Annotated in this window: 360 protein-coding genes, 15 pseudogenes and 2 riboswitches (1 of these 377 only partly in view); of the genes and pseudogenes, 156 read left to right on the top strand and 219 right to left on the bottom strand. The window is 60.3% G+C overall.

Annotation, left to right across the window (positions count from 1 at the left end; genetic code table 11):
* Positions 1-7,048, top strand: partial view of an NEL-type E3 ubiquitin ligase domain-containing protein gene (locus HBO24_RS01875; RefSeq protein ID WP_170059204.1) — the 3' portion only. The gene continues 65 nt to the left of window position 1, outside the view; the window shows 7,048 of its 7,113 coding nt (coding positions 66-7,113); its start codon lies beyond the left edge, outside the window; its stop codon occupies positions 7,046-7,048.
* A 50-nt stretch (positions 7,049-7,098) separates the two neighbouring features.
* Here the strand turns inward: HBO24_RS01875 and metH are convergent, their stop codons facing one another.
* Entirely contained in the window at positions 7,099-10,809 is a 3,711-nt protein-coding gene (metH, locus tag HBO24_RS01870) for a methionine synthase (protein WP_057959409.1), read from the bottom strand.
* Between the two features lie 165 nt (positions 10,810-10,974).
* On the opposite strand from metH, the gene HBO24_RS01865 reads away from it, so the two are divergent.
* Both HBO24_RS01865 and nfuA read left to right on the top strand, forming a co-directional pair.
* Positions 10,975-13,266, top strand: a complete 2,292-nt coding sequence (locus HBO24_RS01865) for a fatty acid cis/trans isomerase (RefSeq protein WP_057436768.1) — start codon at positions 10,975-10,977, stop codon at positions 13,264-13,266.
* Between the two features lie 86 nt (positions 13,267-13,352).
* A complete protein-coding gene (nfuA, locus tag HBO24_RS01860) occupies positions 13,353-13,937 on the top strand; it encodes a Fe-S biogenesis protein NfuA (RefSeq protein WP_057436766.1) in 585 nt (194 codons plus the stop codon).
* Positions 13,938-14,924: 987 nt separating this feature from the next.
* On the opposite strand, the gene cobM is transcribed toward nfuA, so the two are convergent.
* The 4 genes from cobM to HBO24_RS01840 all read right to left on the bottom strand — a co-directional run bounded on the left by cobM (position 14,925) and on the right by HBO24_RS01840 (position 17,063).
* Complete coding sequence (gene cobM / locus HBO24_RS01855; RefSeq protein ID WP_128593043.1) at positions 14,925-15,671, bottom strand: precorrin-4 C(11)-methyltransferase; 747 nt, start codon at positions 15,669-15,671, stop codon at positions 14,925-14,927.
* Positions 15,672-15,751: 80 nt separating this feature from the next.
* A complete protein-coding gene (locus tag HBO24_RS01850) occupies positions 15,752-16,165 on the bottom strand; it encodes a cobalamin biosynthesis protein (RefSeq protein ID WP_057959412.1) in 414 nt (137 codons plus the stop codon).
* The gene (locus HBO24_RS01845; RefSeq protein WP_170059203.1) at positions 16,162-16,863 is read right to left on the bottom strand and encodes a CbtA family protein; all 702 of its coding nucleotides are present in this window, start codon (positions 16,861-16,863) and stop codon (positions 16,162-16,164) included. The genes HBO24_RS01850 and HBO24_RS01845 overlap by 4 nt, the downstream gene beginning before the upstream one ends.
* Before the next feature lie 11 nt (positions 16,864-16,874).
* The gene (locus tag HBO24_RS01840) at positions 16,875-17,063 is read right to left on the bottom strand and encodes a CbtB domain-containing protein (RefSeq protein ID WP_057436758.1); all 189 of its coding nucleotides are present in this window, start codon (positions 17,061-17,063) and stop codon (positions 16,875-16,877) included.
* A gap of 95 nt (positions 17,064-17,158) precedes the next feature.
* A riboswitch (cobalamin riboswitch) is annotated at positions 17,159-17,366 on the bottom strand.
* Between the two features lie 88 nt (positions 17,367-17,454).
* A riboswitch (cobalamin riboswitch) is annotated at positions 17,455-17,655 on the top strand.
* 92 nt (positions 17,656-17,747) lie between these two features.
* On the opposite strand from HBO24_RS01840, the gene cobW reads away from it, so the two are divergent.
* The 4 genes from cobW to HBO24_RS01820 are packed head-to-tail and all read left to right on the top strand — an operon-like array spanning position 17,748 to position 24,227.
* Positions 17,748-18,809 (top strand): cobalamin biosynthesis protein CobW, encoded by a 1,062-nt coding sequence (gene cobW / locus HBO24_RS01835; RefSeq protein ID WP_057436756.1) that lies wholly within the window; start codon positions 17,748-17,750, stop codon positions 18,807-18,809.
* A gap of 2 nt (positions 18,810-18,811) precedes the next feature.
* The gene (cobN, locus tag HBO24_RS01830; protein ID WP_170059202.1) at positions 18,812-22,573 is read left to right on the top strand and encodes a cobaltochelatase subunit CobN; all 3,762 of its coding nucleotides are present in this window, start codon (positions 18,812-18,814) and stop codon (positions 22,571-22,573) included.
* Positions 22,573-23,571 carry an AAA family ATPase gene (locus tag HBO24_RS01825; RefSeq protein WP_115128301.1) on the top strand — a complete coding sequence of 333 codons (999 nt, stop codon included), beginning with the start codon at positions 22,573-22,575 and terminating at the stop codon, positions 23,569-23,571. The genes cobN and HBO24_RS01825 overlap by 1 nt, the downstream gene beginning before the upstream one ends.
* Positions 23,572-23,624: 53 nt before the next feature.
* Positions 23,625-24,227, top strand: a complete 603-nt coding sequence (locus HBO24_RS01820; protein ID WP_057959416.1) for a VWA domain-containing protein — start codon at positions 23,625-23,627, stop codon at positions 24,225-24,227.
* Positions 24,228-24,352: 125 nt separating this feature from the next.
* Here the strand turns inward: HBO24_RS01820 and HBO24_RS01815 are convergent, their stop codons facing one another.
* Positions 24,353-25,300, bottom strand: coding sequence for a DUF1853 family protein (locus HBO24_RS01815; protein WP_120733220.1), 948 nt, complete (start codon positions 25,298-25,300; stop codon positions 24,353-24,355).
* Positions 25,301-25,454: 154 nt separating this feature from the next.
* On the opposite strand from HBO24_RS01815, the gene HBO24_RS01810 reads away from it, so the two are divergent.
* From HBO24_RS01810 to HBO24_RS01775, 8 genes are all read left to right on the top strand, one after another.
* Entirely contained in the window at positions 25,455-26,345 is an 891-nt protein-coding gene (locus tag HBO24_RS01810; protein ID WP_010210870.1) for an NAD(+) kinase, read from the top strand.
* On the top strand, positions 26,342-27,319 hold the full coding sequence (locus tag HBO24_RS01805) for a metallophosphoesterase (protein WP_164844814.1): 978 nt from the start codon (positions 26,342-26,344) through the stop codon (positions 27,317-27,319). Before HBO24_RS01810 ends, HBO24_RS01805 begins: the two co-directional genes overlap by 4 nt.
* On the top strand, positions 27,312-28,181 hold the full coding sequence (locus HBO24_RS01800; RefSeq protein WP_170059201.1) for a rhomboid family intramembrane serine protease: 870 nt from the start codon (positions 27,312-27,314) through the stop codon (positions 28,179-28,181). Before HBO24_RS01805 ends, HBO24_RS01800 begins: the two co-directional genes overlap by 8 nt.
* A 30-nt stretch (positions 28,182-28,211) precedes the next feature.
* Positions 28,212-28,472 (top strand): DUF1315 family protein, encoded by a 261-nt coding sequence (locus HBO24_RS01795; RefSeq protein WP_057436741.1) that lies wholly within the window; start codon positions 28,212-28,214, stop codon positions 28,470-28,472.
* Entirely contained in the window at positions 28,469-29,299 is an 831-nt protein-coding gene (locus tag HBO24_RS01790; RefSeq protein ID WP_057436738.1) for a DUF2797 domain-containing protein, read from the top strand. Before HBO24_RS01795 ends, HBO24_RS01790 begins: the two co-directional genes overlap by 4 nt.
* 13 nt (positions 29,300-29,312) lie before the next feature.
* A complete protein-coding gene (gene pepN / locus HBO24_RS01785) occupies positions 29,313-31,970 on the top strand; it encodes an aminopeptidase N (protein WP_170059200.1) in 2,658 nt (885 codons plus the stop codon).
* Positions 31,967-33,073: a cell division protein ZapE gene (gene zapE, locus HBO24_RS01780; RefSeq protein WP_170059199.1), complete on the top strand. Its 1,107-nt coding sequence runs from the start codon at positions 31,967-31,969 to the stop codon at positions 33,071-33,073. Before pepN ends, zapE begins: the two co-directional genes overlap by 4 nt.
* Positions 33,074-33,223: 150 nt before the next feature.
* A complete protein-coding gene (locus HBO24_RS01775; RefSeq protein WP_057436733.1) occupies positions 33,224-33,715 on the top strand; it encodes a GNAT family N-acetyltransferase in 492 nt (163 codons plus the stop codon).
* Between the two features lie 123 nt (positions 33,716-33,838).
* Here the strand turns inward: HBO24_RS01775 and HBO24_RS01770 are convergent, their stop codons facing one another.
* The 3 genes from HBO24_RS01770 to HBO24_RS01760 all read right to left on the bottom strand — a co-directional run bounded on the left by HBO24_RS01770 (position 33,839) and on the right by HBO24_RS01760 (position 36,214).
* Positions 33,839-34,060, bottom strand: coding sequence for a hypothetical protein (locus HBO24_RS01770; RefSeq protein ID WP_057436731.1), 222 nt, complete (start codon positions 34,058-34,060; stop codon positions 33,839-33,841).
* 150 nt (positions 34,061-34,210) lie between these two features.
* On the bottom strand, positions 34,211-35,944 hold the full coding sequence (locus tag HBO24_RS01765; RefSeq protein WP_057959423.1) for a phosphoethanolamine transferase CptA: 1,734 nt from the start codon (positions 35,942-35,944) through the stop codon (positions 34,211-34,213).
* Between the two features lie 105 nt (positions 35,945-36,049).
* A complete protein-coding gene (locus tag HBO24_RS01760) occupies positions 36,050-36,214 on the bottom strand; it encodes a DUF6026 family protein (RefSeq protein WP_157717204.1) in 165 nt (54 codons plus the stop codon).
* A 263-nt stretch (positions 36,215-36,477) separates the two neighbouring features.
* On the opposite strand from HBO24_RS01760, the gene gnd reads away from it, so the two are divergent.
* Genes gnd through HBO24_RS01745 form a run of 3 tightly spaced genes read left to right on the top strand, consistent with a single transcriptional unit; the run spans position 36,478 to position 39,799 of the window.
* On the top strand, positions 36,478-37,458 hold the full coding sequence (gene gnd / locus HBO24_RS01755; protein ID WP_057959424.1) for a phosphogluconate dehydrogenase (NAD(+)-dependent, decarboxylating): 981 nt from the start codon (positions 36,478-36,480) through the stop codon (positions 37,456-37,458).
* Positions 37,455-38,978, top strand: coding sequence for a glucose-6-phosphate dehydrogenase (gene zwf / locus HBO24_RS01750; protein WP_115128294.1), 1,524 nt, complete (start codon positions 37,455-37,457; stop codon positions 38,976-38,978). Before gnd ends, zwf begins: the two co-directional genes overlap by 4 nt.
* Complete coding sequence (locus HBO24_RS01745; protein ID WP_170059198.1) at positions 38,975-39,799, top strand: HAD family hydrolase; 825 nt, start codon at positions 38,975-38,977, stop codon at positions 39,797-39,799. The genes zwf and HBO24_RS01745 overlap by 4 nt, the downstream gene beginning before the upstream one ends.
* Here the strand turns inward: HBO24_RS01745 and nhaB are convergent.
* Together nhaB and HBO24_RS01735 are read right to left on the bottom strand one after the other, a co-directional pair.
* Complete coding sequence (gene nhaB / locus HBO24_RS01740; protein WP_057436722.1) at positions 39,787-41,289, bottom strand: sodium/proton antiporter NhaB; 1,503 nt, start codon at positions 41,287-41,289, stop codon at positions 39,787-39,789. The genes HBO24_RS01745 and nhaB overlap by 13 nt on opposite strands.
* Before the next feature lie 214 nt (positions 41,290-41,503).
* Positions 41,504-41,770, bottom strand: a complete 267-nt coding sequence (locus HBO24_RS01735; RefSeq protein WP_032861167.1) for a hypothetical protein — start codon at positions 41,768-41,770, stop codon at positions 41,504-41,506.
* A 340-nt stretch (positions 41,771-42,110) separates the two neighbouring features.
* On the opposite strand from HBO24_RS01735, the gene HBO24_RS01730 reads away from it, so the two are divergent.
* A complete protein-coding gene (locus HBO24_RS01730; RefSeq protein WP_170059197.1) occupies positions 42,111-43,436 on the top strand; it encodes a sigma-54 dependent transcriptional regulator in 1,326 nt (441 codons plus the stop codon).
* Between the two features lie 83 nt (positions 43,437-43,519).
* Here HBO24_RS01730 and HBO24_RS01725 read toward each other — a convergent pair whose 3' ends face one another.
* The 7 genes from HBO24_RS01725 to HBO24_RS01695 form a co-directional block, all read right to left on the bottom strand.
* Entirely contained in the window at positions 43,520-44,806 is a 1,287-nt protein-coding gene (locus HBO24_RS01725) for a hypothetical protein (RefSeq protein ID WP_169960351.1), read from the bottom strand.
* Positions 44,807-44,855: 49 nt separating this feature from the next.
* Positions 44,856-45,602: a hypothetical protein gene (locus HBO24_RS01720; protein WP_057436717.1), complete on the bottom strand. Its 747-nt coding sequence runs from the start codon at positions 45,600-45,602 to the stop codon at positions 44,856-44,858.
* A 37-nt stretch (positions 45,603-45,639) separates the two neighbouring features.
* On the bottom strand, positions 45,640-46,320 hold the full coding sequence (locus tag HBO24_RS01715) for a C39 family peptidase (protein ID WP_057436715.1): 681 nt from the start codon (positions 46,318-46,320) through the stop codon (positions 45,640-45,642).
* 65 nt (positions 46,321-46,385) lie between these two features.
* Complete coding sequence (locus HBO24_RS01710) at positions 46,386-47,141, bottom strand: hypothetical protein (RefSeq protein ID WP_057436713.1); 756 nt, start codon at positions 47,139-47,141, stop codon at positions 46,386-46,388.
* A 68-nt stretch (positions 47,142-47,209) separates the two neighbouring features.
* Positions 47,210-47,764, bottom strand: a complete 555-nt coding sequence (locus tag HBO24_RS01705) for a hypothetical protein (RefSeq protein ID WP_057436711.1) — start codon at positions 47,762-47,764, stop codon at positions 47,210-47,212.
* On the bottom strand, positions 47,761-48,222 hold the full coding sequence (locus HBO24_RS01700; protein WP_057959431.1) for a hypothetical protein: 462 nt from the start codon (positions 48,220-48,222) through the stop codon (positions 47,761-47,763). Before HBO24_RS01700 ends, HBO24_RS01705 begins: the two co-directional genes overlap by 4 nt.
* A gap of 344 nt (positions 48,223-48,566) precedes the next feature.
* Entirely contained in the window at positions 48,567-49,565 is a 999-nt protein-coding gene (locus HBO24_RS01695; protein ID WP_170059196.1) for a FecR family protein, read from the bottom strand.
* Positions 49,566-49,716: 151 nt separating this feature from the next.
* On the opposite strand from HBO24_RS01695, the gene HBO24_RS01690 reads away from it, so the two are divergent.
* Together HBO24_RS01690 and HBO24_RS01685 are read left to right on the top strand one after the other, a co-directional pair.
* Positions 49,717-49,986: a PepSY domain-containing protein gene (locus tag HBO24_RS01690; RefSeq protein WP_057436705.1), complete on the top strand. Its 270-nt coding sequence runs from the start codon at positions 49,717-49,719 to the stop codon at positions 49,984-49,986.
* 339 nt (positions 49,987-50,325) lie between these two features.
* Entirely contained in the window at positions 50,326-51,357 is a 1,032-nt protein-coding gene (locus HBO24_RS01685; protein WP_115128290.1) for an Ldh family oxidoreductase, read from the top strand.
* Between the two features lie 39 nt (positions 51,358-51,396).
* Here HBO24_RS01685 and HBO24_RS01680 read toward each other — a convergent pair whose 3' ends face one another.
* On the bottom strand, positions 51,397-51,717 hold the full coding sequence (locus HBO24_RS01680; RefSeq protein ID WP_057436701.1) for a DUF883 family protein: 321 nt from the start codon (positions 51,715-51,717) through the stop codon (positions 51,397-51,399).
* A gap of 164 nt (positions 51,718-51,881) precedes the next feature.
* On the opposite strand from HBO24_RS01680, the gene HBO24_RS01675 reads away from it, so the two are divergent.
* A complete protein-coding gene (locus tag HBO24_RS01675) occupies positions 51,882-52,133 on the top strand; it encodes a hypothetical protein (RefSeq protein ID WP_038441493.1) in 252 nt (83 codons plus the stop codon).
* Between the two features lie 18 nt (positions 52,134-52,151).
* Here HBO24_RS01675 and HBO24_RS01670 read toward each other — a convergent pair whose 3' ends face one another.
* Genes HBO24_RS01670 through HBO24_RS01660 form a run of 3 tightly spaced genes read right to left on the bottom strand, consistent with a single transcriptional unit; the run spans position 52,152 to position 54,609 of the window.
* Positions 52,152-52,700, bottom strand: a complete 549-nt coding sequence (locus HBO24_RS01670; protein ID WP_115128289.1) for a GNAT family N-acetyltransferase — start codon at positions 52,698-52,700, stop codon at positions 52,152-52,154.
* A 5-nt stretch (positions 52,701-52,705) separates the two neighbouring features.
* Positions 52,706-53,173 carry an LEA type 2 family protein gene (locus HBO24_RS01665; RefSeq protein WP_115128288.1) on the bottom strand — a complete coding sequence of 156 codons (468 nt, stop codon included), beginning with the start codon at positions 53,171-53,173 and terminating at the stop codon, positions 52,706-52,708.
* Between the two features lie 8 nt (positions 53,174-53,181).
* Positions 53,182-54,609, bottom strand: a complete 1,428-nt coding sequence (locus HBO24_RS01660) for a nucleobase:cation symporter-2 family protein (protein WP_057444103.1) — start codon at positions 54,607-54,609, stop codon at positions 53,182-53,184.
* A 235-nt stretch (positions 54,610-54,844) separates the two neighbouring features.
* Here HBO24_RS01660 and HBO24_RS01655 point away from each other — a divergent pair, with 235 nt between their 5' ends.
* Positions 54,845-56,470, top strand: a complete 1,626-nt coding sequence (locus HBO24_RS01655; RefSeq protein ID WP_170059195.1) for a methyl-accepting chemotaxis protein — start codon at positions 54,845-54,847, stop codon at positions 56,468-56,470.
* 457 nt (positions 56,471-56,927) lie between these two features.
* Here the strand turns inward: HBO24_RS01655 and HBO24_RS01650 are convergent, their stop codons facing one another.
* From HBO24_RS01650 to HBO24_RS01630, 5 genes are all read right to left on the bottom strand, one after another.
* Positions 56,928-57,905, bottom strand: coding sequence for a D-glycerate dehydrogenase (locus HBO24_RS01650; protein ID WP_170059194.1), 978 nt, complete (start codon positions 57,903-57,905; stop codon positions 56,928-56,930).
* On the bottom strand, positions 57,905-59,203 hold the full coding sequence (locus tag HBO24_RS01645) for an MFS transporter (RefSeq protein WP_057959438.1): 1,299 nt from the start codon (positions 59,201-59,203) through the stop codon (positions 57,905-57,907). Before HBO24_RS01645 ends, HBO24_RS01650 begins: the two co-directional genes overlap by 1 nt.
* Before the next feature lie 57 nt (positions 59,204-59,260).
* Positions 59,261-60,205: a sugar kinase gene (locus tag HBO24_RS01640; protein ID WP_057436679.1), complete on the bottom strand. Its 945-nt coding sequence runs from the start codon at positions 60,203-60,205 to the stop codon at positions 59,261-59,263.
* Positions 60,198-60,980 carry a TIM barrel protein gene (locus HBO24_RS01635; protein WP_115128283.1) on the bottom strand — a complete coding sequence of 261 codons (783 nt, stop codon included), beginning with the start codon at positions 60,978-60,980 and terminating at the stop codon, positions 60,198-60,200. The genes HBO24_RS01640 and HBO24_RS01635 overlap by 8 nt, the downstream gene beginning before the upstream one ends.
* A gap of 65 nt (positions 60,981-61,045) precedes the next feature.
* Positions 61,046-62,065 (bottom strand): LacI family DNA-binding transcriptional regulator, encoded by a 1,020-nt coding sequence (locus HBO24_RS01630; protein ID WP_170059193.1) that lies wholly within the window; start codon positions 62,063-62,065, stop codon positions 61,046-61,048.
* Positions 62,066-62,322: 257 nt separating this feature from the next.
* On the opposite strand from HBO24_RS01630, the gene HBO24_RS01625 reads away from it, so the two are divergent.
* The 3 genes from HBO24_RS01625 (at position 62,323) to HBO24_RS01615 (ending at position 68,340) form a co-directional block, all read left to right on the top strand.
* Positions 62,323-63,570, top strand: coding sequence for a hypothetical protein (locus tag HBO24_RS01625; protein WP_057959441.1), 1,248 nt, complete (start codon positions 62,323-62,325; stop codon positions 63,568-63,570).
* A gap of 225 nt (positions 63,571-63,795) precedes the next feature.
* A complete protein-coding gene (locus HBO24_RS01620) occupies positions 63,796-65,787 on the top strand; it encodes a hypothetical protein (protein WP_169960348.1) in 1,992 nt (663 codons plus the stop codon).
* A 288-nt stretch (positions 65,788-66,075) separates the two neighbouring features.
* On the top strand, positions 66,076-68,340 hold the full coding sequence (locus HBO24_RS01615; RefSeq protein ID WP_170059192.1) for an autotransporter outer membrane beta-barrel domain-containing protein: 2,265 nt from the start codon (positions 66,076-66,078) through the stop codon (positions 68,338-68,340).
* Positions 68,341-68,405: 65 nt separating this feature from the next.
* Here HBO24_RS01615 and HBO24_RS01610 read toward each other — a convergent pair whose 3' ends face one another.
* The 4 genes from HBO24_RS01610 to HBO24_RS01595 all read right to left on the bottom strand — a co-directional run bounded on the left by HBO24_RS01610 (position 68,406) and on the right by HBO24_RS01595 (position 74,118).
* Positions 68,406-68,867: a hypothetical protein gene (locus HBO24_RS01610; protein ID WP_115128278.1), complete on the bottom strand. Its 462-nt coding sequence runs from the start codon at positions 68,865-68,867 to the stop codon at positions 68,406-68,408.
* A 260-nt stretch (positions 68,868-69,127) separates the two neighbouring features.
* Positions 69,128-69,769 (bottom strand): DUF1345 domain-containing protein, encoded by a 642-nt coding sequence (locus HBO24_RS01605; RefSeq protein ID WP_115129403.1) that lies wholly within the window; start codon positions 69,767-69,769, stop codon positions 69,128-69,130.
* Positions 69,770-69,849: 80 nt separating this feature from the next.
* Positions 69,850-72,942 (bottom strand): efflux RND transporter permease subunit, encoded by a 3,093-nt coding sequence (locus tag HBO24_RS01600; RefSeq protein WP_170059191.1) that lies wholly within the window; start codon positions 72,940-72,942, stop codon positions 69,850-69,852.
* An 18-nt stretch (positions 72,943-72,960) separates the two neighbouring features.
* Positions 72,961-74,118, bottom strand: coding sequence for an efflux RND transporter periplasmic adaptor subunit (locus HBO24_RS01595; RefSeq protein WP_170059190.1), 1,158 nt, complete (start codon positions 74,116-74,118; stop codon positions 72,961-72,963).
* Positions 74,119-74,316: 198 nt separating this feature from the next.
* Between HBO24_RS01595 and HBO24_RS01590 the strand changes: the two genes are divergently transcribed.
* From HBO24_RS01590 to nudC, 4 genes are all read left to right on the top strand, one after another.
* A complete protein-coding gene (locus tag HBO24_RS01590; RefSeq protein ID WP_057436665.1) occupies positions 74,317-75,018 on the top strand; it encodes a response regulator transcription factor in 702 nt (233 codons plus the stop codon).
* A 4-nt stretch (positions 75,019-75,022) separates the two neighbouring features.
* On the top strand, positions 75,023-76,318 hold the full coding sequence (locus tag HBO24_RS01585) for an ATP-binding protein (protein WP_170059189.1): 1,296 nt from the start codon (positions 75,023-75,025) through the stop codon (positions 76,316-76,318).
* 138 nt (positions 76,319-76,456) lie between these two features.
* Positions 76,457-77,269, top strand: a complete 813-nt coding sequence (locus HBO24_RS01580) for a crotonase/enoyl-CoA hydratase family protein (protein WP_170059188.1) — start codon at positions 76,457-76,459, stop codon at positions 77,267-77,269.
* A gap of 6 nt (positions 77,270-77,275) precedes the next feature.
* Entirely contained in the window at positions 77,276-78,109 is an 834-nt protein-coding gene (gene nudC, locus HBO24_RS01575; protein WP_170059187.1) for an NAD(+) diphosphatase, read from the top strand.
* Here the strand turns inward: nudC and HBO24_RS01570 are convergent.
* Entirely contained in the window at positions 78,077-78,856 is a 780-nt protein-coding gene (locus tag HBO24_RS01570) for a TSUP family transporter (RefSeq protein WP_057436653.1), read from the bottom strand. The two genes, nudC and HBO24_RS01570, sit on opposite strands and share 33 nt — an antisense overlap.
* A gap of 267 nt (positions 78,857-79,123) precedes the next feature.
* Between HBO24_RS01570 and sfnG the strand changes: the two genes are divergently transcribed.
* Positions 79,124-80,230 (top strand): dimethylsulfone monooxygenase SfnG, encoded by a 1,107-nt coding sequence (sfnG, locus tag HBO24_RS01565; RefSeq protein WP_057436652.1) that lies wholly within the window; start codon positions 79,124-79,126, stop codon positions 80,228-80,230.
* On the opposite strand, the gene HBO24_RS01560 is transcribed toward sfnG, so the two are convergent.
* Positions 80,219-81,310: a GNAT family N-acetyltransferase/peptidase C39 family protein gene (locus HBO24_RS01560; protein WP_115128274.1), complete on the bottom strand. Its 1,092-nt coding sequence runs from the start codon at positions 81,308-81,310 to the stop codon at positions 80,219-80,221. The two genes, sfnG and HBO24_RS01560, sit on opposite strands and share 12 nt — an antisense overlap.
* A gap of 92 nt (positions 81,311-81,402) precedes the next feature.
* Here HBO24_RS01560 and HBO24_RS01555 point away from each other — a divergent pair, with 92 nt between their 5' ends.
* Together HBO24_RS01555 and HBO24_RS01550 are read left to right on the top strand one after the other, a co-directional pair.
* On the top strand, positions 81,403-82,989 hold the full coding sequence (locus tag HBO24_RS01555) for a RimK family protein (protein WP_115128273.1): 1,587 nt from the start codon (positions 81,403-81,405) through the stop codon (positions 82,987-82,989).
* On the top strand, positions 82,983-83,924 hold the full coding sequence (locus HBO24_RS01550; protein WP_057959452.1) for a magnesium transporter CorA family protein: 942 nt from the start codon (positions 82,983-82,985) through the stop codon (positions 83,922-83,924). Before HBO24_RS01555 ends, HBO24_RS01550 begins: the two co-directional genes overlap by 7 nt.
* 33 nt (positions 83,925-83,957) lie before the next feature.
* Here HBO24_RS01550 and map read toward each other — a convergent pair whose 3' ends face one another.
* Both map and HBO24_RS01540 read right to left on the bottom strand, forming a co-directional pair.
* Positions 83,958-84,713, bottom strand: a complete 756-nt coding sequence (gene map, locus HBO24_RS01545; protein ID WP_057436952.1) for a type I methionyl aminopeptidase — start codon at positions 84,711-84,713, stop codon at positions 83,958-83,960.
* On the bottom strand, positions 84,713-84,913 hold the full coding sequence (locus HBO24_RS01540; protein WP_057436650.1) for a ParD-like family protein: 201 nt from the start codon (positions 84,911-84,913) through the stop codon (positions 84,713-84,715). The genes map and HBO24_RS01540 overlap by 1 nt, the downstream gene beginning before the upstream one ends.
* 251 nt (positions 84,914-85,164) lie before the next feature.
* Here HBO24_RS01540 and ilvA point away from each other — a divergent pair, with 251 nt between their 5' ends.
* Positions 85,165-86,187 carry a threonine ammonia-lyase, biosynthetic gene (gene ilvA, locus HBO24_RS01535; protein WP_128593050.1) on the top strand — a complete coding sequence of 341 codons (1,023 nt, stop codon included), beginning with the start codon at positions 85,165-85,167 and terminating at the stop codon, positions 86,185-86,187.
* 361 nt (positions 86,188-86,548) lie between these two features.
* On the opposite strand, the gene eco is transcribed toward ilvA, so the two are convergent.
* Positions 86,549-87,031: a serine protease inhibitor ecotin gene (gene eco / locus HBO24_RS01530; protein WP_115128271.1), complete on the bottom strand. Its 483-nt coding sequence runs from the start codon at positions 87,029-87,031 to the stop codon at positions 86,549-86,551.
* Between the two features lie 267 nt (positions 87,032-87,298).
* Here eco and HBO24_RS01525 point away from each other — a divergent pair, with 267 nt between their 5' ends.
* Positions 87,299-87,556, top strand: coding sequence for a DUF1652 domain-containing protein (locus HBO24_RS01525; RefSeq protein ID WP_057436646.1), 258 nt, complete (start codon positions 87,299-87,301; stop codon positions 87,554-87,556).
* Here HBO24_RS01525 and HBO24_RS01520 read toward each other — a convergent pair whose 3' ends face one another.
* The gene (locus HBO24_RS01520) at positions 87,557-87,937 is read right to left on the bottom strand and encodes a hypothetical protein (RefSeq protein WP_115128270.1); all 381 of its coding nucleotides are present in this window, start codon (positions 87,935-87,937) and stop codon (positions 87,557-87,559) included.
* Positions 87,938-88,071: 134 nt separating this feature from the next.
* On the opposite strand from HBO24_RS01520, the gene aqpZ reads away from it, so the two are divergent.
* The gene (gene aqpZ, locus HBO24_RS01515; protein WP_057436645.1) at positions 88,072-88,758 is read left to right on the top strand and encodes an aquaporin Z; all 687 of its coding nucleotides are present in this window, start codon (positions 88,072-88,074) and stop codon (positions 88,756-88,758) included.
* A gap of 6 nt (positions 88,759-88,764) precedes the next feature.
* On the opposite strand, the gene HBO24_RS01510 is transcribed toward aqpZ, so the two are convergent.
* From HBO24_RS01510 to HBO24_RS01460, 10 genes are all read right to left on the bottom strand, one after another.
* Complete coding sequence (locus HBO24_RS01510) at positions 88,765-89,706, bottom strand: carbohydrate kinase (protein ID WP_057436644.1); 942 nt, start codon at positions 89,704-89,706, stop codon at positions 88,765-88,767.
* Between the two features lie 12 nt (positions 89,707-89,718).
* Entirely contained in the window at positions 89,719-91,200 is a 1,482-nt protein-coding gene (xylB, locus tag HBO24_RS01505) for a xylulokinase (RefSeq protein ID WP_057436643.1), read from the bottom strand.
* A gap of 51 nt (positions 91,201-91,251) precedes the next feature.
* Positions 91,252-92,724, bottom strand: a complete 1,473-nt coding sequence (locus HBO24_RS01500) for a mannitol dehydrogenase family protein (RefSeq protein WP_170059186.1) — start codon at positions 92,722-92,724, stop codon at positions 91,252-91,254.
* A 17-nt stretch (positions 92,725-92,741) separates the two neighbouring features.
* The gene (gene ugpC / locus HBO24_RS01495; RefSeq protein WP_170059185.1) at positions 92,742-93,845 is read right to left on the bottom strand and encodes a sn-glycerol-3-phosphate ABC transporter ATP-binding protein UgpC; all 1,104 of its coding nucleotides are present in this window, start codon (positions 93,843-93,845) and stop codon (positions 92,742-92,744) included.
* 27 nt (positions 93,846-93,872) lie between these two features.
* Positions 93,873-94,703, bottom strand: coding sequence for a carbohydrate ABC transporter permease (locus HBO24_RS01490; protein WP_057436636.1), 831 nt, complete (start codon positions 94,701-94,703; stop codon positions 93,873-93,875).
* Between the two features lie 10 nt (positions 94,704-94,713).
* Complete coding sequence (locus HBO24_RS01485) at positions 94,714-95,601, bottom strand: sugar ABC transporter permease (protein ID WP_057436634.1); 888 nt, start codon at positions 95,599-95,601, stop codon at positions 94,714-94,716.
* Between the two features lie 100 nt (positions 95,602-95,701).
* Complete coding sequence (locus tag HBO24_RS01480; RefSeq protein WP_170059184.1) at positions 95,702-97,012, bottom strand: sugar ABC transporter substrate-binding protein; 1,311 nt, start codon at positions 97,010-97,012, stop codon at positions 95,702-95,704.
* Between the two features lie 631 nt (positions 97,013-97,643).
* Positions 97,644-101,399 carry a hypothetical protein gene (locus HBO24_RS01470; protein ID WP_170059183.1) on the bottom strand — a complete coding sequence of 1,252 codons (3,756 nt, stop codon included), beginning with the start codon at positions 101,397-101,399 and terminating at the stop codon, positions 97,644-97,646.
* Positions 101,400-101,520: 121 nt separating this feature from the next.
* Positions 101,521-102,426, bottom strand: a complete 906-nt coding sequence (locus HBO24_RS01465; RefSeq protein WP_170059182.1) for an AraC family transcriptional regulator — start codon at positions 102,424-102,426, stop codon at positions 101,521-101,523.
* A 72-nt stretch (positions 102,427-102,498) separates the two neighbouring features.
* Positions 102,499-103,791 carry a glycosyltransferase gene (locus HBO24_RS01460; RefSeq protein ID WP_115128265.1) on the bottom strand — a complete coding sequence of 431 codons (1,293 nt, stop codon included), beginning with the start codon at positions 103,789-103,791 and terminating at the stop codon, positions 102,499-102,501.
* Between the two features lie 167 nt (positions 103,792-103,958).
* On the opposite strand from HBO24_RS01460, the gene tpx reads away from it, so the two are divergent.
* From tpx to HBO24_RS01425, 7 genes are all read left to right on the top strand, one after another.
* A complete protein-coding gene (tpx, locus tag HBO24_RS01455; RefSeq protein WP_057436626.1) occupies positions 103,959-104,459 on the top strand; it encodes a thiol peroxidase in 501 nt (166 codons plus the stop codon).
* A 233-nt stretch (positions 104,460-104,692) separates the two neighbouring features.
* A complete protein-coding gene (locus HBO24_RS01450) occupies positions 104,693-105,997 on the top strand; it encodes an MdtA/MuxA family multidrug efflux RND transporter periplasmic adaptor subunit (protein ID WP_170059181.1) in 1,305 nt (434 codons plus the stop codon).
* Entirely contained in the window at positions 105,994-109,092 is a 3,099-nt protein-coding gene (locus HBO24_RS01445; protein ID WP_057436624.1) for an MdtB/MuxB family multidrug efflux RND transporter permease subunit, read from the top strand. Before HBO24_RS01450 ends, HBO24_RS01445 begins: the two co-directional genes overlap by 4 nt.
* Positions 109,089-112,196 carry an efflux RND transporter permease subunit gene (locus HBO24_RS01440; protein ID WP_057959463.1) on the top strand — a complete coding sequence of 1,036 codons (3,108 nt, stop codon included), beginning with the start codon at positions 109,089-109,091 and terminating at the stop codon, positions 112,194-112,196. The genes HBO24_RS01445 and HBO24_RS01440 overlap by 4 nt, the downstream gene beginning before the upstream one ends.
* Entirely contained in the window at positions 112,193-113,644 is a 1,452-nt protein-coding gene (locus HBO24_RS01435; RefSeq protein ID WP_169960340.1) for an efflux transporter outer membrane subunit, read from the top strand. The genes HBO24_RS01440 and HBO24_RS01435 overlap by 4 nt, the downstream gene beginning before the upstream one ends.
* Positions 113,645-113,883: 239 nt before the next feature.
* On the top strand, positions 113,884-115,965 hold the full coding sequence (locus tag HBO24_RS01430; protein ID WP_170059180.1) for an EAL domain-containing protein: 2,082 nt from the start codon (positions 113,884-113,886) through the stop codon (positions 115,963-115,965).
* 87 nt (positions 115,966-116,052) lie between these two features.
* Positions 116,053-116,799 carry an SDR family oxidoreductase gene (locus HBO24_RS01425; protein WP_169960338.1) on the top strand — a complete coding sequence of 249 codons (747 nt, stop codon included), beginning with the start codon at positions 116,053-116,055 and terminating at the stop codon, positions 116,797-116,799.
* Between the two features lie 18 nt (positions 116,800-116,817).
* Here the strand turns inward: HBO24_RS01425 and HBO24_RS01420 are convergent, their stop codons facing one another.
* From HBO24_RS01420 to HBO24_RS01405, 4 genes are all read right to left on the bottom strand, one after another.
* Positions 116,818-117,177 (bottom strand): hypothetical protein, encoded by a 360-nt coding sequence (locus HBO24_RS01420; protein WP_232544754.1) that lies wholly within the window; start codon positions 117,175-117,177, stop codon positions 116,818-116,820.
* Positions 117,178-117,376: 199 nt separating this feature from the next.
* Positions 117,377-118,786, bottom strand: coding sequence for a GntR family transcriptional regulator MpaR (gene mapR, locus HBO24_RS01415; protein ID WP_057436622.1), 1,410 nt, complete (start codon positions 118,784-118,786; stop codon positions 117,377-117,379).
* A 73-nt stretch (positions 118,787-118,859) separates the two neighbouring features.
* A complete protein-coding gene (gene ccoG / locus HBO24_RS01410; RefSeq protein ID WP_170059179.1) occupies positions 118,860-120,275 on the bottom strand; it encodes a cytochrome c oxidase accessory protein CcoG in 1,416 nt (471 codons plus the stop codon).
* A gap of 195 nt (positions 120,276-120,470) precedes the next feature.
* Positions 120,471-120,710 carry a DUF3203 family protein gene (locus tag HBO24_RS01405; protein ID WP_057436618.1) on the bottom strand — a complete coding sequence of 80 codons (240 nt, stop codon included), beginning with the start codon at positions 120,708-120,710 and terminating at the stop codon, positions 120,471-120,473.
* A 119-nt stretch (positions 120,711-120,829) separates the two neighbouring features.
* Here HBO24_RS01405 and HBO24_RS01400 point away from each other — a divergent pair, with 119 nt between their 5' ends.
* Positions 120,830-121,324, top strand: coding sequence for an MgtC/SapB family protein (locus HBO24_RS01400; RefSeq protein ID WP_057444089.1), 495 nt, complete (start codon positions 120,830-120,832; stop codon positions 121,322-121,324).
* 10 nt (positions 121,325-121,334) lie between these two features.
* On the opposite strand, the gene HBO24_RS01395 is transcribed toward HBO24_RS01400, so the two are convergent.
* The 3 genes from HBO24_RS01395 to HBO24_RS01385 all read right to left on the bottom strand — a co-directional run bounded on the left by HBO24_RS01395 (position 121,335) and on the right by HBO24_RS01385 (position 123,253).
* Positions 121,335-121,493: a hypothetical protein gene (locus tag HBO24_RS01395; protein WP_162947732.1), complete on the bottom strand. Its 159-nt coding sequence runs from the start codon at positions 121,491-121,493 to the stop codon at positions 121,335-121,337.
* A gap of 321 nt (positions 121,494-121,814) precedes the next feature.
* On the bottom strand, positions 121,815-122,951 hold the full coding sequence (locus tag HBO24_RS01390; RefSeq protein WP_170059178.1) for a M10 family metallopeptidase C-terminal domain-containing protein: 1,137 nt from the start codon (positions 122,949-122,951) through the stop codon (positions 121,815-121,817).
* Positions 122,952-123,094: 143 nt separating this feature from the next.
* A complete protein-coding gene (locus HBO24_RS01385) occupies positions 123,095-123,253 on the bottom strand; it encodes a hypothetical protein (RefSeq protein WP_170059177.1) in 159 nt (52 codons plus the stop codon).
* A gap of 200 nt (positions 123,254-123,453) precedes the next feature.
* Between HBO24_RS01385 and HBO24_RS01380 the strand changes: the two genes are divergently transcribed.
* The 4 genes from HBO24_RS01380 (at position 123,454) to HBO24_RS01365 (ending at position 135,616) form a co-directional block, all read left to right on the top strand.
* Positions 123,454-125,427: an alpha-1,4-glucan--maltose-1-phosphate maltosyltransferase gene (locus tag HBO24_RS01380; protein WP_170059176.1), complete on the top strand. Its 1,974-nt coding sequence runs from the start codon at positions 123,454-123,456 to the stop codon at positions 125,425-125,427.
* A 153-nt stretch (positions 125,428-125,580) separates the two neighbouring features.
* A complete protein-coding gene (gene treS, locus HBO24_RS01375; protein WP_170059175.1) occupies positions 125,581-128,895 on the top strand; it encodes a maltose alpha-D-glucosyltransferase in 3,315 nt (1,104 codons plus the stop codon).
* Between the two features lie 146 nt (positions 128,896-129,041).
* Positions 129,042-131,270 (top strand): 1,4-alpha-glucan branching protein GlgB, encoded by a 2,229-nt coding sequence (gene glgB, locus HBO24_RS01370; protein WP_170059174.1) that lies wholly within the window; start codon positions 129,042-129,044, stop codon positions 131,268-131,270.
* 608 nt (positions 131,271-131,878) lie between these two features.
* A complete protein-coding gene (locus HBO24_RS01365; protein ID WP_170059173.1) occupies positions 131,879-135,616 on the top strand; it encodes a hypothetical protein in 3,738 nt (1,245 codons plus the stop codon).
* 9 nt (positions 135,617-135,625) lie between these two features.
* Here the strand turns inward: HBO24_RS01365 and HBO24_RS01360 are convergent, their stop codons facing one another.
* The 16 genes from HBO24_RS01360 to HBO24_RS01285 form a co-directional block, all read right to left on the bottom strand.
* Positions 135,626-138,202 carry an autotransporter outer membrane beta-barrel domain-containing protein gene (locus tag HBO24_RS01360; protein WP_170059172.1) on the bottom strand — a complete coding sequence of 859 codons (2,577 nt, stop codon included), beginning with the start codon at positions 138,200-138,202 and terminating at the stop codon, positions 135,626-135,628.
* Positions 138,203-138,449: 247 nt separating this feature from the next.
* Positions 138,450-139,211 carry a PIG-L family deacetylase gene (locus tag HBO24_RS01355; protein ID WP_170059309.1) on the bottom strand — a complete coding sequence of 254 codons (762 nt, stop codon included), beginning with the start codon at positions 139,209-139,211 and terminating at the stop codon, positions 138,450-138,452.
* 183 nt (positions 139,212-139,394) lie between these two features.
* Entirely contained in the window at positions 139,395-140,054 is a 660-nt protein-coding gene (locus HBO24_RS01350) for a glycosyltransferase family A protein (RefSeq protein ID WP_057436603.1), read from the bottom strand.
* Positions 140,051-140,650, bottom strand: coding sequence for an SAM-dependent methyltransferase (locus HBO24_RS01345; RefSeq protein WP_169960332.1), 600 nt, complete (start codon positions 140,648-140,650; stop codon positions 140,051-140,053). Before HBO24_RS01345 ends, HBO24_RS01350 begins: the two co-directional genes overlap by 4 nt.
* The gene (locus tag HBO24_RS01340) at positions 140,647-141,405 is read right to left on the bottom strand and encodes a PIG-L family deacetylase (protein ID WP_170059171.1); all 759 of its coding nucleotides are present in this window, start codon (positions 141,403-141,405) and stop codon (positions 140,647-140,649) included. Before HBO24_RS01340 ends, HBO24_RS01345 begins: the two co-directional genes overlap by 4 nt.
* Positions 141,402-142,403 (bottom strand): acyl-CoA dehydrogenase family protein, encoded by a 1,002-nt coding sequence (locus HBO24_RS01335; RefSeq protein WP_170059170.1) that lies wholly within the window; start codon positions 142,401-142,403, stop codon positions 141,402-141,404. Before HBO24_RS01335 ends, HBO24_RS01340 begins: the two co-directional genes overlap by 4 nt.
* Position 142,404: 1 nt before the next feature.
* A complete protein-coding gene (gene glgX, locus HBO24_RS01330; protein WP_170059169.1) occupies positions 142,405-144,546 on the bottom strand; it encodes a glycogen debranching protein GlgX in 2,142 nt (713 codons plus the stop codon).
* Between the two features lie 112 nt (positions 144,547-144,658).
* The gene (locus tag HBO24_RS01325; RefSeq protein WP_057444084.1) at positions 144,659-144,889 is read right to left on the bottom strand and encodes a DUF2934 domain-containing protein; all 231 of its coding nucleotides are present in this window, start codon (positions 144,887-144,889) and stop codon (positions 144,659-144,661) included.
* Between the two features lie 23 nt (positions 144,890-144,912).
* Positions 144,913-147,666, bottom strand: coding sequence for a malto-oligosyltrehalose synthase (locus HBO24_RS01320; RefSeq protein WP_170059168.1), 2,754 nt, complete (start codon positions 147,664-147,666; stop codon positions 144,913-144,915).
* Positions 147,663-149,747 carry a 4-alpha-glucanotransferase gene (malQ, locus tag HBO24_RS01315; protein WP_170059167.1) on the bottom strand — a complete coding sequence of 695 codons (2,085 nt, stop codon included), beginning with the start codon at positions 149,745-149,747 and terminating at the stop codon, positions 147,663-147,665. Before malQ ends, HBO24_RS01320 begins: the two co-directional genes overlap by 4 nt.
* Positions 149,744-151,501 (bottom strand): malto-oligosyltrehalose trehalohydrolase, encoded by a 1,758-nt coding sequence (gene treZ, locus HBO24_RS01310; protein WP_057436593.1) that lies wholly within the window; start codon positions 151,499-151,501, stop codon positions 149,744-149,746. Before treZ ends, malQ begins: the two co-directional genes overlap by 4 nt.
* Before the next feature lie 14 nt (positions 151,502-151,515).
* Positions 151,516-153,075: a glycogen synthase GlgA gene (gene glgA / locus HBO24_RS01305; protein WP_057436591.1), complete on the bottom strand. Its 1,560-nt coding sequence runs from the start codon at positions 153,073-153,075 to the stop codon at positions 151,516-151,518.
* A gap of 558 nt (positions 153,076-153,633) precedes the next feature.
* On the bottom strand, positions 153,634-154,587 hold the full coding sequence (locus tag HBO24_RS01300) for a D-2-hydroxyacid dehydrogenase family protein (protein ID WP_170059166.1): 954 nt from the start codon (positions 154,585-154,587) through the stop codon (positions 153,634-153,636).
* 34 nt (positions 154,588-154,621) lie between these two features.
* The gene (locus HBO24_RS01295) at positions 154,622-155,050 is read right to left on the bottom strand and encodes a YqaA family protein (protein ID WP_057436587.1); all 429 of its coding nucleotides are present in this window, start codon (positions 155,048-155,050) and stop codon (positions 154,622-154,624) included.
* Positions 155,051-155,053: 3 nt separating this feature from the next.
* Positions 155,054-155,500: a DUF411 domain-containing protein gene (locus HBO24_RS01290; protein WP_057959482.1), complete on the bottom strand. Its 447-nt coding sequence runs from the start codon at positions 155,498-155,500 to the stop codon at positions 155,054-155,056.
* A 166-nt stretch (positions 155,501-155,666) separates the two neighbouring features.
* On the bottom strand, positions 155,667-156,116 hold the full coding sequence (locus tag HBO24_RS01285) for an SRPBCC family protein (protein ID WP_057436584.1): 450 nt from the start codon (positions 156,114-156,116) through the stop codon (positions 155,667-155,669).
* A 263-nt stretch (positions 156,117-156,379) separates the two neighbouring features.
* On the opposite strand from HBO24_RS01285, the gene HBO24_RS01280 reads away from it, so the two are divergent.
* Positions 156,380-156,805, top strand: a complete 426-nt coding sequence (locus HBO24_RS01280) for a hypothetical protein (protein ID WP_170059165.1) — start codon at positions 156,380-156,382, stop codon at positions 156,803-156,805.
* Positions 156,806-156,856: 51 nt separating this feature from the next.
* Here HBO24_RS01280 and HBO24_RS01275 read toward each other — a convergent pair whose 3' ends face one another.
* The 12 genes from HBO24_RS01275 to arnC form a co-directional block, all read right to left on the bottom strand.
* Positions 156,857-158,008 carry an acyl-CoA dehydrogenase family protein gene (locus HBO24_RS01275; RefSeq protein ID WP_057436580.1) on the bottom strand — a complete coding sequence of 384 codons (1,152 nt, stop codon included), beginning with the start codon at positions 158,006-158,008 and terminating at the stop codon, positions 156,857-156,859.
* A gap of 3 nt (positions 158,009-158,011) precedes the next feature.
* Complete coding sequence (locus HBO24_RS01270; RefSeq protein WP_170059164.1) at positions 158,012-159,118, bottom strand: enoyl-CoA hydratase/isomerase family protein; 1,107 nt, start codon at positions 159,116-159,118, stop codon at positions 158,012-158,014.
* 158 nt (positions 159,119-159,276) lie between these two features.
* Positions 159,277-159,981 carry an HPP family protein gene (locus tag HBO24_RS01265; protein ID WP_115128242.1) on the bottom strand — a complete coding sequence of 235 codons (705 nt, stop codon included), beginning with the start codon at positions 159,979-159,981 and terminating at the stop codon, positions 159,277-159,279.
* Between the two features lie 188 nt (positions 159,982-160,169).
* On the bottom strand, positions 160,170-160,388 hold the full coding sequence (locus HBO24_RS01260) for a type VI secretion system contractile sheath small subunit (RefSeq protein WP_233092047.1): 219 nt from the start codon (positions 160,386-160,388) through the stop codon (positions 160,170-160,172).
* Positions 160,389-160,578: 190 nt separating this feature from the next.
* Complete coding sequence (locus HBO24_RS01255; RefSeq protein WP_170059163.1) at positions 160,579-162,186, bottom strand: glycosyltransferase family 39 protein; 1,608 nt, start codon at positions 162,184-162,186, stop codon at positions 160,579-160,581.
* Positions 162,187-162,189: 3 nt separating this feature from the next.
* On the bottom strand, positions 162,190-163,563 hold the full coding sequence (locus tag HBO24_RS01250; protein WP_057436571.1) for a UDP-glucose/GDP-mannose dehydrogenase family protein: 1,374 nt from the start codon (positions 163,561-163,563) through the stop codon (positions 162,190-162,192).
* On the bottom strand, positions 163,560-163,964 hold the full coding sequence (arnF, locus tag HBO24_RS01245) for a 4-amino-4-deoxy-L-arabinose-phosphoundecaprenol flippase subunit ArnF (protein ID WP_170059162.1): 405 nt from the start codon (positions 163,962-163,964) through the stop codon (positions 163,560-163,562). Before arnF ends, HBO24_RS01250 begins: the two co-directional genes overlap by 4 nt.
* Positions 163,961-164,308 (bottom strand): 4-amino-4-deoxy-L-arabinose-phosphoundecaprenol flippase subunit ArnE, encoded by a 348-nt coding sequence (gene arnE / locus HBO24_RS01240; protein ID WP_057959490.1) that lies wholly within the window; start codon positions 164,306-164,308, stop codon positions 163,961-163,963. Before arnE ends, arnF begins: the two co-directional genes overlap by 4 nt.
* Positions 164,305-165,960 (bottom strand): lipid IV(A) 4-amino-4-deoxy-L-arabinosyltransferase, encoded by a 1,656-nt coding sequence (arnT, locus tag HBO24_RS01235; RefSeq protein ID WP_170059161.1) that lies wholly within the window; start codon positions 165,958-165,960, stop codon positions 164,305-164,307. The genes arnE and arnT overlap by 4 nt, the downstream gene beginning before the upstream one ends.
* Positions 165,957-166,844: a 4-deoxy-4-formamido-L-arabinose-phosphoundecaprenol deformylase gene (gene arnD, locus HBO24_RS01230; protein ID WP_170059307.1), complete on the bottom strand. Its 888-nt coding sequence runs from the start codon at positions 166,842-166,844 to the stop codon at positions 165,957-165,959. The genes arnT and arnD overlap by 4 nt, the downstream gene beginning before the upstream one ends.
* A complete protein-coding gene (gene arnA, locus HBO24_RS01225) occupies positions 166,841-168,844 on the bottom strand; it encodes a bifunctional UDP-4-amino-4-deoxy-L-arabinose formyltransferase/UDP-glucuronic acid oxidase ArnA (protein WP_170059160.1) in 2,004 nt (667 codons plus the stop codon). The genes arnD and arnA overlap by 4 nt, the downstream gene beginning before the upstream one ends.
* Positions 168,841-169,875: an undecaprenyl-phosphate 4-deoxy-4-formamido-L-arabinose transferase gene (gene arnC, locus HBO24_RS01220; protein ID WP_170059159.1), complete on the bottom strand. Its 1,035-nt coding sequence runs from the start codon at positions 169,873-169,875 to the stop codon at positions 168,841-168,843. The genes arnA and arnC overlap by 4 nt, the downstream gene beginning before the upstream one ends.
* A 453-nt stretch (positions 169,876-170,328) precedes the next feature.
* Between arnC and HBO24_RS01215 the strand changes: the two genes are divergently transcribed.
* Together HBO24_RS01215 and HBO24_RS01210 are read left to right on the top strand one after the other, a co-directional pair.
* Entirely contained in the window at positions 170,329-171,114 is a 786-nt protein-coding gene (locus tag HBO24_RS01215) for a hypothetical protein (protein ID WP_170059158.1), read from the top strand.
* Positions 171,115-171,222: 108 nt separating this feature from the next.
* A complete protein-coding gene (locus tag HBO24_RS01210) occupies positions 171,223-172,137 on the top strand; it encodes a tyrosine-type recombinase/integrase (protein WP_057436550.1) in 915 nt (304 codons plus the stop codon).
* On the opposite strand, the gene HBO24_RS01205 is transcribed toward HBO24_RS01210, so the two are convergent.
* The 9 genes from HBO24_RS01205 to HBO24_RS01165 all read right to left on the bottom strand — a co-directional run bounded on the left by HBO24_RS01205 (position 172,138) and on the right by HBO24_RS01165 (position 186,153).
* A complete protein-coding gene (locus HBO24_RS01205; protein WP_262152747.1) occupies positions 172,138-174,603 on the bottom strand; it encodes a fimbria/pilus outer membrane usher protein in 2,466 nt (821 codons plus the stop codon).
* A gap of 196 nt (positions 174,604-174,799) precedes the next feature.
* The gene (locus HBO24_RS01200) at positions 174,800-175,546 is read right to left on the bottom strand and encodes a molecular chaperone (RefSeq protein ID WP_115128233.1); all 747 of its coding nucleotides are present in this window, start codon (positions 175,544-175,546) and stop codon (positions 174,800-174,802) included.
* A 73-nt stretch (positions 175,547-175,619) separates the two neighbouring features.
* On the bottom strand, positions 175,620-176,222 hold the full coding sequence (locus tag HBO24_RS01195; RefSeq protein ID WP_057436544.1) for a fimbrial protein: 603 nt from the start codon (positions 176,220-176,222) through the stop codon (positions 175,620-175,622).
* Between the two features lie 148 nt (positions 176,223-176,370).
* Positions 176,371-177,018 carry a response regulator gene (locus tag HBO24_RS01190; protein WP_057436542.1) on the bottom strand — a complete coding sequence of 216 codons (648 nt, stop codon included), beginning with the start codon at positions 177,016-177,018 and terminating at the stop codon, positions 176,371-176,373.
* Positions 177,019-177,091: 73 nt separating this feature from the next.
* Positions 177,092-180,280 (bottom strand): hybrid sensor histidine kinase/response regulator, encoded by a 3,189-nt coding sequence (locus HBO24_RS01185; protein WP_170059156.1) that lies wholly within the window; start codon positions 180,278-180,280, stop codon positions 177,092-177,094.
* Between the two features lie 82 nt (positions 180,281-180,362).
* Entirely contained in the window at positions 180,363-181,556 is a 1,194-nt protein-coding gene (locus tag HBO24_RS01180) for an EAL domain-containing protein (RefSeq protein ID WP_170059155.1), read from the bottom strand.
* On the bottom strand, positions 181,543-184,353 hold the full coding sequence (locus tag HBO24_RS01175) for an ATP-binding protein (protein ID WP_170059154.1): 2,811 nt from the start codon (positions 184,351-184,353) through the stop codon (positions 181,543-181,545). Before HBO24_RS01175 ends, HBO24_RS01180 begins: the two co-directional genes overlap by 14 nt.
* Positions 184,354-184,417: 64 nt before the next feature.
* Positions 184,418-185,404, bottom strand: a complete 987-nt coding sequence (locus tag HBO24_RS01170; protein WP_170059153.1) for a hypothetical protein — start codon at positions 185,402-185,404, stop codon at positions 184,418-184,420.
* A 23-nt stretch (positions 185,405-185,427) separates the two neighbouring features.
* Complete coding sequence (locus HBO24_RS01165; RefSeq protein WP_057436537.1) at positions 185,428-186,153, bottom strand: molecular chaperone; 726 nt, start codon at positions 186,151-186,153, stop codon at positions 185,428-185,430.
* A gap of 113 nt (positions 186,154-186,266) precedes the next feature.
* Between HBO24_RS01165 and HBO24_RS01160 the strand changes: the two are divergent.
* A pseudogene (locus HBO24_RS01160) lies at positions 186,267-186,440 on the top strand (plasmid replication region); the annotation flags it as partial.
* Positions 186,441-186,564: 124 nt separating this feature from the next.
* Here the strand turns inward: HBO24_RS01160 and HBO24_RS01155 are convergent.
* Positions 186,565-187,752 carry a type II secretion system F family protein gene (locus HBO24_RS01155; protein WP_057436535.1) on the bottom strand — a complete coding sequence of 396 codons (1,188 nt, stop codon included), beginning with the start codon at positions 187,750-187,752 and terminating at the stop codon, positions 186,565-186,567.
* Positions 187,753-187,766: 14 nt separating this feature from the next.
* Positions 187,767-188,201 (bottom strand): type II secretion system major pseudopilin GspG, encoded by a 435-nt coding sequence (gene gspG / locus HBO24_RS01150; protein ID WP_057436533.1) that lies wholly within the window; start codon positions 188,199-188,201, stop codon positions 187,767-187,769.
* Between the two features lie 196 nt (positions 188,202-188,397).
* Here gspG and HBO24_RS01145 point away from each other — a divergent pair, with 196 nt between their 5' ends.
* The 10 genes and pseudogenes from HBO24_RS01145 to HBO24_RS01100 form a co-directional block, all read left to right on the top strand.
* Complete coding sequence (locus HBO24_RS01145; RefSeq protein ID WP_170059152.1) at positions 188,398-189,006, top strand: lytic transglycosylase domain-containing protein; 609 nt, start codon at positions 188,398-188,400, stop codon at positions 189,004-189,006.
* Between the two features lie 204 nt (positions 189,007-189,210).
* Positions 189,211-195,000 carry a manganese-oxidizing multicopper oxidase MnxG gene (mnxG, locus tag HBO24_RS01140; RefSeq protein WP_170059151.1) on the top strand — a complete coding sequence of 1,930 codons (5,790 nt, stop codon included), beginning with the start codon at positions 189,211-189,213 and terminating at the stop codon, positions 194,998-195,000.
* 32 nt (positions 195,001-195,032) lie between these two features.
* The gene (locus HBO24_RS01135; protein WP_170059150.1) at positions 195,033-196,985 is read left to right on the top strand and encodes a cytochrome D1 domain-containing protein; all 1,953 of its coding nucleotides are present in this window, start codon (positions 195,033-195,035) and stop codon (positions 196,983-196,985) included.
* 13 nt (positions 196,986-196,998) lie between these two features.
* A complete protein-coding gene (locus tag HBO24_RS01130; protein WP_057436529.1) occupies positions 196,999-197,652 on the top strand; it encodes an SCO family protein in 654 nt (217 codons plus the stop codon).
* Positions 197,649-198,266, top strand: coding sequence for an SCO family protein (locus HBO24_RS01125; protein WP_057436527.1), 618 nt, complete (start codon positions 197,649-197,651; stop codon positions 198,264-198,266). Before HBO24_RS01130 ends, HBO24_RS01125 begins: the two co-directional genes overlap by 4 nt.
* A gap of 9 nt (positions 198,267-198,275) precedes the next feature.
* Positions 198,276-199,817 (top strand): ABC transporter substrate-binding protein, encoded by a 1,542-nt coding sequence (locus HBO24_RS01120; protein ID WP_170059149.1) that lies wholly within the window; start codon positions 198,276-198,278, stop codon positions 199,815-199,817.
* Between the two features lie 15 nt (positions 199,818-199,832).
* Entirely contained in the window at positions 199,833-200,783 is a 951-nt protein-coding gene (locus tag HBO24_RS01115) for a peptidylprolyl isomerase (RefSeq protein WP_170059148.1), read from the top strand.
* Between the two features lie 221 nt (positions 200,784-201,004).
* Positions 201,005-201,535, top strand: a complete 531-nt coding sequence (locus HBO24_RS01110) for a response regulator (RefSeq protein ID WP_057436522.1) — start codon at positions 201,005-201,007, stop codon at positions 201,533-201,535.
* Between the two features lie 84 nt (positions 201,536-201,619).
* Positions 201,620-203,326: a GspE/PulE family protein gene (locus tag HBO24_RS01105; protein ID WP_170059147.1), complete on the top strand. Its 1,707-nt coding sequence runs from the start codon at positions 201,620-201,622 to the stop codon at positions 203,324-203,326.
* Positions 203,307-203,993 (top strand): annotated as a pseudogene (locus HBO24_RS01100) (diguanylate cyclase); the annotation flags it as partial. The gene HBO24_RS01105 and the pseudogene HBO24_RS01100, both read left to right, overlap by 20 nt.
* A gap of 848 nt (positions 203,994-204,841) precedes the next feature.
* On the opposite strand, the gene HBO24_RS01095 reads toward HBO24_RS01100, so the two are convergent.
* A complete protein-coding gene (locus HBO24_RS01095; RefSeq protein WP_143110307.1) occupies positions 204,842-205,033 on the bottom strand; it encodes a hypothetical protein in 192 nt (63 codons plus the stop codon).
* Positions 205,034-205,075: 42 nt separating this feature from the next.
* Between HBO24_RS01095 and HBO24_RS01090 the strand changes: the two genes are divergently transcribed.
* Positions 205,076-205,645, top strand: a complete 570-nt coding sequence (locus HBO24_RS01090) for a hypothetical protein (RefSeq protein ID WP_232544741.1) — start codon at positions 205,076-205,078, stop codon at positions 205,643-205,645.
* Between the two features lie 45 nt (positions 205,646-205,690).
* On the opposite strand, the pseudogene HBO24_RS01085 reads toward HBO24_RS01090, so the two are convergent.
* Positions 205,691-207,442: pseudogene (locus tag HBO24_RS01085) on the bottom strand (Tn3-like element TnAs1 family transposase); the annotation flags it as partial.
* 3 nt (positions 207,443-207,445) lie between these two features.
* Here HBO24_RS01085 and HBO24_RS01080 point away from each other — a divergent pair.
* Both HBO24_RS01080 and HBO24_RS01075 read left to right on the top strand, forming a co-directional pair.
* A complete protein-coding gene (locus tag HBO24_RS01080) occupies positions 207,446-207,838 on the top strand; it encodes an isochorismatase family cysteine hydrolase (protein WP_001351729.1) in 393 nt (130 codons plus the stop codon).
* Between the two features lie 137 nt (positions 207,839-207,975).
* Positions 207,976-208,860: an EamA family transporter gene (locus HBO24_RS01075; RefSeq protein WP_000058717.1), complete on the top strand. Its 885-nt coding sequence runs from the start codon at positions 207,976-207,978 to the stop codon at positions 208,858-208,860.
* A 31-nt stretch (positions 208,861-208,891) separates the two neighbouring features.
* Here the strand turns inward: HBO24_RS01075 and tet(A) are convergent, their stop codons facing one another.
* On the bottom strand, positions 208,892-210,091 hold the full coding sequence (tet(A), locus tag HBO24_RS01070; protein ID WP_000804064.1) for a tetracycline efflux MFS transporter Tet(A): 1,200 nt from the start codon (positions 210,089-210,091) through the stop codon (positions 208,892-208,894).
* Between the two features lie 105 nt (positions 210,092-210,196).
* Here tet(A) and tetR(A) point away from each other — a divergent pair, with 105 nt between their 5' ends.
* Positions 210,197-210,847, top strand: a complete 651-nt coding sequence (gene tetR(A) / locus HBO24_RS01065; RefSeq protein WP_000164043.1) for a tetracycline resistance transcriptional repressor TetR(A) — start codon at positions 210,197-210,199, stop codon at positions 210,845-210,847.
* A gap of 31 nt (positions 210,848-210,878) precedes the next feature.
* On the opposite strand, the gene HBO24_RS01060 is transcribed toward tetR(A), so the two are convergent.
* From HBO24_RS01060 to intI1, 5 genes and pseudogenes are all read right to left on the bottom strand, one after another.
* Positions 210,879-211,121 carry a transposase gene (locus HBO24_RS01060; RefSeq protein WP_000844627.1) on the bottom strand — a complete coding sequence of 81 codons (243 nt, stop codon included), beginning with the start codon at positions 211,119-211,121 and terminating at the stop codon, positions 210,879-210,881.
* Between the two features lie 57 nt (positions 211,122-211,178).
* The gene (locus HBO24_RS01055) at positions 211,179-214,145 is read right to left on the bottom strand and encodes a Tn3-like element TnAs1 family transposase (RefSeq protein WP_001138014.1); all 2,967 of its coding nucleotides are present in this window, start codon (positions 214,143-214,145) and stop codon (positions 211,179-211,181) included.
* Between the two features lie 3 nt (positions 214,146-214,148).
* On the bottom strand, positions 214,149-214,709 hold the full coding sequence (locus HBO24_RS01050) for a recombinase family protein (RefSeq protein WP_001161490.1): 561 nt from the start codon (positions 214,707-214,709) through the stop codon (positions 214,149-214,151).
* 175 nt (positions 214,710-214,884) lie between these two features.
* Positions 214,885-215,235 (bottom strand): annotated as a pseudogene (locus HBO24_RS01040) (DUF3330 domain-containing protein); the annotation flags it as partial.
* Positions 215,236-215,437: 202 nt separating this feature from the next.
* On the bottom strand, positions 215,438-216,451 hold the full coding sequence (gene intI1 / locus HBO24_RS01035) for a class 1 integron integrase IntI1 (RefSeq protein ID WP_000845048.1): 1,014 nt from the start codon (positions 216,449-216,451) through the stop codon (positions 215,438-215,440).
* Positions 216,452-216,599: 148 nt separating this feature from the next.
* Here intI1 and aadA1 point away from each other — a divergent pair.
* The 4 genes and pseudogenes from aadA1 (at position 216,600) to HBO24_RS01015 (ending at position 219,363) form a co-directional block, all read left to right on the top strand.
* Positions 216,600-217,438 (top strand): annotated as a pseudogene (aadA1, locus tag HBO24_RS01030) (ANT(3'')-Ia family aminoglycoside nucleotidyltransferase AadA1).
* A 116-nt stretch (positions 217,439-217,554) separates the two neighbouring features.
* Positions 217,555-217,902: a quaternary ammonium compound efflux SMR transporter QacE delta 1 gene (locus HBO24_RS01025; RefSeq protein ID WP_000679427.1), complete on the top strand. Its 348-nt coding sequence runs from the start codon at positions 217,555-217,557 to the stop codon at positions 217,900-217,902.
* On the top strand, positions 217,896-218,735 hold the full coding sequence (sul1, locus tag HBO24_RS01020) for a sulfonamide-resistant dihydropteroate synthase Sul1 (RefSeq protein ID WP_000259031.1): 840 nt from the start codon (positions 217,896-217,898) through the stop codon (positions 218,733-218,735). The genes HBO24_RS01025 and sul1 overlap by 7 nt, the downstream gene beginning before the upstream one ends.
* A 127-nt stretch (positions 218,736-218,862) precedes the next feature.
* Complete coding sequence (locus HBO24_RS01015) at positions 218,863-219,363, top strand: GNAT family N-acetyltransferase (protein WP_000376623.1); 501 nt, start codon at positions 218,863-218,865, stop codon at positions 219,361-219,363.
* A 175-nt stretch (positions 219,364-219,538) separates the two neighbouring features.
* On the opposite strand, the gene istB is transcribed toward HBO24_RS01015, so the two are convergent.
* Both istB and istA read right to left on the bottom strand, forming a co-directional pair.
* Complete coding sequence (gene istB, locus HBO24_RS01010; protein WP_000983249.1) at positions 219,539-220,324, bottom strand: IS21-like element IS1326 family helper ATPase IstB; 786 nt, start codon at positions 220,322-220,324, stop codon at positions 219,539-219,541.
* Complete coding sequence (gene istA, locus HBO24_RS01005) at positions 220,311-221,834, bottom strand: IS21-like element IS1326 family transposase (RefSeq protein WP_001324342.1); 1,524 nt, start codon at positions 221,832-221,834, stop codon at positions 220,311-220,313. The genes istB and istA overlap by 14 nt, the downstream gene beginning before the upstream one ends.
* Before the next feature lie 122 nt (positions 221,835-221,956).
* Here istA and HBO24_RS01000 point away from each other — a divergent pair, with 122 nt between their 5' ends.
* Positions 221,957-223,501, top strand: a complete 1,545-nt coding sequence (locus HBO24_RS01000) for an IS3 family transposase (protein ID WP_000287615.1) — start codon at positions 221,957-221,959, stop codon at positions 223,499-223,501.
* Between the two features lie 27 nt (positions 223,502-223,528).
* Here HBO24_RS01000 and HBO24_RS00995 read toward each other — a convergent pair.
* From HBO24_RS00995 to HBO24_RS00960, 8 genes and pseudogenes are all read right to left on the bottom strand, one after another.
* Positions 223,529-224,551: pseudogene (locus tag HBO24_RS00995) on the bottom strand (transposase); the annotation flags it as partial.
* Positions 224,552-224,685: 134 nt separating this feature from the next.
* Positions 224,686-225,333 (bottom strand): annotated as a pseudogene (locus HBO24_RS00990) (EAL domain-containing protein); the annotation flags it as partial.
* Entirely contained in the window at positions 225,330-225,566 is a 237-nt protein-coding gene (merE, locus tag HBO24_RS00985; protein WP_000993386.1) for a broad-spectrum mercury transporter MerE, read from the bottom strand. The gene merE and the pseudogene HBO24_RS00990, both read right to left, overlap by 4 nt.
* Positions 225,563-225,925 (bottom strand): mercury resistance co-regulator MerD, encoded by a 363-nt coding sequence (gene merD / locus HBO24_RS00980; protein ID WP_001277456.1) that lies wholly within the window; start codon positions 225,923-225,925, stop codon positions 225,563-225,565. The genes merE and merD overlap by 4 nt, the downstream gene beginning before the upstream one ends.
* 17 nt (positions 225,926-225,942) lie before the next feature.
* Positions 225,943-227,637 carry a mercury(II) reductase gene (merA, locus tag HBO24_RS00975; RefSeq protein ID WP_000105636.1) on the bottom strand — a complete coding sequence of 565 codons (1,695 nt, stop codon included), beginning with the start codon at positions 227,635-227,637 and terminating at the stop codon, positions 225,943-225,945.
* A gap of 51 nt (positions 227,638-227,688) precedes the next feature.
* Positions 227,689-228,111 carry an organomercurial transporter MerC gene (merC, locus tag HBO24_RS00970; protein ID WP_001340589.1) on the bottom strand — a complete coding sequence of 141 codons (423 nt, stop codon included), beginning with the start codon at positions 228,109-228,111 and terminating at the stop codon, positions 227,689-227,691.
* Between the two features lie 35 nt (positions 228,112-228,146).
* Positions 228,147-228,422 (bottom strand): mercury resistance system periplasmic binding protein MerP, encoded by a 276-nt coding sequence (gene merP / locus HBO24_RS00965; RefSeq protein WP_000732292.1) that lies wholly within the window; start codon positions 228,420-228,422, stop codon positions 228,147-228,149.
* Positions 228,423-228,435: 13 nt separating this feature from the next.
* Positions 228,436-228,786, bottom strand: a complete 351-nt coding sequence (locus HBO24_RS00960; RefSeq protein ID WP_001294663.1) for a mercuric transport protein MerT — start codon at positions 228,784-228,786, stop codon at positions 228,436-228,438.
* A 71-nt stretch (positions 228,787-228,857) separates the two neighbouring features.
* Here HBO24_RS00960 and merR point away from each other — a divergent pair, with 71 nt between their 5' ends.
* From merR to HBO24_RS00925, 7 genes and pseudogenes are all read left to right on the top strand, one after another.
* On the top strand, positions 228,858-229,292 hold the full coding sequence (merR, locus tag HBO24_RS00955; protein WP_000429836.1) for an Hg(II)-responsive transcriptional regulator: 435 nt from the start codon (positions 228,858-228,860) through the stop codon (positions 229,290-229,292).
* Positions 229,293-229,324: 32 nt separating this feature from the next.
* Positions 229,325-230,122 (top strand): annotated as a pseudogene (locus tag HBO24_RS00950) (methyl-accepting chemotaxis protein); the annotation flags it as partial.
* A gap of 524 nt (positions 230,123-230,646) precedes the next feature.
* Positions 230,647-231,536: pseudogene (locus HBO24_RS00945) on the top strand (DEAD/DEAH box helicase); the annotation flags it as partial.
* Between the two features lie 361 nt (positions 231,537-231,897).
* Positions 231,898-233,481: an AAA family ATPase gene (locus HBO24_RS00940; protein ID WP_170059145.1), complete on the top strand. Its 1,584-nt coding sequence runs from the start codon at positions 231,898-231,900 to the stop codon at positions 233,479-233,481.
* Positions 233,478-234,347, top strand: a complete 870-nt coding sequence (locus tag HBO24_RS00935) for an HNH endonuclease (protein ID WP_170059144.1) — start codon at positions 233,478-233,480, stop codon at positions 234,345-234,347. The genes HBO24_RS00940 and HBO24_RS00935 overlap by 4 nt, the downstream gene beginning before the upstream one ends.
* Before the next feature lie 549 nt (positions 234,348-234,896).
* Positions 234,897-236,660 (top strand): hypothetical protein, encoded by a 1,764-nt coding sequence (locus tag HBO24_RS00930; protein WP_170059143.1) that lies wholly within the window; start codon positions 234,897-234,899, stop codon positions 236,658-236,660.
* Complete coding sequence (locus HBO24_RS00925) at positions 236,657-238,483, top strand: chemotaxis protein (protein WP_262153285.1); 1,827 nt, start codon at positions 236,657-236,659, stop codon at positions 238,481-238,483. The genes HBO24_RS00930 and HBO24_RS00925 overlap by 4 nt, the downstream gene beginning before the upstream one ends.
* A 76-nt stretch (positions 238,484-238,559) precedes the next feature.
* Here HBO24_RS00925 and HBO24_RS00920 read toward each other — a convergent pair whose 3' ends face one another.
* Together HBO24_RS00920 and HBO24_RS00915 are read right to left on the bottom strand one after the other, a co-directional pair.
* Positions 238,560-239,609: a hypothetical protein gene (locus tag HBO24_RS00920; protein ID WP_170059142.1), complete on the bottom strand. Its 1,050-nt coding sequence runs from the start codon at positions 239,607-239,609 to the stop codon at positions 238,560-238,562.
* 169 nt (positions 239,610-239,778) lie between these two features.
* Entirely contained in the window at positions 239,779-240,345 is a 567-nt protein-coding gene (locus tag HBO24_RS00915; protein WP_170059141.1) for a DUF3833 domain-containing protein, read from the bottom strand.
* 358 nt (positions 240,346-240,703) lie between these two features.
* Between HBO24_RS00915 and folE the strand changes: the two genes are divergently transcribed.
* From folE to HBO24_RS00900, 3 genes are all read left to right on the top strand, one after another.
* Positions 240,704-241,264, top strand: coding sequence for a GTP cyclohydrolase I FolE (gene folE / locus HBO24_RS00910; protein ID WP_169989715.1), 561 nt, complete (start codon positions 240,704-240,706; stop codon positions 241,262-241,264).
* Between the two features lie 202 nt (positions 241,265-241,466).
* Complete coding sequence (locus HBO24_RS00905) at positions 241,467-243,005, top strand: cryptochrome/photolyase family protein (protein WP_170059140.1); 1,539 nt, start codon at positions 241,467-241,469, stop codon at positions 243,003-243,005.
* Complete coding sequence (locus HBO24_RS00900) at positions 243,002-243,142, top strand: DUF2256 domain-containing protein (RefSeq protein ID WP_120733116.1); 141 nt, start codon at positions 243,002-243,004, stop codon at positions 243,140-243,142. Before HBO24_RS00905 ends, HBO24_RS00900 begins: the two co-directional genes overlap by 4 nt.
* Before the next feature lie 147 nt (positions 243,143-243,289).
* Here the strand turns inward: HBO24_RS00900 and HBO24_RS00895 are convergent, their stop codons facing one another.
* The 5 genes from HBO24_RS00895 to HBO24_RS00875 form a co-directional block, all read right to left on the bottom strand.
* Positions 243,290-244,069: an EAL domain-containing protein gene (locus HBO24_RS00895; RefSeq protein ID WP_169989717.1), complete on the bottom strand. Its 780-nt coding sequence runs from the start codon at positions 244,067-244,069 to the stop codon at positions 243,290-243,292.
* Positions 244,070-244,404: 335 nt separating this feature from the next.
* Complete coding sequence (locus tag HBO24_RS00890) at positions 244,405-245,301, bottom strand: hypothetical protein (RefSeq protein ID WP_170059139.1); 897 nt, start codon at positions 245,299-245,301, stop codon at positions 244,405-244,407.
* Positions 245,302-245,352: 51 nt separating this feature from the next.
* Complete coding sequence (locus HBO24_RS29440) at positions 245,353-251,415, bottom strand: YadA-like family protein (RefSeq protein WP_275942181.1); 6,063 nt, start codon at positions 251,413-251,415, stop codon at positions 245,353-245,355.
* A 1,319-nt stretch (positions 251,416-252,734) separates the two neighbouring features.
* Complete coding sequence (locus HBO24_RS00880; RefSeq protein WP_170059137.1) at positions 252,735-253,934, bottom strand: EAL domain-containing response regulator; 1,200 nt, start codon at positions 253,932-253,934, stop codon at positions 252,735-252,737.
* A 111-nt stretch (positions 253,935-254,045) separates the two neighbouring features.
* Positions 254,046-255,434 carry an ATP-binding protein gene (locus tag HBO24_RS00875; protein ID WP_262381498.1) on the bottom strand — a complete coding sequence of 463 codons (1,389 nt, stop codon included), beginning with the start codon at positions 255,432-255,434 and terminating at the stop codon, positions 254,046-254,048.
* Positions 255,435-255,592: 158 nt separating this feature from the next.
* Here HBO24_RS00875 and HBO24_RS00870 point away from each other — a divergent pair, with 158 nt between their 5' ends.
* The 3 genes from HBO24_RS00870 (at position 255,593) to HBO24_RS00860 (ending at position 260,557) form a co-directional block, all read left to right on the top strand.
* Entirely contained in the window at positions 255,593-257,191 is a 1,599-nt protein-coding gene (locus HBO24_RS00870; protein ID WP_170059135.1) for a recombinase family protein, read from the top strand.
* 425 nt (positions 257,192-257,616) lie between these two features.
* Positions 257,617-259,092, top strand: a complete 1,476-nt coding sequence (locus tag HBO24_RS00865; RefSeq protein ID WP_170059134.1) for a hypothetical protein — start codon at positions 257,617-257,619, stop codon at positions 259,090-259,092.
* A 73-nt stretch (positions 259,093-259,165) separates the two neighbouring features.
* Positions 259,166-260,557 (top strand): hypothetical protein, encoded by a 1,392-nt coding sequence (locus HBO24_RS00860; RefSeq protein WP_170059133.1) that lies wholly within the window; start codon positions 259,166-259,168, stop codon positions 260,555-260,557.
* 165 nt (positions 260,558-260,722) lie between these two features.
* Here the strand turns inward: HBO24_RS00860 and HBO24_RS00855 are convergent, their stop codons facing one another.
* The 4 genes from HBO24_RS00855 to HBO24_RS00840 all read right to left on the bottom strand — a co-directional run bounded on the left by HBO24_RS00855 (position 260,723) and on the right by HBO24_RS00840 (position 265,851).
* Positions 260,723-262,966, bottom strand: a complete 2,244-nt coding sequence (locus tag HBO24_RS00855; protein ID WP_170059132.1) for a transporter substrate-binding domain-containing protein — start codon at positions 262,964-262,966, stop codon at positions 260,723-260,725.
* Complete coding sequence (locus tag HBO24_RS00850) at positions 262,967-263,593, bottom strand: response regulator transcription factor (RefSeq protein WP_170059131.1); 627 nt, start codon at positions 263,591-263,593, stop codon at positions 262,967-262,969.
* Positions 263,594-263,746: 153 nt separating this feature from the next.
* A complete protein-coding gene (locus HBO24_RS00845) occupies positions 263,747-264,937 on the bottom strand; it encodes an EAL domain-containing response regulator (RefSeq protein WP_170059306.1) in 1,191 nt (396 codons plus the stop codon).
* A 353-nt stretch (positions 264,938-265,290) separates the two neighbouring features.
* Complete coding sequence (locus HBO24_RS00840) at positions 265,291-265,851, bottom strand: chalcone isomerase family protein (RefSeq protein WP_081044247.1); 561 nt, start codon at positions 265,849-265,851, stop codon at positions 265,291-265,293.
* Positions 265,852-266,019: 168 nt separating this feature from the next.
* On the opposite strand from HBO24_RS00840, the gene HBO24_RS00835 reads away from it, so the two are divergent.
* From HBO24_RS00835 to HBO24_RS00825, 3 genes are read left to right on the top strand one after another with little or no spacing between them, the layout of a single operon-like run.
* Complete coding sequence (locus tag HBO24_RS00835; RefSeq protein WP_170059130.1) at positions 266,020-266,484, top strand: DUF393 domain-containing protein; 465 nt, start codon at positions 266,020-266,022, stop codon at positions 266,482-266,484.
* Positions 266,485-266,494: 10 nt separating this feature from the next.
* On the top strand, positions 266,495-267,205 hold the full coding sequence (locus HBO24_RS00830) for an SDR family NAD(P)-dependent oxidoreductase (RefSeq protein ID WP_170059129.1): 711 nt from the start codon (positions 266,495-266,497) through the stop codon (positions 267,203-267,205).
* 14 nt (positions 267,206-267,219) lie between these two features.
* Positions 267,220-267,525: a DUF6482 family protein gene (locus HBO24_RS00825; protein WP_057438475.1), complete on the top strand. Its 306-nt coding sequence runs from the start codon at positions 267,220-267,222 to the stop codon at positions 267,523-267,525.
* Here the strand turns inward: HBO24_RS00825 and HBO24_RS00820 are convergent.
* On the bottom strand, positions 267,520-268,137 hold the full coding sequence (locus HBO24_RS00820; RefSeq protein WP_115128215.1) for a dTMP kinase: 618 nt from the start codon (positions 268,135-268,137) through the stop codon (positions 267,520-267,522). The genes HBO24_RS00825 and HBO24_RS00820 overlap by 6 nt on opposite strands.
* Positions 268,134-268,463: a lysozyme inhibitor LprI family protein gene (locus HBO24_RS00815; RefSeq protein ID WP_057438473.1), complete on the bottom strand. Its 330-nt coding sequence runs from the start codon at positions 268,461-268,463 to the stop codon at positions 268,134-268,136. The genes HBO24_RS00820 and HBO24_RS00815 overlap by 4 nt, the downstream gene beginning before the upstream one ends.
* Before the next feature lie 112 nt (positions 268,464-268,575).
* On the opposite strand from HBO24_RS00815, the gene HBO24_RS00810 reads away from it, so the two are divergent.
* A complete protein-coding gene (locus HBO24_RS00810) occupies positions 268,576-269,229 on the top strand; it encodes a TetR/AcrR family transcriptional regulator (RefSeq protein WP_198792122.1) in 654 nt (217 codons plus the stop codon).
* A 10-nt stretch (positions 269,230-269,239) separates the two neighbouring features.
* Here the strand turns inward: HBO24_RS00810 and HBO24_RS00805 are convergent, their stop codons facing one another.
* From HBO24_RS00805 to HBO24_RS00795, 3 genes are read right to left on the bottom strand one after another with little or no spacing between them, the layout of a single operon-like run.
* Positions 269,240-269,707 (bottom strand): Atu1372/SO_1960 family protein, encoded by a 468-nt coding sequence (locus HBO24_RS00805; protein ID WP_057438472.1) that lies wholly within the window; start codon positions 269,705-269,707, stop codon positions 269,240-269,242.
* Between the two features lie 24 nt (positions 269,708-269,731).
* Entirely contained in the window at positions 269,732-270,634 is a 903-nt protein-coding gene (locus HBO24_RS00800; RefSeq protein ID WP_115128213.1) for a glycine betaine ABC transporter substrate-binding protein, read from the bottom strand.
* Complete coding sequence (locus HBO24_RS00795; RefSeq protein ID WP_170059128.1) at positions 270,634-271,104, bottom strand: VOC family protein; 471 nt, start codon at positions 271,102-271,104, stop codon at positions 270,634-270,636. Before HBO24_RS00795 ends, HBO24_RS00800 begins: the two co-directional genes overlap by 1 nt.
* A 142-nt stretch (positions 271,105-271,246) precedes the next feature.
* Between HBO24_RS00795 and HBO24_RS00790 the strand changes: the two genes are divergently transcribed.
* Together HBO24_RS00790 and HBO24_RS00785 are read left to right on the top strand one after the other, a co-directional pair.
* The gene (locus HBO24_RS00790) at positions 271,247-271,627 is read left to right on the top strand and encodes a RidA family protein (RefSeq protein WP_057438469.1); all 381 of its coding nucleotides are present in this window, start codon (positions 271,247-271,249) and stop codon (positions 271,625-271,627) included.
* Positions 271,628-271,721: 94 nt separating this feature from the next.
* On the top strand, positions 271,722-273,725 hold the full coding sequence (locus HBO24_RS00785) for a U32 family peptidase (protein ID WP_170059127.1): 2,004 nt from the start codon (positions 271,722-271,724) through the stop codon (positions 273,723-273,725).
* 34 nt (positions 273,726-273,759) lie between these two features.
* On the opposite strand, the gene HBO24_RS00780 is transcribed toward HBO24_RS00785, so the two are convergent.
* Positions 273,760-274,674, bottom strand: a complete 915-nt coding sequence (locus HBO24_RS00780) for a DMT family transporter (RefSeq protein WP_170059126.1) — start codon at positions 274,672-274,674, stop codon at positions 273,760-273,762.
* A gap of 131 nt (positions 274,675-274,805) precedes the next feature.
* Between HBO24_RS00780 and HBO24_RS00775 the strand changes: the two genes are divergently transcribed.
* The gene (locus tag HBO24_RS00775) at positions 274,806-275,249 is read left to right on the top strand and encodes an Lrp/AsnC family transcriptional regulator (RefSeq protein WP_057438466.1); all 444 of its coding nucleotides are present in this window, start codon (positions 274,806-274,808) and stop codon (positions 275,247-275,249) included.
* Positions 275,250-275,320: 71 nt separating this feature from the next.
* On the opposite strand, the gene HBO24_RS29435 is transcribed toward HBO24_RS00775, so the two are convergent.
* The 3 genes from HBO24_RS29435 to HBO24_RS00765 all read right to left on the bottom strand — a co-directional run bounded on the left by HBO24_RS29435 (position 275,321) and on the right by HBO24_RS00765 (position 276,315).
* Entirely contained in the window at positions 275,321-275,452 is a 132-nt protein-coding gene (locus tag HBO24_RS29435) for a hypothetical protein (RefSeq protein WP_258558623.1), read from the bottom strand.
* Positions 275,453-275,456: 4 nt separating this feature from the next.
* A complete protein-coding gene (locus tag HBO24_RS00770; RefSeq protein WP_170059125.1) occupies positions 275,457-275,684 on the bottom strand; it encodes a hypothetical protein in 228 nt (75 codons plus the stop codon).
* An 85-nt stretch (positions 275,685-275,769) separates the two neighbouring features.
* Positions 275,770-276,315, bottom strand: a complete 546-nt coding sequence (locus tag HBO24_RS00765) for a hypothetical protein (protein ID WP_057438464.1) — start codon at positions 276,313-276,315, stop codon at positions 275,770-275,772.
* 375 nt (positions 276,316-276,690) lie between these two features.
* On the opposite strand from HBO24_RS00765, the gene HBO24_RS00760 reads away from it, so the two are divergent.
* The 3 genes from HBO24_RS00760 to HBO24_RS00750 all read left to right on the top strand — a co-directional run bounded on the left by HBO24_RS00760 (position 276,691) and on the right by HBO24_RS00750 (position 280,071).
* The gene (locus HBO24_RS00760) at positions 276,691-278,100 is read left to right on the top strand and encodes a circularly permuted type 2 ATP-grasp protein (RefSeq protein WP_057959664.1); all 1,410 of its coding nucleotides are present in this window, start codon (positions 276,691-276,693) and stop codon (positions 278,098-278,100) included.
* Positions 278,101-278,102: 2 nt separating this feature from the next.
* Positions 278,103-279,053, top strand: a complete 951-nt coding sequence (locus HBO24_RS00755) for an alpha-E domain-containing protein (protein WP_029299950.1) — start codon at positions 278,103-278,105, stop codon at positions 279,051-279,053.
* A gap of 586 nt (positions 279,054-279,639) precedes the next feature.
* Entirely contained in the window at positions 279,640-280,071 is a 432-nt protein-coding gene (locus HBO24_RS00750) for a nuclear transport factor 2 family protein (RefSeq protein WP_057444786.1), read from the top strand.
* A gap of 3 nt (positions 280,072-280,074) precedes the next feature.
* On the opposite strand, the gene HBO24_RS00745 is transcribed toward HBO24_RS00750, so the two are convergent.
* From HBO24_RS00745 to HBO24_RS00735, 3 genes are all read right to left on the bottom strand, one after another.
* Entirely contained in the window at positions 280,075-281,010 is a 936-nt protein-coding gene (locus HBO24_RS00745) for an alpha/beta hydrolase (protein ID WP_170059124.1), read from the bottom strand.
* 79 nt (positions 281,011-281,089) lie between these two features.
* Complete coding sequence (locus tag HBO24_RS00740) at positions 281,090-283,342, bottom strand: ATP-dependent DNA helicase (protein ID WP_170059123.1); 2,253 nt, start codon at positions 283,340-283,342, stop codon at positions 281,090-281,092.
* Positions 283,339-284,988 (bottom strand): VRR-NUC domain-containing protein, encoded by a 1,650-nt coding sequence (locus HBO24_RS00735; RefSeq protein ID WP_170059122.1) that lies wholly within the window; start codon positions 284,986-284,988, stop codon positions 283,339-283,341. Before HBO24_RS00735 ends, HBO24_RS00740 begins: the two co-directional genes overlap by 4 nt.
* 188 nt (positions 284,989-285,176) lie before the next feature.
* Here HBO24_RS00735 and HBO24_RS00730 point away from each other — a divergent pair, with 188 nt between their 5' ends.
* Positions 285,177-285,401 carry a YgdI/YgdR family lipoprotein gene (locus HBO24_RS00730; protein WP_057438460.1) on the top strand — a complete coding sequence of 75 codons (225 nt, stop codon included), beginning with the start codon at positions 285,177-285,179 and terminating at the stop codon, positions 285,399-285,401.
* A gap of 44 nt (positions 285,402-285,445) precedes the next feature.
* Here the strand turns inward: HBO24_RS00730 and HBO24_RS00725 are convergent, their stop codons facing one another.
* The 10 genes from HBO24_RS00725 to HBO24_RS00680 form a co-directional block, all read right to left on the bottom strand.
* Positions 285,446-287,293, bottom strand: a complete 1,848-nt coding sequence (locus HBO24_RS00725; protein ID WP_170059121.1) for a polyurethanase — start codon at positions 287,291-287,293, stop codon at positions 285,446-285,448.
* Positions 287,294-287,394: 101 nt separating this feature from the next.
* Positions 287,395-290,526: an autotransporter serine protease gene (locus HBO24_RS00720; protein ID WP_169990197.1), complete on the bottom strand. Its 3,132-nt coding sequence runs from the start codon at positions 290,524-290,526 to the stop codon at positions 287,395-287,397.
* A gap of 31 nt (positions 290,527-290,557) precedes the next feature.
* Positions 290,558-293,482 carry an autotransporter serine protease gene (locus tag HBO24_RS00715; protein WP_057438457.1) on the bottom strand — a complete coding sequence of 975 codons (2,925 nt, stop codon included), beginning with the start codon at positions 293,480-293,482 and terminating at the stop codon, positions 290,558-290,560.
* A 66-nt stretch (positions 293,483-293,548) separates the two neighbouring features.
* On the bottom strand, positions 293,549-294,886 hold the full coding sequence (locus tag HBO24_RS00710) for a TolC family outer membrane protein (protein ID WP_057959670.1): 1,338 nt from the start codon (positions 294,884-294,886) through the stop codon (positions 293,549-293,551).
* Positions 294,887-294,888: 2 nt separating this feature from the next.
* On the bottom strand, positions 294,889-296,211 hold the full coding sequence (locus HBO24_RS00705; RefSeq protein WP_115128203.1) for an HlyD family type I secretion periplasmic adaptor subunit: 1,323 nt from the start codon (positions 296,209-296,211) through the stop codon (positions 294,889-294,891).
* Positions 296,208-297,959 carry a type I secretion system permease/ATPase gene (locus tag HBO24_RS00700; RefSeq protein ID WP_057959672.1) on the bottom strand — a complete coding sequence of 584 codons (1,752 nt, stop codon included), beginning with the start codon at positions 297,957-297,959 and terminating at the stop codon, positions 296,208-296,210. Before HBO24_RS00700 ends, HBO24_RS00705 begins: the two co-directional genes overlap by 4 nt.
* Positions 297,960-298,136: 177 nt before the next feature.
* The gene (locus tag HBO24_RS00695) at positions 298,137-298,511 is read right to left on the bottom strand and encodes an AprI/Inh family metalloprotease inhibitor (RefSeq protein WP_169960299.1); all 375 of its coding nucleotides are present in this window, start codon (positions 298,509-298,511) and stop codon (positions 298,137-298,139) included.
* Positions 298,512-298,577: 66 nt separating this feature from the next.
* The gene (locus HBO24_RS00690) at positions 298,578-300,026 is read right to left on the bottom strand and encodes a serralysin family metalloprotease (protein ID WP_170059120.1); all 1,449 of its coding nucleotides are present in this window, start codon (positions 300,024-300,026) and stop codon (positions 298,578-298,580) included.
* A 426-nt stretch (positions 300,027-300,452) separates the two neighbouring features.
* The gene (locus HBO24_RS00685; protein ID WP_057438453.1) at positions 300,453-301,550 is read right to left on the bottom strand and encodes a P1 family peptidase; all 1,098 of its coding nucleotides are present in this window, start codon (positions 301,548-301,550) and stop codon (positions 300,453-300,455) included.
* Positions 301,551-301,559: 9 nt separating this feature from the next.
* Positions 301,560-302,924, bottom strand: coding sequence for an APC family permease (locus HBO24_RS00680; RefSeq protein ID WP_057444785.1), 1,365 nt, complete (start codon positions 302,922-302,924; stop codon positions 301,560-301,562).
* Positions 302,925-303,136: 212 nt separating this feature from the next.
* Here HBO24_RS00680 and HBO24_RS00675 point away from each other — a divergent pair, with 212 nt between their 5' ends.
* Entirely contained in the window at positions 303,137-303,931 is a 795-nt protein-coding gene (locus tag HBO24_RS00675; RefSeq protein WP_057959676.1) for a helix-turn-helix transcriptional regulator, read from the top strand.
* A 214-nt stretch (positions 303,932-304,145) separates the two neighbouring features.
* On the opposite strand, the gene HBO24_RS00670 is transcribed toward HBO24_RS00675, so the two are convergent.
* Genes HBO24_RS00670 through HBO24_RS00655 form a run of 4 tightly spaced genes read right to left on the bottom strand, consistent with a single transcriptional unit; the run spans position 304,146 to position 307,934 of the window.
* Positions 304,146-305,225, bottom strand: coding sequence for a polyamine ABC transporter substrate-binding protein (locus tag HBO24_RS00670; protein WP_057959677.1), 1,080 nt, complete (start codon positions 305,223-305,225; stop codon positions 304,146-304,148).
* 60 nt (positions 305,226-305,285) lie between these two features.
* Positions 305,286-305,627, bottom strand: a complete 342-nt coding sequence (locus HBO24_RS00665) for a cupin domain-containing protein (RefSeq protein WP_057438450.1) — start codon at positions 305,625-305,627, stop codon at positions 305,286-305,288.
* A gap of 27 nt (positions 305,628-305,654) precedes the next feature.
* Entirely contained in the window at positions 305,655-307,061 is a 1,407-nt protein-coding gene (locus HBO24_RS00660) for an FAD-binding oxidoreductase (RefSeq protein ID WP_057959678.1), read from the bottom strand.
* A 48-nt stretch (positions 307,062-307,109) separates the two neighbouring features.
* Positions 307,110-307,934 (bottom strand): helix-turn-helix domain-containing protein, encoded by an 825-nt coding sequence (locus HBO24_RS00655; RefSeq protein ID WP_057438449.1) that lies wholly within the window; start codon positions 307,932-307,934, stop codon positions 307,110-307,112.
* A 257-nt stretch (positions 307,935-308,191) separates the two neighbouring features.
* Here HBO24_RS00655 and HBO24_RS00650 point away from each other — a divergent pair, with 257 nt between their 5' ends.
* Complete coding sequence (locus HBO24_RS00650; protein ID WP_057438448.1) at positions 308,192-308,464, top strand: DUF1652 domain-containing protein; 273 nt, start codon at positions 308,192-308,194, stop codon at positions 308,462-308,464.
* Positions 308,465-308,511: 47 nt separating this feature from the next.
* Here the strand turns inward: HBO24_RS00650 and HBO24_RS00645 are convergent, their stop codons facing one another.
* A complete protein-coding gene (locus HBO24_RS00645; RefSeq protein ID WP_115128199.1) occupies positions 308,512-310,977 on the bottom strand; it encodes a UvrD-helicase domain-containing protein in 2,466 nt (821 codons plus the stop codon).
* A 227-nt stretch (positions 310,978-311,204) separates the two neighbouring features.
* On the opposite strand from HBO24_RS00645, the gene HBO24_RS00640 reads away from it, so the two are divergent.
* Complete coding sequence (locus HBO24_RS00640; RefSeq protein WP_057438447.1) at positions 311,205-311,900, top strand: pirin family protein; 696 nt, start codon at positions 311,205-311,207, stop codon at positions 311,898-311,900.
* A 130-nt stretch (positions 311,901-312,030) separates the two neighbouring features.
* Here HBO24_RS00640 and pgm read toward each other — a convergent pair whose 3' ends face one another.
* The 4 genes from pgm to HBO24_RS00620 form a co-directional block, all read right to left on the bottom strand.
* The gene (gene pgm, locus HBO24_RS00635; RefSeq protein WP_057444783.1) at positions 312,031-313,677 is read right to left on the bottom strand and encodes a phosphoglucomutase (alpha-D-glucose-1,6-bisphosphate-dependent); all 1,647 of its coding nucleotides are present in this window, start codon (positions 313,675-313,677) and stop codon (positions 312,031-312,033) included.
* 114 nt (positions 313,678-313,791) lie between these two features.
* Complete coding sequence (locus tag HBO24_RS00630; protein ID WP_057438446.1) at positions 313,792-315,198, bottom strand: PLP-dependent aminotransferase family protein; 1,407 nt, start codon at positions 315,196-315,198, stop codon at positions 313,792-313,794.
* Between the two features lie 37 nt (positions 315,199-315,235).
* Positions 315,236-316,645 (bottom strand): hypothetical protein, encoded by a 1,410-nt coding sequence (locus HBO24_RS00625; RefSeq protein WP_170059119.1) that lies wholly within the window; start codon positions 316,643-316,645, stop codon positions 315,236-315,238.
* Between the two features lie 701 nt (positions 316,646-317,346).
* Entirely contained in the window at positions 317,347-318,369 is a 1,023-nt protein-coding gene (locus HBO24_RS00620) for a zinc-dependent alcohol dehydrogenase family protein (RefSeq protein WP_057438444.1), read from the bottom strand.
* A gap of 247 nt (positions 318,370-318,616) precedes the next feature.
* Between HBO24_RS00620 and HBO24_RS00615 the strand changes: the two genes are divergently transcribed.
* Positions 318,617-319,531: a LysR family transcriptional regulator gene (locus HBO24_RS00615; RefSeq protein ID WP_057959684.1), complete on the top strand. Its 915-nt coding sequence runs from the start codon at positions 318,617-318,619 to the stop codon at positions 319,529-319,531.
* Positions 319,532-319,882: 351 nt separating this feature from the next.
* On the opposite strand, the gene HBO24_RS00610 is transcribed toward HBO24_RS00615, so the two are convergent.
* The 8 genes from HBO24_RS00610 to HBO24_RS00575 all read right to left on the bottom strand — a co-directional run bounded on the left by HBO24_RS00610 (position 319,883) and on the right by HBO24_RS00575 (position 330,135).
* A complete protein-coding gene (locus HBO24_RS00610) occupies positions 319,883-322,126 on the bottom strand; it encodes a TonB-dependent receptor (RefSeq protein WP_198848748.1) in 2,244 nt (747 codons plus the stop codon).
* A 150-nt stretch (positions 322,127-322,276) separates the two neighbouring features.
* Positions 322,277-323,260: a siderophore ABC transporter substrate-binding protein gene (locus HBO24_RS00605; protein ID WP_115128194.1), complete on the bottom strand. Its 984-nt coding sequence runs from the start codon at positions 323,258-323,260 to the stop codon at positions 322,277-322,279.
* Positions 323,257-324,039 carry an ATP-binding cassette domain-containing protein gene (locus tag HBO24_RS00600; RefSeq protein WP_170059118.1) on the bottom strand — a complete coding sequence of 261 codons (783 nt, stop codon included), beginning with the start codon at positions 324,037-324,039 and terminating at the stop codon, positions 323,257-323,259. The genes HBO24_RS00605 and HBO24_RS00600 overlap by 4 nt, the downstream gene beginning before the upstream one ends.
* Complete coding sequence (locus HBO24_RS00595; RefSeq protein WP_115128192.1) at positions 324,036-324,986, bottom strand: iron chelate uptake ABC transporter family permease subunit; 951 nt, start codon at positions 324,984-324,986, stop codon at positions 324,036-324,038. The genes HBO24_RS00600 and HBO24_RS00595 overlap by 4 nt, the downstream gene beginning before the upstream one ends.
* Positions 324,983-325,927 carry an iron chelate uptake ABC transporter family permease subunit gene (locus HBO24_RS00590; protein ID WP_170059117.1) on the bottom strand — a complete coding sequence of 315 codons (945 nt, stop codon included), beginning with the start codon at positions 325,925-325,927 and terminating at the stop codon, positions 324,983-324,985. Before HBO24_RS00590 ends, HBO24_RS00595 begins: the two co-directional genes overlap by 4 nt.
* Positions 325,924-327,693, bottom strand: a complete 1,770-nt coding sequence (locus HBO24_RS00585; RefSeq protein ID WP_170059116.1) for an ABC transporter ATP-binding protein — start codon at positions 327,691-327,693, stop codon at positions 325,924-325,926. The genes HBO24_RS00590 and HBO24_RS00585 overlap by 4 nt, the downstream gene beginning before the upstream one ends.
* Positions 327,687-329,480, bottom strand: a complete 1,794-nt coding sequence (locus HBO24_RS00580) for an ABC transporter ATP-binding protein (protein WP_115128190.1) — start codon at positions 329,478-329,480, stop codon at positions 327,687-327,689. Before HBO24_RS00580 ends, HBO24_RS00585 begins: the two co-directional genes overlap by 7 nt.
* 127 nt (positions 329,481-329,607) lie before the next feature.
* Complete coding sequence (locus tag HBO24_RS00575; protein ID WP_170059115.1) at positions 329,608-330,135, bottom strand: sigma-70 family RNA polymerase sigma factor; 528 nt, start codon at positions 330,133-330,135, stop codon at positions 329,608-329,610.
* Between the two features lie 228 nt (positions 330,136-330,363).
* Here HBO24_RS00575 and HBO24_RS00570 point away from each other — a divergent pair, with 228 nt between their 5' ends.
* Complete coding sequence (locus tag HBO24_RS00570; protein WP_115128188.1) at positions 330,364-332,520, top strand: condensation domain-containing protein; 2,157 nt, start codon at positions 330,364-330,366, stop codon at positions 332,518-332,520.
* Positions 332,521-332,563: 43 nt separating this feature from the next.
* Here the strand turns inward: HBO24_RS00570 and basC are convergent, their stop codons facing one another.
* Positions 332,564-333,880, bottom strand: a complete 1,317-nt coding sequence (gene basC, locus HBO24_RS00565) for a putative histamine N-monooxygenase (RefSeq protein WP_273505140.1) — start codon at positions 333,878-333,880, stop codon at positions 332,564-332,566.
* An 84-nt stretch (positions 333,881-333,964) separates the two neighbouring features.
* Positions 333,965-338,293, bottom strand: a complete 4,329-nt coding sequence (locus HBO24_RS00560) for an amino acid adenylation domain-containing protein (protein ID WP_233092041.1) — start codon at positions 338,291-338,293, stop codon at positions 333,965-333,967.
* 132 nt (positions 338,294-338,425) lie between these two features.
* On the opposite strand from HBO24_RS00560, the gene HBO24_RS00555 reads away from it, so the two are divergent.
* From HBO24_RS00555 to HBO24_RS00540, 4 genes are read left to right on the top strand one after another with little or no spacing between them, the layout of a single operon-like run.
* Complete coding sequence (locus HBO24_RS00555) at positions 338,426-339,601, top strand: isochorismate synthase MenF (protein WP_115129396.1); 1,176 nt, start codon at positions 338,426-338,428, stop codon at positions 339,599-339,601.
* A gap of 26 nt (positions 339,602-339,627) precedes the next feature.
* Entirely contained in the window at positions 339,628-341,463 is a 1,836-nt protein-coding gene (locus HBO24_RS00550) for a (2,3-dihydroxybenzoyl)adenylate synthase (protein ID WP_115128185.1), read from the top strand.
* Positions 341,464-341,502: 39 nt separating this feature from the next.
* Complete coding sequence (locus HBO24_RS00545) at positions 341,503-342,672, top strand: histidine decarboxylase (RefSeq protein ID WP_170059112.1); 1,170 nt, start codon at positions 341,503-341,505, stop codon at positions 342,670-342,672.
* A gap of 34 nt (positions 342,673-342,706) precedes the next feature.
* Entirely contained in the window at positions 342,707-343,030 is a 324-nt protein-coding gene (locus tag HBO24_RS00540; protein WP_115128183.1) for an isochorismate lyase, read from the top strand.
* Between the two features lie 113 nt (positions 343,031-343,143).
* Here HBO24_RS00540 and HBO24_RS00535 read toward each other — a convergent pair whose 3' ends face one another.
* Positions 343,144-343,923, bottom strand: a complete 780-nt coding sequence (locus tag HBO24_RS00535; protein WP_170059111.1) for a helix-turn-helix transcriptional regulator — start codon at positions 343,921-343,923, stop codon at positions 343,144-343,146.
* Positions 343,924-344,021: 98 nt separating this feature from the next.
* Here HBO24_RS00535 and HBO24_RS00530 point away from each other — a divergent pair, with 98 nt between their 5' ends.
* Positions 344,022-344,273, top strand: coding sequence for a hypothetical protein (locus HBO24_RS00530; RefSeq protein ID WP_057438437.1), 252 nt, complete (start codon positions 344,022-344,024; stop codon positions 344,271-344,273).
* A 141-nt stretch (positions 344,274-344,414) separates the two neighbouring features.
* Complete coding sequence (locus HBO24_RS00525; protein WP_170059110.1) at positions 344,415-345,905, top strand: MFS transporter; 1,491 nt, start codon at positions 344,415-344,417, stop codon at positions 345,903-345,905.
* 29 nt (positions 345,906-345,934) lie between these two features.
* On the opposite strand, the gene HBO24_RS00520 is transcribed toward HBO24_RS00525, so the two are convergent.
* The gene (locus tag HBO24_RS00520) at positions 345,935-346,549 is read right to left on the bottom strand and encodes an XRE family transcriptional regulator (RefSeq protein WP_170059109.1); all 615 of its coding nucleotides are present in this window, start codon (positions 346,547-346,549) and stop codon (positions 345,935-345,937) included.
* A gap of 181 nt (positions 346,550-346,730) precedes the next feature.
* Here HBO24_RS00520 and HBO24_RS00515 point away from each other — a divergent pair, with 181 nt between their 5' ends.
* From HBO24_RS00515 to HBO24_RS00505, 3 genes are all read left to right on the top strand, one after another.
* A complete protein-coding gene (locus HBO24_RS00515) occupies positions 346,731-347,867 on the top strand; it encodes an FAD-dependent oxidoreductase (RefSeq protein WP_170059304.1) in 1,137 nt (378 codons plus the stop codon).
* A 26-nt stretch (positions 347,868-347,893) separates the two neighbouring features.
* Positions 347,894-348,274, top strand: coding sequence for a RidA family protein (locus HBO24_RS00510; RefSeq protein ID WP_170059108.1), 381 nt, complete (start codon positions 347,894-347,896; stop codon positions 348,272-348,274).
* Positions 348,275-348,371: 97 nt separating this feature from the next.
* Positions 348,372-349,439 carry a hypothetical protein gene (locus HBO24_RS00505; protein ID WP_170059107.1) on the top strand — a complete coding sequence of 356 codons (1,068 nt, stop codon included), beginning with the start codon at positions 348,372-348,374 and terminating at the stop codon, positions 349,437-349,439.
* A gap of 66 nt (positions 349,440-349,505) precedes the next feature.
* Here HBO24_RS00505 and HBO24_RS00500 read toward each other — a convergent pair whose 3' ends face one another.
* The 8 genes from HBO24_RS00500 to HBO24_RS00465 form a co-directional block, all read right to left on the bottom strand.
* Positions 349,506-350,753 carry an OprD family porin gene (locus HBO24_RS00500; protein WP_170059106.1) on the bottom strand — a complete coding sequence of 416 codons (1,248 nt, stop codon included), beginning with the start codon at positions 350,751-350,753 and terminating at the stop codon, positions 349,506-349,508.
* A 39-nt stretch (positions 350,754-350,792) separates the two neighbouring features.
* Positions 350,793-352,127, bottom strand: a complete 1,335-nt coding sequence (locus tag HBO24_RS00495; RefSeq protein ID WP_170059105.1) for an MFS transporter — start codon at positions 352,125-352,127, stop codon at positions 350,793-350,795.
* A 53-nt stretch (positions 352,128-352,180) separates the two neighbouring features.
* Positions 352,181-352,942 (bottom strand): 1,6-dihydroxycyclohexa-2,4-diene-1-carboxylate dehydrogenase, encoded by a 762-nt coding sequence (locus tag HBO24_RS00490; protein ID WP_170059104.1) that lies wholly within the window; start codon positions 352,940-352,942, stop codon positions 352,181-352,183.
* A gap of 10 nt (positions 352,943-352,952) precedes the next feature.
* Positions 352,953-353,975, bottom strand: a complete 1,023-nt coding sequence (gene benC / locus HBO24_RS00485) for a benzoate 1,2-dioxygenase electron transfer component BenC (protein WP_170059103.1) — start codon at positions 353,973-353,975, stop codon at positions 352,953-352,955.
* 10 nt (positions 353,976-353,985) lie between these two features.
* A complete protein-coding gene (benB, locus tag HBO24_RS00480; RefSeq protein ID WP_128593680.1) occupies positions 353,986-354,474 on the bottom strand; it encodes a benzoate 1,2-dioxygenase small subunit in 489 nt (162 codons plus the stop codon).
* A complete protein-coding gene (locus tag HBO24_RS00475; protein WP_170045588.1) occupies positions 354,471-355,847 on the bottom strand; it encodes a Rieske 2Fe-2S domain-containing protein in 1,377 nt (458 codons plus the stop codon). The genes benB and HBO24_RS00475 overlap by 4 nt, the downstream gene beginning before the upstream one ends.
* A 107-nt stretch (positions 355,848-355,954) precedes the next feature.
* The gene (locus HBO24_RS00470; protein ID WP_170045589.1) at positions 355,955-356,902 is read right to left on the bottom strand and encodes an AraC family transcriptional regulator; all 948 of its coding nucleotides are present in this window, start codon (positions 356,900-356,902) and stop codon (positions 355,955-355,957) included.
* A 295-nt stretch (positions 356,903-357,197) separates the two neighbouring features.
* Positions 357,198-358,652, bottom strand: a complete 1,455-nt coding sequence (locus HBO24_RS00465; protein ID WP_169960286.1) for a TrkH family potassium uptake protein — start codon at positions 358,650-358,652, stop codon at positions 357,198-357,200.
* A 424-nt stretch (positions 358,653-359,076) separates the two neighbouring features.
* On the opposite strand from HBO24_RS00465, the gene HBO24_RS00460 reads away from it, so the two are divergent.
* Positions 359,077-360,843 carry a penicillin-binding protein 2 gene (locus tag HBO24_RS00460; protein ID WP_120733018.1) on the top strand — a complete coding sequence of 589 codons (1,767 nt, stop codon included), beginning with the start codon at positions 359,077-359,079 and terminating at the stop codon, positions 360,841-360,843.
* 125 nt (positions 360,844-360,968) lie between these two features.
* Here HBO24_RS00460 and HBO24_RS00455 read toward each other — a convergent pair whose 3' ends face one another.
* Positions 360,969-362,624, bottom strand: a complete 1,656-nt coding sequence (locus HBO24_RS00455; RefSeq protein ID WP_170059102.1) for a methyl-accepting chemotaxis protein — start codon at positions 362,622-362,624, stop codon at positions 360,969-360,971.
* A gap of 324 nt (positions 362,625-362,948) precedes the next feature.
* On the bottom strand, positions 362,949-363,833 hold the full coding sequence (locus HBO24_RS00450) for a LysR family transcriptional regulator (protein ID WP_170059101.1): 885 nt from the start codon (positions 363,831-363,833) through the stop codon (positions 362,949-362,951).
* A 113-nt stretch (positions 363,834-363,946) separates the two neighbouring features.
* On the opposite strand from HBO24_RS00450, the gene argC reads away from it, so the two are divergent.
* On the top strand, positions 363,947-364,903 hold the full coding sequence (argC, locus tag HBO24_RS00445) for an N-acetyl-gamma-glutamyl-phosphate reductase (RefSeq protein ID WP_170059100.1): 957 nt from the start codon (positions 363,947-363,949) through the stop codon (positions 364,901-364,903).
* Between the two features lie 325 nt (positions 364,904-365,228).
* On the opposite strand, the gene HBO24_RS29430 is transcribed toward argC, so the two are convergent.
* Positions 365,229-365,654 carry a hypothetical protein gene (locus HBO24_RS29430; protein WP_057959715.1) on the bottom strand — a complete coding sequence of 142 codons (426 nt, stop codon included), beginning with the start codon at positions 365,652-365,654 and terminating at the stop codon, positions 365,229-365,231.
* Between the two features lie 157 nt (positions 365,655-365,811).
* On the bottom strand, positions 365,812-366,702 hold the full coding sequence (locus HBO24_RS00435; RefSeq protein WP_057438424.1) for a LysR family transcriptional regulator: 891 nt from the start codon (positions 366,700-366,702) through the stop codon (positions 365,812-365,814).
* Positions 366,703-366,867: 165 nt separating this feature from the next.
* Between HBO24_RS00435 and HBO24_RS00430 the strand changes: the two genes are divergently transcribed.
* From HBO24_RS00430 to HBO24_RS00415, 4 genes are all read left to right on the top strand, one after another.
* Positions 366,868-367,950, top strand: a complete 1,083-nt coding sequence (locus tag HBO24_RS00430) for a 4-oxalomesaconate tautomerase (RefSeq protein ID WP_120733013.1) — start codon at positions 366,868-366,870, stop codon at positions 367,948-367,950.
* Positions 367,951-367,993: 43 nt separating this feature from the next.
* On the top strand, positions 367,994-369,301 hold the full coding sequence (locus tag HBO24_RS00425; RefSeq protein WP_057438422.1) for a dicarboxylate/amino acid:cation symporter: 1,308 nt from the start codon (positions 367,994-367,996) through the stop codon (positions 369,299-369,301).
* Positions 369,302-369,427: 126 nt separating this feature from the next.
* Positions 369,428-370,732, top strand: coding sequence for a citrate:proton symporter (locus HBO24_RS00420; protein ID WP_057959717.1), 1,305 nt, complete (start codon positions 369,428-369,430; stop codon positions 370,730-370,732).
* Positions 370,733-370,818: 86 nt separating this feature from the next.
* A complete protein-coding gene (locus HBO24_RS00415) occupies positions 370,819-372,072 on the top strand; it encodes an OprD family porin (RefSeq protein WP_170059098.1) in 1,254 nt (417 codons plus the stop codon).
* A gap of 87 nt (positions 372,073-372,159) precedes the next feature.
* On the opposite strand, the gene HBO24_RS00410 is transcribed toward HBO24_RS00415, so the two are convergent.
* A complete protein-coding gene (locus HBO24_RS00410; protein ID WP_170059097.1) occupies positions 372,160-373,404 on the bottom strand; it encodes a M20/M25/M40 family metallo-hydrolase in 1,245 nt (414 codons plus the stop codon).
* Positions 373,405-373,724: 320 nt separating this feature from the next.
* Here HBO24_RS00410 and HBO24_RS00405 point away from each other — a divergent pair.
* Positions 373,725-373,844, top strand: a pseudogene (locus tag HBO24_RS00405) (hypothetical protein); the annotation flags it as partial.
* A 9-nt stretch (positions 373,845-373,853) separates the two neighbouring features.
* On the opposite strand, the gene HBO24_RS00400 reads toward HBO24_RS00405, so the two are convergent.
* Positions 373,854-375,068 carry an aldose 1-epimerase family protein gene (locus HBO24_RS00400; RefSeq protein WP_170059096.1) on the bottom strand — a complete coding sequence of 405 codons (1,215 nt, stop codon included), beginning with the start codon at positions 375,066-375,068 and terminating at the stop codon, positions 373,854-373,856.
* A 99-nt stretch (positions 375,069-375,167) separates the two neighbouring features.
* On the opposite strand from HBO24_RS00400, the pseudogene HBO24_RS29810 reads away from it, so the two are divergent.
* Positions 375,168-375,295: pseudogene (locus tag HBO24_RS29810) on the top strand (integrase); the annotation flags it as partial.
* A gap of 48 nt (positions 375,296-375,343) precedes the next feature.
* Here the strand turns inward: HBO24_RS29810 and HBO24_RS00395 are convergent.
* Genes HBO24_RS00395 through HBO24_RS00385 form a run of 3 tightly spaced genes read right to left on the bottom strand, consistent with a single transcriptional unit; the run spans position 375,344 to position 377,688 of the window.
* Positions 375,344-375,823 carry a YbaK/prolyl-tRNA synthetase associated domain-containing protein gene (locus HBO24_RS00395; protein ID WP_016964635.1) on the bottom strand — a complete coding sequence of 160 codons (480 nt, stop codon included), beginning with the start codon at positions 375,821-375,823 and terminating at the stop codon, positions 375,344-375,346.
* 16 nt (positions 375,824-375,839) lie between these two features.
* Positions 375,840-376,598, bottom strand: coding sequence for a TSUP family transporter (locus HBO24_RS00390; RefSeq protein WP_032859412.1), 759 nt, complete (start codon positions 376,596-376,598; stop codon positions 375,840-375,842).
* A 4-nt stretch (positions 376,599-376,602) separates the two neighbouring features.
* Complete coding sequence (locus HBO24_RS00385) at positions 376,603-377,688, bottom strand: TauD/TfdA family dioxygenase (protein WP_057438416.1); 1,086 nt, start codon at positions 377,686-377,688, stop codon at positions 376,603-376,605.
* A gap of 109 nt (positions 377,689-377,797) precedes the next feature.
* On the opposite strand from HBO24_RS00385, the gene HBO24_RS00380 reads away from it, so the two are divergent.
* Positions 377,798-378,730 (top strand): LysR family transcriptional regulator, encoded by a 933-nt coding sequence (locus HBO24_RS00380; RefSeq protein WP_057438415.1) that lies wholly within the window; start codon positions 377,798-377,800, stop codon positions 378,728-378,730.
* A gap of 751 nt (positions 378,731-379,481) precedes the next feature.
* On the opposite strand, the gene HBO24_RS00375 is transcribed toward HBO24_RS00380, so the two are convergent.
* Positions 379,482-379,895 (bottom strand): hypothetical protein, encoded by a 414-nt coding sequence (locus tag HBO24_RS00375; RefSeq protein ID WP_170059095.1) that lies wholly within the window; start codon positions 379,893-379,895, stop codon positions 379,482-379,484.
* A gap of 319 nt (positions 379,896-380,214) precedes the next feature.
* Positions 380,215-381,108, bottom strand: a complete 894-nt coding sequence (locus tag HBO24_RS00370) for a LysR substrate-binding domain-containing protein (protein ID WP_057438414.1) — start codon at positions 381,106-381,108, stop codon at positions 380,215-380,217.
* A 94-nt stretch (positions 381,109-381,202) separates the two neighbouring features.
* Here HBO24_RS00370 and HBO24_RS00365 point away from each other — a divergent pair, with 94 nt between their 5' ends.
* Positions 381,203-382,369 (top strand): MFS transporter, encoded by a 1,167-nt coding sequence (locus HBO24_RS00365; protein WP_170059094.1) that lies wholly within the window; start codon positions 381,203-381,205, stop codon positions 382,367-382,369.
* Positions 382,370-382,627: 258 nt separating this feature from the next.
* Here HBO24_RS00365 and HBO24_RS00360 read toward each other — a convergent pair whose 3' ends face one another.
* From HBO24_RS00360 to HBO24_RS00350, 3 genes and pseudogenes are all read right to left on the bottom strand, one after another.
* Complete coding sequence (locus tag HBO24_RS00360) at positions 382,628-383,056, bottom strand: hypothetical protein (RefSeq protein WP_170059093.1); 429 nt, start codon at positions 383,054-383,056, stop codon at positions 382,628-382,630.
* Between the two features lie 323 nt (positions 383,057-383,379).
* Positions 383,380-383,868: pseudogene (locus tag HBO24_RS00355) on the bottom strand (ATP-binding protein); the annotation flags it as partial.
* 259 nt (positions 383,869-384,127) lie between these two features.
* Positions 384,128-384,982 carry an EamA family transporter gene (locus HBO24_RS00350; protein WP_128593695.1) on the bottom strand — a complete coding sequence of 285 codons (855 nt, stop codon included), beginning with the start codon at positions 384,980-384,982 and terminating at the stop codon, positions 384,128-384,130.
* Between the two features lie 425 nt (positions 384,983-385,407).
* On the opposite strand from HBO24_RS00350, the pseudogene HBO24_RS00345 reads away from it, so the two are divergent.
* Positions 385,408-385,620, top strand: a pseudogene (locus tag HBO24_RS00345) (helix-turn-helix domain-containing protein); the annotation flags it as partial.
* Here HBO24_RS00345 and HBO24_RS00340 read toward each other — a convergent pair.
* The 4 genes from HBO24_RS00340 to HBO24_RS00325 all read right to left on the bottom strand — a co-directional run bounded on the left by HBO24_RS00340 (position 385,617) and on the right by HBO24_RS00325 (position 389,351).
* Positions 385,617-386,198, bottom strand: coding sequence for an HD domain-containing protein (locus HBO24_RS00340; RefSeq protein WP_057438408.1), 582 nt, complete (start codon positions 386,196-386,198; stop codon positions 385,617-385,619). The pseudogene HBO24_RS00345 and the gene HBO24_RS00340 sit on opposite strands and share 4 nt — an antisense overlap.
* Positions 386,199-386,305: 107 nt before the next feature.
* Positions 386,306-386,863: a helix-turn-helix transcriptional regulator gene (locus HBO24_RS00335; protein WP_143110355.1), complete on the bottom strand. Its 558-nt coding sequence runs from the start codon at positions 386,861-386,863 to the stop codon at positions 386,306-386,308.
* A gap of 157 nt (positions 386,864-387,020) precedes the next feature.
* Complete coding sequence (locus tag HBO24_RS00330; RefSeq protein WP_169961031.1) at positions 387,021-388,634, bottom strand: methyl-accepting chemotaxis protein; 1,614 nt, start codon at positions 388,632-388,634, stop codon at positions 387,021-387,023.
* Positions 388,635-388,811: 177 nt separating this feature from the next.
* A complete protein-coding gene (locus HBO24_RS00325) occupies positions 388,812-389,351 on the bottom strand; it encodes an adenylate kinase (RefSeq protein WP_057438406.1) in 540 nt (179 codons plus the stop codon).
* A gap of 274 nt (positions 389,352-389,625) precedes the next feature.
* Here HBO24_RS00325 and HBO24_RS00320 point away from each other — a divergent pair, with 274 nt between their 5' ends.
* The 6 genes from HBO24_RS00320 to HBO24_RS00295 all read left to right on the top strand — a co-directional run bounded on the left by HBO24_RS00320 (position 389,626) and on the right by HBO24_RS00295 (position 396,216).
* Complete coding sequence (locus HBO24_RS00320) at positions 389,626-390,456, top strand: alpha/beta hydrolase (RefSeq protein ID WP_057438405.1); 831 nt, start codon at positions 389,626-389,628, stop codon at positions 390,454-390,456.
* Between the two features lie 156 nt (positions 390,457-390,612).
* Positions 390,613-391,128: a sigma-70 family RNA polymerase sigma factor gene (locus HBO24_RS00315; protein ID WP_262153163.1), complete on the top strand. Its 516-nt coding sequence runs from the start codon at positions 390,613-390,615 to the stop codon at positions 391,126-391,128.
* Entirely contained in the window at positions 391,125-392,087 is a 963-nt protein-coding gene (locus HBO24_RS00310; RefSeq protein ID WP_115128169.1) for a FecR domain-containing protein, read from the top strand. The genes HBO24_RS00315 and HBO24_RS00310 overlap by 4 nt, the downstream gene beginning before the upstream one ends.
* A 97-nt stretch (positions 392,088-392,184) precedes the next feature.
* Positions 392,185-394,650 (top strand): TonB-dependent siderophore receptor, encoded by a 2,466-nt coding sequence (locus HBO24_RS00305; RefSeq protein ID WP_169961028.1) that lies wholly within the window; start codon positions 392,185-392,187, stop codon positions 394,648-394,650.
* Between the two features lie 387 nt (positions 394,651-395,037).
* Positions 395,038-395,433, top strand: a complete 396-nt coding sequence (locus HBO24_RS00300; protein ID WP_120732970.1) for a hypothetical protein — start codon at positions 395,038-395,040, stop codon at positions 395,431-395,433.
* 156 nt (positions 395,434-395,589) lie between these two features.
* On the top strand, positions 395,590-396,216 hold the full coding sequence (locus HBO24_RS00295; protein WP_057438400.1) for a LysE family translocator: 627 nt from the start codon (positions 395,590-395,592) through the stop codon (positions 396,214-396,216).
* 31 nt (positions 396,217-396,247) lie between these two features.
* Here HBO24_RS00295 and HBO24_RS00290 read toward each other — a convergent pair whose 3' ends face one another.
* Positions 396,248-397,252, bottom strand: a complete 1,005-nt coding sequence (locus HBO24_RS00290) for a hypothetical protein (RefSeq protein WP_232545027.1) — start codon at positions 397,250-397,252, stop codon at positions 396,248-396,250.
* A 100-nt stretch (positions 397,253-397,352) separates the two neighbouring features.
* On the opposite strand from HBO24_RS00290, the gene HBO24_RS00285 reads away from it, so the two are divergent.
* Together HBO24_RS00285 and HBO24_RS00280 are read left to right on the top strand one after the other, a co-directional pair.
* The gene (locus tag HBO24_RS00285; protein ID WP_170059091.1) at positions 397,353-398,426 is read left to right on the top strand and encodes a WYL domain-containing protein; all 1,074 of its coding nucleotides are present in this window, start codon (positions 397,353-397,355) and stop codon (positions 398,424-398,426) included.
* An 82-nt stretch (positions 398,427-398,508) separates the two neighbouring features.
* On the top strand, positions 398,509-399,471 hold the full coding sequence (locus tag HBO24_RS00280; protein ID WP_057438398.1) for an arsenic resistance protein: 963 nt from the start codon (positions 398,509-398,511) through the stop codon (positions 399,469-399,471).
* Here HBO24_RS00280 and yddG read toward each other — a convergent pair.
* Entirely contained in the window at positions 399,468-400,358 is an 891-nt protein-coding gene (yddG, locus tag HBO24_RS00275; protein ID WP_057438397.1) for an aromatic amino acid DMT transporter YddG, read from the bottom strand. The genes HBO24_RS00280 and yddG overlap by 4 nt on opposite strands.
* 731 nt (positions 400,359-401,089) lie before the next feature.
* On the opposite strand from yddG, the gene mexE reads away from it, so the two are divergent.
* The 3 genes from mexE to HBO24_RS00260 are packed head-to-tail and all read left to right on the top strand — an operon-like array spanning position 401,090 to position 406,941.
* Positions 401,090-402,334, top strand: coding sequence for a multidrug efflux RND transporter periplasmic adaptor subunit MexE (gene mexE, locus HBO24_RS00270; RefSeq protein WP_057440123.1), 1,245 nt, complete (start codon positions 401,090-401,092; stop codon positions 402,332-402,334).
* 15 nt (positions 402,335-402,349) lie between these two features.
* A complete protein-coding gene (locus tag HBO24_RS00265) occupies positions 402,350-405,529 on the top strand; it encodes an efflux RND transporter permease subunit (RefSeq protein ID WP_057440116.1) in 3,180 nt (1,059 codons plus the stop codon).
* The gene (locus HBO24_RS00260; RefSeq protein WP_057959735.1) at positions 405,526-406,941 is read left to right on the top strand and encodes a TolC family protein; all 1,416 of its coding nucleotides are present in this window, start codon (positions 405,526-405,528) and stop codon (positions 406,939-406,941) included. Before HBO24_RS00265 ends, HBO24_RS00260 begins: the two co-directional genes overlap by 4 nt.
* Before the next feature lie 151 nt (positions 406,942-407,092).
* On the opposite strand, the gene HBO24_RS00255 is transcribed toward HBO24_RS00260, so the two are convergent.
* Positions 407,093-408,109 carry an AraC family transcriptional regulator gene (locus tag HBO24_RS00255; protein ID WP_169961025.1) on the bottom strand — a complete coding sequence of 339 codons (1,017 nt, stop codon included), beginning with the start codon at positions 408,107-408,109 and terminating at the stop codon, positions 407,093-407,095.
* Between the two features lie 189 nt (positions 408,110-408,298).
* Between HBO24_RS00255 and efeU the strand changes: the two genes are divergently transcribed.
* The 5 genes from efeU to HBO24_RS00230 all read left to right on the top strand — a co-directional run bounded on the left by efeU (position 408,299) and on the right by HBO24_RS00230 (position 414,012).
* Positions 408,299-409,132, top strand: a complete 834-nt coding sequence (gene efeU, locus HBO24_RS00250; protein ID WP_169961024.1) for an iron uptake transporter permease EfeU — start codon at positions 408,299-408,301, stop codon at positions 409,130-409,132.
* Positions 409,133-409,210: 78 nt separating this feature from the next.
* Positions 409,211-410,338, top strand: coding sequence for an iron uptake system protein EfeO (gene efeO, locus HBO24_RS00245; protein ID WP_233092052.1), 1,128 nt, complete (start codon positions 409,211-409,213; stop codon positions 410,336-410,338).
* A gap of 14 nt (positions 410,339-410,352) precedes the next feature.
* Positions 410,353-411,642 (top strand): iron uptake transporter deferrochelatase/peroxidase subunit, encoded by a 1,290-nt coding sequence (gene efeB / locus HBO24_RS00240; protein ID WP_057959776.1) that lies wholly within the window; start codon positions 410,353-410,355, stop codon positions 411,640-411,642.
* A gap of 24 nt (positions 411,643-411,666) precedes the next feature.
* Positions 411,667-412,479, top strand: coding sequence for an iron uptake system protein EfeO (gene efeO / locus HBO24_RS00235; RefSeq protein WP_169961022.1), 813 nt, complete (start codon positions 411,667-411,669; stop codon positions 412,477-412,479).
* A gap of 336 nt (positions 412,480-412,815) precedes the next feature.
* Positions 412,816-414,012, top strand: coding sequence for an MFS transporter (locus HBO24_RS00230; RefSeq protein ID WP_057444795.1), 1,197 nt, complete (start codon positions 412,816-412,818; stop codon positions 414,010-414,012).
* Here the strand turns inward: HBO24_RS00230 and pssA are convergent.
* On the bottom strand, positions 414,009-415,352 hold the full coding sequence (pssA, locus tag HBO24_RS00225; protein WP_170059090.1) for a CDP-diacylglycerol--serine O-phosphatidyltransferase: 1,344 nt from the start codon (positions 415,350-415,352) through the stop codon (positions 414,009-414,011). The two genes, HBO24_RS00230 and pssA, sit on opposite strands and share 4 nt — an antisense overlap.
* Positions 415,353-415,476: 124 nt before the next feature.
* Here pssA and HBO24_RS00220 point away from each other — a divergent pair, with 124 nt between their 5' ends.
* Positions 415,477-416,040: a TetR/AcrR family transcriptional regulator gene (locus tag HBO24_RS00220; RefSeq protein WP_057440110.1), complete on the top strand. Its 564-nt coding sequence runs from the start codon at positions 415,477-415,479 to the stop codon at positions 416,038-416,040.
* A 44-nt stretch (positions 416,041-416,084) separates the two neighbouring features.
* Positions 416,085-416,564, top strand: a complete 480-nt coding sequence (locus HBO24_RS00215; RefSeq protein ID WP_057440109.1) for a nuclear transport factor 2 family protein — start codon at positions 416,085-416,087, stop codon at positions 416,562-416,564.
* A gap of 52 nt (positions 416,565-416,616) precedes the next feature.
* Here the strand turns inward: HBO24_RS00215 and HBO24_RS00210 are convergent, their stop codons facing one another.
* Together HBO24_RS00210 and HBO24_RS00205 are read right to left on the bottom strand one after the other, a co-directional pair.
* On the bottom strand, positions 416,617-417,774 hold the full coding sequence (locus HBO24_RS00210; protein WP_170059089.1) for a PQQ-dependent sugar dehydrogenase: 1,158 nt from the start codon (positions 417,772-417,774) through the stop codon (positions 416,617-416,619).
* 18 nt (positions 417,775-417,792) lie between these two features.
* Positions 417,793-418,110: a hypothetical protein gene (locus HBO24_RS00205; protein WP_120732947.1), complete on the bottom strand. Its 318-nt coding sequence runs from the start codon at positions 418,108-418,110 to the stop codon at positions 417,793-417,795.
* Between the two features lie 197 nt (positions 418,111-418,307).
* Between HBO24_RS00205 and HBO24_RS00200 the strand changes: the two are divergent.
* A pseudogene (locus HBO24_RS00200) lies at positions 418,308-418,484 on the top strand (Ku protein); the annotation flags it as partial.
* A gap of 1 nt (position 418,485) precedes the next feature.
* A pseudogene (gene ligD, locus HBO24_RS00195) lies at positions 418,486-418,824 on the top strand (ATP-dependent DNA ligase); the annotation flags it as partial.
* 31 nt (positions 418,825-418,855) lie between these two features.
* Here ligD and lpxO read toward each other — a convergent pair.
* Positions 418,856-419,755 (bottom strand): lipid A hydroxylase LpxO, encoded by a 900-nt coding sequence (lpxO, locus tag HBO24_RS00190; RefSeq protein WP_057440106.1) that lies wholly within the window; start codon positions 419,753-419,755, stop codon positions 418,856-418,858.
* A 284-nt stretch (positions 419,756-420,039) separates the two neighbouring features.
* Positions 420,040-421,383: a Wzz/FepE/Etk N-terminal domain-containing protein gene (locus HBO24_RS00185; RefSeq protein WP_170059088.1), complete on the bottom strand. Its 1,344-nt coding sequence runs from the start codon at positions 421,381-421,383 to the stop codon at positions 420,040-420,042.
* Positions 421,384-421,789: 406 nt separating this feature from the next.
* On the opposite strand from HBO24_RS00185, the gene HBO24_RS00180 reads away from it, so the two are divergent.
* Positions 421,790-422,200, top strand: coding sequence for a TIGR03067 domain-containing protein (locus HBO24_RS00180; protein WP_115128154.1), 411 nt, complete (start codon positions 421,790-421,792; stop codon positions 422,198-422,200).
* 126 nt (positions 422,201-422,326) lie between these two features.
* Here HBO24_RS00180 and HBO24_RS00175 read toward each other — a convergent pair whose 3' ends face one another.
* Positions 422,327-423,139, bottom strand: coding sequence for a class I SAM-dependent methyltransferase (locus tag HBO24_RS00175; RefSeq protein ID WP_170045611.1), 813 nt, complete (start codon positions 423,137-423,139; stop codon positions 422,327-422,329).
* A 470-nt stretch (positions 423,140-423,609) separates the two neighbouring features.
* Here HBO24_RS00175 and HBO24_RS00170 point away from each other — a divergent pair, with 470 nt between their 5' ends.
* Together HBO24_RS00170 and HBO24_RS00165 are read left to right on the top strand one after the other, a co-directional pair.
* Entirely contained in the window at positions 423,610-425,196 is a 1,587-nt protein-coding gene (locus tag HBO24_RS00170; RefSeq protein ID WP_071610063.1) for an ABC-F family ATPase, read from the top strand.
* 178 nt (positions 425,197-425,374) lie between these two features.
* Positions 425,375-426,547, top strand: a complete 1,173-nt coding sequence (locus HBO24_RS00165; protein ID WP_170059087.1) for an MFS transporter — start codon at positions 425,375-425,377, stop codon at positions 426,545-426,547.
* Here the strand turns inward: HBO24_RS00165 and HBO24_RS00160 are convergent.
* Complete coding sequence (locus HBO24_RS00160; RefSeq protein WP_170059086.1) at positions 426,541-427,578, bottom strand: dienelactone hydrolase; 1,038 nt, start codon at positions 427,576-427,578, stop codon at positions 426,541-426,543. The two genes, HBO24_RS00165 and HBO24_RS00160, sit on opposite strands and share 7 nt — an antisense overlap.
* A gap of 184 nt (positions 427,579-427,762) precedes the next feature.
* Complete coding sequence (locus HBO24_RS00155; RefSeq protein ID WP_169961015.1) at positions 427,763-428,374, bottom strand: FMN-dependent NADH-azoreductase; 612 nt, start codon at positions 428,372-428,374, stop codon at positions 427,763-427,765.
* 125 nt (positions 428,375-428,499) lie between these two features.
* Here HBO24_RS00155 and HBO24_RS00150 point away from each other — a divergent pair, with 125 nt between their 5' ends.
* Both HBO24_RS00150 and HBO24_RS00145 read left to right on the top strand, forming a co-directional pair.
* Positions 428,500-429,408, top strand: coding sequence for a LysR substrate-binding domain-containing protein (locus HBO24_RS00150; protein ID WP_057440099.1), 909 nt, complete (start codon positions 428,500-428,502; stop codon positions 429,406-429,408).
* A gap of 11 nt (positions 429,409-429,419) precedes the next feature.
* Positions 429,420-429,770, top strand: a complete 351-nt coding sequence (locus HBO24_RS00145; protein WP_057440098.1) for an MmcQ/YjbR family DNA-binding protein — start codon at positions 429,420-429,422, stop codon at positions 429,768-429,770.
* Between the two features lie 88 nt (positions 429,771-429,858).
* On the opposite strand, the gene HBO24_RS00140 is transcribed toward HBO24_RS00145, so the two are convergent.
* Together HBO24_RS00140 and HBO24_RS00135 are read right to left on the bottom strand one after the other, a co-directional pair.
* Positions 429,859-430,242 carry a DUF1294 domain-containing protein gene (locus tag HBO24_RS00140; RefSeq protein ID WP_057440097.1) on the bottom strand — a complete coding sequence of 128 codons (384 nt, stop codon included), beginning with the start codon at positions 430,240-430,242 and terminating at the stop codon, positions 429,859-429,861.
* Positions 430,242-431,072: an undecaprenyl-diphosphate phosphatase gene (locus HBO24_RS00135; protein ID WP_170059085.1), complete on the bottom strand. Its 831-nt coding sequence runs from the start codon at positions 431,070-431,072 to the stop codon at positions 430,242-430,244. Before HBO24_RS00135 ends, HBO24_RS00140 begins: the two co-directional genes overlap by 1 nt.
* Before the next feature lie 249 nt (positions 431,073-431,321).
* On the opposite strand from HBO24_RS00135, the gene HBO24_RS00130 reads away from it, so the two are divergent.
* From HBO24_RS00130 to HBO24_RS00120, 3 genes are all read left to right on the top strand, one after another.
* A complete protein-coding gene (locus tag HBO24_RS00130; protein ID WP_170059084.1) occupies positions 431,322-432,956 on the top strand; it encodes a methyl-accepting chemotaxis protein in 1,635 nt (544 codons plus the stop codon).
* 147 nt (positions 432,957-433,103) lie between these two features.
* Entirely contained in the window at positions 433,104-433,667 is a 564-nt protein-coding gene (gene pnuC, locus HBO24_RS00125) for a nicotinamide riboside transporter PnuC (RefSeq protein ID WP_170059083.1), read from the top strand.
* Positions 433,664-434,188, top strand: coding sequence for an AAA family ATPase (locus HBO24_RS00120; protein ID WP_115128148.1), 525 nt, complete (start codon positions 433,664-433,666; stop codon positions 434,186-434,188). Before pnuC ends, HBO24_RS00120 begins: the two co-directional genes overlap by 4 nt.
* Positions 434,189-434,193: 5 nt before the next feature.
* Here the strand turns inward: HBO24_RS00120 and HBO24_RS00115 are convergent, their stop codons facing one another.
* Entirely contained in the window at positions 434,194-436,482 is a 2,289-nt protein-coding gene (locus HBO24_RS00115) for an acylase (RefSeq protein ID WP_170059082.1), read from the bottom strand.
* Positions 436,483-436,735: 253 nt separating this feature from the next.
* Here HBO24_RS00115 and HBO24_RS00110 point away from each other — a divergent pair, with 253 nt between their 5' ends.
* Positions 436,736-437,116 carry a fe2+ zn2+ uptake regulation protein gene (locus tag HBO24_RS00110; protein WP_169990082.1) on the top strand — a complete coding sequence of 127 codons (381 nt, stop codon included), beginning with the start codon at positions 436,736-436,738 and terminating at the stop codon, positions 437,114-437,116.
* A 1-nt stretch (position 437,117) separates the two neighbouring features.
* On the opposite strand, the gene HBO24_RS00105 is transcribed toward HBO24_RS00110, so the two are convergent.
* The 6 genes from HBO24_RS00105 to HBO24_RS00080 form a co-directional block, all read right to left on the bottom strand.
* Positions 437,118-437,312 (bottom strand): hypothetical protein, encoded by a 195-nt coding sequence (locus HBO24_RS00105; RefSeq protein ID WP_057440092.1) that lies wholly within the window; start codon positions 437,310-437,312, stop codon positions 437,118-437,120.
* Between the two features lie 258 nt (positions 437,313-437,570).
* Positions 437,571-438,344 carry an enoyl-CoA hydratase gene (locus HBO24_RS00100; RefSeq protein WP_115128145.1) on the bottom strand — a complete coding sequence of 258 codons (774 nt, stop codon included), beginning with the start codon at positions 438,342-438,344 and terminating at the stop codon, positions 437,571-437,573.
* Positions 438,345-438,358: 14 nt separating this feature from the next.
* On the bottom strand, positions 438,359-439,486 hold the full coding sequence (locus HBO24_RS00095; protein ID WP_115128144.1) for an acyl-CoA dehydrogenase: 1,128 nt from the start codon (positions 439,484-439,486) through the stop codon (positions 438,359-438,361).
* Positions 439,487-439,495: 9 nt separating this feature from the next.
* Entirely contained in the window at positions 439,496-440,689 is a 1,194-nt protein-coding gene (locus HBO24_RS00090; RefSeq protein WP_057440089.1) for an acetyl-CoA C-acyltransferase, read from the bottom strand.
* Between the two features lie 12 nt (positions 440,690-440,701).
* Complete coding sequence (locus HBO24_RS00085) at positions 440,702-441,469, bottom strand: SDR family NAD(P)-dependent oxidoreductase (protein ID WP_057959755.1); 768 nt, start codon at positions 441,467-441,469, stop codon at positions 440,702-440,704.
* 21 nt (positions 441,470-441,490) lie between these two features.
* Positions 441,491-443,143, bottom strand: coding sequence for an AMP-binding protein (locus HBO24_RS00080; protein WP_057440087.1), 1,653 nt, complete (start codon positions 443,141-443,143; stop codon positions 441,491-441,493).
* Positions 443,144-443,397: 254 nt separating this feature from the next.
* Here HBO24_RS00080 and HBO24_RS00075 point away from each other — a divergent pair, with 254 nt between their 5' ends.
* The 4 genes from HBO24_RS00075 (at position 443,398) to HBO24_RS00060 (ending at position 448,737) form a co-directional block, all read left to right on the top strand.
* Positions 443,398-444,291, top strand: a complete 894-nt coding sequence (locus tag HBO24_RS00075; RefSeq protein WP_115128142.1) for a bestrophin family protein — start codon at positions 443,398-443,400, stop codon at positions 444,289-444,291.
* A gap of 75 nt (positions 444,292-444,366) precedes the next feature.
* Positions 444,367-445,425, top strand: coding sequence for a HEAT repeat domain-containing protein (locus HBO24_RS00070; RefSeq protein WP_057440085.1), 1,059 nt, complete (start codon positions 444,367-444,369; stop codon positions 445,423-445,425).
* Between the two features lie 142 nt (positions 445,426-445,567).
* Complete coding sequence (locus tag HBO24_RS00065) at positions 445,568-447,070, top strand: ATPase domain-containing protein (protein ID WP_057440121.1); 1,503 nt, start codon at positions 445,568-445,570, stop codon at positions 447,068-447,070.
* The gene (locus HBO24_RS00060) at positions 447,067-448,737 is read left to right on the top strand and encodes a response regulator (RefSeq protein ID WP_170059081.1); all 1,671 of its coding nucleotides are present in this window, start codon (positions 447,067-447,069) and stop codon (positions 448,735-448,737) included. Before HBO24_RS00065 ends, HBO24_RS00060 begins: the two co-directional genes overlap by 4 nt.
* Before the next feature lie 130 nt (positions 448,738-448,867).
* Here HBO24_RS00060 and HBO24_RS00055 read toward each other — a convergent pair whose 3' ends face one another.
* The 5 genes from HBO24_RS00055 to HBO24_RS00035 form a co-directional block, all read right to left on the bottom strand.
* Positions 448,868-449,245 (bottom strand): response regulator, encoded by a 378-nt coding sequence (locus HBO24_RS00055; RefSeq protein WP_057440084.1) that lies wholly within the window; start codon positions 449,243-449,245, stop codon positions 448,868-448,870.
* A gap of 78 nt (positions 449,246-449,323) precedes the next feature.
* Positions 449,324-450,517: a hybrid sensor histidine kinase/response regulator gene (locus tag HBO24_RS00050; protein WP_057440083.1), complete on the bottom strand. Its 1,194-nt coding sequence runs from the start codon at positions 450,515-450,517 to the stop codon at positions 449,324-449,326.
* Complete coding sequence (locus tag HBO24_RS00045; protein ID WP_057440082.1) at positions 450,511-451,116, bottom strand: chemotaxis protein CheB; 606 nt, start codon at positions 451,114-451,116, stop codon at positions 450,511-450,513. The genes HBO24_RS00050 and HBO24_RS00045 overlap by 7 nt, the downstream gene beginning before the upstream one ends.
* Positions 451,113-451,928 carry a protein-glutamate O-methyltransferase CheR gene (locus HBO24_RS00040; RefSeq protein WP_057440081.1) on the bottom strand — a complete coding sequence of 272 codons (816 nt, stop codon included), beginning with the start codon at positions 451,926-451,928 and terminating at the stop codon, positions 451,113-451,115. Before HBO24_RS00040 ends, HBO24_RS00045 begins: the two co-directional genes overlap by 4 nt.
* A 15-nt stretch (positions 451,929-451,943) precedes the next feature.
* Positions 451,944-455,444 (bottom strand): response regulator, encoded by a 3,501-nt coding sequence (locus HBO24_RS00035; RefSeq protein WP_057440080.1) that lies wholly within the window; start codon positions 455,442-455,444, stop codon positions 451,944-451,946.
* A gap of 223 nt (positions 455,445-455,667) precedes the next feature.
* Here HBO24_RS00035 and HBO24_RS00030 point away from each other — a divergent pair, with 223 nt between their 5' ends.
* The gene (locus HBO24_RS00030; RefSeq protein ID WP_057440079.1) at positions 455,668-456,030 is read left to right on the top strand and encodes a response regulator; all 363 of its coding nucleotides are present in this window, start codon (positions 455,668-455,670) and stop codon (positions 456,028-456,030) included.
* Positions 456,031-456,153: 123 nt separating this feature from the next.
* Here the strand turns inward: HBO24_RS00030 and HBO24_RS00025 are convergent, their stop codons facing one another.
* The 3 genes from HBO24_RS00025 to HBO24_RS00015 all read right to left on the bottom strand — a co-directional run bounded on the left by HBO24_RS00025 (position 456,154) and on the right by HBO24_RS00015 (position 459,128).
* The gene (locus HBO24_RS00025) at positions 456,154-456,825 is read right to left on the bottom strand and encodes a DUF3313 domain-containing protein (RefSeq protein WP_057440078.1); all 672 of its coding nucleotides are present in this window, start codon (positions 456,823-456,825) and stop codon (positions 456,154-456,156) included.
* Between the two features lie 141 nt (positions 456,826-456,966).
* Positions 456,967-457,461 carry a DUF934 domain-containing protein gene (locus HBO24_RS00020; RefSeq protein WP_057440077.1) on the bottom strand — a complete coding sequence of 165 codons (495 nt, stop codon included), beginning with the start codon at positions 457,459-457,461 and terminating at the stop codon, positions 456,967-456,969.
* Positions 457,458-459,128: a nitrite/sulfite reductase gene (locus HBO24_RS00015; RefSeq protein WP_170059080.1), complete on the bottom strand. Its 1,671-nt coding sequence runs from the start codon at positions 459,126-459,128 to the stop codon at positions 457,458-457,460. The genes HBO24_RS00020 and HBO24_RS00015 overlap by 4 nt, the downstream gene beginning before the upstream one ends.
* 239 nt (positions 459,129-459,367) lie before the next feature.
* On the opposite strand from HBO24_RS00015, the gene ccoN reads away from it, so the two are divergent.
* Positions 459,368-460,795, top strand: coding sequence for a cytochrome-c oxidase, cbb3-type subunit I (gene ccoN, locus HBO24_RS00010; RefSeq protein ID WP_170045618.1), 1,428 nt, complete (start codon positions 459,368-459,370; stop codon positions 460,793-460,795).
* A complete protein-coding gene (locus HBO24_RS00005) occupies positions 460,795-461,016 on the top strand; it encodes a cbb3-type cytochrome c oxidase subunit 3 (protein WP_115128136.1) in 222 nt (73 codons plus the stop codon). Before ccoN ends, HBO24_RS00005 begins: the two co-directional genes overlap by 1 nt.
* The last annotated feature ends 357 nt before the right edge of the window (positions 461,017-461,373 follow it).

Below are 461,373 nucleotides of genomic sequence, written 5' to 3'. Positions count from 1 at the left end.
GTTGATCGGTGCCACCCCGCAATGGTTGATCGAGAGCACTGCCCCACGACGGGCGGCGCTCAAACACGCCGATACGTCACTGCCGCCGGCCTATTGGCGCGCCACCCCCGAGCAACGCCAGCAGTTGCATGCCTGTTTTACCGCAAGCTTTTCCACGCAGACGGCGGTGGACAAGACCCTGTCTGCCTTGCAGGGGATCGACGCGTTTGCCAGGCCGCTGCTGGTCAATGCGCTTAAACAGCAATATGACGTCACACTGGCCCCCCACGTCGACACCTGGTTGAGCCTCAGAAAATCCCTGCTGGTCAGTGACTTCAAGATAGCGGCGCGGACCTACGACTTTTTGAAACTGGAGCTGCTGCAGGCTGCGCTGCATAACTTCGAGGAATCCGAATGCGAGGAGGGGGCCTTTCACCCCTCGTCCGGTTTCCGCTGGCACGTGTCGTCTTCCGGTTCCTCACCTGACGAGCCGTTGCTGCCCGTGCGCTTGGGCAGGCTCAAGGTCCATGAGTTTGTGCAGCTGTGCCGCAGCCTGGATCTGGGCGGAAAGTACCAGGCCTATATCAGCGATTTCTTTGCCTCGGTCGAAACCACCCTGCGCCAGCAATTCATTGCCAGTCAAAAGGCGGCAATGAGGGCTGCGGCCGAGCTGGCACGCTTATGCCAGGACATTACCGAGGACGACTACACCATGATCCTGTCGGTGATCAACGGCGAGCGCGCGCCGCAGATGGATGGGCAACCGGTATGGATCTGCGACCTTGGCCTGATGAAATTACGCATGACGGGGTGTGTGTTGTTTCTGGCCTTTGACGATGAGCATCTGGATTCGCCGATCCTCTATGTGCCCCAGGACCCGTATCACCCCCTCAAGCGCTATAAAGATCACGCACAGTTGCTGCGGACTTTGCAGCGCCGCTTCACCACGCCTGGCGCGGCCACCACCCGGGTCGAGGGGCCAACCGCGTATCAGGCCTTTTTCAGTCAGTTCGTCGAGGCCGCCGACCACCCTTATTACTTCAGGCAATTCACCCAGGATGCGCCCGATGCCACCTTGCGCGAGAAAATCGGCTCGAATTTCCCCGGCATCGGGCAACTGTATGAGCTGGTCAGTAAGCTGACGCCTTTGAGGCTGAAGAATTTCCCGCCGCTGCCTTTGGCTCCCCAGGTGCCGAACCCGGATCCGTTTTTGGCGCCCAAGGCCATGGCGTTCAAAGGCCAGGCGTTCGGCAGCCATAAAGTCGATCTGTGGACCTACCTGTATGAGCAACATCGGCACAAGTGCATCGCCGATGCGGCCAGCCGCGCCGTGCCCACCGCGCAGGTCGATGCCCGTGTGCGTAAACAGAAACTGGCCATGGTGCTCAATATCGAGATGTTTGCCCTGGGGGCTGTGGCAGGCTTCGTGCCCGTGTTGGGGGAGCTCATGCTGGCCGTGATGGTCGAGCAATTGTTGACGGGGGCGATTGAGGCAACCCAGGAGTGGAGTGCGGGCGACCGCCAGGCGGCCCGTGCGCACTTGATCGACCTGGCGCAGAACCTCGCCTTGATCGGCTTGATGGCGGCGGGTGGTTCGGCGCTGCGCCAACTCAGGCCCGAGCCGGTGATCGAAGGCCTGGTGCCGGTAACGCTGCCGGACGGCCGGAAGCGCTTATGGCGGCCCGACCTGGCGCCCTACAAGAAGCACCTCACCCTTGCGTCAGACCGCCAGCCCAACGCCTTGGGGCAGTATGAGGTCGATGGGCAGCTTCACATCCACATGGATAACGCGTTCTACGAGAAAACCTTCGATCCGCAGATCAACAAATGGCGCATCAAACACCCGCACGACCCCATGGCCTATCAGCCGATCCTTGAGCACAACCGGGCGGGGGCCTGGCGCCATAGTCATGAGCAGCCCTTGGCGTGGGACCGCCCGACGCTGCTGCGGCGCCTGGGGCATATCACCGACGGCTTCTCTGATGAGACTTTGGGGCTGATCGGCGATGTGAGTGGTGTCGATGACGACCTGCTGCGCCAAGTGCATATGGATGGCCTGCCGGTGCCGGCAGGACTGGCTGACACCCTGGAGCGATTCCGGGTCGATCAGGAGGTCGACGACCTGATCGGGCGGCTACGCCGTGGAGCCGGCCTGGACAGCCGCCACGAATACGCCTTGCCCCTCACGGTGGAGTTGGACGGCTGGCCGCCAGGGCGGGTATTGGAAGTGTTTGAGGAGGTAGCCTTCGTGGCGCGCGCGCAGGGCCAGACGGGGCTGGGTGAGGAGGAGGCCCGGCGTCTGCTGGGCACGCCGCAGCGCGGCGAGCAGCCTGGCGCGCCGCTGATCGATGAGTGGGAAGGCGGACGTTGGGAACCGGCGGGGCGCTCCATTCGCTATGGCAGCCATGCCTTGGCAGCTGATGAGTTGCCGACCCTGAAAATCAGCCGGGCCGATTTACAGCACGGCAAGCTCGCTCAGGTGCTGTTGAATGGCCTGAGCGAACAGGAAATCACCGGCCTGCTGGGCAGTGCGTCCAGTTGGAGGGGGCGGCCCAGGGAGCAGGTGTTCAACGAGCGCCTGGCCGATCATGCCCTGCACCGCCAGTCAGCGCTGTTCGACGCTCGGTTATCTGCCAAGGGTGACCCGGTGGTTGACCGGGGGCCGCTGCAACGCCGGTTTCCCTCGCTAACTGCGCGGGCCCGGGAGGAACTCCTGAATAGCGCCAGCCCCCAGGAACTGCGGCGCTTGCAAGACAGCGCGCGGCTGAGCGAGCGTCTGGATCACCAGGCCCGCAGCAGCCTGCACCAGGGGCGCTTGAGCCGAGCGATCAGTGGCCTGCACCGCGACCGACTCGCCAACGCCGACAGCGACCGGCTCGCCTTGCATACCCTGGAGCGCCTGCCCGGATGGCCTTCAGGCTTGCGCCTGGAGATGCGTGTAGACAGCATTCAAGGACCCTTGGTCGATAGCATTGGCGAGGCGCACGCCGCCACGCGTCGCTACCTGATCAAACGCGGCAATCGTTTCCAGGCCCAGGATCAAGCCGGCAAGCCGCTCAATAGCGCACCGGCCCAGGGCCGTAATCTATTCCCGTCGATCGTCGAAGCCTTGCCCGAAGCGGCGCGTCAAGCGCTGGCACTGACCCCTCATGGGGCGGACTTGCAGCCGGTGTTGGCAGCCTACGCCAGGCGCCACCGCGACGTTATGGCCGATGACATCTTAAAGTTGCGCAGGCCCAGGTCCCGGCCGGCGCTGCGCCTGCCCGGCGGGCGCCTGGGATATGAGTTATCGGGGCGCGGCGGGCCTTTTGCAGCGGATGACTCTCTGATCGCCCAGGTTCGCACGGCGTATCCAAATATCAGCGACACCCAGGCGCAAGAGCTGATCTGGGCGCGCCGACGTGACGGTGAAAGCAACCCGCAAATCTGGCGGTTGTTCGCCAATCGCCAGCGAGAGTTGTTGGGGTTGCGCAACACCCTTGAGCAATGGGCGGGGGCAGATGCGCAGCGCTTGCGTTCGGTAGAGGACGTCATCGAATGCTGGCGCCAGGGCTATGACCGAGACCGCAGCGCCCATGCCACCCTGAATCTGCGCGGGGAGCACGCGCTACCGCAGATGGAGGCCGACTTTTCCCATGTGCGATCCCTGCACCTGTCAGGGGCCAGATTGCTCGCCCAACAAGCCAGCGATTTATTTCGGCCATTCCCCAATGTGCAGTATCTGGAACTCTACGTGCGTCCCAACAATCTTGGCCAGGTGGCTGAACGGCTGGCGAGCGTGCCCGGCATCACCCGGCTGTCGCTCACCGGGCCATTGCTGACCTATTCGCCTGAAGTGCTGCTGGCGCTCAATCGCATGACTGCGCTTGAACGATTGTCCCTGGCCGGCAAACTGGAAACCCTGGATATCCAAGGGCTGACGGCGCTGCGCCGCTTAACCGTGTCCGGAACCCTGGAAACCTGGCCCCAAGGGCTCCTGGCACTTGAGCGCCTGGAGTTTCTCGACCTTGCCCAGACCCAGTTGCGTTCGGTGCCGGCCGAGATGCTGGTCGGGCATCAACGGTTGTGGCGCGGGTTGCAGATGAATTGGGCGGCGTATGAGCCTGAAGACTTCATGCGGGTTTTTGAGTACCTGCATGACAATCCGGCCCATCTGGTCGATGAGCAGCGACTGGTGCAGGCCTACTGCGAAGGAGCTTTGGCTCGCTTGCGACGCGCGGACCCGACATTCGCCGAAAGGGTGTTGCTCAGCTTCAGAACGCAGGGGCTGAGGGCCCGCCAACGTCTGGAGAGTGTCAACGCGGTGCAGGCGCAATACCGTAGATTGGTCGATGAGCTGGAGCAATGGTCGGATCGCGATTCAAGTACTGGCCGGGTCGAGTTGGATCGTCAGCTAGCCTCTGAAAAACTCCTGGATTGCTGGCGCGAAGGCCTGGAGCAACGCCTGGTAGCAGAGGCTGAGCCACTTCCTGCCGGGGCGGCGGTGTTGGACCTGTCAGGCGCCAACCTGATTGATTTACCGCGGGTGCCGGCCAACGGGTTTGCCCATGTGCGCAGCTTGATCCTGGAGGATATCGGCGTTTCCCTTGAAGGCATCAATGCCTGGCTCGACCAGTTTCCCCAGGTCGAAACATTGAGCCTGGCCCGCAACAACCTGACCGAGCCGCCTGCGGTACTGCTTACCCATTCGTCCCTGCGCCACCTCGACCTGTCTCACAATTGGCTGGTGATCAACCCGGCGATCCAAGCGCGTTTGAGCAGGTTGACCGGCCTTTTATCATTGCGCCTGCAGTACAACCCGATCAGCCGCCTGGATGTCAGCGGCTTCCACGACTTGCGTACGTTGGACCTGAGTCACAGCGCAATCAGCGAATGGCCCCAGGGTGTGCTTGAGTTGTCGTCGTTGCAACGCCTGGATCTGAGCCACAGCGCCGTAACGGCAATCCCCGAAGCGGCGCTGAGCGGGCATGATAGTTTGCTTTCCAACACCCATCTGCGCGGTTGTCGCCTCAGCGTGACGGCGCGTACCGATGCGCGGACGTTTGCGCGACGCTACGCGATTGAACACCCATCCGCTGCCCTGGAAAACCCGTTGGGCATACCCCGTGAGTTGCTTGCCCAAGGCCTGACCGGGGGGGAGCCTGAGTATTTTTCCGAGAATGTCTTGCGCCGCCCCGACTTGCTCGTGGCACTCCCCACGGCACTTGCCTCGGCTGCACTGGCTCCCGCAGCCCGCATGCAACGCCTGGTCCCGGCGCTGGACGAGTTGCAGGCGGCGGCACGGCTAGCCGAGCTGCAAGCCAGCGGCCTCGACTCCGGGCAGATCCAGGCACGCCTCGATGAGTGGGAAGGGCAGTACAGCCAGTGGGTGCAACTGCTCAATGAATGGATAGATGTCCATGGCTACCTTGATGGCGGTTGGGTCAGTGTATTGGATCGTCGTCGCGCAGCGGACCGTGTGCTGGAAAGCTGGCGTCACACCCTACGTGCCACGCCCGGCCTGCCTGAAGTGAATAGCGCCAGCCTGCTGGATTTGTCCGGCCTGCTGTTGGGCGACCTGCCGAAGTTGCCCAAGTATTTCGCTCACGTCACCGAACTGAACCTGAGTCGCGTCAGGCTCACGGCCCAGGGTTCCAACGAGTTCCTGCGGGCCTTCAGCCACGTGCGTACGTTGACCCTCAGTGACAACGGCCTGCGAGCCTTGCCCGATGCCCTCGCAGAGTTTCACGGGTTGAGACGCTTGGACCTCAGCAGAAATGAACTACAAAACGCCTCCCAGCTTCAGGGGCACCTGGCGCGCCTGCAGGCGCTGGAATGGCTGAACCTGGGCGAGAACGTCTTGAGCGAATTGGACCTCGCTGGCGTGTCCAGGCTCGAAACGTTGTACCTGCATACCAACCTGTTGGACGAGTGGCCCATGACAGTGCTTGAGCTTGGGCGCCTGCGTACCCTGGACCTGCACGACAACTGGATCGAGACCCTGCCAGATACAGCCTTTGAGCCGCAACACCGCGCCTTGATGGCGGGGACTGACCTCTCGGGAAACCGCCTTGAGCAGGAAAGCTGTGAGCGTTTGCAGGGGTATCTGGCGCAGACCGGCAATGGCTTGGGGTTTTCCGCCGAGCAGCTTGAGGAAATGATCCAGGGATACCGGGAGCGCGATGAGCGGGGGGCTTTTGACTCGCCTGACTACTCGCTGGATCATCCGGATATCGAAACGCCGCAGATCCAGAAGGCGCGCTGGTTTGCTGATGTCTTGCCCGATTCGCCAAGGCACCGGATCTGGGACGACCTCAACGCACAGCCGGGGAGCCACGATTTCTTCTTCACCCTGTCGCAACTGCGCAATACCGAGGACTTCCTTGAGGCGCCAGGCGACCTGACCCAGCGCGTATGGGCGGTGTTGGAGGCCATTGGCGGCAACCCGGCCATGCGGCGGGACGTGTTCGCCCGGGCGACGGCGTTGATGCCCGAGGTGACCTGTGGGGATGGCAGAATCCTGATGTTCAACGCGTTTGAAACCCGCGTGCAGGAGTTCGCTGCGTTGAGATTGGCCGAGGCTGGTCAGGATGGCGCCGCCCTGTTGAAGTTCGCCCGTGGCATGCTTCGCCTGGAGGCGGTTGAAGGCATCGCCGAGGACATCATCGAGACCCATGAGGATATTGACCCGGCGGAAATTCGTTTAGCCCTGCGCATTGGCCTTGCCGAGCGCCTGGACCTGCCCCGGCAGCCCTCCGGCATGCTGTATAGCGAGTTATCGGAAGTGACCCAGGCCGACCTCGACCGGGCATACACCACTGTCCTGGAGGGCGAGAGCACGCCGGGCTTTGAAGAAAAGCTGGTGGGCCTTGAATATTGGCGCAATTACCTGAAGAAAAAGTACGCCACGGATTTTGCGGCCCTGGCGCGCGAGCTGGAACACCAGACCGATCGCCTGGATGAGCGCTACCCCGAGAGCGGTGCCGAGTACTTGCGTGAATACGCGGCATTGGGTGCCTGGATCAAGGAGCAGCGCAGGGCGCTGGCGATCCGCCTGACCCGGCAGGAACGGGCCGAGCTGAATCTGTAAGGCTGCCAGCGGTGTGCCAGGCACCCGAACAGAGTGCCTGGCAATCGCCCTTAGTTGTCGTAACCCAGGTTCGGCGCCAGCCAGCGTTCGGTCACGGCCAGATCCTGGTCTTTGCGCGCGGTGTAGCTGGTCACCTGGTCCTTGTCGATCTTGCCTACAGCAAAGTACTGCGCCTGTGGATGGGCGAAGTACCAGCCGCTGACCGCTGCGGCCGGGAACATCGCGTAGTGCTCGGTGAGGAACACGCCGCTGCGGCCCGCATGCATCTCGTGGGCCTCGGGGTCGAGCAGTTGGAACAACTGGGCCTTCTCGGTGTGATCCGGGCACGCCGGGTAGCCGGGGGCAGGGCGGATACCGCTGTACTGCTCCTTGATCAGCGCCTCGTTGTCCAGCTCTTCATCCTTGGCATAGCCCCAGTAGTCTTTACGCACTTGCTGGTGCAGCCATTCGGCGCAGGCTTCGGCCAGGCGGTCGGCCAGGGCCTTGACCATGATCGAGTTGTAGTCGTCGCCCGCATCCTGGTAAGCCTTGGCCACTTCCTCGGCGCCGATGCCGGCGGTGGTGATAAAACCACCGATGTAGTCGGTTACGCCGCTGTCCTTGGGCGCAACAAAGTCGGCCAGGGAGAAGTTCGGCTTACCGTCGGTCTTGATGATCTGCTGGCGCAGGTGATGCAGTTTGGCAATCGGCTGGCCGTCGTCGCCGTAGACTTCCAGGTCATCCTCCTGCACCTGGTTGGTCGGCCAGAAACCGAACACGGCGCGGGCGCTGATGAGTTTTTCGTCGATCAGCTTGTTGAGCATTTCCTGGGCGTCGGCGTACAGCGCGGTGGCCGCTTCACCCACCACCTCATCGGTGAGGATGCGCGGAAACTTGCCGGCCAGGTCCCAGGAGATAAAGAACGGCGTCCAGTCGATGTACTCGGCCAGCACCTTGAGGTCGATATTGTCCAGCACCTTGGCCCCGGTAAACGTCGGTTTGACCGGGGTGTAGGTGCTCCAGTCGAACTGCGGCTTCTTGGCGATGGCCGCCGCGTAGCTCAGGCGCTCGGTGCGGGCGCTGCGGTTAGAGGTGCGCTCGCGCACGTCGATGTATTCCAGGCGGGTCTTCTCGACAAACCCGGCCTTCAGCTCCTTGGACAGCAACTGGGTGGCCACGCCCACCGCGCGTGAGGCGTCGGTCACGTAGATCACCGCATCGTTGCTGTACTTGGGCTCGATCTTCACCGCCGTGTGCGCCTTGGAGGTGGTGGCGCCACCGATCATCAGCGGCAGGTGGAAGTCCTGGCGCTGCATCTCGCGGGCCACGTGCACCATTTCATCCAGGGACGGTGTGATCAGCCCGGACAGGCCGATGATGTCGCACTTCTGCTCCTTGGCCACCTGCAGGATCTTCTCGGCCGGGACCATTACGCCCAGGTCGACAATGTCGTAGCCGTTGCAACCGAGCACCACGCCGACAATGTTCTTGCCGATGTCGTGTACGTCACCCTTGACCGTAGCCATGAGGATCTTGCCCTTGGCTTCCGGCTTGTCGCCTTTTTCCAGCTCGATGAAGGGGATCAAGTGGGCCACGGCCTGCTTCATTACCCGTGCCGATTTCACCACCTGGGGCAGGAACATTTTACCGGCACCAAACAGGTCGCCGACGATGTTCATGCCGGACATCAACGGGCCTTCGATCACCTCGATCGGGCGCGCGAACGACTGCCGGGATTCCTCGGTGTCTTCAACGATATGGGTGGTGATGCCCTTGACCAGCGCATGCTCCAGGCGCTTGTTGACTTCCCAGCCACGCCATTCCTCGGTCTCGGCTTCCTTGACGCTGCCGTCGCCCTTGTACTTGTCGGCGATGGCGAGGAGGGCGTCGGTGCCTTCCGGGGTGCGGTTGAGGACCACGTCTTCCACGGCGTCGCGCAGCTCGGCGGGGATCTGGTCGTAGATCTCCAGTTGGCCGGCGTTGACGATACCCATGGTCAGGCCGTTGCGGATCGCATACAGCAGGAACACTGAGTGGATCGCCTCGCGCACCGGGTTATTGCCGCGGAACGAGAACGACACGTTGGACACGCCACCGGAGGTCAGCGCATACGGCAGTTCATCGCGGATATAGGCACAGGCGTTGATAAAGTCGACGGCATAGTTGTTGTGCTCTTCGATACCGGTGGCCACGGCGAAGATGTTCGGGTCGAAGATGATGTCTTGCGGCGGGAAGCCCACTTCATTGACCAGAATGTCGTAGGAGCGCTTGCAGATCTCTTTCTTGCGCGCCTCGGTGTCGGCCTGGCCGGCTTCATCGAACGCCATCACCACCACCGCCGCGCCGTAGCGCTTGCACAGTTTGGCGTGATGAATGAACTGCTCGACGCCTTCTTTCATGCTGATGGAGTTGACGATGCCCTTGCCCTGGATGCATTTGAGGCCGGCTTCGATCACTTCCCACTTGGAGGAGTCGATCATGATCGGTACACGGGAAATGTCCGGCTCGCCGGCAATCAGATTGAGGAAGGTCACCATGGCCTTCTTCGAATCGAGCATGCCCTCGTCCATGTTGATGTCGATCACCTGGGCGCCGGCTTCCACCTGCTGCAGGGCGACTTCCAGGGCTTCGGTGTAGTTGTCCTCGCGGATCAGCCGGGCGAATTTGGCGGAACCGGTGATGTTCGTACGTTCGCCGACGTTGACGAACAACGACTGGCGATCAATGGTGAAAGGCTCCAGGCCCGACAGGCGGCAGGCCTTGGGAATGTCCGGGATTTGGCGCGGCGCGTAGCCGGCCACGGCCTTGGCGATGGCCTCGATATGGCCCGGCGTGGTGCCGCAGCAGCCGCCGACGATATTGAGGAAGCCGCTCTGGGCGAATTCTTCGATGACCTTGGCGGTTTGCGCTGGCAGCTCGTCGTACTCGCCGAACTCGTTGGGCAGGCCGGCGTTGGGGTGGGCGGACACGTAGGTGTCGGCCTTGTTCGACAGTTCTTCCAGGTACGGCCGCAACTCGCTGGCGCCCAGGGCGCAGTTCAAGCCCACGGAAATCGGCTTGGCGTGGCTGATGGAGTTCCAGAACGCCTCGGTGGTCTGGCCCGACAGCGTGCGGCCGGAGGCGTCGGTGATGGTCCCGGAAATCATGATCGGCAGTTCCACACCCAGTTCTTCGTACACGCCTTGCACGGCAAAGATCGCGGCCTTGGCGTTGAGGGTGTCGAAGATGGTTTCGATGAGGATCATGTCCGCACCGCCTTCGATCAGGCCTTTGGTGGCCTCGGTGTAGTTCTCCACCAGTTCATCGAAGGTGACGTTGCGGTAGCCGGGGTTGTTCACGTCGGGCGACAGCGAGCATGTGCGGCTGGTCGGGCCCAGCACGCCCGCGACAAAGCGCGGTTTGTCCGGGGTTTCCAGGGTCTTGGCGTCGGCGACCCGGCGGGCTAGGCGTGCGCCTTCCAGGTTCAGCTCGTAGGCCAGCGCCTCCATGCCGTAGTCGGCCTGGGACACTTGGGTGGCGTTGAAGGTGTTGGTCTCGAGGATGTCGGCACCGGCATCCAGGTACGCCTTCTCGATCCCGCCGATCACGTCCGGGCGGCTCAGGATCAACAGGTCGTTGTTACCCTTGACGTCGCTGGGCCAGTCGGCGAAGCGTTTGCCACGGTAGTCCTCTTCCTCCAGCTTGTAGCTCTGGATCATCGTGCCCATGCCGCCATCGAGGATCAGGATGCGTTCCTTGAGGGCTTGGTGGAGGGCTTGCAGGCGAGTGCTACGATCGGACATGGGACTACTCTAATCAGGCATTACGGAGGGCGTGGATCATAGCAAACCTGTGCGCTTTTAGAGCATGCCTGGGTTTTGCATGAATATCGCTCATGTTGAGGGCGCCTCGACATCGGTAGAATCGCGGCAATTTTTCAGCGCTCGCATCGACTCGGGACCGGATACATGTCACTTCGCCTCATCACCGGCGCCGCCTTGGCGCTGGTCGCCTGCCTCGCGCAGGCCAACGGACCCGCCCCGGCGCTTTCCTATACCCGCGATATTCAACCGATCTTCACCGAGAAATGCGTGGCCTGCCATGCCTGCTACGACTCCGCCTGTCAGCTCAACCTGGGCAGTGGCGAAGGTGCGGCACGCGGCGCGAGCAAGCTGCCGGTGTATGACGGCGAGCGTAGCCAGGCGTCACAGCCGACCCGGCTGTTTTATGATGCCTTTGGCAAGGCCGCCTGGCAGCGCCACGGTTTTGCCTCGGTGCTAGATGCCCAGGGCACCCAGGCGGCGCTGATGGCGCGCATGCTGGAACTGGGTCATAAAACCCCATTGGCGCCCAATGCCAAGCTGCCCGAAGAGATTGTGCTGGGCCTGAACCGCGAGAATATGTGCCCATTGCCGGGGGAGTTCGACGCCTACGCCGGCGCGCACCCCAAGGAAGGCATGCCGTTGGCCGTCACCGGCCTGACCGATCAGCAATACCAGACCTTGCAGCGTTGGCTGGCGTCCGGTGCGCCTATTGATGAGCAGGGTCTGGCGCCGAGTGCCCAGGAAGCCTTGCAGGTACAGCAATGGGAAAACCTGCTGAACCAGCCCGGCGCCCGGGAAAGCCTGGTGGCGCGCTGGTTGTTCGAGCACCTGTTCCTCGCTCATATCTATTTCGAGGGCGGTGAACCGGGGCATTTTTTCCAGTGGGTCCGCTCGCGTACGCCCAGCGGCCAGCCCATCGACCTGATCAACACCCGTCGCCCGAATGACGACCCTGGCACCCGCGTGTACTACCGCCTGTGGCCGGTGCAAGGGGTGATCGTGCACAAGACCCACATTACCTACCCCTTCAGCGCGGCGAAGATGGAGCGGGTCAAGTCGCTGTTTTACAGTGGCGACTGGCAAGCCACGGCGCTGCCGGGCTACGGCCCTGGTCGTCGGGCCAACCCGTTTGAAACGTTCGAGGCGATCCCGGTCAAGGCGCGCTACCAGTTCATGCTGGATAACGCCGAATACTTCGTGCGCACGTTTATTCGTGGGCCGGTGTGCCGTGGGCAGATTGCCACGGACGTAATCCGCGACAACTTCTGGACCCTGTTCCAGGACCCGGACCACGACCTGTACATCACCGATGCCCGCTATCGCGGCCAAGCCACGCCGCTGCTGGCGATGCCGGGGCAGAACGATGACGTGGGCAGTGTGTTGAGCCTGTGGCTGGCCTACCGTGACAAACGCAATGAATACGAGGCCCTGCGCCGCGACAACTACGCTGATTTGCCGGCGCCGGGCTGGTCGAGCCTGTGGCAGGGCAATGACAACGCGTTGCTGAGCATCTTCCGCCACTTCGACAGCGCTTCGGTGAACAAGGGACTGATTGGCGAAGTCCCGCAGACGATGTGGCTGTTCGACTACCCGCTGCTGGAGCGCACCTATTATCAGTTGGCGGTGAATTTCGACGTGTTCGGCAATGTCTCGCACCAGGCCCAGACCCGTTTGTATTTCGACCTGATCCGCAATGGCGCCGAGCAGAACTTCCTGCGCCTGATGCCGGCGGATTCGCGCGATGGCTTGCTCGACGACTGGTACCAGAACAGCGGCAAGGTCAAGCTGTGGCTGGACTATGAAGCCATCGACAATGACAAGCCCAGCGGCCTGAAGCTGGACCCGCAGGATCCGAAACGCGACTTTGCCAACCAGTTGCTGGCCCGTTATGCCGACTTGAACGCCAGCCCGGACCCGATCAACCGTTGCATCAGTGCCTACTGCTCACGTCTGGGTATCGACCCGCAACTGCGCGACGTCGAACAAACCCTCAGCCGCCTGACCTCAAGGCCGGCGGCCGGGCTCAAGGTGATCGAGCAGTTGCCGGAAGCCACCTTGCTGCGCATCCAGACTCCGAGCGGCAAACGCGAGGTCTACAGCCTGCTGCGCAACCGCGCCCACAGCAACGTGGCCTTTATGCTCGGCGAGGCTTATCGCTATCAACCGGGCCTGGATACCCTGACGATCTATCCGGGCGTGCTCAGCAGCTACCCCAACTTCATCTTCAATGTGCCGGCCGAGGATGTGCCCGAGTTTGTCGAGGACATGGAGCTGGCCAGGGACGCCAAGCGCTTTGAACGGATTGTCGAACGCTGGGGCATTCGCCGCAGCCACCCGCAGTTCTGGGAGTACTTCCACGATTTATCGCAATACATCCGCGAAACCACTCCGGTGGAAGAGGGTGTGCTGGATATGAATCGCTACGAGAACCTGTAGGTGTGGATTTGCCTGACAAAAATACTAGGACTTTGTACCGTCGCGGCGATTGGCGTAAACTGCCGGCAAGCCTGTGAGGAGTTCCCATGACTGCCATAACCATTACCGACGCCGCCCACGATTACCTGGCTGATCTGCTGTCCAAGCAGAACACCCCGGGTATCGGCATCCGCGTCTTTATCACCCAGCCTGGCACCCAGTACGCCGAGACGTGCATTGCCTACTGCAAACCGGGCGAAGAAAAGCCTGAAGACACCGCCCTGGGGCTCAAGAGCTTCACCGCGTATATCGACGCCTTCAGCGAAGCCTTCCTTGACGATGCCGTGGTCGACTACGCCACTGACCGCATGGGTGGCCAACTGACCATCAAGGCGCCCAACGCCAAGGTGCCGAACGTCAATGCCGATAGCCCGATCAACGAGCGTATCAACTACTACCTGCAGACCGAGATCAATCCGGGCCTGGCCAGCCATGGCGGCCAGGTCAGCCTGATCGACGTGGTGGATGACGGTATCGCCGTGCTCAAGTTCGGTGGCGGCTGCCAGGGCTGTGGGCAGGCTGACGTGACCTTGCGTGAAGGTATCGAGCGTACGTTGCTGGAGCGGATTCCCGAGCTCAAGGGCGTACGTGACGTGACTGACCATACGCAGAAAGAAAACGCCTACTATTAAGGTGTTCGCTGCAAACAAAAAACGGCGTCCGTGAGCGCCGTTTTTTTATGCTTTAAAATTAGTGATTTATGCGATCTATTTAATAAATAAGATGAACTGTTGGGGCTGGCTTGCATGCGATAGTCGTAGGTATCTACGCATCTCTTTTATCTAGTGCTTGTTGGGTGTGTGTACATATCCGTTGCTGCGGTTACGGCGGCTATTGGTTCCGCTCTTACAGCGGGTCACTTTTGGAAAAGAGCCCCAAAAGTAACCAAAAGGGCTCTTGCCCCACCACTCGGCACCTCGCCTAGGCTCGGTGTGCCCGTCATCCGACATTGATTTGGGGGGCCGCCGCGATGGGCCATCCATGGCCCAGCGCGGCTAACCCGGCGTCCTGCCGGGTTACCCCCCAAATCAATATCGGATGACGGCCAGCGTGGTTTAACGGGGCGCCTCAGATCAAAATCACAAGCAAAGCGAGGCGGCCTGACAGCCGACCTGATCGTCGAAGCGTGCGCGGACTCCTGTGGGAGCAGGCAAGCCAGCTCCCACAGGGGAATGCAGCTTCGCGCCCCGGCTTTGGCATTGCTGTTGCTGTTGCTCTGCTTTTGATCTGGTTTTTGATCTTAGGCGCCCCGTTAAACCACGCTGGCCGCAGGCAGGTATTGCGCAGTGGGCACCCCGGCATGGATGCCGGGGTAGCCGCGACACGGCCATGGATGGCCGATCGCGGCGGGCCCACGGAGCAATGCCTGACTGCGGGCATGCCGAGCCTAGGCGAGGCACCGAGTGGTGGGGCAGGAGCCCTTTTGGTTACTTTTGGGGCTCTTTTCCAAAAGTGACCCGCCGTAAGGGCGGAACCCTAAGTGGCCGTGACCGCAGCAACGGATATGTATACAAACCCAGAAAAGAGTGGTGTAGATACTCATGCCGCGATGGCGGTATATCAGGTTAGGAATACTTGCCTGACACACCTCTATCGCAGGCAATCCAGCCCCCACACTGTCAGGGTCGGTAGAGGTGGGCGTGCCCTGCGCGATACAGCGAGGATTCGCTGAAGCTGTCACTGGCCAGCACCCGCCCCACCACAATCAGCGCGGTGCGCCTGAACCCCTTGGCTGCCACTTTGCTGACAATATCCGCCAAGGTGCCAATCGCCCAATCCTGATCCGGCCAGGTCGCCCGGTGTACCACGGCAATCGGGCAATCTGCACCGTAATGCGGCAGCAGCTCGGCGACGATTTTCTCCAGGTGATTGACCCCCAGATGCACGGCCATGGTAGTGCCGTGGCTGGCCAGGCTGTCGAAGGACTCCCCCGCAGGCATCGTGGTTTTATCGGCATAGCGGGTCAGGATCACGCTTTGGGCGATATCCGGTAAGGTCAGCTCCGCCTCCAGCAACGCGGCACAGGCGGCCACGGCGGTGACGCCGGGAATGATCTGGAAGGGAATCCCCAGTGCGCGCAAATGGCGGATTTGCTCGCCAATCGCGCCATACAGGCTCGGATCGCCAGAATGCACCCGCGCCACGTCCTGGCCCTGTTCATGGGCATGCTTGATCAACTCAATGATCTGCTCCAGGTGCAGTTCGGCGCTGTTGACCAGGGTTTCGGCCTGATGGCCTTCAAGCACGGCGGCCGGCACCAGGGAGCCGGCGTAGATAATTACCGGGCAACTGCGGATCAGCCGCTGGCCTTTGACGGTGATCAGTTCCGGGTCGCCGGGGCCTGCGCCGATGAAGTAGACGGTCATGGAGGATTCCTGTGAAAAAGCCGGCGAGGCGGGCTGCAGATGAAGACCGCTCATGATCAAGGAAGCGGATTATCAGGAATTCAGCCCGCGCACGCCAATGCAAAGGTGGCTTGCGGGCTTTTCTGGCGGTTGATCAACAGGCGGGCAGGGCGCTGGGCCAAGTGCTCGGCCAGGGCCAGGGCGGCGCTTTCGGCGATGCCGTGGCAGCCGGTATGGGCAAACGCGACAGCAGAGCGGTGGCTCAATTGCGCTTCGTGGATCGCCAGCTGTTCGGCACTGAAAAACTGCAGTGGCAACCTCAAGTGTTCGGCCAGGGCCAGTAACCCTGGCTCATCCTGTTTACGGTCGATACTCGCCAGTGCGCTGATGTGCCGAGGGTCGATTCCCGCGCCAGCCAAGGCTTCATTGAACAGCGCCAATAGCGCCGCGACGCTGCAACCACGCTGACAACCCAGGCCGACCACCAGGGTCGGCGCGGTGGTGGCTGCTGTCATGCCGAGTGCTGGTCGTCGCGATTGCGTCGGAACAACCAGGCGCTGATCAGGCCCAGGGCCAGCCAGAACGCAACGTTGGTCAGCTGCGACGCGATCTTGAACTGCGCTTCCAGGGCCTGCGGGGCGAGCATCGAGTGCACTTCGGGCTGTGGCGCGCCAATCACATGGGGCACCGCCAGGATCGCCACGCCGAGGATCTTCAGCAGCCAGTTGCGACCAAACACAATCAACGCGATACCGGCGGCGGTGGAGGCTGCCGTGCCGATCCACCAGATCTGCCGTTGCGCCAGGTCCGCCGCAGCGGTGCCGGGCAGTTCCGGTGGCAGGCCGAGGGTCGGTGCCAGCACAAAGGTGGCGTAACCGGCCAGGCCCCAGAGCAGGCCCTGGGCGGTGCGGGTCGGGGCACGCAGGGTGTACAGGCCGGCGAGCATCAGCGCAAAACCTACGGCGACCACCAGGTTAGCGCCGGTGGTGGACAGCACGCGCTGCCAGCCGTCTTCCGGTTCCCAGGCCTCGGCGTCGTGGCTGTGGGCCGCAGCACCAGGCGCATGCTCATGCACTTCGGTCGTGGCCGGGGCGTTTTCGTAGGTTTCCGCCTGCAGAATCAGCGGAGCCACCCAGAAACTTTGCAGCAGGGTCAGCAGCAGGGCGGCCAACAGGCCGGTGAAACCTGCGGTTTGCGCAATTCGCTTGATCATGGTTGCAGGTCTCAATGGCACGGGAAGGCGGCGCTGTGGCGCGTATCGTGGGCGGCGTTGTGCACGGCCTCGATATGGGAGAACCCGGCGAAATACACCAGGCACGCACCGAGGATCGACGCGCCGATAGCGGCGGTCAGGCGTTGGCTCAAGGTGGCGGAGCGGCTGGCGGTGTGTGAGGTGCTACTGATGATCGACATGGCACGTCCCTTTCGAGTGGCAGGGTGACACGAGCGCATGAAAACCCCGCGAGCCGGGCACGCAGGGTTCTGAACAGCGCCCGCCCACCGCGGGTTTGTTATTTGATTTTTCGGGCCGGTCTCCGGGCTTGCGAGGGGGCTCTTCTGAGTCCTGAAAGCATCGCCTTCCCATGCCAAAAGCACAGTGGCTGTGACGCTTCGCTCGCTTACCGTTGCGGGGGCAGCACCGGATTGGTCATGCATGCATGATTGACCGGTTTCCCGTTTCACCCTGTAAAGGGCACCCGAAACAAGATGTGTAGGAGAGCATGGGCGCGGGACGGTCGTCAATCTGTAGCTGGGCACTGCGGCTCTTCGCATGGTTTTGAATTGACCGTCCCTCAAGCACTGCGTAGCCTTGCACCTTCGAGGTTCTTCGGCTGCGGTCGAAGCTAAGAAGGGAACGCGGTCCAAGCCGCGGCTGCCCCCGCAACTGTAAAGGGTTTATCTGACTGCCACGCCACTGCCAATACGGCGGGAAGGCGCAGCCAGCGCCAGCCGCAAGGCCGGCAAGCCCCAAGCCAGGAGACCTGCCTCGCAACCGATTTTCCATTTCAACCGGGCGGGGTGATCCGGTGACGAATCCAGCACCTGCGCGCCGCCGCAGGGCCAGTCGTCCCGTATGCCCGCCCCAAAGGGCATCCGATGAAAACACTGGCCAAACTCCCCGTCACTATCGTCACCGGCTTTCTCGGCTCGGGCAAAACCACCTTGCTGCGCCACATGCTGGACAACGCCCAGGGTCGGCGCATTGCTGTGATCGTCAACGAATTCGGCGAACTGGGTATCGACGGCGAGATCCTCAAGCAGTGCTCCATCGGTTGCACCGAAGAAGAAGCCAGCGGCCGCGTGTATGAACTGGCCAACGGCTGCCTGTGCTGCACCGTGCAGGAAGAGTTCTTCCCGGTGATGCGCGAGCTGGTGGCCCGTCGTGGCGACCTCGACCATATCCTCATCGAAACCTCTGGCCTGGCGCTGCCCAAGCCCCTGGTCCAGGCCTTCCAGTGGCCGGAAATCCGCAGCGCCTGCACGGTTGACGCGGTGATCACCGTGGTCGACAGCCCGGCCGTGGCCGCTGGCACCTTCGCCGCGTTCCCGGACCAGGTCGACGCCCAGCGCAAACTGGACCCGAACCTGGACCACGAATCGCCACTGCACGAGTTGTTCGCCGACCAACTGGCCAGCGCCGACCTGGTGATCCTCAACAAAACCGACCTGATCAGCCCTGAAGACCTGGCCCGTGTACGCCTGGAAGTCGCCGAAGAACTGCCGCCAGCAGTGAAAATCGTCGAAGCCAGCAGCGGCCGCCTGCCTCTGGATGTGCTGATTGGCCTGGGTGCCGGCTCCGAGGAGCATATCGACGGGCGCCATAGCCATCACGATCATCACCACGAAGGTGAAGACGACCACGATCACGATGCGTTTGACTCCATCTCCATCGACCTGCCACAGGCTGATGAAGCGCTGCTGCTTGATGCCCTGACGCAATTGGTGGTGCAGCACGGCATCCTGCGGGTCAAAGGCTTCGCCGCGATCCCCAACAAGCCGATGCGCCTGTTGATCCAAGGTGTGGGCACGCGCTTCGACAAGCATTTCGACCGGGCCTGGGGCGCCGACGAAGCGCGCATCACACGGTTGGTGCTGATCGGTCAGGACCTGGATGCAGCGGGCCTTGAAGCGCAATTGCGCGCCGCGCTCAGCGTTTAACCATGCACCTGCTCAGGACCCAGCCCGGTGGCTTCGTCTCCGATGACAACATCGCCGACCTGGGACAAACCCCCGCCGAGTTGGTGATCCTGTGCAGCGGCGATTCCAGCCTGGCGTTGCTGGCCGAAGCCGCCCAGCAACTGCCCGACGACTACCCGAGCCTGCGCCTGGCCAACCCGATGCAGGTGCAGAACCACGCCTCGGTGGACCTGTATGTGGATGAGGTGCTGCGCCACGCCAAGGTCATCCTGATTTCCCTGCACGGCGGCATCGGCTATTGGCGCTACGGCATCCAACGCCTGGTGGAGCTGGCCGAGCAGGGCGTGCAGTTGATCCTGGTGCCGGGGGATGATCGCCCCGATCCCGAACTCAGCGGCCTGAGCACCGTGGGTGTGGTGGAGCGTGACCGCCTGTGGCACTTTCTGCGCCAGGGCGGGCTGGGGAATGCGCTGGATTTCTATCGCTGCCTGGCCAGTAGCTTCCTGGGCCGCGATTACCCGTGGGCCGAGCCGCAAACTCTGCCGCGCACCGCGATCTATCACCCGCGCGCCGCCAATGCCCGCCTCAATGACTGGCAGGCGGACTGGAACACCGATTGGCCGGTGGCAGCGGTGCTGTTCTACCGCTCGCACTTGCAGGCGGCCAATACCGGTTTTATTGATGTGTTTTGCCAACGCTTGCAGGCAGCGGGCCTTAACCCGCTGCCGATGGCGGTGGCCAGCCTGAAAGAGCCCGGCTGCCTGACAGTGGTTGAGGATCTGCTGGATGAGGTCGGGGCGGCGGTGATTCTGAACACCACCGGCTTTGCCCAATCCAGCCCCGAAGCGCCCCATCTGCGGCCGTTTCGCCGCAATATCCCGGTGATCCAGGCGATCTGCGCCCAGGACAACCAGCCCGGCTGGGAAGCCAGCGAGCAGGGCCTCGGCCCGCGTGACCTGGCGATGCACATTGCTTTGCCGGAGCTGGACGGGCGCATCATCAGCCGCCCGATCAGCTTCAAGGACCTGGCCTGGCGCAGCGAACGCAGCCAATCGGACGTGGTGTGCTACCGCGCGGCCCCCGAGCGCATGGACTTTGTCGCCGAACTGGCGCGGCGCTGGGTCGAGCTGGCACGGGTGCCGCATGCCAACAAGCGCATTGCGCTGATCCTCGCCAACTACCCGACCCGTGATGGGCGCATCGGTAATGGCGTGGGCCTGGACACCCCGGCCGCGGCCTTGAATATCCTGCGGGCCCTGCAGGCCGAGGGTTATCCGCTGCCGGATGCATTGCCGGCCAGCGGCACTGCGCTGATCCATGACCTGCTCGGCGGCGTCACCAACGACCTGGACAGCCTCGACCTGCGCCCCTGCCATCAAAGCCTGGGCCTGGACGAATACCAGGCGATGTTCAATCGCTTGCCCGAGGCCAACCGCCAGGCCGTGCTGGAACGCTGGGGCACGCCTCATAACGATCCGATGTGCCGCGACGGGCACATGATGATCGCCGGCCTGCGCCTGGGCCTGACCTTTGTCGGCATCCAGCCGGCGCGGGGCTACCAGGTGGATGCCAGCGCGGTGTACCACGACCCGGACCTGGTGCCGCCCCACGCTTACCTGGCGTTCTATTTCTGGCTGCGCCACACCTACGGCGCCCATGGCGTGATCCACGTCGGCAAGCACGGCAACCTGGAATGGCTGCCGGGTAAAGGCGTCGGGCTGTCCGAGAACTGCTGGCCAGATGCATTGCTGGGACCGCTGCCGAACATCTATCCGTTTATCGTCAATGATCCGGGCGAGGGTGCCCAGGCCAAGCGCCGGACCCAGGCGGTGATCATCGACCATTTGATGCCGCCGCTGACCCGTGCCGAAACCTATGGCCCATTGCGCAATCTGGAACTGTTGGCGGATGAGTATTACGAGGCGCAGTTGCTCGACCCGCGCCGCGCCCTGGAGCTGCAAAAGGACATCCTCAAGCTGGTGCGCGAAACCCGCATCGATCAAGAGCTGGAACTGGATAACGAGGCTGACGCTGCCGTCTGGCTGCCGCGCCTGGACACCTACCTGTGCGATCTGAAGGAGTCGCAGATCCGCGACGGCCTGCATATCTTTGGCGAGTCGCCCGAAGGTCGCCTGCGTATCGACACCTTGCTGGCCCTGCTGCGCATTCCGCGTGGCGATGGGCGGGGTCCGCAATCAAGCCTGCTGCGGGTATTGGCCAAGGCCTTTGAGCTGGGCTTTGACCCGCTGGACTGCGCGCTGGCCGAACCCTGGACCGGGCGCCGCCCCGAGGTGCTGCAGAAGATCGACGGGCAGTTGTGGCGTACCGCTGGCGATACTCGCGAGCGCCTGGAGTTGTATGCGGCGCGGTTGATCGAACAGGCGCTGGAAGGCCCGCTCGAACAGCTTGAGGAGCCGGGCTGGGAGGAGGTGAAATCGGTGATCGAAAGCCTGCGCATCGTCGTCGCACCGCGCCTGGATGCCTGTGGCCCGGCGGAAATGCATGGCTTGCTGGAGGCGTTGAGCGGTCGTTTCGTGCCGGCGGGCCCCAGTGGTGCGCCGAGTCGTGGGCGCCTGGATGTGCTGCCGACCGGGCGCAATTTCTTCACCGTTGACGTGCGTAACCTGCCTACCACGACTGCCTGGCGTATCGGTTTCCAATCCGCAAACCTGATGCTTGAGCGGCACCTGCAGGACCATGGTGACCATCTGCGTCAGTTGGGGCTTTCCGTGTGGGGCACCGCGACCATGCGCACCGGCGGTGACGATATCGCCCAGGCCATGGCACTGATGGGCGTGCGACCGGTGTGGGCCACGGGCAGCCAGCGTGTCGATGATTTTGAGATATTGCCCATCAGCTTGCTCGACCGCCCGCGAGTTGACGTCACGCTGCGGGTGTCGGGGTTCTTCCGCGATGCGTTCGCCAACCTGATCCGCCTGTTCGATGCTGCGGTGCAGGCGGTCGCGGCGCTGGATGAGCCGGACGACCTGAACCCCCTGGCGGCCAAGGTGCGCAGCGAGCGCGAGGCGCTGCGCAAGTCGGGCCTGGATGAAGAGGCTGCGGCCAAGCAGGCCGGCTGGCGCATTTTCGGCGCCAAGCCTGGGGCCTATGGCGCGGGTGTGCAGGGCGCGATTGACGGTCGCCTGTGGCAAAGCCGCGAAGACCTGGCCGAGGTCTACCTGAATTGGGGGGGCTACGCCTATGGCGGTGCGGATGAAGGCACCGCCGCCCGTGAACAGTTCGCCCAGCGCCTGAGCCAGGTGCAGGCCGTGCTGCAGAACCAGGATAACCACGAGCACGACTTGCTCGACTCCAATGACTATTACCAATTCCAGGGCGGTATGCTCGCCGCCGTGGAAACCCTCAGTGGCGCCAAGGCCGCCAGCTACCATGGCGATCATAGCCAGCCGGACTTGCCGAAAATCCGCACGCTGAAGGAAGAGCTGAACCGGGTGATCCGTTCCCGCGCCGCCAACCCCAAGTGGATCGAAGGGGTCAAGCGCCACGGCTATAAAGGCGCGTTCGAGATGGCGGCGACGGTGGACAATCTGTTCGCCTTCGACGCGACCACGGCGCTGATCGACGACCACCAATATGCATTGCTGGCCGATGCCTACCTGCTCGACCCCGACACCCGGGCGTTTGTGCAACAGCACAACCCTGCGGCCTTGCGCGACATGACCGAGCGCATGCTGGAAGCCCAGCAGCGCGGTATGTGGCAGGAACCGGGGGCGTACCGCGAGGCATTGGAAAACCTGTTGCTGGACATAGAAGAAGACAGTTGATGACTGACATCCCCCATTTCCCACTGTCGGCAGTGGTCGGTGCCGACGACCTGAAGCTTGCCCTGTGCCTGACCGCCATCGACCCGAAGATCGGTGGCGTGCTGATCGAAGGCCCGCGCGGCATGGCCAAGTCCACCCTGGCTCGCGGCCTGGCGGACCTGTTGGCCAGCGGGCAATTCGTCACCTTGCCGCTGGGCGCCACCGAAGAGCGTTTGGTCGGCACTCTGGACCTGGATGCGGCGCTGAGCGAAGGCCGTGCGCAGTTTTCCCCTGGGGTGCTGGCCAAGGCCGATGGCGGGGTACTGTATGTGGATGAGGTCAACCTACTGCCTGACCATCTGGTGGACCTGCTATTGGATGTAGCCGCCAGTGGCACCAACCTGATCGAGCGCGACGGTATATCCCACCGGCACTCGGCGCGTTTTGTGCTGATCGGCACGATGAACCCGGAAGAGGGTGAATTGCGTCCGCAGTTGCTGGATCGGTTCGGTTTCAACGTGGCATTGAGCGGGCAGACTTTGCCGACCGAGCGCGGGCAGATCATCCGTCGGCGCCTGGATTTCGATAGCGACCCTGGGGCGTTCTGTGCGCAGTGGGCTGACCAGCAAGCGGCGCTGCGTGCGCGTTGCACCCAGGCCCGTGCACGCCTGGAAAGCATCGCCCTGGATGACCAGGCCCTGGCGCAGATTACCGAGCGCTGCTTTGCCGCTGGTGTGGATGGCCTGCGCGCCGATCTGGTGTGGTTGCGCGGGGCGCGGGCCCATGCGGCGTGGCGTGGGGCTGCGGCCATCGCTGAAGAGGATATAGAGGCCGTTGCCGAATTTGCCCTGCGCCATCGTCGCCAGGAGCATTCATCTGCCGCCCACCCGCCGGAAAATGCGCCGGCGCCCAAACCCACTGACCCCAGCAGCGGCCAGGGACAGTGGGGTGAAATGCCTCCGTCTACACAAGTAACGGGTGCCCGCCGTGAAATACCCACCTGGCCAAAAAAGCCCTAGGCATTCGCCCCCGACCTGACGCGGGGGCGGATGCCCGGCCCAAGGCGGGTCGACTGGATCAAGGCAGGCAAGGGCGGGCGCGCAACGGCGCCGAGGGGATGGTCAATTGGCCGGGCACCTTGTTGGGCGGGCGACCACAATCGCGTAAAGACCTGGTGTACTGCAACCGCAGCCGTGCCTCCCATGAGCTGTGGCTGGTGATTGTCGATGCCTCGGCGTCCACTCGGCGGCATCAGGCGCTTAGCGATGCCAAGGGCTTGCTCGCGCAGGTGTTCGACGACGCCTATCGGCAGCGGGCGCGACTGGCGTTGTTGACCGCCAGCGGGCAAGTGCCGAGCTGGCAGGTACAAGGCTTGAAAGCGGCCAAGGGCCTGGGGCGTTGGCTGGATGGCCTGGGCGCCGGCGGAGGGACGCCGCTCCTGGCGGCGTTGACCGAGGCCGGGCATTGGCTGGCGGCGCGGCGCAAGCGCTATCCGGCTGAACAGCAGCGGTTGCTGGTGATTACCGATGGCCGGCTCAAGGATATTGGTCAATTGCCGGCGTTGGATTGCCTGGGGCTGTTGGTGGATATCGAACGTGGGCCGATCCGGCTGGGGCGGGCGCGGGAGCTGGCCGCCGGGTTGCAGGTGGATTATCGGCATATTGATAGCCTGTAGCGCTGCCGCTACCGCTATCGCGAGCAAGCCCGCTCCCACATGTGGCCGCGTACATCCTTTGGAATGCGCTTGAATGTGGGAGCTGGCTTGCCTGCGACAAGGCCTTCAAACCCACCGCAAAACGATCAGCTAGCCCCCGGCACATTCGGCCAAAGATCCGCCACCAGAAACAGCCGCTCCGCTTCCTCCCAATCCCCGCCGTTCTGCATCATGCGCACCAACAACTGCGCCGGCGCCATCGGGTCCAGGTCGACCAGCCAGCGCTGCATCTGCTCTTCACTCCAGATTTCTTCCGCCGGGTAATGCGCCGGCGCCAGCCAGGCATGGCGCGGCAGGGGCTGCCAGCGGCCCGGCGGGCTGGCCTGGATAAAGTCCTGCCAATCGCGCTGATGCAACCAGCGCCCGCGCAAATGCTGGGGGTGGGCGCCGAGGGGCGGGGCGGCCTCGCCGGGCCAGGGGTACAACAGGTAGCCGCCGAGCCACAGATGGGCGGTGAACTCCTGGATATCCAGCGTCGCCAGCACCTCCCGGCTTTGCGCCCTGGCCGAGATGGGCAGTTGGTGGTCTGCCAGATGCGCCAGCTTACGATCCAGGCGGTCGTGACAACCCGGACCCAGCCATTGCGCGGTGTCCTGGCCGTTGCCGTCCTGGGGGCCGAGGTAAAGCTTGATCGCCAACTCCAGATGATGCACGCCGTCACGGTCGCGCAGCAGCATGTCCAGCTCACCCAGGGTGTGCCCGGCCTGGCGGATCGGCAGGTTGGCCGCCAGCAACTCCACGCCAGGGGCGTGCTGCACGGCAAATTGCCACAGGCGTTCGTAATACAGGCCCAGGCGCCGGGTGCGTGCCAGGCTCAGCCAATGCAGCAGGGCGCTGCTGTCCTGGTCCAGGCGCCTGAGCCATTGCTCCAGGGCCGCAGGCTGCTGCACCCAGTCACTGCCGGCCAGGGGGTGACGTTGTGGCCAGGGCGTCTGCGCGAGCATCGGCGGGGCGAGGATCACCCACGCCAGGTCCCGCACTGCGGGATGACGCAATTGACGGGGCAGAGGCTGCAGGTCGGGAAACGGATTCATGGTCCGAGCATAGCTGTTTCCTACTCGCCGCGTGACCCCGGGGAGTGTTGAGAACCGTTGTCGTCTGGGGCCTGGGGCGACAAAGGATTTTGTCTAATGCGGCCTTTCGCCCATAATCGTTCTTTTTGCCAGACCCAAACCCTGCAGGAGCCCCATGGAGCAATTTCGCAATATCGGCATCATCGGTCGCCTGGGCAGTACCCAGGTTCTGGACACGGTCCGCCGGCTGAAAAAGTTTCTGCTTGAGCGCCACCTGCATGTGATCCTCGAAGACACCATCGCCGAGATTCTGCCGGGCCACGGCCTGCAGACCTCGTCGCGCAAAATGCTCGGTGAAGTCTGCGACATGGTGATTGTGGTCGGCGGCGACGGCAGCCTGCTGGGCGCCGCCCGGGCCCTGGCGCGGCATAACGTGCCGGTGCTGGGGATCAACCGGGGCAGCCTGGGGTTCCTCACCGATATCCGCCCCGACGACCTGGAAGTTGAAGTGGCCAAGGTGCTGGACGGCCACTACCTGGTGGAAAACCGCTTCCTGCTGCAAGCCGAAGTGCGCCGCCATGGCGAAGCCATCGGCCAGGGCGATGCCCTCAACGATGTGGTGCTGCACCCCGGCAAGTCGACGCGGATGATCGAGTTCGAGCTGTATATCGACGGCCAGTTCGTCTGCAGCCAGAAGGCCGACGGCCTGATTGTCGCCACGCCCACCGGGTCCACGGCCTATGCGCTGTCGGCCGGCGGGCCGATCATGCATCCCAAGCTGGATGCCATTGTGATCGTGCCGATGTACCCCCATATGTTGTCTAGCCGACCGATTGTGGTCGATGGCAACAGTGAGTTGAAAATCGTGGTCTCCAAAGACATGCAGATCTACCCGCAAGTTTCCTGTGACGGGCAGAACCACTTCACCTGCGCCCCCGGTGACACCATCACCGTGAGCAAAAAGGCGCAGAAGCTGCGGTTGATCCACCCACTGGATCACAACTACTACGAAGTGTGCCGCACCAAGCTGGGCTGGGGCAGCCGCTTGGGGGGTGGAGGCGACTGATGCTCGATCCCGCGCGTAGCTACGACCTGATTGGTGACGTGCACGGTTGCGCTCATACCCTTGAGCACCTGCTCGACCAGATGGGTTACCACAAGCAGGGCGGCGTCTGGCGCCACCCATCACGCATGGCGGTGTTCCTCGGCGATATCATCGACCGTGGCCCGCGTATCCGTGAGGCGCTGCATATCGTCCACGACATGGTCGAAGCCGGCCAGGCGCTGTGCATCATGGGCAACCACGAGTTCAACGCCCTGGGCTGGAGCACCCTGGCGCCGCCCGGCAGTGGCAAGCAGTACGTGCGCGAACATTCGCCACGCCACGCGCGTCTGATCCACGAGACCCTGACCCAGTTCGAACACCACCCCGGCGACTGGCATGACTTCCTTGGCTGGTTCTACGACATGCCGTTGTTTGTCGATGCCGGGCGTTTCCGCGTGGTGCACGCCTGCTGGGATTCGGGATTGATCGAGCCGCTGCGCCGACAATTCCCCGACGGCTGCATCGACGAGCATTTCCTGCAGGCGGCGGCGGTGCCGGGCAGTTTTGCCTGCAACGCCTTCGATCGCCTGCTGCGCGGCACCGATATGCGCCTGCCGGACGGCCTGACGCTGACCGGCGGCGATGGTCTGACCCGTTCGTTCTTTCGCACCAAGTTCTGGGAAGACGACCCGAAGACCTACGGCGATATCGTGTTCCAACCCGATGCCTTGCCCGATCCGGTGGCCCGTACGCCGTTGTCTTCGACCGAGAAAAACTCCCTGTTGCGCTATGGCGTCGATGAACCCTTGCTGTTTGTCGGCCATTACTGGCGCAGCGGCAAACCGGCGCCGATCCGCTCGAACCTGGCCTGCCTGGACTACAGCGCAGTGCTCTACGGCAAGCTGGTGGCGTATCGCCTGGATCAGGAAACCTGCCTGGACCCCAACAAGTTCGTGTGGGTCGATGTCGAGCGCCCTGAGGTGATTCATGAGTAACGTGGCCGTTTTACGCTTGCCGCTGACGGTTGACCTGGCTGGCTTCGTCAAACTGTTGCAGCGCATGCAGGTGCCCCATCGCGTCAGTGAAGAGGCCGGCGAGCAGGTGCTGTGGGTGCCGGACGCGATCAGCGAAGACGTGCGCAGCCTGTATCAGCGTTTCCCGGCCGGCGATCCGGATCAGCAGCTGGATATTCCCCAGGAACCGGTAGCCAAGCGTCCCGGCTTCCTCCAGCAACTGCGCCACAGCCCGCTGACCGCGGGTGTGTTGCTGCTGAGCCTGGTCGTCGCAGCGGTCACGATGCTCGGCGACAACTTGCAAGCCATGAGCTGGCTGACGTTCCTGAATTTCCACGTGGCCGGTGAGTACCTGTATTTCACGCCCCTGGCCGACAGCCTGGCGGCAGGGCAGTGGTGGCGGTTGATCACGCCGATGCTGATCCACTTCGGCATCCTGCACCTGGCCATGAACGGCATGTGGTACTGGGAGCTGGGGCGGCGCATCGAGGCCCGTCAGGGCAGTATCAACCTGCTGGGCCTGACGATGCTGTTCAGCCTGGCCTCCAACTATGCGCAATACACCTTTGGCGGGCCGGGCCTGTTCGGTGGTCTGTCCGGCGTGTTGTACGGCTTGCTCGGCCATTGCTGGATCTACCAGTTGCTTGCGCCCAACCCGGCGTATCGCCTGCCGCGCGGCGTGCTGGTGATGATGCTGGTGTGGCTGGTGGTGTGCCTGTCGGGCCTGGTCTCGATGATCGGCTTCGGCGAAATCGCCAATGCGGCCCATGTCGGCGGCCTGGTGGCGGGTTGCATCACCGGTTTGCTCGGCGGGTTGTACAGCCGCCATAAACGTAACGCTTGAATCTCTGCCCATTATTGAAGGAAGAGTCTTATGTCCTCTTTTGCTGAAATGATCGAAAACATCACCCCGGATATCTACCAGAGCCTCAAGCTCGCCGTGGAAATCGGTAAATGGGCCGACGGCCGCAAGCTCACTGCCGAACAGCGCGAGCTGTCGTTGCAGGCCATGATCGCCTGGGAGCTGCAAAACCTGCCGGAAGACCAGCGCACCGGCTATATGGGCCCGCAGGAATGCCAATCGAAGTCGACCCCGGTGGAAAACATCCTGTTCAAGTCGGATGCCATCCATTGATTGAGATTGGCCGTGGTGCAGTCAGCAAGATGTCGGCGCAACTGGGTTCGCCGACCGTTCAATACGCTTTTCGCCTGGGCGACACCGAGGTGCCGGTCAACCCGTTGATTGGCACTCATATACGCCTGGAATACCTCGGTGCGATCCACTGCACCCATTGCGGACGCAAGACCAAGACCAGCTTCAGCCAGGGCTATTGCTACCCGTGCATGACCAAGCTGGCCCAGTGCGACCTGTGCATCATGAGCCCCGAGCGCTGCCATTTCGATGCCGGCACTTGCCGCGATCCGGCCTGGGGCGAGAAATTCTGCATGACCGACCATGTGGTGTACCTGGCGAACTCGTCGGGGATCAAGGTCGGCATCACCCGCGCCACCCAGTTGCCCACGCGCTGGCTGGACCAGGGCGCGAGCCAGGCATTGCCGATCATGCGCGTGGCCACGCGCCAGCAATCGGGCTTTGTCGAAGATGTGCTGCGCAGCCAGGTCGCCGACAAGACCAACTGGCGCGCCTTGCTCAAGGGCGACGCGGCAGCGGTAGACCTTGCGCAGGTACGCGACGAGCTGTTTGTCTCCTGCGCCGATGGCCTGCTGCAATTGCAGGAACGCTTTGGCCTGCAGGCCATCCAACCGGTAACCGATATCGAGCCCCTCGAAATCCGCTACCCGGTGGAGCAATATCCAGCCAAGATCGTCAGTTTCAACCTGGACAAGAACCCGATTGCCGAAGGCACGCTGCTGGGGATCAAGGGCCAATACCTGATCTTCGATACCGGCGTTATCAATATTCGTAAATACACGGCTTACCAGCTCGCCGTGCATCAGTAGAAGGATTTCACGCATGCGCACCGAACAACCGAAGATGATTTACCTGAAGGATTATCAGGCGCCCGAGTACCTGATCGACGAGACTCACCTGACCTTCGAGTTGTTCGAGGACCATAGCCTGGTCCACGCGCAGCTGGTGATGCGCCGCAATCCCGAGCGCGGCACCGGCCTGCCGCCGCTGGTGCTCGATGGCCAGCAGTTGGAACTGCTGAGCGTGGCCCTGGGTGACCAGGAACTGAGCGCCACCGACTACCAATTGAGCGAGAGCCACCTGACGTTGCAGCCGACCAGTGACAGCTTCACGGTCGACACCAGCGTGCGCATCCACCCGCAAACCAACACCGCCCTGGAAGGCTTGTACAAGTCCGGTGGCATGTTCTGTACCCAATGCGAGGCCGAGGGCTTCCGCAAGATCACCTACTACCTTGACCGCCCGGACGTGATGAGCACGTTCACCACCACGGTGATCGCCGAGCAGCACAGCTATCCGGTGCTGCTGTCCAACGGCAACCCGATTGCCAGCGGCCCCGGTGAAGACGGTCGGCACTGGGCGACCTGGGAAGACCCGTTCAAGAAGCCGGCCTACCTGTTCGCCCTGGTGGCTGGCGACCTGTGGTGCGTCGAAGACACCTTCACCACCATGAGCCAGCGCACCGTCGCGTTGCGCATCTATGTCGAGCCGGAAAACATCGACAAGTGCCAGCACGCCATGAACAGCCTGAAGAAGTCCATGCGTTGGGATGAAGAGGTCTATGGTCGCGAATACGACCTGGATATTTTCATGATCGTCGCCGTCAACGACTTCAACATGGGCGCCATGGAAAACAAGGGCCTGAACATTTTCAACTCCAGCGCCGTGCTGGCCCGTGCCGAAACCGCGACCGACGCCGCGCATCAGCGCGTCGAGGCCATCGTCGCCCACGAGTACTTCCATAACTGGTCGGGCAACCGCGTGACCTGCCGCGACTGGTTCCAGCTGTCGCTCAAGGAAGGCTTCACGGTGTTCCGCGATTCGCACTTCTCTGCGGATATGAACTCGGCCACCGTCAAGCGTATCCAGGATGTGGCCTACCTGCGCACCCACCAATTCGCCGAAGATGCAGGGCCGATGGCCCACGCTGTGCGCCCGGACAGCTTTATCGAAATCTCCAACTTCTACACCCTGACCGTGTACGAAAAGGGTTCGGAAGTGGTCGGGATGATCCACACCTTGCTCGGCGCCGAGGGCTTTCGCAAAGGCAGTGACCTGTACTTTGAACGCCACGATGGCCAGGCCGTGACCTGTGATGACTTTATCAAGGCCATGGAAGACGCCAACGGTGCCGACCTGACCCAGTTCAAACGCTGGTACAGCCAGGCCGGCACGCCACGCCTGGTAGTGAGCGAGTCCTACGACGCTACCGCCAAGACCTACAGCCTGACCTTGCGCCAGAGCTGCCCGCAAACCCCGGACAACGTAGAAAAACTGCCATTCGTGATTCCGGTGGCCCTGGGCCTGCTGGACGCCAATGGGGCCGACCTGCCGTTGCGTCTGGCCGGTGAAGCGGCGGCGCAGGGCACTTCGCGAGTGTTGTCGGTGACTGAGGCCGAGCAGACGTTCACCTTCGTCGATATCGCTGAGCAACCCTTGCCGTCGCTGCTGCGTGGCTTCTCGGCGCCGGTGAAGCTGAGCTTCCCCTACAGCCGTGACCAGTTGATGTTCCTGATGCAGCACGACAGCGATGGCTTCAATCGCTGGGAAGCGGGTCAGCAACTGGCGGTGCAGGTGTTGCAGGACCTGATCGGCCAACACCAGCAGGGCCAGGCCTTGGTGCTGGATCAACGGCTGGTCAATGCGCTGCGCAGCGTGTTGAGCGACGAAAGCCTGGACCAGGCCATGGTCGCGGAAATGTTGTCGTTGCCGGGTGAAGCCTACCTGACCGAAATCAGCGAAGTGGCTGACGTCGATGCGATCCACGCTGCCCGCGAGTTTGCGCGCAAGCAGTTGGCCGATAACCTGTTCGAAGGCCTGTGGCTGCGCTACCAGGCCAACCGCGACCTGTCGCGCAACACGCCTTACGTGGCCTCGGCCGAGCACTTCGCGCGCCGCGCCCTGCAGAACATCGCGCTGTCGTACCTGATGCTCAGCGGCAAGCCCGAAGTACTGGCGGCGACCCTGGAGCAGTTCGACGCGTGTGACAACATGACCGAACGCCTGACGGCATTGGCGGTGCTGGTCAACTCGCCGTTCGATGCCGAGAAGGCCAACGCCCTGCAAGTGTTTGCCGAGAACTTCAAGGACAACCCCCTGGTCATGGACCAATGGTTCAGCGTCCAGGCCGGGAGCGTGTTGCCGGGCGGGCTTGCACGGGTCAAGGCCCTGATGCAGCACCCGGCGTTCAATATCAAGAACCCGAACAAGGTACGCGCGCTGGTCGGCGCCTTTGCCGGGCAGAACCTGATCAACTTCCATGCAGCCGATGGCTCGGGCTATCGCTTCCTGGCGGACCTGGTGATCGAGCTGAATGCCTTCAACCCGCAGATCGCCTCGCGGCAGTTGGCGCCACTGACCCGCTGGCGCAAATACGACAGCGCCCGTCAGGCGCTGATGAAGGCTGAGCTGGAGCGCATCCGTGGTTCGGGCGAGCTGTCCAGCGATGTGTTCGAGGTGGTCAGCAAAAGCCTCGCATGACGGCCGACTCACCACTGGCCGCCTACCAGCGGGCCCTGGCCGATGGTTTTGTGGCAGACGACGCGCAACGCCGGGCGGTCGAGGCGTTGCAGGCCTGCCATGGGGCATTGCACCAGGGCGCCGACGCACCGGTCACCGGCGTTTATCTGTGGGGGCCGGTGGGGCGGGGCAAGACCTGGCTGATGGATCAGTTCCATCAGAGCCTGCGGGTGCCCGCGCGGCGCCAGCACTTCCATCACTTCATGGGCTGGGTCCATCAACGTCTGTTCCAGTTGACCGGCACCCCGGACCCTTTGCAGGCCCTGGCCCGCGAGTTGGCCGGGGACGTGCGGGTGCTGTGTTTCGACGAGCTGTTCGTCAATGACATTGGTGACGCGATCATCCTCGGGCGCCTGTTCCAGGTGATGTTCGACGAAGGGGTGGTAATGGTCTGCACCTCCAACCAGCCACCCGGGCAGTTGTACGCCGACGGTTTCAACCGCGAACGCTTCATGCCGGCTATCGAGGCGATTGAGGCCCATATGCAGGTGGTGGCGGTAGACGGCAGTGAGGATCACCGCTTGCATCCGGGCACCGCCGAGCAGCGCTACTGGGTCGATCAACCACGAGCATTGGCCGCGGTTTTCCAGCGTTTGAGCGCTGGACAAGCCTGCAGTGAGGCGCCGGTTATGGTCGGTTCGCGGCGCATTGTTACGGTGCAGTCCAGCGAAACGGTGCTGTGGTGCCGCTACGCTGATCTGTGCGAACAACCGCTGGCGGCCATGGATTTCATGCAGCTGTGTGATCGCTATAGCGCCATATTGCTCGGCGAAGTGCCCGGGCTGAGCGCCTCGACACGTCCTGGGCGGATTGCCCGTGGTACCGAGGATGGTGCCCAGCGCGTGGAGGCGGGCGACCGCGAGCTGCCTGCGTTGTCGGTGCACGATGACAGTGTGCGCCGGTTTATCGCCCTGGTGGATGAGTGCTACGACCGCAAGGTCCCGCTGTACATCGAAGCCAGGGTGCCCTTGGCCGAGTTGTACACCGAGGGTTACCTGGAGTTTGCGTTCCGCCGCACCCTCAGTCGTTTGCAAGAAATGCAGTTGCAACGCTTTGGTCAGTAGTGGCCATTGGCCCACTGACACAATCATTTGCCTGACGGCTTTTTCCCGCGCCAAGTTGTAGTTAATCTCCTTCATCTAACCCCTACACCCCGCTTACAATCGAGCTTTTGCGGGGAGCTCATCCCTGCCGGGCAGTTATCGAGGAAGGAAATGGAAGCCGCAGAAATATTGGTGCTGCAAGCCAGCTACAGCAACTCCGTGCACGCCGAGGCCATTGGCCTGTTGCTCAACCACTATGCACAAGACCCCATGGGCGGTGGCCATGCCCTGTCCGCCGACCTGCTGCAACAATTGCCGGCGGAATTGGCCAAGCGTCCCCATGCCTTCAGCGTGCTGGCCTTTGTTGGCGGCGAGCCGGCCGGGCTTGTTAACTGTTTTGAAGGGTTTTCGACCTTTGCCTGCCGGCCGCTGGTCAACGTGCATGATGTGGTGGTCAAGGAACCGTTCCGAGGCCTGGGCCTGAGCCAGAAAATGCTGCAAAAGGTCGAGGAAATCGCCCGCCAGCGCGGTTGCTGCAAGATCACCCTGGAAGTGCTGGAAGGTAATCCAGTAGCGCAGGCGTCGTACCGCAAGTTTGGCTTCGATGACTCGATCTTCGACCCTGCCCATGGCCGCATGCTGTTCTGGAGCAAGGCCCTCTAAATCCTCAGGTCGTTCCCGCGCTCCCCTTGGGAAGGTTCGACCAGGCAAAAAAAAGCGCCCCGTACAGGGCGCCAAATTGACCTTCACCACCAGAGCATAATGGTGCCGGGTATTACTCGTGCATCAGCCTTTGGGCTGCTCAGCATCCCGCGTGTGTTGGGTGGATCCGGATTCAGCACCCTTGGCGTCGGCAGCAGCCGTCTGTTCGGTGTCGCTGTGGATTTGTTTCTGGGTGAAGCTGAAATTATCGAAGTGCTCCTTCACGCGCTCAGCGCCGCCTTCGGCGAAGGCGGCAGCGGAGGTCAGGCCCAGCAGGCCAGCAAGCATCAAGGTTGAAAGTTTCATCGCAGGTATTCCCATTAAAAGTGATCGTGTCTGCACCGTCCCTGGTCAGATTTATGGGAATAGTCTGTAGGAAGCTAATTAAGTGGGGGTTAACGTCAAGCACATCCAGAGTTAACCGCAGGGGTTAACTCTGGACAGGGCGCGGGTCGTTTACTTCTGGACCACACTCCGGGGTGCGGTACTGGCTTTGGGCTTGATCAGGCTGAAGTCGATCAAGGCCTTCTGCGAACGCTGGTAGGGATCGCCGATCAGCAATGGCCGTGGCTTGAAGCTGTCGCTGACCAGGCTGCGGCTGCGGTCCAGTTCGTCGAAACTCAAGCCGGCCAGGTCGGCCCAGGTATGAATCAACTGCGAGCTGCTGTAGGGCCGTTGTATATCGCCCTGCATGTTCCAGTCGTGGGTGGCGCGCCACTTCGGCGAGGCCCAGGTCATGAAGGGGATGGTGTACATCGGGGCTGTCGGCTTGCCCTCGTTGCGGCCCAGGGTGTCATGGCCCGCCGAGTCGAACACATCCTCGCCGTGGTCGGAGAGGTACAGCAGGAACCCATTGGGGTCGGTCTTGGCGTAGTCCTTGATCAGGCTCGACACCACGAAGTCGTTGTAGCGCACTGCGTTGTCATAGCTGTTGTAGGTCGGCAGCTGGTCGTCACTGACCGCGTCCGGGACACCCTGGCGGTCGGTAAAGGTGTCGAAGCTTGGCGGGTAGCGGTACTGATAGCTCATATGGGTACCCAGCAGGTGCACCACGATCAGCTTGCGCTCGGCCTTGTCGGCCAGGGCCTTGGAGAACGGCTCCAGCACGTCGCCATCGTACTGGCGGGCGTTCTGGTTACGGTTGTTGTTGAGGTACACCTGCTCGTCGGCCTGTTCGGAGAACGTGGTGAGCATGGTGTTGCGCTTGGTCATGGTCTGCTGGTTGGTGATCCAGAAGGTCTTGTAGCCGGCCTGTTTCATCATGCTGACGATGGAAGGGGTCTTCAGATACAGATCCGGGTTGTCTTCATCGGCAAAGGTCAGTACCTGTTGCAGCGCCTCGATGGTGTAGGGGCGCGGGGTGATGACGTTGTCGAACACATCCAATTGGTCACGCAGCTTGTCCAGCTCCGGCGTGGTCTTGCGCGGGTAGCCGTAGAGGCTCATGCGCTGCCGGTTGGTGGACTCGCCGATCACCAGCACCAGGGTCGACGGTTGGCCGGCCATGCTGTCCTTGAAGTTGCTCAGGGGCGGGATCTTGCTGACGTTGTCGAGCATGCCCTGCATGTTGTTCAACTGCTGGGTGTAGCGGCGATAGGCAACAATCATCTGCCACGGCACGGCAGGTTCGACTCGGGTTTCGAAGCCGTCGATGGCCCGTTCCAGGGTGTCGTTGGTGGCAATCTGCTTGACCAGCGGATAGCCGACAATCGCCAGCACAATGGCCGTCGCCGCGACCATTGCCCGGCCCCGGGGCAGGTAGACCGGGCGCACACGGGTCCAGAGGAAGACGGCCAGGGCGGTGTGGGCAATAAAGGCCAGCACGATCCACCAGGCAAAGTATTGCGTTGCATACTCGCCGGCTTCAGAGATGTTCGACTCGAACATGATGAAGATGACGCTCTGGGAAAATTCCTGCTGGTAAATAAAGAAGTAGCCCAGGCTGGCCATGGAACAGGCCCACAGCACCACACCGATCAGCGCGGCGAGTAGCCGGGCGCGACGCGGGAACAGCAGCATGGGTGCCAACCACAGCGCACTCATGAAGAACGCCTGGCGGAAACCACTGAAGCCGGAGGTGCCGGTCAGTTGGATCAGCAGTTGGGTAATACCGGAGAAATACCAGAAAAACAGGAACATCCAGCCCAGGCCGGCCCAATCAAACCCTTTTGCAGACTTCGTGCTCGCCATGCAGCGCTCCAACCCGATAATTGCCGCCGCCCATGCGCGAGGCGGCGTTCTGGCGGAGGATTATCGGGAAGGGCGGGTGAAAAGTTTGTGAGTTGGACCTGGGGTTCAGCAGGTAATGGCTTGGTTTGCCAACTGAGCCTGCAACTGCGCCCGCAGACGGATCACTTCCTGCTGCAACTGCTCGCGTTCGTCCTTCAGCTGGCGCAGTTCGTCGCGGCGGACGGTGACGTAGAGGGTCTGTGGCGGGCGTGTCATCTGTGCTGTGCGCATTGCTTACCTCGCAAATAGCCGGTGTATCGCGGTGCCAGAGCGCTTGAGTCGAGGCCCTCGGCAGGAGTCAGGGGCGATTCTGATTTCTTTTTGGGCTCAAGGGAACTTTTTTATTTTTCAGGGTCGCTGTGACTTTTCAGCCAGTGATGGTGAAACGATGGCCTCTTTTTGTGATGAAACTAGTGCGATTGGCGCCGGACTAATTCTTCATTGCGCTATAAACTGTGTCACACATTTTTATTTGTAGTTGGGAGCATCAATACATGCAACTGGGGATTATCGGACTAGGCCGCATGGGCGGGAATATTGCGCGCCGCTTGATGCTCAATGGGCATACCACCGTGGTCTACGACCGCAATGAAGCATTCGTCAAAGGCTTGAGTGAAGAGGGCGCGACCGGCGTCGCCGACCTGCCTGCCCTGGTCGCTGGCCTGCAAAAGCCGCGGGCTGTCTGGGTCATGTTACCGGCGGGCGAGCCCACCGAAACCACGATCAACGACCTGAGCGAACTGATGGAACCCGGCGATGTGATCATCGACGGCGGCAACACCTTCTATAAAGATGACGTACGTCGCGGCAAGGCCCTGGCGGAAAAAGGCCTGCACTACATCGACGTCGGCACTTCCGGTGGCGTGTGGGGCCTGGAGCGCGGTTACTGCATGATGATTGGCGGCGACGCCGAGACCGTCAAGCACCTGGACCCGATCTTCGCCACCCTCGCGCCGGGCCTGGGCGATATCCCGCGCACCAAGGACCGTACCGCTACCGACGACCGCGCCGAACGTGGCTATATCCACGCCGGCCCTGCTGGTTCCGGGCACTTCGTGAAGATGATCCACAACGGCATCGAGTACGGCATGATGCAGGCGTTTGCCGAAGGCTTTGACATCCTCAAGACCAAGAACTCGGAAAACCTGCCGCCAGAGCAGCGTTTTGACCTGAACGTGGCCGATATCGCCGAAGTCTGGCGTCGCGGCAGCGTTGTGTCCTCCTGGCTGCTCGACCTCACAGCCGATGCCCTGGCGACCGACCCCAAGCTCGACGGTTACTCCGGTTCCGTGGCCGACAGCGGCGAAGGGCGCTGGACCATCGAAGCGGCCATGGAGCAATCGGTACCGGTACCGGTGCTGTCCAACTCGTTGTTTGCCCGGTTCCGCTCGCGCCAGCAAAGCACTTACGGTGACAAGCTGCTGTCGGCCATGCGCTTCGGCTTTGGCGGCCATGTGGAGACTTCCAAAAAATGACGGCCACCGGCAAGAAACCCAAGGCCGAACCCGCTCCACCCACTACCTTGTTCCTGTTCGGCGCCCATGGCGACCTGGTCAAGCGCCTGCTGATGCCGGCGCTGTACAACCTCAGTCGTGATGGCTTGCTGGGTGAGGGGCTGCGGATTGTCGGGGTGGATCACAACGCTATCAGCGATGCAGACTTCGCCAAGAAACTCGAAGACTTCATCCGCACCGAAGCGGCGAGCAAGGTCAAGGGGAATGCCGAACATGCACTGGACCCACAGTTGTGGGCCCAGTTGGCCAAGGGCATCAGCTACGTGCAGGGCGATTTTCTCGATGACGGCACCTATGCCGACATCGCCAGCAAAATCGCCGACAGCGGCACGGGCAACGCGGTGTTCTACCTGGCCACCGCGCCGCGCTTCTTCAGTGAAGTGGTGCAGCGCCTGGGCCGGGCCAACCTGCTGGAGGAAAGCCCCGGGGCTTTCCGCCGCGTGGTCATCGAAAAGCCGTTCGGCTCCGACCTGGCCACCGCCGAGGCGCTCAACGCCTGTCTGCTCAAGGTAATGACTGAGAAGCAGATCTATCGCATCGACCATTACCTGGGCAAGGAAACGGTGCAGAACATTCTGATCAGCCGTTTCTCCAACGTGCTGTTCGAGGCGTTCTGGAACAACCACTACATTGACCACGTGCAGATCACCGCTGCCGAAACGGTCGGTGTGGAAACCCGGGGCAGTTTCTTCGAAAACACCGGCACCCTGCGCGATATGGTGCCCAACCACCTGTTCCAGTTGCTGGCGATGATTGCCATGGAACCGCCGGCAGCCTTTGGCGCCGATGCGGTGCGTGGCGAGAAGGCCAAGGTGATCGGGGCCGTGCGCCCCTGGTCGCTGGAGGATGCACGGGCCAACTCGGTGCGCGGCCAGTACACCGCCGGCGAGATCGGCGGCAAGGCGCTGCCGGGCTATCGGCAGGAGGCCAATGTGGCCCCGGACAGCAGCACCGAAACCTTCGTTGCGCTCAAGGTGATGATTGATAACTGGCGTTGGGTCGGCGTGCCGTTCTACCTGCGCACCGGCAAGCGCATGAGCGTGCGCGACACCGAAATCGTTATCTGCTTCAAACCAGCGCCCTATGCCCAGTTTCGCGATACCGAAGTCGACGAGGTCAAGCCGACGTACCTGAAAATCCAGATCCAGCCCAATGAAGGCATGTGGTTCGACCTGCTGGCGAAAAAGCCCGGGCCGACCCTGGACATGGCCAACATCCAGCTGGGCTTTGCCTACAAGGACTTCTTCGAGATGCAGCCTTCCACCGGCTACGAGACGCTGATTTATGATTGCCTGACCGGCGATCAGACCCTGTTCCAGCGTGCCGATAACATCGAAAACGGCTGGCGTGCGGTACAACCGTTTCTCGATGCCTGGCAGAAGGACGATGGCATCCAGGCTTACAAGGCCGGGGAAGATGGCCCAGCGGCAGCGGATGCGTTGCTGGCCCGTGATGGCCGCGCCTGGCATAGCCTCGGATGAGTGAGGAGACGATTCACCCCATCCGTTTTTTGTTGAGTGATATGGACGGCACCTTGTTGCTGCCCGATCACAGCCTTAGCCAGCGCACCATCGCTGCCGTGCGGGCGCTGCGCGAAGCCGGGGTGTTTTTCAGCCTGGCCACCGGGCGGCCGCCGAGGGCGATGTTGCAGCAGATCGAAGCCCTGGGCGTCGATGTGCCCACGGCGGGGTTCAACGGCGGCACCCTGGTGAACCCGGACGGCAGCATTCTGGTGGCCCACCACTTGCCGGCAGAGGCAGCGTTGATCACCCTGGCACTGTTGTGCGACCAGCCGGAGGTGGAAATCTGGGTGTTTGCCGATGGTGAGTGGCTGCTGCGTGACCCCTCGGGCCCGATGGTGCCTCGGGAGCAGCATGGCCTCGGTTATGCGCCGGTCGTGGTGGAGAGTTTCGAGCCGTTCCTGGGGCGCATCGACAAGATCGTCGCCGCCAGCGCCAATGCACAGTTGCTGGTCGAGCTGGAAGCGCGCTTGCAGCCCAAGGTTGCAGGCTTGGCCCAGGTTTCGCGTTCGCAGCCGGTCTATCTCGATATCACCGCAATGAAGGCCAACAAGGGCGATGCCCTGAAAACCCTGGCTGCGCACCTTGGGGTAGCGCTGGAGCAGACGGCAGCCATCGGCGATGGCGGCAATGATCCGGCGATGTTTGAAGTGGCCGGGTTGTCGATTGCCATGGGGCAGGCAGAAGAGATGGTCAAACGTCAGGCCAACCTGGTCACCGGCAGCAATGTCGAGGACGGTGCTGCCGAAGCCATTGAACGGTTGATCCTTCACAGCCAGTAACTGACCCCGTACCAGCCCAGCACGCCCATCACCACCGTGTACGGCAGCGCCATCCACACCATGCGCCCGTAGGACAGGCGAATCAGCGGCGCAATCGCCGACGTCAACAAGAACAGGAACGCTGCCTGGCCATTGGGCGTTGCCACGCTGGGCAGGTTGGTCCCGGTATTGATCGCGATGGCCAGGGTCTCGAAATGCTCGCGGCTCATATGCCCGGACACAAACGCCTGCTTGACCTCGGTGATATAGATTGTTGCTACAAACACGTTGTCGCTGATGGCTGACAGCAGGCCGTTGGCAATAAACAGCATGCCCGGCTGCTGGTCGGCGGGCAGGGCCAGCACCCACTGGATCAGTGGGTTGAACAACTGTTGATCATGTATCACCGCGACCACGGCGAAAAACACCACCAGCAGGGCAGTAAAGGGCAGGGCGTCCTTGAAGGCGTTGCCGATGCGATGTTCTTCGGTAATCCCGGTGAAGGCGGTGATCAGTACAATTACCAGCAGGCCGATCAAGCCAACCTCGGCGATATGCAAGGCCAGCCCGGCGATCAGAATTAGTGCAGCCAGGCCTTGGACAATCAGCGCCGCGCGCTGGCGCGGGGTGCGTTCGGCGTTGTCCTCATGGGCGTAGTTGGCCAGCACCTGACGCACGTTGTCCGGCAGCAGGGTGCCATAGCCAAACCAGCGCAGCTTTTCCAGCAGCACGCAGGTCACCAGGCCCGCCGCCAGCACTGGCAACGAGACCGGGGCGATCTGTTGGAAGAACTGGCTGAAGTTCCAGCCCATTTCGTGGCCGATCAACAGATTCTGCGGTTCGCCCACCAGAGTACACACGCCACCCAGAGCAGTGCCGACGGCGCCGTGCATCAACAGGCTGCGCAGGAAGGCGCGGAACTGCTCCAGGTCGGCGTGGTGCAAGGTGGGCAGGTGATGATCGTCGCTGTACTCGCTGTCCTGGCGTGGATCATTGCCTGAAGCCACCCGGTGATACACCGAATAGAAGCCCACGGCGGCACTGATAATCACCGCAGTGACGGTCAAGGCATCGAGAAAGGCTGACAGGAAGGCCGACAAGAAGCAGAACATCAGCCCCAGCAGCGCTTTGGACCGCACGCCCAGCAGCAGGCGCGAAAACAGGTACAGCAGCAAGTCCTTCATAAAGTAGATGCCGGCCACCATAAACATCAGCAGCAGGATCACCGGGAAGTTATGCAGCAGCTCGTCGTACAGCGCCTGGGGCGTGGTCATGCGCAATAGCAGCGCCTCGACCATCAACAGCCCACCGGGCATCAACGGGTAGCAGTGCAGCGCCATGGCCAGGGTGAAAATGAACTCTGCCACCAGCAACCAGCCGGCCGCGACCGGACCGAAAGCCCAAAGCACCAGGGGGTTGAGGATCAGGAACGCGAGGATGCTGGCCTTGTACCAACGGGGCGAGTGCCCAAGGAAATTATGGGCGAAGGCCTGGGCCATTGATCCGGACATGGGGTGCTCCTGGGGGCGAGAAGTGCGCAAGGTGCCCGAGGCTCACTGGAAGATCAAGTGATCATGGCATGGCGGCTATATAAAAAGGGCGAGACGAAAGTTTCAGGCACGCAAACCCGTGGCGAGGATCAAACTCACTCGCCACGGGTTTAATAGTCTTAACAAGTTGCAGCCGATATAAGGGGCGACGTTATGTCGCAGTAGCTGCGTTAACTTACTTGGGCATTGCCCAGGACTGTAGCTGATAGCCTTCGCCATTGAGTTCGGCGCGGGCTTGCAGCAGCAGGGTTTCCAATTGTTTTGGATCGGAATAAGTGCTGCAAGGAATCTGTTTGCGCCCGATGCGGTTTTCGGTGCGGTCGATCACGGTCAGGCTCAGCTCGCCAGTACCGTCTTGTGGGGCCCAGGCCACGCAGTGAAAGGGTTGGAAAGCACGGTCTGCGATCAAAAGAGCTTCGTTGATACGGAGCGGGGCGTTCATGGGGTCTTCTCTCTAAGTGCCCAATCAAAAGATGTGCCGTCGGTTGGGCTTACCGTTCGGCTAGTACCTGTACTGATGCACGATGACGGGGTACGGGTCACATGCTAAAACAAGAAAATTCAACTTTTCGTGATTAACGTCATGTAAGCGGCGCTTTTGAGAGGCGTAGAAAGATTCAAATCGCCGCACTAAAGCGGGTTGATAGCCAAATGCCGTATCCCGAGAGCTTTTATCGCGAAACGATACAAGCGTAGTGTCAAGTTCTTGCTAGGGTTATGAGCAGCTCACCCAAACTGTTGTTTCTAAATAACTTTAATGTTTTTGACGCCAAGGAATAGTCATGGTTGTTACACCAGCCCTGCGTCGCTTGCTTGTGGTCGATCCCTGTGACGACTGCCACCAGTTATTGCCTGGTTTGCGGGCGGCTGGATGGGCAGTGGACAGCTGTGCCCTGGATGCCTTGGGCGATCGCACCTGTGACGTCGGATTATTGCGACTCCAGGCCAAACACCTGGAGCGACCCGAGGCGGTCAAGGAGCTGATCAGTCGCAGCGGTACCGAATGGATCGCCGTGCTCAGCCCCGAGATGCTGCGCCTGCAGAACGTCGGCGACTTTGTCTGTGAATGGTTTTTTGACTTCCATACCTTGCCGTTCGATGTGGCGCGCGTCCAGGTCACCCTGGGCCGGGCCTTTGGCATGGCGCGCTTGCGGGGTAAAGGCTGCGCCTATGTGACCGAGCCCGAACATGAACTGTTGGGTGACAGCCGGCCAATCCGCGAACTGCGCAAACTGCTGGCGAAACTGGCCCCTACCGAGTCGCCGATTCTGATCCGTGGCGACAGCGGCACCGGCAAGGAACTGGTGGCCAAGACCTTGCACCGGCAATCCCAGCGGCACGCCAAGCCATTCGTGGCGATCAATTGCGGGGCTATTCCGGAACACCTGATCCAGTCCGAACTGTTTGGCCATGAAAAAGGCGCATTCACCGGCGCCCACCAACGCAAGATCGGGCGCATCGAAGCGGCCAATGGCGGCACCCTGTTCCTCGACGAAATCGGTGACCTGCCGATGGAGTTGCAAGCCAACCTGTTGCGCTTTCTCCAGGAAAAACATATCGAGCGTGTCGGTGGCAGCCAGCCGATCCCGGTGGATGTCAGGGTGTTGGCCGCGACACACGTCGATCTGGAGGCAGCCATCGAGAAGGGCACCTTCCGCGAAGACTTGTACTACCGGCTCAATGTCCTGCAAGTGGTCACCGCGCCGCTGCGTGAGCGCCATGGCGATGTGGGGATGCTGGCCAATCATTTTTCCCGGTTCTACAGCCAGGAAACCGGGCGCCGGCCGCGCAGTTTCAGCGAGGACGCCCTGCTCGCCATGGGCAAGCATGGATGGCCGGGCAATGTGCGTGAGCTGGCCAACCGGGTGCGGCGCGGCCTGGTTCTGGCCGAAGGGCGGCAAATCGAAGCGGCCGACCTGGGATTGCAAAGCCAAAAGGCAATCGCGCTGCCCATGGCTACACTGGAAGACTACAAGCACCGCGCCGAACGTCAGGCGCTGTGCGATGTGCTGAACCGCCATAGCGACAACCTGAGTGTTGCCGCCCGGGTGCTGGGGGTTTCCCGGCCTACCTTCTACCGGTTACTGCACAAGCACCAGATCCGCTAGGGCGGGTAAAAAAAGCCCCGTCGCGACCCTTATCGCGGCGGGGCTTTTCCTTATCTCAAACTCACCACTCCCTGTAGGCGCGTTTAGAAGTAGTACGGGAATTTCAGGCTGAAGGTGAAATCCGGTGCGTCATCTGTCATGCCGATGGCCAGGTTGGGCACGATGGTCAGGTTTTCGCTGGCGGCAATGGTCATGCCGACGTTGAAGTAGCCCGCGTTGGCGTCACTGGACACAACCGACTGCCAATCGCCACCGTCGGGTTTGAGCTTACTCTTGCGCTGGATCAGGTCAGACACCGAGAACGACATACTCATACGCTCGTTCAAGGCAAACGCCACGCCGACACCGAACTGGAAGCTGTCGCCCAGGCGTACCTTGCCGCCGACTTTTTCGTTGACCGTGGAGCTGATGTCGTCAAACGAATCTTCGAAGTTGTGGGTGTAGGAGAGCGAGCCGAACAGCACGGCTGGATCGAAGGTCTTGACCAGGGAAATCCCCGGGGTCACCGACCAAACGCCATTGCCGGTTGGCAGGTTCTCCGGCACATAGAGGTTGGTGTTGGAAGGCGAGCGTACTAGCTTGATACCGAACGGTTCCTTGCCGGTCGGCGCCTTGACCCGTACCGAGAGTACGGCGTCCGGCAGGGTGGGGGATTCATCGAGGAACTTGTAGGCAACCCCGAAGTTGACGTCGCCGATGGTCGGGTCGCGACTGACCGACTCCTCTGAAGTCGCCGTCCCCGCGCCACCATTGGCGCCCCCGGACTGATAGGTCGACTCGCGGTACACCACGGGGACGTTGACGTCGAACTGCCAACGGTTATCGACGTTGTAGCGGCCCGTCATGTCCAGGGTCCAGTTATCCGCCTTGATGCGATCCAGGTTGATATTGCCGAGGAAGATCGAGTCCAGTGCCAGGAAGCCATTGAGGGTCAATTGCCGGGCATCGTAGCGAGCGTAGGTAATGCCCGTCTCAAAGCTGAACTTGCCATTGCCAAAGAACCCGCTGGCCTCGTTATAGAGGTTGCTGACACTCTGTGCCGGCGCCGAATCATCCTTGAGTGCCTGCCCATAGGAGCTGCCGGTTGCACCGCCGGTGCCACTGGCGGCCACCGTACTGCCGCTTTGCTTGAAATCTGCAGGTGACTTGGCCAGGCGCTTGGGCGCGGGCACTGCGGGCTGGTCTTCGACCTGGCGCACCCGTTGTTCCAGGACCGCCAGGGCTTTTTGCTGTACTTCGTAGCGTTGCTTGAGTTCCAGCAGTTCCTGTTTGAGGGTTTCTATATCGGCGTCTGGCGCTGCGTACAACAAACTCGCCGGCAAGAGCGTACTTAAACAAACAACGGCGCGTAGCGATAACGTTCGATGCATGAAGTAAGCCGTCCTTTTCTAATGCGTAAGTGTCGAGGGTCAGCGTAGTTCAATAACCGAGAGTGCGTAGACCCTTGAGTTGGTCCAGGTTGCAGTTCAGTGCCACGTTGTTTAGTCCGTTGCTACCGAGCACGACATTCAGTTGGGTCATGTTATTAACGAAGTTGCTATTGCCTTGCAGAATCGTGCCTTGCAGCACATTGCCGCCGCCGATCTGCTGCACGGCGCTGCCCTGATTATGGTTGGCTTGGATCGCCATCTGCAGGCCGCCGTTATTGGCAGAAACACTCACCTTGCCAGCGGCGCTATTACCAGAGATCGAACCGCCAGCGACCAGGACCTGGCCCGACTGCACCAGATTGGCGGGCGCCAGCCCGTTCTCACTGACATTGATCCCGACGTTGTTATAGGCCGTATTGCCATCGCCCGCGGCGCGTACGGTTTGTGTCACGCCGGCGCCGGTACCCAGCCCGGAGCCGCCGATGACCGTACCGGTACCCGTGGGGCGGTCGCTGCCTTTGCCGGTCTCGCCGGTAGTCTGCACATAGAACTGCGGCGTGATGGTGGAGGAGTCGATCTGCATGTTGGCCTTGACGGTGCTGGTATCGCCTGCGGCGTTGGTCCAGGTGGTGCTCATCACAATACCGAAGCTGACAATCCGCCCCGGCATGACGAAGCGGCCGCGCAGTTGGGCCAGTTCAGCATCATTTATTTCAATCGGCTTGAACGCCGAGGCTGCATAAGCGGGCATTGAGGCTGCCAGGCACAGGACCGTCAGCCAACGGTAAGTGTTCATCATCTGCTCCTGGAGCTTCCTGCTCCTTATGGCGCTTCTAGAAGAAGTCGCTCTGGATGAAACCGAAGTCCATCAGCTCGGCGTCGCCCACGGGCCGGAACTCGTTCATTTTGCCCTTGGCGGTCAACGGTATCGGCGGATCGAGCAGGGCGTTGGCCTTGTCGTAGCCTTCACCCAGCACCGCAAACACGATGCCGTTCCATCCGGCGAGGAAGTCGTCCCGCGAGTAGCGTTTGTTGCCCAGTACCGGGTCGCCGATATAGATCCAGTCTTTCTCTGCGCGCTGCATCACCACAAAGTGCTTGTAGCCACGGATATCCAGGAGCACCACCACCGGAATCTTCACCGTTGTCAGGGTGTCCGCCCCGATCTTGTAGCCCCTGGCCCGCATGCCAATGCTTTCGAGGTAGCGCTTCATGTCCAGCATGGAAAAGCCCTGGGTGCGTACCAGGTCCTGGTCGGCGTTGACCAGCATGCCCTTGATGACGTGTTCTTCATCAACATCCAGCCAGTAGCCCTGGCGCAGGATGGTGGCGAGTGCTGCGGCACCGCAGCTGAAATCGGTTTTCTGTTCCACCAGGTTGGCGAACCGTCGCTCGCGGATGCTCTCGACCTTCTTGAAAATCACCGCACCGCCGGGCATGGCGGAAATCGCCATTTGCCCAGCCCAGGAAGGGCCGGTGAGGGTTAACAGCAGGCACAGGGTCGCGAGGCGCATGATCGAATGACCGGGTGGGCACGGGAATAAAAAAGGGCCTTGTTGCCAAGGCCCTTTGCGTCAGGTCAGAAGCGTACGCCGCTGCCAGCTGCGCACTGGGTGCAACCGCTGCCCAGGGACAGGGAGTTGGATTGCTGGTTGCCAGAACCCGCGGACACGTTGATTCCGATGTTGCCGGAAGCATTGTTGCCCGAGTGGTTGATGGAGGCATCGTTGTTGACGTAGGTCTTGCCCCAGTTGCCGTAGCCTTTGCCAGCCGAAGCAGTGTTGAGGAAGGTGTTGTTCAACGATTCCTGGCTGGTGACGGCCGCAGCGCCAATGTTTTTGCCATCGGAGGTTACGATTGCCAGGTTGTTTTTCTGCTGGTTGCCTTGGCCTGCGGTGACGTTGACACCCACGTTACCCGAGCTGTTGTTCGCCGAGTTGTTCAGCGAAGCATCGTTTTGCGTGCCTTTGTTGGTGAACTTGTTGTCTTTGGATGTTTGCTCGACGTCTACGATCGCGAAAACCGCCAGGGCGTCCTTGGCAGCACTGCTGGTGATGGCAGCGCTGTTGTCTTGTTGGTTACCACTGCCTGCGGCAACGTTGGCGCCCAGGTTACCGTCGCTGCTGTTCAGCGAGCGGTTGGCCGAGGCGTCGTTGTTGGTTTTGGTGTCGTCGAACTTGTTGTCTTTGCTCAGTTGAGTGTCGGTTACGACGGCTGCCACGGTGCCGCTAGGGGCAGGGGTTGGCTTCCACTTATCTTCACTAGCTTGTGCAGCAACAGCCATGAGCGCAGCCAGAGCAAAAACCAGTGGTTTGAGAGCCATTGTAGGTTTCATGGTGTATCTCCTTGCTTCTAATTAGTTGGTTAAGTGTTGGTACGGCCTAACAAACACCTATCAAGCAGTTACTTGATAGTGATACCGAGGGTGTTAGCCATGCGGTTCCCCACCCCTGCACTCTGATTCACCTGTACCACTCCACGGCTGCCGGTGAAGGCCTGGTCGCTGGTAACGACCTGGCGGCTGCCAGTGGTAGAGGAGGATCGGGAGTCTGGTAGCAGCGTCATGTTCTGTTGCGACAGGACGCTGTCATCAATGCTTTGCGGGCCTGGGTTGATGCTGATCCGCACCGCATTGATTGTCTGGTTGTTGGCCCCGGCCGACTGGTTGACGCCCAGTACACCGTTGCCATTGCTGAAAGATGAACCCTGGATCGCCGCGCTGGCATTCAGGGACGGGTCGACCTGGCCATCGAGCCGCTGCACCAGTACGTCAGTGGATTGGCCACCGACCGTAATCGCACGGCTATTGATCTGCTGTTGCTGGTTGCCAGCGGCCTGGTTGATTGAAGCAACGCCGCTGTACTGCTGGCCGGAGCTGTCGATAAGCGCGTTGTTATTGCTGTCTGCCATCGCGGCGCAGCTACCCAGCACGGCGAGCATCAGCCACGAGCGCTTCATTGCTGGCCTCCCATCAGGCTGCCGATGTTGTTCAGCGGGGCCATGCCACGCTCAATCGTCCCGCTGATCTGTCCGCCGAGGCTGCTGCCACCGCTATGGCCCGCAGCCGCGCCGGCACCCAGCCCGGAGGCGCTGCTGCCATGGGTGGTGCTCAAGCCAGGGAGGGTGCCATTGGGCAGGATGGATCGAGTGATGCTGGAACCACTGCTGACCCCTGCGAAGTCGTTGTCGCTGAGTTCGCCGTTAGTCGTCGAGCGTAGAATCTGCGCGCCAGGATTGGCATTGGCCGTAGTGGGATAAGGATCCGGTCCGAAGGAAGAACGCCCGGCCATATGGCCTTGGACGTTGCGCCCGGTAACGATGACGCCGTTTTCGGCGAGGGCGGGTACGCTCACACTGGCGCTGAGTACACAGCTGATCAGCAGGAGGCTCAGTGAGCCTTGATTGAGAGTTGCCACGGCATCATTCCTTGTTCTGTGACGCTGACCCTAAACAGCGCTGTAAGGAATAGAGCAGGAGCTGTGCCGCTTTTTATATTGACTTGTTTTTCAATGGCTTGGGGCTTCTGGCGGGGCGGGCGTAGGGCGAGGTGTATCAGGCCTGAGACGGGACGTGGGGGAATGACCGGCACCTGGCATAGGCAGACTGGGGGGAAGAGGGTGTTTCAGCAATGCAACACTATTGATGACGAACCGATGAATCCACAGCCAGAGGGGCGTTGCGCGGTGATGGGTGTTTCAAAAGTGGACAGTGCGGCGCGCACAGTTGCCCGGCAATGCACGCCGTGCTGCCTTGGCGAAGGTCAGGTCTTGGGGACTTTGCGCGGTATCGAGTTGAGGACGGTGTTGCCATCCTGGTTCTGGGTCAGGTAGACCGGCAGTACCTTGGGCAGGGACGACACCAGGTGGGTGACTTCATGGATATCGTAGATACCGCCAATACGGATATTGCCGGTACCGGTATCGGCCAGCATCACCGGTTTGCTCAGGTAACGGTTGATCAGGGGCAGGGCATCCACCAGTGCCAGGTTGTCGAGGATCAACTTGCCGGTGCGCCAGGCCAGCGCCGGATCATGGGGGTTGAATGCCTGTAGCTGTGGTTGCGCATCGCCCCCGTGGTAACTGGCCTGCATTCCGGGAGTGAGGCTCACGCCGCTGTGGCTGGCATCGCTGCTGATCTTCACCGAACCCTCCAGCAACATGACCCGCACCTGGTCGTCGTATTTCCAGACGTTGAACTGGGTGCCTGTCACTCGGATCTGCCCGGTACCGGCGCGCACCACAAACGGGTGTTCGCGGTCATGGCTGATCTTAAAGAACGCTTCACCTTTTTTCAGGGTGGCCCGGCGCTCATCTTTATAGTTGCTGTAGACCAGCTCGGTGCCCAGGTTCAGTTCCACTTCGCTGCCATCGGCCAGGGTCACCTGGCGCAAGCCGTCTTCGGCGAGGTAATGCTCATAGGAACTGGGCAGCCAACCCGCCTCCCAGCCCGTGAAAGCGGCCAGGGGCAGGGCCATCAACGAGATGGCGGCAGCCACTGCATAGGTGCGCCAGCGGCTGGGTGGCGGGACCAGCACCGGGGGCGGGGAGGGCACGTTGCTGCGTGGCAAATGGTCGGCCACATCCCAGATTTCCAGCATGGCCGCATATTCGAAAGCATGCAGGGGATGCGCGTCGTGCCACTCTTCGAACGCCTGGCGTTCGGCCGCCGTGCAATCAAAAGCATGCAGGCGCATACACCAATGCGCGGCAGCATCGGTGACGGCGTCATATTCGGCTTCTGAAAGGGGCTGCTGGGTCATTGGTGCTTCCTGATTTCCTACATTCTAACCTTCCGGGCAGGGTGCCGAGAACAGCCATCATGGCGAATGAGCATCAATGTGGAACTAATTCGTCCTGCAAACACCCTAAAAATCTGGATCTGTAAGTCATTCTCTATAACGGAGTAAGAAAATGCTGAAGAAAACCCTCACTGCCATGCTTGCCACTGCCACTTTGCTCGGTGCAGGCGCCGCCCTGGCCGACAAGCCGGGAGCCGGCTGGATTACCATCGAGAAAGCCATTGAAACCGCCAAGACCAAGGCCGGTTACATTGAGGTCTACCAGGCCGAAGCGGACGACAACGGTTACTGGGAAGTAAAAGGTCGCAAGGCGGACGGTGTTGTCTATGAGGTCCGCATCGACGGTGCTTCGGGCAATGTGTTGCGTGACCAGAAAGACTGACCCCCACCGGATCAGTTCATCGAATCCCTTCGATTGAAGGCGTCGGGTCCCACTGACGTCCCGGGCGACTGATCATGAGCGCCGCCGAGTCAACATTCGCTTGCCAGGCGGCGAACTCAGCACATAGACGGAACCGTCGAGCACCCGCTTGACGGTTTCCCATCGTGCCTTTACGGCCTTTTTCCCATTGTGTGCTAACGCTCTCCGGCACTGCCCGGCGTTTGTTAAATAGCGCTGAAGCCGCGTCGGTGGTTGACAGCCCACTTGTCGCGCGTTGTTAATCAACGAGCGAAATCCAGCAGGCTGTTGCCCCCTCCAATAACAACTCCGGAGCTTCAGATGTCAGCCACACCCACCACTGCCGTGACTACTTCAATTGGCTTCACTGAGCTTGTGACGCTGCTCAAGGATATTTTCAGCCGGCATGGCGCCTCGCCTGAGGTTGCCCGCGTATTGGCCGACAACTGCGCCCGCGCCGAGCGGGATGGGGCGCACAGCCACGGGGTGTTTCGCATACCGGGCTATGTCTCGACCCTGGACAGCGGCTGGGTCAACGGCCAGGCGGTGCCAGTGGTCGAGGATGTGGCCTCGGGTTTCGTGCGTGTGGACGCCGCCAATGGTTTTGCCCAGCCGGCCCTGGCCGCCGCGCGCCCGTTATTGGTGGCCAAGGCCCGCAGCGCCGGTATCGCGGTACTGGCGATCCGTAACTCCCATCACTTTGCCGCGTTATGGCCGGATGTCGAACCGTTTGCCGAAGAAGGTCTGGTGGCCCTCAGCGTGGTCAATAGCATGACTTGCGTGGTGCCACATGGCGCCGATCGCCCGCTGTTCGGCACCAACCCCATCGCGTTCGCCGCACCACGTGCCGATGGGCCGCCGATTGTGTTTGACCTGGCCACCAGCGCCATCGCCCATGGCGATGTGCAGATTGCCGCCCGTCAGGGTGAGCGTGTGCCGCCGGGCACCGGGGTCGACAGCCTGGGGCAGCCGACCCAGGACCCCAAGGCGATCCTTGAAGGCGGCGCGCTGTTGCCGTTTGGCGGGCACAAGGGGTCGGCGTTGTCGATGATGGTGGAGTTGCTGGCGGCGGCCCTGACCGGGGGGAATTTCTCGTTTGAATTCGACTGGTCGAACCACCCGGGCGCCAAGACTCCCTGGACCGGCCAGCTACTGATTGTGATCGACCCCAGTAAAACTGCGGGGCAGGACTTTGCCCAGCGCAGCCAGGAACTGGTGCGACAGATGCATGCGGCAGGGTTGCGGCGCTTGCCCGGCGACCGGCGTCATCGCACACGGGCCAAGGCAGAACGGGAGGGGATTATGCTCGGTGGGGGCGAACTGGCCCGGTTGCGCGAATTAGCGCGGGGCTGAAGGGCGGTGCGGGCTGACCCGCACCGACCCAGGCATCCATCAGTTGCGACGGCCCAGCAGCAAGCCAACCACCAGGCCGAAGCCGGCGGAAATGGCTACGGTCTGCCAAGGGTGGCCACCGATATAGGTTTCGGTGGCATCCACCACCGGCTTGCTGCGCTCACGCACGTTGGACACCGAATCCAGGGCTTGCTTGAGTTTGATCGCGACCTGCTCGCGCAGGGTTTCACCTTCTTCTCCCACCAGCGACGCGCTGCTCTTGAGCAGTTTGTCGGACTCTTCGATCAGGGCCTGGAGTTCGCTGAACGCCTGGTCCTTGATTTGCTCTTCGACAGCTTGGGCGGCGGTTTTACGGGCCATTGAGTAGCTCCTTGCGGGTAAGTGGGCAGTGAACAATGGAGTCTTGCAGCAGGCTAAAAGTTGCAGTTTTTTTTCGCCCGGCATCGGGCCGATGAAAAATCCGAATTCGGACCTTTCGACCTACAGTGTAAGATGTCACCTATTTGTGCAGCAGGTAAATCCACATGAGCTTCAATCTGGCCAACAAGCCCCTCGCCGAGCGCGCCGCGCTTGAAGATGAAAAGTCCCGTCTGTATGACCTGTGGCAAAGCAACCTGGGCAAGGCCAAGGGCGAGGGCGCACGGTTGTTTGGCGAGCGCGCCAAGCGCAAGGGTAAATGGGCCGAATGGGTGCGTTCCGAGCTGGACGGCATGTCACCGCCGGAATTTGCCAACATGGTGCGCAGTGAAGTCAATCGCCTGATGGCCGCCAAGTAAGCACGGGCTGATCGGTGCCTACAGGGGTTGTTTCAACCATTCTTCGCGGGTGATTTCCCAGATGTCCTTGGGGAACGCCCCCTCCACGAACTGCCCTTCTTCCGTGCGGATCAAGCGCATCCCGGTTTTTTCGGAAAGCCTGCGTGAGCCCAGGTTCGGCGCTGCCTTGGGCACCCGCAGCACGGGGCGCCCAAGCACCGTGAACCAATACGCGGTCACTGCCGCGCTGGCTTCGCTCATCAATCCCTGGCCCTGCCATTGCGGCGCGAGCCAGAAGCCCCGGTTGTTGTCCAGCTCATCCATCAGGCTCACATTGCCGATCAACTGCCCGGGGGCCTCGCGCAGGCGGATCGACCAATGCCACTCGCGGCCCTGGGCCATGGCAGGCAAGACCACCTGTTCCAGGTAACTGCGCGCACCATCGGCCGGGTAGGGCCAGGGCACCAGGGCATTGAGGTAGCGCACCACTTCCCAGTGGGGGAACTGCTGCTGTATGCCCTCGGCGTCGTCCAGGGTCAGCGGTTGCAGGATCAGGCGTTCGGTGTACAGGGTGGGCAAGGTGTCCATGCTATTTACCAGGTCACGGTGTTGGGCAGGTCCAGGGTGCCACGATCGACAAAGCGCATCGTGCCAAACAACCCGCCCGCCAGCTTGCCGCGCAATACATAGGGCAGGTTGTTCAAACCCTGGGTCTGGCTCAGGCCCAGGGTCTGACGCAACACCGAAAACGCTGAAACGCTGACCGGGACGGTCAGAACGGTCTCGGAAAAGCGCGGGATGGATCCCTGTTGATCACTCACCCCAGCCGCCAGCGGCCGGCCATTGACCTCCAGGTCCAGCGCCACGCCGTTGTAGTCGATCGCGGTTTCGTTGGGGTTCTGCACCCGCAACTTGACCGCGAAGCGCACTTCCAGATCCTGGCTTTGCAGCGGCTCGATTCCCACCACATTGATATGCAGCGGGTCGCGGTTGGGGAACAAAGCGCAGGCGCTCAGGCTGAGCAATATCAGAGACAGGGTCAGGCCGATCAATCTGCGCATAAGGGTTCCTATTTCGTGGGTTCCGGATCCTGCATGACCTTGAGGGTAGAGGCTTCCGGGTCAAATTCATCTTCTTCCAGCTCTATGAACTCTTCAGGCAGGAAAATGTTCAGCAGGATCGCACAGAAGGCACCGACGGTAATCGGCGACTCGAAGATGTTGTGCAAGGCCTTGGGCAGCTCGCGCAGCACTTCCGGTACTGCCGCCACGCCCAGGCCCATCCCCAGGGAAATCGCCACGATCAGCACATTGCGCCGATGCAGGCCGGCTTCGGCAAGGATTTTGATCCCGGCCACCGCCACCGTGCCGAACATGATCAGGGTCGCGCCACCCAGCACCGGCTTAGGCATCAATTGCAGCACCGCGCCAATCATCGGAAACAGACCCAGCAATACCAGCAGCCCGGCAATGAAATACGCCACATAGCGGCTGGCCACGCCGGTCAACTGGATCACCCCGTTGTTCTGGGCGAAGGTCACCATCGGCAGGCTATTGAAAGTGGCGGCCATTACCGAGTTCAGGCCATCGGCCAGCAGGCCGGACTTGATGCGCTTGATATACAGCGGGCCCTTGACCGGTTGCTGGGAAATCATCGAGTTGGCGGTCAGGTCGCCGGCTGCTTCCAGGGGGGAAATCAGGAAGATCACCGCCACCGGAATAAACGCCACCCAGTCGAACGAGAACCCGTACTTGAACGGCACCGGCACGCTGACCAGCGGTACCTGGGGCAATGCCGCCAGATCGACACGCCCCAGCCACCAGGCCACCACAAAACCCAGGGTCAGGCCGATGACAATCGAGCCCAAACGCAGGAACGGGTTATTGAAGCGGTTAAGCACCACGATAGTCAGCAACACCAGGGCCGCCAGCCCCATATTGCCGGCTGCGCCCAGGTCTGCCGCGCCATAGCCGCCGGCCATGTCGGTCACGGCGACCTTGATCAGCGACAGCCCCATCAAGGTGATGATGGTGCCGGTGACCACCGGCGTGATCAGCTTGCGCAACTTGCCGATGAACTGGCTGAGCACCACTTCGATAAATGCGGCAAAAAAGCAGATGCCAAAGATCGTCGAGAGAATTTCATCGGTACCGCCGCCCCGGGCCTTGACCATGAAGCCGGCACTGAGGATCACGCTGATAAACGAGAAGCTCGTGCCTTGCAGGCACAGCAAGCCCGAACCCACGGGGCCGAAGCGCCGCGCCTGGACAAACGTGCCCAGGCCGGAGACGAACAGCGCCATGCTGACCAGGTAGGGCACTTCGCTTTCCAGGCCCAGCACACCACCGACGATCAGGGTCGGGGTAATGATCCCGACGAAGCTGGCGAGCACGTGCTGCAGGGCGGCAAATACCGCAGCGGTGAAGTGCGGGCGGTCTTCCAGACCGTAGATCAGGTCCGATTTATAACGGGGGCGGGGGGCTTGAGCGTCAGACAAGATACGTGCTCGGGTCAGAAAATGGACGCGCAGGATGCCAGAAAGCGTCCACTGTCAAAAGTGTGAAAAAATATTTCTCCAAGCCCCGCAAAAAAACCTCAAGTCTGCCGATACCTCCTATAGGCCCACACAACCTTTATAACAGTGGCGCCGAACCGTTATCTCCGCGCGTTGACGCTGAGTGACCGTGTCGCGGCAAGGACGCTCGCAGCCATCCCTTCTTGAGAGCTTTCCTATGTCCCTCCGTAATTTGAATATCGCACCTCGGGCGTTTCTCGGTTTTGCGTTTATTGCGTTGCTTGTGATTGTTCTGGGGGTGTTTGCCGTCAACCGTATGACGCTGATTCGCCAGGCCGCGCTGGATATGGGGGCTAACCAACTGCCGAGTGTCGGTTACCTGGCCAATATGACCGAGAACGTGTTGCGCCTGCGCATTCTGTCGTTTCGGGTCCTGGTCAATCGCGAACCGGTCGCCTTGCAGGAGGCCCAGGTGCGCATCGGCGTGCTGGTCGACAAGGCGCGCCAGGCCCAGGCGGGTTATGCCGCGCTGCCGGCCGGCGCTGAAGAAGCAGCGCTGTACAAGACTTTTGCCGCTACGTTGGACAACTACCTCAAGGCCCAGGCTGAAATGCTGACGCTGTCCCAGCAGAACAAAGTCGAGGAGATGCGGGCCCTGATCAACAGCCGGATCAAAGACGGTACGGATCAGATGGGCGAGCAACTCAATAAGCTGATTGCGATCAACGCCGCCAATGCCAAACAGGCCGGGGAAGACGCCGGGCGCAGCTACAGCGATGCCATCAGCGGAATTGTCGCGGTGTCGGTGGTGGCGGCGCTGATGACCGTATTGCTTGCCTGGTTGTTGACCCGCAGCATCGTCACACCGCTGCGCAAGGCGGTGGCCGCCGCCGAAACCATCTCCAGCGGCGACCTGAGCAAGGTCATTTCGGACGACGGCCAGGATGAGCCGGCGCGCCTGATCGGTGCCCTGGCTACCATGCAGCACAACCTGCGCCAGACCATCCAGCATATTGCCGGTTCAGCCACTCAACTGGCGTCGGCGGCCGAAGAGCTGAGCGCGGTGACCGAGGAAGCCTCCAAGGGCTTGCAGCAGCAAAACAATGAAATCGACCAGGCCGCCACTGCCGTCAATGAAATGACCGCCGCCGTGGAAGAAGTCGCGCGCAATGCGGTGTCCACCTCCGAAGCGTCGACCCAGTCGAACCAGGCCGCGCGGGAAGGGCGCGATCGTGTGGTGGAAACCGTGGGCGCGATCCAGACCATGACCCAGGACGTGCAGGATACTTCGGTGCTGATCGAAGGCCTGGCGACCCAGGGCCGGGATATCGGCAAGGTGCTGGACGTGATCCGCGCGATTGCCGAGCAGACCAACTTACTGGCCCTCAATGCCGCCATCGAAGCCGCACGTGCTGGTGAGGCCGGGCGCGGGTTTGCCGTGGTGGCCGACGAAGTGCGTGCCCTGGCCCATCGTACCCAGCAGTCGACCCAGGAGATCGAGAAAATGGTGGCCGGGATCCAGAACGGCACGGGGGAAGCGGTGCAGTCCATGCAGCAGAGCAACCAGCGCACCCAAAGCACCCTGGAAATGGCCCGCGCCGCCGGCGTGGCACTGGAGCAGATCACCCAGTCCATCAGCCTGATCAACGAGCGCAACCTGGTGATTGCCAGCGCGTCCGAAGAGCAGGCCCAAGTGTCCCGCGAAGTGGACCGCAACCTGGTGAATATCCGCGACCTGGCGACGCAGTCGGCGGCCGGGGCCAACCAGACCAGCGCCGCCAGTCATGAACTGTCGCGCCTGGCGGTGGATTTGAATGCGATGGTGGCGCGGTTTGTGATCTAAGCAGGGAGGACTTGGGTGGCTGGCATACCGCTATCGCAGGCAAGCCAGCTCCCACATTTGATTGATGGTGTGGCCCAGACTTCTGCCCCGCCGAACATCCCTGTGGGAGTGGGCTTGCCCGCGATAGCGGTGGTCCGGTCACTGTTTTCGGTGGCCGACACACGGGCGTTGGGTCGGGCTGTCAGGCTCCCACATTTGATTGATGGTGTGGCCCAGACTTCTGCCCCGCCGAACATCTCTGTGGGAGCGGGCTTGCCCGCGATAGCGGTGGTCCGGTCACTGTTTTCGGTGGCCGACACACGGGCGTTGGGTCGGGCTGTCAGGCTCCCATATTTGATTGATGGTGTGGCCCAGACTTCTGCCCCGACGAACATCCCTGTGGGAGCGGGCTTGCCCGCGATAGCGGTGGTCCAGCCACTGTTTCCGGTGGCCGACACACGGGCGTTGGGTCGGGCTGTCAGGCTTTCCATACGCTGGAATTGACCAGGTTTTTCGGCCGCTCGCCCGCCAACGCCGCCAGCAGATTATCCACCGCACACCGCGCCATCGCTTCACGGGTCTCGTGGGTGGCCGAGCCGATATGCGGTGTCGCCACCACGTTGTTCAAACGCAGCAACGGCGAGTCGTGGTTCAACGGCTCACGCTCAAACACATCCAGCCCCGCCGCGCGGATCGTGCGCTGTTGCAGGGCTTCGATCAGTGCCGCCTCATCCACTACCTTGCCCCGGGAGATATTGATGAAAATCGTCTCCGGGCCCATCTGGGCGAATTCCTTGGCGCCAATCAACCCCTGAGTCTGTGCAGTCAACGGCAACGTCAGGCAAACAAAGTCAGCGTGTTGCAGCAACTCCGGCAAGCTGCAGTACCGCGCGCCGAAACGCTGCTCCACCAAAGGTTTGGGCGAATGGCTGTGGTAAATCACCGGCATGCCAAAGCCAAAGTGCCCACGCTGGGCCAGGGCTTCACCAATGCGCCCCATGCCAATGATGCCCAGGGTCTTGCCGTGCACATCGCTGCCAAAGTGCAGGGGGCCGATGTTCTGGTTCCAGTTGCCGGCGCGCACCATATTGGCCAGTTCCACCACGCGTCGGGCGGTGGCGAGGATCAGTGCAAAGCCGGTATCGGCCGTGGTTTCGGTGAGTACATCCGGGGTGTTGCTGAGCAAAATGCCGCGTTGGGTCAGGTAGTCGATGTCGTAGTTATCGACGCCCACCGAAACACTGGCCACGGCTTCCAGGCGCGGCGCCAGGTCCAGCAGTTGCGCATCCAGGCGCAAGCTGGCCCCCAGCAGGCCGTGGGCACTGGGCAGTGCCTCACGCAGTTGCGCCAGGCCCGCGGGGTCGAGGGATTCGATCAAGGTCACCTGGGCCGCTTCATGCAAACGGGCCATCAACGGTGCGGACAGTTTCTTGTACAGCACGACATGCTTTTTCATCAGGTTCTTACCTTCAAATCCAGGGAGTGCAACGGTGCTGCCGGGGACGGCTCCCGGGCACCGGTCTTGAGGAAAATCGTCAGCACCACCGACAGCAGCAACGCGCCGCTCATCAGCAGGTACGACGCACCGGGCGAGCCGGTGCTGCTATTGAGATAGCCCACCAGGTAGGAGCCGCCAAACGAACCGAGGGCGCCCATGCTGTTGATCAAGGCCATGGCGCCGCCGGCGACGTTGGCCGGGAGAATTTCCGGGACGATGGCAAAAAACGGCCCGTAGGGCGCATACATGCAGGCGCCGGCAATCACCAGCAGGGTGTAGGACCACCAGAAATGCTCGGCCCCCAACAAGTAGGAACCATAAAACGCCACGGAGGCGATCAGCAGCGGTGGCCATACAAAGCGCTTACGCTTTTGCAGCTTGTCCGAGCCCCAGGACACCACCAGCATGCCGATCACCGCCGCCAGGTAGGGCAGCGCCGACAACCAGCCGGCTTCGACCATGTCCATTTTCAGGCCGGCCTTGAGGATCGACGGCAGCCACAGCACAAAGCCGTAGACGCCGATGCTCCAGCAAAAGAATTGCAGCGCGAGGATGATCACCTTGGGCGAACGGAAGGCTTCGGCATAGTTCTTCACAGCCTTGAGCCCGACCTGTTCGGCGGCCAGGGCGGTTTCCAGGTCGTGTTTCTCGCCAGCGCTCAGCCACTTGGCATCGGCTGGGCGCTCATCGGCCAGGCGCCACCAGATAAAGGCCCAGAACACCGCCGGCAGGCCTTCGATGATAAACATCCAGCGCCAGCTGTAATGCTGTACCAGGTAGCCGGATACCACCGACATCCACAGCATGGTCACCGGGTTGCCGAGGATCAGGAAGGTGTTGGCCCGCGAGCGTTCGGCACGGGTAAACCAGTGGCACAGGTACACCAGCATCGCCGGCATCACGGCGGCCTCGACCACCCCGAGCATAAAGCGGATGGCGATCAACATATAGGCGTTGGACACCACGCCGGTGAGGGTCGCCAGCCCGCCCCAGAGGATCAGGCTGACGAAAATCAGTTTCTTCACGCTACGCCGCTGGGCATAGATCGCCCCCGGTACCTGGAAGAAAAAGTAGCCGAGGAAGAACAGCGCGCCGAGCAGCGAAGACATGCCCGGGGTGATCATCAGGTCTTCGGCCATCCCGGAGGCGGCGGCGAAGCCGTAGTTGGCACGGTCCAGGTACGCCAGGCTGTAGGTGATAAACACGATGGGCATGATGTACCACCAACGGCGGGTGGCGAGTTTCAGGTTGTTCATGGGGTTGCTCCTGAGCTTGTTGTAGTTGTGGCAACAGGTAACGGTTGTCGGTCCGGATCAGCCGGCTTTTTGCCAGGCGGGCAGGTCGGCGCGCAGGGGCAGGCCTTCCATATCGCCGCGACTCTGTACTGCGCGGCTGCCGATCCAGTTGGCGCGCTGTACCGCCTGGGCCAGGCTGAGGTTTTCCAGGAGGGCGCTGATCAGGCCCACGGCAAAGCCGTCACCGGCTCCCACCGTATCCACCACCTTGGCCACCGGCACGGCGGCGACAAAGCCCTGGTCCAGTTGGCTGCGGTAGTAGGCACCGTGGGGGCCGAGCTTGATGGCTACGGCTTCCACGCCCAGGTCGAGGTAGAAGGCGGCAATATCCCCGGGATCTTCGAAACCGGTCAGCAGCCGACCTTCACTCAGGCCCGGCAATACCCAATGCGCCAGGCCGGCCAGGGCGTTGACTTCGCGGATCATTTTTTGCTCGCTGGGCCATAGCGAAGGGCGCAGGTTCGGGTCAAAGGACACACTGCGGCCGGCCGCGCGCATCTGACTCATCAACTCGCGCGACAGTTCGGCGGTGGCGTCCGACAGCGCCGGCGGAATCCCGGTGGCGTGCAGATGGCGCGCCGTTAGCAATTCTGGAGTGATTGCGGCGCTGGACAAGTGACTGGCCGCCGAGCCACGCCGGAAATACTCGACCTGGGGATCGTCGCCGCTCTCTTCCCGGGACTTGAGCTGAAAGCCGGTGGGGTGCGCGGGATCCACCGCCACATGCCGGCAATCCAGGCCTTCACGCTCCAGGGCCGCGACCACAAACCGCCCCAATGAGTCATGACCGACCCGGCTCAGCCAGGCGACGTTGAAGCCCAGGCGTGACAACCCGATCGCCACGTTACTGTCGGCCCCGGCGATGCGCTTTTCGAAGTGGCCGACCTGGGCCAGGTCGCCGGTTTGCTCGGCGACAAACATCGCCATGGTTTCGCCGAACGAGAGGATATCGATCTCAGACATGGGCATTCTCCACACGCGGTTGGCCAAGGTGGGCGAGGGCGGCGACCTGCTCGGCGGTGACCGCCACCAAGTCGTCGCCTTGCAGCGGGAATTCCACCGCGCGGCTGATACCTTGGGGCATCAACTGCAGCAATTGTTCCCATAGATGCAGGTCGGCGCTGCCGGGCGGCAGGGCTACCAACTTGCCGTCGGCGCGGCGGGCCACGGCCTTGCAATGCAGGTAATCCACATGCCGGCCCAGCAAGCGTGCGGCGGTACGTGCGGACTGGTCTTGCCAGTGCCAGTTGCCGATATCGAAGGTCATTTTCACCGGCACCGCCAGGCGCTCGGCTTCATCGAAGAAGCGTTGCATCGGCTCGATGCGCCCGCCGTGCAGGGTCTGGTCGTTCTCCACCAGCAAGCGCACCGGGTGGCGGTTGAGCAGGGCGCTGAGGCTGTGCAGGTCGTTGGTGTCGGTGAAGTAACCCAGCGAAACCTTCAACCAGCGCGCACCGAACGCCTGGGCCCGGTCGAGGGTGGCGGCCAGCTCCGAATTGGCTTGGGCACGCCCGGCGACCCACAGCTCCAGGGGCGACGAAAACACACACTCCAGATCTTGCGCGGCGGCGGCCTGGGCCAGTTCGCCGGGTTGTTCGCTGGTCAGCAGTTCTTCACGCCATTCAATACGCCTGGCCCCGGCAGCGGCCAGCAGCTCGACGAAACTCAACTGGCCGCGCTGGCGAACCAGGTCGGCGCCGTAGCTGGAAAGGCTGATGGAAACGGGATATCTATGCATTTTTATTGATCTCTGAAACCGGTTTCATTTGTAGATAAAAAAAATGCCCGTGCAGGCGGTTATGCCTACACGGGTTGGGTTGAGCCTCGCACGATCAGTTGCGGGGAAAAATCCAGGGAACGGGTCGCCGAGGTATCGCCGCGCAACCGCTTGAGCAAGCACTCAAAAGCGCTGGCGCCAATGGCTTCGGTCGGCTGGGCCAGGGCGGTGATGCCGCTGCCTACCAGTGGGTACCACTCCAGGTCATCCAGGGCGATCAAGCCAACGTCCTCGAACAATCGGCAACCCAACTCGCGCAGGGCTTTGCTACAGGCCAGCGCGGCAATGCCGTTGGCACAGAACAAGGCTTTAGGCCCGGCTTTGCCTGCGCCCAGAAACGTCTGCAAACGCTGGGGCAGGTCGAGGTCTATCTCCAGTACAGCGCCGTGCATTTTTTTGCGACGGCTGATCTGGGCCTGGAAACTGTCCATGCGCTCAATCCGCGAGCTGGTGCCATCGGCGGCCTCGCTGATCAGCAAAATATCCCGATAGCCCTGTTGCTCCAGGTGATCCAGGGCCATGCCCACGGCCAGTGGGTTATCCAGGCCCACCAGGTCGCTGTGCAGCGCCTCGACCTTACGGTCCACCAGCACCAGGGGCATTTCCCGTTGCAGCTCCAGTAACTGGTCGCGGTGATGGCCCAGGGTATTCACGATCAGGCCTTCGATGTTATATGCGCGCAACGCCGCCAGGTGCTGGCGCTCCTGCTCGTCATCGCGGTCGGTGTTGCACACCACCAGGCTATAGCCGTGCTGTCGGCAGGCGGTTTCCACGCCATGCATCACGGCAATCGAATAGGGGTTGCGGATATCCGCTACCAGCATGCCGATCAGGCGCGTGCGTCCACGTTTCAGGCCACGGGCCATCTGGTTGGGGCGGTAGCCCAGGTCATCAATAGCCTGTTCGATACGTTGGGCGATGGCGTCGGACAGCAGGGCGCGGTCGTCGCCGATAAAGCGCGACACGCTGGCCTTGGATACGCCGGCGCGCTGGGCTACATCAAGCATGGTCACGCGGCTGCGCTGGGCGGCGGAGAATGAAGTCACGGCGGGGCCTTTCTTATTAGTGTGAGGTGGCAGTGCGCTGGGCATTGAAACCGGTTTCAGAAAACACCAGTCAGCCACTCTCGTCAAGAAAATATTTGTTGGGATCGGTATGAAGTCAGGCCGCTCAAACCGACGAGCGGGGAGCGCACCTGTTAGTTCTGACAGTATCCGCAGCACCACAGGAGGTGTTCAATTGCCCCAACAGAGCCGCAAGCGCCGTGATCAGGTGATGCATAGGCGTGTAGAGGGAGGTTTGGATGAGCACCCACAATGCTGGCCAATCGAGCGCGAATGGCCCCCAAGGCCCAGGAGGCAGCCTGGCGATTGACGCGCCCATCGTCGTCGACGCGCTGCCTGATGGGTTGGTGCCGGTGCAATTTTACTTCTCTGATCTACAGCTTTTGATTCCCACTCCCTGGGCGTTTCTACCGGGTCCGGGCAGAGACCAATATGTGGTGTTCGAGTGGAGCGTCCGCGGTGCCCGCCCGGTCGACACGCCACCGGTGTTGCTGCCTAACCCGATGACGGCCGCCGACTTTCCCTACCCGATGCAGATACCCCAGGCATTTTTGCTGAACAGTGCAATTATTGATCTGACGTTTCGCATCCATAACGGCACGCCGAACAGCCCCAGCGTCGATAGCTCTGAGGTTGTGACGATCAGGATCGACCGCGATGCGCCCGGTGGCGGTGCGTTGCTGCCACCGGCCATTTTCCCTATTGATCCGATTACCGAGGCCTACCTGGTCGCCAACCCCCTGGTGCCCATGGAAATCCCGCAGGGATATTTGGGGCGTGAGGTCGGTGATCAGGTGCCGATGTATTTTTCAGACATGAATATCTTGCCAACCGGCGCGCCGACCCTGGTTTCTGCACCGTTGGCCAGCGCCACCGGCCGCATATTCGTGGACGTGCCCAGCGAGGTGTTTCGTCGTTTTCCGGGGGCGCTCTGGATCTTCTGCTTCTATCGCCTGCAAGACCGTGCCGGCAACATCAATCCGATGTTTTCACTGGTGGCGCAAGTCAGGCTGCAAACCGACCTTCCGCCCTCCAACTACCCTCGGCCCCGTTTCCCGCAATCGGAGTTGCATCCTAACGGCTACTTGACCTGCAGCACCCAGCCTCCGATCTGGTTCGGTGTCGAGGTGTTCATAGCCCCTCACGCGGACATCCGTTCTGGTGATCTGATTACGCTGCGGTTCCAGGGGTACGGGCTGTACCCGGATGTCAATCCAGACCCCAATATCGTGGAAACCCTCACGCATTACTGGGATGAGGTCAGCGATGCGTCCGGCTATGCCTTCTGGATACTCGATGTCGAGCGCTTGATTCGGCCCCTGAAAAAAAACGCCGGAGGAGAAGCTCATTACACGGTGTCCAGGGGAGGCGTGATCATTGGCCGGTCTGCTTCTAGGTATGTGCCGTTCGATCGGGTAGTGAATACCTCGCCCCCCCCGCCAAACCCCATCTACTGCTGGATTGACGGCAATGGCCCAGAACCCTGATTGCGAGTGCTTTGCGTCATGAGTGTTGGAACACCGCGTACGTTTCACTGAACTTCTGACGGGTAAATCCAAAGTTGGTTTGTTTGGCCGCATGTCATACGGCTGGGAAGAGTGTTGCTGCGATTTCAGTCACCTGGCAGTCACTCAAGCAGCGGGGCGATGGCCGTCCGGCCACTTCATGAGTGTTTGTGCGATGCCTACATTAAGTACTAAGGAGAGACTGATATGAGCAGCACCCCTGACGTCACCATTACATCCGAACCTTTGGTTATTGATGCGCCCACGATTGCCGAGGCACTGGATAATGCAACGGGTCTTATTCCAGCGTCCGTTGCTCGTGCGGGTATCACCGTGGAGTGTCGAACCGGGCGGATCTCGGTACCGACCGACTGGCTGGGTATTCAAATTCGCACAACCACCGATCCGGTGCCCACTTGGCGGCCCTTTCTGGAACCATTCCAGATCAACTTGGACCCCGTGCCCGCAATCATCGATAGATACATTCCGGCGCCGTCTCCCGAGTTTGAGTTCCCGCATGGCTTTTATGAGATCAAAGTCGTGCAATACCGCAATTCCAATGGCGCACCAGGTGCTGCGCGGGACGAGTCCAACCCTGCCGCGTTTCGCGTCGATCTGATTGCGCCCTACGCTGTAGCGTCGTCACGTGAACAACCCACCGTTCCGATGCTGGCTAATGCGCCAGCGGGGACCATTATCGACAATGCGTTCCTGATAAATCATGGCGGCGTGGAGATTGTTATCCCCCGCAACACCTTCAGTCCCCAGCCTGGGCGATTCGAAGCGGGGGACATAGCTAACGTTTACTTCAGCCCGGTAATGGACCCACGACCAGAGTATCTGGTGAGCGGCCCAGGTGTGCCTCTGCTACCACCACCCGACAACAGCACCTTCTTCCTGCCCGCCAGCCAGATCATCTTGAGTGGGCTTTATTATTTTTTCTACACCATGGTTGACCGGGCAGGGAATATCAGTCGCCCATCGTTCAATGAGTTTCGCACGGTCTCGTTACTGACCGACCCCGTACTATTGGAGCCATTCCTACCGCTTGCACCGTCCCCACGTGACGGTAGCACTGATGATTTGCTCAGCATTGCGGACTTTGTGCTGGGCATTAATCTCCATATCGAACAGTATCTTAATTTCGCTACAGGACTGGACAAGTTCGAGACGCAATGGGAAAGCCAGCCCTTTGGCCCGCAAACCACTGAACTCACGGGCTTCCCGGTAGTTTTCAGTAATATGAATGATGCGATCAAGGCCGCCTATACCGCGACGCTAGGTCCTCAGGCGGTAAGCGTGCGTTACCGGACTGATCGCAACGGTGTGTTCTTCCTCTCACCCGCTAAAAACGTCCGGCTCGACTTGTCGGTAGAGGGGCCTGTACTGCCGGGCACACTGGAACCAGGCGATATGAACCCTGGGCTGAACCCGGCACAAGTGTTTGGCGAGGACTCACAGGAGTTGAATACCCTGCGCATTGGCGATGCGGACCGACCTGTGACTATTGTGATTCGACTCTGGACCATTGCGGCACTGCCTCACCCAGGCAATCAGTTTTACTTGTATTGGGGCGCCTCCAAAGAGCGTGTCGGGCCTTTCCCTTTAAGCACTACGGTTCCTGGCGAGGACGCGAGGTTTATCATTCCCTGGGCGGTGGTTGCCCGCCACGGGAACAATCTGCAGCCTGTCAGCTATTCTGTCATTGGCCCCGGCACTATCAATGAGAACCCGTCGCCCCTTACCACGGTCAATGTGATCGATGCCGTGACGGTGGAACTGGCGCCGGCAAGGTATGAGAATCTCATAGCTGGCGAATGGACCTGTCAGTCGCTGGTACAACGGATGCCTGGCTCGCCGCCGGTCCTGGCTGCCATGCTTTTCATTCCGGGCGATGTCAGGCTGGTAGTGGGCAATACTGTGGAGGTTACGGTCACTATCACCAACCAGTACCCCCAGCTCCCACCGGGCCCCTTTGTAGAGCCTATTACAACTGCGCCCTTGACCGCTGCCGATGTGGCCAACGGTTTTTATGTCGATATCATTTACCGTCCATTCCTGGCTCAAGCGCCGTTCGGCCCTTGCGAGGTCACCTACACCACGAACGTGGCGGGTGGAGGCATCGGTCGCGGGCGGTTGGCCGAAGTATTCACGATATTCTCCAACCCTGACTCTTTCTGTGATGGCATATCTGCTTAACCTACGAATCAACGCCTCCAAGTCTACAAACTGCTGAAAGCACAAAAGGGAAGCATGGCTTCCCTTTTGTGCATCTGGTAGCAATGGACTACGGCTTGTGGACGGATCAGTTTGCCAGTTGTGCAGTTTTCCATACCACTGCGGTGCCTATACCTAAGCTTTGCTCGGATTAGTCCTACAGTCATCAGTACGTTCACTACGTAACCTCTGCGCCTTACAGGTGAGGCTTCATTCCGCGGGAACGAGCCAAGCCGTTTTTACAGGCGCTACCCAGAGAGTGAACCCCCGATGTCATTACCTACCAGATTCGAGCTCAAGCCCTTGAGCAAGATGATGCATGTTCCAGCCATTAGCGTGCTTCTGCTTGCAGCGATGCACACCAGCGTCCAAGCGGATCAACTGATCGGTGAGTCAAGGACCATTGGCCCCCATGAGATGAAAAATGATTGGCAGTTGGATCATAAGTCCGAGCTGACCGTCAACGGTGCTCGCGCCGGAAATATCCTGGCCAACGACTCGACGCTGAATGTCAATACCGGCAGCCGGATCGAAGATATCCGTGCGACGCAGGGCTCCACCGTCAACGTTGACGGCGCCACTGTTGAATCCAACCACTCGATATGGGGGGCGGTGCGCCTGGATGACAGTGCGGCCATCATTCGCAACAGTGCCATCATCAGCCACACAACTTTCGGTTTGCAGGCGTACCAGAGTTTCAATTCCGACAAGGGCGGCATTGCCCAGGTGTTCAACAGCATCATCCGGGGGGAAAAGAGCGGGGCAATAGCCACGGGCAATGCTGAGTTGCACTTCAATCAGAACACTGTGGTCGAAGGCACCGGCGCCGATAGTGATGGCGTGTGGCTCGACGGTGCAACGGCGACTGCCAGCCAAAGCAGCATCATCGGCGGCAAGAATGGCGTGTTGTTTACCAACGAAGCTGGCAGCAGCGATGCCGGCAAACTGGTGCTGGATAACTCCAGCGTCGAAGGGCGCAACGGCTCGGCCATTGTCGTGGAAGGTCACCCTGGCGAGGAGATGGAAGTTGAAATCGACGTGCGCAACGGCTCAACCCTGACCGGTGGCAATGGCGTGCTGCTGGAAGTCAACGGCGGTGCCCAGGCGAGCATGAATGTCGATAGCAGCCGGTTGAAAGGCGACGTCATTGTCGAAGATGGCAGCACGGCACATTTGAACCTGGAAAACAGCTCCGGGCTCAAAGGCCAGCTGCAGAATGTCACCAGCTTGAACGTAGGCAATGGGTCGTACTGGGAGTTGACCGCCGACAGCCAGGTGGGTGCCTTGAACCTGGTGGACGGTACGGTGATATTCGGCCACACCGATGCGTTTTATCAGTTGGACCTGGACAGTCTCGACGGCAACGGCACCTTCGTCATGGGTACCGATTTTGCCAACGGCATCACGGACTTCCTGAACATCAGCGGCGAAGCCAACGGCAGTCACAGCCTGTTGCTCGCAGCCAGCGGTACAGAGCCGGTCAACCCCGAAGCGATTCGTATCGTGCATACCGGCGGGGGTGACGCGCAGTTCTCACTGGCGGGCGATGTCGTCGACGTGGGTGCCTATTCCTATGGTCTGAAAAAGGATGGCACCGATTGGTTCCTCGACCCGAACAACCGCGTGATCAGCCCGGCTACTCGCTCGGTCATGGCGTTGTTCAATACCGCCCCCACGGTCTGGTACGGCGAGGCGACTTCCCTGCGTACGCGCATGGGCGAGCTGCGTTTCGAGCCTGGTCAGGCGGGTGTGTGGATGCGTGGTTATGGCAACAAGTACAAGGTGGCCGAGAGCACTGGGGTTGGCTACAACCAGAACCAGCAGGGCTTTACCCTGGGTGCTGACACGCCGTTGGCCGACAGCCAGTGGCTGGTGGGTGTGATGGCCGGCCATAGTACTTCGGGCTTGAACCTCAAGCGCGGTACGTCGGGCACAGTGAAGAGCTACTACGTGGGTGCTTACGCAACCTGGCTGGATGACGAGAGCGGTCTGTATTTCGACGCCGTGGCCAAGCTCAACCGTTTCCATAACGAGTCCAAGGTCGGCTTGAGTGACGGCACCAAGTCCAAGGGCAAGTACGCCAACACCGGCGGTGGCCTGTCGGCAGAGTTCGGTCGCAACATCAAGCTGGACGACGGTTACTTCGTCGAGCCGTATGCCCAGCTGTCCACAGTGGTGATCCAGGGCGCCAACTACAACATGAAAAATGGCCTGCACGCCGATGGCGAGCGCACCCGCTCGATCATGGCCAAGGCCGGTGCGACGGTGGGGCGTGACATCCAGCTCGACAGTGGCAGCGTACTCCAGCCTTACCTGCGGGCGGCGATGGTGCATGAGTTTGCCAACAACAATAAGGTCGCGGTGAACAACCATGAGTTCAACAATGACCTATCGGGTTCACGCGCCGAGTTCGGTGCGGGCGTCGCAGTTAAGTTGTCGCAAAACCTGCAACTGCACGCCGACCTAGAGCACAGCAGCGGTGGCCGGGTCGAGCAGCCATGGGGCGCCAACGTAGGTGTGCGCTACAGTTGGTAAAGACTTGACGCTTATTAACGCCCGTATCGAAAGATACGGGCGTTTTTTTGCTCTTGCATAATCGATCAACTGGTTACGTCGAAACCGACTTCCAGTGTGTGTGGGTTCCCGTTGACATCTTCATCGGTGGTGCCATTCAGCGTGCCGCTGATTTTGATGATGCCGGCTTCCAGGTTGTTAATGATCAACGTTCCTGAGGAGCAGCGCACGACGTAATGAATCGTAGGCGACTTGACGGCATACCAGACATTGACCTTATTGGACTGCCACTTATCCAGCTCTAATACCTGCCCATTGCGAATGGTGTCGGGCAGTTCAATCGTGATTTTTTCCACGGTGACTGCATTATCAGCATGTCGTGCTAGAAGGCGGTAGATGGCCGCGTCATGGTCATGCACCAGGGTCAAAGTCTGAAAGTGGACCGATATCGTATCGATAAATGCGTCGAATGTACCGGTGGCGCTGAGGGCCTTGGGGTACAGTGCTTTTTGTTGCGCAGGGGACAACTGTTGCGCTTGTACGCTCATGATCGCTTCTCCATCGCTGATGATTGTGCGAATAACAGAGGTTTCGAGGGCTCTGTTCGAGTCATGAAATAGCAGTGCGCGTGTGCTGTAAACTGTCAGAACTAACAGTATACGAAGGCAGCGACTCATGAGTGATGCGTGGCCTGACTCGGCACCTGGCCTGAAAGCATTAGACGCCTTTGCACGGGATTTTCTACTGTGAGGAATGACAGTCTAATAACCTGCCATTAATACGCTTTAGTTCTAAGCCCGATGCAACTTCAAGCAAAAAGCCCCGCCGCAATATTGATCGAGAACCCCAATATCGCCGTATTGAACAGAAACCCGATCAGCGACTGCCCCAGTACCACTTTGCGCATGGCGCGGGTAGCCACTCCCACATCCGAGGTCTGCACGGCGACGCCGATGGTGAAGGAGAAATACAGAAAATCCCAGTAGTTGGGGGTCAGCAGCCCCTCGGCAAAGCGCAACGCCGGCTCCTTGCCCTCCCAGGTGTAATACAGACGAGCATAGTGCACGCTGAAAATCACCCCGATCAGCAGCCACGAACCAATCACCGTCACCCCGGTAAAACCGTAATGCAGCAGGCGTTCGGCAGTGCCCAGGTCCTTGCTGCCGGCCAGGCCAACGGCAATCGTCGCCAGGCTGGCAATCGCCGCAATGCACACCATAAATAACACCAGGCCGGCGTTTTCATCCTCGACCTCGGCGATGCGCTTGACGTCCTCGGCCTTGGCACGGATGGTCAGGCGCAGCATCAGCACCAGGTAGGTCCAGACCCCGACGTTCCAGCCGATCAGGATTTTGCTGAGGATTGAATCGAAGGGCGCCAGGATGCCGATTGCCAGGCCCAGGACGGCGGCAGCGGACAGGCGAGGGTGGGTTCGGGCGAGGAAGGGCATAGTGCTCACAAATGCAGGATGTTTGAGCACCATAGCCTATTCCTGCAGGAGCCGGCTTGCCGGCTCCTGCAGGGGGCTGATCAATCTTTGCGTTTGCGCACCAGTTTCATGACGACCACAAAGAACACCGGCACAAACACCACCGCCAGTGTCGCCGTGATCATGCCGCCAATCACCCCGGTCCCAATCGCCTGCTGGCTCGCCGAACTGGCGCCGGTGGCAATCGCCAACGGCACCACGCCCAGAATGAACGCCAGCGAAGTCATGATGATCGGTCGCAGACGCAAGCGTGCGGCCTTCAATGTCGCGTCAATCAGGTCTTCGCCCTGGTCATACAGGTCCTTGGCGAACTCGATGATCAGGATCGCGTTTTTCGCCGACAGCCCGATGATCGTGATCAAGCCGACCTTGAAGAACACGTCGTTGGGCATGCCGCGCAGCGACACCGCCATGACCGCGCCCAACACGCCCAACGGCACCACCAGCAGTACCGAAGTGGGGATCGACCAGCTCTCATACAGCGCCGCCAGGCACAGGAACACCACCAGCAGCGACAGCATCAACAGCAGCGGCGCCTGGGAGCCTGACAAGCGCTCCTGCAAGGACAACCCGGTCCATTCCTGGCCCAGGCCGGCTGGCAATTGGCTGACCAGACGCTGGATTTCTTCCATCGCCTCGCCGGTGCTATGACCGGGTGAGGCTTCACCCGAAATAGCGATGGCCGGGTAACCGTTGTAACGGGTCAACTGCGCCGGGCCCTGGACCCAGCGCGCTTCGACAAATGCCGACAGCGGCACCATCTTCCCGGCGTTGTTGCGCACATGGATCTTCATCAGGTCTTCGATCTGGCTGCGCTGGTCGCCTTCGGCCTGTACCACCACGCGCTGCATGCGGCCCTGGTTGGGGAAGTCGTTGATGTAGGCCGAGCCAACGGCCGAGGACAGGATATTGCCCACATCGGCAAACGACACGCCCAGGGCATTGGCCCGCTTGCGGTCCACCTCCAACTGCACTTGCGGCGCCTCGGCCAGGGCACTTTCGCGCACATTGGCCAGGATCGGGCTTTTTTCCGCCGCCGCCAGCAGTTCGGTACGGGCTGCCATCAACGCGGCATGGCCGACGCCGCCCCGGTCCTGCAAGCGGAACTCAAAGCCGCTGGAGGTACCCAGGCCATCCACCGGTGGTGGCAGCACGGCATAGGCCATCGCATCCTTGAGTTCGGTAAAGGCCATGTTGGCGCGATCGGCAATCGAGGCCGCCGAATCGTCGCTGCTGCGTTCGGACCAATCCTTGAGCGTGGTAAACGCCAGCGCCGCGTTCTGCCCGGAACCGGAGAAGCTGAACCCCATGATCATCGTCGTATCACCGACGCCCGGCTCGGTGGCGTTATGGGCCTCGATCTGCTCGGCCACCAGCACCGTACGGTTCTTGCTCGCGCCCGGCGGCAACTGGATATCGGTGATGGTGTAGCCCTGGTCTTCCACCGGCAGGAACGAGGCGGGCAGGCGGCTGAACAGGAAGCCCATGCCCACCAGCAGGACCAGGTAGATCAGCAGGTAGCGGCCGCTGCGCTTGAGGGCATAGGCAACCCAGCCTTCGTAGCGGTCGGTCAGTTGTTCAAAGCGCCGGTTGAACCAGCCGAAGAACCCACCCTTGGTATGGTGCTCGCCCTTGGCAATCGGCTTGAGCAACGTGGCGCACAGGGCCGGGGTCAAGGACAGGGCGAGAAACGCCGAGAACAGGATCGAGGTGGCCATCGACAGCGAGAACTGCTGGTAGATCACTCCCACCGAACCCGACATAAAGGCCATCGGCAGGAACACCGCCACCAGCACCAGGGTAATGCCGATGATCGCCCCGGTAATCTGGCCCATGGCCTTGCGTGTGGCTTCCTTGGGCGACAGGCCCTCAGTCACCATGATCCGCTCGACGTTCTCCACCACCACAATCGCATCGTCCACCAGGATGCCGATGGCCAGCACCATGCCGAACATGGTCAGCACGTTGATCGAGAAACCCAGCAACAGCATGGTGGCGAAGGTGCCCATCAGTGCAATCGGCACCACCAGCGTCGGGATCAGGGTGTAGCGGATGTTTTGCAGGAACAGGAACATCACCGCAAACACCAGCGCCATCGCCTCCAGCAGGGTGTAGATCACCTTGGTGATCGAGACCTTGACGAACGGCGAGGTGTCGTAAGGGATCTTGTACTCGACATTGGCCGGGAAGTAGCGCGACAGCTCATCCATCTTTGCCCGCACCAGGGTCGCGGTGCTCAAGGCATTGGCGCCGGGCGACAGTTGCACGCTGACGGCGGTGGAGGGCTTGCCGTTCAGGCGCGTGGAGAACTGGTATTCCTGGCTGCCGATCTCGACCCGCGCCACATCACCAATACGCACGGTGGAACCGTCCGGGTTGGCCTTGAGCACAATGTCGGCAAACTCGGCCGGCGTGGAGAGCTGGCCCTTGACCAGAATCGACGCGGTGATTTCCTGGGTATTGGTGCCCGGCAGATCACCGATGCTACCGGCCGAGACCTGGGCGTTCTGCGCGGTAATCGCCGCATTGACATCGGCCGGGGTCAGGTTGAAACCGATGAGCTTCTGCGGGTCGATCCAGATCCGCATCGCCCGCTCGGCGCCGTACAGCTGGGCCTTGCCCACGCCGTCGAGGCGCTTGAGCTCGTTCATCACGTTGCGCGCCAGGTAATCGCTGAGCGCCACGTCGTCGAGCTTGCCGTCGCTGGAGGTCAAAGTCACCAGCAGCAGGAAGCCGGCGGACACCTTCTCCACCTGCAAGCCCTGCTGGGTCACGGCCTGCGGCAGGCGCGGCTCCACGGCCTTGAGGCGGTTCTGCACATCGACCTGGGCCATTTCCGGGTCGGTGCCCGGCTGGAAGGTCGCGGTGATGGTGGCCGAGCCGAGGCTGCTCTGGGATTCGAAATACAGCAGGTGGTCGGCGCCGTTGAGCTCCTGCTCGATCAGGCTGACCACGCTTTCATCCAGGGTTTGCGCCGAAGCGCCCGGGTACACCGCGTAGATTTCCACTTTCGGCGGCGCGACGTTGGGGTACTGCGCCACCGGCAACTGCGGGATGGCGAGGGCGCCGGCCAGCAGGATAAACAGGGCGACCACCCAGGCGAAGATCGGGCGGTCAATAAAGAACTGCGGCATTGTCTCTGATCCCTTTGATTACTGGCCGGCTGCCTGGGCGACAGGCGCGACGCTGGCATCCACTTCGACTTTTTCGCCGGGGCGTGCGTGTTGCAGGCCTTCGACGATGATGCGGTCCCCGGTCTTCAGGCCGCTGTTGACCACCCAGCGATCATTGATCGCCGCGCCCAACTCCACCGGCTGCTGGCTGACGTTCTGCTCGGCGTCCACGAGCAACACCATGGGGATGCCGGCGCTGTCACGGGTGATTGCGCGCTGCGGCACGCTCAGGCCTTGCTGGTCGACCGCTTGCTCCAGCCGTACGCGGATAAAGCTACCGGGCAACAGGTCGAGGTCCGGGTTGGGGAATTCGCTGCGCAGGATGATCTGCCCGGTACCGGGGTCTACGGAAATCTCCGCGAACAGCAACTTGCCCGGCAGCGGGTAGAGGCTGCCGTCATCCTGGATCAGCGTGGCCTTGGCCTGGTCCTGGCCCACTTGCTTCAAATGCCCGCCGCGGAAAGCGCGGCGCAGGTCATTGAGTTCGCGGGTGGATTGCGTCAGGTCGGCGTGGATCGGGTCCAGTTGCTGGATCAGCGCCATGGGCGTGGCTTCGTTCTGCCCCACCAGGGCGCCTTCGGTCACCAGCGCGCGGCCGATACGCCCGGAGATCGGCGCGGTCACGGTGGCATAACCAAGGTTGAGCTTGGCGCGTTGCACCGCTGCCTGGTTGGCCGCGACATCCGCGGCGGTTTGCCGGGCGGCGGCGCGGGCGTTGTCGTAGTCCTGGGCGCTGATGGCATTGCCTTCGACCAACTGGCTGTAGCGCTGCTCTTGCAGGCGCGCCTGGAAGGCATTGGCCTCGGCCTTGCGCAGGCTGGCCTGGGCGCTGTCGAGGTCGGCCTTGAACGGCGCCGGGTCAATACGGAACAGCACGTCGCCCTGTTTGACGTCATGGCCTTCCTTGAACACCCGTTGAAGCACCACGCCCGCAACCCGGGCGCGCACTTCGGCGATGCGCGGTGCGACGATCCGCCCACTCAGCTCGCTGCTGATGGACAGGGGCTTGGCTTCGAGTGTTTCGATCCGCACCTTGGCCAGGGGCATTTCGGGGGTGTCGCCTGCGGAGTTGCCACACGCACCCAGGGCCAGGGTCAGTGCCAGCAGGCAAAACGGCGCAAACAGATTCTTTGACATGCTCTTATCCCAATATTGACTGGCGCATCCTACGGGCGCCCCCGACTCGGTGCTGTGAAGCTGTGTAGGTGGTCTGTGAAGAAATGTAAGGTACGGCGCACGCCGAGGCGCGTGCGTATATCCTTCACGGCTGTGGATCCTAACAAGCTCTTCTGATCAATGACGATCTAATGTGAAACTGTATTATTTGGAAACACCATGCCCAACATCCTCCTGGTCGAAGACGACGCCGCGCTGTCCGAGCTGATTGCCAGTTACCTTGAGCGCAATGGCTATCACGTCAATGTGCTCAGCCGTGGCGATCATGTGCGCGAACGGGCGAGGCTCAACCCACCAGACCTGGTGATCCTCGACCTGATGCTGCCCGGCCTCGATGGCCTGCAAGTCTGCCGCCTGCTGCGCGCCGATTCGGCCGGCCTGCCGATCCTGATGCTCACCGCCCGCGATGACAGCCATGACCAGGTGCTGGGCCTGGAAATGGGCGCCGACGACTACGTGACCAAACCCTGCGAGCCACGGGTGCTGCTGGCCCGGGTGCGCACCCTGTTGCGCCGCAGCAGCCTCAGCGAGCCACAGGCGGCCAACGACCAGATCCTGATGGGCAACCTGTGCATTGACCTGTCGGAACGCGCCGTGACTTGGCGCGAGCAGACGGTGGAGCTGTCCAGCGGCGAATACAACCTGTTGGTGGTGCTGGCCCGGCATGCCGGCGAAGTACTCAGTCGCGACCAGATCCTGCAGCGCCTGCGGGGCATCGAGTTCAACGGCACCGACCGCTCGGTGGATGTGGCCATCTCCAAGCTGCGCCGCAAGTTCGACGACCATGCCGGCGAGGCGCGCAAGATCAAGACGGTATGGGGCAAAGGCTACCTGTTTAGCCGCTCCGAGTGGGAATGCTGACACCATGTTCCGCGCCCTGATCCGTCTCTACCTGCTGACCATCGTGACCTACAGCGCAGCGATCTACTTGATCCCCATGGGCATCATCGAGGTCTTCCACGACCGCTACATGAACTACAACATCGAACAGTCCCGTGGCTTGCAGAGCCTGATCGTGCGCCAGTACCACAGCCGGCCGGTGGAGCGCTGGTCCGATGTCACCGACCAATTGGCACGGGATTTTGCGCCGCTGAAGGTGCAACTGATGCATCGCCAGGACGCCCGCTACACACCCGACGAGGAGCGACTGCTGGAGCAGGGCAAGCCGGTGATCCGCCTGGGGGAGTGGGGCTTGATGGAGGAGATCAGCTCGCCGCTCAATGGGCAGTTGGCGGTTAAATTGACCATCCCCCCCGACCCGCTGGACATGAACCTGCTGTACTGGACCATGAACGTGCTGATCGGCGCGGCGTTGCTGGGCGGCCTGTTGATCTGGCTGCGCCCGCATTGGCGCGACCTGGAGCGCCTCAAGGTCACCGCTGCGCAGTTGGGCCGGGGCCGCCTGGAGGAGCGTACGCATATTCCCCCCAGCTCCAACATCGGCAGCCTGGCGGCGGTATTCGACACCATGGCCAACGACATCGAGCACCTGCTCAACCAGCAGAGGGACTTGCTCAACGCGGTGTCCCACGAACTGCGCACACCGCTGACCCGCCTGGATTTCGGCCTGGCCCTGGCGTTGTCCGAAGACCAGCCGGTCGCCAGCCGCGAACGCCTGCAAGGCCTGGTGGCGCATATCCGCGAGTTGGATGAGCTGGTGCTGGAGCTGCTGTCCTACAGCCGCCAGCAAAACCCGGCGCATCTGCCCGAGCGGGTGGAAGTGGTGCTCGATGAGTTTATCGACAGCATCCTGGGCAGCATCGACGACGAGCTGGAGAACCCGGAGATCGTGATTGATGTGGTACTGGAGTGCGCCGTGGAGCGTTTTACCCTCGACCCACGCCTCACCGCCCGCGCCCTGCAAAACCTGCTGCGCAATGCCATGCGCTATTGCGAGCGACGGATCCAGATCGGCGTCAAGGTCTGCGCCAAGGGCTGTGAAATCTGGGTGGATGACGATGGCATCGGCATCCCCGAAGAGCAGCGCGCCCGGATCTTCGAGCCGTTCTACCGCCTGGACCGCAGCCGCGACCGCGCCACCGGCGGCTTCGGCCTGGGCCTGGCGATCAGCCGCCGGGCGGTGGAAGCACAAGGCGGCACACTCACGGCCCAGGCCTCGCCACTGGGCGGCGCACGCCTGCGGCTATGGTTGCCCACCTGAAAACACCGGCAACTGTCTGTCTAGAGCGGGTTTGTGTTTTTATGCAGTCCTGCTTTTGGCACATGCACAGCCTTACCGGCCCTGATACACCCTTGCTATAGTTCGGCCCTTATCAGCCGCCAGTCAAGGATCACTGCCATGTCCGAATACCAAGCCTTTGTCGTCGAACTGCACGGCAACGTCGCCCATGTGCAGATTAATCGCCCGGAAAAGATCAACGCCATGAACGCGGCGTTCTGGAGCGAAATCGTCGAGATTTTCCAATGGATCGACGACACCGACGCTGTACGCGCCGTGGTGTTGAGCGGCGCCGGCAAGCATTTTTCCTCGGGCATCGACCTGATGATGCTGGCCTCGGTGGCCAACGAATTTGGCAAGGACGTGGGACGCAATGCGCGCCTGCTGCGGCGCAAGATCCTGCAACTGCAGGCCTCGTTCAATGCCGTGGATAATTGCCGCAAGCCGGTACTGGCGGCGATCCAGGGCTATTGCATCGGCGGCGCCATCGACCTGATCAGCGCCTGCGACATGCGTTACGCCGCTGATGACGCGCAATTCTCGATCAAGGAAATCGATATTGGTATGGCCGCCGACGTCGGCACCCTGCAACGCCTGCCTCGCATCATCGGTGACGGCATGCTGCGCGAACTGGCCTACACCGGGCGCACCTTCGGCGCCGAAGAAGCGCGCAGCATCGGCCTGGTCAACCGCACCTTTGCCGACCACGCCTGCCTACTGGCCGGGGTGATGGACCTTGCCGCGCAAATCGCCGCCAAATCGCCGATTGCCGTGACCGGCACCAAGGCCATGATCAGCTATATGCGTGACCACAGCATCAACGACGGCCTGGAATACGTTGCCACCTGGAACGCTGCTATGTTGCAATCCAACGACCTGCGCGTGGCCATTGCGGCCCATATGAGCAAGCAGAAACCCGAATTCGTGGATTGACTGAATATGACCCCAGGCTGGATCACCACAACGCTGCTGGACAACGACGCCCCCGGCGGCTGGGCTGTGGCCCGTAGTCGCGAAGGTTTTTTACTCGATGACAACGGGCCGCTGTTTCCCCGGGAATGGCTCAAGCGCCAGGACCTGTCGGTGATGGCCGAACATGGCATCGGCCATCTGGACGGCGAGCCGGTGTACCTGCTGGAGCTGAACAGCCCTGGCGATGTGCCGGGTTGCCGCTGGCAGGGCCTGCGGGCGTTTATGCTGCAGGGCGATCACCGTCTGTACAAAGTCCTGGGTTATGCCGCGCAAATCGGTACCTGGGCCCGCGAGCACCGCTTTTGCGGCAGTTGCGGCCAGGCGATGGTGCAGGTGCCCCGCGAGCGCGCAATGTTCTGCCAGGCCTGCGACCTGCGCAGTTACCCGCGCATCTCACCGAGCATGATTGTGCTGATCACCCGTGGCGATGAGATTCTGCTGGCGCGTTCGCCGCGTTTCGTCACTGGGGTCTACAGCACCCTGGCCGGGTTTGCCGAGCCTGGGGAATCTGCCGAAGACTGCCTGATCCGCGAAGTGTACGAGGAAGTGCAGGTGCAGGTGCAGAACATCCAGTACGTGGGCAGCCAGTGCTGGCCGTTCCCGCACTCCATGATGCTGGGCTTTCACGCCGAGTATGCCGGTGGCGAAATCGTGCCCCAGGCCGACGAGATTGAAGATGCGCAGTGGTTCAATATCCACCAGTTGCCACCGTTGCCGGCCTCGCGCTCGATTGCCCGCTACCTTATCGACCTGTATGTGGCGCGCCGTCTAGGCCACGCTGAACCAGTGCTGCCAGGCTAGGCGCACGGTCAGGCCGAGGACCACGGTGATAAACACCGGGCGAATGAATTTGGCGCCGCCGCTGATGGCACTGCGTGCGCCAAAGAACGCGCCCACCATCACCGACAGGCCCATGCTCAGGCCGACAATCCAGTCCACCGAACCGTTGAAGATAAACACCGACAGCGCCGCCGCGTTGCTGACGAAGTTCATGCTGCGCGCCACGCCGCTGGCCTTGACCAGGTCCACGGGGTACATCAGCAGGGTGCTGACGGTCCAGAATGCGCCGGTGCCGGGACCGGCCACGCCATCGTAGAAGCCCAGGGCCAAACCCTGGGTCGACTGCCACTTCTTCTTGATCGGCGCATCGGCGTCCAGCGGCGCCTTGGGCGTACCGCCAAACAACAGGTAGATACCGCAGGCGAAGACGATCACCGGCAGCATCTTGTTCAGCCATTCGGCGGGCAGGTAATGGGCGACGATGGCCCCCAGCAGCGCGCCGACCAGGGTGCCCACGATCGCGTGGACCCACTGACGCGGATGGAACAGCTTGCGCCGGTAGAAGGTAAAACTGGCGGTGGCCGAACCGAAGGTCGAACTCAGTTTATTGGTGCCCAGTACCAAATGGGGCGGCATACCGGCGGTGAGCAGGGCCGGGGTGGTGAGCAAACCACCGCCGCCCGCAATGGCGTCGATAAAACCGGCAATAAAGGCAACCACGGCCAGAATGGCCAGGGTGGTGAGGTCAACGCTGAGTTCAAAAGGCATGGAGGCGACTTATTTTCGGCGAGGCGCAGAAGGGGCTGCGCTAAAGTCCGATAGCTTACCTATAACCGAATGTTACGGCGACTGTTGCACACGCTCCATCCCTCGCCACGGTGTTGCGCTACCAACAGTGATCCAACAAATAGCCCGCCCGGGCAACATGGCCGATAGGTCGGTCGGCACGCAAACGCCCCAGCCCAGGGGCTTTGCCAACCCTGGCACGTTTGCTGCTCTACCCCTGTACATTCCCTGTGTGCGAGGTGCCGAACGATGACTCAGCAAGCCGTGAAATTTGCCTATTGGGTGCCCAATGTCAGTGGTGGCCTGGTGGTCAGCAAGGTTGAACAACGTACCGACTGGGGCATCGACTACAACCGCAAGCTGGCCCAGTTGGCCGAGGCGGCGGGGTTTGAGTATGCCCTGACGCAAATCCGTTTCACCGCCGGCTATGGCGCCGAATACCAACATGAATCCGTGGCCTTCAGCCATGCGTTGCTGGCGGCCACGACCCAACTCAAGGTGATCGCCGCGATCCTGCCGGGGCCCTGGCAGCCGGCGCTGGCGGCCAAGCAGTTGGCGACCATTGATCAACTGACCCAAGGCCGGGTGGCGGTGAACATCGTCAGCGGCTGGTTCAAGGGCGAGTTCCAGGCCATTGGCGAGCACTGGCTGGAGCATGACGAGCGCTATCGGCGCTCCGAAGAGTTTATCCGCGCGTTAAAAGGCATCTGGACCCAGGACGATTTCACCTTCAAGGGGGATTTTTATCGGTTCAACCATTACAGCCTCAAGCCCAAGCCCCTGACTCAGCCGCACCCGGAAATTTTCCAGGGTGGCAGCTCCCGGGCTGCGCGGGATATGGCGGCGCGGGTGTCGGACTGGTATTTCACCAACGGCAACACGCCCGAGGGGATCAAGGCCCAGGTCGATGATATCCGCGCCAAGGCTGCGGCCAATCACCATTCGGTAAAAGTCGGGGTCAACGCGTTTGTGATCGCCCGCGACACCGAGCAAGAGGCCCAGGCGGTGTTGGCTGAGATCATCGACAAGGCCGACCCGCAGGCCGTCAACGCCTTTGGTGATGCCGCCAGGCAGGCGGGCAAGGCCTCGCCCGAAGGTGAGGGCAACTGGGCCAAGTCCAGCTTCGCCGACCTGGTGCAGTACAACGACGGCTTCAAGACCAACCTGATCGGCACCCCTCGGCAGATTGCCGAGCGCATCGTCGCGCTCAAGGCGGTGGGGGTGGACCTGGTGCTGGCGGGCTTCCTGCACTTCCAGGAGGAGGTGGAATATTTCGGCCAGCGCGTATTGCCCCTGGTGCGCGAACTCGAAGCCAAGGCCGCGGCGACCGGCAGCGCCAGGGCGTTACCGGTATAGCACCACCGCCGCCCGCAGCTGACGGCTGCCAAAACGGCACATCCGCTCGAACTCCCCGTGGCTGACCGGCAAATGCTGGCAGTCCATGGGGCGGCGATGCTGGCTATGGTCCACGTCGGGATCATGCAGGTAGACAAACTCTTGATCACAGTCAGTCACGATCACCCAGTGCGGTGACTTGGAACGCGTCAGCCGGTAGCTGCTGATCAGCACCAGTGGCTGGCCGCCATCACCGAGGACCTGCGCCAGATCCAACGCACCGCCGAATACCTGCTGCACATCACTGTTGGCCAAATCCTCCTCGAAACCCTCATGCACCAGGCGCATCACCTCTTTTTTATGCGGGTCGCGCACCCCATCGAGAAACAGCGGCCCGCGCACGTTGACCTGCATGCGCACCTTAAACCCCCGGCGCCAGGCAGCCAGGGCCAGGCCTTGGGGGCTGCAGCCGCCGTGGCCGGCGGTCATGAACACGGTGGTTGCTTCGCGCCAGATCTGCAGCTCTTCGCGGCGCAGAGACTCACGCCCAGGTAACAGGGCGCCCATGGCCATCAACAGGCAGGCTGCGCCGCAGGTGAAGTCGGTGGTCTGCTGGTAGTAGGGCACACTCAAGGCCCGCGCGTCAGTGTGCTGGAGGATGCGTTTTTCCAGGCGCAGGGCGTCGGTATGGTCGGCGTAATAGTCGTTGATCAGGGCAAAGCGCCGGTAGCCACTGTGTTCATACAGGGCAATAGCGCCAGGGTTGTCGGTGCGCACCTCAAGGCGCAGGTACGCACAGTCGTGCGCCACGGCGCAGGCCTCGATGCGCGCCAGCAATTGCTTGCCCAGGCCCATGCCCCGGGCCGGCGCGGCAATGGCCAGGGAGTACAGGCGCGCCAGCGAGGTGCCGCGATGGAACAGCACCAGGGCATAACCCAGCAATTGCCCGGTATTTTCGGCCACCAGCAGCTGCGCATGGGCGCGGCTGATCATCCACTGGAAACTGCGGGCAGACAGCCGGTCTGTGGTGAAACAGTGCTGTTCCAGGGCCACCAGTGCTGGCAGGTCATCCAGGGTTGCAACGCGAAAGAAAAGAGTCATATAACCGCCGTAAAAGTTGCGTAACTAAACGAGACTTCCGTGAAAGATCGTGCTTAATAGAAAAGGTCAAGTTCTCTAGCGGATCAATCAATATGTCAGCGGTACAAAGTCATTGGCGAGAAGTATCCGAGCAAACCGTCGCGGCGACAATAACTTCCGGCGGATATTTTTCTACACCGCCCAAGAGTGCAAGCCAAGTTGTGATTATTGTAGAACGCAAGGAAGACTGGGCCTCGTACTTCCCCAGTGAAGATATTGTCACTGCCCAGGAATACCTCGAACACCCCCGGGAGAACGAGGCCGGCAAACGGGTCCAGGTCATCAACCTGTGCCGCAGCTACAAGTACCTGGGGCATGGCTATTACTGCTCGCTGCTGGCCGAGGCGCGGGGGCACAAGGTGATTCCGTCGGTGCGCACCATCAGCGAATTGACGAAAAAATCCTTGTATGGCCTGGCCCTGGATGACCTGGATAAAACCCTCGACAAAGCATTGAGTCATCACCTCTACAGTAATACCGAAGGTTTTACCCTGACCCTTTATTTTGGTCGAACCAATATTGAGCCGTTGCAGGATTTGGCCCGGCAGTTGTTTGAAGCGTTTCCTTGTCCGATCTTGTTAGTTGAGTTTCGCAAGAATAACGGCTGGCATATCGAAGGCATCAAGTCCGGGGTGCTGCATAAGTTGCGCGATGATCAGGAAGATCAATTCGCCCACGCCCTGGACAACTTCAGCCGCAGGATCTGGCGTCAACCGCGCTCCCGGCGCCTGGCCCGTTATGACCTGGCAATCCTGCATGATCCCCAGGAGCAGCTGCCGCCGTCCAATGCCAAGGCCCTGGAAAATTTCGTGCGGGTGGGCAGGGGCTTGGGGATTGATGTCGAGCTGATTGAGCGCAAGGACTACGCGCGACTGGCCGAATACGACGCCTTGTTGATCCGCGAAACCACCAGTGTCGACAACCACACCTATCGCTTCGCCAAAAAGGCCGAGAGTGAAGGGCTGGTGGTGATGGACGACCCGGCGTCGATCCTGCGTTGTACCAATAAGGTCTACCTCACGGATCTGCTCAACAGCCATCAATTGGGCATGCCCGCTACCGAAATTCTGTACAAGGAACGACCGGAAGATTTCGAACGGGTTGGCGAGCGCCTGGGCTTCCCCCTGGTGCTGAAAATCCCCGACGGTTGTTTCTCCCGAGGGGTGATCAAAGTGGAAAGCCAGGAGGCGCTGCTGGCCGCCACGGCAGAGTTGTTCGAACACTCGGTGTTGCTGCTGGCCCAGGAGTTTTTCTATACCGAGTACGACTGGCGCATCGGCGTACTCAACCGCAAGCCGATCTTTGCCTGCCAATACTTTATGTCCAAGGGCCATTGGCAGATCTACAACCACAAGGCCATCGGCCAGGATATCAACGGCGAGTGCCGGACCCTGGCGGTGCACGAAGCGCCCAAGGCCGTGGTGGAACTGGCGGTCAAGACCGCTAACCTGATCGGTGATGGGTTGTACGGCGTGGACCTGAAGCAGTCCGGCGACAAGGTGGTGGTGATCGAGGTCAACGACAACCCGAACATGGACGCCGGGATCGAAGACGCCTACTTGCAGGACGACTTGTACTCCCTGGTGCTGGAGGAGTTCGTGCGCCGCCTGGAGCTCAAACGCCAGGGCCAGGTCTGGTGATCTGCTTTGAGCTCAATGAGGGCGCGCTGCGCCGCACCGAGCGCGAAAGTGCCGAGGTCCTGCTGTTCAGCAACCCCGACAGTGATGAGCGTGAATTGCTGCGCGAGCGCTACAAGGTCGATGAGCACGCGCTGGCGTCGGCACTGGATCCGGACGAGGTGTCGCGTATCGAGTTCCATCCAGACAACCTGTTTCTGATCTGGAAGCGCCCGCAAAACTACTCCGGGGGCAGCAACCTGGTGTTTGAAGTGTCGTCCTGTGGCTTGCTGTTTTCACCGGACCGCCTGCTGGTGATCGCCACCGACGACAGCCAACTGTCCGGCCTGGGCGCGCGCCGGCCGCTGCATACACCGTTGGATGTACTGCTGGACCTGCTGCTGAACAACATTCACCACTATCTGGGCCACCTCAAGGTGATCAAGCTGGTCGCCCGGGAATTGCAGCAGCAGTTCAACGCCTCCATGAGTAACCGCCACCTGATGCAAATGTTCAGCCTCAGCGAGAGCCTGATCTATTACATCAACGCGCTGCACAGCAACGGCGCGGTCTTGACGCGTTTGCGCAACCATGGCGAGAAGGAGCATTTCAGCCCGCAGACCCTGGGCTTGATCGACGACCTGATCATCGAGAACAACCAGTGCTACAAGCAGGCGGAGATTTATTCCAATGTGTTCTCCGGGCTGATCGACGCCCGGGGCAACCTGATGAACAACAGCATGAACAACCTGCTGCGCAAGCTGACACTGATCAACGTGGTGTTCCTGCCGCTGAACCTGATCGCCAGCATTGGCGGCATGTCCGAGTTCAGCATGATGACGGCCGGCACGCCGTGGTGGGTGGCGTACCCGCTGTTTTTGCTGGCGATGGCGTTGGGCGCCGCAGGGATGGTGCTGGGGCTCAGGCGGATTGCCAGGGGCGGCGACAAAGCAGGGTGACTGGGCCCCACTTTGCTGCCGGTGTGGGATGCTTCAGGCACCCGCCTGCAGCGTCAGCACTTCAAAGCCATCCGCGGTGACCGCCACCGTATGTTCCCACTGGGCCGACAGGCTGTTGTCGCGGGTCACCACGGTCCAGCCGTCCTTGAGGCTGCGCACTTTGGCGCTACCCTGGTTGAGCATCGGTTCGATGGTGAACACCATACCTTCGCGCAGGGTGAGGCCGGTGCCCGGGCGGCCGAAGTGCAGGATTTGTGGCTCTTCATGCATTTCCCGGCCAATCCCGTGGCCGCAATACTCGCGCACCACGCTGTAGCCATTGGCCTGGGCATGGCTTTGAATCGCATGGCCGATATCCCCCAGGCGCGCGCCGGGTTTGACCTGGCGAATACCGGCCCACATCGCCTCGAACGTCTGCTCCACCAGGCGCCGCGCCTTGGGCGCGACAGCGCCGACCATGTACATCTTGCTGGAGTCGGCGATAAACCCGCCTTTTTCCAGGGTGATGTCGATATTGACGATATCGCCGTCCTTCAACACATCCTTGGCATTTGGCATGCCGTGGCACACCACTTCATTGATGGAGGTGTTGATGCAGAAGGGGTAGTCATACTGCCCGAGGCTGGCGGGGCGGGCCTGCAGGTCCTGGCGGATAAACGCCTCGACGGCCGCATCCAGTTCCAGGGTGGTCTGGCCGGCCGCGACCCGGCTGTCGAGCATCGTGAACACCTGGCCCAGCAGGCGCCCGGCTTCGCGCATCACGGCGATCTGTGCAGGGGTCTTGATCATCAGCTGCGCCCCCGGATCAGGTCGGGTTTGTCGAGCAACAGCTTGTTGATCAGATCGTTGTAGGCCAGGTGTGGATTGAGTTCGGCCAACAGGCCGATCTTGATCCAGAACTCCGCCTGGGCGTTGATGGAACGGTCCATGGCGGCGCTGGCCAGACGCAGTTGTTCATGCAGTTGATCGGTGATCTTGACGATGCCCATGAGCTTCACTGTGTAGGATTGATATACAAAGCGTATATGTTTCGTATATCGCCCGTAAAGCCCTGCAGTTGACTTGCCACAGAGCGCCGGTTAGTTTTGCGCCATGACCGTTCAAACCTATCGTTCCCAGCCAAGCATTATTACCGCCATTCCTCATTTGGCGGGATAGCGTTCGGCTGTACCCAAACCCGCCCTAGAGGCGGGTTTTGTTTTTCCGTCTCCAGGGCCCCGTAAAACGCCAGGAGACACCCATGAGTAGCCCCTTGCTGCTTGAGCAATACGTGAAGAAGATCCTCGCCGCGCCGGTCTACGACCTGGCGGTACGCACCCCCTTGCAGGCGGCACCGGCACTCTCGGCGCTGCTCGGCAATCAGATCCTGCTCAAGCGTGAAGATCTGCAGCCGACGTTCTCCTTCAAGATCCGTGGCGCCTACAACAAACTGGTGCAACTGAGCGATGAGCAAAAAGCCCGCGGCGTGATCACGGCCTCGGCGGGCAACCATGCCCAGGGTGTGGCGCTGGCGGCGCGTGAGTTGGGAATCAAGGCGACGATAGTCATGCCCAGCACCACGCCTGAATTGAAAGTGCTGGGCGTGCGCTCACGAGGCGCTGAGGCAGTGTTGCAGGGCGCGAGCTTCCCGTTTGCCCTGGCCCATGCATTGCAGTTGGCCGAACAGTCGGGGGGCACCTTTGTATCGCCCTTCGACGATCCCGACGTGATCGCCGGGCAGGGTACCGTCGCCATGGAAATCCTGCGCCAGCAGCAAGGTGCGCTGGACGCGATCTTCGTCCCGGTCGGCGGGGGTGGGTTGATCGCCGGCATCGCGGCCTACATCAAGTATTTGCGCCCGCAAGTGCGGGTGATTGGCGTGGAACCTGAAGGCTCCAGCTGCCTGCTGGCGGCCCTGGATGCCGGTGAGCGGGTGATACTGCCCAGCGTGGACAGCTTTGCCGATGGCACCGCAGTGGCGCAGATCGGTGCCCACGGTTTTGAAATCTGCCGTCATTATGTTGATGAGGTCATCACCGTCAGCAATGATGAACTGTGCAGTGCGATCAAGCTGATCTACGACGACACCCGCTCCATCACCGAACCCTCCGGCGCCCTGGCGGTGGCCGGTATCCGCCGCTACGTGACACGTACCGGGGCCCAGGGGCAGACACTGGTGGCGATCAACTCCGGGGCTAATATCAACTTCGACAGTTTGCGCCACGTGGCCGAGCGGGTGGCGGCGCGAGAGCACCGATTGAATGTGGAAGTTGCCGAGCTTTAGCAAAGTCGCCCCTGTGGGAGCTGGCTTGCCCGCGATGGCGGTGGTTCAGTTACTATTTTCGAGGCTGACAGATCGCCATCGCAGGCTAGCCAGCTCCCACATTGGATTTGTGGTGTGGCCATACTTTCCTGCTCGCAGAGCCCCCAGTGGGATGGTTCAGTCATTATTTTCGGGGGCTGACAGGTCGCCATCGCAGGCAAGCCAGCTCCCACATTGGATTTGTGGTGGGGCCATACTTGCCTGCTCGCAGAGCCCTCCCTGTGGGAGCGGGCTTGCCCGCGATGGCGGTGGTTCAGTCACAGCAACTGGTGGCTGACGCAGCGCTGTAGCAGGCAAGCCCACACACATTCAGGCTGTGGCGTTACTGCGCGCTTGCCTTCTCGACGGTAGGCGATGCCGACCAGATGCGGTAACGCACTTCGACATCTTTTGGAACATATAAAACGATGGGCAATTTGCTGTTGTAACGCAGCACAAAACCGTCACCGACCACCGGCACAAAAACCTCGTGGGTCTTGCCTTCGGGGCAGGCCATCAGGGTGCTCATGGGGCCGCTGACCTTCTCCAGGCGGTAGAACGGGTAGCCCCAGCCTTCGAGGTTTTTCTCTTCCAGCACACCACCGAGCCGTTGCTGGTTGCAGTCCACCGGCAAGGTTTTACCGGCGAGGATTTCAACCTTGAAGTCCTGTTCCTGGGGCTTTGCCGGCAAGTGGATGACCTGGCGAACCTGACCAGCATCGGCCTTGGGGTAGGGCGCGATATCTTCCAGCTTGGCGGCATTGGCCTGGGCGGCCAGCACGCTCATGGCCAAAACGGAAAACAGAGTGAAGGGCGAAGAAGTCATGGGACGTCCTTATCTTGGGGTCAATAAAACAGTCGCGGCCACGATGCACGCCAACGTCCGGCAATGCAAACCAGCAGCAACGCATATAAGGGTAGCGGGTGCTTATGAGGAAAGGATCCTACGCCGACAGGCACAACGAGTAGGCTTTGCAGTTGAACGCGCCTGCCAGGGTTGGCAAGGCGTGCAGTCAACCGTCCTGACGCGGCGGTCAGACTATTGAGAGCTATAAAAATTCATTGGCGGTCTCAAAAAAGGAGAGGTTTAGCCATGTTTTCGGAATTGGAGTTACGCGGCCTTATTGAAGGAAGCTTCCTGCCCAGACGTTGTGAATGCATCAAGGCCCAGGATGCGTCGTTGACCATCAAAATCTACGACGACGATGGTACCGACCTGACTGTCACCGGCATCCAGGCCAATAAACTCGACAGCAGTCGTGCCATCTGCAATCTGATCACCGAGTTGCGTGAGGATCTCAAACATGCCCATGCACCCGCCCCGCGCAGGGCGGGCGCCAGGCTCTACTGATCAGCCCACGGTTGGTTTGCGGGCCTGGATAAACCCCAGGCCCAGCACTAACTCCGTGCCCACGGCCAGCAGAATTCCCGGGCCGGCATGGCCATTGAGCCATTCGCCAATCCCTAGCGCGGCCAATCCCAGACAACCGACAATAAACCCCGATACCAGCGCGCTGCGCGTGGGTGACGGGGCGGTATGGCGCAGGCGATAAAACATGATGCCGATTGCCAGGAACAGCATGGCATTGCGTCGCGCCACCAGGCCGCTGGCATCGGTGTATTCCACCCCCCAGAGCCTCAGTAGCAGGTCGGGCCGCACTCCCCAGGCAATCGCAAGGGCCAGGCACAGCACGGCGGTGAAGGTGGAGAGTGCGTGGAAACTGATGCGCATGGCGAGTCCTTTCGGCCGTTTCAGAAGGGCCCAAGCCTACGCTGTGAGGTAAGCCTCAGACAAATCCGATACGGCAGCTTCCCTTCTCACTGCTAGTGTTTCGCCACATTTTTCGCCAGTGGCTGAGGTAGTGCGTGCAGCAAAAAATCGCAGCAGAATTTCTCGGCACCTTTTGGTTAACCTTTGGCGGCTGTGGCAGCGCCATCCTGTCGGCCGCGTTTCCGGGCCTGGGTATTGGGTTTAGCGGGGTCGCCCTGGCGTTTGGCCTGAGCGTGTTGAGCATGTCCTATGCAGTGGGCAGCATCAGTGGCGCGCATTTCAACCCGGCGGTGACTGTCGGCCTGTGGGTCGGTGGGCGGTTGCCGGGGCTGGATGTGCTGCCCTATATCATTGCCCAGGTCGCCGGGGCGACGGTGGCGGCGGCGATTCTTGCACTGGTCGCCAGTGGCCGGCCGGGCTTTGAAATCGGCGAGTTTGCCGCCAATGGCTATGGCGCGCTAAGCCCGGGGCAGTACAGCCTGCTGGCCGCCGTGGTGGTGGAAAGTGTGGGCACCTTCTTCCTGGTGTTTATCGTGATGCGGGTGACTGCCCCCAGTGTGGCGCCGGGGTTTGCGCCGATTGCCATCGGCCTGACGCTGACCCTGATTCACCTGGTGTCGATTCCTGTGACCAATACCTCGGTCAACCCGGCCCGCAGCACCGGGCCGGCATTGTTTGCCGGGCCTGATTACCTGATGCAGCTCTGGCTGTTCTGGCTCGCGCCCCTGGCTGGCGGTGTGATCGGCGCGTGGGTGGCCCGGGCAATACGGGAGCGCCCCTAATCGCGATTACCCGTGCAATTGATGGCGGTAGGGCAGGTCTGGCCCGGTCTTGCCGCAGGTCAGCGCCGCGGCGCTGATGGCAAACCTGAGCATTGTGTCGATCTGTTCCCTGGTCAGGCTGCGCACACCCTCCACGCAATCCAACTGCTGTTCGGTGAGCCAGGCAATCAGGGCGGCCTGGAAGGTATCGCCGGCGCCCACCGTATCAGCCATCACCACCTTGAGCGCCGGCGCCGACCAGTTGCCATGCTGGCGACTGAACACACTCGCGCCATCGCCGCCACGGGTCAGGAAAACCAGCTGGCAACGGTGCTGCAACCAGTCTTGCAGCACGCTTTCGGGGGCCTGGCCTGGGTAGAGCAGGTGCAGGTCTTCATCGCTGACCTTGATCAGGTCGGCATGCTGTACCCACTCGGCCACGCGCTGGCGCCATAGTTCGATATCCGGCTGCGGGTTCAGGCGCACATTCGGATCGAGGCTGATCAAGCGCTTGCCGCTTTCCCGGCGGACCAGGGCCAGCAGGCTGTCGGCGACCGGCTGCACCACCAGGGAAAACGAACCGAAATGCAGGCCGCGTACCCGAGCATCGAGGGCAGGCAGATGCTCAAGCTGCAACTGCCGATCGGCACAGCCTTCACCCCGGAAGCTGTATTGCGGCGAGCCATTGGCCCCCAGGGCGACCATCGCCAGGGTGGTCGGTGCGGCAAACTCCACCAGGTACTCGTCGCTGACCCCTTCATCCCTGAGCACCTGGCGCAGGCGTTGGCCCAGGTAGTCGCTGGACAACCCGGCGAACAGCCCGGCCTCGATCCCCAGGCGGCGCAAACCTACGGCCACATTGAACGGCGAGCCGCCGGCAATCGCCTTGAAATCGACTTTGGAAGCCTGCCCGCCGGCGTCCTCCTGGCTGAAAAAATCAAACAGCGCTTCGCCACACACCAGATACATAGTTACTCGCTCTTAAAGGGTTGCCACATGCTGTTGATAGCGTTCATAGGCCTGCTGGTAAGCCTTGACGCTGGCGGCCACAGGCTGAGTGCGGCTGGCCGGGTCGAGACTGACGCAGCGTGCACACAGTGCCTGCAGGCTTTCGCCGGACTGGCACCACGCGGCCTGGATCGCCGCGCCCAGGGCTGCCGCTTCGCTTTGTTCGGTACAGATCACTTCGGTGTCCATGATATCGGCGACCATCTGCCGCCACACCGGGCTTTTCGAGCCGCCACCGATCAGGCGGATACTGTGGCTTTGCAGGCCGGTCTGGCGCAACAGGTCCAGGCCCTGGCGCAAGCCGAAGGTGGTGCCTTCGACCACCGCGCGGCACAGGTTGGCACGGGTCAGGTTGGTCATGGTCAGGCCGTGCAGGCTGCCGGTTGCGTGGGGCAGGGCGGGCACGCGCTCGCCATTGAGAAACGGCAGCATGCTCACGCCCTCGGCGCCAATCGGCGCCTGGGCCACCAGGGCGTTGAATGCCACCAGGTCCAGCTCGAACAGTTCGCGGATGACCCCGGTGGCATTGGTCAGGTTCATGGTGCAGATCAGCGGCAGCCAGCCGCCGCTGGAGGAACAGAATGTCGCCACTGCAGCCTGGGCGCTGACATTCGGTTGGTCGGCAAACGCGTACACGGTGCCCGACGAACCGAGGCTCATGGTAATCACCCCAGGAGCAATATTGCCGGTGCCAATCGCCCCCATCATATTGTCCCCGCCGCCACTGGACACAATGGCACCGGGATTGATCCCCAGGCGCTCGGCGATCGCCGGCAGCACAGTGCCCAGTGCCTGATTGGCTTCGATCAGGGTTGGCAACGCCGCTTCCAGGCGCCCACTGGGGTCGATATGCCGCAGCAACGGCAAATCCCATTGCCGGGTGCGCACATTGAAATAACCGGTACCCGAGGCGTCGCCATACTCGGCGCAGGCACGGCCGGTGAGCCAATAGTTGAGGTAGTCGTGGGGCAACAGGAGATGGGCGATCCGCGCAAACACCTCCGGGTGTTGCTCCAGGGTCCATAACAGCTTGGACACGGTGTAGCCCGGTGCGATCGCTACGCCAAGCCGCTCCAGGGCGCCGCTTTCACCGCCCAGGTGTTGCAGCAGCCGGGCGTTTTCCGCGCTGGTTTCGGTGTCGCACCACAGCTTGGCCGGGCGCAACACCTGGCCCTGATCGTCGAGCAGCACCAGGCCATGTTGCTGGCCGGAAACGCCAATGCCGAGAATGTCCTGGCCGTCCACGCCGGCTTGCTGCAAGGCGCGGTGGGTGGACTCGGTCAAGGCGTCCAGCCATTCCTGGGGGTGTTGCTCGCGACGGCCGTTGGCGCCGCTGATCAGGCTGTGTGCAGCCGCGCCCAGGCCCAGCACCTTGCCGCTGGCGGCATCGAGGACGATGGCTTTGGTGCCTTGGGTGCCGCAGTCGATGCCCAGAAACAGAGATTGGCGAGTCATGGTGGTTACTCAGCAGGCAGTAGGGTGAAAACCCGATCAATGTGGGTTTCTTCAGTGGGTAAGTCGTTTCAGGGTCTCTGTGACACCGTTATCGCGCAAACTGGCAAAACACCGCTCAAACGCTGCCACAAATTCCGCCGAGTTGGGAATCGCCGTGCCAAAAATCTCTTCTACACCCAGCAACCGCTGACTGATCAATGCGTCATCCGCCACCAGCGCCCGGCAGAAATCGGCGCGGGGATCGGGGATTCGGTAGCGCACGCCGTTCTCATCCACGCCCTGCAGGTACAAGGCCCAGGCCGCCACCACCAGTGCCGCCCGCTCGGTGTCGCGGCCCTCGGCAATCAGGCGGTTGATGGTCGGTACGGTGAATTTGGGAAACTTCGACGAACCATCGGAACACACCCGCTCCAACTGATCGGCAATCGCCTGGTTGGAAAAACGCTGCACCAGGGTCTGCTTGTACTCGGTCAGTTCAATGCCCGGTACTGGCGCCAGGTGAGGGGTCACGTCCAGGTCCATGTAGGCACGCATATAGGCGACAAACAGCGGGTCGTTCATGGTCTCGTGGACAAACCGATAGCCCTTGAGAAACCCCAGGTAGGTCAGGGCCAGGTGGCTACCGTTGAGCAGGCCGATCTTCATTTCTTCATAGGGCGTGACGTCATCGGTGAACTGCACGCCCACCTGTTCCCAGGCCGGGCGGCCGTTGACGAACTTGTCTTCCAGCACCCATTGCACAAAGGGTTCGCACACCACCGGCCAGGCATCGTCGACGCCGTGTTCATCATGCAATTGCAGGCGGTGCGCGGTGCTGGTCATCGGTGTGATGCGGTCGACCATGGCGTTGGGAAAACTCACATTGGCCTGGATCCAGTCATGCAGGTCGGCGTCGCGCAACGCGGCGAAGGCCAGCAGCGCCTTGCGGGTCACGGCGCCGTTGTGCGGCAGGTTATCGCAGGACATCACCGTGAACGCCGGGATGCCTGCAGCACGGCGCTGGGTCAGGGCTGCGCAGATAAAGCCGAACACTGTGGTGGGGGTGTCGGGGTGGGCCAGGTCGTGCTGGATCTGCGGCAGATGGGCCATAAACTCGCCGTTGCTGTCGTCGATGCAGTAGCCGCCCTCGGTGATGGTCAGCGAGACGATGCGAATCTGTGGGCTGGCCAGTTTGTCGATCAGCGCCTGGGCCCCGTCTTGCGCCAGCAGCATGTCGCTGATGGCACCGATTACACGCACTTCGGTGTCGTCGGTATCGCCCAGTTCGTACAGGGTGAACAGATAGTCCTGGCCGGCCAGGTCATCCCGCGCCTTGCGGTCTTCGGCGCGCAAGCCAACGCCGCAGATGCTCCAGTCGAGGCTGACCCCGGTGTTCATCAGGGCGTCGGTGTAGTACGCCTGGTGCGCGCGATGGAAACCGCCGACGCCGATATGGGCGATGCCCTGGCGCGTATCGGCGAGGGTGTAGGCGGGCAGGCGCACTTCGGGCGCCAGTTGCGTGAGGTTTTGCTTATTGAGTTTCATCAACGGTTCTCGCGAAATCAGGCGGCGGCGCGCAGTGGGCGAGCCACGGCAACACCGTCGGTGTCGAACAGATGGCAGTGCGCCGGGTTCAGGTGCAGTTGCAGGGTCTCGCCATACTGGCTGGCCATATCGCCACGGATCCGCAGGGTCAGCGGCTCGCCATTGGCGGTGAGCACATGGCAGAAGGTGTCACTGCCCAGGCGTTCGCCAACGTCGGCGGTGACGGTCAGGGTGGTATCGCCCGGTGCCGCCAGCTCCAGGTGTTCGGGGCGAATGCCCAGGGTCACTGCGCTGCCGACGCTCAAACTGGCGCTGCTCAATGGCAGGCTGATCAGGGTCCCGGCCTCCAGCTGCACGTCGCAGCCCTGGCCGTCGACACGGGTCACCTGGCCCTTGAGAAAGCCCATTTTCGGCGTCCCCAGAAAGCCCGCGACAAACAGGTTGGCCGGCTGGTGATACAGCTCCAGCGGCGAGCCGACCTGTTCGATGCGCCCGCTATTGAGCACCACCACCTTGTCCGCCAGGGTCATGGCTTCGACCTGGTCGTGGGTCACGTAAATCATGGTGGCCTGCAGTTCTTTATGCAGGCGCGCCAGTTCCAGGCGCATTTGCACGCGCAAGGCGGCGTCGAGGTTGGACAGCGGCTCGTCGAACAGGAAGATCTTCGGGTTGCGCACAATCGCCCGGCCGATGGCCACGCGCTGGCGCTGGCCGCCGGACAGCTGCTTGGGCTTGCGCTCCAGCAGCGGCCCCAGCTCGAGGATGCGTGCCGCTTCACTGACTTTGCTATCGACGATCTGCTTGTCCACGCTGGCCAGGTCCAGGGCAAACGACATGTTCTTGCGCACGCTCATATGCGGGTACAGCGCGTAGGTCTGGAACACCATGGCCAGGTCGCGCTTGGCCGGGGTCACTTCGGTGATATCGCGGCCATCGAGCTCGATGGTGCCTTCAGTCACTTCCTCAAGGCCGGCAATCAGGCGCAGCAGGGTTGACTTGCCACAGCCCGACGGCCCGACGAACACCACGAACTCCTTGTCGTTCACTTGCAGGTCGATGCCCTTGATGATGGAGAAACCTTCGAAGCCTTTTTGCAGATTCTTGATTTTCAGGTTGGCCATGATGGGCCTCCTTTTTATAAGGGGTCGTTATTTCACTGCGCCAAAGGACAGGCCGCGCACCAGTTGCTTCTGGCTGATCCAGCCGAAGATAAGGATCGGCGCGCAGGCCAGGGTCGAGACGGCGGACAATTTGGCCCAGAACAAACCTTCGGGGCTGGAGTAGGAGGCGATCAATGCGGTCAATGGCGCGGCATTCGAGGAGGTCAGGTTCAGCGACCAGAACGCCTCGTTCCAGCACAGGATCAGCGACAGCAACACGGTGGAGGCCAGGCCGCCCTTGGCGATGGGCAGCAGCACCCGCACCATTTCCTGCCACAGGGTGGCACCGTCCAGGCGGGCGGCTTCGAGGATGTCCTTGGGGATGTCCTTGAAGTAGGTGTAAACCATCCACACCACAATCGGCAGGTTGATCAGGGTGTAGATGATGATCAGCGCGATGCGCGTATCCAGAAGGCCCATGCTCTTGGCCAGCAGGTAGATGGGCATCAGCACGCCCACCGGGGGCAGCATCTTGGTCGACAGCATCCACAGCAGCGTGCCCTTGGTGCGCTGGGTTTCGTAGAACGCCATGGAGTAGGCCGCCGGCACCGCAATCAGCAGGCACAAGGCGGTGGCGCTGAAGGAAATCACCACCGAGTTCCAGGCAAAGCTTGCGTAGTTGCTGCGCTCGTTGATGTGCAGGTAGTTCTCAAGGGTGGGCGTGAATATAAATTGCGGCGGCGTGGCAAAGGCGTCGATTTCGGTCTTGAAACTGGTGAGCACCATCCAGAAGATCGGGAAGAAAATCACGATCGCGATGGCCCAGGCCAGGGTGCCGAGCAACAGGCTTTGCAGGCGGCGGGATTGTTGAAGTGTCATGGCGCGGCCCTCAAGGCTTGTCAGTCAGGTTTTTGCCGAGCATCCGCACCAGGATGATCGCCGCGATATTGGCAATGACCACGGCAATCAAGCCGCCGGCCGAGGCCATGCCCACATCGAACTGCACCAGCGCCTGGTTGTAGATCAGGTAGGCGAGGTTGGTCGAGGCGTAGCCAGGGCCGCCGTTGGTGGTGGTGAAGATTTCGGCAAACACCGAGAGCAGGAAGATGGTTTCGATCATCACCACCACGGCGATGGGCCGGGCCAGGTGCGGCAGGGTCAGGTGCCAGAAGATCGCAATCGGGCCGGCACCGTCCAGGCGTGCCGCTTCTTTCTGTTCCTGGTCCAGGGACTGCATGGCAGTCATCAGAATCAGGATGGCGAAGGGCAGCCATTGCCAGGACACGATGATGATGATCGAGAGCAGCGGGTAGTGCGCCAGCCAGTCCACCGGCTGCGCGCCAAACAGCTTCCACAGCGCCGCCAGCACGCCGGACACCGGGTGGAAAATCAGGTTCTTCCAGATCAGCGCACCGACGGTGGGCATGATGAAGAACGGCGAGATCAGCAGCACCCGCACCAGCCCGCGGCCGAAAAACTCACTGGCCTCCAGTAAGGCACTGATCAACACCCCCAGCACCACGCTGATCAGCAGCACGCTGCCCACCAGCAACAAGGTATTGGTGGCGCCGGGCAGAAAGCCCGAGTCGGTGATGAAGTAAGTGAAGTTCTCCAGGCCCACGAATTGGTTTTCGCCGGGGTAGAGCAGGTTGTAGCGGATCAGCGAAAAGTACAGGGTCATGCCCAGCGGCACGATCATCCACAGCAGCAACAGGGCCACCGAGGGGCTGACCAGGAACCAGCCGGGGTTGCGCAGGCGGCTTTTAGACGTATTCATGACAATCAGAACCCATTGGAGGCAAACAGAATCGGCCTTGGAATGCGGTCAATGTAGGCGCTGGCTTGCCAGCTCCCACATTGAGGGTGGTGAGCCTGGGCTATTTGGGGTAGCCGGCGCGCTTCATTTCCCGCTCGGTGGTGGTTTGCGCCGCCGCCAGGGCCTGGTCCACGCTCTGCTGGCCGGTCAGGGCGCCGGAGAAGAACTTGCCCACCTGGGTACCAATGGCCTGGAACTCGGGAATGGTCACCAACTGGATACCTATGTAGGGCACGGGCTTGACGGTCGGTTTGGTCGGGTCCGCGACTTTCAACGACTCCAGCGTCACCTTGGCAAAGGGGGCGGCCTGCATGTATTGCTCGCTGTAGGTCGAGGCGCGGGTGCCTGGCGGCACATTGGCGATGCCATCGGTCTTGGCCACCAGCGCGCCGTACTCCTTGGACGTCGCCCAGGCACTGAAGACCTTGGCGGCGTCCTTGGCCTTGGAGCTGGCCGGGATCGCCAGGGACCAGGAATACAGCCACGAGGTGCCTTTGTCGGTGACCTGCTGCGGGGCAAAGGTGAAGCCCACGTGGTCGGCGACTTTGCTCTGGGTCTTGTCGGTGACAAACGAGCCGGCGACGCTGGCATCCACCCAGATCGCGCATTTGCCGCTGTTGAACAGCGCCAGGTTTTCATTGAAGCCGTTACTCGAGGCGCCGGGTGGGCCGGACTTCTTCATGTTGTCGACATAGAAGTTCAGCGCGTCCTTCCACTCAGGACCATTGAATTCGGGTTGCCACTTCTCATCGAACCAACGCGCGCCATAGCCATTGGCCAGGGTGGTGATCAGGGCCATGTTCTCACCCCAGCCGGCCTTGCCGCGCAGGCACAGGCCGTACTGCTCCTTGCTCTTGTCGGTGAGCTTTTGCGCAAACTCGCCAATCTGCACCCAGGTCGGATGCGCTGGCATGTTCAGCCCGGCAGCCTTGAACAGGTCAGTGCGGTAGTAGGTGATGGAGCTTTCGGCATAGAACGGCAGGGCGTACAGCGAGCCCTTGACCGAAAGGCCGTCGCGCACCGAAGGGAACACGTCGTCCAGGTCGTAGGAGGCCGGCAGATCCTTCATCGGCTCCAGCCAGCCCTTGGCGCCCCAGAGTGCGGCTTCGTACATGCCGATGGTCAGCACATCGAACTGCCCGCCCTGGGTCGCAATGTCAGTCGTCAGGCGTTGGCGCAGCACATTCTCTTCGAGCACCACCCAGTTCAACGTGATGTCCGGATGCTCGGCCTCGAAGGTTTTCGAGAGCTTTTGCATGCGGATCATGTCGCTGTTGTTGACGGTGGCAATGGTCAGGGTTTGCGCGCCAAGGCTGACGGCGCTGAGGGTCATGCAGGTACAGGCAAGCAGAGCTTTTGCTGAGAAATTCATCGCGCACTCCATTTCTGCGCCCAGGGGCTGCAGAAGGACAGTTTTTGTTGTTGTGTCTTCCCAGGCGGCAGGAAGAGTGTGCGTCGATTACAGCCTTCTGCAGGCGCGGTGACAAATCCTTGGGAGCACTTGAAGTGATACTTTTTTGCACTGGGCTGCAAAGCGTTCAATATCTAGCAGGGGAGCGGCGACCTGTTATTTCTGACAGTAGACGGGAAAGAACAGGAGAGGGTTAATAGTTTGGTAAACCTAACCAGGAGATGTTTATGAACTGCTCTCGCGTCAATCCCCAAGGCCACACCCTCTATAAAATCGCATTGGGCTTACTTATGGCGGTTTTTATCGGGGGCTGTAAAACACCACCTCCGGAACCACGCGAACCTCCTTGTACTCAGGCGGGGTATTTTAAAAGTACTGACAGAGTCGGGGGGTTCTACCGATGTGTGTATGACAAAGAGATCCAGCGTTGGATTCAGTATCCTTTTACATGTCCCGTCGGGCTGGAGTTTGACGAGCGTGTGACCGCATGTGTGAGGCCCTGATATTTTCGGAAAGCACTGTCTGTTGGGTGAGCCAACGCATAAAAACCAGGGGATAAGTGCTTTGCACCTATCCCCTGGTTTGCGGTAGCTCAACCCGGAAAGTGTCGCTGTTGGATCCAGACGTCATCTATATCGTAGACCCCGCCAGTTGTCGGATTCATAACCGCGATTGAGGCTTGAAAATTACCGCCTTTCCAATAACCCATGTACTCATCGACATAGTTCCATGTATTAAGGTTTGTTACGGTAATGTTGCGCGTCAAATTAGCCAGGTGAATATACATGCTGGTTGGCCCGCCAATGCTTGCAAACTTGTTGACCCTGTATTTGAACCTGACTCGATAATACCCATAGTCGACCGGGGTATATATTTTGTAGATTCTGACACCATCCCCTGTCATGGGTCCGTGCCGCAGGTAATAGTTGCCGTCCGCCTCGCGCTGGATGCTTTTCTGTTCGGGGTACTGGCTGATCCAGCCATTCATGAACCCACCGGTAAAGGGCGTTTTGTCTGAGATCAGCAGGCTCAATATGGAATACGTAACCACGGGAAACTCAAGTGCTTGCCACTCATCAGTACTGTGATTGAGGGCCACTTTGAACTGCATTGTCAGTCGAGTGCCGTTCCCCAGGTCTCTCAGGTAGGTATTGAGTACCGTCAGCAATTGATACCCTTGATTCAACCACCCATCACTCACCCGTGCACCCTGGGTACCATCCAGCAGGGTCAAGTTGTGTGCCGTGCCGTCGGGTTTGTTACCGATCAGGCGCAGCCATACGGGCTGGTTCCTGGCAATGAACGGCCAAGTCCCCAACCTTGCTGTTGCATCACCGATCAACTCGTCCACATTGAGTACGCCGTTAGCTGCTTCATCAATACGGATCACGGTTTTGTTCAGTTCGGCCGCAGGAATAGCCTTCAGCGTAACGGTCAACACTGCAGACGAACGGAGTTCGCCATTGCGCCAGACCGTATATTTCAAGGTGAAGGTGGTGTCATGGTTGCCAATATTGGCTGCAATCAGCGCCGCCGGCAGGTCGAAGGTGACCGTTCCATCCGTTTCTCCGTCTTTTGGTCCGATCAGCCCTGAGCCTGCTCCCGGCGCGCCGACCACCTCCAGGGTGAGTCTGTCGGAGGTATACATCGGGCTATACGTCGCGTTTACCTTGGCCCCGTACTGTGCGACGAGTGGCAACAGGGTCACCGAGCTGCCAGAGCCGGTAGCCCCCACCAATTCGGGTAGCGGAAACTGCGCCGGGACGGCCTGGACGGTATACCTGCGTTCCGGGAACCACAGGGCATTGGACTTGTTGTTGGTTTGGTCGAACGTCGCGCCAAAACGCATGAGAAATTGCGAGCCATCCTTGAGCTGGCGCAGTTCAAGTACCGGTGCCGGTGACTGAATACCATTCTGTTCGCCGGTATAGGTCACCAGATCGCCGTCGAACAGCACAGCGTAGAACGGTGTGTCATTGGCATACGTGCCACTGAGTTCAAACCACATCCGTTGATAGCGACTGATAAAGCTCCAGCGTTCGACCATGGCGCGTTCAGTACCGATCAACCGGCTGATGTCCAGCACGCTGGTGGTATGGCCTTCGAGGTAGGGCAGGGGCAGCACAGGCGCCAGCAGGTACAGGCTCAGCACCGGCGAAGGTTTTTGATGAACACCTAACAAGACGAAGTACTGCACCTCGATGTAGCGCCCGTAGCCATTGAGGTTGGCCCCAATCACCTCTGGGGGCACCTCAAAGTGCACGGTCTTGGAGGTATTGCCATCCTTCGTTTCACAATGGGTCCCAATCTCCGGGATACCGGTCCAACACGCGAGCACCCGATGGCTGGACAGCATCTGCGGGTAGGTGACGGCAATGGTCGCCCCGTGCAGCGCGGCCTCGGGCACCAGTTGGTCGGGATAGCGCTGGGCTTGCAACACTTCCGGCCGCAACAGGTCCAGGGCTTCACCGACGGTGACGGTCAACACTTCCGAGTAGCGCGTGGCACCGCCACTGGCAGGCACCAGCGAATAGCTGAAGCGAATTTCGCCATTCCTGCTGGCAACGATCAGCGCCTCATCCAGGTTGAACAACACGGGTTTGCCCGCCGTTGCGGAGTTGAGGGAAATCTCGTCACTGGCCGAACCGCTGCTGGTAGCCCCCAGCAAGGTCCACTTGAACACATCGCCTGGGATCGTTCGTGTGTACGGCAGGGTCGCCTGGACCAGGCCGCCTTTTATGCGCGCCGGGTCCAGATTGTTGAACTCGTCCACATATTGCATCTGCGGCGCTGGGAGATCGGCATAGCGCAGGCCAAAGGTCACTTCCAGCACCTCGGACTTGCGTATGGCCTGGATGGCGGGGTTCATGACCTGTGTCGTGCCGTTATCGACGAGGTAGAACACCCGGACGGGGCCAAGCCCGACGAAACGTTCGAATTTTTCCTGGAGGACAATCCGATACCGCTCTGGCGGCGGCTCGGCGCCTGCCAATAAGGTCTCTTCATAAAACACCAGGCCGCCTCCTGACCGCACCGCCTCCATACGCAGTGTCACGTTGTAGTTGCGGTCGTAAGGGGTGTAGCGCGGAAAGATGACTTTGATATAGGGATGTTCAGGGTCAATGTTGCCGCCTTCGTTCTGCTCGATGGTCATCGCCGGCATCGTGCTTTTCGTACCATGAACCGTAATGTTCCGGCGCTGGGAGCGGGCGAGGAACACGCCACCGGCTGTTGTCAGGGTGTATTCGAACTGCATGTGCCCATTGAGCACTGCTTCGAGGTCTTTCAGGTCTATCGGGACGGTGGACGACAGCTCGATTCGCGCTGGAAACGGCGCCAGGGTCCTCTCAAAGGACGCGCCCGCAGCATCGGCCCCGCTCAACGTCACGACAATCAAGGCCCCGGCCGGTGTCAGCGTGCCATCAGGCAGCCTTCTGGGCACCACCATTTCCAAGAAGAAGCCTGAACTATGGATATCGAGATTGACGTCAATGACGGAGTACCCGCCTACCACGAAGTGCGCTGCCGGGAGCAGTTTACGATCCAGATTGCTCACCACCGTGACGGCCTGCGACCACTGCTGCAGCTCACCGGAATAGTTGAACACCTTGTCATACAGCCGGAAGCGAATAATGACCTCGCCACTGCCGCCCAAATAGATGGTTGACTCAGGGATCACCACGGTAATGGGCTTGATGCCGGCGACATGCTCGTCATCAATCCGCAGCTTCGTCGGATGGCCGTTCCAATGCACTTCGGCAGTGTCACCTACCGTGATATTGGGGTAGGGGTCGATTGTCAGTTCCACGTTCTCCTTGGCGCGTTCGGGGTCAAGATCATTGCCCACCAGGTCGGGCGGCAGGTGTATCACCAGCTCGGTGTGATAGGACAATGCAGGATCTTTACTGACCCCGCCCGGGCGAGTGGTCTTGACATACCAGGTCTCACGAGGGGAAGTACTGGGGATGTCAGTACCTCTGCGAGTGACCTCGACAAAACAGGGATAGATAAAGTTTTCCGGAATAAGCTCCGGAAAGATGACCAACTGCAAAAGATGTTTGTCCAGATCCTCATCCCTAACCTGATCCGAGGCGATGGCAAAGTGATCGCTGCCCATATAGAACTTGTAGGAGTCACCTACCTCGAGTTTGGTCCAGCGCTGTAAATGCAAGGTCATCCAAGGCCGGGTTGAGCTGATGCCGAGCCCACGCGCAGCTCCCGGCAGCGGGATCACCTGATCGCTGACAAAGGGTGGGGCCAACTCGTCTGCATCAGTCGGTTGCCCAGGTTCGGGGTTATGCGGCAGGCGAGGCAAAGCGGGCGGAGTAGGTGGCGCGGGCTTCTTCATCGAGGGTGCTCCTTGTGCAGGAAAACTGGACAAAGACATCACACACCCAAGGTGGTCGTGCAGGTAACTGTCAAAATTGACAGTGGCGACGGGCGGTTGTGAATGAAGCGTTCTCAGCCGCTCAGGCCAGGTTCTGCTCGGTCAGGCGCTGTACCGCCAGGCGTCGGTAATGCGACGGCGTCATGCCTTTGAGCTGCTGGAAGCGCCGGTTGAAATTGGAGATGTTGTTGAAGCCCGACTCGAAGCACACATCGGTCACGGCCTTATCGCCATCGGCCAGCAGTTCGCAGGACTTGCTGATCCGCAGGCGATTGACGAACTCGATGAAGGTGCGGCCGGTGGCTTGCTTGAACACCCGGGAAAAGTAGGTGGGTTTCATCCCCAGGTAATGTGCGACTTCTTCCAGGGACAATTCCCGCGCGTAATGGGCAAAAATGTAGTCCACCGCACGGTTGGTCCTGTCGATGCTGTGCTCATCGGCCAACTGCGCGGTGGCCCCTCCCGACAGCACTTGGTAGTCCTCGCAGGCACAGAGCGCCTCCAGCAGCACAAAAAAATGCCCCAGCCGCGCCATCCCATGGGTGTCTTCGATGCGCTGCATCAAGGTCAATGCATGGGCGATGGTCTTTTGGCAGCGGAACTCAATGCCGTACTGTGCCCGCTCCAACAGCGGCGAGAGGCTCTTGAGTTCAGTGAAGACCTGGCTGCCGCCTTCCAGCAACTCATCGGTGAAATTCACCAACATGTCGCGCTTGGGCACCACTTCGTCTTCCTCCACCTGGCTGATCCAGTTGTGAGGCAAGTTGGGGCCGGTAAGGAACAGGCTTTGCGGGTGGAAGTTGCCGATATAGTCGCCGATAAACACCTTGCCGGAGCTGGCGACAATCAGGTGCAACTCGTACTCCTTGTGGAAGTGCCAGCGCACCAGCGGGCAGGGGAAGCCGTGCTGGCGATAGATGATGGACAGGCCGTTGTGATCGTCCATCAACTCGTAGGAAGGGTCGGTGATGCGCGTTGCTCGGCTCATGCTGGCGTCGCTTTTATTGTGGTTGCGCAGCCGATAATGCCCCGTTGCGCGCCACCTCGCCAGCGTCGGTGTTTAAAGAGCGCGGTTTTTTGCCTCGATCCACTGCGCCATGTACTGGGTACTTTTATGCAGGTGGTGGCGCAACATGCTGCCGGTAAAGTTGTTGCGCCGGTGCTGCGCCAATTCGCCCAGGCAATGTTGCAGGCGTTCAACCAGTGCGGGCCCGTGGACCTGCGGGGCAAAGCGACGGGCCAGCAGCGCACGGCCATTGGCCTGGGCCTCGGTCCAGGCTTGCCGATCTTCGTATAGCGCCACTGCGGCGGCGGCCAGGGCCGTGGCGCTCTGGGCGACCGTCCCGGGCCAGGGCTGCCCGTCGGTCATGCCTTCGGCGCCGATAGGGGTGGTAATGCTCGGGGTGCCGCAGAGCATGCCATCGGCCAGCTTGCCCTTGATCCCGGCACCGAAGCGCAACGGGGCCAGGCAGATGCGCGCAGCCGACATCACTTGCAGGGCGTCCTCGGCCCAGTTCATCACATGAAAACCCTGGGCCGGATTGTGCAGCGCGGTGGCCTTGGGGGGGGTGTAGGCACCATAGATGTGCAACTGGGCGCCGGGGAGCTGCTGGCGAATCAACGGCCAGAGGCTGTTTTTCATCCAGAGCACCGCATCCCAGTTGGGGGCGTGGCGGAAGTTACCGATGCTCAGGAAATGCGCGCGGTCTTCATAGGGGATAAACCCCTCGCTGGGGGCGTCGATCATCAACGGGCACCAGTGGAGCAGGGCGGCGGGCACCTTGAACTGTTCGGTGAGCAGTTGGATCTCCACATCGGAAATCATCAGGCTGATATCGCAGCGGTAGATCGCCGCGATCTCGCGCTTGGCCAGGTCGGTATCGGCCATCCTCTGGAACTCTTCGTCCAGGGCCGGGGCGAACACGGGGCTGAAGTCATCCGCGTGTGGCTGCTGCTTCAGGTAGTCTTTCAGGCGCTGCTGGCGGGCATCGCGCAGACTTTGCAAGTCCGAGGTTTCCAGGACGCGCAGGGCATCCGGGCAATGCTTCTCTACCCGCCAGCCGAACTGCTCCTCCATCATAAAGCGATCGAACAACACGATATCCGGGGCCAGTTCACGGATAAAGTCGTCGAAACTGCAGTTGTTGAGCTCGATGGCGCATTCGCGGATACCCAGTGCCGCCAGGTCAGCCTTGTGCTCACCGATAGCGGCCGGGCTGCTGAAGGTGATGGCCCAGCCTTGCGCCAGAAAACTTTCCAGGATTTGCATCATATGCCCGCCGGCGGCCGAGGAGCGGGGCTCCGGCCAGACGTAACCGATAACCAGGACGTGGGTGGCAGGCTGACTTTTCAACGGTGAATTCCTTCAAGGGCAGGCAAACGCGGCGCAATTAAACCACAGCAGCCCGGCGCGGGCGCAGTCATGACATTTTGTGTTCGGCCATAGGTGTCATTCGCACTTTGTGGTTAACTTCCGCCTCTCGAATTCGTTTCATCTAACCCAGCATAAGGATTCCGTTCATGGCTCAAGTCACCCTCAAAGGCAACCCGGTCCAGGTTGAAGGCCAGTTGCCGCAAATCGGTAGCCAGGCCCTCGACTTTTCCCTGACCGCAGGCGATCTGTCGGACGTCACCCTGGCGACTTTCGCGGGCAAGCGCAAAGTACTGAACATCTTTCCAAGCGTTGACACCCCGACCTGCGCCACGTCGGTACGCAAGTTCAATGCCCAGGCCAACGAGCTGAACAACACCGTTGTACTGTGCATCTCCACCGACCTGCCATTTGCCCAGGCGCGTTTCTGCGGCGCCGAAGGCCTGGAAAACGTGAAGAGCCTGTCGGACTTCCGCAGCGCCGATTTTGCCGTTGACTACGGTGTATCCATTGCCGACGGCGCCCTCAAGGGCCTGACCGCCCGCGCCGTGGTGGTACTGGACGAAAACGACAAGGTGCTGCACAGCGAGCTGGTTGGCGAAATCGCCGAAGAGCCAAACTACGAAGCGGCCCTGGCTGTACTGAAGTAATTGCGGCTGCGCGTTACTGTCGCTTTGCAGTAACACGTATGATGCATGCTTGCGGCCTGGCCTAGTCCAGGCCGTTTTTATTTGTGCTTCAGCGGTTTAGGCCAAATAGCTGATGTTGCCCCACGAAAAGTAAATGTTTGTAAGCCTGAAGGTAAATAGCCGGTAAAGGCGCTTTTCTAAACGCGCCCCAGTGCTTATCTTTCAGCCTCCCACAGTAGAAGCCCTCGCCTCCAATGGTTGATCAATCCATGCAATCGTCCCCCCGTAGTTCCCGCCGCTGGCTGTTTGGCTTGCTCGTCCTGTTGGTTGTTGCCTTCCTGTGCTGGAAATTCTGGCCGACCGGCGCCGCCCAGAAGGAGGCCCCGGCAGCCAGGACCAGCAAGACCGGGATGATGCGTCCCGGCTTCGGCGGCTCGGGTGCTGCGGTGCCGGTACGCGTCGCACCCGCGGTCGCAGGGGATTTCCCGGTGTACTACAAGGCACTGGGCACGGTGACGGCCTTGAACACCATCAATGTGCGCAGCCGGGTCGGGGGAGAGCTGGTCAAGATCGCCTTTGAAGAGGGGCAGATGGTCAAGGCCGGCGACCTGCTGGCGGAAATCGACCCGCGCAGTTATCAGAATGCCTTGCTCCAGGCCCAGGGCACGCTGATGCAAAACCAGGCGCAGTTGAAAAACGCCCAGGTTGACCTTGAGCGTTATCGTGGCCTCTACGAACAGGACAGCATCGCCAAGCAGACCCTGGACACCGCTGCCGCGCTGGTCCTGCAATATCAGGGCACGGTCAAGACCAACCAGGGGGCGGTGGATGACGCCAAGCTCAACCTTGAGTTCACCAAGATCCGTGCGCCGATTTCCGGGCGCGTTGGCTTGCGCCAGTTGGACGTCGGTAACCTGGTGGCGGCTAATGACACCACCGCCCTGGCGATCATCACCCAGACCCAGCCAATCAGCGTGGCGTTCACCTTGCCGGAAAACACCCTGCAAACCGTACTGGCCCGCTATCGCGGTGGCAACAAGCTGCCGGTGCAGGCCTGGGACCGTGGCGACCTGCAACTGCAAGCCACCGGCGTGCTGCAAAGCCTGGACAACCAGATCGACGTCACCACCGGCACCCTGAAATTCAAGGCGCGCTTCGATAACCACGACCAGGTGCTGTTCCCCAACCAGTTCGTCAACGTGCGGCTGCTGGCCGACACCCTGAAAAACGTGGTGCTGGTACCTTCGGCCGCGATTCAGTTCGGCACCAATGGCACCTTTGTCTACGCCCTGGACGGTGACAAGAAGGTCAAGATTCGCACCCTGGTGATTGGTGAGACCGATGGCCAGAACACCGTGGTCAAGGAAGGCCTGGCCGCCGGCGATCGCGTAGTGCTGGAAGGCACCGATCGCCTGAAAGATGGCACCGATGTGGAAGTGGTCAACGACAGCAACCAAGTGCCCACCGGCCCGACCGAACACTTGCAGGGCAAACCCGCGGCACAAGGCGAAGGCCGCCCGGCGGCTGACGCCGGCAAGGCGCAAAAGGCCGGCGCATGAACCTGTCACGGCTGTTTATCCTCAGGCCCGTCGCCACCACCCTGAGCATGCTGGCCATTGTCCTGGCTGGCCTGATCGCCTATCGCTTGATGCCGGTGTCGGCCTTGCCCCAGGTGGATTACCCGACCATCCGCGTCATGACCCTGTACCCCGGCGCCAGCCCGGACGTGATGACCAGCGCGGTCACCGCGCCCCTGGAACGCCAGTTCGGGCAAATGCCGGGCCTGACGCAGATGGCCTCCACCAGTTCCGGCGGGGCCTCGGTCCTGACCCTGCGCTTCAACCTCGATGTCAATATGGACGTGGCCGAGCAACAAGTGCAGGCGGCGATCAACGCGGCCAGCAACCTGTTGCCCTCGGACCTGCCGGCGCCGCCGGTGTACAACAAGGTCAACCCGGCCGATACCCCGGTACTGACCCTGGCCGTCACCTCCAAGACCATGCTGTTGCCCAAGCTCAATGACCTGGTCGATACGCGCATGGCGCAAAAGATCGCGCAGATCAGCGGCGTGGGCATGGTCAGCATCGCCGGCGGCCAGCGCCAGGCCGTGCGGATCAAGGTCAACCCCGAGGCCCTGGCGGCCAATGGCTTGAACCTGGCCGACGTACGCAGCCTGATCGCCGCCTCCAACGTCAACCAGCCCAAGGGCAACTTCGACGGCCCGACACGGGTGTCGATGCTCGATGCCAACGACCAGTTGGTATCGCCCGAGCAGTACGCCGAACTGATCCTGGCCTACAGCAACGGTGCACCGCTGCGCCTCAAAGACGTCGCGCAAATCGTCGATGGCGCAGAAAACGAACGCCTAGCCGCCTGGGCCAATGAAAACCAGGCCGTATTGCTCAATATCCAGCGCCAGCCGGGCGCCAACGTGATCGAGGTGGTGGACCGGATCAAGGCGCTGCTGCCGAGCATCACCGACAACCTGCCGGCCGGCCTCGACGTGACGGTACTCACCGACCGCACCCAGACCATCCGCGCCTCGGTCACCGATGTGCAGCATGAACTGCTGATCGCCATTGCTTTGGTGGTAATGGTGACGTTCCTGTTCCTGCGCCGTTTCAGCGCCACCATCATCCCGTCGATTGCCGTGCCGTTGTCGCTGATCGGCACCTTTGGCGTGATGTACCTGGCTGGCTTCTCCATCAATAACCTGACGCTGATGGCCCTGACCATCGCCACCGGGTTTGTGGTGGACGATGCCATCGTGATGCTGGAGAACATTTCCCGCTATATCGAGGAAGGCGAGACGCCGATGGCGGCCGCGCTCAAGGGCGCCAAGCAGATCGGCTTCACCCTGATTTCCCTGACCCTGTCGCTGATCGCGGTGTTGATCCCGCTATTGTTCATGGCCGATGTGGTCGGGCGGCTGTTCCGCGAATTTGCCATCACCCTGGCGGTGGCGATCCTGATTTCCCTGGTGGTGTCCCTGACCCTGACGCCGATGATGTGCGCGCGCCTGCTCAAACGTGAACCCAAGGAAGCAGAACAAGGGCGTTTCTACAAGGCCAGCGGCGCGTGGATCGACTGGCTGGTTGCCGCCTACGGGCGCAAGCTGCAATGGGTGCTCAAGCATCAGCCGCTGACCCTGTTGGTGGCCATCGCCACCCTGGGCCTGACGGTGGTGTTGTACCTGGTGGTGCCCAAGGGCTTCTTCCCGGTGCAGGACACCGGGGTGATCCAGGGCATTTCCGAGGCACCCCAGTCGATATCCTTTGCGGCCATGAGCCAGCGCCAGCAGGAGCTGGCGAAGATCATTCTCGAAGATCCCGCAGTGGAAAGCCTGTCGTCCTACATTGGTGTCGATGGCGATAACGCTACCCTCAATAGCGGCCGCCTGCTGATCAACCTCAAACCCCATAAAGAGCGGGATTTGAGCGCCGTCGAGGTGATTGCGCGCCTGCAACCGACACTGGACAAACTGGTGGGGATCCGCCTGTTTATGCAGCCGGTGCAGGACCTGACCATCGAGGACCGTGTCAGCCGCACCCAGTACCAATTCAGCATGTCCTCCCCGGATGCCGACCTGCTGGCCCTGTGGAGCGGCAAGCTGGTACAGGCCCTGAGCCAGTACCCGGAACTCACCGATGTGGCCAGCGACCTGCAGGACAAAGGCTTGCAGGTGTACATGGTGATCGACCGCGATGCGGCCTCGCGCCTGGGCGTGTCGGTGGCCAATATCACCGATGCCCTGTACGACGCCTTCGGCCAGCGGCAGATTTCCACGATCTACACCCAGGCCAGCCAGTACCGCGTGGTGCTGCAGGCCCAGTCCGGCGAAAGCCTGGGGCCGGACGCGCTGAACCAGATCCATGTGAAAACCACCGATGGCGGCCAGGTGCGTCTGTCCAGCCTGGCCCGCATCGAGCAGCGCCAGGCGCAGTTGGCGATTACCCATATCGGCCAGTTCCCCGCAGTAATGATGTCATTCAACCTGGCCCCCGGCGTGGCCCTGGGCAAGGGTGTGGAGCTGATCAACCAGGTGCAGAAGGATATTGGCATGCCGGTCGGCGTGCAGACCCAGTTCCAGGGCGCCGCCCAGGCGTTCGAAGCCTCGCTGTCGAGTACGTTGCTGTTGATCCTGGCGGCAGTGGTGACCATGTATATCGTGCTGGGCGTGCTGTACGAGAGCTATATCCACCCGATCACCATCCTCTCGACCTTGCCATCGGCAGCGGTGGGGGCCTTGCTGGCGTTGCTGCTCACGGGCAATGACCTGGGGATGATCGCGATCATCGGCATCATCCTGCTGATCGGCATCGTGAAGAAGAACGCGATCATGATGATCGACTTCGCCCTCGACGCCGAACGCAACCAGGGCCTGGACCCGCAGACCGCGATCTACCAGGCGGCGTTGCTGCGTTTCAGGCCGATCCTGATGACCACCCTGGCGGCGCTGTTCGGTGCGGTGCCCTTGATGCTGGCCACTGGCTCCGGCGCAGAGTTGCGCCAACCCCTGGGCCTGGTGATGGTCGGTGGCTTGCTGTTGAGTCAGATCCTCACGCTGTTTACCACGCCGGTGATCTATCTGTACTTCGACCGCCTTGGCCGTCGCTGGCGCAAGTCCGAAGCGCTGGAGCCGGTTGAGCCATGAACCTGTCCGGACCTTTTATCCGCCGGCCGGTAGCCACCATGCTGCTGAGCCTGGCGATCATGTTGCTGGGTGGTGTCAGTTTCAGCCTGCTGCCAGTGTCGCCGTTGCCGCAGATCGACTTCCCGGTGATTGTGGTCTCTGCCAGCCTGCCTGGCGCGAGCCCGGAAGTGATGGCGTCTACCGTGGCCACGCCGCTGGAACGGTCCTTTGGCGCGATTGCCGGGGTCACCACCCTCAGCAGTTCGTCCAGCCAGGGCTCGACCCGGGTGATTCTGGCGTTTGACTCCGACCGTGATATCAACGGCGCGGCGCGGGAAGTGCAGGCGGCAATCAACGCCTCGCGCAACCTGTTGCCCAGCGGCATGCGCAGCATGCCCACCTACAGGAAGATCAACCCGTCCCAGGCGCCGATCATGGTGCTGTCGCTGACCTCGGACGTATTGCCCAAGGGCCAGCTCTACGACCTGGCGTCCACCATCCTCTCGCAAAGCCTGTCCCAGGTACCGGGCGTGGGCGAGGTGCAGATCGGCGGCAGCTCCCTGCCGGCGGTGCGCATCGAGCTGGAGCCCAAGGCCCTCGACCAGTACGGCGTGTCCCTGGATGAGGTGCGCGACACCATTGCCAATGCCAACGTGCGCCGGCCCAAGGGCTCGGTGGAAGATGGCGAGCGCAACTGGCAGATCCAGGCCAATGACCAGCTGGAAAAGGCCAAGGATTATGAGCCGCTGCTGATCCGCTACCAGGACGGTGCCGCGTTGCGCCTGAGCGATGTGGCGAAGATCAGCGATGGCGTCGAAGACCGCTACAACAGCGGTTTTTTCAACAATGATGCGGCGGTGTTGCTGGTGATCAACCGCCAGTCCGGCGCCAACATCATCGAGACCGTCAAGCAGATCAAGGCCCAGTTGCCGGCGTTGCAGGCGGTTTTGCCGTCCAGCGTCAAGCTCAACCTGGCCATGGATCGTTCGCCGGTGATCACCGCCACCCTGCATGAGGCAGAAATGACCCTGCTGATTGCCGTGGCCCTGGTGATCCTGGTGGTGTACCTGTTCCTCGGCAACTTCCGCGCCTCACTGATCCCGACCCTGGCGGTACCGGTGTCGCTGGTGGGCACCTTTGCGATCATGTACCTCTATGGGTTTTCCCTGAACAACCTGTCGCTGATGGCCCTGATCCTCGCCACCGGCCTGGTGGTGGACGATGCCATCGTGGTGCTGGAGAACATTTCCCGGCATATCGACAACGGTATCGCGCCAATGAAGGCAGCGTACCTGGGGGCCAAGGAGGTCGGTTTTACCCTGCTGTCGATGAACGTGTCGCTGGTGGCGGTGTTCCTGTCGATCCTGTTTATGGGCGGGATTGTCACCAGCCTGTTCCGTGAATTTTCCATCACCCTGGCGGCGGCGATCATTGTGTCGCTGGTGGTTTCGCTGACCCTGACCCCGATGCTCTGCGCGCGCTGGCTCAAGCCCCATGTCAAAGGGCAGGAGACCGGTTTGCAGCGCTGGAGCCAGAAGGTCAACGACCATATGGTCGCGGGTTACGCCCGTAGCCTGGACTGGGTGCTGCGGCACAAGCGCCTGACCCTGCTCAGCCTGTTCGTGACCATCGGGGTGAATATCGCGCTGTATGTGGTGGTGCCCAAAACCTTTATGCCGCAACAGGACACCGGGCAATTGATCGGTTTTGTGCGCGGCGATGACGGCCTGTCATTCAGCGTCATGCAGCCGAAGATGGAGATCTTCCGCAAAGCCGTGTTGCAAGACCCTGCGGTGGAAAGCGTGGCGGGTTTTATCGGTGGCAGCAACGGCACCAACAACGCGGTGATGCTGGTGCGCCTCAAGCCGATCAAGGAACGCCAGCTGTCGGCCCAGGCGGTGATCGAGCGCTTGCGCAAGAACGTGCCCCTGGTACCCGGTGGCCGCTTGATGCTGATGGCCGACCAGGACCTGCAATTTGGTGGTGGCCGCGACCAGACGTCTTCGCAATATTCCTACATCCTGCAAAGTGGCGACCTGGCGGCCTTGCGCCTGTGGTACCCGAAAGTGGTCGCCGCGCTGCGCGAGCTGCCGGAACTGACCGCCATCGACGCCCGCGAAGGGCGGGGTGCGCAACAAGTGACGCTGATTGTCGATCGCGATCAAGCCAAGCGCCTGGGCGTGGACATGAACATGGTTACCTCGGTGCTGAACAACGCCTACAGCCAGCGGCAGATTTCCACCATTTATGACAGCCTCAACCAGTACCGGGTGGTGATGGAGGTCAATCCGAAATACGCCCAGGACCCGATCACCCTCAATCAGGTGCAGGTGATTACCGCTGACGGCGCGCGAATTCCGCTGTCGACCATTGCCCACTACGAAAACAGCCTGGCCGACGACCGCGTCAGCCACGAAGGGCAGTTTGCCTCCGAAGACATTGCCTTCGACATGGCTCCCGGGGTCACGGTGGAGCAGGGCACGGCCGCCATCGAGCGGGCGATTGCCAAGGTCGGCTTGCCGGAAGACGTGATCGCCAAGATGGCCGGCACCGCCGATGCCTTCGCCGCCACCCAGAAAAGCCAGCCGTTCATGATCCTCGGTGCATTGGTCGCGGTGTACCTGGTGCTGGGGATTCTCTATGAAAGCTACATTCACCCGCTGACCATCCTCTCGACCCTGCCCTCGGCCGGGGTCGGCGCGCTGTTGTCGATCTACGTGCTGGGCGGCGAGTTCAGCCTGATCTCGCTGTTGGGCCTGTTCCTGCTGATTGGCGTGGTGAAGAAAAACGCGATCCTGATGATCGACCTGGCCCTGCAGCTGGAGCGCAAGGAAGGCATGCAGCCCCTGGAATCCATACGCAGTGCTTGTTTGCTGCGCTTGCGGCCGATCCTGATGACCACCCTGGCGGCGATCCTCGGGGCCTTGCCGTTGCTGCTGAGCACCGCCGAAGGCGCGGAAATGCGCCAGCCCCTGGGCCTGACCATTATCGGCGGGCTGGTCTTCAGCCAGATCCTGACCCTTTACACCACCCCGGTGGTTTACCTCTATCTCGACCGCCTGCGCCACCGTTTCAACGGCTGGCGCGGAGTGCGTACCGACGCTGCCCTGGACACTCCGCTATGACCGAATCAATTGTTTTCCGGGCCCCTGCACTGACGATGATGTTTTGCGCCGTGTTCCTCAGCGCCTGCGCCATCGGCCCCGATTACCAGCGCCCGCAAGTTGCCGAGCCGGCGCAGTACAAAGAAGCCCAGGGCTGGCGCCAGGCCGCCCCCAGCGATGCCCTGGCCCGTGGCGCCTGGTGGGAGCTGTATGGCGACCAGCAACTCAACAGCCTGGTGGACAAGCTCAACAACGCCAACCAGACCGTGGCCCAGGCCGAAGCCCGCTACCGCCAGGCCCAGGCCACGGCACGCAGCTCCCGTGGCGCGTTCTTTCCGACCGTCGACCTGAGCGCCGGGAAAACCCGCGCCAGCCAGGGCACGGGTAGCAGTAATGCGAGCTTGAGCAGCTCCAGCAGTGGTATCCGCGACACCCTCAACACTCAGTTGGGGGTGAGCTGGGAAGCCGATATCTGGGGCAAATTACGCCGAGGCCTGGAAGCCAGCGACGCCAGCGCCCAAGCCAGCGCCGCCGACCTGGCGGCCATGCGCCTGAGCCAGCAGTCGGAACTGGTGCAGAACTACCTGCAATTGCGGGTCATGGACGAACAGACGCGCTTGCTGCAAACCACCGTCGAGACCTATCAGCGCTCGCTGCAAATGACCCAGAACCAGTACCGCGCCGGTGTCTCAGGCAAGGACGCCGTCGCCCAGGCCCAGACCCAGCTCAAGAGTACCCAGGCCAGCCTGATCGACCTGATCTGGCAACGGGCGCAACTGGAAAACGCCATCGCGGTGTTGATCGGCGAACCTCCCGCCATGTTCAACCTGGCGGTGAGCAAGGACATACCGGCACTGCCGCAGATTCCTGCCAACCTGCCATCGCAACTGCTGGAACGCCGCCCGGATATTGCTTCGGCGGAGCGCGCAGTGATTGCCGCCAACGCCAATATCGGCGTGGCGAAAACCGCCTACTACCCCGACCTGACCCTGAGTCTGGCCGGTGGTTACTCCAGCAGCACCTATGCCGACTGGATAAGCCTGCCCAACCGCTTCTGGTCGGTGGGGCCGAAACTGGCGATGACCCTGTTCGACGGCGGGCAGCGCTCGGCAGAAGTTGACCGCGCCGAAGCGTCCTACGACGAAACCGTGGCCAAGTACCGCCAGACTGTACTCGACGGCTTCCGCGAGGTGGAAAACTACATGGTCCAGCTCAAGGTTCTGGAAGACGAGGCGGGCGTGAGCAACGAGGCCCTGGAGTCCGCACGGGAATCCCTGCGCCTGACCCAGAACCAGTACAAGGCCGGCCTGATTGCCTACCTGGATGTGGTCAACGTCCAGGCGACGGCGTTGAGCAACGAACGTACCGTGCTGACCTTGCTGCAAACCCGGCTGGTGGCCAGCGTGCAACTGATTGCGGCGTTGGGCGGTGGTTGGGATGGCCAGTTGGAGCCAAACAAAAAACCCTGACCCTGTCGGCGATGGTCGTCAACGATAACGGATGAACAGCTGATAAACCCTCAGGGGGTATTACTGACGCCATCGCGGGCAAGCCCTCTCCCAAAGGGCGTATTTTGCCCCCCCAGGCCGTACATTTTCAGTAATGGCCTTGTGACAATATTCCACCTGTACGAGAATTACTCTCGCTACAATCCCCCGACTTTTCCCCGGCACGGACGCCGTTCGCATTGTCATCCATGAGACGTCACATGCTTACCGGCAGTTATTCCCCCGCGTTGGTCCTGATCTCCCTGTTTGTGGCCATCCTGGCGTCTTATACCGCCCTGGACCTGACCGGTCGGATTGCCACCGCCAAGGGCCGGGCTGTGTACCTGTGGATGGCCGGCGGCGCCCTGGCCATGGGGATTGGCGTGTGGTCGATGCACTTTATCGGGATGTTGGCGTTTAGCCTGCCCATTGCCCTGGGCTACGACATGGGCATAACGGCGCTGTCGCTGTTGATCGCCGTCCTGTCCAGTGGCTTCGCCCTGTGGCTGGTCAACCAACCGCGTCTGCCGGCCTGGCAACTGGGGTTTGGCGCCTTGATCATGGGGGCGGGGATCAGCACCATGCACTACACCGGCATGGCCGCCATGCGCATGATGCCGGGCATCGACTACGACCCCACCTTGTTCACCGCCTCATTGCTGATTGCCGTGGGGGCCTCGGCCGCCGCCTTATGGATTGCCTTCAAACTGCGGCGCAACACCCCCTATGTACGCCTGGCACGGAGCGCTGCGGCGGTGGTGATGGGCGTGGCCATCGTCGGCATGCATTACACCGGCATGGCGGCGGCGCGTTTTGCCGATGGCAGTTTTTGCGGGGCGTCGGTGGATGGCCTGAGCGGCACCGGCCTGGACAATCTAGTGTTGGTGACCACCCTGGCAATCCTGGCCTTCGCGCTATTGACCTCCTTGCTCGATGCGCGCCTGGAAGCACGCACCGCTGTGTTGGCCGACTCCTTGAGCCTGGCCAACCAGGAACTCACCCACCTGGCCCTGCACGACACGCTGACCGGCCTGCCAAACCGTACGCTGCTGGCCGATCGCATTCAGCAGGCTACCCAGTTGGTCGCGGAGCAAGGTGGGTGTTTTGCTCTGATGTTTATCGACCTCGACGGTTTTAAACCGGTCAATGACGCCTTCGGCCATCATCTGGGTGACCAATTGCTGCGTGAGGTGGGCCTGCGCCTGCGCGAAGACCTGCGCAGCCAGGACACCCTGGCGCGGATCGGCGGCGATGAGTTCGTGTTGCTGGTGCAGTTGAGCCAGCCCGACGATGCGCTGCGTCTTGCCGAACGCCAGGTGGGATTGATCAACCAATCGTTCCGCGTAGCCGAGCATGACTTGAGCATCTCCGCCAGTGTCGGCATTGCCCTGTTCCCCGGTAACGGCGCAACGCCCCAGGAACTGTTGATGAATGCCGATGCGGCGATGTATCACGCCAAGAGCATGGGCAAGAACGGCTACAGCTTTTTTGATGTGTCAATGAACACCAATGCGCGCAAGCAACTGCAACTGTTGCAGGATTTGCGCAAGGCGGTTGAGCAACAGCAGTTGCGCCTGTACTACCAGCCCAAGTTCGACGCCCTCAGCGGTCGCGCCATCGGTGCCGAAGCCCTGTTGCGCTGGGAGCACCCACAACACGGTCTGTTGCTGCCGGACAAGTTTATCGAGTTGGCGGAAAAAACCGGGGTGATCATCGCCATCGGCGATTGGGTGCTCAACGAAGCATGCCGGCAAATGCAGGTGTGGTATGCCCAGGGTTATCGGGACTGGCGTATTGCGGTGAACCTGTCGGCCCTGCAGTTCTGCCATGCCGGGCTGGTCACCAGTGTGGCCAACGCCCTGCAGCGCCACCAGTTGCCGGCCAATAGCCTGACCCTGGAAATCACCGAAACCACGGCCATGAGCGATGCCGATGCGAGCATGCGGGTGTTGCAGGAACTCTCGAAAATGGGCGTGGATTTGTCCATTGACGACTTTGGCACCGGCTACTCGAGCCTGATGTACCTCAAGCGCCTGCCGGCCAATGAGCTGAAAATCGACCGTGGCTTTGTGCGCGACCTGGAGCACGACAGCGACGATGCCGCCATCGTCTCGGCAATTGTCGCCCTGGGCCAGGCCCTGGGCCTGCGCATCGTTGCCGAGGGGGTCGAGACCAACATGCAGCAGGATTTCCTCACGCGCCTGGGCTGTAACTCGCTGCAAGGCTACCTGCTGGGCCACCCACTGCCGGCGGATACCTTTATGAGCGCCATCGTGGCCAGGGAGCGCTTGACCCCACCGTGAGATCAATTGACCCCGGTCCATGCAAAACCTGGCAGGCGCAGGTATTCTTGGATCCAACAGCTCAGGTTGAATGGGGAGTCACTACGCATGGACAAAGTCGTCATCATCACCGGTGGCAGTCGTGGGATCGGCGCCGCCACAGCCTTGCTGGCGGCCCGACAGGGCTATCGCATCTGCATCAATTTCCAGTCCGATGAAGCCGCCGCGCTGCGGGTACTGGAGCAAGTGCGCGCACTCGGTGCCCAGGCCATTGCAGTGCGCGCCGATGTCAGCATCGAAGACGAAGTGATCAGCCTGTTCAACCGCGTCGACGCCGAACTGGGGCGCGTCACCGCGCTGGTCAACAATGCCGGGACCGTCGGGCATAAATCACGGGTCGATGAGATGTCCGAATTCCGTATCCTGAAAGTCCTCAAGACCAACGTGCTGGGGCCGATCCTGTGTGCCAAGCATGCGCTGCTGCGTATGTCGCCCAAACATGGCGGGCAGGGTGGCAGCATCGTCAACGTCTCGTCGGTGGCCTCGCGCATTGGCGCGCCCGGTGAGTATGTGGACTATGCGGCGTCCAAGGGCGCGCTGGACAGCTTCACCGTTGGCCTGTCCAAGGAAGTGGCGGGCGAGGGGATTCGTGTCAATGCCGTGCGTCCCGGCTACATCTACACCGAGTTCCATGCCCTGAGCGGCGACCCGGATCGGGTCAGCAAGCTTGAGTCTGGCATTCCCATGGCCCGCGGCGGGCGCCCGGACGAAGTGGCGGAAGCGATTGTCTGGCTGTTGTCGGACAAGGCGTCCTACGCCACCGGGACGTTTATTGACCTTGGGGGCGGCCGCTAGCAGGCCTGCCGTAACGCGTCAAAAGGTAGGCAGCACCGAGTAGCCTTTGCGGGCGAACTGGTCCAGGCGGTCAGCCTCGGAGTTGTGCAGGATGACCACACCCCTTTCGGAAAACCCGTCTATCTTGCCGTTGCGCTCCTCACTACCGTCGAGCTTGCACTCGTCCAGGTTATCAATGAAGCGCAACACCTTATCCAGATCGTAGGCGGCGTTGGCGCGAGCGTCCGGGTCCGGATTGGCTTGTGTCCAGTCGCCCAGATGCCGCTTGAGATCCCGGTCCAATTGCCAGCGATCGTTACCGTCGACGTAGTCCTTCAACACTGCACTCTGTTCGATAATCCTTTCCGCCGAACGGTGATCCCCTGCAGGGCGCCCCATGGGGCCAGTCAGTCGGCGAACTGCGCGCTGTTCTGCGACCCGCATGTAGTTGGGCGGGATGGGCAATGGAAAATGAAAAAATGGTGGTAGGACATTGTTCATGGCACCTCTCTTTTTTTGAGTGAAAAGAGGCGAATGTTAAACCGCGCAATCACGCGGTCCAACGGCACCGTTGAGCTGATCTATTTCAAGGCGTTTTTCAAAACGAACGCACAATCCGCCCCAGCGTCTCCATGGCCTTTTCCGCTGTTTCATCCCAGGGGCTGCCGTAATTCAGACGGATACAGTTACGAAAACGCTGGGTCGGCGAAAAGATCGGCCCCGGTGCAATGCTGATGCCCTGGGCCAGGGCCATCTGGAACAGTTTCAGCGAGTCGGTCTGCTCCGGTAGCTCCAGCCACAGGAAATACCCGCCGGCGGGCTGGCTGACCCGGGTTTGCGCCGGAAAGTAACGGGCGATGGCCGCGAGCATGGCACTTTGCTGTTCTTCCAGGGCATAACGCAGTTTGCGCAGGTGGCGGTCGTAGCCGCCGTGTTGCAGATAGTCGGCAATGGCCGCCTGGGCCGGCATCGAGGCGCAGAGCGAGGTCATCAGCTTCAGACGTTCAATCTTTTGCGCGTAGCGGCCTGCCGCAACCCAGCCCACGCGATAGCCCGGGGCCAGGCTCTTGGCGAAGGAGCCGCAGTGCATCACCAGGCCTTCAGTGTCGAAGGCCTTGGCCGGCTTGGGCGCCTGTTGGCCGTAGTACAGTTCGGCGTACACATCGTCTTCAATCAGCGGCACCTGGTGCCCGCGCAACAACTCGACCAGCTCCTGCTTCTTGGCCTCGGGCATGGTCGCACCCATGGGGTTCTGGAAACTGGTCATACACCAGCAGGCCTTGATCGGGTAGCGCTCCAGGGTCTGGGCCAGCACCTTCAGGTCAATGCCATCACGCGGATGCACCGGAATTTCCACGGCCTTGAGCTTCAAGCGCTCCAACACTTGCAGGCAGGCATAAAACGCCGGGGCTTCGATGGCCACCAGATCGCCAGGCTCAGTCACCGCTTGCAGGCACAGGTTCAGCGCTTCCAGGGCACCGTTGGTGATCAGCAGCTCTTCCATGGGCAGCATCAAGCCACCGACCATGTAGCGCAGGGCGATTTGCCGACGCAGTTGCGGGTTGCCCGGCGACATGTCCGTGACCACCATGCGCGGGTCCATTTCGCGGCTGGCGCTGGCCATGGAGCGGGCCAGGCGTTGCAGGGGGAACAGCGTCGGGCTGGGGAAGGCCGAGCCGAAGGGCACGGTCTGCGGATCCTTGATCGAATCCAGTACCGAGAACACCAGCTCACTGACGTCCACCTCGGTGGATTCGTGAACATGGGCGCTGACTGCCGGCTCCGAAAACGGGCTGGGCGCGTGGGTGTTGACGAAATACCCGGAGCGCGGCCGCGCCCGGATCAGGCCGCGGCGCTCCAGCAGGTAATAGGCCTGGAACACCGTGGAGGGGCTGACGCCATAGGTCTGGCTGGCATAGCGCACCGACGGCACCCGCTGGCCCGGCCCGAGGACGCCGGAGCGGATCAGTTCAGCGATGTCGTCGGCAAATTTCTCGTAGCGTTTCATCGTGATCCTAATGTTCTACAGCGGTCAAAATGTGGGAGAGGGCTAGCCTGCTCCCACAGGGGAATTGCGTGGGTCAGCGGTTCAGCGGCGCGACAAAACGGCTGTCGGCGACACTATAAACACTTGGCTCGTCGATATCCGTTACCTTGAAACGGATGGTTTGCGAGCTGCTGGTCGGCTTGTCACGGGTCAGCGCCACAGACACCGGCACATCCGTGATCTCTCCGGGCTCCAGGCTGATCTCGGTCTTGCCCTGTAGCTGGAAGCCCTCGCCATCCACCAGTTGCACGCGGTAATCCTGGCGCTGCTGGGTCTTGTTGATGATCTTCAAACTGTAGATGTTCTCGATCAACCCCTGGCTGTTCTCCCGGAACATGCCACGGTCCTTGGTGACGTCCAGCGAGACCATGGGCCGTTGCACCAGTGCCATCACTAGGGCGGCGATCATCACCAGCAGCACGGCACTGTAGCCGATCAGGCGTGGCCGCAGCAGGTGGGTCTTGCCACCCTGCAACTGATGTTCGGAGGTGTAACTGATCAAGCCCCGGGCATAACCCATTTTATCCATGATCGAATCGCAGGCGTCGATGCAGGCGGCGCAGCCGATGCACTCCATCTGCAGGCCATCGCGGATGTCGATGCCGGTGGGGCAGACCTGCACGCACAAGTGGCAGTCGATGCAGTCGCCCAGGCCCACATCGGCCGGGTTCACATCGCGTTTGCGCGGGCCACGGCTTTCGCCACGGGCGGCATCGTAGGAAATGGTCAGGGTGTCCTTGTCGAACATCACGCTCTGGAACCGTGCATACGGGCACATATGCATGCACACCGCTTCCCGCAGCCAGCCGGCGTTGATGTAGGTGGCGCCGGTAAAGAACAGCACCCAGAACAGGCTGACACCGCCCATCTGCCAGGTCAGCAGCTCCTCGGCCAGGGGCCGGATCGGGGTGAAATAGCCGACAAAGGTCAAGCCGGTCAGCACACTGATTGCCAGCCACAGGGTGTGTTTGGCGGCGCGGCGCGCCAGTTTATTCACGCTCCAGGGCGCGGCCTGCAGCTTGATCCGCTGGTTTCGCTCGCCTTCGGTGACTTTCTCGCACCACATGAACAGCCAGGTAAACGAGCTTTGCGGGCAGGTGTAGCCACACCAGACACGGCCGGCAAATACCGTAATGGCAAACAGCCCAAAGGCACAGATAATCAGCAACGCCGACAACAGGATGAAATCCTGGGGCCAGAAGGTTGCGCCAAAAATATGGAACTTGCTTTCAGCCAGGTCCCACAACACCGCCTGGCGTGAGTCCCAGTTCAGCCACACGGTGCCCAAAAACGCCAGGAACAGAAAGCCTGCACCGCTTATGCGCAAGGTCCGGAACAGGCCGGTGAAACTGCGGGTGTGAATCAGGTTGTCGCTGGATTTGGCCTTCATCTTCTTTGGATGTGCAGGCTCGAAATTTTCTACTAATCGGACGGGGATTCTATCGCTCATGGTCTTTCGCTCATCAGCCTCCATCAGGCGGATGAACTATGGGCCGCGATCTGTTTGCATAACAGACTCAGGTAAAACCATAAAAAGCGGATCAGATGAGTTTTTAGCGCGCCGCTGCGACAATGTGCAGCACCCCGCAAGCCGCGGGGCCGGTGCCTGGATCAACAGCACGCAAGGCATGCTGATCCAGGTCAATCAAATCACCGAATCACCGGTGCTGGCCTTGAGGTGCTTGCGCCCGTCAATGGCACCTGCGACGGTCAAGGCGTCGGCCTCGGCTTCGGTGATGTAGATCCGTTGGCCGTCGATCTCGACCGCCGACATGGATTTGTCGCTGTCGGTAATCACCGTCACCTCCAAAACGCTGCAGCGTTGTTCTTCACCGTTGTCGTCGGTCTTGAAATAGCAGGTCTGGTTTTCGATACGTACGGGCATGGTCTTCTCCTGGTTGTTCGGTGCTGTTCATTAGGTGACGCTCACCGGCCAATGGTTCGGCGCAACTGACTGGCGGTCGTTGCTGTCCATCTTCTATCTCCCATGAAAAGGACAGGACCATGGACGCCTGGTGGCAAGAAGTCTGGCAAACCCTGCAAAGCGAATTCGCCGATATCGGCGATGCGCGGCAACTGACGCAAATCACCCTACGCCTGCTGATCGCCGCGATTCTGGGTGGCATCCTGGGCTTTGAGCGCGAACAGAAAGGCAAGGCCGCCGGTGTGCGCACCCATATGCTGGTGGCGATGGGCGCAGCCTTGTTTGTGCTGGTGCCACAGATGTCCGGCTCCCAGGCAGACGCCATGAGCCGGGTGGTGCAGGGGGTGATCGCCGGTATCGGTTTCCTCGGCGCGGGGACGATTCTCAAGGGCAAGGAGGAGGACACTGGCCAGCACGTCAAGGGCTTGACCACCGCAGCCGGCCTGTGGATGACCGCCGCCATCGGGGTGGCGGCGGGGTTGGGCAAGGAGTCCACTGCGGTACTGAGCACCGTGCTGGCGCTACTGGTGTTCAGCGTGATGCCAAGGATTGTGAAACTACTAGACAAGCCTTAGCTTCGGGCTCCTACACGATAACTGGCGGCATAGTCGTAGGCGGTTCTTCCTTTGCCGGTGGCACGCTTTCCGGCGGTTCCTGTTCGGGAATCGGCGCAGGCTCGGTCGGCGGCAAGGTCGGTGTATCAATATTCGGGTCGGGTGTTTCAGCAGGAATCGGGATGTTCATCGCGGTGGCCTCGTTTGTGTTTTGCTCAATCGGTGGACAACCGCCACGGCCGATTGATTCCCGCCCGGTGGCGGCACACCCCTCTGAACGTTCCGCCGGCCATCGGGCTCGGACCTTATGTGGCCGGTTCAGGAAGAGCCCGCCTGCAGCACTGACAATCAAGCACTAGAGCGTCCTACCCGGATTAGCTCATGGTCTTTCGCTCATCAGCCCCCGCAAGCCGTGGGGCCGGTGCCTGGATCAACAGCACGCAGGGCGTGCTGATCCAGGTCAGTCAAATCACCGAATCACCTGTGCGGCCCTTTAATCACCGCCGCCTGCTCAGGTCACCAGATCGCTGTAGGTCACTTCACCAAACACCTTGACCACGAACGGTGGCTTCCCGGGATCGCCTGCGATCATCACCACGCTTGTGTGGGTACCCGGGAGGTAGTGAATCTGCATTTCACCGATGGCGCCTGAGAAGTTCTCTACCAGGTTAAGGGGTTTATTACCCAGTTGGGCACGAACTCCCGAGACATCGAGCTTGTCACGGCCGTGGGCAAAGTTCATGACTTCGCTCGGCGCTGCCAGGATCGATTCGCCAATATTGCCGAAGGTGAAGGTTTGGCTGCTGCCTTGGGCAGGTGGATTGTCCCTGGGCTGGGGTGTCTGGGTTGTCTGTATCGGCGGGTTATTCTCCGGTGTTGGCTTTGCCTGGGACGGTGTCTCATCCGTTGGCGTGTCCTGGGGGAGTGCGTTCAATGATTGGCCGAGGCCGGAAAGGGCCTTGGCGGTGCCTGCGCTATCGCGCTTGCGCTGCTTGATATTCACTTCCTCCAGACGCAACTCTTGCTCGACTTCCTGGCTGGCCCTGAAATCCGCCTCGGGGTCGCCGGTGTTCATACGTGATCTGATTTCATTCTTACTCAACCCAGGGACCTCCACGGCTGCCGCAGTATCTTGCAGGTGCTCGAGGTTTGTTTGGCTCAAGAGTGTCTTGAATTCGTTGAGTTGCCTGATTGTTCCGGCGGCATTGGGGCCATTCTGCATCGTGCGGATATTGGCCGGGCTCAACAACGTGCGCAGTTCGCTGAGACGGCTCCTGGTCTCCATGGAAAACGGCTCGCGCAACATTTGTATGACACTGTCGCGGTTCAATAACTTGCCAACTTTGTCGGCTATTACAGAGCCTGCGTCAGGCGTTTGTGGGCGAGGCTTGGCCTGTGCAGTGGCTGCCTCGGACTGCCGGGGGGGATAGCCACGCTCGGCAGGCTTTGCGTCAGGCTGGCGCGTGGTTTTGAACTGTGAGGTAGGCGTTGGCTGCTGACGCGGTCTGTCAGGCGCTTTTGTTCGTGGGAGGGCACTTGGGCCGGCCTTGAGCAAGCGCAGAATCTCTTGAGAATGATTAAGTGGCACTTTTTCAGGAAGCGACGTGATAGGTCGGTACGGCTGATGATTAGCGGGTTGAATTGACATGATGAGCCCTCGCATGGGTTTGACGTGATGCATGCGCAAGTCAGCCTATCTTCGGGCGAGGGCGATCGACTTCAGTGCTTTCGGGCTGGTTGGTAGGACGTATCTCTAATGCTTGCCCGATCGCGGGCAAGCAGCGACGCTTTTCAGGCGACGACCGGTGACGCGGTTTGCGGTGGGTCCTCCATCGGTGGTGGCTGGTTTTCAGGTGGCTCCTGCTCGGGAATCGGCACTGGCTCAGTGGGCGGCAGTGGTGGCTTGTCTATATTGGGCTCTGGGGTTCGTGCGGGGATCGGGATACTCATCGGTATGGCCTCCTTTGTGCTTTGTTGTATCGGGGACAATCGGCACGACCGATTGATTCCCGCCCGGCGGGCGGCACATCCATCTGAACTTTCCGCGAGCCACCGGGCTCGGACCTTATGTGGCCGGCTCAGGAAGAGCCCGCCTGCAGCACTGACAATCAAGCACAAGAGCGTCCATGGGGCGTAAGGGGAGATGCTCGATGACGGCTGAAATACCCGGATTACCACTGTCCCAGGCACTGTTGCTGCCCAGGATCGCCATTGAAGACACGATGCCGGTGATTGATGCCGGCGCATTCGCGGTCAAGGCCGTGCAAGGGCAATCCATCCACGTTACCAGCAAGGTGTTCGCCGACGGCCATGACCAGTTGGCCGTGTTGATTCGCTGGCGGTCGCTGAGTGAAGACAACTGGCATCGCGAGGTCATGGCAGACAAGGGCAACAACACCTGGGAAGGCACTTTCGACGTCACCCTGCAGGGCCCGCACCAATATTGCATCGAGGCGTGGATCGACCATTTCGCCAGTTTCTGCTACGAACTGGGCAAGAAACACACCGCCGGGGTTCCCGTCAGCCTGGAGCTGCAGGAAGGTCGCCAGCAGGTCTTGCAAGCCGCTGGACGCAGTGAAGGTGAGCTGCAGGAGCACTTGCAGCAATTGCATCAACAATTGTCCGGGCTGCTGGAAACCGAGCAGGTCGCGTTGTTTCTGCACGAACACAGTGCACAGCTGATGGCCGAGGCCGATTTGCGCCCCTACCTGAGTATCAGCCCGGTGTATCCACTGGATGTGGAACGGCCCCAGGCGTTGTTTGCCAGTTGGTACGAGCTGTTTCCGCGCTCGATCACCGACGATGCGGCGCGTCATGGCACTTTCAATGACGTGCATGGGCGCCTGGCGATGATCCACGACATGGGCTTTGACGTGCTGTACTTCCCGCCGATCCACCCCATCGGCCGCAGTCACCGCAAGGGCAAGAACAACTCACTGACCGCCGGCCCCGAGGATCCCGGCAGCCCGTATGCCATCGGCAGCGAGGAGGGCGGCCATGACGCCATCCATTCGCAACTGGGCACCCGCGAGGATTTCCGCCGCCTGGTAGCGGCCGCCGCCGAGCACGGCCTGGAGATCGCCCTGGACTTTGCCATCCAGTGTTCCCAGGACCACCCCTGGCTCAAGCAGCATCCCGGCTGGTTCAACTGGCGCCCGGACGGCACGATCAAATATGCGGAAAACCCGCCGAAGAAATACCAGGACATCGTCAACGTCGACTTCTATGCCGCCGATGCGATCCCCAGCCTGTGGCTGGAGTTGCGTGATGTCGTGCTGGGCTGGGTCGAGGAGGGGGTCAAGACCTTCCGCGTCGACAACCCTCACACCAAGCCGCTGCCATTTTGGCAATGGTTGATCAGCGACGTACGGGCCCAGCACCCCGAAGTGATCTTCCTCGCCGAGGCCTTCACCACCCCGGCGATGATGGCGCGGCTGGGCAAGGTCGGTTATTCCCAGAGCTACACCTATTTCACCTGGCGCAACACCAAGGCCGAATTGAGTGAGTACTTCACCCAGTTGAACCAGTCGCCCTGGCGTGAATGCTACCGGCCGAACTTTTTCGTCAACACGCCGGACATCAACCCGGGCTTTCTGCATGAGTCCGGGCGCCCCGGCTTTTTGATCCGTGCCGCGCTGGCCACCATGGGCTCGGGCCTATGGGGCATGTACTCGGGTTTTGAGCTGTGTGAAAGCGCGCCGGTGCCGGGCAAGGAAGAGTACCTGGACTCGGAAAAGTACGAGATCCGCCCCCGGGACTTCAGCGCCCCCGGCAACATCATTGCCGAGATTGCCCAACTCAACCGCATCCGCCGGCAAAACCCGGCGCTGCAGACACACCTGGGCCTGACGCTCTACAACGCGTTCAACGACCACATCTTGTACTTCGGCAAGCGCAGCGAGGATGGCAGCAACTTCATCCTGGTCGCCGTCAACCTCGACCCGTTCAACGCCCAGGAGGCGCATTTCGAGCTGCCGCTGTGGGAGATGGGCCTGCCGGACGACGCCCAGGTGCAGGGCGAAGACCTGATGAACGGCCATCGCTGGACCTGGTACGGCAAGACCCAATGGATGCGCATCGAGCCCCATATGCCATTTGGCATCTGGCGCGTAACCCAGCCTTGAGTCGGATGCAGATCAGCTGTGGGAGCGGGCTTGCCCGCAATAGCAGTGTGCCAGTCAAGTATCCATCAACTGATCCAGCGCTATGGCGGGCAAGCCCGCATACATTGATCAAGCCCAGTCTATAAGTTTTCTTGAATTTTCCAGGAGTTTCCAATGGCGAAGAAACCCAAGGCTGCCACCTTTATCAAAGACCCGCTCTGGTACAAGGACGCGGTGATTTACCAGGTTCACGTCAAATCCTATTTCGACTCCAATAACGACGGCATCGGGGATTTCCCCGGGCTGATCGCCAAACTCGACTACATCGCCGACCTGGGCGTGAACACCATCTGGCTGCTGCCGTTCTACCCATCGCCACGCCGTGACGACGGCTATGACATTGCCGAATACCGTGGTGTGCACAGCGACTACGGGACCATGACCGACGCCAAGCGTTTTATCGCCGAGGCGCACAAGCGCGGGCTGCGGGTGATTACGGAGCTGGTGATCAACCACACCTCGGACCAGCATCCGTGGTTCCAGCGCGCGCGCAAGGCCAAGCCTGGCTCCAGTGCCCGGGACTTCTACGTGTGGTCCGATGACGACCAGAAATACGACGGTACCCGCATCATTTTCCTCGACACCGAAAAGTCCAACTGGACCTGGGACCCGGTCGCCGGCCAGTACTTCTGGCACCGCTTCTATTCCCACCAGCCGGACCTCAACTTCGACAACCCGCAAGTCATGAAGGCCGTGCTGTCGGTGATGCGCTACTGGCTGGACATGGGCATCGACGGCCTGCGCCTGGACGCGATTCCTTACCTGATCGAGCGCGACGGCACCAACAACGAGAACCTTCCCGAAACCCACGATGTGCTCAAGCAGATCCGTGCCGAGATCGACGCCAACTACCCCGACCGCATGCTGCTGGCCGAAGCCAACCAATGGCCGGAAGATACCCAGCTGTACTTTGGTGACCAGAAGGGCGACGACGGCGACGAATGCCATATGGCCTTCCACTTCCCGCTGATGCCGCGCATGTACATGGCCCTGGCCCAGGAAGATCGCTTCCCGATCACCGATATTCTGCGCCAGACCCCGGAAATTCCCGCGAACTGCCAATGGGCGATTTTCCTGCGCAACCATGATGAGCTGACCCTGGAAATGGTCACCGACAAGGAGCGCGATTACCTGTGGAATTACTACGCCGCCGATCGCCGCGCGCGCATCAACCTGGGGATTCGCCGACGCCTGGCGCCCTTGATGGAGCGCGACCGCCGCCGCATCGAGCTGCTCAACAGCCTGTTGCTGTCCATGCCTGGCACACCGACCCTGTATTACGGTGATGAAATTGGCATGGGCGACAATATCTACCTGGGCGACCGCGACGGCGTGCGCACGCCGATGCAATGGTCCATCGACCGTAACGGTGGTTTTTCCCGCGCCGACCCGGCCAGCCTGGTGCTGCCGCCGATCATGGACCCGCTCTACGGCTACCAGTCGGTCAACGTCGAAACCCAGGCCCAGGACCCCCATTCCCTCCTGAACTGGACGCGGCGCATGCTGGCGATCCGCAAGCAGTCCAAGGCGTTCGGGCGCGGCACCCTGAAAATGCTCTCGCCGAGCAACCGCCGGATCCTCGCTTACACCCGCGAGTACACCGGGGTCGACGGCAAACAGGAAATCATCCTGTGTGTGGCCAACGTGTCGCGTACGGCCCAGGCGGCGGAGTTGGACCTGTCGGCCTTTGCCGGCATGGTTCCGGTGGAAATGGTCGGCGGCAATGCCTTCCCGCCCATCGGTCAGCTGAATTTCCTGCTGACCCTGGCACCCTACGGCTTCTATTGGTTTGTGTTGGCCGCGGAAAACCAGATGCCCAGCTGGCATGTGGAGCCCGCCCAGAGCCTGCCGGACTTCACCACCCTGGTCCTGAAAAAACGCCTCGAAGAATTGCTCGAAGCGCCGTGCCGCACCACTCTGGAGCAGACTTCACTGCCCAGCTGGCTGGCCAATCGGCGTTGGTTCGCCAATAAGGACTCAACCATTGACCGCGTGCATATCGCTTATGGCGTGCGCTTTGGCGGTGCCCAACATCCGGTGCTGCTCAGTGAGATTGAAGTGACCAGCAGCGGGCAGACCAGCCGTTATCAGTTGCCCTTTGGCCTGCTGGGCGAAGATCAATTCAGCAGCGCCTTGCCGCAGCAACTGGCCCTGGCACGGGTACGCCGGGTGCGCCAGGTGGGCCTGATCACCGATGCGTTCAGCCTCGACAGCTTCATCCGCGCGGTGATCGAGGGCCTGCGCGCCGAGACCGTGCTTACCAGCAGCGATGGGGAGATCCGTTTCGAGCCGACCCCACAATTGCCCGACTTGCCCCTGGGCGACCAGTTGCAAGTGCGTTACCTGGCGGCCGAGCAGTCCAACAGTTCAGTGGTGGTCGGCGAAAGCCTGGTGCTGAAGTTGATCCGCAAGGTCAGCACCGGGATTCATCCGGAACTGGAAATGGGCGCCTACCTGACCGCCGCCGGCTACGCGCATATCTCGCCGTTGCTGGGTTCGGTGATCCGCCGCGATGCCGAAGGCCAGGACAACCTGTTGATGATTGCCCAGGGCTATCTCAGCAATCAGGGCGATGCCTGGGGCTGGACCCAGAACAACCTGGAGCGGGCGATACGCGATGAATTGGCCGAAGCGATTTCCGAACAGGAACAGCACTACAACGCCCTCGGCGAACTGGCGGATTTCGCCGGGCTGCTCGGGCAACGGCTGGGGGAAATGCACAACGTGCTGGCGGCGCCAACCTCCAACCCGGACTTCCAGCCCGAAGTCACTACCGTCAAGGACAGCCAGGGCTGGGCCAAGCAGGTGGGCGCGCAGATCGAGCGTGCATTGCAACTGCTCAAACAGCATCAAAACCAATTGAACCCCGCCGACCAGGGGTTGGTCACTCAACTGCTGGCACAGAAAAAGGCGATTGCCAGCCATGTGCAGGCCTTGGCCAAAGCCACGGTGGGCGGCTTGCGCATTCGGGTCCACGGGGATTTGCACTTGGGCCAGGTCCTGGTGGTCAAGGGCGATGCCTATCTGATCGACTTCGAGGGCGAGCCCGCGCGGCCGTTGCACGAGCGTCGGGGCAAGCACAGCCCGTACAAGGACGTCAGCGGCGTACTGCGTTCGTTCGACTACGCCGCCGCCATGGCCCTGAATGTGCAAGGGCAAGGGCTGGATCACTCGGCCGATACCGATGCCTCGCGCCAACGCGTGGTAGATCGCTACCTGACTGAAGCGCGCCAGGCATTTATCCAGGCGTATCAACAGGCTACGTCTACACTGGCGCATGACTGGCAGGATGCCAAAGGAGCAGAAGCGGCTCTCGCATTGTTCAGCCTGGAGAAGGCGGCGTATGAAGTGGCCTACGAGGCAGAGAACCGCCCGACCTGGCTGGCAGTGCCATTGCGCGGATTGCACGGGTTGCTGGACGGGCGTTAAAGGCGTACGTCAAAACAAAGCAGATCGAATGTAGGAGTTGTCGAGCTGTCGCCAGGCTACGATGGCGGCGTTAGCTGACACTGCGCCAGCGCTGGCAAGCCAGCTCCCACATTTGATCCTTAGTGTCACAAGCGGTGGGAGAAATCATGAGCTTTACACATAAAGAACCGCTGCAATCGAAATTCGCGGTCATGCCGGCACCCAAGGATATTGAAGCCCTGGTGCGCGCCGAACATCCGGATCCGTTTGCGCTCCTCGGCCCCCACGACGACGAGCAGGGCGGCCAGGTAATCCGCGCATTCCTGCCTGAGGCCTTGAGTGTCGAGGTGCTGGCCCGTGACAGCGGCGACGGGCTTGGCAGCCTGGATGCCACCCCGGTTCCCGGCTTGTTTATCGGGCATTTCTCTACACGCCAAAGCTACCTGCTGAAGATCCAGTGGGCCGGCGGCGAGCAAATCACCGAAGACCCCTACAGCTTCGGCCAGTTGCTCGGGGAAATGGACCTGTACCTGTTTGCCGAAGGCAATCACCGCGAGTTGAGCAATTGCCTGGGCGCCCAAGTGACGAGCGTCGATGGTATCCAGGGCGTGCGCTTTGCCGTGTGGGCGCCGAATGCCCGGCGGGTCTCGGTGGTGGGCGACTTCAATATCTGGGACGGGCGCCGCCACCCGATGCGCCTGCGGCATCCCGCCGGGGTCTGGGAGATCTTTATCCCGCGCCTGCAACCGGGCGCGGCCTACAAATACGAAATTCTCGGCGCCACCGGGATCCTGCCGCTCAAGGCCGATCCCATGGCCCTGGCCACCCAGTTACCGCCCGACACGGCGTCGAAGGTCGCCGCGCCATTGCAAGTGGCGTGGTCGGACCAAGCCTGGATGCAGGCCCGGGGCGAACGCCAGGCGCCGAGTGCGCCCCTGTCAATCTACGAACTGCACGTCGGTTCCTGGCAATGCGAGCTGGACGAGTTGGGCGAAGTGTCGCGCCAATACGGCTGGCGCGAGCTGGGGGAGCGGCTGATTCCCTATGTGCAGCAACTGGGTTTTACCCATATCGAACTGATGCCGATCATGGAGCACCCGTTCGGTGGTTCCTGGGGTTACCAGCCGTTGTCGCAATTTGCACCCAGCGCACGCTTCGGTTCGCCCGACGAGTTTGGCGCGTTCGTCAACGCCTGCCATCAGGCGGACATCGGCATCATTCTCGACTGGGTGCCGGCGCATTTTCCTACCGATACCCACGGCCTGGCCCAGTTCGACGGCACCGCGCTGTACGAATACGGCAACCCGCTGGAAGGCTTTCATCAGGACTGGGACACGCTGATCTACAACCTGGGGCGTACCGAGGTCCATGGTTTTATGCTGGCGTCGGCATTGCACTGGCTCAAGCACTTCCATATTGATGGCCTGCGGGTGGATGCGGTGGCGTCGATGCTGTATCGCGACTACTCACGCAAGGCCGGGGAGTGGGTGCCTAACCGCCACGGCGGGCGCGAAAACCTCGAAGCCATTGAGTTCCTGCGCCACCTCAACGATGTAGTGGCCCTGGAAGCTCCCGGCGCCCTGGTAATCGCCGAGGAATCCACCGCCTGGCCTGGCGTCAGCCAGCCGACCCAGCAGGGCGGCCTGGGGTTCAACTACAAGTGGAACATGGGCTGGATGCACGATTCGCTGCATTACATCCAGCAGGACCCGGTGTACCGCGCCCATCATCACAATGAGCTGAGTTTCGGTCTGGTGTATGCCTGGTCCGAGCGTTTTGTGCTGCCGATCTCCCATGATGAGGTGGTGCATGGCAAACACTCGCTGATCGACAAGATGCCCGGCGACAGGTGGCAAAAATTCGCCAACCTGCGGGCCTACCTGAGCTTTATGTGGATGCATCCGGGCAAGAAGCTGCTGTTTATGGGCTGCGAGTTTGGTCAATGGCGTGAGTGGAACCACGACCAGCAACTGGATTGGTACCTGCTGCAGTACCCGGAACACCGGGGTGTGCAGAAACTGGTGGGCGACCTCAATCGCCTGTACCGCGAAGAACCGGCCCTGCACGAGCAAGACGACGCACCGCAAGGCTTCCAGTGGTTGATTGGCGACGATGCAATCAACAGCGTCTATGCCTGGCTGCGCTGGAGCAAGGACGGCAAGCCGGTGCTGGTGGTGGCCAACTTCACCCCGGTGCCCCGCGAGGCGTACAAGGTGGGGGTGCCATTTGCCGGCAGTTGGAAGGAGGTGATCAATAGCGATGCCGACACCTATTCCGGCTCCAACTACGGCAACGGCGGTGAAGTGTTCACCCTCGACGAGCCGCACCATGGGCAGCCGGTGTCGCTGGCGTTGAATCTGCCGCCACTGGGGGTCCTGATTCTGCGCCAGGAGTAAAGGCGCGCCGCATGGCCATCGTGGCTTGACCACGATGGCCTGACCAACGCTGTTACCAAACTGTCTGGAACATTTTCTTACGTGTGCGCCACACAAGGATGTCAGCGATCAGGCGCAGTTTCCCAGTCCCCCTTCGTTTCGTCGCTGTGCCTGTGTATCACTGCCAGAGACGAACCATCATGACGCCTGTCCACCTCAACCCACGATTTGCGCCTGCTGCTCCCACCTTGTCACGCTCCGACACGCCACCACCCAGCGAAGGCAGTGCCGGCCTGACGCTGGTGCAACCGCCTGCGCAAGCGACTCCCTCACACCAGGCGCAAGTGCGGGGAAAGCTCGGTGATCTGGACGAAATACTACGGGTGCTGCACGCGCTGCAAACCCCGAATGCCGTCGTCAATAAAAGCTTGTTTCTCAACAAAGACTCGCCGCTGATACCCGCCAATGGCTCGACCCAACCGGGGACCAATCGGCTGGATAACATGCTCGCGTTTTACGGGATAGTACCCTCCAACCCCAAGACACCCGAGCAGGTGCAAGCGGCGATTGACGCTGCGCAAGATGCGCGTAGCGAAATCAGCCTGGGCCTGGATGATCCGTCCAGTGATATGGATGGCTTGCTGGACAAGCGCAATGAGCCCGCTATCCAGGCCTGGGTTGCCGAGCAAGAGGCCAAGTACAAAAAACCGTTGCTCAGCCAGCTGACCGAAGACCTCCCGCCCCAGGCTCTGAAAAAAGCCCAGGGCACGCCGGCCGCCGTGCTGGAGCTGATACTCAAATCGCCCAAGGCCAATGAACGGGTTCAGCAGTTGTTAAAAACCCTGGGCGGGGCCGAGTTCCCCCTCGATGGCGTCATAACGCCCGAAGTCAAGGTCAAGCTGTTGCTCAAGGCCCTGGCCTTGAGTCTGGACCCGCTGCAGACGCGCCAACCCGGGCAGGTTGCCGGCTTTAATCTGGCCTCGAGTGACCAGTGGGGCCAAAGCTACCCGTCGATAAAGTCCGCGTTCAGGAAACACCTGGTCGATTCACGGCAGCTTTCCGGGGATCAGGCCCATCTGGCGGCCTATATTCTGCAACCCCTGTTCCCGCCCGACTTTGCCGTGCGTGATACGCCAGCGGATCTACCTTACCGAGGGTCGGCGGTGTGGGTGAACTTCCAGCAAGGCGTCAGTCTGGCTGAAACGATCGCGCCGGGCTCGTCGCGGCGCATGGGCTTTCAACAACTGGTCGATCTGCCTGGCAAGCTCAGCGAGCAAGCTACAACGGACGGTGAGTGGGCGCTCATAACCTCGACCCGTACCCCGGCGGTTCTGGCATGGGCGGTGACGCAAGGGGTGCTCCCACAGAAGGAAAGCTATTCGCAGGAAGATATAAATAAGGCAGCCACTGCACTGGACGCCCATATCGATAGCGTGGTCGCGGCGACCCAACAGATGGCGGCCGACGTGCCGATGCGCAAAGACTATTTCGAACGGATGCAGAAGGGCACTTCCCGGACCGAGGTGCTGAGCCTGATCAGTCCTGTTTTTGCTCTGTACAGGCACATGAGTGGTGAGAAAATCACCCCCTCGGACGTCAACTATCAATACCCTGTTTATGATGAAGGCCAGTTCCAGGGGGCGTTTGACAAATACCTGGCCGATACCAAGGTCGCCTACGGAACGCTTGTCCGCAGCCAGTTGACCCAGTTGCCGCTAAAGGACCGCGAGGCGATCGAACGGGGTGACGTAACGCTGTATGCCCTGCGGACAAAACCCGGCGGCCCCAATGAAACCGCCGAGGAGAAAAAGGCCGCTGTCACACGCCCGGCGTTTATTCTCAAAGCCAAATACAAGGGCGAGACAAACTACTACGAAGTGAATCCGGTCAAGGGTATCGCCCGGCGGCGCGACGACTTGAAGCCGATCCTGGAGTCCTACAACCCCACCGATAAACGCTATGGCAAGGATTTCATTTCAATTGACCATTCCGCTGAGGGTGAGCCTTCTGAAGAATTGGTAGTCCGCCACACCCGCTCCGACAGCAGGGCCGAGTTCAAGCAACAGTGGGCGGATTACAAGGCCGGCAAAGGCCCCAAACCCAAGAGCTTTTCCATCGTGGTCCCGCAACAGCTCGCGCACTTTTCAGCGGCGAGCAATCCGTCGACAGGTGCGGTGCCGCACACCCTGGCGTCCGAACGCTCAGTGGAGATCGCCAAGGCCATTACCACGGATCTGTTTTATGTCGATGAAACCACGCTCAAGCAGTGGGCGGAGTCGGACCCGGCCCGGGAAAGCGCGGCCCATAAAAACGACGACGCCTTTTGGGATCGGGTCAAAGGCGTCGGTCAGATGGTTGTTCCGTTCTGGAGTGGCATCGAAAACCTGGTCAAAGGCAATACCAAGGAGGGCATCAAGGATCTGGTGGTCGATGGCCTGCTGACCTTCGCCGGGCCGGCGGGCAAGTTCGCCGCGGGCTCGGTGCGCCTCCTGTCCACGGCCGGCAAGATTGGCGTAAGGGCACTGCTGCCAAAATTTCTGCCCCTGGTGAAGAAGTTCGCGGTTTCCGTGGCGCACAATCTCAACCCGCTTGACCCGGTGATGCCCGCGATCAATGGCCTGGGGGGCAGGCTCATGAAGTCTGGGCGCACGGGCCTGAGCAATCTCCAGGCCGGTATTGCCAAGGTCAAGCAATCCGGCTTCCTTAAACTGCCCGGCAGAGGCCGCTACGACATTACCCCGAAGATCCCCCTGACCCCCAGGCCCGTCGCGCAGGGCCTGACCTTGCGGGTCCCCGAAGGCCTCTCCGGTGACCAGGTCCGAGTCCTGCATCGGCACACGTACAGCGACCTGGTTATCGGTGATGATGTCTATCGCTACAACCCGAAAAAGCCCGACAGCCTGATCAAACTGGGCGGCCCGGAGGATACCGAGCCGCTTGAAGGGTTGGTGATGACCTGTGGCGGCGGGGGCCGGCGATCCAAGCGGGACCTGAATGACCTGTGCTACACCAAACAGATCGAGCCAGGAGGCACGCCGGTCTTTCAGGACGCACAAGCACTCGAGCATCGCCGACTGATCCCGCGGGCCGGCCCAGGAAAAGGGCCGCGCACGGTCATCCATGAGCACCGTCGTTACCGCGTCAATGAGGCGGGCAACCAGGAACTGCTACCGATGGCGAGTGTAGGACCTGTGACCTATAAACCTCGCACGACCGGCAGCGTGGTCAACGAAGCGGATTTTGGCTATGACGATTTTGGTGTGCCCCGGGCGATCAACCAGGAAACGGTGGTGGTCAAGATGGATGCGATCAGCGACCTGAGTAATGACCAGCGCGTCATCAGGGGGGTCAAAGTCAACCATAGTGGCCACCAGTACGTGGTGGTCGAGGCTGATACCGGCGTGCACTATTACGCTGAGCTGACAGGCAACGGGCAGCTGGATTTTCACCGGATGACCCGCAGTGATGCGCTGGATGTCGAATTCATCAAATTCTACGACCAATACAAGGATATCTACGGTTTAGCGGCGCAGGGCCTCCCGGACAATCAGTTGGTGGTACTGCCCAGCCTGGAGACGCTGATCAAGAAAATCGTCGCCGACGAGCCTATGTCACCTGCCGAAATCAACCATCTTGCCAGCGTACTGCAAGGCCTGTCCCCCGAGAAACAACGCGAAGTCCTGATGGCAGTGTACGCATCGGGAAACAACCCCGGACATGTGGTAGTGGCGGCCAAACCGATCCGACTGGCGCCGATCAACAAGCCAGCTGGCTTCGCCCAGTTGCCGGCGGAACAACAGAACCGTGTGTATGCAGAAGGTGCGAGAAAAGCGGTAGACGAGCAGTTCCAGGCCACGGGCATTCGCTCAGCCAATCAACAGGTGCCTGGGCTTGCCGGCGAGGCCACGCGCAACGCGACGGCCACAGAAGTGGTGGGTTGGCTGTACACCCGCACGGGGGCGCCCAATTATTCCGAAATGGTCCTGAAGACCGGCGCCGGCAATTGTGACCAGATGGCCAAGGTCGCCGTTGATACGATCAATGCCAGTGGCGGCGATGCCCGTATCGCGCAAGTCAAAGGACATACCTTCGCGGTCGTCGGCGGCCCCCCGGGCCAGCCCCGCAGTAAAGGGTTTGTGGGGCCGGAGTGGGATCAGGCATGGGTCGTCGACCCCTGGGCCGGTATCACCTGCCGGGCGGCAGACTACCCGGCCCAGTTCAAGGCGCGGATGCAGGAGTGGAGCCAGTCTGGCAGGCGCATCCTGATCAGCGATGGAGGAACGCCGCCGCGCTCGGTGTGGAGCGACCCCATGGACCCACGCTGGATAAGCGCCACCGTCGATGGTGAAGCCCAGGTGTTCCAATAATCCGTTGCGCTAGAACTCCATCCTGAGGCCCAGGGTGCCCTTGCGCCCATCCAGTGCGTTGCTGTCGAGGTTGCGCGCATAACCCACCTCGCCATACACGCTGACACTGCTGGAAACCTGCAGCGTTGCGCCGGCACTCAGGTCCAGGGTGGTGGATTTCTGCTCGGTATCAATGTCCGTGGCGTCATTGAATCGCACACGATGGGTCCCGGATGCCCCGTGCCAGAGGTTGGTGCGGATATAGGGCTGGACCGGCATCGCGGCCAGGGTATAGCTGCCGCGCAATCGGGCCCCGAGCCGGGTGGTGATGGCGGTGTCCGCGGAAAACCCGACCTTGGACACCCCATCATTCTGGCTATCAAACCTGGTTTTATTGGCGATCAGTTGCACCTGCGGCTCCAACACCCAGTGTTGCCCGACCTGCAGCGGTATGCCGGCTTCCACCGAGCCCAGCACATCGTGACCTTTGGTCTTGAGCTTGAGCCCCCGATCGGATTCGCTGCTGCCATTGAGGCGGGTGCCCATCAGCACCACATCGACGTACCAGCCATACGGGTCGAGCAACGTCCAATACAGGCCCAGGCTGTCGCCGCGTAATGTGGTGTTGCCAGCATCCAGGTGCTGCCATCCGCGGTTGAACCCATCGACATTACCCCTCAGTCGGCTATGCCCGACGAAGAAGCCCAGCCGCTGGGTCTGGCCATTGCCAGTGGTCCAGGCATGGACATCGCTGCCCACCTGGAAGCCGCTGACCGAACCGTCCAACCGAGGGGCGACGGTACCGGCGTAGGCCTGGCGGCTACTGCTGCCGTAAACCCGGCCCCAGCCTGCCGGGAATGAGCCGGTGGCGGTCTGGCGACTCTGATCGCCCATGCGTTCGTGGTAGGTCCCGAGCATGGCCCGGACGGTCTGCTGCGCCGCCGGAAACAGCGTCGAATACACCGGTACCTCGGGGCGGTAGATCGGGATCGGCGGTTCACCGGGCACCGGCGTTGGCAAGTCAACCGGCGTTCCTTCGCCAGGCACCGGCAACGGCACCGGGGGCTGCTCCGGCTCGGGCAGGGGAGGCGCGACAATGGCTGAGCGCAGGTACCACTGTTGTTCGGAGCCGGCACTGACACCGCCCTTGAACAGGAAGTACTCAAAGGCTCCGGCGGACACCGAACCGCCTGCCAGGCTGAAGGCCCGGTCGCTGCCCGTCGCACCGTTGCGCGCTTCGACCACCTGGATGCCGTCGCTCAAGGTCTCGGCGCCGGCCCCGCCCAGATTGCTGACGTTGAGGGTCGTGGTGCCCAGTAGCGAGCCCTGGTTCACCACCAGTTTGTCACTGGCGGCACCATCGCCGGCCAACACACTTTGCAGCGCCATCTGCCCGTTGTTGCCGGTGTAGGTGCCATTTACCGTCAGGCTGTCGGTGGCGCCGGTACTGCCGGTTGTCATGTCGATCAGGCCGCTGTTGTTGAGGCTTGCCAACTGGCCGGCCGTGAATGGGCTGATGGCCCCCTGGCTGACCAGCAGCACACTGCTGCCGTCGATATTCAAGCTGCCGGTACCGCTGCCGCTATCCCCCAGTTTGAAATCCTGCGCCAAGGTAAAGCGCGAGCCGTTGTCCAGGTTGACCGTTTCCCAGTTGACGTAGCGTTCTGCGGTGGCTGCCTGGGTGTTATCGAAGACCAGGGTGTCGGTGCCCACGCCGCCATCGACCAGAGGCGTGGAAGAGAGCAGGGCCTGTGTCAGGTTTTGCAGCAATGCCCTGTCGTTATCCGCGCCCATATTGACCGCTGAATTGACCGTGCCTGCCCCGGTCCAGTAGAACTGATCGTTGCCGAAGCTCATCAGCACCTGCCCATTGACCACGCCGCCGGTCAGGGTGAACAGGTCGTCGCCACCGCTGACACTGACGTTGCCGCCGATATACCCCCCGGAAACAGCGATGGTGTCCAAGCCAAAGCCAGTCACCAGGTTGCCGTTGATCCGCCCGCCGAGCAGGGTGTAGAAGTTGTTGTCGAGCTTCATATCCACCCGGCCGATGGTGCCGGCGGATTGGGTGGCCACGTCGCCATCCTCGAATGCCCCGACGATCTCGCCACCGCTCATATAGAACGTATCGCGGCCATCGCCCTGGGCCACGCTGGCCACGCGCCCGCCGCTTTGCGCATAGTTGTCGATGCCGTTGCCCTGGTTGATCGCGCCCACGGTGCCGCCGCTGATCTGCACCGTGTCGGCACCATCGCCCTGGGTCACTGCACCCACCACCGCATTGAGGTCCGCGCGGAAAATATTCGCGCCATTGCCCATGTTCAAGGCGCCCATGCTGCCTGACTGGGCTTGCACCTGATCATGGCCGTCGCCAAACGTGACAGTGCCGGTGATCGCGCCATTACCAACACTGGGAAGACTGAGGGCATTATTGCCATTGAGGTCGGTAAAACCGGGTGCTGTGCCACTGTCGCAGAGGGTGGTGTCGTCACCCGCAGTGATCACCGGGGTACAGGCCGCATAGGTGGCTGGCGGGAAAGTCCCCATCAGGGCCGCGCTGGTTAGCCAGGCGCCCAGGTACCGCCGCACATATCGCCGTGTGCTCATGATCTATCCTCGCTCGATGGAAGATGTCGTCCCGCCGCCCCCAAGGGCAGGCACGGTCCGGACCATGACAACGCAAAAAAGCACGATAACGATAAGGGACAACCGGTTTCCTGTTTCGTAAAACATCGCCAATGCAAGGGGTTGGCATGGCTATCTCGACTGCACTTGAACCTGTGCAGTGCTTGTTCCACGTTAGCAACCGCCGGGAGGGGCCGCCACTGTCAGAGTTAACAGGTATAGACCTGTGTCACAGGAACACGATCTCATAGGGCTCACGCATACGCTCCAGCAACACCGGTGGCAGCATGGGCGCCAGGCCGATCAGCGGGTCGCCGAGCAACTGACTGGCGTAGGCGTGGGCGGCATGGCGTTTGCGCGCCACGCTCCAGGTGTCGAGGCGCACCTTGCGCGCGCACTGCCAGGGCATGCGCCCGGCTTCGCGGGCGGGCCAGTGCCAGGCCCAGATCGGCAACTCCAGCAGGCGCGCGCCCGTCAGCGCACAGGCGATGGCGGTGGCACGGCCAACCGCATCGTGGTCGTCATTGCCATCATTGCGCCAGGTGGTAAACACCACATCGCCGGGTTGCAGGTAGCGCGCAATAAACTGGCTCAAGGGCTGTTCGTGGGAGGCCAAAGCGTTGTCGCAAAAGCCACCACGGATCCATTTCAGGCTGTGCAAGGGCAAGCCCAGGCGGCGCAGGGCCTCGACACTTTCCTGGGGTCGGAACACGCTCAGGCGTTGCGCCGACCATTGATTGGAGCCTGGATGGCTGGCACTGCCGTCGGTGATCGAGATCAACTTCAGAGGGTAATCCAGGGCACTGAACAGTTGCAGCAAACCGCCGCAGGCCAGCACTTCGTCCCCAGGATGCGGAGCAACTACCACCACGCGTGAGCCAGGGGGCACCAGTAGAGAAGGGCTGATGGTCGGGATTTGCGCCAGCTGCGGCGCACTGTTCCAGATTTGCGCCGGCACGCGGCGCCCGTCGTGCAGGGGGGCGGGTTTGATCAATGTCACGTCCTTGTCCGTTTGATGAAGGTCGTATCCCGTTGACGGGTCGACTCTCCTTTTTGTCGCGCAGGCGCCAGGCCTGTACGGCACGCTGGCGTTCCGAATCCTGGATTGCCATATCTGAGTATTGTTCATTGGCGGGGATTCGTCGCGCTCCGGCCGGGTAAAATCGTATTTATTTCAGGAAGGCTGCATCAGCCCCTTCAAATAGTCGCCAAATCCGCCTTGCGCACGGCACTCCAGGCGCGCACTGGTGATGACCTGGGGCGCGTGGCTCCAGGCAATGGTTGCGCCGCAACGCTCCAACTGGCGTACCAGTTGCACATCTTCATGACAGGGCAGGGGCTCGAACCCGCCAGCCCGCACATAGGCGCCAGCGCTGACCCCCAGATTGGCCCCATGGATGTGCCGATGCCCGTCACAGGCCTGGTAGGACTGGTGATAGCGGATCTGCGCCGCCTGGTCGAAACCATCGCTCCAGGCGTCCACCGTGACGGTGCCGCACACCGCATCCACGCCCAGCGCCAGTTGCGCCACCAGCCAATCGGTGGCAACACGACTGTCGGCATCGGTACAGGAGATCCAGCGGGCACCATTGTTGAGCAGATGCCGAGCGCCCATGCCCCGCACCTGGCCGACATTGCGCGCCTCGACGCTCAGGCTGTGTACGCCGAACGTCTCGGCAATGGCCGCACTGCGGTCGGTACAACTGTCGAGCACCACCAGTATCTGCACTTCTTCACCGAGCAACCCGGGATGGCTGGCGGCGATCAACGCGGCCTTCAGACATTCAGGCAGCAGCGCCTCTTCGTTATGCACCGGGATCAGAATGCCGATCATCGCAAGCCCTCGAGATGGGCGACCGAGGCGCTTTCGCGAGACCACAGGTCGAGTAGGAAATCACTGTCAGCCACCTGCGCCAGGCGCGACATACCCAGGCGTTGGTGCAACACCTGGTGGACCTGTTCCGCAGTTTGCGGGCAACCGTCGATAGCCGGGCGCCAGTGACAGGCCAGGACCTGGCCATCGTCGGTCAGCGCGGCCAGGATCTGCTCGACGAGCAGGCACAGGTCGTCATGGTCGAGGTAATAGCACCACTCGCTCAGCACGATCAGTTCGAACCTGCCGCCCGGCCATTGAGCAGGCAAGCGACGTTGCTCGACCTGGGCATGGGCGAACCCTTGCAGGCGCGCTTGCGCCAGGCTCACTGCGGCAGCGGCGGTGTCACAGCACAGCAGACGCGCGCAACGTGGCGCCAGTTCGGCGCTCAGCTCGCCATTGGCGCAGCCGGGTTCGAAAATCGAGGCATAGCGGGGCTTGGTCAGCAGCCCCAGGGTCAAGGCGCGCTTGCGTTGCTCGTACCAGCGCTGGCGGAAGGCCCAGGGATCGTCGCTATCCACAAACAATTGGTCGAAGTAAGCCGTGGCCACACTCATACAAACACCACTTCAAAAGGTTGTAACAGCCGCTCCAGCACGTGGGGCGGCAAGACGGGCGGCAAGTCGATCTGGGGGTCGCCTTCCAGCTGGCTGGTGAAGGCGTGCAGGGCATGACGCTTGCGCGCGACGGCGGCGGGGGCCAGGGCAATCTTGCGTGCGCGCTGCCACGGCACCCGTGGGTCTTCGGGGGTTGCCCAATGCCACGTCCACACCGGCAGTTCAATCAAGCGCGCACCGACCGCCAAGGCCGCCTGGGCACTGGCGCGCCCCACCGCTTCGTGGTCGCAATGCCCGTCTTCGCGCCAGGTGGTGAACACTACATCGTCCGGTTGCAGGTGCCGCTGGATAAATTCAGTCAGCGCCGATTCCCGGGCCTGCACCTGACTGTCGCTAAAACCGCCGCGCAGCCAGGTCAGGCGTTGCTGATGCCAACCCAGGCGCTGCAAGGCCTCGGCCGACTCCTGCGGGCGCACCTCGCGCAAACGCTGCTGCGGCCAACGGGGCGAGCCGGGGTGGCTGGCACAGCCATCCGTCACCGAGATCAGCAGCAGTTCGCGGCCCAGCGCGGCCAAGCCTTGCAACAGGCCGCCGCAGCCGAGCACTTCATCATCCGGATGGGGCGCGATTATCACGGCGCGGCAACCTTCAGGCACCAGTTGCGCCACATTGACCTCGGGCAGGCCGGCGACCCGGGCTGAACCTTGCCAGGCCCGCAGCAGGGTGCCTTGGCCGACAATGGGGTTGGCTTTCATAATTGCCACGTCCCTCCGGACTGGATCGCCACCTTCTTGCCAAGGGCCGCCAGGTCACGCTCGGCATGGCTTTGGCGCAAGTACACCGGCAAGTCGGCCATCAACCGGGCGAAGTGTTCATCCTTGCAGTAAGGCCCGGCGCCCAAAGCCCGGCCTGTGTGATGGATGACCTGGTTGGCGGCCGCCTCAATCACCGCCCGCGCGCGGCGTGCCAGCAGTTGGGCATTGGCCTGGGGCTGATCGTCGATTTGCCGGGCAGCCGTGCGCAGCACCGTAGCGGCCGCGTACAAGGCCATGTCCACCGCGCCCAGATGCGCCAGCGCATGGGGCTCTTCGCGTTGATCGCAGTGTTCACGCAGGGCCTCGGCCAAGCGCTGCGCCGCGCCGTACCAACAGGCGGCGATACCAACCCCGCCGTGCCAGAAGCCGGGGCGTTGCAGGTAATCCCCTGGGGCGCCTACGGCCAGCGCCACGGCGTTCTCGAACGTCACATCGACACTCGCGCAAGCGCCCATGCCCACGGCGTTCCAGCCTTCGGCGGTCACTGTTACCCCCGGCTGGTCCATTGGCACCGCGACCAACTGCTGGCGCTCCTGCGCATCCCAGGCGGTCAATAACCCGTGGCTGACCACCCCGGCCCCGGAACACCAGGCCTTGCGGCCATGCAGCAGGTACTGGGAGCCCTCACGCCTGACCTGCACCCGTGCCGTCGGCGGTTCGGCGGCCCACATGCCCCAGGTGCTGCCCGCCGGCGGCGCCGCGCTGTTGAGGTCGGCCATGATTGCCAGCGCGTCGGTGTGCCCTTCGAACAGCTTGCACAGGCTCAGGTTGTGCCCGGCCACCTGAGCCAGCAGGCTGAAGCGCAGCAGGGTCTGCCCGCCACCCGGCAATGGCAATTGATCCAGGCCAGCCGCCACCATGGCGCTCAGGGTCTGACCAAGGCCCTCGGTATCGGCCAGACCCTGGCGATTGCGTTGCAGAAACCCGTGTAAATCCATTTCACACCTCTTCCTCGTGTTGCAGCTCGAACAGCAGCAGCGAGCGCCCGGTCACGGCATATTCATGGTCAAAATCGAAACGTTCCTGGCCGCGCACGGCCGGCTGGTTGGTATCGACCATGCAGGTCCAGAAACCGCCATCCGGCACCTGGGGCAAGCGGAAGTTCACCAGGTCATGGTGCGCATTGACCACCAACAGCAGCGTAGCATCGGCCCCCGGCCGGCGGATCCCGGTTTCCTGGGCGCGCCCATCCATCAACATGCCCAGGCAACGGCCCTGGCTGTCTTCCCATTGCTCGATGGTCATTTCATTGCCATCGGGGGCCAGCCAGGTCACGTCCTTGACCCCGATGTCCTCGTTATAGTCGCCCACCAGGAAGCGCCCGCGACGCAGGATGGGGTAGGCCAGGCGCAACTTGATCAGGCGTTTGACGAACTTGAGCAGGGACTTGCCATCCTCATCCAGCTCCCAGTTGACCCAGCCGATTTCGCTGTCCTGGCAGTAGGCGTTGTTATTGCCGTGCTGGGTGCGGGCGAACTCATCCCCGGCCACCAGCATCGGCGTGCCCTGGGCCAGCAGCAGGGTGGCGAAGAAGTTGCGCATCTGGCGCAGGCGCAGCGCGTTGATCTCCGGGTCTTCGGTCGGTCCTTCGACGCCGTGGTTCCACGACAGGTTGTTATTGCTGCCGTCCTGGTTGTTCTCGTCGTTGGCTTCGTTGTGCTTGTCGTTGTAGGACACCAGGTCATGCAGGGTGAAGCCGTCGTGGGCGGTGATGAAGTTCACCGAGCTGTAGGGGCGGCGTCCGCGCTGGTTGAACATCTCGCCGGAGGCGGTCATGCGCCCGGCAAAGTCCGCCAACTGGCCGTCATCGCCTTTCCAGAACGCGCGCACGGTGTCGCGGAAACGGTCATTCCACTCCACCCAGCCCGGCGGGAAGTTGCCCACCTGATAACCGCCGGGGCCCACATCCCAAGGCTCGGCGATCATTTTTACCTGGCGCAGCACCGGGTCCTGGCGGCAGGCCACAAGGAAGCTGTGACGCTCGTCGAAACCGTCGTGATAACGCCCGAGGATGGTCGCCAGGTCAAAGCGGAAGCCATCCACATGCATCTCGGTGGCCCAGTAACGCAGGGAGTCGGTGACCATTTGCAGTACGCAAGGGTGGCTCAGGTCCAGGGTGTTGCCGGTGCCCGAGTCATTGATATAGAAGCGCTTGTCGTCAGGCATCAGGCGGTAGTAGGAGGCGTTGTCGATGCCGCGCATCGACAGGGTCGGGCCTTGCTCGTTGCCTTCGGCGGTGTGGTTGTAGACCACATCGAGGATCACCTCCAGCTTGGCCTCGTGCAGGTGCGCGACCATTTCCTTGAACTCGGCGATCTTGCCGCTGGCCAGGTAGCGCGGGTCGGGGGCAAAGAAGGCGATGCTGTTGTAACCCCAGTAGTTGGTCATGCCTTTTTGCAGCAAATGCTGGTCATTGACGAAGGCATGCACCGGCAGCAACTCCACCGAGGACACCCCCAGTTGGCGGATGTGCTTGAGCACATCGTCCACCATCAACCCGGCGCAGGTACCGCGCACCGCTTCAGGGACCGAAGGGTGGCGCATGCTGATGCCGCGCAGATGGGTTTCGTAGATGATCGTGCGGTCCCACGGGGTGCCCACCGGCTGGTCGTTGCCCCAGGTATGGGCCGGGTCGATGACTTTGCATTTGGGCACGAAGGGTGCGCTGTCGCGTTCATCGAAACTCAGGTCGGCGTCCGGGTGACCGATGGTGTAGCCAAACAACGCTTCGGACCATTTGAGCTCGCCCACCAATTGCTTGGCATAGGGGTCGATCAGCAATTTATGGTGGTTGAAGCGATGGCCGTTGGCGGGATCGTAGGCCCCGTATACCCGGTAGCCATAGATCAGCCCGGGGTGGGCATCGGGCAAGTAGCCGTGGAAGGTCTCGTCGGTGTATTCCGGCAGCTCGATACGTTCCAGCTCGACTTCGCCGGTATCGTCGAACAGGCACAACTCAACCTTGGTGGCGTTGGCCGAGAACAGCGCGAAATTGACCCCCAGACCATCCCAGGTCGCGCCGAGGGGGAAGGGCAAGCCTTCACGAATGCGCGATGGCTCGGTAGCGGGTGTCTTGCTCATGGTGTTGCTCCTGCAGGGTTTTTCAGGCCGAACGGGGCCGTGCTGACATCAGGTCAGATCAATCGTTGAGTGTGCTGCAGGAGCCGGTGGCCGGCTCCTGCGGGAAGGTGGATCAGCCGGCAGGCTTACGCGCCGCCCGTGGCTTTTTGGCGACCGCCGGTTTTTCCGCAGCCGGCTTTGCCTTGGCCTTGGTGCCGGTCTTGGGTTTACTCGGGGTCAGGGCCTCGGCTTCGGCCAGCTTGCGGGCCATTTCCCAATGACGGGCTTCCTGGCCCTCAGGTTTACCTTCGGACTCCCATATCTGATACGCGAATTCACGAACGCGTTTGTCTTCGGTGCTCATCGCAATGCTCCTCACAGAAAATTTCAGCTTTCTTGATCGTCAGAATGGATAAAGACATTTACCGGGAGTACCCCCAGGGCAGCGCTGATCAGTAGCTCCTTGTTGGGTGTGACTGCGCCTGTTTGCAAAAGTCCCTTCCAATTTTGCTGCGTGGCGTCGAACGGTAATGTGATCCGGGTATCGCCCCAAACCTGCGCATCCACCCGGGGCTGGGCGCTGTTTTCAAGCAGAGCGTGGGTCCAGCGTGGCAACACAACCAGCAGCCACTGGCCTTGATATTCGCGGCTGAAGGCGACAATCCGTTGGGCATGCCGGCCCAGCACTTGCAGCGGTACATAGCGCCCCCTGGCAAACAACAACGGGTAGGCCTTGCGCAGGTTCAACACCTGGGCAATCAGCGCCTGCTTCAAGTGCCCGTCACGCCAGCGCTCAAGCAAGGCGCCGGGTGCTGCCGCCAATGCCTGTTGCCGGGCATTGAAATCCACCGGCCGCCGGTTGTCCGGATCCACCAGGCTCAAGTCCCAGAATTCGTCGCCCTGGTACAGGTCCGGCACGCCTGGCACGGTGTTGCGCAGCAAGGCTTGCGCCAGCCCGTTCAACGCGCCGGCGGGGGCGATGGCCTCGGCCGCCGCGTGGATCGCGGTGCGCAAGGTCAGACCGGCGGGCTCGAGCAGCAAGCGCCTGAGGAAGGCTTCGACACCTTGCTCATACACATCGTTGGGGGCGCTCCAGTTGCTGTGCAGCTTGGCTTCGCGCAGGGCTTTTTGCTGCCACTGCCAGAGGCGCTGCTGATAGTCGTCGGTGTTCTCAATGCCCAGGTCCAGTGGCCAACTGCCCAGCAGCACCTGATACAGGATCAGCTCATCGCCGGCCGAGGGGATGGCCGGATCATCGCGCAAGGGCGCCGCCAGCCTGCGCCACTGTTGCACCTGCTCGGCATACCAGGGCGCGCACTCGCTGAGCACCGCCAGGCGCGCACGGCTGTCTTCACCGCGTTTGTGGTCATGGGTGGCGGTGGCCAGCAGGTTATCGGGGAAGGCCTGCAGGCGCTGCTGGTTGGCGGCATGGAACTCGGCCAGGGGCGCGCTGAACTGTTCGGTACTGAACCCCACGTCATTGCGCGAGAGCAGCACTGCCGAGCGATAGAAAGCGGTGTCTTCCACGGCCTTGGCGGCTGCCGGCGAGGTCAGTTGCTGGAAGCGCACGCAGGCATGCTTGAGGATCTTGCGCGGCTGCCCCACCGGGCGTTCGCGCCAGAGTTGGCCGCCGAGCCACTGTTGCAGGTAGTCGAGCACTGGCCAGTCGGCTTCGCTCAAAGTCCCACGGGCACCGGCCAGGGCCTGCTGGAACAGCGCCTCGTCAGCGGCGCTGCGGCCACAGGCGCTGATGTAGGTGCGGTACACCGGGAAGTGCACGATCAGCTCCTGCAAGGCGCGGCGGATCGCGCCCAGGGTCAGGTCACGGCTCATCACATCTGCGCGGGCCACTTGCAGTAGGGCCTGGGCCACGCTTTCAAAATCCCCGGCCAGGGAGCCGTTGAGGATTTGTTGCCGGGCCAGCCAGGCTTCCTCGATAAACGCCAACGGCCGCTCGCTGGCCTCGCTCCACAGCTGGGCCAACGCCTCGAACCCCTGGGGGTCGTGCTGTACCAGCGACACCTGGTTCATGAACTCATAGCCGGTGGTGCCATCTACCCGCCAGTCTTCGCGCAGGGTTTCGCCGGTGCCGAGGATTTTCTCGACAAAGATCGGCAAGTGCCGGCTCGGCGACAATCCATCCACCCGGCGCCGCAACTTGCGGCAGTAGCCACGGGGATCGGCCAGGCCGTCGATATGGTCGATGCGCAGGCCATCCACCAGGCCCTCGCTGATCAGCTGGAAAATCTTGCGGTGGGTGGCCTCGAACACCGTGGCCCGCTCCACCCGCAGGCCGCCCAACTCGTTGACGTCGAAAAAGCGCCGCCAGTTGATGTCATCCGCCGCCGTGCGCCAACTGGCGAGGCGGTAGGCTTGCTGCTCCAGCAGTTGGTGCAACCGGGAAAATCCCTCGGGCTGGCGCGCATCAAACAGCGCCAGGATGTGCTCGATGGCTGTCAGGTTCAGGGGCTCGCGCGCCTGTACGGCCAGTTCCTGTTTCAGGCTGGCGGCCAGGGGCCAGGCATCGGCCTGATAGGCCAGGGCGTTGAAGCGGTCGGCCAGCTCTTTGAGGGGCGGATGCAGGCGCAGGATATCGCCGTAGTCCCTGGGGCAGATCGGGAAGCGGTGCTCGTAGTGCTCGACAAAGAAGCTGCCCTGGACCGGGTCAAACCGCAGGGGCAGGTTGCCGCTTTGCAAGGCCTCACCGTAATCGCTGCCGAGGAAGGGCATCAGCAGTTGGCCCTTGAGCAGCGGGTCGGGGGAGTGCCACTGGATATCGAAGAATTCGCAGTAAGGGCTCAGGCGCCCCCATTCCAGCAGATCCAGCCACCAGGGGTTGTCGCTGCCACCGACGGCCATGTGGTTGGACACGATATCCAGAATCAGCCCCATCTCATGGGCGCGCAGGGCCGCCACCAGGCGACGCAAGGCGGGTTCGCCGCCCAGTTCCGGGTTGACGGTGGTCGGGTCGACCACGTCGTAGCCATGCATTGAACCGGCGCGGGCCTTGAGCAGGGGCGACGCATACAGGTGGCTGATGCCCAGGCGGGCAAAATACGGCACCAGCGGCACCGCATCGTCGAGGGTAAAGCCTTTGTGAAATTGCAGGCGCTGGGTGGCTCGTAGCAAGACGCTGTTCATCGGTCACGCTCTAGGGCTTGATTACGGGCGACCGCCAGTAACTCCAGGCGGCGCGCAGCGTTTTCATCGTCGAGCAGGTGCGCGGCGTCCCCCGGCAGGCGCCGTCGCCAGTTGGGATGGGTGTCGGTGGTGCCGGGCAGGTTGGCTTGCTCTTCGACGCCCAGGGCATCTTCCAGGGGCAGCAACACCAGCGGCGCACGGGTGTGGCCGAGGTAGCGCACGCTGGCATCGAGCATGTGGTCGGTTTCGTTGCGCAGTTCATCGAGGAAGTTCTGCGGGTCTTGAACCAGGGCCTGGCGCAGTGCTTCACGCTCGCGCTGGCGGTGCTCGCTCCATTGCTCCACCGTCGGCGCGTCGATCAACCCCAGTTGCACATTCCAGTCGATATCGCGGCTGTGCCACCAGCCATTGAGCGTCGGCAGGTCATGGGTACTGGTGGTGGCCAGGGCGTTATCCGGCCAGTCGAGGATCGGCGTGAAGCGCCCGCCGTGGTCCTGTTCGAACAGCAATACGCGCATGCCCAGCATGGCCCGGGCGCTGAGCTTTTCCCGCAGGCCCTCGGGCACCGTGCCCAGGTCTTCGCCGAGCACAATCGCTTGGTGTCGGCTGGATTCCAGGGCCAGCAGGCGCAGCAGGTCGTCCACCGGGTAATACAGATAAGCGCCTTGTTTGGGCGAAGCGTCCCTGGGGATCACCCACAGCCGTTGCAGGCCCATCACATGGTCGATACGCAAGCCGCCAGCATGGGCGAAGTTGGCCCGCAGCATTTCGATAAAGGCGCGAAAACCGTTGCGTTTCAGGCCTTCGGGGGAGAACGCGGAGATGCCCCAGCCCTGGCCGGCACGGTTGAGGATATCCGGTGGCGCACCCACCGTCAGGTCAGCCAGCAGTTCATCCTGACGGCTCCAGGCCTGGCTGCCGGCGCCATCGGCACCCACGGCCAGGTCGGCAATCAGGCCGATGCCCATGCCACTGCCGCGGGCGGCTTGTTGCGCACGTTCAAGGCAGCGGGCGATCAGCCATTGGTTAAAAGCGTGGAAGCCAATGGCTTCGCCTTGCTCGGCGGCAAATTGTGCCAGCGCGGCGCTGCCTGGGTCGCGCCACTCCTCGGGCCACTGGCGCCAGTCGAGGCTTTCGCCGTTGGCGGCGCGCTCGGCCTGGATGGCTTCGAAGCGGCAGTGGTTCTCCAGGGCCTCACCGCCGGCCTGGCGAAAGCTCAGGAAGTCCGCCTGCTGCGGGTGCTCGCCCTGGCGGAAGTCCTCATACAGGGCACGCAGCAGGCGTTGCTTGGCCTTGGCGGCGGCAGGCCAGTCGATCAGGCTTTGTTGTTCCAGTTCGTGCAGCTGATCGGCCAACCCGGTGGACTCGATAGCGCTGCGCACTGCGCGCTCGCCGAGGATGCACCCCGGCGAGGCGTACAAGCTATTGAGGAACAGCCGGCTGGACGGCGAGTAGGGGCTGTAGCGCGTGGTATCGGCGCTGAACATTGCGTGCAGCGGGCTGATAGCCAGGGCATCGACGCCCCGTTCAGCGGCGGCGCGGGCCAGTTGTTCCAGGGCCTGGGTATCGCCAAAACCGCCGTCGCCGCTACGGCGCAAGGCATACAACTGGGCGCTCAGGCCCCACGCACGGGCAGGCTGGCTGTCCACCGCCTCGGCCACGCTGAAACAGCGCAGGGGCGCGACAGCCAGGGTGAAGGACTGGCCGCCGATCTGCACCCGCTGGTAGCCCACGGGCAGGGTCCCGGGCAGGTTGGCCTCGGCGTCCAGCTCGAGGCTCTGGGTACTGCCATCCTCCAGGTAAACCTGGCACGGCGTGCCGGGAGCAAAGTATGCGGCCAGGTCGAGGCTGCTGCCGACGTCCACGGTCAGCAGTAGCGCCAGATGCCGGTCTTGTTGCACACGCTCCAGGTCTTGCAGGCTGGCAGCGATGGCTTCATCGGTGTCGGCGGGGTGGCCAAGGCCATTGAGCACGGCGCGCAAGGCGTCGGCGCTGACATGTTGCGGGCGGCCATTGGCGTCGATCCAATCCACCGCCAGGCCCGCGCGGCTGGCGAGTATTTCCAATTGCGCTTCGCTCAAGGGTGCTCTCCAACAGGTGATGAGGTGTCGCCCGGCGTCAGGCTGACGCGGGCGCAGAAGGGCGTGAGTGACCCAGGGTCGCTGCTGGTGCTGAACAGCTCAGTGATGCCGGCCGGATGGTGCAGGGTGGCCGGGCTCAGGTTGAGGTCGATCTGCAGGATGCTGCCATTGCCCATCCGCCAGCGGGCCGATACCGCGCCCTGGCCCAGGACCTGCGCGCCGAGGGCCATGCTGCCGGGCAGGTGGGGCACGATATGTTGCCGGCGCAGGCCCAGCAGCTGGCGATACAGCGCCGCAGGCGCCTGGCTAAACTGCGGGATGCAGCGCTCGAAGGTCTGCAGCGCGTTGGGGTCGGGAATCTGCGCGCGGCGCTCGGGGTCGCTGAAGGCGGCGAAGTCAGCAAACTCATTGCGTCGGCCTTCGCGCACGGCCTCGGCCAGTTCGCCGTGATGGTCGGTAAAGAACAGGAAGGGCTGCTCGGCGGCGATCTCATCGCCCATGAACAGCAGCGGGATCATCGGCGACATCAGCAACAAGGTGGTCGCCGCCTGCAACGCCTGGGGCGAACACAGTTGATGCAAGCGCTCGCCAAGGGCGCGGTTGCCGATCTGGTCGTGGTTCTGCAAAAACAGCACAAAGGCACTGGGCGGCAAGTGCTCGCTGGATTCGCCACGCCGGGTACCGTGGCGTGTGGTCTCACCCTGATAGATAAAGCCTTCGCCCAGGCAGCGCGCCAGTTTGGCGGTGGGTTCGTCGGCAAAGTCGGCGTAATAGGCGTCGGTCTCGCCGGTCAACAGCACGTGCAGGGCGTTATGCCCGTCGTCGTTCCATTGCGCATCGAAACCCTGCTGCAGCAGGCTGGCCTGGTTGAATTCGTTTTCCAGCACCAGCCACACATGGCGGTCCGGGTCCACCTGCTCACGCACCCGTTGGGCCAGCTCCTTGAGGAACGACGGGTCGTCGATGGCATGCACCGCATCCAGGCGCAGGCCGTCGAAGCGGTATTCGAGGAGCCACATCAGGGCGTTGTCGATAAAGAAGTCGCGCACTTCGCGGCGGCGAAAGTCGATCCCGGCGCCCCAGGGGGTGTGGGTGTCTTCGCGGAAAAAGCCTTTGGCGTACTGCCCCAGGTAGTTACCGTCGGGGCCGAAGTGGTTGTAGACCACATCCAGAATCACCGCCAGGCCATGCTCATGGGCCCTGTCGATCAGCTGTTTCAACTGATCCGGCGTGCCCAAGGACGCTTGCGGCGCGTAGGGCAGCACCCCGTCGTAGCCCCAGTTACGCTCACCGGGGCACTGTGCCAGCGGCATCAGCTCAATGGCGGTGATGCCCAACTCGGCCAAGCGTGGCAGGTGTTGCTCTACAGCGGTGTAGCCTCCCAGGACCCCCACATGCAGCTCGTAGATCACCGCTTCATGCCAGGGTCGGCCCTGCCAGGCGCTGTGGCGCCAGGGGTAGGCCAAGGGATCGACCACCACGCTGTCGCCATGTACATCCGCGTGCTGGAGGCGCGATGCCGGGTCCGGCACATCGCGCTCGCCATCAATATTAAAGTGGTAGCGGGTACCGGCCCCACAGCGCACGTCAGCCACAAACCAGCCCGCTGCCTGTGGCAGCATGGGCACCGACTGCCCCCCTTGCAGCTCGACGCTGACATAAAACGCATCAGGCGCCCACAGGGCGAAGCGGGTGTGTTGCGCATCCTGCATGATCGCGCCGTGGGGCCATGTTTCCAGAGTCCGTGACGGCATCTATCCTAACCTCTTTATACTTTTCCTGATTTTCCCAGCGCTTTCGCTACCAGTTGTTCGTAAAGTTCGGCATAGGGTTCCACCGCCTGGCACCAGTTGAATGGCGCGGACATGGCCCGGCAGCGCATGGCGTTGAGCAGGCCGGGGAAGGCAAACACCTTGAAGGCACGGGCGAGGGCGGCTTCGTAGCTTTCGACGGTAGATTCGTCGAACAAAAAGCCGGTCACGCCATCTTCGATGGTGTCAGCCAGGCCGCCGGTATTGCGCGCCACCGGCAGCGAACCGAAGCGCTGGGCGTACATCTGGCTCAGGCCGCAGGGCTCGTAGCGCGAGGGCATCAATAAAAAGTCGCTGCCGGCAAACATGCGGCGGGCGTCGGTTTCGTTAAAGCCGATCCGCACGCCGATGCGGCCGGGGAAGCGCAGGGCCAGGGCGCGCATGGCTTGTTCTTCTTCCGGCTCGCCACGGCCGATAATGGCAATTTGCCCGCCGTTTTCGACGATAAAGCCGGCGACGGCTTCGGTCAGGTCCAGACCTTTTTGGTAGACCAGGCGTGACACCACGGCAAACAGCGGGCCGCTGGACGCGTCCAGGCCGAACAGCTTGCGTACGTGGCTGGCGTTGACCGCCTTGCCTTGCCAGTCGCCGATATTGAATGGGTGGTCCAGGTGTGGGTCGGTGGACGACTCCCAGCTTTCATCAATGCCGTTGGGGATGCCACTGAGCAGGCCTTGCTGGGTCTTGCTGGCAAGGAAGCCATCCAGGCCGCAGCCGAACTCGGGGGTGGTGATCTCCCGGGCGTAGGTGGCGCTGACCGTGGTGATATGGCTGGAATAGGCCATGCCGGCCTTGAGGAACGACATCTTGCCGTAGAACTCCATGCCTTCCTGTTGCAAGGCATGTTCGGGAATCCCCAGCTCCGGGCACGAGGCCAGGCTGACCACGCCCTGATAGGCCAGGTTATGGATGGTAAACAGCGTGGGGGTGCGCGAACCCCGCCAGTGCATGTAGGCCGGCGCCAGGCCGGCTGGCCAGTCGTGGGCATGCACCAGATCCGGGCACCAGTGGATTTGCGCGAGGTTGGCGGCGATATCGGCGGCGGCCAGGCCCAGGCGGGCGAAGCGGATATGGTTGTCGGGCCAGTCGCGGCCGTTGTTGGCGCCATAGGGCGTGCCTTCACGCTCGTACAGTTCGGGGCAGATCAGCACATAGATGACCAGGCCGTCCTTGAGGTCCATGCGCCCGATCTTGCACGGTGGCAGCGCGGCATGCCCGCCCAGTTCGCCGATGATATGGATCGGGTTGTCGCTGTCCAACACCTGGCGGTAGCCCGGAATCAGCACCCGTACATCGTGCAGGTGGGCCATGGCTCGGGGCAGGGCAGCGGACACATCCCCCAGGCCGCCGGTTTTCACCAGATCAGCCAGCTCCGAGGTCACAAACAGTACTTTCTTACGATTGGGATTTTGCGACGACACCGACCGCACTGGGCCGGGAAGGTCAACCAAGGTGGTTGGTCCATCGACCGGCTGACTAAAACGCTGTCCCTGAGTTCCCGAAGCGGCACTTATCATTGTTCTCTCCCATGTGTTGGTCAACTGAGCGCCTGAGGCCCCAGCGAAAATCAACCGCGTCCTGCGGTCACGCGCACTAGCACTGCACAGACTGGCAAGGCTTATGCCAATTGCACCGAACTGATAAATAGATTGGATGGGCGGACGTCCGGCTGGCGCCGGTGGCGTGCGTCCTACCTTAAACCTGACCTACGGCAGAGTTGGAAAGTTTCGATTTATTGCGGGGGCTTTTGTTCTGATCGTGACCCATCGGTCATCAGTCTAGGACACAGCCCAGAGCCTGCAAGGGCTGTGGGAAAAATTTGTAGGACAATATCTTTTTTGCGGCGGTGTGGTGGGTGGGGATCGTATCGATGGCTGGGTGCGTAGAGGCACGAGAGGGGGACTGCTGCGCAGTCCAACGCGGGCAAGCCCGCTCGCCACAGGGGATGGGTGCCTCTTGGCGGGGCGCCGAGGCAGTGCTGCTCGATAGTGGTGCGCGGTCGTGCTTAAAGTGATTTATTAAGAGTTAATATAGTTATATATCAATGAGTTATAGGTGATATCTAATGTTTTGTATCAGTTCAGGCCGCGCCGTATCTCCCCCGCAGCCCACGCCTGGATGTCTTCAATCATCTGCCCATAGAACTGCCGGTAGTTCTGCTCGCTGACGTAGCCCACATGGGGTGTGGCCAATACATTGGGCAGATGGCGGAATTCATGGTCCGCCGGCAATGGCTCCTGCCCGAACACATCCAGCGCTGCGCCGGCCAATCGGCCATGGCGCAGTGCATCGACCAACGCCGCTTCATCAACGATCGGCCCGCGTGCGGTGTTGACCAGACGTGCACTGGGCTTCATCCAGCCCAGGGCCTGGGCATCCACCAGTCCACGGCTGCGCTCGCTGAGCACCAGGTGAATCGACAGCACATCGGCCTGCTCGAACAATTGGCGCTTGCTGACCCAGGTGACCCCCACGGCGGCGGCGCGTTCCGGGGTAAGGTTTTCGCTCCAGGCAATCACGCGCATGCCAAACACCTGGCCAAACTGCGCCACGCGCTGGCCAATACTGCCCAGGCCGAGGATGCCCAGGGTCTTGCCATGCAGATCGCCGCCCAGCCCTTGTTGCCACTGGCCGGCGCGCAGGGCGTTGGCTTCAGCCAGCAGATTGCGCGTGGATGCCATGATCAACGCCCAGGTCAGCTCCGGCGCCGCGTGCTTGTAGCTGTCGGTGCCGCACACCTGGATGCCCAGGGCCTTGGCCGCGGCCAGGTCGATGGCCGCATTGCGCATACCACCGGTGACCAGCAGTTTAAGCGCCGGCAACCCATGCAACAGCGCCTGATCGAAAAGCGTGCGCTCGCGCATCACGCAAATCACCTCAAACCCCTGCAAGCGAGCGATCAGGGTGGCGGTATCGGCCGGATAGTCGTGCAGGAAATGCACCTGGCCGACCGCCTCCAGCACGGACCAATCCACCACGTCCCGCGCGACGTCTTGCCAATCATCTATGACTGCGAACTGTACGGACATACACACCTGCCTTGCGTTAACTGGGGATTGACCGTTACACCCAATGCACAGCCATTGCCACCACCGCGTAACGGGCCGCCTTGGCCAGGCTGACGATCAATATAAAACGCCAGAGCGGCTCCCGCATCACGCCGGCCACCAGGGTCAGTGGGTCGCCGATGATCGGCAGCCAACTGAGCAGCAGTGACCAATGGCCCCAACGACGATAATGGCCGCGGGACTTTTCCAACTGTGCAGCGCTCACAGGAAACCAGCGACGGTCCTTGAACAGCTCGACCGAACGGCCCAGCAACCAATTGACCAACGAGCCCAATACGTTGCCCAGGGTCGCGATGCCGAGCAGTAGCCACAGCGAGTAGCTGCCATTGAGCAGCAGCGCCACCAGCACCGCTTCCGATTGCAGCGGTAACAGCGTAGCCGCCCCGAAAGCGCTGAGAAACAGCCCGGCATAGCCTGCAAACATAGATCAGTGGGCCGGGTATTCGGCTACCACCACATCTTTGCCGGCGCGGGTCAGGCCAATGACTTGATAGGCATCGCTCATGCCCTGGGTTTCCATCCCTGGCGAGCCCATGGGCATGCCTGGTGCGGCGATGCCCAACAGATCGTCGCGCTTGCGCAGGGCCAACACTTGATCAGCCGGCACATGGCCTTCGACGAACTTGCCGTCGATCACCGCGGTATGGCAGGACGCCAGGCGCGGAGCCACGCCCAGGCGCTGCTTGACCGAGCTCATGTCGGCTTCCACATGATCGTTGACCTTGAACCCGTTGGCTTCGAGGTGGCTGATCCATTTTTTGCAGCAGCCGCAGTTGGCATCGCGATGCACGTCAATTGGGATCAGTTCGGCGGCCTGGGCCAGGCTGGTCATGAACAGGGCGGACAGTAAAGTCAGGCGCAGGGTGGTTTTCATAGACAGGTCCCATCGGTTACGGAGTGCGCAAAGAGCGCGCATTGTCCGCGCTTTTGCGAAGCAGGTGAGGTGGTTATGTTTCGAAATTATACGCGCACGCGACAGTCTCGGAGCTTAGCGTCCGCTGCTGTCAGCAAACTGAGAGAAAGATGACAAGTTTGTCAGCTCAGAACGATTCCAGGCGTTGCTTGAGTTGGTCCATGGCCTGGTTCGACAGCGCCACCATGCGCGCTTGCAAGGTATCGAGCTGCAGCTCGGTCTCATAGCTGAGCACCCGGGTAAACAGGGTGCCGCTGCCGCGCGTCTGGAGAAAGTAGTGAATGCTGCCATCCACGGCGAGGGAGGTGAACACGGTCTTGAACTCCCGGGGCGGCACGGCGATCTGCACCCGGTAGCTCATGGGCACTCGTACCCCCAGCAGGTCGATCATTTCGGTGAAGCGCTGGCCAACGGGCAGTGAGCCGCTGGTACCGGTGTCTGCGCTCAACGAGGTTGGGTGCCATTCGTGCCAGCGGTCGGGCTGGGTCACATAGTCGTAGACGGTTTCGATGGGGGCTTGGATGTAGCGCTCCTGGCTGATCCGCTCGGCGCGGATCCGGTGATCGACGACACTCATGACACACCTCCTGTGTGGTGAGAACGGGCACTAGGAGCTAGACAGATTAGTCGGACTTACGGGCATTGCACTGGGTGATCAATCTTATAAGCAGGCTAACCACTGGGCATCACCCGCAGAGGGACCGTCATGCACTCATTACACGGGGTAAAAAGAAATAAAAGCCAACGTTTTAGACTGTCAGATTTGACAGTTTTTTATATTCACGACTCGTTATCTAATGAGCACGCAACTTATTAATCAGTCATTTGGATGGCGAGAAAATGTCTAACGATACGCGCACAAGAATTGTGAAAGGCAATGCCCGCTCAACCGGCACCATGCAAGCGACAGTCACCATAGACAATACGCCCGGCACAGACTTTGTTGCGGACTTTGTTTGGTATGGCCGCCTCCAGGATTCAGTTCACCTATACGGTGACCAGGGGACTGCACCCAACCCCACGGCCATCGAAGCGGCTTTGCAGGCTGGCACTCCCTCCGGAAAGTATCAGCTTGGAGACGCGGAGCTGCGCGTCCTGGACTTTTACACGCTGGATTCATCCACGCCATGGATCACAAGAGAGGGCCACGTTGATGTTACGTTTTCTCCAGACGGAAAACGTGCTGAAGGAACGATGTTTATCAAGGCCATACGTGAAAGAAAAACACTGACGGCGTCTGTGAAGTTCGACATGAAAAACCTATGACAGTCTCTTGTTTGCCGATTGCTCCCCTACAAAGGGAGCAATCGTTAGTGATCAGAGCTGATAGTGCTTCAGTTCCCGTGCAATCACCATGCGCTGGATCTCACTGGTACCCTCATAAATCTGCGTAATCCGCGCATCCCGGTAGTAGCGTTCCACAGGGTAGTCTTCCAGGTAGCCATAGCCGCCATGGATCTGCATCGCCGAAGAGCAGACTTTCTCGGCCATTTCCGAAGCAAACAGCTTGGCCTGGGAGGCTTCGGACAGGCACGGCTTGCCCGCACTGCGCAACCGTGCGGCATGCAGGATCAGCAAGCGTGCGGCATTGAGGCGGGTCTGCATGTCGGCCAGCAGGTTGGCCACGCTCTGGTGCTCAATAATGGCCTTGTCGAACTGCACCCGGTCACGGGCGTAGGCCAATGCCGCTTCAAAGGCCGCGCGGGCAATGCCCAGGGCCTGGGCGGCGATACCGATGCGCCCACCCTCCAGGTTGGACAGGGCAATGGCCAGACCCTTGCCGCGTTCGCCCAGCAGGTTGGCTTCCGGCACGCTGCACTGGCTGAGGGTCACGGCGCAGGTGTCCGAGGCGCGGATGCCCATCTTGTGTTCGGTACGGTCCACGGTAAAACCTGGGGTGTCGGTGGGCACCAGGAACGCCGAAATGCCCTTTTTGCCCAACTCCGGGTCGGTCACTGCAAACACAATCGCTAATTTGGCCCGTTTGCCATTGCTGACAAACTGCTTGGCGCCGTTGATCACCCACTGGCCATCACGCAATTCGGCGCGGGTGCGCAGGTTGTGGGCTTCGGAGCCGGCCTGGGGCTCGGTCAGGCAAAAGCAGCCGATGGCCTGGCCGCTGGCCAGTTCAGCCAGCCAGGTTTCTTTCTGTGCCTGTGTGCCGTAGTTGAGGATCGGCCCGCAACCCACTGAATTATGGATACTCATCAGCGCGCCTACCGCGCCGTCACCCGCAGAAATCTCCTCGACGGCCAGGGCGTAGGCCACGTAATCCACATAGGTGCCCCCCCATTCTTCCGGCACTACCATGCCCAGCAGGCCCAGTTCTCCCATCTTGGCGACCAGGCCGTCGTCGATCCAGCCGGCCTTTTCCCAGGCCTGGGCATGGGGCGCGATTTCGCCACGGGCAAAGTCGCGCGCCATGTCGCGAATCATGACTTGTTCTTCTGTAAATTCAATATCTTGCATGAGTTAGTTCCCGTTCTTCGCGAAGTCTTGGAAGAAGCTGTCGACGTGGTGCTGGTCCAATGCCGAGAGCGTTGGCGGGTTCCAGCGCGGGGCTTTGTCCTTGTCGATCAACAACGCGCGCACGCCTTCGATCAGGTCGCCCCGGGCGAACCACTGGCGGTCCAGGTGCAGCTCCAGGGCGAAGCAGTCTTCCAGTGCCAGGTGGCGACCGCGTCGCAGCATCTGCAGGGTGACGGCCATGGCCAAGGGGGAGCGGGTCTGCATCAACTGCGCGGTGCTCAGCGCCCATTCATGGCTATCGGCGACGGTCACTTGTTGCAGTTGTTCGACAATGCTCGGCACATCCGGCTGGGCAAAGAAGTGGTCGATGGCCGGGCGCAGGGCGGCCAGTGGCGCATCCGGCAATTGTTGCACCGCAAGCTTGGCCAGCAAGCCTTGCAGGTCCTTGAGTGGCGAATCGTGCCATTGCAGGTGGTCGAGTTTCTGATCCAGTTCCGCCAGCCTGGCGCTGTCCAGGTACCAGTCGGCGAGCCCACAGTACAGCGCGTCGGCAGCGCGGATCTGCACCCCGGTCACCCCCAGGTAAATCCCCAGTTCGCCAGGAATGCGCGGCAGGAAGTAGCTGCCGCCCACATCCGGGAAGTAACCGATGGCCACTTCCGGCATGGCCAGGCGGCTGCGTTCGGTGACAACCCGCAGGTCGGCCCCCTGGACCAGGCCCATGCCGCCGCCCAGGACAAAGCCGTCCATCAGGGCGAGGACCGGCTTGCGGTAATGATGAATGGCCAGGTCGAGGGCGTATTCTTCGACGAAGAAGTCTTCATGCAGGGTGTCGCCACCCTTGAAGCTGTCGTATAGCGAGCGGATATCGCCACCGGCGCACAAGGCTTTCTCGCCGGCGCCGCGCAACACCACGGCATGCACCTGGGCATCCTCGGCCCAGGCGCGCAAATGCGCCGAAAGGCTGCGGACCATGTCCAGGGTGATGGCATTGAGGCCGGCGGGGCGGTTGAGGGTCAGGTGGCCGATATGGTTGCGTACTTCGGCCAGGACGCTGTCCTGGGAGGACTGGGTGCTGCATGTCGCCTGGGACTGAGCCTGAGCAGTCATCTGTAACTCCCTGCTTTTATTGTTCTTTATCAAAATGTTCGCGGGCGAACCATCTCCGGATCGTACCAGTGCAAATTTGCCCAGTACAAGCCGGAATCCTGCAGGTCATCTTTGCATTTATGCAGGGGGTATTCGATAAAAAACCAGGGTGGGTGCGCCTACACCCGGCTGGCCAGCACTTGGCCAATGCTGCGGCGGCGCGCATGGTCTTCGGCGATGTGGATCAGCTCTTCCAGTTCGCTGGGGGTGACGTCGAAAAACTGCTCCATTTGCGCCAACGCCTGCTCCAGGTCCACGGCGGTGATTTTGGCGTCCACCTCCCGAGCGTGCGGTTGCACCATCACCGGCACCTCGGCGGGGCCCTTGGGGTAACGGGTGCGGGTCAGGTTGTTATAGGCCAGGGCCGAGAGCAGCAGGGTGCCAGCCCCCAGCATGACCGGCCCGACTTCCTGCCAGCCCAGGGCGATGCTGGCCGGGTCGGCAAGGACCAGGGTCATGGCCAGGCCACCCGAGGGCGGGTGCAGGCAACGCAGCCAGCACATCAGCATCAACGCCATGCCCGCCGCAAGGCAGGCACTGCCCAGGGTCCGGCCCAAGACCCGGGCTACCAGCAAGGCCACCACACTGGCGCATAGATAGCTGCCAATAATCGACCATGGCTGGGCGAGGGCCCCCGATGACACCGCAAACAACAGCACGGCAGAAGCCCCCAGCGGACCCAGCAGGTGCATGGCCACTTCCAGGCCATACACCTGGGCGCAGAGCCATACGGTAAACAGGGTGCCCAGGGCCATGCCGATGGCGGCGCGGCTCCATTCGGCGGGACGGGTATTGATAGCAGCGGGTAACCAACGAGCGAGCATTGCGGGGCAGTCCAATCTTCAAAGGCGAGCAGGAAATAATGCCGGATCAGGCAAAAAGAAGGGCTTTGCGGTTTCCCGCAAAGCCCAACGAAAGTTCCAACATTTGGGGGAGGAACCGGCGCAGTGTGCCGATCAATCAAACCCCTCGCCAATGCATATTAATGCAGGTTAAGTGCAGTATTTTTGCATCAACACCGCTCATACCCCAGGCTGACCTTGCCCAGCACCCGCTCGTGGTTCTCGGCATTGATCAACGACTTCTGCACACTTTCCCGCAACCGTGGGTCACTGGCCAGCGGCCCCTTGAGCGCGACCAGGGCGTCGCGCAGCTCCATCAGCCGATCAAGGGTGGGCATGGGGATATAGCCGACATGTACCTGCTCAATAGGCAATTGCTCTTTAGTCATGGCGGCGATCCTCTGAGGCGTCTTTTGAACGTTTGGCGGTAACTATGCAGCACAGATGTAAAACCAGTTTAGCGCCGGGGTTATGGGGCTGATAGGGGCGCTGGTACCGGCGTTTACGGATACAAACGTAGGAGCTTTCTTGATAGTGCGTGTGGCGCTTATGACCACCCCACAGGGCTTTAAATGCCTGCTATGGCCCAGCCCGCTCCAGACGCAGCAGCACATAGGTGTTTTTATCGAATGACCCCGTCAGTACCGGCGTCAACCCGCGCCAGCGTGGTTCATCGAGGCGCTGGAAATCAGCCTGGTCCATCACCAGCCACGCCGGCGTCGGCAACGAGGCCAGGTCGGCAGGTGCCTGGGTAAACAGCGGCACGCGGTCACACTCCACATTGACCATGAACTTAATGGCCTTGGCGTCTTTACCCAAGCCATGCAATACCAGCGGCGCCGGGTCCTGCTGGATCAGCGCATGGGCCTCGCGGGCAAAGGTGCGGGTGTCGTAGAGGCGGCGCTCCACGGGTTCGACCACCAGGATGTACAGGCCCCAAACCGCCAGCACCGCGCAAAACGCCGGCCCCACCGGGCGCCAGCGCCACTTGAGGAGCATCCCCACGCTCAGGAGCTGCAAGCCGATCAACAGGCCCAACACGCCCTGGAAATGCTCCAGCTGCGCAGCAAAGCGCTGGCGCGCCACCAGCAGCGCGCCGATCAACAGCCCCGGGGTCAGCGCCCACAGCCCCAGCATCAAGCCCCGCAGCCCCTTGAACAGCCGCCCGTCCACCCTGTGGAACGGGTACGCGGCGATAATCGCCACCATCGGCATCATCGGTAACACATAGCGGGCTTTTTTCGCCTCGGGGATCGACAGGCCAAGCAGCACGATCAAACCCGCAGCCGTGCACCCCAGCAACAACTGCCATGCGCTATCAGCGGTGCGCCGGGGATTGAACAGCACCGCCAGTAGCACCAGCAGGGCCAACGGGTAGGCCGGGGCGTAGTTGCCCAGGGAGCTGCTGAAGTAATACCAGACGCTGCTGGAGCCTTCGCGGCCGTCCATGCGCCCGAGGAACTGCATGCGGATCACGTCCTGCATAAAGCTTTCGCCACCACTGACCTTGGCCAGCAACAGCAGCAAGCCGACACACGCCAGCAGCAGCGCCAAGGCCAGCACGCCGAAGCTGAACAACCGGCGCCACTGACGGTTGAGCAGGTAATAGCTGCACAACACCCCGGTGGGGATGACCAGGCCGATGGGCCCGCGAATCGCAAAGCCGAGCAATAACAGGAGCAATAGCCAGGGCAGGCGCCGAGGACTGGCGAAGTGATCGTGGGCGTAGCCCAGGTAAAACAGCGCCAGGGTCACCGCCGCCAGCATCTGATCCAGGGAAACCGCGCGGGTTTCGCTGATAAATGTGCTGCTGAGCAACAACAACGCGATGCTCAGCAGCGCCCAGCGCTGGGAGTAGGGCGCGGTCAGGCGGTAGACCAGGGCGACGATGACCGCTGAGGCAACGGCGGTCGGCAGCCAGGCACTGAAGCTGGTGACCCGCCCCAGGGGCAGCGACAACAGCCAGGTCAGCAGGGTTGAGGTCGACAGGTAATCGGCATACGGCTGGCCATAGGTGGTGGGGAAAAACCCCGGCCCGTGGCGCAACATCTCCTGGGCGAACAGCACAAAGCGTGAGTCAAAACCGATAATTGCCTGGTCCCAGTTGCCGGCGACAAACAGCAGCAGCGCCAGGAGCCCGACGCCCCAGGATTGGCGGTGCAGGGCCGGGCTGGCTAGCTTGTCCACGCCTCAGGCCTCCAGCAGCCGGGGTACCCACTGTTGCTGGGGGATCGGCAAGTCGCAGGACTGCCCACGCCCTATCGGGAAGTAGTGGAAGCCCTTGCGCGCCAGGCGCTCGGCGTCATACAGGTTGCGCCCGTCAAAGATCACCGGCGCCTTGAGGCGTGCGTGCAGCAGGTCGAAATCCGGGGCTTTGAACTGCTGCCACTCAGTGCAGATGATCAAGGCATCGGCGCCGCCCAGGGTCGATTCCGGGGTGCCCATCAGCATCAGGCGCGGGTCATCACCGTACAGCTTCTGGGTTTCCTGCATGGCCTCGGGGTCGAAGGCCCGCACGTTGGCCCCGGCGGCCCACAGCGATTCCATCAGCACCCGGCTAGGGGCATCGCGCATGTCGTCGGTGTTGGGCTTGAACGCCAGGCCCCACAAGGCGAAGGTCTTGCCGCGCAGTTCGCCTTTGTAGAACGCCCGGATCCGCTCGAACAGTTTGCTTTTCTGCCGCTGGTTGATGGCTTCCACCGCTTCGAGCAGGTCACTGGAGCAGTTGGCTTGGCGAGCGCTGTGGATCAGCGCGCGCATGTCCTTGGGGAAGCACGAGCCGCCGTAGCCGCAGCCCGGGTAGATAAAGTGGTAGCCGATCCGCGAGTCGGCGCCGATGCCCAGGCGCACCGATTCGATATCGGCCCCCAGGTGCTCGGCCAGCTCGGCGATCTGGTTGATAAAGCTGATCTTGGTCGCCAGCATGCAGTTGGCGGCGTACTTGGTCAGCTCGGCGCTGCGCACATCCATAAAGATAATGCGGTCGTGGTTGCGGTTGAACGGCGCGTACAGGTCGCGCATCACCTCGCGCACTTCTTCGCGCTCGCAACCGATGATGATCCGGTCGGGGCGTCGGCAGTCGGCCACCGCAGAGCCTTCCTTGAGGAATTCCGGGTTGGAGACAATATCGAACACCAGGCTGCGCCCGGCCAGGGCCTTGTCGATATGGGCGCGCAGGGTGTCGCCGGTGCCCACCGGGACCGTGGATTTTTCCACCAGGATTACCGGCTCGACGCGATGGCGGGCCACCGCATCGCCCACCGACAGCACATACTTCAAGTCCGCCGAGCCGTCTTCGTCAGAAGGCGTGCCAACCGCAATAAACAACACTTCGCCATGCTCGACCGCGAGTTTTTCCTGGCTGGTAAAGGTCAACCGGCCGTTTTCCAGGTTTTCCCGGACCAGGCTGGCAAGCCCCGGCTCGAAAATGCTCACATGGCCCTGTTGCAGCAGGCGCACCTTGTTTTCGTCAACGTCCATGCAGATCACATCGTGACCGACCTCGGCCAATACGGTGGCCTGTACCAGGCCAACGTAACCACTACCAAATACGCTGATTTTCATGGGGTATTCCTGGGGCTTGTGTTGCCGATACGACGGGAGTTGATGGTCAGCACACCCAGGATGACCAGAGCCACCCCCAAGGTCCGTGACAGGGAAAAGGGTTCGTTGAAGCCCGGCAAGCTGGCCGCCAGCAGGTACACCAGGACGTAGCTGATACTCAGCAACGAATAGGCGCGACCCAGGGGCAGGTGCTGCAGCGCGCCGAGCCAGCACAGCATCGACAGGGCGTAGGCCACGATGGCCAGGGCGACCACGCCCAAGGCCACGGGATCAACCATGGGCACGGCGAGCCACTCCGCCGGCCATGGCAGGCGCGTCATGCTCCAGCGCATGCCCAACTGGGCCGCGCTGACCAGTGCCACGCTGGATAACGCCAGGGTGAAACCGCGCAACCGGCTCATACCTGGCCTCCCAGCAGCAGCACGCCGGCCATCACCAGGGCCACGCCCACCCAGTGGCGGCGATCCACCGGCTCATGGAACACAAAGCGCGCCACCAGGGTGATCAATACAAAATTCAGGCTGAGCATCGGGTAGGCAATCCCCACTTCCAGGCGTTGTAGCACCAGCAGCCACACCAGCAGGCCCAGGCCCAGGCACAGCAGGGCCGACCAGAGCCAGGGCGAGCGCAGTTTCAACGCCCAGCCCGCAGGCTGGCCGCGCCAGCCTTCCACGGCATACTTTTGCGCGATCTGGCCCATGCAGGTCAGCAGGCACGCGGCCAGGAGCAGCAGCAGGGTGATCAAGGCGCCACCTGCGGGAACAGCAGAATCACCATATTGCCTTGCTCGTAGCGCTTGCCGTCTGCGGGCAGCAATGCCAGTTCGCGTTGCTCAGATGCGCCCTTCACGCGCATTACCACGCCCACCGAACCCTGTTTGCGCGCGTCGCCCAGCCACTGCTGGACGCTTGCGAGGTCGACCCGGCGGGAGCTGCTGTCGGCATAGGCCAGGCCGTATTTGACTTCACCGATGGTGTTGTACAGCGCCACGTCCGGGCGCTTGAGCCGCCACGCCAGGGCCGAGGCTGCGCCCAGGTCGTTGCTCAGCAGGCGCTGGGTAGCCGCCAGTTCAACGGCGTGGTCGATAATGAACTGGTCCGGTGTCTTGTTATTGACCACCGAGTGCGGCAACGCCGCCGGCACCAGGGCCACCAGTAACCAACTGCCCAGTGCCGGCGCCGCCCACAAACGCAACGGGCGTACCGCCTGCAGCAGGTTGGCGATGATCCAGCCCAGCAGCACGCTGAACACCAGCACCAGGCTCAGCAGTTCCTGCTGCGGGGCATAAATCGGCTTCTTCAACTGGAAGTACACGATTGCCAGCAGGCCCAGCACCCCGATAATCAGGTTGAGCCAGCCATTGACTTGCAGCACCCGGCCACGGGCCTGGGCCAGCTTGTCGGTCAGGGTATGGCCCATCAGCAATGCCAAAGGCAGCAGGCACGGCAGGATATAGGCCGGCAGCTTGCCCTTGCTCAGGCTGAAAAACGCCAGGGGCATCAGCAGCCACAACAACAGGAAACCGATCTTGTGCGTGCGTTTTTCCTGCCACGCCTGTTTCAGGGTGGAGGGCAGCAGGGCCAGCCACGGCAAGCTGAACGCGGCCAGCAACGGCAGGTAGTACCACCAGGCCTCTTCGTGCTGGGCATCTTCACCGGCAAAACGCTGGATGTGTTCGTGCCAGAAGAAGAAGTTCCAGTAGTCGGGCTCCTGGGCATGCACCATCAGCGCCCAGGGCAGGCTGACCGCAATCGCCACCGCCACGGCAACCAGGCCATAGGCCAACAGCTCACGCAAACGCTTTTGCCAGACCATATAGGGCAGGGCGATCAATACCGGCAGCAGCCACGCCAGAAAACCCTTGGTCATGAAGCCCATGGCGCAGGCAAACCCCAGCAAGGCCCAGGCCGCCAGGCGGGCGCGTCGGGTCTGGCTGTCGATACATAGCCACAAGGCCACGCCGCTGAGGTTGACCCAGAAACTGAACTGCGGGTCGAGGTTGGCGTAGCCACCGGACATCGCCACGCTGATAAAACTCATGTACAGCACGCTGCTGACCAGGCTCTTGCGCGGATCGTTCCACAGGCGCCGAGCCATGAAGTACACCAGCAATATGCTCAAGCCCGTGGCCAGCGCAGAGGCTACGCGCACGCCGAACAGGTTCTGCCCGAACAGCGCCTGGCCAAGGGCGATCATCCAGTAGCCGGCCGCCGGTTTTTCGAAATAGCGGATGCCCATAAAGTGCGGCGACGCCCATTTGCCGGTCAGCAGCATTTCCTGGCTGATCTGCGCATAGCGGGTTTCGTCCGGGATCCACAGGCCATGGGTGACCATCGGCAACAGATAGCACAGGCCGAAGACCAACAGGAGCAGGGGCAGGGCCCAACGTCGGATCATGCCTGTTGCACTCCCAGCCAGCCTTCGCGGCCGCCGAGTACGCCGCGTGTCAGATGCGCCAGGGGCAGGCTGGCCGGATCGGCCGGCAGCAGGTTGCCCAAGGGTTGGAACTGGATGCCGCGCTGTCCTGCCTGGGCGAGCAACTGGCGAAATTCATTGGCCATCAGAATCCCTTCTACTTCTGCGTGGATCGTATAGACGTTGAGTGTCGATTCGGTGAACCGATCAAGAATGAAGCGATTGAAGTCCTTGGCCGCGACCTGTGGCCCGACCACCTCGTCGAAGGTCGGCAAGTCCACCGGGACCTGTGGCGTGCCAGCGCTGCCATCGGCGAGGACCGGGCGGAACAGGCTGGTGCCACGACAATCGCTGTTGTAGCGCAAGCCAAAGCCTTGCTTGGCCTGCACCACACGCTCATCGGCCCGCCAGCCGGCGGCGGCAGAACACTGCACCGGGGCGCCGAGGATATCGCCCAGGGTGTCGAGCCCACGGCGTACCTGCTCCACCAACTGCGCATCGCTCCAGCGCCCGGCATTGGCTTGCCAGCCATGATGATCCCAGGCGTGCAGGCCCACTTCGTGCCCGGCGGCCTTGGCCTGGCGCATCAGGTGCCCGAGGTCGCGGCCAATCGGCTTGCCCGGCCAGGCAGTGCCGGCCAGCAGAATGTCCCAGCCATACAGCCCGGCAGCGTTGGAGCGCAGCATCTTCCACAGGAACTGCGGGCGAATCAGGCGCCACAAGTGGCGGCCCATGTTGTCCGGGCCGACACTGAAGAAGAACGTCGCCTTGATGCCGGCCTCATCCAGCAACTCCAGCAACCGTGGCACGCCATCACGGGTGCCGCGGTAGGTGTCGACGTCGATGCGCAGACCTGCCTTCATTATTTGCCTGCTTCGCTGGACTGGGCGATTTCCAGCATTGCTTCACGCAGGAAGAAGTCCAGGGTGTTGCCGATGGTTTCGCTCATCGCCACGCTCGGCTCCCAGTTCAACAGGCGCTTGGCGTTGGCAATGCTCGGCTTGCGGTGCGCCACATCCTGATAACCGGCGCCGTAGAACGCCTTGCTTTCCACTTCGCGAAAGCCCGCGAATGGCGGGAAGTTACCGCGCAACGGGTGGGCCTCGAACTGACGCAGCAGTTCTTCGCCCAACTGGCGGATGCTGGCTTCGTTGTCCGGGTTGCCGATATTGATGATCTGGCCGTTGCACGCGTCGTTATCGTTGTCGATGATCCGCGCCAGGGCCTCGATGCCGTCGGCAATGTCGGTGAAGCAGCGCTTCTGCTCGCCGCCGTCAAACAGGCGGATCGGCGTGCCTTCCACCAGGTTGAGGATCAACTGGGTAATGGCCCGGGAGCTGCCGATGCGTGCCGAGTCCAGGCGATCCAGGCGCGGGCCCATCCAGTTGAATGGGCGGAACAGGGTAAAATTCAGACCCTTGGCGCCATAGGCCCAGATCACCCGGTCCAGCAACTGCTTGGAGACCGAGTAGATCCAGCGCTGTTTGTTGATCGGGCCGACCACCAGGTTGGAGGTGTCTTCGTCGAAGTTCTGGTCCTGGCACATGCCATAGACTTCAGAGGTCGACGGGAAAATCACGCGTTTGTTGTACTTGACGCAGTAGCGCACCAGCTTGAGGTTTTCTTCGAAGTCCAGCTCGAACACGCGCAGCGGGTTGCGGGTGTATTCGATTGGCGTGGCGATGGCCACCAGCGGCAGGACCACGTCGCATTTCTTGATGTGGTACTCGATCCACTCGGAGTGAATGCTGATATCGCCTTCCACATAATGGAAGTTGGGGTGGCTGCGCAGGCGCTCGATGGCGTCGGAGCCGATATCCAGGCCGTAGACTTCGTAGCGATCGTCGCGCAACAGGCGCTCGGACAGGTGGTTGCCGATAAAGCCGTTGACCCCCAGGATCAGCACGCGGGTACGCCGTGGTTTACCGCCCGATTCGGCGCCGCGCAGGATCGAGCCATCCACCAGGCCCAGCTCATCGGCCAGGGCCGGGCCGGTCAGGTACAGGCCATGGTCATTGCGCTGGCCGAAGTTGATGACCAGAGAGTCTTCACCGCAGGCAATGCGCAGCGGGTTGACGCTGATCACGCGGCCGGGCGCCTGGCCTTCGTTGCCCTTGAGTACTTCGGCTTGCCACACGATCAGCTTGTGTTCGCCCACGGCACAGAAGGCGCCAGGGTACGGCTGGGTCACGGCCCGCACCAGGTTGAACAGCTCTTCTGCAGGTTTGCTCCAGACGAGCTTGCCGTCCGCCGGGGTACGGCGGCCAAAGCAGGTGGCCTGGCTTTCGTCCTGGGCGGTTTCGCTCAACGTGCCCTTGGCCAGTTGCGGCAGCGCGTCACGCAGCAACTGGGTGGCCGCCTCGCGCAGCTTGGCGTGGAGTGTCAGGCCGGTGTCGCTGCGTTCGATCATGACTTTTTGCTGGGCGAGAATCGCGCCAGCATCCGCACGCTTGACCATGCGGTGCAGGGTCACGCCGGTTTCGGTTTCGCCGTTGACCAGCACCCAGTTGGCCGGCGCACGGCCACGGTACTTGGGCAGCAGCGAACCATGCAGGTTGAACGCGCCCTGGCGCGCGGTGGCCAACAGCGCTTCGCCCAGCAGGTTGCGGTAGTAGAACGAGAAGATGAAGTCCGGGTTCAGCTTGGCCACACGCTCGACCCACAGCGGGTGGTTGGCGTCTTCCGGCGCCTGCACCGGGATGCCGTGGCGGGCGCACAGCTGGGCGACCGAGCCGTAGAAGGTGTTTTCCTTGGGGTCATCGGCATGGGTGAACACGGCAGCAATCTGGTAGCCCGTAGCGAGCAGGGCTTCGATGCCTGCACAGCCAATGTCGTGGTAAGCAAAAACAACAGCTTTAGAACTCATGACGAAACCTGACTGGAAGAGGAAGTGGACGATTGGGAAGAGGGCAGGCCATCGACGATGACCGCTGGCGCTGGGGCTGTCGGCTCGTTGCGCAGCACCTTTTCAATAAAAAAGCGGGGGCGGGCACGCACATCGCTGTACATCCGCCCGAGGTATTCGCCCAACAGGCCCATGCCGATGAACTGCCCGCCAGTAAACACAAACAGCACGGCGAACAGCACGAACAGGCCATCGCCGGCCCAATCGGCACCAAAGGCCAGGCGCAGCACGATCAAGGCAAACGCAAACAGCATGCCCAGGGCCGCCAGGCTGAAGCCGACGATGGACAACAGGCGTAGAGGGGTGGTGGTCATGCAGGTCAACAAGTCGAACATCAGGCTGATCAGGCGCATGGCGCTGTATTTGGATTCGCCGTGTTCGCGCTCGGCGTGGTGCACCAGAATCTCCGTGGTATGGCGCGCAAAGCCGTTGGCCAGGATCGGGATAAAGGTGCTGCGCTCACGGCAGGCGAGCATGGCATCGACGATGGTGCGCCGGTAAGCGCGCAGCATGCAGCCATAGTCGGTCATGGCCACGCCGGTGGAGCGCTGCACGGCCAGGTTGATCAGGCGTGAAGGCCAGCGGCGAAAGGCCGAGTCCTGGCGGTTGTTGCGCACGGTGGCGACCACGTCGTAGCCCAGGGCGGCTTGCTCGACCAGGCGTGGAATCTCTTCGGGCGGGTTTTGCAGGTCGGCATCAAGGGTAATCACCACCTCGCCCCGGCATTGTTCGAAACCGGCCATGATTGCCGCGTGCTGGCCGTAGTTACGGTTGAGGATCACGGCCACCACATGGCTGCCGGCCTCGCTTGCCGCGTCTTCGAGCAGTTGGGCGGAACTGTCGCGGCTGCCGTCGTCTACCAGGATGATTTCATACTCATAGGCCAACTGCTCGCACGCCGCACAGGTACGGCGCAGCAGTTCGGGCAGGCTCTGTTCTTCGTTGTAGACCGGGATAACGATCGACACGCAATGAATAGGGTAGGGTTTCAAAGATTCATGACCTCGGATTAGAGCAACTTTGAGCGTAGAGATGACAACAAACATGGGATTAAAGTGCAGGCGACTCAATAAAAAATGGCCGATAGCATACCCATCCTGAGTAAAGCCCATTACGGCCAAAGATAAAGCATTATCAAGGGGTTAGTCAGCAAAGCAGGGCATTCCCTCAAGTATTGCGGCCAAGATTAAGCGCAAATTTGTCCAGCGAATATGAAAGGCAGATGAAAAACTCGTTTATTTGGTGGGCAGACAGCTAGTGTTCAGCTAGACAATAAGGAACGCAGACAAACGATAACTGTTTGCGCTGTAGTCATTATCTGTAAGTGCTTTAGTGCGTATTCACGCTGAATCACCCGGTTTGTTAATCCGTGGCGCCTGAAGAATCTTCTCTGCAACCCTCTGCAAGTCCCGGTAAAGTAAGCGATCTCTTGCCTGGGTAGTCGGATGAACAGCGTGCAGATACGGCCAGTCTTGATGATGTTGTGGATGACGCTAGGCGCGGCCCATGCTGCCCGGGCGGACGAGGGACTGAGCCTGACGCCGGTCGTTCAGGTTCCTGCCGGGGTCGAAGTCAGGGGCCGGCAGGTCGCCGCGTATAGCTGGGATGACCGGCAGGGCCACAACCTGTTGGTGTTGGCCGAGCAGGAAGCCGGCGAGCGCGATGACGACGGCACACAATCGGCGGCGATCTATGCTGCGCAGTACCTGCTGGAGGGTGACCGGCCCAAGCGTCTGTGGATGCTGCATGACGATGTGCAGCGTTGCGAATTCGACGCCGGCCTGCATTTCGATAGCGCCGCGACTCACGTCACCGACCTGCTGGGGGATGGCCCCAGCCAAGTGACCGTGGGCTATTCGCGCACCTGCACCAGTGATGTCAGCCCCCGTGAATTCAAGCTGATCATGCATATCGGCAAATCACACAAATACGGACTGCGCGGGGTTGACCGCTATGGCGCCAGTTGGTGGGACGAGGAAGCCGGCGCCCTGTGCGGCATGCCGCTGCCCACCGATTGCAGTGTTGCCGGGCAGCAGGCGTTGCTCAGTCAATACCAGGAGCAGGGCACCGACCTGCCATTGCCAGGCTGCTACAACGACGAGCAGGACTTCGCCAAGGCGCCCGCCAAGTTGTTGGCTTTCATGCGTCAGCAGTGGTTTGCGCTGATGCAAAAACAGAACACCGACTGGAGCCAGGAGCAAAGCCCGGCACCCGCCGAGGATGAGCCCTAGTTTGGTATGCAGCGCCGACCTGGGTTAGACTCGGCGCTCGCCAAACCACTAAATACTGAGATTAAACATAGGCTTAGTCTCTATATTTAATCTCAAGGCTGATCTATTTTGACCGAGATTTCCCGCAACCCCCTGACCCTGTATCTCGCGCGCCTGGCGCCTTCCAGCCAACTGACCATGCGCTACGTGCTGCAAGATGCCGCCGACCGCCTGGGTTTCGAAGAGATCAACCTCGAAGATATCGACTGGCATCTGTTGCAACCGGAACACGTAATGGCCCTGGTCGCCGTGTTGCGCGAAGACGGGTATGCACCCAACACCTCATCGCTGTACGTCAACGCCGTGCGCGGGGTAATGAACGAAGCCTGGCGCATCAGCCTGATCAGCCAGGAACACCTGCTGAAGATGCGTTCGGTCAAAGCCACCGCCGGCACGCGCTTGAGCCAGGGGCGTAACCTGCGTCGCACCTTGATTCGCGAACTGATGGATGTCTGCGCCGCCGACCCACGGCCGCAGGGCCTGCGGGACGCGGCGGTGATCGGGATCCTCTACGGTTCGGGGATGCGCAAGTCAGAGTCGGTCAACCTCGACCTGGCCCAGGTGAACTTTGCCGAACGCAGCCTGCGGGTGACGGGCAAGGGCAACAAGGAACTGCTCAAGTACGCACCGGCCTGGGCATTTGCCAAATTGCAGGCATGGCTGGAGTTTCGCCGCGAGCAGTTAAAGGAAGGGGAGCAGGACGATAGCTTCCTGTTCAACCGCATCCGCCGCGGCAGCCATATCACCCGCGAACGCATCACCAAACATGCGATTTACTACATTGCCCGCCAGCGTGGTGAACAGGTCGGTGTGAAGATCATGCCCCATGATTTCCGCCGCTCGTTTATTACCCGGGTGATTGAAGAACATGACTTGTCCATTGCGCAGAAACTGGCGCACCACACCAATATCCAGACCACCGCCAGCTACGACGTGCGCGATGACAACGAGCGGCGGCGGGCGATTGATCGGTTTGATCTTTGATCAACGGTCACCATCGGGTTCGCTGCTACACACCAACGCCTGGCGCTCGTAGTTCAGCGCCTTGTCTTGCGCGGGCAGTGCATACGATGCAGTGCATTGCCGGCCCCCCCACTTGATCGTCAGGCTGCCCTGGTCCTCTTCAACCAGTACCAAGGCGTTACCGCTGGGGTCGGCGATGGCCAACTGCTTGCCGCTGGCGTCTTCCAGTGAGGCGCCAAACGTCAGGCGCTGGTGCTGTGCATCAAACAGCTCAAACAGCACGCGACGCCCGGTTTTGCCGCTGTAGCGGGCCAATACCACCGCCCCACGGCGCGGCACCACTTGCTGTGTGGCCTGGGTGATTTCTACATCACCGCCCAGGTCACGGGTGTCGAGGCTGATCCAGTTCACTCGATAAGGTTGCGCCGAGGGGATGACGGCATAGCCGTTGCGCCCGGTTTCGACGCCGCTGTAGCTGCTGATTTTTGCCCCACTGATGCCCGGTACCTGTACCAGGGCGAAGGTCTCGCTGACGGTCTGCCCCAAGTTGATGCCACCCGCATGCGCCACTACCGAGCCGGAAACGTTGAGGTTTTGTGAGTCATAACCACGCCCCTGGCTGTACCCCAGGCTGATATCGGCCATGGAGGTGCGGCTGTTGATGTTGGCCGATCCCGATTGGCCGCCGGTGCTGCTATGGCCGGCCTGGACTGAATAGAACACATCGCTGGTATCTGCCACATAACCGTTGATACCGGCCTGGGTGCTGGTGTCGCCTTGCTGCGTACTGGTGGTGACAAAAGCGCGGGGTGCCCGAGGCTGGCTGCCCAAGGGAAACGAAACAGACAGGTTGAACTGGGTGTCGGAGTCGGGTGCGCCCCAACTGGCGATCTGCTTGGTGCGTGTCACGCCCAGGTTGTAGCTCAGGTCCCCCCAGTTGTTGTTATAGCCGGCCGAAAAGCTCTGGGAGCCGCCACGGTTCCAATAGCGCTGATCGCTGGCGTTCACATACAGGCTACCGAACTCACGGTTGCGCCCGAGACTTTGGTTGATCGTCAGGTCGGTACGGGTTTTCGAGTTACCGGTACGTTTGACTGCCTCTTCGCTGGTGTCCTCGACGTGGTCGGTCAGGGTGCGGTAACCCTCGGTCGAATACCGATACGCCGCCAGCGTAAAGTTGGTGTCAGTGCCAGCAAAGGTCTTGGCATACAACGCACGCACACTGTTGCCCTGGGTGGTTTGCCCCTGGGCGGCGCTCGACGAGTGCGTGACGTCCATGGACACGGCACCCAGCGATGTGTTGCGGCCAACCCCCAGGGAGAACGCCTTGTAGTCTTCACTGACTTGCAGGCCGACAATCCCGCTGAGGTTGCTGGTGAGGCCGTAGGCGAGGGTGCTGCTGACAAATTGCGGGCTCGCCAAACCGTCAGCATTGCTGCTGAATTTACCGGCCGAAACGCTGTATTTGACCTGCCCTTCACGCACCATGATCGGCAGGCTGGAGAACGCCTGCGTGGTCACACGCCGACGGCCATCGGCCTCGATGATGGTGATTTCCAGGTCGCCGTTCGAACCGCTGGGGTAGATATCGTTGATCTCGAAAGGCCCGGGTGCGACGTTGGCGGTGTACAGGATGTAGTCGTTCTGGCGGATTTCCACCGTGGCGTTGGTCTGCGCCACGCCACGAATCACTGGCGCATAACCACGCTCGCTGTCGGCGCGCATGCCTTCGTCGGACGCCAGCTTCAGGCCCCGGTAGCGCACGCTGTCGAACAGGTCGGTATCGGAAAAAATCTCGCCGGCACTGAACTGCCCCTTAAGCGCGGTCACGTCATGCTGCACGTAGCTGCGGTTGCTGGTGAAGGTGCTCGGCCGGCCGGTGCCGCTACTCAGGTTCGACTCATTGCGCAGCCGCCAGGCGCCCAGGTTAATGCCGTTGCGCAGCCCCAGGTTGTTGTTGATGCGCGTTTCATAGTCGCCGGCAGTGCGGCTGCTGTTGAGTTGATAGTTGATAAACGCCGCCGGCACACCATCCTCCCACAGCTGGGGATCGACATAGCCACGCATGCCACGTTGCATCGCGACCTGCGGAATGCTCGCCGCCAGGCGCAGGCGACTGGCGTCATAGCGCAAGGTCGCCTGGTCGATCAGTGTCGGCAGGTCGTAGCAGTCCTGGGGCTGGTCGGGGTCGAGCTTGCCCTGGGCCTGCAACAGGCTCATGTCGATGCCCAGTTGCTTGAGCAGGTCCAGGGTCAGGCACGGATCGACCCGGCCGGTCTGTGGGTTGCGCTTGAAGTCGATGTCGCGCCGGCCCACCAGGACCTCGTTGCTGTACAGGTCGACCCGGTAGTTGCCGGGCAGCACGCTGTTGGCCGAGAGCAATTGCTGCAGGTCTACCGACGATTGCGCACCCTGCAAGAAGGTGGTGTTGAAGACGTTCACGGCGGGCTCATCGGCAATCGCCAAAGACGGAGAACCGGCAAGCATGGCCAGTGATAGCGTGCTCAACTTGAGTGATGTGCAAGTTGTCGACACGCGTGAAGTGCGCTCGCTTGATATGTAATGATTGGGCCTGCTGCCTAAAAGAAAAAACATGCAAAGAACCTATATCATTCCTGTTTATCGAACAGGCGAGGCACGCGAGTACGCACTCGAATCGAACCTGAGGGTTTAAGGGAGCTACTTATGGCTTGGCGCGAGTACCCGTAGCCTTGGCCGCCAAGTGCGGTACAAGTTGGGCACTGTATTTATCTTGTGCGCCATAGTCGTTAATACTGGAAAAAGACAGTTGTACTGAATCCTGGCGACTCAGTTGTTTAATGCTGAACTGTTTCTCGGCACCTGGCGCAATCATTGTCGAGTCGGCAGCCAGTTCCGTTTGTTGCCCGGCCTGTAGTTTTATATCGGCCATGGACACGTGATACAGCGTCGGGTTTTTTACCGTCAGTACTGACCCGGCATCGCGCTTGACCAGTTGCCACTCCAATTGCGCGGGTGCCGACAGGGCATCGCCAGGCAACCCGGATGGGCGGAAGAAAATCTTGATGCGCTGGCGTACGGCCAGTTGCAACGTGTTGTCGGAGGCGGCGGCTTGCGGGATCTCCTGCACATTGAGCCAGACCACGGACTCACGATCCGTTGGCATCCCGGCACCCTGGTAGAGAACTCGCAGTAACTGCTGCTCCTTGGCAAATATGCGTGCCAGTGGCGGGGTTACGGCGAACGGCGCGGCACTGTCTTGTGCATCGCTGGTATCGACCCAAGACTGAATCAAAACGTCCTGATTACCGTTGCGCACGGTGATATTGGCCTCCTTGTGATCGCCATCGAAGACGATACGGGTGGCACTCAGTGAAATGCTGGCGGCAGCCTGGGTCGCCATAAGCAGGGTTAGCAGCCCCAGGCCTGTGGCAATGGAACGAGGTAACATGATGTCTACCGTTTAGTGGTCGGATAAGTGGCGAGGTCCGAAGACCTCGCACGTGACAGGCGCTGCGTGTCGTTTATTCGTATTGCAGGATGAACGGCAGGGTAGCGTCACCGCGACCCGCGGTGGAGGCGCCGGCTGCACCGGTGGTGACGTAGGCTGCGGCAAAGCTCAAGGTTGCATCGCCGCCGTCGCTGCCTTGGCCGTGCATGGCGCTTTCGATACGGGCGGTGGCCGGGGAGCTGAGGTCGATCAGCGCGCCAGTGCTGTCGAGCAGTGCGATACCGACGTTGCTTGCGCTGCCGTTACCAGGGGTCAGGGCGAGGACTTTTTTACCGGTAACCAGGCCTGAACCGCCACTTTTGGCGTCAAAGATCATTGCCACTTTAGTGCCCAGGTTGCAGTTCACGCTGAGGTTGAAGTCCTTGGCGGTCACACGGCCCGACGCTGGGTTTTCAGCGGTGCCCATGTCTTTGATGGAGACGGTGCCCATGTCGACGGAGATCACGCGATCGGCGTTGGCACCATCAACCGAGCAAGCGTCGTTGTTGATCAAACCGGTGAAGGTGATTTTGCCGCCGCCGCCCGGGGTACCCGTACCCGGGGTAGTTTCGGCAAACGCACTGCTGCTGGCGGCGATAACTGACACAGCGATAAGGGCCAGGGAAAACTTCTTCATGATGATGTCCGTTAGTGTTGGTTGTGGTGATGGGTTGAAACTGCCAACGAACAATAGTTAATCTGGGCTTTATAGAGAATAAGACGATTCTTATAAAGCACTTAAAGTGAGGGGTGATCGGTTTTATAGCGGACTGAATAAAAGAAGCTTAGTTAAAAATATTGTATTCCAGGCAGTAGGCCAACAAGTCCTGATCGCTGCTTACTTCAAGTTTTCGCATGGCGGAAATCTTCTGCGCGCTGATGGTTTTTGAACTTCTATTTTGGCTGCGCGCGATATCACTGACACTTTTTCCTGAAATAAATAAGCGCAATATTTCAAATTCTTTGGGCGACAGCGTAGAGAAGCGTTCATCAATAGCGGTCAACGACTCGATAACCGAGGTCTTGGCCGGCTCCAGGCTCCGGTAATGCGCCTGCTGGGCAATGGACTTGAGGGCGACCTGGATTTCCGTATGCAACTGGCTTTTCTGGATCACGCCCACCACGCCCAATTCCTGCAGGCGGGTAAGAATCAGGTGATTGGAGATCATGGTCAGAATCAGGATCTGCACGTCGGGGAAATGCCGCTTCAGGTACTCCACCAGCTTCAAGCCATCGCCGTAGGGCGAATCACCGGGCATGTTGTAATCGGTGATCACAATGTCGATGGGCTGCTGCTCAAGCAATTTGATGAGGCCCGCCGAACAGATCGCTTCGCCGATGACTTGAAAACGCTCGTCTCTCTCGACGAGTTCACGTACCCCCAGAAGCACGATGGGGTGATCGTCTGCAATTACCACAGTGAATGTCTTCATAGGGGGGAGCCGTAATCCTGGTTCAGTAAGTGAGGTGATCCCATGCGCGTGTACACAAGGGCGTGCGGTGCGCTCATAGCTGCGCCCCGAGCAAGGCCGACAGCCTGCCGATAACCTGCTTTATCCGCAGTTCCAGCCCGGCATTGAGCCGACCGACTGCCAACTGGCTTTCCAGCTCGATGCACGCCTGGGCCAGGTCGAGTGCCTGCACGGCACCCAATGCGCCGGCAACCGAGTGCAGGGTTTCAGCCAGGCACCGGCAATCACGCTGCTCAAGTGCGGCACTGATGCGCTGCAAGTCTTGCTGCACGCTGCTGATAAACAACGGGCGCATTTTGTCCGACAGCTGGACCGTGTCAATCACCAGCAGCTCGGCGCGCAATGTCGGTTTGCACAGTTTGATCAATTGCGCACGCAGGGTTTGCAGGCTCAAGGGTTTTACCAACCAGGCATTCATCCCGACCGCCAGACAACGAATGCCTTCCTCGCGCATGGCATTGGCGGTGACACCGATGATAGGCAATTGGGGGTCATGCTCCCTGAGGGTGCGGGCCAGTTCATAGCCGTTCATCAACGGCATATTGATGTCCGTCAGCACCAGGTCAAAGGCCTGGGGTTGCCACAGGTGCATCGCTTGCTCGCCATTGTCTGCCAGCGTCACCGTGCAGCCGAGGGCCTCGAGTTGCTCCTTGATGATTTCCTGGTTCACCGGATTGTCTTCGGCGACCAGAATGCGCAGCTCCAACTGCCCCGCGCTCTGTTGCTCGACACGCAGCGCTGACGCCTGTTTACCTTGCTGTGCCAGCGCAACCACTGACGCAATGGCGCGCACATCATGCATATCCACTTCCCAGCCCTGCGCGGTGCACAGAGGCGGGCTATGCGCGCCCGGCACACACAGCACCCGCGGTCCAGCCCAAGGCTGCAGGGGACCGGCAGGCAGCATATCCACCAGCACCGCCTGCGCACTCTGTTGCTCCAGGGGCAGCGCCGCCAACGTGGCCTGGATACCCAAGCGGTTGAGCCAGTCGCACAGGGACTCCGCCAACTCGCGCACGGGTGCCTGCACATACACAGGAGAAGTACTCGGTTCAATGGGCGTGAGGCCCGGCAGCTCGCTGGTGCCGAGCGGCAAGCGCATCTTCAGGGTAAAACTGCTGCCCAGGCCGGGTTCGCTGACGACCTTGATCTGGCCGTCCATCATCTCGGCCAGCCAGCGACAAATCGGCAGCCCCAACCCTGCGCCGCCTTGGCCGGCGGTGTCCGGGGCCTGGTAGAACAAATCGAACAGCTTGGCTTGCTGCGCCTGGCTGATGCCCACGCCAGAATCGGTCACCTGCCATTCGAGGTCGACGCGATCGTCGCCGCGGCGCACGGCCCTGGCCCGAATCACCACGCGCCCGATGTCGGTGAACTTGACGGCATTGCTCACCAGATTGTTGAGGATCTGGCGGATACGCATGGGGTCGCCGACTACGCAGTCCGGCAGTTGCGCGTCAATGCAGCCATACAGTTGCAGGCCCTTGCGCTGAGCGAAGGCGGTGTAGGTGTGCAGCGTGTCTTCCAACATGTCCAGGGGGCAGAACTCGATGGATTCGATTGCCATCTGCCCGGATTCTATTTTCGACACATCCAGCACGTCGCTGATCAGTTGGAACAACGTCGCAGATGAGCGCTGGATCGTGTGCAGGTAGGTTTTCTGGCGTGGGTCCAGGGGCGTCAGCCCGAGCAATTCCAGGGTGCCCAGCACGCCATACAAGGGCGTGCGAATTTCATGGCTCATGGTCGCCAGGAACAGCGTCTTGGCTTCGTTGGCCGCGTCGGCGGCCCGCCTGGCATCTTCCAGGGCCAAGGCATCCTCGACATGGCGGGTGACGTCGCTGAACGCATACAGGCGCACATCCTGGCCCTGGTAACGGGTCGAGACAAAGCCAACCTGCAAATGCCGGCCCTCGATCTCCAGGTAGGTTTCGCCGCTCTCGGCACTTTCTTGGATGCGGCCGAGGGCAGCCACCAGCCTGGCCGTGCCCGGCCATTGCTGAGCACGCTGGTTCTCGATCAACACCTGACCATCTGCGCGGCCCACCACACACAGCCCAGTGGGCGCGGTGTCGATGATCACCCGGCTAAAGGCCACGCTCTCTGCGATGCGTTCATGGGCCTGGCGCGCCGGGCGAATGACTTGCTTGCGATACCAGCGGGTGCCGGCCCAGGAGATCGCCAGCACCGCACAGATAAACAGCGCCAGGCTGGTCAGCGGCCAAAAGGCATAGCGAAAAAAATGCTTGTAGCTGATCCCATAGATCGCGGTCCACTGCTGCTCGGTGTCGTGGGTAATTTTGAACTCCAGGCCGTTGGCCCGAAAGTTGAGTCCCTCACTCAGCGAAGAGGCCAGGACAGACGGCCCCGCCAGCGTCTGGCCGCTGGGTGAGAGCAGGGTGAAGCGGTCGTAGACGGACGACTCGATCGTGCGCTCCACATCGTTGACTTGGGCCATATCCAGCAGGGTGGCAACCAGCACCTGTTTATTGCCTTCATGCCTGCGCATCACCTGGGGGTTCAGGGTAATGCCGATGTAGGCCAGCAGACGCGGAGGCGCAAGGTCTTCGCCGGAGGTGACGTAGGCTTCCCAGTAAAGCTGATCGTCCGCCAGAGGCTGAGGCAGTTGCCCCAGCCTTTGTTGCACGGCGTCGGCCCGCTCGGCGGAGGGGCCGTTGTAGGCGGTCTTCCCGCCGCGCTGGTAGCCGACCGCCGGCACCGTTATGTAGTAGTTGACGAGCCGATTGAAGACAAACGCATGGGGTGAAGGGTAGGGCGACGATGACCAGAATGCGCTGTAGTAACTGGCCAGGTGGGTCCCCAGGGCAAATATCTTCTGCTGCTCGCCAGCGCTGACCCGTTGCTCATCGAATCGGCTGCTGAAGGGCACCGAAAAGGCGAACTCGCGGCCTTCAAAACGCGTGTTGTACGCATCCAGCCTTTGCCCCTTGAGGCGGGCCTGGGTGTTTTTGTCACTGATCAGATCGCGCTGGATAGCGGGCTGCGCCAGGGTTCTCAAGAACGTTTCCTGTTCCTGGATATTTTCCATCAGCCGGGCAAAATGAAAACGCACGGCGGCGTACTGCTCGTCGATCACTCGCTGCAGTGCCCAGTAACTGGTGCCCGCCAACAGCAATGCGAGACCGAGCACCACCATCAGCCCTTTATTCAGGCGCAGTGAGCTGCGGGTGAATGCTTCAAGGATGGCGTCGTTGTGCTTCATTAAGGGTTTTCGCAGGCGGATGAGAAATCGGCACTGAATGGAGCTTACTCCTGATAGAGGTTAGACAAATTCGGGCCGCAGGCTAATGAGATGTCGCGGGGCCATCATTGTTCAACAGTTGCTGAAATTGTTCCGAGGAGACTGCCTGAGAGATCAGGAAACCCTGAACTTGAGTGCAATCAATTTTGCGCAGCAGGGCCAGCTGCTGGGGCGTTTCGACGCCTTCGGCAACCACGGTCAGCCCCAGTTTACGGCCCAGTGCGATGATACTGGCCAGGGCCGACGTCATGCCTTCGTTATCGTGGCAGCCTTGTACCAGCGCCTGGTCGATCTTGAGCTCGGTAAAAGGGGTCGAGACCAGGTTCAGGTATGAGCTGTAGCCTTTGCCGAAATCGTCCTGGGACAAGCCAAACCCCTTGATACGCAGGCGGCAAGCTCCGGCATAGAAGTTACTGATGTCCTGGGGCACCGAGCACTCCATCAGTTCGAAGCAGATCATCCCCGGAATACCCTGGTTATCCAGGACAAAATCCAGCAGGCGGTCTGCCAAGTCATGGCTATTGAGCAGGTGGGTCGGCAGGTTGATCGACACTGGAACATCGTATCCACGCTGACGCCATCGCTCCTGCGCATGAATGGCCTGCTTGAGCACCAGCCACAACAAACGCTCCTCCAGTTCGAAGGTCTTGATTGCCGGCAAAAACGCCGCGGGCAACATTAGCCCTTGCTCGGGGTGCATCCAGCGCACCAGTGCTTCAGCGGCGACGATACGGCCGTTGGCCAAGGATTTCTTGGGTTGGAACCACGCCTGGATTTGTCCGTTACCCATGGCCTGGAGCAGCGTATGCCGACCAATTTCCGCTGCGGCGGGGAGCGACAGGTCAGGGCTGCGATCATTGTGATTGAGTTGGCCGACCAGGCTGCGCAGCGCGTCGGCGGCGACGGGTTTTGAGATCAGACCGATGACTTTCACATCAAGGTTTTTCGCCACCAGGCTGGCCGCCATCAACATGCGCCGCGACGCGGCACTCATAATGGCCAGGGCGGGCTTGCAGCGCAGGGTTGCCAGGCTCTGGATAAACTGCACGCCATCCATGCCCGGCATCAGCAGATCAGTCAGCACCAGGTCGAAATCCCGCTGGCGCAAACGCTCCAGTGCCTCGTTCCCATCCTGGGCGGCTTCAAGCATGAAGTCTCCCAATTCATTGAGCAGGTTCTGCAGGTACAAGTGCTGCAGAGGATGGTCCTCGACGATCAAAATACTATAGCGCTTCATGGGGGATCCGTGCGTAAGGCTCCAGGTAATTAAAGAGGGCCCGCAACGCAAAGGGTTTGACCAGGCAATAGTTCATACCTGCGGCCAGGCACAAGTCGGCCTCGCCGCGCATGGCGTTGGCGGTAGCCCCGATGATGGGCAGCGAGCAACCTTGGCTGCGTAACTCCCTGGCTAATTCATAGCCGTTGACTCTGGGCATATTCACATCCGTCAGTACCACATCGAAGTGTGAGGCCTTGCACAGCAGCAGCGCTTCATGACCATCGCAGGCCAGCTCCACGGTGCAGCCAAGTTCCTCAAGCTGATCGCGCAAAATCAATTGATTGATAACGTTGTCCTCGGCCACCAGCACATGCAGGTTGAGCTTGCGCAGTTCACGCTTGTGCGCCTGCTCGTCGACCCTGGCCACCCACAACCCTTGCGCCTGGCTGACAGCCTGGTGAATCGCGCTCAACTGATTGAGGTTGGCATGCCACGCGCCGGTCTCGCTCTGCTGGCCATTGCTGCTGTTGCTGCTCACCAGGATTACCGGCCCCGGCCAGGCGGGCACCAGTGGCTGTTCGAAACTGCCTGGATGCAGTTCCAACAGTAACTGGCCCTCGGGGTGGGTCGGCTGGCCGATCTGTGCGCGGGCGCCCCAACGGCGCAACCAGCCGCCGATGGATTGAGCGAGTTCGGGGATCGGCGAAACCACATAGATCGTCTCTGCCAACAGGCTACTCATGGGCGTACAGGGCGCCTCTTCCAGAGGCAGGGTCAGGCTGAAACTGCTGCCCAGGCCCAGTTCGCTGACCATACGGATATGCCCGTTCATCAATTGCGTCAGGCGCTGGCAAATCGGCAAGCCGAGCCCGGTCCCGGCCACCACGTTGGTGTTGCCTTCGGTTTGGTAGAAAGGTTCGAAAATCATCGCCTGGTCTTCCTGGGCAATCCCTTTGCCGGTGTCGGACACTTGCCACAGAACGCTGGAGCGCTCGTCGTCGCGGTCCAGCAACTTGACCCTTAGCACCACGCGCCCGTAGTCGGTGAACTTCACGGCGTTGTTCAGCAGGTTATTGAGGATCTGGCGAATGCGCGTGACATCCCCGATCAACCGCTCGGGCAACTTGGGGTCAAAGCAGGCGTAGAGCTGCAAGCCCTTGCCCATGGCAGCGGCGGCATAGCCCTGGATGATTTCATTGACCAGGTCCAGCGGCGAGAACTCACTCAGTTCCAGAGCCAGTTGCCCGGCCTCGATCTTCGACACGTCGAGTACGTCGCAGATCAGTTGCAACAAGGTGGCCGAAGAGCCTTCTATTGCATGCAGATAGTCTTTTTGCTGGTTGTCGAGCTGGGTGCGGGCCAACAGCTCCAGGGTGCCCAGTACGCCATACAGCGGCGTGCGTATTTCATGGCTCATGGTCGCCAGAAACAGGGTTTTCGCGGCATTCGCTGCGTCGGCCGACTGCCGGGCCTCTTCCAGGGCGGCTTCAACTTGCTTGCGCGCACTGATATCACTGAAGGCGCAAAACAGCACGTCCTCGCCTCTATAGCGGGTAGGCGCGCTGCTGAGGTAAAGGTGGCGGCCGTCGAGGGTCTCGAAGTAGTCGCAATGCCCGGACGGAGCGCTATCGAACGCCTGGCGGATCCAGCCGGTGCACAGCGTTTCGCGCTCCAGGCCGTTACCCAGCCAATGCTGGGCCAGGGTGTTTTCCAGCACAACCTGGCCGTCGGTGCGACGCAGCACGCACAAGGCGACCGGCGCGGTCTGGATCACATCGCGACTGAAGGCCTCGCTTTCAATCAATGCCTGAATCCCGTTGATCGAGGGGATGATGAAGCGCTGGTTGACCCGGCGCATCACCAGCCAGATCAGCGTCACACTGAACAGGCAAAACACCAGCGAACCGAGCAGTTCGCGCCACAATCCGCGGACCACATCCCGCAGGTTGATCGAGTACATCAGTTGCCAGTCCGACGACTTGAGTTGCTTGCGAATGACCAGATGATCCGGCACCAGGCCACTGCCGACAAAACCGAAAAAGTTCGCACCCTGGGGCTCGAGCAATGACTGGTTCAGCTGGGGTTCGTGGCTATTGGTAAAGACCAGCATGCCCTTGGAATTGAGCATCATGAACTCGCCCGCACTCTGGTCATTGAGGGTCATGGACACTTCGTGGCTTTCCATTTCCAGGCCCAGCCAGCCGGAATTGGGGTCACGCTCATCCAGCAGAATGAATAGATACAAATGTGAATGCCCTTCGCTCTGGTCACTCAGCCAGAGTTCGCCTGGATCCACTGGGTTGCGTTTCTTCAGCGTCCTGAGGCGATTGAGCATGCATTGGGAGAACGGTAATACCTGCGCCGTTGAATCGTAGAGTCGGGTTAATTGCGGGTTGGGGCCGGCGGTCACGTAAAGCAGGTTGACCTGTTTGACCTTCAGGTAGTTGCGCATGCGTGAGGTCAGCCAGATGCTCCACTGGTTGCCCGGTGTACTGCCCAACTGCAGGCGCTGCTCTTCGCTGGAAGCCGGATACGCTTGCGCTTTGGCCTGCATGGATTTGCGCACCGCCGACAGGCTCAGGCTTTCGAGCAAGGCTTCGCGGGTGGTGAAAAACGTATGGGCTTCGGCAATCGCGCTGCTCATGTAGCCGCGCCGCTGAGAGATGTCATTGTTGAACGTGGACAGCAGAAACGTGTAGACACCGCTAAAGATGCCAATCAATAACACGATGGCGAAAAGACGAAGCAGCCTTCTGGCTGCTTCGGGTCGGGACAGGACGGGATTGATCTGGAGCAGATAACTTTTAAATCGCATCGGCGGATTTTAATGAGCCATCCGCCGCCTGGGCATAAGACGATCCTTAAAAGCGCCCATGGGCTTACTTGTAGAACATATCGACAACCACCGCGGCATCGAACGCACCAGGCTGAGGCAGGGCGCGCCACTTCAAATTAGCCCTGAAGTCTTGGCGGAAGGTCTGGTTGGCACCATTCATTTTGGCCAAGGGGAACCATTCATTGAATGGCAGGTTTTGATGGGTGTAGTCCCAGGATAACGCGATGCCCACGGAGCTGTTATTAGCGGGCACCAACAAACCATTGATCACGCTCCCGCCGCCCGGTGTCGTGGCGAAGCGAGCGCTCACCGTGTACGGAGTGTCACAGGCTTTGCGCAGGCTCAGATTGAAGGTAGCGGTGCTCGCCACTTCACCGACCTTTGCCAGGCGCGAGGGTTTGGGAAAGTTGACGACACTGGGGGTAATCGTCAGGTCTGGCGTGCAGGGCACAAAGCGGATGTCGTTCACGCCGGTGACAATGTAGTTGAGGTTGCTGTTGGGCCGGCTGTTGAGCCCCGTAATCCCGTCCAGTTGAAAGACCCGGTATTGCGACAGGGTGCTGGCCTGGCCGTTTTGCGGCGTGCTACCAAACTTCTCGATAAACACGCTGAAGTTGAGGGTGAACCGGGCCTTGTCCCAACCGACGCAATTTGACAGGTTGCAACCGCGGTCTGAGTAGAACCCAGTACCGTACTTGCCACTGCTTTGGGTGATGGGCACTGAGTTATAGCGGATCCCGGCGCGAATGCCCTTGCCGATACTGACGCTTGCCGGGTTCAGGTAAAAAAACACTTCTTCGCGGCCGTGCTCAAAGTCATCCTTGCAAATCACGTTGACCGAGCGCGGGCCCGACTCCCAGATAATCGTGCCATCCGGCGCATCGGCCGCCACCGCCAATGCGGTACCCAGCGGTGCGGTGTCGGCGACCGAGCCGCTACCGTCCACCCGGCAGGCCAGCGCATAGCTGGTAGCGGGGAGGGCAGCGCAGGCAAGCAGGGTGGCCACGAGTAGGTATTTAAGAGGTGACATAGGTCGGTATTCCCCGCGCTCCATCACTTGAGAACCGCGCGATGGCGGGCCTGCAAGCCGATATCGGTGATTTCGGTAAAGTTGATTTGGCTCCCGACGCTGATGGGGGCCTGGGTGCTGAAGACTTTGCGTTCACCGGGCTTGAGCAATAGGTAGTCATCCAGCATTTGAACCTGGCCGCCTTTGTCGACTTGCACATCCACCAGGGACAGATGAAACGCACTGGGATTGGTGACGGTCAGGGTTTGCCCATCGGTCCGGCTCCATACCAGTTGCGGCACGGCCTCTGACGAACTGCCTGCCAGCCCGGCCGGGCGATAGAACAGCTTGAGGCGCTGGCGCACGGCAAATTGCACGCTGTCGGCGGCTTCCGGCTTCAGCGGGATTTCCATGACGTTAAGCAAGAACATCGACTCCACATCGCTGGGCAAGCCTGCGCCGGCGTACAGAATGCGCAGCAGGTGATGCTGTTGAGCATCCAGGCGAACCAGCGGCTGAACCACGGCAAAGGGCACCGGCGAAGTTGCATCATCGTCCTCGCGGGTGACCCAGCTTTGCACCGCCAGTTCGCTGGAGGACTGATTGACGATATTGATGCTGGCTTCTTTATATTGGCCAAAGTAGATCAGGCGCGTGCCTTCAATCTTGACCGTCGCCTGCGCACAGGGCGCCAGGGCCAGCAACGCTGCAATCAGCGCACTGATCCAGAGCAGGGAGCGGCAGAATGGCAAGTGGTTGAGAGGTGACATGAGGGCCCGTAGCTTTCCTGGGTGTGTTGGAGTGGCTTCGGGGTCCATGGTAGGAGGTGGGCGTCAGGGATTCTCTCAGGCGATTCTTAAAAGGGAAAATTGCAGGCTCAGGGTTGGGGCGAGGTGGCCCGGCGCGAGTCGGTGGACTGCTGGATATTTGGTGGCCACGTTTGGCCGAACGCTTGAGCGGCGAGAGCCGTTTACCAACATTGCCGGCGGAAGTTTCGCAGGCTTTCGTCGCGCTATGGCAACAAACCATCCTTCTGGCCCAAGGTGTGGCTGAACAAACTGAATCGACCCGAGTTTCGTAGGCACTTCTAGTGGTCCGCTCTTGGCCGATTTCTGCCGGTAACGACCGACTGAAAACGGCCAAGAGCGGTCATTCCTTTTGTCTACGAAGCCAGGGGCGATTCAATGAATGCTTGAGGCTAGTTCGAAAATCGGGATGTACATCAGGATTACGATGACCCCGATCAGCAGGCCGATGAAGGTCATCAGCAGCGGTTCGAACAGTCGCACAAACCACTCGATCCAGCGGCTGATTTCTTCGTCGTAGAAGTCGGCGCTGCGCTCCATCATTTGCCCGAGGTTGCCGGACTGTTCGCCAGCGCGCAGCAGCCGCAGGGAGACGGGCGTCACCAGATGATTGAGCTCCAGCGCGACCGACAACGATTGTCCCTCGCGCACCCGTTCACAGGCTTGGTCCAGGCGTGTACGCGACGCGACGGTGAGCAGGCCCCGAACCATCCCCATGGCCGTGACGAGGGGGATGCCACCTTGCAGCAAAATCCCCAGGGAGCGATAGAAACGCGCCAGTTCATACATAAAGATCCGTTGATGCACCGCCGGGAGTTTTTCGATTACCCGATCCACGCCCCGGCGAAAGGCAGGTTGGCGCTGCAAGGCGGCGAGGGCGGTGATGGTCGCCGCCAATACGCCGAAAAACTCAAGCTGATGAGCGTGCAGAAACATGCCGCTGCTCATCAGGATCTGTGATAGCCATGGCAGGTTCGACCCGAGGCCTTCGAACACCAGGCTGAAGCGCGGCACCACGTATCCCATCAAGAACAGCACCACGCCACTGCCGACAATCAGTAACAGCATTGGGTAGATCGAGGCGCTGACGATCTTTTGTCGCACTTCATCCATGCGCTGGCGATAGCTGACGTAGCGCCCCAAGGCCTCGCCCACGCCGCCGGTCTTTTCACTCGATTGCACCAGCGCCACGTAGAGCGGTGCAAACACCTCCGACAATTGGCCCAACGCTTGGGAGAACGACTTGCCCTCATAGAGCAGGCGCACCAGTTCGTTCAGGGTTTTGCGGGCCTGGGGGGCGGTTTCTTTTTCCGCCAGGCTTTCCAGCGCATCGATCAACGGCAATCCGGCGTTGAGCAAGGTCGTCAGTTCCTGGCTGAACAACACCAGGTTGAATGTCTCGCGCTGTCGCAGGCGCAAGGCTCTCCAGGGCCGTTCTGCCTGCAGGCTGATCACGCGCAGGCCCTGGTCTTCGACGATGCGTCGGGCTTCGCTGTGGCCGGGGGCCTCGACGGTCATCGAAACCACGCTGGCCTTGCCGAATGCTTTGAGATGAAAGCGCATTAGGATCGCTCCGCTCATTGCCAGTTGGTGACTTCAGCGTTTTCGCCGTCGCCACCGGGTTGCCCGTCCTTGCCCATCGACAGCAGGTCGTATTCGCTGTTTTCCCCGGGATAGCGGTAGGCGTAGTTGCGGCCCCAGGGATCCTGGGGCAACTTCTTCTGCAAATAAGGGCCGGTCCAGCGGGTTTCGTCGCTTGGTGCGGTGACCAGCGCCTGCAATCCCTGCTCGGTAGACGGGTAGTGGCCGACCTCCAGTCGATACAGATCCAGCGCCTTGCCCAGACCTTCGATTTGCGCCTTGGCGACCTTCACTTCCGAGCGGCCCAACTGGGCGAAATACTTCGGCGCGACGATGCCGGCCAACAACCCCAGCACCACCAACACCACCAACAGTTCGAGCAAGGTGAACCCGCTTTGAGTGCGCGGGGCGGAACACGGACGCTGATTCATGATGACCTCATCCAGTCGACAGCAGGGTCGCTATGAGGGTCTATGCAATTGCCGCGCCCATGATCGAAGAGCCCGCTGCATCCCTTGTAATACGGCCCTTTGCGCCGACGGCACAGTGCTTGCGTATGGCCACTTGACTACCGGCCATTGGGGCATAAGCCCCGTTTTTCGGGGCCAGCCAGGGGAGGTACGAAACATGAAAGCACTCACCGCAGGACTGCTCGGCACGCTGCTGCTGACCGGCGTCGCCCAGGCCGATGTCTTCGTTTCCATGGATGCCAAGGGCAGTTACGTTCTGTCAAATGTACACCGCCCCGGACGGCACTATGAACGGGTGATTCACGAGCCCGAATCCGCCCAGATGAGCATGGATCAGCAACCCCAGATGATTGCCCGCCAGCCTTATGCCGAGCTGGTTTCGGCGGCCGCCACGGCCAATCAGTTGCCGGAAGCGCTGCTGCACGCGTTGATTCAAACCGAGTCCCACTACAACGCCGAGGCTACGTCGGCTAAGGGGGCCGGTGGCCTGATGCAACTGATGCCCGACACCGCCCGGGAGCTGGGGGTGACTGACGTCTACGACCCCAGGGCCAATATCCAGGGCGGCGCCCGCTATCTGAAGCGCCTGATGACCTTGTTCGATAACGATATCAGCCTCGCCGTAGCGGCCTATAACGCCGGCCCGCAAGCGGTGCTCAGCCGTGGTGGAGTGATCCCGCCGTTCGCCGAAACCCAACGTTACGTGCCCAGCGTTTTGCGCCAATACCGACGTTTGCAAGGCCTGGCTATCGATGCGCCGCTGTGAACCACCGTGCGGGGCAGGCTGCCCCAAATGTGGGGAAACCCAGGGCGAACGAAATGGGGGGGATGGGTGGGGGATTTTCCCCGGCTTATCAAATAGAACGACCCAAACTACTGATATATAAACAAATTATTTATGGCATGCGTATTGCTCCAGAGGATTTATCGAGAATTGTTCTTGTGAATACCTACAGCGAGGCCAGTAATCATGACCGGCATACTTCACTTCCCGTCCTTGTTTCAGTTGTCGCTGTTGGTGGCATCGATGCTTGGCATTGAGTTGGCCGAAGCGGCCGTACGTTGTGAACGCAACCTTGTGGCCAACGTCGTGGCACTCGATCAGCCGCTGATGTTCAACCGCCTCGGTGCGCAGAACGCCAACGGCATGATGTTCGCCCTGCGTCGCGATGTGGTCGACGATCATGAGCGGTCATTGGCCCAGGGAGGTTCGGCGGTGCCTGGCAACGTATCGCTGCGCCCAGACAAGCGTCCGCGGCCCCTGGTGCTGCGCGTTGCCGCAGGTGAATGCCTGACGGTGAACCTGCAAAACCTGCTGGCCTACTCGGCCAATCCCGCCAGCCACGAAAGCGGCGGAGTGGGTGAGATTGAGGGCTCAGCAGAGATCGGTAACGCCGCCAACTTCAAGGTCGATGAGCAAGTCTCCGACCGTTATGTCGGCTTCCAGATTAACGGTATGCAGGCGGTCAACAGTATCGACGACATTTCGTCTTACAGCGGACGCAATGCCAACACCCTGATCGCGCCCGGCGCCACGCGCTCCTACACGTTGTACGCCGAGCGCGAAGGTGCATTTGCCGTCAGCAGCCGCGGAGCGACCTTCGGCGGTGAGGGCGACGCAGGCAACGTGGCTAACGGTTTGTTCGGCGAAGTAGTGGTGGTGCCAAAAGGCGGGCGCAGTTACCGCAATACCGTGACTGAAGAAGAGATGCGTCTGGCCAGCAGCGGTCGAACCCCGGCCGGTCAACCGATTGTCGACTATCAAACCCGCTACCCGCAGCGCGAACCGTGGATACGCGAAGGCAAAGCCGGCACGCCGATCATCAGCATGGTCGACGGCAATGAAATCATTTCCAGCGAGAGCGATGCGATTGTGATGGGCAGCAATGCTGACGGCAGCTTCCCGCCGTCGACCTATCCGCTGGAGGCCATCGGCAAACGCAACCCCGCCATACCGAACAGGCTGGAACCGTTCCGCGATTTCGCCTCGCAGTTCCAGGATGAAACCGCTGCCACTCAAGCGTTTCCGGCGTACTGGGCCGACCCGGTGATGGCCCACGTGCTGGAGCCGACCCGCGACTCATTCATGATCAACTATGGCTCCGGCGGCATGGGCGCCGAGGTGGTCGCCAACCGCTTGGGCGTGGGTCCAATGCACGATTGCCTGTCCTGCGCCTATGAAGAGTTCTTCCTCAGCTCCCATGTCGTCGGCGATGTGGCGATGCTAGTGGATGTACCGGCCAACGTAGGCCTGGAAAATATTCGCCCCGGTGAAACGCCGCGCGCCGATCAGGTCGGAGTCAAGGCGACCATGGCGTTGTATCCGTCCGAGCCGTCCAACGTCAATCACAGCTACATCGGCGACTTCGTTAAATTCCGCAATACCCATAACGGCCATGAGCAGCACATTTTCCACCTGCACGGGCACCAGTGGCTGTTCAACCCCAACGACGATAACTCCGACTACGTGGACGCCCAAGGCATTGGCCCGGGCGCTGGTTACACCTACGAAATCGCTAACGGTGGTTCGGGCAACCGCAACCGCGTAGCAGGCGATGCCATTTATCACTGCCACTTCTACCCGCATTTTGCCCAGGGTATGTGGAGCATGTGGCGGATCCACGATGTGTTCGAGGAAGGCACCCAACTTGAGGTTTCCCAGCAGGGCGCCGATGGCTTCCACCGCGAGCCGTATGCCTTGCGCAGTGGTAAACCGGCTTCCGGCGCACGGGCTCTGCCGGATGGCGAGATCATCGCCGGGACGCCGATTCCAGCGGTCGTGCCATTACCAGGCAAAGCCATGGCACCGATGCCAGGCAAGGTCGCAGTGGTGCCTAAAATCGGCGCAACCCTTGTGGCCGGGGATGATGAGCAGCATCACAGCGGCACCCAAGCCATCGGCTCCCTGGCGCTAGTGGATCGCAGCGAAGCCAACCGAAATACCGACGGCAGCCTGAAAAACCCGGGTTACCCGTTCTGGATCGGCGGCATGGAAAGTTCAGTCGGCCAGCGTCCGACAACGCCACCGCTGGACATGCTTGACGCCGCTACAGCCCAAGCCCTGAAAGGCAGCGGCAAAGCGCTGTGGGCCAATCTCGACCCGGCTCAGTCCGGTGGCTGGGATGGCGGTTTGGGACGCCATACCCTGGACGGTTTCTCTTCTGGTGGTACGGCGCACACCATCACCACGTCGCTGGATTTCTCCAAGGAAGTAACCCAGGCCAAACCGATTTACATGCCGGAGGAGGGCACCGAAGTCGAACAGGCCGCGATGGCGTTCCACGCAAAAAAAGACCACCCAAGCTTCGCTGTGCTACCCGGTAATCAAGTGGTAGCACGTAACTTCCGTACCAACGGGGCACTGCCGATCGCGGGGGCGCCGTACTACGAACCGTGCATGGACGATCGGCAAAAACGCCTGACCGCCAGCGCCGGCAACGGTGAGTTCAACAGCGGCGAGCGGGTCGACGGCCTATCCGTCACGGGGTCCTCGACCTTTACCGCAGAACGTCCGCGCATCTATAAAGCCGCCAATATCCAGTTCGACGCGGTGTACAACAAGGTCGGCTATCACTTCCCTCAAGCGCGCATCCTTGCCCTGTGGGAGGACGCCTGGCCGGTGATCACCAAACAACGCCCGCCAGAGCCTCTGGTTATGCGCATGAATACATTTGACTGCGTGCAATACCAGCAAACCAACCTGATTCCGGCCACCTATGAAATGGACGACTATCAGGTGCGCACGCCCACTGACGTAATCGGCCAGCACATTCACCTGCCGAAATGGGACCTGACAGCTGCCGATGGTTCGGCCAACGGTTGGAACTACGAAGACGGCGTGCTTTCCCCCGGTGCCGTGCAAGAACGCGTCCACGCGATTCGCGAGTTCAACCAGTGCGAAGGCACTGACCCGCGTGATGGCACGCCGGCTTGCCCAAAAGCCAAGGCGCACCCGTTCTTCGGTCAATATGGTCGTGCCGACTGGATGGGCGCCCGCACGGCGATGCAGCGCTGGTTTGTGGACCCGGTCGTGAATACCAAAGGCGTCGACCGTGGGCTGGGGACCATTTTCACCCACGATCACTTAGGCCCATCGACTCACCAGCAAATTGGTTTGTACGCCACGGTGCTGGCGGAACCGGCTGGTTCGACCTGGTTCCACGCCGAAACCGGCGAGCCGTTGTATAGCGGCGCTCGGCAGGACGGCGGGCCGACGTCGTGGCAAGCGGTGGTGTCCACCGGTGATCTGGACGGTGACGGCAAGAACGACAGCTTCCGTGAGTTCTTCCTTGAGTACAGCGACTTCCAGCATGCCTATGAAGCCGGTGTGTATGTCGGTGCTGGCCCGAATGGAGTTCCTGACCCACAAGCCTTCCCGGCCACAGCAGACAGCTTCCGCTACGCGATCAACCCTCCAATGCGCAAGGAAGCCGCGGCCCCGCTTGAACAAGTGGTCGAAGTGCGTGGCGGAATGACGCCCGGCTGTCCAAGCAGGCCGTGCCCGCAAGCCATCTCGGTGGATGACCCTGGCATGTTCGTGGTCAATTACCGCAACGAACCGCTTGCCCTGCGTGTGTACGACCCCAACAAGGTAGGCCCGGATGGTAAGCGTGGCATGCAGGCTGATGGTCTGGGTGGCGATCTGGCGTATGCCATGCAAAGCCGCACCGATCGTGCAATTGCGGCGATGAACATGGCGCCGAACCTGGTTACAGCCGCGAGAGGTCCTACCGGCGGCACAACGCTGTTCCCGCCACACATCAATCGGGGCGGGTCTGAACCGGGTGACCCGTTCACCCCGATGCTGCGTACCTACACGGGTGACAACGTGCGGCTGCGGGTGCATGCCGGTGGCCACGAGGAAGAGCACAATGTGACCCTGCACGGCGTGAAGTGGCTGCAAAGCGGTTCCGGCTTCGGCAACAGCTCCAACTCCGGCTGGCGCTCGTCGCAGATGATCGGGATCTCAGAGCAGATGGGCTTTCTTGCGCCGGTCTCGATGCTCTCCAGTTCGGCTGCATCTACAGGTGACTACCTGTACTCGATGGACGCGTCACTGGAAGGCTACTGGAGCGGAATCTGGGGGGTGATGCGCAACTACACCGCCCAGCGCAACGACCTGTTTGCGCTGCCGAACAACCCGAAACCGGCTGGCATGCGCAACACTGTGGCGTTCGACGGCACCTGCCCACGAATCGGCGCCAACCCCAATGGCATCGGCACCCGGCCGACCCCACAGCGTAACTACGAAGTGGTCGCGGCACTGGCCAACGACATTCTCGGCAACCCGCTGAACCTGTCCATGGCCGATCCGGCAGGGCTGGGGCAACACGTCGGCGGGCCTTTGAGCCCGGCAGGCGGCACCCTGGTGTACAACTCACGGGCTGTGAGTATTGCGCAAGTCACGGTGAACGACCCCGAGGACGGGACGACCTTCACCATCGGCGGGCAGAGCGGGCCGCTGCATGACCCGACAGCGATCCTCTATGTGCGCAAGGCTGACCTCGATCCGATCACCGGCAAGCTCAAGCCCGGAGTGCCTGTGGAACCGCTGGTACTGCGGGCAGCAGCTGGCGACTGTATCAACATCACCCTGGAGAACCGGTTGCCCCTGGTGATGCCGGACCTGACCCAGACAGCCTCGGTAATGGGCATGGTCAAGCGTGACCGCAACGGTGGCGAAGGCTCGACCACCTTCAGCAATAACCTGATGCGGCCGTCCAGCCATGTCGGCCTGCATGCCCAGCTGCTGACGTACGACATCACCAAATCCGATGGGACCAACGTTGGCACCAACCCGATCCAGACGGTGCCACCGCGTGCCGGCAGTACCGGGGCTTACCCTACCCGGTCCTATCAGTACTACGCCGGACACCTGGAGCGCGAAGGCAAACCGGTCTCGCAACTGGGCCGCAGCGTCGACAACATCAACGCCACGGCGGTGGAGTTCGGCGGGTTGAATTTTACGCCGGCGGATGTCATCAAGCAGCCGCAAAAAGGCCTGGGCGGGGCGATGAGCATCCTGCCGATCGGCGCGACCTGGGTTGACGACAAACGCAAAGTGTCGGCAACCGTTACCGCAGCGGGGCAAACCACCTACCGCGACTTTGCGATGGTCTGGCAGAAGGCGCTGAACATGCGCTGGGCCAATGGTCGCCCAGTAGAAGGGATTGCATCGGAGGCCGGAGTACCGACCGACCCGCAGGACAACTCGAGCATGGCCATCAACTATAAAACCGAACCGATGTGGTACCGCTTCGGCCTGGCACCGGATGCGCCATTCGGCCACGCCGATGGCCATGGTTACGGCGACGTGCCAAACGCACACATGGCCTACAGCAATGCGTTGGTTGGCGGCGACCCACAGACACCAGTGTTGTATGTAAAACCGGGGCAACCGTTCCGCACCCACATCCTGATGCCCACCGGTGGCAGCCGTGGTTCGACCTTCCAGCTCGATGGCCACGTCTGGTCTGTCAACCCGTTCCAGTCGGAGAAAAGCGATCCGGGTGGCTACCCAATGAGTTCGCCGGGAGTGGGCTCGGTGCGGTTCGGCTACAACCCGATGTCGATGTACATCGGCGCCCACGAAAGCATTTTGCCAGCGGCACATTTCAGCTTCATGCACCCAAGCGCCGGGGGCAGCAATACGGTACCGGGTGATTACCTGTTCCGTGACTACGCCGCCTACGGCAACACCGCAGGGCTCTGGGGGTTGCTGCGGGTGACCAACGAACCTGAACCGGCTCCGGCACCTTGAGCCACGGCAGACACTGTAAGGGGGAAAGCATCATGAACAGGAGCGCCAATGTGGTCGGGTGTGTGCTGGTTGTCGGCATGGCACTGGTCTGGCTGGGCGTCTGGCGCACGGCGCCGTCCACGCTGCCCGCTGAGGTTGCGCTGGCGAATGCCCACAGCGGCCAGACGTTGGCGCGTGACGGTGTGTGGGTGGACTTCAAGGTTCAGCCGCTGGCCGAGGACGGTGTGCTGCGCGAAGGCAGTTTCGCCGACGTGCAGTTTCGGGTCCGCGACAGCCACTCGGGCCAGCCGCTCTCAGGGGTGAATCCCGGCGCCTGGCTGGACCCGGAAACTGTCGCTGCCGACCAGGCCCAGGGCCGTGAGAAGAGCTGCAAGTCCCGGGTCGGGGTGTTCCTCAAGTCGAGTATCGGGGCGCGGCCCATGCTCGATATGAACAGCTATTTCCTGCTGGTGATGAACCGCGACGCCAGCGTTTCGGTGGTCGACCCTTCGGTGTCTGTCGGCGGGATCACCAGCACCATGGCACGGGTCGATCTCAAGCAACCCGCTGTGGATTGGGTCTCCACACGGGACAACAAACGAGTGTTCCTCTCGATGCCGACTGCTGGGGAAGTGGCGGTGCTCGACAGTGAACAATTCAAACTGATTGATTCGGTCACCGCCGGCAGCCAGCCGACGCGGGTAGCGCTGCAACCGGATGAGCGCTTGCTGTGGATCGGCAACAATGCAAACACATCGCAGGCGTCCGGCGTCACGGTGATAGATAGCCATAGCCTCAAAACCCTCAAGCACCTCGCAACAGGCAACGGCCACCACGAAATCGCTTTCAGCAAGGACAGTCGTTACGCCTTCGTCACCAACCGTGACGACGGCACCCTGAGCATCATCGACATCACCACCCTGACCATCAGCCGGCAACTCAAGACCGGCACGCACCCTTTGTCAGTGGCTTATTCGGCGCTGTCCGAGGCGGTGTATGTCGCCGACGGCAATGATGGCACTTTGACCGTGATCGATGCCGCCAGCCTGGCGGTACGGCGGGTGATCAAGATGAGCCGGGGGCTGGGCCCGATGGGTTTCAGTGCGGATGGGCGTTTCGGCATGGTGCTTAACACCCTGGAGAACCGCGCCGAGGTGATCGACGCCGCGACCGATTCACTGATCCATGCCATTGATGTCTCCGCCGAGCCCTTCCAAGTGCTGTTCAGCAAGGCTTATGCCTACGTGCGCGGCCTGGCCTCCGCCAAGGTGACGATGATCAACCTGGCGTCTCTCGGCGAAGGTCGCACGCCGATCAGCCAGGGTTTCGAAGCCGGGCCCCAGGCGCCTCGGCTAGCCGGTGATTTGCCGTTGGCCTCCAGCATGGCGGTGTCGCGGGACGACAACGCGGTGTTTGTGGTCAACCCGACGGACAACACCACCTACTTCTACGCCGAAGGCATGAACGCGCCTATGTCCGGTTACCCCAATCGCGGGCAAATGGCCCGAGCGGCGATGGTCATCGACCGCAGCCTGCGCGAAGTGGAGCCGGGGTTGTACAGCACACGGATCAAACTGCCAGCTGCCGGGCGTTTCGACGTGGCCTTCCTGCTCAATCAACCGAACATTATCCATTGCTTCACCACCCAGGTGGAGCCGGACAAAAACCTCAATCTGGCGTCCGACGCACCCAAGGTGGAATTCATGCTCGACCACTCCACGGTGGTGCTCGGCAGTCCTTATGTCGTGCGCTTTCGCATCGTCCAGGGCACTCCAAAAGCGCCACGCAGTGGGGTGGAGGACGTGCACGTACGTTACTTCCGCGCACCGACTTCAAGAGCGCAAGAGGTGGCGGCACTCGACGTCGGTGACGGCATTTACGAAGTGCCGGTGACCCTCGCCCAGAGCGGCGCGTGGTACCTGCATGTGCGCGCCGCATCACTGGGCGCGAGTTTCGATGACAAAACGTTTGCCAGCGTTCGGGTATTGCCCGGCGAGGCTTTTTGAAGAGGAAATCCACATGAAACAATTTGCATACCGTACCCTGCTGACGATTGGCCTGTTGACCACTGGCGTCGGCCAGGCCCTCGCGCACTCGGCGGATGAGCATGCAGGGCACAGCGCGCCACCGGCCAATACTCAGGAAAGTGCCGAGGTGAAATTCGCCGATGTGGAGCTGCTGGACCAGAACGGTAAACCGGTGCGACTGGAAAAGGACCTGGTGACCAACAAAATCGTGGTCATGAGTTTCATCTACACCCATTGCACTACGGTGTGCCCGGTGGTGTCGTCGATCATGGGCAAGGTGCAAAAACAACTCGGCGCCCGGGTCGGCAACGAGGTGCAACTGGTGTCAATCAGCATTGACCCCCAGCGTGATGACCCCCAACGCCTGAATGACTACGCCCGCGGTTTCCGGGAGGGGCCGGGCTGGAGCTGGCTCACCGGTTCCACACAATCGGTGAGCGAAACCCTCAAAGGCCTGGGCACCTTCAGCGGCGACTTCAAAAAGCATGCGCCGCTGATCATGGTCGGTGACGGAAACAGTCGTCACTGGACCCGTTACTACGGTTTCACCGATCCGACAGTACTGACCCGCGAAGTGGAACAGCTCAGCAGACAACGCAGTATCCACGTCAAACACTCTGCGATCGCGATGGAGAGTCAGCCATGAAACGGTTCGACTGGATCCTCCTGATGCTCAGCTTGTGCCTGTCGAGTTCGATGACGTTGGCCCACGAGGGGCATTCGTCCACTCCCCAGGCTCCTGCCGTACAAACTGCCGGCGGTACTTACGATGGGCAAACCTGGTTCACCGACACGCCGTTGCAGGACCAGAACGGCAATACCCTGCGGTTCTACAGCGACGTGCTGCAAAATCGGGTGGTGCTGCTGAATGTGATATTTACCAGTTGCAACGATGCGTGCCCACTGATCACCCGCAAGCTCAAGGAGGTTCGTGAGGTGTTGGGCGACAAGGCCGATGGCATTACCTTTATTTCCCTGACCAGTGATCCGCTTCGGGACACTCCGGCCGTACTCAAGGCCTATACCTTGAAGCAAGGGGTCGATGGCCCCCACTGGTATTTTCTCACCGGCGACAAGGCACAAATGGACTTGGTGTTGGGCCGTATCGGTCAGATCGTACCGACCCCCGAGCAACACTCCACACAACTGATCGTCGGTGACGTGGCCAACAAACGCTGGAGCAAGATTCGCCCCGATGCCCCGGCCGCTGCCATTGCCCAGCGCTTGCAATTGCTGACAATGCCCGTGGTCGGTCGGTGAGTCCGGGTCATGAAAATTGCCTTCCTGGTCTTCCTCGCCAGCATCAGCCTGAGCGCCAGCGCGCTGCCACTGACGCCCAGCGAAAGTGCCGGCAAACGGTTGTACCGTGAAGGTTTATCGGTCAGCGGTGAGCCTGTCATGGCGCGGGTTGGTGCGGCGGACATAGTCCTTCCCGCCAGCAGCCTGCCGTGCGCCAACTGCCATGGTGCCGATGGCCAGGGCCGCGTGGAGGGTGGAGTACGCCCGCCAGACCTGAGCTGGTCGCGGCTCAGCAACGTTTACGGTCAGCGGCAGATCAATGGCCGCAATTACCCGGCTTACACTGACGGCGGCCTGGCTCGTGCGGTCCAGGAAGGACGCGACCCCGGCAACAATCGGCTGGACCCGGCCATGCCTCGATTCGTGCTGTCGATGAATGATCAACGCAATCTCGGCGCCTACCTCAAGCGTCTCGCCGATGACCGTGATCCGGGCCTGGGCAGCGATAGTCTGCACCTGGGCACGTTGTTGCCGAGTCACGGACCATTGAGCGAGGAGGGTGCGACGGTGGCGGCGATACTCCAGGGCAGCGTGGCACATATCAACGAGGCGGGAGGGATTCATGGCCGGTTTTTGCGCCTGACAATCCTCGATCCAGGCCCGGATCGCATCAGTGCTGTGCAGGCTCTTGACCGATTGATTGAACAGGAACAGGTGTTCGCCTTGATCGCGCCACTGGCACCGGCACTGGATGCGGAATTAGCCGTGCGTCTGGAGCGCGCCGGGGTTCCATTGATCGGGACACTGTCGCGGCTGGGCGCCACCCCAAGCAGTCGGCAGATATTTGAACCGTTGCCAGGTTTGCGCGAGCAATTGATCGCCTTGGCCGACTATGCCACTGACAGTTTACAGGTGCTTCAGGGGCCGACGCTGATCGTCTACACCGGTGACCCCGATCAGCAATCGGCGGCACAAAACCTCGGTCAATATTTACAGGATCACGCTTGGCAAGACGTTCGGTTACACGCCTACAACTCGGCTCAGGACGCATTGCCACCGGATTCACGCTCGGTGTTTTACCTGGGCAGTAGTGACGGTTTGATCGGTATGGCCGAGCGCTTGCAGGGGACGGGGCAGGGACCGTACTTGTTCGCTGCGTCGAATCAGGTGACGGGGGATTTTTGGCGGCTACCCCGCGAGTTTTCCCGGCGAGTGTTCCTCGCGTATCCGTTCATACCCAGCGACTGTACGCAGGCAGGGCGCGTGGCGCTTATCAGACTGCGCGAACATCAAGGCTTGGGCGGAGAACATGCGGTGCTGCAGGTCGGCGCGTTTAGCTCGATGCTGCTGTTCAGTGAAAGCATGAAGCAGGCTGGGCGCGACGCCAGCCGCGAGAAGCTGATCAGCGCCCTCGAAGGGCTGCACGACTTCGACACCGGGCTGACCCCGCCAATCAGCTTTGGCCCTGGCCGGCGTCTGGGCCTGAGCGGCGCGCATATCGTCACGGTGGACTTGCCAGACCAGCGCTTTTACCTGGTGGCCCCCTACAAATCCATTACCGCCACACCCTGATTGGAGACCTCGACCATGACGCTCAAAACTCCACTCCTGCTGCTGATGCTTTGGGTGCCCGTGGCCTTCAGCAATAACGAACCGGCTGCCGCACGGGTCAACGGCGAGGAGATCTCCGAATTCCGTCTGGAGCGTTATTTCGTCGAATACCTGCAAGACCAGGGTCGGGCTGTGGGCAGCATTCGCAATCCCAAGGCCTATAAGGAACTGCGTCAGGCTGCCCTGGACGCTTTGATCAATAAGGAATTGCTGTGGCAGGAGGCGCTCAAACGCGGGGTGCTGATCAGCGACGCCACGGTGCAACGCCAGGTCGAACAGACCCGCCAGGCCATGGGGGGTAGCGAAGTGTTTGCCCGCCGGCTGCTCGATGGCGGTTTCGATGAGGCGAGTTTCACCGAGTACACCCGCCGCGAACTGGCCGCGCAACAAGTCTTCGCCGACCTGACGCAAATGGCTGAGCCGGACGAACAACAGGTCAGGGCGTTGTTCCAATTGCACCGCGCTGAAATGGGCGTGCCGGAGCAAATCGAGGCACGGCACATCCTGATCAAAGTCCCTCAAAACGCCGATGCCGCCACAGTTGAAGTTGCGCGACTACGCTTAGAGGGTATGCGCGTACAAATCGCCCAAGGCGCAGACTTCGCCAGCGTCGCCCGTACCGGCTCCGAGGATGATTCGGCCAGCGCAGGTGGAGCTTTGGGCTACTTTGCGCGCGGACGCATGATGCCTGAATTCGAAGCGGCGGCGTTTGCTTTGAAACCTGGGCAAGTCAGCCAGCCGGTACGCACACCGGTCGGTTGGCATTTGATCTACTTACAGAACCATCAGGCGGCGGTCGATGTCATAGAACAGCAGGGGCTTGAAGCCGTTCGGGCATATCTTACCCGGCAGCAAAAGGCTCAGGCTCGTCGAGATGTCCTGGTGCAATTACGATCTCGTAATCGCATCGAGCAGAATGATGAATAAGCCTTCCCCCCAATAGTGGGGAAAAGCTTCAAAGCTAATCCAATCGCTTCCCCGTCTTTGGGGGGAGGTGGGTTAGGACAAAATATCATTGCTTTATAATTCAACGATATGAAGCGATAAAAACACCGCTGATCGGCCTGGCATGAAGTGTGCGTTAGTCCTCATAAGGCACGCACTCTGCCAGGTTCGGTACTCGGACTTGCGCGCTCAGGGAGTGGACCTTGTTAAACAAAGTACTGGTTGTCGAAGACGAACAGCTTCTTGCTGAAAACCTCAAGGTCTACCTTCAGGCGCAAGCGCTGGAAGTCCGGATAGCTCACGACGGTGCCAGGGCAATCGGCGAAGCCGAACGTTTTGCACCCGATGTGATGGTGTTCGATTACCGCTTGCCGGATATGGAAGGCTTTGAGGTGCTCGATGCCGTCCGCCAGAACAGGAAGTGTCATTTTGTGCTGATTACCGGGCACCCAACCGCTGAAGTCTGTGAGCGGGCCCGGCAACTGGGCGTCAGCCATATCCTGTTCAAACCGTTTCCATTGGCGGAATTGGCCCGTGCAGTCTGTGACCTTCTAGGGATGGTGCGCGAAGCCAAAGTTGGCGCGAGCACCTCCGAAGGCTACGTCGAACGACGCCAGAACAGGATCGAGAGTTTCCCGCTGCAGTTGTACGACGGTAGTTGGGTGCTGGCGGATCGCCGACGAACATCGGCCTCCACAGCACAGGACGACGGACAATTGCTCACCGGGGAGTAGTGGCGCGACACGACGTTCCGGCTCCCACCGTGATGGCTTGCCGCGCCGACAGGGCGTTAAGCCCCGGGCGTTGGAGAGCAAGTCATGGAACGTTTATCCCTTGCCGCCGTACCGGCACCGTTGGACTGTGTACCCTCACGTTTTTCCAGTGAACAGTTGGTCCAGGCACGATTGCTGGCCGCGAGTTCCGGTGAACGAGTGCTGGACGCCCTAGGGGTGTTGTGCGAGCTGGCACCCATGCCCTTTGTTCAATGCCTCGGCGCAACCCTGCATTATCCGGTGCTGGACACCGATACCCTGTTTGATTCTCCCCCCGTGTTCGATCGGGTCACCCTGGCCCAATGCCTCAAGCGCGAGTTCATCCTGCTGCGCCATGACGACGCGGTTATCGGCGTGTTCGCCGACCCCTTCGACGCTGCGCGCCTGGCCTGGATCGACGATTGCCTGCATGGCGCGCCGCTGTACCTGGTACACGTCGATGACCTCAAAGTCTATCTGGCCCGTCATGAGGAAAGCTTCCACGCGGTGGAATCGCTCAACCCCCAGGCCGCTGCGAATGTGCAGGTCGACAACCTGCAAAGCCTGTCCCTGACCAGCATCAGCGAAGACGCCAGTGTCGTCGTCAAGCTGGTCAACTCCACTCTCTACGATGCGTTGAAGATGCATGCCAGCGACATCCATTTGGGCACGACTGGCAGTGGCCTGGTCATCAAATACCGCATTGATGGGGTACTGAATAACATCAGCAAGATCCAGGGTAGCGAGTTCGCCGAACAGGTAATTTCTCGGGTCAAGGTCATCGCCGAACTGGACATTGGCGAAAAGCGCGTGCCTCAGGACGGACGCTTCAAAATCGGTATCAGCGGCCGGCAGATCGACTTTCGGGTGTCGATCATGCCGAGCATTTTCGGTGAAGACGCGGTGCTGCGGGTGCTGGACAAACAGGACTTGGCTGACAAAGTCAGCGGCGTCCAATTGCAGGCCCTGGGCTTTGAGGATGAAACCTTGCGCCAATTGCGTCGCCTGGCTGCCGAACCCTACGGCATGGTGCTGGTGACCGGCCCGACCGGCAGCGGCAAAACCACCACGCTCTACGCGATGATCACCGAGATCAATCACGGCGTGGACAAGATCATCACCATCGAAGACCCGGTGGAATACCAACTGCCAGGCGTGCTGCAAATTCCGGTCAACGAGAAAAAAGGCCTGACCTTCGCCCGTGGGTTGCGCTCGATCCTGCGCCACGACCCGGACAAGATCATGGTCGGTGAAATACGCGACCCCGACACCGCTCAGATCGCCGTGCAATCGGCGCTTACAGGACACTTGGTGTTCACCACGATTCACGCTAACAACGTGTTTGACGTGATTGGCCGCTTCACCCAGATGGAAATTGACCCGTACAGCCTGGTCTCGGCACTCAACGCAGTGCTGGCACAGCGTTTGATACGGCTGGTCTGTGCCAGTTGCAGTGCGCCAAGCCATCCGACTGACGAAGAACTACAAGCCTCCGGGCTCGACCCGCAGAACGTGGGTCACTACCACTTCGTCCACGGCAAGGGTTGCGGCCATTGCCGTGGTACCGGTTACCGCGGGCGTACGGCGATTGCCGAACTGCTGCACCTGGACGATGAACTGCGGCAAATGATCGTCGAGCGCCAACCCATTTCGAAAATCAAGGCCCTGGCCTGTGGCCGTGGCTTGCGCTTGTTGCGCGAGTCGGCGCTGGTGCTGGTGCAAACGGGGCGGACCACGCTCGAGGAGATCAATCGTGTCACTTTTGTCTCGTGATCGTTATGTCGCCGTACTCGGCGCCGGTGGTGTCGGGCTCGGCCAGCGCCATGGCAGTGAAACTCGCTGGCTGGGCAGCGTCGGTTTTATCGACGAGGGTTTCCACTCCTGGACGGTTGCACTGGAAACCCTCGATTGCTTGCTCGGTGAGCATGCCCGTGCCGGTTCAGAATTGCGCGTGGTGATCTCTGGGCACTTCAGTCGGTTTTGCCTGGTGCCATGGAGCGACCAGATCAGCAGCCCCGACGAATTGCAGGGCTTCGCTCAACTGTGCTTCGAAGACCTTTATGGCGTACCCGCCCAACCCTGGAGTCTGGTGCTGTCGGCGGAGCCCGCCGGTTACGACCGGATTGCTGCCGCCTTACCGCAAGACTTGCTGGACCGTCTGCGCACGCTGGTCAGTGGTCGCAGGTTGCGCTTGCGGTCGGTGCAACCGTACCTGATGGCGGCGTTCAACCACTTCGATCAAACGTTCGACGTCGGGGACTTTCTGTTCGTTCTCGCCGAACCGGTACGCAGTATTGAAGCATCTAGTGTCGATGCTGGTGGTGAGGAAATCAAAGTCACGGTCAGTATTGGATGTGCCTCGATGAGTGAATCGCGATCTACTCTCAAGCAGTTGTTGACCTCCGCAGATAGCGCGCTCTATCACGCAAAATCCATGGGTAGAAACTGCATAGTTGATATTGATGAGTTCGATTGTAAATAATGCGCAGTGTTATATTCGAGAAAGGTTCACTTTTTTACTGCGCCGGCAGCGCTCCGAGCAGTAAAATCTCGGCAGCCAAGCCCAAGGTAATCACTTACATTTCACGCAGCACCGTATCTGAATCCGCGCCATCTGAGCGTTACAGGTGCCAGGCCTTAAGCTTGCAGGTAAAACTGATCTCCAAACTCGAGACCACCGTTTCAACGATTTACTTCCCGAAATTTCAAAGTTTACTTCCGAGCGCTGATTTTTCACGTAAGATTTCTATTGCTGCTCCACCGGCAATGGTTACGTGCTTTGCTGTGTTGTGGAGTGGAGTCAATGAAGAGGTTGCCTCTTCGGGCCATAGAGGCGGGTGCTGCAAGGTCGATCATTGTGGGCCCATAATCTGCTTTCTAAAGGCGCCTAAGTTCGCCACCCAGTTACCGACAATAGAAGCGATCGAATAAATACTGGCTGAGGAGGGTAGATCTACCCTTAATCCAGAACATGCTAGCCCTAGAGCTGAAGCTTTTTCAGGAATCTGTGGAGGGGATGGATCTGGATGGTCTCTATTTTTAGCCAGCAGATTAGCTCAGTCTGTAGATGGTAATCGCTGTTCAGTTCGTTACTTTAGCTACTATTCAGCCCAGGATACGTAGCAAATCGATTTTACAATTTAAGGTCCGCATTACTAAAGCGATTCAATACAACTCAACTAAATGACTATTTAGTTGAGTTGTATCTTATAGCTATTAAAGGGCAGGGTAGGTCATCCTTGCTCGTTATCTTCCAAATTGGAACGCTATCTCTCACCATAATTGATGCTACGTACGAACTGGAGTCAGAATTATCGTGCCGTTAGGTTTTACTTCCAGGTCGAGTTTGTCGCCGTTGGCCAAATTAATGCTCGACAGAAGATCGTCACTCAGTGGAATGATCAAATCGCCAGTTCCATCGGCGGCATCCTGGCCTTTGATTCTCCAGCTTTTACTTTTAGGCTTTGGTTTTGGGTTCACATTTTCCTCCAGGTGATCACTTAACGAAATTTGAATTCTTACATGGATCAAAAGGAGCTACGTTCGATTAGTTACTTCTCAGGTTGGATGCTTGAAAGCGCCCATAATTATCTCAAAGCTTCTGAGCTTCTAGACGCCCAAAACCTCCCACATGTTTCCATGGTTAACGCAGCGATCGGCATGGAAATACTGCTGAAAAGCTTCATTTCTGTACCAGACCAGCATCAAGATACGTCCGGTGAAACCTACACGATTGACGTTGATGCACTCAAAGCGGCTCACAAGCATCTTCAGTCAACCGGCAAGACGCCAGCCGATCAGCGTCGTGACGGTCACGATCTGTTGACCTTGTTTCATGCCGTGCCTGCAGACATTCGTAAAGCGTTGGCCTTGGACAGCCAAGAAGATTCGTTCGAGCGGTACCGAGATGTTTTCACCAAAAGCCGGTATCAGTACGAGTCGAGCAGCTGGAAGTCTTCCGATCCGGTGCTGATGAGGTTGCTGCGGTGGACGCTGGCCAACGTGGTTGGTTATCACAAGGAGCGCGGATCGGAGGACGCATTCATTGTGAGTTACATCGCCAGTCTACAAGCTGGACTAGGTGATGCGTAAGAGGCCGTGCCAGGGGAGCCCGCAGAATTCGGAAAAAATCGTACGCTAAGGTTTTCCGGGCATCCGTAAGGGCCGAAACTTCCCGTCTTCCAGTCTGCGGCTCTGCCGCCAGACGTAATCGCCGGTTAGGTTGATGTGCTCCCAGCCCAGCGGCGACAGGAATTGCAGCAGCTCGCCGTCCACCGGCTTGCCGGCCTCGACCAACCCCTGGGTGGCGCGTTCCAGGTACACCGTGTTCCACAGCACGATAGCCGCCGTCACCAGGTTGAGGCCGCTGGCCCGGTAGCGCTGCTGCTCGAAGCTCCGATCCCTGATTTCCCCAAGGCGGTTGAAGAACACCGCCCTGGCCAGCGAGTTGCGCGCCTCACCTTTGTTCAGGCCGGCATGCACGCGGCGGCGCAGTTCAACACTTTGCAGCCAGTCCAGGATGAACAGCGTGCGCTCGATCCGGCCCAGCTCGCGCAGGGCCACGGCCAGTCCGTTCTGGCGCGGGTAGCTGCCGAGCTTGCGCAGCATCAGCGAGGCGGTGACGGTGCCCTGCTTGATCGAGCTGGCCAGGCGCAGGATGTCGTCCCAGTGGGCACGCACGTGCTTGATGTTCAGGGTGCCGCCGATCAGCGGGCGCAACGTCGGGTAGGCTTGCACGCCCTGCGGCACGTACAGCTTGGTTTCGCCGAGGTCGCGGATGCGCGGCGCGAAGCGGAAGCCTAGCAGGTGCATCAGGGCAAAGACGTGATCGGTGAAGCCGGCCGTGTCGGTGTAGTGCTCCTCGATCCGCAGGTCGGACTCGTGGTACAGCAGGCCGTCGAGCACATAGGTGGAATCGCGGACGCCGACATTCACCACGCGGGTGCTGAACGGCGCGTACTGGTCGGAGATATGGGTATAGAACAGCCGTCCCGGCTCGCTACCGTACTTCGGGTTGACGTGCCCGGTGCTCTCGCCCCGGCCACCCGCGCGGAAGCGCTGGCCATCGGAGGATGAGGTCGTGCCGTCGCCCCAGTGGGCGGCAAAGGCGTGGCGATACTGGTGGTTGACCAGCTCGGCCAAGGCCGCCGAATAGGTTTCGTCGCGGATGTGCCAGGCTTGCAGCCAGGACAGCTTGGCGTAGGTCAGGCCGGGGCTCGACTCGGCCATCTTGGTCAGCCCGAGGTTGATCGCATCACCGAGGATTGCGGACAGCAGCAACGTCCTGTCTTTGGCCTCGGCCCCGTCCTTCAAGTGGGTGAAGTGGCGGCTGAAGCCCGTCCAGTCGTCCACGTCCATCAGCAGTTCGGTGATCTTGATGCGCGGCAGTAACTGGCTGGTTTGGTCGATCAGCGCCTGCGCCCGATCCGGCACCGCCGCATCCAGCGGGGTGATTTTCAGCCCTGACTCGGTGAGGATGGCATCGGGCAGCTCGTTGTCCTTGGCCAGGCGGGTGACGGTGGCCAACTGCTCGTCCAGCAGCTGCAAACGCTCTTCCAGGTACTGGTCGCTGTTCGGGTTGATCGCCAGGGGCAGGGCCTGCTCGCGCTTGAGTGCGGCGAACTTCTCGGCCGGCAGCAGGTAGTCGTCGAAGTCGCGGAACTGCCGCGAGCCCTTGACCCAGATGTCGCCGGAGCGCAGGGCGTTCTTCAGCTCGGACAGGGCGCAGATTTCGTAGAATTTCCGGTCGAGGCCTTCCGGGGTGATCACCAGCGGCTTCCAGCGCGGCTTGATGAAGGCCGTGGGTGCATCGGCCGGCACCTTGCGCAGGTTGTCGGCGTTCATCTCACGCAGGGTCTGCACGGCTGCCAGCACGCCTTGCGCGGCCGGCCCGTGCTGTTCCCCAACTTTTCGCTCGGCGAAGAGTATGAACATGCGCCGCCGGCGACGAATCGCCAAATCTCACCGTATCTCCCGAGCGGACGATTTCGCACCGGTCTGCCCGTCGAAGGGCTTGCGATCGAACGGGGCGACCTTTTCTATGCATGTCCGCGAGCCAGCGTCTTTTATGGCACGGCGCTCGACGCCGACCTTCGGACGCGCGGCGTAAGCACGCTTGTCATGGCCGGGATAAGCACCACCGGCGTTGTTCTTTCAAGCGTCGCCTGGGCTAGTGATGCGGACTACGACGTGCGTTTGGTCCAGGACTGCTGCTACGACCCGGATCGGGATGCCCACGAAGCTCTGTTGCGTTCCGGGTTCGGCGGACGTGTACAGGTCGTGTAATTTTCGGGCCTCGCATGATCGCGGCCATAGCCGCAGGTGGATTGGTGCGAGGCAGGGCCAGTCCAAGTCAGGGTGCGGTCATCGCGGCGCCTGCAACTCTCAAAAACCCATCGCCGTAGCGGAGGTCTTGTAATCGCATGTCATTACGCACGCCCGATTTATTGTTCACAGCGATAGCACCTGCCATTTGGGGCAGCACCTACATTGTCACCACCCAATACCTGCCGAACTTCTCACCGATGACGGTCGCGATGCTGCGGGCGTTGCCGGCGGGTTTATTGCTCGTGATGATCGTCCGACAGATTCCAACGGGAATCTGGTGGATGCGCATCTTCATCCTCGGCGCACTTAATATTTCGCTATTCTGGAGCTTGTTGTTTATTTCGGTCTACCGCCTGCCGGGCGGGGTCGCGGCGACGGTAGGCGCTGTGCAGCCGCTGATGGTCGTGTTCATCTCTGCCGCTCTGCTAGGTAGCCCGATACGATTGATGGCGGTCCTGGGGGCTATTTGCGGAACTGCGGGCGTGGCGCTGTTGGTGTTGACACCAAACGCAGCGCTAGATCCTGTCGGCGTCGCAGCGGGCCTGGCGGGGGCGGTTTCCATGGCGTTCGGAACCGTGCTGACCCGCAAGTGGCAACCTCCCGTGCCTCTGCTCACCTTTACCGCCTGGCAACTGGCGGCCGGAGGACTTCTGCTCGTTCCAGTAGCTTTAGTGTTTGATCCGCCAATCCCGATGCCTACAGGAACCAATGTTCTCGGCCTGGCGTGGCTCGGCCTGATCGGAGCGGGTTTAACCTACTTCCTTTGGTTCCGGGGGATCTCGCGACTCGAACCTACAGTTGTTTCCTTACTGGGCTTTCTCAGCCCGGGGACCGCCGTGTTGCTAGGATGGTTGTTCTTGGATCAGACGCTGAGTGCGCTTCAAATCATCGGCGTCCTGCTCGTGATCGGGAGTATCTGGCTGGGCCAACGTTCCAACCGCACTCCTAGGGCGCGTATAGCTTGCCGGAAGTCGCCTTGACCCGCATGGCATAGGCCTATCGTTTCCACGATCAGCGATCGGCTCGTTGCCCTGCGCCGCTCCAAAGCCCGCGACGCAGCGCCGGCAGGCAGAGCAAGTAGAGGGCAGCGCCTGCAATCCATGCCCACCCGTTCCACGTTGTTATAGAAGCCGCATAGATCGCCGTGAAGAGGAGGGGTCCGACGATCGAGGTCAGGCTGGTGAGCGCCGCCAGTGAGCCTTGCAGCTGCCCCTGACGTTCCTCATCCACCTGCCTGGACAACATTGCTTGCAGCGCCGGCATTCCGATGCCACCCGAAGCAAGCAGGACCATGATCGGGAACGCCATCCATCCCCGTGTCGCGAAGGCAAGCAGGATGTAGCCTGTGCCGTCGGCAATCATTCCGAGCATGAGTGCCCGCCTTTCGCCGAGCCGGGCGGCTACAGGGCCGGTGATCATTGCCTGGGCGAGTGAATGCAGAATGCCAAATGCGGCAAGCGAAATGCCGATCGTGGTCGCGTCCCAGTGAAAGCGATCCTCGCCGAAAATGACCCAAAGCGCGGCCGGCACCTGTCCGACAAGTTGCATGATGAAGAAGACCGCCATCAGGGCGGCGACGACGGTCATGCCCCGGGCCCACCGGAACGAAGCGAGCGGGTTGAGAGCCTCCCGGCGTAACGGCCGGCGTTCGCCTTTGTGCGACTCCGGCAAAAGGAAACAGCCCGTCAGGAAATTGAGGCCGTTCAAGGCTGCCGCGGCGAAGAACGGAGCGTGGGGGGAGAAACCGCCCATCAGCCCACCGAGCACAGGTCCCGCGACCATCCCGAACCCGAAACAGGCGCTCATGAAGCCGAAGTGCCGCGCGCGCTCATCGCCATCAGTGATATCGGCAATATAAGCGCCGGCTACCGCCCCAGTCGCCCCGGTGATGCCGGCCACGATCCGCCCGATATAGAGAACCCAAAGGAAAGGCGCCGTCGCCATGATGGCGTAGTCGACAGCAGCGCCGGCCAGCGAGACGAGCAAGACCGGCCGCCGCCCGAAACGATCCGACAGCGCGCCCAGCACAGGTGCGCAGGCAAATTGCATCAACGCATACAGCGCCAGCAGAATGCCATAGTGGGCGGTGACGTCGTTCGAGTGAACCAGATCGCGCAGGAGGCCCGGCAGCACCGGCATAATCAGGCCGATGCCGACAGCGTCGAGCGCGACAGTGCTCAGAATTACGATCAGGGGTCTGTTGGGTTTCACGTCTGGCCTCCGGACCAGCCTCCGCTGGTCCGATTGAACGCGCGGATTCTTTATCACTGATAAGTTGGTGGACATATTATGTTTATCAGTGATAAAGTGTCAAGCATGACAAAGTTGCAGCCGAATACAGTGATCCGTGCCGCCCTGGACCTGTTGAACGAGGTCGGCGTAGACGGTCTGACGACACGCAAACTGGCGGAACGGTTGGGGGTTCAGCAGCCGGCGCTTTACTGGCACTTCAGGAACAAGCGGGCGCTGCTCGACGCACTGGCCGAAGCCATGCTGGCGGAGAATCATACGCATTCGGTGCCGAGAGCCGACGACGACTGGCGCTCATTTCTGATCGGGAATGCCCGCAGCTTCAGGCAGGCGCTGCTCGCCTACCGCGATGGCGCGCGCATCCATGCCGGCACGCGACCGGGCGCACCGCAGATGGAAACGGCCGACGCGCAGCTTCGCTTCCTCTGCGAGGCGGGTTTTTCGGCCGGGGACGCCGTCAATGCGCTGATGACAATCAGCTACTTCACTGTTGGGGCCGTGCTTGAGGAGCAGGCCGGCGACAGCGATGCCGGCGAGCGCGGCGGCACCGTTGAACAGGCTCCGCTCTCGCCGCTGTTGCGGGCCGCGATAGACGCCTTCGACGAAGCCGGTCCGGACGCAGCGTTCGAGCAGGGACTCGCGGTGATTGTCGATGGATTGGCGAAAAGGAGGCTCGTTGTCAGGAACGTTGAAGGACCGAGAAAGGGTGACGATTGATCAGGACCGCTGCCGGAGCGCAACCCACTCACTACAGCAGAGCCATGTAGACAACATCCCCTCCCCCTTTCCACCGCGTCAGACGCCCGTAGCAGCCCGCTACGGGCTTTTTCATGCCCTGCCCTAGCGTCCAAGCCTCACGGCCGCGCTCGGCCTCTCTGGCGGCCTTCTGGCGCTCCTGCTGCGGCGTCCGCTCGTGGGCCGTGGCGCGGGTCCGCGCGCCGGCCTCGTGCGCCTGGCGCTCGCGGGCGAGGTCCAGGGCGGCCGTCTTCACGTTCTGCCTTGCGCAGATGAGATAGGGGAGCCCGCAGAATTCGGAAAAAATCGTACGCTAAGGTTTTCCGGGCATCCGTAAGGGCCGAAACTTCCCGTCTTCCAGTCTGCGGCTCTGCCGCCAGACGTAATCGCCGGTTAGGTTGATGTGCTCCCAGCCCAGCGGCGACAGGAATTGCAGCAGCTCGCCGTCCACCGGCTTGCCGGCCTCGACCAACCCCTGGGTGGCGCGTTCCAGGTACACCGTGTTCCACAGCACGATAGCCGCCGTCACCAGGTTGAGGCCGCTGGCCCGGTAGCGCTGCTGCTCGAAGCTCCGATCCCTGATTTCCCCAAGGCGGTTGAAGAACACCGCCCTGGCCAGCGAGTTGCGCGCCTCACCTTTGTTCAGGCCGGCATGCACGCGGCGGCGCAGTTCAACACTTTGCAGCCAGTCCAGGATGAACAGCGTGCGCTCGATCCGGCCCAGCTCGCGCAGGGCCACGGCCAGTCCGTTCTGGCGCGGGTAGCTGCCGAGCTTGCGCAGCATCAGCGAGGCGGTGACGGTGCCCTGCTTGATCGAGCTGGCCAGGCGCAGGATGTCGTCCCAGTGGGCACGCACGTGCTTGATGTTCAGGGTGCCGCCGATCAGCGGGCGCAACGTCGGGTAGGCTTGCACGCCCTGCGGCACGTACAGCTTGGTTTCGCCGAGGTCGCGGATGCGCGGCGCGAAGCGGAAGCCTAGCAGGTGCATCAGGGCAAAGACGTGATCGGTGAAGCCGGCCGTGTCGGTGTAGTGCTCCTCGATCCGCAGGTCGGACTCGTGGTACAGCAGGCCGTCGAGCACATAGGTGGAATCGCGGACGCCGACATTCACCACGCGGGTGCTGAACGGCGCGTACTGGTCGGAGATATGGGTATAGAACAGCCGTCCCGGCTCGCTACCGTACTTCGGGTTGACGTGCCCGGTGCTCTCGCCCCGGCCACCCGCGCGGAAGCGCTGGCCATCGGAGGATGAGGTCGTGCCGTCGCCCCAGTGGGCGGCAAAGGCGTGGCGATACTGGTGGTTGACCAGCTCGGCCAAGGCCGCCGAATAGGTTTCGTCGCGGATGTGCCAGGCTTGCAGCCAGGACAGCTTGGCGTAGGTCAGGCCGGGGCTCGACTCGGCCATCTTGGTCAGCCCGAGGTTGATCGCATCACCGAGGATTGCGGACAGCAGCAACGTCCTGTCTTTGGCCTCGGCCCCGTCCTTCAAGTGGGTGAAGTGGCGGCTGAAGCCCGTCCAGTCGTCCACGTCCATCAGCAGTTCGGTGATCTTGATGCGCGGCAGTAACTGGCTGGTTTGGTCGATCAGCGCCTGCGCCCGATCCGGCACCGCCGCATCCAGCGGGGTGATTTTCAGCCCTGACTCGGTGAGGATGGCATCGGGCAGCTCGTTGTCCTTGGCCAGGCGGGTGACGGTGGCCAACTGCTCGTCCAGCAGCTGCAAACGCTCTTCCAGGTACTGGTCGCTGTTCGGGTTGATCGCCAGGGGCAGGGCCTGCTCGCGCTTGAGTGCGGCGAACTTCTCGGCCGGCAGCAGGTAGTCGTCGAAGTCGCGGAACTGCCGCGAGCCCTTGACCCAGATGTCGCCGGAGCGCAGGGCGTTCTTCAGCTCGGACAGGGCGCAGATTTCGTAGAATTTCCGGTCGAGGCCTTCCGGGGTGATCACCAGCGGCTTCCAGCGCGGCTTGATGAAGGCCGTGGGTGCATCGGCCGGCACCTTGCGCAGGTTGTCGGCGTTCATCTCACGCAGGGTCTGCACGGCTGCCAGCACGCCTTGCGCGGCCGGCGCGGCGCGCAGTTCCAGCACCTCCAGCAAGGCCGGCGTGTAACGGCGCAGGGTGGCGAAGTTCTCGCCGACCAGGTGCAGGTGGTCGAAGCCTTCCGGCCGGGCCAGCAGCTCGGCCTCGCTGACGCTCTCGGTGAACTCGTCCCAGGGAATCACCGCCTCGATGGCGGCATAGGGGTCGCTGCCGCTTTCCTTCGCTTCCAGCAGCGCCTGGCCGATCCTGGAGTACAGGCGCACCTTGTCGTTGATCGCCTTGCCCTGCTTCTGGAACTGCTGCTGATGCTTGTGCTTCGCGCCGCTGAACAGCTTGACCAGGATGCGGTCATGCAGATCGACCAGCTCATCGATCACGGTCGCGGTGCTCTCCAGCACCACGGCGGCCAGGGTCGCGTAGCGGCGCTGCGGCTCGAACTTACCGAGGTCTTTGGGCGTCATCTGCCCACCCTCGCGGGCCAGCTTGAGCAGGCGGTTCTGGTGGATGTGCCGGCCCAGGCCTTCGGGCAAGTCCACCAACTGAAATGTCTTCAGCCGCTCGATGTGTTCCAGCATGTGCCGAGAGTTGGGTTTCAGCGGTGCCTGGCGCAGCCAGGTCAACCAGGTGATGCTGCTGCCGGCCTTGAGCTTCAACAGCTCGTCCAGCTTGGCCCGATGCGAGTCCGTGAGTGGTTCGACCAGGGCGCGGTAGACCCGCCGATTGGCTCGCGCAATGGCTTCCGAGCAGGCCCGGTCAATCACGCTCAGCGCCGGCAGGATGCGTCGTTTCTGCCGTAGGCTCTCCAGGGCCTGACCGGCCAGCAGCAAGCCTTTGTCGGTCTGCTGGGCCAGCTCGGTTAGCTCGCGCACCAGGGCGCGGAAGTCGGACAGGCCGAACGGGGCCAGTTGCAGGTAGGTGCGCAGTTCCTGGGCATGCTCGCGACGGGTCACGTCGCGCTCGCCGTACTTTGCCCAGCTCGCCGGCTCGGCCTGGACTTGCTTCGCCACCCACAGGATGACCGGCTCGGGCAGCTCGCTGTCGGTTCCCAGCGCGTAACCGGGGTAGCGCAGCAGGCAGAGCTGCACGGCGAAGCCGAGGCGGTTGGCGTCGCCGCGTCGCTGGCGGATCAGCGACAGGTCGGAGTCGTTGAAGGTGTAGTAGCGGATCAGGTCATCCTGGCTTTCCGGCAGCGCAAGCAGGGTGTCCCGCTCCGTGGCCGAGAGGATCAAGCGACGCGGCATGTGTCAGTCGTCCGTGCGGAGGTACTGGTAGAGGGTTTCCCGGCTGATGTTGAACTCGCGGGCAAGCTGCGCCTTGGGCTCGCCGGCCGTCGCTCGCTGCCGCAGGGTAGCAGCCTGCTCATCGGACAGGGCTTTCTTGCGGCCCCGGTACGCGCCACGCTGCTTGGCCAAGGCGATGCCCTCACGCTGCCGCTCGCGGATCAGGGCGCGCTCGAACTCAGCGAAGGCCCCCATCACCGACAGCATCAGGTTGGCCATCGGCGAGTCCTCGCCAGTGAACACCAGGCCCTCCTTCAGGAACTCGATGCGCACGCCGCGCTGAGTCAGCTTCTGTACCAAGCGACGCAGGTCATCGAGGTTGCGGGCCAGCCGATCCATGCTGTGCACCACCACTGTATCGCCTTCGCGGACGAAGCTCAGCAGCGCTTCGAGCTGGGGGCGCTGGGTGTCCTTGCCCGATGCCTTGTCGGTGAACACCTTGCTCACCTGGGTTTGTTCCAGCTGGCGTTCCGGGTTCTGGTCAAAGCTGCTGACCCGGACGTAGCCGATGCGGTGCCCCTGCACGATGTCTCCTTGGTTGAAGGCGGCTTAAGTGCACTTTCTGTTCCGTTGTGCCTCAAAGCCCATTTCTGTCAGGCTGAAATCTATAACCTTCGCGGGCATGTGTCAAAAAATGGGAAAGCAGACTCTATTCTGACGAAGCGGCGCGGCCCTGCCTGACATCAAGTTAGGGTATGCCTCAACCTGACGGCGGCGAATCACAAGCGTCCGGTTTGACGCTGGTTTCGGTCGCAGTGCTGGCCCGCGCCTGGAAGCGCTGATAGCACTCCAGCCCGCAGAAATGCTCCACGTACTCGGCCCCTTCCGGCGTGAAGGCGGCATCGAGCGGGATTTCCTTGCAGCACACGCAGCAACTGGTGCTCGGTTCATTGGCGTTCATGGTGGTGTTCCTCCATTGGTTGACGAAGCCGACGAAGGCCGCCGCCGGCATCGGCCTGGCGAACAGGAAACCCTGCACCGTGTCGCAACCCGCCTGCCGCAACCACGCAAGGCAGTCGGGTGTTTCCACACCCTCGGCTACCACCTCCATTGTCGTTTTCAGAAGACGGCTGCACTGAACGTCAGAAGCCGACTGCACTATAGCAGCGGAGGGGTTGGATCCATCAGGCAACGACGGGCTGCTGCCGGCCATCAGCGGACGCAGGGAGGACTTTCCGCAACCGGCCGTTCGATGCGGCACCGATGGCCTTCGCGCAGGGGTAGTGAATCCGCCAGGATTGACTTGCGCTGCCCTACCTCTCACTAGTGAGGGGCGGCAGCGCATCAAGCGGTGAGCGCACTCCGGCACCGCCAACTTTCAGCACATGCGTGTAAATCATCGTCGTAGAGACGTCGGAATGGCCGAGCAGATCCTGCACGGTTCGAATGTCGTAACCGCTGCGGAGCAAGGCCGTCGCGAACGAGTGGCGGAGGGTGTGCGGTGTGGCGGGCTTCGTGATGCCTGCTTGTTCTACGGCACGTTTGAAGGCGCGCTGAAAGGTCTGGTCATACATGTGATGGCGACGCACGACACCGCTCCGTGGATCGGTCGAATGCGTGTGCTGCGCAAAAACCCAGAACCACGGCCAGGAATGCCCGGCGCGCGGATACTTCCGCTCAAGGGCGTCGGGAAGCGCAACGCCGCTGCGGCCCTCGGCCTGGTCCTTCAGCCACCATGCCCGTGCACGCGACAGCTGCTCGCGCAGGCTGGGTGCCAAGCTCTCGGGTAACATCAAGGCCCGATCCTTGGAGCCCTTGCCCTCCCGCACGATGATCGTGCCGTGATCGAAATCCAGATCCTTGACCCGCAGTTGCAAACCCTCACTGATCCGCATGCCCGTTCCATACAGAAGCTGGGCGAACAAACGATGCTCGCCTTCCAGAAAACCGAGGATGCGAACCACTTCATCCGGGGTCAGCACCACCGGCAAGCGCCGCGACGGCCGAGGTCTTCCGATCTCCTGAAGCCAGGGCAGATCCGTGCACAGCACCTTGCCGTAGAAGAACAGCAAGGCCGCCAATGCCTGACGATGCGTGGAGACCGAAACCTTGCGCTCGTTCGCCAGCCAGGACAGAAATGCCTCGACTTCGCTGCTGCCCAAGGTTGCCGGGTGACGCACACCGTGGAAACGGATGAAGGCACGAACCCAGTGGACATAAGCCTGTTCGGTTCGTAAGCTGTAATGCAAGTAGCGTATGCGCTCACGCAACTGGTCCAGAACCTTGACCGAACGCAGCGGTGGTAACGGCGCAGTGGCGGTTTTCATGGCTTGTTATGACTGTTTTTTTGGGGTACAGTCTATGCCTCGGGCATCCAAGCAGCAAGCGCGTTACGCCGTGGGTCGATGTTTGATGTTATGGAGCAGCAACGATGTTACGCAGCAGGGCAGTCGCCCTAAAACAAAGTTAAACATCATGAGGGAAGCGGTGATCGCCGAAGTATCGACTCAACTATCAGAGGTAGTTGGCGTCATCGAGCGCCATCTCGAACCGACGTTGCTGGCCGTACATTTGTACGGCTCCGCAGTGGATGGCGGCCTGAAGCCACACAGTGATATTGATTTGCTGGTTACGGTGACCGTAAGGCTTGATGAAACAACGCGGCGAGCTTTGATCAACGACCTTTTGGAAACTTCGGCTTCCCCTGGAGAGAGCGAGATTCTCCGCGCTGTAGAAGTCACCATTGTTGTGCACGACGACATCATTCCGTGGCGTTATCCAGCTAAGCGCGAACTGCAATTTGGAGAATGGCAGCGCAATGACATTCTTGCAGGTATCTTCGAGCCAGCCACGATCGACATTGATCTGGCTATCTTGCTGACAAAAGCAAGAGAACATAGCGTTGCCTTGGTAGGTCCAGCGGCGGAGGAACTCTTTGATCCGGTTCCTGAACAGGATCTATTTGAGGCGCTAAATGAAACCTTAACGCTATGGAACTCGCCGCCCGACTGGGCTGGCGATGAGCGAAATGTAGTGCTTACGTTGTCCCGCATTTGGTACAGCGCAGTAACCGGCAAAATCGCGCCGAAGGATGTCGCTGCCGACTGGGCAATGGAGCGCCTGCCGGCCCAGTATCAGCCCGTCATACTTGAAGCTAGACAGGCTTATCTTGGACAAGAAGAAGATCGCTTGGCCTCGCGCGCAGATCAGTTGGAAGAATTTGTCCACTACGTGAAAGGCGAGATCACCAAGGTAGTCGGCAAATAATGTCTAACAATTCGTTCAAGCCGACGCCGCTTCGCGGCGCGGCTTAACTCAAGCGTTAGATGCACTAAGCACATAATTGCTCACAGCCAAACTATCAGGTCAAGTCTGCTTTTATTATTTTTAAGCGTGCATAATAAGCCCTACACAAATTGGGAGATATATCATGAAAGGCTGGCTTTTTCTTGTTATCGCAATAGTTGGCGAAGTAATCGCAACATCCGCATTAAAATCTAGCGAGGGCTTTACTAAGCTTGCCCCTTCCGCCGTTGTCATAATCGGTTATGGCATCGCATTTTATTTTCTTTCTCTGGTTCTGAAATCCATCCCTGTCGGTGTTGCTTATGCAGTCTGGTCGGGACTCGGCGTCGTCATAATTACAGCCATTGCCTGGTTGCTTCATGGGCAAAAGCTTGATGCGTGGGGCTTTGTAGGTATGGGGCTCATAATTGCTGCCTTTTTGCTCGCCCGATCCCCATCGTGGAAGTCGCTGCGGAGGCCGACGCCATGGTGACGGTGTTCGGCATTCTGAATCTCACCGAGGACTCCTTCTTCGATGAGAGCCGGCGGCTAGACCCCGCCGGCGCTGTCACCGCGGCGATCGAAATGCTGCGAGTCGGATCAGACGTCGTGGATGTCGGACCGGCCGCCAGCCATCCGGACGCGAGGCCTGTATCGCCGGCCGATGAGATCAGACGTATTGCGCCGCTCTTAGACGCCCTGTCCGATCAGATGCACCGTGTTTCAATCGACAGCTTCCAACCGGAAACCCAGCGCTATGCGCTCAAGCGCGGCGTGGGCTACCTGAACGATATCCAAGGATTTCCTGACCCTGCGCTCTATCCCGATATTGCTGAGGCGGACTGCAGGCTGGTGGTTATGCACTCAGCGCAGCGGGATGGCATCGCCACCCGCACCGGTCACCTTCGACCCGAAGACGCGCTCGACGAGATTGTGCGGTTCTTCGAGGCGCGGGTTTCCGCCTTGCGACGGAGCGGGGTCGCTGCCGACCGGCTCATCCTCGATCCGGGGATGGGATTTTTCTTGAGCCCCGCACCGGAAACATCGCTGCACGTGCTGTCGAACCTTCAAAAGCTGAAGTCGGCGTTGGGGCTTCCGCTATTGGTCTCGGTGTCGCGGAAATCCTTCTTGGGCGCCACCGTTGGCCTTCCTGTAAAGGATCTGGGTCCAGCGAGCCTTGCGGCGGAACTTCACGCGATCGGCAATGGCGCTGACTACGTCCGCACCCACGCGCCTGGAGATCTGCGAAGCGCAATCACCTTCTCGGAAACCCTCGCGAAATTTCGCAGTCGCGACGCCAGAGACCGAGGGTTAGATCATGCCTAGCATTCACCTTCCGGCCGCCCGCTAGCGGACCCTGGTCAGGTTCCGCGAAGGTGGGCGCAGACATGCTGGGCTCGTCAGGATCAAACTGCACTATGAGGCGGCGGTTCATACCGCGCCAGGGGAGCGAATGGACAGCGAGGAGCCTCCGAACGTTCGGGTCGCCTGCTCGGGTGATATCGACGAGGTTGTGCGGCTGATGCACGACGCTGCGGCGTGGATGTCCGCCAAGGGAACGCCCGCCTGGGACGTCGCGCGGATCGACCGGACATTCGCGGAGACCTTCGTCCTGAGATCCGAGCTCCTAGTCGCGAGTTGCAGCGACGGCATCGTCGGCTGTTGCACCTTGTCGGCCGAGGATCCCGAGTTCTGGCCCGACGCCCTCAAGGGGGAGGCCGCATATCTGCACAAGCTCGCGGTGCGACGGACACATGCGGGCCGGGGTGTCAGCTCCGCGCTGATCGAGGCTTGCCGCCATGCCGCGCGAACGCAGGGGTGCGCCAAGCTGCGGCTCGACTGCCACCCGAACCTGCGTGGCCTATACGAGCGGCTCGGATTCACCCACGTCGACACTTTCAATCCCGGCTGGGATCCAACCTTCATCGCAGAACGCCTAGAACTCGAAATCTAACGTCCGTTCGGGCATCGAGGTCCATGTCGGGGTGGGACGGGCCCGTGGCTTCAAGATCACTTGCAGTCCGACCGCGATGTCTTGGTTGCGCGAGAGGTTGTCGATATCTGTTGATTTGCACCCAAATTTGACCCGGGATTTGCATTGAATTTTGACCCACCCCTTGTTGTCAGAATTATGTCTCGATTTTCAGTTTGCGGGTCTGTTTTTCCTCCTGCTTATTCTGAGTTGAACTGTGTTTGAAGCGGTAACTTTCATTGCCGGTTTCCAGGATGTGGCAGTGGTGGGTTAGTCGGTCCAACAACGCTGTTGTCATCTTTTCATCGCCAAACACTCGGCTCCATTCCGAGAAGCTCAAGTTGGTGGTCAGTATCACGCTGGTTTTTTCGTACAGCTTTGAGAGCAGGTGAAACAGCAGTGCCCCACCGGTTTGGCTAAAAGGCAAATATCCCAGCTCATCCAGAATCACCAAATCGGCATACAACAGACGGTTTGCGATTTGTCCCTGACGCCCAGATGATTTCTCTTGCTCCAGTGCATTGACCAAATCCACGGTGGAGAAGAAACGCACCCGTCGGTTCAAGTGCATCACTGCTTGTGTACCAATGGCTGTGGCCAGGTGAGTCTTGCCTGTGCCTGGCCCACCAATCAGCACCACGTTCTGGGCTTGTTCCATGAAGTCGCACCGGTGCAATTGTTTGACCGTGGCCTCATTAACCAGGCTTTGACTGAAGTCAAAGCCCACCAAGTCCCGATACACGGGGAACTTGGCCACCCGCAATTGATAGTTCACCGAACGTACTTCACGCTCTGCCACTTCAGCTTTAATCAAGCTGTCCAGCATGGGCAAGGCTTGATTAAATGCTGGTGAATTCTGATTGCCCAACTCCTCAATGGCGTGTGCCATGCCAAAGAGTTTCAAGGATTTGAGGATTCTCACATGGCCTTCATGCTGCATCATGGGCTCTCCTTAAACTGTCATAGCGGTTCACGTTGGCCTGTGGTTCCAATGTCAGCCTTAACCCCTTGGGAATTGGAATCGGTTTGGGTGGAGGTTCTTCGGTCAAACGTCCCAACAGATTAAGCACATGCTCCTTCGATGGCTTGCCACACTCCAATGCCAATTCCACAGCACTGAGTACCGCACCTTCATCGTGGTGCAATACAAGGGCCAGAATTTCCACCATGTCACGGTCACCGCCGGGGCGTTGCAGCAAGATGGATTGAAGCTTCTTGAACGCGGGTGGCAATTCAGCAAATGGCGCACCATTGCGCAACGCCCCAGGTTTCTTCTGAAGCACAGACAAGTAATGGTGCCAGTCGTATTGTGTGTGGCCACGCCGAGCGTGGCCACTGCCAAACAATCTTGGATGCTCGGCAATGTGTTGGCCTTCGGCAGCCATCACCAGCTTGTCTGCATAAATCCGAAGGCTGATGGCCCTGTTGGCGTAACTGGCAGGAACGCTGTAGCGATTGCCCTCGTGGTGAACAAGGCAGGTTGAAGTGACTCGCTTGGTTTGCTCCACGAATGCATCAAAGGCATTGGGTAGCGCCATCAACTCGCCTTGTTCATCGGCAAAGGCCTCTTGCACGGTTTGGTCCAATTCGGGGTGGCGCAGCTCAGACCACAGCGCTTTGCAGCGATGCTCAAGCCACACATTCAAATCAGCAAGGCTTTGAAAGTCTGGTGCCCCTTGCCACAGGCGTTGGCGGGAATCCTGCACGTTCTTCTCAATCTGGCCTTTCTCCCAACCCGATGCTGGATTACAGAACTGCGCATCAAACAGGTAGTGGCTGACCATGGCAGTGAACCGCTGATTGACCCTGCGCTCTTTGCCACGCCCCACCGAATCCACAGCGGTCTTCATGTTGTCGTAGATGCCGCGCTTGGGAATGCCACCGAAGATTTGAAAGGCATGCCAGTGGGCATCAAACAGCATTTCATGTTTTTGCTGGTAGTAAGCCCGAAGCACAAAGGCCCGGCTGTGGGCCAACTTAAACTGGGCAATCTGAAGTTTGACCTGTTTGCCCGCTATGCGGGCAAAGTCCTCACTCCAATCGAATTGGAAGGCTTCGCCACAAGCAAAGCGCAAGGGGATGAAACAACCCTTGCCCGAGGTTTGCGCCTTGAACTGTTCGGAATCTTTCCACTGTCGGGCAAAGGCACACACTCGGTCATAAGACCCGGTAAAGCCCAAAGCGACCAAATCCCGGTACATGCTGCGCAGGTTTCTGCGCAGCTTCTTTGTCTTTTTGTGCTCGGTGGAGAGCCACTGCCTTAACTTGGGCTCAAAAGGACTTAACTTGCCAACGCTGTCTCGCGCTGGGTACTGCGGTTCAACCACCTTGCTTTGCAAATACTTGCGAACGGTGTTCCTGGACAGGCCGCTTCGTCGGGCTATTTCCCGAATCGACGCACCATCGCGAAAATGCCAGCGTCGAATTGCGCTCAATATCGCCACGTTTATCACTCCTTGATTTCTCCCGCCATATCCAGACGGGAAACAGTGTCATACGTGGGTCAAATTTCGACGCAAATCTTTACCCTAAGTTGGGGTGCGGACAAAATCTTGGACTACTTTAGGAGTAGTTCATGTATTCGTATGAAGATCGCCTTCGAGCCGTGAGGTTGTACCTGAAGCTTGGGCGCCGGATGAGCGCCACACTACGGCAGCTGGGATACCCCACCAAGAACTCGCTGAAGGCCTGGTTGGCAGAATTCGAACGGAATCAGGATCTTCGCCGAGGCTATCAACGGATAAAACGGCAGTACACCGATGAGCAAAAGCAACGGGCAGTAGATCACTATATCGAACAAGGCTACTGCCTGAGTCACACAATCCGAAGCCTGGGCTACCCAAGCCGCGAGGCCTTGCGTGCCTGGATCCGTGATTTACGCCCTGAATTCGCTAGGACGGTCGTCGGCAGCAGCGCTCCCACAGTCGCCCGCTCTCGCCTCGAGAAGCAGCAAGCCGTCATTGCACTGAACCTGCGCGTAGGTTCGGCAAAGGATGTGGCCGACACTGTCGGTGTATCGCGACCAACGTTGTATAACTGGCAGCATCGATTACTTGGCAAAGTGCCCCTAAAACCCATGACAAAGAAGAAAGGTGACACCTCGCTCGAGCAGCGGCATGAGGCACTACTCAGGGAACTGGCCGAACTGGAGAGCCAGAACCAGCGGCTTCGCATGGAGAATGCAATTCTGGAGAAGGCGAGTGAATTGATAAAAAAAGACATGGGCATCAACCCCCTCGAACTGACAAGCCGAGAAAAAACGAAGGTGGTTGATGCCCTCAGAGTCACGTTTCCATTAGCCAATCTGTTGTGCGGCCTGAAGCTGGCGCGCAGCACATACTTCTATCAACGCCTGCGGCAGACGCGGCCCGACAAGTACACGCAGGTGCGTGAGGTCATTCGGACTATCTTCGAGGACAACTACCGCTGCTATGGCTATCGACGCATTGATAGTGCCTTGCGCCTTGGTGGCATGCGTGTGTCCGAGAAGGTCGTGCGTCGCTTGATGGCGCAAGAGCGTCTGGTCGTGAGAACACCGCGCCGCCGGCGCTTCTCGGCGTATGCTGGCGACCCGACACCAGCGGTCCCGAATCTGCTGAATCGCGACTTTCACGCGTCGGCGCCGAATACGAAATGGTTGACCGATCTGACGGAAATACACATTCCGGCAGGGAAGGTCTACGTCTCGCCGATCGTCGATTGCTTCGATGGGCTGGTGGTGGCCTGGAATATCGGCACCAGCCCGGATGCGAACCTGGTCAATACCATGCTGGATCACGCGGTACGGACACTGCGACCCGGTGAGCATCCGGTTATCCATTCGGACAGGGGCTCGCATTATCGCTGGCCTGCGTGGATCCGCCGCACTGAAAATGCCCAATTAACGCGGTCGATGTCCAAAAAGGGCTGCTCGCCAGACAATGCTGCATGCGAGGGCTTTTTCGGACGATTGAAGACCGAACTAATCTACCCGAGGAATTGGCAGCACGTGACGCTGAAAGACCTCATGACGCGAATCGATGCCTATATCCACTGGTACAACGAGCGCCGCATCAAAGTGTCGCTTGGCGGGCGTAGTCCCATCGAGTATCGTCATGCGGTCGGATTGATGTCCGTATAAACCGTCCAAGAAATCGTCCGCACCCCCCAGCGTCAGGGCGGCCTTGTTTTCGGAATCGTAGTCGCCGCGCTGGTCAGGGTTGGAGAAGGTCGTTCCCGGCAGTTCGTCGTGAATCATCTGCATCGCCGTGCCGATGATCCGTTCCACGATGCCGCCATAGTGCGGCTGTCCCAGCGGGCGATAGTCCAGCCGGATGCCATGCTGCTCGCAACCCCGGCGCAGGGCCTCGCTCTTGAACTCGGCCGCGTTGTCTAGGTAGAGCAGCAAGGGCTTGCCGCTCATCTGCCAATCCATTTCCACGTTCAGTCCTTCCAGCCAAGGGCGCTTGTCGCAGGCGACATGCACGAGGCACAGGCCAACCGAAACGGCAGACGGCGCTTCCAGCGTGACGACCATGCCGAGCACGCAGCGGGTGAACACGTCGATGGCGAGGGTCAGGTACGGGCGGCCAATAGGTTGCCGGTCGCGGTCATCGACCACGATCAGGTCGATGACCGTATGGTCTATCTGCACCTGCTCCAGCGGCGCGGTCACGGCAGGAGGCTCGCCGCCCACACCTTGTAGGTCACGAGCGGCATCCTGGCCTTCCCGCCGGCGGATGACCTTGCGCGGGTCAAGGCTAGCGATCCGTAAGGCCACGGTATTGCGCGCCGGCACTCGCAGTTTTTGAGCCTTGCACACCTGAGTGACTTCGCGGTGAAAGGCCGCTAGGCTGCGCTTCTGCTTGGTCAGGAACCGCTTTTGCAGTAGCTCGTGGATGACGCGCTCGACCGGTTCCGGCAAGCGCCCCTTACCTTTACCTCCACCGGACTGGCCGGGCACCAGATCCGTCACGAGGCCGCTGCCTTGCCGGGCACGCCGGATCAGAACGTATACCTGGCGCCGAGACAAGCCCAGCGCCTGAGCCGCCATATCGGCCGCTTCGTGCCCGACCGTCTCCGACTGCGCCAACGGACTGATGATCTCCGCACGACGGCGCGCACGCTCCCAAGCCTCATCAGGCAGAGTGGCCACGCCTTGTTCTGGAATCCGTGGGGTGTCCGTCGCCATGCTCACCTCGCTTTGGTGCACACGAGTATTGAGCATAGTCGAGATTGGTGCAGATCACTTCTGATATTGAACTGTCAGGAGCTGGCTGCACAACAGCCATTACGCCCAATCAACTGGTGCAGTCGTCTTCTGAAAATGACATCCATGCCCAGCCCGTGCGCGAGCTGGATCACCGCCCGCACGATAGTTTGGTCACGGGCATCATCCGGGAGCCTGGCGACAAAGGATTGGTCGATTTTCAATGTGGTGATGGGGCAGCATTTCAGATGTTGCAGGCAGGAATAGCCGGTGCCGAAGTCGTCGGCGGCGAAGCGCACGCCGATGGCGCGCAAGGCGTCGAAACTGGCGAACAGGGCTGGATTGCCGAATGCGACCGATTCGGTCAGTTCGATCTCCAGAAGCTCGGCGGGCAGGGCCATATCGGCCAGCACCCGCTTTACCTCGTCGTCGAACGTTGGCCCAACCTGGCTGGCGGACACATTGATGGCAAGACGGAACGGTTGCCATGCCGGTCCTTGCCACTTGTGCATCTGGCGACAGGCCTCGCCCAGCACCCACGCGCCTATTTCCGGCATCAGGCCGAACGACTCGGCCAGCGGCAGGAACTGGCCGGGCGGCAACAGGCCAAGCCTCGGATGCCGCCAGCGCATCAACGCTTCCGCGCCAGCGATCCGGTGATCGCGCAGATCGACCAGCGGCTGGTAATGCAGGTCAAGCTGTCCGCGCGCCGCCGCCTGCGCCAACTCGGCCGCCGTCCATCCGGCGGGCTGCGAACTCGTCATGATCCGCCCCGGAAGGCGCGCAGCAGCCGCGTTACGGCCAGAACGAACAAGCCGGTCAGCGCGAGCGCGGCAACACCCCAATGCTCGCCAAGGAAGGCACCGGCGGTCGTCCCGGCCAGCACGGCGGCGAGAATCGGCAGATGGCAGGGGCAGGTCAACACGGCCAGCGCACCCCACAGGTAGCCGGAAACGGGTTGGCGCGTCTCGGGCGGCAGTTTGTCAGGGGCGTTCACGGCAATGCCTCCTCGTGCGCCCGCTCGGCTGGCATGGAGGCCAGTTGCGCGTCCAGATGGGCCAACGCCGCGCGCCGCCGCTCGACCAACTGGCGCAGCACGGCAAGCTGCGCTGCGGCTTGTGCGCCGTCCGCTGCGTCGAGCGCACGGCACAGCCGCGCCAGGGCATCCAGGCCGATACCCGCCTCGAAGGCCGCGCGCACGAAGCACAGCCGTTGCAAGGCCGCATCGTCGAACACGCCGTAGCCGCCCGTGGTGCAGGCCACCGGCCGTAACAAGCCGCGCACCAGGTAGTCGCGCACGATATGTACGCTCACCCCAGCGTTATGGGCCAGTTGCGATACCGTGTAGGCGCTCATCGCACACCTCCTTGTCCTCACCCGGCGCAGCAGGAAAGCTGCTTCACATCCTTGTTGAAGGTCTGCGCCGCGAGCTTCAACCCTTCGACCATCGTCAGGTAGGGGAACAACTGGTCGGCCAGTTCCTGCACCGTCATCCGGTTGCGAATCGCCAGTGCGGCCGTCTGGATCAGTTCGCCCGCTTCCGGGGCCACTGCCTGCACGCCGATCAGTCGTCCGCTGCCTTCTTCAACCACCAGTTTGATGAAGCCGCGCGTGTCGAAGTTGGCGAGCGCGCGCGGCACGTTGTCCAGCGTTAGCGTGCGACTATCAGTTTTGATGCCGTCATGGTGCGCTTCCGCCTCGCTGTAGCCTACGGTCGCCACTTGCGGGTCGGTGAACACCACGGCCGGCATCGCGGTCAGGTTCAGGGCCGCGTCACCGCCGGTCATGTTGATCGCGGCGCGAGTGCCGGCCGCTGCCGCCACATAGACGAACTGCGGCTGGTCGGTGCAGTCGCCTGCGGCGTAGATGTGTTCCACGCTTGTACGCATGCCGGGGTCGATGACGATAGCGCCTTGCGGGGTGAGCGTGACGCCCGTCGCATCCAGTGCCAGCTTGCGTGTGTTGGGCGCGCGGCCGGTGGCGACCAGCAGCTTGTCGGCGCGCAGTTCGCCGTGCGCCGTGGTGAGCACGAATTCGCCGTCCCCTTCACCATTGATATACGCGACCTGGCTGGCCTGGGTGTGTTCCCTCACCTCGATGCCCTCCATGCGGAATGCGGCCGTGACGGCTTCGCCTATAGCTGGGTCTTCGCGGAAGAACAGCGTGCTGCGAGCCAGGATCGTCACCTTCGCTCCGAGTCGGGCGAACGCCTGCGCCAGCTCCAGCGCCACCACTGATGAGCCAATCACGGCCAGGCGCTTAGGAATCGTCTCGCTGACCAGCGCTTCAGTGGAAGTCCAGTACGGAGTGTCTTTCAGGCCGGGAATCGGCGGCACGGCCGGGCTCGCGCCGGTGGCGATCAGGCAGCGGTCGAATGCCACCACGCGCTCGCCGCCGTCGTTGAGTTGCACGATCAGGTTGCGATTGTCCTTAAAGCGGGCGGAGCCGTGCAGCACAGTGATCGCCGGATTGCCCTCCAAGATGCCTTCGTACTTGGCGTGGCGCAGTTCATCGACGCGGGCCTGCTGCTGGGCCAGCAGCGCCGTGCGCTGGATGGTCGGCGTGGTAGCGGCGATGCCGCCATCGAACGGGCTTTCCCGGCGCAGATGGGCGATATGGGCGGCGCGGATCATGATCTTGGACGGCACACAACCGACATTGACGCAGGTGCCGCCGATGGTGCCGCGCTCGATCAGCGTGACACGTGCGCCTTGCTCGACGGCCTTCAGCGCCGCTGCCATCGCGGCCCCGCCGCTGCCGATGACGGCGATATGCAATGCGCCGCTGCTACCCGTCTTGTCGTTTCTGCCCAGCAGATCGCGCATCTTGTCGAGCAATCCGCCCGGCGTCGAAACTGAGGGGGCATCGGCCAGCGTGGCCCGATAACCGAGTCCAGCTACAGCGGCCGTCAGCGCGTCGGGTGACGTGCCGACCTCAATGGCGAGCTTGGCGCTGCCCTTGGCGTAGGAGACATCCGCTGATTGCACGCCGGGCACTTTCTCCAGGGCGTCCTTGACATGCACTGCGCACGAGTCGCAAGTCATGCCGGTGATTTTGAGAGTGCTCATACCATCGTTCCTTATTCGTGTGGGCCGCCGTGTCGCACGGTCAGCCGTCTTTCACAAGCGCTTGGCGGGGAGTTCGCAGCCGTCCGGTCCGCAACGGCGATGCGCCGGCGACACGAAGTCCCAGATCGACACCCCAATCATCAAGGCCAGGCCGACGTACATCAGGTTCGCCGTCCACCAGTTGCCGAGCAGCCAGACCGTGGCCGCAAACACGATGGCCGGGCCGATCATGCCGAGCAGACTGCGCAGCCATTGCCGATGACTGAACCAACCCAGCGCGTTCGCCAGGAAGGCCAGCGCGGCAAACAGCGGCAGCAGGCGGCTGATGAACAGTCCCTCGTACTGGCTCAAGAAGCCCAGCCCGATGGCCGCGCCGAAGCTGGCGAGGGCTGGAAAGCAGGCGGCGCAGCCCATCGCGGAAACGACGCTGCCGAGCGCGCCGGTTTTATCGGCAATGCGTGTCATCAGTCCCATGAAGCGGCTCTCGCTGTTGTCGTTGGCTTGCTGGCTCACTGCTTGACGCTGGACGGATAGCCGGCGTCTGCGGTGGCCTTGGTCAGCTTCTGTACGCTGGCCTTGGTGTCGTCAAAAGTGACGACGGCCTCGCGCTTCTCGAAGCCCACATCGACCTTGCTCACGCCTTCGACCTTGGAGAGCGCTTTCTTGACTGTGATCGGGCAGGCGGCGCAAGTCATGCCGGGAACCGCTAGCGTGACGGTCTGGGTAGCGGCCCACACCGGGGCAACAGCGGCGGCGAGGGCAAGGGAGGCAAACAGTTTCTTCATGATGAACTCCTGGTTAATAGAAAAATGGAACGACATAGGGAAATCCAAGCGCGACCAGGACCAGCACGGCCACGATCCAGAAAATCAGCTTGTAGGTGGCGCGCACCTGCGGAATCGCGCAGACCTCACCTGGCTTGCATGCCTGCACGGGCCGGTAAATCCGCTTCCAGGCGAAGAACAGCGCCACTAGCGCCGCGCCGATGAACAACGGTCGATAGGGTTCCAGCACCGTCAGGTTGCCGATCCAAGCACCGGAGAAGCCCAGGGCGACCAGTACTAGCGGCCCCAGGCAGCAGGTCGATGCAAGAATGGCGGCCAGCCCGCCGGCGAAGAGCGCACCGCGCCCGTTTTGTGGTTCAGACATACGTTGGCCCTTTTGAATTTGGATTGGATAGCGTAACCTTACTTCCGTACTCATGTACGGAGTCAAGCGATATGGAAAATAATTTGGAAAACCTGACCATTGGCGTTTTTGCCAAGGCGGCCGGGGTCAACGTGGAGACAATCCGCTTCTATCAGCGCAAGGGCCTGTTGCGGGAACCGGACAAGCCTTACGGCAGCATCCGCCGCTATGGGGAGGCGGACGTGGTTCGGGTGAAATTCGTGAAATCGGCACAGCGGCTGGGGTTCAGTCTGGACGAGATTGCCGAGCTGTTGCGGCTCGACGATGGCACCCACTGCGAGGAGGCCAGCAGCCTGGCCGAACACAAGCTCAAGGACGTGCGCGAGAAGATGGCCGACTTGGCGCGCATGGAAACCGTGCTGTCTGAACTCGTGTGCGCCTGCCATGCACGAAAGGGGAATGTTTCCTGCCCGTTGATCGCGTCACTACAGGGCGAAGCAGGCCTGGCAAGGTCAGCTATGCCTTAGCGTGCTTTATTTTCCGTTTTCTGAGGTGCCCCCTACTAAAGGATATTGAGTCAAGCAATGTACTTACAGTTGAGCAGCAGGCAGAGACAGATCAAATAGCAACGGCAGTAAACCAAATGGTGGCAAGCATTCAAGAGGTTGCGAGCAATGCACAGCATGCTGCAGATGCGGCCGGAAGAGCAGACACTGAGACGGCATCTGGCCAGCGTCTGGTAGCCCACACAAGCCAGTCAATCACTGCCCTTGAAGGTGAAATTAGGCAAGCCACTCAGGTTATTCATGAGCTTGAAGGTCAAAGTAACGAGATATCAAAAGTTCTTGACGTTATACGAGGGATCGCCGAGCAAACGAATTTGTTGGCACTCAACGCAGCAATTGAGGCCGCGCGTGCTGGTGAGCAGGGGCGTGGTTTTGCTGTTGTCGCCGATGAGGTTCGCAGTCTTGCTGCTCGCACACAGCAATCGACAACGGATATTCAAAGCATGATCAGCGCTCTACAAGAGCGAGCGCAATCCGCTGTTACAGTCATGGAGCAAAGTAGTCGGCAAGCGCACACGAGTGTAGCTCACGCAGAGGAAGCAGCTACAGCTCTTGATGGAATTGGCCAACGCGTTAACGAAATTACCGACATGAACGCGCAAATAGCGACTGCGGTCGAGCAGCAGGGAGCAGTAAGTGAAGACATAAACCGCAGTATTATCAATATACGCGATGCTGCTGATACCAATGTACAGACCGGGCAGAATAATTTGCAAAGTGCGAAATCTGTCGCTCAGTTAACTAGCGCTCTGAGCGAACTGGCAAAACAGTTTTGGGAAAAACGAGGATAACGCTTTTCAGTATCTCGACAGGGATAACTTACTTTACCATCGGTTATCCCTTTTAGCCGCACAAATTTTAGCCATGGCTTTTCAGGAAGTCAGGGCTATCAGAATGGCCTTAGAAAGCCTAGTCAAAGAGCTGTCACGAGAACACCGTTAGCTTAGCGTACGATTTTTTCCGAATTCTGCGGTTCCCCCTGCCAGGCTCACAGAGCCCTCCAGCCCGCGTATGGCAGTTCGCATAATGTATATTATGTTAAATCAGGTGCTATGTCAGATATGTTCATGAGCAGCTTAAGCCACTGATTCGACAAAGCCGATTCTGGCATCCACTCTCTCAACGGGCTATTGCGCCAATCGCGTTTTGAGTGGAAAGTCCCCCTCCAGCATCCTCAAGCCCTTGCATTCCGGGCGCCTCAGCACACCCAACTCTCTGATCTGGCCGGTTCTTTCAACGAAATGAGTGGAAAAATTCCTCCACCACGAAATCCTAACCTGCTGATTTATATAACTTTTCAATAAATCGCTCTAAATGGAATAGCTCCCTTGCCCAAGGAGGAATTAGTGGAATCAGTTTTGACGATACGAAACCTCACCAATCCTGGAGCCCGCGTAGGACAAGGGTATGGGTGAGAAGGAATTGATCCTCCAGGACAGCTCAGGACTTCTGCTACCAGGCGAACTCGGGGAGCGGTTGATCAACCACTATGAGTTTTACACCGCCTTCACAAGCGATGAAGAGTTTCGTTTGCTCCGGGATGGCAAGCCACTTGGCTCGCTGCCGGTCAGCAAACCCCTGACCAAGGGACAGCGCATCATCTTCGGCGGAAGGCGTTGGCAGGTTCAGGATGTCGACCTTGAAGCAAAGGTGATAGTGGTCACACCGGCTCGGGGCGGCGAGCCTCCCCAGTTTGATGGGCTTGGTGCCCAGGTGGATGATCGTGTCAGGCTTGAAATGCGAAACGTGTTGATGGAAACCACATCCTGTCCCTTCCTGGACAAACACGCTAAAGCGCTCCTAGAGGAGGCTCGGAGTAACTTCCGCGCTCTCGGGTTGGGTGACGCGGCGATAATTGGCTCTGCCAGCGTAAGCCATGTGGCAACCTGGCGAGGGGATTACACCAACGATGCGCTGGCCTTGTTGCTCAGGCATGTGGGCATTCAGTGTGAAAACACCGGGCTATTCCTGGAAGTTGCATTCGGCGCGGAGGACACATTGCGAGCATTGCGCGTGGTCGATCAAATGGACATCTCGAACGTAGAGCCGATCTTGGAAAATGTCGAAAACATGATCCGAGAGAAATGGGATTGGGCCCTTCCCCGCCCGCTCCTCATGAAGTCGTTCGCCTCAAGCCATCTTGATCTCCAAGCCGCGGTCACCACAGCTCGACTCCTTACACTGGAGTCGCAGAGAGAGGAATAGCGATAGCACTCATTCCGTTGCCCATTTTTCGAGACCGACATCGACATTGGAAAGCTTCTGCTTCAACTCAGCTTCCCTCTACTTCCTCGCGGCGACCTCGGGCAGGGCATAACTAGTCTCTGTCGTTGGCCTGCTTGGACAAGTTGGCATCAAACGCAATTTTAGGCTTCGTGCTGCCCCCGGTTGCCCGTTCAACCTCGATGGTAAACTTACGCGCCGCCCTTTCAGGCGGAGTTTTTGCTTCCTCCAGTCCACTGACTCCCATCAGGTTCCTCAGACGATATCGATCCGTTAATATGGAGCCAAATGGCCATCACCAAAAACACGCCGCGAGTGCCCTCAGAGCAAGGACGTCATGAGCATGAAATTCATCAAGGTTCAACACCGAGGTAAGCTCCAGCAGGATGCAAGAAACTCTGGGGTTTTGTATGTAGATAACTGGGACGACTACGGCTACAAAACCAAATTTGCCCTTATCATCGTGGATGGGTCTGGGGTCGAACATAGAGTTGGTGACCTGAAGATCGCTTACCAGGGGCAATCTGAAGGCTGGACTGAAGATGGGATGCCTGATGAATTCACGTTGCTAGAACCCAAGTTCTTCAGCCTGGGGCAGGACGTCGAATACTATCGGAAACTGCTTGAGCTGTTTTCGCTTGAGGAGGCTCACGCAATCCTCCACGCGTTAGGGGATGTTGCTTTCTCCAAGGAGCGTCGGGAGGCTTCCTCTTCAGAGTTAGCGTTTAGCACCTCCCTGCTTCGGGCAGTAAACCCAACAACGATTGACCACCAATTCAAGCGGATCCTCACCGGGGACGCCCCATTGACCCCTTACGACTTCTTTTACGAAAAGGCAAGATCAGACGGTATCGCACCGCTGACTCTCGAGTTCAGTGTCGATCCAGATGTCAAACCCTCCAGTAATGTTCACATCTTGATTGGCCGAAACGGGGTAGGTAAAACAACCCTGTTGAATGGCATGGTTGACTCCTTGGTCACGCCAAGTGAAGAGGTGTACGCCAAAGGCTGCTTTTTCAACAAGAACATGTGGAACTTCAGGCGACCGCTGACCAATGATGACTTTGCAGGTGTGGTGTCGGTTTCATTCAGCGCGTTCGATCCATTTGATCCCCCGCCGAACCAGGATGACCCCAGCCAGGGGATGAGATATCGATATGTAGGCCTGAAGCACAGGGTGCTAGCCGCCGACGGAGTGAATGTTTGGGGGCTGAAAACCAAGCCCCACCTCTGCACTGATTTGGCCGATAGTCTCAAAGTCTGCCTCAGCCTAAGCGCAAAAAGAGCAAGGTGGATCAAAGCTATTCACAAGCTCGAATCTGATTTCAATTTCGAGGAAATGAACCTCATCCAGCTGATTGAGGTTTTTGACGCCGATGGATCAGAAACCAAGGCCGAGTTCGTCCGACGCAGCACTACCATGCTCGAAGGGATGAGCTCTGGCCACGCTATTGTTCTGCTGACCATTACCCAGCTCGTCGAAACCGTAGACGAGAAAACGCTGGTGTTGATTGATGAACCAGAAAGCCACCTGCACCCTCCTCTGCTGTCTGCTTTCACCCGGGCATTGTCCGATTTGCTCACGGCGCGAAACGCGGTAGCGATCATCGCCACTCACTCACCTGTAGTTCTGCAGGAAGTACCCAAGTCTTGTGTATCCATCATCAACAGGAGTGGCGAGACAGCGACTGTCGACCGCCCGGATGCCGAGACGTTTGCAGAGAATGTTGGCGTCCTGACTCGACACGTCTTTGGTCTGGAGGTGAGCAAATCGGGCTTCCATGAGCTCCTAGCCGCCGACGTCCGAACAGGTGCTCCCTATGAGCAAATTAGGGGGGATTACGCAGGTCAGATTGGCACCGAAGGCCAGGCACTCTTGAGATCCATGACCATCGCACGTGATAAGCAGTGGGAGTCTGACCTATGAGAGCCATCAGCGTCCCCGCTCAGGATCCGCAGCTGGTCTACGACCTCTGTGTAAACAGCATTGCTGACGAGGGTCTGAAAGCTCGCTTGCAAGCCATTACAGCAGAGGTGGTTGCCGCTGCAATAGACTACCAGCAGAAAGGCCTTATCAATCAACTCTTCACGATCCCCGCTATCGACTGCGATAACGACGACATCGTGGTTGGCCAAGTAACCAAGAAGGAGCTGAAAGCTACCTACTCCTCTCACATGGTAGGTGACTCGAAACCCGCTAGGAGGGTGTACACCGACATACTCGGTAAGGCTCCGCGCAAAAAGTGCCCATTCTGTGGGTTCGGCCAGGCAAGCACTCTCGACCACTACCTGCCGAAAGCCAGATTCCCGATTTTGTCCGTCTTGCCGTGGAACCTCGTACCCGCCTGCAAGGACTGCAATACTGGCAAAAATGCAGCCACTGCGATTGCGCAAGACCAACAAACCCTCCATCCGTATTTGGAGCATCCGCGGATAGTTAGTGACCAGTGGCTACACGCGCGGGTGCTTACTGGAACCCCGCCCGTTCTCGAGTTTTTCGTGAGCCCCCCAGAGGATTGGGATCAGGTCGATAAGACCAGGGTGCTAGCGCATTTCAGGGACTACAAACTAGCTTCAAGGTTCTCAATCGAGGCCAGTAACGAACTCGCGAATCTTAAGGACACGCTCGACCTGGTCTGGTCGGACTCCGCCCTAGCCGGAGTACAAGACCACCTTCGGGTAATTGCGGCCGGAAAAAAGACTGTCCATGTGAATGCTTGGGACACTGCCATGTACCAAGCGCTTCTCAAAAGTGAATGGTACTGCGATGAGGGCTTCCGGGCATTCGAGTAAGTATTCCGTTTGACCTACTCAAACGATAAGGTCTACCAAGGACTGCATGTCCTTCACTCAGATGTCCCATTGTTGCGGGGTGCCACCGAATTGAAGGTTGCGATCAATTAAGGCACTGCGCATGCCGCTGGCTTTTGCCCAAAGGAAATTTAAGGCATGGTTGGCAACGAATAGGACTTCGCCCTTCTACACGCCCATGATTTCAGCCGCTTATACGTAGGTGGCTGCATGGGGTTTGAGCGAGCTGGCTTCGGCTATACAAATACTGGTAAGCCTGAAGTTAGAGGGTATGGCAGGCGTTGGTTCGCATGGGGACTACCTGGCTCGGATCGCGAGCTGCGAACTCTGAAAGGAGTACAAATGTACTCCTCGATGTGCTGAGAGTGAGTTCAAGAGCATTCGAATGCCCAGCTCGATACACCTGCGACGTCACTAGACATGCCTCTTGGGGGAATGATGGCCACTCGCCAATAAGTGCTAGAGATCGTAACATCGGGGCACCTAAGGGCGGGCTGAAGCCTGAAGCAGGTTTTCTAGGGAGGAGCTGCGATGACCACCTTCACACGGGAAGAGATAAAGATTGCAGCGGCGGAAGGCCGGATACTCGATCTGATTTTTAGGGACAGTTGGCGGCATGATCAAAGTACGTTGTCAAAAGTATTGGTCAGCGCCCACCTTTCGAGGGAGATAGATCTGCGTACTGTTCTCCCCCTTCCTGATCCATTCCCTCTTCCAAACCATGATTTTTATCAAGGCATGGAAGTTCTCTTGCCTGCGTTGAGCGCCATCGCGATTAGCTGTGTTGACCTACTTGAGCTACTAGCTGGTGCAATCCTTCACGATGATCCGATGATCAGTCCCGCGGTATTCCCCGCATTAATGAACTGGTGCAAAGCCTCCTCCGATCGACCTACCGAACTCTTGCAGCTAATTGAGGCCGGAGCACCGCTATCTGACCGGTTCCATTGTCTGCAGGTGTGCCTGTCCGCAGGTCTAACGTTCGATTTAGCGTTCTTTACCGCGAAGGGCGTTGAGTTTCTGCTAAAGGGTGACTCCCAGCAGCGCGCACAAGCTGCAAGGGCTCTAAGCAGCTTGCCCATTGAATCGCTGCCCACAGACGCTGAGTTCACCAACACGATCTCCGGGGCCGTCGACGATGAGATTGACCCCCCTGTACGGGATGCGCTGCTTTTCCTGGCTCTAGCCTGGCTCAAGAATGCACCTGGTGATATGCAGCAACCGCTACTCAACCTCGTCGAGCGGGCAGCCTCCCCAATGCGTCTGGAGTCGAAAAAAGCCGCTGCTCAGTCCTTATTGGCAGGCAGCGAGACGTATAGCGACCAGGTACGTTGTCGACTCCTTGCCGTTGTCGCATCTGGCCGAGCAGAGGATGAGATCGTACATTTGCTGGACTTGATCTTGTATAAGTTCGTCAAGGCGGGAGACGTCACATTGGCCCGTGACGCTGTTGAAAAGCAGATGGCTGCTGACCCAACTTTAACCCTGGATCGCTTTGATTCCTTGGTACATGAGCTAGAGAGCGAATGCAACGACACTGGCCTGAGTGAATGGGTAGTAGCTTGGCTCCATTCAGGCTCGCCGCGCTTGTGCCTGTCGCTCAGGGGAGCATTGCTGCGTGGGCGAGAGGGACGATCTTTCACATTTGATTTCGCGCAGACGCCCGAGATCTTGGCCAGCGAATATCCGTTCATTGCGCGCAAGGCGATCGGTACCTTTTTCACAACCCCGCTATACGCGGCCTCCCTGATAGTTTGTCTGATGCGAAATGCGGCCGGCACCACTTTGACTGAATTGGAGCACCTCCTCTATGACCCAGTCCTAATCAACTACTCCGCCCTGGGTTCAGATTATCTAGGAGCCATTGCCGCAGATCCTGCGGATCCTGCATCACAGCCAGTACAATGCGTTCTAGGGGGGCTGCGGAGCTATCTCGACGGTCTTGGCGAGGCATTCATTCGGGAGCTCTCGCCGTCAGAGCGTCAACGACAGTTGGAGCTGTACCGGCGCAATGAAAAAATGCAAACCGAGATGGTAGAAGCGCGTAAAGCGTCCCCGCTAAGCAGTCTGTTCAATGAAAAAATCCTGCTGCATGGCATCGGCATGGCTAGCTGGATTCCGGAGTATCCCCGAGCCAAGGGTGAGGTAAATGATCAAGCACCACCCATGCGACGCATGGAGCAAACCCTAGCCACTATTCAACACACCTTTCAGCTACCTCGCCAGTCGGTGCTAGATCCCACCACACTGGAATTTACTGTCCTTGCTTATCTGCTTGAGACGCGCTCGTCATGAAGCTTGTTTTCCGAGAGTACCTCGCCTCTTTGCGTGAGCGAGACGAGTTGGATGTCGTTCTGCCCGACCTGCTAAGCGAGCTGGGTTACAACGTAATCTCACGACCATCCACCGGTTCTCGTCAGTATGGTGTAGACGTCGCGGCTGTTAGCCCTCTAGTGGATGGGGAGCGGAAGCTCTTTCTGTTTTCGATCAAACAGGGCGATCTGACGCGGGCCGAATGGACAGCAGAGCCTCAAGGCATGCGCTGCTCCATTTACGAAATCCTAGACGCTTACATTCCCAATCGTATCTCTCCGCAGTTCAGGGGATTGAAGATCGTCATCTGCCTTTGTTTTGGCGGGAACGTCCACGAAGCCGTGAGAGATACCTTGAAGGGTGTCATAGATCGTGAGAGCAAATGTCACATCTCTTTCCAGGAATGGAACGGTGATTACATGGCGGGGTTACTCGCCGACGGGGTACTTCAGCATCAGTATGTGAGCAAAGCCCTGCAGTCGCGATTCCAGAAATCCATCGCAATGCTCGATGAGCCGGACGTCTCCATCCAGCATTTCACAGCACTGGTGGAAGGTCTTGTGGAAGCGGAAAACCACCTGCCTGTGCAACGCCTGGCCACACTGCGACAGTTGTACATTTGCCTATCCGTACTGTTTGTCTGGGCACGGGATCAGCAGAATCTTGAAGCCCCATTCCGCGCAAGCGAGGTGGTCATCCTGCGAGCGTGGCAGTTGATCAGGGGCGACATCGAAGCCGCGTCCAAAGGGCATAGGCGAATCGGGTTAACCTTTGAGGAGCTGGTGGAGCTGCACAACAAGATTTGGGATGATCTGATTAAAGAAAAGATCCTCCCACTGACGGCCCATCGGGATACCCTAGCCTCGTCAGTCAACTCCCACAGCCCAGTCGACGTCAACCTGAAGCTCTTTGAGTTGCTGGGGCGCATCGCGGTCAGGGGTTTATGGATTCTATGGCCGCATCAGGACGCGACCAAACTGCGTGTTCTTGAACGCAACGAGACGCCGGCTAAAGCCTCAGCACTCGCAGATCACATCGCGCAGCTGATTAAGAACAATCGAGCGCTGCTCTCCCCGATTGCGGATGAGCAGGTCATCGAAATCAGCTGCGCCCTGATGTTCCTGTCGATGTTGCGTGAGTCTCGGGACTTTGCACGGCACTATGCCTGCGAACTGCTGAACCACTACCACTTCAATTTCATGAAACACCATCACTACCCTTCCATCCATGCCAGCTATCAGGAGCTGATCAGACACCCCGCGACGAGTACAGCCGAGTATCGAAATCAACACACCAGGGGGAGCGTGCTCATACCTACCGTCATGCTCTGGGCGACACTGAATGGAGAATCGTCATCCAGCTTAGAGTTCTCTGAGTTCGTGATAAACCAGATGCGCCACTGCAATCAGCAGCTTTGGATACCCGGGCCAGACAGCGAGAGTAAGCTTTACCTAAGTGAAACACCGCATGGCTTGGCGCTTTGTGACATCCCCATCACTGCCGATGGGAACGCGGCCCGTGAAATGCTGAGCATGGAAGGTCTGGAGGGCAACCACTTCGCATGCCTTTCTGCCATCCATCTCGCACACTGGCCGATATTGGTTATGGCGTGCAGGCACAGTCGACTGCCGCTTCCGCCACAGCTGTGGCAATCTTTGGTAGCGCATCCTGCACCTATCACTGAGCAGCATGCAGTTGTGCCTAACCTAACGCTCAACAAGGTGACTGTTGACGCGTATAGATCAAAGGCATTGCCAACCTGGCTCTTGATGGCGATGACGCCACTCGCTGGAGATTGCTCGTGAGCAAATTGCCTGATGAGTGCGCCCCCCCCGCCCGACACGCAACCTTACGCAATCTTACTTACCTACGTGAAAACGCTCACTCTGAGCTGGGTTTTGGTAACTGAGGTGTGGTGGCCACTAGCCAAATTGCGTCAGCACCATCCATCCCAGGGTCGATCTGAATGTCGCCAGGTTCAATCGTCCGGGCTTCTTTCAGCTCATTGAGAATGATACGCAACTGTCGTAAGTCGCAAAGTACTCTATTGAACTCAAGCGCTAGGCCATGGCGCTTGTCGTCCTCAAAATGGGTTTGATCAACCGTGAAATTGAACCCAAAGCTAGCTTCGCCAATGTGGTAACCCAGATAATCTTTTCCTCCCGTGTATTCAAGGTAGTGGTTCAAGATCATCCGCATGAACTCGTCATAGGACGCGAAGCGCGAGTCATGTTGCAAAAATTGCTTCAAGTAAGAAATGCCGTTTTTACCCTGCACGAGGTATTTGCCATACAGAGAGTCTTGCAGCATAAAACCATTTCTAGGGTCATACTGATAAGCGAGCATTTGCTCCAGAGTCTTTCGAAGCTTGCTTTCCAATGCGTCAAGTCGCCGTGGAAGACCCGTGTCGCGCGAGACGCTGTTACGGTCAATCCAGAAGGTCGAGAGCAGATAGATGAACTCGATATTCACCTGGGCTCGCAGCATGCCTATGAGCTGAGTGCACGCAGGAACGTCAGGTTTTCTGTGGTCGACCTTGTCCAGCATTGGGCTTAGGCGCAATTCGAAAATTTCGGCAGCGTCACCGGCTACCTCATTCAGGCTATCAAGGATTCGCCTGTGATTCAGGAAGCGCTCTAGCTTTGACACTACCAACCGGTATGTCTCGCTTAAATCATCGGCCACCCGCACGTCTCTAGAATTCGCGATGGCTTGCATGACAGGGCGAAGATCTGCTTGGTAAACATAGACTTGGTTCACCTGGATGACAGATGCTGGCAAAAGAGAGCTGGGGTGTGGTTGCTCCTTGATGTGCTTAACAAAACGTCCACCGCGGTCTCTGATCTGACGAATGTCGGCCTCTGAGAAGCGTCCGTCAGCAATGCCGGCATCCAGTGCCTCGTCCGTAATTCCGATGTACTTTTTTTCCATGACACGATCCTGTCGGCAAGGGAGCTACAGACGGTACTGTATGACTCAGCCAAATCAGGGCATCTTATCCTACGAGAGGACTCCAAGCCGAGTCGTACAGGCTATTACCGAAAAGAAGCCACAACTTCGGGGCGTTGCGGCTTTTTCGTAAGATATGGTTCAGAAGAGACTAGCAAGAGAAAGGATTCTGTCTGCCCGCAGTCAAATCGCGATTGGCGCACTTACGGAAGAACAAAGTGATCTGGCCTACTTCCACTCCGAATTTGGTCATGAACGAGCGATTGATCATGGTGTTCTTGTCCATAAGGTACATCCAGTCGTCTAATTCAACCTGATACTCCTTACCATCCACAGGAAGGCTCAGTACGTATTTCCAGCGCAGGGTATTGCCTGCCATCTCACCACGCGCCTCCCCCACCACGTCGGCAGCGGTTCCGCGCCATTGGTTATGACCAACTGGCGTTAGCGTCCACACCCGTTTTTGTTTAGTGCCATCGCTGTAAGTAAATGACTCATCGAGTATTAACTTATTGCCTTCGGACTGGCCATTGATCTCCACGTGGAAGCGCTTGACCACCTCACCTGATCGCTTTTGAAACATGCCCCAAGCTTCGACCCGCCCCTCGAAAAAATCGCGTAGCTCAAGGGTGGGCATCTCCTGGCGGTAAGTATGCACATCTACCCGGCTGCAACTCGCGAGACCAATGCTTAGCAGAACTATCAATACCTTTAACATGTGCAACTCCTCAACGGTCTCAGGGGTTTAGAACCGCCCAGCAATTGGGATTGCAGCTGCGGGCACGCAAAAAGCTATACAAAACAATTAATTTGTACAGCTGAATCCTCAGGTCGGCGTTACAGCCACACAAACGGACTCCGACGGTCTGTCCAAGGGGGGCACGCGCATCGCGCAGAAATGGTGCCTGCGACAGCCACCCATACGCATCACGCCTAGGAATGGCGCACATTGTCAGGTGGTTTTTTTAGGCCTACCCTATACAGAACCTATACAGCGCATTAGATAATGTACAATAAAAACTGACCACTGGCGCTGCAATTTGACGGTGAGAGCAGCATGGCTTCGAGGAATCTTAATGAACACATCAATAGCCGAGCATTACCGTGAAATTCTCGTCGGCGTCGGCGAGAACCCTGAGCGTGAAGGACTGCTGGATACTCCCCAGCGTGCAGCCAAAGCGATGCAGTACCTGTGCAATGGCTACACGATCAGTCTAGAGGATTTGATCAACGGCGCATTGTTCGAATCGCAAAACGATGAAATGGTCATCGTGCGCGACATCGAACTGTATTCGTTGTGTGAGCATCACCTGCTCCCCTTCATCGGCAAGGCTCATGTCGCCTACATCCCCACTGGGCGGGTGCTGGGCCTGTCAAAAGTCGCCCGGGTCGTCGATATGTTCGCCCGCCGCTTACAGATCCAGGAAAACCTTACAAAGCAAATTGCCGACGCTATTGCACACATCACTGATGCGGCCGGCGTGGCCGTGGTCATTGAGGCAAAGCACATGTGCATGATGATGCGGGGCGTGGAGAAACAAAACTCGGTGATGACCACCTCAGTGATGCTGGGCGCCTTTCGTGAGTCGTCCGCTACGCGGCTGGAGTTCCTGCAACTGATTGGGCAACGCAGTTAACGCTCGGAGCTCGCGCAGGCTTGCAGGAGAGACTCAATGAACAGTTCCTTTGAAATGAACGCCTTGGTGATAGGCGCCAGCGGTGCGCTTGGCGCAGCGTTTGGAATGGCTGAAAGCAGATCCATGACGATATCGAGTCGTTACGCATTCCTTTCTCGCTGGCGGCACCCTGGTGAGTCACGTTGCGCCGGGGGCCTGGCAAATGAGTAAGATTCGCCGACTGTGCCTGGTGCTGGGCGACCAACTGTCTTGGGACTTGGCTTCATTGCAGGGGCTGGATCCCCAGCGCGATGCGGTGTTGCTGGTCGAGGTGATGGAGGAAGCAAGCCATGTGCCCCATCACCCACAAAAAATCGCGCTGATCTTCAGTGCGATGCGCCATTTTGCCGAGGCGTTGAAGCAGCGCGGTATCCGCGTGCACTACGTCAGCCTGGATGATCCGCACAACAGTGGATCGGTGCCCGGCGAGTTACGGCGCTGGCACTCACTGCTTCAGCCACAGCAACTGCACCTGACTGAGTGCGGTGACTGGCGCCTGGAGCAGTCGCTCAAGGACTGTCGCTTAACGATACAGTGGCATAGCGATAGCCGTTTTCTCTGCACCCGCGGCGAATTTTCGTCTTGGGCCGAGGGCAAAAAGCAGCTGCGCATGGAATTCTTCTACCGCGAGATGCGGCGCAAAAGTGGCTTGTTGCTTAATGGCGACCGCAGCCCGGTCGGTGGCGCCTGGAACTTTGATGCCGAAAACCGCAAGGCGTTGCCCAAAGGGGCGAGAGCGCCCTCACCCATGCGCTTTTCGGCCGATGCCATCACCCAGGAAGTGCTGGCGCTGGTGGCAAAAAACTTCTCCGGCCACTATGGCACCCTCGACACCTTCGACTACCCGGTAACCCACGCCGATGCCCAAGCCTTGTGGGATTACTTTCTCGATTGGGGCCTGGCTGCGTTCGGCGACTACCAGGATGCGATGGCCAGTGACGAACCCTTCCTGTTTCATGCGCGGATCAGCGCCGCGCTAAATATCGGCCTGCTGGATCTGCGCCAGTTGTGCAGCGACGTCGAAGCCGCGTACTGGGCGCAGCGGATTCCGCTGAACGCTGCCGAAGGCTTCATTCGTCAACTGATCGGTTGGCGGGAATACGTCCGAGGCATCTACTGGTTGAAGATGCCTGAATATGCCGACGGAAATGAATTCAGCAACACAAGGTTGCTTCCAGAGTTCTACTGGACAGGCGAAACGAAGATGAACTGCATGCGCCAGGCCATTAACCAAAGCCTTAAGCATGCCTACGCTCATCACATCCAACGGCTAATGGTTACCGGCAATTTCGCTTTGCTCGCAGGTATCGCGCCGAGTCAAATATGTGAGTGGTACCTGGCAATCTACATGGACGCGTTCGACTGGGTGGAGTTGCCCAACACACTTGGTATGGTCATGCATGCAGACGGCGGCTACATGGGATCTAAGCCTTACTGTGCGAGCGGCCAATACATCAAGCGCATGTCCGATTATTGTCGTGGCTGCGCGTACAAGGTGAGCGAAAGCACCACAGATGACGCCTGCCCTTTCAATGCGCTTTATTGGCACTTCCTGATACGTCACAGCGACCGCCTGCGCAGCAATCACCGTATGGGCATGCAGTATAAAAACCTCGACCGAATGCCTGAATCAAAGCAGCAAGCGCTCTGGCAACGTGGTCAATTGTTGCTCGCAAACTTAGATAACGGTGAATCATTTTGAAAAAGAGTGAACTCCCGGTCAAAACCTGCATGACTTGCGGCCTTCCCTTCCTATGGAGGAAGAAATGGGCGCGCTGCTGGGAGGAAGTTCGTTACTGTTCTGAGCGCTGCCGGCGTAGTAAACCTGCCCAGTGCTGAGCCAAAAAATGGCCATCACAGGCCCTTTTGTACTCAAGCCAAAATCACTTGCTTAGCCAGGAGGTCGATGTGATGTTAGGCGTTTTAGAAGGTCACACCAAAAATCACAACCTGAGCCTACAACGATGTGCGCTATGAAATTTTCAGTTAGGAATAAATTGGAAGCGGTAGTAGAAATGTATCAGGTCGTGCGAAGAGGTACCCTTGCATAAGATCTATGCCTAAGCGGAGTAATGCATCACTCTCATCACGGGTTTCAATACCTTCGGCCACAACCACTATATTTAAACGGTTTGCGACTAAAACAATACCTTCGACTATTGCAGTTTTAACCGGGTCTTTGTCAATGTTTCTTGTGAGAGCCATGTCAATTTTTAGCACATGAGGTTGGAACATCGCCAATAAATTCAACCCCGAGTAACCCGAGCCGAAATCGTCGATAGATGTAGTGAAACCTTGACGCTTGTACTCTTCGAAAATCCCCTTTAGATGCATAGGGTCATCAACACGTTCACCTTCGGTCACTTCGAACATTAGTCTCTCTGGAGGGAACCCAAACAGTCTGGCAGCCTCCAGAGTGGCTCGAATGCAGGTTTCGGGTCGATACACAGCATTTGGCAAAAAATTGATACTGAGCTTGCAGTCTGGAATGCCCAGCAAACCTAGTTCCGTCGCTCTCTCGATAGCCTTGACTCGGCATGCTTGGTCAAAGCGGTATCGGTTGTCATCATTAACCTGATCCAAGATGCTCGCCGCCGACTCACCGTTCACCCCGCGTACAAGGGCTTCATAGGCGAAGGTTGTGCGCGTTCTTACGTTAACGATTGGCTGGAATGCCATTATGAAATCGAACCCCAACCCTTCTAGATTTCGGCACTCTGCGCAGCCGACTGATACGAACGTAGAGAACGCAATATTACGGGGCATGGCTGATCCTCCAGATTTTTAGCAACCCTAACCTATAATTTTCGAGCTTTCAGTATGTATCGGCACTGATCTGGCTTCGTTGAAGGCGCATGTTCATCGCGTGCAACGCGCCAGCCTGATAATGCCAGTTTTCGCCACGCCAATATCTTGTTTTGCGCATTTCCAAGCAGAGCCAGCATCACTGGCAACCGCGCGAGGAATGCCGGCGTCAGGACGGGGCCGCTGACCTTAACACCGCATGCAATGCAGACGCTGTACCCTACTGTCGACGGCTTCAGCCATCATCCACCTCCATGCAATATACGTTTCGATAGTTAATGCGTGTCTACGCGTGCTCACTGGATTGAGGTGGACAGTGGCGACGCGGGAGATGTCAGCAAGGGTTCGACGGCTGCGGGAAAGTACTCCACCTGCAGCGGGTATTCCTGCCCCATCAACCGCCCCTTGCCATACCAGACGATACCGCCCTGACTGAGGATCAGACCATTGCGGCCAAACTCGAAAACGCTGCCGACAGAACTACTGAACATGAAGCGGCTTTCATCCATTTGCAGCAGCGTGTACTGCGTGTTCGCAGGCGGCAGTTGTTCCTTGATGCGTTGCAGGTAAGTCTGGGCTAGGCGAGCAAACAGCTGCCCAGCCTGTTCACGGTATTGTGGAATCGTTAGGCCCGGCCTGTGCTGCAACTCGACGGCGATCAAGGCGAAGATATCGGCGTTGGCCCGCGCTATGGCCAACTTGATCGACAGCGCCGACGTCAGCAATGGGTTATCAATCTGCAACGACGACTTTTCTGGCTGACCGTTGGCGGCCGGTGCAATGACGGGGAGCATGAACTCGCCCACGTTGACGGTCGACAGCACGCTCGTCGCCAAATATGCCGCACAGGCAGTGGCTTGACCCGGCTGATCACCATTGATCAACAACGAAAACGGGCTGCCCTCTCGAGGCAAAGTTTGCGCGTCAATCCCCTGCTGTTTGAGGAAGGCGTTGACCTCTTCCTGTTTCACTTCGCCTCGGGCCAATGCACAGAGCTGCTTCATAATCGGGGCTTTGTTCGCCTCGTTGAACCTGGGCGACATTTGCAAAATCGCGTCTTGGATTACAGCCAATGCCGGAACACGCAGCCAGGTATGCGGGGTATCCGTAGGTCGGTCTGCCAGGAATTTCTCGTAACCGGCCCAGGCCGCCAACATGATTAGGATGGCGACGGAAATGGTTTTTATATTCATGTTTTTTGCCTGAAAAAGTTGGATTAGGGCTGCGCAATATTTGCCAGCAGATCACCACTGATAACCGACACCCACCGCCATCCCGATATTGCGCTGGGTGTCGGTACTGCCCTGTAACTTGGTCACCCAGCGACCGTTGGCTGACATGTGCGATACGCCGAAGGCCAGCGACGATTGACCGCGATAGGTGGCCGCTGCAACCGTCGTCATGCTGGAACCCGGCGAATAAGACTGCGGCAGGCTGGACATGGCCATCGCGCCGGCGATACCTGCACTGAGAACTTCGTCCTGATACTTGAGGTCTTTTTTCAACTCCGTGTAGCGCTGATCGGTGTAGGCATTGGCATTCGTGGTGATGCCCTCCACGCTTCGGTTCAACTGGTCGACGTTCACTGCATCCGTACCGCTTGTACCCGCCGCGAGGTTGGTGAGCTGCCGCTCATTGCCAGCACTGCCGACCGAGACACTGTTGTCGCGGTCAGCCACCGAATTGGTCCCCAGTGCCGTGGCATTCTTGGCCGAAGCCTTGGCCCCGTTACCCAGCGCAACCGAGTTTTCCCCGGTCGCCTGAGCCCGCGTACCGACCGCCGCGCTGTTGTTACCCGACGCCTGCGCCCCTGCCCCACCCGCGATCGCATCGGCACCCGTGGCTTTGGGCTTAGATGCGGCACTGCTGTTGTTCACCTGGAACATGCCGTCGGTACCGTTTTTGAGGTTGCTGACATCTCCTTCGACGGCGGTGATGCGCCCGGCCTGCTGACCCGCTTCGGCGTTCAGATTGGCAATCGAATCGTCGGTGTATTGCTTGGCTTCGGCCACTGCACCGTCGAGCTGGCGCACATTGACCGCATCATTGGCGTTCTTGCCGTCGGCAACGTTGCTGATCGTTCGGGTTGCGCCGGTGGTCGAATTGCCCACCGAAACCGTGCCCGAGGTCACGTTGTTCTCACCCGAATACTTGCCGCTGTAGGTTTCGGCACCCCGACCGGCATCGCTGGAGTCACTGCCGATCGCCACGCTGCCACTGGCAGACGCCGTGGCGCCGCTGCCCAACGCCACCGAGCCACTGCCCGAAGCCTGTGCCTGAGGCCCCAGCGCCATGGCATCGGTGCCAGTGGCGGCGGAGTCAGCCCTGGTCGAGTTGACGTGCAGATACTTGATGCCACCGCCCGAGCCGATCAGTGTTTCAAGCCCCCCTACCCGACCGTCGAGGTTAGTAATGTCCGAGGTGTTCTGATCCACCTGTGTGCCGAGCACTTTGAGTTGCGCCACGTTGACCGCGTCGGTGTCCTGCGTGCCGGCTGCCAGCCCGGTCAGCTTGCGACTGCCCAGCGCCGTACCAATGCCGATCTCGCCGACTGACGTCTGCGATGCAGCTAATCGATAGGCGCTGTAGCCGGTCTCGGCACCGACGGTGGTCAGCGAGCTTGAGCCGAGCGCCACGCTCATGGCGTGGCTGGCATTAGCACCAGCACCCAGTGCAACCGATTGTTCGGCTGCGGCCTGCGCGGCGCTGCCCAGGGCGATGCCGGACGCCAACAACACTTGGGCATTGCGACCAATGGCAATACCACCGGCGGCGGCCTGACTGACAGACGCCTGATTGCCCAGACCAATGCCGTTATCACCGTTGACCACGGTGCCCGGGCCAACCGCGATCGACTCGCTACCGCTGGCGAGCGAGTCCGTCGGGTTGGTCGAGTTGGCGTGGAAATACAGCGTGCCGGTAGAACTCAACGAGCCCATCGCCCCGGTCAATTGACGCAGGGTCACGGCGTCGTGAGCGTCGGTGGCATCCGCCACGTTAGTGATCTGGCGGTAGCTGCCGGCCTTGCCCACCGACACCGACCCCAGCAAAGTGGCATCCGAAGTGTCGTAGATAATCGTCCCGCTCCCAGCAGCGATAGAACCGGTGGTGGGTGCCAGGGCACGGTCAGCGACCGAACCTTCGCCCAGTGCGATACCGCCCGCTACCTGAGCCTGGCTCAGACGTCCCAGCGCGAGGGCGCCAGCAGCCGTCGCAGTGGCCCCCGAGCCGGCCGCGAATGAATTGGCACCTGCGGCAATGGACTGTGGCCCGATCGCGATGCTGTCCAGACCGTTGGCTTGGGAGTCGGCCAGTGTCGAGTTGCTGTGGAAATACTTGATGCCGGTGCCGTTATTGACGAGGTTATCGACGGTCTGATTGGTCGCGAACAGCTGCGAGCCATTCACTGCGTCGGTGCTGGTCGCGTTCAAGGTGCCGGCCGCAACGTTAGTCAACTTCACCGCGATACCTGCGGGGTTGAAGGTCACCTGGGTTTTGGCCGCAGCATCGTCGTATTTCACTGCCACCGACGCAGTATTGGTCACACTGGTGTTGAGGTCGGTGAGTGCTGCGCCAACGTTGTTGCTGAGCAAAGGCCCGGTGTTGGCACCGGTTGCGCTGATACTATTGGTGGAATAGCTGGGAGCTGTCCATGTCCCGGCAACCGTATCAAGCGCTGCGCCGCTGCCCAGAGCGGTCGCCGTGTCCTGGCCTACCTGGTTCAGTTGGCTGACGTTGACAGCGTCTGTCGCCGAGCTGCCTGCCGCCAGGCCGGTAATGCGACGGCCATTAGCGCCGTTGGCGATGTTCACTTCGCCCCCCGCCGTCGCTGCGCCGCCGACACCATAAGCCGCATTGGCTAATGTCGTGCCCGTGGCGGACGAGTTGGCGCCCAGCGCCACTCCATTGGCAAGGGTTGCGCTGGCGAGCGGGCCAATGGCTACGCTGTCCTGGCCGGTTGCGCTGCTATCGGCCAGTGTCGAGTTGCTATGGAAATACTTGATGCCGGTGCCGTTGTTGACGAGGTTGTCGACCGTCTGATTGGTTGCGAACAGCTGCGAGCCATTCACTGCGTCAGTGCTGGTGGCGTTCAAGTTTCCGGCCGCGACATTGGTCAATCTCACCGCAGTGCCGGCGGGGTTGAAGGTCACCTGGTTTTTGGTCGTCGCATCGTCGTATTTCACGGCTACTGCGGCTGCGTTGGTCAGGCTTGTATTGAGATTCGTCAGTGCCGTGCCAACGTTGTTGCTGACCAGAGGCCCGGTGTTGCTGCCAGTCGCGCTGATGCTGTTGGTGGAATAGCTCGGCGCGGTCCATACGCCTGTCGTCGCATCAAGCGCTGCGCCGCCGCCCAAAGCGGTCGCGGTGTCCTGCCCTGCTCTGTTCAGTTGGTCGACGTTGACAGCATCTGTGGCCGAGCTACCTGCTGCCAGACCGGTAATGCGGCGGCCATTGCCGCCATTGGCGATGTTGACTTCGCCACCCGTTGCCGCGCCCCCCACACCATAAGCTGCGTTAGCCAGTGTTGCGCCGGTGGCGGATGAACCCGAGCCCAACGCAACGCTGTTGGCGAAACCGGCCGTTGCACCATTGCCCAGGGCAACGCTGTTGACACCGGTGGACACAGCAGCAGGCCCCATCGCCACGCTGTCCTGACCCGTGGCGCTGCTGTCGGCGAGGGTCGAGTTGCTGTGGAAATACTTGATACCGGTGCCGTTATTGACGAGGTTGTCGACCGTCTGGTTAGTCGCGAACAGCTGCGAGCCATTCACTGCGTCGGTGCTGGTGGCGTTCAAGGCGCCGGCCGCAACGTTGGTCAACTTTACTGCGGTGCCTGCGGGGTTGAAGGTCACCTGGTTTTTGGTCGTCGCATCGTCGTATTTCACGGCTACTGCGGCTACGTTGGTCAGGCTTGTATTGAGATTCGTCAGTGCCGCGCCCACGTTGTTGCTGACCAGAGGCCCGGTATTGGCACCGTTTGCGCTAATGCTGTTGGTGGAATAGCTCGGCGTGGTCCATACGCCCGTAGTCGCATCAAGCGTAGCGCCGCCGCCCAAGGCTGCCGCCGTATCCTGGCCGGTTTTATTCAGCTGACTGACATTGACTGCGTCGGTGGCCAAGGCACCCGCGGCAAGGCCGGTGATGCGCCGACCGTTGGCGCCGTTGGCCACGTTGACTTCCCCGCCAGCAGTGGCAGTGCCGCCGATGCCATAGGCAGCGGTGCCCAGGGTCGTGCCAGTCGCGGAAGCGCCGCTGCCCAGGGCCACAGAGTTAGCCGTTCCTGCCGCAGCGCCATTGCCCAGGGCTAACGCATTGGTAGCGGTTGCGCTGGCGGCAGGTCCCACTGCAACGCTGTCGGTGCCGGTGGCGGTGCTGTCTGCCAAAGTGGAGTTGGCGTGGAAATATTTGATGCCCGCGCCGGCAACAATGTTATTCACCGTAGCGCCCAAACTGTTCACGGCGGTATTGGTGGAGAATAACTGGCTGCCGTTCACAGCATCGGTGCTGGTGGCAGTGACCTGGCCTGCGGCGACGTTGCTCAGTTGGCGTTCGTTACCCAGGCTACCCAGGCTCAAAACACCAACAGGCGCTGCACCCGCGTAGGTGTAAGTGGTGCCATTGATTACCCCGCTGGCCGTGGCGGTCGCGGCAGCAGTTGTCGCGCCGCTGCCCAAGGCGACTGAGTTAGCCGTCCCAGCCGTCGCGCCATTGCCCAGAGCTACAGCGTTAGTGGCAGTAGAGCTGGCGGTGGGTCCCACTGCGACGCTATCGACACCGGTGGCGGTGCTGTCGGCCAAGGTCGAATTGGCGTGGAAGTATTTGATACCCGCGCCGTTGTTGATGTTGTTAACGGTGGTGTTGGTGGCAAACAGCTGCGCCCCGTTTACCGCATCACTGCTGGTGGCGTTCAACGCACCCGGTGCCACGTTGGTCAGCGTCGTCGCCGCACCACTTGGGTTGAGGGTAATTTGAGTTTTTGTAGCCGCATCGTCGTATTTCACAGCAACTGCTGCGGTGTTGGTCAAGCCGGTATTGAGGTTGCCCAGGGCTGCACCGACGTTGTTACTGGTCAGTGCGCCAGTGTTGGTACCGCTGGTATTGATGCTGTTAGTGGCATAGTTGGGTGCGGTCCAGGTACCGGTCGTAGGGTCGAGCGCTGCGCCGCCGCCCAAGGCGGTGGCAGTGTCCTGCCCTGCCTTGTTCAACTGACTGACGTTGACCGCGTCGGTGGCCGAAGCACCCGCGGCAAGGCCGGTGATGCGCCGACCGTTAGCGCCGTTGGCCACGTTGACTTCCCCGCCAGTGGTGGCAGTGCCGCCGACACCATAGGCAGCGGTGCCCAGCGTCGCGCCAGTGGCGGAAGACCCGCTGCCCAGGGCTACAGAGTTATCCGATCCTGCTGTCGCGCCATTGCCCAGGGCTACAGCGTTAGTGGCAGTGGAGCTGGCGGTGGGTCCCACTGCGACGCTATCGACACCGGTGGCGGTGCTGTCAGCCAAAGTCGAATTGGCGTGGAAGTATTTGATACCCGCGCCGTTGTTGATGTTATTGACCGTGGTGTTGGTGGCAAACAGCTGCGACCCGTTCACCGCATCCGTACTGGTGGCATTCAACGTCGCCGGTGCCACGTTAGTGATCGTCACCGGAGCACCTGCTCCGGTGCCACCCGTCGCACCCAAAGTGATCTTGGTACCGCCGGCGGCATCGTATTTGACGGCGATATTGGCCGTGTTATCAACGTTGGTGTTGAGCGCTGTCAGGGCAGCGGCAACCGTGGTCTGCGCTGTAGGCCCAGCCACAGCCCCGGTAGCGCTGACACTATTGATCGGCTGGCTAAAGCCGGTGATATTCCCCGTCGCCGGACTGTAGGTCGCGCCACCGCCCAGCGTGCTGGCTGTTGTGGTGCCCAGGTTGTTGACGCCGGTGACGACCGAATTCAGCTGAGAGCCGTTAATAGCATCGGTGCTGGTGGCTGAAATCACGCCTGCCGCAACGTTCTGGATCTGGCGCTCAGTACCTGCCGCACCCACCGACACCACACCATTGGTCGAAGCCGCTGCTTGCACGCCCGCTGCAGTAGCACCAAATTGCGCAGTAGTGCCGGTATGCGGAGCAGCTGTCGTTGACTTCGAACCTAACGCCACATCGTTGGTATTGTTAGCCACTGCGGTATCGCCCAGCGCCACGGCGCCTGCTGCAGCCGCATTGCTAGTATTTCCCAGTGCGACCGAACCTTGGCCAGTGGCCGTATTGGTGTTACCCAGCGCGACAGCCCCTTGGCCGTTCGCAGTGTTGTCGGCCCCCATAGCGACAGCCCCCGTGCCCGTGGCGACGTTCGGATCCCCGATAGCCACTGCACCGTTCCCTGTCGCAGTGTTTCCGGCACCGATCGATACGGCTTTGCCACCCTGGGCGAGCGCGCTGTCACCGATTGCCACGGCCGAGGCCGAGCTGGTGGTTGCCCCCTTACCTATAGCCACGCTGTTGGTGGCGCTGTTGGTTACGGATGCTAGAAGCCCGATTGCAACACCGGAAGTAGCAGTCGCCGACACCGTCGATTGGCCACCCAGAGCGATAGAATCGGCGGCCCCGGCCTGGGCCCCACGGGTGGTGTTACTACCAATGGCAACGGCACCCGCGCCGGACGCTGTAGTGGACTGTACTGCTGTAAGCGAAGTAGTGCCGGTCCCAGCGGAACCACCGATGGCCACGCTATTAGTCTGATTCGAAACGCTACCGTAGCCCAAAGCGACACTTGCAGTACCCGACGCATTGGCTTCCAACCCTATCGCAGTGGCCCATTTGACGGCTTTGGCAGAATATCCGACTACTGTTCCACCGAGCCCGGTCACGGTAGAGAAGCTGCCAAAAATAGTAGCTCCATCGAAGCTTCCAGCGGATGAACTGCAACCGGCAACGTTTATATAAGCACCACTGCCGGCAGTCGGTTCTGCAATCGCCCCCGAGACGGCAGTCCGACCCACAGTACCACTAGCGGTACCGGCACAGCTGCCAGCAGAAGAGTTAGCAAAATACAGCCATGCGTACCCTGGCTCAGACCATCCAACAGTCAGACCCAAAGCCACCGCGAGCACACTCAGCGCTCGCGATTTCCCCTTAAGTGCAAGAAGTGGGTTAACCCCCTGCTTACGCTGCCCCGCCGACCCACTCTTTGTCTTCTTGCTGGCAAGTTCCGAAGCCACTACCCAGCAGCGTAAAGAAGTATTCCATACAACCGAAAAGACTTTATTCATAACTGAACTGGCATCAGGCCAGCCTCCGATATCCGAGTCATCCATTGCGTGATGACTTCCGCCTTCAATTCGATTGCGGATACAGAGCCTCGTCGACAGACATCGAATCCCCTCTACAAACGACGAGAATCGAACTTCGCTGACGTAGCGAGCAGGCAACACAATGGAATTAAGTAAGCGTATTTTCTCGACTGCCTGCGCGGATTAAGTCAGGAAATTTCCTGCTATTTGTAGGAAATTTCCCAGCAAACAAACATGAATAACGCCCTTCCAAACGCAAAAAAAAACGCCAAAGAACAGGTAATAAAGGTTCTTTGGCGTTATGCGTTTTCTGAATAAGTTCAAGCAGTGCGCATTGAGTGACGCGCTCACTAACTTGCTGTTATCCCTCGCTGAAGTTCCAGCCAATTCAATAAACTGGCCGCCGACATCGGCCGTGCACACAAGTAGCCCTGCCCTTGCTTACACCCCAGTTCCAGCAGCACTTTGCGTTGTTCTTCGGTTTCGATCCCTTCGACCACCACCGACATGCCCAGCGCCTCACCCAGGGCCAGCGTGCTACTGATCACAGCGCGACGACGCGGTTCATGTTCAAGCCCGCGCACGAACTCGCCGTCGAGTTTGATTTCGTTGAACGGCAACTGGCACAGCCGCTGCAACGAAGAAAACCCCGCACCGAAATCATCGATCGACAGGCTGCAGCCCATCATTCGCAGACGCACCAGGCTTTCCAGGCTGATCGCCGGCTCTTCGAGCAATCCCGTTTCGGTCAACTCAAAGGTCAACCCCGACCCCGGTAGATCATGTGCCATCAAGGCGTTCTGAATCTGGCCCGTGAGTTCCGGTTTGACCAGTTGCTCCGCGTGCAGATTGAGCGCGACATTCAGGGCAAAGCCCTGATTGATTGCTTGGCGCTGGAGCCTCAAGCAGTGTTCCAGCTGCTGGAACAGCAACTCATCGAGCAATCCGCACCGTTCGATAACCGGCATGAACACCGACGGTGGCAAGACCCCTTTGAACGGATGGTGCCAACGCGCCAAGGCTTCGATACTGCACACCTCACCTGTCTGCAGATTGAACTTAGGCTGAAAGTAGGTGTGCAGTTGATGGCCGGCGAGCGCTCGACGCACCTCTTCCTCGGTGGCAGGCACGACAGGCAGCACACCCGATTCGTTAATAGGCTCGTTCAAGTGTTTGGCCCGTAAAAGCTGTAACGCCTCAGGTTGCAAAGGCTTACTGATATCGTCCAGCAGCGCCATGCCGAGCAGCGAAATCAGTTGCCCCTGCATACTGCGCGTATCGGCCGACAGCGTACGGCTGATGATAATCGGCCCTGTCAGCCCGGATCGGCCCATGGTCTGCAGAAGATCCTGTGCGCCCGCACTTTCCATAGGCAAATCGCACAGCGTGATATCCACTGAACCGTTCTGCTCGAGGAACGCGAGAGCTGGCGCGCTCTGGGTGGCCACAAAGACTTCCTGGCACCCGGCCTGGCGCAGGCGGTTAGCCAACTTTGAGCCACTGCAAGGCGTGTCGACAAGAACCAGAATGCGAAGAGGGAGCATGTGCATGGAAGCCGCTCACTTTGAAAGGAATGAGCCTATTGTCCGTGCCGAGCCAGCAGGTATCGTTAGGAAACGTCCCTGCAGATGTAGGAATTTTCCCAGTGGCGAGACCAGCTTCTAATCGACGTCGACACTGCCCCCCTTCTCGATCGCTTCCGGATCAGCTATGTGCTGCTCCAACGTATGCCCCAATCGCTCCATCGCTTGTTGCAACGCATCCACGGTTTCTGTCAGCGCAGCATTGTCAGCCCTCCTGCAGACCTCCTCCAACCGCTCGCAACACTGAATCAGAATGCCTGCCTTGATAATCCGCGCCCCGCCCTTGACCCGGTGGGCGAGCGCGGAAAGGCCTAACAAGTCGTGTTCGCCAAACAGCTTGATGAGCCGCAGCATGTCCTCTTCGTTGCTGCTGGCCAGATTCCTCAGCAGCCTCCTGACTGCGGTTTGATCGCCGTGGTTCAGTTGCTGCAGGCTGCTCAGGTCGATGTCGCCCTCGACAACAGGGCCCACGGCGCCCTTCATCGGTGAATCCGCCTTAGGCTGTACGCAGGCGAACCGGGCACTCAGATCACTCAGGCTGATCGGCTTAAACAGGCAGTCATCCATCCCTTCTGCCAGGCAGCGGTCTTTTTCCTGTGGCTGTGCATTGGCGGTAAGACCGAGGATCAGACAAGGTTGCGCCGCCGATGAGCGTTCTTCGTCACGGATGGCCCGCGTCAATTCATAACCGTTCATGACTGGCATGCTGCAGTCAGTGATCACCACATCGAAATGGCCATTTCGCCAGGCTCGCAGGCCATGGGCGCCGTCCTCGGCGTCGCTGACGCTGTGACCAAGGTAGGATAATTGCTGCGAGAGCAGCAATCGGTTGGCCGGGTAATCGTCGATCACCAGGATGTTCAGTACGCTCATCTGGTCCGGGATTTTAGCGACCGAGCGCTCGGTAGCAGGCACGGGTTGCAGGATCATAAGGTCGAGGCAGATATCAATCTGCGTGCCCTTGCCGGGCAGACTGGTCAGGTGCAAATGCCCGTCCATCATTTCACACAAGGTACGGCTGATGAGCAGCCCCAACCCCGAGCCACCCCGCGCCGACTGATGATTATTGCGGGCCTGGCCGAACGGGTTGAACAACAGCGCTTGATCCTCGGCGCAAATACCGATACCGGTATCATTCACCTGAATATGAATCGCCAGGCGCTCACCACACGCGCTCAGTATCGCCTGAACGCTCAAGCGCACCTCGCCCTCGTCAGTGAACTTGATCGCGTTGCTCAACAAGTTGGACAGTATCTGTTTGAAACGCAGCGGGTCGATTAATACATCGCGACAGGCCTTGAGGTCGAAATCCAACAATAGTCGAACACCCTTTTGCCGTGCCACGCCGTCGAACATGCGCACCACCGACTCGACCAGCTCACGCAGGCTGGCCCGCTCCGGCGTCAGGGACAGGCGGCCGGATTCAATCCGAGCAATGTCGAGAATATCGCCGATCAGGTCCAGCAACCCCTGGGCTGCGCCTGAGGCCACTTCGATGGCGAAGCGATCCATGACGCCTTGATCGGCCTTCTTCATCGCCAGTTCGAGCATGCCGATCACGGCAATGACAAGCGCTTTTTGTATAAAATGCTACAATCCTTTATTTTCGGGGCTTGTAGAGCATTATGACTATCAAAAAATCACTGCCTCGTGCCTTCTCTGACGTGTTCAGAGACGACGAAACGATCAACGTATACAGCTACATACGCTTTTCGTCGAAAGCCCAAGCTCTGGGCTTTGGCGAGGTTCGACAGCTTGAACAGCTCAATAGCTTTTTCGAGCAGTATCCCCAGGCTCGACAGATTGAGCGCTATCAAGATTTAGGCGTTTCGGCATTCAAGGGCAAAAATTTAAAATCTGGACAATTAGCGAAGTTCGTCGAGCGCATCAAATCAAAAGAAATTCTTCCCAATGCTCTGCTACTTGTTGAAAGTTTTGACCGAATTAGTCGTGTGGGTGGTTATGACGCTCTTGAACTGATTATCTCAATCATTCAAGCAGATTGTGCAATCTATACACTTTTCGATAATCGACTTTACTCTAAAAGAAAAAAAGACAGTAGTGTCGATATTAGCCTCATTCAAAATATTCTGGAACGAGCAAATGACGAAAGTCGTGCAAAGTCTGAACGAATTTCTGACGCAAAAGCGAGAAACTTAATCAAGGGTGAAAAAGGCGGAATTATCACAAAACGATGCCCGTTTTGGATTTCATTCATTGATAATAAATTCGTCTTGAACGAACACGCAAAAGCAGTTAAACGAATGACTGAACTGTGTTTCGATTTTGGTTTCCAAGCAATTGCGCAAGAACTGAACAAAGAAAATCACGCTCGAAAATACACAGAGAGCACAGTAGGTAAAACTCTACACAAGCATTCTATTTATGGCTCATTTTTATCAATGAAAAATGACGAGCAAGGCAACAGAACAGTCTTTAACAAAGAGATTAAAAACTACTATCCTGCAATTATCAGCGAAGCAGAATTTCATCGTATAAGCGCAAAACTCAAAGAGAGACAAGAGCCTCGGCTCGCAGGTCGAAAAGCTTCTGATTTTAAAAATATATTGAGGGGTTTGGTTTTCTGTAAATGCGGTTCGACATTCAGGTTTCACGCACAGAAAAACTTTTATGTCGATTTAGTTTGTAATGCTTCATCAGTTCATAAGTGCAAGTTCGCTCAAAAAAATAAAAGCGTTAGATACAGATATGCATTAGTTGAACAGATATTTTTGGCGTATCAATCACTCATTCCGTTTCATCAAATAATTTCAAAAAACGACGATGTTAAGGCGCTTGAAAAAGAGCATCAAGAAATTTCTGGCTTGATAGTTCTCAAAGAAAAAGCATTAGCAAATAATTTCGCTATTCTTGAAAGCTCATCTGACAGCGCACGCAAATACATCACTCAAAGAATTGACGAAGTGAGTGAGGAATTAGACAAGCTCAAAGCTGATGAGAACAAACTAAATCAGAGAATTATTTCGATGCATCTGTCATCGAAATCAGACTTGAATGTCATTGAAATTTACAATCTATTGATGACAGAAAAAGGTCGAATTAAGATCAACAATTTTCTTCATTCACAAAAAATTAAACTAATAATCACGCCAGTGAAAAAGAAATTTTTCACTCTCGACATTTATCACGATGACAAACACATAGACACAATTGATGTTACTGCGAGCGATTACACAGCACGAAACTACACACATCTAAAATAGCTTTCTCAAAGTATTCAGCACAACAAAAAGCCAGATTAAAAATCTGGCTTTTTCTTCTGCTTTGCTTTTAAAGCAGATATCCAAATACTTTTGCTAACGGTCATTTTTAGCAATTCCAAATGCTATTATTAAATTAGAGAGCTTTAAGTAACTCGCTATACACTACACCACACTTTTGCTTCGCAAAAGACGCACTTCGTGCTTGCGGTTTCGTGTTAGCTCGCAACTTGTCGTTGAGACAGAAGCGAAAAGCAAAAGCAAGAGCAAAAAGCCCTATACGAAACTGATTTAAAATTCTCACTCTCGTTCTAATTTTCAATCAATTTCTAACACTGATTTAGAAAAAAAATATCGCTATATCGCTCATTATTTTTTTCAAAATCCAACAGAAGGAAAACACAAAAACTAAAACCATCGGTGACAAAATGACAAAAACATTAACAATGATTTACAGACATTTGAATTACAAAAATGTGAAAGACTCAAACGGTAAGGCCATAGGCAAAGCACAACTATTGAAGTCCTTGGCGCACTCACTTCGCATCAATCCAAACCCAAATAACAAAATATCTGAAACGAAAAAACTCGAGTGGGACGAATCAAAGTCTGATCACAATTGGGTCTATGCACCTCAGCTAACTGGCGCAGATTTCGTTAGGCTCAATACATTGACTGATGAGCAGAAGAAAGAAATCCAAGGAAGTTTTATCAACAAAATGAATGATGAGCAGAAGGCGAAAGATGACAAATCTGATGCTATTTCTTCGCTCAGCAAATACAAAGCAAAAATAAATAAGTGGCATAATTCCATCTCTGGAAATGACGACCCATTGAAAAATTATCTTGCCAAGATATTGGACCAAAAAGATATTTTTTCAATTAAAAACGAGATCGACCAACTATCGACTTTCGAGTTTGCTCGCAAAAATCAGAAGACAGAAACCGTCAGAAAATTTTTAGAACTTCACAATGAAGTGATTGAAAGCAAGGCTGACATTTCACGAAGTAAGGTTTTTGTTCAAGAAGCTTTTTTCAAAATCCCCGTTGGTAATAAATTTCAAATGAGTGGCAAAGATATGATTCATAATATCCGCTCATTCTACAAAAACAATTTTCCAGATTATCCAATTCAATTGATTGTCTTTCATGGCGATGAAGTAGGCAATCATCCTCATATATTTGTCGATGCACAGAACAAAAAAACTAAAAAGTATGATTTGCTCGCTGCTCAAAATAGATTTGTAAATGACCACATTGAACAAATTAAAATTGATTATCCAGAAGCAGAGAAGCTTGATTTTTCAATTCGCTCTTATAAAACAAAGAAGCTTCAAGCTCAATATTTTCAAACCTTGTTTTATCAACATACGAACAAAATTCTTGCACCTCAAAATGTTCAAGTTAAGAAATTAGAGAAGACTGATGAACATAATGCACGCATGGCACTTATTGAAGAGGATGCAAAAAAGCCGAAGATTGAACGTCAGTTCAGCTTTTACAATGCTCAAATAAACGACCTCCAAGAGCAAAGCGAGCGTTTAGAGCAGAGTAATTTAATCTTATCAAATGCTAATAATAAATTGGCGGATAGCATTACAGAAAAGAATAAAACCATTGGTCGTCTCGACAGCGAAATAAAATCAAAAAATGAATTTCTGGATAAATTCAAAGAAAGGATGCTTGATTTTAGAGACACTGTTTTTACATACATAAAAACATTTTTCGACTCCCATGAAGAAACACAAAAAATAGCCAGAAATGAGGTCGTTAAAAAATATCATGGATTTGAAACAGATTATGAGAAGTATTTTGCTGACGATATAATAAACAAAACAGCCGAAAACTTGAGTAACTCTAATGCGAGCAAACTTCATGGCATAAGATTATCTAAGCCCAAATAGTAAAAAAGTCTCTTTCGAGACTTGATTTTACCATTTTTTTGTTATAATGATTCTACGACAAACTATATAACAAATGACTTTACACTTCAATTATAGCATTTATTCTAAAAATGCAAATCAATTATCAAAAAATTTCGAAAATATTTTTGAGCCTCTATTTTATCACGATAATACTGATAAAAAGAAACGTGCATATATTCATTTCTTTTCAAAAAACAAAATCTTCGCTTACTTTGATAAAAAAACTAACCAAGTAAAAGAAGCATCTACTTCTAATAGCTCGCTTTCAAAACTCACAGAAACATTGTCATCATTGAAGAATGTTGTTGATGTGTATGCAACGGTAAACCAATTTACATTCACAAGAAAGCTTGAAAACTTGCTTTATACGACCATGTTTTACAGCGATTTAGACATTTACCACACTGAATTTAAAGACATATCAAAAGAAGACTTCATTGGAAAAGTCCTAAATTATTGCTTTGAGAATAAAATACCAGAGCCAAACATAATGATATACAGCGGAAACGGTTTTTATCTGAAATGGCTTTTTTCTGAAAAATGCAATAAATATGAATTCACTCTTGATAAATATAAAATCGCACAAAAATCAATAAATCAGCTTTTTAGCTTTTTGGGTGCTGACTCAAAGGCGCTTGATGCTTCAAGAGTTTTGCGCCTTCCGGGTTCTATAAACAGTAAGACTGGCAGAAAATGCGAAGTTATTTATTTTAATGATGAAAGAAAATCAGCATACGACTTGTTTGAGTCTTTCAGTCAGTTCTACACACCAGAACCAGCGAAGCCAACAAAATCGAGATCTAAAAAAGTCGTCGATGATGAAACTGAAAAGCAAGAAAAGCCAGCAAAACAAAAGCTTTTGCTTGTCAAAAGAGACTCATCAAAAGCTCCCAAAAAGACTTTGAGCGGGCCGATTTTAGCAAAAGCCAGATATGACGATTTAAAAAAATTGATAGAACTCAGAAATGGTAATGTCGAAAATTCTCGTATGTCATTCTTGTTCTGGCTTTTAAATTTCAAAGCGCTGTGTGGCTCTACTAATTTTGTAGACTTTGAAAGTGATGCATATGAAATCGCAGAAAAATTAAATTTCAAAAAACACGAGTGGTCTTTTGAAGAACTTTCAACACTTGAAAATAAAGTTAAAAAACACAATGATGGATACAAGAAAATCGTAAAACAAAACGATGAATATTTCAAGCTTTCAAATCTATACACGCCGAAAAATCAAACTTTAATTGATATTTTTCAAATCACTGATGAAGAGCAGAAGAAGCTAAAAACAATTATCAGCGCATCTGAAAAGAATTCAAGAAGAGCTAAAAAAAGATTAGATGCGGGAATGAAACCACAAAATGAAAGCGAAGCAAAAAAACAGCCTTGGAAAGAATTAGGCATTGGAAAGACAAAATATTACGAACTAAAAAAGAGGGGTGAACTTTAAAAGCGCCCTAAAAAGGTGCGAACTGTTTTGGTCTACTACTAATATGAATAGGTTTTTTTCTTCTTTCTGCTTCAAAAATCAAAAGCCAAGCCATTTTTTTGATTATCTAAGAATGAAATATCTAATTATCTCTAATCTTTGACGCTGTAAGCGTGAGTTCTTTTTTCAACACCAAACAGCAGTTTCTTCATTTATACAATTCCCGCCAGTCATTGCATTCATCGGCGTGCGGATTTCATGGCTCATGGTCGCCAGAAAGGTCGTTTTTGCCCGATTGGCGTCGTCTGCACTTTGCTTGGCGCTCTGCAGTTGATCCATCAGGCGTTGACGGTCGCTGATGTCGATCCAGCCGGCAATAATGCCCATCACCACACCTTCACTGGTGTGATACGGCAGCATCCAGTGATACACCGTGTGCACCACTCCATCGCTGTGGACATAGGTGCGATCTTTAATCCATCGCGTGCCGCTCTCCATGACCTGGAGGTATTCGGCCTGGAATGTCTCAGCATCGGCGCGGCCAACGACCGTGCTCTCGGTCAGTCGCTTACCGATCACGGCTTCGCGGGGCAGGCCCAGCGCGTCAAGGTAAGCCAAGTTGCAACTGATCAGTCGCCCTTCACAGTCGCGCACGTAAATCGGATGGGGCGTGCCATCGATCAAGGCACGCATGAATTCCATCTGGTCATTGAGCGCCAGTTCGGCCTTTTCCCGGGTGGACTCCCGTTTGCGCAGACGGACAATCCAGACCAGCGCCAGCAGCAAAAACAGCGCGAAGATGACAAATCCCTGGATGACCGCCGAGCGGTAATGCAGCCAACTGTCGTTATCGATCACCACGTCGTGGCGCCAACGTCTCGTTAGCTCATCCAGTTCCTCCGGAGGAATGCTTTGCAGAACTTTGTCCAGAATCGAGTACAGCTCCAGCGCCCCGCGATCGGTGGCGAACCCGGTCGGTGCCGACACAGGACCGACAAGACAGGCCACACGCAGACGATCGCGGTATTCACGCAGAATCATGTAACGCCCGTTGATCAGCGAGTTGAGGGCGCCGTCCGCATCACCCTTGTCCACCAACGCCAACGCCTGCGCCGACGTCGGTGTCTCGATCAACTGGATGCCCGGGAATGTCTCACGAATGTAATCCTGCAGCGGATTGCCGCTACGCATGGCCAGTCGTTTGCCCACCATGCCTTCCAGCGATTGCGGTGTGTCCGGGCCGTCCTGCGTGATTAGCACAAACGGGCTCGTCAGATAAGGCCGAGTGAACCGCAGCTGCCCTTCACGGGCGCTACTGGGGGTGAAGGCGACGATCAGATCCGCTTCACCGGACCGGATCTTATCGACCAGCTTCTGCATGGAGTTGCTGCGCACGACATCAAATTTCAGACCGGTGCGCTGGCTGACCTTGGCCAGCACTTCGGCGCCGATCCCCCGGAACTCCCCCTGTCCATCAAAAAAGGAGACAGGCGGAAGACCGTCGTTGACGGCCACAGTCAGGCGAGGATGGTTCTGCAACCAGCGCTGCTCGGTGTCTGTGAACTGGAGCGGGTCGAGGCTGGCAACATTCAGGTCCCCCGCTCCCCACCGATGCAGAATCGTCACACGCTCGCTGATAGGGATCACCTCCAGCGCAGCATTGATGATGTGCAAGAGCCGACTGTTGCGCTGATTCAGGGCGAATGAGAACTGCGTGGACACACCCGACAACGTCGTCAGGTAGACATCATTGAGGAAGTACTTGCCGACCAGATAGTGGGTACTGACGGCATCGCCCAGATAAGCATCCGCCTTGTTGAAGGCTACTGCGCCGATAGCGCTTTGGGCCGATGGGTGAGGCTGCAGCGCAGCCTTGGGATAGTTCGCGGTGATCGCATCCGCTGGCAGAGCGTGATCAACGATAGCAAGGCGGTTGCCTGCGAGGTCGGGCGGCAACACCTTGCTGGTGCCACTGCGCGTCACCAGCACTAACGGGGCCTGCACATAGGCACTGGTGAGCGCCAGATCCGGATCTGTCCCATCGAAGCTATTGACAGTGCCCAGCAGGTCCACCTCGCCGTTCCTGAGTGCCTGCATCGCCTCGGCGCTGGAATCATAACGAAGCACTACGATCTTTATGTGCAACATGCCGGCAAGCAGCGCAGCATAATCGGCCGTGATGCCCTCGTAATCCTGGCCACCGGTGATCATGCCGAAGGGCGCGTTCTCCGGCAGCGATACCCCCAGACGCAGTGAGTCCTTGTCGCGCAACCAGCGCCAGTCCTCTTCATCCAGAACGACCGAAGAACGTTCGCCATTCGAGCGACCGAAGAGGTTAAGGATTTGCACCTCAGCCTGTACCGGCGAAACACTCCCCAACTGGCAGAGCAGACAGACGGCCAGTCCAAAGCAACGCAGGAGAGTTTTCATCTAGATCAGGTTATTGCGCTTGGCAAAATCAGCCAGATACACCACCGACCTCACATTGAGCTTTTCAATTAAGCGGGTTTTATACGTGCTGACCGTCTTGTTACTCAACAACATGGCATCACCGATTTCTTTGTTGCTCATACCTTTGGCCAGTTGCTGCAAGATGATCAGTTCTCGATCGGACAGGCCTCTGATCATCTCCAGCTCGGTGGAGTCGATATCACTGCGCCGTACAGAGTTTCCTGCAAGGTTGGGAAAAAAGGTATATCCGGCCATCAGCGCCTTGATCGCTTTGCTCAGCTCGCTCAATTCATCGGTTTTCGAGATATAACCGGCAGCGCCAGCCTTTATGCAGCGCATGGCATAGAACGCCGCAGACTGAGAGGTCAACACCAGGATCTTGCTTGACAGTTTCAGCGCACCGATCCGGTTGATGACTTCCAGACCGTCGAGGCTGGGCATGGCGATGTCCAGCAAAATCAGTTCCGGCTCGTACTTGCGAGCCATTTGCACGGCATCGGCGCCGTTGTCCGCCTCAGCAACGACTTCGAATTGCTCACGTTCAAGCAGTGCCCTCACTGTCGCCCGAATGAAGGGGTGATCGTCTACAACCAGCGCTTTATGCATTTGGAACCTCACAGCTATACCCACAGGAACTACCAGTGATAAGCGGTCCATGCATCACAAAAGTATGGAACAAAACACTGGCCTATGCTGCCCGATCAGACTCATTAATCAGGCAGTTATATCGGTCTATTTCAGGACTGGAGAGTGACGTGCTCACGTGGGCGAGTCAGGTGCCTGCAACCACCCCAGGAACCTCTCGGCGTCCATCGGGCGCCCAAGGTGGAAACCCTGGCCGAATGAACACCCCATCGCTACCAATCCGTCGCGGATAAGCTGGCTGCCGACGCCTTCGATCACCAGGCTCATATTCAGCGCCCGGGCCAGCGCCACGGTACTCGTGACCATCGCATGGGTACGCGGATCCTCGATGGCGCGAACAAGCTGGCCGTCGAGCTTGAGCTGGTTGAACGGCAGTTGGCAGAGCAAACTCAGCGATGAAAAGCCCATACCGAAATCATCGATCGACAGGCCGCACCCCATCATCCGCAGGCGCGATAGGTTTTCCCGGGTGGTGCGAGGCAAATTCAGCAAGCCGTTTTCAGCCACCTCGAACAACAACGTCCCAACCGGGAAGTCGTGACGTTTCAACAGATGGTCAATGTGCTCAATCAGGTCATTGTGGGCCAATTGCGAAGCGTGAAGATTGAATGCCAACTCCAAGCTGTGACCGGATCCACGTAAAGTATTGAGCAGGCTCACCCCTTGTTCGAGCATTTGCTTGAGCATTTCGTCGATCAGGTCATAGGCCAACACAGCGGCCAGAAAGTGTCTGGGCAACAACAGGCCTCTGATCGGGTGTCGCCAACGCACCAACGCCTCAGCCCCGGCCACCGCAGAAGTATTTAAATCGAATTTGGGTTGGAACCAAGCCTTGAACTCTCCCTGAGCCAGGCCCCGCCGCACGTCCTCCTCACTCGGGAGCCTGGAGAGGGATGCCGACTCGACGTCCGATGCCATCTGCTGGCGGGAGTAGCGACCAAGGATTTCATGCAACGTATACAACTGCGTGCGCTTGCCCACGACACCGAGCATCTGCAACCCCGAGAGACACGTCAACTGTTCGACTGCACGACGCAGTTCCGGCTTTAGTTCGCTACACAGTGCAACTGCGCGCGCCATTCCGCCTTCCCCAATCCGGGTCAAAACGTCCATCCAGTCGACAGCGCTGCTGCTCAGGTCACAAATCACGATATCGACGCCACCTTCCCGGCTTATCTGCGCCATCGCCCATTCGCTGTCGCCCGCCTGCAGGATGTCGTTGACGCCCAAATGCTGGAGCGCCTTCACCAACATTTCGCGCTGAAACGATTGATCATCTAAAACCAGAACACTGGGTATGCACATCTCGCCCACTACTCGCTAATGACTTTAAGTCAAAATTCTGGCGACTCTACATTACCGGGAGCGAAGGATTTATCTCGGCAAGCTGTAGGAAATTTCCCAGCGAAAGTCGGAGCGAGATTACAAGGTGTCTAGAGAACTCTAGGAAATTCAGCTAAGACGGGCGGGAGAAATGAAGTCTCTGAACATTAATAGATGAACAGCCGCAGTCATTTCAGAAGCATTAAGTCAGCAGTAGTAGACCCGCGAGCAGCTAATGAACATCTGACATCGCCCACTTGTTAATAGGTCTGTTCTGTTCATGAACTGCCTAACCACCGATTCGACAAACCCGGCTTATTCAATTGTGCAATGCCTCAACGTCCCCTGGGTTTGGATCCACCCAGCAACTGGGCTCGCAGTTCCGGGTTGCGTGTTCGGGGGTCAAGCCAGATCGCAAAAAAGGCTTTGGCGAAAGCTTCATCCCTCACCACGCGCCTTAGGTTGTCGCCGAAGTAAAACCGTACGCCCTCTCCAGGAACATAAACGCCCGTGATGCGGTCGCCTGCGCGCACATTGACGAACGCGTGCTGCATTTCCCGCTCCCAGCGGCCCATCAGCTCTGAGTTCAGGCCGTAGGGGGACAAGCGACGGATTTCCTTGATGCTGGCCTCGACTAGATCATCGCGGCTAATAGCGCGGCTGTAGGTGAGTTCAAGCGCAAAAGGTGCATCTGCAACCAGCGGCTCACCGGCGATCAGGCGTGGGCTCCAGAACTGCGCGCTGTAGACCGAGAAACCGAATACTCGCATATCCCCGCTGCCCAACAGATGGGCGTTGGGGACCGCCTCACGCCAATCGGCAAATATGTCCGCGCTCTGGAGCATAAGAGCAATACAGATAAGGTGGCGGACCAAGCTATCGTTGCGCGTAGCCATGCAAATACCTCGATAAGACTCTTGGATACCTATGCGCTCGCCACGCGTCAATTGCGGGCGCGTAGCCGGATGGCATTGGCCCGTGGTTAACACGCATAAGCATCGCGCACATTGTCAGGTGGTTACTTTAGGCCTATCTTAGATAAAACCTATACAAGGTATAGTTAAATGTACAACAAAAATCCTTGGCCACTGACGCTGTACTTTGACGGTAACTGTCCATTGTGCGCGCGGGAAATCAAGATCCTGCGCCGACACGCCACAGATGGCCGACTGCTATTTATTGACTTAAACAGCGCTGAGTTTGACGCCAAGGCCCTTGGCTTTACGTTCGAGCGCATGCAGTCCGTACTTCATGCCCGTTTCGCCGACGGCCGCTGGGTTGACGGCTTGGACGCCACGCTATGGAGCTGGCGTGCCGCCGGCCTGGGATTCTGGGCCAGCCCCCTGACCTGGCGTGCACTTCGACCGCTGCTGGCGTTCGGTTATCAGCTGTTCTGCCGCTTGCGCCCCCATTTGGCGTGGTTGCCTCACCCGGATGGGCGACGTCGATGTGTCGATAACCGTTGCGCAGTGCCGGAATCACAACACGCACCCGACGCGTCGGACACCTTGAAAACGAGGCAGCCTTAGAGCGCTACTCATGAACAGCCCCTTCGAAATGAACTCACTTGGCGACGGCTATCGCGCCTTAGTGATAGGCGCCAGTGGAGCCCTTGGCACGGCGTTTTGTCAGTTGCTCAAAGAAGATCCACGCTGCTCGGTTGTTCGCGAACTGACGCGTCATAGTCTTCCGGGGTTGGACCTGGAAGAGCCCGAGAGTATCGCCAAAGCCGCCGCCGAATTAGCTGAAGAAGCCCCGTACCAGTTAATCCTGCATGCTGCGGGCCTGCTCCATCGCAAAGAAATCAAGCCGGAAAAGAGTTACTCCGCCATTGAGGCGGATGCGTTTCAGGCAGTGTTCCAGGTCAACACCCTGGGACCAGCGCTTGTTTTGCGTCACTTTCTGCCACTGCTCGACCCTCGTGGCGCGATGGCGGTGCTTTCGGCCAAGGTTGGCAGCATCGGCGATAACCGTTTGGGCGGCTGGTATGCGTATCGCGCCTCCAAGGCCGCGTTGAACATGTTGATTAAAACCGCGGCGATCGAACTGGCGCGAACCCGCCCGCAAACCCGCTTGCTGAGCCTGCATCCAGGCACCGTTATTTCAGGCCTTTCACAGCCCTTTCGTGGTGCCTCGGCAGCCAGGCCGGCACACATTGCTGCCCGCGAGTTGTTATCGCTGATTGACCGTCTGACTGTTGCCGACAGCGGCAATTTTTTTGCCTATAACGGTGAGCGCCTACCCTGGTAGGCAAGGAGTAAACCTTGAATTTGCAAGCACTGATCGAACAGGCCGCGAAGGGCGAAATACGCGAGCTGGAGTTGCTGTCACTCGAAGGTGGTTTTTATCTGGCGCGAATCCGCCTGGATCACGGCCAATTCACCCTGCTTGATGATGCGGCCAAGCCGATGCGCCTGCGGTCGACCACCCACCTGCGCGACTTGCTGCAGACCGTGCCGGCATTTCCTTGCGTGCTGGTGCAGCAATGCGCGCACGACGAAATGTGCGGCCGGGATTCAGGGCCTGTCGAGGAGCTGCGTATCCCGTTTTCGCTCACCACGCCATTATGAGCAGGCAAGCACGCGATAAATCTCAGAAACCACCTGCAATGTTGCCTCTTCAAGCGTTCCCTCGTTGCGGCATAAAACCCAGCCTTGATCTGCAACCGCTCGCTCGAACGCCTGGGTACAGGCAACATGTTCTTCCAACGTATGCATCACAGTACTGCTCAGCCCGCGCCGTCGTGCTGCGGCCCTCGCCCATGAAATTTCAGGGGCGGTGACAATCCCGACGTGCAGGTCTGGCACTTGCACGTTGCGATCAATGTTCAACTGGAGAATGTCTGCAAACGGGACTATGCGCCGAAACGCGGCATCAGACGGGTACCAGCGATCAATCAACACAATGCTGCCCGGAGGTTGTTTAGTCAGCACCTGTCGGGAAATCCATGCACGGCTATCCGCGAGGCGTTCACACACCTGCAACTCCAGATCCCGGCAGGGATTTCTCACCAGCTTGTTAACGAGGGTCATTGTTTCCCGTCTAAAGGGATCGCTTTTTTTCTCGCAAAGTCGGATTACCGTTTTGGCGTCTGCCCTCAGTACTTTTGTAACGGCTTCCAACAGTGTGGTTTTGCCGGTGCCCTTGGGCCCATCCAGAGAAACAAACAGCGGAGGATTCATTGTTGCAGTTCAACCAACCGCTGGTTGTAACTGTCACGAATGCAGGCCTGTTTGTCGTCAGCTTTCCAGCAGTCGTTGCGCCCCTTGATCCAGCCACGTTGCTCGGCCTTGAGCATCTTGGCCTGGCTGCCGGCCTTTTTCAGCGCCGTGTTGTAGGTGCTCGCCATCTGGCGATCCAGGGCGGAAAGCGCTTCGCTGCCGCAAATCAGCGTCTCCACGGAACTGGCCATGTTTGCGCTGCACTTGAACGAAGGTCCGGTCTGGGCGTGTGCGCTGATGGCGAAAATGGCCACTGGCAACAGCGCCGCGCGGATGAATGAATGCATAGGAGTCTTCCTGTAAAGGTGTCGATGGCCACATCGATGCGGGCCCACGTTGACCGCTGCAACGCGTATGATTCTGTCACGCTTTCTAGATGTGGCACTGCATAGGTCAACAATGGCAAAAATCAGCGTTAGCAACAAGGCGACCACGCCAGGCCGAAAAAATCTCACGGCCGCCGATCGTCAGCAGCAGATGGTCGAACGGGCGATCACCCTCTTCGCCCAGAAAGGCTTTGCGCTGACTACCCGCGAGCTGGCCGAGGGGCTGCAGGTCACCCAGCCCCTGCTCTACCGCTACTTTCCCAGTAAGCAATTACTCATCGAACAGGTGTACCAGCAGGTGTTCATGAACCGCTGGGACCCTGAGCTGGAGCAGCAGCTCAAGGACCGCACGCGTCCTTTAAGGGAACGGCTGATTGATTACTTTATCGGTTATACCCGCACCATCCTGAGCAATGAATGGGTGCGGATATTCCTGTACGCCGGCCTGCAGGACCCGGAGTTAAACCAGCGCTATCTCAAACAATTACACGAGACGGTGTTCCTGACGATCATCGAAGAGCTGCGTCATCAGAAGCAACTGACCGCCCCGCTGGATAAACACGCGCTGAGTCTTGAGATCGAAGTGCTGTGGGGCTTCCACAGCAGCTTCTTTTACCTGGGGGTGCGCAAGTGGGTGTATCAGATGCCCGTCCCTGAGAATCTGACCGAACTGATTACCCTGCGGGTCAATGCCTTCCTCGATGGCGCCCTGCATAACGAGGCGTAGTGAAGGCCGTTTACGGGGCGTCGATTTCCGCAAAGAGATACACCAGGCAAAAGCCATCCATGGGTATGACCGGGTTGGTCCAGATCATGCGCGAATGCCGGGCCTGTTCGGCGAAGACTTCGACCAGCACGTCAGACGCGCCATCCAGGGCTTTGGGGTGCTCATGGAAATCCTCCGCCACATTCAGTACGCCTTCCAGCCGATAGACCTGGCGGATACGGCTCAAATCCCCCACCGCATCCTTGAGCTGGGCAATTGCATTCAATGCCGCCAGGCGACAGGCCGCATACCCTTGCTCCAGGTTCAGGTCGCGGCCCAGGCGCCCACGGTACAGCAGCCGGCCATCAATCCAGGGGAATTGCCCGGAGGTCATCAAGGTATTGCCGACAATGCTCCAGGGCACGTAGTTACCCAGGGCCGGGGCGGGAACAGGCAAGGTGATGCCGGCGGCCTGCAGACGCGATTCAGGGGTGGTCATGATCGGTTCCTGTTTTGATTGTGTTCAGGCCAATGGCGCCAGCCAGGAGGCAAGAGTCTGCGGGTTGTTCAGTAGCCAGCCCTCAGCCGCCTGGTCCGCACTTTTACCCTGGCGATTGAGGGCGTAATCCAACTCGGCAACAATCGCATTGCTCAGACGGATGTTATCGAGCACCTGCAATTGCGCCTCGCTGAACCGCCCCAGGCGATCAACCCGCGCCAACAGCACCGCACGGTCGACACTGCCCAGCAGCCCCTTGGGATCCTTGAGATCACGGATACGATGGCGGAAATGCAGGAACTGCGGATGCCAAAGTGGCACCACGCCCCATCTGCCCTCCTCGACCAGCGCCTCGAACGCCGCCACGCATTGTTCCTGGGTGCCGGTGCGAAACTGGTAGCCCGCCGCCGCAAGGCCGTAGTCCTCCATCATCCGCAGCGAAAACCGGGTAATCCCGGCGCCCGGGCCAATCCCCTGGATCAGCGTGTGCATACGGGCGATAACCTCGGGTTTGCGCAGGTCATCCACGGAGTCCACCTGCGACACCGGCACATAGTCGGGCACACCCCACAACGCATACGGGGTGTAATGCAGGCCCAATTCGCGGGTGGCGACCACCTCTTCCACCCGGGCTTTGTACATCCCATGGCTGGACGGGATCCATGCGGAGGCAATCATGTCGATGCTGCCAGCACGCAACTGCTCGAAATTGGCCTCGTGCAGCGCATACGAACGCTCCACCCCAAAGCCCATGCGCTGCAATACCGAAGCAACCACCGCGGCTGTCGCACGATGAAAGGACAGATCAGTCACACCGAGTCGTACCATGGTTGGGCTCCTCTCAGGGTTATTGCCACGGGCCAGCAGCGGCGCCAATAACGCTGCGCTGCCCAGGGCTTGAATCACACGTCGACGTTTGAAGTCCATCAGCGACCTTCCGCAGACGGGCCAATGGCAAGGCTCGCCATGGCCTCGCCGACAATCCGGGTTCCCGGCACATAGTCAAAGATCATTTCGATGGTGATGCCGTTGGGGTCTTCAAGAAACAGTTGGTGCTCGCCAATCTGCGGAATCACCCGTTCGCGAAAGGCGATGCCCAGGGATTGCAGGCGGTTCTGCACGGTTTTCAGCCCTTCACAACGCAGCGAGACATGGTCAAGGGCGCCCGAACCGTAGCCGCCTGGCTTCTCGCCCAGATAGGCCTGCAGATCCTTGTCACCGCCCACGATACTGGCGATGTGCAAGAGCGGACGGCCGCCGGCGTACATCCAGCAGCCAGGGAAACGAAAATCCGGGCGCGGCCCAGGTGACAGGCCAACCACTTGTTCAAAAAACTCGGCGGTCTTGCCCCATTGTTCGGTGCGAATGGTGAAATGGTCGAGCGCTAGGACTCCCATGTTCTCTCCTGACAGTGCGGATTAGAGACGGTACGGCTGCATATTTTATCATTCGATAATTTATTTCAAGGGGTAATTTATCGACCGATAACTAGTGCGTAGCGTTTACTATCCACGCTGTTCCATTCACCTAGGGCTCCCCATGAGCAACCACGACCTCAGCTTCACCCCCGACCTCGACCCGGATTCGATTTCCTCCGACGTCATCGGCTTCAACGGCATCCTGGTCTCCACACAAATCCCGGTACGCGCCGATGGCAGCCTGGAATTGGGCGATGTCACTGCGCAAAGCGAATGCACCCTGCAAGCCCTCAAAGTCGCCCTCGAACGCGCCGGCAGCAGCATGGACCGGGTCATGCACTTGACCATCTACCTCACTGACATGGCCGACCGCGCCGCATTCAACGAGGTGTACAAGCGCTTCTTCGCCAAACCCTGGCCGGTACGCGCGGCGGTTGGCGTGGCGTCGTTGGCGGTCGAAGGCATGCGGGTTGAAGTCACGGCGATGGCCGCCAAGGGCTGAGCCCGGCGCGTCATTGGGCATCCAGCGGGTGCCCGCCAGGCGATTCACGGCTACAATGCGCGCCTCAACCGTGACAAGCCTGACTAAAAAAACTATGTCCTTGCCCAAGCATCATCTGGAATTGCTCAGCCCTGCCCGCGATGTCGCCATCGCGCGCGAGGCCATCCTGCACGGCGCCGACGCCGTGTACATCGGCGGCCCAAGCTTCGGTGCGCGCCACAACGCCTGCAACGACGTGAGCGAGATCGCCCAACTGGTGGAATTCGCCCGTCGTTACCACGCCCGGGTGTTCACCACCATCAACACCATCCTGCACGACGACGAACTGGAGCCGGCCCGCAAGCTGATCCACCAGTTGTACGATGCCGGCGTTGATGCGCTGATCGTCCAGGACCTGGGGGTGATGGAGCTGGATATCCCGCCGATCGAGCTGCATGCCAGCACCCAGACCGACATCCGCACCTTGAACCGGGCCAAGTTCCTCGACCAGGCCGGGTTCTCCCAACTGGTGCTGGCCCGCGAGCTGAACCTCCAGGAAATCCGCGCGATTGCCGATGAAACCGATGCCGCCATCGAGTTCTTCATCCATGGCGCGTTGTGCGTAGCGTTCTCCGGGCAATGCAATATTTCCCACGCGCAAAACGGCCGCAGCGCCAACCGTGGCGACTGCTCCCAGGCCTGCCGCCTGCCCTACACCCTCAAGGATGACCAGGGCCGCGTCGTGGCCTTTGAAAAGCACCTGCTGTCGATGAAAGACAACAACCAGAGCGCCAACCTGCGCGCTTTGGTAGACGCCGGCGTGCGCTCGTTCAAGATCGAGGGCCGCTACAAAGACATGGGTTATGTGAAGAACATCACCGCCTATTACCGCCAGCGCCTGGACGAGATCCTCGAAGACCGCCCGGACCTGGCTCGTGCTTCCAGCGGGCGTACCGCGCATTTCTTCCTGCCAGACCCGGAAAAAACCTTCCACCGTGGCAGCACCGACTACTTCGTCAGTGACCGCAAGATTGATATCGGCGCCTTCGACACCCCAACCTTTACCGGCCTGCCGGTAGGCGTCGTGGAAAAAGCCGGCAAGCGCGACTTGCAGGTGATCACCCATGAGCCGCTGTCCAACGGCGATGGCCTCAACGTGCTGATCAAGCGTGAAGTCGTGGGTTTTCGCGCCAATATCGCCGAGCCTAAAGGTGAGTTCGAAGAAGACGGCGAAAAGCGCTACCGCTACCGTGTCGAGCCCAACGAAATGCCGGCGGGCCTGCACCAACTACGACCGAATCACCCGCTCAACCGCAACCTCGACCATAACTGGCAGCAAGCGTTGCTCAAGACCTCCGCCGAGCGGCGGGTTGGCGTGTCGTGGCAGGCCACCCTGCGCGAAGACCAATTGCAACTGACCGCCACCAGTGAAGAAGGCGTGAGTGTCAGCACCACCCTGCCCGGCCCATTCGGCGTGGCCAACAAGCCGGAACAGGCGCTGGACACCTTGCGCGACCTGCTTGGCCAACTGGGCACCACCCAGTATCACGCCACCGCAATCGAGCTGGACGCCCCCCAGGCGTTTTTCATTCCCAATTCGCAACTCAAGGCACTGCGCCGCGACTTAATCGAAGCGCTGACGGTTGCGCGTGTCGAGGCCCACCCCCGTGGTGGTCGCAAGGCCGAAACCACACCGCCGCCGGTGTACCCGGAGTCGCACCTGTCGTTCCTGGCCAACGTCTACAACCAGAAGGCCCGCGACTTCTACCATCGCCATGGCGTGAAGTTGATCGATGCGGCCTACGAGGCCCACGAAGAAACCGGTGAAGTGCCGGTGATGATCACCAAGCACTGCCTGCGTTTCTCCTTCAACCTGTGCCCCAAGCAGGCCAAGGGCGTGACCGGCGTACGCACCAAGGTCGCACCGATGCAGTTGATTCACGGCGATGAAGTACTGACCCTGAAATTCGACTGCAAACCGTGCGAAATGCATGTGGTGGGCAAGATCAAGGGGCATATCCTCGATCTGCCGCTGCCGGGCAGTGGTGTACAACAGCAAGTCGTAGGGCATATCAGCCCGGCGGACTTGCTCAAGACCATTCCCCGCGCACCGCACTGAGTCCCCCTCTGTAGGAGCTGGCTTTGGCTGGCTCCTACAAGGGGCGCTTAGCATGAGAGGGCGAAACATCCGACCTCCAGCGCCACCACCATCCCCGCTGCAACCCCGCCGCCGCCAGCAGAATCGCCGCAACACCCAGCCATTGCGTCCAACCCAGACGATGCCCATAGGCCATCCAATCAACCAGGATCGCCGCAATCGGGTAGATGAACGACAACGCCCCAGTCAATGCCGTCGGCAGTTTTTGGATCGCGCCATACAGCAGCACATACATCAGGCCGGTGTGCACCATACCCAGTGTCAACAGCGCCGCCCAGGCATCAACCGGCGCTGAAAGGCTGTGCCATGAAACCAGTGGCACCAACAGCACCGCACCGGTACTCACTTGAATCAGCGCCAGCAGATGGGGCGGCACAGCCTTCAGGCGCTTGATAATCAGTGCAGCGATGGCATACAAAAGAGCCGCGCCCAGCGCCTGAGCCACGCCCCACAGGTATTGATCACCGCTGCCCTGCTGCTCGCCATGGGCGGTGACGATAGCCAACATGCCCATGAATGACACGCTCAGCCACGCCAGCTTCTGTACGGTGATTTTCTCGCCAAGCAACAGCGCCGCGAGGATCACCAGCATAAATGGCTGAACGTTATAGACCGCCGTGCTGATGGCAATCGACGCTTTTGAATAGGACGCAAACAGCAACAGCCAGTTACCCACGATGGCCACGCCGCTCAACATGGCCCAGCCGAGTGTCGAATAACTCAACCAGGCACTGCGCAGATACCCCAGGTGCCAGCACACCAGCAACAGGGTCAAGGCGCCAATGACGCAACGCCAGAACACCACCTCAATGACCGGCACCCCAGACACCAGCACAAACCAGCCGATCGTGCCGGAGATCAGCATGGCGCCAACCATTTCCCATGAGCCGCGACGTATGGATTTGTCCATGATTAAGCTCCTCGAATGAGGCTAAATTATGGCAATCTGCGTCGATCAGGCTCCAGCGCCTGAGAAAGGCCAATGGCGGTGTTTGCCTATTCTTATTAGGCAAAAATTCAGGTTTACCTAAGGAGCCCAGGATGATTGACGTTATCGACCAGCAACTGCTCGCTGCCTTGATGGACGACTCGCGTTGCTCGCTCAAGACCTTGGCCGGCATAACCGGCCTGTCCTCGCCCAGTGTCGGCGAACGCTTGCGCCGCCTGGAGGAGCGCGGGGTGCTGAAGGGCTATACCGTGGAGGTCGACCCCAAACATTTTGGCTACTTGCTGCAAGCCATCGTGCGCATCCGCCCCCTGCCCGGCCAATTGCAGGAGGTTGAACGGCAGATCCAGGCGATCCCGGAATTCACCGAGTGTGACAAGGTGACCGGCGACGACTGCTTTATCGCGCGGCTGCACGTGCGCACCATGGATCAGTTGGACACCTTGCTTGACCGCCTCAACGGCTATGCCGAAACCAACACCGCCATCGTCAAGAAAACCCCGGTCAAGCGCCGGCTGCCGCCGTTGGCAGGTGGGTGATGCCAGGGTTGATGCACGCTCCTCTCGCTTTGGATCACATAACAAGCTGGCTAGCTGATGCGGCGCTGACGCTAGGCACCAGCACTGCTCTCGTCCGCCACCTCATCCTCCTCAATCAGCGGCACTTGCGCATCATCCATCAACGATCCGGGGTCTTCATTGCCCGGATCATTGATCGGTTCCTCTTCGGCTGGAATGTGCATGGCCTTAGCCGCCCGGGGTATCAATATCAGCGTCGGTCTGCGGCTTGGGCTCGCGCTCTGGCTTGAAGTCCGGGCTGTACTCATTGTCCCTGGCCACCTTGTCGGTGGCGGGTTGTGGGTCCTTGGGGGCGGCGGCTGCGGTGCCGGGAGCGGGCACTTGGTGAGTCTCGTCATCGATGGCCGGATCGTTCCTGCCGCTGACGTGTGGGTCTGGGCTGTGACGGGTGCTCATGGGAACCTCTTTATCCGATGGTGTAAGGTTAAGGTGCCGCACTGGTGGATGAAGTTCATTCCGGATGACCTGTACTGATCAATGGTCACGCCCCCGGATTGTCCACCTGGATATAGAACGCAAACGCCGCCAGCAGTATCCAGAACACCATGAACAGCCACGGCGTGCGCACCGAAAACAGCAAGGACTTGCGATAACCCTTATGCGACGACTCGGTCTCGCAGAACAGCGGTGACTCATCGTAGGCCATGCCCATCACCGGCTCGCTGCGCAACAACTCGCTTTGCTTGAAGTGCCAGTGATCAATGATGTCGTAGGCTGCGCGGATGCCCGGCCAGGCATTGAGCGAGCTGAACACCCCGAGCATCGACAACAGCAGCGGAACCACCAGGGTAAACAGCTTGCCCCACTCCGGGTTGAGGTTGCCCATGCACGACACAAAGGCAATCACCAAAAACGACTGCGCCGTCAGGTAGGCATCGGTGCGGTTGGCGAGGATGGTGGTTTCGTACTGGATTTCCCGGCGATAGAAGTCCAGCCGGTCCTTGGGCGATCCGAAAATCTTGGCGTTGTGTTCGGTGTGGTCAGTCAGCGCCGATTCCGGGCTGTGCGGGGAGATGATTCTGGGCACAATCGTTGATCCTCAAAGTGCTTAATCTCCTTAGAAGAACCGCCCATGGCCGAAGTTCAGGTCAATCGCCCGCACCGTTATAGGGCGCAGACTGCGCATATCACGCACTGCACTTGCGCAGTCTGCTCCAGTAACGGGCTGATACACCGTGTAATCCCAATAAACGCGGTTCCGGCACAGCCATTGCTTTACTCCTGTAACCCCCTGCCTGCCCAGGTGAACACAGGAGCAACTGTTACCCCCCGACTCAGAGCCGACTCCAAAAGAAAGTAAGGACCCGGTCCGTTGGCGCCAAAAGCCACGGGCTCATAACAATGCGTTTTCTAAAGCGGCAGTGCCTGCAGCCTTTCACCCGGCACTGACAAGGTAATTGGAATGGCTCGATCTTTCTTTGATGAGATGAATGACGCAAACGGCGTATGCCGTGCGCACTACCAGGATTTTTCCCGCTGGCTGGCCAACACCCCGCCGGAACTGCTGGCCCAGCGCCGCCGTGAGGCCGACCTGCTGTTCCACCGCGCCGGCATCACCTTCACCCTGTACGGTGACGAGCAGGACACCGAGCGCCTGATCCCCTTCGATATCATCCCGCGCAGCATCCCCGCCAGTGAATGGAGCGTGATCGAACGCGGCTGTATCCAGCGGGTCAATGCGTTGAACATGTTCCTCGCCGATATCTACCACGACCAGCGCATTATCAAGGCCGGGATCATTCCCGCCGACCAGGTGCTGGGCAATGAAGGCTATCAGAAGGCCATGGTCGGCCTGGACCTGCACCGCAATATCTACTCCCATATCTCCGGTGTCGACCTGGTGCGCGATGGCGATGGCACCTACTACGTCCTCGAAGACAACCTGCGCACCCCCAGCGGCGTGAGCTACATGCTCGAAGACCGCAAGATGATGATGCGCCTGTTCCCGGAAGTGTTTGCCAAGCAGCGCATCGCGCCGGTGGATCACTACCCCAACCTGCTGCTCAAGACCCTGAAAAGCGCCAGCCGCCTGGACAACCCCAATGTCGTAGTACTGACCCCGGGGCGCTTTAACAGCGCGTTCTTCGAACATGCGTTCCTGGCCCGGGAAATGGGGGTGGAGCTGGTCGAAGGTGCCGACCTGTTCGTGCACGACCTCAAGGTGTTCATGCGCACCACCGACGGCCCGAAAGCCGTGGATGTGATCTACCGGCGCATCGACGATGCCTTCCTCGACCCCCAGGCGTTCAACCCCGAATCCATGCTCGGCGTGCCAGGCCTGGTGGCCGCCTACTGCGCCGGCAATGTGGTGCTGGCCAATGCCATCGGCACCGGGGTGGCCGACGACAAATCCATCTACCCCTATGTGCCGGAGATGATTCGCTTCTATCTGGATGAAGAACCGGTGTTGCAAAACGTGCCGACGTTCCAGTGCCGCAAGCCTGAAGAACTGTCCCATGTACTGGCGCACCTGCCCGAGCTGGTGGTCAAGGAAACCCAGGGCTCCGGCGGCTACGGCATGCTGGTGGGCCCAGCCGCCTCGGCGGCCGAGATCGAGGACTTCCGCCAACGCATCAAGGCCCGGCCCCATGCCTATATCGCCCAGCCAACCTTGAGCCTGTCGACCTGCCCGACCTTTGTCGAAAACGGCATCGCGCCACGGCATATCGACCTGCGTCCGTTTGTGCTGTCGGGCAAGGAAACCCGCCTGGTGCCAGGCGGCCTGACCCGGGTGGCATTGCGTGAAGGCTCATTGATCGTCAACTCGTCGCAAGGCGGCGGAACCAAGGACACCTGGGTGGTGGAGGGCTGAGTATGCTGAGTAGAACCGCCGCAGATCTGTATTGGATGTCGCGCTACCTGGAACGCGCGGAAAACCTGGCGCGCATGCTGGAGGTCAGCTACTCGCTGTCGCTGATGCCCCAGGCCGGGCGCAGTGATGGCCTGGACGAACTGGCGATGTCGCTGCTCAGCAGTGGCACCCTCGACAGCTACCTGGAGCGCCATCAACAACTGGACGCCGAGCGCATGCTGCACTTCTTCGCCCTCGACGAAGAAAACCCGGCCAGTATCTACAACTGCCTGCGCGCCGCCCGGGGCAATGCCCATGCGGTACGTGGGCGGATCACCGCCGACATGTGGGAAAACCTCAACGCCACCTGGCTGGAAATGCGCAGCATCGCCGCCGGCGGCCTGGCGCGCCATGGCATCAGCCACTTCTGTGACTGGGTCAAGCAGCGCTCGCACCTGTTCCGAGGGGCCACGTCCGGCACCATCATGCGCAACGATGCCTATCGGTTTATCCGCCTGGGGACCTTTGTCGAGCGCGCCGACAACACCCTGCGCCTGCTGGATGCACGCTACGAGATGTTTGGCGAAGAGTCCGAAGAAGTCAGCGACCTGTCCGCCCGCGGCTACTACCAGTGGAGCGCTCTGCTGCGTGCCTTGTCGTCGTTCGAGGCCTACACCGAGCTGTACCCCAATGCGCTGAATGCGCGTTCGGTGTCGGAACTGCTGCTGTTGCGCAGCGACGTACCGCGCTCGTTGCATGCATGTATCGAGGAGTTGAGCCATATCCTCGCCGACCTGCCGGGCAGTTACGGCCGTACGGCCCAGCGCTTGGCGGCCGAGTTTGAGGCGCGGCTGCGTTACACCGGTATTGATGAGATTCTCGAAGAAGGCTTGCACAGCCGGCTGACCGAATTTATCGACACCGTGCGCGAACTGGCGCGGGCGATCCACAGTTCCTACCTGGAGGTGGTTTGACCCCCCCCATATCCCGCTGTAGAGGTGGGCCCGTTATAGCCATAGGTATCTATTTTTTTAGTGTTTCTTGGGTTTGTGTACATATCCGTTGCTGCGGTTACGGCGGCTATTGGTTCCGCTCTTACAGCGGGTCACTTTTGGAAAAGAGCCCGGAGTGCCGGCCCAGCCAAAAGTAACCAAAAGGGCTCTTGCCCCACCACTCGGTGCCTCGCCTAGGCTCGGCATGCCCGCAGTCAGGCATTGCTCCGTGGGCCCGCCGCGATCGGCCATCCATGGCCGTGTCGCGGCTACCCCGGCATCCATGCCGGGGTGCCCACTGCGCAATGCCTGCCTGCGGCCATCGTGGTTTAACGGGGCGCCTAAGATCAAGATCAAAAGCAGAGCAACAGCAACAGCAACAGCAAAGCCAGGGTGCGAAGCTGCATTCCCCTGTGGGAGCTGGCTTGCCTGCGATGCGGCGACCCGACAAGCCCGCTCCCACAGGTGTGGTGTTTGCTCCAGACATATAACTGTCAGTTTGGATCATTGATCCCACCTCGCGGCTGCTCTTATGGTTGTTCGACACTCATAAGAACAGGTACAGACCATGTCCGACGCTCTGCAATTAGCCACCCCGGCCGCCCATACCCTGAAACGCTGGCACACCATGCTGGCCACTGCCGATCTCAAAGCCCTGCCCGAACTGCTGGCGCCGGAGGCGGTGTTTCGCTCGCCCATGGCGCATACGCCCTACCCCGGCGCGCCCGTGGTGTCGATGATCCTCAACACCGTGTTTACCGTGTTTGAAGACTTCCAGTACCACCGCGAACTGGCCAGCGCCGACGGGCACAGTGTGGTGCTGGAGTTCAGCGCGCGGGTGGGCGACAAGCAGCTCAAGGGTATCGACCTGATCCGCTTCAACGAACAGGGGCAGATCATCGAGTTTGAGGTGATGGTCCGCCCCCTGAGCGGGCTACAGGCTCTCGGTGAAGAAATGGGCCGGCGCCTGGCGCCGTTCCTGGCCAAGGCCAAGGGTTGATACTCAACGCCCGAGGAATTCCAGCAACCGGGCGTTGACCTGCGCCCCTTGCTCCACCTGAATCCAGTGCCCGCAGTTGGCCAGTACCTGCTGTTCCAACTGCGGTACCACCTCGGGCATGCGCTTGAGCGTATGCGCCTCGAATACCCCCACCGGATCGCGGTCGCCGATCAGGAACAGCGTCGGTTGTAACACTTGCCGCCCGGCCAGAAACTCGGTGCGCTGCCAGTTGCGCTCGAAGTTGCGGTACCAGTTCAACGGCCCGCGAAAACCCTGGGCGAAGGTTTGCACATAGATCTCCAGGTCGTGCTGGCTGCACCAGGCCGGCAAGGCGCCCGGCAGCGCGACACCCTCGAGCAAGGTCGCCGTGGCCGGCTTTTGCTGCAGGAATACATCCTGGTCCTGCATAAACAGGCGCAAGGTGCGTTCGATGTCCGCTTCCAGCTCCTGTTCGGCCACGCCGGGCTCCTGGAAGTACAGGATGTAGTTGAACCGCTCGGCGTACAGCTCGCGCATGATCTCGATCACCGGCCTGCGGGAGCGACCGGCAAAGGGCACCGACATTGTGACCAGGGCGCAGATGCGCTGCGGTTCCAGCAAGGCCAGGTGCCAGGCCACCACGGCGCCCCAGTCATGGCCGACCATCGCCACCCGACGATGCCCGAACAGGTCCATGGCGCCCTGGATATCTGCGCACAGGGTCAGCAGGTCGTAGTCAGCAATGTCTGCAGGGGCACTGCTTGGCCCGTAGCCGCGCATTTGTGGGACGAACACCCGATAGCCGGCTGCCGCCAGCGCCGGTATCTGCAGTCGCCAGGAGTGCCAACACTCGGGAAAGCCATGGAGCAACCACACCGGCGGGCCGTTTTCGGGGCCGGCGATATGCAGGCTCAATTGAATACCGTTGACCTGGATCGTCTGTTGCTCGATAGCACTCATCACGCGGCTCCATCAGGGGACTGCTGCAGACTGCCCCAGCAGCACGGCCTGCGCCAGCATCATTGATCGGGCAAATACCTCAGGTCACCGACCACCAGCGCGGCAGCAGTGGCCGCACCTCGGGCTCGGCAAAACGGTCATCAATCAGCATCACCACCCCCTGGTCCTGCCGGGTGCGAATCACCCGGCCGGCCGCCTGCACCACCTTCTGGATCCCGGGATACAGGTAGGTGTAGTCATACCCCGAACCGAAGATCGCGCCCATGCGCAGCTTCATCTGCTCGTTGACAGGATTGAGCTGCGCCAGGCCCAGGGTGGCGATAAAGGCCCCGATCAGACGCGCCCCCGGCAGGTCGATACCCTCGCCGAACGCCCCGCCCAGCACGGCAAACCCCACGCCCTGGCTATGCTGGGTGAACTGCTCAAGGAAGGCCTGGCGCTCGGCCTCGGCCATGCCCCGTGATTGATGCCAGGTCGGGATCGCCGGATGCCGCTCGGCCAGTAATTGCGCCACTTGCTGTTGGTAATCGAAGCTGCTGAAAAACGCCAGGTAGTTGCCCGGCGTACGCGCAAATTGCTCGGCGATCAACGCCACGATGGGCTCCAGAGACGCCTGGCGATGCACAAACCGCGTGGAGATGCGATCGATGATGCGCACCTGCAACTGCGCGGCCTCGAACGGTGATTCGACGTCAATCCACGCGGTATCCGCCGGCAACCCCAGCAGGTCGGCGTAGTAATTCCGGGGGCTCAGGGTCGCGGAAAACAGCACGCTGCTGCGGGCTGCGGTCAAACGTGGGCGGATAAATTCGGCCGGCACCACGTTGCGCAGGCTCAAGCGCGAGAAGCGGCGCTTGGCCAGCGGGTCGCGCTGGCTGATATCAAAAATAAACTGCTCGTTGAACAGCTCCGCCACCTTGGCGAACTGCAAGGCCTCGAAGTAAAAGCTTTGCAGTTCGCCCGTGAGCGCCTGCGGGTGGTCGTTGAAATACTCGCCCATGGCGCTGGTGCACAGGGCCAGGGCCTGCAACAGCTTGTCCGGTTTGCTGGCATAGGCCTGGTACACCGTGACCTGTTCCTTGTGCAGCGCATTCCATTCACGGTTGAGCCGCTGCAATGGCTTGTGCAAAGGCTCGGGGGCGCTATCGCGCACGCTCTTCAGGGCAAATTGATCAAGGTCGGCGCTGTACATCGCCCGGCCCCGCTCCACCAGGTTATGGGCCTCGTCCACCAGCACCGCGACCCGCCATTGGTTGAGTTGGGCGAGGCCAAACAGCATCGCGCCAAAATCGAAGTAATAGTTGTAGTCGGCGACCACCATGTCGCACCAGCGCGCCATCTCCTGGCTCAGGTAATACGGGCACACCTCATGGGCCAGTGCCACCTCGCGCAGCGTGGGTTGATCCAGCAGGCGCACCTTGGCTGCGGCCTCGCGCGCGGCGGGCAGGCGATCATAAAAGCCTTTGGCCAGTGGGCAGGAATCACCGTGACAGGCTTTGTCCAGGTGTTCGCAGGCCTTGTCCCGCGCCACCAGCTCCAGCACCCGCAATGGCAGGTCGGCGCTGGCGTGCATCACTTGCACCGCGTCCAGCGCCAGTTTGCGGCCGGGGGTCTTGGCCGTGAGAAAGAACAGCTTGTCCAACTGTTGTGGCGCCAGGGCCTTGAGCATCGGAAACACCGTGCCAATGGTTTTGCCGATCCCCGTGGGTGCCTGCGCCATCAGGCAGCGCCCGGTACTGACGGCCTTGTACACCGACTCGGCGAGGGTGCGCTGGCCCAGGCGAAAGTCCGCGTGGGGAAAAGCCAGGGCCCTGGTTGCGGTGTCACGGGCCTGGCGCTGCTGCGCCTGCTGCTCGGCCCAACCGAGAAACAGCGCGCACTGCTGATTGAAGAACTTCTCCAGTTCATCCGCAGGGCACAGCTGGTTGATCACGGTTTCGCGCTCGCTGACGATATCGAAATACACCAGCGCCAGCCCGATCTCAGGCAACCCCAGCTTGCTGCACATCAGCCAGCCATAGACCTTGGCCTGGGCCCAGTGCAGTTGCCGGTGGTTGGCCGGCTGGGCATCCAGGTCGCCACGGTAGGTCTTGACCTCTTCCAGCACGTTGCGATCCGGATCATAACCATCGGCGCGGCCGCGCACGCTCAGCTGTTGGTAGCCCCCTTCCAGGGCCACCTCACTCTGGTAATGCGCGCTTCGGCGGGACGCCACCGTGCGGTGGCCGAGCATGCCTTCCTGGGCACTGGGCGAAGGGGTAAACCGCAGGTCGAGGTCACCGACCTTGGCCGTGAACTCGCACAATGCCCGCACGGCGACCGTATAACTCAAGCGCCCTGCTCCGCCCAGCGGACATAACAGACGGTGACCGGCATCTGGTGCTCGCCACAGAACTCCAGCCAGCGCAATTGGTTGTCCTGCAGGCGGTCGCCCGGGCCTTTGACTTCGATCATGCGATAGGTTTTTTGCGCCGGCCAGAACTGGATCAGGTCCGGCATCCCGGCGCGGTTGGCGCGGATATCCAGCAACAGGCGGTCAAACCAGTGCCGCAGGTGCTCGGCGGGCAGGCAATCGAGGGCCTGCTCGAGCAACTCTTCGCTCAATACATTCCAGAACACAAAGGGTGACTGGATCCCCCATTTTTCGGCGTAGCGCTGGCGGATCGTGGTTTTGTAGCGCTGGTCGTGCAGTTGGTCCAGGCAGGCGGCAAACAGTTCGGCGCGGCGCTGCTGGAAGTCCTCACTGTGCAAGTCCACCGGCCCGCGCTGGAACGGGTGAAAGAACGAGCCGGGCAACGGCGCGAAGATCGCTGGCCAGCACAACAGGCCGAACAGCGAGTTGATCAGGGTGTTTTCGACGTAGTGCACCGGCCCCGCGTCATCTCCCAAGTGCGCCTGAACGCAGAACTCCACGGCGGCCAGCGGTTGCGGGAATGGCAGTTCCAGGTCCAGGCGCTGGATCACCGGGGGTTTGGCCTTGGGCAGCGCCGGTTCGCCCAGCTTGCGCCGCAACCGTGGCAGCACCCGCAACAGGTGCTGCTGCTCGGCCGCACTGTGGGGTGCTGCCTGGGCCTCCAGGGCCAGGTCCATGGCCTGGGCGAACGCCTCTTGACGCTCCAGCACCCGGATCAGCCGTGCACGCGCGCCGGGGTAGGCACAATCGCGGTAGATCGCCTCGGCCAGGGCCAGTTCGGCGACCCGTTCGCAATGCTGGCCGACCTGGAACAGCAGCTTGGCCCGGCGCTTTTCCAGCCAGGGGTTATCAGTGGTCAGCGTGGCGATCTGCGCCAGCACCTCCGCCAACGGTTCACCGGCCTCGAAGGCCTGCTGGCATTGGTGCAGGAACAGCAGGCCAGACACATCGTCGCGATGGCGCAAGCCACGGGATTCGGCACAGAACTCAACCTTTTCGTAGGTGTAGATCCCCAGGTCCGCCAGTACAAACTCCGACCAGTCCTGGTACAGGTTGCCGAAAAACATCAGCCGCAGGCGGTCACACAGGTCCATCACCGTAAGGCTGTACAGCCGGTCGTCCAACTGCGGACACCACTGCGCAAACGTCCGCGGCTCGGTAAATTGGCTGGATAAACCGGGCAGCCAATCGGACTTCTTGCCCCTGGGCTGCTCGATCCACGGCTTGAACGCTTGCAGCACCTCGCCTTTTTGCAGTTGCCCCCACACCTCATCAAGCGCCAGCAGGCCCTGCTCATTCACCCAACCGTGAGCCAACAGTGGCTGCACGGCCACGTCGATCGGGCCGATCTCGAGGTAATTGAGCTTGCTCGCCCGAAAATGCAGGCCCTTGCGCATCACCATGCGCACCAGCAACGCCTGGGCCGGTTGCGGCAGCTGGGCGAACTGCGTAATGAAGCGCTGCTCTTCATCGTCCAGCACATCGGCATAGCGCTGCTCCAGCCAGTCGAGCACTTGCTGGAAATTATGCAGGTAGTAAAACGGGTCTTCGAGGGGATTGGACATGACGGGCACTTGGGCAAACACTGGTTATGCATACAGATTGCCGCTGCCAGGCCTGCGTTGCAATCGCTAATAGATCAGTGGCGCACGCAACTTTTTGCATAAAAGTGATCAGATGGGGGTGGATCCGCGTAACATTTGTTGCCCGCAGCCGTTGAGCACGGGGTTTTCGAAGGATGAGACTAAGGGTTATGAACATGAAGAACTGGGGCCTGCCGCTGGCTGCACTGACGTTTCTGGCATTGGCCGGTTGCTCGACGCCGACCGTCGTGACCTTGCAAAACGGTACGCAGTACCTGACCACAGACACGCCGAATGCCAAGACTCCCGATGGTTTCTACGAATTCACCGATATCGCCGGCAAACGCGTACGGGTCAAGGCGGCGGATGTCGCGACCGTGCGCAAGGAAGACTGACCGAATCACCGTAGGAGCCGGCAAGCCGGCGCCTACGGTTTGTTTCAGGTAATCACGAACGCCTCCGCCGACAGGCTGCCCAGCCCTACCCCCACCAGCGTCACCGAGTTATCGCCGAAGGTCAGCAGCGTATCGCTGCCCACTGCCTTGGCATGGTCGAGGTAGTTGTACTGCCCGTCCACCCCCGCCACGCCCATAAATACCAATTTGTCCGTCGACTGGTAACCCAGGATCCGGTCCTGGCCGAAGTCGCCGTCGAACAGGAAGGTATTGCGCCCGCCACCCGCTTCCAGCAGGTCATTGCCGGCCCCGCCCACCAGAACATCGTTGCCTTTACCGCCGATCAGGTGGTCATTGCCGTCCAGGCCAAACAACCACTGCCCGCTATCGCCGGCCTTGAGAACATTGGCGCCGGCATCGCCCTTGAGCGACGCCGCGTAGGCGGTCAGGTCCTTGCCCGCCAGCAACCCCTTGTCGGTCACGCTGTGGGTCACCTCCTTGCTGAACAGCAACAGATAGCTTTCCTTGCTCACTATCGCGCCCATATCGCGGGTCATGCTGATACCGCCTTGGCCGTCGCGGATGTACAGGGTGCCTGCGCCATCGTTGGCCACTTCGACGTTTTTCAGCGACTGCTGCAAGTCCAGGGTGTTGAACCCCTTGCCGCCCAGCAGGATGTTGTAGCCGCCGCCATCACGGAAGGTATCGTTGCCAGCGCGACCTTCCAGGTAGTCGTTGCCCCGGCCACCCTGGATCAGGTCATTGCCGTCGCTGCCGATAATGAACGTACTGCCCTGGTGGGCTTCGGCATTGCGGTTGAGGTCCTGCACCCAGGTGTTGGCGCGCGCCGGGTCCGACAGATTGGCGACGATGATCGTCGAATCACGGCTGGTCAGGTCATAGAACTTGGATTCGAGGATGCGGCTCATGCCATCGCCATAACCCGTGGGTAAATGGGAAATCCACGTCGGCAGGTTGAGGATGGAAAACGGCAGGATGTTCCAGAGCGTCGAGGCGTAGTGGTCGTTGAAGCTGACGATGTTATCGGCGCTGGAGGCATGCGGTTGGTCATGCACCCCGAGGGACGACAGGTTGAACGACGAACCGTCGAGGGCGCGATAGACCGGGTCGTTTTCATAACCGATGTTCAACACCTTGTCGCCGCTGCTCTGGGTCGGCGAGGCATAGGCCACGTAGTTGGCGTCCTTATAGAAACCCGCCCAGGTGGTGTTGCTCAAGTCGGCCATGCTGTTGACCGCCAGGCCACCGAGGCTATGGCCGCTGACCAGTACATCCTGGCCACTGAGCCCCTGCGCGCGGGCATACGCGGCGACTTTGCCGAGCAAGTCGCCAAACGCCTGGCCCGCGTAGTTTTTCGCATAGTCCGCAGGGCCGAAGGCTGCCAGCAAGTCGCTGATCACATCGCCGATGGAATCAACAATCAGGTTCTCCCTGGGCCCCGAGGTGCCACGGAAGGCGATGCCGATTTCCAGCAGTTTGCCGGCGTCATCGTATTTGCCCAGGACTTCCACCTGGGCACTGGTATAGCCGGTTTTCTCACCAAAGAAGGTGCCCCGGGCATCGACCTTGCCGCCGTAGTCGAGGGTGCTGGCACTGATGGGGGTCCAACCGGCCTTTTGCACCGCGTCGAGGGCGGCCTTTTCCGAGTCGGGGTTCCATGGGATACCGGGGATCACGCCCTGGGAGTCGGCGCTGCCCAGCAACGCCTGCACCAGGGTCACCGGCAAGCCAAGCCCCAGGCCATGCTGCTGGTAGCCCACGGCAAAGCCGTTATCCAGGTTGTGGTAGGAGTACAACGTGATCGCCATGGCATCGGCGAACAGTGCTTTGGAGTCCTCAGTAGTAAGGTTTTTGTAGTCGTAGACACCCATGGTATTGCCTCTCTTTTGTTGGAATTGTCGAGAAAGCCAAAACGGTTGGAATGCTGTAACTGTGGGAGCAAACCTGCTCCCACAGTTTGGAGCTGCGGTGTTTAGAAGGCCCAGTCCAGGCTCAAGCCCACACCGTGGATTTTCTCCTTGCTGGCCAGCAGGCCGTTGTAGTCAAAGTTCAGCCGCGCATCCTTGGTCAGCGCCAGGCTGGCCCGCGCACCGACCAACGCCGCATCGCGCACCATCGGCGAGCTTTCCACGGCAAACGCAGTGCTACCCGAAGCAAACGCCAGGTGGCGCTCGGAATCAGTGGCGCTGAGGTTGTGCTGCCAGCCCAGGGTGCCGGAAACGTCGAGGGCCTGATGGTCGGTGACGTTGAAGGTCTTCAAGGCCCGTACGCCCAGGGTGCTGAGCACCAGGTCGCGGGTGTCATCGCCGCCCTTGAGCGCCGCTGCATCGCCTTTCTCGCTGAAGCCATCGCTGTCCAGATGCACATAGGCCAGGTTGGCGAATGGCTCCAGCGCCAGCGGTTGCAGGTTCAGGCGGTAAGCCGCTTCGGTAAAGACCTGGGTGCTGCGGGCATCGACCTTGGCTTTCTGCTTGCCGGCGACTTCGCCGTATTGCAGCTCACGCGTCACATCAGCACGGTGCCAGCTGTAGGTTGCCCCGCCGCTCAGGCGCCAGGCGCCGATGTCGTGACCGGCATAGGCGCCAAAGTGGTAACTGTCCACCGATGCCCGCGAATGGGTGCCATCGCCCATGTTCAGCGAGGTATCGCTGTAGCCGGCGACCAGGCCCAGGCGCGTGTCGTCATCCAGCGCACCGTCCACACCCGCCAGCAGGCCGCCGATGGAGGTGGTGTAGCCCGCCGTATCGCTGGCGCTGTCGGTTTTACCCCAGGCGCCGAGGGCCTTGATCCAGACGTTGCCACGCGAGTCGAGGGTTTGCGCTGAAGTGCCCATTTCCCCCTGCTGCAGGCGCTCGCCTACGGCTTCACGCAGGTAGCGGTTGTCGTTGACCAGCGCGGTTTCCAGGGCGGGGTAGATTTCCCCCGACAACTGTTGGAACGCCCCTTGCGCCGAGGCCGCACTCGGCGCCAGCAGCAGGCTTTCATACACCCCGTTACCTGCACCCAGTTGCTCGGCAGCCGCCGCCACCGCACGTTGGTTATCGGTCGCTGCGACGCTGGCAAAGCTATTGGCCGTGCGCGCAACATCCAGTTGCACGCCGTTGGCGCCATAGTTCAGGTTGCCGCCGACAAACAGGTAATTGGGCAGTACCGAGGCAAAACTACCGGTAATCCCCCCGGCCGCCTGCAGAATATTGTACTGGCGACCAATCAGGCTTTGCGCTTCGGGCTGGCTAAGCAAGGTCGGGCTGTTCTCCAGGGCCAGGGTCACAGTGCCGCCGTTGAGGGTCGCCTTGCCACCGGCGACGATGCGGTCGCTGCTGGTCGTGGACAGCTCTACCGCATAGGTGGAGCCCGCATCGAAATTGACATCCCCAGCCACATTCAAGGTGCCGATGGAGTTGCCCGGCGCGACCGTACCGCCGCTTTTCGCGTTTAGCGCGCCGATGCTACCGGCCCCGCCCAAGACCCCGCTGTTGCTGACAGTGACCTGTGATGTAAGCGAGCCATTGACCGCCAGCAAGCCTTGATTGACCAGGGTCGGCCCGCTGTAGGTGTTGCTGCCGGTCAGCACCAGTGTGCCGATGCCCTGCTTGGTCAGGCCGCCGTGACCGGAAATGTTGTTGCTCCACACGTCCCGCCCGCAGTGCACATCGGTGCACAGGCGCTCGGTGGGCTTGCCGGCATCGACCACCGCCCCAACCCCGGGCAAGTCCGCGACAAACTGGCCGCTGCCATAGCCACCGTCGATGCGAAACTCGGCCGGAATATCCTCGGCGGTGATAAACATCCCCGGGCCGTTGACCGCCTTGCCCAGGTTGATCATGCCCCAACCGTACAGGGAGTCGATGCCCGGTGCACCAAGGTCGGTGGCGGTAGTCTTGAGCAGCGTGGAAATCTGCTCGCCGCTCATATACGGGAAACGCTCCATCAACACCGCGGCCGCGCCCGCCACATGGGGCGCGGCCATGGAGGTACCGCTTTTATTGTTCCAGCCCAGGTTCATGTTATCGACGGTGGTGCCGACCATCACCGAGCTGTAGATCGCCGTGCCCGGTGCCGATACGCAGATGCTCGCGGCATACCCGCAACGCGAGGAGAAGGTGCTGATCACATAGGGGTTAGGGCTGTTGACGTCCGGGTTGCGCTGCAACGCCGCCACCGACAGCCAATTGGGCGCGATCTCGGGGACGAAATACGCCAGGCCGGAAATCGCATCGGGGTTGTTCAGGTTGTAGTCGTTGCCGGCGGCAAAGATTGTCAGCACGCCGCTACGCGCCGCATTGATCGCGCCCGAATAAGCGCCCCCTGCAGCGGTGCCCAGCAAGGGTTTGATCTGGTCGAACTGCGCCTGCGCCTCGCTGAGGCCGAAATGGGGGGACGCCGGGTCCTTGCCGCCCTGGGCAAACTGATCGCCAATGCCGATGCCCCAGCTGTTGTTGATGATGCGCGCACCATTGGCCACCAGGCTGTCCCAGCCGGCCTGGTACACCGCGCCGTCGTTGCCCAGGATGATCCCGTCTTCGGGGCCGGGGTCACCGTTCTCGGCGCTGAGGATCTGTGCGTTGTAGGCCACGCCGTGCATCGGCCCACCGTTACGGTCGCCGGCGGCAATGCCACCGACATGGGTGCCGTGGTCGCCCAGCTTGCCATTGGAGCCCTGGGACGGTGTGCCGTCATAGCGGAACGGGTCACCGGCCTTTACCGGGATGTACGGGTCGGTGTACTGGCGGATCCCTTCAGTGACCAGGGTCTGCACCTTGCCCGGGCTGGAGAACTCAGGGTGCAAGGCGTACACCGGCTGGTCGAAAATCCCCAGCTTCACGCCCTTGCCGCTGTAACCGGCGGCATACGCCACATCGGCATTCACCGCCCCCAGGCCCCAGTCGGCCTTGAACTCATTGCTGCGCCAACTGGCGACATCCCCCAGCTTGCCGGTTTCGACGTAGGGTGCGGCCTGGGCGGTACCCAGGCTGGCCAGGCAACACAGCAACGCGCCGTATGGCACGCGACTCAGGGCCTTGAGCGGGTAGCCCGGGCCTGTTGGGATGGCGGAGTGAAACCCTCGTTGTTTTACGTTCACGGTGACCTTCCTTAGTTTCATTGCGTTTGTTGTTCTTTTTGTTGGCGCCGCTTCAGAACTGCCAGTCGAGGCTCAGGCCCACGCCCTGGTTGTTCTCCTTCGCACCCAATTGGCCGCTGTAATCGAGGTTGACCCGCGTGGTCTCGCTCAATGCCAGGCTGGCCTTCAAGCCCACCAGCGCGGCGTTGCGCTGCAACGGCGTGCTTTGCACGGCAAACGATGGGCCTCCGGCAACAAAGGCCAGGTGCTCCTCGGATTCAACCGGTGTCAGGCTGTGCTGCCAGCCGAGCGAGCCGGAGAGTTCCAGTTGCTGGCGGTCATTCAGCGGCACTGTTTTAAGGGCGCGCAGGCCCAGGGTGCTCAGGGTCGCGTCGCGGCGATCACTGCCGCGCTGCAGGGCGGCGGCATCGCCTTTTTCATGGAAGCTTTCGCTGTCCAGGTGCACATAGGCCAGGTTGGCAAACGGTTCCAGGGCCAGCGCTTGCAGGTTCAAGCGGTAGGCCGCCTCGGTGAACACCTGCAGGCTGCGTGCATCCAGCTTGGCCTTTTGCTTGGCGCTGACGTCGCTGTATTGCAGGTCGCGCTGCACATCGCCGCGATGCCAGCTGTAGGCGCCGCCCACACTCACGCGCCAGTTGCCCAGCTCACGCCCGGCATAGGTGCCCAGGTGGTAGCTGTCGACATCGGCCGACGAGTGCGTGCCATCGCCCATGTTCAGCGAGCTGTCGCTGTAGCCCGCCATCACGCCGACGCGGGTCTGTTCGTCCCACTGGCCATCGACCCCCAGCAGCATTCCGCCGATAGAGCGGGTGTACCCCGCGTATTCGCTGCTGCTGTCGGCCTTGCCCCAGGCGCCGAGGGCCTTGATCCAGAGGTTGCTTTCGCCGGTCGCCGGCACATGGCGCAGGCGCTCACCGACGGCCTCGCGCACATGGCGGCTGTCGTTGATCAGCATCGCGCCCACCGCAGGGTAGATTTCGCCAGACAACTGCTGGAAGGCCTGGCGCGCGACCACTGCGGAGTCGGCACTCAGCACGCTTTCATACACCGGGTTGCCGGCCCCCAACTGCTCGGCAGCGGAAGCCACGGCAAGCTGGTTGCGGGTCGCCGCGACGCTGGCAAAGCTTGCGTCATTGCGCGCGATAGCCAGTTGCACGCCGTTAGTGCCGTAATCGAGGTTGCCGCCCAGAAACAGATAGTTGGGCAATACCGCAGCAAAACTGCCGGTCACTCCGCCCGCCGCCTGCAAGATGTTGTACTGGCGGCCGATCAGGCTTTGCGCCTGGGGCTGGCTGAGCAGGGTCGGGCTGTTTTCCAGGGCCAGGGTCACAGTGCCGCCGTTGAGGGTGGCCTTGCCGCCCGCGACGATACGATCGCTGCTGGCGTCCGACAGCTCCACCGCATAGGTGGAACCGGCGTCGAAGCGCACATCCCCGGTCACGTTCAAGGTGCCGATGGAATTGCCCGGCGCAATCACACTGCCGCTGTTGGCCTGCAATGCGCCGATGCGCCCGGAACCGCCCAGGGTCCCGCCAGGGTTGACCGTGACCGCCGAGGTCAACGAACCATCGACCTTCAAAACACCGCCATTGACCGTGGTCGGGCCGCGATAGGTGCTGTCGCCACTGAGCAGCAGGCTACCGGCGCCGGACTTGATCAGGCTGCCTTGGTAAATGCGCTGGGCCGCCGCCGCATCCCGGGCCATGCCTACCGCGTAGTCGGTCTGCTCCTGCTGGCTGGCGCCGGCGCCAGGACCATTTTCCCAGCCCTTGTCCTGCACGGTCTGTTGCCATGCCAGGTGTTCGGCGCTGTCTTCCGCCTGGCGCTGCAGCAGCGCCTTGTCGGAAATGCCATTGCTCCACACATCGCCCTGCCCGGCCGCCAGATTGACGTCCATGGTGCCCAGTAACTGCCCCGGTCCATGCATCGCCCGGCCAAGGTCCGGCACGCCCCAGCCGACCTTGGCGTTCGGCGCGTCGGTCACCGAACCGTCCAGTTGCGTGGCCGTCGTCAGCAACACCTGCAAGGCCTGCTCGTTGTTCAAGTACGGGTAGCGCTCCATCACCAGCGCCAAGGCGCCTGTGGCATGGGGCGCCGACATCGAGGTGCCGGACTTGACCGCATAACCGCCGCCCGGGATGGTGCTGTCGATCTTCGCGCCGGGGGTGGAGATGCACCAGTACTTGGCGATGCCGCACTGGTTGTACTTCTGGTTATTGGCCTGGTCCAGGCCCGACACCGCCAGCCAGTGGCCTTCCAGCGCCGGCTCAAAGTACGGTAAGGCCGAGCGCACGCTGGCGTTGGCATACCCGCTGTTGCCGGCGCTGAACACGTTGATCACCCCGGCGCGGGCCACATCGGCGGCGGCGTCCAGCCAGGTGCCCTGGTTGAAGTGTTGCGCGTAGGCGGCGTGTAGATCACCCAGGGTCTGGTAGCTGACATCCTTGGGCTGGCTGCCCCAGCTGTTATTGATCACGCGTACCCCGGAATCGACCATGGCGCTGTACACCGCCTTGAAGTACTTGGGGTCGGGCGTCGGGCCAAACAGGAAGCTGTCGTTGGCGTTGGTATTGCCCACATAGATCTGCGCGTTGTAGGCCACGCCATGCATACCGTTGCCGTCCCGCGCAGCCGCCATGGTGCCGGTGACGTGGGTGCCATGGGAGTCGTTGTTGGGATTCAGCGCGCCGGTGGTGGAAAACGGGCTGCCATCCACGTAAGTGCCGCTGGCGGTCACCGGGTGAAAACGCTGCGGGGAGGCTTCCGGGTGGCTGGCATCAAAACCCGAGTCCAGCGCGCCGATCTTCACCCCGGCACCGCTGATCCCGGCGGCATAGGCTTGATCAGCCTGCATGCGGCCCAGGCCCCAGTCCCTTTGGTATTCCGCCGAGCGCCAACTGGCGGGGTCGCCCAGCTTGCCGGCCTCTACATAGGGCGCGGCCTGGGCAGTGCCCAGGCTGGCCAGCCCACACAGCATGACGCAGTGATAGCCTCGTTGTTTCGCGTTCACGGTGACCGTCCTCACTTTTATTGTGTTTTTTATTCAGCGCGGGCCTGGGCCAAAGGCTTCGTCGACCTTGGCCAGGTCGGTGTCGCGCAGGTTGCCCGCGTAGTAATGCAATTTGGTCCAGGCCATCAGGTAGTCGTAACGGGCCTGGGCCAGGTCGCGACGGGTGCTGTACAGCTGCTGCTCGGCGTTGAGGGCATCGAGGTTGACGCGCTCGCCGCCAAGGATGCTTTGCTTGGTCGACACCACCAGCGCTTCAGCCGAGGCCAGGGCCTTTTGATAGGCGCGCAGCTTGCTGACCCCCGACAGGCAGGCACTGAACTGGCGCCGCAGCTCGATCAGGGTCTCGCGGGTCTTGCCCTCCAGCTCGTACTCGGCCTGCTCCATGGAGCGACTGGCCTGGCGGGTGGACGCCGAGACTCCCCCCCCGGCATACAACGGCACGCTGACTTCAATGCCGATGGTGTTGGTGTCGTAGCGCTGGTTGTAGGTGTTGCCACTGTCGGACTCCTGCTGGCGCGAACTGGCATACGCGGTGATGCGTGGCAGATGCCCGGCGCGGTTGCGTTCCACCTCATAGCGCGCCACTTCCACGGCCTGGCGCTGGGAGGCCAGGGTCGGGTTGTTGGTCAATGCCAGTTCGTGCCAGCTGTCGTAGTTGGCCGGGGCCAGGGTCAAGGCGGCGAAGTCCTGGTTCAGTGGCGCGAGGTCGGCAATGTCGACGCTCTGTACGCCAAGCAAAGCCCCCAGTTCGCGCAGTGACGCGTCCTGCTCGTCGAGCGCCTGGATCTCTTCGGCCGTCGCCAGTTCATAACGGGACTCGGCCTCCAGAATGTCGGTGCGGGTGCCCTCGCCTTGCTGGAACAGGTGCTGGTTCTGCTGGAACTGTTGCTCGTAGGCCTTCTTTTTGGCCCGGGCGATGTCGATCTGGTCCTGGGCGAACAGGGCCTGGGTGTAATAGGTCAGCACCCGCACCAACAGCGCCTGGCTCTTGTCGCGAAAGCTCTCATCGGCAAACAGCGCCTGGGCCACGCCCTTGCGGTAATTGGCATAGGCTTCGTAGTCGAACAGCGGCTGTTGCAGGGTGAAGGTCGAACCGAAACTGTTGTAGTTGCGGTCGTCGTGATAGTGGCCGCCACGGCCATCGGGCAGGTTGGCCTGGGAGTTGTTGCGGCCCTTGTTGTAGTTGTACGACAGCCGGGGCAACAGGCCGGCGCGGCCGATGGTGCGGTTTTCCAGGCCGGCGTCACGCTCCTTGATTGCGCCAAGGAAGGCTGGATCGTTACGCAGGGCCTGTTCATACACATCGAACGGGCCCATGGCTGCCTGGGCGCCGGTGCAGGCGAGAAACAAGGCGATGAACACAGGCTTCATGCTCATTCCTCGGTCAACGCTGAGCCGGCACGGTCGAGCAGCGGCTTGAACAGGTAGTTGAGCAGCGAGCGCTCGCCGGTGCGCACGAACATCTCGGCGGGCATGCCCGGCTTGATCACCAGGCCCTGGAGTTTTTCCAGGGCGTCATCGCTGACCGTGGTGCGCAGCACGTAATACGGCACACCGGTTTTTTCGTCGAGCAACTGGTCGGCGGAGATCAGGCTCACCTCCCCCGGCACCCGGGGCGTGCGGCTCTGGTTGAAGGCGGTGAACAGGATATCCACCGGCAGATCGGTGCCGACCTTGTCCACCAGGTTCACCGGCAGGCGCCCTTCGACTTCCAGGCGCGTGCCCTGGGGCACGATTTCCAGCAGGGTTTCCCCGGCCCGCACCACCGCACCGATGGTGTGCACCCCGAGGTTGACCGCAATGCCATCGGCTGGCGCGTTGATTTCACTGTGTTGCAGGTCAAAGCCGGCGGAGGTCAGTTGCTGCTCCAGGGTCAGGCTGCGCAGTTGCGCGTCGGCCAACTGGCTGCGGACTTCCTTCTGGTACTCCTCGCTGTGCTGTTGCAACTTGAGGCGCGATTCGAGGATGCCCTGCTCCAGGCGCCCGCTTTCGCCGCTGTTCTGCGCCAGGTCCTGTTGCACCTGGGACAGTTGGCGCTGGTACTCCAGCAGGCGGTTGCGCGGGATATAGCCGTTGTCTGCCAAAGGTTGCAGGTTGGCCAGTTGATCACGCAGGGATTGCGCCTGGGCGCTGAGGTCCGTGCGGGCGCGGCGCATGCCGTTGAGCTGGGCGCTGGCGCCTTCGATATTGGCGCGGATCCCCGATTGCTCGCGGGCAAAGGCCTCGCGCCGGCTGCTGAACAGTTGGCGCTGGCCTTCAAGTACCAGGGCTAGCGCAGGATCGGGGTTGGCACTCAGTTCAGCGGGAAAGGCCACGGCAGGCAAGCTGTCGCGCTCGCTCTGCCAACGGGCGACGCTGGCCCAGGCCATGCGGTACTGGGCTTGCAGGGAATGCACATCGGCCTGGCTTTGGGTCTGGTCGAGGCGAAACAACGGCTGGCCCTGTTTGACCACCTCGCCTTCGCGCACCAGGATCCGGCTGACCACGCCGGGGCTCAGGGTTTGCACGGCCTTGCGCTTGCCGGACACCACCACCGTGCCCTGCACCGGGATCCCCTGGTCCAGCGGCGCAAGGCTGGCCCAGAGGAAGAATCCCCCAGCGCCAACCACCGTCATCAGCCAGCCCATGCGGGAGAAAAAGCGCGCATCGCGCTCGGGAAAGGTCTGCTCGAGTGGCAGGCTGTTATCGGTACTCATTGGCCTGGATTCCTTGCCGCAGGATATTGACGGTTCAAGCTGACGCCGGCCTTTTCACGGGGGGGCTCCGTGTGGCCGGACAGTGCCCGCAGCACCTCCTGGCTGGGGCCAAAGGCTTGCAGGCGGCCTTCATTGAGGACCAGCAATTTGTCGGCCTGGGCCAGGGCCGAGGAGCGATGGGTCACCAGGATCACGCTGCTGCCCTGGGCTTTCATCTGCATGATGGCGCTGGCCAGGGCGGCTTCGCCTACGGTGTCGAGGTTGGAGTTGGGTTCGTCGAGCACGATCAGGCGCGGCCCGCCATACAACGCGCGGGCCAGGGCCACCCGCTGTTTCTGCCCGCCGGACAAGCCGCTGCCGTCGTCGCCCAACACCGTATCGTAGCCCTGGGGCAAGCGCAGGATCAGGTCATGCACCCCGGCTTGCTGGGCGGCCTGCACCACCCGCTCGGGGTCAGCCTGGCGAAAACGCGCAATGTTGTCGGCGATGCTGCCACTGAACAATTCGATGTCCTGGGGCAAGTAGCCGATATGGGGGCCGAGGTCGTCGCGGTCCCAGCGATGGATGTCGGCGCCGTCCAGGCGCACCGTGCCGGCCAGGGTTGGCCACACCCCCACCAGCACCCGCGCCAGGGTCGACTTGCCGGAGCCGGAGGCGCCCAACACCCCCAGCACTTCACCGGCCGCCAGCTTGAAGCTGACCTGATGCAAGGTCGCCGCCCGCCGCCCCGGCGGCCCGGCGCTGACCTGCTCGAAACTCACCTGGCCCTGAGGCGCCGGCAACGCCATGGCCTGCGCCCCAGGCGGGAACTCCTGCAACAGCTCATCAAGGCGTTGATAGGCCAGCTTGGCCGAACTCCATTGCTTCCACACGGCGATCAACTGGTCAATCGGGCTCAGCACCCGGCCCATCAGAATGGTGCCGGCAATCATCATCCCGGCCGTCATCTGCCCCTTGATCACCAGCAAGGCGCCCAAGCCCAGCACGAGGGATTGCAGGAGCAGGCGCAGGGATTTGCTCAAGGAGCTGATCACCGAACCGGTGTCGCTGGCCCGGTTTTGCAGGCCGAGGAATTGTGAATGCACCTGGAACCAGCGACTGCGCAACGCCCCCAGCATGCCCATGGCCTGGATGGTCTCGGCGTTGTGCAAGTGGCTGGTGGCCAGTTGGGTGGACTGCTGGGAGTAGCCGCTGGCTTCGCGCAACGGCTTTTTGGTCAGGTATTCGTTAAGGCACGCCAGGCCGATCAACAGCACCGCACCCGCCGTGGCCAGCACGCCCAGCCACACGTTGAACAGGAAGATCACCAGCAAGTAGATCGGGAACCACGGCGCATCGAAGAACGCAAACAACGCCGGCCCCGTGAGGAACTGGCGGATATGGGTCAAATCCCCGAGCGATTGCCCGGCGTGCCCCTCACCCCGTTGCAGGTTGCGTTCGAAGGCGGCCTTGTACACCTGCAGGTTGAACCGCCGCTCCAACTGGCTGCCGATACGGATCACGATAAAGCTGCGGACGATTTCCAGGGTGCCGATAAAAGCAAAGAAGCCCACCACCATCAGGGTCAACATCACCAGGGTGGTTTCATTCTGCGAGGACAGTACCCGGTCATACACTTGCAGCATGTAAATGGACGGCACCAGCATCAGCAGATTGATCAGCGCGGTAAAGCAACCGACGCTGATCAGGATACTTTTATAATCGCCGAGGGCTTTAAACAGTGGTGCAGTGGGAGTGGTCTTCGCCATGTTGCCTGATCTTCCCTGGACTGAAATACGCGCAATAGTCTGCCGAGCGCCCCAAACAATGGGGCGGGCAACTATTTCGATAGTGTTTAATGCGTTGGAAGTGACAGGTCGATAAAGGTCACGACCAACAAATGTCTCTATGCCCGGCAGTTATAAGCATATAACCGCAATACTTAATTAGTGTGTGCGTCGCAGTAACAGCTCTACTCCAGAAGCAGAACGCGCGGTGTATTCGCCTTCTTTCTGTCGATTCAAATGGGTAATACCGGTGCCCTCGGTATTCATCAGCCAAATGCCATCCGGGGTGGGCAGCCAGGTCAGGGGTTTTTGCCCCAGCCACTGTTGCGCGCACTCAATATCACCGGCCAGGCTGTTGGGTTCGGCGATCAGATCCAGCTCGCACACCTGCTCCTGCTGGCGCAGTTGCCAGTGCCCCGCCAATTGCGCGGTGCTGGGTAAAACAAGACTGCTTGCCATTGCGTTGGCTCCTGCCGACACGAGCAATGCCAGGATCAACCAGGCGATTGCGTTGCGAAAATTAGTCATCACCATTACCCGTTTACGGGGCTGTTGCAAGGGAAGAGCAGCGCCGGGGCGCCACCCTTCGTTACGCCTTGATCAAGCCACGATGTCGCTATACATCGCCTGGCCTACGGTGGTGACGAGGAAATCCGCCACGCCGTGCCCGGAGAAGTCCACCGCCAAGGTGCCCAGGTTGGTACCCGAGGCATAAGTGAGCACGGCATCACCGATAGCGCCGGTAAAGGCGTTGACGAAATGCAGGCCGCTGCCGTTGGTGATGCCGGTCAGGTCGATCTTGTCCGAACCCGAGGTGAAATCAAGAATCTGATCCGCCGCACCCGGCTTGGAGTCAGAGCTGGCACCGAACACAAAGGTGTCCGAACCCGCGCCGCCCCACAGTTTGTCGGCACCGCCACCGCCGTAGATCAGGTCATTGCCGGCGCCACCCTTGAGGGTGTTGGCCACGGCGTTGCCGATCAGCAGGTCGTTGCCCGAGCCACCAAGGGCGTTTTCCACGGTCACGCCCTGGGCGATCGACACGTTACCCACCAGGCCACCCACGTCGGAGAACGAAGTCGCGTTGAGGTTGATTTTCTGGTTCTGGGTAAAGCCGGAGAAGTCCAGGGTGTCGTTGCCGCCACCGTCCCATACCGAGAACACCAGCTTGTCGGCGTTGGACGTGGCGCTGAGGTGATCGCGCCCGGTGTTGGAGTTGAAACCGTAGGTGGTGTCACCGGCACGGGTGTTGTAGTTGGCACCGTAGAGCTTCTGGATCGCCGCAATATCGTCGATCAGCGGGCCGGACGCATAGGCCTCGACCCCGCCTTTGGTGAAGTTCTGGTTGGTGTTGTTTTCGCCCCAGTAGCTCATGACGCTGTAGCCACGGGTGTCCTGGCCGTAGTCCGCGTCTTTGTAAGACGGGTTGCCGGTCCCGGCGTTGTAGTCGCCAGGGTGATCCAGGCCCAGGGTATGGCCGATCTCGTGGGTCAGGGTCTGACGCCCGTAGTTGTTCAGGCCAGGGTTAATGTTGGCGGTGTAGCTGTTGTTGATCAGGTACCACGAGGTGCCATCCGTGCCACTCGTGTGGTACTTCTCATTGGTGCCAGGCAGGTAGGCAAACGCCGCGGCGCCGTCCTGGCCTGCGCTGTAGTTGCCGAAGGTCATGTGGAAGTCGCCGCCCGAGGCTTTCTCGGTGAAGGTGACATTGGCCACATCGGCCCAGGATTGCATGGCCAGAACGGCCTGGCCTTTTTGCAGGTTGCTGAACTGGCTGAACCCGGAGATACCATGCTTGTTCATGGTCGCCGAGGAAGCCGAGGTCAGGAAGGTGTAGGTCAAGTCGATCCTGCCGTTACCGTCAACGTCCCGGTATGCCGCGTTTTCGCGCAGCAAATGGTCGGCTGCCTGGTCGACAGAGAACGAGGGTTTGCCATTGACCGTGAGATTGCCGCCACGGTCATACAAATGGCTAAAGCTATCGACTTGTGAATAGGCACTACTTGCTTGAGCTGCCGAGACAATAGCTTTGTCTTTTACTTTCGACATAAACGTACTTCCTTGTTTGCAAGTGGAACAGTTTTTGTCCGATAGCGACGCTCTCGGGCGAGATCGTCCTATCACTCGCCTCTTATGAAGGCGAAAGGAAACTGACACAATTCGAAATCACACGTCCAGTATTTTTTTTGTTGGAAAAGTGCGTGGACGGAATAACGACTGCAAACATTGGGAATTAAGTGTTTATATTCTTTATTTTGGGCTGGATGGCGGCAAGCGGGCTATTTAAATATTAAATAGTGCTAAATAGTTAAATGCCAGACACGTCACACTTTAGTGCTAAGTGGATCCAATATATTGAGTGGGGTGCACTTTTAAAGTGCCACCGTGTCATTGGTAAATATTAAATAGCCACTGTTTAAATATCGACAGCTTGCGGCCGCTATCACCGGCAAGCCGGCGATAGCGAGGTCAAGACTAGCCACGCCACCCCGTTTGGCGCAGGGCCTCCAGCAGCGTCTGCCCCTCCAGCCCCGGTACCAGCACGCCATCGGCGGTGGTCATGTCCTCCCCGGCGAGGATCGCGTTGATGATCGCCTCTTCCACCGCCTCGGCCGCGGCGCTGAACAAGGGCGAAATATGATCGTTATTGACCATGCTCAGCGTTGTGCTCAGGGGCAGGTCCTTGCGCCCGTAATCCGCCGGCGGCAGGTCGTGGTTGCCGGTGGCAAACGCGAGGAACAGATCACCACTGGAATCCTCGGTGCCACCGCCGGTGCGGGCAATGCCGATAGAGGCGCGTTGCGCCAGGCGCTGGCACTGGTGCGGCAGCAGCGGCGCATCGGTGGCGATAATCACCACGATGGAGCCCATGCCCGGCGTACCACGCTCGGCAAATGGCGAGGCGATTTCCATCAGGTGCCGCCCCACCGGGTAGCCATCCACCCGCAGCTCCTGGCGCTTGCCGTGGTTGGCCTGCACCAGCACGCCGACAGTCCAGCCGCCCTGCTCCGCTGCCAGCTTGCGCGAGGCGCTGCCGATACCGCCCTTGAATTCATGGCAGATCATCCCGGTGCCACCACCCACGGCACCCTCCTGTACCGGGCCGGATTCTGCGTTGGCCATGGCCTGCAGCACATGCTCGGGGCCGATATGCTGGCCCCAGATATCGTTGAGCAGGCCGTCGTAGGTTTCCATCACCACCGGCATGCACCAGTACACCGCCGGGTCCGCCAGGCTGTCGCGCTCCAGGGCAATCAGGGTGTCGCGCACAATGCCGATACTGTGGGTGTTGGTGATCGCCAGGGGCGTGGTCAGCAGCCCCGCTTCGCCGATCCACTCAAGGCCGGTGGCGTCGCCGTTGCCGTTGAGCACGTGGTACCCGGCAAAACACGGCTGCAGCCGGGCTGCACCAGCCCGCGGCTGGATCAGTGTGACCCCGGTGCGCACCTGTTTGCCGTCGATCTGCTCCTTGAGCGTGCTGTGGCCGACCCGAATCCCGGGGACGTCGGTAATCGCATTCAATTCGCCGGGCGTACCCAGCCCCAACGTGATGCCCAATTGACGTGCGCGCATAACCACTCCTTACAGTTTCTGAAACGCCGGACTCGACCGGCCGCTGATGCAGTACAGGATCACCGACAAGGCCAGCAGGCCGATGATAATCATGATGTCGCGCATGGACGCCGCGCTAAACAAGGTAAACAACAGATAACCCGCGCCCGCCACGGCCAGCAGTGCCGGCACCGGCCACAGGGGCATGCGGTACGGGTGCTCGCGGTCGCGCAACAGCACCCGGCTCATCAGCGCGCTCAGGGCGACGATCAGGTACACCAGCATGATCAACAACACGCTGAAGGACGTCAGGTCTGCCAGGTTGGAGCTGAAGCTGAGCAGTGCCGATGGGATCGCCAGGAACAGCGTGGCCAGCCATGGCGAATCCCAGCGTGGGTGGATGCGGGTGAAGAGTTTATTGATGGTCGGCGTCCACAGCGCATCACGGCCGCTGCTGAACACCACCCGGCCGATCTGGATCACGATGGCAACGATGGCGTTGAACACCGAGAGGAAGATCCCGGCGCTGACCAGGCGTGACAGGGTTTCATTACCATGGCTGGTCAGCAGGTAGCCGATGGGGTCCGGGCTGCTGATCATCTCGCTCAGGGAGGGCGCGCCGATCAACAGCGCGGTGATTGGCACCAACTCGATCACCACCACCAGGCCCAGGGACCACAGCACCGCCTTGTGCACGCCCTTGCCGCCGCACTTCATGTCTTCGGCCAGCAGCACCGCCGGGCCGTAGCCGTTGAACGAGAACAGGCCGATGCCCACCGCGCCGATCACCAGGGCCCAGGGCGCCAGGTGCAGCACGCCGTTTTCGACGATCTGCGGTTGGAACAGCACACTGGCCGGCTGCACCGGGTTGCCAAAGCCGATAAACACAATCACCAGCAACGCCGCCACTTCCAACAGCAGGCAAGTGCCGGTGATCCAGGCGTTGAGCTTGATATTGAGAATGCCCAGGGCGTAACTGCACACCACAATCACCAGGGCCACGGTTTGTGAATCGAATTTCGTGCCCAGGGCGTTATTGAGGTAGGTCGCGGCGCCGGTGGCCAGGACTGGCGGGATAAACAGCAGCATCACCAGTACCGTGAGGAACGTCGCGTAGCCGGCCATGCCGCCAAACACGCGCTTGGCGTACACGTATTCGCCACCGGCACTGTTATGGGCACGCCCCAGTTCCGCGTAGCAAAAGGCAAACATCAGCGCCAGTAGCCCAGCCATCACAAATGCCAGGAACACCCCGCTGCCCGCTTGCTGGATCGCGAACGGTGCAATAACAAATACGGAACTGGCCGGGGTTACCGCCGAAACGGTAATGGCCACCACATCGAACACACTCAAGGTAGGTTTCAGCACGCCGTCGGGTGCGGGGGTTGCGCTCATGTCGTTATCCTCGTGGTTATTCTTTTTATTGGAAAGCTGGTTGAGGCAGGAACGAAAAGGGAATGCGTGTGCGGGATATGTTTCCCGCTGAATGCCAGGGAATCTAGGCGCTGCGCCGGCACCCGCCAATTCCCCTATTGGAGTACTCCCCTTGACGGGCTCGTGCAAAAGCCGAACCCTTGGCCGATCTTTCAGCCATCGGAACCCATCACATGAGCCTGTTCAGGGAAATCGGCATGCATGCGGGGCTGGGTCGGACGGTGTCGCAAATTGGCACCGAGCGTTTCTGGAAGCAACTGGTGTTGCTGCTGCACCAGAACCTGGCGTTCGATAACGCCCTGGCAATCTTCTACCCGCTGGATGGCCCGCCCCAGGCGCTGGAGGAGTACGACGCGCAGCCCACCAGCAAACCGGCGTCGATGCTGGTGTACCTCAACGGTTTGTACTTGCTCGACCCGTTCTTCCAGGCCTGCCGCGAAGGCTATGCCAGCGGCGTGTATCGCCTGGAAGAGGTGGCGCCGGACCATTTCCGCCAGAGCGAGTACTTCCTCAATTACTTTCACGACAATGTGCTGGAGGATGAGGTGCAGTTCATCCTGCAACTGCCGGGGGTGGGCACCTTGTCGTTGTCCCTGGGGATGCAGCGGGTGTTTACCGCGTCTGAAACCGGGCTGCTGACCCTGCTGGCGGCGTGGGTGCTGCCACTGATGCAGCAGCACTGGCAGCAGAGCACCCGGCGCGCACCGGCCGGCGAGGCCATGGCCAGCCAGATTCGCGATGCGTTGAGCCATTTTGGCAGTGGGGTGTTGTCCGAGCGCGAACTGGAAATCGCCCGCCTGGTATTGCGCGGGTTCTCATCCAAGGCCATGGCCGAACGCCTGAGCATCTCGCCGGACACGGTCAAGGTGCATCGCCGGCACCTGTACGCCAAGCTGGATATCTCGTCGCAGCCGGAGTTGTTTTCGTTGTTTATCCAGTCGTTGGGGCATGACCTGGATAACCCATAGGGCAGGCACGCGGGAGTGGTGGATCCAGTAAGGATGTGTCGACTGGCCTACCGCCATCGCAGGCCAGCCAGCTCCCACATTTGACTTGTGGTGTAGCCACAATTTTCTGCTCGCCGAGTTCCCCCTGTGGGAGCGGGCTTGCCCGCGATGGCGGTGTGTCAGTCGCATTTATCTAACCTGACACTCCAGCCCCCACCAGGGTAAGCCTGCTGCCTTAGCGCCCGGTACGGATGGTGTTCCAGATCCGCGTGCGAACACGGTCGATCTTCATCGGCATGGCTTCGAGGGCGAAGAGCTTGCCCATCATTTCCTCGCTCGGGTACACCTTGGTGTCGCTCTTGATCACCGGGTCTACCAGGCTGTCGGCGGCGCTGTTGCCGTTGGCGTAGTGCACGAAGTTGGTGATGTCGGCCATCACGTCCGGGCGCAGCAGGTAGTTCATAAAGGCATAGCCGGCCTTCTCATCCGGGGCGTCGGCAGGCATGGCGACCATGTCGAACCAGATCGCGGCGCCTTCCTTGGGGATGTTGTAGCCGATCTTCACGCCATTCTTGGCTTCCTTGGCGCGGCTTTCGGCCTGCAGCACGTCACCCGAAAAACCCACTGCCACGCAGATGTCGCCATTGGCCAAGTCACCGGTGTATTTCGAGGAGTGGAAGTAGGCAATGTACGGCCGCACTTTGATCAGCAGCGCCTCGGCCTTTTTATAGTCTTCGGGGTTCTTGCTGTGGTGCGGCAAGCCCAGGTAATTCAGGGCAATGGGCAGCAGTTCCGGACCGTTGTCGAGAATCGCCACCCCGCACTTACTGAGTTTTTCCATGTATTCGGGCTTGAAGATCAAGTCCCAGGAGTTGACCGGCGCGTCGTCGCCCAGCACTGCCTTGACCTTGTCGATGTTGTAGCCGATGCCGGTGCTGCCCCACAGGTACGGGAAGCCGTGTTCATTGCCCGGGTCGTTGGTTTGCAGGGCCTTGAGCAGCACCGGGTTGAGGTTTTTCCAGTTCGGCAGCTGGCTCTTGTCGAGTTTTTTCAGGGCCCCGCCCTGGATCTGCCGGGCCATGAAGTGGTTGGACGGGAACACCACGTCGTAGCCCGAGTTACCGGTCATCAACTTGCCGTCCAGGGTCTCGTTGCTGTCGTACACGTCGTAGCTGAAACCGATCCCGGTTTCCTTCTGGAAGTTCTTGGTGGTGTCCGGCGCGATGTAGCTCGACCAGTTGTAGATTTTCACCGTTTCGGCGGCCTGGGTCAGGGACGCCACCAACATCAAGGGCAACAGGGCAATGGGTCTCATGGTTCGATTTCCTGGCGGTTATAGGGCTGTTTTTATGGCAGGCGATCAAGGATCAAAAGATTAGAGGATCAACACATAGGTCTTGCGTACGGTCTCCTGGATATCCCAGATGCCCGTGCTGTTGGCCGGCAACATCAGTGCATCGCCGGCTTCGATATGCAGGGTTTCGCCGTCATCGGGGGTGAAGGTGCAGCGGCCCTGGATAAAGTGGCAGAACTCCTGGGCCACGATCTGGCGCCGCCAGCGGCCCGGGGTGCATTCCCAGATACCGGTTTCGACGCCGTCGTTGCGCTCTACGCTGAGGGTGGAGGCCACGGCAACCGGGGTGCCCAAGGGCACGGCGACCGGGTTTGAGTCCGGCAAGTGGCGGTTAAGGGTGTCTTTGAATTGGGTAATGCTCATGGTCATACCTGTGGTGATTGAAGCGACTTAATGCATAAAACCTTCCATGAAACCGGCAATCCCGCTGGCCAGCTTGCGCCGCCAGGGCGCGGTGTTCGGGTCGGCCAGGGTCTGGTCCTCATGGACAAAACTGCGAATGATGGCGTTGTAGCCCAACCAGCGGCACGGCTCCGGCTCCCAGCCCCGGAGGGCACTCAGGCCGCCGTCGCGCAACACCCATGGCTGCTGGACCAGCGGCGTGTCGCGCCCCAGGATCAGGTCAGCCAGGGTCCGGCCACCCAAGTTGCTGGCGCCCACGCCCTCCCCGCCATACCCGCCGGACAAGGCGATGCCACTCTGTTGGTCGCACAGCATGTGCGGCCGGAAGCGCCGCGACATACCGAGGTTGCCGCCCCAGGAGTGGGTGACCCGCACATGCTTGAGTTGCGGGAACAGCTCGCAGAACAGGTAGCGGCGCAGTTCCACTTCGCTGTCGGTGAGGTCGAAGTTGTGGCGCAGCTTGCCGGCAAACTGATAGCCACCGCGGGCCCCGAACACCAGGCGGTTATCGGCTGTGCGCTGGCCGTAGGTGACCTGGCGGCTGCTTTCACCGAAGGCCTGGCCTTGATTCAGGCCGATTTCCTCCCAGGTACTGGCCGGCAGGGGTTCGGTGGCGACGATCAGGCTCTGCACCGGCAGTTGATAGCGACCCAGGGGCTTGAGCGTCGGCGCATAGCCCTCCACCGCCGGCACCACCCACGAGGCGCGGACCTGGGCCTGCTCGGTGCGCAGGCTGCCGGACTGCCAGTGGGTGACCGGGCTGTTCTCGTAGATCGCCACGCCCATGGCCTCGACCACCCGCGCCAACCCGCGCACCAGCTTGGCCGGGTGGATCGTCGCGACGTGGGGGGTGTAGACCGCACCATAGGCCGAGGCGATGCGGATTTGCCCGGCCAGTTGTTCGGGGCTGAGCCAGCGATAGTCGTCGTCGGTCAGGCCCTGGCCATGCAGTTTGGCCAGGTATTCGCGCAGGCTGGCTTCCTGCTCCGGGTAACGGGCGGCGCAGTGCAACGCCCCGCCTTTGCGGTAGTCGCAGTCGATACCTTCGCGCTGCAACACCTGCCCGACTTCATCGGGGATGCCGTGCAGCAGGTCAAACGAGGCCCGGCGCTGCTCGGCGGGCAGCCCTGCCAGCAAGCGATCTTCGCCCAGCAGATTGCCCATCAGCCAGCCACCGTTGCGCCCGGAAGCGCCAAAACCGGCGGTCTGCGCCTCGATGATCACCACCTTGAGCTGCGGCGCGTGGCGCTTGAGGTAATAGGCGGTCCACAACCCGGTGTAGCCGGCGCCAATAATGGCCACATCGACATCCAGGTCCTGCCCGAGGGACGCACGCGCCTCCAGCGGCTCTTGCAGCTGGTCCATCCATAAACTGATCTTGCGCCATGCCGGCATGCCGAACTCCACCACCAAACGTCGATGGCGTGATCCTAGTGCCTGGCTTCAGTCGTCGTCTTGCGCGCGTGCACGCAGGGAAATTTGTTTGACGTAGGCCTTGGGCGACAAGCCAGTGTGCTGGCGGAAACAGCTGTAAAACGCCGACAAGGAATTGAAACCGGCGGCAAACGCCAGCTCGTCGATACGGATCGGCGGCGTGGCGCCGTCCAGCGCCGCCAGTAAATGCTGCAGGCGGGCCTGGTTGACGTAGCGGTAGAAGCTCTGCCCCAGCACCTGGTTGAGCAGATAGGAAATCTGGTTGCGACTGTAACCACATTCCTTGGCCACCCGCTGCAGGTCCAGTTCCGGGTCGAGATAGGGTTGCTGGCGCTGGAAGTACTGCTGCAGATCGTTGGCCAGGTAACTCAGTTGCTGGGGCGACAGGCCCAGGCGGCTGACGGTCGGCCGCGTGGCCTGGGACTGGGAGCGGCTGGTGGCGGGCTCGTGCACCAGGGACGCGTATTCGTTGACGCGCCAGATCAGCCCGTCGCGCACGGTGATCGCCTCACTGGTGCGAAACGACACCAGGCCCTGGCCGCCACGCAAGGTCACGCGATACTGGATAAAGGCGGTATCGCCGTCGGTGCGAATGCGGTCGGTGTGTTCAATGCCTTCGTCGGGGTCGCGGGGCATGCTGGCTTGCAGGTACTCGCGCAACTGGTCGAAGCACACCACGCGGTTCTGGAAGAAATCGTGGTACTGGATATCCGGGTGATAGTGCGCCATCACCCCGTCCAGGTCCCGGTGTTTCCAGCAAAGATGATGGCGCAACACCACCTCGGCAGTCGCTTGCGTCTGTTGCGGGCTATCGGCCGGGGCGGTCTGTGGCATACAACGCTCGAAAACGGCTAAAGCCTGGAGCTTGCACAACTTTACCAAGGGCTTCAATGGCAACGTGACAGTTTTAAGTAGTGGCCTTTTGCCTAAGCATTCGTAAGACATGACCCACATCAAACTTCTTGCAAGCAACTGCCGAACGGATAGAAAAAACTCCGGTGTTCACTGCGAGTGAGTGCTATTTTTTAAGCTTCACGGTCAGCGCCATTGATGGTTCTGACGCCCTTGCCGCGAGCTAAAGGAAGCGCTCAATGAACAAGGTGGGCCACATGAACAAAGTGACGTTCCCCAACGCATGTCAGTTGATGCGCTGGCATTTTCATCCGGTCGGTTTTGAAGGCAGCATGGACGCACCCGGCAGCCTGATTGCGCGCCTGTTTGACCGAGAGAGTGGTGAAACCCTGATTGCCATCGCTGGCATTCCCTGCGCCACGGTGATGAATGCCACGGATGTGGAGCGGATTATCGAGGCGATCGAGGCTGAGCTGGAATCGTTTGTGCGGCCAAAGTTGCTGCAGGCCTGAAGGGTGTGGGAGCTGTCTCGCCCGGCGAGACATCTGCCACATTTGATTTATTGCGCTTTAATGGCGCGGCGATCATCAAAGAACGCCTTGCCCCCCGCCACCCGATCCGACGCCCTGGGCGCATGCCCCACCTGGCCATCCTGCCCCTCGACATACCAATAGCAATGACTCACCGCCCGGGTAATCCCGACATAGGCCAGGCGCAGCACTTCGTCTTTTTGCGCATTGTCGTAAGGCTCGGCATCCCCGTCCTTGCCAAGGCCGGCCATGCGGTACACCTGGTTCTTGTAGGGCGAACGGGTCAGGTGCTGGCAGTCGCCGAGCAAAAACACAGCATCCGCCTGTAGCCCCTTGGCGCTGTGGTAGGTCAGTTGCTTAAAGCGGCGCATGCCCGGCGGCAAGCTAGAATCAAGGTTAACTACAGACTGAATATGCTCCTGAATCAATAGCTTATCGCTGCTTTTTCGATATAACATCAATACCGATTCGCCCCGTTGATAGTGCGCCAGCAACTGCTGCGCCAGGCCCGCCTCGTCACGATCCAGCACCTGTACCGGCACCAGCGCCCTGGCTGCGCCGCTGGCCTTGGCCTTCTTGCCGCTGATTGCCGGTGCGGCTTTAACGATATGTTCGGCCGCATCAATGATGTGCTGATGACTGCGGAAGTTCTCCCCGAGCATCACCCGCGTGGTGGTCGGCGACGGGAACTCCTTGTTGAACTCCATGAAGTACTTGGGCGAACTGCCGCGCCAGCCATAGATCGACTGCCAGTCATCACCGACACAGAGCAGCGAAGAATGCTGGGCCGCGCGCCCCACATGCAGCGCCGGCCCACGGCTGCGGATCTCGCGCAGGCTGGCGCGGATCCACGATACGATCTGTGGCGAGACATCCTGGAATTCGTCGATCATCAAGTGCGACAGCGGGCGCAACAGCCCGTCGCTGAGCAGCTTGAGGTTTTCTGGCGTGTTCTCGCCAAACAGCGAAAACATGCGGTTGTAGGTCATGATCGGCGGCGACTGGTCCAGCAGATGATCTTCCAGGGCCTTCCAGAAAATACTCAGGGCCTCGAAGAAGCCGCGGTCCGGGTCATCCTTGGCAAAGCTCATCTGGCCCACCGCCGTGGGCACGTCCAGGCCGAGGTTCTCGATAAAGCCGGCGGCGCTCACAAAACAGTCCAGCAATGGCGCTGAAGCCAACTCACCTTTGACCTTGTAATCAAACCCGGGGCCGGAGCTGGCATCCCCCGCCAGGCTGCTCAACAGGCGCTTGGATGATTCGTAGTTATCCAACCAAATCAATGGCTTGCGGCAGAATGCTTGAAACAGGGTGCGTTTTACCGCCCATTCAGCCCGCACCGACAGCTTGGCCCCAGGGCGGGCGATCTGTGGGTTTTCCCTGGCGTCGAAGCCCAGCACCACCCAGGCATCCAGCTCGGCGCTGTAGCCATGGCAATGGAACGACGCACCATTGATTTCAACACGCTGGCGGTTCGGCTCGATGCCCTTGATCGGCCATGCGCCGGCCCGGAACCACAGATCCTCGATCACATCGCACAATTCTTCATCGCGCTTGGCCGCCAACTCGGTGACGGCTACGCGTTTTTGCACATCCGGGTGGTCGCGCTCCAGCTCCTTGAGCTGCAAGGCATGGCGGGCCATCGGTGCAATCAACTCGCGAAAACGTGCATGCCGGCCGTAGAGGCCGTGGTAGCAGGCATTGAGCTGCTGGCGCTGGGCATCGTTGATGCGCAGGTCGAAGGGGTTGCTGTCGGCCTCGTCATCGTAGAGGCCGCTGCGCAGGTTTTCGAAGGCCTGCAACCGCTCAAAGCCCGGAAGGCTACGAACCATGGGCAGGATGCGCGAGTGAAAGGTGCGCACTACCGCCTGGGCTTCTTTCAAAGCAAGGGGTTGGCCCCACAGGTGGAGAATCTCCATGAGCTTGCGGATAAAGTCCTGGCGCGACTCGCGGGTGAAGGTCACCACGGTCATGGCGCTCAGCTCAAAGCCCAGGTAATGGGTCAACAGCAGGATCCGCAGGACCAGCGAGGTAGATTTGCCAGCCCCGGCCCCGGCAATCACCGAAGTTGAAGGGGTATCGCTGAAGATCATCTTCCACTGCGCCGTGCTGGGCTGCGCATGGGCCGGCAGCAGGCGCGCCACATCGGCTTTGATGCGTTTTTTCAGTTCGGGGGTCAGTGGCAGGCGCCAATCGTCGAACAGGCTGTCGTCCACGCCCGGGGCGCGGTGCTCATCGCTACGGAAGTCGCGAATCAACAGAACCTGACGCCCCTCTTCGATGCCATCGCGCCGGCCTTCCTGGTAGCCATACTCCACGCCGGCCTCATGCCCGCTGCGAAAGCCATCGGCCTGACCGTGCAACCACGAAAAACGATGCTGGGCCCGCAGGCGCGTCAACCCATGGCCAAACAGCCGCGCAGCCAGGCGTTTGAACAGCGGCATTTGCGCCAGGGGGCGCAGTTCGGGAGGCAGATCGGGGGTGTGTTGCGGCACGCGGACTCCTGCGGGGGCTTGAGCGAACAGAGGCCCTATGGTCGCCGGAATCCCTCGACAGTTCCAGCCAATTGCTTTGGCTTCATGCAGTTAGGCGATGAACTGAAGCCGGGGTCTAGTTCTGGGGCTGGAAAAACAATCGAATAATCTGATAAGAATCAGGCATTTTTTACGCTTTTTGTCGATGATGCCCTGGCGGATGATAGGCCCATCAACAGGAGACGATCATGCTTGAACTTCGACCTTTTACCTCCCTGGGCGGCGCCAATCACGGTTGGCTGGATGCTCATCACCACTTCTCGTTCGCCGAGTACCATGACCCGCAACGTATGCATTGGGGCAACCTGCGGGTGTGGAACGACGACATCATCGCGCCGGGCACCGGCTTCCCGCAGCATCCGCACCGGGACATGGAAATCATCACCTATGTGCGTGAAGGTGCCATCAGCCACGCTGACAACCTGGGCAACAAGGGCCGTACCGAGGCGGGCGACGTGCAGGTGATGAGCGCCGGTACCGGGATCGCCCATAGCGAATACAACCTTGAAGCCACGGCGACCAAGATTTTCCAGATCTGGATCATTCCCAATGAAGCGGGCTTGCCCCCTTCCTGGGGCGCCAAACCTTTTCCCAAGGGTGAGCGCGAAGGGTTCGTGACCTTGGCCAGCGGCAAGCACGGTGACCATGAAAGCTTGCGGATCCGTGCCGACGCACGCCTGGTGGCGGCCAATCTGAAGGCTGGGGAAAGTGCCGAGTATCACCTGGATGCGGGCCGCCGGGCGTACCTGGTGCCGGCGACCGGGGTGATCGAGGTCAATGGTCTGCGAGCGCAGGCGCGTGACGGCGTTGCAGTGCAGGATGAGCGGGTGTTGCGGGTAACGGCGGTCGAAGACAGCGAAGTGGTGCTGGTGGACCTGGCCTGATCTCGAGCCAGACTCAAAAACCAATGTGGGAGCGGGCTTGCCCGCGATGACGATGGGTCAGTCACACATGTATTGACTGATCCACCGCCATCGCGAGCACGCCCGCTCCCACATTTTTTACAACTGTGTGTCAGTTCGGGGTGATGGCGCCATCCACCAACACCTGAGCCTCTTCCACCAGGCGCTTGAGGTGATCTTCGCCAATAAAGCTCTCGGCGTAGATCTTGTAGATATCCTCGGTGCCCGACGGCCGTGCGGCAAACCAGCCGTTTTCGGTCATGACTTTCAGCCCGCCAATCGCCTGGTCATTCCCCGGCGCATGGCTGAGGATTTGCTGGATGCTCTCCCCGGCCAATTGCGTGGACGTGACCTGCTCCGGTGCCAGTTTGCCCAGCAGCGCCTTCTGCGCCGGCGTGGCCTTGGCATCCACCCGGATGGCGAACGGCTCGCCCAGGGCGTCGGTCAGGCCACGGTAGATCTGGCTGGGGTCCTGGCCTTTGCGCGAGGTCATTTCTGCGGCCAGCAAGGCCGGGATCAGACCGTCCTTGTCAGTACTCCACACGCTGCCGTCCTTGCGCAGGAACGAAGCGCCCGCGCTTTCTTCGCCGCCAAAGCCCAGGGAACCGTCGAACAGGCCGTCGGCAAACCATTTGAAGCCTACCGGCACTTCGTACAGGCGGCGGCCGATGCGTGCGGCCACGCGGTCGATCAAACCACTGCTGACCACGGTTTTACCCACGGCAGCATCCGCCCGCCATTGGGGACGGTTCTGGAACAGGTAGTCGATCGACACCGCCAGGTAGTTGTTCGGCGCCAACAGCCCGCCCGACGGAGTGACGATGCCGTGGCGGTCGTGGTCGGGGTCGCAGGCAAACGCTACATCGAAGCGTTCTTTAAGGCCGATCAGGCCTTGCATCGCGTAGCTGGAGGACGGGTCCATGCGGATCTGGCCATCCCAATCCACGCTCATGAAACGGAAGGTCGGGTCGACTTCGGTATTCACCACGTCCAGGTTCAGACGGTAATGCTCGGCGATGGCCGACCAGTAGCGCACCCCTGCTCCACCCAGTGGGTCCACACCCAGGCGCAGATCGGCGCTGCGGATGGCGTCCATGTCGATGACATTGACCAGATCGGCCACATAGGTGTTGAGGTAGTCATGGCGATGGGTGGTGTCGGCTTTCAGCGCCTGCGCGTGGGTGATGCGCTTGACCCCGGCCAGCTTGGCCGCCAGCAGTTCGTTGGCCTTGGCCTCGATCCATTTGGTGACGTGGGTATCGGCCGGGCCGCCGTTGGGCGGGTTGTACTTGTAGCCGCCGCTCTGGGGCGGGTTATGGGAGGGCGTGATGACAATGCCGTCGGCCAGCCCGCTGGTACGGCCACGGTTGTAGCAGAGGATGGCGTGGGAAATCGCCGGGGTCGGCGTGTATTCATCGCCTTCGGCGAGCATCACATGCACACCGTTGGCGGCCAGCACTTCCAGGGCGCTGGCGCCGGCCGGCGTGGACAGCGCGTGGGTGTCGAGGCCGACAAACAGCGGGCCATTGATGCCTTGCGCCTCACGGTACAGGCAAATGGCCTGGCTGATGGCCAATACGTGCCACTCATTGAAGCTCAAGTCAAAAGAACTGCCACGGTGCCCGGAGGTACCAAAAGCCACGCGCTGAGTGGAGATCGCTGCATCGGGCTGGCCGGTGTAATAGGCCGTCACCAGTCGCGGGATGTCCACCAGCAATTGAGCTGGCGCCGGTTTGCCCGCAAAAGGACTGAGAGTCATGCAAAAACCTCTGAAAAGAAGGATTCGGAAAAGGAATGCAGTTTACTGGGTGTTCGACCGCCACGCGACGGTATCTATCCCACAATAATCAGTGATATTTCCCACAAAACCAATTCATCCGTGCTGCCCCTGCTTGAGGGCCTGGGCCAACTCCTCCAACACCAGGTCCAGGCTGTGATGAGTGCTGACCACATGGCTCAAGCGAAAGTGCTGCTGGTACAGGCCCGTCACGCTGAATAACTCGCCCGGGGCGATCACCACCTGGCGCGCCAGCATGTTCTGGAACACCCGGCGCATATCCACGGCCTCGGTCGAACGCAACCAGAAGGTGGCGCCAGCCTGCGGCGCCCGGTACGTCACGCGCTCGCCCAGATGCTGGGCCAGGCGTGCCTGCATCGCTGCAGCGTGTTCCTTGAGCACTATGCGCAAATCATCCAGGTGCTGGTCAAAGCGGCCACTGTGGTACAGCCGGGCAATCGCACGCTGGCGAATGGACGATAAACGAAACGCACGCAACAGGAACTGACGCTGCAAGGGCGTGCTCAGGTGTCGCGAGAGTAGATAACCGTAGGGCGCCTCCGGGCCCATGGCTTTCTCGAAACTGGAAAACACCATCAGCCGCTCGGGGTTCACCAGGTCCCGCAGGTAGCGGGTGCACGCCTCAAACGCCAGCCCGCCATGGGTGTCGTTTTCCAGCAGCCAGCAGTCATATTGCTCCAGTAACCCGGCCACCTGCGCCTGATCCGCCAGACTCAAGGCGTTGCCCGTGGCAAGGCCTGGGGTCGAGGACAGCAGCGCCAGTTGCACCCCCTCGGTCCGCAGTTGCTGCTCCAGATACCCAGGATCGAGCCTGCCCTGCTCGTTGCATGGCCACTCGATCACACGCACTCCGGCATCTTGCAACAGGCGCAGGATAAGCCAGTCACACGGCGACTCCACCAACACCGTCGCCCCTTTGAGCGCCAGCACCTCGATCAGAATGGCCAGGACACCTCGCAGGTCCGCGCCGATGTACACGTCATCCGCCTGCCAGCAACGTGTGGGCGAACGGGTATAGCGCGCCGCCAGTGCCGCACGCAGTTCCCAGATACCACACGGCTGGGAATAGGGTTGCAACTGGCGCGGATACTGGCGCACCAGTTCACGCTCCAGTTGCAGCAGCGGCGCGTCCAGGGACAATAGCTGTGCCGGCTCATCGGCACTGAGTACCAACATCCCCGGCCTGCGTGCCCCTACATACAAGCGCTCCAGCAAATCCCCCGTGGTACAGCACGCAGTGCTACCGGCGATGGGCAAGGCGTAGTAGCCGGACTTGGCTACCGAGTACACCCGGCCCTCCTTTTCCAGGAGCGAGTAGGCGTACTGAATGGTGGAAATCGACACATTCAACCGCTCTGCCAGGTGTCGCAAGGACGGCAGCTTGACCCGGCCCTCGGTGCCCACTTCATTGATCAGGTTGATCATGTAGCGATACACCGCCTGATAGGCGAAGTCTGCCTGTTTATCGTCCCTCATGAGGATTCCTGCCCGAGCAACGGCTGCCGTCGCGCAACCACCCTCAGTACCCTATTACGCCGCACGGTCCTGTGGCCGGCTCCTCGACATTGATACAGGCCGCATTGGCCGCGACATGGGTGCCGTACAAATGCTGCAAAAGCGCCAGGGGCAAACCGCTGGTATCGACAATCCAATGCTGGATCAGCTCTGCCGACGCCTTGCCCTCAAGAGCTTTGTGCAGTTCGGGCAGCGCCACCAGCATGCCCGGGTGACAGCGACGCAAGAAGGCTTCCAGCCGCTGTCCTTGCTGGATAAACGGTGAAAACAACAGGCACACCAGTTGGCTCTCCTCCAGGCCAAAGAACTCGCGGGCGTAGGTCGCCGCCAGCACGCGGCCATCCTTGGTGCCGGCTTGGGCAATCAGTAATTCGGGGATTTTTTTACGGCGCATAAAGCCGCTGGCGTGTTCGATAAAGCGCGTGACGCCCTCTCGATAATCAAGGCCCAGTAGCACTTCGGCCTGCAGGCCATGCATATGCGCCATCAGCAAGGGGTTGGCGTAGGCCGGAGTACTGAACTGAAAGGCGAATTCATCCTGTTTGTAACCCATAAAATCGTAAAGCAGTGCCGTGAAATCCTGCCCGGCCGCGCGTAACAGATCGGCCACGCCGATATAGGTCAGGTGACGATGCACCTCTTTGGAAGCGTTATCCTCCAACGCGTAATGTTCGCCATAGACATCGCGGTAATAGCCGGCGCTGCAATCATCCATCCGGCAAAACAGGGCATTGAGCGCCAGTGGCTGGCCGGCGTGGCCTTTCATGCCAGCAGCGCGGGTGGTCCTGAACAGCCACGCCAGGTATTGGTTCTGCTGGCGCGGCGAATCACTGCTGACCAGGGCGTGCACCCCGCCGTCCCATGCCGTGATACGGCGATAGAAATCCCCCAGGGACAAGTATCTGTCGTTGCACACGCTGGCGCGGATATCCCCTGAACGCTTATGCCCGATCATCAACATGTTGCGCCGGCCGATATCCTGGCCCGCTGCTGAAGCGGGGCGCAGGTGGTTGAAGGGCAGAACTTCCTGGTTTTCCACCATCAGCAGCTCGACCCTGGGGTCGTCGTGGAAAAACAACGCGCTGTAGCCCCGATGAATGCTGTCCAGTGCCGCTTGCGTCATCCCGGTATGGCGCAGGGTTGCGACTCGCAATTGAAAACTCCTCGGCGCCCGGCCGGCGATGGTCAATTGGGCGGCGCGCAAGAAGGCCAGTGCGTAACTGCTGCCTTTGCCGCCCCCGTGGGTGACCAGTACTTTGTAGTCGCCGATCTGCTCGATGCCACCTGCCGCTACAATCAACCGCTGAATCAATAACTGAAGTGCGGTGCGCTCCGCTCGCGAGAAGTAGCCCTGCAACCGTTGCAATACCTGCTGGTAAACATAATTCATGGCTTGTTCGTGAATAGCGCTCATAGCTTTACTACCTGAGGTTAACTGTCAGTTCCGAGCAAGCAGTTGCGCGTGCCTGTCCGACCTGCTGTTTGCTTAGAGTTGACGTCTGTTGCGATTAAAGCTGATAGCTAAATGTTAGCACCGCACAACAAAACGCCAGTTGGAACATCCCGACGAAGATGCCACCACCTGCTGAAGAAAGCCCCTACAGCGGCCCAATGACCACCTTAGGAACGGTCTTACAACTTCCTACTAGTCTTTAACTCAAATATTAAAGAATGATCTGACATATGCAGTGCAGGGCAAAGTCGGGATTCAGTTCGCGCGCACTTTAAGCCTCTCTCTACAGGCCAACGTCCTTGAGCCGGTATACAAGACGACTTATTAGTTACAGCGAACCGCTGTTTGGATTTGATTTCTGCAATCATTGCTCAGTCCTTGAGATGAAAGTGACTGGGCAATTATCAGCGCTTGTTTGATGATTAAAAGATACAGACTCGGCGCGAAAACCAGTGCAGTTTGGCGAGCCGGTGTTTACCGCAGTGCCCATGTAAAACGCCGCTGCTCTGGGATTCAGGGCAGCGGCGGCATTAAAGGCAGGTTTTGCAGGGGAAGAATCCCGGCGGCAGATTCAGCAGGCGCGGAGATCCTGTCCTTCTAAATGGCGTATTTGCCCCATGGCAAACACCGGCGAAATGTCCGTTTACGAACATTCCCACAGATCAAACAGCTTCAACCTGCAACGCCACCCGCTCGCGGCATGGGCATTCGTCCATATAGCGATGGGCTTCGACGAACTGGCTGAAGGCAAACACCCGGGTCTTGAGCGGCACCAGCATGCCGTCGGCGGTCAACTGGTTGATCTCGCGCAGGGCCCGTTGCAATGCGGCCTGGTCCTGGGCAATGCCCAACTCCGGCTTGCCGGTGAAGTTGCCGATGCAGTGCACAAAGAACTGGATGTTTTTCTGGAACGCGGCACAGGCCGGGAACGGGGTCTGGTTGCCACCTTGCAGGCCATACAACACCAGACTGCCACGGGGTGCGAGCACATCGCCCAACAGTGACATCTGGGGGCCACCGAGGCCGTCGAACACCACATCCACACCGCGTCCATCGGTGAACTTGTTGATTTGCATCAGCAAGTCCTGCTCTTCAGTGACGATGACCTTTTCCGCGCCCAGGGACAGCAGGTATTCACGCTCGTCCGGCGACTTGGTGGCGGCAATCACCCGCGCCCCCAGGGCCTTGCCCAATTGTACGAACGAAGGCCCGGCACAATGGCTGGCATCCGTGACCAGGGCGAATTGACCGGGCTTGACCCGCGCCAAATCGACATAGGCAAAGTAAGCAATCAACAACGGCGTGTAATGCACACTGGCCTGCACCGGGCTCAAGACATCCGGGTAACGGGTCAGGGCTGAACGGGGCAGGACAATCAGTTCGCCGTACACTGGATAGTCATTCGGGCTTTCGGCCGGAAAACTGGCAACCTTGTCGCCAATGGCCAGGTCTTCAACGCCCTCGCCCACTGCCACCACCACACCGGCCATTTCATGGCCAAGGCCCGACGGCAAGCGCGCATGGGAAGACGCCAGGTTCTGCCGCCAGAGAATGTCGTACCAGCTGATGCCAATCGCTTCGACACGCACCTGCACTTCGCCCGGTGCGGGCAACGTGGCTTCATGCTCTTCGCACTTGAGCACCTCGGCCGGACCAAACTTGTGAAAACGGATCGTGCGGGACATCGCAAACCTCGCCAAAGTAACCTCTAATGCCATGAACTTTATCTGGGCTTTCGGGGCAAGGCCACCAGTCGCCATTAATAGTCGTCATGTCTGTCATTGATTCCGCCCCTTCGGAAAATACCCCAGGCAGCGTAGGAAATCTGAATTAGCCGGTGCAGAGTACCAGCCTTTCCCCGTAAGATTCATGCCGGCCATTGTTATCATGTGGCCGCTCACGTCAAGTTCGCTGAATCTGCCAGGACACAAGATGAACCGTAACGACCTGCGTCGTGTCGACCTGAACCTGTTGATCGTATTCGAAACCTTGATGCATGAGCGCAGTGTGACCCGCGCTGCCGAGAAGTTGTTCCTCGGCCAGCCGGCCATCAGCGCCGCCTTGTCGCGCCTGCGCGGGTTGTTCGATGATCCGCTGTTCGTGCGCACCGGGCGCAGCATGGAACCCTCGGCCCGGGCGGTGGAGATTTTCGCCCTGCTCTCGCCGGCCCTGGATTCGATTTCCACCGCCGTCAGCCGCGCCGCCGAATTCGATCCGGCCACCAGCACCGCAGTGTTTCGCATCGGCCTGTCGGACGATGTAGAGTTCGCCTTGCTGCCACCCCTGCTCAAGCGCCTGCGCGCCGAAGCGCCGGGCATTGTGCTGGTGATCCGCCGCGTCAATTACATCCTGATGCCAGGCCTGCTGGCTTCCGGGGAAATCTCCATCGGCGTCAGCTACACCGCCGACCTGCCGGCCAACGCCAAGCGCAAGCTGCTGCGCCGCAGCCTGCCCAAACTGCTGCGCGCCGACAGCGTGCCCGGCTCCCTGAGCCTGGACGACTTCTGCGCCCGCCCCCACGCCCTGGTCTCGTTTGCCGGCGACCTCAGCGGGTTTATTGATGAAGAGTTGGAAAAACTCGATCGCAAGCGCCATGTGGTGCTGGCCGTCCCGCAATTCAACGGCCTGGGCACCCTGCTGGCGGGCACCGACATCCTCGCAACCGTGCCCGACTACACCGCCGAAGCCCTGACCGCCGCAGGCGGCCTGCGGGCTGAAGACCCGCCGTTGCCGGTGCGCAGTTTTGAATTGCATATGGCGTGGCGTGGTTCACAGGACAATGATCCGGGGGAGCGCTGGTTGCGGTCGCGGATACAGATGTTTTTTGGGGATCCTGAGAGTCTTTAGGCGTTGTCGGGCAGGCTGTTTAGCTGATCATTTCTGGCTTTTCATAGGCCATGGAGATCCATTCACTTCCAGTGGATTGCTACATTGGGGGCACATCGAGGGCATGCTTTGGATGGTTTGAAAAGGATGCCCCCCAGCCTGAGGATCATGGCCCCCTTTTTCAAAACATCACCCGTTGCGGTTCCCAAAAACGCCGCCGAGCGCTACCCGATCATTGAAGTCGAGCGATCGCCAATGATGATGCGCAGGGAAAACGTCAACCTGATCGGTACCGCTCGGCGTTACGCGCCACAGGCAAAAAAAACGCCTGCATCGCTGCAGGCGTCTTTGTATGCGTTGCTCCAGGCACCGTCAGAAATCTACGGTACCCGAGACCAGCAAGGTACGCGGTGCACCCAAACCACCGGAAAGGCCGCTGCCGTCACCGCCGTTCCACGAGCCGAGCCAGTACGCCTTGTTGGTGACGTTCTGCACGGTGGCGCGCAGGGTCACCGGCTTGGTCTCGACCTTGAACGCATAACGCGCGCCCACATCGTAGGTGGTGTAAGCGTCCAGCGAGACCCGATGGTCGTTGGTCGCGTATTGCTTACCGGTATGGTTGACGTTACCGGTCAAGGTCAGCCCAGGCACGTCAAGCAGGTCGTATTCGGTGCCCAGCTTGGCGATCACCTTAGGTACGCCGGTGACTTGCTCGCCTTTGACGCCGCCGGCGACCACCTTGGTCATTTCCGCCTGGGTATAGGTCGCGCCCCCCATCAGGCGCAGGCGCGGTAGCGGCTCACCGAAGAACGACCACTCCACACCACGGTTACGTTGCTCGCCGTAGACGCCGAAGATATTGGTGGCCGGATTGGTAAAGGCACTCGGCTTCTCGATCTGGAACAGGCTGGCGGTGTGGGCGAACGTGCCCAGGTCGACCTTGGCCCCCACCTCGTATTGCTTGGTCTGGTAAGGCTGCATGACTGCACCGCGATTCGCTGCCGTATCAGGTGCCGTAGCGCCCTGGCTCAGGCCTTCGATGTAGTTGCCATAGAGCGACACCTTGTCCGTCACTTTGACCAACAGGGCAGTGGCCGGCGAGACGCGGCTTTCGTCGTAGCTGACTTTCGACGCCCAGTCACCGAAGTTCTCGGTGGTGTTCTCCACGCGCTGGCGGCGGGCGCCCACGGTCCATTGCACGCGGTCATCGGCGAAAGACAGGGTATCGGCCAGCGCATAACTGCCCAGGGTCGCGCGGGTCTGCGAGGTGGTCACGCCATAACCCGGGAAGGTCGGTGTGTCGCCAAAGTCCAGGTTGTCGAAATGGGTGGTACCGGGAATACCGGCCCTGGCGTCCTTGAAGCTGTTGTCGGAGGTGAAACGGGTGGTGGCGAGGGTCCAGGTGTGGCCCACAGGCCCGGTCTGGAATTTGCCCTTCAGGCCTAGTTCACCGGATTGCTGGGTGCCGCTGCGGGTCGAGCGAATCGCCGAAGAACTGATGTCACCCACATTGTTGATCAGGGTACTGGAGTTGATCAGCGCGTTGTAACCCCCATCGCGCTGCCCCCATGCCGCGTAGGCCGTGACGGAATTTGACAGGTCGTACTCACCGCGTACCATGGTGGTAGTGGTGTTGTTGATCGTGTAGGCCCAGTCTGGCGCCAGTGAATGGTCGCCCTTCTTCGGGCTTGGCAGGTGGGTCACGTTGGTGCCGATCGTATTGATACCGAAGTAGTTGAGGCCGTCGACACGCTCGCGTTGCTTGTAGAAGTCGAGCGAGATGCGCGCACGCTCGCCGCGCCAATCCAGGCCCAGGGACGACAGCGCCATTTTGTGCTGCTGGTTATCCACGGGCGTGTCGCCGTCACGGTAGACACCGTTGAAACGGATACCGAACTGTTTCTTGTCACCGAAACGTTGCCCCAGGTCCGCATGCACGCCGCCCAAACCACGGGATTCATACGTGGTAGTCAAGCGTGCAAGAGGCTCATCGCCCGCGCGCTTGGGCACCAGGTTGATGCTGCCGCCGACGGTGCCGCTGGGTGGCATGCCGTTGAGCAACGCCGATGGCCCCTTGAGCACCTCGATACGCTCGGCCAGTTCGGTGGAACCGCGCATGTTCGGCGCCATGCCGACCAGGCCGTTGTAGGTGATGTCATCGGCGTTACTGTAGAAGCCGCGAATAAAGAAGGTTTCAAAGTTGCTGCGCTTGGTTGGCACATATACCGAAGGGTCGGTGGCGCCGATCAATGAACCGATGTCCTGAGCCTGGCGGTTCTGAATGTACTCATCGGTGTAGCTGATGATGTTGAACGGCGTCTCCATGAAGTCCTTGTTGCCCAGCAGCCCGACACGACTGCCCGAGGCGACCTGCCCACCCGCATACACCGGCGGCAAGTCGTCGGCGGAGTCCATGCTGCCTTCCACCAGCGTTTCGCCCAGTTCCAGCGTTTGCTGTTTTGACGGCTCGGCAGGTGGCGCAGCGACCGCCCCCATGGAGGTGGTGCCCAACCCCAGCAATAGCGCCATGTGAACGGCAGTGAATGTGCGATTGAAGGTAAAGCGTTGCGCAGCCTGCAGTAAATCAGGAGTGGCGTGGCGACAGCGTTCCGACATGCTGGATTCCTTTCAAGGCGGAGAGTTAGTGGATATTCACTAGGTACTCCGAACCAGAAGGTCAAACCCTCAATAGCAATCATTAGCATTTGGATATTTTTCAAAGAACGCGGATGCCTGAACGGCACCCGCCCTTTTTTGCCGCAGCGATTAGCCCTTGTAGCCCTGGACCACCTCGTCAGCCATGCGATCGAGGCACGTCACGCTGGCGGTACACAGGTACCAGGTCTGGGCATCGACAAAGATCACACGCCCACTGCTCCAGGCCTTGGTCTTGCGCAGCAGCGGGTTATCCAGGCTCTTCAAGTCCAGCGCCGGCCGGCGTTCCATCACCGCCGTGCGGTCGATCACATAGAGGATGTCGGGGTCGGCCTGCTGGATGAATTCATTGGAAATCGGCTGGCCATGCAAACCGGCCTCGATGTCACTGCTGGCCGGCTTCACGCCCAGGGTGTCGAACACAAAACCGTAGCGCGACTTCACGCCATAGGAGGTGAACGCGCCATTGTTATGCAGCACGATCAACGCTTTCTCCGGACGCCCTTCGGTGACGCGGCGAGTCTGCTCGACCTTGGCGTCCATTTGCGCAACCTTTTGGCGAGCCAGTTCTTCCTTGCCGAAGATGCGCCCCAGGCTGGTCAAATGGTTTTTGGCCGTGGTGATGAAATTGCCGTGCTGGTTGGTCAGGTCCACGTCGTCATAGACCGTCGGCGCGATCTGGCTCAGCTCCGCGTAGCTTTGTGCCTGGAGCGGCGAGATCAGGATCAGGTCGGGCTTGAGGGCATGCAGGCGTTCGAGGTTGGGCTGGATCGTGGTGCCGACGTCCATGATGTTCGGGTCGTCGCGGTACTTGACCAGGAAACTGGCGACGTAATCCTTGGCAATACCCACCACCGGCGCGCCCAACTGGTCGAGGGTGTCCAGTTCACTCATGTCAAAGGCCACCACCCGCTCGGGCAGCTTGCTAATCAGCGTCGTACCCAATGGGTGTTCGATCTTGATCGGTTGGTAATGCGCCTGGGCCGTCGCAGCCGGCGTGGCTTGTGCTGCCGGTTTGTCACAACCTTGCAGCCCCGCCGCTATCGCGATTGCCAGCAGTGCTCCACAGCATCTTGTTGCGTTACCGGTACTCATATCAGCTCCCTTGACGGTGTTGGATTGAAGTAATTGCAGATGAACCCTTGCTCGCTGTGCAGGATCTCGAAATCCAGGTCGAACAGCTCCCGCAGGCGCGCCTCGGTGACGACTTGCCTGAACGGGCCACGGCAATGCACCGCGCCGTTTTTCATGGCCACGATGTGGTCGGAATAGTTGGCGGCGAAGTTGATGTCGTGCACCACCAGAATCACCGTGCGCCCCTGTTCGTCACACAAGCGCCGCAGGGCGCGCATGATCTGTACGGCGTGCTTCATGTCGAGGTTGTTGAGCGGCTCGTCCAGCAGCAGGTAATCGGTTTGCTGGGCGATGGTCATCGCCAGAAACGCCATCTGCCGTTGCCCGCCGCTGAGTTCGTCGATGTAAGCCAGGCGCAGCCGCTGCAACGACAGGAACTCGATAGCGTCATCAATAGCCTGGCGGTCCTGAGCGGTGAGCGCGCCACGGCTGTAGGGGAAACGTCCGAAAGCCACCAGTTCCTCGACGGTCAGGCGCAGGTTGAAATCCGGCGATTGGCGCAAGGTGGCCACGCGCTTGGCGTAGTCGCGGATCGGCACTTCAAGGAGATTGCGGCCGCCAATCAACAGTTCGCCGCGCGTTGGCGCCAGCAGGCGTGCGATCAGCATCAGCAGCGTGCTTTTGCCGGCGCCGTTGGGGCCTATCAGCGAGGTGACCTGCCCCTGGGGAAACTGCACGCTGACGTCACTCAGGACGTGCTTGTTGCCATAGGCCTTGTAGACGTGACTGAGGGAAATCATGGTGCGCCTCGGGTTCGAACCATCAGCGCGAGAAAATACCCGCCACACACCAGGTTGATGAGAATGCTGACGGAGGTGTTGTAGTTGAACAGCTGCTCGACCAGGTACTGGGCGACGATGAAGATGCCGATGGCGATGGCGCAGCTCATCGGCAGCGTGACCCGATGCCGGGCGGTTCGCGCCAGCGCATAGGTGATGTTCGCGACGAACACGCCCATGAACGCGGTCGGCCCGACAAGGCTGGTGGACACCGCCACCAGAATCGCGATCAGCGCCAGTTGCAGGCGCACACTGCGCTGATAGTCGACCCCCAGGGAGATCGCCTGGTCACGCCCCAGGGACAGGACGTCGAGCGTCGGCAGGCTGCGCTGGGCGATCAGGCACACCGTCGCCACCAACAGGCCCGAGTAGATCACTTGCGCCGGTTGCGCCTTGTTGAAAGAGGCATAGTTGAAGCCCTGGAAAATCGAGAACTCGCCGGGGCTGATTTTCAGCTGGATAAATTGGGTAAATGTCGCCATCACCATGCTCAGCACCAGCCCCAACAGAAGCAGCAGGTAGACGTTGTTGCGCCCGTCGCGAAACAGCCAGCGATGGATCTGCCACGAATAGCCGAGCATCAACAGCACCGACAGCAACACATTGCCGTTACGCCCCAGCAGCACCAGGCTCTGGGTGCCCAGCCACAGGATCAGCAGGGCCTGGAACAACAGGTAGATAGCTTCATAGCCCATGATCGCCGGGGTGAGGATCCGGTTGCCGGCGATGGTCTGGAAAATCACCGAGGAATAGGCAATGCAGACCCCGGTTATGCCCATCGCCGCCAAGCGAGTGAGCCGCTTGGGAATGACGTACGCGAAGTCAAACCCCGAGCCCAGCAACAAGAATGCAAGCGCCAGGGCCAGGACCACCAGCCAGACGCCGAAGCGGGTTGCCATGGCGTTCATGTGTACTTCCTGATCAGCAATACAAGGAACAGCACCCCGCCCACACTGCCCGCCGTCAGGCCTATGGGTACTTCGCAGGGATGGATCAGCAGCCGGCCGAGGATGTCGCAGGCCAATAGCAACGACGCGCCGCACACCGCAACGATGGGCAAGGTTCGCTCCAGGTTCTCGCCATAATGCAGCGCCACCAGGTTGGGAATCACCAGCCCCACAAAGGGAATCGCGCCCACGGTGATTACCGTGGCGGAGACGGTGACCGCCACCAGTATCAGCCCCAGCGCGGCGTTGGCCGCGTAGTTCAAGCCGAGGCTGCTGGCCATGCCCTCGCCCATGCCCATCACAGTGAAGCGATGGGCGAAGAGGTAGGTGAGGACCACGATCGGCAGGATCAGGTAGATGATTTCGTAGTTGCCCTGGACGATCTTCGAGAAGTCGCCGAGCATCCAGCCCTGCATGCCCTGCAGCATGTTGTGCCGGTAGGCATAGAACTCGGCGATGGCGCTCAACACGCTGCCGTACATCAGGCCGATGACGGGCACCATCACGGTGTTCTTGAACTTGATACGGCGGATGATCGCGACATACAGCAGGCTCGCCCCGAAGCAGAACGCCAGGGCAAACAGCATCCTGCCGGCCGCCCCCGTGGCAGGCGCCACTGTCAGCGAAATCAGAATGCCCAGCTTCGCCGCATCGAGGCCGCCGGAGGTGGCGGGCTCGACGAAGCGATTGCGCACGATTTGTTGCAGGATCACGCCGCAGATGGCCAGCCCTACGCCGGTCAGGATCAACGCCGCCAGACGCGGCAAGCGGCTGGCCGTGAGGGTCAGCCAGGCATCATCGGAGAAGGTCAGCAGCGCGGTCCACGAGACCTGCTTGACGCCCACCATCAGCGACAGGCAACACAGCGCGGCAAACAGTAGCAATAAAGCTGCACGACTCAAGAACCGCCCTCACTGTCCAACGCTCCGGCAATCCGCCAGCCTTTCGCGGCCCGGCGTTGCGCGAGGAAATGCGCGTAGAGCCCAGGCTCGGTACTCAGTGCCGAGTGGGCACCGCGCTCGCTGATGCGGCCTTGGTCGAGCACCACGATCTGGTCGGCCATGGCTACCGTGGACAGTTGGTGGGCAATCACGATCAGCGTGCGGGTGCCACGCAGACGTGCCAACGCATCGGCAATGGCGGCCTGGTTTTCGGCATCGAGGGCCGCGGTGGCTTCGTCGACCAACAGAATCGGCGCGTCCTTGATCAGCGCACGGGCGATGGAAATTCGCTGGCGCTCTCCGCCGGACAGCCGCGCGCCGCCCTCACCCACCGCTGTCTCCAGGCCCTGTGGCAAGCGTTCGATGATCTCGATGACACCGGCCTGCCGTGCCGCCTCCAGCACCTGGGCATCGTTGGCATCGGGTTTGCCGATGCGGATATTGTCGGCAATGCTGCCCTGGAACAGGTAGGCATCCTGGAAAATCTGACTGATCTGGCCGGCCAGTTGCTCACTGGACATCTGCCGAACATCCACACCGCCCAGGATCACGCTGCCCTGCGTCACGTCGAAAAACCGCGCAATCAGGCGCACCAGGGTGGTCTTGCCGGAACCTGAGGCACCCACCAGCGCGGTCATGCTGCCCGGTTCGATACGCAGGCTAATATCGCGCAGAACCTCAGGCTGATCCTCGGCGTAACGAAAGCTCACGTTGCGCAGTTCGACCGAGCCATCCACCGGCGCTTGCGGCGCCGCTGGCTGTGGCAGTGGCTGGACCGCAAAGATCCCGCGCACCGCCTCCAATTGGCCACGCGCACCCCGTAGCACTTCGCTGTAACCGGCGACTTCGAGCAGCGGATCAATGAAGCGGCTGACCAGCAGCAACGACACGATCACGGCAATCACCGAACCCGCTTGCAGGTTGGCGCCCACCTGCTCGCCCAGCGACAGCGTGGCGGCGACCAGCAAGGCGGCGAAACCGGCCTGCACCGCCCAGGCATTGAACACCACGGACATCGCCGAGACATGAATCAGGCGCTTGGCCGACTGCTGCTGGCGTGCGATGGCCTGTTCCAGAAACTGAGTGCCGCCGTCCTCGCCGTTGAAAGCGCGCAGCACCGATTGCGCCTGGGCGAACTCGACCATGCGCTGGCTGGTGAGGGCCGCATTGTGCTGGAAGCTTTGATCGGCACGCTGGCCCAGGTGAGCGGTAAGCACGAAGACACCAAACAGGATCGGCAGCGTCACCAGCGCGATCAGCCCCATCTGCACATTCAATGCAAACAGCGCGACAAGGATCACCAGCGGCGTGACCACGCCGGTGATCAGAGGGGTGAACACGTGGGCGGGCAACCGGGCCATTTCCATCATGCCCTGGGACGCCACATGACTCAGCCGCGCGGTGTTTTGCGCGCTGAACCAGCCTACCGGCAGGCGCGCCACATGGTCGCCGAGCCGATGACGGCCACCTTGCAGGACGGCGATGCCGACCCGGATACCGGCCTTCTCCACCGTGCGCCGCAGCGCCCAGCACAGCGCCACGCCGATCACCAGCACCACCAGCCATTGCGCCGCCGAACGCAGCTCGCTACCCAACAGGTGGGTGAGTACCGGCACCAGGGTGACTATCGTCAGCCCGCAAAGCAGGCCATAGACCAGCGTCATCCACAGGTAGCGGCGCAGTACCGGGGCCTCTTCGCCCAGCAGTTGAATAAAGGTGTTCAGCATGACGATACCGCCTGTTCAGAGCCTTGTTCATAGCCGCCCAGCGCCCACAGTCGGGCGTATCGGCCGTTGCGCGCGAGCAGTTCGTGATGACGGCCCTGCTCGCAGATCGTGCCGTTGTCGATCAGGATGATCTGATCGGCATGCATCACCGTATCGAGACGGTGAGCGATCACCATCAAGGTGCGGCCCTGGGCGAATCGCGACAGCGCTTGCTGCAGCTTCACCTCGTTTTCGGCATCGGCTGCCGCCGTGGCTTCGTCGAGCACCAGCACGGGCGGGTCGAGCAACACTGCACGGGCAATGCTCACGCGCTGCAGCTCGCCACCGGAGAGCTGCACGTCCTCGCCGATCACCGAGTCGTAGCCCCGTGGCAACGCAAGGATGCGTTCGTGAATGTTGGCGGTGCGCGCGGCGTCTTCGATTTCCTGCTGGCTGGCCGAAGGACGGCCCAGGGCGATGTTGTCGCGCAGACTGGCATGGATAAGGCGTACTTCCTGCAGCACAAAGCCGATGCGCCGATACAACTGCGCGCTCTCGATCTGCCGCAGGTCGACGCCCCCCAGGGTGATACGTCCCTCGCTCGGATCGAAGAACCGCAACAGCAGGCGCGCCAGGGTCGACTTGCCGGAGCCGGACGCGCCGACAATCGCCGTGACAGTGCCGGGCTTGAGCGTGAAGCTGACGTCGCTGAGTACCGGGTGCTCTGCGTCGTAGCTGTAGCCGACGTGTTCGACGCGTATTTCAACCCGTTCAGGTAACGTTGTTGCCTCGCCCGCCAGGGTTTGCAGCACCGGGGTTTGCAGTAACTTGTGTACGCGCTGGGCGGCGCCGGTGGCGTTGTTCAAGTCGTGGGTGATGTAGCTCAGCAGCAACAGCGGCGCACAAATGCCCGGCGCCACCAAGGCGAAGGGCAACACCTCCACTGGCGTGATCCAGCCCAGGCTCACGAACAACGTGCCAAAGGCCAACACCACACCGAGCACCGCCACCGGGGCGATCATCGCGTGGGCGTTGGCCATTGCGCTGACCAGGGGCCGGGTGAAGTCGGTGAACGCGTCGGCAAACCCATCCACCGCTTCACGGTAACTGCCGTGGGCCTTGCCCTCGACGCCAAAGGCCTTGACCACGGGGATGCCGTTGACGAACTCGACCACCGCATTGTTGATACGCGCCATGCCGGCGCCAAACGACTGCATGTTCGCCCCGCTGGCTTTGGTGGCCCTGGAGAAAAACAGGAAAAACAGCGGGAACGGCAGCAGCGAGACAATCGCCATGCGCCAGTTCATGGCAAACAGGTAAATCATCGAGATGAGAATCGCGCCGAGGGTGCGGCCCAGGGTGGTGTAGAAATGTGCCGTCAGGCTGTGCAGCGTACCGATGTCATCCTGCATCGCCTGCTTGACCTCGCCCGATGCCCGGCTGGTAAACCAGCCCAGTGGTACCTTGGCCAACCGGCGGGTAATCGCCAGGCGCAAACGCCCGGTGATGTGATTGTCGGCCAGGTGCGCAACCATTTCGCCCATCGAGATCAGCGTCAGCCCCAGGAACAGACACCCCAGGCTGATGATCACCACGCGCCAGACGGGGCCCTGCATCTGCGCCCAGGCCGTGGCCAGTTCTGCCTGGCCCATCGCGAACTGGGCAATGTGCGCGATGCCGGCCAGGGGCACCATCGTCAGCATGGTGCCGATGGCGGCCAGCAGGCCCGCAACGATCAGTCGTCCGCGTATGGGATTGAGGACCTGGGACACCGAGCCGTTGGCTGCGGATGGTTCGTTAACACTCATGAGCTCTCCTGAATAACCACTGCAGGCAACCTGAGGGCATGCCTGACTTCCTTTGCGCTCGAAGGCTTTACGCACTGCGTACCTTGTATTCCGGACAGCAGCGCAAAATCCTCAAGCGAAACGTTCATTAATCGGTGAGGGGGCACGCCCCGGAAAGAAACGGAGAGCAGGCCCGCAGACCACTGGCGATGTACTTTTCGACGGAAGACACCGACACCTTCAACTCGGTGGCGATGTCGCGATGGCCCATGCCATGCAGCTTGCACAGCAGCAGTGCCTGGCGGGTCTTGACGGGTTTGCGGTGCAGCGCGCGATCGATCTGGGTTAGGGTTTCCGTGGCCAGGGCGCGGACTTCTTCAGAAGGCGCCAACGGCTCTGCCTGCAGCTTGAGCCTTTCGAGGTGGCACGCTTCAAGGCGACGGCGGCGGTAGAGGTCGATCACCATGCCCTTTGCGATTTGGGTCAAGTGACAGCGCGAGTCTTCGATCGAGGGCACGCAGCCTTTTTTGATGAGGTTGAGATAGACGTCTTGGGCGAGGTCCGCAGCATCGACCGGGTTGCCCAGCTTGCGCCGCAACAGGCTGCACAGCCAACTGTGATGGTCGATATACAGCCTTTCAAATTGCTGCTTAAACGCGAACGCTCCGTTGTCCACTTCACCTCTCCTGAGACGCTGATATTCGCGATCAGCTTTTGACTAATGCGAATAGGTATGATTATTATTTGAATCATACGGCGTTCATAGAGCCCCTGCAATGCAACGTGCCTGCGCCTCTTCTTGTGCCCGGAATCCCGGGCGTTACCCCAGACTCCGGATGGGTCTGTCGGCACTCGGTGCCATCTCTACTTCTGACTGTTCAGTTTGATAAGGCGGGAAATTTCCATGATGGAATCCAATCCAGATACGTTTTCGAAACTATCTGCCACACGTTACGAAGAGCATATCTGGCTCTTGCAGCAGCAATATCCCGAACGCATTCTCAAACACTTCAGCGCCTGGCAGCTCGACGCGGACATCGATGTTCCAAAGCTTGAGCTGGCGATCAAGACTGTTATCGAACACTTGCCTGATCTGAACGCGCGCTATCAGTTCAACGACGACGGTGAAGTGGACAAAGTTCACGCCATTGACTGGCAAGCCTGCGTTGAGCTCATTGGCTCACACTCCGAGGCCGACGCCACCGGGCAATTGCTCGCGCAGCAGGCGGCGCCCTGGAATGCGCAGACCCAGCCACCGCTCAAGGTGCTGATTATTCAAACCGGGCAGCACGTGATCCTGGCGTTCGTGGTGCACCAGATCCTCGACCAGACTTGCCAGGTCATCGATCTGTATCGAGGGGTGCTGAACGCCTATGTCGGGTACTCGGCCAGCGACACACCGTGGTTGCAGCACCAAGCGGATGGCACTATCGGTGCACCTACCGTCAGCGCCCTGCCAACGACTGTCAACCATGACGTCGAGGCCATTATTCTTGGCGAATTCCGTGGCGCACTGGCCGAGCCCGACATGCAACTGACGGACGATTTTTTTGATTTCGGCGGCCATTCCCTGCTGGCGACCCGCATCATCGGCAAGCTGTTGAGCAACCACGGCATTGAAGTCCAGTTCAATGACTTCTTCAGTGCTCCGTCTGCAGCGGCCCTGGCCTCACGGGCCAACGTCATCGCGCAGAACGCTGGGGTGACGACTGCCGGGAACGTGCCGCAAGATGTGCAAAAAGCACCGTTCGCCCTCGCCCAGGCGTCCCTCGGCCGAGCCTATGCGGCCTATGAGTTCGGGACGATTTTCAACCTGCCGTTTGCCCTGGACTTTCTCGACGATGTGGACGAGGCGCTGTTCGAGCAGGCCTTCAGCGACCTGCTCAAGCGCCACGCGAGCCTGCGTACCACCTTCCACTTTGAGGGCGATGAGGCTTACCAGCAGATCGTGCCTATCGCACAACTGTCGGACTACAAGTGGTTCTGGTCCAGTCATGAAAGCCTGCGGGCGACGCTGGAAAGCGAGGCCACTTATCAATTCGACCTGTCCCGCGAACTGCCCCTGAGGGTTCGCTTTATTTACGACGTAGAACGCCAGCGCCAGACCCTGTCACTGCTGGTACATCACATGGCCATTGATGAGTGGTCACTCAATGTCATGATGGAAGAGCTGGCACAGGCCTACCTCGCCCGCGCCGCCGACAAGACACCCACCTGGGCAACACCCGCACGCTCATTCCATGAGTTTGCATGGCGCGAGCAGGCCACCGGCATCAATCAACACCATCTCGACTATTGGACGGGTATGTTGCGCGATGCCACCCGTGGCTTGACACTGCCCTCCCCTGGCTCCCAGGCGAGCGCGCCCATTACGGTGTCGTCGAAAGCCCAGTGGTTTGAGATCAAGCCGGACCAGGCGCTCACCGACAACCTCTACACCTTCGCCAGGCAGAACAATTCGTCTTTGTTCGGTGTGGTCTATACCGCCATTGCGTTGTCCCTGCACAAGCTGGGTGACTTGAAAGAGCTGGTGATCGGCACCTCGGCCTCCGGCCGGACCGACCCCGGCTTCTACGAAACGGTGGGCTACTTCACCACGATGGTCGCACATCGGGTGCAGTTCGATCCCCAACAAGCCATTGGCGCCCTGGTTGAAAACGTCACCCACCTGATCAACGACTCCATGGCCTATGCCGACGTGCCCCTGGAACTGATTCAACAGGCCCTGGGCATGACGCCCGCCGACGGCCTGCTGTTTGACGTGTACATCCAGATCCACGCCAACAATGCCTTGAACGGTGCCCTGCAAACCCCCGACGCCAGGACGATCCGCTACCGCCAGATTGACCCGGACAAGAGCCAGTCGATGTTCGGGATTCAGTTCGAGATCATGGAAAACATGATTGATGGCAAACGCTCGTTGCGCCTGGTGACTACTTACCTGTCAGACCGCTACAGCGCCGAACAGATGGCGCGCCTGAGCGCGACGATTGATCAGGTGTTCACGCTGTTCACCACACCCGATGCCGCCGGCGTCGTGGTCGATCACATCCGCGTATAACCCTCCAGCCGGGTCTTGTAAACAAGACCCGGCATTTCAACTTCTACCCTTCATGCATCCCGTAACGCTGGAACGATGAGCGCTTGGGCAAGCGGTAGTGCGGCTGGCCCAGCAACTGGTTGGCAATCGTCGCATTGCGAATGGCAGAAATCCCCAGGTCCGGTGAACCCACGCCATGCTGGAAGATTTCCGCGTTCTGCACAAAAATGCGACCCGCGCCTGCATCGCAGCGACGCGCCGTAAAATCCTCGTCGACGATGCAGTCACCGTACTCATCGGTTTGCAGCACACTGCCCTTCAGCCGTTCAAACCACTGCGGCCAGACATGCCCGTACCCCGTGGCCGCCACAATCGCATCGGCTTCGAAGGTGCTGACCTGGTCCAGTTCGCGGTGCCGGTAGGCAATGCGCAGCGTGCCGTCGACATCCTCCACGGTCTCCACCTCGCAATTGGAAAGCAGCGTCAGGCCCGGGTCACTACCGCCAATCGAACGCTCGTAGATCAGGTCGTAGATGTCGGCGATGGTCGAGAAACTGATGCCCTTGTACAGCAAGCCCTGCCCCGCCACGATGTCTCGGCGGCGCTCGCGGGGAATGCTGTGGAAGTACTCCATATAGGACGGCGTAAAGCACTCCTGACCAAGCTTTGAATACTCCATGGGGTGAAAGCCCGGCGAACGGGTGACCCAGCGAATCGAAGCGCCCGCCGCGATGCGTTCCGGGGTCAGTTCGTTGAAAAGCGCCAGCACGCACTCCGCCGCACTCTGGCCGGACCCGATCACTGTGACCCGCTGACACTGCGCCAGTTGCGCCTGCCGTTTACCGAATTCCGCCGAATGCATCACCGGCGCCGTGCTCTTCACCTGCGCCCACTTCGGCAACAACGGTACGGTGCCTATGCCAATGGCCAGGTCGCGGCTGTAGTAATGACGTTTGAAGCCCGACACCGACTGGCTCTCGATGAGGAACCGGTCGAGGCTGGCGTCATAGCTCACCTCGCAGATGTCTTCACCGAAGTGGCAGTCCGGCAGTTGCTGCGACGCCCAGCGGCAGTAATGGTCATATTCGCGGCGAGGCACCTGGAAGTTTTCGTAGTAATAAAACGGGTAGAGGCGATCGTGCTGATGCAGGTAGTTCAAATAACTCAGTGGGTGCGTGGGGTCGGCCATCGTCACCAGATCCGCCAGAAACGGGACCTGCAGCGTGGTACCGGGTAACAGAAGCCCTTCGTGCCAGCGAAACTCTGCTTTGCGATCGAGGAAAATACTTGTCACGCCAGGATGTCTGGACAGTAACGCGGCCAGCCCCAGATTGAAGGGCCCGATGCCGACTCCGGCAATATCAACATGTGGTGTATCCATCATCCCATCCATCTCCATAGGTACTGGTTGGCAGTGGCACGGCGTTCAGACGCCCACTGCGCTCATATCAAATCCGCTACCGGCTCAGGCGCCCTCGGCCATGAGCAGGCGTTCAACGTCTTGTGCATTGCGGCAACGCAAGAGTTGCCCGGGTGACAGTGCGACCGAAAAGTCTTCGCGCACCCGCGCCGAAATAGCCTTCAGATGCTGGGGACGCAAGCCCAGGCTGATGAAGTCCACCCCGTCATTGGCGCCGTCTTCCAGCGGCCGGCCCAGCACGCTCAGGTAAATATCCAGCACCTTGTTGCGCGGGGTCGCGCTAGGTTCGGCGGCGTCATTAGTTGTTGCGCTGAGCAGGTTGCGCGCCCGCTGGCGATCCGGCTTGCCGTTTTGCGACAGCGGCAACGCATCCACCCTCAGGAACCGCCTCGGTACGTGGGACTGCGGCAGATGCTGACGGGCATATTTACGCAACGCGGCGGTCGTCAGCTCGGCAGCGTCCGGATGTGCGACATACAGCGCACCAATGCCGACCTCGCCCTGGCGCTGCTCGCCAACATCGACCACCAGCACGTGTCGGACCCCGGGGTGATTGATCAGCTCGATCTCGATATCCGGCAGCGATACGCGCACACCGCGCACTTTCACATAGCCATTGACGCGGCTGTCGAAGATCAGGGTGCCGTCGCGGCGGTAGCGCCCGCAGTCGCCGGTGCGAAAGGTACGAACGGGCTGACCGCACTCATCGAGCACTGTCACGAACTCGCTCTGGGCCAGCGCGCCGTTTTCCAGGTAGCCCAGCGCGAGGTTGACGCCGGCGGTGTGGATTCGGCCCACCACGCCCGCGGGGCAATGCGCGCCCTGAGGGTCGAGAACGAAGTAGCGGTTACCGGGCAACGGCCTGCCATAAGGGATCAGCGCACGGTCGTGAGCCGAGATGTCGTGCCAGATGCTCCAGATCGTGGTTTCCGTCGGCCCGCCCAGGGAAATCAGACGTGCAGACGGCAGCAACTCGCGCAACTCGGCAATCACGCCGGGCTTGATGTAGTCACCGCCCTGGGCAATCAGGCGCAGGCTCTTCAAATCATGAGTCGCACGGCAAGACAGGAGCATCTCCAGGATCGCCGGCACCGAGCACCACAGTGTCACCTGATGCCGGGCGATCAACTGGTTCCAGCGCACGGCGTCCTTGTCTTCGCCGGGCTCCGGAAGCACCAGTGTCGCCCCTGCCGTCAGGCAGCCCAACACGTCGAACACCGACATGTCATGGTGCAGCGGCGTCACGGACATAAACACATCACGCTCGGTCACGGCCCAGTGTTCGAGGGTGCTGCCGATCACGTTGGCCGTGGCGCGGTTGCTCAGCACCACGCACTTGGGCTTGCCGGTGGTGCCCGAGGTATAGAGGTAATACGCCGGTGCTTCGCTCAACGACAGGTCATCCAGCGCGGGCGCGGGCACTGCCGGCCCCGCCAGCAGTTCGTCCGGTGTGGCGAAGGGATGCGCGACCGGCTCGCCTTGCGCAATCACCACCAGGTCGGGTTGACAGTTTTCCAAGAGGTACTGCCGTCGCTCGCCAGGTGCCGAGGCATCAATCGGCACCCAGATCAGGCCGGTCAAGGCGCAGGCCAGGGTCACTATCGTGTGTTGCGGGCTGCGCGACAAGCAGATCGCGACCACCTGGCCGCGAGACAGTCCGCGCATTTTCAAGGCCGCAATGACTCTGCCGACAGCGTCGCCGAGTTCGGCGTACGTGAGGTGCTGGTCCCCGGCGATGAGGGCGGTTCGGGTGTTTGCGGGATCAAAGATGTGGCTCGCGATTCGTTCGAGAAAACCCGTTCGCGACGCATCACTGACCGGGCTGTTCAACCGGTAGTGGCGGCTGTCGATAATCGTCGAGGTATCCAGAGCGAACACTGCGCTTGCAGTGACAAGGCTGATGGCCTTTTCGAGCGCACTCAAGATATCGCTGACCATCGCAGCGTCCATCACCTCCCGTGCGTAATCGATGTCGAACACCAAAGCCCCGTCGGCATTAGCCGAGAAGCGGATATCCATCGCCACTTGAGGCGTTTGAGTCAGCCCGCCACACAGGCTCATGGGGCTGTCCAGCGACGTGGCCGGCCAGGAAAACCCGTTGGTGATCACCACCGGCAGCACGGGACCCGGGCCATGGGATTCAAACAGCAATCGCGCCAGGTCCACACCGGAAAATGCCAGATGCTGCAGCCCTTCCAGCACGTCCACTTGCAACTGGGTCGCCCGCTGCGCAAAACCGCCTGGCTCGGCGCGCCAATTGATCGCGATAAAGCTTGAACGGTTGGCGAATGCACCTGTGGTTTGCGGCGCAACAGGTACCGCGACACACAAGTCGCCCTCATCGACCCAGTGGGACAGCACTTCCAGCACCAGCGCCATCAGGGTGGAGTTCTTGAACAGTCGCTGCCGCGCACCCAGTTTGCACAACGCACTGAACGCTGGCTTTGGCACCAGCTGGCTCTGTCGCTCATAACGCGAAGTACCCACCTTGTCCAGCGGTGTAGTCCATGGCAAGCGTGGCGCACCGCTGACGGCGGCGAGTTTGGCTTTCCAGTAAACGGCATCCGCCTTGCGTTGGTCGGTGAGGTCTTGCTGCTCGGACGCACTCTCTGCGATGGGCTCTTCGTCTGTTGCACCGTCGAACAGCTCGACCATCAGCCTGGCGATTGAGCGCCCATCGAGGATCAACGCATCCAGGCGTACAAAGACGTGCAGCTGGTCTTGCGGCAGCTTGAACAGCGTGACGTTCCAGGGCGAACGGTCGAGCTCGAACAGCCCGTGCGCATATGCCTCGCGCAATGCTGCAATGTGCTCCAGCGCATCTTCCGGCGACCTGTCGGTGAGATCGACTTCATCCAGGTTCAACTCCCCTACCTCACTGACACGCTGCACGAGCTTCTGCGCATCGATGCGTGTCCGCAGGCTAGGGTGACGCTGCACCCTCTCGGCCAAACGACCGCGCAGCAGCGCAGGGTCCATGGCGCCGCGGTACTCGCGAAACTCTTGCATGGCCACGCCACCGAGCGGCATCTGTGCGCTGCGTCCCAGCAGATAAGCTTGCTGAAGCGAGGTCAATGGCTGTTCGACAACCGCCTGACGCAAGGGTTGATCCAGCACCGAGGCGCATACCGCAACCTCGCGCACGATTGCCACGAAACGGTCGAACAGGTCCGACACCCATGCCTGCGGCAGCGCATCCAGACGGATGTCCCAATTGATCAGAATGCCGCCGTCAGCGCAGGCGATCTGCGCATCAAGTGCCACTTGCGGCCCCTGGGAAATAACCCAGTTCATGGGCCCGAACACACGCCGCACGCGCGCTGAAAGAAGATCGCCACCGGGCATGTCCAGCGCCGCCGTAAATACCACCGGTGCCAGTTGCGGCGTGCCATGGTGGCGAGACAGGTCGCGCATCAGGTTCACCCCTGGATAGGCGCAATGTTCGAGCAGTTCGACCATCTTGCCCGCCAGTTGCGTACACAGCATGGCCGGGCTGCGGGCGGCCGCGATATCCACGTCGAGTATCAGCACGTTGGCAAAATCGCCGATCACACGCTCCACATCATCAACCAGCGGCGGGCGCCAGAACGTCGGGACGTTGAGGCGAAAGACGCGGTCGCCGGTGTGCGTCCCAAGGGTCGTTGCAAACAGCCCCATCATTAAGGTGGACAGAGTGATTCTGCGCTCGCGGGCTATCTGCTGCAGCGCGTGACGCTCGTCGGCGCCGAGCCAAGTACTGAGACGATGACTTCGCGCCTGATCCGGCTGCACGTCGAGAAACGGCAACGTCGGCGCGGGGGCGACATCCGCCAGCCGAGCACGCCACCAGAGACGGTCGCGCTCGCGGGCTATTTTCAGTGATGGGTCGGTGCGCGCCTTGTCGTACCAATCGAAGAAGGACGGCGTAGGCAGCGCGGCGCCTTCGGGGTCCTCGTAGAACTGTGCGAGGTCCTCTAGCAGCGTGCGGAAACTCGATGGGGCGATGGCGATCATGTCGGTATCGACATGCAGGCGGAACGCATCGTCTGCCAACAGGCTTACGGAAAATCGGGCCCCGCCCTCCTGGCTCAGATCCAACTGCTGGTGGGTCCATTGTTCACGCTTGGATAGCAGATGCTGCGTCACTTCCTGCTCGGTCAGCGCACGCAGGTCTTCGACCTCAAGCGGCGGTGACGCGTCTGGCGCGGCAATGGATTGCAGTCCTTCGGCATTCACTCTAACCCGCAGCATTGGGTGCAGCAGGCAGACCCGTTCAAGTGCTTTGCGCAGCCGCTCAAGATCAATGGCGAGGCCATCGAACTCGGCATACAGATGAGCCGAAACTCTCCCTAAAGACGCATGAGCAGTGCGCCCGATCCAACAGGCGGCTTGCATTGAAGTTAACTCTCTCATGGCTCACTCATATGATTGACAAATCTAAATGATTAGCGTCCCTATTAGAAACGATAATGATTATATTTCAACATTTAATTTTTTGACTCAATGGCCACGGAGGCTTTCCCCAAAATGAGAACGGGTACCCTTAGAACGAACGCGATAGATGAGGTGCAAGTCTTTGATGAAAAACGAAGTTTTTCATTCACTTCCGGCGACCGTGAGCTAGCGGTCACCGGGACACTGCAGAGAATCGAAACACCGGCCATCGGCGGCGATGACGCCAATAGCCTGTTTCAAAAAACCATTGCGCAGGCCTTCAAGCGGGCGCGCAAGGCCGGCCAGAGCAACCCTATTATCGTCGGTGCAATCCCCTTCGATCCCTGCGAAGCCTCTTGCCTCTACATCCCCGAGCATGCGCACTGGCAACCCCGCAACACCCTCGCGCCCATTAACACGGCCACGTTGCCTGAACTCATCGAACAGAAAAATATGCCGGACGAGCACGCCTTTAAGCGCGCGGTGGAACACGCCATCGTCAACTTCCGCCTGAGCGACGTACGCAAGGCTGTGCTGTCTGTGCAGCGCGAATTGGTCTTCGCCCAGGATGTGGACGTGAATGCCATGCAAACCAACCTGCGGGCGCAGAACCCCTGCGGCTATCACTTCCGTGTACCGATGCCCGATGGTTCTACGCTGATCGGCGTCAGCCCCGAGTTGCTGGTGCGCAAGGAAGGCCTGAGTTTCCTGTCCAACCCGCTGGCAGGATCGGCCAAGCGCATGGCCGACCCGCAAGCCGACCGCCGCAACGCCGACTGGCTGTCAACCTCGGACAAGGATCATTACGAACACGGTTTTGTGACGCAGGACATCGTCAGCCAACTTGGCGAGCTGTGCACCCAACTACACGTGCCACCGCGCCCCTCCCTCATCAGCACGCCTGCACTCTGGCACCTCTCCACCCGCATCGAAGGCACGTTGGCCGACCCAAGCGTGTCAGCCTTGCAGCTTGCCTGCCGCCTACACCCGACGCCCGCCGTCTGCGGCTTTCCCACTGAGCGCGCGCGACGCCTGATCCGCTTTGTCGAGCCCTTTGAGCGCGGCCTTTTCACCGGCACGGTCGGCTGGTGCGACGCCCAGGGCAATGGCGAATGGGTTGTGACGATCCGTTGCGGCACCGTCAAGCGCAACAGCGTTCGCCTGTTCGCCGGCGCCGGCATCGTCGAAGCGTCCAGCCCCGACGCCGAATGGACAGAAGTCCAGACCAAACTCGGCACCATGTTGCGCGCCTGTGGATTGGCCCACTAACTCGAACTTTCTGACCTGTGAACACTATGACTATTGAATTTAACCACTGGCCCCTGGACAGAGCGCAACGCTATCGGGACGAGGGCTACTGGATCGACAAACCGCTGACCCACATTCTCCAAACCCGCAGCCAGTCGCAACCCCACGCACTGGCGATCGTTTGCGGTGAGCGCCGCTTCAGCTACGCCGAGCTGGATCAACTCTCCTCCAACCTGGCCACCCGACTGGCCGCTAGCGGGCTAGGCAAAGGCGACACCGCCCTGGTGCAACTGCCCAACATCGCAGAGTTCTACATTGTCCTGTTTGCCCTGCTAAAGGCAGGGATCGCGCCCCTCAACGCGCTCTACTGCCACCGAAAACTGGAGCTCAAGAGCTACGCCAGACAAATCGTGCCACGGCTGCTGATCGCCTCCCGCGAGCACGAAGTGTTCCGCAACGACAGCTATATCGCCGACTTTAAGGAGGTCGGTACCAACCCTGAGATCACCTTGCTGCTGGGTGAATCACGTCACGAAAACAATCTGGCTGAGTGGATTGAAACCTCAGGCCGACGCGCCGCGAACTTCTCCCCCACCGAGCCCGGTGAAGTGGCGTTGTTCCAACTGTCGGGCGGCAGCACGGGCACACCCAAACTTATCCCGCGTACGCATAACGACTATCACTACAACGCCCGGGCGAGTGCGCAAGTCTGCGAGCTCACAGCACAGACGCGCTTTCTGTGCGCCCTCCCCGCAGCGCATAACTTCCTGCTCAGCTCGCCCGGCGCTCTGGGCGTCCTCTATGCCGGCGGCGCTATCATCATGGCCCCCAGCCCGGAGCCGCTGACCTGCTTTGCGCTCATCCAGCGTCATGAAGTGAATACAGTGGCCCTGGTGCCCAGCGCCGTCGCGTTGTGGTTGCAGGCAGCGCCGGAACATCGGGAACAGTTGCACTCCCTGGAATTCCTCCAGGTCGGTGGCGCCTGCTTTGCCGACTCGCTGGCCCAGCAGGTTCCCGGCGTACTCGGTTGCAAGCTGCAACAGGTGTTTGGCATGGCTGAGGGATTGATCAACTACACCCGCCTGGACGACTCCGACGAACAGATCTTCACCACCCAAGGCCGGCCCATCAGCCCTGGCGACGAAATCAAAATCGTCGACGAACAAGGCATCCCCGTCGCCGACGGTGAGCCCGGCATGCTCGCCACCCGTGGCCCCTATACCTTCTGCGGCTACTACCGCAGCCCCGAGCAGAACGCCCAGGCATTCGACAATGAGGGTTACTACTACTCCGGCGATCTCGTCCAGCTCACGCCCACCGGCGATTTACGCGTGGTCGGCAGGGTCAAGGACCAAATCAACCGTGGCGGTGAAAAAGTTGCCTCGGAGGAAATCGAAAACCTCATCGTTCTGCACCCGGACGTGACCCACGCCGGGTTGGTGGCCATGCCCGACGACCGCCTGGGGGAGAAGAGCTGCGCCTTCGTCGTGTCGCGCAACCCCAACCTGAAACCGCCCACGCTGCGCCGTCACTTGATGGAACTGGGCATCGCCGAATACAAGCTGCCGGACCGCATCCGGCTCATCGAAACCATGCCACTGACGGCCGTGGGCAAGATCGACAAAAAGTACCTGCGCCAGCTCCTGGCAGCGGAAACCACGCGCACCTGGTTGCAAACCCGCGTGCTGCAACTGGTCGAAGACTGCGAAGACCTGGACCCGGAAGAAAACCTGATTTTCTACGGTCTCGACTCCCTGCAAGTGATGAAACTCGCCGCCGAACTCAAAGAGCGTGGCATCGCCGTCAGCTTCGAAGAGCTGGCTGACTCACCCACGCTCGCCAGTTGGTGGTCGCTGGTAGACACACGGCAGAAAGCCGCCTGATCGAGCGGCTTCGCCCAGTCAATTTAAAAGGAGTTGAAAATGACCTTGTCCACTGCCGACCAACGTAAGCTTGAGAGCTTCTGGCAGCACTGCGTGACGAACCAATATTTCAATATCGGCTACCCCGAATCCGCCGACTTCGACTATTCGCAGCTGCATCGCTTCCTGCAGTTCTCGATCAACAACTGCGGGGACTGGAACGAGTACAGCAACTACCTGCTGAACTCGTTCGACTTTGAGAAGGACGTCATGACCTACTTCTGCGAACTGTTCAACATCGCACTCGAAGACAGCTGGGGCTACGTCACCAACGGTGGCACCGAAGGCAACATGTTCGGCTGTTACCTGGCCCGCGAACTGTTCCCGGACGGCACCCTGTACTACTCCAAAGACACCCATTACTCCGTGGCGAAAATCGTCAAACTGCTGCGCATCAAATGCCGTGCCGTCGAGTCCCTGCCCAATGGCGAAATCGACTACAACGACCTGATGGTCAAAATAGCCGCTGACCAGGAACGCCACCCGATCATCTTCGCCAATATCGGCACCACCCTGCGGGGCGCCGTCGATAACATCGCGCTCATCCAACAACGCCTGCAACAGGCGGGAATTGCCCGTCACGATTACTACCTGCACGCCGACGCCGCGCTGAGCGGGATGATCCTGCCTTTCGTCGAGCACCCGCAACCCTTCTCGTTCGCCGACGGGATCGACTCCATCTGCGTCTCCGGCCACAAGATGATCGGCTCGCCCATTCCCTGCGGAATCGTCGTGGCCAAACGCAAAAACGTCGCGCGTATTACGGTGGAGGTGGACTACATCCTGGCTCACGACAAAACCATCAGCGGCTCGCGCAATGGCCACACCCCGCTGATGATGTGGGCGGCGCTGCGCAGTCAGTCACTGGCCGATTGGCGCCACCGGATCAAGCGCAGCCTGGACGCCGCGCAATATTCGGTCGAGCGCTTCCAGGCTGCGGGGATTGATGCCTGGCGCAACAAAAACTCCATCACTGTGGTGTTCCCCTGCCCGTCAGAGCAAATCGTCAAGAAATACTGCCTGGCCACCTCCGGCAATACGGCCCACCTGATCACCACGCCCCATCATCACGACAACAGCATGATTGATGCCTTGATTGATGAGGTGATTGCCGAGACCCAACTGACAGCCTGGCAATCCGGGAAAACATCCAAACGAGCCATCGGTTAAAGACGGCTCACTCATCTATTGATAGAGACACACCATGCAGCCACTCAAAGCACCTGACGCGTGCGAAAACCTCAACGACATTCGAGCAGGCATCGACTTCTTCGATCGCCAGATCCTCGAATCACTGCAAAAACGCCTGCGCTATGTAAAAGCTGCCGCACAATTCAAAGCCAATGAACAAGACATCCCGGCCCCGGAGCGGGTGGCGGCGATGCTGCAAGAGCGGCGGGAATGGGCAATGGAAGCGGGGTTCGACGTAGCGTTTGTAGAAAAACTCTACGAGCAGATTATTCACTGGAACATTCAGGAGCAGATTCTGCACTGGCGCGCGACCTATCCCGAGAGGGCCCAAGCATAAAGCCCGATCAAGCGGCCAAGGCGCGGGGGGCACAGCAATCCCCCGCCCCGAGCTTTACATACAATTGACCGCTGCCCGTATGGGACCGGATCCCGGCTAGGGCGCGCCCGGCCTCAAAGGTAGTTTGCAAAGTAGCGACCCGGTGTAACACCGAACGTGCGACGAAACAGTGCAATAAAAGCGCTGACGTTTTCGTAGCCCAATTCCAGGGCCACACGGGTGACCGACATGTCCGCCGCAAGCATTTCCAGGGCCCTTAGCACGCGCACCCGCTGACGCCATTCGGTAAAGCTGAAACCGGTCTCCACCACAAAGCGCCGTGTCAGCGTGCGCGGTGCCATCCCCACCCAGGTCGCCCAGGCCTGCAGGCCGCGCTCGTCATCGGGGTGATCCGACAGCGCCTGGGCAATCTTGCGCAACCGGGCGTCCTGAGGTATCGGCAAACCCAGGGCCACCCGGGGCAGAGTCTGTATTTCATCAAGCACTACACCGGCCAAACGCGACTGCGCCTGGTCCAGAGGCTTGGCTCCCCACCCCGCAGCACGGGCAACTACTTCTCGCAGAAGCCCGGACACTGCAAGGATGCATGGCGTTTCGGGTAAATCAATGCACGCCAGTTCGCGCACGTAAACGCTCCAACCGGCAAACGGCCCATGGGAACGCACGCCGTGGGAGATATTGGGCGGGATCCACACGGCATGTGTCGCAGGCACCACCCACTGACTGGTGCCGGCATCCACCGAAAGCAGGCCCGACGTTGCGCCAAGCAACTGGCCCCGCGCATGGCCGTGGCGCTCGGTAACCCGTGGTTCAAGCTCCTTGCGGATCACTGCAACAATCAACGGATCCTCGGCCGAGGACGCCTCGGCGGGGGAAATCAAGGCAGCTGGCATGAGTGGCTTCATTGGGATATTGATTGTCTTCAATAACGTAAATCAGCCAACACTACGCCCTTATAGTCAAGGTCTTCAACACCTAGCGAGGAAACACCATGCGCGCAGAAGATATGCTGCCCGATGACAAAAACCAGGTACAACGCAACGGCGTCATGATTCGTAAAGGCAGCGTTGGCGCCTTCCTGATCAACGCCAGAGTGTGGACCGCCCCTACCTCCACGCCCGCGGCGCGCAGCGCTGCCGAGCAGGACCTGATCGACAGCCTGCCGGCCCTGCGTGCCCTGGGACTATTTGAAGTGCTCGCGATCCGTGATGGCGCCTTGCAGCGTCTGGTGGATGCACATTGATGAGCTTTTGCCCACAGGGCTATCCCTTGCAAGGTCTTTTGAAAGGCCAGTTGTACTTGGAGATGGAGGCTGACCCGCGTCTTGACCTTAACCATACTTGAGGTTTTATAAGGAGTGCCTGAATCGCAACGTGGCCTCCCTATGAATACCCACCACACCTCACCAGATCAACGTTCGCAACCGGTACCAGAGGTCGATGACCCTCCAAATGCAGGTTGGGCCACCCTCCTCTCTGGCGCCAATGGCGTGCGCTCCCTGGCGTTGGCAGGGGGCGTCGTGCTCCACGCGATCAACGTCTACATTGCGACTACGATCCTGCCCTCAGTTGTCCGGGACATCGGCGGCATCGACTACTACGCGTGGAACACCACACTGTTCGTCACCGCCTCGATCCTTGGCTCAGCATTGTCAGCCAGGCTCCTGGTCGGCTTGGGGGCACGCGGCGCCTACACCCTCGCCACGCTGGTGTTTGCAGCCGGTGCGCTGATCTGTGCGTTTGCCCCATCCATGCCCGTGATGCTGGCCGGCCGTCTGATCCAGGGGTTGGGTGGCGGTTTTCTGTTCGCGCTCTCTTACGCGATGATCCGCCTGGTGTTCCATGAAACCTTGTGGCCGCGAGCGATGGCGTTGGTGTCGGGCATGTGGGGAGTGGCCACGCTGATCGGCCCGGCGGTCGGTGGCGTCTTCGCTGAACTCGGCGTATGGCGCGCAGCTTTTTGGTCGCTCATCCCTGTCGCCGGGTTGTTCGCCCTGTTGGCTGCCGTGGTGTTGCCCAAACGCAACGCCATCAGATCACAACGCTTGCCGCTCCCTCTGGCCCAGTTGGTGTTCCTGACGTCGGCCGTGCTCGCTGTTTCAGCCGCCAGCGTCTCGTCAACACTCGCCTGGAACATCGCCGGCCTGGGTGCCGCCGCGCTCCTGACTGGCCTGCTGATAGTCACAGAAAGCCGCGCCCGCCATCGACTGCTGCCAACGGGCGCCTTCAGGATCACCTCCGCGCTGGGAGTGCTGTATGCAACCCTGTCCTTGCTGGCGGTGGCCGTTACCAGTGGCGAGATCTTCGTGCCACTTTTCCTCCAGGTCCTGCACCATCAATCGCCGCTCGCCGCCGGCTACCTCGCGGCGCTTATGGCGGGCGGATGGACGCTGGGCTCAATCGCAAGTTCCGGGGCACATGGCAAAGGCATCAGGCGCGCGATCCTTGCCGGCCCAATCCTTGGCTTGACGGGCATGGCTGCACTGGCCGTTTTGATTCGCGTCGAAAGTAGCGGTGGCTGGCTGACGGTCACGCCGATCTGCCTGGCGCTCGTCGCCGTCGGGTTTGGCGTCGGGCTGGCGTGGCCGCATTTGCTGACCCGGGTATTTCAGGTGACGACTGCCAGCGAGCAGGACTTGGCAGGCGCGTCGATTACTACTGTGCAACTGTTCGCCACCGCCCTCGGTGCGGCCCTCGCCGGCATGGTGGCAAACCTTGCCGGCCTTACGCATCCCGCAGGCGTCGCCGGCACGGCCAATGCTGCCGGCTGGCTGTTCGGTGTGTTTGCGGTCGCGCCCGGCGTTGCCATTTTTACCGCCCTGCGGGTGATCCGGTGTTACTCCAAAGACCAGGCAATCACTGCAGGGCACCGGTAGAGGTCACTGCCCAAAAACGCCTTAGCGCCTCAGGACTCCGACATCACCACCATCACTTCGGCGGCGGTGCCATCCTCGCCTTCCGCCAGGTAAATATGGCCGATTGCACTATTGAAATAGGCCGTCTCACGACAGCCGATGCTAAGGGATTCACCGGTTTCAAATTGAATGCGCACGCGGCCTGACAGGACGACCGCGAACTCTTGCCCCGGGTGCCGGATGTAGTCTTCGAATTGACCCAGTTCCCGCGCATAGATCCGCGCATACATGGGCGTCATGCTGCGCCCGGGGAAATCCCCGGCCATCGGGTGATAGTCATAATTGCCCGTGCTGTAGCTGGCCGCACCGTCGATGGCGGTGCTGACCACCGTAGGCTGTTGGGCGCTGACACCTTGTCTGGTCGGGCTGAACAGCTGGGCAATATCTATATTCAGGGCCCGCGCCGCAGCCGCCAGTTTTTCATAACTGACCGACACCTGCGCCAGTTCCATCTTCGACAAGGTCGACAAAGCCACGCCTGAGCGCTCGGACAGTTGTTTGAGCGTCAACTTCTGGTGCTTGCGGATCACACGCAGGCGGGCGCCAACCTGGGCGCGATCTATCAAGGGATGGGTTGTGGAACCCGAGGCGCAATCGGAACTCATGCAGGCTCTCTGTCGTACAAAAAACGGTGCCTGGAGCTGAGCCAGGGCATGGGCAGGAATAATACCTCATGGTTGTGGGTTGACTGGAAAATTCTCATATCTTACATTTCTCTTATCTGAGAATTATAAAAACACAGGAAAGGGCATGTCGTTCCTTCCCCAGAGACAGGAGGTACTCGCAGTGCCCAACAGCGAATGTTTCGATTTCGCCATCATCGGCGGTGGTATTGCGGGGGCCTCCCTGGCTTATCGCCTGGCCGGCCAGGCCAGTGTCGTGGTGCTCGAACGTGAAAGCCAGCCGGGTTACCACGCCACCGGGCGCTCTGCTGCAATGTTCATGGAGAGCTATGGCACGCCACAGATCCAGGCCCTGACCCGCGCCAGCCGAGGCTTCTATGAGCAGCCGCCCGCCGCGTTCACCGAACATGCACTCCTGGAGCCGCGCGGCTGCCTGTACATCGCCGGCCAAGAGCAGCAATCCCTGCTGCAACAAGCCTTCGCCACCAGCCGGGCGCAGGCCGGCAACGTGTCATTGATTGATACCGAGCAGGCCCTGGCATTGGTGCCGTGCCTGCGCCCCGAGGCGGTTGCCGGGGCGATGCTCGAGACCGATGCCCGCGACCTCGACGTGCATGCGCTGCACCAGGGCTTTTTGCGGGCCATGCGGCGGGCCGGCGGGGTGCTGCACTGCGATGCCCAACTGAATGTCGCCACCCGCGAAGGCCTTCAATGGCACCTGGTACTGGCCGACGGCCGCCAACTGCGCGCGCGCCACCTGGTCAATGCCGCAGGCGCCTGGGCCGATCAGGTCGCACAGCAGTGCGGCGTGCCGCCCGTTGGGTTGCAACCGTGCCGACGCTCCGCCTTTACCTTCGACGGCCCCGAAAACACGGACTTCTCCCGCTGGCCGGCGGTGATCGGTATCGACGAAAGCTTCTACTTCAAACCCGACGCTGGCCAATTGCTGGGCTCACCGGCCAATGCCGATCCTGTCCCACCACAAGATGTAATGCCTGAAGAGCTGGATATCGCCACCGGCATCTATCACATCGAGGCCGCCACCTCCTTGACCATTCGCCGCCCACGCCATAGCTGGGCCGGCCTGCGCTCATTCGTCGGCGACGGTGACCTGGTGGTCGGCTGGGACAATCATTGCGAAGGCTTCTTCTGGCTGGCGGCACAGGGCGGTTACGGCATCCAGTCTGCAGCCGGTGTATCGCAACTGGCCTGCAGCCAATTACTCGATCTTCCCCTTCCCGAGACCCTGCGCCACCAGGGCGTCGAGCCACAACGCCTGGCCCCTGGCCGCTTGCGTTAATTCATCCCCCCAATGAGGTGCATAGCATGTCTGACACTTTCCAGCGTTACCCCAGCCACCTGCCCTACCCGTTCTCCAAGGCCATTCGGGTCGGTGATTTCCTGTACCTCTCCGGGCAAGTCCCCATGAACCCTCTGGGCGAAGTGGTGCTCGGTGATATCCGCGAGCAGACCGAGGCGGCCATGGCCCGCATCGGCGAAACCCTGGCCGAATGTGGAACAAGTTTCGAGCAGGTGATCAAGGCCACCGTGTGGCTGTCGGACATGCAGCATTTCGCGGGCTTCAACGACGTGTATAAGCGCCACTTCGACGGTGGCTTCCCGGTGCGCTCCACGGTCGGCGGCGCCCAATTGGCCTTGGGCGTCGATGTCGAAATCGAAGTCCAGGCGTGGGTCGGCGCCCGTTGATCTACCCCTGCCGTTTGCCAGAGCGATGCCCCGGTAGGCCATGAGCAGTGGCCTTCCCCCCCTGAGCGATAACAACAATAATTTGAGGGAAGTCGTCATGAAAGAAAGTCTGAAAATAGCCGGCGCATTTGTCGGCGTCATTGTCGGTGCAGGGTTCGCCTCCGGTCGGGAGCTGCTACTGATGTTCGTGGATTTCGGCGTCTGGGGGCTGCTGGGTTCGGTGGTCAGCGCCACGCTCTTCATCTTTCTCGGCATGGCGTTGGCGGGCATGGGCAGCCGGCTGCGGGCAAAGTCCCACAAGGACGTAGTGCATGCATTGTGCGGACGCTACCTGGGGACCTTTGTCGACCTGATGATCACCTTTTTCATGTTTGCGGTAACGGTGGTCATGCTGGCCGGGGGTGGCGCCCTGCTGGAACAGCAGTTCGGCATTCCCGCCCTGTTCGGCAGCGCTGGGGTGACGCTGATCGTGGTCGCCATCGTGTGCCTGGATGTGAAGAAGGTCATTGGCATGATCGGCGCCGTCACACCGCTGCTGGTCCTGACAGCGGCAGGCGTGGCCCTGTATGGCGTCGCCACCCGGGGCCTGAGTTTCGGTGCGCTCAACCAACTGGCCAGCCAGCAAGCCCCTGGCGCGAGCCATTGGCTGCTGGGCGCGTTGTTGTATGTGTCCTACAACATCGTGGCCGGGGTGCCGTTTCTGGCGATCATGGGCGGCGCCGCCAAATCCGAGAAACAGGCGATCTGGGGTGGTATTTTCGGCGGAGCATTACTGGGGCTGTTGATGTTGGTAATGAGCCTGGGTCTGCTGTCACGCCTGGACAGCGTGGCGGACCTGCCCATGCCCATGCTGTCCATCGCCACTGAGGTTTCGCCGGCCCTCGGCCTGCTGATGGCGTTGATCATTTTCCTGATGATCGTCAATACGGCCGTGGGTACCTTGTATTCCTTTTCGGCCCGATTGCTGCCGGCAGGCACACGTACATTCCGCATTGGCTCGGCAGCCTTCGGTGCATTGGCATTCGCTGGCAGCCTGGTGGGATTTGTCAGCCTGGTGGGCCAGGTCTATCCACTGTTCGGTTACCTGGGCTTTTTGCTGATTGGTGCAGTGGTCGTGGGTTGGCTACGCGTAGGGGGATTGTGGCTGGCCAGTAACGGTAGATGATTCGGTACACCTGCGCCGCACACAAAAGCTAACCGAGCAAGGCCTGGGGCCCTGCTCGGTCAGGGTCTAAAGCAGCGTCCAGGTGTAACTGAGGATCAACCGGTTCTCATTGATATCGCTGCGGTAGTTTGAGCGCGCCATCACATTGCGTACCCGAATCCCCAGGCCACTGAGCACGCCGCTTTGCACGGCATACCCGATATCCAGGTCACGCTCGCGGTCCCGGCCCTCGTAGCCGCCGCCGGTGTTGACGTTGTCGCCGGTGATATAGCGCACCGTGGTAGTCAGCCCCGGCACCCCGAATGCCGCGAAGTTGTAGTCATAGCGCACCTGCCAGGAGCGCTCGTCGGTATACGCAAACTCGTAGGTGGGGACTTCGTTACCCAATGGCGTGACATTGGCAAATACCCGGGGGAAGGCGCTGTCGCCGTACATCGCCTGGTACCCCACGTAAAAGGTATGGCCACCGCGCCTGGCCGACAGCAGCGAGAAAAACGACTGGTTGTCGATCTTGCCGAGTAACTGCTCGCCCTCCTCGCGCGCTGTGTAGTAACCCAGGTTGGCGCCCAGCACCCACGTCCCGAACGGCTGGCTATGCTTGAGGCCGATAAAGTCCTGGGCGTAGATGTCCTGCAACTGGCCATGCCAGAGGCTGACACTGGTGCGTTCGCGATTAAAGGCGTAGTCGCCGCCGACATAATTGAAGGCATCGCTCTGAGCCCCGCGCTGCGGCACATGGCCGAGCATGGCGATCATCTTGCCGTCACCGGCCTCGTTGCGCAGGCTGGTGGTGCTCAGGTGCCCCGCCTGCAGGGTCAGCCCCGTGATTTCATTGGAGCTGAGACTGAGCCCCTGATAACTCGGCGGCAGCAAGCGTATGTCACTGAAGGCCAGCACCGGCAGGTTCGGCTGCAACTCCCCAACCTTCAGTTCGCTACTGGACAACCGCGCCTTGAAGGTCAAGCCCAGGCGGCTGTAGTCGTCGGCAGCGCGGCCGTCGTCCTTGACCGGCAACAAGCCGCTATTGACCCGGCCCGGACTGCTGTCGAGCTTGAGGCCCAGGGTGCCCAGCGCATCCAGGCCAAAGCCAATGGAGCCGGGGGTATACCCGGATTTGTAAGTCAGGATAAACCCCTGGCCCCACTCCTGGGCCTGGGACTGTTGGTTGGCGCCGACAATATCGGAGAAGTCGCGGCTGAAGTAATAGTTGCGGGCCTGCAAGGTAGCCGTGGAACCCGCGAAAAAACCACCCTCGCCCGCCGTTGCCGCAAGGGGCAGCCCTAGCAGGGAAAGCCAGATACGTTGTGTGTGCATGTCGTTGCTCTTTGTTTTTATTATCGACAGGTCGGACAGTTACAGCGCCTGGGCGGCGGGCAACCGGATAGCGGTGCGCCGCTCATTCAAGGCGAATACCGTCATGGCCAGGGCCGCAATGGCACCGGGCACGGCAAAGGCCATGAAGTTCAGTTGCAGCGGCAGCTCGATCGCCATCAACGCGCCGCCTAACAGTGGGCCGACGATGGCGCCATTGCGCCCGATGCCGGAGGCCCAGCCCAGGCCAGTGGCGCGAATCGACAAGCCATAGAGTTGCGCCGCCCCCGCATACAGAAGGATTTGCGTGCCGATGGTGGTGGCGCCTGCAATAAAGATCAGCAGGTACAAGACCGGCATCGGGCTGTTGATGCCCAGCAGGCTGATGGAAACCACGGCGGCAACAAAGAAGCAGATCACCACTTTCACCAGGTTCAGCCGATCCCCCAACCGCCCGCCAATCAACGCCCCGGCCATACCGCCCAGGTTCAGGGCAATCAGGAATGACAAGCTCGACCCGAGGCTGTAGCCAGCCCCGGCCATCAGCTTGGGCAGCCACGAACTCAAGGCATAGACCATCAACAGGCAGCAGAAAAACGCGGTCCAGATCATCGCCGTACGCATGGCCAGGCCATGCCGGAACAGCTCCACCACCGACGCGCCCTTGCTCTTGACGTCCGCGATGAGCAGTTCATCCCCGGCGTTGATCGGGGTGTCTGGCGACAGGCGATTAAGCAGCACTCGGGCCTGCTCTACACTGCCCTGGCGGATCAGAAAGCCAATGGATTCGGGCAACCACAGCACAATCACCGGCAACAGCAGCAGCGGGATGACGGCGACAAAAAACATCGACGACCAGCCATAGGCCGGCAACATGAAAATCCCCACACTGGCGGCGAGCATGCCACCCAGGGAATAGCCGCTGAACATGAAGGCCATCAAGGTGCTGCGCACTTTTTTCGGCGCATATTCGTTGATCAGCGCCGCCGCGTTAGGCATCAGCCCACCACAGCCAAGCCCGGCGATAAACCGGCAGATGCCAAACTCCATAGGGCTGCTGGCAAAGCCGTTGATCACCGTGGCAATGCTGAACAACGCAAAGCAAAAGACGATGCCTTTCTTGCGCCCGAAGCGGTCCGCCAGGGTGCCGAAGATCAGCGCGCCGAACATCATGCCGAACAGCGCATAACTGCCCAGGGCGCCGGCCTGCAGGGGCGTCAGCCCCCACTCGCGCATGATCGATGGCAAGACCACGCCATAGATAAACAAGTCATAGCCATCAAAGATCAACAGCAAGGCACACAGGCTGACAACCAGCCAATGGAAGCGATTGAAAGGGGCATTGTCGATAATCGAATGAACGTCATGGGTACGCATGGCAGTGCTCTCTTTATTGTTGTTGTGAGTCAATGTCTGCAGGTAACGGTGAATCAGCCGAGGTCGCCACCTCCTATCGGCAAGGTCACGCCGGTGATATAGGAAGCCTCGTCAGAGGCCAGGAATAGAATCGCGCCCGCTTGCTCGTCGATGCTGCCGTAGCGTTTCATCGGGCTGCTGTCGAGGGTCTGGTCGACGATCTGCTGGTACCACACGCGCTCCTGCTCGCTTTGCGGCTGGCTGTTGCGCGGGATGCGCCGCGGTGGGGCCTCGGTGCCGCCCGGTGCGGTGGCATTGACACGGATGCCGCTGCCGGCGGTCTCCAGGGCCAGGCACGCGGTCAGGGCATTGACCCCGCCCTTGGCCGCGCCATAGGGCACCCGATTGACCCCGCGTGTGGCGACCGAAGACACATTGACGATGGCCCCACTGCCCTGCTCCAGCATGTAGGGCAGCACGCAATGGCAACACCACAACGTGGGGAACAGCGAGCGGCGCACTTCGGCTTCGATTTGCGCTACCGCGTAGAACTCAAAGGGCTTGGCCCAGATAGTCCCGCCGACGTTGTTGATCAGAATGTCGATGCGCCCAAACCGCACCTTGGCGGCGGCCATGACCTCGGCACACGCGGCATGTTGCTCAAGGTCGGCGATCAGGGTCAGCAGCCGCGCATGCTGCAACTCATGCACCAGCTCCGAGCGATCGACCGCGACCACCCAGGCGCCCTCCGCCAGCAACCGCTCGGCCACGCGCCGGCCGATGCCCTGGGCGGCGCCGGTAACCAGCGCTACCTTGGTGTCAAAACGTGGATTCATGCTGATCTCCTCACGCGGCGTCAGAACTTGCGACGGCATTGGCGGTGAATTTCTCGTAATGGAAGCTGGCCGGGCTCACGCCTTGGTGCTTGAAGTGTTGGCGCACCGCATCGACCATCGGCGGCGGCCCGCACAGGTAGACATCGACATCGCCGTCGTGGAGCGCCTCGCGGGCCATATGCTGGGTGACATACCCCTGGCGCGGGTGCGCGGTCTGCGGGTCGGCCACGCAAGTGACAACCGTGAGCTGGGGCAAGCGCGCGGCGAAGGCCTCCAGAGCCTCAACCAGCACCAGGTCCTGATCCCGCGTTACCCCGTAGATCAGTGTGATCGGCCGGGTTTCCCCGCGCTGTGCCAACACCTCAAGCATCGACAGAAACGGCGCCAGACCGGTGCCGCCGGCCAGTAACAACAGGGGCCGCACCACCTCGCGCAGGTAAAAACTGCCCAGTGGTCCAGTCATCGGCACTCGATCGCCCGGCCGGGCGCGCTCCAGCCAGCTGCTCATCAAGCCGCCCGGCACATGCTTGATCAGGAAACTCGCGTGCGTGTCGCCAGGGCGGCTGCTGAATGAATAGGAGCGCGTCTGCCCACTGTCGGGCACACCGATATTCACGTACTGGCCGGGTAAAAACACCGGCGCCTGGTCCAATCCAAAGCTCACCTCCAGCGCGGCATCGGCGTGGCGGGTAATGCTCGCCAGCGTCGCGGCAAACTGCGTGGTGCCGGTCTTGCACGCACTGGACGGCAACGGCACGGCAATCACGCAATCGGATTGCGGCACCATCTGGCAGGTCAGCACCTGGCGTTCCCGGGCTTCGTCGGCGCTCAGGGCGTCGTCGATATAGTCGTCACCCAAGTCGTAGGCGCCGGTTTCACAATGGCATTTGCAGGTACCGCACACCCCGTCGGAGCAGTCCATGGGCAGGTTGATGCGTTGGCGAAAGGCGGCGTCGAGGACCTTCTCCCCCACCTTGCAGTCGATGAAGCGGGTCACCCCATCTTCGAAGTTCAGGGCAATGGCATAGCTCATGGCGGTGTCCTCAGATGTGGTAGATGTCGATGACCTGGTGGATGTAATCGTTTTTCAGCACCACCTTCTTGCGCGTGATCAGCGGCTGCTCGCCACTGATATCCAGGCCATAGAAGGACGTCCCGAAATAGCTGTCCGTGGTCTTGTAGCGGTGGCTGAGGGTGTGCCAGTTGAAACGCAGCTCTACCTGCGCGCCATCGTCGGCCAGCACTTCGAGGTTGCCGAGCAGGTGCACCGTGCGCGGCTCGGGCGTGCTGGCGCTGGATCGCTCGGTCTTGATCCGGAAGATCCGGTCTTCCAGGCCATCGCGGCTGGGGTAGTAGATCAGTGAGATTTCGCTGTGCGGGTCTTCGGTGAGGGTGTCGTAGTCGTCCCAGGCGGGCATCCAGAACTCCACTTTGGGCGAGTAACACGCCAGCCATTCATCCCACTGGCGATCATCCAGCAGGCGCGCTTCGCGGTAGAGAAAATCCAGCAGGCGGTCACGGGACAGGCTCATGGCTGCACCTCCCGGTCGCTGGCGATCAGGCCCTGCTGTTCGCGCTCGATTGCGCGCTGCAGGCTTGCGGCCCAATGCGCATGCTGGCGCACGAACAAGCCTTCGTCTTCGGTCTTCAACCCGCTCAGTTGCGGGTGCATGCCCATGGCCCTGGCGTTGTCGTCGGCCCCCTCCACCCACTGTTTGGCGCCACGGCTCAGGTCATTCCACAGGGTGGTCGCCCCCTGGTAGCCGGTCTGGCAGGCGCGGAACTCCTCCAGGTCATCCGGGGTACCCATGCCGCTGACGTTAAAGAAGTCTTCGTACTGGCGAATCCGCGTCGCCCGCTCCTGGGCACTTTCGCCGATCGGCGCCATGCAATAGATGGTCACTTCGGTCTTGTCCACCGCGAGGGGCCGCACCACACGGATCTGCGTGGAGAACTGGTCCATCAGGTACACATTGGGGTACAGGCACAGGTTGCGGGTCTGGTCGACGATAAAGTCCGCACGCGCCTGGCCCAGGCGCTCGGCCAATGCTTCGCGATGGGCATGCACCGGACGCACCTCGGGGTTGAGCAGGCGCGTCCACAGCAGGATATGCCCGTGATCGAAGGCGTAGACCCCGCCCAGGCTTTTCGACCAGCCATTGGCATCGACCGTGCGCGTGCCTTCGGCCTCGTAATTGCGCCGGCCCATGGTCGCCGAGTAGTTCCAGTGCACGGAACTGACGTGGTAACCGTCGGCACCGTTCTCGATCTGCAGCTTCCAGTTGCCGTCGTAGACATAGGATGAACTGCCGCGCAGCACCTCCAGGCCCTGGGGAGCCTGGTCGACCATCTGGTCGATGATGACGCGGGTCTCGCCCAGGTAATCACTCAGTTCCGGCACCGCGTCGCTGAGGCTGCCGAACAGAAAACCGCGGTAGTTTTCAAAGCGCGCCAGGCGCTTGAGGTCGTGGGAGCCGTCACAGTCGAAGCTGTCCGGGTAGGCCCCGGTCTTGCCATCCTTGACCTTGAGCAGCTTGCCGGCGTTGCTGAAGGTCCAGCCGTGGAATGGGCAGGTGAATGAGCCCTTGTTGCCCTGCTTGCGCCGGCACAACATGGCGCCGCGATGGGCGCAGGCATTGACCAGGCCATGCAGGGTGCCCTGTTTGTCGCGGGTGATCACCACCGGCTGGCGGCCAATCCAGGTGGTGTAGTAGTCGTTGATTTCCGGCACCTGGCTTTCATGGGCCAGGTACAGCCACCCGCCTTCGAAGATGTGCTTGATCTCCAGGGCAAACAGCTCGGGGTCGGTAAAGATGTCGCGGCGGCAGCGGAACACCCCGGTAGCGGGATCTTCCTGAACGGACTCGCGCAGTTGTGCAGCGAGGCGCTCGAGTGTACTGGTCATGGGGCAGGCCCTCCGTTGTTCTTGTATCAGGCGCCCTCACCGTACGTGTTCGTCCTGTTCCTCAATATCCGCTTCCTGCAAATCAGTATCCGGCTGGCGCAAGCCGCTTAGCGATGGCGCCTCCAGGTCTGCGAAGGCAGCTCACCAAAGCGTTTGCGATAGGCCTCGGAGAAGCGCCCCAGGTGCATAAAGCCATGGTCCAGTGCCACCTCCGTCACGCTGCGCGCGGTAGTCAGTTGCAAACGCGCATGCACCCGCTCCAGCTTGCGCTGGCGTACATAATCACGGGGCGACAGGCCCACCTGGCGTTCGAACAGGCTGTACAGCGAACGCTCACTGACCTTGGCCACCGCCATCAACTGCTCGATGCTGATGTCCTCGCCCAGATGTCCCTCGATAAACTCGCGCACGGCCTCAAAACCGCCGCCTTGCGCCGCCTGGGGAACCACCCGCAACACATTGCTGGCCAGCAGCGCCAACAGCTTATTGGCCACAATCCGCTCATACAGGCCCTGCACCTCAGGCTCGGCGGCGTTTTCCGCCTCATGGCAGATCAGCCCCAGTAACTGCAGAAAACCGTCCATCTCACTCAGCGCCCGGCGTGCATCCGCAAAGCGAATACCCGGCTGCGGCAGCGTCCAGTGCTGCGCCAGGCAAGCGTTTTCCAACAGACGCACCGGCAACTTGATGATGAATTTTTCGCAGTCGGCGGAATAGGTCAGGTCCACCGGGTCATCCGGGTTGATCAGCAAGATCTCCCCCGGTCCGAAGACCTGCTCCCCGCCCCGGGAATTGGAGCGGCAGTGGCCTGTCAGCAGGATCTGCAAGTGATAAATGGTTTCCAGCGCCACCGACGTGACCCTGACCGGCGCGCCATAGCTGATACGGCACAAGTCCAGGCTGGAAAACGTCCGGTGACTGATACTCGCCATCGGCCGGCCCTTGGGCGGCAGGCGGATACAGTGGCTGCCCACATGCTGGTTGACATAGTCCGACACAGCATAGGCATCGGCGCCCTGGAAAATCTGGCTGCGCTCACTCAATAGCACGGTCATGGTGCGCCTCTTTATCGTTATTGGCCTCAGGCTGAGGCGTGATGCCGCGACCGTCCAATATGGATAAGGTCTGACGGGATACCTGGGAGGTATGGTCGGCTTTGCGTGGGGCGATAATCCGCACTAGGCCGGGCATCATGCGGCGCACGACCGCTTGGGGGGGCGACATGTCTTGATACGTGTTCCGTAGCGCCTTAGATCAGAAGTGCGCTCATGGGACGTGCTGCCACTTTTTATAAACGGGCGCGGGTTGCGGCCTTCGAGGTGGATTAGTCCCGGCCCTCGACAAGCGGGGTCAATATCTCCAGAAAACCGGAGTTACGAGTACCAACACCGTCAGGATTTCCAACCTTCCCAGAAGCATGCCAACGGTCAGTAGCCATTTTGCGGCATCCGGTAATGATGAGAAGTTACCGGCCGGGCCAATGATTGTGCCAAGCCCCGGCCCGACGTTACACACCGCAGTAGCGGCACCGCTCAACGCGGTTGTCCAATCAAGCCCGATGAGAGCCAGGCCCAAGGCAATCGCGGCAATCGTGATAGTGAAGAAAAACGAGAAGGTCAATAGCGAGCGCACGATCTCTTCGTCGATGGGATGGCCGTTGTATTTTTTCTGAATCACGGCTCGAGGGTGGATCAACTGCTTCAAGCTACTGACCAGTAGAGCGGCAGCCACCTGAAAACGGAAGATTTTAAGCCCGCCTGCAGTGGAGCCGGAACAACCACCCACGAACGTCAGATAGAAAAACAGCAAGACCGCGAAGCTGCCCCACAAGGTGTAGTCGCCAACAGCAATTCCAGTGGTCGTGACCACCGAGGTCACGTTGACTGCCACGATACGAAACGCATCCCACCACCCGTAATCGCTGTGAAAATACAGCCAGGTGCCCACGGCCAGCGATGTGACAAGCAAGAATCCAATAAATCCGCGTACCTGGTGATCCTTGATCAGCGCACGCCGATTACCCCGCAATGTGGCGACGTACAAGGTGAACGGCATACTGCCCAGAATCATGATGGCCACTGCCACCCAGTGAATCGTTGGTTGTGTCCAATGCCCGAGTGAGGCATCGGAAGTTGAGAACCCGCCGGTAGAGATCAACGACATTGCGTGGTTGATCGCGTCAAATGGCGTCATTCCAGCGAGCCAGAGCGCGATTGCGCCGATGCCAGTAAGCCCGCAATAGAGCAGCAGGATGTACTTGGCGCCCACATGGGAACGCGGCGTCATTTTCTCTGACCAGTCTGAGGACTCTGTCTGGAACAGCCGCATGCCACCCACTCGTAACAGTGGAAGGATCGCCACCGCCATGCCAATAAATCCTATGCCTCCCAACCAATGCAGCATGGAGCGCCAGATCAACAAGCCGGGAGATGAGGTGTCCAGGCCACTGAGTACAGTCGAGCCGGTGGTTGTGATGCCAGACATCGTTTCAAAAAACGCGTCGGTGTAACTGATGTCAGTGATGAACAGCATTGGCAACGCTGCGAAGGTGCACACCACCACCCAACTGCCCGTCGTCAGCAGGTACATATCTCTCGGGCGAAGCTGACCAGTATCCGGGCGCCCCCGGACGACCAACAGGAGGCCACAGATGAGGGTAATCAAACTCGACCAGAGAAATGCCGACAGATCGTCGCTACGGCCGTAGACCACCAGCGTGATCATGGGAATAGCCATGCTTATGGCCAGCGTGACCAGAAAAATGCCTAAGATAAATCCAATAAGCCGAATTGCTGCGAGGGACATGAGGAGCGTTCCAAATTATCACCGCGCAGTATTCGATGCCGAACCTGGAAGCTCCGTAAATTTTGCGTAAAATTTTCACGAGCAAGCCGTCAGACTGCGTGCGTCAAAGGCAGCTTTTGGCACAGAGCAATTCAACCAGCAGCATGCTGCCAAACCGGTATGACCTCATCACGTAGCCGGGTACCCGATTCGCTTAAAGCGTCTGCATTTCAGTCGTCATTATTATTTTCCCATTTAATAACGAGAAAGCTCGTTGTAAAGATAAAAAATTATCTGTATTGCCAACATTCAAAACTAGAATCGACCATCCAATTCGCTAGAGGCAAATAGATCGAGGAAAGACATTTCTTAATATTACAGAGCGAAGCGCGAATAATTTAGTTAGGCTGGCCTTGTTTTGAACGTATACAACAGGATGTGCCGTGTGAAGCCCCTAGCGACAAACCCAAGATTCGCCATTGTCTTAGCTGTTTTTTATACACTATCAATGGTTCTTGCGGCCAAAGTAACTTACCTGATGATTTTTTCCCATGAGTTCCTGGCCAGCGAAGGCCGCAAACGAACAACGCGAATGATTGAAACGATCCCCGTTCGCGGGACTATATTCGACAGATTCAGTCAGCCGCTGGCAGTTTCCACACCGGTGAGCACCTTGTGGGTAAACCCTAAACAGTTTGACCCAACAAATCAGCAAGCAGCCTTACTCAAAGAACATCTTGACATCAATGAATCACTAACAAAAAACCTAACACTAAACACTCAAAACAAATCCTTTGCCTATTTGGCCAGAAGGATTGATCCCCAGCTGGCGAACACCATAATGGAACTATCTATTCCTGGCGTTTATGAACGCCAGGAATACAAGAGATACTACCCTCAATCCTCGATGCTTGCTCAGTCAATAGGCTTCACCAATATTGACCAGAAAGGTATCGAAGGTATCGAATTAATGTATAACCATAAACTTTCTGGCCTGCCTGGCATAGAAGAGCACACGTTAAACCTACACAAGCGAGCCACTCGTGAAATCGTTGTGCACAAACCCTTTACTCCGGGAGACAATCTGCATTTGACGATTGACTCCACACTTCAACATTACGTTGAAAAAGCACTACTGAAAGCCCTCATGAAAAATGCAGCCAAGTCTGCAAGTGCGATCCTTATACACGCTAAAACCGGTGAGATATTAGCACTCTCTACAATGCCCTCCTTCAATCCCAATGCACGCAAAAGCTTCAACGCGGAGCTTATTCGAAATCGCGTTTTCACTGATGTGTATGAGCCCGGCTCAGTGATAAAACCATTCAGTATGGCAGCCGTTCTGACGGCTAAAATAATTGACAAAGACGCCATTATTCAAATAGCACCAGGATTCGTAAAGATAAATGGATATACCATTAGGGATGTAGGCAGAGACAGCCAATTGGATTTGGCGGGAATTATCCGCCGCTCTTCAAATGTTGGCATGAGCAAGGTCGCGATTCCGACAGGTGGAGCAGTCATCTCACAATTGCTTACTGAGTTGGGATTCGGAATCAACACAGCTATCTACTTCCCCGGAGAAAGCGTCGGGACTGTTCCAGTCAACCGGGTGTGGTCCGACATTGCTACAGCGAGCCTCTCATACGGATACAGCTTGTCTGTCAACTTGGCACAACTGGCTCAAGCCTATACCGTCTTTGCGAATGACGGGAATCTAGTTCCACTATCAATAATCAAAGGCGAGGCAAAGCCGTCACGCAACGTCATAAGTCCGGAGGTCGCCAACAGTGTTCTGAGCATGATGGTGCAGGCCGTGGATGGCCCTGGAGCAGGTGGAAAGCGCGCAGCCATCGACGGTTATACAATTGCAGGCAAAAGCGGCACGTCACGCAAGGCATCCAGCGGCGGATATCAAAACAATAAATATAGAGCCATGTTCGTAGGTATCGCTCCGGCCAACGCGCCGGAATTCATAATGGCCGTAATCGTAGATGAACCCACTGCCGGAGGCTATTTCGGGGGAGCTATTGCAGCACCGATTTTTAAGGAGGTCCTTGAAGACGCTCTTCGGATCAGAAATATTCCGAGTGATGAGCGTCGTTCCACTCGCGCCACGCCTGGGCGTGCTGGGGCCCCATCGCCCGCGATGTTTACGACGCCTATACACTCGCAGCCACCATTGCGAGCCCATATACCCGCAACGGGTTGAACGCTCAGTCTGAACTTGGCAGTAAGCTGGGTTCCCAATGGGCGGCTTCCGAGTGCAGCTCGATGATCATTGCTCGGAGGCCATTTCTCGCAGCAACGCGGCTCGCGATGAAACGGCAACAGTCCCTAGAGCTGAAAGCGCGAGATGTTCTCTCGCAATGTCACGCTGGTGCGTGCCAATCCTTCGCTTTCCTGCTGAGCGCTGCGGAAGGCTGCAGCGGATTGCTCGGCGCTTTCGCTGACGGTCACGATGCCCCGGCTGATCTGCTCGGCAACGGTACTCTGCTGCTCGGCGGCAGCGGCGATTTGGTGGTTCATGCCGTTGATCCGCTCGATCATGGTGACGATCGTGCTTACCGCGTCACCGGCCTCGGAAACGCCGGACACCGACTGCGCACTGGAGTGCTTGCAGCGTTGCATATGCTGCGAGGTCTCATCGGCAATTTTCTGCAGACTGGCGATCAGCCCCTCAATCTCTGAGGTGGCCTTCTGGGTACGTTGAGCCAGGCTGCGCACCTCGTCGGCTACCACCGCGAAGCCGCGTCCGGCCTCGCCAGCACGGGCAGCCTCGATGGCAGCGTTGAGCGCCAGCAGGTTGGTCTGGTCGGCCACCGACTTGATCACTTCAAGCACGCCGCCGATATTGCCGGTTTCATTCTTCAGCCGGCTCATGGCCATGTTGGACTGTTCGATTGTCTCAGCCAGTTCGCCGATCATGTTCACGGCATCTTTGGCCTTCTGCTGGCTGTACAGGGCCGCGCTATCGGCCTCGCTGGCGGCACTGGCGGCGGATTCGGCATTGCGCGCGACATCCTGCACGGTGGCGGCCATTTGGTGAACGGCGGTGACGATCTGCTCGACCTCGCACTGTGCCACGGCCACGCTTTCGGCGTTTCTCAGGCTCGACTGGCTAAGCTCCTGGCTGGATTCGGCCACGGTCTGTGAGGACAGGTTTATGCCCTTGGTCATGTCCCGCAGGTTCTCCTGCATGCTCAGCAAGGCGGCCATGATGCTGGCTTGTGGTGGCTCAATCGTGCGCTCGCTAGCGCGCAAATCGCCCTGGGCAACCCGTTGGGCGAGCTGGTTGAGTTCACTCGGTTCGGCACCCAGCGCGCGCAGCAGGTTGCGGCTGATGACGTAGCCCAGTACCGCCGCTAGCAAGACGGCCAGCGCCGTAATGGCGAGCAGCAGGTTGCGTTGTGACAGATAATTTGCGTCATTTTCGCTGACCTGCAGGTCTGCCTTCTGGTTGGTGTAGCGCAGGTATTCGCCAATTGCCCGGGTCAGCTCGGCCAGCAATGGTGTGCACTGCTCGCTGACCATGCGCATGGCCTCATCGTTTTCACCCTTGAACAGGTGTTCGGCAATGGTGTGCGCTACCGGTTTGTAGCGGCTCTCGACCTGCTCGATGGTTGAGAACAGCTCACGTGATCTGGGCGACACATCATCATGGGTATCAATTGCCTGGCGTAGCGCGGCGAGGCTGCTGGCCACCGTTTGTTCGTTAAGGGCAATCGCGCCCCGCTGCTGTCCTCTCGCAGTGACATTGCTGTTCAAGGCGATGTTACGCAGGGCAATCGCGCGCTGGGCGGCGGCGTCGTTCAGTGTGTTGGCCAGGCGGGTACGTGCATCAACGCCATTAACGTAGAGAAAAAAATCCTTATTGCTGTTAGCCAGGGCGTACAGCGAGATCGCGGCGATCAGTAACATAAACGCGACCAGGCTGGCATAGCCGGCATAGAGACTGGTGCGTGTAGAGAACCGGAGAGTGTGCGATGGCATGATGTACCTGCGTAATGAGAGGAGCAATTAAGGGACACCTGCAAGGGTATGTATTCGCCCCTGGTCCGCATCCTGCGCAGGTATTCTTTTGTTCATCGGCAACGAGTAGCGGCGTTGTTTCCTGGCCAGCGATACTTGTACAAGAATTTATTCCTGTACAACTCTTGTACAGATATATTTGGATGATGTCGTCATGACATCACTCAATCCCGATGAACGGTTAGCCACCTCCGGTTTCTGACAGGCGCAAGAAATAGAGGCCGGGCTGACTGTCGCCAACGTCAGCGATAGCTCGAAAGCGCTCCTTTCTCTGACAACATCGCCCTAGCCCGCGCTCAACCCCCGCAACACATCCAACACATGCTGCGTCGGCCGCTCGACGTCCCCACCACGGTGGGCAATACCGAGTTGACGCCACAATAAAGGCTGCAATGGCCGCATGACGATCCGGGTATCGGGCAATGGCGTGGAGGCTTCATGGGGCAACAACGTCGCACCGTAACCGGCCGCCACCAGGCTTTTGATCGCATCGTTGTAGTTCAGTTGAATACGCGGCGTGGGCCGGCGTCCATCACTGGCGAACCACTCCGAGGTCAAGCGCGAAAGCCGAGTAGTGTTGTCATTCAGAATCAATGGCTGAGCGGCCAGCCAACCAGGGCTCACAACCTCCGGGCATTCCCAGCGCGCTGGCAAGAAAGCCATGACCGGGTCCCGCCGCCATGGTTCGATCCGCAATGCCTTCACCGGGGTCTGTGGCAGCGCGACCAGGCCAATCTCCAAAGAGCCCTCGGCAAGCTTCTTCAAGGTTTCCTGCGACGTGAGTACCGCGACCTGCACATCAATAGCGGGATGGCGTTGGCTCAAGGTCTCCAACGCTTGCGGCAACAACTGCGCGATAGCCCCTGTGGAGGCACCCAGCCGCACGCGCCCGGCCAAGCCCTGCACCTGACGCTCCACATCCTCAAGCGCCTGCTCGGCATCCGCCAACAGCCGCCGCGCGCGGTCCACCAGGGTTCCTCCTATCGCCGTAGGCTGCACGCGCCCACGCGTGCGCGACAACAGCTTGCCGCCAACCCGCGACTCCAGGTCGGCGATATGCAAACTCACCGTGGGGGGGGCCAGGTGTAACGCACGGGCCGCCTCGGCAAACGAACCCAGGTCGGCAATGGCCACCAACGTGCGCAGACGGTCCAGGCTGATTTCGCGCATGATCACTCATCCTTCAGAAAAACTGAATCTCATCGTTTGGAAATTCAACTTTTCCTATCTTAACCCCGCGCTGAAGATTGGAACTCCTGATTTCCTATGTCCGAGAGCATTCCATGGCAAACCCCCTTGTATTCATCGACGGCGACCAAGGCACCACCGGGTTGCAAATCCATCAACGTCTACGCGACCGGACCGATCTGCGGCTCATCACGCTCAGCCCCGAACACCGCAAGGACCCGCAACGTCGCGCCGAAATCATCAACGCCTGCGACATCGCGATTCTCTGCTTGCCCGACCAAGCCGCACGCGACGCTGTAGCGAGCATCGAAAACCCCGCCGTTCGGGTGATCGATGCGAGTTCGGCGCACCGCACTCATCCAGACTGGACCTATGGTTTTGCGGAGATGAACTCGCAGCAGGCCCAACACATCGCCATGGCGCGGCGGGTCAGCAACCCCGGTTGCTATCCCACGGGAGCGATAGGGTTGCTGCGCCCATTGCTGGAGGCCGGGTTGCTGCCCAGGGACTTCCCGACGAACATTCATGCGGTGTCGGGCTATTCCGGAAAAGGCCGCGTCGGCGTGCAAGAGCATGAGGGAGAAGGCGCATCACAGGCGCCGTCGTTTCAGGTTTATGGCCTGGGGCTGGCACACAAACATATTCCGGAAATTCAGCAGCAAAGCGGCCTGACGGAACGGCCGATGTTTGTGCCGGCCTATGGGGCTTTTCGTCAGGGGATCGTGCTGACCATACCGTTGCAACTTCGGTTGTTGGCGCCGGGCGTGGATGCGCTGCGGTTGCATGCGTGCCTTATGCAGCACTACATCGGTGCGGAGCATGTACAGGTGATGTCGATGCAAGAGTCTAAAGAGTTGACGCACCTTGATCCTCAGGCGCTTAACGGGACGGACAGATTGCGCTTGGTGGTGTGTGAAAATGATGAGACGGGGCAGGTTTTGTTGGCTGCGGTGTTTGACAATCTCGGGAAGGGAGCCGCTGGAGCGGCGGTGCAGAATCTGGACTTGATGGTTGCAGGGAGCCGTTTGCAATCCAGTCGGGCTTGGGGTTAAACGGTCGTCCACGACAGGCAGCAATCGGCCATTAGCGGACCTAGAAGCTCCTGCAGTTAGACTGCTTTGGGCACGGTTAAAATGAAACAGGGACGGATCGGCCCATAGCTGCCGGTCAGCGGAGGCAGAATTCAGCCAATAGGTTGTGCGGACCGCCCTCGCTATTCAGGGCGAATCAGATGGGGAGGGTCACGTAAACTTCGATATCGAATCTGGCAGAGGTGGCCACGAGGATAAGGGGTCTGCAGGCGCTACAACAACTGAGGAGCTCAAGTTCGCGAGGCCAGTTTCGATCAAGAACAGCTGGTCCCGCGTGATTCGTAGATCAACGCTTTATGGCATCACACTTGTTACGCAAATTGCTATCTTGAATGTTGCCGCAGCTTTGGCCATTGACTTTGGCATTGCAGAAAGCACGTTGATCGTTGTCACTAATATTGCCGCAACTTTGACCGTTCATTTCCGCCGAGCAACTAGCCCGAAGGTCGTTGTCGTGGATATTACCGCAGCTTTGGCCATTGACTTTGGCATTGCAGTAAGCACGTTGATCGTTGTCACTAATATTGCCGCAACTTTGACCTTTCATTTCCGCCGAGCAACTAGCCCGAAGGTCGTTGTCGTGGATATTGCCGCAACTTTGACCATTGGTTTTGGCCTCGCAATACGCGCGTTGATCGCTGTCGCCGATGTTGCCGCAACCGGCATGAGCGTAGGTACTCAACATCAATAACAACGCAATGATAACTCTCATCACTCTCTCCATGTGTGTCAGGAAATAGCCTGACGCTGACTGATCAAAAATGATCTGTGAACGGCCCCGGGTTTCGTAGACGCTCTTGGTGTCCGTTTTTGGCCGGTAGAGGTCGCCCGTGAGCGGCAGCTATCAGCGAAACTCAGCCGTTCACTGCCTATTGCGGCCATTGCTCAAGCAATATCGAGACGAATTTTTCCGCCGCTGGCGAAAGTGATGATCCGCGGCGGTAGACCAAGCCCAAAGAGCGGTTCACAACCGGTTCGATCAACGGGACGCTGACCAGGGTGGGATGATCTTCCGCCGGCATGGACAGGCTCGGCATCGCCGAAACCCCCAGGCCGGCCTCCACCAGGCCCAGAGAAGTGGAGAGATGCTGCACTTCGTAGAACCATTGCGGCCGCCAACTCAACCCAGAAAGGGCATGATCGAGCAGCATGCGGTTCCCGCTCAGGCGCCCTACCCCAATAAGACGGTAATCGCTCAATTCAGACCAAGTGACCGCACTGCGCCCAGCCAATTCATGATCGCGCCGGCACGCCAGTACAAAAGGTTCGCTGACCAATGGCACGAACTCAATGTCCGGATGCTGCCCACTCATCATGTTGATACCGAAGTCGGCCTCCCCCCGCAGTACCGCTTCAAGCCCCTCATTGGCACTCAAATCCAGCAGACGGATGCGGATTTTTGGGTAGCGCTCGTTGTACAGCCGAATGACTGAAGGCAAGAAATAGAATGCGGCAGTTGGGATACACGCCAGGGTAACCCGGCCAATCTGGCGCTCGGCCAGTTCACGGATATTGAGAATCGACTCATCGAAGTCATCCAGCAACCGACGCGCCTTTGGAAGAAAGTCACGGCCGACGCTCGTGAGGCTGACCTTGCGTGTGGTGCGATCCAGTAAAGAGGTGCCCAACCCCTCCTCCAGCTTTTTTATCCGCCGACTGAGTGCAGGTTGAGACAGATGCAAGGCATCAGCTGCTTCGTGAAAACTGCCAAGTTCGGCAATTTTCACGAAAGATCGAATGTCGTTCAGCTCATAGTCCATGTCTTATCTCATCAGCAGAAGGCACCAGAAGAAAACCCAGCGTAAATTTATCATTCGCAAAACGCAATAATCTCTTCAATATTTGCATTTGATAGATTTTTTAAAGCTTGAGACTCTTGCCCCAAGAACATCAATTGCGTCGATTGATTAACAAGAGTCAGCATCATGCAAAGAATTCCCTGTGTGCTTATGCGCGGTGGCACCTCTAAAGGCCCGGTTTTTCTTGACTGGGACTTACCGGCAGCCATTGAGGCCCGTGACGAACTGCTGCTCAACCTGATGGGCTCCGGCCACGAGCTGGAGATCGACGGAATCGGCGGTGGAAGCCCGCAAACCAGCAAGGTGGCGATTGTCAGCCCTTCGCTGCACCCGGACGCAGACGTTGACTACCTGTTCGTTCAAGTGATGGTTTCGCAACGCCGGGTCGACAGCGCGCCCAACTGCGGCAACATGCTGTGCGCAGTCGGCCCGTTCGCCATCGAACAGGGCCTGGTCAAAGGCACACCGGGCCGCACCCGTGTGCGCATTCGCAACGTAAACACAGGGACCTTTATCAACGCTGACGTGTACACACCGGATGCCAAGGTCAGTTACGAGGGCGACACCGCCATCGATGGTGTGCCGGGTACGGCAGCGCCGGTGCAACTGACGTTCCTCGATGCGGCTGGCAGCAAGACCGGCAAGCTTTTCCCTACCGGCAATAAGCAAGACGTGATCGACGGCATTGCAGTGACCTGCATCGATATGGCCATGCCCATGGTGCTGATCGAGGCCAGTCAACTGGGCAAGCGTGGCGATGAAAGCCCGGCAGAACTGGACGCCGATAAAGACTTCCTGCGGCGCCTTGAGTCATTGCGGCTTAAGGCAGGCCTGGCCATGGGCCTGGGTGATGTCAGCGACAAAGTGATTCCAAAGCCGGTGCTGGTTTCGCCCGCCAAAGCCGGCGGTACGATCCAGGTTCGCTATTTCATGCCACATAACTGCCACCGCGCCCTGGCCATTACCGGCTCGATTGGGTTGGCCACCGCATGCGTGATAGAGGGCAGCATCGTCGCGCAGATGCTCGGCGGGATCAGTACGCCGCGCCTTGAAGCGGTGCGTATCGAACATCCGAGCGGCGGGATTGATGTCGTATTGTCCTACACCGGCGTCAACGATGAGACAATTCAAGCGTCCGTCGTACGCACTGCGCGCAGGCTTTTCTCTGGTTATGTCTACGCCACAAACGCTCAACGCCTGGCCGGGTAATTCCGGTGGTCGTTGGCGCTTTTGCATCCGCACAATTCTAAAAATGGGTGATGCCATGAAAGTTGTTAAATCGCTCTACTTCCAGATTCTCTGCGCCGTGGTGCTGGGCATCATGGTTGGGCATTTCTGGGCTCAGCAGGCCATCGCGCTCAAACCACTGGGTGATGCGTTCATCAAGCTCATCAAAATGATGATTGCTCCCGTGGTGTTCTGCACCATCGTCACCGGCATCGCCGGGATGAGCGACAAACGCTCGCTCGGCCGCCTGCTCAGCAAAACCATGCTGCTGTTTTTCGGCCTCACGGTGATCAGCCTGGTGATCGGCCTGGTGGCGGTGTACGTGTTCCAGCCAGGTGCCGGCATGAACATCGATCCCAGCCAACTGAGCACCAAAGGCCTGGCCCAGTACACGGAGTCGGCCGCGAAGCTTGGGGTTGTGGAGTTTTTCATGCACATCATCCCGGACACTTTTATCGGTGCCTTCAGTAAAGGGGAAGTGCTGCCGGTGCTGTTTATCGCGGTGTTGTCCGGCTTCGCCCTGTCATCCCTGGGCGAGCGTGGCAAGCCAGTACTCGACGTGCTCGAATCGGCTTCGCAGATGGTGTTCAAGATCTTCGCTTACCTGATGCGTTTTGCTCCGATCGGCGCCTTTGGCGCCTTGGCGTTCACCGTCGGCCAGTACGGCATCACTTCGCTGGGTTCTCTGGCGAAACTGATCATGACCTTGTACATCGCCTGCGGCTTCTTCGTGTTCGTCGTATTGGGCAGTATCTGTCGGGCCAACGGTTTCAGCCTGTGGAAACTGCTGCGCTACTTGCGCGAGGAGTTTCTGGTGGTACTCGGCACCTCTTCCACAGAACCCGTCATGCCGCGCATGTTGGAGAAACTCGAAGCACTGGGTTGCAAAAAAGGCGTCGTGGGCCTGGTACTGCCCACAGGCTACTCGTTCAACTTGGACGGCACGGCCATTTACCTGTCATTGGCGGCGATTTTCATTGCCCAGGCCTGCAACATTGACCTGAGCTTTACGCAAATCATCACCATGCTGGCGATCATGCTGCTGTCCTCCAAAGGCGCGGCTGGCGTGACCGGCAGCGGGTTCGTGGCACTGGCCTCGACCCTGACGGTCATTCACGACATCCCGTTGGCCGGCCTGGCGTTGCTGATCGGCGTTGACCGCTTCATGTCTGAAGCGCGGGCCCTGACCAGCCTGGCCAGTAACGCGGTCGCGACCGTGGTGATTTCGATGTCTGAAAATGCCTGCCACCGCGAAACGCTGACGCGGATGCTCGACGCAAAACCCGATGAGGCAACAGCCTGGGAAGACCTGAAGGTCGCCAAACGCGTCTAGCGCAAACCGCAAACACCTGACTTGACTGCCCCCCTCCCCGCCAGGCGCCATTGTGCCGCCCGGCGGGTCAGGGCTCGTGCGCCTCGGCGTCAGCCATTCTTACGATAACAACAAGAGAATCGTCCTATGCTCGCTTTCCTTGGCTTGGCCATGGTGGTCGTATTCACCTTCCTCATCATGACCAAGCGCTTGTCGCCAATCGTCGCGCTCACCGTGGTGCCTATCGTCTTCGCCGTGATTGGCGGTTTCGGCGGCACCACCGGCAAAATGATGCTCGACGGCCTGAAAATGGTTGCACCGTCTGCCGCGTTGCTGCTGTTTGCCATCCTGTTCTTTGGCCTGATGATCGACGCGGGGTTGTTCGACCCGCTGATCCGCAAGATCCTCAAGCGCGTCAATGGCGACCCGATGAAAATCGCGGTGGGCACGGCCCTGCTGTCCTTGCTGGTCGCGCTCGACGGCGACGGCACCACCACCTACATGATTACCTGCGCGGCGATGTTGCCGCTGTATAAACGCATCGGCATGAACCCGATGATCCTGGCGACCATCGCCATGCTGTCGTTGAGCATCATGAGCGGCATGACCCCTTGGGGCGGCCCCGCGACACGGGCCATCGCCGCGCTGGGCCTGGATGCCGGGGAATACTTCGTGCCCTTGCTGCCGACCATGATCGGCGGCGCCATGTGGGTGGTCTTCACCGCCTTCCTACTGGGGCGAGCCGAGCGCAAGCGTATCGGCAACGTGCAACTGCAAAGCGGCGGCGGCGATTGCTACATCAACGCGATTCTTGAGGACACCCCTCACAAGCGTCCGAAGCTGGCCTACGTCAACCTGGTGCTGGTGATTGCGGTGATGGTCGCCCTGGTGCTGGGCCTGATGCATTCGGCGATCCTGTTCCTGATCGGCTTTGTGCTCGCGCTGATGATCAACTACCCGCAATTGGACATTCAGAAAGAACGCATCCTGGCGCACTCGGGCAATGCCATGACGGTGGTGCTGCTGGTATTTGCCGCAGGGATCTTTGCCGGGATTTTTTCCGGCACCAAGATGGTCGACGCCCTGGCGCAGACCTTGGTCGACTGGATCCCACCCTCCTGGGGCCACCTGTTCCCGCTGGTGGTTGCGATCACCAGCATGCCGCTGACCTTCGTGCTGTCCAACGACGCCTACTACTTTGGCGTGGTACCGATCCTGGCCAATGCCGCCGCGGCATACGGTATCGACCCGGTGGAAATCGCGCGGGCCTCGATTCTCGGGCAACCGGTGCACCTGATGAGCCCGCTGGTCGCCTCGACCCTGCTGCTGGTGGGCATGGTCGACCGTGACATCGGCGACTTCCAGAAAGCCACCGTCAAATGGGCGGTGCTGACCTCCCTGGTCGTTACCGCCCTGGCCTTGCTGACTGGGGCCATCAGCCTGTTTACCTGAATCATCTTCCTGCTGCCTTTCAACGCGCCTCGCTCACGGGGCGCGTGTTGCCCTGCACCCCGAATAACAACAACGAGACGTTTGCCATGAACCCTATGTATACCCGTCGGGCCCTTTTTTGCGCGTTCGGCCTGGTCCCCCTCGCCGGTGCCAATGCCGAAGGCTTTATTGACGACAGCAAACTCAAGCTGCAACTGCGCAATGTGTATTTCAACGAGAACTTTCGCGATGAGCACGGCATGAGCGCACGCGCCGCAAGAACGGCCAAAAGCGAGCGCACCGAGTGGGCCCAGGGATTCCTGCTGGACTATCAGTCCGGGTTCACCGCCGGCACCCTCGGCCTAGGCATGGATGCCCTGGGGCTCTATGGCGTGAAACTCGACTCAGGCCGCGGGCGCAGCGGCACGGGGCTGCTGCCGGTTCACGATGACGGCCGCGCAGCCGGTGAATTTGCCAGTGCCGGTGCCACCGCAAAAGCCAGGTTCGCCAAAACCACCGTCAAGTACGGCACCTTGCTGCCAAAGACGCCGGTGCTGATTTACAACGACGCACGCTTGTTGCCCCAGACCTACCAGGGCACCCAGGTCAGCAGCAACGACATCGAGAACCTGACCATCACCGGTGGGCACCTGGACCGTTTCAAATTACGCGACTCCAGCGACAGCGTACCGATCGTGCCGGATGGCTACAGCGGCGAAAAATCAGGGGATTTCAACTACGCCGGTGCTGAATACAAATGGGGCAAGAACACCCGGCTGAGCTATTTCTACGGTGAACTGGAAAACTTTTACCGACAGAATTTCGCCGGCATCCAGCACGACCTGCCGTTGGCCGGAGGCGTGCTGACCGGCGACCTGCGTTACTTCAACAGCGTTGATGGCGGCTCGGCCTACGCCGGCAAAATCGACAATGACATGCTCAGCGGCCAATTGTCCTACGCGATCGCAGGCCATACGTTCGGCGGCGGCTACCAGACCCTGCGCGGCGATGCCGGTTTGCCTTACATCAGCGGCGCCACCGTGTACTCGTTCAGCAACGCCGGTATCGGAAAGTTCATCGAGGAAGATGAGAACACCTGGATGCTCAACTACGGCTACAACTTCGCCGCCGCTGGCGTGCCGGGCCTGACCTTCTCCACGCGCTACCTGAGCGGCAATGACGGCAAGTCCACGAGCACGGTCAAGGAATGGGAGCGTGACGCCGAGCTGGCCTATGTTGTGCAAACCGGCACGTTCAAGGGCCTGGGCATGCGCATGCGCAACTACGTCTACCGCTCCGAGTTCTCCCGGGGCCGTGACAGCAACCGCCTCTACTTCACCTACGACATCGCACTCTGGTAGGTCGTTGGGCATTCGTCTTTGCCAAAAACGGAGCTTCCCGACCGGCCACAAGCATTTTGTCGCCTGTGGCTGCGGAAACCGTCGTAGTTACGGTGCTACGTCAGTGCCGGACAGCTGGGTGATCAGTGCCACCGTAAGGTAAAGCCTCGGAGCAATGCTCGACAGCTCGATGTATTCGTCATCGGCGTGCAATCCGGCACCGACGACACCCATCGTCTCCAGCACAGCCGGTTTCGCGCTCCCTGGCATATATGCGTAGCCCGCATCGGTGCCAAAGCGCATGGCGATAGGCTCAATATTGCGGCCTATTTTTTTGTAAAGCGCTTGTGCGGCTTTCGCCAGTTGTTCGGAGCCCGGATTCTTGGCCAGCGGTGGGCGCCCCTTTTCCAGGCGCAATGTCACTTCAGTGCCATCGATGAGTTTATTCGCAGTGATGCGTTGGGCGTCGGCGAGTACGCGGTCAGTTTCACTCAGATCGGCGTAACGCATATCTGCCTCGGCCGAGGCGCTGGAAGGAATGATGTTGCGTTTCTCTCCGCCTTTTATCAACGTCCAGTTGACCGTGGTGCCTTTGGCCGGATCGCCAAGGTCCTTGAGTTGCAACATCTGGTGCGCGAGTTCCATGGCCGCGTTGTGCCCGGCTTCAGGGGCAGAACCAGCATGCGAAGACTTGCCCTTCACGTCGAGAAACACGCCGTTTATGCCGTTGGTAGCGACGGTTACCGCGTCCCTGTCCGGTGGCTCGTACGAGAACACATAGTCCTGCTGACGAGCGAGCTCGGCGATGATTTTTTTCGAACCCGCAGAGCCGGTTTCTTCATCGGGATTGAACAGCACTGTTAGGGTACCGAAATCCTTGAACTTCTGATCCTGCAGTATCTGCAATGAATGCAGAATCATCGCGACGCCACCTTTGGCGTCAGCAACACCGGGACCATAGGCGCGCTCGCCGTCGAGCTTGAACGGGCGTTTCGCCGCTGTACCTGGCCCGAACACCGTGTCGTAGTGGACCATCAGCAGAAAGTTCTTGCTGCCAGTGCCTTTGAGCGTGCCCACGATGTTGTCGCCTGCGGAGGGGGTCGCAGGTGTCGTGGTGACTTCAGCACCCAACCCCTTGAGCCGCTCAACTAACATCGCGCTGACGGTTTTCAGGCCGAGCCCATGGCCGGTTCCGGTATCAATGTCCACCAGCTCTTTGACGGTGGCAAGATAGGATTTTTGTTCGGCCTCGGCTTTTTTCAGCAACTGGGGGGCCAAATCCGTAGCAAACGCGGTACAGGATAAGAATGAACACGCGAGCGCGGCGGCGATGGATGAACGTCGGATAAGCATGCTGTCTCCTTCAGATCATTGCTAATTGAAGCCCCATCTTTACCCCATAAATTTCGTCAACGCCACCTATCGCTGCGGGCGTTCACGCAGGCAATGCTGGTTACCAGCAATAGTTTCTCTATGAATGCCAACACAGAATTGACCCATGTGCTGACGCAAGACTAACCCACCTCCCTATCGGTACAAATCCATTAAGGGCAATGTTTTTCGAGGCGTTAGACCGGGTCAGCAGTATCTCGGCAACTGGGTCAATTCGACTTCGGTGCCAACACGAAGTCGACTTTTTCAACAGAATCGGCCAAGAGCCGACAGTAACCGAATCGTTGCGAGCAGCCCATCGACTGCTCAAGGTCGCACGCTCGCTTACGGACCTTGAACAAACCGACGGGATCAGACACAAACACTTGGCCGAGGGGCTGCAATATCGGCCGACAATGCTCCAGCCGGTCTCACCCCTTGCTCAGATCAACCAACGGCGTCTGCCGCACCTCAGTCTCCCGCCCATCCTGAATCGCCCTCACCTGCTTCAAGGCCTTGTCCACCGCCACCTTATCCGCCAACAAGCTGTAGCTGATGCGGAACTGCTTGTGTTCCTTGGGCCCAATTGTCGGTACCAGGTTCAGTGGCCGCTGATAACGGCGGTTGTAGGAAAAACTTGTCCCCGGCTCCAGCCCCGTGACATAGCCCTGGCCTTGGGTATCGGTGTTTTTCCACAGGGAAAACACGGGCAGTGTCTGGGTGTTGAAGCCGACCGAAACGCCCAGGCTGCCGGCCTTGTTGTGCAACACGGTCAACGTGTCGCCCTTGGCATCGGCATACGGCACCACGTTGTAAACCGTTTCGTCGTAGCCCCTGGTCGGTGCGCGGTAGGTTTGCCAGTCGGGCAGATCGCCCTTGGCCTTGTCGTTGAACGGCGACACCTGTTTCACCGGCGCGGCAAAACGGGCGCCCTGCTCCAGGAACGGGGTGCTGAAGTTGCTGTGATACAGCGCCTGGTATTCCTTCGGATAGTCGCCGTTGTTGGTCAGGGTGTCGTTGAGGGTGAACACGACGCTGCCGGGTTCGGTGACCAGTTCGGTCGCGACCGAGAAGTCGACCTTCTTGAACGCCTGCTCTTTCAGTTCGCCGCGTAGGGTGATGGCGTACGGTGGCTTTTCGTCGATATGCAGGGTGACTTTGCTCGCAGGAATGTTGGCGGCCCGACCGTGCAGGGTCAGCAGTTCGCCGTTGTCGATGCCTGGGTGGCCGACCCATTCGTATCCGCAGCGGGTGACCAGCTCATTGAAACCTTCCAACCAGCCCAGACCACCGCGGCCATTGAGCTCGATGAAGGACGGATTGACCACTTCCTTGACCGGCGAATCCCAGCCCATGCGCACATTGCCGACCGAGGCCTGCAAGACGTTCATTCCGCGAGTCGGCACTACCGAGAGTTTCATCGTGCCGTTATCGATGTCGACGATGCTGACGCCCTCCTGCCGACCGCCGTGCAAGGTGCGCAGGGTAACGCTGAAGGGTTTGTCGGTTTTTAGTCCGAGTTGCTGACTGGTGATCTGCCAGTTCTGGGCAGCTTTGTCGGTGTCGAGCAGAACGTAATCCCAAGCCACGGCGTGGGAGGCAGCGGACAGTGCGCTGAGGGCAACAAAGAGTTTGAGCGGGGTCATGGCGGCAGCCTTTCTTGGAGTTGTGCCATTTTTATAAACTTGATGAAACGCTTCAGCAAGCTAAAAATCGACCCAACGCCGACGAAGTTGGCAATGCAGCGGCCAGTGCAGTTTGAGATCACTGAGCAAACACGGTTAGCTCTCGTGGCCTGCATACCTCAGCCCCTCTATCCACTCTTCAATACACTCGTATCGGCAAAGGCTGGGTGAAAGCCATAGGCCTTGATATAGATCCGTCCCCTTTTTCTTTTTTGCGGCGTTGTGAAAACGTCTGCTCAGGCCTGGCTGATATCCAGCAATCGAGGCATGGCAATCGCCAGATAATCCTGCGTATCGAGCACCATCGACGCATCCAGCCGCCCCGCGTTGAAGGCTATTTCAGCGTAGCCTGTGGTCAAGGCCGGATCGACGATCAATTGAATCCGCTCATCGAAAACAAAAGGAGGGATGGCGCCGATCCGGCACCCGGTCAGTTCCATGGCGGTTTCAGCCTTCACCAGCTCGGCTTTTTTGCCGCCCAGGGCCGCTCCGACTTTCTTCATGTCCAGCTTCTGGTCGCCCGGCAGTATCACCAGTGCATAGGGTCCGGCCTGCCCCTTGAGGGAGCAAAGCATGGCCTTCGCGCCCTGGCCGGGCTCGGTGCCACGGATTTCTGCGACGCGCGCCGACTGGCCCTCAGCATCGTGCATCAACACCCGGTAGGAGGCTGAGCGGGCATCGAGTAGTGCCACGAGGCGATCGAACATGGGATGCATGTAGTTTTCCTCTGGTTTACAGGAGCAGGTCGTAGGACAGTTTGCTGATCAGAATCACCAGCAACACCAGGAATAGAGCCCGGACAAATGGCACACCTTTATGAACCGCCAGCCAGGTGCCAGTGAGCGCGCCCAGAATATTGAATGCCGCCATGGGGATTGCGATCAGGTAGAGCACGTTACCCGTCGGAATGAAGAACATCAGTGCCGCTACGTTGGTCGCGATGTTCACTAGCTTGGCCGATGCCGAGGCATGAAGAAAGTCGAAGGCGAAGCAGCGGATAAACAGGAAGATCAGGAAGCTGCCAGTGCCGGGACCGAACAGACCATCGTAGAAACCGATGGCACCGCCGATGACGATCGCCAGCAGTTTTTCCTTGGTACCGATACGCATGGGTTTATGCAAGGCGCCGAAATCTTTTTTCCAGAAGGTGTAGATCGCCATCAGTACAATCAACACCAGCACCGCCGGCCGGATCATCGACTGGGGCACGAACGACACTGTGGCGGCTCCGAAGAAGGCCATGACAAAAGCCGCGCAGGCCGCGGGGATCACAAGCCCCCAGTCAATCACCACCTTGCGCACGAAGGACCGAGCCGCGAATGCCGTGCCGCAGGCGGCCGCAACCTTGTTGGTACCCAGCAGCGCCGCCGGTTGAGCGCTGGGTAGCACGTTGAACAGCGCGGGAATCTGGATCAGTCCGCCGCCGCCCACCGCCGCATCGATCAGGCCGGCGGCGAAGGCGAACACGCAAAGAATGACAATATCGACCATGAAATCAGGCTCTGACTATGTAGGGTTGATGAGGGTCCAGCGGCACCACGCGTGCCGGATCATTGACCCCGAAGACACGTAACATCCAGCGATCACGGCCGTCGTAACGGGGTGTAAAACCATCCCGGGCATGCAGGGTTTGCTGGTTCTTGAAGATCAGCATGTCCCCTGGTTGCAGCAGTATGTGGTGCACGACATCGGGATGATTGGCAGCGGCGGCGAACAGCTGGAGGGCAAACTGCGCATTGGCGCAGGTCGTTTCGACACTCGCTTTGTTGTAGCGGCAATACAGGCCATCGTTTGCGCTTCTGTACAGCAAGGGGACGTTTTCCAGCACATTCCCCTGCTTGCCGAAGGAGGCCGGTCGGCGAACGGTGAAGTTCGGTCGTGACAATTCTTCTTCGACGCAGGCCGGCAGAATGGCCAGCACCTCGTCAATTGCGACGATGCGCGTCGGCACGTCGAGCTCGCAGCGCAGGCCGGTCAGGGACAGGTACTCCGGACAGGCCGACAACTGCGAGACGGGTTCGCAGGTCAAAGGCAAGTGAGGGTTGTCGACATGCATGTCCAGATCCGCGCGCGAGCCATAGGAACTCTTTTCGGTCTCTCGCTTATGCTTGGGCGATACGTGACGGAACACCGTGTCGTTGCTCTCACCGTCGTACGCCAGCGGACAGGTTTGCAGAGTTTGCAGCACGGACAAAATAGCCCCGGCCAGCGTCGGCACGTTCTCGATACCCGGCTCCAGGTCATAGGGCGTGGCGGGCAGTTGCGGGTCCAGCGGCAGCCCCCTGATGATCATCGCCACTTCAGGGGCCTGTGGAAAATTGCGCAGCTGCTGGATTTTCTCGGTGCACAGGACACTTTCCAGCAACAGCCCCAGGACCGGCATGTGGCGGATACCCGAGGCGCTATCGGTCACGTCCAGCGATGCCAGACCGGCCTGAAGTGTGCGTTGTTCTTCGAGCGACAGATGAATTTGCGGTATCTCCCGTCGGGTCGACGTCACTGAATTTTTTTCCTGCCATTCATGAATTACTTCATCAACACCCGCTGCGGCTTTCCCGATTACTTCTTCCAGCTTCGACACGTCCTTGCGCTCCTGTTTGCCCCATCCTTGTGGGTTGAACGGGAAGGTTAACGGAAGGACCTTTTTTGTGTTGCAATGCCACGTTGTGAAAAATGCAATGAGGTGGAGAGTGGCATTGAATATGTTGGGGGAACTTGAAGCCTTCGCGACCGTGGCTCGCAAGCGCAGCTTCGTCGCCGCGGCACGGACTCTGGGGCGCTCCCCCAGCGCACTGACCCGTGCCGTTCAAGCCCTGGAGGAAAGTGTGGGGCTCAAGTTGTTCCATCGCTCGTCCAACGCCGTGACCTTGACCGAAGCGGGTGAATGCTTATTGCCCCACGCGCACAAAATGCTCGATCTGCAACGTGAGGTGGATGAAGACCTGGCCGGTCTCAGCGGCCTGGCCTCCGGCTGGATCCGTTTTACCGCCCCCGAGGTTCTCGGGCACGGAGTATTGCCCCGGTTGATCGCGCAATACTGTGAGCGTTATCCGGACGTTAACATCGATGTGATTTTCACCGATGAGATCATCGACCCGGCCAAGAGCAAGCTGGACTTCTCGATTCGCGGTGCGTTCCCACAATCCAGCGACTTGATCGGCTTTGCGCTCTGGAGTTACTCACGTTATCTGTATGCCAGCCCCGACTACCTGGAGCGCAACGGCATGCCCGACTCCATCGAGGCACTGGAGTCGCATTCGCTGATCCTGCATACGGCGCCACGGATTCTCAAGGAGTGGAATTTTCGCAGTGAGGAGCAGGCCATCAGCTTTCGGGTGCATCCAAAATTTCGTTTCAGCTCCGGTCTGGCGGTATTCCAGGCAGCCCTGGCGGGCGTCGGGATCGCCCGCTTGGCAGATTGGATGGCGGAGCCCGAAGTGGATGCGGGACGCCTGTTTCGGGTTTGTCCTGAGTACAAGCTCACCTCCAGCAGCGGTGAGAGCCCACAGATGCACGCGGTATACCCGGCCGGAAATTTGCCAATGCGGGTGAAGGCCTTGATGGAGATGATCCGCGGCTTAGGTGAAAGCCTCGAATGTAAACGCGGCTCAGCACTAATATGAGGTTACGGGGCGTTCAGCCGTGTCCGCTCCCTCTGCAGTTGATCAGACCTGACACGCTGAACCCCACCCTCGGCTACCGCCAACGAGCATCGACAAGATGCTACGCCGAGGATTTTGTATTAGATCTTTATTGGCGCGATGGCGACTATCGACGCCAGCGATGGGTGAAACGCAGGAAAATGCCTGCTCCCATATCGGCGCAGTCCCTGACGGAGCGCAATCCCCCAAACAGCAATGCCCCCTGTGGGAGCGAGCCCGCTCGCGATGGCGTGGTGTCAGCCGACATCAATGGAAGCGCTGGCCTCATAGCGAGCACACTGGATTTTTGATGTTTAACGGAAGACATCATGAGCGCTTGGCCGATTGTTGCCTGTCACGAACGGCTGCAATCGGCCGATTGTGTTGAAAAAGTCGGTCCTTCCAGGCTGCGCATGTACTGACTGCTGAAAATGCCTTTTTTGCGCGCAGCTACGCGAAATCTGAGCCCGGAACCCTCTGCTCAAAGTAAAGATTTCAATCTCAAACGCGTACTTTTCTGCCGTGGAAACCATGGCCGACTTTTTCAACAGAATCGGCCAAAAGCAGTCGTTCAGGTTTAAAGTGCTTTCTGTAAAGATATGTTGATATCAGTAAATACAACTTTTTCGTGAGAATGCTACTACGGAATTCTGGAGGGCAATAAATTGGCCCTCCAGGAAAGTTTTATTAATTTCCGACGCGAACGGCCAAGCCTGTACGGTAATGCTTTTTTCTAATTTTCCGTATCTTGCCCGCCAAAAATATTGGCTCTGCTTTCCGACGTGCGGCCATCGCTGTAGCGAGTATCTTGTCCGCCGAAAATATTGGCTCTGCTTTCCGACGTGGTGCCATCGCTATTGCGGGTATCTTGCCCACCAAAAATATTAGCTCTGCTTTCCGACGTGGTGCCATCGCTATTGCGGGTATCTTGCCCACCGAAAATATTGGCTCTGCTTTCCGACGTGCGACCATCGCTGTAACGGGTATCTTGCCCACCGAAAATATTGGCTCTGCTGGAAGAGGTTGTTCCATCATCGTACCGGCAATCGTAACCGTCAAAGATATTTTCTCTGCAACTGTCGGCATAGGCTTGATACAGGGGTGAAACTAAGAGAATCGAACTAAGAAGAACAACCTTAAGTTTCATGAAGGCTCCGTTCGAGAGAACTCGATATCACATGCAGAGTTATTAAGCCGCGCAACCACACACGAGGGCTTTATTGATTGGCATTCAGGGAAGTGTATGAATATCTTGGTTTCTCGAACTCCATGATCAAGTCTGGGGGACAGAGACTCTTTGCATACCTGAGCGAATCAATAAAGGTAGCAACCTGCCACTATCTATACAGACTTAGCAACTCACACTAAGTTCTGGCTATAAAAATTTATTTTTTATCAAGCGCCGCCGGGGTGCCCCCTGCGCCCCACCTCCCCCCTCCCCCGGAAAGCTGATCTGCCACCACCGCCTAGATCCGATGATGTTCCAGCAAAAAGTCCACAAACAACCGCACCCGCGCAGGCATTGCCGATCCGCCTACGAACACCGCATGAATCGGTTCCCGGTCGCCGGGGTTCCAGGCTTGCAGCAGTGGTATCAGGTCGCCGCGCTGCAGATCCTCGTTTACGGTGAACTCGCCGATACGCGCAATGCCGGCACCGACTCGCGCAAGTTGTGCCAGCGCTTCACCGCTGCTGCATTCGATGTTGCCGCTGACCTTCAGGGAAAATTCTTTCCCGTCGCGGATGAACGGCCAGTTGGGCTCGGCACGCCGGAAGTTGAAACCCAGGCAGTTGTGCCGGAGCAGGTCTTCCGGTTCCTGGGGGGTGCCGTGGCGCTCTAGATACTCGGGCGATGCCACCACGACCTCACCGGTGTCGCCGAGCCTGCGTGCGGTCAGCGGGCTGTCGGGCAGATGGCCAAAGCGTATTGCTACGTCGGCTTGGCCGCCAAGAATGTCGACCACTTCGTCGCCAAGGTTGAGGTCGACGACGATGTTCGGGTACTGCGCGCTGAATGCCGCCACCAAGGGAACGATGGTCTGCCGCCCATGGCCAAGGGCGGCGCTGACCCGTAATCGGCCCCTCGGCACGCCCTGGTCGGCGATGGCCTCTTCCATCTCGTTCATGTCCGCCAGGATACGTCGGGCACCGCGCAGGAACGCCTCGCCCTCGGCGGTGAAGATGATCGCGCGAGTGGTGCGCAACAGCAGCCGGGTGCCAAGGCGTAGTTCGGTACGCGCGATGATCCGGCTGACCGCCGAGGGTGTCAGCCCCAATGCACGGGCGGCCGCCGAGAGGCTGCCCTCCTGCGCCACGCTGGCGAACACAAGCATTTCACCGGATCTGCCGTTGAAGTCCATTTGTGCCTCTTAAGCAAAGGTGATTGCCAAAAATGCTATCTACCGCCTCAGAAGGCTGGATCGTAGCATTGGCGGCATAGATAAGGAGCCTTTCATGCGTATCAATCCACCCCTCGTTGCACTCGCCATGGGTGCCTTTGGCATTGGCGTTACCGAGTTCGCCCCCATGGGCATGTTGCCGAGCATCGCGGCGGACCTCGGCGTTTCGATTCCTGCTGCGGGCCTGTTGGTGAGCGCTTACGCCCTGGGCGTACTGCTCGGCGCGCCACTGATGACCCTGACCACCGGCAGGATTCCCCGGCGCTACCTGCTGATAGGGCTTATGGCGATTTTCACCCTGGGCAATCTGATGTCAGCCCTGGCGACCGATTACTACAGCCTCATGGTCGCCAGGGTGGTGACCTCACTGAACCACGGCGCGTTTTTTGGCGTGGGCTCCATCGTCGCCGCCAGCGTGGTCGCCCCAGAGAAACGTGCCGGCGCGGTGGCTGCAATGTTTATGGGCCTCACCCTGGCGACCATCGGCGGTGTGCCGCTGGCTGCCTGGTTTGGCGAACTGTTCGGTTGGCGCACCGCGTTCTGGGGCATTACCGGCCTCGGCGTGGTGGCCATGGCCGCGTTGTGGTTCGCCCTGCCCAACCTGAAGGCGCCGCCAAGCGTCGGAGTAATGGCCGAAATTCGCGTACTGGGCCGTGGCCCGGTGCTGGGTGCGTTGGCCCTCACCGTCGTCGGCTCGGGTGCCATGTTTACCGTCTTCACCTACATCGCGCCGATCCTCAGCAGCGAGACCCACGCATCCACCGCCTACATCACCGCGATGCTGGTGCTGTTCGGCGTGGGGCTGACACTGGGCAACATGTGGGGTGGCAAGGCTGCCGACCGCTCGATAGATCGCACCCTGATCGTATCGTTGAGCATGCTGATTGCCGTCTTGCTGGCGTTCACCGTACTGATGCGCTGGCCGTTGCCAGCTGCCGTGGCCATCCTGATATGGGGCATCGCCAGCTTCGCCCTGGTACCGCCGCTGCAGATGCGCGTGATGGAAGCCGCCAAGGACGCCCCCAACCTGGCCTCGGCGGTGAACATCGGCGCCTTCAACTTCGGCAACGCGATTGGTGCGGCACTGGGCGGCGCGGTGATCAACGCCGGGTTGGGTTATCCGGCGATTTCCCTGGCTGGAGCCGCAATGGCGGGCCTGGGATTGTTGATGGTGCTGGGGTTTGCTTGGCGGTCGAGGGCGGTGGCGGCAGCGGTGGCGTGAGAAGGATGTGAGCCACTGACCGAGACGCTCATGTGGGGCCTGAGTACCTTCGACCAGTTGAACTGTCGGATCTTGTTCAAGGACTCCGTTGTGGTGACCTCGGCCGACGGCATCGCGCAGATAGCCGTGACGCCTACGAACACGCGGTTGCGCAAACACACGTCGCACGATCACAAAGACACAAAAAAGCCCACTTTGTGGGCTTTTTCGTACGCAGGGTAAAAGTGCTAATTACTTGTTCCGCATTAGCACATACGCTTAACCGCCGTTGCGGTCATGATGAAGAATAAAGTTGTTGTCCTGGATACGCACCTTCGATGGCACACGATCTGCTACCGGCGTTTGCGAGTAAGTCTGCGCGGCACTCAACAGTTGGCGGGTCAGGCTGTCGTCGGGTTGCGTCGGAGTGGTAACGACACATTCCTTTTCAGAGAGTTGTACGGAGAGGTTTTTGTCTGCGGTGAAGCCGCTGCGCATGAAGCCCATGTCCTGGAGGTCGTTGATGCCGAACCGCTTGGCCGCTTCTGCAGAGCCGGCGAATGAGGGGGCGGTCTTCAGGCAGATGTCGACGAAGGCTTCGATGGCCTTGGAGGTAACAGGCGTCGATACGGTTTGCGTTGCAGTGGTGCAGCTGGCGAGAACTAACAAGCTGGACAAGGCAAGTGTGCGGAACAAAGTATTGGACATGAAACGGGGATCCTTCCATTTGAAATTCGGAGTGCGGCGTGGGCTGAGCGGCGTCGGAACGGACCGCCTGCGAATGGTAAATTAAAAGGGAGTACTGGGTTTACGACTTTGTGAACCCCGGCGCTTGCTGGCAGTGCGCTCGCGACGTGAACCGGTGTGCACCTGGGCCAGCCTGATGACGTTCGGCAAATTCGCTTAGCAACAGATTGCATAACCGCGACAGGCAAGAGGCTCTCGATTTCGCTAAATGCTGACTGGCCGCCATGGGGCAGCAGTCAGCCTAAGCGGACACGTAGGATGCCATCCCTAGGCGCCGCTACCCGTCAAAGACGGTGGATTTTAATCTGGAGTCCTTCATCCTCGTCCGGGGCCCGAAAGTAGCTAGTGATCAGATCGAACTCAGCATCTGTCGCCGCAAACTCATGGTCGGCGCGGCGGTTGCGGATATGCAACCTGCCTCGACAGGTCTCATCGTCCACCTCAAGGTAGTGGACACAATGGGCAACCCCGGCTGAGTCAGCGAGGCCGCGCAACCATTGTCGATCTTCAGGGGTGTTGGCGGGAAAATCCAAGACCACCGTCACGCCAGTATTCAGCACATCGACGACGAGCGGGCCCACCACCTCTCTAATCTGGCGCGACAGGCGCACGTAATCGGTTACTGACTTGATCTGATTAGGGTAAAGCCGTGACAGCCAATGATCCTCACTCAGCAGAATCGCCGACTGTTCGGCTGCCAAACTTTTGGCCAGCGTTGATTTGCCGGATGCAATCTTGCCTGAGATCAGATGAAGCACGGGTTTGGGCATAGGGGACGTCTCCTTGTCGAACCCTGATGATGCTCATACAAAAGCGTCGAAGCAACCACAGATACCTCACTTCGGGTCGAATCGGCTAGTCGCCAGCATCGGCCAGAGTGCCGTATTCGGTGCGGCGAAGATGCACTGCGCTTATCTCTTGGCCATCCGTTACAGGTCGGCAAATACAGGATGCCGTCGACGGGCTGAACCACACACCGTCGGTCATGTGAACGTGTGTTGGATATACGCTTACTTTTTTTGAGCGCACATATCAGGTTTTCAGGTGCAGCACAAATGCACCGCCCAGTACCAGAACAACGCCCAGCACCTGCACCTTTCCCAGTCGTTCCTTGAAAAACACATAACCCAAAATTGCCGCGATACCGCCCGACAATGTGCTGATTACTGTCACCACCGAAACTGATCCCGACACCGCTCCATAAGCGAACGCCGAAAAACCACCTAGGTTCATCAGGCTCACGCCCGTTAGCGCCATGCAGTTTTTTAAGGGCGGAAATTTCAACCCTTCCTTGATCTTCAAAACCATAACGAACATTACAATCAGCCCGACCAGATAGGCCAGCCAAAGCATGGTCACTGGTCCGAGGACGGGGAGAACGAAATGCCCCTGCAACCAAAAACTGGTGCCGAAGAACACAGCCGCCAGTAATGCAAAGGAAATTGAACTACTGGCCTGCGTAGTGTGTGGCACTTTCGAGTCAGAGTGAATGCTGGAGAGAATTACTCCGAGCACGCACAAGGCGATGCACAGCAACTGGATTAGACTGATCTGCTCACCGCCAGCCCATGACAGCAATGTCGTAACCACACCGTAGGACGTCACCAGCGGCGCAACGATAGAAGCTTTGCCAAGTGCGAACGCTTTGGACAGGGCCAAGGCGCCGAACACAGTCAAAACGGCAGCGGCGATGCCGATGAGCCAAATATCGAATGGTGCTGCCATGGATTTAAGAATGAAGGTCGGGAAAACGATCAGCAGCATGCTCATGATGGCAAAACCCATCGTCTGACCGAAAAACACGGCGCGTTTGACGCCGACTGCGCGAGCGTTTAGGCCCACTAAAAAATCTGTACCGCCCCAGAGTAAGGCAGCCAGCAACCCCATCAGTACATCCACGTTTTGTCCTTATAGATGCTCGCTTTGCACATCGAGAGTCCTTCAGACTCCTAAGTGTTCCTGCGTTGGGCCCTCATGGCCTTGTAGAGTAGGCCGATGGTCATCGGGATATTGGCCCTACTTTTGAGCAACAGATCATAGCCTTCAGGTTGTAAGTAGCGATAGGTATCGTAGCCCCCCCCAAAAATCGAATGCAAACATTTCTACCAATCCTTTCATCAAATACCTCGCCTCGGCCCCGTCGGAGACCACTTCGAAGATCGAGGCTTTGTTGTTCTCTACACCGCTTCAACCACTTTGTGACATGGCCACCTGCAACGCATCACTGAACTTGGCGGGATGCTTGATATTTGGCGTTGTTAGCGGTGTGCGCCCAATGGCGATGACCGTCACCTGTCGGCTTTCGGGATTTAGGAATTGCTGGCGCAAAGATGCGTGGGGTTTACAGAGGCCGCAAGAAAAAACCGTCCAACAATCTGGTGGTAAGCTTAATTGACCGCGCCGGCGCTGGAGATAGTAAATCTAAACTAGCGCGCGACTTTGAAATCAGTCGCCAGACACTTTATCGGTACTTGAGATCCACTCAGGGGACTCCTCAGTCACATCCCGAATCGGCACCCACTTAGTGATTTTTAGAATTCGCCAGTATGTGTTCTTTGGTGTCTTGGTCGATGATAGTGCGCAGCGCCTCAAACAGCGGCGCGGCATCTGTGTATTTTTTGCCATAGGCAAGATTGAATTCGTAATCGAAGCCCGTTGGGTTCTTGCCTTGGTTGTGCTGCAGCATCGTCTCCAACTTATCCAGCGCCTTGACGGCTACGGCCTCTGGCGACGAAGCATTTTCATAGTCATCCCAAAGCGCCAGTATCTCGGCCTTTAACGGTTCATCCAGGGCACTGGTCAAGAGCAGGAGATCGTTTCTCTCTTGCTCGCTCTTGTTGGGAAACGCATCTTGATTAATGGCGGGAACATCTCCGTTAATGGCCTCCCCCAAGTCGTGGATAACACACATCTTGAGCATTTTCAGCCGATCGAGATCAGTCAGGTAGTCCCCAAAGACAATGGCCATCAGGCAAAGGCGCCAGCTATGCTCCGCCGTGCTTTCGGTGCGCCCGCAAGAGGTGTGCGCGCTTCTAAGCACGTCTTTGAGCTTTTCCGCCTCGCGTAGAAATTCGAGGCGCCCTTTGATTTTTTCGATGTCCATGAAAACCTCTGATTCAGTCGGCGAACCGAATACCGCTCACCTTGTTCACGCCAGACTAAATCTCAAGATGTTCAGCGTCCACGCATAAAATATGCAGGGCGATGCCGTCAGAGCGACTCGACCAAGCGCGCTGTTGTTCCGTCGCACAGGGGCATACGCGTCCAACGACACAGGCTTTGGCTAATCGGAACGATGGACGAATTGTTGTGGCCCGTCAGAAACTCCAGCGCGGGTGGCGCAAACGCTTCCCGCCAACCCAATTTATCCAGGGCGAGCTCGGTGCTGATGATATTGGGCGTAGCGAAGCGCCATAGCGAGCGACCCAGCAGTTCACTGACCGGACTCGTGAACTGGGCGGCGCGCGAAGGAGAACAAGCAAGTAGACGGTGCGTCAAATCACACATGAGATGAACAGGACGCGAGCTTTCCCGCACCATTCGTCCCAGCGCTTGATCCGCCGCGGTGGTGAGACGAGCGGCCAGCAATTGCTCAAGCTTTTTGTGCGCGAGAGGATCCAACTCGAGTACGCCACTCTCCCAGCGAGAGATAGTCGATTGAGTGACGTTAAACAGCTCCGCGGCATGGGATTGTTTGACCCGGTGTAACAGGCGCCATCGCCTGAGCATAACGCCGGGTAAGACAGGACTTAGCAACATGTCAGACATTTGGTATTACGGAAAAGTGGAAGGTCTCGCAAGTTTGCTCTGTGCGAGACCTGCATGCAAATGGGCTAAAGAGTGATCGTTTCACCTCGAAAACAGCCGCTCTGCAGCCCACTCCTGGCGCATGACACCAATCCCCGACCCAGAGCGCCTCAGCCCATCAAAGCCGAAACCGCCCCACCGACTGCGCCAACTGCCCCGCCAGCGCCGACAACTCATCCGTAGTCCCGGCCGTCTGGCCAATCACCCGTGTATTGCCTTCCGACATCCCGGCAATCATCTCGACCTGATGCGCGATCTCATTACTTGCCAGGCTCTGCTCACCAATCGTGCGGGTAATGTCGTTAACCAGCTGCGTAGTATTCAACGTCGCGTCAAGAATCTCACGGATCGCCCGCTCCACATCGGCCGTGACGGCCATGCCTTTATCCACCTGGGCCACCCCCTCTTCCATGCTGGTGACAGCCTCGCGGGTGCTTTGCTGGATGCGCGTGACCATGCTGGCGATTTCCTGGGTGGAGGCGCTGGTGCGCCCTGCCAGGCTGCGCACTTCGTCAGCCACCACGGCAAAGCCGCGCCCCTGCTCGCCGGCGCGGGCGGCTTCAATGGCGGCATTGAGGGCCAGCAGGTTGGTCTGGTCGGCAATGCCCTTGATTACCTGGATAATGCTGTAGATGCCTTCGGACTCCTTGTCCAGGGTGCGGATCACCTGGGCCGAGTGTTGCGCCGAGCGAGCGATGGCGTCCATGTCGCTGACGACTTGGTGAATAACTTGCCCACCGTTTTTGGCCAGGGTTTGCGCCTGGTTGGCCATTTCCAGGGCGTGCTCGGCATGCCGGGTGATTTCTTCGATGCTGGCGGTCATTTGGCTGGTGGCGGCCGACATGGTCCCCGCTGCAGAACTCTGCTGCTGACTGCTGGCAGCCACTTCATGGCATCCGTTGCTCAGTTGTTGGCTCATGCGCGTAACGCCCTGGGCATTGCTGCGCACCACGTCGATCATGCCGCGCAGGTCATGTTGCATAACGGCAAGGCTGCGAATCAGCATGCTTGCCTCATCGCGGCTGGCGGGTTCGGGAATCGCTTCGCTAAGGTTGCCATGGGCAATGCTCTCGGCAATCTGCCGCGCCAGTTGCAGCGGCCGCATGATGCTGCGGGTGACCCAGTAGCCCTGGGCAACCAGCAACAACAGGCACAGCACCAGCACCACCGCGAGGGTAAAATTGGCGCTGCGCACGGTTTGACGGGTCTGCTCGCCAGTGGCCTTGGAGTTGTTTTCGATCAGTTCACTGAGGCTGGCCATCCGGCCTTCCAACTGGGTGAAGGCGTCGCTGAAGGTGCCCAGTTCTTGTTGGGCCGCAACCGGATCGTTCAGCGCCACGCCGACAATCCGCTCCCCGAGGGCGATGTAATTGTCGAGGCTGGGCTTGATGTCACTCAGTGCGGCTTCGAGGGTCGGGTTGAGCGGCAGCGCCACGTTATTGCCCAGCGCCTCGCGAAAGTGCGCGGTATGGTCGGTGACGGCTTCAAGTACTTCATCCCGACTGCTGACACTTTTGCCCAGCCCCACCAGCATTGCCGACAGCACATCGGCGCGCAGCGCGTCGTGCATCATGTCGGCCTCCAGATGATTGCTCAGGGCGGTCATGCTGACCTCACTGTCAATCATCGCCGCCTCCATCCGCGCATTCCCCAGGTAGTTCACCAGGCTGATGACCAGCACGGTAAGCACACTGGTGCCGATCAGCAAAAACAGACGAAGTTTTATCGACATCCCTAAGCCCTCTGCGGTTATGGCCTAAAACAAGGTATTGATAGCTGTCGTTTAAAACCCATCGACGCGTTCGTTACCACTGATTTAAGCCTACTTGCAGGTTTTCGCCTTGGTGATGGCGGTTAGGTGTCCTCTGTGACGCCTGACGTCGCCGCCGACTCCTGTGCTGAACGGGATTTATCGGTATAGCAACGTCGCCTGCATGGCGTGCGCAACCATTTGCTCAGCAGTGTGTTCCCCGTCAATGCGCAAGACCGGCACCGTCTGCCTGGAAATCCACACCTCATGCCGCGCGCGGTTGCGCCCGGAACAGCGCGGATCGTCATACTGCGAGGCCCATTCGCGAAAGGCGACATGTATCTCGTGCATATCGCCCCCGGGGGCAATGCGCTCGCCAAAGAGGCGCTTTTCACGCAGGTCCAGCCGCTGGAGGCGCACAGGTGTTGGCGTTATCACGAACACGATCAGGTCCACATGCACCATAAGCGCTTCGCCCCAGCCATCAGAAGAGCCGGTCAGCACCCAGCCTTGGTCACCGAGCGCTTGCTTGATCAAACACACGCGCTCATTGGGTGGCCGTTTGGTGGTGAACGGTGGGTGGGTGGGCAGCCAGTAAAAGTCATCCACATCAACGTGTGGTAGGCCCAACTGCGTTGCGAGGGCCTGCCCCAGCGTCGTTACGCCTGCACACGAAGCTCCTGTGATGTAGATGTGCAATGTTCTCTCCATGAAGACTAGCCGGCGTTGGATTCTACAAGGGCAAAACGGGGGTAGTCCGCTTTGTTATGTTTGTTAACACCCCAGGCCGCTGATTTTCGCCAGTTCGCCTATTCTCATATTCCACCCCACAACACCATTGACCTTGAACCTAAGTGATTTGGCGACCAAGCGGCGCAGGCGCAACACTTGGATGGGCTGCACTTGTTCAATACAGGGCATGATCAGCACAGGCTTCTGGTCGTCGCCTCCATTTCACCCAGGAGACGCGAATATGGGGTATGTCACGACGCAGGACGGTGTTGAGATCTTTTATAAAGACTGGGGCCCACGGGACGCCCAGGTGATCTTCTTTCATCATGGCTGGCCACTCAGTGCCGACGACTGGGATGCGCAGATGCTGTTTTTCCTGGACCACGGCTACCGGGTCATTGCCCACGACCGACGTGGCCATGGGCGATCGAGCCAGGTTTGGGATGGGCACGATATGGATCACTATGCCGATGACGTCGCCGCAGTCGTCGACCATCTCGGCGTGCAGGGTGCGGTGCATGTGGGGCATTCCACCGGTGGCGGCGAGGTCATCCATTACCTTGCGCGCCACGGCGAAGACCGCGTGTCGAAGGCCGTTATCATCAGCGCCGTACCTCCGTTGATGGTGCAAACCCCAAGCAATCCTGGTGGTTTGCCCAAGTCTGTGTTCGATGACATGCAGGCACAGCTCAAAGCTAATCGCGCACAGTTCTACCATGACGTGCCGGCCGGGCCTTTCTACGGTTATAACCGCCCAGGTGCAGAGCCCTCCGAAGGCATCATCCGCAACTGGTGGCGCCAAGGCATGATGGGCTGCGCAAAGGCCCACTATGACGGGATCGTGGCCTTCTCCCAGACCGACTTTACCGAAGCGCTCAAGCGCATCACCCTCCCCGTACTGGTAATGCATGGGGACGATGACCAAATCGTGCCCTATGAAAACTCTGGGCTGCTGTCGGCCAAACTCTTGCAGAACAGCACGCTGAAAACCTATGCAGGGTTTCCCCATGGAATGCCGACAACGAACGCCGATGCGATCAATGCCGATTTGCTCGCGTTTATACGAGGTTAGGCAATAAAGGGCAGATCACTCTGCTGCCCTTCTGGGAAAGGGATGGATCTATTTAATTAAATGGATCTGTCCCTTTTGTTCTTGCTGAACAGCGCCGCCCCGCACTAAGATGCGACGAATTCTCAAATGCATCCAGTTATCGCGCGGAGGCTTTTCGTGTCGTCGCCATCCACTCCTTCAGCCCCTCACGCCGAAATCCGCACGCTGTACATCGATCATCACGCCTGGTTGCTAGATTGGTTGCGCAAGCGGTTGCGTCATGGCGACAACGCTGCCGACCTCGCTCAGGACACCTTTGTGCACATTCTCGGCAAGCCGGAGCGGTTGCAGGAGTTGCGTCAGCCACGGGCCTGGCTGAGCACCGTGGCCCATGGGCTGCTGGTGGATCGTGTGCGCCGCCAGCGGGTTGAACGGGCTTACCTGCAAGCCATTGCCCACCTACCGGAAGCCGGAGTGCCGTCACCGGAATCGCAGCTGATGCTGTTGGAAACCCTGGTGCGCATCGACGCCCTGCTCGATGGCTTACGCCCCAAGGTGCGCATGGCCTTCCTGATGTCGCGGCTCGAAGGCCTCAGCTACAAGGAAATCGCCGAACGTTTGGCCATCAGTCTCAGCTCGGTGGAGAAGTACATGGCCACTGCCATTCGCCACTGCTACCTGGCGCAACAATGAGTGCTCCAGATGAGGTGCTCGACCAGGCGATCGGCTGGCTGGTGCGGATCGAGTCCAACGGCGCAACTCCAGAGGTCCTGGAGGCCTGTCAACGCTGGCGTCAGGCCGACGCGTTGCATGAAACCGTCTGGCAAGCGCTGCAAAAAAGCGACGCGACCTTTCAGAATCTGGCCGTGCTGCCCGGCAGTGTGGCGCGGGATACGCTGGGGCGCCTGAACAGCAATCATCACAGCCGGCGCCAGGCGCTCAAGCTGCTGGGGATGGGGCTACTTGCCAGTGGCGTTACTGGCTGGTCACTGCGCGACAGCACGCTGGTGCCCTGGGGCGCGGACTATGCCACCGGGGTGGGCGAACGGCGGCAGTTCCTGCTGACGGACGGCACCCGCCTGCAACTGAACACCGCCAGCACGGTGGACGTGCAATTCAGTGCCCAGCGCCGGCTGATCACCCTGCGTCGCGGCGAGATGTTCATTGATACCGGCAAGGACAGCGCCGCACCCGGCGGGCGCCGCAGCTTCTGGGTCAGCAGCCGGCATGCACAGTTGCAAGCCATCGGTACCGCCTTTGCGGTGCGTGACGAGCAGCATGGCACGCGCCTGCGGGTCGAGGACGGCGTGGTGGCCATTTACGCAAATGGCAAGCCAGTCCGGGTCGCTGCCGGTGAGGAGTATCTGATCGATGCCCGCGGCAGCCACCGTGTCGAAATCAGCGCCTTCAACGCCAGTGCCTGGACCCGTGGGCAGTTGGTGGCCAAACGCATGCGCCTGCAGGACCTGACCGCCGAACTGGCGCGTTATCGCCACGGCTGGTTGCACTGTGACCCGGTCGTCGCGCAGTTGGAGGTGTCGGGGGTGTTCCAGCTCGACGACATCGACCGTGCCTTGAGCGCCTTGGGTGATTCGCTGCCAGTGCGCATCGAGCGTTTTACCCCGCTTTGGACCCGTGTCGTCGCCCGTTAAGCCGGATGAGAAAAAATCGCAAAAACTTTTACGGGTTTTGCCAAGCCCTTCGACAGACAGGCAATACACCTCGTCATTCGAAAGGAGCTCACCGTTCATGTCCCATGCTTTGAATCCCCCACGGCCCCTACAGCGCAGCGTTCTTGCGCTTACCCTCCAGAGCATTTTGCTGGGTGGCATGGCCGGCCTGCCGCTGGCCAGCTTTGCCGTGCAGGTCGAACAGGCCGATCGCCGCCACTACGACCTGGCCGCGGGGGCGCTGGAAGAGTCGCTCAACAGCTTCGCCCAGGTCGCCGGGATCACCCTACCCTTTGATCCGGCCCTGGTACAGGGCAAGCACGCGCCGGCGCTGCGCGGCGATTTTGCGGTGCATGAAGGCCTCAACCGCCTGCTGCTCGACAGTGGCCTGACCGCTACCCGCAACGCCAGCGGCAACTACCTGCTGATACCCCGTGCCGATGACGCCGGAGCCCTTCAACTGGGCGCGACCACCGTCAGCGGCCTGGCCCTGGGCTCGACCACTGAAAACAGCGGCTCCTACACCACAGGGGCGATGCAGACCGCGACCAAGCTGCCCTTGTCCCTGCGTGAGACGCCGCAGTCGGTGACGGTGATCACCCGCCAGCGCATGGACGACCAGGGCATGCGCAGCCTTGACGATGTGGTCCAGGCCACCCCAGGGCTACGCTTGTCAGCCTCGCGCCCTGCCAACAGCGAGTATTTTGCCCGTGGTTTCCCCATCACCAACCTGATGTTCGACGGCCTGCCCACTACCTATAACGCCGACTGGGTTGCCACGGCTGACCTGGCCCCCTACGACCGCGTCGAAGTGGTGCGCGGCGCCACCGGCATGATGCAGGGCGCCGGCAACCCTTCGGCCGCGATCAATATGGTGCGCAAGCGTCCCACCAGGGAGTTCCAGGCAAGTGTCAGCGCCAGTGCTGGCAGTTGGGACAACTACCGCAGCGAACTGGACATCTCCGGCCCGGTCAATGCCAGCGGCAGCGTGCGCGGGCGCTTTGTCGGTGCCTACAACGACAAGGACAGCTATCAGGATTACGCCGGGCGCGAGCGCGGCGTGTTCTACGGCATCAGCGAGTTCGACCTGAGCGACAGTACGACCTTGACCGTGGGGGCGTCCGATCAGAACGACAATAACAACATCAACTGGGGCGGCTTGCCGGTGAATCCGGATGGCAGCCATATGGGTTTCTCCCGCTCCAAGACCTTCGGCTACAGCTGGTCGCACCAGGACGTCAACAACAAGACACTGTTCGTCGAACTCGATCAACGCTTCGACAACGATTGGCGCCTGCACCTGGGTGCCTCAAAAAACTGGTCCGAATTCAAGATGATGGGTGGCGTCCTCGAACGCAACAACGATGCCACCTACCGCCAGCGCATCTTCAACCAGGGACGGGACTTCGACCAGTCCACCTATGACTTTTTCGCCAGTGGCCCCTTCTCGCTGTTGGGCCGCCAACATGAACTGGTGGTGGGCGCCAGCAAGCGCCAGCTCAAGACCGAGGCCACCGGCGGCCACGTGTTCGTCGGCGTGCCCGACATCAACGGCTTCAGCCCCAAGGGCCTGGCTAGACCGACCGTTCCGGACGTTTACTCCCTCAGTGACAAAGTGGATCAGGAAGGTCTCTACCTGACCACCCGCTGGAACCTTGCCGACCCGCTGAAAGTCATTCTCGGCGCACGCCTGGACTGGTACGACGCCGCCTCCATCTATGACCAGACCAACGATCAGTACTACACCTCGGGCAAAACCAAGGAAGTGCGCCACGTCACCCGCTATGCCGGGGTTATCTATGACCTGGACGACAACCACTCGGCTTATGCCAGCTACACCGACATCTTCCAACCCCAGACCGAGAAGAACGGTGAAGGTGCCGGGATCAAGCCGATCACCGGCGAAAACTATGAAGTGGGCATCAAGGGCGAGTACTTCGGCGGCGCGCTGAACGCCAGCGCTTCGCTGTTCCAGATCGACCAGCTCAACCGTGCAGCGGAAGTGGCGGACGCCAGTGTCTGCCGAGTGATCCCCGCCGGCAGCTACGGCTGCTATGAAGCCGCCGGCAAGGTGCGCAGCCAGGGACTGGAACTTGAGATCAACGGTGCCCTGACGCCCAACTGGCAAGTGGCTGCCGGTTATACCTTCGCCCAGGCCAAGTACGAAAAAGATGCGGACAAGAGCAAAGAAGGCAGCCTGTTCGACACCGACGTCCCCCGCCATATGTTCAAGGCCAATACCACCTACCATCTGCAAGGCGACATGAGCCAGTGGCGCATCGGCGCCAACCTCTATAGCCAAAGCGGAACGTTCAACAAAGGCAGCAACGTGTTTGGCAAGTTCCATATCGAACAGGATGCCTACGCCTTGGTCGGACTGATGGCGGGTTACCAGGTGAATAAACATCTGGATACCCAACTGAACATCAATAACGTGTTCGACAAGAAGTACTACCAGGGCATCGCCAGCAACTCGACCTGGAGCCCGTATGACGTATTTGGTGACCCGCGTAACTTTACTGTTACCGCAAAGTACTCCTTCTAAGCGGCAGCTTGCCTGCGAAGGCCGGGTGTCAGGCACCAGAAATATTGGCTGAACCACCGCCATCGCGGGCAAGCCCGCTCCTACAGGGGAATATCGCCAGCAGGAGATTTTGGGTACACCACCATTCACAGGTGGGCGCCGGCTTGCCGGGGCCCAAAGCATACCGCCCACGGAGAAGACATCGGTGGCCGGGTCGGCACAACTGCTCGGTCGGGTGATCTCGTACAGGCTAAGAGTGTGGGGGAAGTCGCCCTTGAGGCCCCCTCCCCGTTAAACACCCCGTATTGCTTGATGCCTCTCTGTCCGGAACCCAAATGGCTGAATCACTCACTGAGTTGAGCGATCAGGCAACCCCCTGATCCCCTCAACAAGACTTAGGAATCCAGCATGATCAACAGCACTCCATATCAGCCATCAGCGGCCCTCTCAGCCAATGCTCAACCACAGATTGAAGAGCTGCGCATGCCCCCCGAGCCAGGTATGCCGAATAGGCAAACTGTGCGCGTCAGCGTAGCCAATGAACACGTATTCCCGACGGCCGAAAGCTTTCATAAACTGGCCGATTCACTGGGTATTGAAAACGTCAGCGTGTCAATCGGCGCACCTCACTTCGCTGACTATGTAACCCCACCGAAAAATGTGTGGCCCGTCAGCATTCATTTCAGGCCAGACCTGCCCGACGAAAAGTTCAGCCCTGTGCAATTGGAGAAAGTGAACCGGTTTGATCAGCAGATTGACGCAGAACTGCAGCGAAACAAAATCGTAGATCTGGGGCCGCAGTGATGTCGCGGCGTCGAGAGGGTTGAACCATATTCGTGGCGACTACGCCATGCCCTGAGAAGGCGCTAGTTCCAACAAACCTGTGGCAGCAGGCTTGATCTTGGAGGCCCCGCGGGAGCACGATGGCCTCCCTACCCCCTCGACGAAAGGACTGTCGTTATGTTCCCCCTGGAAATCTGGCTGACCTATACCGCCGCCTGCCTGTTGCTGGTGCTCTCCCCCGGGCCGGACAATCTGCTGGCCATCGCCAGGGGCCTGAGCCAGGGGCGTATGGCAGCCGCCATTTCGGGGATCGCGTCGGGTACCGGGATTCTGTTTCACGTGGCCACCGCATCGCTGGGCTTGACCCTGCTGATGCAGACATCCGCCGTGGCCTTCTGGGTGGTCAAAGTCATCGGCGCCAGCTACCTGTTGTGGCTGGGCATCAAGGTCTTGCGTTCGCGCAGCCTGATCAACTTCAAACCGGCGGCGCGGCAACCGCTCAAAAACATCTTCCTCACCGGCTTCCTGTCGGCGGCGCTGAACCCTAAGCCTGGGCTGTTTGTGCTCGCGTTCATTCCGCAGTTCGTCAACCCGTCATTGGGTTCGGTCACCGTGCAAATGATGGTCTATGGCGCCTGGTTCGCCGCATTGACCGCCCTGGGCTTTGCGCTCATGGGGATCTTTGCGACGCGCCTGTCGACATGGCTGCAGCGCAAGCCAAAAGTGGTCAATGGCCTGAATGTGGGCGCCGGACTGACCTTCGTCGCGTCCGGGCTTTCGGTAGCGGCACTCAGTCAAAAATAGACCGGACCAAAGACTGGATGGCCTGCCATTGCTAGCCTGACACCCGTGCCTTGGCCAGCATGTCATCCAACTGCGCAATCAGGTCATCGGCACTGACCTCGACAAAATTCCCACGGGAAGCTGCAAGGATTTTTTCGGCAAATTCGGCGCTGTATTCCAGATCAGGTACCTCGGCTTCCTGGCCCAGGTCGTAGCCAATCATAAACAGCGCAGCCTCCATGGCACGCAATGGATCATTCGGCGCTGCAACCTGCTGGAAGCGGCTGCCGGCAGCGCTCGGATGCTTGAGCACGGCAGTCAGCAACCAGCTGGCGCGCAGGTTCCACATCGCGTGGTGACGCCCGGAACGCAAGCCCGTGAACTTGAACCCGTCGCTGCCAGGGTTGCGGCGCTTTGGCGCGAGGGCATCCTTGTCTTCCTTGGCGTTGGCCCAGGGGAAGCACAGGGCCGGCGGCACTTTTACCAGGCCGTGTGCATGGCAATACTTCACCACCAGCCAACCCAGGCCAGCGGCCACACGGCTGTCATAGATGATGAAGTCCTTGCAGAGCAGGGAATACACCTTGGTCATCCCGGCGTTGAAGCGCAGGTTGTCAGAACGCAACAGCGCCGCGCGCTCGTCGCCCGCGTCCAGCGCCGCCACGACGCTTTGCAGCATGCCGGCCAGCCCAGCCTTATTTGTCTGCAACCAATCCACGTTGTGCGCCATGACCCCACCCCAGCGCATGACATCACTCGCCGCTTCGGCGCTGCGGGAATCGTCGCCGGTTGCCGCCAGCAGGTCTTTACGCAAGGCTGCCAGGGCCACCCCGTTGCTGAGCGCGCTGGTGCCGGAAGCAAAGTCCAGGCGCGAATTGCCCGGATGGTTCCAGCGATAGTGTTCAAATGCGTTGTACAAGCTGCTGCACGACCACTGCACGCCGGTTTTGCGGTTGACGTACTCATGCTTGAACAGCACCGTGGATTCCAGCTCCGTGGCCAACCAGCGAGTGAAAGCAATAACGTGTGGCAGGGCTAGATAGGTTTTGCAGTTCATGAAATGCTCCTGTGGGCTGGCGCTCTAAATCGCGGGATTGCGTGCCAGCGAGCACATAGTCCCAGCGGATAAACCCACTTTTTGTCTTTGAGTATCGGCCATGATCAATTATCACCGACGCCGCACCGCGCTGCGCAAAATCCTGCAGCGCAGCGGCACGTCGATGAAGACCGCAGACATCCATGCGGCGTTGTGCAAGTGGTTCGACGATTACAGCCTGCAGGGCAAAACCACCCTGCGTGACCTTGAAGCCCTGACCCAGACCGAACTGGTCGCCGTGGGTGAAAAAGGCCCGGATAAAAAGGCCAAATACTGGAAGTCCGGGCGCGAGAGTTTCGACCTGACGCTCTGCCCCACCGAAGCCATGACCCTGGCGGCGATTTTTGACCACGCCCAGCGTTTTGGCTTCAACGCCCATACCGAGCAGTTGGGCGAACTGCGCAAATACGCGGCCTCGGAAATGACCAAGCATTCCGCCCGCCCTCTGGCCTGGTCGCAGCGCATTACCAGCGGCACGCGGTTTACCCTGCTTAAGCCGGGCAAGCACGACCCGGCGCACCTGACTACGATTCAAGCAGCGATCCTCGAAGACGCCTCCCTGGAAGTGACCTACCTGCCCAGGGACGCCGACGGCGCCGAATGCCGATACCTGTTGAAACCCCTGGCCCTCTCCTATCAAGACTCCAACGTCTATCTGTCCGCGTATGTGGTGGAGGAGCATTGGCCGGCCGGCTACGTGCCGACAGATCCGCGTGGCAAGTACAGCAGCAACGGCCCGCATACACTGTGCGCGTTGATGCTGCATCGCATGCTGGAGGTCAAGTGCAACTGGATGAACCTGCCGGGCCCGGAGCACTACGATGTCAACTCGCTGGAAGCACAGAAGCACCTGATGACTATCCATGGCGAGGCACCCGTCCCGCTGAAGCTGCGCCTGAGTGCCAATTTGCATAATCGCTTGAGCGAAAACCCGCTGACCGACGACCAGGTGTTCGTGCCCCATGACGAACAGCACTGGGACTTGAGTTGCAGTCTCTATGACACCCAGGGCCTGCGCCTGTTTCTGCTGAGCAATGCTGCCGATATCGAAGTGCTGGCGCCGGCGAACTTGCGCAAGCATGTGCGCCAGACATTGCAGCGCGCGGTGGACTTATACGCGGGCGACCCGGCCTAGGGCGGGCACCGCGGCCGCGCGCCGGGCTGTGGTTTCGATTACCCTGCACGGCGCAAACAGCCCCCCGTGACAAGGACACCCCGTGACCCGAGAACAACTTGAGCACAACCAGATCCCCGTCTACCTCGTCGCCGTGATCGGCGCGGTGCTCGGCGGTCTGCTCGCCCCACAGGCCGCACCGGCTCTTGGCGCCCTGGTAACCCCGACGATTGCCGTGCTGATGTACGCCATGTTCCTGCAGATCCCGTTTCTGCAGTTGCGCCAGGGGCTCGCCAATAAACGCTTTATGGCGGCACTGCTGATTGCCAACTTTGTCTTGATCCCCCTGCTGGTCTGGGGCCTGACCCGTGGCTTGAGCGAGCGTCCGGCGCTGCTGATCGGCGCGTTGCTGGTGCTGCTCACGCCGTGCATCGACTACGTAGTGGTGTTTACCCATATCGGCAAAGGCGATGCGCGGCTGACGCTGGCCGCCACCCCCGTCTTGCTGTTGCTGCAGTTGGCGCTGCTGCCGCTGTACCTGGCGTTGCTGCCGGGCGTAGAGGCGGCGGTGGCAATCCCCATCGGCCCATTTGTCGAGGCGTTTTTGCTGCTGATCGTGGTGCCATTGCTGCTGGCGGTACTGACCAGCGCCGGGGCCCGGCGCTCGCGCCTGGTCGAACGCTGGAACGACGCCTGGGCGTGGATGCCGGTGCCGGCCATGGCGGCGGTGCTGATCGTGGTGATAGGTTCGCAGATCGCGTTTGTCGCGCAGGAGCTCGAACAGTTGCTGCCGGTGGTGCCGGTCTACTTAGGCTTTATGCTACTGGCGCCAATGGTCGGGGCGCTCACGGCCTGGGGCTTTCGTCTGCCGGCAAGCACCGCGCGTTCGGTGACATTCAGCAGTGCAACCCGCAACTCACTGGTGGTCCTGCCGCTGGCGCTGGCACTGCCGGCAGATATCCGCGCCCTGGCCGCCGCTGCCGTTATCACCCAGACCTTGATCGAGCTGGTGTGTGAGCTGATCTATATCCGCGTGATCCCGGCCCTGGTCTGGCGCAGCCGCTAGGATTGCGCACGTGTCGCGTGCCAGCACACCAGTGAACCGGCGGTCACCAGCACCGCCCCCTGCCAGAACTGCGGGGTGAGGTGGGCGCCCAGCCACAGCGCGGCGAAGGCCGAGGACAGTACCGGCGCGCCATAGGACGCGGTCGCCAGCAACGTCAGGTTGCCGCGTAGGATGCCGATATTCCACAGTGCATAGCCGCCCGCCATGGCCACACCGGTGGCCAGCAACTCCAGGCTGTTGCCCAGGCTGAAGGCCGGCAGCACCTCGGCACTGAAGGCGTATTTCACCCACAGTACGGCGGCGGTGAGGATGAAAAACAGCACCACCAGGTTTTGCCCGCCGGCATAGCGCCGCGTGACGTTGCAATACAAGGCGAAAGTAATCGCGCAGCCCAGGGCCAGGCTGTAACTCAGGGGGTTGGATTGCACATTGGCGACGATGGTTGCGAGCGCCAGGCCATCGCCACTGACCACCCACAGAATGCCAAACAGCGCCAGCGCCGAGCCTGGCACGATGATCCAGCGCGCCCTTTGGCCATTCATGACGATTGCCAGCAGCACTGTCAGGCACGGCCAGAGGTAGTTCACCACCCCCAGCTCAATCGCCTGGTTGCGGTTGCTGGCAAACCCCAGAGCCAGGGACAGGCAGACCTCGTAGGCCACGAACAAGCCACTGCCCATGATCAGATAAGGCCAGGACGTGGCACGCAGGCGCGGCCGCCCCAACCAGGCCAGCAGCAGGATGGCGCCCAAGGTGTAGATCAACGCCGCACCGCCCAGTGGCCCGAACAGCTCACTGACACTGCGGATCAACCCGGCGGCGGTGCTCCATAAAATGATCGCGACCAAACCACACACCGTCGCGGCCCGTTCAACCCTGATCTGCATGGATGCCTCTCTGTGAATGTCCCCAACCGCAGCGCCTGCGGCACAAAGGCCGCAACGGTACACGCTTGGGCTATTGCTTGTCTCCTTGTGGGAACCACAACAAAGGAATCTCATTGTGGGCAGAAATTTTGGCCACACCACACCTCAAATGTGGGAGCTGGCTTGCCTGCGATGGCGGTGGGTCAGTCGGCACATCCTTAATTAACCCTCCGCCATCGCGGGCAAGCCCGCTCCCACAGGGGGAACTCAGCGAACAGAAGATTGTGGCCACACCACACCTCAAATGTGGGAGCTGGCTTGCCTGCGATGGCGGTGGATCAGTCGACACATCCCTACTTGACCTACCGCCATCGCGGGCAAGCCCGCTCCCACAGGGGGGAACTCAGCGAACAGAGGATTGTGGCCACACCACAAGTCAAATGTGGGAGCTGGCTTGCCTGCGATGGCGGTGGGTCAGTCGGCACATCCCTACTTGACCCTCCGCTATCGCGGACAAGCCCGCCTACAGGGTGATCTCTTTAGGGCAGGATTTCTTGGTTGGTTGCAGTTCGCGCAACGGTGTCTTGTCATCAATGGTATTGATAGCCCCCTAACGAAACCCCCATCCTAGAGGGCTTGGCCGGCCCTTATATCATTCCGAATGATAGTTACCTTTGTTTCATTCGATTCGTGAGCGAGCACGCTGCCGAGCATGATCCGCCCATCTCAAATACATTTGGCGGATGCACCTCATGGAACAGTCACTCAAACATTTGCGCTATCCCCTGGCCCTTTTGGCCGTGCTGGTGATGAGCGCATGCGGCAAGGCCCCCGAGCAAGCGGCCGCCATGCCCGCCAGCAAAGTCAGCGTTGCCAAGGTCCTGGAACAACCGGTCAATGAATGGGACGAGTTCACCGGCCGCCTGGAAGCCCCGGAAACCGTACAGATCCGCCCACGCGTGTCGGGTCAGATCGACCAGGTCGCCTTTACTGAAGGCGCACTGGTGAAAAAAGGCGACCTGCTGTTCCAGATCGACCCGCGTCCGTTCCAGGCTGAAGTCCGCCGTCTGGAAGCCCAGCTTCAACAAACCAAAGCCGCCGCATCGCGCAGTGACAACGAGGCCCAGCGTGGCGAGCGCTTGCGCCAGAGCAATGCGATTTCCGCCGAACTGGCCGACTCGCGCACCACCGCCGCCCAGGAAGCCCGCGCCGCGGTGGCCGGGATCCAGGCGCAACTTGACCTGGCCCGCCTGAACCTCAGTTTCACCCGCGTCACCTCGCCCATCAGTGGCCGTGTCAGCCGCGCCGCAATCACCGCCGGCAACCTGGTGACCGCCGATGTCACCGAGCTGACCAGCGTGGTCTCCACCGACAAGGTCTACGCCTACTTCGACGCCGATGAGCGCGTGTACCTCAAGTACACCGAACTGGCGCGCCAGGGCCGTCGCGGCGCCACCACCCCGGTGTACCTGGGCCTGTCCAATGAAGACGGCAACCCGCACCTGGGCCAGATGAACTTTGTCGACAACCAGGTCAACCCGGCCACCGGTACCATCCGCGGCCGCGCGGTGTTCGATAACAGCGACGGGCGTTTCACCCCCGGCCTGTATGCGCGCCTCAAGTTGGTCGGCAGCGGCACCTACTCTGCCGTGCTGATCACCGACGAAGCCGTGGGCACCGACCTGGGCAAGAAGTTTGTGCTGGTGATGGACGGCGACAACAAGTCCGCCTACCGCGCCGTGGAACTGGGGCCGAAGATCGAAGGCTTGCGCATCGTGCGCAGCGGCCTGAGCAAGGACGACACCATCATCGTCAAAGGCCTGCAGCGGGTACGTCCGGGTTCGCCGGTTGCCCCAGAAACCATCCCGATGGCCAGCCAGGCAACCCTCGCCGCCCTGGCCCAACAACGACAAGCGCTTGAAGCCAGCAACCTGGAGCAAGTGGCGCCGGATAAAGCCGCGCCCAAGCTCGCCAGTGTCGCGATTCCACGCGGTTAAGGGACTACACACCAGATGAATTTTTCCAAGTTCTTCATATCGCGGCCGATCTTCGCAGCGGTGCTATCGCTGCTAATCCTGATCGCCGGCGCGATCTCGCTGTTCCAACTGCCGATCAGCGAATACCCGGAAGTGGTACCGCCAACCGTGGTGGTGCGCGCCAACTTCCCCGGCGCCAACCCCAAGGTCATCGGCGAAACCGTGGCCTCGCCGCTGGAACAGGCGATCACCGGCGTCGAGAACATGCTCTACATGTCCTCGCAGTCGACCGCCGACGGCAAGCTCACCCTGACCATCACCTTTGCCCTGGGCACCGACCTGGATAACGCGCAGGTACAGGTGCAAAACCGTGTGACGCGCACTCAGCCCAAACTGCCTGAGGAAGTGACGCGCATCGGGATTACCGTGGACAAGGCCTCCCCCGACCTGACCATGGTCGTGCACTTGACCTCCCCGGACCAGCGCTACGACATGCTCTACCTGTCCAACTACGCGATCCTCAATATCAAGGATGAATTGGCGCGCCTGGGCGGCGTGGGTGATGTGCAGTTGTTCGGCATGGGCGATTACTCCCTGCGGGTGTGGCTGGACCCGAACAAGACCGCCTCGCGCAACCTGACTGCCACCGATGTGGTGACCGCGATCCGCGAACAGAACCGCCAGGTGGCCGCCGGTGCCCTGGGTGCGCAGCCTGCGCCCAACGACACCAGCTTCCAATTGTCGGTCAATACCCAAGGCCGCCTGGTCACCGAGGAAGAGTTCGAAAACATCGTGATTCGCGCCGGCGACAACGGTGAAATCACGCGCCTCAAGGACATCGCCCGTGTTGAGCTGGGCTCCAGCCAATATGCCCTGCGCTCGCTGATCGACAATCAGCCGGCGGTGGCGATTCCGATCTTCCAGCGCCCAGGCTCCAATGCCATCGACATCTCCAATGATGTGCGCAGCAAAATGGCCGAGCTGAAAAAGAGCTTCCCCGAAGGCATGGACTACCGCATCGCCTACGACCCGACCGTGTTTGTGCGCGGCTCGATCGAGGCGGTGGTGCACACCTTGTTCGAGGCGTTGATCCTGGTGGTGCTGGTGGTGATCCTGTTCCTGCAGACCTGGCGTGCGTCGATCATCCCCCTGGTCGCGGTGCCGGTGTCGTTGATCGGCACCTTTGCGGTAATGCACCTGTTCGGCTTCTCCCTCAATGCGCTGTCGCTGTTCGGCCTGGTGCTGGCCATCGGCATCGTGGTGGACGACGCCATCGTGGTGGTGGAGAACGTCGAACGTAACATCGAGCTGGGCCTGGAGCCCTTCCCAGCCACCGAAAAAGCCATGAGCGAAGTGACCGGGCCGATCATTGCCACGGCGCTGGTGCTGTGTGCGGTGTTTATTCCGGCCGCCTTTATCAGTGGCTTGACCGGGCAGTTCTACAAGCAGTTTGCCCTGACCATCGCCATCTCCACCGTGATTTCGGCATTCAACTCCCTGACCCTGTCGCCGGCCCTGGCAGCGGTCTTGCTGCGCAGCCATGACGCGCCGAAAGACCGGTTCTCCAAGTTCCTCGACAAGCTCTTCGGTGGTTGGCTGTTCCGCCCGTTCAACCGTTTCTTCGAAAAGGCCAGCCATGGCTATGTAGGCACCGTGCGCCGAGTGATTCGCGGCACCGGTATCGCGCTGTTCGTGTATGGCGGCCTGATGGTGCTGACCTTCTTCGGCTTTGCCCACACACCGACCGGTTTCGTACCGGCCCAGGACAAGCAATACCTGGTGGCCTTCGCCCAGTTGCCGGACGCCGCCAGCCTGGACCGCACCGAAAACGTGATCAAGCGCATGTCCGACATCGCCTTGAAACAGCCCGGCGTGGAAAGCGCCATCGCCTTCCCGGGCCTGTCGATCAATGGGTTCACCAACAGCCCGAACAGCGGCATCGTGTTCGTGACGTTGAAACCGTTCGGCGAGCGTAAAGACCCAAGCATGTCCGCCGGGGCGATTGCCGGGGCGCTGAACGGCAAGTACGCCGATATCCAGGAAGCCTACATGGCGATCTTCCCACCGCCGCCGGTACAGGGCCTGGGCACTATCGGCGGGTTCCGCCTGCAGGTCGAAGACCGTGGCAACCTGGGCTACGAGGAACTGTACAAAGAAGTACAGAACGTCATCGCCAAGAGCCACAACGTGCCGGAACTGTTTGGCCTGTTCACCAGCTACACGGTCAACGTGCCCCAGGTCGATGCTGCTATCGACCGGGAAAAAGCCAAGACCCACGGCGTGGCGATCAGCGACATCTTCGACACCCTGCAGATCTACCTGGGCTCGTTGTATGCCAACGACTTCAACCGCTTTGGCCGGACCTATCAGGTCAACGTGCAGGCTGAACAGCAGTTCCGCCTGGACCAGGATCAGATCGGCCAATTGAAAGTGCGCAACAACAAGGGCGAGATGATCCCGCTGGCGACCTTTATCAAGGTCAGCGACACCTCGGGGCCGGACCGCGTGATGCACTACAACGGCTTTATCACCGCCGAGATCAACGGCAACGCTGCACCCGGCTACAGCTCGGGCCAGGCAGAGGCAGCGATCGAAAAACTGCTCAAAGAGGAACTGCCCAACGGCATGACCTACGAGTGGACCGACCTGACGTACCAGCAAATCCTCTCGGGCAACACCGCGCTGTTCGTGTTCCCGCTCTGCGTACTGCTGGCGTTTCTGGTACTGGCCGCCCAGTACGAAAGCTGGAGCCTGCCACTGGCGGTGATCCTGATCGTACCGATGACCCTGCTGTCGGCTATTACCGGGGTGATTCTGTCCGGTGGCGACAACAACATCTTTACCCAGATCGGCTTGATCGTACTGGTGGGATTGGCCTGTAAGAACGCGATTCTGATCGTCGAGTTCGCCAAGGATAAACAGGAAGAAGGCCTCGACCCGCTGGCTGCGGTGCTGGAAGCCTGCCGCCTGCGTCTGCGGCCGATCCTGATGACCTCGTTCGCCTTCATCATGGGCGTGGTGCCCCTGGTGTTCTCCAGCGGCGCCGGTGCCGAGATGCGTCATGCCATGGGTGTGGCGGTGTTCTCCGGGATGATCGGGGTGACCTTCTTCGGCCTGTTGCTGACGCCGGTGTTCTACGTGTTGATCCGCCGTTATGTGGAGCGCAGCGAAGCACGCAAAGCGGCCAAGGCCTTGCAGCTGGAGACACAGCAATGAGTGTGAAAGTGTTCCTGCCGAGCCTGCTGGTACTGGCGCTCGCCGCCTGTGCCGTCGGCCCGGACTATAAAGCCCAGCAGTTGGAGGCGGCCAATATCACGGCCGCCACCGATGCCAAGCAGTACGACCACGCCAAGTTCGAAGGCATCTGGTGGCAACAGTTCGAGGACCCGATCCTTAACCAGTTGGTGACCCAATCGCTAAGCGGCAACCGGGATTTGCGAGTAGCGTTTGCCCGCCTGCGGGCTGCCCGGGCGATTCGCGATGACGCCAGCAATGACGCGATGCCGACCATCACCAGCCGTGCCAGCAGCGATTTGGCCAAGGGCCAGATCCCAGGCCAGACCACCCGCCGGGTCAATAGCGAACGCTATGACCTGGGCCTGGACATGGCTTGGGAACTGGACCTGTTTGGCCGCATTCAGCGCAACCTGGAAGCCAGTGACGCTGACCAGCAGGCCGCCGAAGCCGACCTCTATCAACTGCAGGTCAGCATGATTGCCGAACTGGTGGACGCCTACGGCCAACTGCGCGGGGCGCAACTGCGGGAAAAAATCGCCCTGGCCAACCTGAAGAACCAGCAGGATTCGCGCACCATCACCGAAAGCCTGCGTGACGCCGGCGTCGGTGATCAACTGGACGTGGTGCGTGCCGATGCGCGCCTGGCAGCGGTCGAAGCCAGCGTGCCGCAATTGCAGGCCGAGCAGGTGCGCGAGCGCAATCGCATCGCCACCCTCCTCGGCCAGCGCCCGGACAAACTCAGCGTGGACCTGAGCCCGGCCAACCTGCCGGCGATTGCCAAGGCCTTGCCGATTGGTGACCCGGGGCAGTTGCTGCAACGGCGCCCGGACATTCTCAGTGCCGAACGCAAACTGGCGGCCGCCACCGCGCGAATCGGCGTGGCCAAGGCCGACCTGTTTCCACGGGTCAGCCTCAGTGGTTTCCTCGGGTTTACCGCTGGCCGTGGCTCGCAGATCGGCTCATCCGCCGCCAATGCCTGGGCCCTGGGCCCGAGCATCACCTGGGCCGCCTTTGACCTGGGCAGCGTACGCGCCCGCTTGCGCGGTGCGGATGCCGAAGCCGATGGCGCCCTGGCCACCTACGAGCAGCAAGTGCTGCTGGCGTTGGAAGAGTCAGAGAACGCCTTCAGCGACTACGGCAAGCGCCAGCAGCGCCTGGTGTCGCTGATCCGCCAGAGCGAATCGAGCCGTGCCGCGGCCGACCTGGCGCAGATTCGCTACCGCGAAGGCACCGCCGACTTCCTCGTGCTGCTCGACGCCCAGCGTGAACGCCTGGCGGCCGAAGACGCCCAGGCCCTGGCCGAAGTGGACCTGTATCGCGGCATCGTGGCGATCTACAAGGCATTGGGTGGCGGCTGGCAGCCGGAGACGGTGGTCGCCAGCGCAAAATGATTTAAAGAGCTCCTTTGGTTGGTCGCATCCAACCAATTTTTGCCCCGTGGTCCATTCGGTCACGGGGCTTTTTTTGCCTGCGTGAAACCGGTCAAACCCTTTGCTTAAAGACGGTCACAAAGATCAAAGGTAGGAGCTGCGCTGATCCAACTCAGCTGGATTCCGTGAGGATCAAGCTGCGGTAATGCCCGGGATTGGAGCCCGACCATTTGCGAAAGGCCTTGTAGAACGAGCTCACATCGGCAAAACCCAGGCGGCTGGCGATCTCGGCGAAGCTGATATCGGCCTCGGCCAGCCACACCACTGCCAGCTCCTTGCGCACGCTGTCCTTGAGCCCCTGGTACGTCTGCCCTTCTTCGGCCAAGCGCCGGCGCAGCGTCGAGGCGGACATGCACAACTCATGGGCCAGACTGTCGGTTTCCGGCCACTGTTGGGCCGGGCGCTGGCGCAGGTCGTGTTTGATGCGCATCGCCAGGCTGTCCGGGTCGCGGTATTTGACCAGGATGTTGGCGGGCGCCTGGGCCAGGAAGCGCTTGAGTTCCTCGGGGCTGCGCTTGACCGGCAGGTCGAGGCAGTCTGCCGAAAAGATCATGCGCGTACGGGTGCGATCAAAACGCAGGTTGTCGGAAAACATCACCTGGTAATCATCACAAAACGCCGGCTGCGCACTGCGCAATTCGATGGCCAGGATCGGGATGCGTCGGCCGGCCAGCCAGCAGGCGACGCCGTGGACGATCATCCAGTAGCAAAAGTAGGTAAACGCGCGCCGTGGTTCCGGCTCAGGTTCCAGCAGCACGATTTCCGCCAGGCTTTGCTGACGCACCAGCTGCGCGGGAAGGTGTTCAAGCATCAACGACAGGAAGCCCAGGCCGGTTTCCAGGGCCTCGCCCAGGGTGGGCTGGGCCATGGAGGCACGACACAAAAACCCCAGGCTGCCCGACTTCAACTTGCGCGGGTCCATGCCAAAGAACTCATCATCCCGGCGCCGCGCCAGCAAGCGCCAGAGCCGCGCGTATGCCAGCGCCGGAACCCGGGCGGCGGGCTGCTCCAGCAACGCGGGGTTGATCCCGACCTTGCTCAGGGCCTCCCACGTCGCCGCACCGGGGGCGCAACTCTGCAACAGGGCTTCACGAACCAGGTGGATGGAGATTGTGTCTTTTTCCGACATGGGCCAGGGCTCAATCTTGTAGGTCGGCCATTGTAGGAGCGTGTTGGCTTGTAAGGAACACATACCCCACGCAGCAACGACATAGAGGGCTGTTCAGGCCGCGTTCAGAAAACGTCAAGATCCTCTGTTTAGTAATGAGTATCATTATGTTACAACTTAGCACCCTAACTAATTACGTTGCGGTGCCCGATGCTCGTCCCCTTTCTCATCATGCTGCGCGAAGGCATTGAAGCCGCATTGATCGTTGGCATCATCGCCAGCTACCTGCAACAGACCGGCCGTGGCCAATGGATGCCAGCGGTATGGATCGGCGTATTTCTCGCAGCCGCCCTGGCCCTGCTGGTCGGCGGTGGCCTGGAGTTGGTCAGCGCCGAGTTCCCGCAAAAACAGCAAGAGCTGTTCGAAGGCATTGTCGGCCTGGTCGCCGTGGGGATTCTCAGCTCCATGGTGTTCTGGATGCGCAAGGTCGCACGCTCGATCAAGCACTCCCTGCACCAGTCCCTGGATCACGCGTTGGCCGGCTCGCGCAACCAGGTGCTTGCCCTGATCGCCATGGTGTTTTTCGCCGTGGCCCGTGAAGGCCTGGAGACGGTGTTCTTCTTGCTGGCGGTGTTCCAGCAGAGCGAAGGCCCGGCCGCGCCCATCGGCGCCCTGCTCGGCCTGGTGCTGGCGATCATCGTCGGGCTCCTGATCTACAGCGGCAGCATGCGCCTGAACCTCGGTGCGTTCTTTCGCTGGACCGGGCTGTTCATCCTGGTGGTAGCCGCCGGGATCCTCGCCAACTCGGTGCAGGCCCTGCATGAAGCCGGGGTGTGGAACCACCTGCAAGGCGTGCTGTTCGATTTCAGCGCAACCCTGCCGATGGATGGCCCGCTGGGTTCGGTGCTGGCCGGCATGTTCGGCTACCAGGACGCACCGACCGTCAGCACCCTGGGCGCCTACCTGATTTACCTGGTGCTGGCGCTGGCGATGTTCTTTATGCCCGCCGCGCCAGCCACCTCTTCTTCCGTCTCCAGCCAGTAAGGTCGTCCCTTGCCAAACCCAGCCCCTGCCTCACCACCCCGCGCGTTGCGTTGGGCGGTCACCGGTTCGGTGATCGTGATGATCGCCGCCGGCGGCCTGTTCTACTACGCCGCGCAATTGGCCGCCGCCAAGCGCCAGGTCAATCACAACGAAATCGCCGTGATCATCCACGCCCACGCCTGCGAACCCAACGCCCTGACCGTACCGGCGGGCCGTGCGAGTTTTCGCATCATCAACCGTTCGGATCGCGCGGTGGAGTGGGAAATCCTTGACGGCGTGCTGGTGGTCGAAGAGCGCGAAAACATTGCGCCGGGCTTGAGCCAGGTGATCAACGCCAACCTGCTGCCGGGCGACTACGCCATCACCTGCGGCCTGTTGAGCAACCCACGCGGCACCCTGCATGTAACCCCGACGGCCGAGTCTGACGCCCAGGCCAAAGCCAAGCCCTCGATGGTGGCCTTTATCGGCCCGCTGTCGGAATTTCGCGTGTACCTGAGCAGCCAGGGTGGCGCTTTGATCAAGGCCGTCAGCGCCCTTGAACAAGCGATTGCCGCCGGCGACCTGGCCCAGGCCCAGGCCCTGTACCTGCCGGCTCGCGAGGCTTACCAACGACTGGCCCCGGCGGCCCAGCGCCTGGCCGAGCTGGACAACGCGATCAATGCCCGCGCCGATTACTTCGAGAGCCGTGAACAAGACCCGGCCTTCAGCGGCTTCCATCGCCTGGAGTACGGCCTGTTCGAGCAGCACACTCTCGGCGACCTGACACCGATTGCCCAGCGCCTGCTGGCCGATGTCACCACCCTCAAGCAACAGTTGTTGGCGCAGTCGCTGCCGCCCGAGCAACTGGTAAGCATCCTGGTGCGCAACCTCAACAGCCTGGCCGACGTGCGCGCCGCCAGTGGCGAAGAGGAGCGCTACAGCCACCTCGACCTCAACGGTTTTGCCGCCAACCTGACGGTGACGCGCAAGGTGGTGGACCTGATGCGGCCGCTGTTGACCAAGTCCGCCGCCGACCTGCTGCCGGGAATTGATAGCGCGATCAACGCCTTCGCCGCGCAACTCGACGACTTGCAGGTCGATGGCCATTACCGCAGCTACAACCGCGTTACCGCCGCTCAGCGCCAGCTGATCGCCGACAAGGCCAAGGCTCTGGCCGCCGCACTCGATGGAATCGACCCAGCCCTTGGCCTCTCCGGCCTTAAGTGAAGACGACCAAACACATGAGTGATTCACCACAGTTCAACGCCCAACGCCGCCGTGTGTTGCTCGGGATGGCCGCCACCGGCGCCGCGATTGCCGGCAGCAGCCTCAGTTGCCCGGCAATGGCAGCCGGCGCAGCCCAGGTCACCACCGCGCCCAGCAGCGAAAAAACCCAGGACCACCAGGCCTTCCACGGCAAGCACCAGAGCGGCATCGTCACCCCGCGCCCGGCCTGCGGCATGCTGGTAGCGTTCGACGTCCTGGCCAGCGACCGCGAAGACCTGGAGCGCCTGTTTCGCACCCTCAACCAGCGCATCCGTTTTTTGATGACCGGCGGCAGCGTGCCGCAAGTCGACCCGAAACTGCCGCCCAGCGACTCCGGGATCCTCGGCCCGGTGGTCAGCCCGGATAACCTGACCATCACCGTATCGGTGGGTGAATCGCTGTTCGACGAGCGTTTCGGCCTGGCCGCCGCCAAACCCAAACGCCTGATCCGCATGGTCGGCTTCCCCAACGACGCCCTGGAACCGGCGCAGTGCCACGGTGATTTGAGCCTGCAGTTCAGCTCCAACACCCCCGACACCAATATCCACGCCCTGCGCGATATCGTGAAAAACCTGCCGGACCTGCTGCTGGTGCGCTGGAAACAGGAAGGCAGCGTACCGCCCCAGGCCCCTGCCCGTGCCGGGCAACCGGCGCAGAGCGCACGCAACTTCCTGGGCTTTCGCGATGGCTCGGCCAACCCCGACTCCAACGACACCAAAACCATGGACCAACTGGTCTGGGTCCAGCCCGGCAGTGATGAGCCCGCGTGGGCCGCCCATGGCAGCTACCAGGCGGTACGGATCATCCGCAATTTCGTCGAACGCTGGGACCGCACGCCCTTGCAGGAGCAGGAAAGCATCATCGGTCGGATCAAGACCAGCGGCGCGCCCATGGACGGTCACAGCGAAGCCCAGGTGCCCGACTACAGCAAGGATCCGGCCGGCAAACTGACCAAGCTCGATGCCCATATCCGCCTGGCCAACCCGCGCACGGCCGCGACCCAGGCCAACCTGATCCTGCGTCGGCCATTCAACTACTCCAACGGCGTCAACAAGAACGGCCAGCTGGACATGGGCCTGTTGTTTATCTGCTATCAGGCGGACCTGGAGAAAGGCTTTATCAGCGTACAAACCCGGCTCAATGGCGAGCCCCTGGAGGAATACCTCAAGCCAGTGGGCGGCGGGTATTTCTTCACCTTGCCGGGCGCCACCGGGCCGCAGGATTTCATCGGCCGAACCTTGCTGCACAGCACTGCCAAGACCTAACCCCCCCACAGCGGAAACCGCCCCATGAACATGTCATCTCTTGCGTTGTTACTGAGCCTTTCTCCGCTCGCGGCCTTTGCCGCGCCGGCGCCCCTGGATCTGGTGGGCCCGGTGTCGGACTACAAGATCTATGTCACCGACAAGATCGAGGAACTGGTGACCCAGACCCAAGCCTTCACCGACGCGGTGAAAAAAGGTGACCTGGCCACCGCGAAAAAACTCTACGCGCCCACCCGCGTTTACTACGAATCCATCGAACCCATCGCCGAGCTGTTCAGCGACCTCGATGCATCGATCGACTCACGGGTCGACGACCACGAAAAAGGTGTGAAAGCCGAAGACTTCACCGGCTTCCACCGCATTGAATACAGCCTGTTTGCCGAAAACACTACCCAGGGCCTGGGCGCCCTTGCCGACGGCTTGAACACGGACGTCAAGGATCTGCAAACCCGCGTTGCCGGTCTGACCTTCCCGCCGGAAAAAGTCGTCGGCGGCGCTGCCGCGTTGCTCGAAGAAGTGGCCGCCACGAAGATTTCCGGTGAAGAAGACCGCTACAGCCACACCGACCTGTATGACTTCCAGGGCAATATCGACGGAGCGAAAAAAATCGTCGACCTGTTCCGTGGGCAGATCGAACAGCAGGACAAGGCGTTTTTGGCCAAGGTCGACAAGAACTTCGCCACGGTGAACACCATCCTGGCCAAATACAAAACTGCCGATGGCGGCTTTGAAACCTACGACAAGGTCAAGGAAAGCGACCGCAAGGCCCTGGTGGGCCCGGTCAACACCCTGGCCGAAGACCTGTCGACCCTGCGTGGCAAACTGGGTTTGAACTGACACCTCAACGCTAGCGGCTCTGAGCCTGACCCACCGACATCGCGGGCAAGCCTGCTCCCACAGGGGTCTCAGCGAGCAGAAAATGTTCGCCACACCACAAATCAAATGTGGGGGCTCAAAGGTGCAGAAAATGTTCGCCACACCACAATCAAATGTGGGAGCTGGCTTGCCTGCGATGGCGGTGATTCAATCACCGACCCTAGTGACTGAAGCACCGCCATCGCAAGCAAGCCCACTCCCACAGCTGTAGATCCCTATCATCCGGGTTAATCGCGCTGTGCGTTTAACCGTCTTACCTATAACGTTCCATAGATTCCCACTCACGGAAGATTTCCCATGCCTCATTCGGCCACCCGCCTTGATGCCGCTCCGCCCACACCCTTCAACCTGCGCCCCCTGCTGCTGGCCAATATGGCCTGCACCATGGCGATGATGGCGTTTGTCTCGCTGATCGGCCCCATCGCTCGGGTGCTGGGGCTGGCGACCTGGCAGGCCGGCGCGGCGGTGACGGTGTCCGGTGTGATCTGGATGCTTTTGGCGCGGCCCTGGGGCCAGGCCAGTGATCGCCTGGGTCGGCGGCGCGTGCTGTTGCTGGGCACCGGGGGCTTCACCCTGGCCTATTGGGCCCTGTGCGTGTTTATCGACGCCTCCCTGCAACTGCTGCCCTCGGCCATGCTGGCATTTATCGGGCTGGTGCTCGGGCGCGGGTTGATCGGGGTGTTCTACGCGGCGATCCCAGTGGGGGGCTATGCGCTAATCGCGGACAATATCGAGCCGGCCCATCGCGCCAAGGCCATGGCCTCGCTGGGGGCGGCCAACGCCTGTGGCCTGGTGTTAGGCCCGGCGATTGCCGCGCTGCTGGCCCGCCACAGCCTGAGCCTGCCGTTTTATGTGATGGCGCTGCTGCCGATGCTCGGGTTTCTGGTGTTGCTGATGAAGCTGCCGCGCCAGGAATTGCACCTCAAACAACCGCCCAAGGCCGTCAACCTCTCGGACCCACGCTTGCGCCGGCCATTGGTCGTGGCCTTTGCGGCGATGCTCTGCGTGTCGATTGCCCAGATCACGGTGGGCTTTTTTGCCCTGGATCGCCTGCAGATGAACCCCGCCGACGCCGCACAAACCGCCGGGATCGCCCTGACCATGGTCGGCCTGGCCTTGATCTGCTCGCAATTGCTGGTGCGCAAGCTGGAATGGCCACCCCTGCGATTGATCCGCGTCGGCGCGCTTGTTTCGGCCCTGGGGTTTGCCGGGAGCATGTTCGCCGATACGGCGTGGATCCTCTGGCTGTGTTTCTTCGTCTCGGCGGCCGGCATGGGCTGGATCTTCCCATCGTTCGCCGCCCTGGCGGCCAACGCGGTGGACGCCTCGGAACAAGGCGCCACTGCCGGGTCGGTGGGTGCGGCGCAAGGGCTGGGTGTGGTGGTCGGGCCGCTGGCCGGGACCTTGATCTATGCCGTTGAACCGCGGCTACCCTACCTGGTCGCCGCTGCCCTGCTGTTGCTCATTGCACTCTGGCCGGCACCGCGCCACTAGAGGATCCGGTAAAGCAAGCGCTCGACTCGGACGCGACTGACCCGGCGCAGGAACTTGCCGACGGCTTCGGGGTAATCCACCAGTGTCTGCAACTGCTGGTAGCCCTGGATCCGCGTGGTGTGCTGGAAAATGTCCTCCAGCTCGCGGCGCCGTGGCGCCAACCACTGGCCCTGGGGATCGTCGATCAGCAAGGCGTTTTCCAGGTCCAGGCGGAAGGCCCGGGGGTTGAGGTTATTGCCGGTGAGCAAGGTATAGCGTTCGTCGACCCACATGCCCTTGAGGTGATAGGTGTTATCCCCGTCGCGCCACAGGTGCAGGTTGAGTTGGCCACTGTCGATCATGCGCTGGTGGCGCTTGGCAAAGCGGCGCAGGCTGATTTCGTAGAGATACGGCAGCGCGGCGATGATTTTGAAAGGCTCGCTGGGCGGGATGTAGAAGTCGTTGGCGGTCTTGTCGCCGACGATGATGTCGATCTTCACCCCACGGGCCAGGGCCCGGTTGATTTCCCGGGTCACCGGCAGTGGCAGGTTGAAATACGGGGTGCAGATGGTCAACTGCCGCTGGGCACTGGCGATCAGCTCGCAGATCACCCGGCTCAGCGGGTTGTTCTTGCCCACTCCCAACAACGGGCTGACCGACAACCCACCAATCCCAGCCTGGCCGGCCGTGGTGTCATAGGTCGCGTGCTTGAGCCGGCTGCGCAGGTCGCCGATGTCATTGCGCAGGCTGCGGGTGGTGGGCAGGTTGGGCAGGTCCAGGCGGTGTACCGCCTTGGCCGCCACCAGGCCGTGTTCCACAAGGTGCTGCATGGAGTCGGCCAATGACTTGTTGTGGATCAGGTGATAGCGGTCGAAGCGGTATTTATCGAACTTGTGCAGATACACATTGTTCAGGCTGGCGCCGCTGTACAGCACGCTGTCGTCGATCACGAAGCCCTTCAGATGCAGCACGCCAAACAGCTCGCGGGTCTGCACCGCCACCCCATACACCGGCACATGTGTCGGATGTGACTGAGTCATTGCCTGGTACCAGGCGCTGTTGCCCGGCTGCTTGCCCGCACCGATCAACCCGCGCTGGGCACGCAGCCAATCCACCATCACCACGATATCCAGTTCGGGCCGTGCGGCCTTGGCGGCGTGCAGCGCGTCAAACACCTCCTGGCCCGCTTCGTCCTGTTGCAGGTACAAGGCGACGATGTAGATGCGGTGTTGGGCCTGGGCGATTTGCTCCAGCAGGCAGCGGCGAAACTCGGCAGCGCCGGACAGCACCTCAATCGCGTCGGTGGCCAGGGGGAAACCGCGCAACTTGGGCAACAGGGAACGTTTGAATAACGACGGCATAGGGCTCGCAATGATCGAATCCGAAGAGCCCGAGAGCTTACACCATGGGGGTCCTCAGGTCTGCCCACTGGCCACTGAAAATAATTGATTGACCAAGAAGAACGATCGTTCTACTGTTTGCAGCATGAACAATATGACCAGCAGTGAAACCCGCGACATTATTCTGGACGTCACCGAAAAGTTGATCTATCGGCACGGCATTGCGGCCACCGGTATGGATCTGTTGGTGAAAACCGCCGGCGTCTCCAGGAAAAGTATCTACCGCTACTTTGCCAATAAGGACGAACTGGTGATCGCCGCCCTGCAGCGGCGCGATGAGCGCTGGTTGCAGTGGCTGCGCAGCGAGGTCGAGCAATACGCCGGCAGCGGCGCCCGCTTGCTCGGCGTGTTCAGCGCTCTGAAGACCTGGTTCGGCTCTGCGGACTTTCGCGGCTGCGCCTTTATCAACACCAGCGGCGAAACCGGTAACCCGCAAGACCCGGTACGTTTACTGGCCAAGGCACACAAACAGAAACTGTTCGAGTATTTGCTTGAACTGTGCGAGGCACATGGCACCCCGGCCCCGGAGCAGCAGGCCGCGCAACTGCTGATCCTGGTCGATGGCGCCATTACCATCGCCCTGATCATGGGCGATGTCACCGCCGCTGATAATGCGCAATGCATGGCGCAGAACTTATTGGCACTTTGAAAGTTGTACGGGTTTAACAACTAACGATCCAAAGGAGCAGTCAAATGACCGCCAATGCACACGTGCGTCCGCCCTTACCGCCCTTTACCGAGCAATCGGCCATTGAAAAGATCCGTCTCGCCGAAGACGGCTGGAACTCCCGTGACCCGCAACGCGTGTCGCTGGCCTACACCCTGGACACCCAGTGGCGGAACCGCGCCGAATTCGCCCATAACCGCGAGCAGGCCAAGGACTTCCTGACGCGCAAATGGGCCAGGGAACTGGACTACCGCTTGATCAAGGAGTTGTGGGCGTTTACCGGCAACCGCATCGCGGTGCGTTATGCCTATGAATGGCACGACGATTCCGGCAACTGGTTCCGCTCCTACGGCAACGAGAACTGGGAGTTCGACCAGGACGGTCTGATGTCCAATCGGCATGCGTGCATCAATGACATGCCGATCAAGGAAAGCGAACGCAAGTTCCACTGGCCGCTGGGACGGCGCCCGGATGATCATCCGGGGCTGTCCGAACTGGGGCTGTAACCTTGTAGGAGCCGGGGGGGCGTCCAGTCCTTGCCGGCTCCTGCAATGCCCGTCAATCCTGCTTCAACCCCACCTGATACAACACGCCATCCTCCTCATCCGTGAGTACGTACAGGAAACCATCCGGGCCCTGGCGTACATCGCGGATACGCGCCTTCAGTTCGCCCAGCAGGCGCTCTTCGTGGACCACCTTGTCGCCCTCGAACTGCAGGCGAATCAGTTCCTGGCTGGCCAGGGCGCCGATAAACAGGTTGTGCTGCCAGGCTTTGAAACGGTCAGCGTCGTAGAACGCCATGCCGCTGATGGCCGGTGATTTTTCCCACACATGATGGGGGCCGACCGTGCCTTCGGCTGTCTTGCCACGGGCCTCGGGGATCGGCAGCAAGGAATAGTTGATGCCGTGGGTCGCCAGGGGCCAGCCATAGTTCTTGCCACGTTCGATGATATTGATTTCATCGCCGCCACGCGGGCCGTGTTCGTTTTCCCAGAGGGTGCCGGTCCACGGGTTCAGCGCCGCGCCCTGGGGGTTGCGCTGGCCATAGGACCAAATCTCCGGCCGCGCTCCCGGCTGGCCGACAAACGGGTTGTCATCCGGCACGCGACCATCCGGGTAGATGCGCACCACCTTGCCTTGCAGCTTGTCCAGGTCCTGAGCCGTGGGCCGATCATTATTCTCGCCCAGGGTCACAAACAGATAGCCGTCTCGGTCAAACACCAGGCGCGAGCCAAAGTGATTACCGGTAGAGAGCTTGGGCTCCTGGCGCAGGATCACCTGGAAGTCCTTGAGGCCGCTCAAGTCATCGCTCAAACGGCCACGGCCTACCGCCGTGCCGGCCGTACCGCCCTTGCCGCCACCTTCGGCGTAGGACAGGTAGACCAGGCGGTCTTCCTTGAAATCCGGTGACAACACCACATCCAGCAAACCGCCCTGCCCTTTGGCCCAGACCTGCGGCACGCCACTCAACGGCGCCGATAATTTGCCATCACTGCTCACATAGCGCAGCGCGCCTGGCCGCTCGGTGACCAGTAAACCTTGCTTGTCGGGCAAAAACGCCACCGCCCAGGGATGGTCCAGGCCTTTGACAATCGGGGTCGCGGTGAGGCTGCCTTGCTCGCTGGGGAACTGTCGGGTCTCGGCGGCCAATGCGGGCAGCGCGCTTGCCAGGGCGGCAGCGCAGCAGGTCGCTAAAAGGGTTTTGCGTAGAAACATACGTGGGGTTCCTTGCGTTCAGGGCCGGCGATTGCCATTGGCATCTTGTGTCGGGGCTGAAGGTTGGGTGGCAGGGCGTGTGGGCACTGCATCCCGTTGCGGATAGCGATTGCCGATACCGCCGTTTTCCAGGGTCGGCGGCCGCGGTACCGGCGCGGTGTAGGTACCGCGGGCGGCGGGCGTATTGGGCTGGGTGCCCTGCATGCTATTGGGATTGGCCCGCTTGATCGGGCTGTTATACGGGTTGTTGTTGCCGGGCAGGTTTTGCGCCTGCAACCCGCCACTCAAGGCAAGGCCCAGGGCCAGTACTGCAAGGCTGCGTGTACGGCTGTTCATGACAAAACCTCTATAGGGCGAGGAATACCTGCATTCGATAACACGCTACGCCCTGGGTTCGGATTTGGTAACTAAATACTTTCCAGGCAGGTGTAACACGGCTTTTCGAATGCCCCTGTGCCAACCGGCCGACAGCCGAAACTTTTGCCAGCGGCTGCAGGTCACCTGAAGACCATTCCCCGTCAGGAAGCTCGGCTATGCCACGGGCAATATGGAAAGGCGCAATCAGCTTCGGCTTGGTACACATCCCAGTGTCGCTGGTCTAGGCCCAGGGCGTGGATTTCGACTGGCTGGACAAACGCAGCATGGACCCCGTGGGCTATAAGCGCATCAACAAGACCACCGGCAAGGAGGACACCAAGGACAACATCGTTGGCCATTGCGCTGTTCATGACACAGCAACTGCCGGAGCGTTTTACCGCCACCAGCGGCCCCAAAAACCGCATCGGCAAGATCTTTATCGACTACCTGCGCAATGGCCGCGGTGCCAGCACCGTCGCCGCCTATTCGGTACGCGCCCGCCCGGGCCTGCCGGTTTCCGTGCCCATCAGTCGAGATGAACTCGACAGCCTGCGCAGCGCCCAGCAATGGAATGTGACTAATTTGCAGGCGCGCTTAAACAGCCTGAAGGCTGATCCCTGGGCGGGTTACGCCAACCGCCAACGGCTCAGCAAGAAGATGTGGCAGAAACTGGGGGCCCAGCCGCCAGAATAAAGCCCCCCGCCGATGGCAAGGGGGCTGATGCTCAGATCAGGATAAAAATCACTGCCAAACCGGCAAAGATCGCCCACTTTTCCAGGTAATAGCGGGTGCGGTTACGCTTTTTCAGCTCCTTGCCCCGCAAGCGGATCTTGTACAGGCGGGTGAAGGCGCGGTTCAAGCCACCGGTCTTGTCCCCGGCATCATTGGGTGAGCCGGCGGCCGCCATGACGTTGCGGCTGAACCAGCGATTGAATGCAGCCGCCCAACGATATTTCATCGGCCGCTCGATATCGCAGAACAGAATGATGCGGTTTTGCGCCGTGGTGTTTTCGGCGTAGTGGATGTAGGTCTCATCGAACATCACCGCCTCGCCGTCACGCCAGTAATAATTCTCACCGTCCACGTTGATGTAGCAGCCTGGATCGTTGGGCGTATCCAGCCCCAGGTGGTAGCGATAGGAGCCAGCATAAGGATCGCGATGGCGGACCAGCCTGGAACCTGGCGGCAGTTCGGCAAACATCGCCGCCTTGATCGAGCCGATACTTTGCACCAGCTCGGTAGTGCGCGGGCACAGCTTCATGGCCGAGGGGTGACTGTCGCCGTACCACTTGAGGTAGAAACGCTTCCAGCCCGATTTGAAAAACGAGTTGAAGCCCACGTCGTTGTATTGGTCGGAGCGCTTGATCTCGCCGGCGCGCATCAGGTTCTGGCCTTCCTCGCGGATCTCCTGCCAATGCTCCTGGAGCGGGCTCAGGTCGGGGAAGTCACTGGGGGCAAGGTACGGCCGGCCGGGCAGCTTGGAGAACAGGTAAAGGAAGCAATTGACCGGGGCGAGGAAGGTGGAGTGGTCGCTTAATTGACGGCCCAGCTTATGTCGCACCCGGCCACGCAGATGGACATACGCAATGGACGCAACGTACAGAGCAACAATAATGAGTTTCACGAGAATTCGTCACATATCAGAAGAGTACAGGCTGCTCCGCCAGGCCCTACCGGGCTGGGGATGGAAAATGCAGCACCTGAAATCACAATTCATTAACAGACCCACGACCGTCTTGGAGACAATTCGGATAGTGGCCAATGGCAGTTATTTTAGCCATAGTTTGTAACCAAAGGTTAACTAAGAATTGTGAAAAGGTGTCTTCCGACTGTATAGCCGCGCCACCTCGAACGGGCGGTGGCGGGAGTGCCGGGCTGCGACGCAGCCCGGGAAAGGTCCGGTGTGACTCAGCCCAATGGCGAGTCATCCTTGCGTTCACGCCGGGTAAAACGGTCATCGTCCAGGCCTGAATAGGCCACAGTCTGGCGCCGCGTCAGGACCAGATGGCGAACCAGCGCAACGAACATCCCCAGCAGCAAGCCGACGGCCAGGCTCAATGCAACCACCAGGACTTTTTTCGGTTTGATCGGGCTCAGCGGCTCTTGCGCGCGCCGGTCAATGGTCACCAGTTTCAACGCACTCATATCAATGTTCAGGCCACGCAGGCGTGCCACTTCAGCACGCAAGGGCTCGACGTCCTGCAGGAAAATATCTTCATTGCCCCGCCGCTTCATGACTTCGACTTGGCGATTGACCTCCAGCAGTTGCAGCTCCTTGCCGATTTCCGCAACACGGCTATTGGTGAAGTCGTCATTGGTACGCTGCTGCAGAGCCGTACGCTCGGCTTCCAGGGCATCGGTGCCGAGGAAGTACAGGGGAATCTGCTGGTTATTGACCTCGGTACGCATCACCTGACTGGAGCCACTACGCCCGGCATCGGCCATGGACGAAGGTGTGGTCGGGTTCTTGATGCCCATGGACTTGGCAATCGAGATCGCTTCATTCAACTCTGCCAGGCGGTTGGAACGCTGCATTTTCATCTGCAGGCGCAAGGCACTGAGTTCATCTTCCAGCTGTGCGCGTTTGAGCTTGTCGCCCTCCAGCAGCTTGGCGATCTTCGATTCCTTGTCGGTTTCATAATTGGAGCGCGCCGCGTCAATCTTGCCCTTGAGCTCGGTAAGGCGGTTGTTGACGATCACCTTGAGGTCGGCGCCCACCTGCTCACGCTCTGCGGCAATGGCGTAATCAACAAAGCCGTTGAGAATCGCCACCCCGTCAATGTCCGTGGGGTATTGCAGTTCGAGACGAATATAGCTGCTCAGGGAGTCGGTTTTTTTCGGATCGGGCAGGATCAGCTTGATCGAGTTACGGTTGAACGCTTCGAAACTCTGTTCAAGGCTGCGCCCTGGCTCCTGAAACGCCTGGAACAACGCGGGGTTGGCCTTGAAGAAGCTCAGTCGTGCGTCATACGAATCCAGTTGCGCGCCGACTTTGGCCAGTGCGTCCGCTGGTGGCAATTTGTAGACTTCGGAGCGATTGAGGGCATCCAGCTCATTGATAGCCGCCGGGCGCAGCACGCTGCTGACCTGATATTCACGGGGCGCCAGCAACGCATAGCCAACGCCAATCACGCCGGCAAACAGGGTACAACCGATGACCAGTTTCTTTTGTCGCCAGATTGAGTGGAACAGATCAAATAAATCAATTTCATCGGACACCACGGGGGCTTGCACCTGGGGAGCTCTGTTCAAAATGGGGACACCCTTCTAAAAGTGGACGCTGGCTGCCCACTACACGATAGATCTGAATAACCAACTGAAAATACAGGGACAACGCCCTGGATATAGCCAATACGACACGAGGCGACGGTTATCCGACCATTGCGTCACTGAAAAAATCCCTACCGCACTCAGATTGTTTTCCTTTAGAAAAAATAATGTCATATACGGCATTGATCAGCGTAGACGACATATCGGAAACCACCGCGCTCACGATATGTCAGAATCGCTTTAAATATCTGCTGGCAAAGGAAAAAAACCGACCGCAGCACAACTTTGGGAAATTTCCTGCAAAATCTTTTAACGGAACTTGCTACGGAGCATTTCTTGCTGTTGGCGGGCCCGCCATTTACATGTCGCATCAAAAAGGATTTTTTACATGCCCTCGTCCCCTTCCCGCTCCACGCCGTGCCCGACCGAAAAGGATAAACAAGCCCTGCAAGGCACCTGGGAACAAATCGCCCTGGAAGACAGCGGCATCGCCAACCCACCGGATGAACACAGTGCGCCCGGTGCGCTGACCACAATCGAGGGGGATCAGTTTCGGGTCATGACCCAAGATGGCGAGGTATTACTGCAGGGCAGTTTTACCCTGGACGCCAGCACCACGCCCAAGAGCATCACCTGGATCGACGCCATCGGTGCCGACGCCGGAAAGCACCTGCCCGCCAGTTACACCCTGGATGATGAGCGCTTTGTGTTTATCGCGGCGGATGAAGGCATGCCCCGGCCGACGCGTTTCAGTACGACGCCAGGGCAGACAATGCGCACTTTCGTACGCCGGTCATGAACGGATGAGGGGCATTCGTTTTTGCGACAGGATTTTCACGAAGTATTCACGTTTGGCGCGCTAGGTTAGACCCAACTCCTCAGATGAATCCCTTGGCCCGCCGCCCCAGCGGGCCTTTTTTTGCCTTCAGGCCGGGCGCTTGACGGCGGTCAGGGTGTAGCACATCGGCAGTTGCGCCGGTTGGTTCTCGTACTGGTCGTAGAGCTCTTCGCGATTGGAGTGCGGGTACTCCTGCAGGTGGCTGATCTGCAAGCCTGCCGCGATGGCCGCGCTGACAACCTCGCCTAAGGTGTGCACGAACCAGTAAGACGCCGCGGCTGCGCTGTTACTCGGGCCTTCATAGACAATCGCCTCGTGCTGCACAAAAGGCTCGCGGCGAAAATATGAGGTGACCGGCAGCATCGGGTTCGGCGCTTCGGGGTCGAACACTTCCAGGATCGGATGAGTCTCGTAGATCACCAGCGTCCCGCCGTCTTTGAGGGTGCTGGCGACATGCCCCATGAACAGCCCGATATCCGGCATCCAATTCAACACCCCGATGGTGATCAGGGCGATATCAAAACGCCCCTGCAACCGCTCGGGCAAATGATGAATATCGGCTTCGATAAACTCGGGCGCATGGGGTGAGCGACTTGCCAGCTCCGCCGCCTGTGCCAGAAATGCATCGGACTGGTCGACCCCCGCCACACTGCTGGCGCCCAACCCATACAGCGACAGGCTTTCACGGCCGTTATTGCAACCCAGTTGCACGGCATCCCGCCCCTTGACGCCCACCTGCATTAACAGGGTGGTCAGGGTGGGATCCAGGCAGGAGAAATCAGGCGCGCCGACATCCGCGAGCAGGCTTTGCCAGTGCTCGGTAGCTTTGTGGTGTTCGGCGGATTCGTTCCAGGCGGCCTTGTTGCTGGCGATTGCCTGTTGAGCAGACAGCGTGTCCATTGCGTCTCCAAACCATTGAACGTGCGCACCACGATGGCGATGAGCGCCGTCAAGAAAACAGAAGGGAGTTCGCCCCGCACCGACAGCCTCGCCATCCTTGAACCGGTAAAGAGCCATCACTGCAGGGCGAACGCTGGAAACTTAATCCACGGTCATTGGATGTTCAACTGTTAACAAACACAGATCGGACGGTCGATACAGTTTCGATACAACTCGATGCTTTTTGTAAAAATTTCCGCAAAAAAAAGACAAACCAGGCACTTCCAGCGGCCCGACACGCCTGCCTGTCATATAACTCACGCCGCACATATGCGACAATGCGCGCCAAATTCCAACATACACCCCATATTTTCTGCTCGGCGACTGGGCTTCACGCCTTGATGTCGCTGTTGACGCATGCCCGTTGGCCCGGGCTCCGAATGGGTCCCGGCCCAAATAAGCGCACCCCAAGCTATTGATAGGTAAAGTAATTGATCTCCACAGCTAACATCACCATGCAGTTCGGCGCCAAGCCGCTGTTTGAGAACGTCTCGGTCAAGTTCGGCGCCGGTAACCGTTATGGTTTGATCGGTGCCAACGGTTGCGGCAAGTCGACCTTCATGAAAATCCTCGGTGGCGACCTCGACCCGTCCGGCGGCCAGGTCATGCTGGAGCCGAACGTGCGCCTGGGTAAGCTGCGCCAGGATCAGTTCGCCTACGAAGAATTCAATGTCATCGACACCGTGATCATGGGTCACGAAGAGCTGTGGAAGGTCAAAGCCGAGCGCGATCGCATCTACTCGCTGCCGGAAATGAGCGAAGAAGACGGCATGGCCGTGGCCGAGCTGGAAACCGAGTTCGCCGAAATGGACGGCTACACCGCCGAATCCCGTGCCGGTGAACTGCTGCTGGGCCTGGGTATCGGCATCGAGCAGCACTTCGGCCCGATGAGCGAAGTGTCTCCAGGCTGGAAGCTGCGCGTATTGCTGGCCCAGGCGCTGTTCTCGGATCCGGAAGTGCTGCTGCTCGACGAACCGACGAACCACCTGGACATCAACACCATTCGTTGGCTGGAAAACATCCTGACCCAGCGTAACAGCCTGATGATCATCATCTCTCACGACCGTCACTTCCTGAACAGCGTGTGCACCCACATGGCTGACCTGGACTACGGCGAGCTGCGCCTGTTCCCGGGCAACTACGACGAGTACATGACCGTGGCGACCCAGTCCCGCGAGCAGTTGCTGTCGGACAACGCCAAGAAGAAAGCGCAGATCTCCGAACTGCAATCGTTCGTCAGCCGCTTCTCGGCCAACGCCTCGAAAGCCAAGCAGGCCACTTCCCGCGCCAAGGCGATCGACAAGATCCAACTGGCCGAAGTCAAGCCTTCGAGCCGTGTGAGCCCGTTCATCCGTTTCGAACAGACCAAGAAACTGCACCGCCAGGCGGTCATCGTCGAGCGCATGGCCAAAGGCTTTGACGGCAAGACCCTGTTCAAGGACTTCAGCTTCCAGGTTGAAGCCGGCGAGCGCGTGGCGATCATCGGCCCGAACGGTATCGGCAAGACCACCCTGCTGCGCACCCTGGTCAACGAACTGACCCCGGACGCCGGTAGCGTGAAGTGGACCGATGCGGCCGAACTGGGCTACTACGCCCAAGACCACGCCCACGACTTCGAAGACGACGTCACCCTGTTCGACTGGATGGGCCAGTGGGCCCAGGGCGAACAAGTGATCCGCGGCACCCTGGGCCGCATGCTGTTCTCCAACGATGAGATCCTCAAGTCGGTCAAGGTCATCTCCGGTGGTGAGCAAGGTCGCATGCTGTTCGGCAAGCTGATCCTGCAAAAGCCCAACGTGCTGGTCATGGACGAACCGACCAACCACTTGGACATGGAATCCATCGAGGCGCTGAACCTGGCGCTGGAAAACTATCCGGGCACGCTGATCTTCGTCAGCCACGACCGTGAGTTCGTATCGTCCCTGGCCACCCGCATCATCGAGTTGAGCCCAAGCGGCGTGATCGACTTCAGCGGCACCTATGACGACTACCTGCGTAGCCAGGGCGTGGTGTTTTAAGGGCCGCCAATAGCGGTTAGCCACACGCTGCAAGTAAAAGCCCCGTCAGCAGTGACGGGGCTTTTTGCATTTCCAGGCTCGACCAACGGCGCGTCAGGGCCGATGATTGTTAGCCTGCTTCCTTTTCTTCCACGCCCTTGCCATGATGCGTTCACCGCCCTGCCGCGAATGAGCCTCCATGCCAGCCGCCCCCAGCTCCCTGTCGATCACCCTGCAGATCGTCTCCATCGTCTTCTATACCTTTATCGCGTTTATCTGCATCGGCCTGCCGATTGCGGTGATCCCCGGCTACGTCCATGAACAACTGGGTTTCAGCGCCGTGGTGGCCGGCGTAACCATCGGTTCGCAGTACCTGGCCACCCTCCTCAGCCGCCCCATGGCCGGGCGCATGTCGGACAACGTCGGCACCAAGCGCGCGATCGTGCTGGGCTTGAGCGGTATTCTGCTCAGCGGTGTCTTGACGTTTTTTGCCACGCTGCTGCACAGCCTGCCCAGCCTGAGCCTGGGGATTCTGCTGGTCGGTCGCGTGTTGCTGGGCGTGGCCCAGGGCCTGATCGGTGTCGGCACCATCAGTTGGTGCATGGGCCAGGTCGGCGCCGAACACACCGCGCGCTCGATCTCCTGGAACGGCATCGCCTCCTATGGCGCCATCGCCATTGGCGCGCCGCTGGGCGTGGTGATGGTTACGCAATACGGTTACAACAGCCTCGGTCCCGCGCTGGCCGTGCTGGCAGCCCTGGGCCTGGTGCTGATCCGCAAAAAAACCTCGGTTCCGGTGGTGCGCGGCGAGCGCCTGCCGTTCTGGGCGGTGTTCGGGCGGATCGCGCCGTTTGGTGCCAGCCTGTGCCTGGCGTCCATTGGCTACGGCACCCTGACCACCTTCATTGCCCTGTTCTACCTCAATCGCGGCTGGACCGGCGCCGCCTGGTGCCTGACGGTGTTTGGCATCTGCTTTATCCTCTCGCGCCTGCTGTTTATCTCGAGCATCAGCCGTTTTGGCGGGTTTCGCGCGGCGATTGCCTGCATGACCCTAGAAACCCTCGGCCTGACCCTGCTATGGCTCGCGCCCTCGCCCGCCATTGCCTTGATCGGCGCCGGCCTCACCGGGTTTGGCTTGTCGTTGGTGTACCCGGCACTGGGCGTCGAAGCCATCAAACAGGTGCCCAACAGCAGCCGGGGCGCCGGGCTGAGTGCCTATGCGGTGTTTTTTGACCTGGCGCTGGCGATTGCCGGACCGCTGATGGGTGCGGTGGCGTTGAACCTGGGCTACTCGTGGATTTTCTTTTGCGCGGCGCTACTGTCCGTCACGGGCCTGGGCCTGACCTGGCTGCTGATGCGCCGGGCCTACTGATCCGCAGTCTGCATCCCGGCCCGCGAGTGCTGGCCGAGGGTGCGACTGAAAAATCGTCCGGCCTCGGAGATCAGGTCGCGGTGAATACCCTCGCGGTCCACCCCATCGGCATCGGTACAAAGCACCGGCATCAGCGCCAGTTGCTCGTCATCGCAAGGGGCCATGAAAATAAAGTGCCCAGCTCCGGCCAACAGTTTGAAATCCGGCGGCTGCGGCAGCTTGCGCGCCAGGGCGGCGGCGTTTTTATCCACGGCTACCAGCTTGTCGCCATCGCCGCTGTACAGCAGCACCGGCACATGCACGTCGCCCAGGGTCTGACGACCGAACATCAGGCTGAGCGGCACCATCAGCATCAACGCGTGGATCCGTGGGTCGGCCTGGGGTTGCAGGTCATCGCGGTCGACCACCAGCTCGCCCTTAGAGGTACAGGCGTCGCGGTCTTCAGGACGCTCCTGGCAATAGCGGCGCAAACGCTCGAAATCCGGCTTGGCCCCGGCCAGGATCAGCGCCGTCTCGCCGCCCGCCGAATAGCCGATCACCCCTACCTGGCCCACGTTGACGAACGGCGACAGCATCGGGTCGCCCAGGGTCGCGGTAATCGCCGCAGAAATCTGGATCGGCCGGCCATACAGGTTACTCAAGGTACCCAGGCGGCTGTGGTCCTTATAGTTGTCGCCCGGGTGCAGCACGGCGACCACCACAAACCCCTTGCGCGCCAGCGACGTCGCCAGGTCGTGCAAAGCCAGGGGCGTGCCGGTGTTGCCATGGGACAGCATCAGCAACGGGAAGCGGCCGATGGCGACCTTGGCGTCCTCGGCGGCGGCGACGCGATACGCCCCCACCTGACTGAGATGTTCATCACCCGTGGACGGATAAAACGCGATGGCTTTCATCGGCTGCGAATCCAGCGGGTCAAGAAAGCTCATGCGGTGATAGCCCACGCTCCAATGGGGGTGCGGGGCGACAGCGGCGTGCACTGAAACGAGGCCGCCGAGCAGGGAAACCAGCAAGACTGCACAAAGACGCATCATGGGGATGTCCACCTGTGCTGGGTGACGCCTGCAGGCCGATGCAGCCTCGGGCGGTATGACCCGGTGTTGCATAAGCTGCGCCATATTCGCCGGTTCAAAACAAAAAACTCCGTATTCCGCCAGCATTGAAGCTAGCAGAATACAGAGTTTAGACAGCCCGAATCAGATTGAAAGGCGCTCGTGCTTACGCCGCGACGAACAACTGCTCGCTGATCAGCGCATTGGCATCGTTCAATGCCTTGCTGCGTGCTTCGTCACCATAGGCCAGGCCGTGGGCACGTACGAACTCGATATCAGTGATACCGAAGAAGCCCAGCAGCACTTTCAAGTAGTCCTCGTGCCCGACGCCGGTCGGTTGGCCAACGTGCAGGCCACCGGCGGTGGAGACCACGATGACTTTCTTGTTGCCGCACAGGCCTTGCGGGCCGGCTTCGGTGTAGCGGAACGTCTGGCCAGCGACGGCAATGCGGTCGATCCAGGCCTTGAGCTGGGTGGGAATGGTGAAGTTGTACATCGGCGCGGCGATAACCACCGCGTCGGCAGCCAGGAACTCGGCCAGGGTCGAGGCGCTCAGGTCGGCTTCGTGCTTCTGTACGGCATCACGCAACTCGGCGGCGGTGCCCAACGCGCCCAGGGTAATCCCGGAAAAATGGGTGATACCTTCGCTGGCCAGGTCACGGTAGGTCACTTCGACACCCGGCTCAGCCGCCTGCCAGGCCTTGACCACTTCGCCGCTCAACTGGCGGGATACCGAGTTGTCACCGAGGATGCTGGAATCAATATGCAAGAGTTTCATGTGGGATCTCCAAGTGAGGATCGCCACCGGCGATCTGATGGGGAGAATCCTACAGATCAATCCAATAGCCGATTAGCCAGTTAAAATGCGATAGTTCGTCCCACTGACAGGACAATAGGCCCAACATGCAAGACCTCAATGACCTCTACTATTTCGCCAAGGTGGTGGAAGCCGGTGGCTTCGCGGCGGCAGGCCGGCTGCTGGGCATCCCCAAGTCGCGGCTGTCGCGGCGCATTGCCGAACTGGAAGAACGCCTCGGCGCCCGTCTCTTGCAGCGCACCACCCGGCAACTGACCCTGACGGCCGTCGGCGAACGCTACCTGGGGCACTGCCAGGCGATGCTGCTGGAAGCGGAAATGGCCGACGAAGCCGTGGTCAACATGTCCAGCGAACCCCGGGGCCGGCTGCGAGTCAGTTGCCCAGTGGGCCTGGCCCACGAAATCCTGCCGACGGTGGTGGCGCAATTCCTCGCGGCCCACCCGCTGGTGCAACTGGAGATGATGCTGATCAATCGCCGCGTCGACCTGGTGGCCGAGGGTGTAGACGTAGCTTTGCGTGTGCGCGAGTTGGGGGACGAAGACCCACTGCTGGTGACCCGCCGCCTGCGTCAGGCGCAGACGGCCATGGTCGCCAGCCCCGAGTTTGTGCGCGACCGCCAGATCAACAGCCCGGCCGACCTCAAACACCTGCCGGTATTGGGCGCCCTGGAAGCCGACCGTATGGTCCACCTGCGTATGCTCGACCCTGCCGGCAATGCCACCGATCTGGCGATGGAGGCCCGCCTGGGCATCGACGACTTCCTGGTGCGCAAGGCCAGCGCCCTCGCCGGCCTGGGCTTCACCGTGCTGCCCATGATGTATTGCGAGCAGGAGCTGGAAAGTGGCCAACTGGTGCAACTGCTGCCCGAGTGGTCGCTGCCCGGTGGCTGGCTGCAAGCGGTGTACCCGCATCGACGCGGCGTATCCCCAGCGGTGCGCGCCTGGATCGACTTTCTGGCCCATGCCTTCAACAGTTGCGGAGATCGACTGCTATGAGTACCCGGAGCATGACCGAAGACGACGTCGCCCAGTTCTGCCTGGGCTTGCCCGGTGCACGGGAGGATTACAAGTGGGGCGGTGTGCGGGTGTTCTCGATTGCCGGCAACAAGATGTTCGCCCTGCAGAACCTGCGCGGCGACTCCCTGGCGTTCAAGGTCGACAAAGAACTGTTCCTCGGCCACGTCGACCGCCCCGGCATCCACCCGGCGCCGTACCTGGCGCGGGCGCAGTGGATCATCATGCAGCTGCCCTACCCACTGGGCGGCGAAGAACTGCGCGGCTTGCTGCAGCGCTCCCACCAGTTGGTGGTGAGCAAACTGCCCAAACGCACGCAGATCGGCCTGAGGCTGGACGAGTAAGCCAGTCCAGGTCGTCTTGTACACAACTTGATCATCGATATATGCACATACCCCGGTGGGCGCAGCTTCGCTCTCAAGCCCCACGCGGCTAGAAGACTGCCAGCAGCGTGCCGCCCAGAAACAACTGATCAATCCAGAACACCTGGTGCAGCAACACAATCAGCCAGAACACCACTTGATAAGACACCTTGCGCGTCTTGTGCCGGAACACCTGCTGCGCAACCAAGGCACCCGGCCAACCACCGGCCAGCTCCATGGCATGCAGGATCTTCTCCGGGGTGCGCCAGCTATCGCTCTGGGCCTTGCGCTTGTCGCTCCAGTACAGGCAAAACGTCACCACGCTGACCAGGCCATAGGCCGCCAACGGGATCAGCGACACCCCGCGATACGCCAGCAGTGCCGCGCCAAACAACGGCACGGCACACAACAGTGCAAACACCACAGCCTTCAAGCGCAGATGCTGGATTGTCATCACGCCTTGGCCGCCGCCCAGTCAATCCAGCCGAACAGCCAGGTGGCCAGGATCAGCAAACCGAACGCAATGCGGTACCAGGCAAACACTGCATAGCTGTGGCTGGCGATGAACTTGAGCAAGCCACGCACTGCAATCATTGCGAAGATGAACGAGACCACAAAACCGACGGCAAACACCGGCAGATCCGCAGGCTGGAACAGGTCACGGTACTTATAGCCCGAGTACACCGCCGCCCCGACCATGGTCGGCATCGCCAGGAAGAACGAAAACTCGGTGGCAGCCTTGCGCGACAGGCCAAACAACAGGCCACCGATAATGGTCGAGCCGGAACGCGACGTCCCTGGAATCATCGCCAGGCACTGGGCAAAGCCCACTTTCAAGGCGTCTTTCCAGGTGATGTCATCGACGGTTTCGGCATGGATGACATGCTCGCGACGCTCGGCCCACAACATGATCACCCCGCCGATCACCAGCGCAGTGGCCACCGTGATCGGGTTGAACAGGTATTCGTGGATCAGGTCGGCAAAAATCACCCCCAACACCACCGCCGGCAGGAAGGCGATCAGCAGGTTGACGGTAAAGCGCTGGGCGTTGCGCTGGGTCGGCAGGCCGGTCACCACGTCGAGGATCTTGCGCCGGAATTCCCAGACCACCGCCAGGATGGCGCCCAGCTGAATGATGATGTTGAACGCCATGGCGCGCTCGCCACCGAAGTTGAGCAAGTCGGCGACGATAATCTGGTGCCCGGTACTGGAGATCGGCAAGAACTCCGTCAGCCCTTCGACAATGCCAAGTATCAATGCCTGAAAGGCGGTCCAAAGATCCATTATTCCCCCAAAGGTCATGCGACGGCATGCCTCGTTGATATTTTCTAGGTGTTCACTAACGATGAGCACGCGGCAAGGCCGCGCGCAGGATCAAGGCTGACCTGCCAAAATTCTGTGAAAAATCAGGCAGTACTCAGGTTTTTTGATTCCGGGCCGAAAGCCTATCAGACAAGCCCGGATTTCGCTTCGCGTTATCACTGGCCGATCAACGCAGCACCGAAAATTATAAGAACGCGGAGTGACAAGACTATGAACAGTTTGCGCAATATGTCGATCAGCCGGCGCCTCTGGATGATCCTGATAGTCGCCGTGTTGATGTTGATGACCCTGGGTTTGCTGATGCTCAAGCAGATCCACGACGACCTCTACCAGGCCAAGAGCCAGAAAACCCAGCATGTGGTGCAGACTGCCAGCGGAATTCTGAATTTTTATCACGGCCTTGAAACCACCGGGGTGCTGACCCGCGAGGCCGCGCAGAAACAAGCCTTGAGTGTGGTGCGCGGCCTGCGCTACGACCAGAACGACTATTTCTGGATCAATGACCTGACGCCGGTGATGATCATGCACCCGGCCAACCCCAAGCTCGACGGCCAGAACCTTTCGGCCATCCGCGATCCGGACGGCTTTGCGATCTTCAATGAGTTCGTCACCCTGGCCAAGGCCAAGGGCGTCGGCATGGTCGATTACCGCTGGCCGAAACCCGGCGCGGCTGAGCCCGTGGCCAAGACCTCCTATATCCAGTTGTTCGAGCCCTGGGGCTGGATTATTGGCTCCGGCGTCTACGTGGACGACGTACAGGCACAATTTCGCGGCCAGGTCTGGAAAGCCTCACTGATCGGCCTGGGCATTGCCCTGATCATGGCCCTGCTGGTGGTGCTGATTGCCCGCAGCATCGTGCGCCCGCTGCAGGAAGCGGTGCATGCCATGGCCAACATCGCCAGTGGCGAAAGCGACCTGACCCGCAGCCTCGACACCCATGGCCAGGACGAAGTCACGCAACTGTCCCGACACTTCAACACCTTCACCGCCAAACTGCGCCAGGTGGTCAGCCAGTTGCAGGTGTGCGCCAATGCCCTGGCCCAGTCGTCCGCCGAGCTGGGCAGCAACGCCAGCCAGGCCCATGACCGCAGCCAGCAACAATCCCAACAAATGGAACTGGTGGCCACTGCCATCAATGAAGTGACCTACGGCGTCCAGGACGTGGCGAAGAATGCCGAGCACGCCGCCAGCGAAATGCGTGACGCGCAGACCCAGGCCGAACAGGGCCAAGTCAATATCGACGGCAGCCTGCAACAGATCGACGCGCTGTCCGGCACCATCAGCCAGGCGGTGGAAGTGATCCGCACCCTGTCCACCGAAAGCACGCAGATTGGCGGGGTGCTGGAGGTGATTCGCTCGATTGCCGAGCAGACCAACCTGCTGGCTCTCAACGCCGCCATCGAAGCTGCCCGCGCCGGCGAACAAGGCCGTGGTTTTGCCGTGGTCGCCGACGAAGTGCGCCTGCTGGCCCGGCGCACGCAAAAATCCACTGCCGAAATCCAGAACATGATCGAGCGCCTGCAAGGGCATTCCGAAGCAGCGGTCAAGGTCATCAGCGACAGCCACCAGGCCTCGCAACTGACCATCGAACAAGCCGGCCAGGCGGGCGCCAGCCTGAATGCCATCGGTCAGGCCCTGCGCAACCTCAACGGCCTGAACGCCTCGATTGCCAGCGCGACCCTGCAACAGGCCCACGTGGTGGAAGACATCAACCAGAACGTGACCCAGGCCGCCGGCCTGTCCCACAGCACTGCGCTCGCGGCCCAGCAATCGAGCGAGGCCAGCGTGCATCTGAAGGACTTGAGCGAAGAACTCAACGGCCTGCTGCGCCAGTTCAAGGTCTAGCCCTCCTCCCGACAGCAGCCCGCTCGCCACAGCGAGCGGGTTTGCCACAGCAATCCCTCTTCCCATAATTAGCCCCCGGCCTGGACAGGATTTTGCCCGGCCGGTTGGGTACAATCGCCCCCCTCTTCGACTCTTCCAAGGAATCCCATGTCCGGGCTTGAACTGTTTGCCGCCGCGCTGGGGGTGATTGCCGTCTGGTTGACGGTCAAGCAGAACCCGTGGTGCTGGCCGATCGGCCTGGTCATGGTGCTGCTGTACACCTGGGTGTTCTTCGAGGTGAAGCTGTATTCCGACATGCTGCTGCAAGTGGTGTATGCCGGCCTGCAGGTCTACGGTTGGTGGCAGTGGACCCGTGCCGGCGAGGTCAAGCAAGGGCGTCAGGTCAGCAGTCTTGGCAGCCAGGCTATCCTCCTGAGCCTGACGGTTGGCGCAGCCGGCAGCCTGTTGCTGGGCGCCGCTATGGCGCACTGGACCGATGCTGCACAACCCTGGCTGGACGCCGCCCTGACCGGCTTCAGCCTGGTGGCGCAGATGTGGATGGCGCAAAAACGCGTGCAATGCTGGGCACTATGGATTGTGGTCGATGTGATTTTTGTCGGCCTGTTTGTCTACAAGGGGCTGTACCTGACGGCCGCGCTCTATGCCCTGTTCACAGTGATTGCCGTACAAGGCTGGCGCGAATGGCGCGCCGATCCGGCGTTGCGCACATGAAGGTGCTGGTGATGGCAGGCCCCGAGTCCAGCGGTAAAAGCTGGCTGGCCGAGCAGTTGCAGGCGCATTTCGGTGCGGTGCTGGTGGGCGAGTATGTGCGCTATTTCATCGACCACTACCAGCGTGATACGACCCTCGCCGACATCCCGGACATCGCCCGTGGCCAACTGGCCTGGGAAGATGCCGGCCGTGCCCGGCAGCCGCAACTGCTGATCCTCGATACTCACCTGCTGACCAACAAGCTGTGGAGCCTGACGCTGTTTGGCGATGCCCCCGCGTGGCTCGACGAGGCACTGCTGGCCCGCCATTACGACCTGCACCTGTTGCTGTCACCCGAAGGCATTGGCTGGACCGCCGACGGTCAACGCTGCCAGCCGGACCTGGCCGACCGCCGGGCCTTCTTCCAGGCCAGCCGCGACTGGCTGGAGCAGCATCAGCAACCTTACAAGGTGATTGGCGGGGATTGGCAGGCACGCCATGACCAGGCGTTTGCCGCCGTGGCGCACCTGCTCGGCCAATAAAGCCCCTACTCGTGGATCAGCTGCCGTTGATACTGTGGGTCAGCCTTGATCTGCTGTTCGGTAAACGGCAACGGGCTGAGCTTTTTCGCGGAAAACGCCTGGGTCTGGTCCTTGAAGTACGGCGACGCCGGATCGCTGGACAGTGAGAACGCCAACACGCCTTCCGCTTTCGGCCCCTGGTCGTCGAAGGTGACGATCTGCAAGTAACTGCTGCCGCTGACCACCTCACGCTTGCCATCGGCCCTCGGCACGCTTTGCATGGCGTTGTAGATCCCCAGTTCCTGCGGGCCACCGTGCATCGGGGTGCTGCCCGAGACCTGGATATCGCCCCAACGAGTGCCTTCTTTCAACCCCGATTCACTCACCTGCGCCATTGACGCCAGCATTGCCTCACGCAACGCCTTGGCCACCTCCGGCCGCTCGATGAGCAACCCGCGCGGGGTGGTTTGTGGGTGGTCCGGGTCGAACGCAACGCGCCACACCTGCGGCACTTGCTGCAGGTGCTCCATGACCTGGAAGAAATGCACCAGGCCCAGGCCGCTGTCGAGGTTGGCCTTCTGGTCCCAGTCCTTGAGGCGGGTACACAGGGTTTTCAGGGCGGCATCCGTCTGTTGCGCGCAGAACTTGAGCAGATCCGGCATCACCTGCCCAGCCAGGTACACCTGGTTATCCAGCACCATGTGTTGCAAATCGGCGACGGTGATCGGCTGTGTGTCCAGGTCCTGCAAGCGCTGCAAGGCAAAACGCGAACGTGCGCCCAGGGCAATGTGATCCTGGCTGACCACCGGCGAAAAGCCGGCCAGCGGGGCCTTGGGGTTGGCCATCCAGGCCGAATCGTTGGAGTGCTGCACGTAGTCCCGGCGCGCCAGTTGCGGCAGTTGATCAGCGGCGAAGATCCCCGGCTGGGCGGCGCGCGGGTCGATATCCCAGGCACAGGCACTGTGGGCACCGTCAAGCATGATCATCTGCAGACCGGCACGCGGGTCGCTGCATTGTTCGAGTTTTTTTGCACTGACGTTCGGCACCACCGACAGGTTCATATACAGGCTCTGCCCCTGATCGTCCGCCGCCAAGGTGTTGACCCAAGGAATCCCTTGCAGGCGGTGTACCGAGGCTTGCAAGTCCTTGAGGCTGCGGGCCTGGTTCATCGCGTACCACTGCTGCAGCACGCGGTCATTGCCCAGGTTGGCGTCGCGCAGGCTGAAAGCGTATTGCCCGTTCCAGTCGAGCTTGCCCGGCCATTGCACCACGGGCCCGAACTGCGAACTGTAGACCGTTTGGGTGTGGGCCTCGGCGCCCTTGACCTGTACCGTTACCTGGGTTTTCTGCAGTGGGATCGACTTGCCGTCGAGCAAATAGCGGGTCGGGTCCTTCGGGTCCAGGGTCAGGCGATACAGGGTGAAATGCTTGGATGTGTCCACCGTATGGGTCCAGGCCACATGCTGGTTGAAGCCGATATTGACCACCGGCAGGCCCGGCAAGGCGGCGCCCATTACGTCCAGCTGACCAGGAATGGTCAGGTGCATCTGATAAAAACGCATGCCGCCGATCCACGGGAAATGCGGGTTGGCCAGTAACATGCCGCGCCCGTTGAACGAGCGCTCGCTACCCACCGCCACCGCGTTGCTGCCGCGATCCAGGGCAAAGCGTTGCTGCTTCAAGGTGGCGACCTCAAACGCTCGCACATCGCTCTGCACCGCCACGCCTGGCTGGGGTGGCGTCGCCCCCGCCAAGGCCTCGGCGAATTGCCCGACACCACCTTCCACCAACAATCGGCGGGTCAGCTTGACCAGGTCATCGGTCGTGATCGGCCGCACCCAGGCGCCCTGGCACTGCATCGGTCGGTCCTTGGCCCCGCGCTCTTGCAGGTAGCGGTTGTAACCCGCCGCATAGCCGGCAAGACGCTGCTGCATCTGCGGGGTCTGTGCCTTCCAGAAAGCCGTCACTGCTTCGGGCGTATTGAGCCAGGTAAAGAACACATCGCTGGTCAAGTTGTTGCGCTCTTCCAGGGTCGCCTGCTCGGCACCGAAGTAACGAGCGCGCTGGCCATTGACCGTGACCACTTCGTTGGCCAGCAGGCACAGGTTGTCCTGCGCGTAGGCATAGCCGATGCCATAGCCCAGGCCGCGCTCATCGTTGGCGCGGATATGCGGGATACCAAACCCGGTGCGGCGGATATCGGCGCTCAGTGTGCCCACCTGCACGTCGCTCACCTGGCGGGCCGTCGCACACAGGCTCACCCCCAGCAACACACCCGCCACGCAAACCCTGGACAACCCGTTGGAAATAATCACGCAGACCCCATCATCAAGCCAAATTGAACGCCCAAGGCGGGGCCGACTCGCCAACACCAGCCCATGGATAAAGACGTAGAAATCCGCAGAAATTTAGGCCGCGCGCGCCTTATTTACCGGCGCCAGGAAGGTGACAGACGTAAGACCGAAAAAATTTATCCGGCTTGGACTTCATGATTTGCGTGGCTCATACGTCTTATTAACTAGAGAGCACCATCGTTTTCCTGATCAGGCTCTGATAAGGAGTTTTTGCATGCACAACCCGCAACTGCCCACGGACGGACATTTTATGGCACACGACGCCGCTTTCGGCGCAAGCAACCCAGCCTTCGGCAAGGCCCCCGAGCATCAAGGCAACCAACGCATCCGGCATCTGCTCAAGTGTTTTGGGTTGCGTACCAGCCTGATCCGGCTGAAAGTCATCGACGCCCTGCTCACCGCCGCCGAGAACGGCCGCTCGCTGGGTGTACGGGGTGTGCACAGCCACTTGCTGGAACTGGGCATCCCGCTGTCGTTTCTCAGTGTGCGCGAGGTGCTCAAGCGCCTGTGCAGCGAGGGCGTGATCACCCTCAACAGCGACAAAAGCTACAGCCTCCATGAAGAGGCTGCCAAGGTCCTGGCGACCAGCGCCTGACTTACAGGTTGGGCTTGACCTTGCGGCGCATGATGCCGTTGATCACCACCACAATCACCGCCACGGCAATGGCGATGTACTGGAACGTCTTCTCACTGATGGCGCCGATGTTCTGCAAATAGGACAGGCCAAACATCGTGCCGAGGACGACCAGGGAAATCAGAATCGAGTAAATCAAGCGTTGCTTCTGGGTCATGACGGGTTCCTGAAACCTGAAAATTGTATCTGGGGCGTATCAGGGCCTCATGTTACAGGCGATAAAGCGCTTTGGCATGACCCTATTTGCCTTGCCAGCGCAACGGTTGTGGCGAGCGGGCTTGCCCGCGCTGGGCTGCGTAGCAGCCCCAATACACCCAGCGCATTGCTTCAGTTGAACACGCGGGGCTGGATTTCAGGGCTGCTACGCATCCCAACGCGGGCTAGCCCGCTCGCCACGGGGCAGTTGGTCAGGGGCTTATTGGTCCTTGAACTGCGGCGCACGCTTGGCCACGAACGCGGCCATGCCTTCCTTCTGATCCTGGGTCGCGAAGGCGGCGTGGAACACCCGGCGCTCAAAGCGCACGCCTTCCGACAGGCTGACTTCAAAGGCGCGGTTCACGCTTTCCTTGACCATCATGCTGATCGGCACCGATTTGCTGGCGATCAGCGCCGCAACCTTGAGCGCCTCGTCCAGCAGTTCGTCCGCCGGCACAATCCGCGCCACGATGCCGCAACGCTCGGCCTCCACGGCGTCGATAAAACGCCCGGTCAGGCACATCTCCATAGCCTTGGCCTTGCCCACCGCACGGGTCAGGCGCTGGGTGCCGCCCATGCCCGGCAGGACGCCGAGGTTGACTTCCGGCTGGCCGAACTTGGCCGTGTCACCGGCCAGGATAAAGTCGCACATCAACGCCAGTTCACAGCCGCCACCTAGGGCAAAACCATTGACCGCCGCGATGATCGGCTTGCGGCGGTTGGCCACACGGTCGCTGTCGCTAAACAGATCATCAAGGTAGATCTGCGGGTAGGTCAGCTCGGCCATTTCCTTGATATCGGCGCCAGCGGCAAAGGCTTTCTTCGAGCCGGTCAACACGATGCAACCGATGTCGGGATTGGCTTCCAGGCTGTCCAGGGCCTGGTTCACTTCGCTGACCAATTGCGCGTTCAAGGCATTCAGCGCCTGGGGGCGATTGAGGGTAATCAGCCCGACACGGCCTTGAACGTCGAGCAAAATGGTTTCATAACTCATTGATCCGTTCCTCTTCAAAGATTGCGCGAAATGACCATGCGCTGAATATCACTGGTGCCTTCATAAATCTGGCAGACCCGCACATCACGGTAGATCCGCTCCAACGGGAAGTCGCTCAGGTAACCGTATCCACCCAGGGTTTGCAAGGCGGCAGAACAGACTTTCTCGGCCATTTCCGAGGCAAACAGCTTGGCCATGGACGCCTCCACCAGCGCAGGCTTGCCGCTGTCGCGCAGGGCCGCCGCGTAGTGCACCATCTGCCGGGCCACAGCGATCTGGGTGGCCATGTCCGCCAGGCGAAACGCTACAGCCTGGTGCTCGATCAGCGGTTTGCCGAAGCTTTCCCGCTCACGGGCGTAATCCCGGGCAGCTTCGAACGCCGCACGGGCCATGCCCACCGATTGCGAGGCAATACCCACGCGACCGCCCTCCAGGTTGGCCAGGGCGATTTTGTAGCCTTCGCCCTCCTCGCCCAGGCGGTTGGCGACCGGCACCTTCACATCCTCAAACAGAATCTGACAGGTGTCGGACGCATGCTGGCCCAGCTTGTCCTCGACCCGCGCGACGGTGTAGCCCGGCGAGTCAGTGGGCACGATAAACGCGCTGATCCCACGCTTGCCGGCCGCAGGATCGGTCACGGCAAATACAATCACCACCCCGGCGTTCTGCCCGGAGGTGATGAACTGTTTGCAGCCATTGAGCACGTAATGATCGCCTTCAAGACGCGCGCGGGTTTTCAGGCTGCTGGCATCGGACCCGGCCTGGGGCTCGGTCAAGGCAAACGCACCGAGCATTGCGCCGCTGGCCAGGGGTTTGAGGAATTGTTCTTTCTGCTGGTCATTGCCGAACTTGAGGATGGGCACGCAGCCCACCGAGTTGTGCACGCTCATGATGGTCGAGCAGGCGCCATCACCGGCAGCGACCTCTTCCAGGGCCATGGCATAGGCCAGGTAGCCGGTGTCGCAGCCGCCCCACTGTTCCGGCACGAGCATGCCGAAAAAACCCAGCTCGGCCATCTCAGCGATAGCCTCCCTGGGGAAGCGATGCTCGCGGTCCCACTCGGCAGCGAACGGTTTGAGCCGCTCCTGGGCGAATTGCCGGGCCGCGTCGCTGATTTGCAGTTGTTCGTCATTGGGCAACATAAAAATTCCTTAATCCAGGCATTCGACGGCGATGGCCGTGGCTTCACCGCCGCCGATGCAGATGGCTGCAACGCCGCGCTTGAGGCCCCGCTGGCGCAGCGCTGAAAGCAGGGTCACGAGGATCCGCGCGCCGGATGCGCCAATCGGATGCCCCAGGGCACACGCCCCACCGTGGACGTTGACCTTGTCGTGGGGGATTTCCAGCTTGCTCATGGTCACCAGGCTGACCACGGCAAAGGCTTCGTTGATCTCGAACAGGTCGACATCGCCCAGGTCCCAGCCGGTCTTGCTCATCAGCTTGCGAATCGCCCCCACCGGCGCCACCGGGAACAGCCCCGGCTCATCGGCAAAGGCCGCATGGCCGTGGATCACTGCCAGAGGCTTGAGCCCACGCTTCTGCGCTTCGGACTGGCGCATCATCAGCAAGGCCGCCGCGCCGTCGGAGATCGAGCTGGAGTTGGCCGCCGTCACCGTGCCGCCTTCGCGGAACGCCGGCTTCAAGGTGGCGATCTTGTCCAGGCGCGCCTTGGGCGGCTGCTCGTCGTCGGTGATGGTCTTTTGTTCCTTGCCCACGGTGACCTGCACCGGGACGATCTCGGCGCTGAAACGCCCGGCACTGATCGCCTGCTGGGCGCGGGTCAGCGAGGCAATGGCAAACGCATCCTGGGTTTCGCGAGTAAAGCCATTGGCCTCGGCGCAATCCTCGGCAAAGGTGCCCATCAGGCGGCCCTTGTCATAGGCGTCTTCGAGGCCGTCGAGGAACATATGGTCGAGCACCCGGCCATGGCCCATGCGGTAGCCGCTACGGGCCCGATCCAGCAGGTACGGGGCATTGGACATGCTTTCCATGCCGCCGGCGATCACCACCTGCACGCTGCCGGCCAGCAGCGAGTCATGGGCGAGAATCGCCGCCTCCATGCCCGAACCGCACATTTTGTTGAGGGTGGTGCAACGTGTCGACTTATCCAGGCCGGCACCCAGCGCGGCCTGGCGTGCCGGGGCCTGGCCGAGACCGGCGGGCAGCACGCAACCGAACAGCACTTCATCCACGGCGTCGTGGGCGATACCGGCGCGCTCGACAGCCGCACGAATCGCGGCGGCGCCCAGTTGCGGCGCGGTCAGGCCCTTGAGGTCGCCCTGGAAGCCGCCCATGGGCGTGCGTACGGCACTGACAATAACAATCGGATCGTGGAGCTGAGTCATGACAAATCCTCCTTACTTGGCCGCCATGCGCAAGGCCCCGTCAAGACGGATCACCTCGCCATTGAGCATGCTGTTTTCAATGATATGCCGGGCCAGCGCGGCGTATTCGGCCGGTTTGCCCAGGCGTGGCGGGAACGGCACGCCGGCCGCCAGGGAGTCACGAACCTCCGGGGTCATGCCGGCCATCATCGGTGTTTCAAAGATGCCCGGGGCGATGGTCATTACGCGGATGCCGAAGCGCGCCAGTTCACGGGCGGCCGGCAGGGTCAGGCTGGCAATCGCGCCCTTGGACGCCGCGTAGGCGGCCTGGCCGATCTGCCCGTCGAAGGCCGCCACCGAAGCGGTGTTGATGATCACCCCGCGCTCACCGTCGGCATCCGCCGTGGTTTCGGCAATCGCCGCTGCGGCCAGGCGCAGCAGGTTGAAGCTGCCGACCAGGTTGACGTTGATCACCTGGGCAAAGCTGGCCAGGGCATGGGGCCCATTCTTGCCGAGGATTTTCTCGCCACGCACCACGCCCGCGCAGTTGACCAGGCCATGCAGGGCGCCAAACGCCGCCACCGTGGCCTGTACCGCGGCTTCGGCGGCCGCTTCCTGGCTGATATCCGCGACCACACTGCGCGCCTGCGCGCCCAGTTTTGCAGCCTGGGCCGCCACGGCGTCGGCATTCAGGTCCACCAGCATCACCTTGGCACCCGCAGCCACCAGCATTTCGGCGGTAGCCGCGCCGAGGCCCGAAGCGCCGCCGCTGACCATAAATACCTTGTTTTCAATCTGCATCGTTGTTTCCTTAAAGAGGGATCAAGCCGTGGTCGCTGCCTGGACCTTGGCGATTTCCTGGTTACGCAAAATAAACCGCTGCAACTTGCCGCTCGGGGTCTTGGGCAAGTCGCTGACAAATTCGATTTCCCGTGGGTAGGCGTGGGCCGCCAGGCGCTTGCGCACATGCAGGCGCAGTTCCTCGGCCAACGCGGCGTCGGCGCGGTACTGGCTGTTGATCACCACAAAAGCCTTGACCAGTTCGGTGCGCTCGGCGTCCGGCTTGCCGACCACCGCGGCTTCGATCACCGCCGGGTGCTCGACCAAGGCGCTTTCCACATCAAACGGTCCTACCCGGTAGCCAGACGTCGTGATCACATCGTCGCTGCGCCCGACAAAACTGATGCTGCCATCGGGGTTCAATTCCACGGTGTCGCCGCTCAAGTAGTACTTGCCGACGAAGGCCTTGGTCTTGACCCCTTCATAGCCGGCGAACCAGCACATCGGTGACTGCTCGCGGTCGATCGCCAGGATGCCGGGCTGGCCGGCGGGCAGTTCCTGGTGGTTGTCGTCCAGTACCACGATGCGGTGCCCCGGCGAGGCAAAGCCGGCGGAGCCGACATGCACCGGGTGTTCCAGGCCGTGGTGGTTGCACAGGACCATGCCCAGTTCGGTCTGGCCGTAATGGTCGTGGATGGTCACGCCCAGGTTATCGGCGAACCAGCGGATCACTTCCGGGTTCAGCGGCTCGCCGGCGCTGCTGACAATGCGCAGCCGGCCCTTGATCGAGCGCGCGAACTGTTCGCCACCGGCGATCAGCAGGCGGTAGGCCGTGGGCGAACCGGTCAGGTTGGTGATCCCGTATTTGTTGATGACCCGGCAGGTGCTTTCCAGGGTGAACGGGCCATCGTAGAAGGTGATCGGATGGCCCATGGACAACGGCCCGGTCACACCGAAGTAGATGCCATAGGCCCAGCCCGGGTCGGCGACGTTCCAGAACGCGTCTTCGGGGCGCAGGTCCACGGCGTCGCGGGTATAACTCTGGAACGCAACCAGGGCCTTGAGCGGCACGGCCAGGGCTTTCGACGGGCCGGTGGTGCCAGAGGTGAACATCAGCAGGAATGGATCATCGGCGCCCAGCAGTACCGGTTCGCACACATTCGAATAGTTGGGCAACTCGGCCCAGAAGCTGAAATCGCCGCGCACAATGCCTTCGCCCTTGGCGCCGGCCACGGTGACGATGGTCGGGCAGTCAGCGACTTCGGCAAGCTTGCTGCGGTTGACCGCGTCGGTCACCACCAGCGCCGCGCCGGAGCTGTTCAGGCGATGCTCGATGGCCTTGGGGCCAAAGGCCGTGAACAGCGGTTGATAGACCGCGCCGATGCGCCAGGTGGCGAGCACCGTCACCAGCAATTCGGCAGTGCGTGGCAACAGGCCGGCGACCTTGTCGCCACGCTTGACGCCCTGGGCCAGGAGGAAGTTGGCCAAACGCGCCGCCTGATCCTGCAATTCGCTGAAGGTCACGGTGGCGCTGCGGCCATCCTTGCCCTCCCAAAACAACGCAATGCGCCCCGGCAACGCGTGCCGGTCGCAGCATTCGACGCAGGCGTTGAGCGCCTGCAAGTGGCCGGCCAGTGCGGCCTCGACGGTTTGCTGGTAGTTGAACTGGGTGGTAGCAGCCAAATAATCGCGCATCGTGGCAAATCCCTGTGTCTTTTGTTGTTTTGGGGGGCGTGCTTTTGCGGGGTTGAATCAGGGGAAATAGTGGCGCCAGAGCGGCGCAGGGACAATGGTCAAAGCTTTCAATGTGGCTGACTGGTTTGGCCAATGGCGCCATGGACCAAACCGTTGCGTCATAGAGGCCAACAATCAGCCGGTCAACGCAAGCGATTGGACGCCCCGCCCGCCGGCTTCTAATCTGAGGGCCTGCGCCACGAAGAAGCCCCTCGATGATTGTTCGCCCCAAACCCAACCTATTCGGCATCCTGTTCTCCCTCAAGGGTTCGATTGCCAAGCGTATTGCCCTGCGCAGCCTGCTGGTGACCCTGCTGGCCTCGGTGATCGTGCTGGTGGAAACCCTGCACCCGGCCTATTTCTCCAAGGTCAACGCCACGCCGTTCACCCTGCTCGGGCTGTCGCTGTCGATTTTCATGAGTTTTCGCAACAACGCCTGCTACGACCGCTGGTGGGAAGGCCGCAAGCAACTGGGGCAGATGGTCATTGAAATCCGCTCGCTGATCCGCGAAACCCAGGTTTTCACTCAGCCCGGCGAGCGCGAGGGGCTGTTGCGCGGCCTGTGTGGTTTTGCCCATGGCCTGGTGGCGCGCCTGCGCCTGGAAGACGAGGCCCGTGCCATCCAGCCGTGGGTCAATGTCGAGCCCGGCCACCCGAACCTGCCGGACCGGATCCTGCAAACCCTCGGCGCCCACTGCTCGGATGCCGCGCAACAGGGGCGGATCAGCGACTGGCGCTACACCCAGCTGGAAACCCGCCTGGTGGGGCTCAGCCAAGTCCAGGCGGCGTGCGAACGGATCAAGAGCACACCGCTGCCCTTCCCCTACACGTTGCTGCTGCACCGCACCATCTATCTGTTCTGCATCCTGCTGCCCTTTGCCATGGCCGAGCCCCTGGGTTGGCTGACGCCGATTTTTACTGCCATCGTCAGCTACACCTTCTTTGGTCTGGATGAAATCGGCGATGACCTGGAGGACCCCTTCGGCTTCGACGAGAACGACCTGCCGTGCAATGCCATCGTGCGCACCCTGGAACGGGAGATCCTCGCCGCCCTGGGCGAAACTGCCCTGCCAGCGCCCCTGGAGCCCGTGGACTATGTGCTGACGTGACGCGGGTTTGACACTCGCCGGTGTCTGACCGAAGCTGAGCGCTTTGCACTAGCTGCCCAGCTTTCGGACGCCTGCATGTCAAAGTCACGCCGTTACGCGATCATCGGCCTGAGCGCCCTGTTATTGGTGGTACTGGTTTTTTGGTATTTCTCCCGCAGCCCGAGCGTGTCCGTGCCGCCGGCTGTTGCCCACGGTTACTCCAAAGCCCTGAAAAAAGCGCATAACGGCGAACCCGGCGCCGCGCGCGTGCTCTATCAGCAACTGGCGCGACCAGACCTGTCCGACGTGCGCCGCGCCGCCCTGCACAGCGAATTGCACAACTACCCAAGCCCCCAGGCCTTGAAGCTGGCGGACAAGGACTTGAGCCACCCATCCCCCCTGGTGCGCCAGGCAGCCATTGCCAGCATTGTCGGCCTGGTGCCCAGCGGCCAACGCACCCTGTTGCTGGGCCCGTTGCTCGAGGATGACGAGCAAAGCGTGCGATTTGCCGCCGCCAACGCCCTGCTGGGCCTGTCGCCCGACACCCTGGGCCTGTATTTCGGCCCCTTGCAGCTCGTGCTGGATGAGTATGTAAAGTACCTCAAGGCCCAGCCCGAAAGCCCTGATGGCTGGATCCAGCTGGCGCGCCTGTACATCCATAGCGCCCTGTTGCCCGAGGCCCAACATGCCCTGGAGCAGGCGCTGCGCCTGGACCCGGACAACCTGCCGGCGGTGGTTTCACGCATCGAGTTGCTGGATAAACAGGGCAAGGTCGATGACTCGCGCCAGATCCTCGCCACCCAACTGCAAGCCCACCCCGAGTCAGCCTATCTGCAACACGCCCTGGGCATGTGGCTGCTGCACCATGGCGAACGGGAATACGCACTGCTGGGCCTGTCCAAGGCGGTGGAGTTGGAGCCCGACAATCAGGATTACCGCTACGACCTGGCCACCACCTTGCATGACCAGGAGGAACTGGAAGCCGCCCAGCGCCAGTTGGAAGAAATCGTCCAGCGCCATCCCGCCAACCGCAAGGCGCGGGTGCTGTTGATCAACTACTGGAAGGAAAGCGGCCAGTTGCAGAACGTGCAGGTACTGCTGGCCCAACTGGAGCAGCAAAACCCGGACGATCCCGCGCTGCAGCAGGGCCTTTGAAGCGCTGCAGGCATTGAAAACTGTGGATTGGCCTGCACAAAAACGAGAATACGTTGAACCGCCCCACAGCCCCACGGTCAAGTGAATATGGCGCGCCTTAGCCGGCACGCCGCTCAACTTATACGTGACCCGAGGGCACTTCTTGTCTACATCCAAAGAGCTGTTCACAGCAAAGGCGGCCACCGGCATCGAAGGTCTTGATGACATTCTTTCCGGGGGGCTATCGCGTAGCCATCTGTTCCTGCTCGAAGGTGAGCCCGGCACCGGCAAGACCACCGTGGCCCTGCATTTTCTCCAGGCCGGGGCCAAGGCCGGGGAACGATCGCTGTATATCACCCTGTCGGAAACCGAGCGCGAGCTGCGCCAGGGTGCCCAGTCCCACGGTTGGGAGCTGGATGAACATATCCATATCTTTGAACTGACCCCACCCGAAAGCCTGCTCAATGCCGAGCATCAGCAAAGCCTGCTGTACTCCTCCGACCTGGAGCTGGGCGAGGCCACCCGGCAGATCTTCGAGGTGGTGGAACGGGTCAAGCCGACCCGCGTGGTGATCGACAGCCTCTCGGAAATCCGCCTGCTGGCGCAAAGCTCGTTGCGCTATCGCCGGCAGATCCTGGCGATCAAGCACTACTTCGTGCGCTACGACGCCACCGTGCTGCTGCTGGATGACCTGACCACCGAATCCCTGGATAAAACCGTGCACAGCGTGGCCCACGGGGTGGTCCGCCTGGAAGAACTGACCCCCAACTACGGCGCGGAACGACGCCGGGTCCGGGTGGTTAAGTACCGGGGCCAGAAGTATCGCGGCGGCTTCCACGATTTCACCATTATGCAAGACGGCGTGCATGTGTTCCCGCGTCTGGTGGCCGCCGAGCACCGCAGTGGCTACAACCGCCAGACCCTGACCAGCGGCATTCGCGAGCTGGATGCGCTGCTGGGCGGCGGTATCGAGACCGGCTCCAGCACCCTGATCCTCGGCCCTGCCGGTACCGGCAAGTCGCTGATCTCGATGATCTTCGCCGCTGCCGCAGTGGCCCGTGGCGAAAAAGCCGCCCTGTTTATTTTCGATGAAGAGCTGGGCCTGTTGTTCGACCGCATGAACAACATAGGCATCGACCTGGCTGCCCTACAAGCCACCGGCAATCTGCTGATCGAGCAGGTAGACGCCGCCGAGCTGTCGCCCGGAGAATTTTCCCACCGGGTACGGCGCTGCGTGGATGAGCGCCAGATCAAGACCGTGGTTATCGACAGCATCAACGGTTATCAGGCGGCCATGCCCGAGGAAAACGCCCTGGTGCTGCACATGCACGAGCTGTTGCTGTACCTCAACCGCCGGGGCGCAGCGACCTTCATGACCGTGGCCCAGCACGGGTTGGTCGGCGACATGCAAGCGCCGGTGGATATCACCTATCTGGCCGACACCGTGATCCTGCTGCGCTACTTCGAGGCCCTGGGCAAAGTGCGACGGGCCATTTCCATCATCAAGAAACGCACCGGCAGCCATGAATCGACCATTCGCGAATACCGCATCGGCAGCCAGGGCATGACTATCGGCGAGCCCATTGAAGCCTTCCAGGGCGTGCTGCGCGGCGTCCCCACCTACATGGGTGCCGGCAACCCGCTGCTCAAGGATGAGCGCTTGTGAGCAGCCTGCCGGCCATTTCCGAGCGTGCGATCATTCTCGCGCCCTTGGGACGGGACAGCACGCTGGCGCTGATGATGCTCAACGAAGCAGGTTTCAGCGGCATTGCAGCCCCCAACCTGTTATCGCTCTGCGATGAACTGGAACAAGGCGCGGGCCTGCTGATCATCGCCGCCGAAGCGTTGCACGGAGTCGGGCTGGAGCCGCTGCTGGAGTATCTGCAACAGCAGCCAGCCTGGTCGGACCTGCCCATCGTACTGCTGACCCACCATGGTGGCACCGAACAGAACGCCTCATCGCACTTGAGTGCCAGGCTGGGCAACATCACCTTGCTGGAGCGGCCGTTTCACCCGGTGACCCTGATCAGTCTGGTGACCACCGCCCTGCGCGGGCGGCGACGACAGTACGAAGCCCGCGACCGCCTGATCGACCTGAGCCAGAGCGAACTGCGCCTGCAAAGCACCCTGGAAACCCTTGAACAACAAGTCGAAGAACGCACTGCGCAATTGCGCAGCAACGAAGAAGCCTTGCGCCAGTCACAAAAAATGGAAGCCGTCGGTCAATTGACCGGCGGCATCGCCCACGACTTCAATAACATGCTCACCGGAATTATCGGCAGCCTGGAGCTGCTGCGCCGGCGCCTGGCCAGGGGCCGCCTGGATGACCTCGACAGCCTGATCGACCTGGGTGTGACCTCGGCCAACCGCGCCGCCGGCCTGACCCACCGCCTGCTGGCGTTTTCCCGCCGCCAGTCGCTGGATTCCAAGCCGGTGGAGATCAACCAACTGGTGACCTCCATGGGCGAACTGCTGCAACGCAGCCTCAATGAAAGCATCGTGCTCGACATGCAGTTGAGCGGGCAGCTGTGGACCGCCGAAGCCGACCCCAATCAACTGGAAAGCGCCCTGCTCAACCTGGCCCTGAATGCCCGGGACGCGATGCCTGATGGTGGCCGGCTGGTGGTGGAAACCCGTAATCGCCACCTCGACAACGTGTTTACCGCCGCCTACGGCACTTTAACCCCCGGCGACTACGTGGAGCTGAGTGTCAGTGACACCGGCTGCGGCATGCCGGAAAACGTCATCAGCCGAGCCTTCGACCCCTTCTTCACCACCAAGCCCATCGGCCAGGGCACCGGCCTGGGTTTGTCGATGATCTACGGCTTCGCCCGCCAGTCCCATGGCCATGTGATCCTCCACAGCGAGGTCGGCAAAGGCACCACGGTGAGCCTGTTCCTGCCGCGCTTTGTCGGTGAAGTCACCGCCGATGTCCCCCTCGACTCGACCCTGCCGCCATTCGCCAACGCCGGTGAAACCGTGCTGATCGTCGAGGATGACCCGGCGGTACGGGTGCTGGTGAGCCAGGTGCTGAGTGAGCTGGGCTATGCCTTTGTCGAAGCCGCGGATGCTGACAGTGCGCTACCGATTATCGAATCCAGCCAGCGCATTGATCTATTGATCAGTGATGTAGGGTTGCCGGGTATGAACGGTCGCCAGTTGGCAGAGATCGGCAGGCAGATTCGCCCGGACTTGAAGGTGTTGTTCATTACCGGGTATGCCGAGCATGCGGCGGTGCGCGGGGGGTTCCTGGATCCGGGCATGCAGTTGATCACCAAGCCCTTTACCTTCGACCTGCTGACGGCGAAGGTGCGGGAGATGATTGCGACGTGACACGGAAGAGCACAGCGGGAGCCAGGCTCCCGCATCGCACAGCGATCAGGCAGCAGGTGCGCGTAGCACGCGGGCCTTGGTGAAGACGGCTGCATGCTGATTATCGGCAAGCCAGTGCTGGTTTTTTACTTCACGCCAACAACCGTTGGATATGCTCCTGCAGCGTATCCAGGTCAAACGGCTTGGCCAGGATCGGTGCATTGCGCGTAATCGGGCTATTGCAGTCGAGGATCTCCTGCGGATAACCACTGATAAAGATCACCTTCAGCTCCGGCCGCAGCTTGATCGCGGGCTCGGCAATCTGCACCCCGGAAATTCCGCCAGGCAGGCGATAGTCAGTCACCATCAAGTCCAGGTGGGGCTTGGAAGCGAGGATTTCAAAGGCCTGCTCGCCGTTGATGGCCTTCAGTACCCGGTACCCCAGGCCCGAAAGGTACTCGCCCAATACGAACATGATCGACTCGTCGTCCTCGACGATCAGTACAACATCTTGCGCATCTTCACTCATGGGAAGCCTTTGTCCGGTCAATTGCTGCTGATACGACCCTTGGGTCACGCAGAGGTTGCGTCTGGCTGACGATTGATTTCACGCCGCGCCCGCCAAAGGCAGGCACACACGGAACAATGCGCCCTCGCCTATCCGGCTCTCGACTTCAATCGTGCCGCCGTGGGCCGCAACGATCTGCTCAGAGATAAACAGCCCCAGGCCCAGCCCTGCCACCGCATGGTTGGCGGACACCCGCTCGAACTGCTGGAAAATCCGCTTCTGATTGTCTTCGCTGATGCCGATGCCGTGATCCCGTACTTCCACCCTGGCCTCGTCATGTTCGGCGTACACCCGCACCGTCACCGGGCTCTTGGCGCCGTAGCGCAGGGCATTGGTCAGCAAGTTGGAGACCACCTGCTCAATACGAAACTCATCCCACTTGCCCTCCACCGGCTGCGGCGCATCCAGTTGCACCGACGACTCGGCCGCTGCCACTTGTGGGGCAAAGTTCTCCAGCAGGTTGCGCACCAACTGCGCCAGGTCGAAATGCCCCGGGCGGATCGACAATTTGCCGGTGCGGATCCGCGAGACGTCGAGCATGTCTTCGATCAAGCGGATCAGGCTCTGGATCTGCCGCTCATCGCGGTCGACCATGGCGTGCATCTTGTCCAGGGTAAAGGCGGCCGCGTTATCCCGAGCCAGGTGCATCTTGCGCAGCTGGGTTTCCAGGATCAGGCCGTTGAGGGGCGTGCGCACCTCGTGGGCGACGATCGACATGAAGTCATCGCGCATGCGCACCGCCTGCTCCAGTTCCGCCTGGGTCGCCTGCAGGCGGTTGAGCAACAGTTCCTGCTCGCGGCGACTGTGCTCCAGGGCTTCGACCTGCAGCTTCATGGCCTTGCTCTGGCGATACAGGTCGACGAACACATTGACCTTGCTCTTGACCGCATGGATGTCCAGCGGCTTGTGCAGGAAGTCCACCGCACCGCTCTCATAGCCTTTGAAGGCGTAGTTGAGCTCACGACCGGCGGCGCTGACAAACACGATGGGAATGTTCTTGGTCTTTTCGGTGCCGCGCATCATTTCGGCCAGTTCGAAGCCATTCATGCCGGGCATCTGCACGTCGAGAATGGCCATGGCGAACTCGTGCTCCAACAGCAGCGACAAAGCTTCGTCGGCACTCAATGCCTTGTAGACATGACGGTCCTCGCGCTTGATCAGCGCTTCAAGGGCCAGCAGGTTTTCCGGCAGATCGTCGACGATCAGCAGTTTGGCCTGGATAGTACTTAGCATGAGGAGGGTTCCAGGGAAGCCAGCAAATCGCCAATGCGGCTCAAGGTGAGAATATGGTCAGGGGTATGCAGCGCCAGGGCCGCCATGGGCATTACGGCCACCCGGGCCTCCGCAGGGTCCTGGATGACGGTGGTACCGCCGAGCTGCTTGACCTGGGCCAGGCCGCGCGCGCCATCCTGGTTGGCGCCGGTCAGCAGGATCGCCAGCAGGTTCGGGCCATAGACGTCGGCGGCCGACTCGAACAGATAATCAATGGCCGGGCGGGAGTGATGCACGCGCTCTTCCTGGCTCAAGGACAGGCTGTGGTCATGCTCCACCGACAGGTGGTAGCCAGGGGTGGCAAAATACAGGGTGCCGGGCTGGATCGTTTCCTTGTCCCGGGCTTCTACTACCGGTATTGCCAGACGCCGATCAAAGACTTCTGCCAACTGGCTGCGACGTTCATCCGGCAAGTGCAGCACGGCGATGATCGGTAGGTTGAACCCGGGCGCCAAGGCCCCGAAAACACTCAGCAACGCCTCGACCCCGCCGGCGGAAGCGCCAACGACAATGGCTTGGACACCCGACACCAAGGCCGGGCTGGCAGCTGCTTCATTCATGATTTGCGGTAGATCCGTTCTTGCTTGACCAGGGGTTCGAACTGTTTGCTGTAGGCGGAGAAGTCCAGGGTTTCCTTACTGCCCAGCACCAGGAAGCCACGATGACACAGTGACTCATGAAACAATCCAAAGGCCCTATCCTGCAACTTTTTATTGAAATAAATCAGTACGTTACGACATGAAATTAATTGCGTTTCTGAGAATACGCTATCCGTCGCCAGGCTGTGGTCGGCGAACGTTACGTTCTCGCGCAGAGTCTTGTCGAAGATTGCGTAATCGTAGGCCGCCGTATAGTAATCGGCAAACGACCGCTGCCCGCCCGCCTGCTGGTAGTTGTGGGTATAGGCTCGCACACTCTCCAGGGAGAAGATCCCCTGCTTGGCCTTTTCCAGGGAGCTGGGGTTGATATCAGTGGCATAGATGATCGTGCGTTCGAGCAGCCCCTCCTCACGCAGCAGGATAGCCATGGAGTACACCTCCTCCCCCGTGCTGCAACCGGCGATCCAGATCTTGATCGACGGATAGGTCTTGAGCAGTGGCACCACTTCCTGGCGAATTGCCAGGAAGTGCGACGGATCACGAAACATCTCGCTGACCGGAATGGTCAGGAACTGCAGCAACTGCATAAAGGCCGTGGGATCGTGCAACACCCGCTCCTGCAAGGCCGAAATGGTCTTGCAGTCGAACTGGCGCAAGGCATGGGCCACACGGCGCTTGACCGAAGCCCCTGAGTAGTCGCGAAAGTCATAGCTGTACTTGAGGTAAATCGCCTCGATCAGCAAGCGCAGTTCAATATCAGTACTTCGATCCACTTAGTGTATTTCCACTTAAATGCGTTCCATCTTGGGCAACCACACCCGGATCAGCGAGAACAGGCGGTCCAGGTCAATGGGCTTGGCCAGGTAATCGTTGGAGCCCGCCGCGAGGCAGCGTTCCTGGTCGTCTTTCATCGCCTTGGCCGTCACCGCGATGATCGGCAGCTTGCGCCAGCGTGGATCCTGGCGGATCAGGGCGGTGGCTTCGTAGCCGTCCATCTCCGGCATCATCACGTCCATCAACACCAGGTCGATGTCCTCGACCTCATTGAGTCTCTCGATGGCCTCACGGCCGTTACGGCCAATGACCACAATCGCGCCCTTGTGCTCCAGGGCGCTGGTGAGGGCGAAGATGTTGCGTACATCGTCGTCCACCAGCAGCACCTTGCGCCCCTCGAAGACCTTGTCGCGACTGCGGGCGGTCTTGAGCATCTTCTGCCGCTCCTGGGACAGCTGGGATTCGACTTTGTGCAAAAAGAGTGTCACTTCATCCAGCAACCGTTCAGGTGAACGTGCGCCCTTGATGATGATCGAGCGCGAATACTTGCGCAGCTCAGCCTCTTCGTCCCGGGTCAGGTTGCGCCCGGTGTAGACGATCACCGGCGGGAACGAACAGATATCCTCGGTGGCCATGCGCTTGAGCAACTCGTTACCGAGCATGTCCGGCAGCTTGAGGTCGATGATCATGCAGTCGTAGACCGTGCTGCGCAGCAGGTCCAATGCTTCCTGGGCGAAGCCGACGGCGGTGATTTCAATGTCTTCATCGCCGATCAGGCGGGCGATGCTCTCGCGCTGCAAGTCGTCGTCTTCCACCAGCAGGATGCGTTTGACCTTCTGCGTCAGCTTGGCCTCCAGGCGTGCAAACACGTCCTTGAGCTCTTCGCGGGTGGTGGGCTTGACGGCATAGCCGATGGCGCCCATATGCATGGCGGCCTCCACGCGATCCTCCACGGAAATCACATGCACCGGGATGTGGCGGGTCTCGGCGTGCTCCTTGAGGCGTTGCAGCACGGTGAGCCCGGAGTGGTCCGGCAGGCGCATGTCCAGCAGGATCGCGTCGGGCAGGTACTGCTCGGCGAGGTTGTAGCCCTCGTCCGCACCATGGGCCACCAGGCAGTGGTAGCCCAGTTCATGGGCCAGGTCGAAGAGGATCCGCGCAAAGTTCGGCTCATCTTCCACCACCAGGATGCAACGGGTGGCGAACGGTGCCAGCTCGCGGTCGTCGGCAAAACGCGGTATCAATGCTTCGTCAGCCATCGGCAGCGGCGAAATCTTCACTGGCGCCACGGGTGCGGGAGCAACCGTCACGGCCCGCGGCTGCTCGATAGCCGGCGCGTCTTCGTCGCGCTCCACATACTGCTCCGGCAGCACCAGGGTGAAGATACTGCCCTGGCCCGGCTCACTGGTGACATTGATATAGCCGCCAAGCAAGGTGGCCAGGTCACGGGAAATCGACAGCCCCAGGCCCGTACCGCCATAACGACGGTTGGTGGTGCCATCAGCCTGGCGGAACGCCTCGAAGATGCTTTCCTGCTGGTCCAGGGCGATGCCGATCCCGGAGTCGCGCACGGTAAAGGCGATACCCTCCCCCGGCTGACGGGAAATGGTCAGGCTGACCTGGCCCTTCTCGGTGAACTTGACCGCATTGGACAGCAGGTTCTTGAGGATCTGTTCCAGACGCTGGCGGTCAGTGAACAGCATCAGTGGCGCGCCGGCCTGGACCTCCACCTGGAAACCCAGCTTGCGGTCGCTGGCCAACGGCTCGAACATCCCGCGCAAGCCCTCGGCCAGGCGCGCCACGCTGGTGTTCTCGGGGCGCATATCGAGCTTGCCGGCCTCGACCTTGGCGATATCCAGGATGTCGTTGATCAGGTTGAGCAGGTCGTTACCCGCCGAGTAGATCGACTCGGCAAACTTGACCTGTTCGGCACTGAGGTTTTCCTCGGAGTTCTCCGCCAGCAACTTGGCCAGGATCAGCGAGCTGTTGAGCGGCGTACGCAGCTCATGGGACATATTGGCCAGGAATTCGGACTTGTACTTGCTCGAGCGCTGCAACTCATCGGCGCGCTCCTCCAGCTCGACCTGCACGCGATTGAGCTCGACGTTCTTGCGGTCCATGGCGTCGCGCTGGTCGGCGAGGATCTGGGCCTGATCGGCCAACTGTTCGTTGGTCTGTTCCAGCTCGGCCTGCTGGGTTTCCAGGTGGGTCTGGGACTCCTTGAGGATGCGCGACTGCTCTTCCAGCTCCTCGTTGGCGGTCTTGAGCTCTTCCTGCTGCACTTGCAGCTCTTCATTGAGCTGCTGGGTCTCGGCCAGCACTTCCTGGAGGCGCTGGCGATAGCGCGCCGCCTCGATGGACGTGCCGATATTGCCGGCGATCAGTTCCAGCAACTCCACATCGCGCTCGTCCAGTGCGCGCAGAAAGCCCAGCTCGATCACCCCGTTGACCCGATCATCATCGCTGGTCGGCACCACCAGTACGCTGCGCGGTGCGCCATCGCCCAGGCCGGAACTGACCTTGAAGTAGTCCACCGGCACATCATCCAGGCGAATCAAGCGATGCTGCTGGGCAGCCTGGCCGACGATGCCCTCGTCGCGGTAGATCGCCTGCTCCTGCTGCTCCTGCTCACGAGAGAAGCCATACGTCGCCACGCGCTTGAGGCCACCGTGCTCCTCACGCACATACAGCGCGGCCACCACCGAGCCCATGTATTGGGCACAGAACTGCAGGATATTGCGCCCCAGCAGGTTCAGGGTCAGTTGACCAAGCACCTGTTCGGCCAGCTCGGTCTGGCCGTTGCGCAGCCAGGCCTGCTGTTCCAGGCGCTTGGCAATCTTCATCTGCGAGGCCAGGTTGGCACTGTAACTGTCTGAAAGAGCTAATAGATTCTTCCTTCCGACATAGGCCAGGAAGCCGCTCAAGCCCAACACGAACAGCAAGTAAATCGCCACGCTGAATACCGTGGTGCGGGTCACGTCCTCATTACGCTCGAGCCGGAACTGCTGCTCCATGGCAATCGCTGCGTCGTATTCCTTGCGGATCTCGTCGGTCAGACGCTTACCCCGCCCGGCCTTCACCGCGCCACGGTAGTCACCGTTTTGCCGTTGCATGTCGATCATCGTCTGGGCGTACTTGTTCCACTCCAGCTGCAATGACTCCAGGCGCTTGAGACGATCCACTTGCTGGGGGTTATCCGCGACCAACGACTGCAAATTGCGCAGATCGGAAATGATCCGCGGCTTGGCCACCTCGTAGGGGTCGAGGAAATGCTCGTCGCCAGTAATCAGGAACCCGCGCATGCCGGTTTCCTGATCCACCGTCAGTTTTGCGGTCTCATTAAGGTTATTGATCACCCGGTCCGTGTGCTCCACCCACTGGATAACCGACAACAGATAGGTGATCAGGCACACGAAAAACACCGCGCTGAGCACGCCCACACCCAACGGCAAAGCCACGTTGCGGCTCAGGAGTTTGCGGAAGCTGTTTTCATCGACTGACGAAGCGGGAGTCATGGGCGTGCCTTGGCCAAGTGCGGAAAAACCGGAAGTTTGCCCCAAAATCGACCACAAGGGCTATGTTTCTGCCGTATTTCAACGACACAGCCAGGACATCAAGCCTGATTATCGGCACAATGCCCGCCCTGTTTCGGGAACTTGCCGGGATCGACGCAACTCACTAGAGGATGGTCTTTCAACTGCTCAAGACCTGTACCTCCACTATCTGGGAACCCTCACTATGTCCGCAGCCTCCACCATCCTTGTCGTCGAAGACGACGCCATCGTGCGCATGTTGATCGTCGATGTCCTCGAAGAATTGGAGTTCAAGGTGCTTGAGGCTGCAGACGCCGAAGCGGCGCTGGCGTTCTTGGAAGACAGCGCCCATGTGATCGACCTGATGATGACCGACTGGGGCCTGCCGGGCATGAATGGCAAGGAACTGGCGGTAAAAACCCGCACATTGCGCCCAGCCCTGCCCATCCTGCTTGCCAGTGGCTATGCCGAAAACATCGAGTTGCCTGGCGGTGTGCAGATGATTGCCAAGCCGTTCTCCATTGAGCAACTGCGCGACAAAGTCAAAGGCATGCTGGTGGGCGGCTGATCGCACCCAGGTGTCCGTAGGCGGCCTTGTTGTGGCGAGGGGGCTTGCTCCCGCTGGGGCGCGAAGCGACCCTGAAACGAGACTGGGGCCAGCCCGCTCACCACAAGCCACTGTTCGCGCTCGCTATTTGGCCTTGAACTTGGAGTAGGACTGGTGCAAATCAGCCGCCCAGCCGTCTATCACCCCCTTCACGTCAGCCGCTCTCATGACCTGGCTATCGTTGTCCAGCGGCTTGCCAGTGCCTTTGCGCACAACCTGGGCAAGCACCCGCCCACTGTCACCATCGAGAAACTGCGCCTCGGTGCCCAAGGTGGTTTCCTGGTCGCGAATCCCTGTGCCGGTACTCACCGCTGCTGCCACCAGGGCCACCGGAATGAATTCATAGGGCTTGAGGCCTTCAGTCTTGCGACTGACCGCCGTGATCGCCGCCCGTACCACGATCACCCCGGGGCCCGGAGCGCTGGCCAATGGCAATGACTTGACCAGCTCACGCTTTAGCGCCTGGTTGTAGTACTCGTTGATGCTGCGCAAGGTGTCTTCGGGGATTTGCGCCGTGGCTTGGGGCTTGGGGAAAAACTGGGTCGGCTCGATATACACCGAGGTGTAGCGTTTCAGATTCAGCTTGGGATCGACCCAGCGCATCACCTCTACGCCCGATGGCGACTTGGCTTCCTTCAACTGGCTGTAGTCCGAAAGAAACCCCGAATACTCGTCCGGCTGCGGGACTTTACTCGCGCAACCGGACACCCCGAGTGAGGCAATACACAACGCACTGATCATCAGCCCTAGCTTCATGGCGCAACTCCTTGGCGTTTATCGCCGAAACGTGAAGTTACAGGTATAGCCAATTCCTCAGAAATAACCTGCCTCCAGCCCCCAAGTGCGGGTTATTTCGCAGCTTCGATTTGCCCCGCAGTTGGGCGCTCCTGCTTAACCTCAGCGCCGCCGAAACAGCGGCCGCGGCTCAATCACCGAGCGGCCATAGCTCACACTCATGCCCGCCAGGCCCTTGAGCGCGTCAGCGGCCGACTTGTCCTCGCGCACGGCGAACCCATCGAAGCCACACTGGCGCATATGGCTGAGCTGGTCGCGCAGCACATCCCCCACCGCCCGCAACTCACCCTGCCAGCCCAGGCGGGTGCGCAGCAGGTAGGCCTGGCTGTAGGCTCGGCCATCGCGAAAGCTGGGGAAGTCCAGGGCAATCAGCGGCAGCACATCCAGCCACGGCTGCAGGTGTTCCACTTCATCATCCGGGCCGAGCCACACCGCGTCCTGTGGCGGGTCTGGCGCAATGCGCCGGCTCAGCCACAGGGCCAGCGGCAGAATCAGTGCACCCTCGGGCAGCGGTACTTGTGCATCGCGCACCAGGGTCCAGGGGTCATCGTGCTTGATACGCGCCACGCCCTGTTCCAGGCTCAACAGATTGTTCATGCCGGTTGTACCACGCTGCCATACACCCGCTCCTTGAACGGCTCCAGGCCGATGCGTTGCACGGTGTCGATAAAGGGCTCGTCACTCTCCCGGTAGCGGACGTAGGTGGCGATCAGGCGGGAGATCACATCCGGGATTTGTGCCGCACTGAACGATGGGCCAATCACCTTGCCCAGCGCGCTGGCCTTGCCCTGGGCACCGCCCAGGGTGATCTGGTACCACTCGCTGCCATTTTTATCGACCCCCAGGATGCCGATATTGCCGATATGGTGATGCCCACAGGCATTGATGCAGCCGGAGATATTCAGGCTGATATCGCCCAGGTCATGCAGGTAGTCGAGGTTGTCGAAGCGCTGCTGGATCGCCTGGGCGATAGGGATCGACTTGGCGTTGGCCAGGGCACAGAAATCGCCGCCCGGGCAGGCGATGATATCGGTCAGCAAGCCGACATTGGCGCTGCCCAGGCCCTGCTCGCAGACCAGGGTCCACAAGGCATGCAACTGCGCCTTGGGCACATCCGGCAGCACGATGTTCTGTTCATGGGCGATGCGGATTTCACCGAAGCCGAACTGCTCGGCCCACTGCGCCACGGCGTCCATCTGCGCGGCACTCACGTCGCCCGGCGGCGCGGCGATCCCTGGCTTGGTGGACAGCACCACACTGCTATAGCCGGGTACTTTGTGGGGCTGCACATTGCGTGTCACCCAGCGCGCGAACGCCGGGCTGTCGGCCATGTGCGTGCCAAAATCCAGGTCGGTATCGGGCAGGGCCTGATAGTCCGGTGGTACAAAGGCCGAGGCCACGCGCTGGTACTCATCCTCGGTCAATTGCGCCGGGCCATCGCGCAGGTGCTGCCACTCCTCCTCCACTTCCTGGGAAAACGCCTCGATACCCAGGGCCTTGACCAGGATCTTGATCCGCGCCTTGTATTTGTTATCGCGCCGACCATGGCGGTTGTACACGCGCAGGACCGCTTCGACATACGACAGCAGATGCTGCCAGGGCAAGCCATCGCGAATCTGCAAGCCGAGGATCGGCGTGCGCCCGAGGCCACCGCCCACCAGCACGCGCAACAGCATCTGGCCGTCGGCGTCCTGATATAGATAAAGGCCGATGTCATGCATCATGATCGCCGCCCGGTCCTGGCGGGCCGAGCAGATGGCGATCTTGAACTTGCGCGGCAAAAACAGGAATTCGGGGTTGATGGTCGACCATTGCCGCAGGATCTCTGCGAGCGGGCGCGGGTCCAGCAGTTCGTCGGCGGCCACCCCGGCAAAGGCTTCGGTGGTGATGTTGCGCACGCAGTTGCCCGAGGTCTGGATCGCATGCATGTCGACTTCGGCCAGGCGCTGGAGGATGTCGGGGACCTGCTGCAACTCGATCCAGTTGAACTGCATGTTCTGGCGCGTGGTGAAGTGGCCGTAGCCGCGGTCGTAATCCCGGGCAATGCTCGCCAGGGTGCGCAACTGCTGCGCACCGAGGGTGCCGTAGGGAATCGCCACCCGCAGCATATACGCATGCTTTTGCAGGTACAGGCCGTTTTGCAGGCGCAGCGGCAGGAATTCCTCTTCGCTCAAGTCGCCAGCGACAAACCGTTCGACCTGATCACGAAACTGCGCCACACGCTCGAAGACCAGAGCCCGGTCGTACTCATCGTACCGATACATCTCGCTACCTCATCATGGCTGACCGCGCTCGACGGCAGCGGTTTCAATGGGGGCGACTATGCACCTACAGCTCAAGACGTCACAGATTCAGCTAAAAACTAAAAAACCATATCAGCCACGGAATACCCCATGTTTTAAGGGATAGATTCTGATCCGTATTAATGTAGTTTTTCTGAGCCTGTTTTGTTTTTCATGGATTTCCTACAGTGCCCGGGACTTGAAACCGTGGAAGACTGACCATGAGCACAGCATCAACCGGGCAGGCCTATAACTATAAGGTTGTCCGTCAATTCGTCATCGCCACCGTGGTTTGGGGCGTTATCGGCATGGCCATGGGCGTTTGGATCGCCTCGCAACTGGTATGGCCGGACATGAACCTGGACCTGCCCTGGACCACGTTCGGCCGGTTAAGGCCGCTGCACACCAGCCTGGTGATTTTCGGCTTTGCCGGCAGCGCGCAATTTGCCGCCAGCTACTACGCGGTCCAACGTACCTGCCAGGTGCGCCTGTACAGCGACTGGCTCGCCGCCTTTACGTTCTGGGGTTGGCAGTCGGTGATCGTGATCATGCTGATCACCCTGCCCCTGGGCTACACCACCACCAAGGAATACGCCGAGATCGAATTCTCCGGCGCGGTGTGGATGACTGTGGTGTGGGTGGCCTACGCCATCGTGTTCTTCACCACCGTGGTACAACGCAAGACCCAGCACATCTACGTCGGCAACTGGTTTTTCGGCGCGTTTATCGTGGTGATCGCTATGCTGCACGTGGTCAACCACCTTTCCATCCCGGTGGACTGGTTCAAGTCCTACCCGGTGTATTCCGGCGCCACCGACGCCATGGTGCAGTGGTGGTACGGGCATAACGCAGTAGGGTTCTTCCTGACCACCGGGTTCCTGGGGATGATGTATTACTTCGTGCCCAAGCAAGTCGGGCGGCCGGTGTATTCCTATCGCCTGTCCATCGTGCACTTCTGGGCGCTGATCACCCTGTACATTTGGGCCGGCCCCCACCACCTGCACTACACCGCGCTGCCAGACTGGGCGCAGTCGTTGGGCATGGCCATGTCACTGATCCTGCTGGCGCCCAGCTGGGGCGGGATGATCAACGGCATGATGACCCTGTCGGGTGCCTGGCATAAGCTGCGCACCGACCCGATCCTGCGGTTTCTGGTGTTGTCGTTGGCGTTCTACGGCATGTCGACCTTTGAGGGGCCGATGATGGCGATCAAGACGGTCAACGCCCTGTCCCACTACACCGACTGGACCATCGGCCACGTCCACGCGGGTGCCTTGGGCTGGGTGGCGATGATCACCTTTGGCTCGCTGTACCACATGATCCCGAAAGTCTTCGGCCGCGAGCAGATGTACAGCGTGCCGCTGATCAACCTGCACTTCTGGCTGGCAACCATCGGCACCGTGCTGTACATCGCCTCGATGTGGGTCAATGGCATCACCCAGGGCCTGATGTGGCGGGCGGTCAACGACGACGGCACCCTCACCTACTCGTTCGTAGAGGCCTTGCAGGCCAGCCACCCTGGGTTTGTGGTGCGGTTTGCCGGTGGGGTGTTCTTCCTGGGCGGCATGCTGCTGATGGCCTACAACACCTGGCGCACCGTACGGGTGGCTGACTTGAAGGTGGCGCACAGTGATGCGCAGATCGCCTGATGTGGGAGGTCATTTTCAACCTGGCGGCGGTGATCTGCCTGTATGGCGCCGTGGAGTACTGCCTGCGCGGGCAATCGGGAACCGAGCTGGATGAGGCGAGCCTGATACCGTTTGCCGACGACCCGGAAGTGGCGCGGCGGGTGGAGCTGGCGACGGGCAAGCAGGTCAAGGCGGTGGCGCCTGAAGAGGCCAAGCCGGGCTGGGGTAATGTAGAGCTCTAAAGCTCGGTGTTGGGCTTTTTGTGGGAGCGGGCTTGTGTGGGAGCGGGCTTGCCCGCGATGGCCATAGGTGTCTACACAGCTCGCTCTTTTTTGGTTATTGGGAATGAGTACATATCCGTTGCTGCGGTCACGGCGGCTATTGGTTCCGCTCTTACAGCGGGTCACTTTTGGAAAAGAGCCCCAAAAGTAACCAAAAGGGCTCTTGCCCCACCACTCGGTGCCTCGCCTAGGCTCGGCATGCCCGCAGTCAGGCATTGCTCCGTGGGCCCGCCGCGATCGGCCATCCATGGCCGTGTCGCGGCTACCCCGGCATCCATGCCGGGGTGCCCACTGCGCAATACCTGCCTGCGGCCATCG

The sequence above is a fragment of the Pseudomonas sp. WS 5410 genome (genome assembly GCF_012985645.1).
Taxonomy (GTDB): domain Bacteria; phylum Pseudomonadota; class Gammaproteobacteria; order Pseudomonadales; family Pseudomonadaceae; genus Aquipseudomonas; species Aquipseudomonas shahriarae.
The sequence above is the reverse complement of the archived record's forward strand: the minus strand, read 5'-3'. Positions and strand labels throughout refer to the sequence as shown.

Coding starts and splice junctions, on each gene's coding strand:
- merD (WP_001277456.1), bottom strand. CDS start 225,925: ATGAGCGCCTACACGGTATCGCAACTGGCCCATAACGCTGGGGTGAGC.
- HBO24_RS00285 (WP_170059091.1), top strand. CDS start 397,353: ATGATCAATTATCACCGACGCCGCACCGCGCTGCGCAAAATCCTGCAG.
- HBO24_RS00895 (WP_169989717.1), bottom strand. CDS start 244,069: ATGCCCCGTAATATTGCGTTCTCTACGTTCGTATCAGTCGGCTGCGCA.
- pepN (WP_170059200.1), top strand. CDS start 29,313: ATGCGCACCGAACAACCGAAGATGATTTACCTGAAGGATTATCAGGCG.
- HBO24_RS01380 (WP_170059176.1), top strand. CDS start 123,454: ATGACGGCTGAAATACCCGGATTACCACTGTCCCAGGCACTGTTGCTG.
- merC (WP_001340589.1), bottom strand. CDS start 228,111: ATGGGACTGATGACACGCATTGCCGATAAAACCGGCGCGCTCGGCAGC.
- HBO24_RS00665 (WP_057438450.1), bottom strand. CDS start 305,627: ATGAGCATTACCCAATTCAAAGACACCCTTAACCGCCACTTGCCGGAC.
- HBO24_RS00495 (WP_170059105.1), bottom strand. CDS start 352,127: ATGCGTACCCATGACGTTCATTCGATTATCGACAATGCCCCTTTCAAT.
- HBO24_RS00260 (WP_057959735.1), top strand. CDS start 405,526: ATGAGTGTGAAAGTGTTCCTGCCGAGCCTGCTGGTACTGGCGCTCGCC.
- cobM (WP_128593043.1), bottom strand. CDS start 15,671: ATGACCGTCTACTTCATCGGCGCAGGCCCCGGCGACCCGGAACTGATC.
- HBO24_RS01745 (WP_170059198.1), top strand. CDS start 38,975: ATGAGTGAGGAGACGATTCACCCCATCCGTTTTTTGTTGAGTGATATG.
- HBO24_RS01390 (WP_170059178.1), bottom strand. CDS start 122,951: ATGTCAATTCAACCCGCTAATCATCAGCCGTACCGACCTATCACGTCG.
- HBO24_RS00540 (WP_115128183.1), top strand. CDS start 342,707: ATGCAGCCACTCAAAGCACCTGACGCGTGCGAAAACCTCAACGACATT.
- efeB (WP_057959776.1), top strand. CDS start 410,353: ATGAGTGATTCACCACAGTTCAACGCCCAACGCCGCCGTGTGTTGCTC.
- HBO24_RS00595 (WP_115128192.1), bottom strand. CDS start 324,986: ATGAACGCCATGGCAACCCGCTTCGGCGTCTGGCTGGTGGTCCTGGCC.
- HBO24_RS01585 (WP_170059189.1), top strand. CDS start 75,023: ATGTTCCGCGCCCTGATCCGTCTCTACCTGCTGACCATCGTGACCTAC.
- HBO24_RS01115 (WP_170059148.1), top strand. CDS start 199,833: ATGACGCTCAAAACTCCACTCCTGCTGCTGATGCTTTGGGTGCCCGTG.
- nhaB (WP_057436722.1), bottom strand. CDS start 41,289: ATGTCCGGATCAATGGCCCAGGCCTTCGCCCATAATTTCCTTGGGCAC.
- nudC (WP_170059187.1), top strand. CDS start 77,276: ATGACCCCAGGCTGGATCACCACAACGCTGCTGGACAACGACGCCCCC.
- HBO24_RS01635 (WP_115128283.1), bottom strand. CDS start 60,980: ATGCATAGATATCCCGTTTCCATCAGCCTTTCCAGCTACGGCGCCGAC.
- HBO24_RS00110 (WP_169990082.1), top strand. CDS start 436,736: ATGCACAACCCGCAACTGCCCACGGACGGACATTTTATGGCACACGAC.
- HBO24_RS00300 (WP_120732970.1), top strand. CDS start 395,038: ATGATCAACAGCACTCCATATCAGCCATCAGCGGCCCTCTCAGCCAAT.
- HBO24_RS01655 (WP_170059195.1), top strand. CDS start 54,845: ATGTCCCTCCGTAATTTGAATATCGCACCTCGGGCGTTTCTCGGTTTT.
- HBO24_RS00615 (WP_057959684.1), top strand. CDS start 318,617: ATGAACCGTAACGACCTGCGTCGTGTCGACCTGAACCTGTTGATCGTA.
- xylB (WP_057436643.1), bottom strand. CDS start 91,200: ATGACTCGCCAATCTCTGTTTCTGGGCATCGACTGCGGCACCCAAGGC.
- HBO24_RS00470 (WP_170045589.1), bottom strand. CDS start 356,902: ATGACCGTGCTATTGAGTGAGCGCAGCCAGATTTTCCAGGGCGCCGAT.
- folE (WP_169989715.1), top strand. CDS start 240,704: ATGAACACATCAATAGCCGAGCATTACCGTGAAATTCTCGTCGGCGTC.
- HBO24_RS00555 (WP_115129396.1), top strand. CDS start 338,426: ATGAGAACGGGTACCCTTAGAACGAACGCGATAGATGAGGTGCAAGTC.
- HBO24_RS00420 (WP_057959717.1), top strand. CDS start 369,428: ATGCTCGCTTTCCTTGGCTTGGCCATGGTGGTCGTATTCACCTTCCTC.
- HBO24_RS00545 (WP_170059112.1), top strand. CDS start 341,503: ATGACCTTGTCCACTGCCGACCAACGTAAGCTTGAGAGCTTCTGGCAG.
- pgm (WP_057444783.1), bottom strand. CDS start 313,677: ATGACTCTCAGTCCTTTTGCGGGCAAACCGGCGCCAGCTCAATTGCTG.
- HBO24_RS00610 (WP_198848748.1), bottom strand. CDS start 322,126: ATGTCGGAACGCTGTCGCCACGCCACTCCTGATTTACTGCAGGCTGCG.
- HBO24_RS01155 (WP_057436535.1), bottom strand. CDS start 187,752: ATGCGCTTTCATCTCAAAGCATTCGGCAAGGCCAGCGTGGTTTCGATG.
- HBO24_RS00730 (WP_057438460.1), top strand. CDS start 285,177: ATGAACATGAAGAACTGGGGCCTGCCGCTGGCTGCACTGACGTTTCTG.
- HBO24_RS00845 (WP_170059306.1), bottom strand. CDS start 264,937: ATGTGCATACCCAGTGTTCTGGTTTTAGATGATCAATCGTTTCAGCGC.
- HBO24_RS00600 (WP_170059118.1), bottom strand. CDS start 324,039: ATGATTTCCCTCAGTCACGTCTACAAGGCCTATGGCAACAAGCACGTC.
- HBO24_RS00660 (WP_057959678.1), bottom strand. CDS start 307,061: ATGCCGGCATGGCGCAAGATCAGTTTATGGATGGACCAGCTGCAAGAG.
- HBO24_RS00715 (WP_057438457.1), bottom strand. CDS start 293,482: ATGCTGTGTGGGCTGGCCAGCCTGGGCACTGCCCAGGCCGCGCCCTAT.
- HBO24_RS01675 (WP_038441493.1), top strand. CDS start 51,882: ATGAGCTTCAATCTGGCCAACAAGCCCCTCGCCGAGCGCGCCGCGCTT.
- HBO24_RS00830 (WP_170059129.1), top strand. CDS start 266,495: ATGAACAGCCCCTTCGAAATGAACTCACTTGGCGACGGCTATCGCGCC.
- HBO24_RS01205 (WP_262152747.1), bottom strand. CDS start 174,603: ATGCTTGCCGGTTCTCCGTCTTTGGCGATTGCCGATGAGCCCGCCGTG.
- pssA (WP_170059090.1), bottom strand. CDS start 415,352: ATGCCGTCGTTATTCAAACGTTCCCTGTTGCCCAAGTTGCGCGGTTTC.
- HBO24_RS00605 (WP_115128194.1), bottom strand. CDS start 323,260: ATGAGTACCGGTAACGCAACAAGATGCTGTGGAGCACTGCTGGCAATC.
- mnxG (WP_170059151.1), top strand. CDS start 189,211: ATGACCGGCATACTTCACTTCCCGTCCTTGTTTCAGTTGTCGCTGTTG.
- HBO24_RS01600 (WP_170059191.1), bottom strand. CDS start 72,942: ATGCCGCAGTTCTTTATTGACCGCCCGATCTTCGCCTGGGTGGTCGCC.
- HBO24_RS00935 (WP_170059144.1), top strand. CDS start 233,478: ATGAGAGCCATCAGCGTCCCCGCTCAGGATCCGCAGCTGGTCTACGAC.
- HBO24_RS00865 (WP_170059134.1), top strand. CDS start 257,617: ATGACAAAAACATTAACAATGATTTACAGACATTTGAATTACAAAAAT.
- HBO24_RS00800 (WP_115128213.1), bottom strand. CDS start 270,634: ATGGACTTCAAACGTCGACGTGTGATTCAAGCCCTGGGCAGCGCAGCG.
- HBO24_RS01250 (WP_057436571.1), bottom strand. CDS start 163,563: ATGAAAATCAGCGTATTTGGTAGTGGTTACGTTGGCCTGGTACAGGCC.
- HBO24_RS00360 (WP_170059093.1), bottom strand. CDS start 383,056: ATGTCCAATACTTTGTTCCGCACACTTGCCTTGTCCAGCTTGTTAGTT.
- HBO24_RS00085 (WP_057959755.1), bottom strand. CDS start 441,469: ATGCAGATTGAAAACAAGGTATTTATGGTCAGCGGCGGCGCTTCGGGC.
- HBO24_RS00230 (WP_057444795.1), top strand. CDS start 412,816: ATGCCTCATTCGGCCACCCGCCTTGATGCCGCTCCGCCCACACCCTTC.
- HBO24_RS00100 (WP_115128145.1), bottom strand. CDS start 438,344: ATGAGTTATGAAACCATTTTGCTCGACGTTCAAGGCCGTGTCGGGCTG.
- HBO24_RS01015 (WP_000376623.1), top strand. CDS start 218,863: ATGGACAGCGAGGAGCCTCCGAACGTTCGGGTCGCCTGCTCGGGTGAT.
- HBO24_RS00695 (WP_169960299.1), bottom strand. CDS start 298,511: ATGGTGATGACTAATTTTCGCAACGCAATCGCCTGGTTGATCCTGGCA.
- HBO24_RS01445 (WP_057436624.1), top strand. CDS start 105,994: ATGAACCTGTCACGGCTGTTTATCCTCAGGCCCGTCGCCACCACCCTG.
- HBO24_RS01450 (WP_170059181.1), top strand. CDS start 104,693: ATGGTTGATCAATCCATGCAATCGTCCCCCCGTAGTTCCCGCCGCTGG.
- HBO24_RS00160 (WP_170059086.1), bottom strand. CDS start 427,578: ATGATGCGTCTTTGTGCAGTCTTGCTGGTTTCCCTGCTCGGCGGCCTC.
- HBO24_RS01735 (WP_032861167.1), bottom strand. CDS start 41,770: ATGAACGCCCCGCTCCGTATCAACGAAGCTCTTTTGATCGCAGACCGT.
- arnT (WP_170059161.1), bottom strand. CDS start 165,960: ATGATCCGACGTTGGGCCCTGCCCCTGCTCCTGTTGGTCTTCGGCCTG.
- HBO24_RS00080 (WP_057440087.1), bottom strand. CDS start 443,143: ATGCGCGATTATTTGGCTGCTACCACCCAGTTCAACTACCAGCAAACC.
- HBO24_RS00905 (WP_170059140.1), top strand. CDS start 241,467: ATGAGTAAGATTCGCCGACTGTGCCTGGTGCTGGGCGACCAACTGTCT.
- HBO24_RS01175 (WP_170059154.1), bottom strand. CDS start 184,353: ATGCGATTTAAAAGTTATCTGCTCCAGATCAATCCCGTCCTGTCCCGA.
- efeO (WP_169961022.1), top strand. CDS start 411,667: ATGAACATGTCATCTCTTGCGTTGTTACTGAGCCTTTCTCCGCTCGCG.
- HBO24_RS00585 (WP_170059116.1), bottom strand. CDS start 327,693: ATGCTGAACACCTTTATTCAACTGCTGGGCGAAGAGGCCCCGGTACTG.
- HBO24_RS00365 (WP_170059094.1), top strand. CDS start 381,203: ATGCGTATCAATCCACCCCTCGTTGCACTCGCCATGGGTGCCTTTGGC.
- HBO24_RS00020 (WP_057440077.1), bottom strand. CDS start 457,461: ATGAACAATCTGTTGAGCCTGGAACAGGGCGTGGCGCGTATCAAGCAC.
- benB (WP_128593680.1), bottom strand. CDS start 354,474: ATGAGCCTGTCCCGTGACCGCCTGCTGGATTTTCTCTACCGCGAAGCG.
- HBO24_RS01640 (WP_057436679.1), bottom strand. CDS start 60,205: ATGTCTGAGATCGATATCCTCTCGTTCGGCGAAACCATGGCGATGTTT.
- ccoN (WP_170045618.1), top strand. CDS start 459,368: ATGAGCACAGCATCAACCGGGCAGGCCTATAACTATAAGGTTGTCCGT.
- HBO24_RS01625 (WP_057959441.1), top strand. CDS start 62,323: ATGAGCACCCACAATGCTGGCCAATCGAGCGCGAATGGCCCCCAAGGC.
- zapE (WP_170059199.1), top strand. CDS start 31,967: ATGACGGCCGACTCACCACTGGCCGCCTACCAGCGGGCCCTGGCCGAT.
- HBO24_RS00700 (WP_057959672.1), bottom strand. CDS start 297,959: ATGGCGAAGACCACTCCCACTGCACCACTGTTTAAAGCCCTCGGCGAT.
- HBO24_RS01340 (WP_170059171.1), bottom strand. CDS start 141,405: ATGAAAGCCAACCCCATTGTCGGCCAAGGCACCCTGCTGCGGGCCTGG.
- HBO24_RS01510 (WP_057436644.1), bottom strand. CDS start 89,706: ATGTATCTGGTGTGTGGCGAAGCGCTGTTTGATTTTTTCAGCCAGGAG.
- HBO24_RS01135 (WP_170059150.1), top strand. CDS start 195,033: ATGAACAGGAGCGCCAATGTGGTCGGGTGTGTGCTGGTTGTCGGCATG.
- HBO24_RS00475 (WP_170045588.1), bottom strand. CDS start 355,847: ATGACCAGTACACTCGAGCGCCTCGCTGCACAACTGCGCGAGTCCGTT.
- HBO24_RS00890 (WP_170059139.1), bottom strand. CDS start 245,301: ATGAATATAAAAACCATTTCCGTCGCCATCCTAATCATGTTGGCGGCC.
- HBO24_RS00690 (WP_170059120.1), bottom strand. CDS start 300,026: ATGTCGAAAGTAAAAGACAAAGCTATTGTCTCGGCAGCTCAAGCAAGT.
- HBO24_RS00145 (WP_057440098.1), top strand. CDS start 429,420: ATGACCGAAGACGACGTCGCCCAGTTCTGCCTGGGCTTGCCCGGTGCA.
- HBO24_RS00130 (WP_170059084.1), top strand. CDS start 431,322: ATGAACAGTTTGCGCAATATGTCGATCAGCCGGCGCCTCTGGATGATC.
- efeU (WP_169961024.1), top strand. CDS start 408,299: ATGCTCGTCCCCTTTCTCATCATGCTGCGCGAAGGCATTGAAGCCGCA.
- HBO24_RS01765 (WP_057959423.1), bottom strand. CDS start 35,944: ATGGCGAGCACGAAGTCTGCAAAAGGGTTTGATTGGGCCGGCCTGGGC.
- HBO24_RS00860 (WP_170059133.1), top strand. CDS start 259,166: ATGACTTTACACTTCAATTATAGCATTTATTCTAAAAATGCAAATCAA.
- HBO24_RS00720 (WP_169990197.1), bottom strand. CDS start 290,526: ATGAAACTAAGGAAGGTCACCGTGAACGTAAAACAACGAGGGTTTCAC.
- HBO24_RS01555 (WP_115128273.1), top strand. CDS start 81,403: ATGTCAGCGGTACAAAGTCATTGGCGAGAAGTATCCGAGCAAACCGTC.
- treZ (WP_057436593.1), bottom strand. CDS start 151,501: ATGCCGTCACGGACTCTGGAAACATGGCCCCACGGCGCGATCATGCAG.
- HBO24_RS01325 (WP_057444084.1), bottom strand. CDS start 144,889: ATGAGCACCGAAGACAAACGCGTTCGTGAATTCGCGTATCAGATATGG.
- ugpC (WP_170059185.1), bottom strand. CDS start 93,845: ATGGCCAACCTGAAAATCAAGAATCTGCAAAAAGGCTTCGAAGGTTTC.
- HBO24_RS00675 (WP_057959676.1), top strand. CDS start 303,137: ATGAGCCTGTTCAGGGAAATCGGCATGCATGCGGGGCTGGGTCGGACG.
- arnA (WP_170059160.1), bottom strand. CDS start 168,844: ATGAGTTCTAAAGCTGTTGTTTTTGCTTACCACGACATTGGCTGTGCA.
- HBO24_RS00375 (WP_170059095.1), bottom strand. CDS start 379,895: ATGAAACTTAAGGTTGTTCTTCTTAGTTCGATTCTCTTAGTTTCACCC.
- HBO24_RS01400 (WP_057444089.1), top strand. CDS start 120,830: ATGGACGCCTGGTGGCAAGAAGTCTGGCAAACCCTGCAAAGCGAATTC.
- HBO24_RS01695 (WP_170059196.1), bottom strand. CDS start 49,565: ATGACCCAGCAGCCCCTTTCAGAAGCCGAATATGACGCCGTCACCGAT.
- HBO24_RS01470 (WP_170059183.1), bottom strand. CDS start 101,399: ATGAAGAAGCCCGCGCCACCTACTCCGCCCGCTTTGCCTCGCCTGCCG.
- glgX (WP_170059169.1), bottom strand. CDS start 144,546: ATGAGCAAGACACCCGCTACCGAGCCATCGCGCATTCGTGAAGGCTTG.
- HBO24_RS00105 (WP_057440092.1), bottom strand. CDS start 437,312: ATGACCCAGAAGCAACGCTTGATTTACTCGATTCTGATTTCCCTGGTC.
- HBO24_RS00450 (WP_170059101.1), bottom strand. CDS start 363,833: ATGCGCGAAATCAGCCTGGACCGTCTGCGCACGTTGGTGGCCATTGCC.
- HBO24_RS01075 (WP_000058717.1), top strand. CDS start 207,976: ATGTCATTACGCACGCCCGATTTATTGTTCACAGCGATAGCACCTGCC.
- HBO24_RS01730 (WP_170059197.1), top strand. CDS start 42,111: ATGGTTGTTACACCAGCCCTGCGTCGCTTGCTTGTGGTCGATCCCTGT.
- merA (WP_000105636.1), bottom strand. CDS start 227,637: ATGAGCACTCTCAAAATCACCGGCATGACTTGCGACTCGTGCGCAGTG.
- HBO24_RS01185 (WP_170059156.1), bottom strand. CDS start 180,280: ATGAAGCACAACGACGCCATCCTTGAAGCATTCACCCGCAGCTCACTG.
- HBO24_RS01590 (WP_057436665.1), top strand. CDS start 74,317: ATGCCCAACATCCTCCTGGTCGAAGACGACGCCGCGCTGTCCGAGCTG.
- HBO24_RS00655 (WP_057438449.1), bottom strand. CDS start 307,934: ATGCCACAGACCGCCCCGGCCGATAGCCCGCAACAGACGCAAGCGACT.
- HBO24_RS01485 (WP_057436634.1), bottom strand. CDS start 95,601: ATGAATACGTCTAAAAGCCGCCTGCGCAACCCCGGCTGGTTCCTGGTC.
- HBO24_RS00050 (WP_057440083.1), bottom strand. CDS start 450,517: ATGCTAAGTACTATCCAGGCCAAACTGCTGATCGTCGACGATCTGCCG.
- map (WP_057436952.1), bottom strand. CDS start 84,713: ATGATCAAGACCCCTGCACAGATCGCCGTGATGCGCGAAGCCGGGCGC.
- HBO24_RS00625 (WP_170059119.1), bottom strand. CDS start 316,645: ATGAGCGCTATTCACGAACAAGCCATGAATTATGTTTACCAGCAGGTA.
- HBO24_RS01465 (WP_170059182.1), bottom strand. CDS start 102,426: ATGAGCCGAGCAACGCGCATCACCGACCCTTCCTACGAGTTGATGGAC.
- HBO24_RS00175 (WP_170045611.1), bottom strand. CDS start 423,139: ATGGACACGCTGTCTGCTCAACAGGCAATCGCCAGCAACAAGGCCGCC.
- HBO24_RS00030 (WP_057440079.1), top strand. CDS start 455,668: ATGTCCGCAGCCTCCACCATCCTTGTCGTCGAAGACGACGCCATCGTG.
- HBO24_RS00350 (WP_128593695.1), bottom strand. CDS start 384,982: ATGGGGTTGCTGGCTGCCTTACTCTGGGGCGGTACAGATTTTTTAGTG.
- HBO24_RS01670 (WP_115128289.1), bottom strand. CDS start 52,700: ATGGACACCTTGCCCACCCTGTACACCGAACGCCTGATCCTGCAACCG.
- HBO24_RS01055 (WP_001138014.1), bottom strand. CDS start 214,145: ATGCCGCGTCGCTTGATCCTCTCGGCCACGGAGCGGGACACCCTGCTT.
- HBO24_RS01605 (WP_115129403.1), bottom strand. CDS start 69,769: ATGCCCTTCCTCGCCCGAACCCACCCTCGCCTGTCCGCTGCCGCCGTC.
- cobW (WP_057436756.1), top strand. CDS start 17,748: ATGAAAACACTGGCCAAACTCCCCGTCACTATCGTCACCGGCTTTCTC.
- HBO24_RS00770 (WP_170059125.1), bottom strand. CDS start 275,684: ATGAGCACCCGTCACAGCCCAGACCCACACGTCAGCGGCAGGAACGAT.
- HBO24_RS00785 (WP_170059127.1), top strand. CDS start 271,722: ATGTCCTTGCCCAAGCATCATCTGGAATTGCTCAGCCCTGCCCGCGAT.
- HBO24_RS01145 (WP_170059152.1), top strand. CDS start 188,398: ATGAAAGCACTCACCGCAGGACTGCTCGGCACGCTGCTGCTGACCGGC.
- HBO24_RS00395 (WP_016964635.1), bottom strand. CDS start 375,823: ATGCATCCCATGTTCGATCGCCTCGTGGCACTACTCGATGCCCGCTCA.
- metH (WP_057959409.1), bottom strand. CDS start 10,809: ATGTCCGATCGTAGCACTCGCCTGCAAGCCCTCCACCAAGCCCTCAAG.
- HBO24_RS01280 (WP_170059165.1), top strand. CDS start 156,380: ATGTCTAACGATACGCGCACAAGAATTGTGAAAGGCAATGCCCGCTCA.
- HBO24_RS01810 (WP_010210870.1), top strand. CDS start 25,455: ATGGAGCAATTTCGCAATATCGGCATCATCGGTCGCCTGGGCAGTACC.
- HBO24_RS01775 (WP_057436733.1), top strand. CDS start 33,224: ATGGAAGCCGCAGAAATATTGGTGCTGCAAGCCAGCTACAGCAACTCC.
- HBO24_RS00775 (WP_057438466.1), top strand. CDS start 274,806: ATGATTGACGTTATCGACCAGCAACTGCTCGCTGCCTTGATGGACGAC.
- HBO24_RS01190 (WP_057436542.1), bottom strand. CDS start 177,018: ATGAAGACATTCACTGTGGTAATTGCAGACGATCACCCCATCGTGCTT.
- HBO24_RS00070 (WP_057440085.1), top strand. CDS start 444,367: ATGTCAAAGTCACGCCGTTACGCGATCATCGGCCTGAGCGCCCTGTTA.
- HBO24_RS01260 (WP_233092047.1), bottom strand. CDS start 160,388: ATGACTAAAGAGCAATTGCCTATTGAGCAGGTACATGTCGGCTATATC.
- HBO24_RS00755 (WP_029299950.1), top strand. CDS start 278,103: ATGCTGAGTAGAACCGCCGCAGATCTGTATTGGATGTCGCGCTACCTG.
- HBO24_RS00505 (WP_170059107.1), top strand. CDS start 348,372: ATGAAAGAAAGTCTGAAAATAGCCGGCGCATTTGTCGGCGTCATTGTC.
- HBO24_RS00915 (WP_170059141.1), bottom strand. CDS start 240,345: ATGTTAAAGGTATTGATAGTTCTGCTAAGCATTGGTCTCGCGAGTTGC.
- gnd (WP_057959424.1), top strand. CDS start 36,478: ATGCAACTGGGGATTATCGGACTAGGCCGCATGGGCGGGAATATTGCG.
- HBO24_RS00430 (WP_120733013.1), top strand. CDS start 366,868: ATGCAAAGAATTCCCTGTGTGCTTATGCGCGGTGGCACCTCTAAAGGC.
- HBO24_RS01290 (WP_057959482.1), bottom strand. CDS start 155,500: ATGAAAACCACCCTGCGCCTGACTTTACTGTCCGCCCTGTTCATGACC.
- HBO24_RS01420 (WP_232544754.1), bottom strand. CDS start 117,177: ATGGGGCGCCCTGCAGGGGATCACCGTTCGGCGGAAAGGATTATCGAA.
- HBO24_RS00295 (WP_057438400.1), top strand. CDS start 395,590: ATGTTCCCCCTGGAAATCTGGCTGACCTATACCGCCGCCTGCCTGTTG.
- HBO24_RS01650 (WP_170059194.1), bottom strand. CDS start 57,905: ATGAAAAAGCATGTCGTGCTGTACAAGAAACTGTCCGCACCGTTGATG.
- HBO24_RS00850 (WP_170059131.1), bottom strand. CDS start 263,593: ATGCATAAAGCGCTGGTTGTAGACGATCACCCCTTCATTCGGGCGACA.
- HBO24_RS01580 (WP_170059188.1), top strand. CDS start 76,457: ATGTCCGAATACCAAGCCTTTGTCGTCGAACTGCACGGCAACGTCGCC.
- HBO24_RS00180 (WP_115128154.1), top strand. CDS start 421,790: ATGCCCTCGTCCCCTTCCCGCTCCACGCCGTGCCCGACCGAAAAGGAT.
- intI1 (WP_000845048.1), bottom strand. CDS start 216,451: ATGAAAACCGCCACTGCGCCGTTACCACCGCTGCGTTCGGTCAAGGTT.
- HBO24_RS01595 (WP_170059190.1), bottom strand. CDS start 74,118: ATGTCAAAGAATCTGTTTGCGCCGTTTTGCCTGCTGGCACTGACCCTG.
- HBO24_RS00925 (WP_262153285.1), top strand. CDS start 236,657: ATGAAGCTTGTTTTCCGAGAGTACCTCGCCTCTTTGCGTGAGCGAGAC.
- HBO24_RS01520 (WP_115128270.1), bottom strand. CDS start 87,937: ATGCGCATCAGTTTCCACGCACTCTCCACCTTCACCGCCGTGCTGTGC.
- basC (WP_273505140.1), bottom strand. CDS start 333,880: ATGGATACACCACATGTTGATATTGCCGGAGTCGGCATCGGGCCCTTC.
- ilvA (WP_128593050.1), top strand. CDS start 85,165: ATGAGTAGCCCCTTGCTGCTTGAGCAATACGTGAAGAAGATCCTCGCC.
- HBO24_RS01680 (WP_057436701.1), bottom strand. CDS start 51,717: ATGGCCCGTAAAACCGCCGCCCAAGCTGTCGAAGAGCAAATCAAGGAC.
- HBO24_RS00745 (WP_170059124.1), bottom strand. CDS start 281,010: ATGAGTGCTATCGAGCAACAGACGATCCAGGTCAACGGTATTCAATTG.
- HBO24_RS00015 (WP_170059080.1), bottom strand. CDS start 459,128: ATGTATCGGTACGATGAGTACGACCGGGCTCTGGTCTTCGAGCGTGTG.
- HBO24_RS01850 (WP_057959412.1), bottom strand. CDS start 16,165: ATGACAGCAGCCACCACCGCGCCGACCCTGGTGGTCGGCCTGGGTTGT.
- HBO24_RS00455 (WP_170059102.1), bottom strand. CDS start 362,624: ATGCCATCGCACACTCTCCGGTTCTCTACACGCACCAGTCTCTATGCC.
- HBO24_RS01865 (WP_057436768.1), top strand. CDS start 10,975: ATGTCACTTCGCCTCATCACCGGCGCCGCCTTGGCGCTGGTCGCCTGC.
- HBO24_RS00820 (WP_115128215.1), bottom strand. CDS start 268,137: ATGAATCCTCCGCTGTTTGTTTCTCTGGATGGGCCCAAGGGCACCGGC.
- HBO24_RS00435 (WP_057438424.1), bottom strand. CDS start 366,702: ATGGACTATGAGCTGAACGACATTCGATCTTTCGTGAAAATTGCCGAA.
- mapR (WP_057436622.1), bottom strand. CDS start 118,786: ATGAAACGCTACGAGAAATTTGCCGACGACATCGCTGAACTGATCCGC.
- HBO24_RS01200 (WP_115128233.1), bottom strand. CDS start 175,546: ATGTTACCTCGTTCCATTGCCACAGGCCTGGGGCTGCTAACCCTGCTT.
- HBO24_RS01120 (WP_170059149.1), top strand. CDS start 198,276: ATGAAAATTGCCTTCCTGGTCTTCCTCGCCAGCATCAGCCTGAGCGCC.
- treS (WP_170059175.1), top strand. CDS start 125,581: ATGGCGAAGAAACCCAAGGCTGCCACCTTTATCAAAGACCCGCTCTGG.
- HBO24_RS01540 (WP_057436650.1), bottom strand. CDS start 84,913: ATGGGCATCGTCAAGATCACCGATCAACTGCATGAACAACTGCGTCTG.
- HBO24_RS00760 (WP_057959664.1), top strand. CDS start 276,691: ATGGCTCGATCTTTCTTTGATGAGATGAATGACGCAAACGGCGTATGC.
- HBO24_RS01440 (WP_057959463.1), top strand. CDS start 109,089: ATGAACCTGTCCGGACCTTTTATCCGCCGGCCGGTAGCCACCATGCTG.
- HBO24_RS00095 (WP_115128144.1), bottom strand. CDS start 439,486: ATGTTGCCCAATGACGAACAACTGCAAATCAGCGACGCGGCCCGGCAA.
- HBO24_RS00140 (WP_057440097.1), bottom strand. CDS start 430,242: ATGACAATCCAGCATCTGCGCTTGAAGGCTGTGGTGTTTGCACTGTTG.
- HBO24_RS00490 (WP_170059104.1), bottom strand. CDS start 352,942: ATGAATCCACGTTTTGACACCAAGGTAGCGCTGGTTACCGGCGCCGCC.
- HBO24_RS01570 (WP_057436653.1), bottom strand. CDS start 78,856: ATGCCTTTTGAACTCAGCGTTGACCTCACCACCCTGGCCATTCTGGCC.
- HBO24_RS01125 (WP_057436527.1), top strand. CDS start 197,649: ATGAAACGGTTCGACTGGATCCTCCTGATGCTCAGCTTGTGCCTGTCG.
- HBO24_RS01090 (WP_232544741.1), top strand. CDS start 205,076: ATGGATCAAAAGGAGCTACGTTCGATTAGTTACTTCTCAGGTTGGATG.
- argC (WP_170059100.1), top strand. CDS start 363,947: ATGGCAAACCCCCTTGTATTCATCGACGGCGACCAAGGCACCACCGGG.
- istB (WP_000983249.1), bottom strand. CDS start 220,324: ATGATGCAGCATGAAGGCCATGTGAGAATCCTCAAATCCTTGAAACTC.
- HBO24_RS00650 (WP_057438448.1), top strand. CDS start 308,192: ATGAACAAGGTGGGCCACATGAACAAAGTGACGTTCCCCAACGCATGT.
- HBO24_RS00500 (WP_170059106.1), bottom strand. CDS start 350,753: ATGCACACACAACGTATCTGGCTTTCCCTGCTAGGGCTGCCCCTTGCG.
- HBO24_RS00870 (WP_170059135.1), top strand. CDS start 255,593: ATGACTATCAAAAAATCACTGCCTCGTGCCTTCTCTGACGTGTTCAGA.
- HBO24_RS00580 (WP_115128190.1), bottom strand. CDS start 329,480: ATGAGTGTTAACGAACCATCCGCAGCCAACGGCTCGGTGTCCCAGGTC.
- HBO24_RS01275 (WP_057436580.1), bottom strand. CDS start 158,008: ATGCAAGATATTGAATTTACAGAAGAACAAGTCATGATTCGCGACATG.
- HBO24_RS00535 (WP_170059111.1), bottom strand. CDS start 343,923: ATGCCAGCTGCCTTGATTTCCCCCGCCGAGGCGTCCTCGGCCGAGGAT.
- glgB (WP_170059174.1), top strand. CDS start 129,042: ATGAGCTTTACACATAAAGAACCGCTGCAATCGAAATTCGCGGTCATG.
- HBO24_RS01560 (WP_115128274.1), bottom strand. CDS start 81,310: ATGACTCTTTTCTTTCGCGTTGCAACCCTGGATGACCTGCCAGCACTG.
- HBO24_RS00400 (WP_170059096.1), bottom strand. CDS start 375,068: ATGACCCCGCTCAAACTCTTTGTTGCCCTCAGCGCACTGTCCGCTGCC.
- HBO24_RS00685 (WP_057438453.1), bottom strand. CDS start 301,550: ATGCGCGCACGTCAATTGGGCATCACGTTGGGGCTGGGTACGCCCGGC.
- HBO24_RS01815 (WP_120733220.1), bottom strand. CDS start 25,300: ATGAATCCGTTTCCCGACCTGCAGCCTCTGCCCCGTCAATTGCGTCAT.
- HBO24_RS00410 (WP_170059097.1), bottom strand. CDS start 373,404: ATGCTTATCCGACGTTCATCCATCGCCGCCGCGCTCGCGTGTTCATTC.
- HBO24_RS01425 (WP_169960338.1), top strand. CDS start 116,053: ATGGACAAAGTCGTCATCATCACCGGTGGCAGTCGTGGGATCGGCGCC.
- sul1 (WP_000259031.1), top strand. CDS start 217,896: ATGGTGACGGTGTTCGGCATTCTGAATCTCACCGAGGACTCCTTCTTC.
- HBO24_RS00055 (WP_057440084.1), bottom strand. CDS start 449,245: ATGAGTGAAGATGCGCAAGATGTTGTACTGATCGTCGAGGACGACGAG.
- HBO24_RS00790 (WP_057438469.1), top strand. CDS start 271,247: ATGAGCAACCACGACCTCAGCTTCACCCCCGACCTCGACCCGGATTCG.
- cobN (WP_170059202.1), top strand. CDS start 18,812: ATGCACCTGCTCAGGACCCAGCCCGGTGGCTTCGTCTCCGATGACAAC.
- HBO24_RS01435 (WP_169960340.1), top strand. CDS start 112,193: ATGACCGAATCAATTGTTTTCCGGGCCCCTGCACTGACGATGATGTTT.
- HBO24_RS00305 (WP_169961028.1), top strand. CDS start 392,185: ATGTCCCATGCTTTGAATCCCCCACGGCCCCTACAGCGCAGCGTTCTT.
- nfuA (WP_057436766.1), top strand. CDS start 13,353: ATGACTGCCATAACCATTACCGACGCCGCCCACGATTACCTGGCTGAT.
- HBO24_RS01270 (WP_170059164.1), bottom strand. CDS start 159,118: ATGACTGCTCAGGCTCAGTCCCAGGCGACATGCAGCACCCAGTCCTCC.
- HBO24_RS00310 (WP_115128169.1), top strand. CDS start 391,125: ATGAGTGCTCCAGATGAGGTGCTCGACCAGGCGATCGGCTGGCTGGTG.
- HBO24_RS00530 (WP_057438437.1), top strand. CDS start 344,022: ATGCGCGCAGAAGATATGCTGCCCGATGACAAAAACCAGGTACAACGC.
- HBO24_RS00045 (WP_057440082.1), bottom strand. CDS start 451,116: ATGAATGAAGCAGCTGCCAGCCCGGCCTTGGTGTCGGGTGTCCAAGCC.
- HBO24_RS01705 (WP_057436711.1), bottom strand. CDS start 47,764: ATGAAGCGCTCGTGGCTGATGCTCGCCGTGCTGGGTAGCTGCGCCGCG.
- yddG (WP_057438397.1), bottom strand. CDS start 400,358: ATGCAGATCAGGGTTGAACGGGCCGCGACGGTGTGTGGTTTGGTCGCG.
- sfnG (WP_057436652.1), top strand. CDS start 79,124: ATGACTCAGCAAGCCGTGAAATTTGCCTATTGGGTGCCCAATGTCAGT.
- HBO24_RS01320 (WP_170059168.1), bottom strand. CDS start 147,666: ATGAACAGCGTCTTGCTACGAGCCACCCAGCGCCTGCAATTTCACAAA.
- HBO24_RS00205 (WP_120732947.1), bottom strand. CDS start 418,110: ATGAACAGCCGTACACGCAGCCTTGCAGTACTGGCCCTGGGCCTTGCC.
- HBO24_RS00005 (WP_115128136.1), top strand. CDS start 460,795: ATGTGGGAGGTCATTTTCAACCTGGCGGCGGTGATCTGCCTGTATGGC.
- HBO24_RS00425 (WP_057438422.1), top strand. CDS start 367,994: ATGGGTGATGCCATGAAAGTTGTTAAATCGCTCTACTTCCAGATTCTC.
- benC (WP_170059103.1), bottom strand. CDS start 353,975: ATGAGCTATGCCATTGCCCTGAACTTCGAAGATGGGGTGACCCGCTTC.
- HBO24_RS00340 (WP_057438408.1), bottom strand. CDS start 386,198: ATGGACATCGAAAAAATCAAAGGGCGCCTCGAATTTCTACGCGAGGCG.
- HBO24_RS00750 (WP_057444786.1), top strand. CDS start 279,640: ATGTCCGACGCTCTGCAATTAGCCACCCCGGCCGCCCATACCCTGAAA.
- HBO24_RS01405 (WP_057436618.1), bottom strand. CDS start 120,710: ATGCCCGTACGTATCGAAAACCAGACCTGCTATTTCAAGACCGACGAC.
- HBO24_RS01265 (WP_115128242.1), bottom strand. CDS start 159,981: ATGCTCGCTCGTTGGTTACCCGCTGCTATCAATACCCGTCCCGCCGAA.
- HBO24_RS01825 (WP_115128301.1), top strand. CDS start 22,573: ATGACTGACATCCCCCATTTCCCACTGTCGGCAGTGGTCGGTGCCGAC.
- HBO24_RS00215 (WP_057440109.1), top strand. CDS start 416,085: ATGACCGCCAATGCACACGTGCGTCCGCCCTTACCGCCCTTTACCGAG.
- HBO24_RS00155 (WP_169961015.1), bottom strand. CDS start 428,374: ATGAAACTCTTGCATATTGATTCCAGCATCCTCGGTGACAACTCGGTA.
- HBO24_RS00570 (WP_115128188.1), top strand. CDS start 330,364: ATGATGGAATCCAATCCAGATACGTTTTCGAAACTATCTGCCACACGT.
- HBO24_RS01480 (WP_170059184.1), bottom strand. CDS start 97,012: ATGAATTTCTCAGCAAAAGCTCTGCTTGCCTGTACCTGCATGACCCTC.
- HBO24_RS01430 (WP_170059180.1), top strand. CDS start 113,884: ATGCTTACCGGCAGTTATTCCCCCGCGTTGGTCCTGATCTCCCTGTTT.
- HBO24_RS01715 (WP_057436715.1), bottom strand. CDS start 46,320: ATGCGCCTCGCGACCCTGTGCCTGCTGTTAACCCTCACCGGCCCTTCC.
- HBO24_RS01845 (WP_170059203.1), bottom strand. CDS start 16,863: ATGATCAAGCGAATTGCGCAAACCGCAGGTTTCACCGGCCTGTTGGCC.
- HBO24_RS01615 (WP_170059192.1), top strand. CDS start 66,076: ATGTCATTACCTACCAGATTCGAGCTCAAGCCCTTGAGCAAGATGATG.
- HBO24_RS00165 (WP_170059087.1), top strand. CDS start 425,375: ATGCCAGCCGCCCCCAGCTCCCTGTCGATCACCCTGCAGATCGTCTCC.
- HBO24_RS00960 (WP_001294663.1), bottom strand. CDS start 228,786: ATGTCTGAACCACAAAACGGGCGCGGTGCGCTCTTCGCCGGCGGGCTG.
- HBO24_RS01215 (WP_170059158.1), top strand. CDS start 170,329: ATGAACAGCGTGCAGATACGGCCAGTCTTGATGATGTTGTGGATGACG.
- HBO24_RS00150 (WP_057440099.1), top strand. CDS start 428,500: ATGCAAGACCTCAATGACCTCTACTATTTCGCCAAGGTGGTGGAAGCC.
- HBO24_RS00075 (WP_115128142.1), top strand. CDS start 443,398: ATGATTGTTCGCCCCAAACCCAACCTATTCGGCATCCTGTTCTCCCTC.
- eco (WP_115128271.1), bottom strand. CDS start 87,031: ATGACTTCTTCGCCCTTCACTCTGTTTTCCGTTTTGGCCATGAGCGTG.
- HBO24_RS00880 (WP_170059137.1), bottom strand. CDS start 253,934: ATGCACATGCTCCCTCTTCGCATTCTGGTTCTTGTCGACACGCCTTGC.
- HBO24_RS01285 (WP_057436584.1), bottom strand. CDS start 156,116: ATGAGTGTCGTCGATCACCGGATCCGCGCCGAGCGGATCAGCCAGGAG.
- HBO24_RS01360 (WP_170059172.1), bottom strand. CDS start 138,202: ATGAGCACACGGCGATATGTGCGGCGGTACCTGGGCGCCTGGCTAACC.
- HBO24_RS00680 (WP_057444785.1), bottom strand. CDS start 302,924: ATGAGCGCAACCCCCGCACCCGACGGCGTGCTGAAACCTACCTTGAGT.
- HBO24_RS01345 (WP_169960332.1), bottom strand. CDS start 140,650: ATGAGTGTGGCCACGGCTTACTTCGACCAATTGTTTGTGGATAGCGAC.
- HBO24_RS00710 (WP_057959670.1), bottom strand. CDS start 294,886: ATGAAGCCTGTGTTCATCGCCTTGTTTCTCGCCTGCACCGGCGCCCAG.
- HBO24_RS00135 (WP_170059085.1), bottom strand. CDS start 431,072: ATGGATCTTTGGACCGCCTTTCAGGCATTGATACTTGGCATTGTCGAA.
- HBO24_RS00640 (WP_057438447.1), top strand. CDS start 311,205: ATGCTTGAACTTCGACCTTTTACCTCCCTGGGCGGCGCCAATCACGGT.
- HBO24_RS01800 (WP_170059201.1), top strand. CDS start 27,312: ATGAGTAACGTGGCCGTTTTACGCTTGCCGCTGACGGTTGACCTGGCT.
- HBO24_RS01665 (WP_115128288.1), bottom strand. CDS start 53,173: ATGCGCAGATTGATCGGCCTGACCCTGTCTCTGATATTGCTCAGCCTG.
- HBO24_RS00320 (WP_057438405.1), top strand. CDS start 389,626: ATGGGGTATGTCACGACGCAGGACGGTGTTGAGATCTTTTATAAAGAC.
- HBO24_RS01300 (WP_170059166.1), bottom strand. CDS start 154,587: ATGTCCGTACAGTTCGCAGTCATAGATGATTGGCAAGACGTCGCGCGG.
- HBO24_RS00210 (WP_170059089.1), bottom strand. CDS start 417,774: ATGTTTCTACGCAAAACCCTTTTAGCGACCTGCTGCGCTGCCGCCCTG.
- HBO24_RS00795 (WP_170059128.1), bottom strand. CDS start 271,104: ATGGGAGTCCTAGCGCTCGACCATTTCACCATTCGCACCGAACAATGG.
- merR (WP_000429836.1), top strand. CDS start 228,858: ATGGAAAATAATTTGGAAAACCTGACCATTGGCGTTTTTGCCAAGGCG.
- HBO24_RS01000 (WP_000287615.1), top strand. CDS start 221,957: ATGTATTCGTATGAAGATCGCCTTCGAGCCGTGAGGTTGTACCTGAAG.
- HBO24_RS01195 (WP_057436544.1), bottom strand. CDS start 176,222: ATGAAGAAGTTTTCCCTGGCCCTTATCGCTGTGTCAGTTATCGCCGCC.
- merP (WP_000732292.1), bottom strand. CDS start 228,422: ATGAAGAAACTGTTTGCCTCCCTTGCCCTCGCCGCCGCTGTTGCCCCG.
- HBO24_RS01170 (WP_170059153.1), bottom strand. CDS start 185,404: ATGTCACCTCTTAAATACCTACTCGTGGCCACCCTGCTTGCCTGCGCT.
- HBO24_RS00525 (WP_170059110.1), top strand. CDS start 344,415: ATGAATACCCACCACACCTCACCAGATCAACGTTCGCAACCGGTACCA.
- HBO24_RS00330 (WP_169961031.1), bottom strand. CDS start 388,634: ATGTCGATAAAACTTCGTCTGTTTTTGCTGATCGGCACCAGTGTGCTT.
- tpx (WP_057436626.1), top strand. CDS start 103,959: ATGGCTCAAGTCACCCTCAAAGGCAACCCGGTCCAGGTTGAAGGCCAG.
- HBO24_RS01180 (WP_170059155.1), bottom strand. CDS start 181,556: ATGAAGCGCTATAGTATTTTGATCGTCGAGGACCATCCTCTGCAGCAC.
- HBO24_RS00255 (WP_169961025.1), bottom strand. CDS start 408,109: ATGTCGGAAAAAGACACAATCTCCATCCACCTGGTTCGTGAAGCCCTG.
- HBO24_RS01500 (WP_170059186.1), bottom strand. CDS start 92,724: ATGAAACTCAATAAGCAAAACCTCACGCAACTGGCGCCCGAAGTGCGC.
- pnuC (WP_170059083.1), top strand. CDS start 433,104: ATGTCCGGGCTTGAACTGTTTGCCGCCGCGCTGGGGGTGATTGCCGTC.
- HBO24_RS00725 (WP_170059121.1), bottom strand. CDS start 287,293: ATGGGTGTCTACGACTACAAAAACCTTACTACTGAGGACTCCAAAGCA.
- HBO24_RS00465 (WP_169960286.1), bottom strand. CDS start 358,652: ATGTCCCTCGCAGCAATTCGGCTTATTGGATTTATCTTAGGCATTTTT.
- HBO24_RS01760 (WP_157717204.1), bottom strand. CDS start 36,214: ATGCGCACAGCACAGATGACACGCCCGCCACAGACCCTCTACGTCACC.
- HBO24_RS00780 (WP_170059126.1), bottom strand. CDS start 274,674: ATGGACAAATCCATACGTCGCGGCTCATGGGAAATGGTTGGCGCCATG.
- HBO24_RS01335 (WP_170059170.1), bottom strand. CDS start 142,403: ATGGATTTACACGGGTTTCTGCAACGCAATCGCCAGGGTCTGGCCGAT.
- HBO24_RS01610 (WP_115128278.1), bottom strand. CDS start 68,867: ATGAGCGTACAAGCGCAACAGTTGTCCCCTGCGCAACAAAAAGCACTG.
- HBO24_RS00815 (WP_057438473.1), bottom strand. CDS start 268,463: ATGCATTCATTCATCCGCGCGGCGCTGTTGCCAGTGGCCATTTTCGCC.
- HBO24_RS01130 (WP_057436529.1), top strand. CDS start 196,999: ATGAAACAATTTGCATACCGTACCCTGCTGACGATTGGCCTGTTGACC.
- HBO24_RS01105 (WP_170059147.1), top strand. CDS start 201,620: ATGGAACGTTTATCCCTTGCCGCCGTACCGGCACCGTTGGACTGTGTA.
- HBO24_RS00670 (WP_057959677.1), bottom strand. CDS start 305,225: ATGAGACCCATTGCCCTGTTGCCCTTGATGTTGGTGGCGTCCCTGACC.
- HBO24_RS00025 (WP_057440078.1), bottom strand. CDS start 456,825: ATGAAGCTAGGGCTGATGATCAGTGCGTTGTGTATTGCCTCACTCGGG.
- ccoG (WP_170059179.1), bottom strand. CDS start 120,275: ATGAGCGATAGAATCCCCGTCCGATTAGTAGAAAATTTCGAGCCTGCA.
- HBO24_RS01165 (WP_057436537.1), bottom strand. CDS start 186,153: ATGTCACCTCTCAACCACTTGCCATTCTGCCGCTCCCTGCTCTGGATC.
- HBO24_RS00840 (WP_081044247.1), bottom strand. CDS start 265,851: ATGGCTACGCGCAACGATAGCTTGGTCCGCCACCTTATCTGTATTGCT.
- HBO24_RS00335 (WP_143110355.1), bottom strand. CDS start 386,863: ATGTCTGACATGTTGCTAAGTCCTGTCTTACCCGGCGTTATGCTCAGG.
- HBO24_RS00550 (WP_115128185.1), top strand. CDS start 339,628: ATGACTATTGAATTTAACCACTGGCCCCTGGACAGAGCGCAACGCTAT.
- HBO24_RS00920 (WP_170059142.1), bottom strand. CDS start 239,609: ATGGAAAAAAAGTACATCGGAATTACGGACGAGGCACTGGATGCCGGC.
- HBO24_RS01770 (WP_057436731.1), bottom strand. CDS start 34,060: ATGAAACTTTCAACCTTGATGCTTGCTGGCCTGCTGGGCCTGACCTCC.
- HBO24_RS00370 (WP_057438414.1), bottom strand. CDS start 381,108: ATGGACTTCAACGGCAGATCCGGTGAAATGCTTGTGTTCGCCAGCGTG.
- HBO24_RS01350 (WP_057436603.1), bottom strand. CDS start 140,054: ATGATCGGCATTCTGATCCCGGTGCATAACGAAGAGGCGCTGCTGCCT.
- HBO24_RS01385 (WP_170059177.1), bottom strand. CDS start 123,253: ATGAGTATCCCGATCCCCGCACGAACCCCAGAGCCCAATATAGACAAG.
- HBO24_RS00855 (WP_170059132.1), bottom strand. CDS start 262,966: ATGAAAACTCTCCTGCGTTGCTTTGGACTGGCCGTCTGTCTGCTCTGC.
- HBO24_RS01025 (WP_000679427.1), top strand. CDS start 217,555: ATGAAAGGCTGGCTTTTTCTTGTTATCGCAATAGTTGGCGAAGTAATC.
- HBO24_RS01690 (WP_057436705.1), top strand. CDS start 49,717: ATGCTGAAGAAAACCCTCACTGCCATGCTTGCCACTGCCACTTTGCTC.
- HBO24_RS00290 (WP_232545027.1), bottom strand. CDS start 397,252: ATGAACTGCAAAACCTATCTAGCCCTGCCACACGTTATTGCTTTCACT.
- HBO24_RS00560 (WP_233092041.1), bottom strand. CDS start 338,293: ATGCAAGCCGCCTGTTGGATCGGGCGCACTGCTCATGCGTCTTTAGGG.
- gspG (WP_057436533.1), bottom strand. CDS start 188,201: ATGAATCAGCGTCCGTGTTCCGCCCCGCGCACTCAAAGCGGGTTCACC.
- HBO24_RS00705 (WP_115128203.1), bottom strand. CDS start 296,211: ATGAGTACCGATAACAGCCTGCCACTCGAGCAGACCTTTCCCGAGCGC.
- mexE (WP_057440123.1), top strand. CDS start 401,090: ATGGAACAGTCACTCAAACATTTGCGCTATCCCCTGGCCCTTTTGGCC.
- efeO (WP_233092052.1), top strand. CDS start 409,211: ATGATCGCCGCCGGCGGCCTGTTCTACTACGCCGCGCAATTGGCCGCC.
- HBO24_RS00940 (WP_170059145.1), top strand. CDS start 231,898: ATGAAATTCATCAAGGTTCAACACCGAGGTAAGCTCCAGCAGGATGCA.
- HBO24_RS01795 (WP_057436741.1), top strand. CDS start 28,212: ATGTCCTCTTTTGCTGAAATGATCGAAAACATCACCCCGGATATCTAC.
- HBO24_RS29430 (WP_057959715.1), bottom strand. CDS start 365,654: ATGAGAGTTATCATTGCGTTGTTATTGATGTTGAGTACCTACGCTCAT.
- HBO24_RS00265 (WP_057440116.1), top strand. CDS start 402,350: ATGAATTTTTCCAAGTTCTTCATATCGCGGCCGATCTTCGCAGCGGTG.
- HBO24_RS00390 (WP_032859412.1), bottom strand. CDS start 376,598: ATGGTCGATATTGTCATTCTTTGCGTGTTCGCCTTCGCCGCCGGCCTG.
- HBO24_RS00220 (WP_057440110.1), top strand. CDS start 415,477: ATGAACAATATGACCAGCAGTGAAACCCGCGACATTATTCTGGACGTC.
- HBO24_RS01710 (WP_057436713.1), bottom strand. CDS start 47,141: ATGAAACCTACAATGGCTCTCAAACCACTGGTTTTTGCTCTGGCTGCG.
- HBO24_RS00620 (WP_057438444.1), bottom strand. CDS start 318,369: ATGTCCCGCACGATCCGTTTTCACAAGTTTGGTCCGGCCGAGGTGCTC.
- HBO24_RS01720 (WP_057436717.1), bottom strand. CDS start 45,602: ATGAACACTTACCGTTGGCTGACGGTCCTGTGCCTGGCAGCCTCAATG.
- HBO24_RS00805 (WP_057438472.1), bottom strand. CDS start 269,707: ATGACCACCCCTGAATCGCGTCTGCAGGCCGCCGGCATCACCTTGCCT.
- HBO24_RS00735 (WP_170059122.1), bottom strand. CDS start 284,988: ATGTCCAATCCCCTCGAAGACCCGTTTTACTACCTGCATAATTTCCAG.
- glgA (WP_057436591.1), bottom strand. CDS start 153,075: ATGATAAGTGCCGCTTCGGGAACTCAGGGACAGCGTTTTAGTCAGCCG.
- HBO24_RS01725 (WP_169960351.1), bottom strand. CDS start 44,806: ATGCATCGAACGTTATCGCTACGCGCCGTTGTTTGTTTAAGTACGCTC.
- HBO24_RS01620 (WP_169960348.1), top strand. CDS start 63,796: ATGAGCAGCACCCCTGACGTCACCATTACATCCGAACCTTTGGTTATT.
- HBO24_RS01525 (WP_057436646.1), top strand. CDS start 87,299: ATGTTTTCGGAATTGGAGTTACGCGGCCTTATTGAAGGAAGCTTCCTG.
- HBO24_RS00090 (WP_057440089.1), bottom strand. CDS start 440,689: ATGACTCAGCTCCACGATCCGATTGTTATTGTCAGTGCCGTACGCACG.
- HBO24_RS00520 (WP_170059109.1), bottom strand. CDS start 346,549: ATGAGTTCCGATTGCGCCTCGGGTTCCACAACCCATCCCTTGATAGAT.
- HBO24_RS01365 (WP_170059173.1), top strand. CDS start 131,879: ATGGATGGCTTGCTGGACAAGCGCAATGAGCCCGCTATCCAGGCCTGG.
- HBO24_RS01395 (WP_162947732.1), bottom strand. CDS start 121,493: ATGAACATCCCGATTCCTGCTGAAACACCCGACCCGAATATTGATACA.
- HBO24_RS00835 (WP_170059130.1), top strand. CDS start 266,020: ATGTACAACAAAAATCCTTGGCCACTGACGCTGTACTTTGACGGTAAC.
- HBO24_RS00415 (WP_170059098.1), top strand. CDS start 370,819: ATGAACCCTATGTATACCCGTCGGGCCCTTTTTTGCGCGTTCGGCCTG.
- HBO24_RS01295 (WP_057436587.1), bottom strand. CDS start 155,050: ATGTTTGCAGGCTATGCCGGGCTGTTTCTCAGCGCTTTCGGGGCGGCT.
- HBO24_RS00120 (WP_115128148.1), top strand. CDS start 433,664: ATGAAGGTGCTGGTGATGGCAGGCCCCGAGTCCAGCGGTAAAAGCTGG.
- HBO24_RS00930 (WP_170059143.1), top strand. CDS start 234,897: ATGACCACCTTCACACGGGAAGAGATAAAGATTGCAGCGGCGGAAGGC.
- zwf (WP_115128294.1), top strand. CDS start 37,455: ATGACGGCCACCGGCAAGAAACCCAAGGCCGAACCCGCTCCACCCACT.
- HBO24_RS00810 (WP_198792122.1), top strand. CDS start 268,576: ATGGCAAAAATCAGCGTTAGCAACAAGGCGACCACGCCAGGCCGAAAA.
- HBO24_RS01840 (WP_057436758.1), bottom strand. CDS start 17,063: ATGTCGATCATCAGTAGCACCTCACACACCGCCAGCCGCTCCGCCACC.
- HBO24_RS29435 (WP_258558623.1), bottom strand. CDS start 275,452: ATGCACATTCCAGCCGAAGAGGAACCGATCAATGATCCGGGCAATGAA.
- HBO24_RS01490 (WP_057436636.1), bottom strand. CDS start 94,703: ATGACACTTCAACAATCCCGCCGCCTGCAAAGCCTGTTGCTCGGCACC.
- HBO24_RS29440 (WP_275942181.1), bottom strand. CDS start 251,415: ATGGGGGCCGACAACACTGCGAACGGCCAAGGGGCTGTCGCGCTGGGT.
- HBO24_RS01645 (WP_057959438.1), bottom strand. CDS start 59,203: ATGAACAACCTGAAACTCGCCACCCGCCGTTGGTGGTACATCATGCCC.
- HBO24_RS01685 (WP_115128290.1), top strand. CDS start 50,326: ATGTCAGCCACACCCACCACTGCCGTGACTACTTCAATTGGCTTCACT.
- arnF (WP_170059162.1), bottom strand. CDS start 163,964: ATGAGCCGGTTGCGCGGTTTCACCCTGGCGTTATCCAGCGTGGCACTG.
- HBO24_RS00035 (WP_057440080.1), bottom strand. CDS start 455,444: ATGACTCCCGCTTCGTCAGTCGATGAAAACAGCTTCCGCAAACTCCTG.
- HBO24_RS00510 (WP_170059108.1), top strand. CDS start 347,894: ATGTCTGACACTTTCCAGCGTTACCCCAGCCACCTGCCCTACCCGTTC.